The organism is Bacillus sp. KS1, assembly GCF_020075515.1.
In the GTDB taxonomy this organism is placed as follows: domain Bacteria; phylum Bacillota; class Bacilli; order Bacillales; family Bacillaceae; genus Bacillus; species Bacillus velezensis.
In genome coordinates this window covers 344,131-805,503 of sequence record NZ_JACAWW010000004.1, presented here as the reverse complement: position 1 = coordinate 805,503, position 461,373 = coordinate 344,131, and the positions used below count along the sequence as shown (strand labels likewise).

At 46.9% G+C, this 461,373-nt stretch carries 463 protein-coding genes, 1 tRNA gene, 9 pseudogenes and 3 riboswitches (2 of these 476 cut by a window edge); of the genes and pseudogenes, 330 read left to right on the top strand and 143 right to left on the bottom strand.

What is annotated here, in order from left to right; translation table 11 throughout:
- Window positions 1-803 carry the 5' portion of an MFS transporter gene (locus HWY38_RS04455; RefSeq protein WP_224181340.1) on the bottom strand. Its footprint begins 448 nt before the window's first position, so only the first 803 of its 1,251 coding nucleotides appear in the window; the start codon lies at window positions 801-803; its stop codon lies off the left edge, out of view.
- A 154-nt stretch (window positions 804-957) separates the two neighbouring features.
- On the opposite strand from HWY38_RS04455, the pseudogene HWY38_RS04450 reads away from it, so the two are divergent.
- Both HWY38_RS04450 and bglS read left to right on the top strand, forming a co-directional pair.
- A pseudogene (locus HWY38_RS04450) lies at window positions 958-1,050 on the top strand (CAT RNA binding domain-containing protein); the annotation flags it as partial.
- A gap of 217 nt (window positions 1,051-1,267) precedes the next feature.
- Window positions 1,268-1,999 carry a beta-glucanase gene (gene bglS, locus HWY38_RS04445; RefSeq protein WP_224181339.1) on the top strand — a complete coding sequence of 244 codons (732 nt, stop codon included), beginning with the start codon at window positions 1,268-1,270 and terminating at the stop codon, window positions 1,997-1,999.
- A 41-nt stretch (window positions 2,000-2,040) separates the two neighbouring features.
- Here the strand turns inward: bglS and citH are convergent, their stop codons facing one another.
- Entirely contained in the window at window positions 2,041-3,321 is a 1,281-nt protein-coding gene (gene citH / locus HWY38_RS04440; protein WP_224181338.1) for a citrate transporter CitH, read from the bottom strand.
- 201 nt (window positions 3,322-3,522) lie between these two features.
- On the opposite strand from citH, the gene HWY38_RS04435 reads away from it, so the two are divergent.
- The 3 genes from HWY38_RS04435 to HWY38_RS04425 all read left to right on the top strand — a co-directional run bounded on the left by HWY38_RS04435 (window position 3,523) and on the right by HWY38_RS04425 (window position 6,949).
- Window positions 3,523-5,574 (top strand): catalase, encoded by a 2,052-nt coding sequence (locus tag HWY38_RS04435; RefSeq protein WP_224181337.1) that lies wholly within the window; start codon window positions 3,523-3,525, stop codon window positions 5,572-5,574.
- Between the two features lie 251 nt (window positions 5,575-5,825).
- Window positions 5,826-6,134, top strand: a complete 309-nt coding sequence (locus HWY38_RS04430) for a hypothetical protein (protein WP_015418528.1) — start codon at window positions 5,826-5,828, stop codon at window positions 6,132-6,134.
- A gap of 140 nt (window positions 6,135-6,274) precedes the next feature.
- The gene (locus HWY38_RS04425) at window positions 6,275-6,949 is read left to right on the top strand and encodes a DUF3298 and DUF4163 domain-containing protein (RefSeq protein WP_224181336.1); all 675 of its coding nucleotides are present in this window, start codon (window positions 6,275-6,277) and stop codon (window positions 6,947-6,949) included.
- A 46-nt stretch (window positions 6,950-6,995) separates the two neighbouring features.
- On the opposite strand, the gene HWY38_RS04420 is transcribed toward HWY38_RS04425, so the two are convergent.
- Window positions 6,996-8,189: a NupC/NupG family nucleoside CNT transporter gene (locus HWY38_RS04420; protein WP_029972956.1), complete on the bottom strand. Its 1,194-nt coding sequence runs from the start codon at window positions 8,187-8,189 to the stop codon at window positions 6,996-6,998.
- Window positions 8,190-8,328: 139 nt separating this feature from the next.
- Window positions 8,329-8,429, bottom strand: a riboswitch (purine riboswitch).
- 362 nt (window positions 8,430-8,791) lie between these two features.
- Here HWY38_RS04420 and HWY38_RS04415 point away from each other — a divergent pair.
- Window positions 8,792-9,673, top strand: a complete 882-nt coding sequence (locus HWY38_RS04415) for a methyltransferase domain-containing protein (protein ID WP_224181335.1) — start codon at window positions 8,792-8,794, stop codon at window positions 9,671-9,673.
- A gap of 34 nt (window positions 9,674-9,707) precedes the next feature.
- On the opposite strand, the gene HWY38_RS04410 is transcribed toward HWY38_RS04415, so the two are convergent.
- From HWY38_RS04410 to pepT, 4 genes are all read right to left on the bottom strand, one after another.
- The gene (locus HWY38_RS04410) at window positions 9,708-10,844 is read right to left on the bottom strand and encodes a 5-methyltetrahydropteroyltriglutamate--homocysteine S-methyltransferase (RefSeq protein ID WP_015418525.1); all 1,137 of its coding nucleotides are present in this window, start codon (window positions 10,842-10,844) and stop codon (window positions 9,708-9,710) included.
- 78 nt (window positions 10,845-10,922) lie between these two features.
- Window positions 10,923-11,009: riboswitch (SAM riboswitch) on the bottom strand.
- Between the two features lie 84 nt (window positions 11,010-11,093).
- Window positions 11,094-11,570: an LURP-one-related/scramblase family protein gene (locus HWY38_RS04405; RefSeq protein WP_088461868.1), complete on the bottom strand. Its 477-nt coding sequence runs from the start codon at window positions 11,568-11,570 to the stop codon at window positions 11,094-11,096.
- Window positions 11,571-11,673: 103 nt separating this feature from the next.
- Window positions 11,674-11,841: a hypothetical protein gene (locus tag HWY38_RS04400; protein ID WP_003150808.1), complete on the bottom strand. Its 168-nt coding sequence runs from the start codon at window positions 11,839-11,841 to the stop codon at window positions 11,674-11,676.
- Between the two features lie 576 nt (window positions 11,842-12,417).
- Window positions 12,418-13,650, bottom strand: coding sequence for a peptidase T (gene pepT / locus HWY38_RS04395; protein ID WP_025285494.1), 1,233 nt, complete (start codon window positions 13,648-13,650; stop codon window positions 12,418-12,420).
- Window positions 13,651-13,860: 210 nt separating this feature from the next.
- On the opposite strand from pepT, the gene galE reads away from it, so the two are divergent.
- Entirely contained in the window at window positions 13,861-14,877 is a 1,017-nt protein-coding gene (gene galE, locus HWY38_RS04390) for a UDP-glucose 4-epimerase GalE (protein WP_113766447.1), read from the top strand.
- 46 nt (window positions 14,878-14,923) lie between these two features.
- Here galE and HWY38_RS04385 read toward each other — a convergent pair whose 3' ends face one another.
- The gene (locus HWY38_RS04385) at window positions 14,924-15,463 is read right to left on the bottom strand and encodes a DUF4352 domain-containing protein (RefSeq protein ID WP_139325673.1); all 540 of its coding nucleotides are present in this window, start codon (window positions 15,461-15,463) and stop codon (window positions 14,924-14,926) included.
- A gap of 347 nt (window positions 15,464-15,810) precedes the next feature.
- Window positions 15,811-15,912, top strand: a riboswitch (guanidine-I (ykkC/yxkD leader).
- Between the two features lie 65 nt (window positions 15,913-15,977).
- Here HWY38_RS04385 and HWY38_RS04380 point away from each other — a divergent pair.
- The 4 genes from HWY38_RS04380 (at window position 15,978) to HWY38_RS04365 (ending at window position 20,032) form a co-directional block, all read left to right on the top strand.
- Window positions 15,978-16,814: a YitT family protein gene (locus HWY38_RS04380; RefSeq protein WP_003150818.1), complete on the top strand. Its 837-nt coding sequence runs from the start codon at window positions 15,978-15,980 to the stop codon at window positions 16,812-16,814.
- Window positions 16,815-16,979: 165 nt separating this feature from the next.
- The gene (locus HWY38_RS04375) at window positions 16,980-17,873 is read left to right on the top strand and encodes a PucR family transcriptional regulator (RefSeq protein WP_224181334.1); all 894 of its coding nucleotides are present in this window, start codon (window positions 16,980-16,982) and stop codon (window positions 17,871-17,873) included.
- A gap of 116 nt (window positions 17,874-17,989) precedes the next feature.
- The gene (locus tag HWY38_RS04370; protein ID WP_029325758.1) at window positions 17,990-19,090 is read left to right on the top strand and encodes an ABC transporter ATP-binding protein; all 1,101 of its coding nucleotides are present in this window, start codon (window positions 17,990-17,992) and stop codon (window positions 19,088-19,090) included.
- A gap of 99 nt (window positions 19,091-19,189) precedes the next feature.
- Complete coding sequence (locus tag HWY38_RS04365) at window positions 19,190-20,032, top strand: polysaccharide deacetylase family protein (RefSeq protein ID WP_224181333.1); 843 nt, start codon at window positions 19,190-19,192, stop codon at window positions 20,030-20,032.
- A gap of 34 nt (window positions 20,033-20,066) precedes the next feature.
- Here HWY38_RS04365 and HWY38_RS04360 read toward each other — a convergent pair whose 3' ends face one another.
- Entirely contained in the window at window positions 20,067-21,410 is a 1,344-nt protein-coding gene (locus HWY38_RS04360; protein WP_029325757.1) for a 2-hydroxycarboxylate transporter family protein, read from the bottom strand.
- Window positions 21,411-21,912: 502 nt separating this feature from the next.
- Here HWY38_RS04360 and HWY38_RS04355 point away from each other — a divergent pair.
- The 5 genes from HWY38_RS04355 to HWY38_RS04335 all read left to right on the top strand — a co-directional run bounded on the left by HWY38_RS04355 (window position 21,913) and on the right by HWY38_RS04335 (window position 28,670).
- A complete protein-coding gene (locus tag HWY38_RS04355) occupies window positions 21,913-23,319 on the top strand; it encodes a cytochrome ubiquinol oxidase subunit I (protein WP_224181332.1) in 1,407 nt (468 codons plus the stop codon).
- Window positions 23,303-24,319, top strand: a complete 1,017-nt coding sequence (cydB, locus tag HWY38_RS04350; RefSeq protein ID WP_224181331.1) for a cytochrome d ubiquinol oxidase subunit II — start codon at window positions 23,303-23,305, stop codon at window positions 24,317-24,319. Before HWY38_RS04355 ends, cydB begins: the two co-directional genes overlap by 17 nt.
- The gene (cydD, locus tag HWY38_RS04345) at window positions 24,319-26,022 is read left to right on the top strand and encodes a thiol reductant ABC exporter subunit CydD (RefSeq protein WP_224181330.1); all 1,704 of its coding nucleotides are present in this window, start codon (window positions 24,319-24,321) and stop codon (window positions 26,020-26,022) included. The genes cydB and cydD overlap by 1 nt, the downstream gene beginning before the upstream one ends.
- On the top strand, window positions 26,019-27,749 hold the full coding sequence (cydC, locus tag HWY38_RS04340) for a thiol reductant ABC exporter subunit CydC (protein WP_224181329.1): 1,731 nt from the start codon (window positions 26,019-26,021) through the stop codon (window positions 27,747-27,749). The genes cydD and cydC overlap by 4 nt, the downstream gene beginning before the upstream one ends.
- 90 nt (window positions 27,750-27,839) lie before the next feature.
- Entirely contained in the window at window positions 27,840-28,670 is an 831-nt protein-coding gene (locus tag HWY38_RS04335) for an NAD(P)H-hydrate dehydratase (protein WP_224181328.1), read from the top strand.
- 13 nt (window positions 28,671-28,683) lie between these two features.
- Here HWY38_RS04335 and HWY38_RS04330 read toward each other — a convergent pair whose 3' ends face one another.
- On the bottom strand, window positions 28,684-30,042 hold the full coding sequence (locus tag HWY38_RS04330; RefSeq protein WP_015240847.1) for a purine-cytosine permease family protein: 1,359 nt from the start codon (window positions 30,040-30,042) through the stop codon (window positions 28,684-28,686).
- Window positions 30,043-30,358: 316 nt separating this feature from the next.
- Between HWY38_RS04330 and HWY38_RS04325 the strand changes: the two genes are divergently transcribed.
- Window positions 30,359-31,345, top strand: coding sequence for a choloylglycine hydrolase family protein (locus HWY38_RS04325; RefSeq protein ID WP_224181327.1), 987 nt, complete (start codon window positions 30,359-30,361; stop codon window positions 31,343-31,345).
- A gap of 40 nt (window positions 31,346-31,385) precedes the next feature.
- On the opposite strand, the gene katX is transcribed toward HWY38_RS04325, so the two are convergent.
- From katX to HWY38_RS04260, 13 genes are all read right to left on the bottom strand, one after another.
- Entirely contained in the window at window positions 31,386-32,999 is a 1,614-nt protein-coding gene (katX, locus tag HWY38_RS04320; RefSeq protein ID WP_224181326.1) for a catalase KatX, read from the bottom strand.
- A 77-nt stretch (window positions 33,000-33,076) separates the two neighbouring features.
- Window positions 33,077-34,159, bottom strand: a complete 1,083-nt coding sequence (locus tag HWY38_RS04315) for a glycosyl hydrolase (RefSeq protein ID WP_224181325.1) — start codon at window positions 34,157-34,159, stop codon at window positions 33,077-33,079.
- 19 nt (window positions 34,160-34,178) lie between these two features.
- The gene (manA, locus tag HWY38_RS04310; RefSeq protein WP_224181324.1) at window positions 34,179-35,123 is read right to left on the bottom strand and encodes a mannose-6-phosphate isomerase, class I; all 945 of its coding nucleotides are present in this window, start codon (window positions 35,121-35,123) and stop codon (window positions 34,179-34,181) included.
- Window positions 35,120-36,001 carry an ROK family protein gene (locus HWY38_RS04305; protein WP_224181323.1) on the bottom strand — a complete coding sequence of 294 codons (882 nt, stop codon included), beginning with the start codon at window positions 35,999-36,001 and terminating at the stop codon, window positions 35,120-35,122. Before HWY38_RS04305 ends, manA (HWY38_RS04310) begins: the two co-directional genes overlap by 4 nt.
- Window positions 36,002-36,020: 19 nt before the next feature.
- The gene (locus HWY38_RS04300; RefSeq protein WP_224181322.1) at window positions 36,021-37,421 is read right to left on the bottom strand and encodes a glycoside hydrolase family 1 protein; all 1,401 of its coding nucleotides are present in this window, start codon (window positions 37,419-37,421) and stop codon (window positions 36,021-36,023) included.
- Between the two features lie 29 nt (window positions 37,422-37,450).
- Window positions 37,451-38,770 (bottom strand): PTS cellobiose transporter subunit IIC, encoded by a 1,320-nt coding sequence (gene celB / locus HWY38_RS04295; RefSeq protein ID WP_224181321.1) that lies wholly within the window; start codon window positions 38,768-38,770, stop codon window positions 37,451-37,453.
- A gap of 18 nt (window positions 38,771-38,788) precedes the next feature.
- Window positions 38,789-39,106, bottom strand: a complete 318-nt coding sequence (locus HWY38_RS04290; protein WP_044802409.1) for a PTS lactose/cellobiose transporter subunit IIA — start codon at window positions 39,104-39,106, stop codon at window positions 38,789-38,791.
- A gap of 14 nt (window positions 39,107-39,120) precedes the next feature.
- Window positions 39,121-39,432, bottom strand: coding sequence for a PTS sugar transporter subunit IIB (locus HWY38_RS04285; RefSeq protein ID WP_007614670.1), 312 nt, complete (start codon window positions 39,430-39,432; stop codon window positions 39,121-39,123).
- 153 nt (window positions 39,433-39,585) lie between these two features.
- Complete coding sequence (locus tag HWY38_RS04280) at window positions 39,586-40,884, bottom strand: arsenic transporter (RefSeq protein WP_224181320.1); 1,299 nt, start codon at window positions 40,882-40,884, stop codon at window positions 39,586-39,588.
- Between the two features lie 13 nt (window positions 40,885-40,897).
- Entirely contained in the window at window positions 40,898-41,248 is a 351-nt protein-coding gene (locus HWY38_RS04275; RefSeq protein WP_038460339.1) for an ArsR/SmtB family transcription factor, read from the bottom strand.
- Between the two features lie 103 nt (window positions 41,249-41,351).
- A complete protein-coding gene (locus HWY38_RS04270; protein WP_007614657.1) occupies window positions 41,352-42,248 on the bottom strand; it encodes an ABC transporter substrate-binding protein in 897 nt (298 codons plus the stop codon).
- A gap of 16 nt (window positions 42,249-42,264) precedes the next feature.
- A complete protein-coding gene (locus tag HWY38_RS04265) occupies window positions 42,265-43,278 on the bottom strand; it encodes a FecCD family ABC transporter permease (protein ID WP_007407745.1) in 1,014 nt (337 codons plus the stop codon).
- Window positions 43,279-44,277: a FecCD family ABC transporter permease gene (locus HWY38_RS04260; RefSeq protein ID WP_042635747.1), complete on the bottom strand. Its 999-nt coding sequence runs from the start codon at window positions 44,275-44,277 to the stop codon at window positions 43,279-43,281. It abuts the gene before it with no gap.
- Window positions 44,278-44,519: 242 nt separating this feature from the next.
- Here HWY38_RS04260 and HWY38_RS04255 point away from each other — a divergent pair, with 242 nt between their 5' ends.
- The 7 genes from HWY38_RS04255 to licH all read left to right on the top strand — a co-directional run bounded on the left by HWY38_RS04255 (window position 44,520) and on the right by licH (window position 50,855).
- A complete protein-coding gene (locus HWY38_RS04255; RefSeq protein ID WP_032875710.1) occupies window positions 44,520-45,110 on the top strand; it encodes a DNA-3-methyladenine glycosylase in 591 nt (196 codons plus the stop codon).
- A gap of 51 nt (window positions 45,111-45,161) precedes the next feature.
- Window positions 45,162-45,296 (top strand): hypothetical protein, encoded by a 135-nt coding sequence (locus HWY38_RS19110; protein ID WP_369719122.1) that lies wholly within the window; start codon window positions 45,162-45,164, stop codon window positions 45,294-45,296.
- A 146-nt stretch (window positions 45,297-45,442) separates the two neighbouring features.
- On the top strand, window positions 45,443-47,398 hold the full coding sequence (gene licR / locus HWY38_RS04250; protein ID WP_224181319.1) for a transcriptional regulator LicR: 1,956 nt from the start codon (window positions 45,443-45,445) through the stop codon (window positions 47,396-47,398).
- 98 nt (window positions 47,399-47,496) lie between these two features.
- A complete protein-coding gene (gene licB, locus HWY38_RS04245; RefSeq protein ID WP_003150863.1) occupies window positions 47,497-47,805 on the top strand; it encodes a PTS lichenan transporter subunit IIB in 309 nt (102 codons plus the stop codon).
- Window positions 47,806-47,820: 15 nt separating this feature from the next.
- Window positions 47,821-49,179: a PTS cellobiose transporter subunit IIC gene (celB, locus tag HWY38_RS04240; protein ID WP_032875716.1), complete on the top strand. Its 1,359-nt coding sequence runs from the start codon at window positions 47,821-47,823 to the stop codon at window positions 49,177-49,179.
- 18 nt (window positions 49,180-49,197) lie between these two features.
- Window positions 49,198-49,530 carry a PTS lichenan transporter subunit IIA gene (gene licA / locus HWY38_RS04235; RefSeq protein ID WP_003150867.1) on the top strand — a complete coding sequence of 111 codons (333 nt, stop codon included), beginning with the start codon at window positions 49,198-49,200 and terminating at the stop codon, window positions 49,528-49,530.
- Window positions 49,527-50,855, top strand: coding sequence for a 6-phospho-beta-glucosidase LicH (gene licH / locus HWY38_RS04230; RefSeq protein ID WP_224181318.1), 1,329 nt, complete (start codon window positions 49,527-49,529; stop codon window positions 50,853-50,855). The genes licA and licH overlap by 4 nt, the downstream gene beginning before the upstream one ends.
- A gap of 39 nt (window positions 50,856-50,894) precedes the next feature.
- Here the strand turns inward: licH and HWY38_RS04225 are convergent, their stop codons facing one another.
- From HWY38_RS04225 to HWY38_RS04200, 6 genes are all read right to left on the bottom strand, one after another.
- The gene (locus HWY38_RS04225; RefSeq protein WP_224181419.1) at window positions 50,895-51,986 is read right to left on the bottom strand and encodes a branched-chain amino acid aminotransferase; all 1,092 of its coding nucleotides are present in this window, start codon (window positions 51,984-51,986) and stop codon (window positions 50,895-50,897) included.
- Between the two features lie 183 nt (window positions 51,987-52,169).
- A complete protein-coding gene (gene dltD / locus HWY38_RS04220) occupies window positions 52,170-53,348 on the bottom strand; it encodes a D-alanyl-lipoteichoic acid biosynthesis protein DltD (RefSeq protein ID WP_224181317.1) in 1,179 nt (392 codons plus the stop codon).
- A complete protein-coding gene (dltC, locus tag HWY38_RS04215) occupies window positions 53,349-53,585 on the bottom strand; it encodes a D-alanine--poly(phosphoribitol) ligase subunit 2 (protein WP_003150875.1) in 237 nt (78 codons plus the stop codon).
- Between the two features lie 16 nt (window positions 53,586-53,601).
- Window positions 53,602-54,783, bottom strand: coding sequence for a D-alanyl-lipoteichoic acid biosynthesis protein DltB (gene dltB, locus HWY38_RS04210; protein WP_012118762.1), 1,182 nt, complete (start codon window positions 54,781-54,783; stop codon window positions 53,602-53,604).
- A complete protein-coding gene (gene dltA, locus HWY38_RS04205) occupies window positions 54,780-56,291 on the bottom strand; it encodes a D-alanine--poly(phosphoribitol) ligase subunit DltA (RefSeq protein WP_007614638.1) in 1,512 nt (503 codons plus the stop codon). The genes dltB and dltA overlap by 4 nt, the downstream gene beginning before the upstream one ends.
- Window positions 56,292-56,306: 15 nt before the next feature.
- Window positions 56,307-56,456 (bottom strand): teichoic acid D-Ala incorporation-associated protein DltX, encoded by a 150-nt coding sequence (locus tag HWY38_RS04200; RefSeq protein WP_003150882.1) that lies wholly within the window; start codon window positions 56,454-56,456, stop codon window positions 56,307-56,309.
- Between the two features lie 443 nt (window positions 56,457-56,899).
- Between HWY38_RS04200 and HWY38_RS04195 the strand changes: the two genes are divergently transcribed.
- The 3 genes from HWY38_RS04195 to HWY38_RS04185 all read left to right on the top strand — a co-directional run bounded on the left by HWY38_RS04195 (window position 56,900) and on the right by HWY38_RS04185 (window position 59,737).
- On the top strand, window positions 56,900-57,835 hold the full coding sequence (locus tag HWY38_RS04195) for a 1,4-dihydroxy-2-naphthoate polyprenyltransferase (protein WP_007614633.1): 936 nt from the start codon (window positions 56,900-56,902) through the stop codon (window positions 57,833-57,835).
- 130 nt (window positions 57,836-57,965) lie between these two features.
- A complete protein-coding gene (locus HWY38_RS04190) occupies window positions 57,966-58,598 on the top strand; it encodes a GTP pyrophosphokinase family protein (RefSeq protein ID WP_007407732.1) in 633 nt (210 codons plus the stop codon).
- A 278-nt stretch (window positions 58,599-58,876) separates the two neighbouring features.
- Window positions 58,877-59,737, top strand: a complete 861-nt coding sequence (locus tag HWY38_RS04185) for a glycosyltransferase family 8 protein (protein WP_061581633.1) — start codon at window positions 58,877-58,879, stop codon at window positions 59,735-59,737.
- Window positions 59,738-59,794: 57 nt separating this feature from the next.
- On the opposite strand, the gene HWY38_RS04180 is transcribed toward HWY38_RS04185, so the two are convergent.
- Window positions 59,795-61,540: a S8 family peptidase gene (locus HWY38_RS04180; protein ID WP_317986208.1), complete on the bottom strand. Its 1,746-nt coding sequence runs from the start codon at window positions 61,538-61,540 to the stop codon at window positions 59,795-59,797.
- Window positions 61,541-61,701: 161 nt separating this feature from the next.
- Between HWY38_RS04180 and celB (HWY38_RS04175) the strand changes: the two genes are divergently transcribed.
- The gene (gene celB / locus HWY38_RS04175) at window positions 61,702-63,036 is read left to right on the top strand and encodes a PTS cellobiose transporter subunit IIC (protein ID WP_045209275.1); all 1,335 of its coding nucleotides are present in this window, start codon (window positions 61,702-61,704) and stop codon (window positions 63,034-63,036) included.
- A 27-nt stretch (window positions 63,037-63,063) separates the two neighbouring features.
- Here the strand turns inward: celB (HWY38_RS04175) and HWY38_RS04170 are convergent, their stop codons facing one another.
- Entirely contained in the window at window positions 63,064-63,447 is a 384-nt protein-coding gene (locus tag HWY38_RS04170; RefSeq protein ID WP_003150894.1) for a VOC family protein, read from the bottom strand.
- 94 nt (window positions 63,448-63,541) lie between these two features.
- On the opposite strand from HWY38_RS04170, the gene HWY38_RS04165 reads away from it, so the two are divergent.
- The gene (locus HWY38_RS04165) at window positions 63,542-64,729 is read left to right on the top strand and encodes a class I SAM-dependent rRNA methyltransferase (protein WP_130571338.1); all 1,188 of its coding nucleotides are present in this window, start codon (window positions 63,542-63,544) and stop codon (window positions 64,727-64,729) included.
- Window positions 64,730-64,817: 88 nt separating this feature from the next.
- Here HWY38_RS04165 and HWY38_RS04160 read toward each other — a convergent pair whose 3' ends face one another.
- The 5 genes from HWY38_RS04160 to HWY38_RS04140 all read right to left on the bottom strand — a co-directional run bounded on the left by HWY38_RS04160 (window position 64,818) and on the right by HWY38_RS04140 (window position 67,995).
- Window positions 64,818-65,720, bottom strand: coding sequence for a DUF2268 domain-containing protein (locus HWY38_RS04160; protein ID WP_224181316.1), 903 nt, complete (start codon window positions 65,718-65,720; stop codon window positions 64,818-64,820).
- Complete coding sequence (locus HWY38_RS04155; protein WP_224181417.1) at window positions 65,707-66,468, bottom strand: MerR family transcriptional regulator; 762 nt, start codon at window positions 66,466-66,468, stop codon at window positions 65,707-65,709. Before HWY38_RS04155 ends, HWY38_RS04160 begins: the two co-directional genes overlap by 14 nt.
- Before the next feature lie 154 nt (window positions 66,469-66,622).
- Window positions 66,623-66,817: a YwbE family protein gene (locus HWY38_RS04150; protein ID WP_003150901.1), complete on the bottom strand. Its 195-nt coding sequence runs from the start codon at window positions 66,815-66,817 to the stop codon at window positions 66,623-66,625.
- A gap of 129 nt (window positions 66,818-66,946) precedes the next feature.
- Window positions 66,947-67,627, bottom strand: a complete 681-nt coding sequence (locus HWY38_RS04145) for a CidB/LrgB family autolysis modulator (protein WP_224181315.1) — start codon at window positions 67,625-67,627, stop codon at window positions 66,947-66,949.
- Entirely contained in the window at window positions 67,609-67,995 is a 387-nt protein-coding gene (locus HWY38_RS04140) for a CidA/LrgA family holin-like protein (protein ID WP_007407725.1), read from the bottom strand. The genes HWY38_RS04145 and HWY38_RS04140 overlap by 19 nt, the downstream gene beginning before the upstream one ends.
- Window positions 67,996-68,101: 106 nt before the next feature.
- Between HWY38_RS04140 and cidR the strand changes: the two genes are divergently transcribed.
- The 6 genes and pseudogenes from cidR (at window position 68,102) to HWY38_RS04110 (ending at window position 72,859) form a co-directional block, all read left to right on the top strand.
- A complete protein-coding gene (gene cidR, locus HWY38_RS04135; RefSeq protein WP_003150908.1) occupies window positions 68,102-69,010 on the top strand; it encodes a cidABC operon transcriptional activator CidR in 909 nt (302 codons plus the stop codon).
- Window positions 69,011-69,012: 2 nt separating this feature from the next.
- Window positions 69,013-69,831 (top strand): hydroxyethylthiazole kinase, encoded by an 819-nt coding sequence (gene thiM, locus HWY38_RS04130; protein ID WP_224181314.1) that lies wholly within the window; start codon window positions 69,013-69,015, stop codon window positions 69,829-69,831.
- Window positions 69,828-70,502 carry a thiamine phosphate synthase gene (thiE, locus tag HWY38_RS04125; protein ID WP_224181313.1) on the top strand — a complete coding sequence of 225 codons (675 nt, stop codon included), beginning with the start codon at window positions 69,828-69,830 and terminating at the stop codon, window positions 70,500-70,502. The genes thiM and thiE overlap by 4 nt, the downstream gene beginning before the upstream one ends.
- Before the next feature lie 75 nt (window positions 70,503-70,577).
- Window positions 70,578-70,896, top strand: a pseudogene (locus HWY38_RS04120) (Efem/EfeO family lipoprotein); the annotation flags it as partial.
- An 18-nt stretch (window positions 70,897-70,914) separates the two neighbouring features.
- Entirely contained in the window at window positions 70,915-72,171 is a 1,257-nt protein-coding gene (efeB, locus tag HWY38_RS04115; RefSeq protein ID WP_224181312.1) for an iron uptake transporter deferrochelatase/peroxidase subunit, read from the top strand.
- A gap of 85 nt (window positions 72,172-72,256) precedes the next feature.
- Window positions 72,257-72,859 (top strand): DsbA family protein, encoded by a 603-nt coding sequence (locus HWY38_RS04110; RefSeq protein WP_012118748.1) that lies wholly within the window; start codon window positions 72,257-72,259, stop codon window positions 72,857-72,859.
- A gap of 20 nt (window positions 72,860-72,879) precedes the next feature.
- Here the strand turns inward: HWY38_RS04110 and HWY38_RS04105 are convergent, their stop codons facing one another.
- From HWY38_RS04105 to HWY38_RS04095, 3 genes are all read right to left on the bottom strand, one after another.
- The gene (locus tag HWY38_RS04105; RefSeq protein ID WP_038460308.1) at window positions 72,880-73,554 is read right to left on the bottom strand and encodes a glycosyltransferase family protein; all 675 of its coding nucleotides are present in this window, start codon (window positions 73,552-73,554) and stop codon (window positions 72,880-72,882) included.
- Window positions 73,554-74,234 (bottom strand): class I SAM-dependent methyltransferase, encoded by a 681-nt coding sequence (locus tag HWY38_RS04100; protein WP_082998217.1) that lies wholly within the window; start codon window positions 74,232-74,234, stop codon window positions 73,554-73,556. The genes HWY38_RS04105 and HWY38_RS04100 overlap by 1 nt, the downstream gene beginning before the upstream one ends.
- 216 nt (window positions 74,235-74,450) lie before the next feature.
- Complete coding sequence (locus HWY38_RS04095) at window positions 74,451-74,612, bottom strand: anti-repressor SinI family protein (protein WP_003150917.1); 162 nt, start codon at window positions 74,610-74,612, stop codon at window positions 74,451-74,453.
- A 335-nt stretch (window positions 74,613-74,947) separates the two neighbouring features.
- On the opposite strand from HWY38_RS04095, the gene HWY38_RS04090 reads away from it, so the two are divergent.
- The 4 genes from HWY38_RS04090 (at window position 74,948) to galT (ending at window position 78,804) form a co-directional block, all read left to right on the top strand.
- Window positions 74,948-75,571, top strand: a complete 624-nt coding sequence (locus HWY38_RS04090) for a TetR/AcrR family transcriptional regulator (protein WP_007614590.1) — start codon at window positions 74,948-74,950, stop codon at window positions 75,569-75,571.
- Window positions 75,572-75,650: 79 nt separating this feature from the next.
- Window positions 75,651-76,037 carry a GtrA family protein gene (locus HWY38_RS04085; protein WP_029325749.1) on the top strand — a complete coding sequence of 129 codons (387 nt, stop codon included), beginning with the start codon at window positions 75,651-75,653 and terminating at the stop codon, window positions 76,035-76,037.
- A gap of 51 nt (window positions 76,038-76,088) precedes the next feature.
- Window positions 76,089-77,273 carry a galactokinase gene (locus HWY38_RS04080; protein ID WP_044802422.1) on the top strand — a complete coding sequence of 395 codons (1,185 nt, stop codon included), beginning with the start codon at window positions 76,089-76,091 and terminating at the stop codon, window positions 77,271-77,273.
- Window positions 77,263-78,804, top strand: coding sequence for a UDP-glucose--hexose-1-phosphate uridylyltransferase (galT, locus tag HWY38_RS04075; RefSeq protein ID WP_224181311.1), 1,542 nt, complete (start codon window positions 77,263-77,265; stop codon window positions 78,802-78,804). The genes HWY38_RS04080 and galT overlap by 11 nt, the downstream gene beginning before the upstream one ends.
- A gap of 16 nt (window positions 78,805-78,820) precedes the next feature.
- On the opposite strand, the gene HWY38_RS04070 is transcribed toward galT, so the two are convergent.
- Window positions 78,821-79,066, bottom strand: coding sequence for a GlsB/YeaQ/YmgE family stress response membrane protein (locus HWY38_RS04070; protein WP_003150926.1), 246 nt, complete (start codon window positions 79,064-79,066; stop codon window positions 78,821-78,823).
- A 503-nt stretch (window positions 79,067-79,569) separates the two neighbouring features.
- On the opposite strand from HWY38_RS04070, the gene qoxA reads away from it, so the two are divergent.
- The 4 genes from qoxA to qoxD are packed head-to-tail and all read left to right on the top strand — an operon-like array spanning window position 79,570 to window position 83,511.
- Window positions 79,570-80,535 carry a cytochrome aa3 quinol oxidase subunit II gene (gene qoxA, locus HWY38_RS04065; protein WP_087920812.1) on the top strand — a complete coding sequence of 322 codons (966 nt, stop codon included), beginning with the start codon at window positions 79,570-79,572 and terminating at the stop codon, window positions 80,533-80,535.
- 27 nt (window positions 80,536-80,562) lie between these two features.
- Window positions 80,563-82,512: a cytochrome aa3 quinol oxidase subunit I gene (gene qoxB, locus HWY38_RS04060; RefSeq protein WP_007614578.1), complete on the top strand. Its 1,950-nt coding sequence runs from the start codon at window positions 80,563-80,565 to the stop codon at window positions 82,510-82,512.
- Between the two features lie 14 nt (window positions 82,513-82,526).
- Window positions 82,527-83,141: a cytochrome aa3 quinol oxidase subunit III gene (qoxC, locus tag HWY38_RS04055; RefSeq protein ID WP_003150930.1), complete on the top strand. Its 615-nt coding sequence runs from the start codon at window positions 82,527-82,529 to the stop codon at window positions 83,139-83,141.
- 1 nt (window position 83,142) lies between these two features.
- Window positions 83,143-83,511, top strand: a complete 369-nt coding sequence (gene qoxD / locus HWY38_RS04050; RefSeq protein ID WP_003150932.1) for a cytochrome aa3 quinol oxidase subunit IV — start codon at window positions 83,143-83,145, stop codon at window positions 83,509-83,511.
- Window positions 83,512-83,554: 43 nt separating this feature from the next.
- Here the strand turns inward: qoxD and ywcE are convergent, their stop codons facing one another.
- Window positions 83,555-83,815 (bottom strand): spore morphogenesis/germination protein YwcE, encoded by a 261-nt coding sequence (ywcE, locus tag HWY38_RS04045; RefSeq protein ID WP_003150937.1) that lies wholly within the window; start codon window positions 83,813-83,815, stop codon window positions 83,555-83,557.
- Window positions 83,816-84,107: 292 nt separating this feature from the next.
- On the opposite strand from ywcE, the gene HWY38_RS04040 reads away from it, so the two are divergent.
- The 4 genes from HWY38_RS04040 to HWY38_RS04025 all read left to right on the top strand — a co-directional run bounded on the left by HWY38_RS04040 (window position 84,108) and on the right by HWY38_RS04025 (window position 87,972).
- On the top strand, window positions 84,108-84,566 hold the full coding sequence (locus HWY38_RS04040; protein WP_224181310.1) for a GNAT family N-acetyltransferase: 459 nt from the start codon (window positions 84,108-84,110) through the stop codon (window positions 84,564-84,566).
- Between the two features lie 201 nt (window positions 84,567-84,767).
- A complete protein-coding gene (locus HWY38_RS04035) occupies window positions 84,768-85,955 on the top strand; it encodes an FtsW/RodA/SpoVE family cell cycle protein (protein WP_007614568.1) in 1,188 nt (395 codons plus the stop codon).
- Window positions 85,956-86,057: 102 nt separating this feature from the next.
- Complete coding sequence (gene nfsA / locus HWY38_RS04030; RefSeq protein WP_224181309.1) at window positions 86,058-86,807, top strand: oxygen-insensitive NADPH nitroreductase; 750 nt, start codon at window positions 86,058-86,060, stop codon at window positions 86,805-86,807.
- Window positions 86,808-86,970: 163 nt separating this feature from the next.
- Window positions 86,971-87,972, top strand: a complete 1,002-nt coding sequence (locus HWY38_RS04025) for an LLM class flavin-dependent oxidoreductase (RefSeq protein ID WP_224181308.1) — start codon at window positions 86,971-86,973, stop codon at window positions 87,970-87,972.
- Window positions 87,973-88,013: 41 nt separating this feature from the next.
- Here the strand turns inward: HWY38_RS04025 and HWY38_RS04020 are convergent, their stop codons facing one another.
- Window positions 88,014-90,425, bottom strand: coding sequence for a S8 family peptidase (locus HWY38_RS04020; RefSeq protein ID WP_224181307.1), 2,412 nt, complete (start codon window positions 90,423-90,425; stop codon window positions 88,014-88,016).
- 525 nt (window positions 90,426-90,950) lie between these two features.
- Here HWY38_RS04020 and HWY38_RS04015 point away from each other — a divergent pair.
- The 5 genes from HWY38_RS04015 (at window position 90,951) to HWY38_RS03995 (ending at window position 95,496) form a co-directional block, all read left to right on the top strand.
- Complete coding sequence (locus tag HWY38_RS04015) at window positions 90,951-91,265, top strand: hypothetical protein (protein ID WP_032875769.1); 315 nt, start codon at window positions 90,951-90,953, stop codon at window positions 91,263-91,265.
- A gap of 23 nt (window positions 91,266-91,288) precedes the next feature.
- Entirely contained in the window at window positions 91,289-92,119 is an 831-nt protein-coding gene (locus tag HWY38_RS04010; RefSeq protein WP_012118737.1) for a PRD domain-containing protein, read from the top strand.
- A gap of 219 nt (window positions 92,120-92,338) precedes the next feature.
- Window positions 92,339-93,721 carry a sucrose-specific PTS transporter subunit IIBC gene (locus HWY38_RS04005; protein WP_007614557.1) on the top strand — a complete coding sequence of 461 codons (1,383 nt, stop codon included), beginning with the start codon at window positions 92,339-92,341 and terminating at the stop codon, window positions 93,719-93,721.
- Window positions 93,718-95,157: a sucrose-6-phosphate hydrolase gene (locus HWY38_RS04000; protein ID WP_224181306.1), complete on the top strand. Its 1,440-nt coding sequence runs from the start codon at window positions 93,718-93,720 to the stop codon at window positions 95,155-95,157. Before HWY38_RS04005 ends, HWY38_RS04000 begins: the two co-directional genes overlap by 4 nt.
- A 63-nt stretch (window positions 95,158-95,220) precedes the next feature.
- Entirely contained in the window at window positions 95,221-95,496 is a 276-nt protein-coding gene (locus tag HWY38_RS03995) for a hypothetical protein (protein ID WP_042635591.1), read from the top strand.
- A gap of 30 nt (window positions 95,497-95,526) precedes the next feature.
- Here the strand turns inward: HWY38_RS03995 and HWY38_RS03990 are convergent, their stop codons facing one another.
- The gene (locus HWY38_RS03990) at window positions 95,527-96,339 is read right to left on the bottom strand and encodes a bifunctional hydroxymethylpyrimidine kinase/phosphomethylpyrimidine kinase (RefSeq protein ID WP_003150959.1); all 813 of its coding nucleotides are present in this window, start codon (window positions 96,337-96,339) and stop codon (window positions 95,527-95,529) included.
- A 149-nt stretch (window positions 96,340-96,488) separates the two neighbouring features.
- Here HWY38_RS03990 and HWY38_RS03985 point away from each other — a divergent pair, with 149 nt between their 5' ends.
- The 8 genes from HWY38_RS03985 to HWY38_RS03950 all read left to right on the top strand — a co-directional run bounded on the left by HWY38_RS03985 (window position 96,489) and on the right by HWY38_RS03950 (window position 101,871).
- Window positions 96,489-96,827, top strand: coding sequence for a PadR family transcriptional regulator (locus tag HWY38_RS03985; RefSeq protein ID WP_007614551.1), 339 nt, complete (start codon window positions 96,489-96,491; stop codon window positions 96,825-96,827).
- Window positions 96,820-97,455, top strand: coding sequence for a permease prefix domain 1-containing protein (locus HWY38_RS03980; protein ID WP_224181305.1), 636 nt, complete (start codon window positions 96,820-96,822; stop codon window positions 97,453-97,455). Before HWY38_RS03985 ends, HWY38_RS03980 begins: the two co-directional genes overlap by 8 nt.
- A 44-nt stretch (window positions 97,456-97,499) precedes the next feature.
- Window positions 97,500-98,027, top strand: coding sequence for a hypothetical protein (locus tag HWY38_RS03975; RefSeq protein ID WP_224181304.1), 528 nt, complete (start codon window positions 97,500-97,502; stop codon window positions 98,025-98,027).
- A gap of 84 nt (window positions 98,028-98,111) precedes the next feature.
- The gene (locus HWY38_RS03970) at window positions 98,112-98,918 is read left to right on the top strand and encodes a glycosyltransferase family 2 protein (RefSeq protein ID WP_224181303.1); all 807 of its coding nucleotides are present in this window, start codon (window positions 98,112-98,114) and stop codon (window positions 98,916-98,918) included.
- 14 nt (window positions 98,919-98,932) lie between these two features.
- Complete coding sequence (locus HWY38_RS03965) at window positions 98,933-99,616, top strand: uracil-DNA glycosylase (RefSeq protein WP_012118732.1); 684 nt, start codon at window positions 98,933-98,935, stop codon at window positions 99,614-99,616.
- A gap of 59 nt (window positions 99,617-99,675) precedes the next feature.
- Window positions 99,676-100,098: a YwdI family protein gene (locus HWY38_RS03960; protein ID WP_015387535.1), complete on the top strand. Its 423-nt coding sequence runs from the start codon at window positions 99,676-99,678 to the stop codon at window positions 100,096-100,098.
- Window positions 100,099-100,116: 18 nt separating this feature from the next.
- A complete protein-coding gene (locus HWY38_RS03955) occupies window positions 100,117-101,436 on the top strand; it encodes a purine/pyrimidine permease (RefSeq protein ID WP_224181302.1) in 1,320 nt (439 codons plus the stop codon).
- 63 nt (window positions 101,437-101,499) lie between these two features.
- Window positions 101,500-101,871 (top strand): DUF423 domain-containing protein, encoded by a 372-nt coding sequence (locus HWY38_RS03950; protein ID WP_003150969.1) that lies wholly within the window; start codon window positions 101,500-101,502, stop codon window positions 101,869-101,871.
- Window positions 101,872-101,917: 46 nt separating this feature from the next.
- Here HWY38_RS03950 and gerQ read toward each other — a convergent pair whose 3' ends face one another.
- Entirely contained in the window at window positions 101,918-102,463 is a 546-nt protein-coding gene (gene gerQ / locus HWY38_RS03945; RefSeq protein ID WP_007614539.1) for a spore coat protein GerQ, read from the bottom strand.
- A gap of 280 nt (window positions 102,464-102,743) precedes the next feature.
- On the opposite strand from gerQ, the gene HWY38_RS03940 reads away from it, so the two are divergent.
- The 20 genes and pseudogenes from HWY38_RS03940 (at window position 102,744) to HWY38_RS03845 (ending at window position 124,123) form a co-directional block, all read left to right on the top strand.
- Entirely contained in the window at window positions 102,744-103,514 is a 771-nt protein-coding gene (locus HWY38_RS03940) for a glycosyltransferase family 2 protein (protein ID WP_003150972.1), read from the top strand.
- 4 nt (window positions 103,515-103,518) lie between these two features.
- Window positions 103,519-104,943: a CDP-glycerol glycerophosphotransferase family protein gene (locus tag HWY38_RS03935; RefSeq protein ID WP_224181301.1), complete on the top strand. Its 1,425-nt coding sequence runs from the start codon at window positions 103,519-103,521 to the stop codon at window positions 104,941-104,943.
- A gap of 22 nt (window positions 104,944-104,965) precedes the next feature.
- Window positions 104,966-106,135 carry a DegT/DnrJ/EryC1/StrS family aminotransferase gene (locus HWY38_RS03930; RefSeq protein ID WP_224181300.1) on the top strand — a complete coding sequence of 390 codons (1,170 nt, stop codon included), beginning with the start codon at window positions 104,966-104,968 and terminating at the stop codon, window positions 106,133-106,135.
- Complete coding sequence (locus HWY38_RS03925; RefSeq protein ID WP_007614531.1) at window positions 106,136-106,999, top strand: GNAT family N-acetyltransferase; 864 nt, start codon at window positions 106,136-106,138, stop codon at window positions 106,997-106,999.
- Window positions 106,999-108,120 (top strand): N-acetylneuraminate synthase family protein, encoded by a 1,122-nt coding sequence (locus HWY38_RS03920; RefSeq protein ID WP_224181299.1) that lies wholly within the window; start codon window positions 106,999-107,001, stop codon window positions 108,118-108,120. Before HWY38_RS03925 ends, HWY38_RS03920 begins: the two co-directional genes overlap by 1 nt.
- On the top strand, window positions 108,113-108,853 hold the full coding sequence (locus HWY38_RS03915; protein ID WP_224181416.1) for a cytidylyltransferase domain-containing protein: 741 nt from the start codon (window positions 108,113-108,115) through the stop codon (window positions 108,851-108,853). Before HWY38_RS03920 ends, HWY38_RS03915 begins: the two co-directional genes overlap by 8 nt.
- A 1-nt stretch (window position 108,854) precedes the next feature.
- Window positions 108,855-109,859: a PseG/SpsG family protein gene (locus HWY38_RS03910; protein WP_224181298.1), complete on the top strand. Its 1,005-nt coding sequence runs from the start codon at window positions 108,855-108,857 to the stop codon at window positions 109,857-109,859.
- 27 nt (window positions 109,860-109,886) lie between these two features.
- Complete coding sequence (locus tag HWY38_RS03905) at window positions 109,887-110,624, top strand: sugar phosphate nucleotidyltransferase (RefSeq protein ID WP_003150981.1); 738 nt, start codon at window positions 109,887-109,889, stop codon at window positions 110,622-110,624.
- 2 nt (window positions 110,625-110,626) lie between these two features.
- Window positions 110,627-111,574: a dTDP-glucose 4,6-dehydratase gene (rfbB, locus tag HWY38_RS03900; RefSeq protein ID WP_224181297.1), complete on the top strand. Its 948-nt coding sequence runs from the start codon at window positions 110,627-110,629 to the stop codon at window positions 111,572-111,574.
- Between the two features lie 20 nt (window positions 111,575-111,594).
- A complete protein-coding gene (rfbD, locus tag HWY38_RS03895) occupies window positions 111,595-112,443 on the top strand; it encodes a dTDP-4-dehydrorhamnose reductase (RefSeq protein ID WP_224181296.1) in 849 nt (282 codons plus the stop codon).
- Complete coding sequence (locus HWY38_RS03890) at window positions 112,440-112,895, top strand: dTDP-4-dehydrorhamnose 3,5-epimerase family protein (protein WP_003150986.1); 456 nt, start codon at window positions 112,440-112,442, stop codon at window positions 112,893-112,895. The genes rfbD and HWY38_RS03890 overlap by 4 nt, the downstream gene beginning before the upstream one ends.
- Before the next feature lie 351 nt (window positions 112,896-113,246).
- Window positions 113,247-114,173, top strand: a complete 927-nt coding sequence (locus HWY38_RS03885; protein WP_088461961.1) for an ABC transporter ATP-binding protein — start codon at window positions 113,247-113,249, stop codon at window positions 114,171-114,173.
- 64 nt (window positions 114,174-114,237) lie between these two features.
- Window positions 114,238-114,942 carry an ABC transporter permease gene (locus HWY38_RS03880; protein WP_224181295.1) on the top strand — a complete coding sequence of 235 codons (705 nt, stop codon included), beginning with the start codon at window positions 114,238-114,240 and terminating at the stop codon, window positions 114,940-114,942.
- 20 nt (window positions 114,943-114,962) lie between these two features.
- Window positions 114,963-115,824 (top strand): annotated as a pseudogene (locus HWY38_RS03875) (DUF4097 family beta strand repeat-containing protein).
- A gap of 191 nt (window positions 115,825-116,015) precedes the next feature.
- Entirely contained in the window at window positions 116,016-116,714 is a 699-nt protein-coding gene (locus HWY38_RS03870; protein WP_224181294.1) for a response regulator transcription factor, read from the top strand.
- Between the two features lies 1 nt (window position 116,715).
- Window positions 116,716-117,651: a sensor histidine kinase gene (locus HWY38_RS03865; RefSeq protein WP_025649398.1), complete on the top strand. Its 936-nt coding sequence runs from the start codon at window positions 116,716-116,718 to the stop codon at window positions 117,649-117,651.
- Window positions 117,652-117,884: 233 nt separating this feature from the next.
- Window positions 117,885-119,171, top strand: coding sequence for a Glu/Leu/Phe/Val family dehydrogenase (locus HWY38_RS03860; protein WP_003150991.1), 1,287 nt, complete (start codon window positions 117,885-117,887; stop codon window positions 119,169-119,171).
- 207 nt (window positions 119,172-119,378) lie between these two features.
- Window positions 119,379-120,926, top strand: coding sequence for an L-glutamate gamma-semialdehyde dehydrogenase (gene pruA, locus HWY38_RS03855; protein WP_003150992.1), 1,548 nt, complete (start codon window positions 119,379-119,381; stop codon window positions 120,924-120,926).
- Between the two features lie 71 nt (window positions 120,927-120,997).
- Entirely contained in the window at window positions 120,998-122,680 is a 1,683-nt protein-coding gene (locus HWY38_RS03850) for a M20 family metallopeptidase (protein ID WP_224181293.1), read from the top strand.
- A 24-nt stretch (window positions 122,681-122,704) separates the two neighbouring features.
- Window positions 122,705-124,123, top strand: coding sequence for an amino acid permease (locus HWY38_RS03845; RefSeq protein WP_224181292.1), 1,419 nt, complete (start codon window positions 122,705-122,707; stop codon window positions 124,121-124,123).
- 32 nt (window positions 124,124-124,155) lie between these two features.
- On the opposite strand, the gene HWY38_RS03840 is transcribed toward HWY38_RS03845, so the two are convergent.
- Window positions 124,156-125,358, bottom strand: coding sequence for a multidrug effflux MFS transporter (locus tag HWY38_RS03840; protein ID WP_224181291.1), 1,203 nt, complete (start codon window positions 125,356-125,358; stop codon window positions 124,156-124,158).
- A 222-nt stretch (window positions 125,359-125,580) separates the two neighbouring features.
- Between HWY38_RS03840 and HWY38_RS03835 the strand changes: the two genes are divergently transcribed.
- The 7 genes from HWY38_RS03835 to HWY38_RS03805 all read left to right on the top strand — a co-directional run bounded on the left by HWY38_RS03835 (window position 125,581) and on the right by HWY38_RS03805 (window position 132,878).
- Window positions 125,581-126,819, top strand: coding sequence for an MFS transporter (locus tag HWY38_RS03835; RefSeq protein ID WP_224181290.1), 1,239 nt, complete (start codon window positions 125,581-125,583; stop codon window positions 126,817-126,819).
- 160 nt (window positions 126,820-126,979) lie between these two features.
- On the top strand, window positions 126,980-127,594 hold the full coding sequence (locus tag HWY38_RS03830) for a bacilysin biosynthesis protein BacA (RefSeq protein ID WP_003150997.1): 615 nt from the start codon (window positions 126,980-126,982) through the stop codon (window positions 127,592-127,594).
- Window positions 127,584-128,294, top strand: a complete 711-nt coding sequence (locus tag HWY38_RS03825; RefSeq protein WP_003151000.1) for a cupin domain-containing protein — start codon at window positions 127,584-127,586, stop codon at window positions 128,292-128,294. The genes HWY38_RS03830 and HWY38_RS03825 overlap by 11 nt, the downstream gene beginning before the upstream one ends.
- Window positions 128,291-129,052 (top strand): dihydroanticapsin 7-dehydrogenase, encoded by a 762-nt coding sequence (bacC, locus tag HWY38_RS03820; RefSeq protein WP_044802445.1) that lies wholly within the window; start codon window positions 128,291-128,293, stop codon window positions 129,050-129,052. The genes HWY38_RS03825 and bacC overlap by 4 nt, the downstream gene beginning before the upstream one ends.
- A gap of 17 nt (window positions 129,053-129,069) precedes the next feature.
- The gene (locus HWY38_RS03815) at window positions 129,070-130,488 is read left to right on the top strand and encodes an acetyl-CoA carboxylase biotin carboxylase subunit family protein (RefSeq protein WP_224181289.1); all 1,419 of its coding nucleotides are present in this window, start codon (window positions 129,070-129,072) and stop codon (window positions 130,486-130,488) included.
- Entirely contained in the window at window positions 130,485-131,666 is a 1,182-nt protein-coding gene (locus tag HWY38_RS03810; protein WP_007407671.1) for an MFS transporter, read from the top strand. The genes HWY38_RS03815 and HWY38_RS03810 overlap by 4 nt, the downstream gene beginning before the upstream one ends.
- Before the next feature lie 12 nt (window positions 131,667-131,678).
- Complete coding sequence (locus HWY38_RS03805) at window positions 131,679-132,878, top strand: pyridoxal phosphate-dependent aminotransferase (protein ID WP_224181288.1); 1,200 nt, start codon at window positions 131,679-131,681, stop codon at window positions 132,876-132,878.
- A gap of 16 nt (window positions 132,879-132,894) precedes the next feature.
- On the opposite strand, the gene HWY38_RS03800 is transcribed toward HWY38_RS03805, so the two are convergent.
- Together HWY38_RS03800 and hemQ are read right to left on the bottom strand one after the other, a co-directional pair.
- Complete coding sequence (locus tag HWY38_RS03800) at window positions 132,895-133,674, bottom strand: SDR family oxidoreductase (RefSeq protein ID WP_044802448.1); 780 nt, start codon at window positions 133,672-133,674, stop codon at window positions 132,895-132,897.
- A gap of 119 nt (window positions 133,675-133,793) precedes the next feature.
- Complete coding sequence (hemQ, locus tag HWY38_RS03795; RefSeq protein ID WP_224181287.1) at window positions 133,794-134,558, bottom strand: hydrogen peroxide-dependent heme synthase; 765 nt, start codon at window positions 134,556-134,558, stop codon at window positions 133,794-133,796.
- Window positions 134,559-134,815: 257 nt separating this feature from the next.
- Between hemQ and pta the strand changes: the two genes are divergently transcribed.
- On the top strand, window positions 134,816-135,787 hold the full coding sequence (pta, locus tag HWY38_RS03790; RefSeq protein WP_003151012.1) for a phosphate acetyltransferase: 972 nt from the start codon (window positions 134,816-134,818) through the stop codon (window positions 135,785-135,787).
- Between the two features lie 37 nt (window positions 135,788-135,824).
- Here pta and HWY38_RS03785 read toward each other — a convergent pair whose 3' ends face one another.
- Window positions 135,825-136,802, bottom strand: a complete 978-nt coding sequence (locus tag HWY38_RS03785; RefSeq protein ID WP_224181286.1) for a YeiH family protein — start codon at window positions 136,800-136,802, stop codon at window positions 135,825-135,827.
- A 115-nt stretch (window positions 136,803-136,917) separates the two neighbouring features.
- On the opposite strand from HWY38_RS03785, the gene HWY38_RS03780 reads away from it, so the two are divergent.
- The 6 genes from HWY38_RS03780 to HWY38_RS03755 all read left to right on the top strand — a co-directional run bounded on the left by HWY38_RS03780 (window position 136,918) and on the right by HWY38_RS03755 (window position 141,624).
- Entirely contained in the window at window positions 136,918-137,817 is a 900-nt protein-coding gene (locus HWY38_RS03780) for a LysR family transcriptional regulator (protein WP_007407666.1), read from the top strand.
- A gap of 46 nt (window positions 137,818-137,863) precedes the next feature.
- Complete coding sequence (locus HWY38_RS03775) at window positions 137,864-138,727, top strand: biotin/lipoate A/B protein ligase family protein (protein WP_025853620.1); 864 nt, start codon at window positions 137,864-137,866, stop codon at window positions 138,725-138,727.
- A gap of 152 nt (window positions 138,728-138,879) precedes the next feature.
- Window positions 138,880-139,059: a hypothetical protein gene (locus tag HWY38_RS03770; protein ID WP_003151018.1), complete on the top strand. Its 180-nt coding sequence runs from the start codon at window positions 138,880-138,882 to the stop codon at window positions 139,057-139,059.
- A gap of 48 nt (window positions 139,060-139,107) precedes the next feature.
- On the top strand, window positions 139,108-140,031 hold the full coding sequence (locus HWY38_RS03765; protein WP_224181285.1) for a DUF6895 family protein: 924 nt from the start codon (window positions 139,108-139,110) through the stop codon (window positions 140,029-140,031).
- On the top strand, window positions 140,000-140,797 hold the full coding sequence (locus HWY38_RS03760; protein ID WP_082998247.1) for a hypothetical protein: 798 nt from the start codon (window positions 140,000-140,002) through the stop codon (window positions 140,795-140,797). Before HWY38_RS03765 ends, HWY38_RS03760 begins: the two co-directional genes overlap by 32 nt.
- Window positions 140,788-141,624: a hypothetical protein gene (locus HWY38_RS03755; protein ID WP_224181284.1), complete on the top strand. Its 837-nt coding sequence runs from the start codon at window positions 140,788-140,790 to the stop codon at window positions 141,622-141,624. Before HWY38_RS03760 ends, HWY38_RS03755 begins: the two co-directional genes overlap by 10 nt.
- Here the strand turns inward: HWY38_RS03755 and HWY38_RS03750 are convergent.
- The 5 genes from HWY38_RS03750 to HWY38_RS03730 all read right to left on the bottom strand — a co-directional run bounded on the left by HWY38_RS03750 (window position 141,614) and on the right by HWY38_RS03730 (window position 145,485).
- Entirely contained in the window at window positions 141,614-142,567 is a 954-nt protein-coding gene (locus tag HWY38_RS03750) for an ABC transporter permease (protein ID WP_007407660.1), read from the bottom strand. The two genes, HWY38_RS03755 and HWY38_RS03750, sit on opposite strands and share 11 nt — an antisense overlap.
- The gene (locus tag HWY38_RS03745; RefSeq protein ID WP_101670742.1) at window positions 142,564-143,484 is read right to left on the bottom strand and encodes an ATP-binding cassette domain-containing protein; all 921 of its coding nucleotides are present in this window, start codon (window positions 143,482-143,484) and stop codon (window positions 142,564-142,566) included. Before HWY38_RS03745 ends, HWY38_RS03750 begins: the two co-directional genes overlap by 4 nt.
- Before the next feature lie 97 nt (window positions 143,485-143,581).
- Window positions 143,582-144,136 carry an HAAS signaling domain-containing protein gene (locus HWY38_RS03740; protein WP_088461817.1) on the bottom strand — a complete coding sequence of 185 codons (555 nt, stop codon included), beginning with the start codon at window positions 144,134-144,136 and terminating at the stop codon, window positions 143,582-143,584.
- Window positions 144,137-144,451 (bottom strand): PadR family transcriptional regulator, encoded by a 315-nt coding sequence (locus tag HWY38_RS03735; RefSeq protein WP_007614461.1) that lies wholly within the window; start codon window positions 144,449-144,451, stop codon window positions 144,137-144,139.
- Between the two features lie 260 nt (window positions 144,452-144,711).
- Window positions 144,712-145,485, bottom strand: a complete 774-nt coding sequence (locus HWY38_RS03730) for an RsfA family transcriptional regulator (RefSeq protein ID WP_088461816.1) — start codon at window positions 145,483-145,485, stop codon at window positions 144,712-144,714.
- Between the two features lie 202 nt (window positions 145,486-145,687).
- Here HWY38_RS03730 and HWY38_RS03725 point away from each other — a divergent pair, with 202 nt between their 5' ends.
- From HWY38_RS03725 to HWY38_RS03715, 3 genes are all read left to right on the top strand, one after another.
- Window positions 145,688-145,912: a DUF1450 domain-containing protein gene (locus HWY38_RS03725; RefSeq protein ID WP_003151034.1), complete on the top strand. Its 225-nt coding sequence runs from the start codon at window positions 145,688-145,690 to the stop codon at window positions 145,910-145,912.
- A gap of 160 nt (window positions 145,913-146,072) precedes the next feature.
- The gene (locus HWY38_RS03720) at window positions 146,073-147,374 is read left to right on the top strand and encodes an HD domain-containing protein (protein ID WP_032875878.1); all 1,302 of its coding nucleotides are present in this window, start codon (window positions 146,073-146,075) and stop codon (window positions 147,372-147,374) included.
- Window positions 147,375-147,413: 39 nt separating this feature from the next.
- On the top strand, window positions 147,414-147,914 hold the full coding sequence (locus HWY38_RS03715) for a YwgA family protein (protein WP_007407653.1): 501 nt from the start codon (window positions 147,414-147,416) through the stop codon (window positions 147,912-147,914).
- Between the two features lie 64 nt (window positions 147,915-147,978).
- On the opposite strand, the gene HWY38_RS03710 is transcribed toward HWY38_RS03715, so the two are convergent.
- Window positions 147,979-149,358, bottom strand: coding sequence for an amino acid permease (locus tag HWY38_RS03710; RefSeq protein ID WP_032864567.1), 1,380 nt, complete (start codon window positions 149,356-149,358; stop codon window positions 147,979-147,981).
- 385 nt (window positions 149,359-149,743) lie between these two features.
- Between HWY38_RS03710 and HWY38_RS03705 the strand changes: the two genes are divergently transcribed.
- Window positions 149,744-150,163 (top strand): MarR family winged helix-turn-helix transcriptional regulator, encoded by a 420-nt coding sequence (locus HWY38_RS03705; protein WP_007407650.1) that lies wholly within the window; start codon window positions 149,744-149,746, stop codon window positions 150,161-150,163.
- A 37-nt stretch (window positions 150,164-150,200) separates the two neighbouring features.
- Here the strand turns inward: HWY38_RS03705 and HWY38_RS03700 are convergent, their stop codons facing one another.
- Window positions 150,201-150,389, bottom strand: a complete 189-nt coding sequence (locus HWY38_RS03700) for a 2-hydroxymuconate tautomerase (protein WP_003151042.1) — start codon at window positions 150,387-150,389, stop codon at window positions 150,201-150,203.
- Between the two features lie 105 nt (window positions 150,390-150,494).
- Between HWY38_RS03700 and HWY38_RS03695 the strand changes: the two genes are divergently transcribed.
- The 3 genes from HWY38_RS03695 (at window position 150,495) to HWY38_RS03685 (ending at window position 152,260) form a co-directional block, all read left to right on the top strand.
- Window positions 150,495-151,154: a site-2 protease family protein gene (locus HWY38_RS03695; RefSeq protein ID WP_003151043.1), complete on the top strand. Its 660-nt coding sequence runs from the start codon at window positions 150,495-150,497 to the stop codon at window positions 151,152-151,154.
- Window positions 151,155-151,166: 12 nt separating this feature from the next.
- Window positions 151,167-151,685, top strand: coding sequence for a YwhD family protein (locus tag HWY38_RS03690; protein WP_007407649.1), 519 nt, complete (start codon window positions 151,167-151,169; stop codon window positions 151,683-151,685).
- A gap of 143 nt (window positions 151,686-151,828) precedes the next feature.
- Window positions 151,829-152,260: a hypothetical protein gene (locus HWY38_RS03685; RefSeq protein ID WP_224181283.1), complete on the top strand. Its 432-nt coding sequence runs from the start codon at window positions 151,829-151,831 to the stop codon at window positions 152,258-152,260.
- Window positions 152,261-152,284: 24 nt separating this feature from the next.
- On the opposite strand, the gene HWY38_RS03680 is transcribed toward HWY38_RS03685, so the two are convergent.
- A complete protein-coding gene (locus HWY38_RS03680; RefSeq protein ID WP_224181282.1) occupies window positions 152,285-154,357 on the bottom strand; it encodes a transglycosylase domain-containing protein in 2,073 nt (690 codons plus the stop codon).
- A 199-nt stretch (window positions 154,358-154,556) separates the two neighbouring features.
- Here HWY38_RS03680 and speE point away from each other — a divergent pair, with 199 nt between their 5' ends.
- The 3 genes from speE to HWY38_RS03665 all read left to right on the top strand — a co-directional run bounded on the left by speE (window position 154,557) and on the right by HWY38_RS03665 (window position 156,704).
- Window positions 154,557-155,387, top strand: a complete 831-nt coding sequence (gene speE, locus HWY38_RS03675) for a spermidine synthase (RefSeq protein WP_003151052.1) — start codon at window positions 154,557-154,559, stop codon at window positions 155,385-155,387.
- Window positions 155,388-155,445: 58 nt separating this feature from the next.
- Window positions 155,446-156,318, top strand: coding sequence for an agmatinase (gene speB, locus HWY38_RS03670; RefSeq protein WP_007614448.1), 873 nt, complete (start codon window positions 155,446-155,448; stop codon window positions 156,316-156,318).
- 167 nt (window positions 156,319-156,485) lie between these two features.
- The gene (locus HWY38_RS03665) at window positions 156,486-156,704 is read left to right on the top strand and encodes a helix-turn-helix transcriptional regulator (protein WP_003151056.1); all 219 of its coding nucleotides are present in this window, start codon (window positions 156,486-156,488) and stop codon (window positions 156,702-156,704) included.
- 590 nt (window positions 156,705-157,294) lie between these two features.
- Here HWY38_RS03665 and HWY38_RS03660 read toward each other — a convergent pair.
- The 7 genes from HWY38_RS03660 to HWY38_RS03630 all read right to left on the bottom strand — a co-directional run bounded on the left by HWY38_RS03660 (window position 157,295) and on the right by HWY38_RS03630 (window position 160,404).
- Complete coding sequence (locus HWY38_RS03660; protein ID WP_007614439.1) at window positions 157,295-157,807, bottom strand: stage II sporulation protein M; 513 nt, start codon at window positions 157,805-157,807, stop codon at window positions 157,295-157,297.
- A 43-nt stretch (window positions 157,808-157,850) separates the two neighbouring features.
- Window positions 157,851-158,132 (bottom strand): hypothetical protein, encoded by a 282-nt coding sequence (locus HWY38_RS03655; RefSeq protein WP_007407643.1) that lies wholly within the window; start codon window positions 158,130-158,132, stop codon window positions 157,851-157,853.
- A gap of 185 nt (window positions 158,133-158,317) precedes the next feature.
- On the bottom strand, window positions 158,318-158,503 hold the full coding sequence (locus tag HWY38_RS03650) for a DUF4177 domain-containing protein (RefSeq protein ID WP_029972879.1): 186 nt from the start codon (window positions 158,501-158,503) through the stop codon (window positions 158,318-158,320).
- A gap of 34 nt (window positions 158,504-158,537) precedes the next feature.
- On the bottom strand, window positions 158,538-158,741 hold the full coding sequence (locus HWY38_RS03645; protein WP_007407641.1) for a hypothetical protein: 204 nt from the start codon (window positions 158,739-158,741) through the stop codon (window positions 158,538-158,540).
- Between the two features lie 13 nt (window positions 158,742-158,754).
- On the bottom strand, window positions 158,755-158,958 hold the full coding sequence (locus tag HWY38_RS03640; protein WP_003151064.1) for a helix-turn-helix transcriptional regulator: 204 nt from the start codon (window positions 158,956-158,958) through the stop codon (window positions 158,755-158,757).
- Window positions 158,959-159,155: 197 nt separating this feature from the next.
- Window positions 159,156-159,275: a PhrC/PhrF family phosphatase-inhibitory pheromone gene (locus HWY38_RS03635; protein ID WP_021494790.1), complete on the bottom strand. Its 120-nt coding sequence runs from the start codon at window positions 159,273-159,275 to the stop codon at window positions 159,156-159,158.
- Window positions 159,259-160,404: a tetratricopeptide repeat protein gene (locus HWY38_RS03630; protein WP_224181281.1), complete on the bottom strand. Its 1,146-nt coding sequence runs from the start codon at window positions 160,402-160,404 to the stop codon at window positions 159,259-159,261. Before HWY38_RS03630 ends, HWY38_RS03635 begins: the two co-directional genes overlap by 17 nt.
- A 230-nt stretch (window positions 160,405-160,634) precedes the next feature.
- Here HWY38_RS03630 and HWY38_RS03625 point away from each other — a divergent pair, with 230 nt between their 5' ends.
- Both HWY38_RS03625 and HWY38_RS03620 read left to right on the top strand, forming a co-directional pair.
- Window positions 160,635-161,990, top strand: a complete 1,356-nt coding sequence (locus tag HWY38_RS03625) for a YncE family protein (protein WP_224181280.1) — start codon at window positions 160,635-160,637, stop codon at window positions 161,988-161,990.
- A gap of 39 nt (window positions 161,991-162,029) precedes the next feature.
- Complete coding sequence (locus tag HWY38_RS03620; RefSeq protein ID WP_224181279.1) at window positions 162,030-163,406, top strand: YncE family protein; 1,377 nt, start codon at window positions 162,030-162,032, stop codon at window positions 163,404-163,406.
- A gap of 6 nt (window positions 163,407-163,412) precedes the next feature.
- Here the strand turns inward: HWY38_RS03620 and HWY38_RS03615 are convergent.
- Window positions 163,413-163,925: pseudogene (locus HWY38_RS03615) on the bottom strand (bacteriocin biosynthesis protein AlbG); the annotation flags it as partial.
- A 153-nt stretch (window positions 163,926-164,078) separates the two neighbouring features.
- On the opposite strand from HWY38_RS03615, the gene HWY38_RS03610 reads away from it, so the two are divergent.
- The 4 genes from HWY38_RS03610 (at window position 164,079) to HWY38_RS03595 (ending at window position 168,311) form a co-directional block, all read left to right on the top strand.
- Complete coding sequence (locus tag HWY38_RS03610; protein ID WP_032869448.1) at window positions 164,079-164,507, top strand: DUF1934 domain-containing protein; 429 nt, start codon at window positions 164,079-164,081, stop codon at window positions 164,505-164,507.
- A complete protein-coding gene (gene argS, locus HWY38_RS03605) occupies window positions 164,504-166,174 on the top strand; it encodes an arginine--tRNA ligase (protein ID WP_224181278.1) in 1,671 nt (556 codons plus the stop codon). Before HWY38_RS03610 ends, argS begins: the two co-directional genes overlap by 4 nt.
- 132 nt (window positions 166,175-166,306) lie before the next feature.
- Complete coding sequence (narK, locus tag HWY38_RS03600; protein ID WP_224181277.1) at window positions 166,307-167,497, top strand: nitrate transporter NarK; 1,191 nt, start codon at window positions 166,307-166,309, stop codon at window positions 167,495-167,497.
- Window positions 167,498-167,594: 97 nt separating this feature from the next.
- Window positions 167,595-168,311: a Crp/Fnr family transcriptional regulator gene (locus HWY38_RS03595; RefSeq protein WP_224181276.1), complete on the top strand. Its 717-nt coding sequence runs from the start codon at window positions 167,595-167,597 to the stop codon at window positions 168,309-168,311.
- A 31-nt stretch (window positions 168,312-168,342) separates the two neighbouring features.
- On the opposite strand, the pseudogene HWY38_RS03590 reads toward HWY38_RS03595, so the two are convergent.
- Window positions 168,343-169,061: pseudogene (locus HWY38_RS03590) on the bottom strand (YwiC-like family protein).
- A 142-nt stretch (window positions 169,062-169,203) separates the two neighbouring features.
- On the opposite strand from HWY38_RS03590, the gene HWY38_RS03585 reads away from it, so the two are divergent.
- The 8 genes from HWY38_RS03585 (at window position 169,204) to HWY38_RS03550 (ending at window position 180,424) form a co-directional block, all read left to right on the top strand.
- Entirely contained in the window at window positions 169,204-169,680 is a 477-nt protein-coding gene (locus HWY38_RS03585) for a Crp/Fnr family transcriptional regulator (RefSeq protein WP_224181275.1), read from the top strand.
- A gap of 178 nt (window positions 169,681-169,858) precedes the next feature.
- Entirely contained in the window at window positions 169,859-173,545 is a 3,687-nt protein-coding gene (locus HWY38_RS03580; RefSeq protein WP_224181274.1) for a nitrate reductase subunit alpha, read from the top strand.
- Window positions 173,535-174,998, top strand: coding sequence for a nitrate reductase subunit beta (narH, locus tag HWY38_RS03575; RefSeq protein WP_224181273.1), 1,464 nt, complete (start codon window positions 173,535-173,537; stop codon window positions 174,996-174,998). The genes HWY38_RS03580 and narH overlap by 11 nt, the downstream gene beginning before the upstream one ends.
- 25 nt (window positions 174,999-175,023) lie before the next feature.
- Window positions 175,024-175,581, top strand: coding sequence for a nitrate reductase molybdenum cofactor assembly chaperone (narJ, locus tag HWY38_RS03570; protein WP_224181272.1), 558 nt, complete (start codon window positions 175,024-175,026; stop codon window positions 175,579-175,581).
- Window positions 175,578-176,249 (top strand): respiratory nitrate reductase subunit gamma, encoded by a 672-nt coding sequence (gene narI / locus HWY38_RS03565; RefSeq protein WP_007407624.1) that lies wholly within the window; start codon window positions 175,578-175,580, stop codon window positions 176,247-176,249. The genes narJ and narI overlap by 4 nt, the downstream gene beginning before the upstream one ends.
- 139 nt (window positions 176,250-176,388) lie before the next feature.
- Window positions 176,389-177,018, top strand: coding sequence for a YitT family protein (locus tag HWY38_RS03560; RefSeq protein ID WP_032875913.1), 630 nt, complete (start codon window positions 176,389-176,391; stop codon window positions 177,016-177,018).
- Between the two features lie 95 nt (window positions 177,019-177,113).
- The gene (gene cls / locus HWY38_RS03555; RefSeq protein ID WP_224181271.1) at window positions 177,114-178,616 is read left to right on the top strand and encodes a cardiolipin synthase; all 1,503 of its coding nucleotides are present in this window, start codon (window positions 177,114-177,116) and stop codon (window positions 178,614-178,616) included.
- Window positions 178,617-178,696: 80 nt separating this feature from the next.
- Complete coding sequence (locus tag HWY38_RS03550; RefSeq protein ID WP_007614400.1) at window positions 178,697-180,424, top strand: ABC transporter ATP-binding protein; 1,728 nt, start codon at window positions 178,697-178,699, stop codon at window positions 180,422-180,424.
- Window positions 180,425-180,489: 65 nt separating this feature from the next.
- Here the strand turns inward: HWY38_RS03550 and HWY38_RS03545 are convergent, their stop codons facing one another.
- The 3 genes from HWY38_RS03545 to cls (HWY38_RS03535) all read right to left on the bottom strand — a co-directional run bounded on the left by HWY38_RS03545 (window position 180,490) and on the right by cls (HWY38_RS03535) (window position 183,005).
- Window positions 180,490-180,762 (bottom strand): hypothetical protein, encoded by a 273-nt coding sequence (locus HWY38_RS03545; RefSeq protein WP_003151087.1) that lies wholly within the window; start codon window positions 180,760-180,762, stop codon window positions 180,490-180,492.
- Window positions 180,763-180,830: 68 nt separating this feature from the next.
- Complete coding sequence (uvsE, locus tag HWY38_RS03540) at window positions 180,831-181,793, bottom strand: UV DNA damage repair endonuclease UvsE (RefSeq protein WP_224181270.1); 963 nt, start codon at window positions 181,791-181,793, stop codon at window positions 180,831-180,833.
- A gap of 12 nt (window positions 181,794-181,805) precedes the next feature.
- Window positions 181,806-183,005, bottom strand: a complete 1,200-nt coding sequence (gene cls / locus HWY38_RS03535; RefSeq protein WP_224181269.1) for a cardiolipin synthase — start codon at window positions 183,003-183,005, stop codon at window positions 181,806-181,808.
- Between the two features lie 132 nt (window positions 183,006-183,137).
- Between cls (HWY38_RS03535) and HWY38_RS03530 the strand changes: the two genes are divergently transcribed.
- The 3 genes from HWY38_RS03530 (at window position 183,138) to pyrG (ending at window position 187,849) form a co-directional block, all read left to right on the top strand.
- Complete coding sequence (locus tag HWY38_RS03530; protein WP_224181268.1) at window positions 183,138-185,246, top strand: heterodisulfide reductase-related iron-sulfur binding cluster; 2,109 nt, start codon at window positions 183,138-183,140, stop codon at window positions 185,244-185,246.
- Between the two features lie 227 nt (window positions 185,247-185,473).
- Window positions 185,474-186,001 (top strand): DNA-directed RNA polymerase subunit delta, encoded by a 528-nt coding sequence (gene rpoE / locus HWY38_RS03525; RefSeq protein ID WP_007614395.1) that lies wholly within the window; start codon window positions 185,474-185,476, stop codon window positions 185,999-186,001.
- A 240-nt stretch (window positions 186,002-186,241) separates the two neighbouring features.
- Complete coding sequence (pyrG, locus tag HWY38_RS03520) at window positions 186,242-187,849, top strand: glutamine hydrolyzing CTP synthase (protein WP_003151098.1); 1,608 nt, start codon at window positions 186,242-186,244, stop codon at window positions 187,847-187,849.
- Between the two features lie 47 nt (window positions 187,850-187,896).
- On the opposite strand, the gene HWY38_RS03515 is transcribed toward pyrG, so the two are convergent.
- Entirely contained in the window at window positions 187,897-188,418 is a 522-nt protein-coding gene (locus tag HWY38_RS03515) for a DUF2529 domain-containing protein (protein ID WP_007614394.1), read from the bottom strand.
- A 164-nt stretch (window positions 188,419-188,582) separates the two neighbouring features.
- Between HWY38_RS03515 and spo0F the strand changes: the two genes are divergently transcribed.
- From spo0F to HWY38_RS03460, 11 genes and pseudogenes are all read left to right on the top strand, one after another.
- Window positions 188,583-188,957, top strand: a complete 375-nt coding sequence (gene spo0F, locus HWY38_RS03510; RefSeq protein WP_012118670.1) for a sporulation initiation phosphotransferase Spo0F — start codon at window positions 188,583-188,585, stop codon at window positions 188,955-188,957.
- A 175-nt stretch (window positions 188,958-189,132) separates the two neighbouring features.
- Window positions 189,133-189,990, top strand: a complete 858-nt coding sequence (locus HWY38_RS03505; RefSeq protein ID WP_003151102.1) for a class II fructose-bisphosphate aldolase — start codon at window positions 189,133-189,135, stop codon at window positions 189,988-189,990.
- 118 nt (window positions 189,991-190,108) lie between these two features.
- Window positions 190,109-190,747 (top strand): fructose-6-phosphate aldolase, encoded by a 639-nt coding sequence (fsa, locus tag HWY38_RS03500; protein WP_003151103.1) that lies wholly within the window; start codon window positions 190,109-190,111, stop codon window positions 190,745-190,747.
- A gap of 309 nt (window positions 190,748-191,056) precedes the next feature.
- Complete coding sequence (locus HWY38_RS03495; protein WP_007407612.1) at window positions 191,057-192,346, top strand: UDP-N-acetylglucosamine 1-carboxyvinyltransferase; 1,290 nt, start codon at window positions 191,057-191,059, stop codon at window positions 192,344-192,346.
- A gap of 33 nt (window positions 192,347-192,379) precedes the next feature.
- The gene (glpX, locus tag HWY38_RS03490) at window positions 192,380-193,345 is read left to right on the top strand and encodes a class II fructose-bisphosphatase (protein WP_003151105.1); all 966 of its coding nucleotides are present in this window, start codon (window positions 192,380-192,382) and stop codon (window positions 193,343-193,345) included.
- A 201-nt stretch (window positions 193,346-193,546) separates the two neighbouring features.
- A pseudogene (locus HWY38_RS19220) lies at window positions 193,547-193,756 on the top strand (hypothetical protein).
- Window positions 193,753-195,039, top strand: coding sequence for a transcription termination factor Rho (gene rho / locus HWY38_RS03480; RefSeq protein WP_003151107.1), 1,287 nt, complete (start codon window positions 193,753-193,755; stop codon window positions 195,037-195,039). Before HWY38_RS19220 ends, rho begins: the two are co-directional and overlap by 4 nt.
- 121 nt (window positions 195,040-195,160) lie before the next feature.
- Window positions 195,161-195,361 carry a 50S ribosomal protein L31 gene (gene rpmE / locus HWY38_RS03475; RefSeq protein ID WP_003151132.1) on the top strand — a complete coding sequence of 67 codons (201 nt, stop codon included), beginning with the start codon at window positions 195,161-195,163 and terminating at the stop codon, window positions 195,359-195,361.
- Between the two features lie 84 nt (window positions 195,362-195,445).
- Entirely contained in the window at window positions 195,446-196,030 is a 585-nt protein-coding gene (locus HWY38_RS03470) for a thymidine kinase (RefSeq protein ID WP_007614390.1), read from the top strand.
- A gap of 283 nt (window positions 196,031-196,313) precedes the next feature.
- Window positions 196,314-198,011, top strand: a complete 1,698-nt coding sequence (gene malS, locus HWY38_RS03465) for an oxaloacetate-decarboxylating malate dehydrogenase (protein ID WP_007407609.1) — start codon at window positions 196,314-196,316, stop codon at window positions 198,009-198,011.
- Between the two features lie 86 nt (window positions 198,012-198,097).
- Window positions 198,098-199,054 (top strand): AEC family transporter, encoded by a 957-nt coding sequence (locus HWY38_RS03460; protein ID WP_029325734.1) that lies wholly within the window; start codon window positions 198,098-198,100, stop codon window positions 199,052-199,054.
- Window positions 199,055-199,087: 33 nt separating this feature from the next.
- Here HWY38_RS03460 and racA read toward each other — a convergent pair whose 3' ends face one another.
- A complete protein-coding gene (gene racA / locus HWY38_RS03455) occupies window positions 199,088-199,651 on the bottom strand; it encodes a chromosome-anchoring protein RacA (RefSeq protein ID WP_029325733.1) in 564 nt (187 codons plus the stop codon).
- 110 nt (window positions 199,652-199,761) lie between these two features.
- Window positions 199,762-200,145, bottom strand: coding sequence for a VOC family protein (locus tag HWY38_RS03450; RefSeq protein WP_224181267.1), 384 nt, complete (start codon window positions 200,143-200,145; stop codon window positions 199,762-199,764).
- Window positions 200,146-200,256: 111 nt separating this feature from the next.
- On the opposite strand from HWY38_RS03450, the gene prfA reads away from it, so the two are divergent.
- The 3 genes from prfA (at window position 200,257) to HWY38_RS03435 (ending at window position 202,538) form a co-directional block, all read left to right on the top strand.
- Window positions 200,257-201,327: a peptide chain release factor 1 gene (gene prfA / locus HWY38_RS03445; RefSeq protein ID WP_003151139.1), complete on the top strand. Its 1,071-nt coding sequence runs from the start codon at window positions 200,257-200,259 to the stop codon at window positions 201,325-201,327.
- A gap of 1 nt (window position 201,328) precedes the next feature.
- The gene (gene prmC, locus HWY38_RS03440; protein WP_224181266.1) at window positions 201,329-202,189 is read left to right on the top strand and encodes a peptide chain release factor N(5)-glutamine methyltransferase; all 861 of its coding nucleotides are present in this window, start codon (window positions 201,329-201,331) and stop codon (window positions 202,187-202,189) included.
- Window positions 202,190-202,259: 70 nt separating this feature from the next.
- The gene (locus tag HWY38_RS03435; RefSeq protein WP_224181265.1) at window positions 202,260-202,538 is read left to right on the top strand and encodes a DUF5316 family protein; all 279 of its coding nucleotides are present in this window, start codon (window positions 202,260-202,262) and stop codon (window positions 202,536-202,538) included.
- Here the strand turns inward: HWY38_RS03435 and HWY38_RS03430 are convergent.
- The gene (locus HWY38_RS03430) at window positions 202,525-202,899 is read right to left on the bottom strand and encodes a UPF0715 family protein (protein ID WP_224181264.1); all 375 of its coding nucleotides are present in this window, start codon (window positions 202,897-202,899) and stop codon (window positions 202,525-202,527) included. The two genes, HWY38_RS03435 and HWY38_RS03430, sit on opposite strands and share 14 nt — an antisense overlap.
- Before the next feature lie 160 nt (window positions 202,900-203,059).
- Here HWY38_RS03430 and spoIIR point away from each other — a divergent pair, with 160 nt between their 5' ends.
- The 18 genes from spoIIR to HWY38_RS03340 all read left to right on the top strand — a co-directional run bounded on the left by spoIIR (window position 203,060) and on the right by HWY38_RS03340 (window position 217,239).
- Window positions 203,060-203,740, top strand: coding sequence for a stage II sporulation protein R (gene spoIIR / locus HWY38_RS03425; RefSeq protein ID WP_007407604.1), 681 nt, complete (start codon window positions 203,060-203,062; stop codon window positions 203,738-203,740).
- Window positions 203,741-203,810: 70 nt separating this feature from the next.
- The gene (locus HWY38_RS03420) at window positions 203,811-204,254 is read left to right on the top strand and encodes a hypothetical protein (RefSeq protein WP_224181263.1); all 444 of its coding nucleotides are present in this window, start codon (window positions 203,811-203,813) and stop codon (window positions 204,252-204,254) included.
- A gap of 156 nt (window positions 204,255-204,410) precedes the next feature.
- Window positions 204,411-205,451, top strand: a complete 1,041-nt coding sequence (locus HWY38_RS03415; RefSeq protein WP_224181262.1) for an L-threonylcarbamoyladenylate synthase — start codon at window positions 204,411-204,413, stop codon at window positions 205,449-205,451.
- Window positions 205,452-205,519: 68 nt separating this feature from the next.
- Window positions 205,520-206,077, top strand: coding sequence for a manganese efflux pump MntP family protein (locus HWY38_RS03410; protein ID WP_021494810.1), 558 nt, complete (start codon window positions 205,520-205,522; stop codon window positions 206,075-206,077).
- Between the two features lie 73 nt (window positions 206,078-206,150).
- On the top strand, window positions 206,151-206,606 hold the full coding sequence (locus HWY38_RS03405; protein WP_003151148.1) for a low molecular weight protein arginine phosphatase: 456 nt from the start codon (window positions 206,151-206,153) through the stop codon (window positions 206,604-206,606).
- Window positions 206,607-206,739: 133 nt separating this feature from the next.
- The gene (gene rpiB / locus HWY38_RS03400; RefSeq protein ID WP_003151149.1) at window positions 206,740-207,189 is read left to right on the top strand and encodes a ribose 5-phosphate isomerase B; all 450 of its coding nucleotides are present in this window, start codon (window positions 206,740-206,742) and stop codon (window positions 207,187-207,189) included.
- A 13-nt stretch (window positions 207,190-207,202) separates the two neighbouring features.
- Window positions 207,203-207,745: a TIGR01440 family protein gene (locus HWY38_RS03395; RefSeq protein ID WP_007407598.1), complete on the top strand. Its 543-nt coding sequence runs from the start codon at window positions 207,203-207,205 to the stop codon at window positions 207,743-207,745.
- A gap of 147 nt (window positions 207,746-207,892) precedes the next feature.
- Window positions 207,893-209,140 (top strand): serine hydroxymethyltransferase, encoded by a 1,248-nt coding sequence (gene glyA, locus HWY38_RS03390; protein WP_007614376.1) that lies wholly within the window; start codon window positions 207,893-207,895, stop codon window positions 209,138-209,140.
- 134 nt (window positions 209,141-209,274) lie between these two features.
- The gene (gene upp / locus HWY38_RS03385) at window positions 209,275-209,904 is read left to right on the top strand and encodes a uracil phosphoribosyltransferase (RefSeq protein ID WP_003151154.1); all 630 of its coding nucleotides are present in this window, start codon (window positions 209,275-209,277) and stop codon (window positions 209,902-209,904) included.
- Between the two features lie 421 nt (window positions 209,905-210,325).
- Window positions 210,326-210,709: an ATP synthase subunit I gene (gene atpI, locus HWY38_RS03380; RefSeq protein WP_003151155.1), complete on the top strand. Its 384-nt coding sequence runs from the start codon at window positions 210,326-210,328 to the stop codon at window positions 210,707-210,709.
- A 7-nt stretch (window positions 210,710-210,716) separates the two neighbouring features.
- On the top strand, window positions 210,717-211,451 hold the full coding sequence (gene atpB / locus HWY38_RS03375; RefSeq protein WP_029325729.1) for a F0F1 ATP synthase subunit A: 735 nt from the start codon (window positions 210,717-210,719) through the stop codon (window positions 211,449-211,451).
- A 45-nt stretch (window positions 211,452-211,496) separates the two neighbouring features.
- Window positions 211,497-211,709, top strand: a complete 213-nt coding sequence (gene atpE / locus HWY38_RS03370; protein WP_003151167.1) for a F0F1 ATP synthase subunit C — start codon at window positions 211,497-211,499, stop codon at window positions 211,707-211,709.
- Window positions 211,710-211,851: 142 nt separating this feature from the next.
- The gene (atpF, locus tag HWY38_RS03365; RefSeq protein WP_003151168.1) at window positions 211,852-212,364 is read left to right on the top strand and encodes a F0F1 ATP synthase subunit B; all 513 of its coding nucleotides are present in this window, start codon (window positions 211,852-211,854) and stop codon (window positions 212,362-212,364) included.
- Window positions 212,361-212,906 (top strand): F0F1 ATP synthase subunit delta, encoded by a 546-nt coding sequence (locus HWY38_RS03360; RefSeq protein WP_003151169.1) that lies wholly within the window; start codon window positions 212,361-212,363, stop codon window positions 212,904-212,906. The genes atpF and HWY38_RS03360 overlap by 4 nt, the downstream gene beginning before the upstream one ends.
- Before the next feature lie 16 nt (window positions 212,907-212,922).
- Complete coding sequence (gene atpA / locus HWY38_RS03355; RefSeq protein ID WP_003151170.1) at window positions 212,923-214,431, top strand: F0F1 ATP synthase subunit alpha; 1,509 nt, start codon at window positions 212,923-212,925, stop codon at window positions 214,429-214,431.
- A gap of 75 nt (window positions 214,432-214,506) precedes the next feature.
- Window positions 214,507-215,370 carry an ATP synthase F1 subunit gamma gene (atpG, locus tag HWY38_RS03350; RefSeq protein ID WP_003151172.1) on the top strand — a complete coding sequence of 288 codons (864 nt, stop codon included), beginning with the start codon at window positions 214,507-214,509 and terminating at the stop codon, window positions 215,368-215,370.
- A gap of 25 nt (window positions 215,371-215,395) precedes the next feature.
- A complete protein-coding gene (gene atpD, locus HWY38_RS03345; RefSeq protein ID WP_003151173.1) occupies window positions 215,396-216,817 on the top strand; it encodes a F0F1 ATP synthase subunit beta in 1,422 nt (473 codons plus the stop codon).
- A 23-nt stretch (window positions 216,818-216,840) separates the two neighbouring features.
- The gene (locus HWY38_RS03340) at window positions 216,841-217,239 is read left to right on the top strand and encodes a F0F1 ATP synthase subunit epsilon (RefSeq protein WP_003151176.1); all 399 of its coding nucleotides are present in this window, start codon (window positions 216,841-216,843) and stop codon (window positions 217,237-217,239) included.
- 44 nt (window positions 217,240-217,283) lie between these two features.
- On the opposite strand, the gene HWY38_RS03335 is transcribed toward HWY38_RS03340, so the two are convergent.
- Window positions 217,284-217,754, bottom strand: a complete 471-nt coding sequence (locus HWY38_RS03335; RefSeq protein ID WP_007407595.1) for a hypothetical protein — start codon at window positions 217,752-217,754, stop codon at window positions 217,284-217,286.
- Between the two features lie 172 nt (window positions 217,755-217,926).
- Here HWY38_RS03335 and HWY38_RS03330 point away from each other — a divergent pair, with 172 nt between their 5' ends.
- The 16 genes from HWY38_RS03330 (at window position 217,927) to HWY38_RS03255 (ending at window position 231,208) form a co-directional block, all read left to right on the top strand.
- On the top strand, window positions 217,927-218,157 hold the full coding sequence (locus HWY38_RS03330) for a DUF1146 family protein (protein WP_007614366.1): 231 nt from the start codon (window positions 217,927-217,929) through the stop codon (window positions 218,155-218,157).
- A gap of 141 nt (window positions 218,158-218,298) precedes the next feature.
- Window positions 218,299-219,039, top strand: coding sequence for a YwmB family TATA-box binding protein (locus HWY38_RS03325; protein WP_032875952.1), 741 nt, complete (start codon window positions 218,299-218,301; stop codon window positions 219,037-219,039).
- Window positions 219,040-219,072: 33 nt separating this feature from the next.
- Window positions 219,073-220,383 carry a UDP-N-acetylglucosamine 1-carboxyvinyltransferase gene (gene murA / locus HWY38_RS03320; RefSeq protein ID WP_007614362.1) on the top strand — a complete coding sequence of 437 codons (1,311 nt, stop codon included), beginning with the start codon at window positions 219,073-219,075 and terminating at the stop codon, window positions 220,381-220,383.
- Between the two features lie 199 nt (window positions 220,384-220,582).
- Window positions 220,583-221,614: a stage II sporulation protein D gene (gene spoIID / locus HWY38_RS03315; RefSeq protein ID WP_007614360.1), complete on the top strand. Its 1,032-nt coding sequence runs from the start codon at window positions 220,583-220,585 to the stop codon at window positions 221,612-221,614.
- Window positions 221,615-221,879: 265 nt separating this feature from the next.
- On the top strand, window positions 221,880-222,563 hold the full coding sequence (locus tag HWY38_RS03310) for a VWA domain-containing protein (RefSeq protein ID WP_224181261.1): 684 nt from the start codon (window positions 221,880-221,882) through the stop codon (window positions 222,561-222,563).
- Window positions 222,564-222,872: 309 nt separating this feature from the next.
- Window positions 222,873-223,553 carry a VWA domain-containing protein gene (locus HWY38_RS03305; RefSeq protein ID WP_012118657.1) on the top strand — a complete coding sequence of 227 codons (681 nt, stop codon included), beginning with the start codon at window positions 222,873-222,875 and terminating at the stop codon, window positions 223,551-223,553.
- An 85-nt stretch (window positions 223,554-223,638) separates the two neighbouring features.
- Window positions 223,639-223,803 (top strand): hypothetical protein, encoded by a 165-nt coding sequence (locus HWY38_RS03300; RefSeq protein ID WP_003151191.1) that lies wholly within the window; start codon window positions 223,639-223,641, stop codon window positions 223,801-223,803.
- A 94-nt stretch (window positions 223,804-223,897) separates the two neighbouring features.
- Complete coding sequence (fdhD, locus tag HWY38_RS03295) at window positions 223,898-224,686, top strand: formate dehydrogenase accessory sulfurtransferase FdhD (RefSeq protein ID WP_014306001.1); 789 nt, start codon at window positions 223,898-223,900, stop codon at window positions 224,684-224,686.
- A 17-nt stretch (window positions 224,687-224,703) separates the two neighbouring features.
- The gene (gene moaA / locus HWY38_RS03290) at window positions 224,704-225,729 is read left to right on the top strand and encodes a GTP 3',8-cyclase MoaA (RefSeq protein WP_057080290.1); all 1,026 of its coding nucleotides are present in this window, start codon (window positions 224,704-224,706) and stop codon (window positions 225,727-225,729) included.
- Window positions 225,730-225,919: 190 nt separating this feature from the next.
- Window positions 225,920-227,050 (top strand): tetratricopeptide repeat protein, encoded by a 1,131-nt coding sequence (locus HWY38_RS03285; RefSeq protein ID WP_003151195.1) that lies wholly within the window; start codon window positions 225,920-225,922, stop codon window positions 227,048-227,050.
- A 122-nt stretch (window positions 227,051-227,172) separates the two neighbouring features.
- Entirely contained in the window at window positions 227,173-227,652 is a 480-nt protein-coding gene (locus HWY38_RS03280) for a hypothetical protein (RefSeq protein WP_003151196.1), read from the top strand.
- 73 nt (window positions 227,653-227,725) lie between these two features.
- A complete protein-coding gene (locus HWY38_RS03275) occupies window positions 227,726-227,914 on the top strand; it encodes a CsbD family protein (protein WP_003151197.1) in 189 nt (62 codons plus the stop codon).
- Between the two features lie 353 nt (window positions 227,915-228,267).
- Window positions 228,268-228,585 carry an urease subunit gamma gene (gene ureA / locus HWY38_RS03270; RefSeq protein ID WP_003151198.1) on the top strand — a complete coding sequence of 106 codons (318 nt, stop codon included), beginning with the start codon at window positions 228,268-228,270 and terminating at the stop codon, window positions 228,583-228,585.
- The gene (gene ureB / locus HWY38_RS03265) at window positions 228,582-228,956 is read left to right on the top strand and encodes an urease subunit beta (RefSeq protein WP_003151199.1); all 375 of its coding nucleotides are present in this window, start codon (window positions 228,582-228,584) and stop codon (window positions 228,954-228,956) included. Before ureA ends, ureB begins: the two co-directional genes overlap by 4 nt.
- Window positions 228,953-230,662 carry an urease subunit alpha gene (gene ureC / locus HWY38_RS03260; RefSeq protein WP_224181260.1) on the top strand — a complete coding sequence of 570 codons (1,710 nt, stop codon included), beginning with the start codon at window positions 228,953-228,955 and terminating at the stop codon, window positions 230,660-230,662. Before ureB ends, ureC begins: the two co-directional genes overlap by 4 nt.
- A gap of 141 nt (window positions 230,663-230,803) precedes the next feature.
- Window positions 230,804-231,208: an Rrf2 family transcriptional regulator gene (locus tag HWY38_RS03255; protein ID WP_224181259.1), complete on the top strand. Its 405-nt coding sequence runs from the start codon at window positions 230,804-230,806 to the stop codon at window positions 231,206-231,208.
- 354 nt (window positions 231,209-231,562) lie between these two features.
- On the opposite strand, the gene xynA is transcribed toward HWY38_RS03255, so the two are convergent.
- Window positions 231,563-232,204 (bottom strand): endo-1,4-beta-xylanase XynA, encoded by a 642-nt coding sequence (gene xynA / locus HWY38_RS03250; RefSeq protein WP_038460158.1) that lies wholly within the window; start codon window positions 232,202-232,204, stop codon window positions 231,563-231,565.
- Between the two features lie 299 nt (window positions 232,205-232,503).
- Between xynA and HWY38_RS03245 the strand changes: the two genes are divergently transcribed.
- Window positions 232,504-232,641 carry a hypothetical protein gene (locus HWY38_RS03245; protein WP_224181258.1) on the top strand — a complete coding sequence of 46 codons (138 nt, stop codon included), beginning with the start codon at window positions 232,504-232,506 and terminating at the stop codon, window positions 232,639-232,641.
- A gap of 37 nt (window positions 232,642-232,678) precedes the next feature.
- On the opposite strand, the gene HWY38_RS03240 is transcribed toward HWY38_RS03245, so the two are convergent.
- Together HWY38_RS03240 and cls (HWY38_RS03235) are read right to left on the bottom strand one after the other, a co-directional pair.
- The gene (locus HWY38_RS03240; protein ID WP_032875973.1) at window positions 232,679-233,065 is read right to left on the bottom strand and encodes a DUF5362 family protein; all 387 of its coding nucleotides are present in this window, start codon (window positions 233,063-233,065) and stop codon (window positions 232,679-232,681) included.
- Window positions 233,066-233,200: 135 nt separating this feature from the next.
- Window positions 233,201-234,649 (bottom strand): cardiolipin synthase, encoded by a 1,449-nt coding sequence (gene cls / locus HWY38_RS03235; protein ID WP_007407575.1) that lies wholly within the window; start codon window positions 234,647-234,649, stop codon window positions 233,201-233,203.
- Between the two features lie 220 nt (window positions 234,650-234,869).
- On the opposite strand from cls (HWY38_RS03235), the gene HWY38_RS03230 reads away from it, so the two are divergent.
- Window positions 234,870-235,307 (top strand): DUF5392 family protein, encoded by a 438-nt coding sequence (locus HWY38_RS03230; RefSeq protein ID WP_014419085.1) that lies wholly within the window; start codon window positions 234,870-234,872, stop codon window positions 235,305-235,307.
- Window positions 235,308-235,338: 31 nt separating this feature from the next.
- Here the strand turns inward: HWY38_RS03230 and HWY38_RS03225 are convergent, their stop codons facing one another.
- Together HWY38_RS03225 and HWY38_RS03220 are read right to left on the bottom strand one after the other, a co-directional pair.
- The gene (locus HWY38_RS03225) at window positions 235,339-235,788 is read right to left on the bottom strand and encodes a DUF5362 family protein (RefSeq protein ID WP_032875976.1); all 450 of its coding nucleotides are present in this window, start codon (window positions 235,786-235,788) and stop codon (window positions 235,339-235,341) included.
- A complete protein-coding gene (locus HWY38_RS03220; protein WP_087920810.1) occupies window positions 235,785-236,276 on the bottom strand; it encodes a GNAT family N-acetyltransferase in 492 nt (163 codons plus the stop codon). The genes HWY38_RS03225 and HWY38_RS03220 overlap by 4 nt, the downstream gene beginning before the upstream one ends.
- 138 nt (window positions 236,277-236,414) lie before the next feature.
- On the opposite strand from HWY38_RS03220, the gene HWY38_RS03215 reads away from it, so the two are divergent.
- Both HWY38_RS03215 and HWY38_RS03210 read left to right on the top strand, forming a co-directional pair.
- A complete protein-coding gene (locus HWY38_RS03215) occupies window positions 236,415-237,284 on the top strand; it encodes a M23 family metallopeptidase (protein ID WP_007614325.1) in 870 nt (289 codons plus the stop codon).
- Window positions 237,285-237,375: 91 nt separating this feature from the next.
- Window positions 237,376-237,798 carry a VanZ family protein gene (locus HWY38_RS03210; protein ID WP_007407570.1) on the top strand — a complete coding sequence of 141 codons (423 nt, stop codon included), beginning with the start codon at window positions 237,376-237,378 and terminating at the stop codon, window positions 237,796-237,798.
- Window positions 237,799-237,814: 16 nt separating this feature from the next.
- Here HWY38_RS03210 and HWY38_RS03205 read toward each other — a convergent pair whose 3' ends face one another.
- A complete protein-coding gene (locus tag HWY38_RS03205) occupies window positions 237,815-238,390 on the bottom strand; it encodes an undecaprenyl-diphosphatase (RefSeq protein WP_003151220.1) in 576 nt (191 codons plus the stop codon).
- A gap of 164 nt (window positions 238,391-238,554) precedes the next feature.
- On the opposite strand from HWY38_RS03205, the gene ftsW reads away from it, so the two are divergent.
- Window positions 238,555-239,709, top strand: a complete 1,155-nt coding sequence (ftsW, locus tag HWY38_RS03200) for a putative lipid II flippase FtsW (protein WP_224181257.1) — start codon at window positions 238,555-238,557, stop codon at window positions 239,707-239,709.
- Window positions 239,710-239,763: 54 nt separating this feature from the next.
- Here ftsW and HWY38_RS03195 read toward each other — a convergent pair whose 3' ends face one another.
- Together HWY38_RS03195 and HWY38_RS03190 are read right to left on the bottom strand one after the other, a co-directional pair.
- Window positions 239,764-240,114, bottom strand: a complete 351-nt coding sequence (locus HWY38_RS03195) for a P-II family nitrogen regulator (RefSeq protein WP_014419080.1) — start codon at window positions 240,112-240,114, stop codon at window positions 239,764-239,766.
- A gap of 17 nt (window positions 240,115-240,131) precedes the next feature.
- A complete protein-coding gene (locus tag HWY38_RS03190; RefSeq protein WP_003151223.1) occupies window positions 240,132-241,343 on the bottom strand; it encodes an ammonium transporter in 1,212 nt (403 codons plus the stop codon).
- Window positions 241,344-241,595: 252 nt separating this feature from the next.
- Here HWY38_RS03190 and HWY38_RS03185 point away from each other — a divergent pair, with 252 nt between their 5' ends.
- From HWY38_RS03185 to HWY38_RS03175, 3 genes are all read left to right on the top strand, one after another.
- The gene (locus tag HWY38_RS03185; RefSeq protein WP_007614320.1) at window positions 241,596-242,162 is read left to right on the top strand and encodes an isochorismatase family protein; all 567 of its coding nucleotides are present in this window, start codon (window positions 241,596-241,598) and stop codon (window positions 242,160-242,162) included.
- Entirely contained in the window at window positions 242,162-243,523 is a 1,362-nt protein-coding gene (locus HWY38_RS03180; protein ID WP_224181415.1) for an MFS transporter, read from the top strand. Before HWY38_RS03185 ends, HWY38_RS03180 begins: the two co-directional genes overlap by 1 nt.
- A gap of 162 nt (window positions 243,524-243,685) precedes the next feature.
- Entirely contained in the window at window positions 243,686-245,140 is a 1,455-nt protein-coding gene (locus tag HWY38_RS03175; RefSeq protein ID WP_032875989.1) for an NCS1 family nucleobase:cation symporter-1, read from the top strand.
- A 34-nt stretch (window positions 245,141-245,174) separates the two neighbouring features.
- Here the strand turns inward: HWY38_RS03175 and HWY38_RS03170 are convergent, their stop codons facing one another.
- Both HWY38_RS03170 and HWY38_RS03165 read right to left on the bottom strand, forming a co-directional pair.
- Window positions 245,175-246,371, bottom strand: coding sequence for an MFS transporter (locus HWY38_RS03170; protein ID WP_014419077.1), 1,197 nt, complete (start codon window positions 246,369-246,371; stop codon window positions 245,175-245,177).
- A gap of 22 nt (window positions 246,372-246,393) precedes the next feature.
- Window positions 246,394-246,807 carry a MarR family winged helix-turn-helix transcriptional regulator gene (locus HWY38_RS03165; RefSeq protein WP_007407562.1) on the bottom strand — a complete coding sequence of 138 codons (414 nt, stop codon included), beginning with the start codon at window positions 246,805-246,807 and terminating at the stop codon, window positions 246,394-246,396.
- 331 nt (window positions 246,808-247,138) lie between these two features.
- On the opposite strand from HWY38_RS03165, the gene spoIIID reads away from it, so the two are divergent.
- The 4 genes from spoIIID to HWY38_RS03145 all read left to right on the top strand — a co-directional run bounded on the left by spoIIID (window position 247,139) and on the right by HWY38_RS03145 (window position 250,405).
- Entirely contained in the window at window positions 247,139-247,420 is a 282-nt protein-coding gene (spoIIID, locus tag HWY38_RS03160; protein ID WP_003151236.1) for a sporulation transcriptional regulator SpoIIID, read from the top strand.
- Between the two features lie 180 nt (window positions 247,421-247,600).
- Window positions 247,601-248,602 carry a cell shape-determining protein Mbl gene (gene mbl / locus HWY38_RS03155; protein ID WP_003151237.1) on the top strand — a complete coding sequence of 334 codons (1,002 nt, stop codon included), beginning with the start codon at window positions 247,601-247,603 and terminating at the stop codon, window positions 248,600-248,602.
- Window positions 248,603-248,761: 159 nt separating this feature from the next.
- Window positions 248,762-249,559: a flagellar hook-basal body protein gene (locus tag HWY38_RS03150; protein WP_224181256.1), complete on the top strand. Its 798-nt coding sequence runs from the start codon at window positions 248,762-248,764 to the stop codon at window positions 249,557-249,559.
- Between the two features lie 24 nt (window positions 249,560-249,583).
- Window positions 249,584-250,405 carry a flagellar hook-basal body protein gene (locus HWY38_RS03145; protein ID WP_032876942.1) on the top strand — a complete coding sequence of 274 codons (822 nt, stop codon included), beginning with the start codon at window positions 249,584-249,586 and terminating at the stop codon, window positions 250,403-250,405.
- 17 nt (window positions 250,406-250,422) lie between these two features.
- On the opposite strand, the gene HWY38_RS03140 is transcribed toward HWY38_RS03145, so the two are convergent.
- Complete coding sequence (locus HWY38_RS03140) at window positions 250,423-251,487, bottom strand: tetratricopeptide repeat protein (protein ID WP_032875994.1); 1,065 nt, start codon at window positions 251,485-251,487, stop codon at window positions 250,423-250,425.
- Window positions 251,488-251,682: 195 nt separating this feature from the next.
- Between HWY38_RS03140 and fabZ the strand changes: the two genes are divergently transcribed.
- A complete protein-coding gene (fabZ, locus tag HWY38_RS03135) occupies window positions 251,683-252,108 on the top strand; it encodes a 3-hydroxyacyl-ACP dehydratase FabZ (protein ID WP_003151242.1) in 426 nt (141 codons plus the stop codon).
- 56 nt (window positions 252,109-252,164) lie between these two features.
- Complete coding sequence (gene mscL / locus HWY38_RS03130; RefSeq protein WP_003151243.1) at window positions 252,165-252,560, top strand: large conductance mechanosensitive channel protein MscL; 396 nt, start codon at window positions 252,165-252,167, stop codon at window positions 252,558-252,560.
- Window positions 252,561-252,607: 47 nt separating this feature from the next.
- Here the strand turns inward: mscL and HWY38_RS03125 are convergent, their stop codons facing one another.
- Window positions 252,608-253,018, bottom strand: a complete 411-nt coding sequence (locus tag HWY38_RS03125; RefSeq protein ID WP_044802928.1) for a YwpF-like family protein — start codon at window positions 253,016-253,018, stop codon at window positions 252,608-252,610.
- 172 nt (window positions 253,019-253,190) lie between these two features.
- Between HWY38_RS03125 and HWY38_RS03120 the strand changes: the two genes are divergently transcribed.
- The 4 genes from HWY38_RS03120 to HWY38_RS03105 all read left to right on the top strand — a co-directional run bounded on the left by HWY38_RS03120 (window position 253,191) and on the right by HWY38_RS03105 (window position 255,828).
- Window positions 253,191-253,544, top strand: coding sequence for a hypothetical protein (locus HWY38_RS03120; protein ID WP_003151247.1), 354 nt, complete (start codon window positions 253,191-253,193; stop codon window positions 253,542-253,544).
- A 97-nt stretch (window positions 253,545-253,641) separates the two neighbouring features.
- Complete coding sequence (locus tag HWY38_RS03115; protein ID WP_224181255.1) at window positions 253,642-253,983, top strand: single-stranded DNA-binding protein; 342 nt, start codon at window positions 253,642-253,644, stop codon at window positions 253,981-253,983.
- A 208-nt stretch (window positions 253,984-254,191) separates the two neighbouring features.
- Window positions 254,192-254,974, top strand: a complete 783-nt coding sequence (locus tag HWY38_RS03110) for a DeoR/GlpR family DNA-binding transcription regulator (protein ID WP_224181254.1) — start codon at window positions 254,192-254,194, stop codon at window positions 254,972-254,974.
- Window positions 254,971-255,828 (top strand): Cof-type HAD-IIB family hydrolase, encoded by an 858-nt coding sequence (locus HWY38_RS03105; RefSeq protein WP_224181253.1) that lies wholly within the window; start codon window positions 254,971-254,973, stop codon window positions 255,826-255,828. The genes HWY38_RS03110 and HWY38_RS03105 overlap by 4 nt, the downstream gene beginning before the upstream one ends.
- A 112-nt stretch (window positions 255,829-255,940) precedes the next feature.
- On the opposite strand, the gene HWY38_RS03100 is transcribed toward HWY38_RS03105, so the two are convergent.
- Window positions 255,941-258,715: a DEAD/DEAH box helicase gene (locus tag HWY38_RS03100; protein WP_224181252.1), complete on the bottom strand. Its 2,775-nt coding sequence runs from the start codon at window positions 258,713-258,715 to the stop codon at window positions 255,941-255,943.
- Complete coding sequence (locus HWY38_RS03095; RefSeq protein ID WP_224181251.1) at window positions 258,702-260,312, bottom strand: SWIM zinc finger domain-containing protein; 1,611 nt, start codon at window positions 260,310-260,312, stop codon at window positions 258,702-258,704. Before HWY38_RS03095 ends, HWY38_RS03100 begins: the two co-directional genes overlap by 14 nt.
- 203 nt (window positions 260,313-260,515) lie before the next feature.
- Here HWY38_RS03095 and HWY38_RS03090 point away from each other — a divergent pair, with 203 nt between their 5' ends.
- From HWY38_RS03090 to HWY38_RS03030, 13 genes are all read left to right on the top strand, one after another.
- Complete coding sequence (locus tag HWY38_RS03090) at window positions 260,516-260,659, top strand: hypothetical protein (RefSeq protein WP_003151259.1); 144 nt, start codon at window positions 260,516-260,518, stop codon at window positions 260,657-260,659.
- A 215-nt stretch (window positions 260,660-260,874) separates the two neighbouring features.
- Entirely contained in the window at window positions 260,875-261,621 is a 747-nt protein-coding gene (locus HWY38_RS03085) for a YveK family protein (RefSeq protein ID WP_224181250.1), read from the top strand.
- The gene (locus HWY38_RS03080) at window positions 261,608-262,297 is read left to right on the top strand and encodes a CpsD/CapB family tyrosine-protein kinase (protein ID WP_038460137.1); all 690 of its coding nucleotides are present in this window, start codon (window positions 261,608-261,610) and stop codon (window positions 262,295-262,297) included. Before HWY38_RS03085 ends, HWY38_RS03080 begins: the two co-directional genes overlap by 14 nt.
- A gap of 45 nt (window positions 262,298-262,342) precedes the next feature.
- On the top strand, window positions 262,343-263,107 hold the full coding sequence (locus tag HWY38_RS03075) for a tyrosine-protein phosphatase (protein WP_224181249.1): 765 nt from the start codon (window positions 262,343-262,345) through the stop codon (window positions 263,105-263,107).
- A gap of 200 nt (window positions 263,108-263,307) precedes the next feature.
- The gene (locus HWY38_RS03070; protein WP_224181248.1) at window positions 263,308-264,633 is read left to right on the top strand and encodes a UDP-glucose dehydrogenase family protein; all 1,326 of its coding nucleotides are present in this window, start codon (window positions 263,308-263,310) and stop codon (window positions 264,631-264,633) included.
- Window positions 264,634-264,696: 63 nt separating this feature from the next.
- The gene (locus HWY38_RS03065) at window positions 264,697-265,485 is read left to right on the top strand and encodes a YwqG family protein (protein ID WP_224181247.1); all 789 of its coding nucleotides are present in this window, start codon (window positions 264,697-264,699) and stop codon (window positions 265,483-265,485) included.
- 278 nt (window positions 265,486-265,763) lie between these two features.
- Window positions 265,764-266,198 carry a DUF5082 family protein gene (locus tag HWY38_RS03060; RefSeq protein WP_224181246.1) on the top strand — a complete coding sequence of 145 codons (435 nt, stop codon included), beginning with the start codon at window positions 265,764-265,766 and terminating at the stop codon, window positions 266,196-266,198.
- Window positions 266,198-266,458 (top strand): YwqI/YxiC family protein, encoded by a 261-nt coding sequence (locus tag HWY38_RS03055; protein ID WP_007614257.1) that lies wholly within the window; start codon window positions 266,198-266,200, stop codon window positions 266,456-266,458. Before HWY38_RS03060 ends, HWY38_RS03055 begins: the two co-directional genes overlap by 1 nt.
- 19 nt (window positions 266,459-266,477) lie before the next feature.
- Window positions 266,478-268,625 carry a ribonuclease YeeF family protein gene (locus HWY38_RS19105; RefSeq protein ID WP_038460131.1) on the top strand — a complete coding sequence of 716 codons (2,148 nt, stop codon included), beginning with the start codon at window positions 266,478-266,480 and terminating at the stop codon, window positions 268,623-268,625.
- A gap of 9 nt (window positions 268,626-268,634) precedes the next feature.
- Window positions 268,635-269,072, top strand: coding sequence for an SMI1/KNR4 family protein (locus HWY38_RS03045; protein ID WP_038460129.1), 438 nt, complete (start codon window positions 268,635-268,637; stop codon window positions 269,070-269,072).
- A 170-nt stretch (window positions 269,073-269,242) separates the two neighbouring features.
- Window positions 269,243-269,683: an SMI1/KNR4 family protein gene (locus HWY38_RS03040; protein ID WP_224181245.1), complete on the top strand. Its 441-nt coding sequence runs from the start codon at window positions 269,243-269,245 to the stop codon at window positions 269,681-269,683.
- A gap of 192 nt (window positions 269,684-269,875) precedes the next feature.
- On the top strand, window positions 269,876-270,379 hold the full coding sequence (locus HWY38_RS03035; protein ID WP_101670480.1) for a hypothetical protein: 504 nt from the start codon (window positions 269,876-269,878) through the stop codon (window positions 270,377-270,379).
- A gap of 40 nt (window positions 270,380-270,419) precedes the next feature.
- On the top strand, window positions 270,420-271,136 hold the full coding sequence (locus HWY38_RS03030; protein WP_224181244.1) for an endonuclease V: 717 nt from the start codon (window positions 270,420-270,422) through the stop codon (window positions 271,134-271,136).
- A gap of 87 nt (window positions 271,137-271,223) precedes the next feature.
- Here HWY38_RS03030 and HWY38_RS03025 read toward each other — a convergent pair whose 3' ends face one another.
- The gene (locus tag HWY38_RS03025) at window positions 271,224-272,105 is read right to left on the bottom strand and encodes a LysR family transcriptional regulator (RefSeq protein WP_224181243.1); all 882 of its coding nucleotides are present in this window, start codon (window positions 272,103-272,105) and stop codon (window positions 271,224-271,226) included.
- Window positions 272,106-272,227: 122 nt separating this feature from the next.
- Between HWY38_RS03025 and HWY38_RS03020 the strand changes: the two genes are divergently transcribed.
- On the top strand, window positions 272,228-272,773 hold the full coding sequence (locus tag HWY38_RS03020) for a flavodoxin family protein (RefSeq protein WP_224181242.1): 546 nt from the start codon (window positions 272,228-272,230) through the stop codon (window positions 272,771-272,773).
- Complete coding sequence (locus HWY38_RS03015; protein ID WP_017418770.1) at window positions 272,770-272,988, top strand: hypothetical protein; 219 nt, start codon at window positions 272,770-272,772, stop codon at window positions 272,986-272,988. The genes HWY38_RS03020 and HWY38_RS03015 overlap by 4 nt, the downstream gene beginning before the upstream one ends.
- Window positions 272,989-273,014: 26 nt before the next feature.
- Here HWY38_RS03015 and chrA read toward each other — a convergent pair whose 3' ends face one another.
- Genes chrA through HWY38_RS03000 form a run of 3 tightly spaced genes read right to left on the bottom strand, consistent with a single transcriptional unit; the run spans window position 273,015 to window position 274,628 of the window.
- Window positions 273,015-273,551, bottom strand: a complete 537-nt coding sequence (gene chrA, locus HWY38_RS03010) for a chromate resistance efflux protein ChrA (RefSeq protein WP_224181241.1) — start codon at window positions 273,549-273,551, stop codon at window positions 273,015-273,017.
- Entirely contained in the window at window positions 273,548-274,138 is a 591-nt protein-coding gene (gene chrB / locus HWY38_RS03005) for a chromate efflux transporter subunit ChrB (protein ID WP_007407538.1), read from the bottom strand. Before chrB ends, chrA begins: the two co-directional genes overlap by 4 nt.
- A 13-nt stretch (window positions 274,139-274,151) precedes the next feature.
- Window positions 274,152-274,628: an Lrp/AsnC family transcriptional regulator gene (locus tag HWY38_RS03000; protein WP_007407537.1), complete on the bottom strand. Its 477-nt coding sequence runs from the start codon at window positions 274,626-274,628 to the stop codon at window positions 274,152-274,154.
- A gap of 207 nt (window positions 274,629-274,835) precedes the next feature.
- Here HWY38_RS03000 and ggt point away from each other — a divergent pair, with 207 nt between their 5' ends.
- Window positions 274,836-276,413, top strand: a complete 1,578-nt coding sequence (gene ggt, locus HWY38_RS02995) for a gamma-glutamyltransferase (RefSeq protein WP_224181240.1) — start codon at window positions 274,836-274,838, stop codon at window positions 276,411-276,413.
- A gap of 7 nt (window positions 276,414-276,420) precedes the next feature.
- Here ggt and HWY38_RS02990 read toward each other — a convergent pair whose 3' ends face one another.
- The 3 genes from HWY38_RS02990 to cotG form a co-directional block, all read right to left on the bottom strand.
- Window positions 276,421-276,711 (bottom strand): DUF4181 domain-containing protein, encoded by a 291-nt coding sequence (locus tag HWY38_RS02990; protein ID WP_317986211.1) that lies wholly within the window; start codon window positions 276,709-276,711, stop codon window positions 276,421-276,423.
- 204 nt (window positions 276,712-276,915) lie between these two features.
- Window positions 276,916-277,536, bottom strand: a complete 621-nt coding sequence (locus HWY38_RS02985; RefSeq protein WP_032876047.1) for a flavin reductase family protein — start codon at window positions 277,534-277,536, stop codon at window positions 276,916-276,918.
- A gap of 156 nt (window positions 277,537-277,692) precedes the next feature.
- Window positions 277,693-278,220 carry a spore coat protein CotG gene (cotG, locus tag HWY38_RS02980; protein WP_224181238.1) on the bottom strand — a complete coding sequence of 176 codons (528 nt, stop codon included), beginning with the start codon at window positions 278,218-278,220 and terminating at the stop codon, window positions 277,693-277,695.
- A 140-nt stretch (window positions 278,221-278,360) separates the two neighbouring features.
- Here cotG and HWY38_RS02975 point away from each other — a divergent pair, with 140 nt between their 5' ends.
- The 3 genes from HWY38_RS02975 to HWY38_RS02965 all read left to right on the top strand — a co-directional run bounded on the left by HWY38_RS02975 (window position 278,361) and on the right by HWY38_RS02965 (window position 281,187).
- Window positions 278,361-279,455 (top strand): CotH kinase family protein, encoded by a 1,095-nt coding sequence (locus HWY38_RS02975; RefSeq protein WP_224181237.1) that lies wholly within the window; start codon window positions 278,361-278,363, stop codon window positions 279,453-279,455.
- Window positions 279,456-279,577: 122 nt separating this feature from the next.
- Window positions 279,578-280,471, top strand: coding sequence for a spore coat protein (locus tag HWY38_RS02970; RefSeq protein WP_101670490.1), 894 nt, complete (start codon window positions 279,578-279,580; stop codon window positions 280,469-280,471).
- A gap of 41 nt (window positions 280,472-280,512) precedes the next feature.
- Entirely contained in the window at window positions 280,513-281,187 is a 675-nt protein-coding gene (locus HWY38_RS02965; RefSeq protein ID WP_224181236.1) for a DUF2642 domain-containing protein, read from the top strand.
- Between the two features lie 48 nt (window positions 281,188-281,235).
- Here the strand turns inward: HWY38_RS02965 and HWY38_RS02960 are convergent, their stop codons facing one another.
- Together HWY38_RS02960 and alsR are read right to left on the bottom strand one after the other, a co-directional pair.
- Window positions 281,236-282,567 carry an arsenic transporter gene (locus HWY38_RS02960; RefSeq protein ID WP_224181235.1) on the bottom strand — a complete coding sequence of 444 codons (1,332 nt, stop codon included), beginning with the start codon at window positions 282,565-282,567 and terminating at the stop codon, window positions 281,236-281,238.
- 196 nt (window positions 282,568-282,763) lie between these two features.
- On the bottom strand, window positions 282,764-283,672 hold the full coding sequence (gene alsR, locus HWY38_RS02955) for an acetoin biosynthesis transcriptional regulator AlsR (protein WP_038460104.1): 909 nt from the start codon (window positions 283,670-283,672) through the stop codon (window positions 282,764-282,766).
- 156 nt (window positions 283,673-283,828) lie between these two features.
- On the opposite strand from alsR, the gene alsS reads away from it, so the two are divergent.
- The 3 genes from alsS (at window position 283,829) to HWY38_RS02940 (ending at window position 286,996) form a co-directional block, all read left to right on the top strand.
- A complete protein-coding gene (alsS, locus tag HWY38_RS02950; RefSeq protein ID WP_007407527.1) occupies window positions 283,829-285,541 on the top strand; it encodes an acetolactate synthase AlsS in 1,713 nt (570 codons plus the stop codon).
- Window positions 285,542-285,601: 60 nt separating this feature from the next.
- Window positions 285,602-286,369: an acetolactate decarboxylase gene (gene budA, locus HWY38_RS02945; protein WP_003151318.1), complete on the top strand. Its 768-nt coding sequence runs from the start codon at window positions 285,602-285,604 to the stop codon at window positions 286,367-286,369.
- Between the two features lie 102 nt (window positions 286,370-286,471).
- Window positions 286,472-286,996 carry an NAD(P)H-dependent oxidoreductase gene (locus tag HWY38_RS02940; protein WP_224181234.1) on the top strand — a complete coding sequence of 175 codons (525 nt, stop codon included), beginning with the start codon at window positions 286,472-286,474 and terminating at the stop codon, window positions 286,994-286,996.
- A 124-nt stretch (window positions 286,997-287,120) separates the two neighbouring features.
- Here HWY38_RS02940 and HWY38_RS02935 read toward each other — a convergent pair whose 3' ends face one another.
- The 10 genes from HWY38_RS02935 to HWY38_RS02890 all read right to left on the bottom strand — a co-directional run bounded on the left by HWY38_RS02935 (window position 287,121) and on the right by HWY38_RS02890 (window position 297,139).
- Window positions 287,121-287,654, bottom strand: a complete 534-nt coding sequence (locus HWY38_RS02935; RefSeq protein WP_224181233.1) for an SH3 domain-containing protein — start codon at window positions 287,652-287,654, stop codon at window positions 287,121-287,123.
- Window positions 287,655-287,714: 60 nt separating this feature from the next.
- Window positions 287,715-288,632: a ribose ABC transporter substrate-binding protein RbsB gene (gene rbsB / locus HWY38_RS02930; protein ID WP_224181232.1), complete on the bottom strand. Its 918-nt coding sequence runs from the start codon at window positions 288,630-288,632 to the stop codon at window positions 287,715-287,717.
- Between the two features lie 13 nt (window positions 288,633-288,645).
- A complete protein-coding gene (rbsC, locus tag HWY38_RS02925) occupies window positions 288,646-289,617 on the bottom strand; it encodes a ribose ABC transporter permease RbsC (RefSeq protein ID WP_012118605.1) in 972 nt (323 codons plus the stop codon).
- Window positions 289,607-291,100: a sugar ABC transporter ATP-binding protein gene (locus HWY38_RS02920; protein ID WP_224181231.1), complete on the bottom strand. Its 1,494-nt coding sequence runs from the start codon at window positions 291,098-291,100 to the stop codon at window positions 289,607-289,609. Before HWY38_RS02920 ends, rbsC begins: the two co-directional genes overlap by 11 nt.
- A gap of 16 nt (window positions 291,101-291,116) precedes the next feature.
- Window positions 291,117-291,512: a D-ribose pyranase gene (gene rbsD, locus HWY38_RS02915; RefSeq protein ID WP_224181230.1), complete on the bottom strand. Its 396-nt coding sequence runs from the start codon at window positions 291,510-291,512 to the stop codon at window positions 291,117-291,119.
- The gene (gene rbsK, locus HWY38_RS02910) at window positions 291,509-292,390 is read right to left on the bottom strand and encodes a ribokinase (protein ID WP_224181229.1); all 882 of its coding nucleotides are present in this window, start codon (window positions 292,388-292,390) and stop codon (window positions 291,509-291,511) included. The genes rbsD and rbsK overlap by 4 nt, the downstream gene beginning before the upstream one ends.
- The gene (locus HWY38_RS02905) at window positions 292,383-293,372 is read right to left on the bottom strand and encodes a LacI family DNA-binding transcriptional regulator (protein WP_044801942.1); all 990 of its coding nucleotides are present in this window, start codon (window positions 293,370-293,372) and stop codon (window positions 292,383-292,385) included. Before HWY38_RS02905 ends, rbsK begins: the two co-directional genes overlap by 8 nt.
- Window positions 293,373-293,465: 93 nt before the next feature.
- On the bottom strand, window positions 293,466-294,599 hold the full coding sequence (locus tag HWY38_RS02900) for a Ger(x)C family spore germination protein (protein WP_224181228.1): 1,134 nt from the start codon (window positions 294,597-294,599) through the stop codon (window positions 293,466-293,468).
- Entirely contained in the window at window positions 294,589-295,680 is a 1,092-nt protein-coding gene (locus HWY38_RS02895) for an endospore germination permease (protein WP_224181227.1), read from the bottom strand. The genes HWY38_RS02900 and HWY38_RS02895 overlap by 11 nt, the downstream gene beginning before the upstream one ends.
- The gene (locus HWY38_RS02890) at window positions 295,670-297,139 is read right to left on the bottom strand and encodes a spore germination protein (RefSeq protein ID WP_032876084.1); all 1,470 of its coding nucleotides are present in this window, start codon (window positions 297,137-297,139) and stop codon (window positions 295,670-295,672) included. Before HWY38_RS02890 ends, HWY38_RS02895 begins: the two co-directional genes overlap by 11 nt.
- Before the next feature lie 731 nt (window positions 297,140-297,870).
- Between HWY38_RS02890 and pgsB the strand changes: the two genes are divergently transcribed.
- The 5 genes from pgsB (at window position 297,871) to HWY38_RS02865 (ending at window position 302,238) form a co-directional block, all read left to right on the top strand.
- The gene (gene pgsB / locus HWY38_RS02885) at window positions 297,871-299,052 is read left to right on the top strand and encodes a poly-gamma-glutamate synthase PgsB (RefSeq protein WP_003151337.1); all 1,182 of its coding nucleotides are present in this window, start codon (window positions 297,871-297,873) and stop codon (window positions 299,050-299,052) included.
- Between the two features lie 14 nt (window positions 299,053-299,066).
- A complete protein-coding gene (pgsC, locus tag HWY38_RS02880; protein ID WP_003151340.1) occupies window positions 299,067-299,516 on the top strand; it encodes a poly-gamma-glutamate biosynthesis protein PgsC in 450 nt (149 codons plus the stop codon).
- Between the two features lie 18 nt (window positions 299,517-299,534).
- Window positions 299,535-300,683 carry a CapA family protein gene (locus HWY38_RS02875; RefSeq protein WP_007614174.1) on the top strand — a complete coding sequence of 383 codons (1,149 nt, stop codon included), beginning with the start codon at window positions 299,535-299,537 and terminating at the stop codon, window positions 300,681-300,683.
- Window positions 300,684-300,690: 7 nt separating this feature from the next.
- Complete coding sequence (locus HWY38_RS02870) at window positions 300,691-300,852, top strand: hypothetical protein (RefSeq protein ID WP_224181226.1); 162 nt, start codon at window positions 300,691-300,693, stop codon at window positions 300,850-300,852.
- Between the two features lie 150 nt (window positions 300,853-301,002).
- A complete protein-coding gene (locus HWY38_RS02865; RefSeq protein ID WP_032876086.1) occupies window positions 301,003-302,238 on the top strand; it encodes a C40 family peptidase in 1,236 nt (411 codons plus the stop codon).
- Between the two features lie 37 nt (window positions 302,239-302,275).
- Here HWY38_RS02865 and HWY38_RS02860 read toward each other — a convergent pair.
- From HWY38_RS02860 to HWY38_RS02850, 3 genes and pseudogenes are all read right to left on the bottom strand, one after another.
- Window positions 302,276-302,999: pseudogene (locus HWY38_RS02860) on the bottom strand (hypothetical protein).
- A 107-nt stretch (window positions 303,000-303,106) separates the two neighbouring features.
- Complete coding sequence (locus HWY38_RS02855) at window positions 303,107-303,964, bottom strand: Cof-type HAD-IIB family hydrolase (protein WP_224181225.1); 858 nt, start codon at window positions 303,962-303,964, stop codon at window positions 303,107-303,109.
- A 154-nt stretch (window positions 303,965-304,118) separates the two neighbouring features.
- On the bottom strand, window positions 304,119-305,105 hold the full coding sequence (locus HWY38_RS02850) for an LCP family protein (protein ID WP_007407510.1): 987 nt from the start codon (window positions 305,103-305,105) through the stop codon (window positions 304,119-304,121).
- A 304-nt stretch (window positions 305,106-305,409) separates the two neighbouring features.
- On the opposite strand from HWY38_RS02850, the gene HWY38_RS02845 reads away from it, so the two are divergent.
- Both HWY38_RS02845 and HWY38_RS02840 read left to right on the top strand, forming a co-directional pair.
- Window positions 305,410-306,786: a sugar porter family MFS transporter gene (locus HWY38_RS02845; protein ID WP_224181224.1), complete on the top strand. Its 1,377-nt coding sequence runs from the start codon at window positions 305,410-305,412 to the stop codon at window positions 306,784-306,786.
- 93 nt (window positions 306,787-306,879) lie between these two features.
- A complete protein-coding gene (locus tag HWY38_RS02840) occupies window positions 306,880-308,292 on the top strand; it encodes a bifunctional glycosyltransferase family 2 protein/class I SAM-dependent methyltransferase (protein ID WP_079891834.1) in 1,413 nt (470 codons plus the stop codon).
- Window positions 308,293-308,295: 3 nt separating this feature from the next.
- On the opposite strand, the gene HWY38_RS02835 is transcribed toward HWY38_RS02840, so the two are convergent.
- Genes HWY38_RS02835 through HWY38_RS02825 form a run of 3 tightly spaced genes read right to left on the bottom strand, consistent with a single transcriptional unit; the run spans window position 308,296 to window position 311,986 of the window.
- Window positions 308,296-309,426: a Ger(x)C family spore germination protein gene (locus HWY38_RS02835; protein WP_224181223.1), complete on the bottom strand. Its 1,131-nt coding sequence runs from the start codon at window positions 309,424-309,426 to the stop codon at window positions 308,296-308,298.
- Window positions 309,423-310,529 carry a GerAB/ArcD/ProY family transporter gene (locus tag HWY38_RS02830; protein WP_007614158.1) on the bottom strand — a complete coding sequence of 369 codons (1,107 nt, stop codon included), beginning with the start codon at window positions 310,527-310,529 and terminating at the stop codon, window positions 309,423-309,425. The genes HWY38_RS02835 and HWY38_RS02830 overlap by 4 nt, the downstream gene beginning before the upstream one ends.
- Window positions 310,530-310,534: 5 nt before the next feature.
- Window positions 310,535-311,986: a spore germination protein gene (locus HWY38_RS02825; protein WP_224181222.1), complete on the bottom strand. Its 1,452-nt coding sequence runs from the start codon at window positions 311,984-311,986 to the stop codon at window positions 310,535-310,537.
- 218 nt (window positions 311,987-312,204) lie between these two features.
- Between HWY38_RS02825 and manA (HWY38_RS02820) the strand changes: the two genes are divergently transcribed.
- Window positions 312,205-313,155 carry a mannose-6-phosphate isomerase, class I gene (manA, locus tag HWY38_RS02820; protein WP_224181221.1) on the top strand — a complete coding sequence of 317 codons (951 nt, stop codon included), beginning with the start codon at window positions 312,205-312,207 and terminating at the stop codon, window positions 313,153-313,155.
- A 140-nt stretch (window positions 313,156-313,295) separates the two neighbouring features.
- Window positions 313,296-315,941 (top strand): N-acetylglucosaminidase, encoded by a 2,646-nt coding sequence (locus HWY38_RS02815; RefSeq protein WP_224181220.1) that lies wholly within the window; start codon window positions 313,296-313,298, stop codon window positions 315,939-315,941.
- A gap of 61 nt (window positions 315,942-316,002) precedes the next feature.
- Here the strand turns inward: HWY38_RS02815 and HWY38_RS02810 are convergent, their stop codons facing one another.
- Window positions 316,003-317,169, bottom strand: coding sequence for a CDP-glycerol glycerophosphotransferase family protein (locus HWY38_RS02810; protein ID WP_224181219.1), 1,167 nt, complete (start codon window positions 317,167-317,169; stop codon window positions 316,003-316,005).
- A gap of 32 nt (window positions 317,170-317,201) precedes the next feature.
- Window positions 317,202-317,972 (bottom strand): WecB/TagA/CpsF family glycosyltransferase, encoded by a 771-nt coding sequence (locus tag HWY38_RS02805; protein WP_007407501.1) that lies wholly within the window; start codon window positions 317,970-317,972, stop codon window positions 317,202-317,204.
- Window positions 317,973-318,327: 355 nt separating this feature from the next.
- Between HWY38_RS02805 and tagD the strand changes: the two genes are divergently transcribed.
- The 5 genes from tagD to tagH all read left to right on the top strand — a co-directional run bounded on the left by tagD (window position 318,328) and on the right by tagH (window position 325,195).
- Window positions 318,328-318,717: a glycerol-3-phosphate cytidylyltransferase gene (gene tagD / locus HWY38_RS02800; protein WP_003151361.1), complete on the top strand. Its 390-nt coding sequence runs from the start codon at window positions 318,328-318,330 to the stop codon at window positions 318,715-318,717.
- A 137-nt stretch (window positions 318,718-318,854) separates the two neighbouring features.
- Window positions 318,855-320,393 carry a glycosyltransferase family 2 protein gene (locus HWY38_RS02795; RefSeq protein ID WP_101670509.1) on the top strand — a complete coding sequence of 513 codons (1,539 nt, stop codon included), beginning with the start codon at window positions 318,855-318,857 and terminating at the stop codon, window positions 320,391-320,393.
- A 49-nt stretch (window positions 320,394-320,442) separates the two neighbouring features.
- Window positions 320,443-322,617, top strand: a complete 2,175-nt coding sequence (locus HWY38_RS02790) for a CDP-glycerol glycerophosphotransferase family protein (protein WP_043867476.1) — start codon at window positions 320,443-320,445, stop codon at window positions 322,615-322,617.
- 185 nt (window positions 322,618-322,802) lie between these two features.
- The gene (locus HWY38_RS02785) at window positions 322,803-323,630 is read left to right on the top strand and encodes an ABC transporter permease (RefSeq protein WP_003151365.1); all 828 of its coding nucleotides are present in this window, start codon (window positions 322,803-322,805) and stop codon (window positions 323,628-323,630) included.
- A 20-nt stretch (window positions 323,631-323,650) separates the two neighbouring features.
- Window positions 323,651-325,195, top strand: coding sequence for a teichoic acids export ABC transporter ATP-binding subunit TagH (tagH, locus tag HWY38_RS02780; protein ID WP_003151366.1), 1,545 nt, complete (start codon window positions 323,651-323,653; stop codon window positions 325,193-325,195).
- Between the two features lie 39 nt (window positions 325,196-325,234).
- Here tagH and galU read toward each other — a convergent pair whose 3' ends face one another.
- The gene (galU, locus tag HWY38_RS02775) at window positions 325,235-326,119 is read right to left on the bottom strand and encodes a UTP--glucose-1-phosphate uridylyltransferase GalU (RefSeq protein WP_003151367.1); all 885 of its coding nucleotides are present in this window, start codon (window positions 326,117-326,119) and stop codon (window positions 325,235-325,237) included.
- Between the two features lie 229 nt (window positions 326,120-326,348).
- Between galU and wecB the strand changes: the two genes are divergently transcribed.
- Window positions 326,349-327,488 (top strand): non-hydrolyzing UDP-N-acetylglucosamine 2-epimerase, encoded by a 1,140-nt coding sequence (gene wecB, locus HWY38_RS02770; RefSeq protein ID WP_130571414.1) that lies wholly within the window; start codon window positions 326,349-326,351, stop codon window positions 327,486-327,488.
- Between the two features lie 31 nt (window positions 327,489-327,519).
- On the opposite strand, the gene HWY38_RS02765 is transcribed toward wecB, so the two are convergent.
- The gene (locus HWY38_RS02765; protein WP_224181218.1) at window positions 327,520-328,437 is read right to left on the bottom strand and encodes a LytR family transcriptional regulator; all 918 of its coding nucleotides are present in this window, start codon (window positions 328,435-328,437) and stop codon (window positions 327,520-327,522) included.
- Between the two features lie 180 nt (window positions 328,438-328,617).
- Here HWY38_RS02765 and HWY38_RS02760 point away from each other — a divergent pair, with 180 nt between their 5' ends.
- From HWY38_RS02760 to HWY38_RS02705, 12 genes are all read left to right on the top strand, one after another.
- Window positions 328,618-328,935, top strand: coding sequence for a LytA (locus HWY38_RS02760; protein WP_224181217.1), 318 nt, complete (start codon window positions 328,618-328,620; stop codon window positions 328,933-328,935).
- Between the two features lie 32 nt (window positions 328,936-328,967).
- Entirely contained in the window at window positions 328,968-331,088 is a 2,121-nt protein-coding gene (locus HWY38_RS02755; protein WP_224181216.1) for a SpoIID/LytB domain-containing protein, read from the top strand.
- A gap of 21 nt (window positions 331,089-331,109) precedes the next feature.
- Entirely contained in the window at window positions 331,110-332,600 is a 1,491-nt protein-coding gene (locus HWY38_RS02750; RefSeq protein ID WP_015418344.1) for an N-acetylmuramoyl-L-alanine amidase, read from the top strand.
- Between the two features lie 217 nt (window positions 332,601-332,817).
- Window positions 332,818-333,477, top strand: a complete 660-nt coding sequence (locus HWY38_RS02745; RefSeq protein WP_224181215.1) for an exopolysaccharide biosynthesis polyprenyl glycosylphosphotransferase — start codon at window positions 332,818-332,820, stop codon at window positions 333,475-333,477.
- Window positions 333,478-333,512: 35 nt separating this feature from the next.
- A complete protein-coding gene (tuaB, locus tag HWY38_RS02740) occupies window positions 333,513-334,961 on the top strand; it encodes a teichuronic acid biosynthesis protein TuaB (protein WP_088461748.1) in 1,449 nt (482 codons plus the stop codon).
- Window positions 334,958-336,154 carry a teichuronic acid biosynthesis protein TuaC gene (gene tuaC, locus HWY38_RS02735; RefSeq protein ID WP_224181214.1) on the top strand — a complete coding sequence of 399 codons (1,197 nt, stop codon included), beginning with the start codon at window positions 334,958-334,960 and terminating at the stop codon, window positions 336,152-336,154. Before tuaB ends, tuaC begins: the two co-directional genes overlap by 4 nt.
- Before the next feature lie 4 nt (window positions 336,155-336,158).
- Window positions 336,159-337,499, top strand: coding sequence for a UDP-glucose 6-dehydrogenase TuaD (gene tuaD / locus HWY38_RS02730; protein WP_224181213.1), 1,341 nt, complete (start codon window positions 336,159-336,161; stop codon window positions 337,497-337,499).
- 67 nt (window positions 337,500-337,566) lie between these two features.
- On the top strand, window positions 337,567-339,054 hold the full coding sequence (gene tuaE / locus HWY38_RS02725) for a teichuronic acid biosynthesis protein TuaE (protein ID WP_224181212.1): 1,488 nt from the start codon (window positions 337,567-337,569) through the stop codon (window positions 339,052-339,054).
- The gene (gene tuaF, locus HWY38_RS02720) at window positions 339,051-339,731 is read left to right on the top strand and encodes a teichuronic acid biosynthesis protein TuaF (RefSeq protein WP_224181211.1); all 681 of its coding nucleotides are present in this window, start codon (window positions 339,051-339,053) and stop codon (window positions 339,729-339,731) included. Before tuaE ends, tuaF begins: the two co-directional genes overlap by 4 nt.
- Window positions 339,732-339,754: 23 nt before the next feature.
- Window positions 339,755-340,513, top strand: a complete 759-nt coding sequence (gene tuaG, locus HWY38_RS02715; RefSeq protein WP_045209026.1) for a teichuronic acid biosynthesis protein TuaG — start codon at window positions 339,755-339,757, stop codon at window positions 340,511-340,513.
- A gap of 19 nt (window positions 340,514-340,532) precedes the next feature.
- Entirely contained in the window at window positions 340,533-341,729 is a 1,197-nt protein-coding gene (tuaH, locus tag HWY38_RS02710) for a teichuronic acid biosynthesis protein TuaH (protein ID WP_224181210.1), read from the top strand.
- 132 nt (window positions 341,730-341,861) lie between these two features.
- Window positions 341,862-342,938 (top strand): glycosyltransferase family 4 protein, encoded by a 1,077-nt coding sequence (locus HWY38_RS02705; RefSeq protein ID WP_003151382.1) that lies wholly within the window; start codon window positions 341,862-341,864, stop codon window positions 342,936-342,938.
- 98 nt (window positions 342,939-343,036) lie between these two features.
- On the opposite strand, the gene HWY38_RS02700 is transcribed toward HWY38_RS02705, so the two are convergent.
- On the bottom strand, window positions 343,037-344,257 hold the full coding sequence (locus tag HWY38_RS02700) for an LCP family protein (protein WP_224181209.1): 1,221 nt from the start codon (window positions 344,255-344,257) through the stop codon (window positions 343,037-343,039).
- A 4-nt stretch (window positions 344,258-344,261) separates the two neighbouring features.
- Complete coding sequence (locus tag HWY38_RS02695; protein ID WP_007614107.1) at window positions 344,262-344,909, bottom strand: YigZ family protein; 648 nt, start codon at window positions 344,907-344,909, stop codon at window positions 344,262-344,264.
- 222 nt (window positions 344,910-345,131) lie between these two features.
- On the opposite strand from HWY38_RS02695, the gene degS reads away from it, so the two are divergent.
- The 26 genes from degS (at window position 345,132) to ftsX (ending at window position 367,532) form a co-directional block, all read left to right on the top strand.
- On the top strand, window positions 345,132-346,295 hold the full coding sequence (gene degS, locus HWY38_RS02690; protein WP_007407484.1) for a two-component sensor histidine kinase DegS: 1,164 nt from the start codon (window positions 345,132-345,134) through the stop codon (window positions 346,293-346,295).
- Window positions 346,296-346,371: 76 nt separating this feature from the next.
- The gene (gene degU / locus HWY38_RS02685; protein ID WP_003219701.1) at window positions 346,372-347,061 is read left to right on the top strand and encodes a two-component system response regulator DegU; all 690 of its coding nucleotides are present in this window, start codon (window positions 346,372-346,374) and stop codon (window positions 347,059-347,061) included.
- A 97-nt stretch (window positions 347,062-347,158) separates the two neighbouring features.
- Window positions 347,159-348,007: a DegV family protein gene (locus tag HWY38_RS02680; protein ID WP_224181208.1), complete on the top strand. Its 849-nt coding sequence runs from the start codon at window positions 347,159-347,161 to the stop codon at window positions 348,005-348,007.
- A 108-nt stretch (window positions 348,008-348,115) separates the two neighbouring features.
- Window positions 348,116-349,501, top strand: a complete 1,386-nt coding sequence (locus tag HWY38_RS02675) for a DEAD/DEAH box helicase (RefSeq protein ID WP_224181207.1) — start codon at window positions 348,116-348,118, stop codon at window positions 349,499-349,501.
- A 57-nt stretch (window positions 349,502-349,558) separates the two neighbouring features.
- Window positions 349,559-349,843 carry a late competence development ComFB family protein gene (locus HWY38_RS02670; protein ID WP_003151389.1) on the top strand — a complete coding sequence of 95 codons (285 nt, stop codon included), beginning with the start codon at window positions 349,559-349,561 and terminating at the stop codon, window positions 349,841-349,843.
- A 5-nt stretch (window positions 349,844-349,848) separates the two neighbouring features.
- Window positions 349,849-350,538 carry a phosphoribosyltransferase family protein gene (locus HWY38_RS02665; protein WP_224181414.1) on the top strand — a complete coding sequence of 230 codons (690 nt, stop codon included), beginning with the start codon at window positions 349,849-349,851 and terminating at the stop codon, window positions 350,536-350,538.
- A gap of 73 nt (window positions 350,539-350,611) precedes the next feature.
- A complete protein-coding gene (locus tag HWY38_RS02660) occupies window positions 350,612-351,031 on the top strand; it encodes a TIGR03826 family flagellar region protein (RefSeq protein WP_007614102.1) in 420 nt (139 codons plus the stop codon).
- 69 nt (window positions 351,032-351,100) lie between these two features.
- Entirely contained in the window at window positions 351,101-351,367 is a 267-nt protein-coding gene (gene flgM, locus HWY38_RS02655; protein WP_003151393.1) for a flagellar biosynthesis anti-sigma factor FlgM, read from the top strand.
- 14 nt (window positions 351,368-351,381) lie between these two features.
- A complete protein-coding gene (locus HWY38_RS02650) occupies window positions 351,382-351,864 on the top strand; it encodes a flagellar protein FlgN (RefSeq protein ID WP_003151394.1) in 483 nt (160 codons plus the stop codon).
- A 15-nt stretch (window positions 351,865-351,879) separates the two neighbouring features.
- Window positions 351,880-353,397 carry a flagellar hook-associated protein FlgK gene (flgK, locus tag HWY38_RS02645; protein ID WP_224181206.1) on the top strand — a complete coding sequence of 506 codons (1,518 nt, stop codon included), beginning with the start codon at window positions 351,880-351,882 and terminating at the stop codon, window positions 353,395-353,397.
- 11 nt (window positions 353,398-353,408) lie between these two features.
- Window positions 353,409-354,326 (top strand): flagellar hook-associated protein FlgL, encoded by a 918-nt coding sequence (gene flgL, locus HWY38_RS02640; protein ID WP_003151396.1) that lies wholly within the window; start codon window positions 353,409-353,411, stop codon window positions 354,324-354,326.
- Window positions 354,327-354,417: 91 nt separating this feature from the next.
- Complete coding sequence (locus HWY38_RS02635) at window positions 354,418-354,987, top strand: DUF6470 family protein (RefSeq protein ID WP_007407476.1); 570 nt, start codon at window positions 354,418-354,420, stop codon at window positions 354,985-354,987.
- Window positions 354,988-355,016: 29 nt separating this feature from the next.
- Window positions 355,017-355,448, top strand: coding sequence for a flagellar assembly protein FliW (gene fliW, locus HWY38_RS02630; RefSeq protein WP_007407475.1), 432 nt, complete (start codon window positions 355,017-355,019; stop codon window positions 355,446-355,448).
- Window positions 355,442-355,666, top strand: coding sequence for a carbon storage regulator CsrA (gene csrA, locus HWY38_RS02625; RefSeq protein WP_003151402.1), 225 nt, complete (start codon window positions 355,442-355,444; stop codon window positions 355,664-355,666). The genes fliW and csrA overlap by 7 nt, the downstream gene beginning before the upstream one ends.
- 143 nt (window positions 355,667-355,809) lie before the next feature.
- Window positions 355,810-356,796 (top strand): flagellin, encoded by a 987-nt coding sequence (locus tag HWY38_RS02620; protein WP_007407474.1) that lies wholly within the window; start codon window positions 355,810-355,812, stop codon window positions 356,794-356,796.
- Window positions 356,797-357,047: 251 nt separating this feature from the next.
- Window positions 357,048-358,568, top strand: a complete 1,521-nt coding sequence (locus HWY38_RS02615) for a flagellar hook-associated protein 2 (RefSeq protein ID WP_224181205.1) — start codon at window positions 357,048-357,050, stop codon at window positions 358,566-358,568.
- 19 nt (window positions 358,569-358,587) lie between these two features.
- On the top strand, window positions 358,588-358,989 hold the full coding sequence (gene fliS / locus HWY38_RS02610) for a flagellar export chaperone FliS (RefSeq protein WP_049627493.1): 402 nt from the start codon (window positions 358,588-358,590) through the stop codon (window positions 358,987-358,989).
- Window positions 358,989-359,333 carry a flagella biosynthesis regulatory protein FliT gene (gene fliT / locus HWY38_RS02605; protein ID WP_224181204.1) on the top strand — a complete coding sequence of 115 codons (345 nt, stop codon included), beginning with the start codon at window positions 358,989-358,991 and terminating at the stop codon, window positions 359,331-359,333. Before fliS ends, fliT begins: the two co-directional genes overlap by 1 nt.
- 9 nt (window positions 359,334-359,342) lie before the next feature.
- Window positions 359,343-359,720 carry a hypothetical protein gene (locus HWY38_RS02600; RefSeq protein ID WP_013353772.1) on the top strand — a complete coding sequence of 126 codons (378 nt, stop codon included), beginning with the start codon at window positions 359,343-359,345 and terminating at the stop codon, window positions 359,718-359,720.
- A gap of 194 nt (window positions 359,721-359,914) precedes the next feature.
- Window positions 359,915-360,481, top strand: a complete 567-nt coding sequence (hpf, locus tag HWY38_RS02595) for a ribosome hibernation-promoting factor, HPF/YfiA family (RefSeq protein WP_007407470.1) — start codon at window positions 359,915-359,917, stop codon at window positions 360,479-360,481.
- Window positions 360,482-360,647: 166 nt separating this feature from the next.
- Window positions 360,648-363,173: a preprotein translocase subunit SecA gene (gene secA, locus HWY38_RS02590; RefSeq protein WP_088461735.1), complete on the top strand. Its 2,526-nt coding sequence runs from the start codon at window positions 360,648-360,650 to the stop codon at window positions 363,171-363,173.
- 74 nt (window positions 363,174-363,247) lie between these two features.
- A protein-coding gene (prfB, locus tag HWY38_RS02585) for a peptide chain release factor 2 (protein WP_096034905.1) occupies window positions 363,248-364,349 on the top strand; the annotation gives its coding sequence in 2 pieces (ribosomal slippage) (window positions 363,248-363,319 and window positions 363,321-364,349; 1,101 coding nt in all).
- A gap of 169 nt (window positions 364,350-364,518) precedes the next feature.
- Entirely contained in the window at window positions 364,519-365,367 is an 849-nt protein-coding gene (locus tag HWY38_RS02580) for a YitT family protein (protein WP_224181203.1), read from the top strand.
- 35 nt (window positions 365,368-365,402) lie between these two features.
- The gene (gene cccB / locus HWY38_RS02575; RefSeq protein ID WP_007614074.1) at window positions 365,403-365,744 is read left to right on the top strand and encodes a cytochrome c551; all 342 of its coding nucleotides are present in this window, start codon (window positions 365,403-365,405) and stop codon (window positions 365,742-365,744) included.
- Between the two features lie 218 nt (window positions 365,745-365,962).
- Window positions 365,963-366,649: a cell division ATP-binding protein FtsE gene (gene ftsE, locus HWY38_RS02570; protein ID WP_007407465.1), complete on the top strand. Its 687-nt coding sequence runs from the start codon at window positions 365,963-365,965 to the stop codon at window positions 366,647-366,649.
- Window positions 366,642-367,532, top strand: a complete 891-nt coding sequence (gene ftsX, locus HWY38_RS02565; protein WP_038460902.1) for a permease-like cell division protein FtsX — start codon at window positions 366,642-366,644, stop codon at window positions 367,530-367,532. The genes ftsE and ftsX overlap by 8 nt, the downstream gene beginning before the upstream one ends.
- Window positions 367,533-367,578: 46 nt before the next feature.
- On the opposite strand, the gene HWY38_RS02560 is transcribed toward ftsX, so the two are convergent.
- Entirely contained in the window at window positions 367,579-368,985 is a 1,407-nt protein-coding gene (locus HWY38_RS02560; protein ID WP_224181202.1) for a nitrous oxide reductase family maturation protein NosD, read from the bottom strand.
- A gap of 209 nt (window positions 368,986-369,194) precedes the next feature.
- Between HWY38_RS02560 and HWY38_RS02555 the strand changes: the two genes are divergently transcribed.
- The 3 genes from HWY38_RS02555 (at window position 369,195) to HWY38_RS02545 (ending at window position 372,544) form a co-directional block, all read left to right on the top strand.
- On the top strand, window positions 369,195-370,553 hold the full coding sequence (locus HWY38_RS02555; protein ID WP_411908465.1) for a S41 family peptidase: 1,359 nt from the start codon (window positions 369,195-369,197) through the stop codon (window positions 370,551-370,553).
- Between the two features lie 372 nt (window positions 370,554-370,925).
- Entirely contained in the window at window positions 370,926-371,279 is a 354-nt protein-coding gene (swrA, locus tag HWY38_RS02550) for a swarming motility protein SwrAA (RefSeq protein WP_014305920.1), read from the top strand.
- 74 nt (window positions 371,280-371,353) lie between these two features.
- The gene (locus HWY38_RS02545) at window positions 371,354-372,544 is read left to right on the top strand and encodes a PDZ domain-containing protein (protein ID WP_224181200.1); all 1,191 of its coding nucleotides are present in this window, start codon (window positions 371,354-371,356) and stop codon (window positions 372,542-372,544) included.
- Between the two features lie 175 nt (window positions 372,545-372,719).
- Here the strand turns inward: HWY38_RS02545 and HWY38_RS02540 are convergent, their stop codons facing one another.
- The 3 genes from HWY38_RS02540 to HWY38_RS02530 all read right to left on the bottom strand — a co-directional run bounded on the left by HWY38_RS02540 (window position 372,720) and on the right by HWY38_RS02530 (window position 377,244).
- Window positions 372,720-374,075 carry an MFS transporter gene (locus HWY38_RS02540; RefSeq protein ID WP_224181199.1) on the bottom strand — a complete coding sequence of 452 codons (1,356 nt, stop codon included), beginning with the start codon at window positions 374,073-374,075 and terminating at the stop codon, window positions 372,720-372,722.
- Window positions 374,048-374,671, bottom strand: a complete 624-nt coding sequence (locus tag HWY38_RS02535) for a TetR/AcrR family transcriptional regulator (protein WP_044801909.1) — start codon at window positions 374,669-374,671, stop codon at window positions 374,048-374,050. The genes HWY38_RS02540 and HWY38_RS02535 overlap by 28 nt, the downstream gene beginning before the upstream one ends.
- A 71-nt stretch (window positions 374,672-374,742) precedes the next feature.
- The gene (locus HWY38_RS02530; RefSeq protein WP_224181198.1) at window positions 374,743-377,244 is read right to left on the bottom strand and encodes a PEP/pyruvate-binding domain-containing protein; all 2,502 of its coding nucleotides are present in this window, start codon (window positions 377,242-377,244) and stop codon (window positions 374,743-374,745) included.
- 300 nt (window positions 377,245-377,544) lie between these two features.
- Between HWY38_RS02530 and HWY38_RS02525 the strand changes: the two genes are divergently transcribed.
- The 3 genes from HWY38_RS02525 (at window position 377,545) to uvrA (ending at window position 382,823) form a co-directional block, all read left to right on the top strand.
- The gene (locus HWY38_RS02525; protein WP_003151438.1) at window positions 377,545-377,781 is read left to right on the top strand and encodes a CsbA family protein; all 237 of its coding nucleotides are present in this window, start codon (window positions 377,545-377,547) and stop codon (window positions 377,779-377,781) included.
- Between the two features lie 175 nt (window positions 377,782-377,956).
- Entirely contained in the window at window positions 377,957-379,942 is a 1,986-nt protein-coding gene (gene uvrB / locus HWY38_RS02520; protein ID WP_003151439.1) for an excinuclease ABC subunit UvrB, read from the top strand.
- Between the two features lie 7 nt (window positions 379,943-379,949).
- Window positions 379,950-382,823, top strand: a complete 2,874-nt coding sequence (gene uvrA / locus HWY38_RS02515; protein WP_224181197.1) for an excinuclease ABC subunit UvrA — start codon at window positions 379,950-379,952, stop codon at window positions 382,821-382,823.
- Window positions 382,824-382,871: 48 nt separating this feature from the next.
- On the opposite strand, the gene HWY38_RS02510 is transcribed toward uvrA, so the two are convergent.
- On the bottom strand, window positions 382,872-383,111 hold the full coding sequence (locus HWY38_RS02510; protein WP_003151443.1) for a hypothetical protein: 240 nt from the start codon (window positions 383,109-383,111) through the stop codon (window positions 382,872-382,874).
- A gap of 197 nt (window positions 383,112-383,308) precedes the next feature.
- Between HWY38_RS02510 and HWY38_RS02505 the strand changes: the two genes are divergently transcribed.
- The 6 genes from HWY38_RS02505 to HWY38_RS02480 all read left to right on the top strand — a co-directional run bounded on the left by HWY38_RS02505 (window position 383,309) and on the right by HWY38_RS02480 (window position 390,022).
- Window positions 383,309-383,635, top strand: a complete 327-nt coding sequence (locus HWY38_RS02505; RefSeq protein ID WP_003151444.1) for a hypothetical protein — start codon at window positions 383,309-383,311, stop codon at window positions 383,633-383,635.
- A 24-nt stretch (window positions 383,636-383,659) separates the two neighbouring features.
- Complete coding sequence (locus tag HWY38_RS02500) at window positions 383,660-384,757, top strand: DUF4097 family beta strand repeat-containing protein (RefSeq protein WP_007614045.1); 1,098 nt, start codon at window positions 383,660-383,662, stop codon at window positions 384,755-384,757.
- 4 nt (window positions 384,758-384,761) lie between these two features.
- Entirely contained in the window at window positions 384,762-384,956 is a 195-nt protein-coding gene (locus tag HWY38_RS02495; RefSeq protein ID WP_007407447.1) for a PspC domain-containing protein, read from the top strand.
- The gene (locus tag HWY38_RS02490; RefSeq protein WP_007407446.1) at window positions 384,957-385,316 is read left to right on the top strand and encodes a phage holin family protein; all 360 of its coding nucleotides are present in this window, start codon (window positions 384,957-384,959) and stop codon (window positions 385,314-385,316) included. It abuts the gene before it with no gap.
- A gap of 93 nt (window positions 385,317-385,409) precedes the next feature.
- Window positions 385,410-389,279 carry a metallophosphoesterase gene (locus tag HWY38_RS02485; RefSeq protein WP_224181196.1) on the top strand — a complete coding sequence of 1,290 codons (3,870 nt, stop codon included), beginning with the start codon at window positions 385,410-385,412 and terminating at the stop codon, window positions 389,277-389,279.
- 167 nt (window positions 389,280-389,446) lie between these two features.
- Complete coding sequence (locus tag HWY38_RS02480) at window positions 389,447-390,022, top strand: TetR/AcrR family transcriptional regulator (protein WP_224181195.1); 576 nt, start codon at window positions 389,447-389,449, stop codon at window positions 390,020-390,022.
- A gap of 145 nt (window positions 390,023-390,167) precedes the next feature.
- Here HWY38_RS02480 and HWY38_RS02475 read toward each other — a convergent pair whose 3' ends face one another.
- Genes HWY38_RS02475 through nagA form a run of 3 tightly spaced genes read right to left on the bottom strand, consistent with a single transcriptional unit; the run spans window position 390,168 to window position 392,825 of the window.
- Window positions 390,168-390,899: a GntR family transcriptional regulator gene (locus HWY38_RS02475; protein ID WP_012118554.1), complete on the bottom strand. Its 732-nt coding sequence runs from the start codon at window positions 390,897-390,899 to the stop codon at window positions 390,168-390,170.
- Between the two features lie 13 nt (window positions 390,900-390,912).
- Window positions 390,913-391,638, bottom strand: a complete 726-nt coding sequence (gene nagB / locus HWY38_RS02470) for a glucosamine-6-phosphate deaminase (protein WP_012118553.1) — start codon at window positions 391,636-391,638, stop codon at window positions 390,913-390,915.
- A complete protein-coding gene (gene nagA, locus HWY38_RS02465; RefSeq protein WP_224181194.1) occupies window positions 391,635-392,825 on the bottom strand; it encodes an N-acetylglucosamine-6-phosphate deacetylase in 1,191 nt (396 codons plus the stop codon). Before nagA ends, nagB begins: the two co-directional genes overlap by 4 nt.
- A gap of 169 nt (window positions 392,826-392,994) precedes the next feature.
- Here nagA and hprK point away from each other — a divergent pair, with 169 nt between their 5' ends.
- The 4 genes from hprK to HWY38_RS02445 are packed head-to-tail and all read left to right on the top strand — an operon-like array spanning window position 392,995 to window position 395,955.
- Window positions 392,995-393,927: an HPr(Ser) kinase/phosphatase gene (gene hprK / locus HWY38_RS02460; protein ID WP_003151456.1), complete on the top strand. Its 933-nt coding sequence runs from the start codon at window positions 392,995-392,997 to the stop codon at window positions 393,925-393,927.
- Between the two features lie 14 nt (window positions 393,928-393,941).
- Entirely contained in the window at window positions 393,942-394,757 is an 816-nt protein-coding gene (gene lgt / locus HWY38_RS02455) for a prolipoprotein diacylglyceryl transferase (RefSeq protein WP_094247459.1), read from the top strand.
- A gap of 25 nt (window positions 394,758-394,782) precedes the next feature.
- Window positions 394,783-395,433, top strand: a complete 651-nt coding sequence (gene ppaX, locus HWY38_RS02450) for a pyrophosphatase PpaX (protein WP_012118550.1) — start codon at window positions 394,783-394,785, stop codon at window positions 395,431-395,433.
- Between the two features lie 3 nt (window positions 395,434-395,436).
- On the top strand, window positions 395,437-395,955 hold the full coding sequence (locus tag HWY38_RS02445; RefSeq protein ID WP_224181193.1) for an acyltransferase: 519 nt from the start codon (window positions 395,437-395,439) through the stop codon (window positions 395,953-395,955).
- A 16-nt stretch (window positions 395,956-395,971) separates the two neighbouring features.
- Here HWY38_RS02445 and HWY38_RS02440 read toward each other — a convergent pair whose 3' ends face one another.
- Window positions 395,972-396,697, bottom strand: coding sequence for a C39 family peptidase (locus HWY38_RS02440; RefSeq protein WP_007614029.1), 726 nt, complete (start codon window positions 396,695-396,697; stop codon window positions 395,972-395,974).
- 236 nt (window positions 396,698-396,933) lie between these two features.
- On the opposite strand from HWY38_RS02440, the gene HWY38_RS02435 reads away from it, so the two are divergent.
- The 20 genes from HWY38_RS02435 to HWY38_RS02340 all read left to right on the top strand — a co-directional run bounded on the left by HWY38_RS02435 (window position 396,934) and on the right by HWY38_RS02340 (window position 416,353).
- Entirely contained in the window at window positions 396,934-398,106 is a 1,173-nt protein-coding gene (locus HWY38_RS02435) for an ATP phosphoribosyltransferase regulatory subunit (protein WP_224181192.1), read from the top strand.
- Window positions 398,099-398,740, top strand: a complete 642-nt coding sequence (hisG, locus tag HWY38_RS02430) for an ATP phosphoribosyltransferase (protein WP_029325809.1) — start codon at window positions 398,099-398,101, stop codon at window positions 398,738-398,740. The genes HWY38_RS02435 and hisG overlap by 8 nt, the downstream gene beginning before the upstream one ends.
- On the top strand, window positions 398,737-400,050 hold the full coding sequence (hisD, locus tag HWY38_RS02425) for a histidinol dehydrogenase (RefSeq protein WP_224181191.1): 1,314 nt from the start codon (window positions 398,737-398,739) through the stop codon (window positions 400,048-400,050). The genes hisG and hisD overlap by 4 nt, the downstream gene beginning before the upstream one ends.
- Window positions 400,016-400,600, top strand: coding sequence for an imidazoleglycerol-phosphate dehydratase HisB (gene hisB, locus HWY38_RS02420; protein WP_007614023.1), 585 nt, complete (start codon window positions 400,016-400,018; stop codon window positions 400,598-400,600). The genes hisD and hisB overlap by 35 nt, the downstream gene beginning before the upstream one ends.
- Window positions 400,601-401,239 carry an imidazole glycerol phosphate synthase subunit HisH gene (hisH, locus tag HWY38_RS02415; protein ID WP_224181190.1) on the top strand — a complete coding sequence of 213 codons (639 nt, stop codon included), beginning with the start codon at window positions 400,601-400,603 and terminating at the stop codon, window positions 401,237-401,239.
- Window positions 401,236-401,973, top strand: a complete 738-nt coding sequence (gene hisA, locus HWY38_RS02410; RefSeq protein WP_224181189.1) for a 1-(5-phosphoribosyl)-5-[(5-phosphoribosylamino)methylideneamino]imidazole-4-carboxamide isomerase — start codon at window positions 401,236-401,238, stop codon at window positions 401,971-401,973. Before hisH ends, hisA begins: the two co-directional genes overlap by 4 nt.
- On the top strand, window positions 401,970-402,728 hold the full coding sequence (hisF, locus tag HWY38_RS02405; protein ID WP_044801896.1) for an imidazole glycerol phosphate synthase subunit HisF: 759 nt from the start codon (window positions 401,970-401,972) through the stop codon (window positions 402,726-402,728). Before hisA ends, hisF begins: the two co-directional genes overlap by 4 nt.
- Window positions 402,725-403,345, top strand: coding sequence for a bifunctional phosphoribosyl-AMP cyclohydrolase/phosphoribosyl-ATP diphosphatase HisIE (gene hisIE, locus HWY38_RS02400; RefSeq protein ID WP_224181188.1), 621 nt, complete (start codon window positions 402,725-402,727; stop codon window positions 403,343-403,345). Before hisF ends, hisIE begins: the two co-directional genes overlap by 4 nt.
- A gap of 211 nt (window positions 403,346-403,556) precedes the next feature.
- Window positions 403,557-405,326 carry an ABC transporter ATP-binding protein gene (locus HWY38_RS02395; protein ID WP_174737094.1) on the top strand — a complete coding sequence of 590 codons (1,770 nt, stop codon included), beginning with the start codon at window positions 403,557-403,559 and terminating at the stop codon, window positions 405,324-405,326.
- Between the two features lie 122 nt (window positions 405,327-405,448).
- Complete coding sequence (locus HWY38_RS02390; RefSeq protein WP_224181187.1) at window positions 405,449-406,126, top strand: response regulator transcription factor; 678 nt, start codon at window positions 405,449-405,451, stop codon at window positions 406,124-406,126.
- Complete coding sequence (locus tag HWY38_RS02385; RefSeq protein WP_224181186.1) at window positions 406,123-407,184, top strand: sensor histidine kinase; 1,062 nt, start codon at window positions 406,123-406,125, stop codon at window positions 407,182-407,184. Before HWY38_RS02390 ends, HWY38_RS02385 begins: the two co-directional genes overlap by 4 nt.
- A 115-nt stretch (window positions 407,185-407,299) precedes the next feature.
- Window positions 407,300-408,754, top strand: a complete 1,455-nt coding sequence (locus tag HWY38_RS02380) for a tetratricopeptide repeat protein (RefSeq protein ID WP_224181185.1) — start codon at window positions 407,300-407,302, stop codon at window positions 408,752-408,754.
- 396 nt (window positions 408,755-409,150) lie between these two features.
- Window positions 409,151-410,563 carry an NlpC/P60 family protein gene (locus HWY38_RS02375; RefSeq protein WP_163113485.1) on the top strand — a complete coding sequence of 471 codons (1,413 nt, stop codon included), beginning with the start codon at window positions 409,151-409,153 and terminating at the stop codon, window positions 410,561-410,563.
- 206 nt (window positions 410,564-410,769) lie between these two features.
- Entirely contained in the window at window positions 410,770-411,720 is a 951-nt protein-coding gene (gene trxB, locus HWY38_RS02370; RefSeq protein ID WP_007407423.1) for a thioredoxin-disulfide reductase, read from the top strand.
- 273 nt (window positions 411,721-411,993) lie between these two features.
- A complete protein-coding gene (locus tag HWY38_RS02365) occupies window positions 411,994-412,461 on the top strand; it encodes an 8-oxo-dGTP diphosphatase (RefSeq protein WP_003151491.1) in 468 nt (155 codons plus the stop codon).
- A gap of 25 nt (window positions 412,462-412,486) precedes the next feature.
- Entirely contained in the window at window positions 412,487-413,374 is an 888-nt protein-coding gene (gene rapZ / locus HWY38_RS02360; RefSeq protein WP_007613998.1) for an RNase adapter RapZ, read from the top strand.
- Window positions 413,371-414,324 (top strand): uridine diphosphate-N-acetylglucosamine-binding protein YvcK, encoded by a 954-nt coding sequence (locus tag HWY38_RS02355; RefSeq protein ID WP_007407422.1) that lies wholly within the window; start codon window positions 413,371-413,373, stop codon window positions 414,322-414,324. The genes rapZ and HWY38_RS02355 overlap by 4 nt, the downstream gene beginning before the upstream one ends.
- 26 nt (window positions 414,325-414,350) lie before the next feature.
- Window positions 414,351-415,301, top strand: a complete 951-nt coding sequence (gene whiA / locus HWY38_RS02350; protein ID WP_007407421.1) for a DNA-binding protein WhiA — start codon at window positions 414,351-414,353, stop codon at window positions 415,299-415,301.
- Between the two features lie 23 nt (window positions 415,302-415,324).
- Complete coding sequence (locus HWY38_RS02345; RefSeq protein WP_003151495.1) at window positions 415,325-415,582, top strand: HPr family phosphocarrier protein; 258 nt, start codon at window positions 415,325-415,327, stop codon at window positions 415,580-415,582.
- 24 nt (window positions 415,583-415,606) lie between these two features.
- The gene (locus HWY38_RS02340) at window positions 415,607-416,353 is read left to right on the top strand and encodes an arylamine N-acetyltransferase family protein (RefSeq protein WP_073982114.1); all 747 of its coding nucleotides are present in this window, start codon (window positions 415,607-415,609) and stop codon (window positions 416,351-416,353) included.
- 61 nt (window positions 416,354-416,414) lie between these two features.
- On the opposite strand, the gene HWY38_RS02335 is transcribed toward HWY38_RS02340, so the two are convergent.
- Together HWY38_RS02335 and HWY38_RS02330 are read right to left on the bottom strand one after the other, a co-directional pair.
- A complete protein-coding gene (locus tag HWY38_RS02335; RefSeq protein WP_223204413.1) occupies window positions 416,415-416,804 on the bottom strand; it encodes a ribonuclease in 390 nt (129 codons plus the stop codon).
- Window positions 416,805-417,007: 203 nt separating this feature from the next.
- Entirely contained in the window at window positions 417,008-417,973 is a 966-nt protein-coding gene (locus tag HWY38_RS02330) for a 2-hydroxyacid dehydrogenase (RefSeq protein WP_088461719.1), read from the bottom strand.
- A 400-nt stretch (window positions 417,974-418,373) separates the two neighbouring features.
- Here HWY38_RS02330 and HWY38_RS02325 point away from each other — a divergent pair, with 400 nt between their 5' ends.
- Window positions 418,374-418,955, top strand: coding sequence for a beta-class carbonic anhydrase (locus tag HWY38_RS02325; RefSeq protein WP_003151503.1), 582 nt, complete (start codon window positions 418,374-418,376; stop codon window positions 418,953-418,955).
- Between the two features lie 2 nt (window positions 418,956-418,957).
- Complete coding sequence (locus tag HWY38_RS02320) at window positions 418,958-420,547, top strand: SulP family inorganic anion transporter (protein WP_029325817.1); 1,590 nt, start codon at window positions 418,958-418,960, stop codon at window positions 420,545-420,547.
- A 44-nt stretch (window positions 420,548-420,591) separates the two neighbouring features.
- Here HWY38_RS02320 and HWY38_RS02315 read toward each other — a convergent pair whose 3' ends face one another.
- Window positions 420,592-420,912, bottom strand: coding sequence for a MazG nucleotide pyrophosphohydrolase domain-containing protein (locus HWY38_RS02315; protein WP_014418960.1), 321 nt, complete (start codon window positions 420,910-420,912; stop codon window positions 420,592-420,594).
- A 115-nt stretch (window positions 420,913-421,027) separates the two neighbouring features.
- Here HWY38_RS02315 and HWY38_RS02310 point away from each other — a divergent pair, with 115 nt between their 5' ends.
- Complete coding sequence (locus tag HWY38_RS02310; protein WP_150941445.1) at window positions 421,028-421,603, top strand: TIGR00730 family Rossman fold protein; 576 nt, start codon at window positions 421,028-421,030, stop codon at window positions 421,601-421,603.
- A gap of 195 nt (window positions 421,604-421,798) precedes the next feature.
- On the opposite strand, the gene HWY38_RS02305 is transcribed toward HWY38_RS02310, so the two are convergent.
- Window positions 421,799-423,175, bottom strand: coding sequence for an MFS transporter (locus HWY38_RS02305; RefSeq protein WP_224181184.1), 1,377 nt, complete (start codon window positions 423,173-423,175; stop codon window positions 421,799-421,801).
- A 43-nt stretch (window positions 423,176-423,218) separates the two neighbouring features.
- Complete coding sequence (locus HWY38_RS02300) at window positions 423,219-424,349, bottom strand: 2-methylaconitate cis-trans isomerase PrpF family protein (RefSeq protein ID WP_038459974.1); 1,131 nt, start codon at window positions 424,347-424,349, stop codon at window positions 423,219-423,221.
- Window positions 424,350-424,522: 173 nt separating this feature from the next.
- Here HWY38_RS02300 and HWY38_RS02295 point away from each other — a divergent pair, with 173 nt between their 5' ends.
- On the top strand, window positions 424,523-425,383 hold the full coding sequence (locus HWY38_RS02295; RefSeq protein ID WP_003151510.1) for a LysR family transcriptional regulator: 861 nt from the start codon (window positions 424,523-424,525) through the stop codon (window positions 425,381-425,383).
- A 43-nt stretch (window positions 425,384-425,426) separates the two neighbouring features.
- Here the strand turns inward: HWY38_RS02295 and clpP are convergent, their stop codons facing one another.
- Together clpP and HWY38_RS02285 are read right to left on the bottom strand one after the other, a co-directional pair.
- On the bottom strand, window positions 425,427-426,023 hold the full coding sequence (gene clpP / locus HWY38_RS02290) for an ATP-dependent Clp endopeptidase proteolytic subunit ClpP (protein ID WP_003151513.1): 597 nt from the start codon (window positions 426,021-426,023) through the stop codon (window positions 425,427-425,429).
- Between the two features lie 245 nt (window positions 426,024-426,268).
- Window positions 426,269-427,243, bottom strand: a complete 975-nt coding sequence (locus tag HWY38_RS02285; RefSeq protein ID WP_029325818.1) for a LacI family DNA-binding transcriptional regulator — start codon at window positions 427,241-427,243, stop codon at window positions 426,269-426,271.
- A gap of 391 nt (window positions 427,244-427,634) precedes the next feature.
- Here HWY38_RS02285 and HWY38_RS02280 point away from each other — a divergent pair, with 391 nt between their 5' ends.
- The 4 genes from HWY38_RS02280 to HWY38_RS02265 all read left to right on the top strand — a co-directional run bounded on the left by HWY38_RS02280 (window position 427,635) and on the right by HWY38_RS02265 (window position 432,146).
- Window positions 427,635-428,867, top strand: a complete 1,233-nt coding sequence (locus HWY38_RS02280; RefSeq protein ID WP_007613980.1) for an MFS transporter — start codon at window positions 427,635-427,637, stop codon at window positions 428,865-428,867.
- A 14-nt stretch (window positions 428,868-428,881) separates the two neighbouring features.
- Window positions 428,882-430,351 (top strand): glycoside hydrolase family 32 protein, encoded by a 1,470-nt coding sequence (locus tag HWY38_RS02275; protein WP_224181183.1) that lies wholly within the window; start codon window positions 428,882-428,884, stop codon window positions 430,349-430,351.
- 206 nt (window positions 430,352-430,557) lie between these two features.
- Window positions 430,558-430,633 (top strand) — tRNA-Arg (locus HWY38_RS02270).
- Between the two features lie 454 nt (window positions 430,634-431,087).
- Complete coding sequence (locus HWY38_RS02265; RefSeq protein WP_224181182.1) at window positions 431,088-432,146, top strand: hypothetical protein; 1,059 nt, start codon at window positions 431,088-431,090, stop codon at window positions 432,144-432,146.
- 579 nt (window positions 432,147-432,725) lie between these two features.
- Here the strand turns inward: HWY38_RS02265 and HWY38_RS02260 are convergent.
- Together HWY38_RS02260 and HWY38_RS02255 are read right to left on the bottom strand one after the other, a co-directional pair.
- Entirely contained in the window at window positions 432,726-433,037 is a 312-nt protein-coding gene (locus HWY38_RS02260; RefSeq protein WP_007613966.1) for a hypothetical protein, read from the bottom strand.
- A 16-nt stretch (window positions 433,038-433,053) separates the two neighbouring features.
- The gene (locus tag HWY38_RS02255) at window positions 433,054-434,481 is read right to left on the bottom strand and encodes a lipase (RefSeq protein ID WP_224181181.1); all 1,428 of its coding nucleotides are present in this window, start codon (window positions 434,479-434,481) and stop codon (window positions 433,054-433,056) included.
- A 51-nt stretch (window positions 434,482-434,532) separates the two neighbouring features.
- Here HWY38_RS02255 and HWY38_RS02250 point away from each other — a divergent pair, with 51 nt between their 5' ends.
- Window positions 434,533-434,847 carry a DUF1433 domain-containing protein gene (locus HWY38_RS02250; protein ID WP_014418946.1) on the top strand — a complete coding sequence of 105 codons (315 nt, stop codon included), beginning with the start codon at window positions 434,533-434,535 and terminating at the stop codon, window positions 434,845-434,847.
- Window positions 434,848-435,029: 182 nt separating this feature from the next.
- Here the strand turns inward: HWY38_RS02250 and HWY38_RS02245 are convergent.
- A pseudogene (locus HWY38_RS02245) lies at window positions 435,030-435,140 on the bottom strand (sporulation transcription factor Spo0A); the annotation flags it as partial.
- Window positions 435,141-435,237: 97 nt separating this feature from the next.
- A pseudogene (locus tag HWY38_RS02240) lies at window positions 435,238-435,643 on the bottom strand (lipase); the annotation flags it as partial.
- 56 nt (window positions 435,644-435,699) lie between these two features.
- On the opposite strand from HWY38_RS02240, the gene HWY38_RS02235 reads away from it, so the two are divergent.
- The 4 genes from HWY38_RS02235 (at window position 435,700) to HWY38_RS02220 (ending at window position 437,344) form a co-directional block, all read left to right on the top strand.
- Complete coding sequence (locus tag HWY38_RS02235; RefSeq protein ID WP_080130152.1) at window positions 435,700-436,014, top strand: DUF1433 domain-containing protein; 315 nt, start codon at window positions 435,700-435,702, stop codon at window positions 436,012-436,014.
- A 79-nt stretch (window positions 436,015-436,093) separates the two neighbouring features.
- Window positions 436,094-436,432 carry a DUF1433 domain-containing protein gene (locus HWY38_RS02230; RefSeq protein WP_224181180.1) on the top strand — a complete coding sequence of 113 codons (339 nt, stop codon included), beginning with the start codon at window positions 436,094-436,096 and terminating at the stop codon, window positions 436,430-436,432.
- A 243-nt stretch (window positions 436,433-436,675) separates the two neighbouring features.
- Window positions 436,676-436,834 (top strand): DUF3237 family protein, encoded by a 159-nt coding sequence (locus tag HWY38_RS02225; RefSeq protein WP_224181179.1) that lies wholly within the window; start codon window positions 436,676-436,678, stop codon window positions 436,832-436,834.
- Window positions 436,835-436,855: 21 nt separating this feature from the next.
- Window positions 436,856-437,344 (top strand): phenolic acid decarboxylase, encoded by a 489-nt coding sequence (locus HWY38_RS02220; RefSeq protein WP_014305882.1) that lies wholly within the window; start codon window positions 436,856-436,858, stop codon window positions 437,342-437,344.
- A gap of 41 nt (window positions 437,345-437,385) precedes the next feature.
- Here HWY38_RS02220 and HWY38_RS02215 read toward each other — a convergent pair whose 3' ends face one another.
- Window positions 437,386-437,904 carry a GNAT family N-acetyltransferase gene (locus HWY38_RS02215; protein WP_029325823.1) on the bottom strand — a complete coding sequence of 173 codons (519 nt, stop codon included), beginning with the start codon at window positions 437,902-437,904 and terminating at the stop codon, window positions 437,386-437,388.
- A gap of 133 nt (window positions 437,905-438,037) precedes the next feature.
- On the opposite strand from HWY38_RS02215, the gene HWY38_RS02210 reads away from it, so the two are divergent.
- Complete coding sequence (locus tag HWY38_RS02210; protein WP_224181178.1) at window positions 438,038-438,667, top strand: YczE/YyaS/YitT family protein; 630 nt, start codon at window positions 438,038-438,040, stop codon at window positions 438,665-438,667.
- 80 nt (window positions 438,668-438,747) lie between these two features.
- The gene (locus HWY38_RS02205; protein ID WP_224181177.1) at window positions 438,748-439,278 is read left to right on the top strand and encodes a dihydrofolate reductase family protein; all 531 of its coding nucleotides are present in this window, start codon (window positions 438,748-438,750) and stop codon (window positions 439,276-439,278) included.
- 38 nt (window positions 439,279-439,316) lie between these two features.
- Here the strand turns inward: HWY38_RS02205 and HWY38_RS02200 are convergent, their stop codons facing one another.
- A complete protein-coding gene (locus HWY38_RS02200; protein WP_224181413.1) occupies window positions 439,317-440,765 on the bottom strand; it encodes a carboxylesterase/lipase family protein in 1,449 nt (482 codons plus the stop codon).
- An 80-nt stretch (window positions 440,766-440,845) separates the two neighbouring features.
- Window positions 440,846-441,301, bottom strand: a complete 456-nt coding sequence (gene slrR / locus HWY38_RS02195) for an HTH-type transcriptional regulator SlrR (protein ID WP_007407395.1) — start codon at window positions 441,299-441,301, stop codon at window positions 440,846-440,848.
- A gap of 243 nt (window positions 441,302-441,544) precedes the next feature.
- Here slrR and HWY38_RS02190 point away from each other — a divergent pair, with 243 nt between their 5' ends.
- From HWY38_RS02190 to HWY38_RS02120, 15 genes are all read left to right on the top strand, one after another.
- Window positions 441,545-442,252, top strand: coding sequence for a YveK family protein (locus HWY38_RS02190; protein WP_224181176.1), 708 nt, complete (start codon window positions 441,545-441,547; stop codon window positions 442,250-442,252).
- Window positions 442,253-442,257: 5 nt separating this feature from the next.
- Window positions 442,258-442,938, top strand: a complete 681-nt coding sequence (locus tag HWY38_RS02185) for a CpsD/CapB family tyrosine-protein kinase (protein ID WP_007407393.1) — start codon at window positions 442,258-442,260, stop codon at window positions 442,936-442,938.
- A gap of 222 nt (window positions 442,939-443,160) precedes the next feature.
- Window positions 443,161-444,978 (top strand): polysaccharide biosynthesis protein, encoded by a 1,818-nt coding sequence (locus tag HWY38_RS02180; RefSeq protein WP_186230134.1) that lies wholly within the window; start codon window positions 443,161-443,163, stop codon window positions 444,976-444,978.
- A 15-nt stretch (window positions 444,979-444,993) separates the two neighbouring features.
- Entirely contained in the window at window positions 444,994-446,133 is a 1,140-nt protein-coding gene (locus tag HWY38_RS02175; RefSeq protein WP_038459952.1) for a glycosyltransferase family 4 protein, read from the top strand.
- Entirely contained in the window at window positions 446,130-446,972 is an 843-nt protein-coding gene (locus tag HWY38_RS02170; protein WP_224181175.1) for a glycosyltransferase family 2 protein, read from the top strand. The genes HWY38_RS02175 and HWY38_RS02170 overlap by 4 nt, the downstream gene beginning before the upstream one ends.
- Entirely contained in the window at window positions 446,965-448,101 is a 1,137-nt protein-coding gene (locus HWY38_RS02165; protein WP_224181174.1) for a glycosyltransferase family 1 protein, read from the top strand. Before HWY38_RS02170 ends, HWY38_RS02165 begins: the two co-directional genes overlap by 8 nt.
- Window positions 448,102-448,104: 3 nt before the next feature.
- Complete coding sequence (locus HWY38_RS02160) at window positions 448,105-449,208, top strand: EpsG family protein (protein ID WP_038459948.1); 1,104 nt, start codon at window positions 448,105-448,107, stop codon at window positions 449,206-449,208.
- 18 nt (window positions 449,209-449,226) lie between these two features.
- On the top strand, window positions 449,227-450,264 hold the full coding sequence (locus tag HWY38_RS02155) for a glycosyltransferase family 2 protein (protein ID WP_224181173.1): 1,038 nt from the start codon (window positions 449,227-449,229) through the stop codon (window positions 450,262-450,264).
- Window positions 450,265-450,268: 4 nt separating this feature from the next.
- Window positions 450,269-451,345, top strand: coding sequence for a polysaccharide pyruvyl transferase family protein (locus tag HWY38_RS02150; RefSeq protein ID WP_224181172.1), 1,077 nt, complete (start codon window positions 450,269-450,271; stop codon window positions 451,343-451,345).
- Window positions 451,342-452,376, top strand: coding sequence for a glycosyltransferase (locus HWY38_RS02145; RefSeq protein ID WP_224181171.1), 1,035 nt, complete (start codon window positions 451,342-451,344; stop codon window positions 452,374-452,376). Before HWY38_RS02150 ends, HWY38_RS02145 begins: the two co-directional genes overlap by 4 nt.
- Window positions 452,373-453,890 carry an MATE family efflux transporter gene (locus HWY38_RS02140; protein ID WP_224181170.1) on the top strand — a complete coding sequence of 506 codons (1,518 nt, stop codon included), beginning with the start codon at window positions 452,373-452,375 and terminating at the stop codon, window positions 453,888-453,890. Before HWY38_RS02145 ends, HWY38_RS02140 begins: the two co-directional genes overlap by 4 nt.
- Window positions 453,887-454,495, top strand: coding sequence for a sugar transferase (locus HWY38_RS02135; protein WP_224181169.1), 609 nt, complete (start codon window positions 453,887-453,889; stop codon window positions 454,493-454,495). The genes HWY38_RS02140 and HWY38_RS02135 overlap by 4 nt, the downstream gene beginning before the upstream one ends.
- Window positions 454,492-455,139 (top strand): acetyltransferase, encoded by a 648-nt coding sequence (locus HWY38_RS02130; protein ID WP_224181168.1) that lies wholly within the window; start codon window positions 454,492-454,494, stop codon window positions 455,137-455,139. The genes HWY38_RS02135 and HWY38_RS02130 overlap by 4 nt, the downstream gene beginning before the upstream one ends.
- Window positions 455,140-455,143: 4 nt before the next feature.
- Complete coding sequence (locus tag HWY38_RS02125) at window positions 455,144-456,316, top strand: aminotransferase class I/II-fold pyridoxal phosphate-dependent enzyme (protein WP_224181167.1); 1,173 nt, start codon at window positions 455,144-455,146, stop codon at window positions 456,314-456,316.
- Window positions 456,295-457,260 carry a polysaccharide pyruvyl transferase family protein gene (locus HWY38_RS02120; protein ID WP_224181166.1) on the top strand — a complete coding sequence of 322 codons (966 nt, stop codon included), beginning with the start codon at window positions 456,295-456,297 and terminating at the stop codon, window positions 457,258-457,260. The genes HWY38_RS02125 and HWY38_RS02120 overlap by 22 nt, the downstream gene beginning before the upstream one ends.
- Before the next feature lie 13 nt (window positions 457,261-457,273).
- On the opposite strand, the gene yvfG is transcribed toward HWY38_RS02120, so the two are convergent.
- Window positions 457,274-457,492 (bottom strand): protein YvfG, encoded by a 219-nt coding sequence (gene yvfG / locus HWY38_RS02115; RefSeq protein WP_003151570.1) that lies wholly within the window; start codon window positions 457,490-457,492, stop codon window positions 457,274-457,276.
- A 77-nt stretch (window positions 457,493-457,569) separates the two neighbouring features.
- Here yvfG and rpoN point away from each other — a divergent pair, with 77 nt between their 5' ends.
- Window positions 457,570-458,880 carry an RNA polymerase factor sigma-54 gene (gene rpoN / locus HWY38_RS02110; protein WP_223198297.1) on the top strand — a complete coding sequence of 437 codons (1,311 nt, stop codon included), beginning with the start codon at window positions 457,570-457,572 and terminating at the stop codon, window positions 458,878-458,880.
- 37 nt (window positions 458,881-458,917) lie between these two features.
- Here rpoN and lutP read toward each other — a convergent pair whose 3' ends face one another.
- A complete protein-coding gene (gene lutP / locus HWY38_RS02105; RefSeq protein ID WP_044801865.1) occupies window positions 458,918-460,594 on the bottom strand; it encodes an L-lactate permease LutP in 1,677 nt (558 codons plus the stop codon).
- Window positions 460,595-460,799: 205 nt separating this feature from the next.
- Here lutP and HWY38_RS02100 point away from each other — a divergent pair, with 205 nt between their 5' ends.
- A protein-coding gene (locus HWY38_RS02100) for a FadR/GntR family transcriptional regulator (RefSeq protein WP_017418877.1) crosses the window boundary here: on the top strand, window positions 460,800-461,373 show its 5' portion. The gene runs 146 nt beyond the window's last position; 574 of the gene's 720 nt are visible here — the first part of the coding sequence; it begins with the start codon at window positions 460,800-460,802; the stop codon falls past the right edge of the window.

Sequence of the window (461,373 nt, the reverse complement as noted above, 5' to 3'; positions counted from 1 at the left end):
ATGCCGAGGTCAGCCCCGTATGACGTGGACATCGTAATGATAGTGCCGACCCCGTCGATGTAGAAGAAATAGGCGAGCAGAAACAAAAACAGTGCCCGGTGCTTCCTGATCTGCTTCAGCGTGCCGGCCAGCCGTATAAAACTGCTGAGTACAAGCCGCGGCTCCCTCTCGATATAATAGCGCTGGCGGACGCGGAGAAGGAGCGGGATCGAAAACAGCCCCCACCAAGCCGCCGTAATCAAAAAGGCAATGCGGCCGGCAGCCTGGGCGGACAGCGGAATCACCTCCGCTTGTGCTGAAAGAATGACGGCAATGCTGAGGAGAAAAGGGATCGTGCTGCCGATATAGCCCAGTCCAAATCCCCTGGCGGACACCATATTCATCCGCTCCTTTGCGGCCACATCAACGAGAAACGCATCATAAAACACATTAGACCCGGCAAAGCCGATCGTGGAAATCGTATAACAAATTAATAACAGCATCCAAGATTCGCCGGGAATCAAAGCCAGCGCGGCTGTGCCCGCCACACCGATCAGAAGAAAGAAGGCAAAAAACCGTTTCTTGCATCCTTTGTAGTCGGCAATCGTTCCTAAGATGGGGCCGAGCATCGCCAAAATAAAAGTCGCGGCGGCAATCGTATAGCCCAAATAAGCGGTAGAATCAGCCGCGCTGACACCGTTTTCCGCCGCCGCGGCTTTAAAAAACAAGGGGAAAACAGCCGTCATAATAATGACCGAATAAGCTGAATTGGCCCAATCATACAGCATCCAGCTGCTTTCTTCTTTCGAAAACCGTTTCATCACACACGCTCCTTCCCAAAAACCGGTTCTCTGCATTATATGCGCCTCATCGCATCGTTGGACAAAGATTTCTGAACGGCGTTTTCTGATTGACCTGGAGATATTGAACTAGTTCAAAGGTGTAGCAGGTAAATGGTCAGGCGGGAGGGAGACAGAATTGAAGATTGCGAAAGTCATTAATAATAATGTTGTCAGTGTGCTCAAAGAAGGCAATCAGGAATTGGTCATCATGGGCCGGGGCATTCCATTTTAGTTCCCTTGTATTTATTTTGTCTTACATTCACATATGACTTAGTTAAGGCAGGCAAAACCTAAATTACAATGAGTGCGGATTATCTCTGTTTGTGCTGATGGTAATTTAGGTCTTTTTAAGTTTCGTTTTTATCATTATTCTGACTGATGTTCCCTTTTACAGAATCATGTATGATCGATAAAGAAATCGCTTTCAAAGAAAGGGGAATGCCAACATGTTTTATCGTATGAAACGAGTGCTGCTGCTTCTTGTCACTGGATTGTTTTTGAGTTTGTGTGCGATCACTTCTACTGCATCAGCTCAAACAGGCGGGTCGTTTTTTGAACCTTTTAACAGCTATAACTCCGGATTATGGCAAAAAGCAAATGGTTACTCCAATGGAGATATGTTCAACTGCACGTGGCGTGCAAATAATGTATCAATGACGTCATCAGGTGAAATGCGATTGGCGCTGACAAGCCCGTCTTATAACAAGTTTGACTGCGGGGAGAACCGCTCCGCTCAAACCTATGGCTATGGACTTTATGAAGTCAGAATGAAACCGGCTAAAAACACAGGGATCGTTTCATCGTTCTTCACTTATACAGGTCCAACGGATGGTACCCCTTGGGATGAGATTGATATCGAATTTTTAGGAAAAGACACGACAAAGGTTCAATTTAATTATTATACAAATGGAAAGGGAAATCATGAGAAGGTTGCGGATCTCGGATTTGATGCGGCCAATGCCTATCATACGTATGCGTTCGATTGGCAGCCAAACTCTATTAAATGGTATGTCGATGGGCAATTAAAACATACTGCGACAAGCCAAATCCCGACAACACCGGGAAAGATCATGATGAACTTGTGGAATGGGATAGGTGTTGATGACTGGCTCGGTTCCTACAATGGTGTAAATCCGCTATACGCTCATTATGACTGGGTGCGCTATACAAAAAAATAATGTACAGAAAAGGATTTCCGCCAGCGGAAATCCTTTTTTAATTAAAACGAAATAATCCCAATCAAAAGCGCCGCAATCGTCATCACAATCGTTGTCCCCACGGCCCATTTAATAGTGAATTTTTGATGATCGCCAAAGCTGACGCCCGCCATTCCGACCAGTAGATAGGTGGATGGCACAAGCGGGCTGAGCAGATGCACCGGCTGGCCCAGCAAGGAGGCTCTTCCGATTTCAGCGGCGTCTATTCCGTAAGCGGAAGCGGCTTCGGCGATGATGGGAAGCACACCGAAGTAAAAGGCGTCATTTGACATGAAAAAGGTGAAAGGCATGCTGATGATCGCAGTGATCAACGGCAGATGCGGACCCATGGCGTCAGGGATGAGTGAAACGAGAGAATGCGCCATCGCATCCACCATTTTTGTGCCGGAGAGAATGCCTGTGAATATCCCTGCCGCGAACACCATTGAGACAACGTTTAACGCGTTACCGGCATGCGCCGAGATTCGTTTCTGCTGCTCTTTGACATTTGGATAGTTGATCATCAAGGCGATGGCGAACGCGGTCATAAAAAGAACAGGGATTGGCAGCAGGCTGGTGATCAGCGCGGCCATCAGAGCGACAGTCAGCAGCAGGTTAAACAACTGGAGAGCGGGACGCTTCAGCGGCGTCGCCTCCGGATCAGAAGACGGCGTGTGTTCAATTGAAATGATGCCGAGCCGCTTCCGTTCTTTTTTTCCGAGGAGATAAGCAACGGCGATCACCCAGAGAATGCCGGCGATCATAGCGGGAATCAGCGGCGTAAAAACTTCTGACGTGTCCAATTTCAAGGAAGCCAAAACCCTCGCCGTCGGCCCGCCCCACGGAATAATATTCATGACCCCCGAACCGAGCATCGCAATTCCCGCCAGCACCAAACGGTTCATGCCGAGCCGTTTGTAAAGGGGCAGCATTGCCGCAATCGTAATCATATACGTTGTTGTTCCATCCCCGTCCAGCGAAATGGTCATCGTCAGAACCGCTGTGCCGATGGCGATTTTTAACGGATCCCCTTTGACAAGCGATAGAATTTTGGCAATGAGGGGATCAAACAGACCTGAGTCAATCATAATGCCGAAATACAGGATGGCGAATAACAGCATGATCCCGGTTGGTGCGAGGTCTGTAACGCCTTGAATCATCATCTCGCCGAGATCTTTGCCAAATCCGCTGATCAGGGCAAACACAACAGGAACGACAATCAAAGCAATAAGAGCGGAAAGCCGGTTAGACATAATAAGATACATAAAGACAATCATCATCACAAAACCGAGTATGGCAAGCACGATATGACCTCCCCTGTTCAACAGCTGTATTGGTGAGCGCTTTCACAATTTATTTCTGTGAAAATGGCTTTATTTCAAAATGTGTATGACCGCATATGTAAATACAGACCTAAAATCCTAATGAGCGGATCACCAGTTTATATGAAGAACGCCGCGGGTAAATGTGCTGTAGAATGTTTCGTTTTAAAAGGGGGAACTGACATGAGTGATGATCAAAACAAACGAGTAAATGAACACTCAAAGGACAAACAGCTGGAGCAGTACCGGTCTGATAACAGCGGCAAAAAAATGACGACCAATCAGGGGCTTCGCGTGTCTGAGGATGAGCATTCTTTAAAAGCGGGCGTCCGCGGCCCCACGCTGATGGAGGATTTTCATTTTCGTGAAAAAATGACGCACTTTGACCACGAGCGGATTCCGGAACGGGTCGTTCATGCGCGCGGGTACGGCGTTCATGGGCATTTTCAGGTGTACGAACCGATGACGGAATATACACGGGCGAAATTTTTGCAGGACCCGTCCGTCAAAACGCCTGTTTTCGTCCGTTTCTCAACAGTGGCGGGCTCCAAGGGATCAGCCGACACTGTCCGTGACGCCAGGGGATTTGCGACGAAGTTTTATACTGAAGAAGGGAACTATGACCTCGTCGGAAACAATATTCCGGTATTCTTCATTCAGGACGCGATCAAATTCCCGGATCTCGTTCACGCCATAAAACCGGAACCGCACAATGAAATGCCGCAGGCTGCGACGGCTCATGATACGTTCTGGGATTTTGTCGCAAACAATCCTGAATCCGCGCACATGGTCATGTGGACGATGTCTGACCGCGGCATCCCGCGAAGCTATCGGATGATGGAGGGCTTCGGCGTGCATACGTTCCGTTTCGTCAACGAGAAAGGAAAAGCGCGCTTTGTAAAATTCCACTGGAAACCCGTGCTCGGCGTTCATTCCCTCGTATGGGATGAAGCGCAGAAAATTGCCGGGAAAGATCCCGATTTCAACCGCCGCGACCTGTGGGAAACGATTGAAAACGGCGGCAAAGTCGAGTATGAGCTCGGTGTTCAGATGATTGACGAAGAAGATGAGTTCAAATTTGATTTTGATATCCTTGATCCGACGAAGCTGTGGCCGGAGGAGTTGGTTCCCGTCAAGCTGATCGGAAAAATGACCCTTGACCGCAATCAGGACAATGTCTTTGCGGAAACAGAACAGGTCGCCTTTCACCCGGGAAATGTCGTGCCGGGCATCGATTTTACCAATGACCCGCTTCTTCAGGGCCGGCTTTTCTCTTATACGGATACACAGCTCATCCGTCTTGGCGGACCGAACTTTCACGAGATTCCGATCAACCGGCCGGTCTGCCCGTTCCATAACAACCAATACGACGGCTACCACCGGATGACGATTAATAAGGGCCCTGTCGCCTATCATAAAAATTCTCTGCAGAACAATGATCCGTCGCCGGCCTCAGAAGAAGAAGGCGGATACGTTCATTATCAGGAAAAAGTAGAAGGCAGAAAAATCCGCCAGCGCAGTGAGAGCTTCAATGACTATTTTTCTCAGGCCAAGATGTTCTGGAACAGCATGTCTCCCGCCGAGAAAGAACATATCATCTCCGCGTTCTGTTTTGAGGTCGGAAAAGTGAACAGCAAGGATGTGCAGCAGCAGGTGGTTGATGTCTTCAGTCATGTCGACGCCGGGCTTGCCGAGCGTGTTGCGAAAGGAATCGGCGTGAACCCGCCGCCGAAGGACCGTGAATCTGATGAAACGTTCACTTCCCCGGCCTTAAGCCAGGAAAACACGGTGAAAACGGCAGCGACAAGGCAGGTTGCGGTTTTAACCGACCACGGATTTTCTGATGAGAAAGTCAAACAAGTGCTTGACGCATGCAAACAGGCGGGAGTCAGAGTCGATATCATCAGCCCCGCGCTGGGAACCGTCAAGGGAGAAAACGGTACGGAGCTGGAAGCGTCAGCCACTTTCCTGACAGCGGATTCCGTCCTGTACGACGCTGTTTTCATTCCGGGCGGAAAAAAAAGCACAGACAGCCTCAAAGCCCAAAAATCGGCCAGAGACTTCGTCAGCGAAGCTTTCAGCCATTACAAAGCGATCGGCGCCTCCGGTGAAGGAAAAGAACTTCTCGCCCTCGCCGCCGGAACCGAAAGCGGCCCCGGTCTTGTTCCGGATGGAAACTGCGAACAATTTCTGAAAGCCGTGGCTGAGCATCGGCATTGGGACAGAAACATATAAGAATGAAAAAGCGCCTTTTATGAAGGAGGCGCTTTTTTCTTGTGAAAGTGAAATATCTGAGGAGAAAACGAAAATTGCTTCCGTGCAAATCCGTACCTTCCGCTGTCCGGGACATTCAGACAACAGTTTTAGAGAGTCAGGGCATGCGCCATTTAAAGCAGGCGGGTTGATGAAATAATATGTTTCACCCTCTTTGGTTTACTTCCGCTCTGTGTTTGTGTATCTTAGGGGTAGATTTTCTGGAGGAGCGAATGATAGTGAAGCCGTTTACCGAAAAACAACTCGAAGAATATTACCGGCGTGACGAAAACATGATGATTTTGGTGTTTGCCCAATGGTGCGTCAATCATGACCTTGACCCGATGGCCATTTACAGCAAGGCTTATCCCGGACAGCCTTTAAACGAAGAGCTGCGAAAAACGGCTGAAGAGCTTGTCGTGCCGAAGGAGGAATCAGAACCGATTCCTGATCAAACCGTTATCGGCGTTTTGGAGATGTTCGGCAACTCCGATTTGGCAGAAGCCGTTTATGAAGCCATTGCGCAAAGACCTTCACGGTAAAAGAGGCGTGGATTTTCCATGTCTCTTTTTTTCATGGAGAAAATGTGAAAGAAGGCCCAGAAACAATTTGCTGATCCGCGCTGTCTATAGAGTGTAACCCGTTTTCAAAAAGGGAACGGTAATGAAAAGGAGGAGTTGTGATGAAAAAGGCATTCAAAATGATGGCGGCCGTGCTCTTAACCGTGCTGACAGCCGCGCCGTTCGGAGGTTTCGCGCCTTCAGCCGAGGCCGCGCAAACCGCAAAGCCCGTTGTCAAAAGCCATACGTATAAGCATGTAAAACAGCTGACATACCCCGAGGTCACAAATACGGGAAACGCATCTTTTGAAAAGAAAATCAATCAGGACTTCAAGCGCTATATTGAACAATCGTACCAAGAATATGTGAAAAACAAAAAAGACGGTGAGAAACAAGGCTACAAAGCGGAATACCAGGCAGATTTCAAGGTGAAGTATAATCAAGACGGCAAGCTCAGCATTCAGACGGAAGACTACAGTTACACAGGCGGCGCACACGGGCTGACAGCCGTTCAGACCTTTAATTACGACTTGGCCGCAAAAAAACGGGTCACACTCGATAATGTGCTGAATACAAAAACGAAAGCTAACAAGACGAGAGACTATCTTTACGGCTACATCAAGAAACATGACGAACTGTTTGACCAGGACGTCAAAAAACAAGAGATCATCCTGAATAACGAAAGACCTTTCTTCTTTACGAAAAACGGCATTGCCGTTGTGTTCGGACAATATGATCTCGGACCGTACGCGGCAGGAATCCGGGACGTTTTCGTACCTGCATCCGTCTATCAATAAAAAAAAGCGATATCACTCCAAAACGGAGCGGTATCGCTTTTTTCTTTTACCAGACAAACAATCCGACAATCGCCGCGCTCAATAAGGAAACGGCAATTCCGCTGACAAGCAGCTTCCAGACGTTTTTTCCGATGATGGCTGACTTTTCACCATCAAGCAGAGATTGATAAGATCCGTAGATCATACCGATGGTGCTGAAGTTTGCGAATGATGTCAGGAATGTCGTAGCCACGGCAATCGTGTGCGGCGGGAGTGAATTCAGCTGCCCTTTCAGATCGGCCATTGCCACAAATTCATTCGTCGCGAGCTTGATGCCCATCAGCTGTGCGACATACATCGCGTCATGTCCGCCTAATCCGAGAAGGAAGGCAAACGGACTGAAGATGTATGAGAAAATCTTTTGAATGGTCAAACCGTGCACGAACAGTCCGAGTACGCCGTTTAACGCGGCCGTTAACGCCACATAGCCGATTACCATCGCTAAAATGACAATGACCATGTTCATGCCGACAAGCATACTGTTAGAAATCGTGGAGAAGAAGTCTTTTTTCTCCGCTTTTGAAGGAACGTAAATAATATCATCCTCTTTAGAAACGTCCACGGGATTCAGCATATTGGCGATTAAAAGGGCGTTTAAGCAATTCAGCGGGATGGCTGTAAACACATAAGTGGACGGAACCATCGTCAAGTACGATCCGATGATCGAGCCGCTGATGCTGCTCATGCTCATCAGCCCGAATGTCAGAAGCCGATTGTTGCTGACGGCGGCAAGCTGCTGGCGGATGACGGCTAAAGCTTCCGTATTTCCTAAAAACATCATCTGGATGGAGAAAAAGCTCTCCAGCTTCGGCAGACGGGATATTTTAGAAATCAGCCAGCCGATTTTATCAATGAGCCACGGCAGAATACCGAAATACGACAGCATATCAAAGAAGGTCACGACGAAGATAATCGGCAGCAATGCGCTGAAGAAAAAATCAACCGTCGGGTTCGCCATGACAGACGGAAAGGCGAAGGCAATCCCTTGACTGGCGCAGGAAATCAGCCATGTAAAGAACGCGCCGATCTTCCCGATGACAAAGCCGCCGACTTTTGTCCCTAACATAAACCAAGTAATCAGAAACTCAAAGACGAGGAGCATGACAATCGGACGCCATTTAATCTTCTTCTTGTTGGGTGAGCATAAGAAAACAACAGCCATGACAACAATGAGACCGACAATGTTCAATAAAAAGTACATGTGAGCAACTCCTATAAGGGTATTATGGAAATAAAAAAAGCTCTTATTCGTCACAAATTCCTGAAAGCCAGAAAGTGTGATAAATAAGAGCCAAAAGAAAAGAATAGACTGACAGCATCATATGCTTTTCACTCGTTCAAATTTATGCAAACTTTCTTGTAGTCTAGTCTTTTACGGCACTAGGTAGAAACAATCAGACCATATTACTGATCATATACAAGAATAACGATATTACATGAGATAGCAGTATTTTATCGTTTCAATTTTTGAAAATCAACCTTTTTAGATATTTTCAAAATAATAAATTTATATTATAAATAAAGAAAATAAAGGATGTTCACAAGTAATTGGATAATAAAGGTATAAAAGCCCCCGAAAAACAGTTCCGGTTCATTGTAAAGACGGGATGCAGCTGATAAAATGGATCTGAGGGCACCGCCTTCAAAAGACGGCAGAAAAGGGGTCATTTTCATGATCATTCAGTTCATTCGTTACAGATAATGAGAGGTATAGATAAATAGGTTAAACTTCCAATTTTGCGAGGTTTATTTGTCTATGCCTTTTTCATTTCATCGGAATAACGAATGAATGAGGTGTTTTTATTGACGTCTATAAAAAGAAAACGCGCGGAATTACTGCAATCATGCCAGTCCGTATTCAGGTGTCCGCTATGCAGTTCGGCCATGGCGGTCTCACAATACAAAAGCTTGATGTGCGGACACGGGCATACATTTGATATATCAAAGCAAGGATATGTGAATTTCCTCAATAAATCGGTCAAAACCCGCTATGACAGGCGGCTGTTCGAAGCGAGACGCGCTCTTTTTGACAGCCGGGAATTTTTTGTCCCGGTTCAAAAGGAGATCGCCGCCATCATCAGCCGCATTCAATCTCCGCAAACAACGGCGGCGATATTGGATGCGGGATGCGGAGAAGGCTCTCATTTAGCCGCCGTATGCAAATTGCTTCAGCCCGCTTTTTCCGTGACGGGAATCGGCATTGATCTCTCGAAAGAAGGTGTGCTGCATGCCGCAAAGGCCTTCGGGAATCATTTGGTTTTTGCCGTCGCTGATGTGGCGGATGCGCCGTTTGCCGACAGCTGTTTTGATGTCGTGATGTCTGTTTTATCACCTTGGAATTACAAGGAATGCAGCAGACTTTTACGAAAGGGCGGCACAGTCATTAAAGCGGTGCCGCGGCGTGATTATTTGAAGGAAGTAAGGGAATTCTTCTTCGGAGACAGTCCTCGGCGGAATGACACCGCCGATTCTGCGGCCGGACGATTCCAAGCGGGCTTTCAAACCTTTGAGCGCAAACGGCTGTGTTACACGAAGACCTTAACGCAGCCTGACCTCGAGCGGCTTGTGAAAATGACGCCCTTAACATGGAAATGTACTGATGACAGCATCCGGCGGTTTATCAGCCGGAAAGAGGCTGCTGTCACGATAGATATCGATATTTTAATCGGAACCGGTCCGCTGTAAAACGGAAAAGACACGCTGATCGCGTGTCTTTTTTTTATTTCCAGACTTCACCGGCAATGTTGACGACATGGCGCAGTTTCGCCCATTGCTGTTCTTCTGTGATCAGGTTTCCTTCCTCAGTGGAGGCGAATCCGCATTGCGGGCTGAGGCAAAGCTGGTCCAGACTGACATATTGTGAAGCTTCTTCAATCCGGCGTTTAATCGCGTCCTTGTCTTCAAGTTCGCCATGTTTCGACGTAATCAAGCCAAGCACAAGCTGAAGATCAGAGCGTTTGACATAACGGAGCGGTTCAAAGCCGCCGGAGCGGGAATCATCATATTCCAAGAACAATCCGTCAAGGTCAAGCCCGTCAAAAATCGTTTCAGCCGCTGCATCATAGCCGCCTTCAGCCGTCCATGTGGATTGGAAGTTGCCGCGGCAGATATGCATCGTAACCTTCAGATCGTCAGGGCGGTCCTTGATGGCGTCATTAATGGAAGCGGCAAACAGCTTGCGCAGTTCATCCGGCGTCGTGCCGAAAGCTTCAATCTGACGAAGCCCCGCTTCCGATAAGAAAACGGCCCATGCGGTGTCATCGAGCTGAAGGTAGCGGCACCCGGCGTCATAGAAAGCTTGAATCGCTTTTTTATACGCCTTTGACACATCGTGCTGAAATTGTTTGTAATCATTCTGGTAGGACGCTTTTTCCAATTTTCCGCGGAAAAACAGCATATTCGGACTGGGAATGGTCATTTTCGGAACAGCATCGCCGGCAATGCTGTGCAGGAATTTATAATCTTCGAGCATCGGATGCTGAGAAAAATCGATATCTCCCGTTACTTTAATGCCGCGCGCTTTCGTCTGTACGTTGTGAAACTGAATGCCGCTTTCAGGCGTAAACGCTTCAACGCCGTCTAAATTTTCGAGAAAATCAAAATGCCACCAGGCCCGGCGGAATTCGCCGTCAGTCACGACATTGAGGCCGGTTTCTTTCTGCTTTTTCACGCTGCGGATGATTTCTTTGTTTTCGATTTCGCGCAGCTGTTCTGCCGAAATCTCACCTGCCGCTCTTTGCAGGCGGGCTTGCTTCACAGCCGCTGGCCGCAGCAGGCTTCCGACTTGATCCGCGCGAAACGGCGGGTTTTTTCTTAGAAGCGTATGCAATGGTTGTTCTGTGTTTTGCTGTGACATGAACGATTCCTTCTTTCCTGATGAAATATAAAAAAACTCTTCCCTCGGATAGGGAAGAGCTTGCGTCCGCAAATCTCAACCTTATCTTCAGGATTTAGCACCATTCTGCTGAACAGCGGTTGCCGGGTATCACAGGGCCAGTCCCTCCACCTCTCTTGATAAGGAAATATGCTATTTTTCAGAATAAACTGTAATACTCTTAATCTTAGTATATTATCTTATATTGTCAATATATTTCGATAAATATTTTTATTTATCACCCTCAAATAGAATCATATCTATCACAATGGCGATCGCGAGACAAAGAACGATATCCTCTTCCTTTTCAATCTGCAAATGATAGGAATCGCCCCAGCTCATCCATGATTTGGTGACGGTCATCCGGTTTGATTTTCCGTCTGTCACTTGAAAATTCCGGCCCCACACATCGCCGGTAAGATCCCAGCCGAGTCCGGAAATTTCAAATTTCGGTTTGAAAAACGTGACTTTCTTGATGACTTGGCAGACGGGTTTGCCGCTGACGGAAATCTCGTAACGGGGAACGAGCGACATCAGTTTCTGATTGACGCTGGCGAGCGTGCGGCCGTCCAAATCAGTCAGCTTCAGTTCATCACCGAATGAAAACAGCTTTCCTTCAACATTGTAGATTTCTTTTCCGCTTTCAAGAAACACTTGAAAACGATTCTTAAACGTCAACATTCGCTCTTTGATGTAAAAATGGTACATAAAAAAACTCCTTTTTTATGTTGTACGAAAAAAGGAGGCGGTTGGTTTCATATCGGCCGGGTGCATAAAAAAAAGGCTGCCGATTTTGCGGCAGCTGTCGTTTTTATGATAGCGGCATCCGGCGTTTTTGACGGATCGCATTTAAATCAATGATGTTATTCGTGTCGGCAGCTGTCACCAGCGGGCTTGTCTTTGGCGTTTTCCGGCGGTTGTCCTTACTGAAAGAGAAAACAAGATACCCTGTCAAAGCAGCAAAAATAAGTAGCATCATTTTACATACCTCCCAAAAAAAGTTTTGGTATTATTATTGTACGAAAAAACAAACGAAAAGTATTCAAACAATTGTCACTTTTTTAAAAAATAACGTCATTTTCCGTAAAAATAACTATGGGTTGAAGAAATTTTGCTCTTGTTGTGGTTCTATAGATTGTATCGGCTGATGAATGATGATCGTTTATATAACTTTTTAACTATTTTTTGTAAGTGTCTAAATAACTATTTCAGTGTTTTCGTTTGCCTTGTGTTATTCAGTACCCTAAAAAACCTTATAATATGCAAAATAACTGCTTCTAACAGATGACTGCAGATTGACAGCGCTTTCTTTATTTTTTTAAAGAAAACGAGATGTTATCTTAAAAAAATCGTTTGAACATTTTCCGCAGTTTTTTAAAAGGGTTTGATTTTGTCTCCAGAACACGCGGGTCTTTTAAGGTTTTTTTCAATTCTTTCGCTACAGTCCCTCTTGCCATAGTCTTCACTCCTTCTTTCCAATTCATACCTTATATACGGAAAGAAAGAAGGAAAGGTTTCATGTGAAAGAAAAAAACCAAAGCATGGGGCTTTGGTTTTAAGCGCGCTCTTCAAAGAGCCTGGCGATTTCAACAATGACGTTTACCGCCTTTTCCATATGATCGACGGAAATGTATTCATATTTTCCGTGGAAGTTTTGGCCGCCCGTAAAAATGTTCGGTGTCGGCAGTCCCATGTAAGAGAGCTGTGATCCGTCGGTTCCGCCCCGGATCGGCTCGATAATCGGTTCGATGTCGAGGTTTTTCATGGCTTGATAGGCGACATCGACTATCTCTTTGACCGGTTCGATTTTTTCTCTCATGTTGTAATATTGATCACGCAGTTCAAGCTTGATGCTTTCGTTGCCGTATTTGGCCGCCAGCGCATCGGCGGTTTTCTGCATATATTCTTTTCGTTCTGCAAAGCGGTCTCTGTCAAAGTCTCTGATAATGTACGACAGGGCGGCTTCAGAAACGTCTCCGTTCATGGAAAGTAAATGATAGAAGCCTTCATACCCTTCCGTATATTCCGGCGCTTCTTCTTTCGGCAGCGCGTGATGAAATTCCATCGCGATTTTTGAAGCGTTGACCATTTTGTTTTTTGCCGTTCCCGGGTGGACGCTTTTTCCGTAACAAGTAAGCTTTGCGGCTGCTGCGTTAAAGCTTTCATATTGCAGTTCGCCGAGGGGGCCTCCGTCTATCGTGTAGGCGAATGCGGCGTTGAAGCGGCCGACATCGAATTTGTGAGGGCCTCTGCCGATTTCTTCATCAGGCGTGAACGCGACCCGGATCGTTCCGTGTTTGATGTCCGGATGTTTGATCAAGTACGCCATTGCCGTCATGATTTCAGCAATGCCCGCTTTGTTGTCGGCTCCGAGCAGCGTCGTGCCGTCTGTTGTGATCAGCGTCTGGCCTTTATAGCGGGAGAGCTCCGGGAATTGCTCAGGCGACAGGACGACATTGAGTTTGTCATTCAGAACAATATCATGTCCGTCGTAGCTCTCAATAATCTGAGGATTCACATTTTTTCCGGTAAAATCGGTCGCGGTGTCCACGTGAGCCAGAAAACCGACAGTCGGCACGTCTTTATCCGTATTCGCCGGCAGAGTCGCCATGACGTACCCATTGTCATCGACTGTGATGTCTGTCATGCCGATCGACTTTAATTCATCTGCCAGCATGTTGGCCAATGTCAGCTGGCCGGGGGTTGAAGGGCAGTTTTCATTGTTTTCGTCAGACTGTGTATCGACTTTTACATAAGAGGTAAAGCGTTCAATGATTTCATTTTTCATACCGTCATCTCCTTTGTCTTATCTTACCATGCGCGGGGGAGGGATTTCTATTTCGCAACCGTTTTGAATCGAGGGCTCTGTTTTTTACGCGAATGAAAATAAATTATGAAGAAACGATGACTAAACGATTAAACTTTTTGGAAATGGATGATTGAGGAAGAAAAAACCGATATAATATGGTCAATTCATTCAATAGGGGAGGCTTTCTTCATGGCGATTTTAGTGACAGGGGGAGCGGGTTATATCGGAAGCCACACATGTGTCGAGCTGTTAAACGGCGGCTATGACATCGTGGTTCTGGATAATCTGTCAAATAGTTCACCGGAAGCATTGGAGCGTGTGAAAGATATTACCGGAAAAGGGCTGGTGTTTTATGAAGCGGATCTCCTTGACCGTGACGCCGTTCACCGGGTGTTTGCTGAAAATGAGATTGAAGCCGTCATTCATTTTGCGGGATTAAAAGCGGTCGGTGAGTCTGTGGCTGTTCCGCTCCGTTATTATCATAATAATCTGACGGGTACGTTTATTTTATGTGAAGCCATGCAGGCACACGGTGTGAAAAAGATAGTCTTCAGTTCTTCAGCGACGGTTTACGGCGTTCCGGAAACAACGCCGATCACTGAGGATTTTCCATTAAGCGCGACCAATCCTTACGGGCAGACAAAGCTGATGCTGGAACAGATTTTACGCGATCTGCATAAAGCGGACTCTGAATGGAGCATTGCGCTGCTCCGCTACTTTAATCCGTTCGGCGCGCACCCGAGCGGGCGGATCGGAGAAGACCCGAACGGCATTCCGAATAATTTAATGCCGTACGTCGCACAAGTCGCTGTCGGCAAGCTTGAGCAATTGCAGGTGTTCGGCAATGATTATCCGACAAAGGACGGCACCGGCGTGCGGGATTACATCCATGTCGTTGACCTTGCCGAGGGCCACGTCAAAGCGCTTGAGAAGGTGCTGAACACAACAGGCGCGGATGCCTATAATCTCGGCACGGGAAGAGGCTACAGCGTTATTGAGATGGTCAAGGCGTTTGAAAAAGTATCAGGAAAAGAAGTGCCGTACCGTTTTGCCGCCCGGCGCCCGGGAGACATCGCCGCATGCTTCGCAGACCCGGCAAAAGCGAAGGCTGAATTAGGATGGGAAGCAAAGCGCGGGCTTGAAGAAATGTGCGCCGACTCTTGGAAGTGGCAGTCCTCCAATGTGAACGGGTACCAAAAGGTGTAAAAAGAAAGAGACCTTCAAATGATGAAGGTCTCTTTTATTACGGTCATTATTTAATTTTCACTTCAACATCGTTGCTGAACTTTAATTTCCAAGTGCCTTTAGAGTATGCGTTTTTATCAACTTCAAAAGCTTTTACGTCAGTAACTTTAATGTTCGGGTTCAAGTCACTTAAAATTTTACTGTTGTCTACTTTTGTTTCTGTTGCATAGCTTGAAGAAGCATCAATATCTGAATCATAGGATGTTCCTTTAGAATCTACTAATTTCGCTCTTGGAATGGAGAAAGAGCTTAACGGCTTGCTTGAAACATTTTTAACCGTGTATTGAACAGCTACGATAACGCCGCCGTCAGACGCTTTTTTCTCGACAAATTGAGAGCCTACTGAATCTCTTTTTTCCACTTTGGTAACAGTAACTTCAGTTTTCTCAGTCTTAACAGTGTCACCGATGTTATACAGTTTTTCCTTGGATTCTGCAGCTTTTGAAGACGCGGTTTTAGATGATGAAGATCCGCCTCCGCCGCCGATGTTTACGAGAATGATAATAACCACTACCGCCAGAAGCAATGTGATAATTTTATGTCTCATAAAAAAGTTTCTCTGATCTTTACCGCAGTTTGGGCATTTTTTAACGCCTTTAGCGATTTCTTTGCCGCATGCCTTACAAGACACCAGGTTGCCTGCCATAATATTTCCTCCTATGTAAACTATTTCTTAAAAACTACATACTATAATGCCTGTAAAATAACCTATAGTCAATAATATTTTGAGAAAAAAAGTATTTTAATGATTTTTTAGTCATGTATTTTAAGGGCCTTTTTTAGTATCGGCAGATCGTTCCAATTTTTTATATGTTTATTGAAAAAAAGAGTGGTTGAACATGTTCGTGATTTCCCGTATAATCTTGAAAGATATACAAAAACTGAACATAAAAAACAGTGGTTTTCTAGGGTTCCGCAATGCTGAATTGGTCTGGACCGAGAGAAAACACACAGCAGGTTCCTGCTGTGACACGTTGGGATAAAAGCCCGGGAGTTTCTGCTCTTTTAATGAAGAGTGCTCTCCCGGGTTTTTTTGATTTTATATAAAGGGAGTGTCTGGGATGAAAAAGAGATTGCTGGATGTGCTGATGCTGATTATTGGGGCTTTTATCTTTGCTTTGGCCGTTAATTTATTCGCCATTCCGAATGATCTTGGAGAGGGCGGGGTAACGGGAATCACCCTGATTTTATACTATGTGTTTGAATGGTCGCCCGGGGTGACGAATATCATTTTGAACGGGATCTTATTGATTATCGGATATAAATTTTTAGACGGAAAAACAACGCTTTATACGATCATTACCGTTGTCGCCAATTCACTGTTTCTGCATCTGACGCATGATTGGCACTCGCCTTCACATGAACTCATTATTAATACTATTTTTGCGGGTGTGTTTGCCGGTGTCGGAATCGGGATCATTATTCGAGTCGGAGGCACGACTGCGGGTTCTGCCATTTTGGCGAGGATTGCTAACAAATATCTCGATTGGAATATCAGCTATGCGCTTTTGTTCTTTGATCTGATTGTCGTCTTCAGTTCTTATTTCATCATCGGTGCGGAAAAAATGATGTTTACCATTGTCATGCTGTACATCGGAACGAAGGTGATGGACTTTATCATTGAAGGCCTGAATACGAAAAAAGCGGTGACGATTATATCTGAGCATAAGCACGAAATCGCTGAACAGGTTAACACGCTTATGGACAGAGGGGTTACGCTGCTATCGGGTAAAGGAAATTACACGGGGCAGTCGAAGGAAATTTTATATATCGTCATCCAGAAACAAGAGCTTTCCATGCTCAAAAAAATTATTAAAAGCTGTGATACAAAAGCGTTTGTCATTGTTCATGATGTGCGTGACGTCTTTGGTGAAGGCTTCGTCGATATCTCTAAATAAAAAGGATCCCTCTGCCGGCGCGGAGGGTTTTTTCTTATGCCGGCAGAAGCTGTTATGATCCGTTTCCCGGGAAATAGCCTGAAAGCTGTTTCTTAAAACGAAGTGGATACAATCGGCCGGACGTTTTATACTGAAAATATGATAGAGCGATAGAGAGGAGCGCATATGAACCCGTTATTGGCAATTTACCCGAGGGCTGTGTTGTCTGATACGTGCTGTACGGCGGAGGATGTCTTTTGCTTTTATGATGAGAAAAAACGGGTCTATGTCACCATTCCGAAGGAGGATATTACCCCGAAGGAGAAACTGCTTCTGGAATCATTTTTGACGCCCGCTGAAGAAAAAGGCGATTTTTTTCCGGAGACGGCGGCAGCAAAGAGGTGGCGGCGGTTTCTGCTGGAAGAAGGTCCGGTGCCTGATGTCAAGGAGCCTCGTGTCCGTTTTATCCATTATGACTTATTGGGAATACGGGACTGGAGGGCATTTACGGAAGCGCTGCGCCATTTCTGGCCGGTTTCATATACAGTTGTCCGGACGGGAAGGGATCAAGGCGTGATTGTGGAGGAAGAAAAGCTGGAAGCGCCAGATTCGGATGACATCGCATCTTTTGTGAAGATTCTCGAAGGCGATTTTTATTTCAGTGTCCGTTTTTTCATCGGAAGGTATTACTGCAAGGGAGAACGTCTGCGCCTTCATTATCGGAGAGAACAGCAATATTGTCAGATTGGCCGGCGTCATCTCCCGCAGCTGAGCACGCTGACCGCGGAAACGGTATTTCCGGCCATGCTCATGGAAGAAAGCAGAGAAAAGCTCTCAGCCTTGCTTCACGAAGAAGCGGCGCTGCTGTTTCAGAAAGAACCGGAGCTGAAGCATACGATTCAGACTTTTATTGAACATAACTCGAACATGTCGCTCACATCGAAAAGACTGCATTTGCACCGCAACAGTCTTCAATATCGGATTGATAAATTCGCGGAACGCTCAGGTATTGATATTAAGACATATCGGGGCGCCCTGCTGGCTTATTTCATTTGTCTGCAGTATGAAAAATCACATTAAATGGGAAATGTGCACGAAGGCAGCGGACTTTTTTTATGAACATTGCCTATATCCGCCGCCGCCTGACGCTGTTACAATCCTATTTAAGAAAGCGTTTACAAAAAAGGGGAGATGACATGGCGGAACTTCGGCTGGAGCATATTTATAAGTATTACGATCAAAAAGAAGCGGCTGTCGATGATTTTAACCTTCATATTAAAGATAAAGAGTTTATCGTGTTTGTCGGTCCGTCGGGCTGCGGCAAGTCGACAACTTTGCGGATGGTTGCCGGGCTGGAGGATATTACGAAGGGTGATTTCTATATCGGTGACACGAGAGTGAATGACATCGCTCCTAAAGACAGGGATATCGCCATGGTGTTTCAAAACTATGCGTTATATCCGCACATGACGGTCTATGATAATATCGCTTTCGGTCTGAAGCTGAGGAAGATGCCGAAACCGGAGATAAAAAAACGGGTCGAAGAAGCGGCGAAAATGCTTGGGCTCACAGAGTATCTGCACCGCAAACCGAAAGCGCTCTCCGGCGGGCAGCGGCAGCGGGTTGCATTAGGACGGGCGATTGTCAGGGACGCCAAAGTGTTCTTAATGGATGAGCCGCTGTCAAATCTGGACGCAAAGCTTCGGGTGCAGATGCGGGCAGAAATTATTAAGCTGCATCAAAGGCTGCAAACAACCACAATCTATGTGACGCACGACCAAACAGAAGCACTGACGATGGCGACACGCATCGTAGTCATGAAGGACGGAAAAATTCAGCAGATCGGCACCCCGAAAGACGTGTATGAACATCCGGAAAACGTATTTGTCGGCGGGTTCATCGGCTCCCCGGCGATGAACTTTTTCAAAGGAAAGCTGACGGACGGCGCCATTCAGATCGGTTCAGCCGCTCTCAGCGTGCCGGAAGGGAAAATGAAAATGCTACGGGAAAAAGGGTATGCCGGCAAAGATGTTATCTTCGGCATCCGCCCGGAAGACATACATGACGAGCTGATTGTGGTAGAATCCTATAAGAATTCATCCATCACAGCTAAAATCAATGTCGCGGAATTGCTCGGGTCAGAAATTATGGTCTATTCCCGGATCGGGGATCAGGATTTTATCGCCCGGATTGACGCCCGCCATGACATTCGTGCCGGTGAGGAATTGACCGTCGCTTTCGACATGAATAAGGCTCACTTTTTTGACAGTGAAACAGAAATCAGAATCCGCTCATAACGCAAAGCCGGACAGCTGGATGTCCGGCTTTTTTGATGTAACAATTTATGACGCATAACCGATATAAAAAGTAAATAGAAGACAGAAAGCAGGAAAACGATGAAACGCATGATCATGTGCATGTGCCTTTTGGCTGCCGTGTTTACGCTTGCCGCTTGCTCGGGCCATGAGGCAAGCGCCGAACAAAGCATTCCGAAGGCAGAAGCGCACCACGATAAAAAATCTGTAAAGCGCGAAATCAAAAAGCAGCCGGATACGTCCGCCTGGGTTCAAACGAAAGGAACGGCAAGACTGCCGATTCTGATGTACCACAGCATTTCTGAGGGAAACAGCCTGCGTGTGCCGAAGGAAGAATTCCGGCAGCATATGAAGTGGCTTCATGATCACGGCTATTACACGTTGACTCCTGAAGAGGCCTATCTGATGCTGACGGAGGATAAGGAGCCGCGTGAAAAATGTGTTCTGATCACATTTGATGACGGCTATACCGACAATGTGAAAGCGGCCTATCCCATTTTAAAGAAATACAAGATGAAAGCGACAATCTTTATGATCGGAAACTTTATCGGGCATAAGAATCATCTGACTGAGAAGCAGATGAAGGAGATGGCCGCCCACGGCATTTCCATTCAGAGCCATACGATGAACCATCTCGAATTGAACGGGCTCACACCGCAGCAGCAGCGACGTGAAATGAGGGACTCTAAGCGTTTATTTGATCAAATGTTCGGGCAGCGGACGTCTATGATCAGCTACCCTGTCGGACGATATAATAAGGAAACATTAAAAGCCGCCGCCGCGTCAGGCTACCGTATGGCGGTTACGACGGAGCCGGGAGCGGCGTCAAGAGGTCAGGGGCTTTACGGGCTTCACCGCGTCCGTGTGTCGCCGGGCATGTCCGGCGCGGCATTCGGCTCTTATATTCAAAATGTGATGAAATAACAGAGCCTCCGCATATGCGGAGGCTCTTTTCAGTTTAATAGAATTGATGAAGCAGCAGAAGGGTGACACTCACGGTAATCGCTCCGCCGATTCTGGTCGACACTTGGGCGAACGGCATAAGCTCAAGCCGTTCAGCGGCGCTCAAGATCGCGACGTCGCCGGTGCCGCCCTGGCCGGAATGGCAGGCATTAATAATTGCCGTCTCAATCGGATACAGATTCATCCATTTTCCGGTCAGAAAACCGACGGCCATCATCGTGACGACGATTGATAAAATGGTAATGATGTTGCTGATCGTAAACGCCGCAATCAGCTTGTCCCACGGTGTCATTGAAACGCCGATCGCAAATAAGAGCGGATAGGTCACGGCTGTCGAGAAAAAGCGCGAGACGCCGAAGGCTCCGTTTTCAATCGAAGCCGGCGCCAGCCTGAACAGCTTAATGAGAACGGCAAGGACGAGCATCACGACAGGAGCCGGAAGCTGAAAGAAATCATGCGCCAGCATGCCGACCAAATAGAGGGAAACCGCTAAAATACCGCCCGAAGCGAAAAAGGACAAATCAAACGTTTTATCATTGGCCGGCTGTTCCAATGCGGGAGCGGAATGATCAGACTTATCAACCTTCCCGTTGCCCGTCCATTCCGGTTTGCGTTTCCCGATGACATTCAGCAAACCCGATAACATAATGGCGCACAGGCTGCCGAGCATGATGGACGGCAGCACAAGCGCAAAGGCGTCTCCCTGGGACATCGGCATAATATCGGAGTAGCCGATGGATAAAGGAATCGCGCCTTCACCGACACCCCCCGCCATAATCGGAACGACAATATAAAGCAGCGTGTGCTGAAAGCCGAGCCCGAGCAGCGTCCCGACGCATAAGCCGACGATGGCGGCCGCGATCGAGCCGGCGATCAGCGGAATAAAAATCTTGACGAAAGCTTTGACGAGCGTCTCTCTTTTCATCCCGAGAATACTGCCGACGACGATACCGGCAATAAATAGATAGAGAAAGTTGGAGCTTTCCGTGAATTTTGTTGTTGAAGTAATAATGTCTTTCGGAAGCAGGTGGTAGTAGACGACAGCGGATGGAATAAAGGTTGCGAGAATCGCAGGGCCGCCGATGGACCGCACGATCGGAATGGATTTTCCGATCTGGCCGAAGGTAAATCCGAAAAAACTCATGACGGCAATTGATGTCAGAATGTCGCTTTTTACATCACGGCTCATGACAAACACCGTAATAAGCAAAAAAAGCAGGATATAAATAGGAAGAGGAATAATGCCGATTCTTATATTCATTGCTCTGGCAAACCAGTTATCAGTCCGTTCCTGTTTTTGGATTGAATCCGTTTGCAATTTTGGTTGAAGTTCTCCCATGCTTGTTCCCCCAGTCGTTATGTAGTGAAAAAATATCCCCATTTAAAGTATACTAAAAAATTTAAATTGTTCATATATTATGAATTTACTAGAGGACATGTTTTCTTCACATGTTCTTTCTCAAAATGGCGATTTGGCGGGCTTTTTCACCGAGAAAAGCATTTTGTTCGCCACACGAATAAAAAAGAGGTACGATATCAAAGGGACAAATATCCTAGGTGCTGACATAAAATCTCTACAAATCCGACAATAATCGGTCACAATTTCAGCCTTATTTTAGGTATATTGATCTTTTTTTTTAGGCTGAATCGTTGTAAAGTAATGATATTGAATCATTTCTATGACAGCTGCTGTCCCCCAGGGTGTACAGGCTGATATTTCAATAGTTTTGACGAATTTGTGAAACATTGAGCAAATATATCATTTTTTGTGAAATACCGAGCAATGATTTCGCTATGTTTGTGAAATGTTGAGCAATTTACCAGATTGGAGGAAAAACATCATGAGTGAGTTGGTATTAGCCCGCATTCAATTTGCATCTACAACATTGTTTCACTTCTTGTTTGTGCCTTTGTCTATCGGGCTTGTGTTTATGGTTGCTTTGATGGAGACGCTTTATGTTGTCAAAAAACAAGAGACCTATCTCAAAATGGCTAAATTTTGGGGGCATCTCTTTTTAATTAACTTCGCTGTCGGCGTTGTCACAGGGATTCTTCAGGAATTCCAGTTCGGATTGAACTGGTCTGATTATTCCCGTTTTGTCGGAGACGTATTTGGAGCTCCGCTTGCGGTTGAAGCGCTTTTGGCGTTTTTTATGGAGTCTATTTTTATCGGATTATGGATTTTCGGCTGGGACCGTTTATCTAAAAAAGTGCATTTGCTTTGCATTTGGCTTGTGTCCTTCGGAACGATTATGTCATCTTTCTGGATTTTGACGGCAAACTCATTCATGCAGGAGCCGGTCGGCTTTGCGATTAAAAACGGCCGCGCGGAAATGAATGATTTCGGGGCGCTTTTGACAAACCCTCAGCTTTGGGTTGAATTCCCTCACGTCATTTTCGGGGCGCTTGCGACGGGTGCTTTCTTTATCGCCGGTGTCAGCGCATTTAAATTATTGAAGAAAAAAGAAGTGCCTTTCTTCCATAAATCTTTCAAGCTTTCGATGATTGTCGGTCTGATCGCCGGTATCGGCGTTGCGTTCAGCGGACATATGCAGGCTGAGCATTTAATGGAATCTCAGCCGATGAAAATGGCTGCCAGTGAAGCGCTTTGGGATGACAGCGGTGATCCTGCCGCGTGGACGGCTTTTGCAAATATTGATACGAATAAAGAAAAAAACACATCAGAAATTTCAATTCCTTACGCACTCAGCTACTTGGCTTACCAGAAGTTCAGCGGCAGTGTGAAAGGGATGAAAACACTTCAAAAAGAATACGAAAAAACGTACGGAAAAGGCGACTATATCCCGCCTGTTAAAACGACGTTCTGGAGTTTCCGCATTATGGCGGGAGCGGGCGCGGTTATGATTTTTGCCGCGATTGCCGGCTTTATTCTGAACCGCCGCAAAAAGCTTCATACGAGCAAGTGGTATTTACGGGGCATGATCGCACTGATCGCATTTCCATTCATTGCGAACTCTGCCGGTTGGATTATGACTGAAATCGGCCGCCAGCCGTGGACGGTCATGGGACAATTGACGACCGCACAATCCGTTTCTCCTAACGTAACGACGGGATCTCTGCTGTTTTCAATTATCAGCTTCGGCGTCATGTACTTGATTTTAGGCGCGCTGCTTGTTTTCCTATTCGTTCGTGAAATTAAAAAAGGTGCGGACCATGATGATCATAAGGATGTTCCTGTATCAACGGATCCGTTCAGTCAGGAGGTCTACCATGGGGTCACTTCATGATCTTTGGTTTATACTCGTTTCAGTTTTGTTTGTCGGATTTTTCTTTTTAGAGGGTTTTGATTTCGGTGTCGGCATTTCGACCCGATTTCTTGGCCATAATGAATTAGAACGCAGAGTGCTGGTTAACACCATCGGCCCGTTCTGGGATGCGAATGAGGTGTGGCTTATCACAGGTACGGGAGCGATCTTCGCGGCATTCCCGAACTGGTATGCGACGATGCTGAGCGGATATTACATTCCGTTTATCATCATTCTTCTTGCCTTGATGGGGCGCGGCGTGGCATTTGAATTCCGCGGCCAAGTGAATAATCTGAAATGGGTCAAAACATGGGACTGGGTGATTTTCTTCGGCAGCCTTATCCCGCCATTTGTATTCGGACTTATTTTCACAAGCTTGTTCCGCGGTGTGCCGATTGACGGTCATATGAACATTCACGCAGGTTTTTCAGATATTGTGAACGTGTATTCCGTTCTTGGCGGAGCAGCCGTCACCCTTCTTTCATTCCTGCACGGTTTAATGTTTATCACCCTGCGCACGATCGGTGATTTACAAGAGCGTGCGAGAAAAATGGCAAAACGCGTAATCGGTGTTATCTTTCTTGTTTTACTTGCTTTCTTTGCGATGTCTGCATACGATACGGATATGTTTACACGCCGGGCAAACATCACGATTCCGGTATTCGTGCTGATTGTCATCTGCAACGTTCTTGCCGTTGTGTTCATGAGCAAGAAAAAAGACGGCTGGGCATTCGGTATGACCGGCGCGGGTCTTGCTTTGACAGTTGCGATGATTTTTATCTCTCTGTTCCCGCGCGTCATGGTCAGCTCGCTGACAAGCGCGTATGACTTAACAGTAGCTAACGCGTCTTCCGGTGATTATTCACTTAAGGTCATGACAATTGTCGCACTGACTCTGCTGCCGTTTGTCATCGGCAGTCAGATCTGGAGCTATTATGTCTTCCGGAAACGCGTCAGCCATAAGGAGCCTATGACTTATTAATGGGAAAAGACCTGTTTCTTTATAAAGGAATGAAGCGGATTCTTGCGATCATTACGGGATTAACGATTATACAAACGGCCGCCATCATCTTGCAGGCGGAATGGCTGAGCCAGGCGGTAACCGGATTATTTAACGGGAAGCGGATTGCTTCTCTTTATCCGGTTATCGGCTTTTTCCTGCTTGCGTTTTTGGTCCGGCATGCGGTGACAACGGTCCGGCAGAAAATCGTGTACCAATATGCCGCGCAAACCGGCGCAGACTTAAGAAAAAGATTTCTTGAGCAATTGTTCCGTCTTGGCCCCCGCTTTGCGAAAAAAGAGGGGACAGGCCGGATGGTGACGCTGGCGATGGAAGGCATCAGCCAGTTCCGCCGTTATTTAGAGCTGTTTCTGCCGAAAATGGTCAGCATGGCGATTGTGCCGGCGGCCGTTGTTATTTACGTGTTTTTTCAGGATAAAACATCGGCATTGATTTTGATTCTTGCGCTTCCGATTTTGATTGTATTTATGATTCTGCTCGGACTTGTGGCACAGAAAAAAGCCGATCGCCAATGGAAGTCCTATCAGACGCTTTCCAATCATTTCGTGGATTCGCTCCGCGGACTGGAGACATTGCGGTTTTTAGGATTAAGCAAATCACACAGTAAAAACATCTTTCATGTCAGTGAGAGATACCGCAAGGCGACGATGAGCACGCTCCGGGTCGCGTTTTTATCATCATTCGCTCTGGATTTCTTTACGATGCTGTCGGTGGCGACAGTGGCGGTGTTTCTCGGCTTGCGGCTGATAGACGGACAAATTCTGCTCGGGCCGGCATTGACCGCGCTCATTCTCGCGCCTGAATATTTTCTCCCGGTCCGCGAAGTGGGGAATGATTACCACGCGACGTTAAACGGGCAGGAGGCGGGGAAAACCATTCAAGCGATTTTGGCGCAGCCCGGTTTTAAAGAAGAAAAGCCGCTCGAACTTGATACGTGGACTGACGGGGATGAATTACAGCTTACGCGTTTGTCCGTCCGGGAATCGATGTCTGAATTTCATCTGTCCTTCAAAGGGAAGAAGAAAATCGGAATTATCGGGGAAAGCGGTGCGGGAAAATCGACACTCATTGATGTGCTGGGCGGCTTTTTAGAGCCTGCGTCCGGTGAGATCAAGGTAAACGGTGAATCCCGCTCGCATCTGCAGTCGGACGGCTGGCAGAAGCAGCTGCTTTATATTCCGCAGCACCCGTACATTTTTGATGACACGCTTTTGAATAATATCCGGTTTTATCATCCTGATGCTTCCCGTGAGGAAACGGCGCAGGCCGCTGCTTCGGCGGGTCTTGCTGAACTGATCCGTGATCTGCCCGGCGGTCTTGACGGCCGGATCGGCGAGGGCGGACGGGCGCTCAGCGGAGGACAGGCTCAGCGTGTCGCGCTGGCCAGAGCCTTTTTAGGAAACCGGCCGATTCTCCTTTTGGATGAGCCGACCGCTCACCTTGATATTGAAACAGAATATGAAATAAAAGAAACGATGAAAGACCTGTTTGAAAATAAGCTTGTTTTTCTGGCCACTCACCGTCTTCACTGGATGCTTGAGATGGACGAAATTATCGTGCTTGATGACGGCGCGGTGGCGGAAATCGGCACCCACGACGAATTGATGGCGAAACAAGGCGTATACGCCAAACTTGTAAAGGCACAACTGGGGGAAAGAACATGAGAAAAGAAGAATGGATTCTGCCGTATATGAAGCAAAATGCCCGTTTGTTTGTTCTTGTGATTTTTTTAGGCGCGGTGACGATTTTTTCGGCGGCCTTTCTCATGTTCACTTCCGGTTTTTTGATCTCTAAGTCGGCGACCAAGCCTGAGAATATCCTGCTGGTGTACGTTCCGATTGTGGCCGTGCGCACCTTCGGGATTGCCCGTTCAGTCTCACGGTACGCCGAGCGTCTGACGGGGCACCATATCATTTTGAAAATCGTGTCCGACATGCGGGTGCGGCTTTACAATATGCTGGAGCCGGCCTCGCTCATGCTTTCATCCCGTTTTCGGACGGGCGACATGCTCGGCATTTTGGCTGAGGATATTGAGCATTTGCAGGATGCGTTTTTAAAAACGATTTTCCCGGCGGTTTCCGCTTTGCTGCTGTATGCGGCCTCCGTTATCGGACTCGGCTTTTTTTCCTGGCCGTTTGCCGCTTTTGCGGCGATTTACCTGTTTATATTGGTTGTATTGTTCCCGGTTGTGTCGCTTCTTGTGACGAGAGCGAAAAACATGAGGCTGAAAAGCGGCCGGAATACGCTCTACAGCCGGCTGACAGATGCCGTGCTCGGCGTGAGCGACTGGATGTTCTCGGGACGCCAGGCGGCCTTTATTTCCTCTTATGAAGAGAAAGAGAAGGCGTGGTTTGACCTTGAAAGCAAACGTCAGCGGTTTACGAGATGGCGTGATCTCGCCGCGCAATGTCTTGTCGGCGGCTTCATATTGATCATGCTGTTCTGGACGGCGGGTCAGTATGCGGACGGCAGCATCGCCAACACGATGATCGCGGCCTTTGTGCTTGTCGTATTTCCATTGACGGATGCGTTTCTGCCCCTTTCGGATGCGCTGACGGAAGTGCCTTCTTATCAGGATTCCATCAAAAGAATGAGTAAGGCAGCTCCGGAGCTGCGAAGTGGTGAGGTGAAGCAGACAGATGAGAAACTGGATGTATCGGATGTGACACTTACATTTGATAACGTGACGTTTTCTTATGATCAGCACAGTCATGTGCTTGACCGTTTTTCCTTCACTCTCCGCCAAGGTGAAAAAATGGCGCTGCTCGGCAGGAGCGGCTCCGGTAAGTCGACCTCTCTCGCTTTAATTGAAGGCGCCTTAGTTCCCGATTCGGGGAAAGTGATGCTGAACGGGCTGGAAACTGCGGCCGTGCAGGAGCAGATTTCCTCAGCGGTGGCCGTTTTGAATCAGAAACCTCATCTCTTTAACACGAGCATTATGAACAATATCCGGCTCGGAAACGGCAAGGCGAGTGATGAAGATGTTAAGCGTGCGGCGCGGCAAGTGAAGCTGCATGATTATATTGAATCATTGCCTGACGGATATGAAACGTCTGTGCAGGAGACGGGGATTCGTTTCTCAGGCGGGGAACGGCAGCGGATCGCGCTTGCCCGTATTCTTCTCCAAGACACGCCGGTCATTATCCTTGATGAACCGACGGTCGGCCTTGATGCGGTCACTGAACGCGAATTGCTTGATACGATTTTTGATGTCTTTAAAGAGAAAACGATCCTCTGGATTACACACCATTTAGCGGGTGTGGAAACAGCTGATAAAATCGTCTTTTTAGAAAATGGAAAAGCAGAAATGGAAGGAACCCATCAAGAGCTGCTTGCAGAAAACGAACGGTATCGGAAGCTTTACCGTCTTGATGTTCCGATCAGAACATAAACAGCCGCAAACGAGCGGCTGTTTTTTTGTGCGGTTTAAAATCTCTTCTTGTTTGGAATATAAATAGGAGACAGAAGAGGAGGTACAGAGATGAATATAATGGATTGGACGGAACAGGATGTGAAAGATACGCTGCCGAAGCGGGAGGCAGACAGCCATAAGGGGACGTTCGGGACGGCGTTATTGCTGGCCGGGAGCGATGACATGCCGGGAGCCGCCCTTCTGGCCGGATTGGGCGCGATGAGAAGCGGTGTCGGCAAGCTCGTCATCGGTACATCGGCAGGCGTCATCCCGCTTATCGTCCCGGTGCTGCCGGAAGCGACGTACTGGCGTGACGGCTGGAAAAAAGCCGCGGCGGGCCAGCCCGGGGAAACCATCCGGGCCGCTGCCATCGGGCCGGGCCTTCCTCAAAATGACGAAGTGCAGCAGGCGGCTGATCAGCTGCTTTCTGCCGATTATCCCGTCATACTGGACGCGGGCGCCATTACGAAAAGAACCTATCCAAAGAGGAAAGCCCCTGTGATCTTGACGCCTCATCCCGGCGAATTTTCCAGAATGACAGGCCTTCCGATTCAAGAGATTCAGCAGAACAGAGCGGGATATGCCGCGGAATGGGCGGAGCGGCTTCACGCCACGATTGTCCTGAAAGGAAACGAAACCATTATCGCTTTTCCCGACGGGGAATGCCGCAGAAATACAACCGGAAACGGCGCGCTTGCAAAAGGGGGGACCGGCGACACGCTGACGGGAATGATTCTCGGCATGCTGTGCTGTCATCAAGACCCCAAACATGCCGTATTGAACGCCGTCCGCCTTCACGGCGAATGTGCGGAATTATGGACGAAAGAGCGCTCCGCCCATACCTTGTTGGCGCACGAACTTTCTGAACTGCTGCCGCGTGTATGGAAGGAATATGAATAAAGAAAAGGCGTCTTCATAGGGAAGGCGCCTCTTGTTGTTTCACCCTTGATTTCATCAGGACATAATACAGCAGCGACGGAACGGCCAGGCCGATGACCCAGGCAATGTCGCCTCCTCCGAATATTTCAGCGAGCGGCCCGATGTAAAAGGATGTATTGATGAACGGGATTTCTAATATAATCGACAAAACGAAGGCGGCCGCTGTAATCCAATTGACCCTGCCATATTGTCCGTTGACGTCAAACATCGATTTGACGTGGTATTTTCCGCGTCGGATAAAATAGTAATCCACGAGGTTGATCGCCGTCCATGGAATTAAGAAATAACTGATGAAAAAGATGAAATTTAAAAACAGTTCCATGAAATTGCTTTGGCCCAAGAGACTTAATACAGTACCCGCTGCCGTCACACAAAGGATCATTACCACTCTCGTTTTCGGCGTCACCTTCAGTTTTAAAAACGGCTCCAAAGTAGTCGTCGTTGACATAAAGGCTCCGTATAAATTAAAGACGTTGATCGCCATTTGTCCGAACAGGACAATGATCAGCATAATAAAGGAAAACGGACCGAACAATCGGACAATCTCATTTCCCGCATTAGCGGTAAATTCCGGGAGCGCCGTCGTCAAAATGGCGCCGAGAAGCATCATCCAGATGGAACTGACTGACGTACCTGCGTAGCTGTACCAAAAGGTATGCGATGCCGGTGTTTTGACCGGCAGATAACGGGAATAATCTGCGACATACGGTGCATATGCCAGCTGCCATGTGGCCACCGCGCTGACCGCCACTAGAAAAACAGGCAGGTCTAATGAGCCGGGCACCCAGCTTCCTGAAGGAATCGGCAGTTGAAAAATAAGAATCGTTGCAGCAAAAAAAACGGCAAAGGAGGTCCAAGAGAGGATTTTCTGCATTTTGTGAATCAGATCATGACCGTAGATCGTGAGTAAAAAACAGATGGCGCTTAAGCCGATAATACACCATGAAGCCGGAATCGGTACAAAGCTGCTCAGTGTACCGGCTGCGAGAATCGTACTGCTCGCAAAGAAGCCCAGGTAGATAAACATGACCAAAAAGAGGGGCAGAATCGCTCCGATCACGCCGAATTGCGCGCGGCTTTGAATCATTTGCGGAATTCCGAGCTGAGGTCCTTGTGCGGAATGAGACGCCATAAAGATTGCGCCGATAAAGGTCCCGATAATAATGGCGGCGATACTCCAAAAGAGATCGAGTCCCATTGTAACGGGCAGTGTGCCTGTGACTAACGTCGTAATATGCATATTAGCCCCGAACCAGACGGGGAATAAATCTTTAGCCTTTCCGTGTCTTTCGTCATGCGGAATATGTTCAATCGTTCGCCTTTCTACTTTCAATAGATAATCTCCTCCGTATGTTCTTCTTTAACATAAAGACATAGCTTAACAGATTGACCTGCCGTTTACAAATTCCAGCATGCAGGAAAAACATTGTAAAGCCTCGCTGACAGCCGTTCAAAAGTTTTTTTGAAAAACGGTACAAACACTGCCGCCAAAACGATTTGCCAGAGTTTAAAAGGCATGGATATGCTTACGGACTAATATGTATTAAGGAGAAATGTGTCAATCTTTTGACGAATAGAGCCATTATTCGTTAAGCTGAAAGAATAGTTTACTTTGTGTAAATTTCATAAATGAAAAGGGGATTGATGATATGTGTACAAGTCTTACATTGAAAACGACAGACGGTAATCACCTATTGGCGCGAACGATGGATTTTGCATTTCAGCTCGGTACGGACGTCGTGCTTTACCCTCGTCAGTACAGCTGGAAAAGCGAAGCTGACGGCAGGATGCATAAGACGAAATACGCATTTATCGGCATGGGGAGAAATCTCGGCAATGTTCTGTTTGCCGACGGCGTAAATGAAAAAGGGCTGTCGTGTGCGACGCTGTATTTTCCGGGCTTTGCGGGATACGAGAAAGCGGAACGGGAGGGCACCTGTCACATCGCTCCTCATGAGTTTGTCACCTGGGCCTTATCAAACTGTGAATCTCTTGAAGACATAAAGGAAAAGCTCTCAATGCTGACGATTGTAGAGAAGAAGTTAATGTTATTGGATACGGTGCTGCCTCTTCATTGGATTTTATCAGACCGCACGGGCGGCTGCATTGTCATCGAGCCGACACCGGAGGGAATGAAAGTATATGACAACAAACCCGGAGTGATGACCAACAGTCCGGAATTTCCTTGGCATGTGACCAATCTGCGCCATTATATCGGAATCAGGCCGCAGCAGTCAGAAAGCAAAACATTGGGCGGAATGACATTAACCGCTTTCGGCCAAGGATCTGGAACGATCGGGCTTCCCGGTGATTACACGCCGCCATCCCGATTCATCAGAGCCGCTTATCTGAAAGAGCATTTAGAGCCTGCCGCTCATGAAACGGATGGCGTTATGGCCGCTTTTCACGTGCTGTCCAATGTGAATATTCCAAAAGGCGCGGTGATCACAGAGGAGAATGAAATTGATTATACGCAGTATACGTCGGTCATGTGCTGTGACACCGGGAACTACTACTTTCATCTGTACGACAACCGGCAGATTCACAAAGTAAGTCTATTCCATGAAGATCTTGAACGTCCGGAGCCGAAAGTATTTGCGGCCGCGGCGGAGCAGAATATACAGGAGCTGAATTAGCTCAAAAAAAAACAGGACGCGATTGTCCTGTTTTTTTTATTTAATACGGATCAGACGGATGGCTTTCCTGTTCAGCCTGTTTTGCGGCTTGTGCCGTATCTGTAGTGCCGATCGGCCCGCCGCTGTTGCTTTCGGAGGCTTTTTTCAGCCCTTCCGCAACACGTTTTCCGTAGTCCGGATCTGCTTTTGTGAAATTCTCAATCATTTGATCCTGAATGTCTTTCCGGCAGGAAGAAAGCGTATTGACCAAGTTTGTGATCAATTCGTTCCGTTCAAATTCCGAAAATCTGCGGTACGTTTCACCGGCTTGGCCGAAATTATTCGACCGGTCGATCGCTTCCCGCTTCACATCGCCTTCGACATGAGGTGTATGGTCTTTCCCACCCTGCTTTGCTTCGTTGAGTCCTCCCATAATGGACGGCTCATAGTTGACGTGCGGGTTTTGTCCTTCTGCCCGATCGACCCGATACTGCATTTGCCCGCCTTCCTGGTTGGTGGCGACATGCTTTTTCGGCGAGTTGATCGGAAGCTGCAGGTAATTTGCGCCGACCCGGTACCGCTGGGTATCTGAATAGGCGAATGTCCGCCCCTGAAGTAATTTGTCATCTGAAAAATCAAGGCCGTCCACAAGCACGCCCGTTCCGAATGAGGCCTGTTCCACCTCGGCATGGTAGTTTTCCGGGTTTTTATTCAGAACCAATTTACCGATCGGCTTCCACGGGAAATCGTCTTTATACCACAGCTTGGTCGGATCAAGCGGATCAAAATCCAGCTCGGGGTGTTCGTCATCAGTCATGATTTGCGCATACACTTCCCATTCAGGGTAATCGCCTTTTTCAATCGCTTCATACAAATCCTGTGTCGCATGGTTAAAGTTTTTCCCCTGAATCTCTTCCGCTTCCTTCTGTGTCAGGTTGCGGATGCCCTGTTTCGGTTCAAAGTGATATTTGACGAGCACGGCTTTTCCTTCTTCATTGACCCATTTGTAGGCATGGACGCCTGAGCCCTGCATCTGCCGGTAGTTGGCCGGGATGCCCCACGGCGAAAACAAGAAAGTGATCATATGAGTCGCTTCCGGTGATTGGGAAATGAAGTCGAAAATACGCTCGCCGTCCTGAATGTTCGTAACCGGATCAGGCTGAAATGCGTGCACAAGATCCGGAAACTTCAGCGGATCACGGATAAAAAAGATTTTCAGGTTGTTGCCGACCAGATCCCAGTTGCCGTCTTCGGTATAAAGCTTAACGGCAAAACCCCGGGGATCACGCAATGTTTCGGGGGAATGCTTTCCGTGGTTGACGGTAGAAAACCGCACAAACGCCGGAGTTTTCGTTCCTTTCTTTTGAAACACTTTCGCTCTTGTGTATGTAGAAATCTCCTCGTCTCCAAAACTTCCGTACGCCTCAAAGTATCCGTGTGCCCCGGCGCCGCGCGCATGAACGACGCGCTCGGGAATCCGTTCGCGGTCAAAGTGGCTGATTTTCTCCAAAAAATCATAATTCTCCAATGTCGTCGGTCCTCTATTGCCGACTGTCCTGACATTCTGGTTGTCAGTGACCGGATGGCCCTGCCGGTTTGTCAGCGTGTCTTCTGACTCGCCTTTACCGGTCGTCTTACTGGAAAGCGTTTCTTCGCTGTTTTTGTTATTTTCCATTGTTGAACCCTCCTTTTTGAACGGTAACAATATGCCCAGCAGAGCCGTTTCTTAAAACCGATTTTTAAAAGAAGCAGTTATTCCGCGATCGGCGTCAAGGACCCGCCGTTCCATATTTCGCCCTTGTTCAGCGTCCAGCTGTTTTGATAAAGGCTTTGCGCGCCTTGATTGGCCGCCGGACTTAATTGTTCGTCCCATGTCAAAAAGTACGTTGTCTCGGGATACTTTTGCCTGATCGCATTGATAAAAGCAGCATAATCAAAGCTTCCGATATTGCCGGACGGACCGGTTTCGGCAAAGGCAAACGGTTTTTTCAGAGACAGCATTTCATCATAGCCTGATATCGCATACGGATCAGTGAAGTAAGCGTCCAGACCGGTAATATCCACATAAGATGAGCCTGGGTAGAAGTCTGTTTTAAAGTCTCTGTTGGCATCCGGCGAATACACCCACAAAAGGTTATCCAATTCTCTTGTCTCTGTCATATAGCGGTATATCTTCTTGTAAAGCTCTTTGTACAGCGAGATTCTTTCATTGTCTTTTTGGTTGTAGCCTGTCAGCCCCCACCAGAACCACTCGCCGTTCATTTCATGCAACGGTCTGAACAGAACGGTGACGCCTTGATTTTTCAGCTGAGTAAGGCCGTCGGCGATTTTGCTGAGCAGCGCCTCCAGCCGTTTTCCTTCAACAGTTGAAGGGTCCAGGATGTTTTTGTACTGGCTGTTTGAGATGGCCGTTTTATAGTTTCCGGATGGAAAAGCCGGATTTGCGAGATGCAGGCTGACCTGAGGGAGCCCGCCGCTTTTCCAGTATGAGATTAAGCTGCTGTTGCAGCTGTAATCGATAGAATCGGTGATATTCGCTGTTTCAAGCCACCCTCTCCCATAGTCACAGCCGTAGATGGCGGGAGACTGTCCCGTCGCGTTTTTTAAACGGTTTTCCTCTGTCATTGAAAAAGTGACATCGCTGTACCCGCCGAACGCCCCGGACATGACCCTGTTTTCTGAACGGTTGGGCAGGTGCGCCAGCCAGTTCATGATATCTTTTGTCGTCTGCTGGGCATTTGGGTTGACGGGATAAACGGTGTGAGCCGATATCGGACTGGCGGCTCCTAAGAGTAATAAAACGATAGACAGGCAGACAGCTAACTTTTTGAGCATAAAAAAGACCTCCTGATTTTTAGGGTGATGAAGGATGTGAAACGATAACCTCACAATCTCCTTCTATAACAAAATCTCCGGAATCCGCCGGCACGATAAAGTGATCGCCTTTGTGAATGGGGCATCCATCCAGTTCTCCGCGTCCTTTAATGACGCTTGCAAGTAAATACCGGCCGGGTGCGGGGAATGATGCTTTCCCGCTCACATCCCAATGATAAACTGAAAAGAAAGAAGTTTCGGCGAGTATCGTAATAAGAGCATCTCCGATCCGATGCTTTGTGCTTTTTACATTTTCATCGATATGCGGAATGTCTGTTACGTCAATTGCTTTCTGAAGATGAAGCTCGCGTTTATTCCCGTTCCCATCCGTCCGGTCATAGTCGTAAAGCCGGTAGGTGGCATCAGAGCTTTGCTGGATTTCAAGAACGAGCGTACCTCCGCATAAAGCGTGCAGTGTGCCGCTCGGGACATAGAAAAAGTCGCCGGGCTTAATGGGGATGCGGCGGAGCAGGTGATCCCACTCGTTTTGTTCAATGAGCCGAACGAAGTCTTCTTTCGTTTGGGCGCGGTGCCCTAAAATGAGCTCCGCGTCTTTTTTGCAGTCCAACACGTACCAGCATTCCGTTTTTCCGAGTTCTCCGTTTTCATGCCGATGTGCATATGCGTCATCCGGATGCACCTGTACGGATAAGTCCATATTTGCGTCAAGAATTTTTGTGAGCAGGGGAAAGGCGTCTTCTTTCGGATGTCCGAACAGGTCAGGGTGTTCATTCCAGAGACGGTGTAATGATGTTCCGGAAAAAGGCCCGTTCCGCACAATGGAAGTACCGTGCGGATGAGCTGAAATCGCCCAGCACTCTCCCGTCCGCTCAGAAGGAATCTCATACCCGAATGTATCGCGCAGCTTCGTCCCGCCCCATAATCTTTCTTTAAAAACCGGTTCCAAAAATAAGAGCTTCGTCATTTTCCCGCCTCCCGGTTTGCCGCTTCTAAGGCCTGCTCCGCCAATACGAGCGAACCGGCCGCGCCGGAGTGAATCCCTAATTGAGGGGGAACGATGTATTTTTCAATATCGGGCAGATCAATATATTGATTCAGCCGCTTTTTCACGTGCTGACGGATAGAAGAGAACAGCTGATGCTGTTTCATAACACCCCCGCCGAGGATGATTTTTTCCGGCGAAAGTATGAGAATATACTGCACAAGAGCTTCGGCAATATAATAGGCCTCAAGCTCCCACACTTCCTGCTGATCCGTGAGCAGAAATGCTTTTTTCCCCCAGCGTTTCTCTATGGCGGGGCCTGCCGCGAGGCCTTCCAGACAATCTGTATGGTAAGGACAATTGCCCTTGTATCCGTCGTCCGGATGTCTTCTGACATAAATGTGGCCCATTTCAGGATGAGACAGCCCTTGAACAAATCTGCCGTTCATGATGGCGCCCGCGCCGATGCCTGTGCCGACCGTCAAATAGAGGCAGCTGTCCGTGTTTTTGGCCGCGCCGAAAGAAGCTTCTCCAAGCGCCGCCGCATTAACGTCGGTGGTGAAGCCTGCGGGAATATCCAGAGCGCTTTTGATCGTTTGAAGAATAGGGCAGTTCCGCCAGGCTGTCTTCGGCGTCGCGGTGATGCACCCGTATGTTTGACTGTCGGGACGGATATCAATCGGCCCGAATGACCCGATGCCGATGGCGTCTATCGGGAATTCTTTAAAGTAACGGATCACCTGACTGAGTGTGTCATCCGGTTCTCCCGTCGGAAACTCTGCTCTGTCCAGAATGGTGCCGTCTCTTTGTCCGGCGGCACAGACAAATTTCGTGCCGCCGGCTTCAATACCTCCAAGCATGGCCGTCCCTCCTCATCTGTTAAAATCCGTTTTGATCGGAAACGGATTTGAACCAGCGGCCGCTTTTTTTGACAGTCCGTTCGCCCCCGTTTTCCAGATTGACAGATACAAAGCCGTAGCGGTTTTTATAAGCGTTTGTCCAAGACCAGTTGTCCATGAAAGTCCACAGGTGATAGCCTTTTACATTTGAACCTTCTCCGATGGCCCGATGCACCCATTTCAGATGTTCCTGGATAAATTCAATCCTGTAATCATCCTGAATGATGCCGTTTTCATCGCGGAAGCGTTCCTCGCCTTCTACTCCCATGCCGTTCTCAGAAATAAAACACTCGATATTTCCGTAATGTTCTCTGAGATTGGTGAGAATGTCGTAGATTCCTTTTTCGTAAATTTCCCAACCGCGGTGAGGGTTCATTTTCCGGCCGGGCATGACATACGGATCGAAGAAACGCTCAGGCAGGAAAGGGGCATGCGGATTCGGAACATGTTCTTTTGCCTTAACGCGCCTAGGCTGGTAGTAGTTCACGCCTAACAGGTCGACCGTATGCTCCTGAATGAGGCGGAGATCTTCTTTCTCATAATGCGGCAGAAAGCCTTCCGCCTTGAGAATCTCGACAAGTTCCTCAGGAAATTCGCCCTTTACGGCGGGATCTAAAAATGAGCGGTTGAAAAAGGCGTCGGCAATCCGGGACGCTTTCAGATCTTCAGGATGTGAGCTTCTCGGATAAGAAGGCGTCAGATTCAGAATGATTCCGATTTGTCCGTCCTGTTTCAATTCTCTGTAGGCTTTGACAGCCCTTGCATTCGACAGCAGGGTATGGAAGCCGGCCTGCACCGCTTCTTGAAAATTAACATGATTCGGGTAGTGAAAGTCGTATAAGTAGCCGCCTTCAATCGGCACAATCGGCTCGTTGTGAGTGAACCATTTTTTCACCTTGTCACCGAATAGCGAAAAGCAGGTTTTGGCGTAATGTTCAAACGCGTCAACGGTGTCCCGGCTGACCCAGCCTCCCTTACGCTGAAGGGCAAGCGGCATGTCAAAGTGAAACAAATTGACAAACGGCTCAATATGATGGGCAAGCATTTCATCGATGACGTCCTGATAAAACGCGACCGCTTTCTGATTGACCTCGCCAGTTCCGTCCGGAATCAATCTTGACCAGGAAATAGACAGCCGGAAGGAGTTGTGGCCGATTTCTTTCATCAGCCGGATATCCTCCTTGTATTGATCGTAAAAACGTGACGTGTCGCCGGGACCGACGCCGTTAAAAAAACGGCTCGGCTCTTTTTCATACCAGTAATCCCATATGTTTTGGCTTTTTCCGTCTCTGTCGGCGGCGCCTTCTGTTTGGGTGGCGGAGGCGGAAGACCCCCACCAGAATCCTTCCGGAAAACGATATTGAATATTTGATTCAGTCAATTGATTTCTCTCCCTTACTGCGATTTTGATTACATACTCATGCTGTCATCCCGGGCATGCTGCTCGGTCTCAGCTTCTTTTTCCTTTGCCATGTTTAATTTGTCCAGCGCTTTAAGAAACGGGAGCCAGATGACAAACACAATACAGAGGTTGACCAGCTGCATAATGCCGCCCATGACGGAATTGGTCGCCATAATCCCGTTAATGAATAGGGGGACGGTCCAAGGCACGGTCACGCCGGTAGGAGGGGGCACGATCCCCGCCGACATGGCCAGGTAGGTGACAAGTGTGACAACCATCGGCGCGATCACCCACGGAATGATAATGATCGGGTTCATCACGATCGGCAAACCGAAAATAACCGGCTCATTGACATTGAAAATGCCTGGCGCGAGACCGAGTTTGGATATCTGTTTCATCTGTTTGCTTTTCATAAAAAGCAAGATGGCGATCACTATGGCCAATGTCATTCCGGTTCCGCCCATTCCGACGGTGTAAATCTCCATAAACGGCTTAGAAATAATATGGGGAATCTCTTTTCCCGCTGTATACGCAGCCAAATTTTCGACCTGTAATGTATTCCAAATCGGGTCCATCACGGAATTGATAATGATTTGTCCGTGAAGTCCGAAAAACCATAAAATCTGGATAAAGAAAACAGCGATTAATGTAGGAATGATGCCGCTTCCAAGTCCGACAAGCGGGGCTTGAACCGTATGATAAATGACATCATGCAGATTGGTGTGAAAGATCTGGGTGACAGCCGCATTGATCAAGAGGAAGACGGTAAGTGTGATAAAAGCCGGAATCAATGCGGCGAACGATTTAGCAACAGCCGGAGGAACACCGGCAGGCATCTTAATTGTTAAGTTTCTCTGGACGATTCTTCTGTAGATTTCACCTGACAAAAACGCGGTAATCATGCCGAGAAACATCCCTTTTGCTCCAAGCCGGTCAACCGGAATGACGCCTGCGATCGCTTTGCCCGTTTCCGGCTCTAAGACGAACGGGGTGAGCAGCAGAAAAGAAACCAATGCGATCGCTCCGCCGAATACGGCCTCCACTTCGTAGCTTTTGGAAAGGTAATAGCCGATCCCGAAGACGACAAAAATGGACATAATCCCCATCGTCGCCGTCGAAGCGCCGCCAAATCCGGATTGAAAGACAGACAGTGCGGAGCTGCTCATGATTTTGTTTAAAAACGGCAGGTTCGTCAGCACGACGAACACCGAACCGAAAATGGTCAGCGGAAACGCCAGCATAAAAGCATCCCGTAAGACTTGCAAGTAGCGGTTATTGTTTAATTTGCCAGCGATCGGAATAAGGAATTGGCTGATTTTCTCAAACACGTCTTCACCCCCGGCTTTCTATAAATTTTTCGATTGAAATAAGTCGAGCATTTCTTTAACGAGCTCTTTCATTGAAAGCGCTGACATTAAGTGGTCTTCAGCATGCATAAAAAGCAGAGAGACATCCGTCTTGGCGCCGCCGGCTTCTTTTTGAATCATCTGAAAATGGATGTCATGCGCTTTCCCCAGTTCTTCTTCAGCCTTTGTCAGAAAGGTGCCTGACTCATCTGGCCGGCCGTCTTTATATGCGCGTATAGATTGAATAATATTGCTGCGGGCATTGCCGCTGTGAAGAATCAGCTGAAAACTGATCTGTTCATCCGTGTACGTTTCCATGCTTATCGCCTCCTTTATTTGTTCTCTATCAAGGCAACGGCCTGTTCGTATGCTTTTTTGCCGTCCCCCATGCCGTATGCCATCATATCAATCACATCAACGGTGATGTGAAGCGGGTCCGCCTCTTTCTGAAGCTCACCTTTTAAAAAACTCATCTGCGGGCCGATAAGTACGACGTCTGCATCTTTCATCGCTTCTTTTGCTTTATCCTGTCCGACTGCCCAAATCTCGGCTTCCTCACCGATGGAGCGGGCGTAATTCTGCATTTTCGTGACAAGAAGGCTGGTGGACATGCCTGAGCTGCAGGCTAATAAAATTCTTTTCATGAGGAATCCCTTCTTTCGTAAAGTTAAAACGTTTTCATGAATATTATAATCTTTTGAATTTAAATGTCTATACTTTTAAAATATAAAAGTTTTACATTTCGGATTTTTGACACAAAAAAACCTTTTAAGATTCAACTTAAAAGGTTTTTCATCTCAAGCGAGCCATAACAGCCATAAATAGAGTCCGATCAGGGTGATAAATAACGTCGGAATGGTTAATATCAGACCTGTCTTGAAATACATTCCCCAGGAAATTTTCACGTTTTTCCGGCTCAGCACGTGGAGCCATAACAATGTCGCCAGCGATCCGATCGGCGTAATTTTCGGCCCGAGGTCCGAACCGATAACATTCGCGTAAATCAATGCTTCTCTCATCAGCCCGTGAGTGCCCGTTCCGCTGATGGCTATGGCGTCAATCATCACCGTCGGCAGGTTATTCATAACGGAGGAGAGGATCGCAGCGATAAACCCCATTCCGAGTGTGCCCGCAAACAAACCGTGATCCGCCGCTTTCTGAATAAGCTGAGAAAGAAGATCCGTCAGTCCGGCATTCCGCAAGCTGTACACGACAACATACATGCCGACAGAAAAAAACACGATGGCCCACGGGGCGTCCTTGATGACTTGTTTCGCAGGGACGGCGGGGCTTCGCTGCGCCAGAATGAGAAAAATGACCGCGATGGAGCCGGCAACGAAGGAAACGGGTATCGACAGCAGTTCGCTGACGAAATATCCGATCAATAAAACGGCCAGCACAGCCCACGATATCCGGAAAAGGCGTTCATCCTTAATCGCGGATGCCGGATGTTTCACAAGACCGGTGTCATACCGTTTCGGAATGTTTTTTCTGAAATAGAGATACAGCACCAAAATGCTTGCCGCCAGAGAAAAAAGGTTGGGCACCAGCATGCGTGATGCATATTCAATGTACCCGATATGAAAGTAATCGGCGGATACAATATTGACCAAATTGCTTACAACGAGCGGAAGCGAGGTGGTGTCGGCGATGAATCCTCCGGCGATAATAAACGGAAAAACCAGCTTTTCAGGTAAATTCAAAGCCCGCACCATCGCCAGTACGATCGGCGTCAAAATGAGCGCCGCTCCGTCATTGGCAAACAGGGCGGAGACAACAGCCCCTAAGACCGACACATAGAGAAACATCCGCAGCCCGCTGCCTTTGGCCGCCATGGCCATATGCAGCGCGGCCCACTCAAAAAAACCGATGCTGTCAAGAATTAATGAAATGATAATAATGGCGATAAAGGCAAGTGTCGCATTCCAGACGATTCCCGTCACTTCCGCGATATCGTGCAGGCTGACTGCTCCGGCGATCAAAGCGAGGACCGCTCCGCCGCAGGCAGACCAGCCGATTGATACATGTTTCGGCTGCCATATGACAAACACAAGTGTCAGCACAAAAATCAGCGCTGATAAAACCGCAACTCCCAAGAATATATCCCCCTTACCGGCATGTAACAGTGACTTCTTTTTGCCGCAATGTCTGTAAAACTTCGTCCTTTTCATCTATCTGCTGCAGAATCGAGCAAACCAGCGCGTATTCCGGACCGGACGGATGAAAGGCATAGTACCGCCACTGGCCCTCGCGTCTTTCCCGCACAAGGCCGGCGTTCTTTAATTTCCGCAAGTGCTGGCTGATGCCGGGCTGACTTATATCAAAAATAGCCGTCAGCTCGCAGACACAATATTCCTTATCCTCCAGAAGCTTCAGCATCAAAAGCCTCGTCCGGTCGCTTAGAAGCTTGAGGCACTGGCTGATCCCTTCGGAACTTAAAGCATGATGCCGCCGTTCCATGCGCTCACTCCTTTTTCACACTATTATATAAGCAGATGTTTATATAAGTAAACGACAATATAAAAAAAGCCGGTCTTGCACTTTTGGCAAAACCGGCTCATGTTTATTTTTGGAACAGTTTTTTCGCTTCATCCATTGCTAATTTATTTCCCAGTGCTGAATAATCAAGCCAAGGCTGATCGGCAATTTTATAGACGTGGTTTGCTTTCACGGCCTTCAGCCCTTTCCATACAGCGCTTTTTTGCAATTCTTTATAGGCTTGCTGTGACTTGTCGTCTCTGTTAACGACGACGAAAATCGCATCCGCGTTGTAATCAGGCAGCACTTCTTGAGAAATGACTTCGTAAGGGCGGGAGGTGTTCATTTCTTTAATGCCGTCAGCCGGTTTCAGCTTCAGATCGTCAAACAGAATCGGTCCCATCGGACGGCGTGTGCTGAAGACGCGAAGCTCTTTTGCGTTCACGCGGATCGCCATGACTTTGGCGTTTTTCCCTAATTCCTTATTCATCATGGATCTGACTTGTTTTGTTTCATCTTCGTAATCTTGAATAAATGTTTTCGCTTCTTTTTCACGGTTGACGATTTTTCCGATGTCTTTTAAATGATCGCGCCAAGTGCCTTTATCAAGGTCGAAAACGTGTGTGTTTCCGATTTTCTTGTATTTTGACACATCTTTTCCCGCAAATTCTTTATCAAGATAAATGTTGTCTGGATTCAGCTCAAGTAAAGCTTCCATATCCGGGTCTGAGGCAGGGCCGAGTTTTTTCGTGTCTTTCAGCTGATTTTTCACATGAGGGAGAAAATCTTTTAATTCTCCGCCCACGACGGAACCGGCCGGTGTAACGCCGAGAGCCAGCAGATCATTTGTCAGGTGAATGGACATCGAAGCGATTTTATGATCGCCGGATTTCTTTTTTGACTCCGGCTGTGTTGAATCGGATTGGCAGGCAGCCAATAAGAAAATACACATGAAACTGATGAGCGCAATTATTTTTTTCATGGGAATACTCCTTGTTTTATGATTTGATTTTCATGACGAGATAGAGAAAATACGGCGCGCCGATGGCTGCCGCAACCACGCCGGCCGGAATGGCGTTCGGCTGAAACAAAGACCGGCCGATGGTGTCTGCCGCGACAAGAATGACAAGTCCGATTAATCCTGCAATCGGAATAATATGCTGATGCATGGTGCCGACGAGCCGTCTTGCCAAGTGAGGGGCGGCAAAGCCGATAAAGCCGATTCCCCCGGCCATCGCGACGCTCGCGCAGGACAAGCCGACCGCTATGGCGATCAGCATGATCCTTTTTCTCTGCACGTGTGCGCCGAGCCCCGCGGCTGCCTGGTCACCGAGCATTAAAATATTCAAAGACCGGGCGTTCAGCCATGCAAGCGGTGCGAGAATGCCGATCCAGGGCAATAGCGACCACACGTGAATCCAATCCCTGCCCCAGACGTTTCCCACCAGCCAGCGGGAAGCGAATGTATAGGTTTCTTCATTCAGGCGCAGCGACATAAACAATGTAACGGCGCTGAAGCCCGCGGAAACGGCGATCCCGACTAACAGCATGCGGATCGTTAAAAAACCGTTCAGCCTGTCGTACGTAAGCACTACGATCAGCAGGGCGGCGAGTGTTCCGCCCGCAAACGTAAACAGCGGGATGAACATCGACGCTTGCGCCTCCAAGGAATGAAAGAATGTGATATACATCATCAAACCGAAGGAAGCGCCGGCATGCAGTCCGAGAATGCCCGGATCGGCAAGCGGATTTCGGGATACACCCTGCAAAATAGCGCCCGACACTCCTAAACCGATGCCGGCCAGCATCGTCACCAGAATCCGGGGAAGCCGGTAATCGAATAAAACGGTTGTGCTTTGAAACGTGCCGTATCCGAACAGCGTTTTTCCCACGGTGAGAGGAGAAAGCCGGAATGAGCCCGTATGCAGCCCGATCAGAATAATGCAAACGGCGATGACCAGCAGAATGAGACCTGCCGCCGCCGCTTTTTTTGTTTCTTTCTGCACTTTCATTTATAAGTCTCTCCCTTCCTTGCGGGCAATATAAAGAAAGAAAGGGACACCGACAAGTGCGACCATAATGCCTATCGCCAATTCCCTCGGGGGACTGACCGTGCGCGAGGCCAGGTCAGCCAAAATCAATAGAATCGCGCCGAGTAACGCGGACATCGGAATAATCAGCCTGTACGTAACGCCGACGATCTTCCGCGCGATATGGGGAATGACCAGCCCGACGAAGCCGATCGCGCCGGCAGCGGAAACAGACACACCGGCAAGAACGACGGCGATCATTAATCCGGCGGCACGCGTCAGAGCCGTGTTCACCCCTAAATTCGCCGCCACGTCATTTCCCATTGAGAGAAGGGTGACGGACCGGCCCATGAATGTCGCGAGAATGATGAAGACCGCAATCACGGGAACAAGGACTTGTAAATGAGCCCACTTGATCCCTGACACCCCGCCGGCGTACCAGAAGGCCAAATCCTGGCTTAAATCGTAATAAATCGCCACACCGGTACTGAGTGAATGTAAAAGAGCGGCCACGACCGCCCCGGCAAGCGTCACCTTTAAAGGCGTCATGCTGCCTTTTCCCGCCGCACTGATAAAGAAAATCAAGCCGGTGCTTGCCAGTGCTCCCAAAAATGACATCACCATCAGCAGGGCGTATGACAAATGAGGGAAAAAAGCAAAACTGAGCGCAACAACAAACATGGCGCCCGCGTTTACGCCTAAGACACCCGAATCGGCAAGCGGATTTCTCGTGACACCCTGCATGAGGGCGCCTGCTGCGGCAAAAGCGGCTCCTGTAACGGCCGCCCCGAGCACCCTCGGAAGACGCAATTCATGAATGATCTGCTGGCCCGTTATGTTCGGATTGTAATCAGCAACAGCCGACCAAACCGTATGTAAAGTAATGTCTTTCGCGCCGAATGAGACGGCGAAAAAAATAGATACAAGCAGCCCGATCACCGCGATCAGGAAGAAAACCCCGTTTTTTAAGATGCTGATCAGACGGTTTGCGGACGTGACAGAATCGCTCAAAAATCAATTCACCTACTTTTATGATCATTGTCCGGTATTTATTGAATATGAGAATCATTTTCATTTGAACCATCATATTATACCGAGCCGATTTTCAAAACGCAATAGAGCGTTCAACAATGATGTCCTTTTTTTCTCTCATGTTTATATTGTAAAAAAGAAGTGAAAAACGTGAAAGAGGAAATAGCTATATTCAGAAAGGAGGGAGGCAAATGGCGGGAGAACGAAAGCCTTTGCCGATTGAATTTTACCAGAGGCCGTCAGTGGAGCTTGCCCCTTTATTGCTCGGCTGTCTCTTGGTGAAGGAGACGGACGAGGGAACGGCTTCAGGTTTTATCGTGGAAACGGAAGCTTATATGGGAGCGGATGACCGGGCGGCGCACAGCTTCGGCAACCGGCGCACGAAACGGACGGAAATTATGTTCCATGAGGCGGGCCGCATTTATACATACGTCATGCACACTCATACATTAATGAACGTCGTCGCCGCGGACATCGGCATTCCGCAGGCCGTGTTAATCAGGGCGGCGGAGCCTCATGAAGGACAGTTCCTGATGGAGAGCAGGAGACCGGGCAGACCCCCGAGAGAGTGGACAAACGGCCCGGGAAAACTGACGAAGGCGATGGGCATTTCAATGAACGACTACGGCGGCATGATCACGGAACCGCCGCTGTATATTACGGAGGGCTTTACGCCTGAACATATATCAACAGGCCCGAGAATCGGGATTGACAACAGCGGAGAAGCCCGGGATTATCCGTGGCGCTATTGGGTGACGGGGAACCGGTATGTCTCACGCTGACCATGTTTATAACCGCTGATAACAGGGGAAAGACAAGGTAAAAGAAAGGGGATTCAGACATTGAAAAAATTTTTCAAAACGATTATCAAATGGGCGCCCGTCATCTATCCGATCATCAGAAAAATCATAAAAGAACGGAAGGCATCTAAGCGGAACCGCATGTCCGCATCCCGAACAGCCGGCTGATCCGGCTGTTTTTTTACGGGCTTGGCATCGGATTGCCGCATTGACTTGAAATCCTTCCCATTATAGAATTTACATACATTTACCCCTTCCTCATTCTTTTTGCCCATTTTTCACGTCTTCATCTGATCTGATAGGAGGTTTTTCTCATGCTTCATGGGCGGCTTCGTGAACTTCTGCGCTTGCTTTTAGCTGCTGAAACACCGGTTACAAGCTCAGTCATCGCTGCAAATGTAAAGGTAACGACACGGACGGTCCGCAATGACATAAAGGAACTGCAAACCATTGTAGAAAAACACGGCGCATCCATTCAATCTGTCAGAGGGAGCGGCTATAAGCTGCTGATCCGGAATGAACAGCCGTTTAAAAACTGGCTTCAGGACAATTTCCAGCAGAACAGCACCGTGCCGATTTTTCCCGATGAACGGATAGATTACCTTATGAAAAGAATGCTTCTGACCGACGGCTACCTCAAGCTGGATGACTTGGCGGAAGAACTGTTCATCAGTAAATCCACACTTCAATCTGATTTAAAAGAAGTCAAAAAACGGCTCCGCCCCTATGACATCATTTTGGAAACAAGGCCGAACTACGGCTTTAAGCTGCGCGGCGAAGAGCTCCGCCTCCGTTATTGTATGGCGGAATACTTAGTGGACGACCGCGAGCCTGAGCCTGATCTCCTGAGTGAAAAGGCTGGTATTCTGCCGAAAGACGACATTCATGTGATCCGCACAGCCATTATGAAGCAGGTTCGAAACCATAAGATCCCGCTTTCTTTCTTCGGCCTGAACAATCTCATCATCCATATCGCCATTGCCTGCAAACGAATCCGGACAGAAAACTATGTATCTCTCATTCCGGAAGATCTTCATGATATTAAGCTTGAAACAGAATATCAATCAGCGGAAGCCATCGTAAAAGAGCTTGAATCAGCGCTTTCGGTCACCTTTCCCGAACAGGAAACCGCCTATATCGCCATTCACCTGCTCGGGACAAAGCGCATGACCCAGTCACAACTGGAAGGAAAAGAGCTTACAAGGCTGATAGACGGAGAAACCAGCCGTTTGACGGAGGCCATGATCGAAGCCATTGAGCGGGAGCTGAAGCTCGGAATCACGGACGACAATGAGCTGAAAGCGGGTCTTGCGCTCCACATCAAGCCGGCGATTAACCGGAACCGGTACGGAATGAACCTGAGAAATCCCATGCTCGCCGCCATAAAGGAAAATTATCCGCTCGCATTTGAAGCGGGAGTGATTGCGGGAATCGTGATCAAGGAGCAAACCGGCATTGATATCCATGAAAATGAGATCGGATATTTGGCGCTTCATTTCGGAGCCGCGATTGAAAGGAGAAAGACGGAACGGCCGCCTAAACGCTGTCTGATTGTCTGTGCGTCCGGCGCCGGCAGCGCGCAGCTTTTAAGAGAAAAGCTCCGTTCCCGGTTCGCAAAGCGTCTTGAAATCGTCGGAACGGCTGATTACTGCAGCCTTGACCAGCTTTCCTTTGAGTCGATTGATTTTGTGGTCAGCACAGTGCCGATCAAAAAAGACCTGCCCGTTCCCGTATTAAAGGTTCAGACGCTGTTGGGCGGCGGGGATTTTACAAAAATCGACGCCATGCTGGAAGAAAAGCGGGAACAATTGAACTTTCTGAAACCGGAACTGGTATTTTTGCAGCAGGATCTGGAGACGAAGGAGGACGTCATCCGTTTTCTCGGACAGCAGGTTGCAGAAGCCGGCCTCGCTTCTGATTCTCTGACCGATTCTATTTTTGAAAGGGAAGCGATTTCTCCTACGAGTTTCGGCAATCTTACGGCGATTCCGCACCCGCTCGTTCCGCAGACAGACACGACGTTTTGGGCGGTATGCACGCTGAAGAAGCCGATTGACTGGGCGGATAAGCGTGTCCAATTTGTCTGCCTGCTCTGCGTCGAGAAAGAAAGCAAAGCCGACCTCCAGCATATGTACAAATGGCTCGGCGGGATGTTAGATGATCCGGCCGCGGTAAGCCGTCTCTTAAAATGCACAACCTATCAGGAGGTTTTACGAGTATTCAGAGACAAACGATCAGAGAAAGACCGGGATACACCTTTTTTCCGTTAGCAGCGGAAAAAGCCTGAGTAGTTATGAAAGCGATTTCATAATATGATGGTACTAACATCGAGACATACAAAATATCAAACTTTCAGGAGGTCTTTTACATGAATATATTACTCGTTTGTGCAGCAGGGATGTCAACAAGCTTACTCGTCACCAAGATGGAAAAAAGCGCGCAGGAACAAGGAAAAGAATATAAAATCTGGGCGGTGTCAGGCGATTCAGTCAACCAGCATATTGATAAAGCGGACGTATTGCTGCTTGGGCCTCAAGTCCGTTATTTGCTTCCGCAGCTGAAAAAATTGGGTGAATCAAAAGGAGTGCCGGTTGAAGTCATCAATACCGTCCATTACGGCACGTGCAACGGAGCGGAGGTTCTGAAATCAGCGGAACAGCTCGGAAACGCATCGTAGAAAGGGGCGGGCCGTGTGAATAAGGTGAACCAGTTTTTAGAAGAGAAAGTCATGCCCATTGCCGGAAAAATTGCCTCCCAGCGGCATCTGCAAGCATTGCGTGACGGGATCATCCTCACCATGCCGCTTATCATCATCGGTTCGTTTTTTCTGATCATCGGCAACCTGCCGATTCCGGGATATGCGGATTTCATGGCAAAGACGTTCGGAAGCGCCTGGTCTCAAAAACTGCAATATCCGGTTGATGCGACCTTTGAAATCATGGGTCTTGTCGCCGCTTTCGGAATCGCCTACCGCCTGGCCGAAAAATACGGGGTGGACGCATTATCGGCCGGTGCGATATCTTTGGCGGCGTTTCTCTTGGCAACGCCGTACAAAGTTCCGTTTCTGCCTTCCGGCGCCAAAGAGGAAATCATGGTGGGCGGCGGCATCCCGCTGTCTCTCATGGGAAGCAAAGGGCTGTTTGTCGCGATGATCATCGCCATGCTGTCGACGGAAATTTACCGCCTGATCATCCAGCGGAATTTCGTCTTCAAAATGCCGGACGGCGTGCCTCCGGCGGTCAGCAAATCATTTGTCGCTTTAATTCCCGGCTTTGCCGTCATCTTTCTGATCTGGGGCGCGCGTTTAATTGTCGAAGCGACGCCGTTTGAAAGCCTTCATAACATTGTAAGCGTTGTACTGGGGACGCCGCTCTCGATTCTTGGGGGAAGTCTCGGCGGAAGCCTGATAGCCGAAGCGGTTCAAATGCTCTTGTGGGCGTGCGGATTACACGGGGCGAACATAGTCGGCGGCGTCATGGCGCCGATCTGGTTCGGAGCGATGGATGCCAATCGGATTGCGTTTCAGGCGGGCGATGCGCTTCCGAATATTTTCACCCAGCAGTTTTTTGAAATCTGGATCAACATCGGCGGAAGCGGCGCGACACTGGCGCTCGTGGTCACCATGTTTCTCCGTTCGCGAAGCAAGCAGATGAAGCAGCTTGGGAAACTCGCCATCGGGCCGGCCGTCTTTAATATTAATGAGCCGATTATTTTCGGAATGCCGATCGTCATGAACCCGATGCTTCTCATTCCGTTCATTATCACACCGCTTGTCACACTGGTCTTTACCTATATTGGCATGAGCACTGGCCTCGTCGCCAAACCTGCCGGCATTGCCGTCCCATGGACGATGCCGCCGATTTTCTCCGGCTATCTTGCCACGGGCGGAAAAATATCAGGGGCTGTCATGCAGGCGATTAATATCATCACAGCCTTTATCGTGTACTATCCGTTCTTCAGAATGTGGGATTCGCAAAAGCTGAAAGAAGAAAACGAACTTGAACAATCGCAGGCGCCAGCCGTACAGGGAGACGAAAAAGCCGTGCTGTAGAGAAAGGGAGTGAAACACATGAATGAAAAAATGGAACAGACCATTTTTCAGATCATCCTGCATGGCGGCAACGGCAGAAGTGCATCAATGGAAGCCATTGCCGCCGCAAAGCGGGGGGACAGAGCCATGGCGGAAGAAAAGCTTCAGGAAGCCGCAAGGGAACTGACCGAAGCCCATCATTATCAGACAGAACTGATCCAAAATGAAGCCGGCGGAGAAAAAACAGACATGACGCTTTTGATGGTGCATGCGCAAGATCATTTAATGAATGCCATGACCGTGAAAGACTTGGCCGCTGAGTTAGTCGAGATTTACGAAAAAGTGAGTCTGCAAGGGGGAGCAAAAATATGACAAAAGGAATTAAAATTGTAACGATCGGCGGAGGTTCAAGCTATACACCGGAGCTTGTGGAAGGCATCATTAAGCGCTATGAGGAACTGCCTGTCAGAGAATTATGGCTCGTCGACATTCCCGAAGGCGAGAAAAAACTCAATATCGTCGGCACGCTTGCAAAACGCATGGTCGAAAAAGCGGGTGTTCCGATAGAGATTCACCTGACGCTTGACCGGAGAGAAGCTTTGAAGGATGCGGATTTCGTAACGACTCAATTCCGCGTCGGCCTTCTTGAGGCCCGCGCCAAAGATGAACGGATTCCGTTAAAATACGGCGTAATCGGCCAGGAGACAAACGGTCCGGGCGGTTTATTCAAAGGGCTGCGCACCATCCCGGTTATTCTGGAAATCGCGAAAGACATCGAAGAGCTTTGTCCGAATGCATGGCTCGTGAATTTCACAAACCCTGCCGGCATGGTTACCGAGGCCTTGCTCCGCTACTCGAATCTCACAAAAGTCGTCGGCCTCTGCAATGTGCCGATCGGCATTAAAATGGGCGTCGCAAAAGCATTGGATGTGGATGTCAGCCGGATCGAAGTGCAATTTGCCGGGCTGAATCACATGGTCTTCGGATTAGATGTTTTCTTAGACGGCGTCAGCGTGAAAGATCAAGTCATTGAAGCCATGGGAGACCCGGAAAACGCCATGACGATGAAAAATATTTCAGGGGCGGAATGGGAGCCTGAATTCCTGAAGGCGCTCGATCTGATTCCTTGCGGCTACCACCGTTATTATTTCAAAACGAAAGAAATGCTCGAGCATGAAATAGAAGCGTCACAGACGGAGGGCACACGCGCCGAGGTTGTACAGAAGGTTGAGAAAGAACTGTTCGAACTGTACAAAGATCCGAATCTCGCCATCAAACCGCCGCAGCTTGAAAAACGGGGCGGAGCGTACTACAGTGACGCGGCCTGCAACCTGATCAGCTCCATCTATAACGACAAACATGATATCCAGCCCGTCAATACGATGAACAACGGCGCGATCGCCAGCATTCCGAATGACTCAGCGGTCGAAGTGAACTGTGTCATGACGAAAGACGGTCCGAAACCGATCGCCGTCGGTGATCTGCCGGTGTCTGTCCGCGGACTCGTCCAGCAAATCAAATCATTTGAGCGCGTCGCCGCTGAAGCAGCTGTCACGGGAGATTATCAAACGGCGCTACTTGCGATGACGATCAACCCTCTCGTCCCGTCAGACTCCGTGGCAAAGGCCATTCTGGATGAAATGCTTGAGGCCCACAAAGAACATCTGCCTCATTTCTTTAAGTCGATTGAAGCATAAGAGCAGAAAAAAACCCGGATTCGCTTCCGGGTTTTTTGCTTATTTTGATTCGCTTAGTGAGGCGACTTCTGTCGTCCAGCCGAACACGTCGGCTTCCGCGCCTTTTTGAATGCCTGTAATGGTATCGTACAATTTCTTCGAGATCTCTCCGGTTTCACCGCTGCCGATGACAAGACTTTCATCATTCCAGATCAGTTCGCCGACCGGAGAAATGACCGCCGCCGTACCGGTTCCGAATGTTTCTTCCAATCGGCCGTCACGATGCGCCTGAATGATTTCATCGATCGAAATCTTTCGCTCAGACACAGTCAGTCCCCAATGTTTGAGAAGGGTGATGACGGAATTTCTCGTAATTCCTTCAAGAATGCTTCCGTTCAGCTCCGGCGTCACGATCTCGCCGCTGATTTTGAAGAAGATGTTCATGCTGCCGACTTCTTCGATGTATTTTTTCTCAATGCCGTCAAGCCATAAAACCTGGGAAAATCCCTTCTCTTCCGCAACCTGCTGCGCTTTCAGGCTTGATGCGTAGTTGCCGGCGGTTTTCGCGTTTCCGGTGCCGCCTTTGACGGCGCGCACGAATTCGTTTTCCACGGCGATTTTTACCGGTTTAATGCCTTCTTTGTAATAAGAGCCGACCGGGGAAAGAATGATAAACAGCTTGTACGTATGGGATGCCGCTACACCGAGGAAAGGCTCAGTCGCAATGATAAACGGACGGATATAAAGGGAAGTGCCTTCCGCTTTCGGAATCCAGTCTTTGTCGATGGCTACGAGCTGTTTCAGGCCTTCAAGAACAAGCTCTTCATCAATGAGCGGGATGCAAAGGCGGTCATTTGACTGGTTCAGGCGCTTCATATTTTTCTCCGGTCTGAACAGAAGCACTTCCTGATCCTTCGTTACATACGCTTTAAGCCCTTCAAAAACGGTTTGGCCGTAATGATAAACCATGGCCGCAGGATCCATTGAGATGGACTGATAAGGGATAATTCTCGGATCATACCAGCCTTGATCGGCATCGTAATCCATAACAAACATATGGTCGGTGAAAATTCTGCCGAACGCAAGGTCATGGGGGTCCGGTTTCGGTTTTTTGGCTGAAGTCAATTCAACACGAATGTCTTGTTTCATAATGTTCTGTCTCCCTATTGGTGTTATTGTCAAACTTATTTGAAAATAATTTATATTCTATTGTATACTTTCAACAAATATTCGCAATAGTTTTCCTCAAATTTGTGAAAAAATCAAATCACATAAAAAGCAGGGGAGAGAATGCCCCCTGCGTGTTCGTTTTTACGTATTCTGTCATCACCGTGCTCAGTGAACCGTCACCTTGCCGGTTTTGTAAAACTGCTCCATTGCTTTATCGACGTACACCCAGCCCTTCCAGGCGATATGGATGGTGTCTTTCATAAAGTACGGATCATATTCGTGCCCGGATAAGTCGGCAACCTGAAAGCCCTTCGCTTTAATTTGCTTAGTGACTTTTTTGTAGTAATCAGTCCGGCCTTTTTTCGGGAAGCCGGTGTAGTCATACCATTTTCCGTTGACCGGAATAACCACGAACATCGGTTCAGCGCCGGCATCTTTCAGAATGTCCAGCATATCCGCAAAGTCGTGATATTCGACTGATTTGGCGTATGTTCTTCCTTTGTTGATTCCTTTCACTCTCTTTACTTTCTTCTTAATCTTTTTATAAGAAGCGTCATCGATATAGAAAGGATTGGACTTGGAGCTCCGTTCTCCTAATTGAGCGGCAGCTGTTTTTAACTCTGACCACGATTTCCCTTTCAGGTTTTCAGAGATCGTCCGTTCAGGGCCCTTGGTTTCTCCCATTGAATAATAAAGATCTTTTTTCTCAAGCAGTGAATAATAAGCTTTGGCAGCCGGCATGACCGCTTTCACTTTCCATGATGGTCCGTTGACCATTCCCTTGTATAATTCAGAAAGGACAGCATCATGCTGAACGACTTTAAAACGGAGCATGCGCTTCATCATGTTCTTTTTGACCGCGGGATCAATCTGGTTATTAAATGCTAAATCCAATGCCTGAAGTGATGAAAAATTCGGCGCAAAGTGCTGTTCATCAGAACCTTTTTTGATAAACCATTGCGGAGAAACAATGAATACCAGTTTTTTGCCCTTCAGCTGCTGATAATGCGCCGCAAAGTTCACGGCGTGTATCAAGGATTGGTCCCCGCCTTTTCCGACAAGATAAGGCGTAAAGCCTTGGTTGTTCACTTGGAAATAGTTGGACGGGTGAAACTCATCCAGTCTTGAAAGCTCGGAAGAACCGAAAATCGGCATATACTTCGAGTCTTCGAACATTTTATTTTGCAGATAGAGCCCCTGGAACATATTCGGATTTAAGGCTGCCGCCGACTCTTCGACACGTTTTTCAGGAATGAAGCGCGTAAGCCATGAAGCCGGAACTGCGATAGCTCCGACAAACAGGACGAACGCTAAAATAATTGGTCCAAAGAAACGCTTTTTCATTTACTTCAACTCAGTCAGTTTGTTTACAATGTTGTTTGGCGTATTCCACTCGTCACGGTCAAATTCAGTGATCGGCACTGTAATGCCGAAGCGGTTTTCGATGGCGACCAGCAGTTCCACAGTTCCGAAAGAGTCAAGCAGTCCTTCTTCAAAGATTTCAATATCAGGATTTTCTTTCACGGCGTCCTCCTGACAAACTTCAGCTAATACGTCTAATACTTCCTGTTTAAATTCCATGTGTTTTCAATCTCCTTTAGTGATGAAATGGTTTTCCTGAGAAAATATAAAATCCGAAACATACGAAATGGAATGTGATGACGATGGCTAAAAAGGCCGTAAAACGATTGGCGGGCAGCCATTTGTATTTCTTATTCCATTTCTCAAAAAAGTTATACCCGGTCATTAATACGGCGTGGTACAGGCCGTATACAATATATTGCAGGGCGAGTCCGTGCCAGACGCCCATCAGCATGAACAGCAGGAAATACCCGATGTTCGAGACGGCCATCCGGTTCTTTATCCATTTTTTCTTTGTCATCCAGAAAACAAAGCGCATAAATACGTAGTCTCTGAACCAGAAGGATAAGGACATGTGCCAGCGGTTCCAGAAGTCTTTAATGTTTTTGCTGATAAACGGCTTATTAAAGTTTTCCGGAGATTTGATACCCATGATATAGCTTACACCGACGGCAAACATCGTGTAACCCGCAAAATCAAAAAACAGGTACAAGCTGTATCCGTACATGTACAGCACATTACCCCACAGTTTGCTGTGGGTGATATGAGACAGATTCATAATGAAATACGTGTTAATCGCATATCCGATAATGAATTTGTACAAGAAACCGATAAAAATTTTATGAATGCCGGTATACAGTAAATCAGCGTATTCTCCCTTTGTCCATACTTTCTGTTCGTCCTTGGCAAATCTGCGGTATCTGTCGATCGGACCGGAAGAAATGGTCGGGAAAAACATAATAAAGTACAAAAGGCGGTGAAGCGGCATTTTTTCTTTAATCAGTCCGTCTCTCGTTTCCATGATCAGCTGGACGCCTTTAAATGTCAAATAAGAAATTCCTAAGAAACTGATCAGGTTATGAACCGGGTGATGGGGCGCCGGCGGAAAGAAAAACGGCCATAATTTAGATAAAAACAGGGGTAAAATGGACGCGATCACGGCCATACTGAAGACAAAGCCGCTGTTGGCTTTCAGTCTGTAAGCGAGATAACCCCTGATTAAAAGCACCTGCCACAGCGTAAAGATACATAGTGCGATCACGCCGTGCAGATCATGCGCGAAAATCAAAGCCAATACGATGATGGATATAAACATGTTGTATCCTTGGAATCTCTTGCCGTTCAGCCCTAAAATAATCGTCGGCAAAAGAAGGATTCCAAGTAAGATAAAGAAGAAAAACGAGCTGTAAGGCGTCATACAAGAACCTCTTCGCCAATGCGTTTACGGTCGATTTTTCCGTTCGCAGTCATTTGAATGTGATCCTGGTAAATGAATTTTCTCGGAATCATGTAGGCCGGAAGCGAAGCGGCCAGTTCTTTCTTAATGGCGCTTGTCAGCTGGAATTCTTTTTCAAAATCATGTTTTTCAGGCACGATGGCGGCAATTAAATATTCGACAGGTCCGTTAGGCTGATACGGGATGACAACCGCCGTGCGCACATATTGAGACTGCCTTACATGTACTTCGATTTCCTCCAGCTCCATGCGGTAGCCGTGAAGCTTAATCTGGAAATCAAGGCGTCCTTGGCAGAAAATCTGACCATCCTGAACATAACCGGCATCACCCGTGTGATATGCCCACTGGCCGTCGATCGGGAAAAACGCTTTTTCCGTCAGAGAAGGCTCTCCGAGATAGCCTTTGCTCACGCTCGGGCCCGCGATGATGATTTCCCCTTTTTCTCCGTCCGGAAGCTTATTCCCGTTTTCATCCATGATGAAGATATCCATATCGGGTTTTGCAAAACCGACAGGCAGAGATTCATGTTCATCGATGATCTGCTGCGTAATTTCAACGGAGGTGACGGCAACCGTTGTTTCAGTCGGGCCGTATGTATTAAATACACGCGCCTTCGGAAAACGGTTTAACAGCTCCTGTGCCACGGCAGCCGGAAGCGCTTCTCCGCAAAACATAAATACTTCTGCCTCAGGCAGGAGTTCCTGCGTAAAGCCGGGGTCCATCAGACACATTTGGACGAAAGACGGCGTCGATGTCCAGACGTTCAGTTTGGATTTCTCCAATTCTTCAAATAGTACTTTCGGTTTATTGATTTTGTCTTTCGTTACGCAGTGCAGCGTACCTCCCGTTTGAAGCGACGGGAAAATGTCCATGACAGATAAATCAAAAGAAAACGGAGCTTGGTTTAAGAATGTCTTACCCTCGCCCACAGGAAAATCCCTGCAGATCCAGTCAGTGAAGCTTTGCAGGTTATCGGCCGATATCTGCACGCCCTTCGGATTTCCCGTGCTGCCGGACGTGTAAATAATGTAAAAGGTATCCAGCTCTTTTACCCAGTTCTCACGGCTGAGGTCTGCATCTCCGTCAGCTGCAAGCTCTTCGGGCGTAACGGTTTTAATCAGATTGCTTCCCGTATCGACTGCATCGCCCGATACGCTGATAAGCAGCTCTGCGCCTGAGCTTTCAATGATTTTGACGATCCGCTCCGCCGGAATGGAAACATCGACAGGGATGTATGGGCGGCCCGCTTTGACGCTTCCTAAGAAAGAAACGATCATATTCGGCTCCATATGTCCGTAAACCAGGACAGGCGCTTTCGAACCGTCAGCTGTATGTTTTTGAATGCCGGACGCAACCCGCTCCGACAAATCCCATAATTCCCCGTAAGTGAGGGAATGATCTAAGGAACGAAACGCTTCGGCCTGCGGCTTGGCGTCTGCGTATGTTTTTATAGCATCAAGTAGTTTCATAGTTATCCTCCCCGATTAGAAATCGTTGTAAATATAAGTGCCGGTATTCGCTGTATGAAATCCATACATCCAAAAAAGCAATACTAATATCAGAAAATAAAAGCCCGTATGAAACGTCCATTTGATCAATGTATTTTCATAAGCACGTTTTAATTTTTGCATCATATTCAAAATTCCTTCCCCGCGTATTCAATAATTACACCAGTATATGACGATTAGATTAACAAAAAGTTTCAAAATATGTCTAATATCCTAAGCTTAAAATTTCCTTAAAAATGAATGAGGAACAAAAGGATGGAAAACACGCATGTATAAATTGGCAAATGATCATACTAAAAAGGCGCTGTTCAGGCGGGATTTTTAACTTATCGTAAATATAAACGAGGTAAAAAAATTTTGGCGGCTTTTTCTTAAGCAGGCTTGTGCCGAACCCCAATGGAGAAGGGCGAAAAGCCGTTTCCGGCAGGATAGCCGATAAAGCGCCGCATCTTGTGAAATGAGGAAGAAATTATTATGATAGATAAGGTAGCAGAAAACGTGAAAAACCCAATTCAACACTACTGTTATCGGCTGACTGTGAAAGCCTTTTAATAGAAAGGAAGAGGAAAATGAATCAAAACAATATGGGGGGCAGCCAAAAGACGCCCGAGAAAGAAAGCATGGGCCGCATTTTGTGGCAGCTAACCCGCCCTCATACATTGACGGCATCGTTTGTGCCCGTACTTCTCGGCACCGTATTGGCGATGTTTTACGTAAAGGTTGATTTCCTGCTGTTTTTGGCCATGCTGTTTTCCTGCCTTTGGATTCAGATCGCCACGAACTTATTCAATGAATATTACGATTTTAAACGCGGTTTAGATACGGAGGATTCCGTCGGTATCGGCGGAGCGATCGTCCGCCACGGCATGAAGCCGAAAACAATTCTGCAGCTGGCGCTCGGCTCTTATGCGATTGCCCTCGTGCTCGGTGTTTATATCTGCATGAGCAGCAGCTGGTGGCTTGCGGTTATCGGCCTTGCCGGCATGCTGATCGGCTATCTGTATACGGGCGGCCCGCTGCCGATTGCGTATACACCGTTCGGGGAACTGTTCTCCGGCATTTGCATGGGCTCTGTATTTGTCCTTATCTCTTTCTTCATTCAGACAGGCAGAATTAATGAACAGAGCATTTTGATTTCTATCCCGATCGCCATCTTGGTCGGAGCGATTAACCTGTCCAACAATATCCGTGATATTGAGGAAGATAAAAAGGGCGGACGTAAAACGCTGGCCATTTTAATGGGGCATAGAGGGGCCGTCATGATACTGGCCGCATCATTTGCCATCGCTTACATCTGGATCGTCGGTCTTGTCATCATGGGTTACACAAGCCCGTGGCTGTTTTTGGTCTTCCTGAGCGTGCCGAAACCCGTTCAGGCCGTGAAAGGCTTTGTGAAAAACGAAATGCCGATGAACATGATTATTGCGATGAAATCAACGGCGCAAACCAATACATTCTTCGGATTCCTGCTTTCAATCGGACTCCTGATCAGTTATTTCCGCTGATCAAATGAAAGGCAAATGCCATAACCGGCATTTGCTTTTTTTTATGACATAATCTTCACGATTTTGTAAAGAACCTGACCGCGGACTGACACGTCTCATATATGGACAGCAAAGCAAGGAGATGAAAAAAATGGACTTGTCAACAGCCCATATGGATGATTTGAAAACGGTCATGGAAGATTGGAAAAATGAATTATTAGTTTATAAATTCGCTTTAGATGAGCTGGATACGAAGTTTTCTATCATCAGCCAGGAATATAATTTGATTCACGGGCATAACCCGATCGAGCATACAAAATCACGCGTAAAAAGTTTCGAGAGTATCGTCAATAAACTGATGCGCAAAGGCTGCGATGTGACGACGCAGGAAATGAAAGAGCATATTCATGATATTGCGGGTGTCAGGATTATCTGTTCCTTTATTTCCGATATTTATAATGTCGCTGAGGTTTTGAAGCAGCATAAGGACCTGAAGATCGTAAAGGTGAAGGATTATATCAAACATCCGAAGCCGAACGGCTACCGCAGCCTGCATTTGATTATTGAAATTCCCGTTTATTTGACGAATCGTGTGGAATATGTGAAGGCGGAAATTCAAATCCGCACCATTGCCATGGATTTTTGGGCGAGTCTTGAACATAAAATTTATTACAAATTAAATAACGAAGTCCCAAAGCATCTGACCGACGAGCTGAAGGAAGCGGCGGACATCGCCCATTATTTAGACGAAAAGATGCTTGGAATTAAGAAAGAAGTCGATTAAACGATTGACGCATCACAAACAGCCGGACCGCTTTTATGTGCAGTCCGGCTGTTTGTTTATCCAATGACGCTCACCGTTTTTCGCTGTCGACCTTGATCGTCTTGCCTCCGTTCACATAGACCTCGCAGCTAAGATCATTTTCTTTCCTCACCCCAAACAAAGAAGAAAGATATCAAATCGCAAACAGCACATTCCCGCAGAAAAAATGTGTAAGATCAAGGTTTACTTTTTAAAAAAAGGGAAAGACATTTGTACAACAAAAAGGGAGATGAATATCAGTGGGAAAGAATGAAACAATGCATATCGTATCATGTGCCGATGATCATTATGCTCGTCATTTGGGTGGGATGTTCGCTTCTTTATTGATGAATATGGATAAAACAAGGAATGCCAAATTATATGTGATCGACGGCGGAATTACTGCCGAAAACAAGGACAAGCTTGCACAGACCGCGATGTCATTCGGGACGCCGCTTGAATTTTTAGAAGTAGACGCTGATCAATACAAGCATGCAGTCGAAAGCAGCCACATTACAAAAGCCGCTTATTACCGCATTTCCATCCCTGATTTAATTAAGGATGAGTCCGTAAAGCGGATGATTTACATTGATTGCGATGCAATTGTGATGGAAGATATTTCGGTTTTATGGGATATGGATATTTCCCCGGCAATAGTTGCGGCGGTAGAAGACGCCGGACAGCATGAAAGACTGAAAAAAATGAATATCAGCGACACTGCCAAGTATTTTAATTCCGGCATTATGATTATAGATTTCGAACCTTGGAGAAAACAAAATATTTCTGAAAAGGTGATTGATTTTATCAACGAAAACAGCTCGGAGGATTTTCTCGTGTTCCATGATCAGGACGCGCTTAACGCGATCTTATATGATCAATGGCATGAACTGCATCCGCGCTGGAACGCGCAGACGCATATTATCATGAATGAGAAAACGCCTCCTGAACTGATCGACCGTATACGTTACAGAGAAACACGTGCCGAACCGGCCATCGTCCATTTCTGCGGCAGCGACAAGCCTTGGAATACAGGCACCTCGCACCCGTATCGTGATCATTATTTCCGATATATGTCCTTTACGAAATGGAACACGATTGACCGCCCGGCCATGAACCAATAGGCAGGTGTGATGAAAACGCTTGTGAAGCCGTTATCCGGCTCATAAGCGTTTTTTTTATTATTTCACCCGAATCGCACGCACGCGTTTTTGCAGGCCGGTCTTTTCGGCAGACGGCTTCAATCGGCTGACTGCCGTTTGCGCCGCTGATTTTGCTTTTTTCGTCTTGTTTTTTTCCGCCGTTTTTACTTTGTCCCTTGCCTGCTGCCGGTTGAGTTTATCTTTTATCCGGACAAGCCGTTTTTCCAGAGCGGTTTTTTCTTTTCCCGGCTGGATTTCGCTGACTGCTTTTTGGGCTTTTGCGGTGCTGGCCTCAGAGGTCTTTTTTTCCGCCTGCTTGACGCTGGCCTCAGCTGTTTTCAAAAGGCTTGAATTGACAGCGTTAAGCCGCTTTTGCAGCCCTTTTTTCTCTGAACCGGCCGGTAATTTGCGAATGGCGCTTTGTGCGGCATTGACGGCGGTTTTTTTCTTTTGTTTTTCGGCAGCCCGGACTTTGTCTCTTGCGTCCGTCACATTTCTTGCCGTCTGAACTTTATTGATCCGGGACTCGAGAGCGGTTTTTCCCTTTGACTTGGACAGCTTGCTGACGGCCGTTTTTGCTTGATTGATATCTGCCTGTTTTTTCGTCTTTTCCGCTTTTATTACGGCCCGTTCGGCAAAGCTCTTTTGCTTTACGTGATATTGCACCAGGCCGTACCCAAATCGGCTGTCACGTCCGGGAGCGCCCAGATCTTTGACGTTTTGCTGCATCTGCTGCCGGAGCTGTGTATTTGTTTCCTCGGGATATTTCTGCCTGAGCAGCGCGAACATGCCGGTGACGTGGGGTGCGGCTTGAGATGTGCCGTCAGCCGTGGCGTACATTTGATTCAGGTACGTGCTCGTAATATTGGTGCCGGGTGCGGCAAATTCAATTTGTTTTCCGGTCGTGGAAAAAGCCGCGAGCCCGTTTTTTTCAGTTGACGCTGAGACTGCTGTTACGCTGCTGTAGGCGCCCGGATAATTGACGGGTTTTTTGTTGCCGTCGTTTCCTGCGGCGGCTACGATCACGATTCCTTTTTTGTATGCTTTATCTACGGCGTCGTGAAGAATTTTGCTGTCTGCGTTAGTTCCGAGACTCATATTGATGATGTCCATTTTGTTGGCGATCGACCAGTCGATCGCTTTAAGAAGGCTTTTAAGATCCCCTGCACCCTTTCTGTCTAATGCTTTAACCGCATATAACCGGACATCCGGCGCGATGCCGTCAATGCCGTATCCGTCATGTTTGGCCGCAATGATTCCGGCGACATGCGTCCCGTGTCCGTTGTCATCTTTGTATGAGGAAGTATAGCTGACTGCGGAATAGCCTCCGGCAATAGACAGATCATCATGAGGGTAAATGCCGCTGTCAATGACAGCCACTTTCACCTTTTTTCCCGTCAAGCCTTCTTTCCACGCCTGCTTGACCTGAGTCGGTTCTATATCCCATTGCGGCAGCGCGTAACTGCTGCTTTGGGCCGCTGATAACGGGCGGATATCAGAACCGCCTGCCGCCTGAAAGGATACATTGTTTTCTACATATAAGATATCAGGGTCCTGTTTCAGGTCTTTCACCGTTTGCGAATCGGCAGACACGGCGACTGCCGGGAGATGCTGATAGGTCTGTTCCACATCCGCTCCGCTGTCTATGGCGGATTCCTTGCCGTTTTGATTTTTGTACACCACGATAACGTCCCGGTCGTGCGTCTCGGCGTGCGCGGGCGCCGCGGCGGAGAACAGGCTGACGCACAAGGCCGCGGCCATTATTGGTTTCAGGATGTGATACATTGCAATTCCCCCTTTTTCTTTATATATCGGCAGTGCGGAATTCTTTTTTTCCTAAGGGATAAGGAAAATTTCTGTATGCAAATGTAAGCGTTTCCAAAATATGATGGAGAAAATGCTTTAAGACATCTGCGCAATAAACTCAAAAAGGGGGTTTTTGATAAATGAGTACGTTCAATCGGGTCATGGAAGAAAAAATCATGCCTGTCGCCGGAAAAGTCGCCGGCCAAAGGCACTTAAGAGCTTTGCGGGACGGCATTATTTTGACTATGCCGCTTATCATCATCGGATCGGTTTTTCTGATTCTGACGAGTCTTCCGATTCCCGGTTATGCCGATTTTATGGCTGGTCTTTTCGGTGAAAATTGGGTTGAAAAGCTCGGGTATCCCGTGAATGCGTCCTTTGACATTATGGCGCTTGTCGCCGCCTTTGGGATTGCTTACCGGCTTGCGGAAAGCTATGAGGTGGATGCCCTGTCGTCGGGAGCCATTGCCCTTGCCGCCTTTTTATTGGCGACGCCGTATCAGATTCCGTTTATTCCTGACGGCTCGGCAACAGAGATTATGGTGGGAGGCGGCATTCCGATTTCGCTGCTCGGAAGCAAAGGTCTGTTTGTCGCGATGATCATTGCAATGCTGTCTACGGAAGTGTACCGGTTTATCATACAAAGAAATATCGTCATTAAGATGCCTGACGGAGTGCCGCCTGCGGTCAGCAAATCGTTCGTTGCGCTCATCCCCGGTTTCATTGTTATTACGCTTGTATGGCTGGCCCGTCTGTTTATTGAAATGACTCCTTTTAAAAGCCTCCACAATGTCGTAGGCGATCTGCTGGGCACCCCGCTGTCTATTCTGGGCGGGAGTCTCGGCGGAAGTCTTATCGCCGAATTCGTGCAAATGCTGCTTTGGTCGTGCGGCATACACGGCGCGTCCATTATCGGCGGCGTCATGTCGCCGATCTGGTACGGGGCGATGGATGCCAACCGTTTGGCTTTTCAGGCGGGAGAGGCGCTGCCGAGCATTTTTACGACACAGTTCTTTCAAATATGGATTAATGTCGGCGGAAGCGGAGCGACGCTTGCCCTTGTGCTGACCATGCTTGTGCGCTCCAGAAGCAAACAGATGAAACAGCTCGGCCGTCTCGGCATCGGGCCCGCGATTTTTAACATTAACGAACCGATTATTTTCGGGATGCCGCTCGTCATGAATCCGCTGTTAATCGTTCCCTTTATCATTGCACCGCTCTTGACCATTACGGCGACGTACATCGGGATGAGCACGGGGATGGTGGCAAAACCGGCGGGAATCGCCGTGCCGTGGACGATGCCGCCGCTGATTTCCGGTTATTTGGCGACGGGCGGGAAAATCTCCGGTTCGGTCATGCAGCTGATCAATCTCCTGATTACATTTATCATCTATTATCCGTTTTTCCGAATTTGGGATCTTCAAAAATGGAGAGAGGAACGGGCGGCGGAACAGAACGCCACTGAAGAAACATAAAAAAAACGGGCGCTTTCGCCCGTTTTTTTAACGCTGGAAAAATTCGATCCATTCGCCGTCAGGTCCTTCAATGTAAAAGTAGCGATACCCGTTCGGAAGCGTCGTGATTTCTTCATCAATGAATACGGCGCCCTGACGCTTCGCATGCGTGAACTCCGCCGCGATATCTTCAGTTAATAAAGCGACGTGATGCACTTTTCCTTCTGCGGGAAGCTCGCTGCTGTAGCCCTGGATCAGCTCAATTTCTGTCTCCGGCCCTTCTTGAAAGCCGAGAAAGGCAAGTTCAATAATGCCGTTCGTATGAGTGATACGATCCTTTAACTGCATACCGAGAACGTCTTGGTAAAAGGCGATGGATGTTTCAATATCTTTGACCATAATGCCTGTATGGTCGATTCTTTTGGCTGTCATGGTTTTCCCCCTGTTTTGAATTTTTCGGGACAATGCGGTGTTGATCATGTTTTATGGTACGATAAGAGAAAGCAAAACGAAAGAGGAATGCACAATGAAGCTACTTACAGTGAAAGATACATTTGCCGGAAAGCTGAAAAAAGGATTCCCCCTGATTGAAAAAGACGCTCTGACCGGAAGCTCGGCTCATTTAACAGAGGGCGATCTTTTTGATGTGACATCCGAGAAGGGTGAGTTTATCGGAAAAGGCTATTACGGCTTGCAGAATAAAGGAGTCGGCTGGGTGCTGTCCCGCGCGAGAGATGAACGGATCGACGGACGTTTCTTTCTGGACAAGCTGAAAAAAGCGGCTGAAGCGAGAGCCCATCTGTTTAAGGCGCCCGATACGACGGCGTTCCGGCTTTTCAACGGTGAGGGCGACGGCATCGGCGGCGTCACGATTGACTTTTATGACGGTTATCTGCTGATTCAATGGTACAGTAAAGGCATTTACGCTTATAAGGACAGCATGATTGAGGCGATTGACGGACTGGAGCTTTCTTATAAAGCGATCTATGAAAAGAAACGATTCGATACGGCCGGGCAATACGTGGAAGACGACGATTTTGTCAAAGGCGAAAGAGGAGATTTTCCGGTCATTGTTCAAGAAAACGGCATACAGTACGCGGTGGATTTAAACGACGGGGCGATGACGGGCATTTTCTTAGACCAGCGTCATGTGCGCAAAGCGATTCGGGATAAGTATGCAAATGGCAGACGGGTGTTGAATACGTTCTCTTATACGGGGGCGTTTTCCGTCGCGGCGGCGCTTGGCGGAGCTGAGAAAACGACCAGCGTCGATGTCGCCAACCGCAGTCTCGCAAAAACGATTGAACAGTTCAGCGCCAACGGAATTGATTATGAGGCGCATGACATTAAGGTCATGGATGTTTTCAAATACTTCGGCTATGCGGAAAAAAAAGGGCTGGAGTTTGACCTCATCATCCTTGATCCGCCTTCTTTCGCCCGCACAAAAAAACGGACGTTCAGCGCGGCGAAAGATTATAAAAACCTGCTGAAGGAAACGATCGCCATCACCGCAAAAAACGGCATCATCGTCGCTTCGACAAACAGCAGCGCCTTCAATATGAAGAAATTTAAAGGTTTTATAGAGACCGCCTTTAAAGAAACAAATGAGCGTTACGACATTTTGGAAGAATACACGCTTCCGGAAGATTTCAAAACGATTCCCGCGTTTAAAGAAGGGAACTATTTGAAGGTTGTTTTCTTGCGGAAAAAATAGGATGATCATTTTAGCGTGGAAAGAGGGGAAAAGAAAACCCTCTTCCGTCGCTTTAATACGGGATAAAATAATCTTCATATCTTACTGTTTAAAGAAACAGCCCGCTATTACTTAGTATCTCATCTGTGCCAAGTAAAGTGGCCTCTCTGATGCCCACATTGTTGGCTTTCATGAAGGATTGCACCGCTTGGTAGCCAACCGCATAACCTGCAAACGGTGATAAGCCGACAGGCTGATAACCTTGTTCGGCTGCAAAGGTGTCACCAAACATGTAACTGCTGACCTCAGCAAACCCTTTCACATTTAATGAGTCTTTGATAATTTCTTTTGAGTATTCTAAGTCTTCTTTTTCAAAAGAAGTAACCCAGGGACCTAACAGAGCTTCTCCGTAAAGTTCTTTGGCAAACGATTCTGCCAGCCCCTCTATAATTAAGTAATCCCCAACTGTTACGTTCCCATAATCCCAATTGAAATACGAAAAACGAATATTATGATGAAATTCATGTGCGATTACAGCAGGCAGTCTCGGTATGTTATATGAATTGGGGAATATTGAAATTTGAATAAATCCCGGAATTCCTCCGAATCCACAATACCCTCTATGTAATTGAAGCTTTTTTTGATTGGCCAGATACATCCCAAACCTTATTTCATCAGCATTTATTTTTAAGCGGTTTTGTTTGATAAATTCTACACAATGAGTTAAAGTGTCATATGCAATTTGAAGAGCTTGAATTTCTTTTAGATTCTCTAATGCTTTTCTTCCGATTTCCGTATCAAATATGCTCAGATAGCCCAGCATATTTGCAGCCATGATTACATCATATCCGTTAGGTTGCTTTGCCTTTAAGGGAACATTAATCTTTTTCCACATATCTTCAAAAGGTTTCATCATTGAATACCGATAATAATCTTCTCTATTTTCAATCATTGAAAATAACGTTTCGTATTGCCCAATTGTATCCTCGATAATGATTTTAATGGGTACCACCCTTTTTTTGATGATCTATATAAATTGTAATGGCATCACTCATGAGCTTCGCCAGCCCTTCACCATACCGGTCGATGTTCTTAGTGAAGCGTTTATCTTCAATATAGAGTTGACCTAATCCGTAAAAGGCATCAAAAGAATATTCACCAAAATTTTCATTGAGAAAATCAAACCACTCTTTGATAGCTGTTTGTACGTCTGGGGACTTGGGAGATTGGTTAATAAGGAGTGCAAATTTATTGAACATTGCAGTCCACTTATCAGATAAATCTTTTTGCTCACCATCAGTCATGTTTTTCAATCTAATATTTACCTTATCGACAGGTTGATCACCCCACCGTTTGCGAGCTTCTTGTTCATAAAGATTATGATTGAAGTTCATTCCCTCAAACCGCTCTTTGTTCGTCATGCAAATCTCTCCCATCATATGTTTGATTGATTTATCGATGGTTTCAATCATCTTATCGACTCTATTCCGTTTCTCAATCAACATTTTCTTTTGTAAAAGTAATGCCTCCCTTCGATTAAATGAAGGACTATTAATGATTTCTTTAATCTCTTTTAAGGAGAAATCGAGCTCCTTGAAAAATAGTATCTGCTGCAGCTGTTCAAGATTCTCTTCAGAATAAAGCCGATAACCGGAATCGGTCGTTTCCTGAGGAGTCAATAATCCGATTCGATCGTAATGATGGAGAGTACGTATGCTTACTCCAATCAGTTCAGCTACTTCTTTTACTTTCATACCCATCACGTTTGCCGCCTCCTTAATGGCTACTCTAAAGTATTACGCAACGTAAGAGTCAATAGTTGGTTAAAGATTTTTTGTATATAAAGGGGAACATATGAGGATTTCATTGCTGAAATTAAAGAAAAAAAGCCGGGAGTGAAGCTTCGGCTTTTTTCTATTCAATAATGTGCTGCACCCGGCCGATTCGCCCGTCTTCAAGGCGGACCTTAATGCCGCGCGGGTGGAAGCTTGAGTTCGTCAAAATATCCTTCACGATTCCTCTTGTCAGCTTTCCTGAACGCTGATCGGCTTTCAGGACGATATCGACTTCAAGTCCTTTTCTGATGCTGCTTCGCTGCTGGCCGTTCATATGACACATCCGTTCTTCAGTCTTTTCACTTCATATCTTATCATATCGTGTTTTCGCCATTTTATGAAGGACAGACGAATCAATCCTTCATAGCAAATAAAAAAAGACCGCTCTGTAAGGAGCAGTCTTTTATGACATAAACGAAAGCAAAATCGGGGCCGCGCACAGCGTCATAATCGCGGCGAGAATCATGGACACGCTTGAGATCGTTCCTGATACGGAACTGAGCTCAAATGCTTTAGATGTTCCCGCTCCGTGCGCGCTGGTTCCGAGCAGCACGCCCCGGGCAATTTCGTTATCAATGCGGAAATAGCGGATGACCATCGGCCCGATGATCGTTCCCAATAAAGCCGTTAAAATGACGAAAACCGCTGTAACGGCCGGCATCCCGCCGATCATTTCTGAAACGTTCATGGCAATCGGCGTCGTCACGGATCGCGGCACGAGACTGTCGACTAAGCTGCTGCCGAGATGGAACCATTTCGCGATAAAGGCCGTTGACAGAATGGCGATACATGAACCGACCGCTACGTTCAAAATAATTTCCACGGCGTATTTCTTTAAAACCGGGAAATATTTATAAAGCGGGATAGCGAACGCCACTGTTGCCGGCTGAAGCATATCGGTCAGCAGTCCGCCGCCGATATTGTATGTCTGATACGGGACATTGACAAGAAGCAGCAGTACGACCAAAACAGCGGGCGTAATCAGAAGCGGCGACGTATACACCCGCGGAAAACGAATGTAGAGTTTTTTCGCGCCCAAATATACTAAGACAGTTAAGAATAAACTTATGATTCCGATGAACACGTTTGTTTTTTCTCCTTTCTTTTTGCTATCAGCTGTGTAAGCGTACCTGTTGAAACCATCACGACAAATGTGCTGATGACGACGACAAGTAAAATGCTTACGCCGAATTTAGACATAATATCTCCGTATTCAATCACTCCGACGGCAGACGGGATGAAAAACAGCAGCAGCTCACCGAGGAGCCATGCTGCGCCAAGCTCAATCCATTCAAGTTTGATAATCTTGAAATGCAATAATGTGAAAAGAATCACAATCCCGATTATACTGCCGGGAATATTTATATGAAGAGCCGCCGTGACCCAATTGATCAGACGCGCAAATATAAACAGCAGAGCGATTTGAATAACGGTAAGCAGCAATTTTTTCATAATGATGCCTCCCTTATATTTATATTGTACAGAAGGTTTTGCTATAGGTAAAATACATATAAAGAATAATGTGTATTCCTTTTGTCTATAGAAAGGATGAAATGTAATGGATATCCGGCACTTAACGTATTTCTTGGAAGTGGCCCGTTTGAAAAGCTTTACGAAGGCTTCACAGTCGCTGTATGTTTCACAGCCGACAATCTCAAAGATGATTAAAAACCTGGAGACGGAGCTCGGCATTAAGCTGTTTTACCGCAATGGCCGGCAAGTTGAACTGACTGACGCCGGGCAGAGCATGTATGTGCAGGCGCAGGAAATCACAAAGTCATTCCAAAACCTGACGTCAGAGCTGAACGATATTATGGAAGTGAAGAAAGGGCACGTCCGCATCGGTCTTCCGCCGATGATCGGGTCCGGCTTTTTCCCGAGAGTGCTCGGAGACTTCCGCGTCACATATCCCGATGTGACGTTTCAGCTTGTTGAGGACGGCTCTATTAAAGTGCAGCAAGGGGTGGAGGACGGCTCGCTTGATATCGGGGTCGTTGTGCTTCCCGCGAATGAAGAGATTTTTCATACGTTCACAATCGTCAAGGAAACCCTTATGCTCGTCGTCCATCCGTCACATCGGCTCGCTGACGAGAAAGAATGCAGTCTTCACGAATTGAAAGAAGAGCCATTCATATTTTTCAGGGAGGATTTTGTCCTTCATAATCGAATTATGACGGAATGCGTGAAAGCCGGATTCAGGCCGCACGTCATTTATGAAACGTCACAGTGGGACTTTATCAGCGAAATGGTATCCGCCAATCTCGGTATCGGCCTGCTGCCGGAAAGAATCTGCCGCGGTCTTGATCCTGACAAAGTCAGAACCATTCCGCTCGTTCATCCGGTCATTCCGTGGCATTTAGCCATCATTTGGCGGAAAGACCGCTATATGTCTTTTGCCGCCAGAGCCTGGCTGGAGCATACGAAATCGTATTTATGGAATCCGAAAAAGAGAAAAAAGGATGATTAAGCATGGACGCACAAACCGCAGCTCAACACTTGAGTAAAGTGCGGGATCAAAACCCGCTCGTTCACAGTATCACCAATAATGTCGTCACGAACTTCACCGCTAACGGACTGCTCGCGCTCGGCGCATCGCCCGTTATGGCTTATGCAATTGAGGAGGCTGCCGACATGGCGAAAATCGCAGGAGCGCTCGTCTTGAATATAGGCACCCTCAATTCGGCGTCTGTTGAAGCTATGATCGCAGCCGGAAAATCGGCCAATGAAAACGGTGTTCCGGTCATTTTTGATCCGGTAGGCGCAGGCGCCACGCCGTTTCGGACGGCATCAGCCCGCAAGATCATACAGGCGGTCCGCTTGTCCGCCATTCGCGGAAATGCCGCGGAAATCGCCAATATTGCCGGCGCCCCTGATTGGAAGATAAAAGGCGTGGATGCGGGGGAAGCCGGAGGAGATGTGTTTCAGCTCGCTAAGACGGCTGCAAGCGGGCTGAAGACGGTCATTGCGATTACCGGAAAAACCGACGTCATCTCCGACGGCACCGACACATACGCCGTACATAACGGTGATAAACTGCTGACGAAGGTGACGGGGGCAGGATGCCTGCTGACGTCTGTAATCGGAGCCTTCTGCGCAGCGGGGCAGGACGTTCTGCAAGCGGCCGTTTCAGCCGTTTCTGTATACGGAAGCGCCGCTCAGCTTGCCGCTTTGGACACCGTCCATAAGGGGCCGGGCAGCTTCCAGATTGAGCTTTTAAACAAGCTGGCAAGCATCTCAGAACAAGAAGCGGCCGAGCTTGCTGCAATTGAAAGGGTGACAGAAAAATGACGCGTATTTCTCGGGAAATGATGAAGGATATGTTATCGGTTTATTTTATTATGGGATCAAACAATACAAGCGCAGACCCCGTTTCCGTGGTGAAAAAAGCCATTGAGGGCGGCGCTACGCTTTTTCAATTTCGGGAAAAGGGGAGCGGTTCTTTAACAGGGGATGAACTTGTCCTGTTCGCGAAGCAGGTGCAGGATGTCTGCAGGCAGGCCGGGATTCCTTTCATCATTAATGATGATGTCGAATTGGCCTTGCGCCTTGAGGCGGACGGAGTGCATATCGGACAGGATGACGCAGACGCCGAAGAAACGAGAGCGGCAATCGGCGATATGATTCTCGGTGTGTCAGCACATAACGTCTCCGAGGTGAAGCGGGCGGAAGCCGCCGGAGCCGATTACGTCGGAATGGGCCCGGTCTATCCGACCGAAACAAAAAAAGATGCTGAAGCTGTGCAGGGCGTTACATTGATTGAAGAGGTGCGGCGTCAGGGCATCAGCATTCCGATTGTAGGAATCGGCGGCATTACGGCTGACAACGCGGCGCCCGTCATTGAAGCGGGTGCAGACGGCGTCAGCATGATCAGCGCCATCAGCCAAGCCGAAGATCCAAAAGCGGCAGCGCGCAAGTTTTCAGAGGAAATTCAGCACTCCAAAGCAGGGCTGTCCCGATAGGGCGGCCCTTTTTCTTTGTGCGCAAAAAGGCAGTGACGGACTTGGAGAATATAAGCCGTATGTCAAGAACAGGGCAATCAGCTTGCAATATCGACCGAAGTGTTTGACGGCTCTATCGCTTTGCTCAAAGTGATGCCTGAACCAATCACCGCCGGCGCCGAAGGCTTAAAAGCACTCTATTAACCAGTAAAAAGCGCGCAGTGAGAGATCATTTCGAGGTCACGGAAAAACTTGATGCGGAATTCAGCGAATTTGAAGTTTTGATGTCGAAATCAAAACGTGCGATCAATCGTATACGTCTTGTGATACATTAAGTACAGATCAAATCAGAGAGATAAGCACGAAGCTGACGGCCCTTTCTGAAACCATGTCGAAGATTGCCGATGTGCTTTAAAAGGAGTTAAGACACAGCATGAGTGATGAACAAAACAAGGAAAAACAGATCCACAGACGGGATGTCCTGAAGTGGGGCGCCGTCGCGGGCGCCGCCGTCGCTGTCGGAGCGAGCGGCCTCGGAGGACTCGCGCCGCTCTTCAAACCGGCGGCCACCGCTTCAAAGAAGAATGATGAAAAACGTGATCGTGATCAAATCGTTCCTTTTTACGGAAAGCACCAAGCAGGAATCACAACGGCGCATCAGACGTATGTGTATTTTGCAGCGCTTGATATCATGTCAAGCGACAAAGCCGATGTCATCTCCCTTTTCAAACAATGGACAAGCCTGACACAGCTGCTGACTTCAGGCGCCGTCCCGTCGGGCGAACAGAAAAATAAATATATACCTCCGCAGGATACCGGGGAGTCGCAGGATCTGGCCCCGGCGAATTTGACCGTTACCTTCGGCTTCGGCCCCGGGTTTTTCGAGAAAGACGGGAGGGACCGCTTCGGACTGAAAGATAAAAAACCGAAGCATCTCGCCGATATTCCGCCGATGCCTAACGACAAGCTCGATAAGAAACAAGGCGGCGGTGATATCGTCATACAGGTCTGCGCGGATAATGAACAAACGGCGTTCCACGCGGTGCGCAACCTGATGAAACAGGCAGCAGGCGTGTGCGAAGTCCGCTTTCTCAATAAAGGTTTCTTAAGCGGCGGGAAAAACGGGGAAACGCCGCGCAACCTCTTCGGATTCAAAGACGGCACCGGCAACCAAAGCACAAAGGATGAAAACCTGATGAATTCGATCGTTTGGGTTCAATCAGGAGAGCCGGACTGGATGACGGGCGGCACGTACATGGCGTTTAGGAAAATTAAGATGTTTTTAGATATATGGGACCGTTCATCCTTGAAGGAACAAGAGGACACGTTCGGGCGGGTGAAAAGCTCGGGCGCGCCTTTCGGACAAAAAAAGGAAACCGATCCCGTGAAGCTGAATCAAATTCCCGCCGACTCGCATGTCAGTGTGGCAAAATCAACCGGCAGACAGATTCTGCGCCGGGCATTTTCCTATACGGACGGAATTGATCCGAAGACGGGCTATGTTGACGCAGGCCTGCTGTTTATCTGTTTTCAAAAAGACCCGGACCGCCAATTTGTCCCGATGCTGAAGGCTTTGGCGGCAAAGGATGCGCTGAATGAATACACACAAACGATCGGCTCTTCCTTATTCGCCTGTCCCGGCGGCTGTAAAAAAGGAGAATATATCGCCCAAAGGCTGCTGGAATCGTGACACCTTCCATATGGAGGGTGTTTTTAAAAAAACACTTGTAACTATATATGTTACAACTTAAAATAAAAAGGAAAGGAGACTTACAATGACACTGCAGATTAAAGTATATTCTGATTATGTATGTCCGTTTTGCTTTGTCGGCAAAGCGGCGTTTGAAGAAGCAATCAAGGACAAGGACGTACAGGTGGAATGGATGCCGTTTGAATTGCGTCCGAGCCCCTCGCCGAAACTTGATCCGGTGAATGATCCCGCCAAGCGGCAGATGTGGAAAAACTCCATTGAGCCGATGGCGCAGTCTTTAGGCGTTGAAATCACGTTCCCCCGCGTGTCACCGCATCCTTACACGGATTTGGCATTTGAAGGCTTTCATTTCGCAAAGGAACATGGGAAAGGAAGCGAATACCATACACGCGTTTTTCAGGCGTTCTTTCAGGAAGAACAAAATATCGGTGACGTTGGCGTGCTGACAAAGCTTGCGGAAGAAGCCGGACTTGACGGCGCTGCCTTTAAAGAGGCGCTTGAGACAAGAGCGTACAGACACGTACAGCGGGAAGCGCTCCGCCATGCTTATGAGGAAGCCGGCATTACGGCAGTGCCGACGTTTATCATCGGCGATGAGAGAATCCCTGGCGCGGCGGGAAAGGAAACCTTTGAACAAATCATTGAGCGGGAACTGAATAAACGTTAACCCGAAAAAAGCCCTCTCGATCAGCGAGAGGGCTTTGCCATATAGTGTTTGACAAATGTTTGTCTGTCCGCTTCATATGCCGCGGCGTCAAATGAGTCGCCGCAAAAATGAAGGCACCAAGGGTCTTTCTGGCAGGCGACGCCGACTTGATAGCCGTGTTTTTGAAATTCAAGCGATTGTGATGTGTCGTAAAAATGAAAGCCGCGAAACAAATCCTCCCGCCACTCCACATCATATTGAGCTGCCATTAACAAGCCGTCAATGGCGTCAGCGGGCGTAAACAGTCCGTCTTCATCACCGTGCTCAAAGACCAGCGGGTGATAAGCATTCCCCCGGTATTCAATCACTTTTCCCATCCGCTCTCCGCTTTCCCACCAAATGCCGTTCGGCGGCAGGGTTTTGCAGCCGGCGACACCGAGAAGGCCGAGCTCCTGATGAGATTGAAAGATATGAAGCATGTCATGAAGGAAATGCTGATGAATGATAAAGGTATCCTGATGCAGATAAATTTTATATTTGGAGGGGTGTCTCAGCGCTTTGTTGTAGGACGAGGCTATGCTTGCTGAATCGTATATCGGCATGATATCAACGGAGTATGAAGGGGGGACGGTAAGCTGCATGATATGGCTTTTGCACCGGGAGTACAGCGACTCGTCATTCACACAGACGACAAACAGAAATGAATGTGAATCCATTACATGCTCCTCTCGGCCTCAATCACATATTGATACGCCGATGCTTCTGTCATAAAGTCATGCCTTATGCCAAGCTGTACGCATACTTCGTGCAATGATGCGATGGCTTTGTGGTAAGAAGGGTGATCAACGCGGATCGCCTCAATGCGTTTCACCTCATAGCCGGCGGCTTTAAATAATGAAAGCGTCTCTTCACGGGTAAAAAAACGCAGGTGGGTCTGATCCATTAATCCGGCGTCCCTGTAAGTCCATTTGCCGGCTAAAAGCTCCAGCACCACTGAGATGTGGCCGACATTCGGTATGCATGCAAGCACCGTGCCGTCTTTTTTTACATACGGGCGAAGCTTTTTCAGCACGGACCACGGGTCGATAAGATGCTCAAGAACGTCTCCGAACAGCATGCAGTCGAATTGTTCTGATTCGTACGGAAGAATGGCGGATTCAATGTCGCCGCAAAGCACGTGGCTCAATTTGCTTTCCGCCTTTTTTGCGGCTTCGGGATACGCTTCAATGCCGTAAACCGTTATTCCGCGGTCTTCGATCGCCGCTCCTAAATTGCCTGTGCCGCAGCCGACATCAAGCACTGTCCGCCAGTTTTCGTCTATTTTGTTCAATAAATAAGGATTCAGGCCTTCGTAGTAGTTCTGTTGTTTTTCATCATAATAGGGATTCGTATCCATCTGTGTATCACCTCATAAATGGGCATATACACAAGATATGCAGCGGGGGGATCTCATATCACCATGTTTGGCTGTTCAATTGCGGAATGCGGACGGGAATGGTTGTCCGGTATACGGTTTGTTCTCTGATTCCCCTCTTATTGCGGATGTTCCTTTGAAAACTCGGGTGCGGGCGGACTGTGGCAGGTCATATAGTAAAAGGATCCGCCTGTAATCTTACCGCTGGCGGATGGTGTTTTTCATTGGTGTTTTTTTCTTCACCGCTTTTTCAGTATTTAAGAAGCGCCTCACATCGTCAATGTGCAAACCCATGATTCTAGCCTCTTGAATTAACAATTGCCAATCTTGATCTATATCTTTCATTACATGAGTTTTCATAAGAACCTCCAATTGAAAAATTGATTTGCCCAGCTACAGCAGCCAATGTATAACAAATATCACACATAGTTGGCCGGTAATCCCAAATTGAAGATGAATTCACCTACCTATTCCCTAAGAAAATGACTGAAATAACCAAAATCCTTCAAGAATTCTTACGTATAATAATAAACAAATAAATACTGACTGGATAGTATGCAAATAAAAATAAATCATATGACCTATTAACATTTACCCTCAAAGCGTCGACTAGCATATTCTTTTTGCATAAAAAATACCGCAAAAGAATGATTCGGTGTAAGATAAAGTGAATGATCAAACAGCTGGGGTAAAAAATGAAAAAAAACAAATTTCAAATTAAGAGAGAAGAAACATTTGAAAGTTTTATTGACGCAGGCCTTCATCTCCTGATTGAAAGAGCTTACGATTCAGTCTCAATCGATGACATCAGTAAAGCGGCGGGTTTCAGCAAAGGCGCGTTTTACGTTCATTTTGAAAGCAAGGAAGATTTTCTGAAGCATTTGTTAGACAGGCGTCAGATTAAAAAAAGGATCATCACTGGCTATCTCGACGAATTAGAAAAGCAAACAGCGCGGCCGTTGACGCTTTGTGAAGCTGCGGCAAGCGCGGCCAGCCTGTTGATGCGGTTTGTAAACAGCAAGCCTGCCTGGAATGTTGTGTCTTTTGCCGTTCATATGCCTACTTACAAAGTCGTCAGTGAATATGAAGCTTATATCCGTCTTTATAAGTTATGGATAGAAGAAAGCACCATGTACATAAATTGGCTCAAATCGAGAAATTTAATAGAAGACCATATAGATACCGAGCATACCGCTAACATGATGTGCGCGCTCATCGACGGGATGATTAAGCAATCCAATGTGCTGGGAAGGCCGGTTACTTTCCGCAGCATGTTTGACGCGCTCTATGTTTTTGTCAGCGGCAGAAAATCGGGGTAACGTTCTTCTTGATTTGACAAAAGGTTTAGAAAAGTCTTTCAGAAAGCGAGGAACTGCCATGCGCTACAGAGAAATTATGATGTATATCATTATGGGGATATTCACGACCATCGTGAATATCGTCAGTTTTTACATTCTGACGTCGGCCTTTGAGATGGATTACAAGGCGGCGACCGTCGCTGCTTGGATTCTGTCCGTTCTATTTGCATATGTCACGAATAAACTGTATGTATTTCAGCAAAAGACCGCGGGGATGCGGAGTCTGATGAAAGAATTGACGGCCTTTTTCAGCGTGCGGGTATTGTCTCTCGCCATCGATCTCGCCATGATGATTCTTCTGGTCAGTCAATTTCATATGAACGAAACGTTGGCGAAAATCGCCGATAACGTCATTATCGTAGTCGTCAACTATGCGGCCAGCAAGTGGATTGTCTTCAGAAAAGCGAAAGAAGAGGGCGTGTCATAACGGTTTCTTTCCGCGCCCCGGGGGAAAGTGTAATGGTGAAAGGGGATGCGTATGAAGCACAAAATAAAGAAAGCGTTTGCTGATGTATTCGGGGAATCGGAGGACCTGCGCATTTTCTTTGCGCCCGGCAGAGTGAATCTCATCGGAGAGCATACGGATTATAACGGGGGCCACGTCTTTCCGTGCGCGCTGACGATCGGTACATATGCAGCCGTCCGGGAGAGAGGGGACAGGCTCGTCAGAATGTACTCTCATCAATTTAAGGAAGCGGGCATAAAGGAATGCAGTCTCGATGATATCCGTTATCAAAAAGAGGACGGGTGGGCCAACTATCCGAAAGGGGTCATGGCGGAATGTCTCGGCAGCGGTTTTTCCCTTCCGCACGGCTTCGATATTGTGTTCTGGGGAAACATCCCGAACGGAGCGGGGCTGTCCTCTTCGGCTTCCATTGAACTTGTTACGGCGGTCATTCTCAAGGAATGCCATGAGCTTGAGGCGGATATGCTCGACTTGGTGAAGCTCGCTCAGACGGCGGAAAATTCCTTTATCGGCGTCAGCTGCGGAATAATGGATCAATTCGCCATCGGAATGGGAAAGAAACATCATGCGATTCTGCTGAATTGCGGGACGCTCAGCTTTGAATATACAAAACTCGGGCTGTCGGGGCTGTCGATCGTTATTGCAAATACCAATAAAAAACGAACGCTTGCAGACTCAGGCTATAATACGAGGCTCAAGGAGTGCGGGGAAGCGCTTTGTGATCTTCAGAAGCATCTTTCCGTTCAATCACTGGGAGAGCTGACCCCTTCCGCCTTTGACGCTCATGCGGAGCTGATTCAGAATGAAGTGAACAGACGCCGGGCGAAACACGCCGTCTATGAAAATCACCGCACAATAGAGGCAGCCGACATGTTCAGTAACAATCAGCTTCATCATATCGGTGAATTAATGAGGGATTCGCATCTCTCTTTACGCGATGACTACGAGGTAACGAGTCATGAGCTGGATACACTGGCTGAAGCGGCCTGGCGCCACGGCGGGGTGATCGGATCAAGGATGACGGGAGCCGGTTTCGGCGGCTGTACAGTCAGTATCGTCAAGGACGATGCGGTTTCGGATTTTATTGAAACGGCAGGAGCCCGCTATGAGGAAAAGACAGGGAGAAAAGCTGACTTTTACACGGCGGATGTCGGAGCCGGAGCGAGAGAACTAAAGGGGGATGACGATGGCAATTGAGCGGCACGTGGAACGTTTAATCCGGTACGGATTGCAAAAAGAGCTGATTTCCTATCTTGATATTGAATATACAAGAAACCGTTTATATGAAGCTTTGCATATCACCCATCCGGAAGTTTCAGAACAGAAAGAAAATGAATCGGCGGCATCATTGCCGGACATATTGGCCCCGATTTATGAATGGGCGGCAGAAACGGGCCGGATTGCAGCCGATACAGACACCTATCGCGACCTGCTGAGCGCGAAGATCATGGGCTGCTTTGCCCCGCAGCCGTCCGAGATTGTCCGTCGTTTTGAAGAAACAAAGGCGGTGCACGGGCCGGAGCAGGCGACAAAGGCGTTTTACCGGTTTTCAGAGGATGTGTATTATATCCGTTCGGACAGAATAAAGCGGAATGTCGGGTGGACGGCTGAGACGGCTTACGGAAAGCTGGACATCACGATCAACCTTTCAAAACCGGAAAAAGATCCGAAAGCAATTGCGGCTGCCAAAGAGCAGCCTCAATCCGATTATCCGAGATGTGTTCTTTGTAAAGAAAATGTCGGGTACGAGGGGAGACCGGATCACCCGGCGCGTCAAAACCTTCGTGTCGTTCCGGTGATTCTCGGCGATGAGCAGTGGTTTCTGCAATTTTCTCCGTATGTGTATTACCGGGAGCATTGCATCGTTTTGAAAGACCGGCACGAACCGATGAAGATCAGTAAAAAAACGTTTGACCGGCTGCTGTCGTTCGTCAGCCAGTATCCTCATTATTTTCTCGGTTCCAATGCTGATCTGCCGATTGTCGGCGGCAGTATTTTAAGCCACGACCATTTTCAGGGGGGCAATTATGAATTCCCGATGGCGCGGGCGGAGACAGAAAGCCGGTACAGGCTGCCTGACTATCCGAAAACGGTATTGGGAATTGTGAAGTGGCCGATGTCGGTCATCCGCCTGCAAAGTGAGAGCGCGTCTGAGCTTTCCGGCGCGGCGGATGCCATCCTGCGGGCGTGGCGCGGTTATTCCGATGAGGCGGCTGATCTCCTCGCCTATTCAGGAGAAACACCGCACAATACAATTACGCCGATTGCCCGGCGGAGAAACGGTTTATTCGAATTAGATCTCGTCCTCAGAAATAACCGCACCTCTGATGAGCATCCGCTGGGAATTTTTCATCCCCATCAGGAAGTTCATCACCTGAAAAAAGAAAATATCGGACTGATTGAGGTAATGGGGCTTGCGATTCTGCCGGGCCGCCTTGAACAAGAAATGAAATACACGGCTGAAGCGCTGTGCTCACCGGACCCGGAAGCGGTCTTAACGGCAGACCCTTCTGCGGCAGCGCATAAAGATTGGGCGCTCAGTGTGCTGCATAAGCGGAAGATAACGAAAGAAAACGCGGAACAGATTCTGAAAGAGGAAATCGGCCATGCCTTTGCGCGGATACTGGAGCATGCCGGCGTCTTTAAACAAACAGAAGAAGGCAGAGCGGCTTTCCGGCGGTTTATCCGCCATTTGGGCGCTCTACCGGAAAAAAGCCCCATCCCATAAGGGACGAGGCTTTTTTTTATCCTCTGCTTCTGGCGATCAGGCTGAATAAGAATACCACGATCGCAGCTCCGATGATTGCCGGAATGATGGCAAAGCCGGCAAGGTGAGGACCCCATGTGCCGAGCAGTCCGTGCCCGATCCATGCGCCGATCAGACCGGCGATCATTGACCCGATGATTCCCCCGGGCATACTGCCTTTTACAAATAAACTTCCGATCCAGCCGATAATAATAGCGACAATCAGAGATACGATAAAACCCATAAATATCACTTCCTATTTTTTATTTATTTATGCCTATATGTTACCTTCGTTTTGTCCATATTAAACATATGAATGCGTTTTTTATAATGAACATATCAAGGCGCGTTCCGGTCTTTTTTTTCACAATGCGTTGCGTTAAAATGGAAACCGTGTGAAAAGGTGTGAGCAAAGGAAAAAATATTTCTTTTGTAGAATGTTTAACAAAATGAAACTTTTTGTTGACCAGCGTTTTTTATTATGGTAAACCTTTATTTGGTATTATTCGTTCTCACTATCTTTTTTCTCTATATATGCTAAATGATCTAAAACTTTTTATGTTTGATTTGCGCAAGTGGAAAAAGTTCATGCATTTTTTGACGATTTTGTGACATTAGGTCGAAAAAAAGATGAACTTTAGAAAAAAATAAAGCTAATAAGGGCAGATTTTGATAGCATAACAAGGTAGATAGAGAAAAGATTTTGAGAAAGTACATTTCAGATTCACTACATCAATAGGAAGGATGGTGATCTTCTTGTTCAGAGCATTTAAACCGTTACTTTTAATAGCGATGTTGGCTGTTGTTTTCGTACTGGGCGGATGCAGCGACATTTCCGTTTTAGATCCGAAAGGACCTGTAGCAGACCAGCAGAAAGATCTGATTCTCTTGTCAATCGGATTTATGCTGTTCATTGTCGGCGTCGTATTCGTACTATTTACAATCATTTTAGTGAAATACCGCGACCGTAAAGGCAAAGACAGCGGAAATTACAAGCCCGAGATGCACGGCAACACGTTCTTAGAAGTAGTCTGGACAGTGATCCCAATTTTAATTGTTATTGCACTTTCTGTGCCTACCGTACAGACGATATATTCGTTAGAAAAAGCGCCTGAAGCGACAAAGGATAAAGAGCCTCTTGTTGTTTATGCTACTTCGGTAGACTGGAAATGGGTATTCAGCTACCCAGAGCAGGATATTGAGACGGTTAACTACCTGAACATTCCTGTAGACCGTCCGGTTTTATTTAAAATTTCTTCAGCCGATTCAATGGCATCGCTATGGATTCCTCAGCTTGGGGGACAAAAATACGCGATGGCGGGAATGCTGATGGATCAATACTTACAGGCTGACAAAGTGGGAACATATGAAGGCCGCAACGCGAACTTCACCGGCGAACACTTTGCCGACCAGAAATTCAACGTAAAAGCTGTTACGCAAAAAGACTTTAACAGCTGGGTGAAAAAAGCCCAAAGCGATTCTCCAAAGCTGACGAAAGAGAAGTATGACGAACTGATGCTTCCGGAGAATGTCGGTAAATTAACGTTCTCTTCTACACACTTAAAATACGTTGACCACGGCCAAGATGCCGAATATGCGATGGAGGCGCGCAAACGCCTTGGCTACAAAGCCGTATCACCGCACTCTAAAACAGATCCGTGGGAAAATGTAAAGAAAAACGAATTTAAAGTATCCGACGATAAACAAGATTGAAATTGAACAAGAAAGGAGGAAGCCCGAATGAAATTGAGATGGGATGAATTTTTTGTAACAGGTGACCCATTAATTCTGGGCGCACAAGTTTCCATTGCGCTTTCCACTATTGCTATCATCGTTGTACTCACATACTTCAAAAAGTGGAAGTGGCTCTGGTCTGAATGGCTTACGTCTGTAGACCATAAGAAACTTGGAATCATGTACATTATCTCTGCTGTTATCATGCTGTTCCGCGGCGGGGTCGACGGCTTGATGATGCGCGCCCAGTTAGCGCTTCCTAATAACAGTTTTTTAGACTCAAACCACTATAATGAGATCTTTACGACTCACGGTACGATCATGATTATCTTCATGGCGATGCCGTTTTTAATCGGTCTGATCAACGTTGTCGTACCTTTGCAGATCGGTGCGCGCGACGTAGCATTCCCTTACTTGAACAACCTGAGTTTCTGGACGTTCTTCGTAGGTGCGATGCTTTTCAATATTTCTTTCGTTATCGGAGGTTCTCCGAACGCAGGCTGGACGAGTTACATGCCGCTGGCAAGCAACGACATGAGTCCCGGGCCTGGTGAGAACTTCTACCTGCTCGGTCTTCAGATTGCCGGTATCGGTACGCTGATGACGGGTATCAACTTTATGGTGACGATCCTGAAAATGCGTACGAAAGGCATGACGCTGATGCGTATGCCGATGTTCACATGGACGACGCTGATTACAATGGTTATTATCGTATTCGCCTTCCCTGTTTTGACAGTGGCATTGGCGCTGTTATCATTTGACCGTTTGTTCGGCGCTCACTTTTTCACGCTGGAAGCCGGCGGTATGCCGATGCTTTGGGCTAACTTGTTCTGGATTTGGGGACACCCTGAAGTATATATCGTTATCTTACCGGCATTCGGTATTTTCTCTGAAATTATTTCAGCGTTTGCAAGAAAGCAGTTATTCGGTTATAAAGCGATGGTCGGCTCAATTATCGCCATTTCCGTCCTGAGTTTCCTTGTATGGACTCACCACTTCTTCACAATGGGGAACAGTGCGTCCGTTAACTCTTTCTTCTCGATTACAACGATGGCGATTTCGGTTCCGACCGGGGTTAAAATCTTTAACTGGCTCTTTACGATGTATAAAGGCCGGATCAGTTTTACAACACCGATGCTGTGGGCGCTCGCGTTTATCCCGAACTTCGTTGTCGGCGGGGTAACAGGGGTTATGCTTGCGATGGCTGCAGCGGATTATCAATACCATAATACGTACTTCCTCGTATCTCACTTCCACTATGTGCTGATCGCGGGTACGGTATTTGCATGTTTCGCAGGATTTATTTTCTGGTATCCGAAAATGTTCGGCCACAAGCTGAACGAAAGAATCGGAAAATGGTTCTTCTGGATCTTTATGATCGGATTTAATGTATGTTTCTTCCCTCAATACTTCTTGGGGCTGCAAGGTATGCCTCGCCGTATTTACACTTACGGACCGAATGACGGATGGACTGCATTGAACTTTATTTCAACTGTCGGAGCCTTCATGATGGGTGTCGGATTCTTAATCCTTTGCTACAACATCTACTACAGCTTCCGCTATTCTACTCGCGAGATCAGCGGAGATTCATGGGGCGTGGGACGTACGCTTGAGTGGGCGACTTCATCTGCGATTCCGCCGCATTACAACTTTGCGGTGCTTCCTGAAGTGAAATCTCAAGATGCGTTACTGCAATTGAAAGAAGACAAAACGGATATTCATCCGGAAAGCAAGTTCAAGAAAATCCATATGCCGCACAACTCCGGAAGACCGCTTATTATGTCAGTGGCGTTCGGTATTGCAGGCTTCGGACTTGTATTTGAATGGTTCTGGATGGGCATTGTCGGCTTGATCGGCATTCTGCTTTGCATGGTGCTTCGTTCATTTGAATATGACAATGGCTACTATATACCTGTTGAAGAAATAAAAGAGACGGAAAGAAAGATTTCCGAATAAAGGAGGCGTGATTTATGGAACATGCAGAACACGGCAATTCTAACGCGCCTATGGAATATCAATCTGAAACCGGCAGACTCAATATTCTCGGGTTTTGGATCTTTTTAGGGGCAGAGATTGTGTTGTTCTCAACACTATTTGCAACCTTCTTCGTTCTTCAAAGAAGAACAGCAGGAGGAGTCTTACCGGCTGAATTATTTGAAGTGAAGCTTGTCATGATCATGACATTCCTGCTTCTGATCAGCAGTTTCACCTGCGGGATCGCTGTTCATGAAATGCGTCGCGGAAGTTTAAAAGGCGTCGTCATTTGGACGATCATTACGCTCCTTCTCGGCGCGGGCTTCGTCGGATGTGAGCTTAACGAGTTCATCCACTATGTACATGAAGGAGCATCTCTCGGTACAAGTGCTTTCTGGTCTGGATTCTTCGTCCTTCTGGGAACGCACGGAACGCACGTAACGATCGGTATCTTCTGGATTGCCGGCATCTTACTGCAATTGAAGAAACGCGGATTAACGCCGCAGACGTCTTCAAAAATCTTTATCTCAAGTTTATACTGGCACTTCTTAGACGTTGTTTGGATCTTCATCTTTACAGGCGTCTATCTCATCGGATTGGGGGGACTATAATATGGCAAACAAATCTGCTGAACACAGCCACTTTCCGTGGAAGCATATCGTAGGTTTTGCGTTGTCTATTATTCTGACCCTGCTGGCCCTTTGGGTTGCGGTATATACGGATTTAAGCTCATCAGCAAAACTCTGGATCATTTTCGGATTCGCATTTATCCAAGCCGGTCTTCAGCTTCTCATGTTCATGCACATGACAGAAAGCGAAAACGGCGGAATTCAAGTCGGAAACACGCTCTTCGGATTTTTCGGAGCGATTGTTATCATCCTTGGTTCCATCTGGATCTTTGCGGCGCACTACCATCACGGTGACCATATGGATGGAAACCCTCCTGGCGGTGCGAAGCAACATTCCGAACATCAGGAATAAAAAGAAACCCTCTTCGTTCAGGCGAAGAGGGTTTTTTGTGCCTTTATTGGCTTCTTCTCCGGCGCAGACGCGGAAGGCCGTAAATGATAAAGGCGGCGATATGGGCAACGATGACGTTGACGGCAAACAGGATGATCATGAGTGTGTGGCCGAGAGGGGATAGGCTGCTGGTTGCGTAAAAGTAGAAGAAAACCCACATGAGAATAATTGGCGGTATGGCCGAAAGAGCGACTTTTTTGTTATCCAGCCAGATAAAGAGGGGTGTTGCGCTTGCGACCAGTAAATAAGCAAAAAACATGTCCATCTTACATGTCTCCTTTCATTTTATGGGAGCGTTTCCAAAATGAAATACAGAGAATGAAATGTGTCTGTTTTGTGGTCGTTTTTTGAACATTTTGTTACAATTATTATACCATGTTTTCCAATTTTTGATACCGCTTTTTCGAGAAATGTATTGCAACTATTGCCTCATTTTTGGATAGGTACAAGAAACCGGAAAGGCCAAATACCCTGTCACATTTCCGGACAATGGAATGGTGCAGGCTGTGAACCTTTGCTATGGTCAAAGAAAATATGCACAGCAAGGGTGGCTTGAAGTGGACGTAAGGAAAGAAGATGTCACAGCGCCGGATGTCATTGCGCTTTTACAGGAGCATCTGAAGAGCATGACCATGCATTTTCCTCCGGAAAGTATACACGCGCTCAATGCGGACCGGCTGCGTCAGCCTGACGTTACGTTTTGGAGTGCGAGGGAAAACGGCATCATGCTCGGCTGCGGTGCCTTAAAGGAGCTAAACAGCCGGCACGGTGAGATCAAATCAATGAAAACCTCTCCGCATCATATCAGAAAAGGCGCAGCCAACCGGATCCTCCGCCATATGCTTGAAGAAGCAAGGCGGCGGGGCTATCAGCGGATCAGCTTGGAAACCGGTTCTATGGAGGCTTTTCTCCCCGCCAGACGCCTGTATGAAAAAGCCGGGTTTCAATATTGTAATCCGTTTGCACATTATAAAGAGGACCCGAACAGCTTGTTTATGACGTTATACATAGACTGAAACCCCTTTTCTGACGAGAAGGGGTTTTTTATCGGAAAAGTTTCGTCATGACCGAAACATTTCCTTTTCTGACACGTCATATGTCGTGTAGTCCCCAAACCGTAAAAAATAAAAAGGAAGCAACCTCATCATGTTTTCTTGAACAGTGTTCATGTATAATAAACAATAGTGACTTCCGATGAAAATGTAAGGCGGGATAGAATGAGTCGATATAAGAAACAGCAAAATCCCTATTATCAGGGGGATTTGATTTTTATATTTGGTGTGTTTTTAATAATTAGTGTTGCGGCGATTTATGCGGCCGGACAGTTTGGGCAGTACGGAAGTGATGCCTGGATGAGACAGATCGTCTTTTATGTCATCGGAGCCGGTCTCATGGTCAGTATCATGTATTTTGATTTAGAGCAGCTTGAAAAACTGAGTCTGTACGTGTTAATTGCCGGCGTGCTGTCACTGCTCCTTTTACGTGTGGCGCCGGAATCCATCGCGCCGATTAAAAACGGAGCGAAGAGCTGGTTTAAAATCGGCAGCTTCACTCTTCAACCTTCAGAGTTCACGAAAATAGGAATTATGATGATGGTCGCGTCCATTATATCGAAGGCGGGCCCGAAGGATCAAAGGTCACTTCGGGAAGATGTGAATCTGCTTTTGAAAATTGCGGCATGGACGGTTATTCCGATCGGGATGATCGTCTTGCAGGATGCCGGAACGGGTGCGATCTGTCTGTTTATCGTTATGGTGATGGTGTTTATGTCAGGTGTGAACTGGAAGCTGATCACCATCATCGGCGGTTCGGCCGCGCTTGTGCTTGGCCTTTTCTTAGTTCTCGTGATTGAATTTCCCCATGTGGCGAATTCAATCGGCATTGCGGATTATCAAATTAACCGGATTACATCGTGGATGTCTGACTCCAGTGCGGCAACGACTCAGGCAGAGAGCGATAAAAGCTGGCAGGTGGATCAGGCCGTTATGGCGATCGGATCGGGCGGCATTACCGGAAACGGTGTTCATAATCTGAAGGTGTACGTACCTGAGGGACAGACCGACTTTATCTTTGCGATTCTGGGTGAAAGTTTTGGATTTTTAGGCTGCGCCATTGCGGTTGTCATGTTTTTCTTTTTAATTTACAGACTTGTGGTGCTGATTGACCGCTTGCATGCGTTTAACCGATTTGGCGCGTTTTTTTGCGTAGGATTTACTGCACTTATCGTGATTCACACCTTCCAGAACATCGGGATGAATATCGGCATTATGCCGGTTACCGGTATTCCGCTGCTGTTTGTCAGCTATGGGGGGAGCTCGGTGCTTTCTACATTAATCAGCTTCGGGATCGTATATAACGCAAGTGTGCAGCTGACGAAATATAAAAGCTACTTGTTCAATTCTTAATGTGAGACGGCTCGTTTTTCGGGCTGTCTTTTTTTGTTTAGAGCATTTCGCTTTTGACATGATTCCCTTTCGGATATGATATAGAGAGAAGGAGGCTTTTATATGAACAATACCATCGAAACTATACTTAATCATCGGTCGATCCGATCATTTACTGACGAGCTTCTGACAGCAGAAGAGATAGATACATTAGTGAAAAGCGCCCAGGCGGCGTCAACGTCCAGTTACGTGCAGGCTTACTCCATCATCGGCGTAACCGATAAGGAGAAAAAGCGGAAGCTGGCGGCGCTGGCCGGAAACCAGCCTTACGTCGAAAATAACGGGCACTTGTTTGTGTTTTGCGCTGATTTGTACCGCCATAAAAAACTTGCTGAGGAAAAAGGCGAAAACATTACCGAGCTTCTTGAGAATACGGAAATGTTTATGGTCAGCGTCATTGATGCCGCACTTGCCGCACAAAATGTAAGTGTTGCCGCGGAATCAATGGGGCTTGGCATTTGTTATATCGGAGGCATTCGAAATGAACTTGATCAGGTGACGGAAGTGCTTGGAACGCCTGACCATGTGCTGCCGCTGTTCGGCTTGGTAGTCGGTCATCCCGCTCATCCGTCCGGTCAAAAGCCGCGCCTGCCGAAACAAGCCGTATATCATGAAAACACGTACGATACGAATGAAGAACACTTCCGCAGTTATATGAAGGAATATGATGAAACCATTTCCGCTTATTATGATAAACGGACAAACGGCAAGCGGGTTGAAACGTGGTCTGATCAAATCCTGCAGTTCATGAAACAAAAACCGAGAACCTATTTAAATAAATATGTAAAAGATAAAGGTTTTCAAAAGAATTAAGAAAAAACCTCTCCTGACCGGGAGAGGTTTTTTTATGTTTCACGTGTAACATATTTCGACAAAATGGAACAAGGTATATAAATGTTTATCATCAGGGATGCTTATAAGCATACAGAAAGAAAAAACGGCTTAGCAGTGGTACGATGTTGATGAGGTGACAGTGATGATTTCATTAAGCATATTAGATCAATCTCCTGTATCAGAAGGGAGTTCTGCGGAAAGCGCGCTGCGGAATACAGTAAGACTGGCGCAGGAGGCGGAAAAGCTCGGATATAAGAGGTTTTGGGTGTCAGAGCATCATTTTTCAGAGCGGTTGGCGGGTTCAAGCCCTGAAGTGCTGATCAGCTATATTGCGGCGAAAACGAATGAGATTCGTGTAGGCTCGGGCGGTGTCATGCTTCCGCATTACAGCGCATATAAGGTGGCGGAGAATTTCCGCGTGCTTGAAGGGTTGACGCCGGGCAGAATCGATCTCGGATTAGGGAGAGCGCCGGGCGGAATGCCAATCGCATCATGGGCGCTGAATGATGGCGGGAAGCGTAGTGCTGATCAATACCCGCTACAGATTCGTGAGCTGGCGATGTATTTGCATGATGCAGCCGATGACAATCACCGTTTTCCGAATCTGACCGCATCACCCCTTATTAAGACGGCGCCGGAAGTCTGGCTTCTCGGTTCTTCAGGGGAAAGCGCGCTTCTGAGCGCAGAAACGGGAGCAGGCTATATGTTTGCCCACTTTATTAATGGAGAAGGCGGAGAAAGCACGACGGCACAATATAAGCGCAGATTTAAACCTTCTCTATTAGGAAAAGAACCAAAAACAGCCGTGGCGGTGTTTGTGCTGTGCGCGGACACGGAAGAGAAAGCGGAGGAACTCGCGGCCGTCATGGATTATACGCTGCTTGCGGGTGAACAGGGGATTCCGCTTCACGGCGTACCGTCTTACGAAACCGTCCGCGGCAATACGTATACACCGTATGAACAAAGACGAATTGCCGATAATCGGAATCGAATGATCATTGGAACGAAGCAGCAAGTGAAAGAACAAATTCTGGCTCTCAGTAAAGCATACGGAACAGAAGAAGTGATGGCTGTAACCATTACTCATCATTTTGAAGATAAACTTCAATCATACCGCCTGCTTCGAGAAGCTTTTGCCGATTAATCAGAAAGAAACCCTGCTGATGCTCCAGCAGGGTTGTTCGGTTATCCAATGATAAAAGGTTTTTCAGTCAGCACCTGGCTTGATTTCCCTTTGTTCGCGGCATAGGCCAGCATATAATATTCTCCTGCCGGCAGTGCGGTGTCACCATTGACTTTGCCGTTCCAGTCGAAATATTGATAGCCTTTATCCTGCTTTTTGTAGATGCCGGCTTGGCCGACAAAGTCAAGATTGCTGTCATATACAAGGAAGGCAAGCTCTTCGGCTCCCGCCGGAAGATAGGTTTCAATTTGGTAGGTTCCCTGCGTTGTGCCGTCCTGCACGTCGATTGACGTCACGCGCGGATAGTCCGGCTCTTTTACAATCAGCAGCGTCGGCACTTTTGCGACTGTTTTTCCGCCTTCACGCACTGTGACGGTTCCCTCATAGGTGCCTGCCTTTACTTTTTTGGCATTGACCTTCACTTTCGCATTGACCTTTCCGGTTTGATGAGCGGGGATCACGACCCGGTCTGTGCCCGAAACGGTAATGCCCGTGCCGTTGAAAGAGTACTCGAGCTGATATGATTTTCTGATGGACGATTGGTTTTCAATCGTAAAGGTTTCTTTTTTCGTTTCATTGCCTTTGTCTTTCATAAACGTTCCGTAAGAATAACTTCCCGGGGCGACAAGGGAGTCTGCTTTGATCGCCTTCATGATTCTGATGCTTCCGGCGCCTTGCGCATTATGCGGGTATACGTCACCGTCCGCGTCCGTTAAGGTTTCCGCAGTGTTCATGAGAGCGGCTTTTATTTGTTCCGGGCTCCATTTCGGTTTGGCCTGCTTGATGACGGCAGCTGCGCCGGCTACATGCGGGGAAGCCATGCTCGTTCCCTGCTTCGATCCGTAGCCGTACGGGTCGGCCGGATCATGTGTCGGAATGGTGCTGACGATGTTTACGCCGGGAGCGGAGACGTCAGGTTTAATCATCCACGTGTCCATAACCGGACCGCGTGACGAAAAGTCTGCCATTTGTTCAGTGAGCGATTTAGCCACGGATAAATTGAAAGTCGCTTTTGTGCCGCCCGCTTTTAATTGGCTGACGAGTTTTTCGCCGTCTTCTGATGAAAGCTTAATCGTCGGCACGGACATGCCCGGTACGTTGGCTTCAATTTCTCCCGGGGCATTGTTATACACAACCATACCGATCGCGCCCGCTTTTTTGGCGTTGTCGGCTTTATCCACAAAGGCGATGCTTCCCCGTTTGACGACCGCGACTTTTCCTTTCAGATCTTTGCCTTCAAAATCCTTTTGCTCGCCGATACCCGCCTCTATGAGCTCTGTTTCTTTTTTATTCAGTGCTTTTATGTCATCTTCTTTGTTGTAGCCCATTACTTTCGCTGAGGAATAGGAACCGAAGGAGACGGCGTACTCGTTCAGCGGCAGCTGGGTCGCTCCGACGGAGATGGCTTCTCTGGACGTTCCCGGAGAGCCGACGGTCCAATTGTTCGGCCCGCTGTTTCCGTTTGATGTAACGGCCGTGACGCCTTCTGACATCGCCCAGTCAAGCGCCGTGCTTGTCGCCCAGTCTGGGTTATTCACAGAATTGCCGAGAGAAAGGTTCATGACATCGGCTCCGTCCTGTACGGCGCGTTCGATGCCGGCGATGACGTTCTCCGTTGTTCCGCTTCCGCCCGGACCGAGCACACGGTAGGCAAGGAGTGTAGCATCCGGCGCGACGCCTTTAATCGTTCCGTTTGCCGCTACCGTGCCCGCGACATGGGTTCCGTGGTCAGTCGACGCGCCTCTCGGATCACCGGACGGCGTTTCTTCAGGATCGTAGTCGTTATCCACAAAATCGTATCCTTTATATTGTCCGAAATTTTTCTTTAAGTCAGGGTGTTTATATTCGACACCGGTGTCAATAATGGCAACCTTGACGCCTTTACCCGTATAGCCGAGCTTCCACGCGTCATTTGCCCCTATATAAGGCGCGCTGTCATCCATCTGCGGAGACACGGCATCTTTAGATAGGGTGATGTCTTTATCTTTGAGCTGATCGGTATGATAGGTAACATTCGGATAAACCGCTTTGACATCCTGATCACTCAGCAGTTTGGGGATTTCATTTGCCGGGAGTTTCATGGAGAAGCCGGAAAACACTTGCTCATATTCTCTGTTGATTTTTCCGTGTTTAACGGTTTTGAGCGCTTTCTTTTTCACTTTTGAGCGTTCGCTTTTCAGCTTGCTTTTTGTCTGTGCTTTGCCGAGTTCCTTTGCTTCCGCCAGTGACTTTTCCTTGAGCTCCACGATGACTGTCGTTTGTTTGCCGGTGGTCATATCAATGTCACCGAACACCTCAGCCTTCTCAAGATCCGGAGTTTGCGGTTTTGAAGCCGGCGCAGCCTGTGAACTTGTGGATAAGGTAAAGGATAAGACAAAAGCCGGAAGCAGATAACGGATGATTCCTTTTTTCAATCGTGTTTCCCCCTTTTTCTTTATCTAAATTAGAAATCTAGTATATATTTCTTGAAAATTCAAAATAATCCTTGTGACATATGACTCATTTATGGAAATTGGTCTGTGAATAAGGAGGGAGTTATACACAGAATCCTGTGCATAACTGAATAAATTTGTGTATATATATTGTTGGGAACGAATGTTCCTATACAAAATATAGACCAAGTTTGTGGATATGTGGATATACCCTGTGTTTAAGCTGTGCTTAACCAAGGGATAAAGTGTGTATAACTTTTTTTATCGGCTTTTCCATTTTTCAGGTCATTTCCATCAGCTTTCAACAAAACTTCTGAAAACTAGTTTGTTTTTTCACTCATATTGTGACAAACAATTCGCCCGGCCGCGTCTATCATAGAGTCATAGGGTTGCTAGACCCGCTAGTTTTTAGCGGAGAAGGATCGGCCGCCTTTTCCGTTAAAGCGGAGAGAAAAACAGGCCTGCGAACAAGCTGTCTGTCAAAAAGAAGCGGAGGGATGATTTGCAATGAAACGTTTGCTAGTATCTTTACGGGTGTGGATGGTCTTTCTGATGAACTGGATGGCGCCGGGTAACGGAAGATATCCATTAGCCGCCGTGTACGGAAACCAAGCGGCTTATCATAAGAAAGCGAAGCGGACGGCTGGGGCTTTTTCGTTTGTGAGCCGTGTCCGATCGGCGGATTTGACCGATGAAACAAAATCGGCCCGCGGCAGGCTGGATAAAAACCGATGGATGCCTGTCCGCAAAGAATTGCCGAAACGGGAGCGCGCGGGTCCGACACCTTTACATCATATGAAAAAGAGGGTACAATCCCACTAAACATAAGAACGGGAGCGAACCTCTTGAGAATAGACAAAGTATTAAATAACAATGCGGCGTTAATAAAAGAAGACGGACGGGAAAAGATCGTAATGGGTCCCGGAATCGCTTTTCAAAAGAGAAAAAATGATGTGATTCAAAAACATAAAATTGAAAAAATATTTGTCGTGCACGACGAAAATGAAAAGTTCAAACAAGTGTTAGAAACGCTTCCCGAAGAGCATATAGAGGCGGCTGAAGATATCATCAGCCATGCGGAGGGAGAGCTTGCGGCACCTTTGAGCGATCACATCCACATTGCGCTGGCGGACCATTTATCCTTTGCGATCGAAAGGATTCAAAACGGCCTTCAGGTGCATAACCGATTGCTTCATGAAATTAAGGCGCTTTATAAAAAAGAATATGAGATCGGCCGCTGGGCGGTTGAACACGTGAAACAAACCCTCGGTATATCATTGCCTGATGATGAGGCGGGGTATATCGCGCTTCATATCCACACTGCCAAGGCGGATGCCAAAAGCATGTATTCGGCGATGAAGCATACAACCATGATTAAAGAAATGATCGAAAAGATCGAATCCTTTTTCGAACAGAAGGTGGATGAAGACAGTATTTCCTATCAGCGCCTCGTCACGCACTTACGGTATGCGGTCAGCCGGTTGGACTCAAATGAAGCACTCCATTCCATGGACGAGGAGATGCTTTATTTCATCCAAAAAAAGTATCCGTTTGCTTATCGGTGTGCGCTTGAACTGGCGGCGTTTTTAAAAAATGAATATGATTTGGAACTGCCGGAATCCGAGGCCGGCTATATTACGCTGCATGTCCAGCGTCTGCAAAAAAACCCGGAATAACGCGTCTGTTTCGAGAAACAGACTTTTTTTATGAAAACATATTGACGAAAGCGCTGTCATGAAATAGAATGAAAGCGCATTAAAAAAACTGAATCCGGCGGGATTGTGACTGGTAATGCAGGCAAGACCTAAAATTTGCGTACATGAAAAAGGGATCATACTGACCTTTTTCGTTGGCGAATTTTAGGTCTTTTTTGATTTTAGAAAGGGGGATACATAATGAATTATCAAGAAACGGCAAAACAGCTTATCAAACATATCGGAGGGGAATCAAATATCATCAGCGCGACACATTGCGCGACGCGGCTCAGGCTCGTCATTCAAGATGAACAGAAGATCAGCCAGGCCGGCATCGAAGAAATAGAAGGCGTAAAAGGGGCTTTCAGCAGCTCGGGGCAATATCAGATTATATTCGGCACCGGCCTCGTGAATAAAGTGTATGACGCTTTTTCAAAAGAAGCCGATTTGGGGCGGGAAGATCGTGAGACACATCAGGACGCAGCGAAAAAAAAGCTGAATCCGGCCGCAAGATTTGCGAAGACACTGTCTAACATATTCGTTCCCATCATTCCGGCTATCGTGGCAAGCGGACTTTTAATGGGGCTGCTCGGCATGATGAAGGCTTTTCACTGGGTGTCTGAACAATCATCACTGTTTAAGCTTTTAGACATGTTTTCAAGCGCGGCGTTTATCTTCCTGCCCGTATTCATCGGGTTCAGCGCGGCGAAGGAATTCGGCGGTAATGCCTATCTCGGTGCCGTGCTCGGGGGAATTATGATCCATCCGGCGCTTTTGAATCCGTGGGGGCTTGCGGATGCATCGCCTGATTTTATGCAGCTCTTCGGCTTCGACATTGCGCTGCTCGGCTACCAAGGGACGGTCATCCCCGTACTGTTAGCCGTTTACATTATGAGCAAAGTGGAAAAGGGCACCAGAAAAATCGTGCCTCACGCATTCGATTTATTGGTCACGCCGTTTGTCACGGTGATTGTCACAGGATTTATTACCTTTATCGCAATCGGTCCGCTTGGCAGGGCGATCGGATCAGGCATTACCGTCTCGCTGACATATGTGTATGATCATGCGGGAATTGTTGCCGGACTGCTTTTCGGCGGTCTTTATCCGCTTATTGTGCTTACCGGTGTGCATCACAGCTTTCATGCGATTGAGGCCGGCCTCATCGCTGATTTGGGCAGAAACTATATCCTTCCTATCTGGTCGATGGCGAATGTCGCTCAGGGCGCGGCGGGACTGGCTGTATTTTTCCTGACGAAAAAAGCGAAAATGAAAGAAATCGCTCTGCCTGCCGCATTTTCCGCTTTTCTCGGCGTAACCGAACCAGTCATTTTCGGTGTGAACCTAAGGTACCGTAAGCCGTTTATCGCGGGAATGATCGGCGGAGCGCTGGGAGGAGCCTATGTCGTGGTGACCGGTGTCGCCGCCAATGCCTACGGTCTGACCGGAATTCCGATGATTGCCATCACGGCTCCGCTCGGTTTAGGAAATCTTATAAACTATCTGATCGGAATGGGCATCGCCTCTGTCTCGGCGTTTATTGCCGCTTACATTATGGGAGCTAAAGAAAAGGAGGCCGTCAAATGAGGACACCGGATCAAGAGCTGCGCCTGCAGGCTGAGGAAGCGAAAAAGAAGCGGGGAGAAACAGCCGCGTCAGATCCATACCGCCAGAACTATCATATTATGCCGCCGGTCGGGCTTTTAAATGATCCGAACGGCGTGATCCAATGGAACGGCGTATATCACTTGTTTTTTCAATGGCAGCCATTTCATACGGGACATGGCGCGAAATTTTGGGCGCATGTGACGACGAAGGATTTCGTTGAGTGGAAAGAGGAAGAAATCGCGCTTGCGCCGGGTGAGTGGTATGACAAAAACGGCTGTTATTCCGGAAGCGCCATCGAAAAAGACGGCCGGCTCTGCCTGATGTACACAGGCAATGTCCGTGACGAAGAAGGCAATCGGGAAACGTATCAATGCCTCGCCGTATCCGAAGACGGGATCGTATTTGAAAAAAAAGGAGTCGTCGCGCGTCTCCCGGAAGGCTATACCGCTCATTTCCGTGATCCGAAGGTTTGGAAGAAAGACGGAGCGTATTACATGGTGCTCGGCGCGCAGACAGAAAAGCTCACCGGAAGCGCTGTATTGTTCACATCAGAGAACTTGACGGATTGGACGTTTCTCGGTGCGATTGCGGGGGCGGACTCCGGCGGTCTCGGGTCATTCGGCTATATGTGGGAATGTCCCGACCTGTTTTCCCTTGACGGAACAGACGTGCTGCTCGTATGTCCGCAGGGGCTTGAAGCCGACGGGATAAAATATCATAACAGCCACCAGGCGGGCTATTTCCTCGGCAGGCTGCATACAGAGCCGCCAGAGTTTAAGCACGGTGAATTTACGGAGCTTGACAGAGGATTTGATTTTTATGCGGCGCAGACGCTGGAAGATGATAAGGGACGGAGAATTCTGTTCGCGTGGATGGGCGTTCCGGATCAGCATGAGGACAAACATCCGACACATGCGTATCACTGGATTCACTGCTTAACGATGCCGAGACAGCTGTCACTGTCTAACGGCAGAATCATACAGCGCCCGCTCCCGGAAATGAAATCACGCCGCACGGATGAACAAAAGCGCCGGCTTCAATTGAATTGCTCGTCTGTAAGCCTCCCGGTGAAAGATGCGTCCCGGGCTGAAGTGCTGCTGGAAGACATCACTTGCGAATCCGGTTTTGAAATCTCAATTCGGGGCGCGGCCCGGTTTATATTTCATCAGGAAGAGGGGATGGCTGTGCTGGAGCGCACCGCTTTCAGCGGAGAAGAAAAAGAAACGAGAAGCTGCGCCATCAGCGAGGTGCATTCTGTGCAGCTGTTTCTGGATGCATCCTCCATCGAATTGTTTTTGAATGATGGAGAAGAGGTATTCAGCGCCAGATATTTTCCTTTCCCGGGAAATGATGACGTAACCGTCACTTCGGTAGGAAAAACGGAAATAAATGGCTCAATTTGGACACTTTTGTAGAAAATCGTTCTTTTTTCTTATGTGAAACCTATGCCATCTGTGCTATTCTTCAAACGAAAGCCTATGATTCCAGGAATAAAAGGAGTTGTTTTCTCAGTTTTGAAAAATCAGAAGATGACGCCGAAATGTTTACTTGTCAAAGCCGCAGAGCAAGTGGAAGATAAGCGGGAAGAATATAAAGAAGTATTGCTTCAGCTGAATCGCATGCTCAAGAGAGCTGAGCCGCACAATGAATGGAGTGATCGGCTAATGCATACATATGAACAGATGAAGGAATATGCGCTATTTGTGCAGTCTATTGAGATGTTTTTGCGGTCATCCGCGAAAAAAATGAAATAATCCCCCTCGATCATGAGGGGGATATTTATTTTATTTTCCGCTAAGGCGCATCGCCGAATGTTTAGTCGGTCCGATGTATTGGTTCAGCGGGAAGGATTCTTTGATTGCCGCGGTGATAAATTCTTTTGCCGCATAGATGGCTTCCTTCACTTCAGCGCCTTTGGCCAGTTCTGCCGTCACGGCGGCGGAGAATGTGCATCCGGCTCCGTGCGTGTAAGGTGTATCAATCATTTCGCTTTCTAATACTTCCGCGGTTTCTCCGTCATACAGCACGTCGATCGCTTTTTCATGTTTCAATTTGCCTCCGCCTGTAATCAATACATATTTCGCGCCGAGTTCGTGAATTTTCTTGGCCGCTTCTTTCATGTCTTCCACTGTTTTTAATTCATCCATACCGCTCAGCTGGCTTGCTTCAAACAGGTTTGGCGTGATGACGGTTGCCAGAGGCGCCAATTGGGTGCGAAGCGCTTCGGCATGCTCCGGATACAGCACTTCATTCGCTCCTTTGCAGACCATGACAGGATCGATAACGACATTCTTCAGCTGTTTTTCTTTAATCGTTTTCGCCGCAAGCTCTATGATCTCCACGGTAGGGAGCATTCCCGTTTTCATGGCGTCTACGCCGATTCCGTCAACAATCGTTGCCAGCTGTGCGCGAATCGTATCGGCATCGATCGGAAATACTTGATGATCCCAGCTGTTCTCCGGGTCCATCGCTACGATCACGGTCAAAGCCGTCATTCCGTATACGTTTTTTTCTTGAAATGTTTTTAAATCGGCCTGAATTCCCGCGCCGCCGCTGGAATCAGAACCGGCAATAGTAAGTGCTTTGTGCATTGACATATCAATGGCCTCCATCAGTGTTTTATATCTCATTATAGTTAGATTTTCTCCCGATCACAATACGGAAGGCTTGGAGGAATGATTTGACAGCCGCGGGGGATGTGCGTACAATACCTACATAAGATTACTAGGTAAGGGTGAGAAAATAAATGCTCAACAGGGAGCTTGTAAAGGGAAGCACGGTCATTCTGGTGCTGACGCTGCTGAATGAACGGCCCATGTACGGGTATGAACTTGTGAAAGAAATGGAGAAAAGAAGCGGGAATGAACTGCAAATGAAGGAAGGCACGCTGTACCCATCGCTTCATAAGCTTGAACGCCAAAGCTATATTTCTTCTTACTGGGAAAAGCAGACGAAAGGGCCGGACCGAAAATATTACCGGATCACCGATGAAGGAAAGACCATTCTAGCCGAACGGACGAAGGAATGGAATCTGTTCTCTGCTCTGATGGACCGGATGCTGAAGCGGGGCGGGCAGAATGGATAAGGACCTTTATGTGCAGGAAATCAGAAAAGGGCTGGAAGGCAAGGCCGGAAGCCGTGAATTATTAAAGGAAATCGAAAGCCATATTCATCATGCCATTTGTGATCATCTGGAAAAAGGCAAAACCGAAAGCGAAGCGATGGCGCTTATTCTGCGGGAAGTGGGGACTCCGTCTGAAATTATCTCTGCTTTTCAAAAAGCTTCGGCGGTGCCCGCGCGGACTTTTATGCTCTTTTATCTGTTCTGCAACTGCGGTCTTTTTGTGATGGGGGCGATGATTACGATGATGCACGCGTGGCGGATTCATCCCGCTGTTGACGCGCTGTGGAAAGGGATTTCCGTGTCAGTATGGCTGATTATGATCGGTTATGTGCTGTATTGGTTCCAAATCGGCTATCAAGCCGGCAAAGAGTTCGGGGCTGGCGGCAAAAAGCTTACTGAGCGGACGGTATGGGCTTCAATGGTGCCGAATCTATGTTTTATGTTTGTCTTTTTGTTCAATCTGGTTCCGGCTGGGCTGTTTCCTTCGGCGGTCACACCGAGTTTTGCGGCAGTATGCGCCGTTGTGACGGTATGTTTTCCGTTTTGCGGCAAAATAGGTTTTTACGCAGGCAGGCAGAGGCTAGCCTGATCTTTTTCACTATATACATAGGTAATCTATATAGGGGTGTTAAAATGAGATTAGGTTCGTGGATGTACGGCGCGTGCGCCCAAATAGCCGTTACAGTATTTACCGTCTGCGGCTTGGTTCTTGCATTGTCCGTTGTGAGTCTTTTTATTATGGTTCTGAATGGGATGCAAGACGCTATATTTGTTGTTTTCAGTATTTTGCTTCTTCTATTGTTTTATGCGCTGGGATGGATTTGGGCCGTTTCGTTTGCGCGTGAGTGGAAGGTGAAACTTTTCGAGCTGCAGATCAGTTCGCTCATTCCGCTGGCGGGTATATTATACTTGTACATTGACAGCGGGGTGAGTATACCGGAACTGATTCATGATTGGAATGAGGATGGATGTGCGCTTGTCCCGCCGGCTTTTGTCTGTTTGTGCACATGCTATGCGATGGTGTTGGTTCCTGTTTATCAATCAAAACTTTGGAACGCCATGGAGGCGGGCAGACTTAATGCCAAGGCGGTATGCACTGTTTGGGGGGACCTTCTGATCATTCTCGTTTTGCTGGCGGGTATGACCTGGATTTGTTTCTGAATGGGCCGAAATCAAAAATCCCCCCTGATCTCTCCGCCGCTTTATGTTTTAATAGAACATGAGAAAAAGCAGAAGGAGCGGGTCATGAATATATCAATTGTCATAGTCACGTATAACCGGATTCCGGCTTTGTGTGAGCTGCTGGAGTCGATTTCCATGCAGACCATAAAGCCTTATGAAGTGATCATTGTAAATGATGCCGGGGAATCGGTCGAACAAGCGAAGCAGCTGTACAGCGATCTGCCGATTCAGATTATTGATTTAGAACAGAATGCCGGACATGTGGAAGCGCGGAACGCAGGTGTGAAAAAAGCGTCGGGTGATTGTATCATGCTGTGCGATGATGATGATTTCATTACGCCGGGCCATTTGGAAAGAATGGCGGCGGCACTTGCTGATGCGGACTTTGTCCATTCTGACGCGGAAATTGTGTCATTTGAAGAACGGGGCGGCACGAGATATCCGGTGTCACGAAAGCCGTTCGCCTATACGGCGGATTATGCGGATATGCGGGTATTTTCCACGTACGTTCCGTCAGGCAGCATGTACAGACGTTCTCTGCATGACACGTTAGGGTATTTTGATCCGGATGTCCATAATTATTGGGACTGGGACTTTTATTTGCGCGCCGCAAAACAGCACCGTGTGGAGCGTGTTCCTTGCGCGAGCGTCATATATGCGTTTTTTGAGGGAGGCGGCAATCAGTCCGCGGATCTCGGCGGCAAACGGAAGCGGTACTTAGACCGGTTAAGCGAAAAGCACGGGCTTGGGGAGCTCCCGACGAAAAACTTCGCGGTTCTTCTTGAAGAGCCGGACATGAAGAGGCGGGAGGCGCCGACTGACATTGTGTGGGACGGAAAGCCCGTTCATTCAAGACTGCACAGTTCATAAGGGGGACGGACAGTTTGAAACAGCTTTTAAAAGACAGCTGGTGGAATCAGCTGAAAGATGAATTTGACAAACCGTATTATCAAGAGCTGAGAGAAATGCTGAAACAAGAATACAGCAGCCAAACGATTTATCCTGACAGCCATGATATTTTTAACGCCTTGCATTATACGCCCTATGAGGATGTAAAAGCGGTCATTCTCGGACAGGACCCGTATCACGGGCCAGGACAGGCGCACGGGCTTAGTTTTTCCGTTCAGCCCGGAGTCAGACAGCCGCCGTCTTTGAAAAATATTTTCATAGAGCTTCAGGACGATATCGGCTGCTCCGTACCGAACCACGGATCGCTCGTCAGCTGGGCGAAGCAGGGAGTGCTTTTGTTAAACACAGTGCTTACGGTTCGCCGCGGTCAGGCCAATTCCCACAAAGGCAAGGGATGGGAGCGGCTCACTGACCGCATCATTGATGTGGTGAATGAAAGAGAGAAGCCGATTGTCTTTATCCTGTGGGGGCGTCACGCGCAGATGAAAAAAGAGCGCATTGACACATCGAAACACATTATTATTGAATCGACTCATCCGAGCCCGTTTTCGGCAAGGAACGGTTTTTTCGGGAGCAGACCGTTTTCCCGTACAAACGCCGCCCTTGAAAAAATGGGGGAGCAGCCGATCGATTGGTGCATCCCCGACCTGCCGCAATAAACGGTTTTTTTGAGGCGCTTCCGCCCGGCGGAAGCGTCTTTTTTGGCGTTCAGGGCGATATGCCGTCAGAAAAAATAACAAACTCAATTCTGCGATTCGCTCAGAAATTTGATAAAATGCAGGAAGAAGACAAATTACTGCTGGAGGATTTACTCATGAACATACATATCTCTGCTTTGATTCAGAAGATGGAAGAAGAACTGAGGCAGGCGAAAACGGCGACCCGCACCGAGGAGGTCAAAATGCACGCGGCCGCCATCCGCTCTCTGTGTGATGTCGTGCTCGGCACTCAGACGCACACCGCTCCGGCGCCTGTGCAGAATCCGATTCCGAAAGCGGCGCCGAAACCTTCCGCGTCTCCTTCGACAGACCCGCTGCTGCTTGAAAAAATGATGGGCAGCGCCGGGCTGAACCAATATCAGAAAAAAGCGAAAGACGAACGTGAGGAAGACGGAAACGGGGATTCCATTTTCGATTTTTAACAGGAGAGGTTGATTGACTTGAAACTGATACTCGGGGGTTTGCAATGGACGGCATTTATGATTGCGGCTGCGATTGTAGTTCCTGTCGCCATCGCACAATCATTTCACTTGAACCATGCCGATTCTGCCGCATTGATTCAGAGCACATTTTTTGTGCTTGGCGTCGCCGCGGTCATCCAATGTCTCCAGGGACATCGTCTGCCGATTAATGAAAGCCCGGCAGGCTTATGGTGGGGCGTATACACGATTTACGGCGGACTGACTGGCACGGTGTTCGCGACATTCGGCGAGACGCTGCGGGCGCTGCAGGGGGCGCTGTTATTAAGCGCTGTCTTTTTCTTTTTGTTCAGCCTTTTTAAAGTGATTGAACGGCTGGCCGTGCTGTTTACGCCGGTTGTGACCGGTGTGTATCTGCTGCTGTTGGTCATGCAGCTGAGTCAGCCGATTGTGAAAGGCCTTTTGGGCATCGGCTATTTAAAAAACAGCGTCGACGGCCTTGTATTCGGGCTCGCCATGGTTGTGACGGCGGCGATGTTCATCATGTCCCGATCGAATGTTACGTTCTTAAGACAGTATGCGATTCTCCTTTCGCTTGCCGGCGGATGGATCTTATTCGCCATCTTCGGCGCTGCCAAACCGATTCAAATACCGGACCGCGTGATTCAGCTGCCGGCTCTTTTTCCGTTTGGAAAACCCGTGTTTGACAGCGGCCTGATCATTACGTCACTCTTCATTACCGTGCTTTTGATTGTCAACATGCTCGCGAGCATCCGGGTTGTAGAAGCGGCGGTGAAAAAATTCGGCGGCACCGTCGGGAAGCGGCGTGAGCGTCCGGCAGGGTTTGCGGCTTCGATCAGCCACCTTTTGAGCGGACTGTCAGGGGGCATTGCGCCTGTGCCGATTTCAGGAGCGGCCGGTTTTATTGAGACGACGAAGCTTCCTTCGAAAAAGCCGTTTCTTTTGGGAAGTGTATTTGTCATGATCATCAGTATGATCCCGCTATTTATGAATGCGTTTGCGAGTCTGCCCTCACCGGTCGGCTTTGCGGTAAACTTCGTCGTTTTCTCCACGATGGCGGGTCTTGCCTTTACGGAGTTTGACTCTTATGAGAAAGCGGAGCAAAAACGAATCCGCTCCATTATCGGTCTGGCGCTCCTGACGGGGGTCGGCATCATGTTTGTGCCGGAGAGCGCGTTATCGGGAATGCATCCGATACTGATTTCGCTCTTAAGCAACGGTCTTGTGCTCGGGACGCTGCTGGCGATAGCGATTGACCGAATCCAGCTTATCAAAAAGAAAAAATCCGACAATCTCGTGTCATCGGACGGCGGACGTTGAATTTTGCCGATGTTGGGTTATGATTGAATTGGAAACTTTAACGAAAAGGCGGGAGAAAAATAGATGAAAGTGTTTATTATTCTTGGTGCGATTAACGCTTTATTGGCCGTGGCGCTGGGCGCTTTCGGCGCGCATGGGCTTGAAGGGAAAATCCCCGATAAATATTTGCAGGTGTGGCACACAGGCGTGCAATATCATATGTATCACGCGCTCGGTCTTCTGGCTGTCGCGTTTTTGGCCGAAAAGCTTTCTGGCGCAGGCAGTGTTTCTGTTGCGGGCTGGCTGATGTTTGCGGGCATCGTTCTGTTTTCAGGAAGCCTGTACGTATTGAGCGTGACGCAGATTTCCATTCTCGGCGCGATTACACCGCTCGGCGGCGTGGCGTTTATCATCTCTTGGATTATGATTATCGTCGCGGCCGTCAAATATTTATAAAGAAAAAAAGCCAATCCTCTGTCAAGTGAGCGATTGGCTTTTTGATTTATCTCGGAGAATAAGAAGACATGGAGTACGGATAAGTATAAGCGATTTCCTCATCAAACGTGATGTAATCAAGGTAAATGGTCAGAAGCAGATAGCGGGTGCCCGTTTTCGGATCGCTGATGATGATATGGTCACGTCCCGCCGCCTGAATCACACCGCGGAAAATCTTTGAATTCCATTCTTTGCTGTTTTCAAATGTCATATAAATCGTCGCCGTTTTGCCCCGGTTCAACCGCAGAATATTTTCAATGTATGACTCTTCAATCGGCAGCATGCCGGGAACGTTTTGTGACGATGATGGACCTGACGGAATCTGAAAGCTGCCGCCGCCCTGCTGCTGCGGCTGGCCGGGGAACCCCCCGCCGAAGCTCTGCTGGCCTTGCTGCATCGGCATTGTCATTTGCTGCTGCATCGGCATCATTTGTGATCCTTGGCCCTGAGGCTGCGGATAAGGATTAGGCCCGAGCTGCGGCTGGTATCCTTGCATATCCATTCCCATCCCCATCCCTTGCATTTGCTGATATTGATTCTTTTTCGGTTTCATATTGTTCCTCCTTTGATGAAAACCTCTTGATGCTGAAACCTCCTGAAAAGTATCAGACAGCCGACAGAGAGGCTGCTGTTTTTATCTATTCCACCATATGAGCCCAAAGAAAGATTTATGCGGAAAAAGAAAATACGCTCCAATAAGTCCGGACATCAGAGCCGGCTTTTTTTGTGCGCGCGATGCTGACTTTTCACATAATAGTCTGTATTCCTAGCGCATCTTCCGCATAAGGAACATATGATAGCGGTAGTTTCAGGTGCGAAAAGGGGGTGACGAGTTGCCTAAAGTGTCAGTGATCATGACGAGCTATAACAAAAGTGACTATGTGGCCCGCTCTATTAAAAGTATTTTGTCTCAGACGTTTACGGACTTTGAGCTGTTCATTATGGATGACAACTCAAATGAAGCGACATTGGCGGAAATACGTCCTTTTCTCACGGATGACCGCGTCCGGTTTTATCAAAGCGATGTATCGGGCGTCAAAGAAAGAACGGAAAAAACACGCTACGCCGCCTTGATTAATCAGGCAATAGAAATGGCGGAGGGCGAGTACGTGACGTATGCGACCGACGACAACACGTATGTGCCGGAACGGCTTGAGAAAATGGTGAAAGAGCTTGATGAAGACCCGGAAAAAGCCGTCGTGTATTCAAGTTCCAAAACCTATCATCTGAATCAGCGGAAAGAGACGGTGAAGGAGACGGCCAGGCCCGCCGAACGGATCGTGTGGAACGCGCCGTGCGCCATTGACCATTGTTCGGTCATGCACCGGTTTTCCGTGCTGGAACAGGTCAAATCGGCATTCGGTTCCTATTGGGATGAAAGCCCCGCGTTTTACCGGATCGGTGACGCCCGTTTCTTCTGGAGAGTGAATCATTTTTATCCGTTTTACCCGATTTCTGAGGAGCTTGATATCAATTATATTACCGATCAATCCATCCATTATCAGCTTTTCGCGGCGGAGAAAAACGAGTTTGTGAACAGCCTTCCGCAGCAGACCACGTGCCGGGAGCTGAGGGAATCATTAAAAAAGCTTGGGAAGGGGTGAGGGCTTGTCGGCATACTTAGCGAACTATTGGGTGCTGTACCGGCAGTATATTGACCTTTTTCAGTCACTTCGCTACAAAGACATCCCGCTCGCATTGATCAGTAATTTTTATCAATATATCAGTCCGGCGCTTCGGGAGAGCATGGAGCAGAACCCAGAGCTTTTCGGTCCGGCTGATCAGCATATTCCTGAAGCCGGTATACAGCCATATTATGATCAAAAAAGGCAAAACATTAAGAAAACAGATGAGAAACCGGTAAACGGAAAAGTCATTCTGCATTTCGATCATCTTCGGTTCACCGAGGGAAATTACCGGCAGTTTGATCCGGCAAAAACAGCGGTACTGGCCAGATGGAGTCTGCCTGACCATTACGGGCTGCCCGTTATCTGCAAATTGGAGCTGACGGGAATGGGGCAAAAAGGGAACCCCGTCCCTTATATTGAAAAAGCCCATTCCATTTTGAAAGAGCTTCACAGCCATCCCGCTTTCGGAAACAGAGAATTTCAGGAACGTTTGTATAAAGACATTCCATTATTTATTGAAGCGATTGATGCCGTTGATATTTTGTTTACGGCCGAGAAGGTTTCCGCCGTTGTAGTCGGCACGACGGAGGATATTTACAGCCGTGTGCTGGCGCTGGTGTCCGCGAAAAAAAACGCCGTCAGCATCTGTCTGCAGCACGGAGCGCTCATGGGAGATGAAGCGTTTCTGCCCGTATTTACGGACTATCAGGCTGTATTCGGGGCTTATGAAGCGGAGTGGTATAAAGCAAAAGGCTGCAGGGATGAACAAATCATCATCACGGGCCATCCCCGTTTCGACGAGATTTTCTCAAGAGAACCGATAGATCAGGATACGTTTTACCGCAAACTTTCTTTTCTCCCGTCACAGCGGACGGTGCTGATCGCCACGCAGCCGTTTTCTGATGAATTTTATACGGGAGTGCTTGAAGAGCTTGCCGGCCAAAAGAACATGCAGCTCATTATTAAACCGCATCCGTGGGAAATCGGCAAAAACAAGCTGGATGCTTACAATCAGGTGCTGCGGAAATATAAAGCAGGCAAAATCATCAAAAAAGAGATGGAGCTGTATGACATTCTCCCGTATGTTGACGCTGCAGTGACACAGACATCAACGGTCGGTCTTGAAGCGATGCTGTTTCAAAAGCCCGTGCTGATCGGAAAATCAGCGGGAACCCGCAGATACCCTTATTATCACTCACTTGGAGAATTTGTCTTTGAGGACCCGCAGGCACTCGCTCAGGAATTAATCCGGATATGCGAAAGCCCCGCAGAATATCAAAAAGCGGAACAGGCGCGCCGTGCTTTTGTCGCCGCGAACTACCCGGTTCAGGATTCGCTTGCCGCTTTATGCCAAGTGCTTCAGGAAAAAACCGGAGTCAGCTTCAGACGGGTTGACCCTTCATAAAAAAGATAGGAGCGCAAAGAAAATGGTGCAAAAAAGATCAGCTTTTCTTCCCTATTCATTGCCCATGATCGGGAAGGACGAAATTCAGGAGGTTATTGATACGCTTGAATCGGGCTGGCTTTCAAAGGGACCGAAAGTAGAGGCGTTTGAAAAAGCCTTTGCCGCCTGGACGGGGGCAAAGCACGCGATCGCGCTGAACTCATGTACCGCCGCTTTGTTTTTGGCCCTGAAAGCGAAAGGGATCGGTCCCGGCGACGAGGTCATCACGTCTGCCGTGACGTTCAGTTCAACGGCCAATACAATCGTGCACACAGGGGCCGTTCCGGTGTTTGTTGACATCGATCCGCTTACGCTGAATGCGGACCCTGAAAAAATTGAGGCGGCCGTCACCCCGCGGACAAAAGCGATTGTACCCGTTCATTTCGCCGGCCAGTCGTGTGATATGGATCAGATTCTGGCCATTGCCGAAAAGCATCAGTTATTTGTCTTAGAGGATGCCGCACATGCCGTGTATACCACGTATAAACAGAAAATGATCGGATCAATCGGTGATGCGACGGCATTCAGCTTCTACGCGACAAAAAACCTGGCAACCGGTGAAGGCGGCATGCTGACGACGAACGATGACGGGCTTGCCGATCAGATCAGGGTGCTCAGCCTTCACGGCATGAGCAAAGGCGCGTGGAACCGCTATTCTTCAAACGGAAGCTGGTACTACGAGGTCGAAACGCCCGGCTATAAAATGAATATGTTTGATCTTCAGGCAGCGCTTGGGCTTCATCAGCTGAAACGGATTGACAGCATGCAGCAAAGAAGAGCCGACATTGCGAGCCGTTACCAGGACGCCTTCAGACACATGAAAGGGCTGACCATCCCGCATGTCAGTGATGACGGGCGGCATGCATGGCATCTGTATGTTCTTCAAATAGAGGAGCAGGAGGCCGGGGTCAGCCGGAACGATCTGATTTCCGCTTTAAAAGACCAATATAATATCGGCACAAGTGTTCATTTTATTCCGGTTCCGTTCCATCCGTATTATCAAAAAACGTACGGGTATAAGGAAACTGACTTTCCGGCCGCGGCAGCGTATTATCACCGCACCGTGTCACTCCCTCTTTATCCGTCAATGACAGATAACGACGTTGAATACGTCATTGCAGCCGTTACGGATATCGTCAAAGGGGCTGATTAGGTGTACAGACTGAGGGAAAATCTTGCGCAGGACATGATTCATGCCTTCCTGCATCAGAAGGGCATCCAGCCGGAAGCCTATGAATCGTCGCTCTGTTTATTGGAAGAAAACAGCCTTCAAGGCGTGATTTTATATGAAAACTCTTCGTGGGAAAGTCAATTGTTCCGAAAAAATATCATCAATGTGAAGCTTGCAGCCGCAAACAGCACCGGACAGCTCAAAAGGCTGTTTCAGGAATTTTACGCGGCAAGGCGGGCGGCCGGCACTGATTTTATATTTATTAAAATACCGGCTGAAGATATCGGCGCGATGCAGGTCGTTCAGCAGCTTCCGAACGCTTATTTTGTAGGGAGTCTGCTCAAACTCGTCAGCCCGGTGCGTGTATATAACAGCACGCCGCCATTTGAGATTACAGAAGCCGGACCCGGCGACACGGAAGCGATCAGACGGCTGGCCCGCGACGCCTTTACAAAAAGCAGGTATTACCAAGACCCCCATCTCAGCTATGAAAGTGCAAACCGCCTGTTTGAAGAGTGGGCGCGGAATAACGCGGAAGGCAGAGCTTCGTTACAATTCGCCGCCACATATAAGGGAGAGACCGTGGGCTTTGTTCAGGGGCTGTCTAAAGGCGATGAATTCGTCCTTGATCTGATGGCGGTAAAGCCGGGATTTGAAGGGAAAGGAGCGGGATTCCATTTAGCGGCGCACGTGATTGAACAATCATTGCGCTTTCAGCATAAGACTGTATCAGCGGGAACGCAGCTCCACAATGTAAGAGCCATCCGCCTGTATGAAAGAATGGGATTTAAAGCGGATGCGTCCTATTACTACTATCATGTGTGGCCCGGAAAGGAGGCGGACTGATGGCATCATGCAAAATCGGAACGAAGTCAATCGGCGAAGGTTCGCCCGTATTCATCATCGCCGAAGCCGGAATTAATCATGACGGAAAACTGAGCCAGGCGTTTGAATTGATAGATGCGGCCAGTGAGGCCGGCGCGGACGCGGTCAAGTTCCAAATGTTTCAGGCTGACAAAATGTATCAGAAAGACCCCGGCTTGTACAAAACCGCTGCGGGAAAAGATGTCTCGATATTTTCTTTGGTGCAATCAATGGAAATGCCCGCCGAATGGATCGAACCGCTGCTTGAATATTGTAAGAAAAAAGGCGTGCTGTTTTTAAGCACGGTATGTGACGAAGGCTCTGCCGACTTACTGTATGCGACTTCGCCTTCAGCCTTTAAAATCGCCTCCTACGAGCTGAACCATCTGCCGTTATTGAAATATGTCGCAGGACTGAAGACACCGATTATCTTTTCCACCGCGGGCGCTGATATTTCAGATATTCAGGAGGCTTATCAAACCATTACCGGCGAGGGGAACACAGAAATTGCGATCATGCATTGTGTGGCGAAATATCCCGCGCCGCCTGAATACAGCAATCTGAGCGTCATTCCCATGCTTGCCGCCGCATTCCCGGATGCAGTGATCGGTTTCTCCGATCACAGCGCCCATCCGTATGATGTGCCGTGCGCGGCGGTCAGGCTCGGAGCGAAACTGATTGAAAAGCATTTTACGATCGATAAAAACCTGCCCGGTGCTGATCACTCCTTCGCCCTCAATCCGGATGAATTAAAAGAAATGGTTGCGGCGATCCGCTCGGTTGAAGCGGAGCTGCGGCAGGGGCATCACGCTCCGGTGCCGAAAGTGCTGTCGGGAAGCTCCCATAAAACCACGACACCGATTGAAGGGGATATCAGAAGGTTCGCTTACAGAGGCATTTTTTCAACAGCGCCGATTCAAAAAGGTGAATGTTTTACGGCTGAAAACCTTGCCGTCCTTCGTCCCGGTCAAAAACCGCAGGGGCTCCACCCGAGATATTTTGAGCTTTTAACTGACGGCGCGCGTGCGGTCAGGGATATCCCCGCCGACACGGGCATCACTTGGGATGACCTTTTGACGAAAGGCAGCCCATATGATGACTGACATTTTGTTTATCATTCAGGCGCGGATGGGAAGCGGGCGTCTTCCCGGCAAAGTGCTGAAACCGATCGGCGGGTATACGATCCTCGATATGATTGTCAAAAGGGTTCGGCAAAGCGCGTATTATGATCAATCACGGGATAATCTGATTGTCGCCTCGTCTGACAGCAAGACCGACGACATTCTGTCTGCGCACTGCCTCAGCAAGAACTACCGTGTGCACCGCGGCAGCGAGCAGCGCGTGCTTGACCGGTTTGCACAAGTCATCGAACAAGTAAAACCGGATATCGCAGTCAGACTGACGGGGGATAACCCGTTTGTCGACCCTTCGCTGCTTGATTTTCTGATTCAATCGCATTTAGATCAGCACGCAGACTACACGTATATTTGCGGTACACCGCTCGGCATCGGCGGCGAGGCGGTAAACGCGCGCCTTTTAACGGAGATCAATGCCGACAAAACGCTGGCGGACAAATATCAGGAGCATGTCACGCTTTTAATAAGAGAATCTCCTGAGAAGTACCGGCTTCTCTTTCCTGAGCCCCCGCAGGAACTCCGGGCTCCTCACTTGCGGCTGACCGTCGATACCGAAGAGGACTACAGGCTGGCCCGCGAGCTGTACGTAAAAGCGGGCTCGCGTCCTGATATTCCGGCAAAAGAATTGATCCATCTGCTGAATCGTGATCCGGAGCTCAGGGCCATTAATCAAATGATCCGGCAAAAAGAGGCTGATTAGCATGCGGGTTTTGATTTTCGCGGACGGGGGCCGTGACATCGGCATGGGGCACGCGGTGCGGATGAAGCTGCTTGCCGGTGCCATTAAGAACAATTGCTCAATAACGTTCTACACAAATAAAGAGGCTTCTTCTTATCTGTCTTCTGATCAATGGGAAGTGAACATCAAGCCTGACAAGGGACAGAAGGAATTTATTGTCCGGGAAATAAACAGGCAGGCTCCTGACCTTCTCATATTCGATCTGCTCGATATGCCGTGTGACTGGTTAGAGGAAATCAAAAAGCATTCATCGGCGCGCATCGTCTTATTTGAAGAAAAACGGGAACATGTCATTCATTTATGCGATGCCGTTATAAACGGCATTTACGGAGGGCTGAAAAGCCGGACGGTTCAAATGGGCAGCGCCGCGGTATATGAAGGCCCGGATTATTTGATTCTTCATCCGGGTTTTGAAAAAGCCAAACAGCTTTATCAGCTGAGAAAAGAATGCCGGACCATATTGGTTTCATTAGGAGGAAGCGACCCGAAGAAGCTTGTCTTTAAAGTGATGGAAGCATGCCGCAGCATCCCCGGCATTCAGCGAAAACGAGTGATCATCGTCATGGGCGGCGCCGCGCCTCATGCTGATGACGTGTGCGCGCATCTTACACAAATGCCGTATGCCGAGATGGTAAGGCAGACAAATGACATGGCCGCGCTTCTTTCGAGGGCTGATATGGCCGTCGTGTCCGGCGGGATCACTTTATATGAAACCATTTGTACAGGTGTGCCCTGCATCGTACTTTCTCAAGTGGAGCATCAAACTGAGACGGCGGGAAAATTCGCCGCACGGGGGGCCGCCGTTCACCTCGGCCTTGGTGAAGGCATATCAGCGGACGTTCTCGCACGGCATATGTCTGACATGGCCGCTGATTATCCTCTGCGGACCGGACTTCATCAAAACGGAAAGCCGCTGGTTGACGGCAGGGGCATCAAACGGGCGGCGGCGATTCTTTATGATTTATGATAAAACCACACGTAAGGAAGTGTTCATGTGAAAGGTGTTATCTTAGCCGGAGGCACCGGCTCACGCCTTATGCCGCTGACAAAAGCGGTCAATAAGCATTTACTCCCTGTCGGTCCATATCCGATGATTTACTGGTCGATCATGAAGCTGGAAGAAGCGGGGATTACAGATATCTTGCTGATTACGCAAAAAGAATATATTCCGCAATTTCATAAACTTCTCGAAACCGGAGAAGAGCTCGGCGTCTCAATCACATATCAGGTTCAGCCAGCCGCATCCGGCATTTCCGACGGTTTATCATACGCAAAGCGGTTTACCGGGCGCGATCCGTTCGTTCTGCTTTTGGGAGATAATATTTTTGAAGATTCATTAAAACCTTATACGGAGCGTTTCGCAAAGCAGGGAAAAGGAGCAAAAGTGCTGCTGAAAGAAGTAGACGATCCGGAGCGCTTCGGCATCGCCGAGATTGATGAGGAAAACAAACGGATCAAGTCGATCATTGAAAAGCCGGAGCAGCCACCGACAAGACTATGCGTCACAGGGATCTACATGTACGACGCAGAAGTGTTTTCTTATATTGAACAAATTTCCCCTTCAAAACGCGGCGAACTGGAAATTACGGATGTCAATAATTTATACATTGAACACAGTGAGCTGACGTATGATGTGTTAACGGGCTGGTGGGTGGATGCGGGCACGCATGAATCGCTCTACCTCGCCGGAAGCCTGGCGCATCAGGCATTACAGAAAGGACAGGAGCATTAATCATGCCAAAATCATATTTAATTACAGGGGGCGCCGGATTTATCGGCCTTACCTTTACAAAGATGATGCTGAAAGAAACGGATGCGCAGATTACCGTCCTGGATAATCTCACGTATGCAAGCAGGCCGCTTGAAATAGAAGCCTTAAAAAAGAACGGCCGTTTTCGTTTTATCAAAGGTGACATTTCTAAAAAAGAGGACATTGACAAAGTCTTTTCCCAAATGTATGACGCTGTCATTCATTTTGCGGCTGAATCCCATGTGGACAGAAGCATAAATCAGGCAGAGCCGTTCATCACAACAAATGTAATGGGCACATACCGACTGGCGGACGCAGTGTTACAGGGAAAAGCCGGCAGGCTGATTCACATTTCCACAGATGAGGTGTACGGAGATTTGGCGCCGGATGATCCCGCTTTTACAGAGACGACGCCGCTTTCTCCGAACAATCCGTATTCGGCCAGCAAGGCAAGCTCAGACCTGCTCGTCATGTCTTATGTGAGAACCCATAAGCTTCCTGCCATCATTACAAGATGCAGCAACAATTACGGGCCGTACCAGCATCACGAGAAAATGATTCCGACCATTATCAGGCATGCCGTAAACGGCACGCCGGTTCCGCTGTACGGCGACGGGATGCAGATCAGAGACTGGCTGTTTGCCGAGGATCATTGCCGCGCCATTAAGCTCGTGCTGGAAAAAGGAACACACGGTGACATTTACAATATCGGCGGAGGAAATGAACGGACGAATAAAGAGCTTGCGTCATTTATCATGAAGGAGCTCGGTGTCGAGGAACGGTTTGCTCATGTCGAAGACAGAAAAGGGCATGACCGCCGTTACGCCATCAATGCTTCAAAGCTGAAAAATGAGCTGGGATGGCGGCAGGACGTCACATTTGAAGAAGGAATGAGAAGAACCATTCGCTGGTATACAGACAGCCAAGACTAATCGGAAAGAAGGGGATCCGATTGACGAAGGTATTAGTAACCGGAGCGGCCGGCCAGCTGGGGCGGGAGTTATGCCGCCAGCTGAAGCGGGAAGGGTATGAAGTGATCGCCTTGACAAAAGCGATGATGAACATATCCGACCAGCGTTCGGTGCGGCACTCGTTCAGCCATTACAAGCCGGATATCGTCGTCAATACGGCGGCATACACCTCCGTTGACAAATGTGAAACGGAACTCGACAAAGCGTATTTAATAAACGGAATCGGCGCTTATTATGCCGCGCTTGAGGCTGAAAACACCGGCGCGAAATTCATTCACATCAGCACCGATTACGTCTTCAGCGGCAAAGGAACACGGCCATACCAGACCGATGATCCCGCAGATCCGGGCACGATTTACGGAAAAAGCAAAAAACTCGGCGAAGAATTGATCCGGTTGACTGGAAAAAACCACACCATTATCAGAACATCGTGGGTGTACGGCAGCGGCGGGCACAACTTTGTCAATACGATGCTGAAGCTTGCGGATACACATGATCAGGTGCGTGTCGTTAACGATCAAGTCGGAGCGCCGACGTATACAAAAGATTTAGCCGAAACGGTGATCGGTCTGTTTGACAGGCCGCCGGGCTTATACCACGCCGCAAACAGCGGAGTGTGCAGCTGGTACGAATTTGCCAAGGCTGTTTTTGAAGAAAGCGGCAGAACCGCCTCCGTGCTGCCCGTCACGACGGAGGAATACGGAAATGAGACGCCGCGCCCCGCTTATTCGGTGTTGAGTCTTGAATCGATTGAACGGCAGGGGCTCGGCATGAGGCATTGGCGGGAAGCGCTGCAGGATTATTTACAAAGGGAGGGACAGTGCAAGTGATCGAAGGCGTAAAAATCAAAAAGTTGATCAAACACAGCGATGACCGGGGTTTTTTCTCAGAACTCGTCCGTGACGATGAACATCTCTTAGAGCGTTTCGGGCAGGCTTCCTGGTCCAAAAGCTATCCCGGCGTCATTAAAGCGTTTCACTATCATGAGAAACAGGATGACCTGTGGTTTTTCCCGACGGGCCACGCCCAGGTCGTGCTCCATGACCTTCGCGAAGAGTCGGCAACCAAGGGAGAAACGGATGTCTACTACATGGGAGAAGACAATCCGATGCTCCTTCTCATTCCCAAAGGCGTCGCACACGGGTACAGAGTACTGGGTGAAACCCCGCTGACCATTATTTATTTCACGACGATGTCCTACAATCCGGATCAGCCTGACGAAAAAAGAATTCCGTGGAATGATGACACCATCGGATTTGACTGGCAGACGGCTCACCGATAGCGCACAAGACGAAGACAGCGGATGTCTTCGTTTTTTGTGCTGATGTTGGCATTTGCTGTGAATGGAGCCAGTGAATAAGATACGACCGCCCACTATATCATGATTGCTGGCCTGAAGGACAATTTCATCAAAAATGTCTTGGAAGATGGCGGTCAGTTAGGGACCTGAAATTTAAGAGATCCTCCCTTTCTTCTCCTATGGACATCATTCATCCTAAAAAAACAAAAAATGATTTATAGAATGGGGATAGGATTTAATTAGAAAAATCTTAAGAAAAAAGTAATATTTGCTTAAGAGAAAAGAGAACTTTCCTTTATATAGTAGGAGTATATGATGGAAAGGGGAAAGCGAATGACATACATCTTAAAAACGAGTCAGCTTACAAAAACATTTAAAGGAAAAGAAGTTGTTTCCGGGGTTAATATGCACGTGAAAAAAGGGGAGATTTATGGATTCTTGGGTCCCAATGGTGCAGGTAAAACAACCATTATGAAAATGATTACAAATTTAATCAAGCCTACAAGTGGTGAAATAGAAATTTTCGGTGAGAAATTAACAGATACGTCATTTGAAGTTTTAAAAAGAATGGGCACCATTATTGAATATCCCATTTTCTATGACAACCTCACTGCTAAAGAAAATTTAGATTTCCATTGTGAATATATGGGCTATTACGATAAAAAATCCATTGACCACGCTATCGAGCTTGTAAAGTTACATAATATTGATAATAAAAAAGTGAAAGAGTTTTCTTTAGGAATGAAACAAAGGTTAGGAATAGCCAGAGCTATTTCTACAAGACCAGAACTTCTCATTTTAGACGAGCCGATTAATGGCCTGGATCCAATAGGTATAAAAGAGTTGAGGGATCTCTTTAAGTTACTTTGCAGAGAATATGGAATTACATTATTAGTCTCCAGTCACATTTTAGCCGAAATGGAACAAATGTCAGATACTGTTGGTATCATACAGAATGGGAAGTTAATAAAAGAAGTTTCTATGAAGAGTATAAACGGAAAACAAACAGAGTATATAGAGGTAAAAGTCCAAAATATAAAAAAAGCGTTATATATTTTAGAGCAAAATCTGGGGATAAGAAATTTTAAAATGATTGATCAACAATTAATTCGTATCTATGAAACAGCAGTTACACAACAAGAAATCTCTAAAGCACTTATTCTGAATGACATTGGTATAGAAAGTATAAATAAAAAACACAGTTCTTTAGAAGAATACTTCTTAAATTCTATGAATGGGGAGGGAATACACACTAAATAGATTGCCCGTCTGTGTTATGCACCTATTTGCATTGTCTTAAATTCTTCTGCTGGAGGCTATTAGCATGTTAAAACTTATGAAATTAGAGTACAAAAAACATCACTTATCACAGTATTTTAAATGGGTGGCACTTTGGATATTCATCATCTTTGCCTTAGCAGCTTTTATGGGATGGGAATCTAAAAATGAAAATGAACTTATGTTTCGTGATTATCCAGATTTTATATCTCTAACTAATATTTTAATTAGAATTGTGTTTATTAGTTTTTCTGCTGTGATTTTATCCCGTTTAGTTATTGATGAATATAAAAATAAAACAATACAATTGCTGTTTACTTATCCTTTACAAAGAAAAAAATTAATGCAAGCTAAACTATCTATTGTCTTCCTATTCTGCTTTGTAAGTATTGTTATTGCTACGTTTGTTATTAACTTGTTAATTCTCTTCGTGAGTCCGCACTTATATTTATTCGAGAAGCCTGTTGAAATGAGTGAAGTTATTTCTGCTATGCCATCGGCTCTTCTCACCGCTTTTATGATGGGAGGAGTGAGTCTGATTCCTTTATTTTTCGGCATGAGAAAAAAATCAACTTCTGCTACAATCACTTGGGCTGTCATAATCGGGGTCTTTATCAATGCAACAGTTTCCGACGGAGGAGAAACAGTCAGTTTAAGTCAATTTATTATCATTCCAATTATACTTTGTTTATTTGGTTTTTTAGTGGGTTATCTTTCTTACCGTAAGGTGGATCAGAAAGATTTATTGTAGATAAAAGGAGAAATTATACAATGAAGAAGGTTATAGCATCATGTGCAGTGTTAATCGTAATCAGCGGAATTGTTTTAAGCCTTTATAAGACAGATACTAAAAACTTTAAAAAGAACGTGTCCTGCAATGTTGAAAAAATTGATACTTTAAAAGTATATACTGACTCATGGGATGTGAAGCTTAAAAAGAGTAATTCAAATAAGGTAACAATATCTGCGGAGGGGAAGCAGAAAGATAAAGCTCCAGTTACATTTCAAGGAGATGGGGGGGATTTGGTCGTTAGTCAAAAAGAACAAAAGAATGGCGGCTTTTTGGATGGATTTACTTTTGGGAAGCAGGGCGGCACAATCTATATTAATGTTCCCGATTCAGGTATGAACAATATTGAAATAACCAATAAAGATGGGAATATACAATTAAGTGAAATTTCAGCTGAAAATATTGTCGTTGATAATCATTCCGGTGATGAAAAAATCAATAATGTTTCGGCTCATACTGGAAAGTTTTCATCCAAGGATGGGGCGTTAAGCGTTGAAAATAGTTCTTTTGAGAAATTAAATATAACATCTGCAAGCGGCGATAACGAGATGAAGGAAATACATAGTTCCAATATAAAGGTTACTTCTAAAGATGGAGCGGTTTCAATCAAGGACATAACAGAAGGAAAATCTTTAAAATACGAAATCAGGAGATATAGGTGTATCTTATAAAAAAGCGCCAACTTCACTTGCTGTTTTTGCTCAGAGTAATTCTGATGTAACGTTTGATCTAGATGGGCTTAATAAGAGCCATGATGGCGTAAAACTGAAAAAAGGTGAAATTGGCGCGGGAAGTAATAAAGTAAGTCTATCTAGTGAAGATGGTTCGATAAAGGTGAGATAAAAAGAGAAAAACACAAGACAACAATTCCCGCTATTGAAGAATGGTTGTCTTATTTGTTTGTATTTAAAATGTTTTGGAATATTTATCTCCTTTTGTATAAAAAATAATTATAATGAGATTAATTATCTGTATAATGATTGAAATAAACAGTGAATTAAGAATATCAGTTTTATATTTAAGGAGCGGAAAGCTTGGGTTACAAAATATTAATTGTAGAAGACGACCAATTCATAAGCGATATGGTAAGCGAAAGCTTAACGAAAGAAGGGTTTGAAGTAACAGCAGCTTTTGATGGTGAAGAAGCTTTAGACATATTGAACACCCAAAAGTTTGAGGTTATATTGTTGGATTTAATGCTTCCGAAGATAGATGGGATGGAATGTTTAAGAATGATTCGGTCCAAAAGTATGGTTCCCGTTCTTATCATGTCTGCAAAAGATGAAGATGTAGATAAGGCACTTGGTCTCGGCCTCGGGGCTGATGATTATATTTCTAAACCTTTTTCTATGCTGGAGGTAGTAGCCAGAATTAAAGCAACCATTAGAAGAGAAAGACACTATAAGAGCTCCCTGTCTTCAAAGGAAGAAAAAATCATTAAAATAGGTGATTTAAGTGTTGACCTGCATGGCTTTTCTGTTAAAAAATTCAATGAAAAGATTAATCTCACGGCAAAAGAATTTAATATTTTAAAACTCTTTATTTCTAATCCTTCACAAGTATATACTAAGTCTCAACTTTATAAATCCGTATGGGAAGATGAGTATCATGGAGATGAGAATGTAATTAATGTTCATATTAGACGGCTTAGAGAGAAAATTGAGGACGATCCATCTCATCCAATGTACATAAAAACTTTGTGGGGAATCGGTTATAAGTTGGGAGATTTTTAAATTGTTTTATATGTTGGTTATTTTATTCATATGCTCTGCGGCAGTAAATATATTTCTTTTCCGAAGCCGATTAAATCTAAGGACTGAGATTAAATATATAAGAAATAAACTTCGAAAAGTTGTTAATGAAGAGACAGGCGAAAGATTATTGCTTAACACGGAAGATAAATATATAAAATCCTTGTTAATTCAAATAAACCGTCTTTTAGACCATAATCAAAAGATCAAAGGGAACTGCAATAGTATTGAACTGTCCATGCGAAAAATGTTATCAAATATTTCACACGATTTAAAGACGCCTTTAACAGTTATACTAGGTTATATTGAAATGATAAATAACGATAAAAGTCTGACTTCGGAAAAGGTTATGAGTTTACTAAAAACAGTTAATTTAAAAACGGTCGAGGTATTAGCGTTAATAAACCGTTTTTTTGAACTTGTAAAATTAGAGTCAGGAGATAAAAAATTAAATTCTTCACGAATTGACATATGTGAAGTCAGCCGAAAAATAATTTTGGATTACTACGAAATTTTAATCAGCAAAGAATTTGAAGTAGTGATTGATATACCCGATGATTCTGTCTTTGTTAGCGGAGATGAAGATGCAATTGAGAGGGTTCTGAATAATTTAATTACGAATGCAATTCAATATGGTTCCGATGGTAAGATGGTGGGTTTAAAGATCAGAATAACTGATAATGATGTTTTTGTAGAAATATCAGATAAAGGAAAAGGAATAAATGAAATGCATAAAGACCGTGTCTTTGAACGAATGTACACATTGGAGGACTCGAGAAATACCAATTATCAGGGAAGCGGATTGGGGCTGACGATTACTAAGAGATTAGTAGAGCAAATGGAAGGAAGTATATCTCTAAATAGTGTCCCCTTCAAAGAAACAACGTTTTCTGTACGTTTAAGACGTATTAAATTTTAATAAAAGCAGTAAGGTTTCTTCTGTATACGTCTTCAAATCCCCTTTCTCTTTAATCTGAGAGGCTGACAACAGTCTCTTTTTTTTTATACGCGAAAGTCTGGCATGAATCTTGCATATAAAAAGGGGCGTAACGACAATGTGAAAGGGATTGATGGGTTTTGGTGTAAAAGCGCTTACATTTTGTTCTGCCGGTAATTGAAGCTTACACGTAAAATACGATGAGGTGATAAAACATGTCAGCCAACCCGCTTTCTAAAAGCAATCAGAAAGATGAAGAAAAAGAAGTTCTTAATTTGTTCTTGTCAACACAATCGATCATAAAAGAAGCCCTGCGCAAACTGGGCTATCCTGACAATATGTATGAACTGATGAAAGAGCCGATGAGGCTTTTAACCGTCCGCATCCCTGTCAAAATGGACAATGGCTCAGTACAGGTTTTCACGGGCTACCGCTCACAGCATAATGACGCAGTCGGCCCGACAAAAGGGGGCGTGCGGTTTCATCCGGAAGTCAGTGAAGAAGAGGTCAAGGCGCTTTCCATCTGGATGACTTTAAAATGCGGCATCACAAATCTTCCTTACGGGGGCGGAAAAGGCGGCATCATCTGTGATCCGCGGACGATGTCATTCGGAGAGCTGGAACGGCTGAGCCGCGGATATGTGCGTGCGATCAGCCAGATCGTCGGTCCGACAAAGGATATTCCGGCTCCCGACGTATATACCAACTCACAGATTATGGCATGGATGATGGACGAATACAGCCGCCTGAGAGAATTTGATTCACCGGGATTCATTACGGGCAAACCGATCGTTCTCGGCGGTTCACAGGGGCGGGAGACGGCGACCGCGCAAGGTGTCACGATTTGTATTGAGGAAGCCGTTAAGAAAAAAGGGATTCCATTGGAAAATGCACGGATCATCATTCAGGGGTTCGGAAATGCGGGGAGCTTTCTCGCTAAATTTATGCATGACGCCGGTGCCAAGGTGATCGGCATCTCAGACGCCCACGGCGCTTTGTATGACCCTGACGGCCTTGACATTGATTACCTGCTGGATAAGCGGGACAGCTTCGGCACGGTGACGAATCTCTTCTCGGATGTCATAACGAACCGGGAGCTGCTGGAAAAGGACTGTGATATTCTCGTGCCTGCCGCAATCTCCAATCAGATTACGGCTGAAAACGCCCATCACATTAAAGCTTCAATCATTGTGGAGGCGGCGAACGGCCCGACAACGATAGACGCCACGAAAATCCTGAATGAAAGAGGCGTGCTTCTCGTGCCGGATATTTTGGCAAGCGCCGGCGGCGTGACGGTGTCTTATTTTGAATGGGTGCAAAATAATCAAGGCTTTTACTGGTCTGAGGAGGAAGTCGCCGGAAAACTGCGCAGCGTCATGGTGAATTCGTTTGAATCCATTTATCAGACAGCGCATACCCACAAAGTCGATATGCGTTTAGCCGCCTATATGACGGGCATCAGAAAGTCGGCTGAAGCGGCCCGGTTCCGCGGCTGGGTATAAGTGTTATCCGCAAAGAGATTTTGCATCAGTTATATAACGGATCGCAAAATTTCTTTGCGTTTTCAGATTGCAGCTGACAGATTCGGACAAGCTTCGTCCGCTTTCGGCAAAGATTTTCTTATTTTTATCACAAATTGCTATGCTGGTATGCTTCTTGCATCTTCATAAAGCGTGAGCACACATTACAAAATACGGGGAGGAATTCTAATGACAGTTTCATACGCACACGAACCATTTACAAATTTTCAGGAAGAGACAAATAAACAATCGTTTCAGGAAGCGCTGGCTTATGTGAATTCACAGCTCGGCAAGCATTATCCGCTTATCATCAACGGTGAAGCGATTGAAACGGATAAAAAGATCATTTCCGTCAATCCGGCAGATAAAAAAGAAGTGATCGGTTCTGTATCGGCCGCCGGAAAAGAACTTGCGGAAAAGGCCATGCAGGCTGCGCTGCAGGCATTTCAGACATGGAAAAAAGTACGGCCGGAACACCGCGCGAATGTGCTGTTTAAAGCGGCGGCGATCATCCGCAGAAGAAAGCACGAATTCTCCGCGTATCTAGTGAAAGAAGCGGGAAAACCGTGGAAGGAAGCGGATGCTGATACGGCGGAAGCGATCGATTTTTTAGAGTATTACGCCCGTCAGATGCTGAAACTGAAAGACGGTTCCCCTGTAAAGAGCCGTGACGGAGAATATAATCAGTATCACTATGAGCCGCTTGGGGTGGGAATCGTCATTTCTCCATTCAACTTCCCGCTTGCGATCATGGCGGGAACGGCGGCGGCAGCCATCGTAACAGGCAACACGATACTGCTGAAACCGGCGGATGCGGCGCCTGTCGTGGCGGCCAAATTTGTTGAAGTGATGAAAGAAGCGGGCCTGCCGGACGGCGTGCTCCAATTCATACCGGGCGACGGAGGAGAAATCGGCGACTATCTGGTTGAGCATCCGAAGACGAGATTTGTGTCGTTTACAGGCTCCCGCGCGGTCGGATGCCGCATCTATGAACGCGCCGCAAAAGTACAGCCGGGCCAAAAGTGGCTGAAACGGGTCATCGCCGAAATGGGAGGGAAAGATACGGTGCTTGTAGACAGAGATGCTGATCTTGATCTTGCCGCTTCCTCAATCGTGTATTCCGCCTTCGGATTCTCAGGCCAAAAATGTTCAGCCGGTTCCCGTGCGGTCATTCATCAGGACGTCTATGATGAAGTTGTTGAAAAAGCCGTCGCTTTAACAAAATCACTCACCGTCGGAAGTCCGGAAGATTTTGATACATACATGGGGCCAGTCATCCACGAAGCATCTTATAATAAAGTCATGAGTTATATCGAAATCGGCAAAACAGAAGGAAAACTCCTGACGGGAGGCGAAGGTGATGATTCAAAAGGATACTTTATTCAGCCGACCATTTTTGCGGATGTTGATGAAAACGCCCGCCTGATGCAGGAGGAAATTTTCGGGCCGGTCGTCGCGATCTCAAAAGCCCGTGATTTCGACCATATGCTTGAGATTGCCAATAATACCGATTACGGACTGACGGGCGCTCTGTTATCGAAAACCCGCGCGCACATTGAACGCGCCCGCGAAGATTTTCACGTCGGGAATCTATACTTCAACCGCGGCTGTACGGGAGCGATTGTCGGATACCAGCCGTTCGGCGGCTTCAATATGTCAGGAACCGATTCAAAAGCCGGAGGACCTGACTATCTGATTCTTCATATGCAGGCAAAAACAACATCTGAAGCCTATTAATCTTTCGGAAATAGCGCGATGAAAAAGAGAGTCGCGCTATTTTCTCTATATGAAGGTAAGGAGGATGGAACATGTATCAGCAGCTCAGCAAAATGCTTCCGGAGGAGAAAATAGAAGCCATTACGAAATCACTGGTGGCGTTAAACAGCATCAACGGCACATTGGGAGAAGGAAAAAAAGCCGACTATATCAAAGATATGATCAAGAGCTTTCCCTACTTTCAGGAGAATCCGTCACATGTGTGGGAGCAGGCGATTCCTGAGGACCCTTACGGCCGCAAAAATATTTTCGCATTTATTGAGGGGAACGGAGAAAGCCTGAATACGGTCATTTATCACGCTCATCTTGATACGGTCGGCATCGAGGATTTCGGCCCTTTAAAAGATATCGCTTTTGATTCCGACCGTCTTGCGGAATATTTCTCAAACTATGAATTTGATCGGGATGTGCAGCGGGACGCCCGCTCAGGCGAGTGGATGTTCGGAAGGGGTTCGGTTGATATGCAGAGCGGTATTGCCGTTCATCTCGCCAATCTGCTTCACTTTTCTGAACGGCGCGATCAGCTGCCGGGCCATATTCTGTTCATGGCAAACCCGGATGAAGAAAGCCAGCATTCCGGCATTTTAACCAGCATTTCTGAATTAAAACGTCTGAAACAAGAAAAGCAGCTTCGTTATTTAGCAGCGATTAATAACGATTTTATCACGCCGCTGTATGAGGGTGACACGACAAGGTACATCTACACGGGCGCGGCAGGGAAGCTTTTGCCTTGCTTTGCGATTTACGGGCGGGAGGTGCATGTCGGTGATACGCTGTCCGGCATCGACCCGAATTTGATCGCATCAGAAATCACCAGAAGAATTCACAACAATATTCATATGGCGGAAAACATTGAAGGGGAGCTTGTGCTTCCGCCGACCTGCCTGTACCAGCGTGACAATAAGGAAGTGTATAACGTGCAGACCGCCGTCAGCAGCTATGTCTATTTTAATTATTTTATTTACGAGAAAACCGCCAAAGAAGTCATGGATCAGCTGACCGCCGTGGCTGACGAAGCCTGCAGAGAGACAGAGCAAAAATTATCTGATTATTATGACGAATACTGCGAGAGAACGAGCCTGCCGAAAAAAGAGATGTCATGGAACGTTCAAGTGTACAGTCTGGAAGATTACCTGAAAAGGCTGAGAAACCGCGGGATAGACCCTGCACAGTGTATCGAGCAGACATTTAAAACATATGAACATCTTGAACTGCGGATGAGATGCTTTAAAGCCGTCGAGGAACTGCAAAAACTCGATCCTGAGCAGGGAGCCAAGGTCATTATTTTCTATGCGCCGCCTTACCTTCCGCACAATTATCTGAAAGAAGAGAGCACACGTGACCGGCTTTTGCAGCATGTCATTCAAGAAGCGGTCGATAAAACAGCGGCATCAACCGGAGAAACATTCGTCTTTAAAAAGTTTTTCCCTTATTTAGCGGACGGAAGCTTTTTATCGCTGCATGAAACAGACGAGGAGGTCTCCGCCTTTACCGATAATTTTCCGGGCTGGGATGTCATCGGGACGATTCCTTTTAAAGAAATCAGGGAATTGAATATTCCGTCGGTCAATATAGGGGTATACGGAAAAGACGGCCATAAATGGACGGAACGCGTGTACAAGCCGTACACATTCCATGTGCTGCCGGAGCTCATTAAGCAGACGACAATGCACCTTTTGCACAGCTGCCGATTAGACATACGCACAAATGGCTGACATAACGGAATAAGGGGGATGTATATGCAGGGAGATACCAATCAAACTGAATTACAGCGCACGATGAAGGGCCGGCATTTGTTTATGATCGCCCTCGGCGGTGTGATCGGGACGGGGCTTTTTCTGGGCTCCGGTTTTACGATCAGTGAAGCAGGACCGATCGGCGCGATATTGGCTTATGTGATCGGCGGATTTTTAATGTATCTGGTGATGCTTTGTTTGGGGGAGCTCGCGGTCGCCATGCCGGTCGCAGGATCATTTCAGGCGTATGCCGCAAAGTTTCTCGGGCCGTCGACGGGGTTTACGATCGGGTGGATGTACGCATTCAGCTGGGCCAATACAGTGGGGCTTGAACTGACGTCGGCGGGGATTTTAATGCAGCGGTGGTTTCCGGCCGTTCCGATTTGGGTGTGGTGCCTTGTATTCGGCGTCGTCATTTTTTCCATTAACGCGCTGTCTGCGCGGAGTTTTGCGGAAATGGAATTTTGGTTTTCCAGCATTAAGGTCATGGCCATTGTATTGTTTATTATTCTCGGCTGCGCTGCGGTATTCGGCTTTGTCGGTTTTAACGGCGGGCAGACGGCTCCGTATCTGTCAAACTTTACGACGGACAAAGGGCTTTTTCCGAACGGTGCCCAAGCCGTGCTGTTTACCCTTGTCATGGTGAATTTTTCATTTCAGGGTACCGAGCTGGTCGGAATCGCCTCGGGAGAAAGCGAAAATCCGGAAAAGACGCTTCCCCGCTCAATCCGAAACGTCATATGGCGGACGCTGTTTTTCTTCGTGCTGGCGATGTTTGTTCTCGTATCCATTTTGCCGTACCAAACGGCAGGCGTCATCGAAAGCCCGTTTGTGGCTGTGCTGGATAAAATCGGCGTTCCCTATGCGGCTGATATCATGAACTTTGTCATTCTGACCGCCATGCTGTCGGTGGCGAATTCCGGGCTGTACGCTTCGTCCAGAATGATGTGGTCCCTATCAAAAACTAAGATGGGTCCCGCTTCCTTAACGAAACTGACGAAAAAAGGCGTGCCTCTGAAAGCTCTTTCCATCACCATCGCCATCTCCGGTTTATCCCTGCTGACAAGTGTATTCGCGGCTGAAACGGTGTATGTGTGGCTCATTTCCATCTCCGGTATGATTACCGTCGTCGCGTGGATGTCAATCTGCGCTTCACAATTCGTTTTCCGGAGGCGTTTTCTCGCTGAAGGAGGAAATCTGAAAGACCTGGCATTTAAAACGCCGCTTTATCCGATCGTGCCGATTCTCGGATTTTCGGTTTACGGGCTTATCTTGATCAGTCTCATCTTTATCCCCGACCAGCGTATCGGTCTGTACTGCGGCGTCCCGCTGATGATCATCTGTTACGCGTATTATCACTTCGGTATCAAAAAACGCCTGAAGCGTGAGCCGGTTTCTTCGGGAAAAGGCGCTGCCGGATAAGAAAAGAAGCCCTCCGCAAAAAGCGGCGGGCTTTACTTTGTTTTCCGTTTGGCCGACAGCACATAGGATAGAACGGCACAGAACTCAAAACCGAAAATGCTGACGGCCATCGGCCAGGCATTTTCTTCTCCGGCAATACCGACAAGGGGAGCGGCAGCCGCACCGCCGATAAAGGGCAGGAGTCCGAGAAGAGCCGCAGCGCTTCCCGCGCCTTTCTCCTGTTTCTGCATAGCCAGAGAAAATCCCGTCGTCGTGACGATCCCGACAGAAGAAACAATGATGAATAAAGAAATGCAGACCGCCGTCAGGCCTAAACCAAACGCAAGTGATAAAAGCAAAGCGATGCTTCCGATGACGGCGATCAACAGCCCGGAGACAAACAGCTTCCGTTCATCATGTGTTTTGGCCATCCGTCCGGTGATTTGGGTGGCGCATATGATTCCCGCACCGTTTACGGCGAACAGCAGGCTGAACATTTGCGCCGATACGCCGTAGATGTTTTGCAGTACAAACGGCGACCCGGCAATATATGCGAACATGCCGGTCATCACAAATGCCTGGCTGAGCGCAAATCCCATAAACATCCGGTCGCCAAGCAGGCCGCGAAACGTCATCAGCGTCTCCCGGAGTCCGCCGCTTGTCCGCTTTTCCGGCGGGAGTGATTCAGGCAACGCCGTAAGCACAGCGGCGGAAATGATACAGCCGATCACCGCCAGCACGACAAATACGATTTTCCAGCCGGCAAACTGAAGGATAAATCCCCCTGTAATCGGCGCTAAAATCGGCGCCGCCCCATTGACGAGCATCAGTAATGAGAAAAAAGCCGTTAATTCTTTTCCGGAATACATATCGCGCGCGGAAGCCCGTGCGATGACGATTCCGGCCGCCCCGGTGAATCCTTGAATAAACCTCATAACAATTAAAAACGAAACAGAAGGGCTGAAGGCGCATAATAAAGAAGACAGCGTATAAAGCAGCAATGACAGAATGAGCGGCTTCCGGCGCCCGATCATATCACTGAGCGGCCCGACAACGATCTGCCCGACCGCCAGCCCCAAAAGACAAAACGTCAGGCTCAGCTGCGCAAGTGACGCTGTCGTATGAAGATCGGCCGCCACTTCAGGCAAAGCGGGCAGATACATATCGAGCGAAAGCGGCCCGAATGAAGCGAGCGTCCCGAGAATCAGTACCATGCCGAGGCCTGCGCGGGCGGCCTTTGAATCAGCGTTATTCATTCCATGACCCCCACCTTAACAAATGATTCTATCACTATAGCATAACCGGACGGCGTATTTTATATCATTTATTGAATAAAAACTAAATATTTTATTTAAAATCTGAATGTAAATAAAAAATTAGAATTAGTTTTCATGTGAAATGTAAAATGAAATATAAGGATGCTAAACTATAAAACAACAAAAGGTAGAAAAGTTTTACGGAAGAGGTGTTCAAAGAGCATGAACAGCAAACAAACCGATCACATCGAAACGAAACGCCGATTTCCGATCTGTCTCGCGCTTGCTTTGACATTAGGCGTATTTGCCGCCGGTTCTGAAGAGCTGGTGATTTCTCCGCTGCTTCCGGATTTAGCGCAGAGTTTCAGCTCGGATGTCAGTGTGCTGGCGCTTTCCATCAGTATTTACGGATTGATGATTTTTATCGGGGCGCCGCTTCTCGTTCCGCTGGGAGATAAATATTCCCGGGAGCTCAGCCTGATGGCGGGGCTGCTTATATTTACGGCCGGCACGGTGATCTGCGCGCTGGCGCACAATCTCTTTTTCTTCTTTCTGGGCAGGGCGCTTTCCGGGCTTGCGGCGGGTGCGTTTGTGCCGACAGCTTATGCGGTGGTCGGCGACCGTGTGCCTTATGCGTACCGCGGCAAGGTGATGGGTCTGATCGTGTCAAGCTGGTCGCTCGCTTTGATTTTCGGCGTTCCGATCGGCTCTTTTATCGGCGGCGTTTTGAATTGGCGGTGGACGTTTTGGATTTTCGCCCTGATGTCTGTCCTCGTTGCTTCGCTCATTTTCATTGAGGCGCGCCGCAGCACGGCGGATGGGGATAAAACAGAAGAGGAAAACGGACGGCAGGCAGGCACTTTCCGGGATGCGCTGAAGGTGCCGCGTGTCCCTGTATACCTCACGATCACTTTTTGCAACATGATTGGTTTTTACGGCATGTATTCCTTTCTCGGCACCTATCTTCACCGCGTGCTGCCGGGGGGAAATACAGCTTCAGGGCTGCTGATCATGGTGTACGGAATCGGTTTTTCCATGAGCGTGTTCACCGGAAAAATCGCAGATAAGGCGGGGAAAATGCGCGCTTTGATCGCGGCATTGGCCGTGATCAGCATATGGCTTTCCTGTCTCGCCTATGCGCCGTCTTCAATGCCGTTTTTGGTCATCGGGTTATTCGTCTGGGGATTGATGCAAAGCCTGACGGTGACTTTGCTCAGCACCATTTTAAGTGATTGCTCACAGAGCCGCCGGGGCAAAATCATGGCATTTTACAGTCTGGCGTCCAATTTGGCCGTCACCTTGGGTTCTGCTGTCATGGGTCCGGTCTATGTCGGATACGGATATGCAGCTGTCGGATTTATTTGTGCGGCCGTCACCCTCATCGGCTTTGTCCTCAGCGTTTTCGCATACAGAAGGTATGGGAAATATGAGCATCAGGCCGACCAATCATTGTATCGGTAAAATAAAGTTTCTATAATTTTATAAATGTAATTTTTAACACCTTATATCTTAAGGTGTTTTCTAATATATAGGAATAATTATCAATATTTTCAAATAATATTGACAGCTCGAACTTCTATGGATAATATTTACTTAAAATTTAACAGATTGGTTGGTGCTCATGATTATATTGGATAATAGCATTCAAACAAAAAGCAAGGCTTATTCAATATCTAAACTGATTACGATCAACACGCTCGGTCCTGAAGGGACAAGCAGTGAGTACGCAGCAAAAAACTTCATCACCAATTTTACCCTTCTCCAAGGGGTGAACAGCAAATTATCACTGCATGATACATTTGAATCGTGCATTGAAAAAACGCTTCAAAGTCCGCTGGAATACACAATTGTGCCTCACGCGTATGACGGCATTAAGCACTTCTACATGAGACCGGATCTGCAGCTTCTGCAAATTTTCAGGTGCGACACCCCGATGTACGGCCTGGCTGTCCGGCCCGGTTTTGAATATACGGATGACATGCTTGATAAGACTGTCATCGTATCCCACCCGTCTCCTATCAATTTGATTAAGTATTTTACCCGTAAAGATGTCACGTTTGATCTGGTGAACTCGACGAGCGCAGCCGCGAAAAGAGTGAAGGACGGTTTGTCCGACATCGCGCTGACAAATGAGCTGGCCAGACAAAAGTACGGCCTTCACTTTGTCAAAACATTTAAAAGCATTCCCATGAGCTGGTCATTATTCGGAAAAGGAGAGATTCATGATGAAAACTGAACAAGATTTGCAGGAACTTTATTTCCCGACGCCTAAATTAATAGAATGGGATAACGGAGTAAGACAATATTCGTCTGTCAGAGGAGATACGGAAGTTCTGCTTTCTTACGTTCCGCCGCATACAAACGTGGAACCGCATCAGCATAAGGAAGTCCAAATCGGCCTTGTCGTTTCCGGCGAGCTGTCCATGACTGTCGGAGATGTCACAAGAAAGATGACAGCGCTGGAATCAGCCTATATCGCGCCTCCTAACGTGCCTCACGGCGCAAGAAATGAGACAGATCAAGAAGTGATCGCCATTGATATTAAACGCCTGAAAGCCGGTGAAACCTACACAAGCCCCGAGGACTATTTTTTGAATATTTTTAAAACTAGAGACTTATTGCCTGGGATGGAAGTCACGTTCTTCGTGGAAGACTGGGTGGAAATCATGCTTGCCAACATTCCGGGCAACGGGGGAGAAATGCCGTTCCATAAACACCGCAATGAACAGATCGGCATCTGCATCGGCGGCGGCTATGATATGACCATTGAAGGCTGCAAAGTGGATATGACATTCGGCACAGCTTATTTCTGCGATCCGAGAGAAGATCACGGCGCCATCAACAGATTTGAAAAAGATTCAAAATCAGTCAATATCTTTTTCCCTCCGCGCTATAACAGAGCAAAAGCGAAAAAATTAGAGGCGAAAGAGTCATGAACCTGACGGATAAAACCGTCCTCATCACAGGGGGCGCATCAGGCATCGGTTATGCCGCGGTTCAGGCGTTTCTGAATCAGCAGGCGAATGTGGTCGTCGCGGATATTGATGAGGCGCAGGGAGAAGCGATGATCCGGAAAGAAAACAATGACAGGCTGCACTTTGTCCGGACGGATATTACAGATGAACCGGCATGTCAAAACGCCATCCGGTCAGCGGCGGACAAGTTCGGCGGATTGGACGTGTTAATCAATAACGCCGGCATCGAAATTGTCGCGCCGATTCATGAGATGGAGCTGAGCGATTGGAACAAGGTGCTCAACGTCAATCTGACGGGCATGTTTCTTATGAGCAAGCACGCGCTCAAGTATATGCTCAAAAGCGGCAAGGGCAATATCATTAACACGTGCTCCGTCGGAGGAGTCGTTGCATGGCCCGACATTCCCGCATATAACGCCTCTAAAGGCGGCGTATTGCAGCTGACGCGTTCGATGGCCGTCGATTACGCCAAACACAACATCCGCGTCAATTGCGTGTGCCCGGGAATCATTGACACACCTTTGAATGAAAAGTCGTTCCTTGAAAACAACGAAGGCACGCTTGAAGAAATCAAAAAAGAAAAAGCGAAAGTCAATCCGCTGCTGAGACTCGGCAAGCCTGAAGAAATAGCGAACGTCATGCTGTTTCTCGCGTCGGATTTATCAAGCTATATGACCGGAAGCGCGATCACCGCAGACGGTGGATACACCGCACAATAGAGAAGGAGTGTTTACATATGGAGAGAAAAACAGTATTGGTCATTGCTGATCTTGGAGGCTGCCCGCCGCACATGTTTTATAAAAGCGCTGCTGAAAAATATAACCTGGTCAGCTTTATTCCAAGGCCTTTTGCAATTACAGCCTCTCATGCGGCATTAATTGAAAAATACTCGATTGCGGTCATTAAAGATAAAGACTATTTTAAGAGTCTGGCTGATTTTGAGCATCCCGATTCGATTTACTGGGCTCATGAAGATCATGATAAACCTGAGGAAGAAGTAGTCGAAGAAATCGTCAAGGTGGCCGGCATGTTCGCGGTTGACGCCATTACGACCAACAATGAACTGTTTATCGCTCCGATGGCAAAAGCGTGTGAACGTCTCGGCCTGCGGGGAGCGGGCGTACAGGCCGCTGAAAATGCCAGAGATAAAAACAAAATGAGAGCCGCCTTCAACCGGGCCGGCGTCAAGTCCATCAAAAACAAACGGGTGACGACGCTGGAAGATTTCCGCGCCGCGCTTCAGGAAATCGGAACGCCGCTCATTCTGAAGCCTACATATCTGGCGAGCTCCATCGGCGTGACGCTTATCAAAGAGATGGAAACGGCCGAAGCCGAGTTTAACAGAGTCAATGAATATCTGAAGTCGATTAACGTACCGAAAGCGGTCACGTTTGAAGCGCCGTTTATCGCGGAAGAATTTTTGCAGGGCGAGTATGACGACTGGTACGAAACAAGCGGTTATTCCGACTATATCAGCATAGAAGGCATCATGGCCGACGGAGAATACTTCCCTGTCGCGATTCATGATAAAACACCGCAAATCGGATTCACGGAGACATCGCATATTACGCCGTCCATCCTGGATGATGACGCGAAGCGGAAAATCGTCGAAGCAGCCAAAAAGGCGAATGAAGGACTCGGCCTCGAAAACTGCGCAACACATACAGAAATAAAATTAATGAAAAACCGGGAAGCCGGACTGATTGAATCAGCGGCACGATTTGCGGGCTGGAACATGATACCGAATATTAAAAAGGTCTTCGGCGTCGATATGGCGCAGCTGTTATTGGATGTTCTCTGTTTCGGAAAAGATGCCGATCTGCCGAAAGGATTATTGGAGCGGGAGCCATGCTATGTCGCCGACTGCCACTTGTATCCTCAGCATTTCAAAGAGAACGGCCAGCTGCCTGAGACGGCTGTCGATTTCGTCATTGAAAGCATTGACATTCCCGACGGCGTCTTAAAGGGAGACACCGAAATCGTTTCTTTCTCAGCGGCCGAAGCGGGTACATCCGTGGATCTGCGGCTGTTCGAAGCGTTCAACAGCATTGCGGCGTTTGAGCTGAAAGGAAGCAATTCGGGTGACGTGGCCGAATCAATCAAACAAATTCAGCAGCAGGCGAAGCTGACTGCAAAGTATGCGTTACCGGTATGAAACAGCTGAAACCGAACTCTAAGTATTTGCTTTTCGGGCAGGCGCTTTCGTTTATGGGAGACTATTGCGTTCTCCCGGCCCTGCTCATTTTGTCTACATACTATCACGACTACTGGGTGACGTCCGGCGTCATCGCGGTCCGCAGTATTCCGATGGTGTTTCAGCCGTTTTTAGGCGTGCTCGTGGACCGGCTCGACAGGGTGAAAATCATGCTGTGGACGGATGTGATCAGAGGTGTCATCTTTTTGGGGCTGACATTTCTCCCGAAAGGCGAATATCCGCTGCTTTTTCTGGCGCTGCTGTTTGTTTCTTATGGAAGCGGCGTGTTTTTTAACCCGGCACGTCTCGCGGTCATGTCGTCTTTAGAAGCTGATATTAAAAATATCAACACTTTGTTTGCAAAAGCCACGACGATTTCGATTATTGTCGGCGCTGCAGCCGGCGGACTTTTTCTGTTAGGCGGTTCTGTGGAGCTTGCCGTCGCGTTTAACGGGGTGACCTATCTTGTCTCCGCGTTTTTCATCAGCCGCATTAAGCTTCAATACGTGCCGATTCAGTCAGAAAACGTGAGAGAAGCTTTTCAGTCGTTTAAAGAAGGCCTGAAGGAAATCAAAACAAATGCTTTTGTGTTAAACGCCATGTTCACGATGATTACGATGGCGCTTTTGTGGGGTGTCGTCTACAGCTATTTCCCGATTGTCAGCCGCTTTTTAGGCGACGGGGAAATCGGCAATTTCATCCTGACGTTCTGTATCGGCTTCGGCGGCTTTATCGGCGCCGCTCTTGTCAGCAAATGGGGCTTTAACAACAATAAAGGGCTGATGTATTTTACAGTGTTATCGATCGTCTCGCTTGCGCTGTTTTTGTTTACCCCGATTTTCGCCGTGTCAGTCATTGCCGCCATTCTTTTCTTTATCGCAATGGAATACGGTGAAGTGCTGGCAAAGGTCAAAGTTCAGGAGAACGCGGCGAACCAGATTCAGGGCCGGATCTTTTCGGTGGCGGAGGCATCCATCGGATTGTGCATCGCCGTCGGTTCCATGCTGATCAACATTGTAGACGCGGCAGTCATCATGGCGTTTATCGTCCTTTTGGTCAGCGGGCTGTTTCTGCATACAAAACTGGTCAATAAATCCTTTTCAGAACGGAATAACGAATCAGAGCAAATTCATTTATAAGGAGCCTTTCAGATGGAAATCATACCGTCCGACGTCATCAAGACACTTCCGAAACAGGAATTTTCGCTCGTTTTTCAAAAGGTAAAAGAGTTGGAGAAAACGGGAGCCCAGATTATTAACCTCGGGCAGGGGAATCCCGATCTCCCCACACCGCCGCATATCGTTGAAACATTGCGGGAGGCTGCGCTGAATCCTTCGTATCACGGATACGGCCCGTTCAGAGGCTATCCGTTTCTGAAAGAAGCCATCGCGGAATTTTATGAGAGAGAGTACGGGGTATCGGTCAATCCGGAGACAGAAGTCGCGCTGTTCGGCGGAGGGAAAGCTGGTTTGTACGTTTTGACGCAATGCCTGCTGAACCCCGGCGATATCGCCTTAGTCCCGAACCCCGGCTACCCTGAGTATTTATCGGGCATTACAATGGCCAGAGCGGAGCTGCATGAGATGCCGCTTCATCCGGAAAACGGCTATTTGCCGGATTTTGAGCGGATTGATCCCGCCGTCCTGAAAAAAGCCAAGCTGATGTTTTTGAATTACCCGAATAACCCGACGGGGGCGACTGCGGATCAGGCGTTTTATGAAAAAGCGGCAGCGTTTGCAAAAAAACATGACATCCACCTTATTCACGATTTTGCATACGGCGCGTACGAATTTGATCAGAACCCGGCCAGCTTTCTTCAGGCGAAAGAAGCGAAAACGGTCGGCGCGGAGCTTTATTCATTTTCGAAAACCTTCAATATGGCAGGCTGGAGAATGGCATTTGCCGTGGGGAATGAAAAAATCATTCAGGCGGTCAATGAGTTTCAGGATCACGTCTTCGTCGGCATGTTCGGCGGTCTTCAGCAGGCGGCAGCGGCGGCGCTGTCAGGAAATCCTGAGCATACCGAGCGTCTGAAGCGCACATATAAAGAACGGATTGACTTTTTCACGGCGTTATGTGAAAAGGAATTAGGCTGGAGCATTGAAAAACCGAAAGGGACTTTTTATGTCTGGGCTGAAATTCCGAATGAATTCGAGTCTTCACACCAGTTTTCGGACTATCTGCTGGAGCATGCCCATGTTGTCGTGACGCCCGGCGAGATTTTCGGCAGCGGCGGAAAGCGTTATGTCAGAATATCAATGGTGGCCAAGCAGGGCGATTTGAGGGAATTTGTGGTGCGGATTCAAAAGCTCGGTTTGTCCTTTCCTTCATTACAAGAAACATCCCGCTGAGAGCGGGATGTTTTTATTATATGCTTTTCATGCTGCCGCCGTCGGCTGACACTTGCTGTCCGGTAATATAGGAGGCTTCTTCAGAGGCAAGAAAGGCAGCCAGCGCCGCGGTTTCTTCCGCAGTTCCGACACGCTTCATCGGGACGTCTGATGCAATCCGTTCTTCCGCTTCCGCTTTAGAAATGCCGTTTTGCTTCATGACATTCTTCACGAATTGGTGATAACGGTCTGTGGCGATAAACCCGGGATTCAGACAGTTGACAGTAATGTGAAAAGGCGCAAGCTGAATGGCGATGTTTTTGCTGGCATTAATTAAAGCGGCGTTCATCATGCTGTTGGTAAACATATTGGCACCGGGTTCTTTCCATAGGTTTCCGACGATATTAATGATTCTGCCGAATTCGTGCTGTTTCATGATTGCTGCGGCCGTTTTCATAGAGTCGATATAGGCAATCGTTTTATTCGTAAAGGTATTTGTCATATCCTCTATATCACAGTTTTCAAAGGTATCCGGCGAGCCGCCCGGAATGTTGTTGATCAATACATCAAGCCGTCCGCATTGTGATCTGATCTCTTCAAAAATGCCGGCTCTTGTCTTCTGGTCCGACATATCCCCGGCCAGAACGGTGACGCCCGCATCCGGATGTTTGGCGAGGATCTCTTCTTTTACCGATTCGATATTTTCGGGAACTCGTGAATTAATGACGGTATGAAAGCCATTGTCCGCCAGTTTCAGAGCGATCGCTTTGCCGATCCCCTGACTGGCTCCCATAATAAATGCGGTTCGTTTTGACAACTGTCTGCACCCCTTTACCAAAATGGAATCTCCTTTACATCGTAAAAAAAAATGATAAAAATAGCAAATTTTATTTAAATTCTGACAAAGAAAAAACCCGCCGAACAGGCGGGTTGTTGTTACACGTGCAAAAACTTCGGAAGCGTGTCGAGGGACAAGCGGTTTCCGACAAAAAATGAACCGAATTCGCCGTAGCGCGCGCTGACTTCATCAAAGCGCATTTCGTAAACAAGTTTTTTGAACTGAAGCACATCATCGCTGAAGAGCGTGACGCCCCATTCGTAATCGTCAAAACCGACAGATCCCGTGATAATCTGTTTGACTTTGCCGGCATAGCTCCGTCCGATCAAGCCGTGGCTTCTCATCAGGTTTCTGCGTTCATCCATAGAAAGCATGTACCAGTTGTCATTGCCGCTTCTTCTTTTATCCATCGGATAGAAGCAGACGTATTTCGCTTCGGGCAGCTCAGGATACAGGCGGGCGCGGACATGCGGATTTTCATACGGATCGCCTTCTCCGCTTGCGAGGTAGTTGCTCAGCTCAACCACGGACACGTAAGAGTAAGCCGGGATTGTAAATTCAGCAAGCTTTGATTTGTTAAATTCAAGCTCGATTTCGTTCAGCTCTTCCATTGTCGGGCGAAGAATCATCAGCATGAAATCAGCTTTCTGTCCGACGATGCTGTAGATGGTTTGCGAGCCTTTGCCTTCTTTTTGGGCGACGCTCCATTTTTCAAGCAGTCCCGTAAATTCGTGAATAATCGACAGGCGCTCATCGCTGGATAACATCTTCCATGACGTCCAGTCCATTGTGCGGAAATCGTGAAGCGCGTACCAGCCGTCAAGCGTTTGGGCGGCTTCGTTCGTTTTTTGCTGCTCACTCATGTATCTTCACTCCTATATCTTTTCATTGATGCCTTCACTATATCACAGTTTAACCGTTTCGGCTGTGGAGAAACCTTGAATAATCCGAAGCCTTGTGTCAGAAAATAAGCCGTGAAACAAACCGTCAATTAAATTAGTTAGAAAAATAAGATTTCTTTTTGAAAGCGCTATAATAGAAGTTGGTTATTTGAATTTAGCTGGAAGAAGAGTATGCTGTAAAAGTAAGCGTTTTTTGTCAACATAGAGGAGGGTATATCGTGGCAGATTTATTTACAAAAGTACAAGAAAAAGTCGCAGGAAAAGATGTGAAAATCGTATTTCCTGAAGGGTTGGACGAACGTATCCTGGTTGCGGTCAACAACTTGGCGGGCAATAAGGTATTAAAGCCGATCGTAGTCGGCAATAAAGAAGACATTCAAGCAAAAGCGAAAGAATTAAATCTTACGCTTGACGGCGTGGACATTTTTGACCCGCATACATATGAAGGCATGGAAGAACTCGTTCAGGCTTTCGTAGAACGCCGCAAAGGCAAAGCGACGGAAGAACAGGCCCGCAAAGCTTTGCTGGACGAAAACTATTTCGGCACGATGCTTGTGTACAAAGGTCTCGCAGACGGACTTGTCAGCGGAGCTGCACATTCTACTGCTGATACGGTGCGCCCTGCACTGCAAATCATCAAAACAAAAGAAGGCGTGAAAAAAACATCAGGCGTCTTCATCATGGCCCGCGGTGACGAGCAGTATGTGTTCGCTGATTGCGCGATCAACATTGCTCCTGACAGCCAGGACCTTGCCGAAATCGCCATTGAAAGCGCCAATACGGCTCAAATGTTTGACATTGACCCGCGCGTTGCCATGCTCAGCTTCTCTACAAAAGGATCGGCGAAATCAGACGAGACGGACAAAGTGGCTGAAGCGGTGAAAATTGCGAAGGAAAAAGCGCCTGAGCTTACGCTTGACGGCGAATTCCAATTCGACGCTGCATTTGTGCCGTCTGTCGCGGAGAAGAAAGCGCCGGACTCCGACATTAAAGGAGACGCGAATGTATTTGTATTCCCAAGCCTTGAAGCAGGAAACATCGGCTACAAAATCGCTCAGCGCTTAGGCGGCTTCGAAGCGGTCGGACCGATTCTGCAAGGATTGAATATGCCTGTAAACGATCTTTCCAGAGGATGTAATGCGGAAGACGTCTACAATCTTGCGTTAATTACGGCTGCTCAAGCGCTGTAATCCGCAAATGCCGGCCTTTACGAGGGCCGGCATTTTTTTATAGAAAGAACGTCACTGCGGCCCAGCCGAACAGGGACAAACAGAGAGAACCGATCAAGCCTGCTGCGAGCGCCCGCCAGCCGTTATGACGAAATGCCGATATATGGACTTTCAAACCGAGACCCGCCATCGCCATGCCGATTAAAACATAAGACACTTGAACAAGAAACGCGGAAAACGAGGCTGAAATAACGCCTGATGTATGGATGGCGCTCATTCCGAGAAATCCGAAGATAAACCAAGGGATGGGGAGCGAAGCGGCAGAAGCCGTCTCTGACTTTCCGCTGCGGCGCGCCCGCATTCCGAGCATGAATGCGGCCGGGACGAGCAGCGCGACCCGGGTCAGTTTGACGATCACCGCCATCTCGACAGCTGCTTTTCCTCCGGCGCTGCCGGCCGCCGCCGCATGCGCCACTTCGTGAAGCGTTGCCCCGCAAAAGGCTCCGTAAGCCGCAGGAGAAAAGCCCAATCCATGATAAGCAAGAGAATATACAACAGTAAAAATGGTTCCTAATAACGAAACGGCGGCCGCGCTGATGGCGGCTGCATTTTCATTTGATCTGATCTGCGGCGCGATCGCCGCAATGGCAGCCGCTCCGCAGATCGCTGTGCCGCAGGCTGTCAGCGTGCTGAGTGTCTGATCTATACGGAACAGCCGGGACAGTCCGTATACAACGGCACCCGCAAACATCATACAGCAGACGGCAATTGCAAATACGTGCCAGCCCGCATGATAGATATCCGCCAGATTCAGTCTCATACCAAGCAGGATGATGCCTGCTTTCAGCAAGTATTTGCTTGAGAACGCGATCCCCGGCTCTAATGCCGCCCGCTGTCCGAATACGGCGCGCCAAAGCATGCCGATCAGCATTGCGAGGACAAGCATTCCGAGCATTCGCAAAAACGGCAGGCGGCTGACATAGAAAGCCGCAAACGCAATTCCTGCGGTAACTGAAACACCTTTTACCATCTTCATCCCAGTCACTTCCCATTATCTTGATAACTCCACTTTACTGCGGTCTTAATCATTAGTAAAATATATTTATATGATCTAAACGATTAGGAAAAATAATGATTAGGGGCGATGCTTTTTGTATTATGGGGAACTGAAAACATTCATTGCCGTCGTGGAAGAAAAAAACTTTACAAAGGCGGCGCAGAAGCTGATGATTTCTCAGCCGAGCGTCAGCCTCCACATTAAAAACCTGGAGAAAGAATTTCAAACCGCTTTGCTGAACCGCTCTCCGAAGCACTTTACGACTACGCCGACGGGGGACATTCTCTATCAGCGCGCCAAGCAGATGGTCTTTTTGTACGAACAGGCGAAATCCGAAATTTACGCCCATCATCATTATGTCAAAGGGAAGCTCAAAATCGCCGCGAGCTTTACCATCGGCGAATATATTCTGCCGCCGCTTCTCGCAAAGCTTCATAACGAGTATCCCGAGCTGAACCTGGACGTCATGATCGGAAACACGGAGGAGGTCAGCGAAGCGGTTCGGATGCTTCAAGCCGATATCGGATTAATTGAAGGGCATACGGGGAAAAATGAGCTCGACATTCAGCCGTTTATGGAGGATGAATTGTGCATTGCCGCACCGAACGGACACCCGCTCGCCGGCAGAAAAAACATCCCGGCTGCCGAATTGCAAAATCAAGCGTGGGTGACGAGGGAGAAGGGGTCGGGAACGAGGGAATATTTAGACCATGTTCTTCAATCAAACGGACTGCGGCCGAAATCCATGATGACGATCAGCAGCAACCAGGGCGTCAAAGAAGCCGTGATCAGCGGAATGGGTCTTTCCGTTCTGTCAAAAAGCGTGCTGCAAAAGGATCTGCTTCACGGCAGCATTTCCGTGCTTGAGATAAAAGGATTCTCCTTAAAACGGAAACTGTCTATCATCCAATCTTCCATTATGGAGAACACAAAAAACAAAGAAATCTTCATCGCTCTTTTGAAAAGCCAATTTCAATCATCTCAAGCGGAGTGATATAATAAATGCATGGAAAGCCTATGACGAAAGGGATTTAATATAGATGGGAAAGCAACCGATTGATTTACTGATGCAGCCGAGCTGGAGAATCATAGACCAATCCAGCCTCGGCCCTTATTTTGATGCGAAGCAGTCATTCGCAATGGATGATACGCTGTGCGCCTCCGTAGGCAAAGGGGAATCGCCTGCGACGGCACGCTCTTGGGTGCACCACCGGACGATCGTGCTCGGCATTCAGGACACGCGCCTGCCGTTTTTAGAGGACGGCGTGAAATTGCTGGAGGACGAAGGCTACCGTGTTATTGTCCGCAATTCCGGAGGCCTCGCCGTCGTACTGGACGAAGGCGTATTGAATATCTCGCTTATTTTTGAAGACGAGAAAAAAGGTATCGACATCGACAGAGGCTACGAGGCGATGACAGAGCTGGTGCGGCGGATGCTGCGTCCGCACAATGCTGAAATTGAAGCATATGAAATTAAAGGATCGTACTGTCCGGGCAGCTATGATCTCAGCATCGGCGGCCGAAAATTCGCGGGAATCTCACAAAGACGCCTGCGGGGCGGAACCGCGGTTCAGATTTACCTCTGCGCAGATAAAAGCGGAAGCGAACGCGCCGATCTGATCAGACGTTTCTATCAAGCCGCTTTAAAAGACAAAAGCAACGATACAAAAGGCGTATATCCCGATATCCGGCCCGAAACGATGGCTTCATTAAGCGAATTGCTGCAAACGGACATTACCGTGCAGGACTTAATGCTGGCGCTTTTGACTGAACTGAAGGAACTCAGCGGACGCCTGTATGCAGCCGGATTATCGCCGGAAGAGGAAATGGTATTTGAAAAAAATCTGACCCGAATGCTGGAACGGAATGAGAAGGTGTTCGGCACGCAGGAAAGCTTGGACTGAGTCCGGGCTTTTTTTGTTTTTGGTAATTATATACTATTTAGTTATAGTGAAAAAGAATCGTTATATCAAAACTAGTTTACATTATATACCTTATTTGATTAATATATTTATGTAGGTTCCAAATAATTCTATAAACTGAAGGAGATGGAGATATGAACTTTAAAAAAATAAAAGAAGAAAAAAGAATCACGATCCCGACACATTTGTTAGCCGGAGATGCGGAACAATCAGGCAATTCTTTCGCTTGGAGCGGCTGGGTGCTTGTAGTGCCGAGCCAAGAAGACAATCAAAACCCGAATTTAAATTTCTCTGATTTAGCCGCTCAAAAGTAGGATAATCACTGTTTGGAGCCTACACATCTGAGACAAGGCGGTGAGAGTGTGACACAAGAGTATATAAGAGAAATTAAGCGGGGAGCACTGTCATGGATTGTTAAAAATATCCATTATTTTGATATGAATCATAAAGTAGCGAATGATTTCAGGTGGCGCCTTAAAACATTTATAGAACTCATTTTTCTTACCAATTACCTGATCAGAAATCAGGCAGATGATAAGGAAGTTGCTGTTTTAACGGAGTTTATTACAGAAAGGCTCCATAATGATCAGCTTGAAGAATTTATTCATTTTGATCCGGACGGTCTCGCCGGATTGGCTATTGCGGGTGAATTTCTTACCTTGACTGATCATCCGTCACGGGCTTCGGTGATATGGGAGCTGGAAAAATTCACGGCAGCACGTTTTGATTGCAGCCTTGCTAAAGTTCCCTTTCGGAAAATGGATCTGAAGTACAGTCTGCAAAGAGCAGGCGTAACCTCGGAAATAACGGATTTTTCTGACTTATATCACTACACAGCAGCTGGTCAGGATGTCCCAAATACATATATGACGGATCATGATGCGTACAGTATCACTCATACGATTTTTTATATAACAGACATGGGATGTTCTTCGCTTACGGATAAAGAGTATCATCTGCCGTCCTTAAAAGAAAAGGTTCTGAAATTTCTCGGGATCTATATCTGTCTTGAGAATTTAGATATTACCAGTGAATTATTGATGTGCAGCTCTTTTTTACATATCGACATGGATAAGGATAACCATAAACCGCTCTATGAAGCAGCCTGGAATAAAATCTATCAGGGCCGAATGAAAGAGGGGAATGTCCCGAGCATCACCTATCAACATAAACCCGGTTTGAAAGGTGAACAGCGAAGAGAAGATGTGTTTAAACATTGCTATCATACAACACTTGTCGCCGCGGGTGCCGCGCATGCCTGTCTTAGAGCAGAAAGGAACGATTAACTTGAATAGATTAGCTGAAGAGACAGATCAATTTTTATTATCTTTTGCTGAACAATCGCTTCCGGATCAAAAGAGCATTCAGCTGTTTGCCGGCTTCTGCAAGTACTACAGGAAGACGAGCCATTCTTCCGCTGTAAAAGAACATACTGAAAGGATTGCCTCCGCTTTCGTTGATAAGTCATGCTGGGAAGATCTGTTTCACTGTAACACGGCCATTGTCAATGAGTTGATTCATATCTATTTAACGGCAAAAGCTTATAAAAAGAAGCAGGGAATGGATTCGGATGATCAGGTCATACGTCACGGATTGCAAAACGGCTATCTTATAAAAAAAGAATGGCCTTATTATAAATACGCTGAATTCACCGGTTTGCTGAACGAGCTGGGAATGTCAACTGACCATGAAAAAGTGCGCTTTTACAAGAATTCGATGTTTCAGCCTTTGCTCCATGACGCATGGAAAAGAACAGCTGAAAACGAGCTGGAGTTTGTCGAGTACTGTCTTCTTCATTTAGATCAGGGAGAGCATCTGCTTCATCCCGGCTTGAAGGCTTCCATTCAAAAATGGCTTGTGTTTTGTCTCGGCAGCCGAAAAATGAAACAGCTGTGCAATATGTTATTTATCCAATCGTGTATCGATCCATTTTTTTATGGCTGTCAAGCGGCTCTTCATCATATAAATAACGAGAATCCATCCATTCATTGTGCTCCGGCTCTTCTGCCGGCGATTGAGATTCTGAATCTGGAGTGTGGAACATGCAGATAGTCAAGGAACATTTTAATATAAAAAAAACAGAAGAATGGCTGCTGGGTTTTTGGAAGAACATTCAGCTGCAGCCGGAAGAAATGGAAGCAGATGATCTCATGCACCTGTTTTGCGGTTTAGCGGCATGTCATCACTTTGAAAAAAGAAAGGATACAGAAGAAGTCATTCTATTCTTAGACCGTTATTTTGGAGAAAAAACGCACGAATGCCATCCGGTCCTGTTCGCGTATGCGTATCATGTGTACCGCAGGATAGATGCCGCAAAAAGCATCTTTTTTCATAACGGACTTGAACAAATGGTCCGCGGTTTACAAGAGGAACTGAAATCAGAGCCTTCCTCTATGATCCTTATGGTGTTAGGGGCTTATTTTGGGGCGGTGACTCCGGAAGAACTGATCGTGTTCTTAGAAAACGGGATGAAACGTGAGGCCGATTTGCTCATGGCACCGGGCGGCATCCAGGAAGAACAGGCCGATGCCCTTTATGCCGTCACTTATTTGCAAATGAAAGAATTGCAGCCTTTTCTCACGGAATGGTACAAAACATCAGACTTTGCTTTTTCAGGTTTAATGTTAGCCGAGTGCAGAAAGTATCACATTGACGCCGTTGCAAAATACACAGCCATTATGAAATTTCTCCGATTCGACGAGGCGCTTTTTATACGGGAAGGGCGGGAATTTCTACGCTTTCAGCAGCGAAGCAGCGGGAGCTTCGGTTATTTGAATCCATTAGCGATGGACCAAGGGGCGGTCAGCGGCAAATTGCTGGACCGTCAGTATTTCCTGCCGTCCGCTCATTATGCCGCCGCCTCTCTGTCTATGCTGTAATGTCTCTCTTTTGAAAGACGGAAAAAGAAATCAATAAACAAATAAGAAAGTAGATCGCTATAACCGTCATGGAATAGGGGATGTTTAACGTTGAAATCGCATCACCCGCGCTTTTATTTACATAAGCAACGAGATTTAAATGCGGAAAGAGCGTAAATTTGTACCATGTAAATTGGGCAAGCAAATCAGTTCCGCCCAATATACTGCCGGCAAACAGCAGTAAAATGGATAAGCAAAGGGAGAGCGCCTGGCTTTTGCACAATACTGACAAAGTGAACGCAATGGTGACAATACTTATAATTGATATGAAACGCAAAAGCAGAATGATTCCGGATGCTTTGATTGAACTGATGGTATACAGACTGTCATTTAAATGAGTATAGACGAGCGGATATGAAGCATTGGAAAAACCGAATAACACGCCGCCGATCAGCAAACAGCTCACACAGTAAAATAAGTAAACCATGCCGGTAAACAGAAGAGACGCCAGAAATTTCGATGTTAAAATCCGCCATCTTCGGTTCGGGCTTGTAGCGATAAACTTAATCGTCCCAAGGGCAAACTCTTTAGAAACAACCCCGCTGACGGTTAAAATCGCGGTCAAGCTGACGAAAATCTCAAGCCCGTTTGAAGTAACCGTGCCGAAAAACCTCCAGCCGTTCCATTCATAAGGGTTGATGTTATGCTCCAAATAATAGTCTTTATTCTTAACATCAGCAGAATAATAAACGCCTGTCGTTTCAGCCGGTTTATCAATTTCTTCCTGTTTTTTTTCGGCGAGAAGCCGTTCTTTCCAATTGTTATCCGAGGAAGCATCTAACTCATGATTCATAATAAGGCCGGCCAGCAAAACGATGAGAAACAGGAAAAAAAGAGATAAAAGTGTGCCTTTTTTTCGGGTTATTTTTATGAATTCGTTCTGCGCCAGATGAAATATGCTCATACCGCGTCCTCCTGATCTGTAATCATCATGTATTTCTCTTCCAATGACAAAGTCCTTGCAGAAACGCGGGAAATCAGAATCTCTTTCTCTGCCAAAGATTTAATGACATACGGGATGGTATCTTCTTCCGCTTCCAATTCAATGATGCGGCTGTCTTTTTGCTGTACTTGAAGAATACCTTCCTGTTCTAATATTTCTTTCGCCCTTGCCGGATGATCGACCGTGACGGTAAACAGCTTTTTCTGACCAAGGTCATGTCTGTTCTTCATGTCTTCAATTCCTAAAATCCGTCCCTTTTTAATATAGGCAACCCTATCGCAAATTTCCTCCATTTCCGACAATAAATGGCTTGATAATAAAATAGAAACCCCTTGCTTCGCTAAATCGGAAAGAATGGTGCGCAATTCTTTCATTCCTTTAGGATCGAGGCCGTTCATCGGTTCATCCAGAATTAATAATCCGGGATTGTGAAGAAGAGAATAAGCGAGCCCCAAGCGCTGTTTCATACCTAATGAGAAATGTTTCACTTTTTTGCGGGCAGCCTGCTCCAATCCGACTTTTGCAAGGGTATTCATAAGCTCATCCGTCCGCAGCGAGGTGCTGCGCAGTTTAGTAAAATATTTTAGGTTTTGCAAAGCGGTCATATTCGGATACATATCCGGGCCTTCAATGATAACCCCGATATGTCTCATAAAATATTCAAAGTCGCTGTCCGGTCTGCCTCTGAATGAAATGGCTCCTTCTGTTTTTTTAATAAGCTGTACGATCATTCTGAAAATAGTGGTTTTTCCTGAGCCGTTCGGCCCTAAAAGGCCGAATATCTCGCCTTTTCTCACATCGAAAGAAATTGACTGTACAATAGGGGTATGATTGATTGTTTTAGAGACATCTTTTAATATCAGGGCTGGTTCAGTCATGATATTTGCACACCTTCCTTATGATTTAGGGTAAAAGCCGTCAAAACCGAAGAACATGCTTCCGATCAGGCCGGCAGCGATTAAAATGAGAGCAATGCTATACCACATTTTTCGATTCAATGTTTTCCCTCCTTACAACGCTGACATTCCATTTGAAATAGCGCAAAAAGATGCGGAATATCAGTTTCGAAAGATCAAATCCGGCCATAAACACCGCCATACCTGCTCCAAGAACCATACATCCATTAAAAATGGCTGTTACAATCGGCACTTTTACAAGGAGAAAGAATGATCCGGTCATCAGCATCAGGCCGATCGCCATCAAACTTAACACCGCAACAGAGGCAAAAAGAAACGGTGTCAGCATAAACATGAAGTTGAACATGCCCATCCCCAGCATCAGGCCGAATGCTTTGAAAAACGAGCGCCATGTTTTCTGCTCCTCGGCATCACTGATGAAAATATCCGCTTTTAAGGCGCGCGCAAGTGTTTTGGGGTTTCCTAAATTGCCCGCGATTTGTTCATCGCTTTTTCCTTCAGCGCCGCCCATTTGGAATATTTCGCCGATATCGGCCAGTATCTCTTTTTGCTCACGTTCCGGCAGATCTTTTATTTCCCGCCGGAGATGTTTTAAATATTGGTCTTTACACATTCATTTTCCCTCCTTAATGATGCTGTTCACTTTTTCGGACAGGTCAAGCCATTCCGATTTTAATGTTTGATGATAAAAGGCGCCTTCTTCTGTTACTTTGTAATATTTGCGTGATGGGCCTTGATCGGAAGCTGCTGTATACGTTTTTAGGTAGTTATTTTTTGTGAGTCTTCGTAATATGGGGTAGATGGTGCCCTCCGATACAGGGAACGTTTCACTTATGATCTTGATTAATTCATAACCATATAAATCTTCATAAAGAAGCAGGGACAACACACAAAGTTCCAACGCTCCTTTTCGTAATTGGCTACTCATTTACTATCATTCCCATCATATCTAATAATTGTATTCTCCATACAGTGTATTGCACAGTAGCTAATCGATCAATAATTCTCAAGAACCATTTGGGATGAGGAATTGAATCTTTATGCTTATGTGCGGGCGGGGACCGAGATGCGTAGCCCTTGCGGGAAGAAGGCCTCCTGAACAATGTTTACATTAATATAGATCAGGATGCGCGTCATTGACAAATGGCAAAAACCCCTTTTTCCATGACGAGGAAAGGGGTTTTTTCATTATTCGGCCATTTTTTCTAAATTGCCGTTCCGGTCCATTTTAAAGGACGGAGAGGCATGTTCATCGTCTTCAAATAAAACTAGTTTTCTGGCTCTGTTCATAATTTTCACCAAGGTTTCGTAGTCTTCCTGAATGGTTTTTTGATCTTTTTCAAGCTTTTCGACGGCCGCTTCCAGCTGCTCGGTTTTAGACTGAAGTTCTTGGTTTTCCCGTTTTAAACGGTCATTTTCCATTTGTAGGGCGGAAGTTTGCTTTCCGCTGCCTTCATAGCTCTGCAGAAATTGAATGACATCTGCCATTGTGAGCTCCGCCTTTTGGCTCGGCTGCTGAGGCGCCAGCAAATGTGATAAACTAGCTAACTCTTCCTTGAAGCTTTCATCGACATAAGGCATATGTTCGCCGGACATGACGGCTTGCCGATCCTCTTTTGGCGCTTCCGTTTGAGCCGTCTCTTCGGCTGCGGTTTCCTGCATGATATCCGCATCCGGTGCAGGCGGCTGATATAATAGTTTCTTCTTGGCCGGCTGGCCGTTTCCGAGCGCGCGCATCCGCTGTTTCCGCTGTTTTTTGGCGAGCTGAAGCGCTTTTTCGTATTGATGGCGGACGACGGCATTCCATCTGAAACCGCACGCTGCCGATGTTCTGTTTAATTTATCGCCTACCTCTTCAAAGGCGTTCAGCTGCGTGCTTCCTTCCCGAACGTGACGGAGCACGGTTTCCGCAAGCAGCAGGTCGTTTTCCTCCGACCAGGCGTCCTGTCTTTGTTTTGTCAATGTTCTCAACCCCCAATATCTTTGATGGTATTAGAATGTCCAGATTGGAAAATATTTATACAAATTGGCTGAAAGAATGAGAGATACGCAGAGCCTTGCAGGATAAGATGAATCCTTGTACAATGAGATGTGATGTGATTTTTTTCGTTTTTAAAATTAAGATTTAACATAGAGGAACATTGAATGAAGGGAAGCGTACATCATGGCTAATGAATTCCGAGTGTGTGATGATTGCCAGGCCACCAATATTAAGACTTTGCTGCCGCGTTTGAAAGAAGCTGACCCGGATGCAAAAGTGGAGGTCGGATGTCAGTCATATTGCGGGCCCGGACGCAAAAAATCGTTTGCTTTCGTAAACAACCGCCCGCTGTCGGCGCCGACTGAGGACGAGCTGATTGAGAAAGTGAAAAAGAAGATCAAAAAGTAAATGTGTATTTTTACGACAGCCTCGCCCGATGGGTCAGGCTTTTTTGCTTCAAAAAATCAATGTCGGAAAACTGGAACAAAACGCCGGACAAATTCAAGGATGTTTTCAAATTACAGAGCCGATATAATAGAATCACGGCTAAAAAAAAGAGGGAATGACGATGGCGTATCCAAACGGAAAATTATCAGAAGAAAAAGTGTTTAAAGATCCCGTTCACCGCTATGTTCATGTGCGGGACAAGCTGATCTGGGATTTGATCGGCACCCGTGAATTTCAGCGGCTGCGCCGGATCAAACAGCTCGGTACGACTTATTTGACGTTTCACGGCGCGGAACACAGCCGTTTTAATCATTCTCTCGGCGTCTATGAGATTGTCAGACGAATGGTTGATGATGTTTTTAAAGGGCGTCCTGAATGGGATGACAATGAACGCGAACTCTGTCTCAGCGCTGCGCTTTTGCACGATTTGGGACATGGGCCGTTTTCACATTCCTTTGAAAAGGTTTTTCATCTGGATCATGAAGACTTTACGAGGGAAATCATCCTCGGCGATACTGAGGTGAATCAGGTTCTCAGAAAGGCGGGGCCGGGATTCCCGCAGGATGTTGCCGAAGTCATTGCCAAAACATACAAAAACAAGCAGGTGGTCAGCCTGATTTCGAGTCAGATTGACGCCGACCGGATGGATTACCTTCAGCGGGACGCGTACTATACGGGCGTCAGCTACGGACATTTTGATATGGAACGGATTTTAAGGGTGATGCGTCCGCGTGAGGACCAGATCGTCATTAAGCAAAGCGGCATGCACGCCGTCGAAGACTATATTATGAGCCGCTATCAAATGTACTGGCAGGTGTATTTTCATCCCGTGACGAGAAGCGCTGAAGTCATTTTGACGAAAATTCTCCACCGTGCGAAGCAGCTCCATGAAGAAGGGTATATATTCACTCATGCTCCCGTTCATTTTTATTCCATTTTTGAAGGGAAGCTGACGCTTGCGGATTATCTGAAGCTTGATGAAGCCATCATTTTATATTATTTCCAGGCTTGGGAGGAAGAAGAGGACCCGATTCTGTCCGACTTGTGCCGCCGCTTCATTAACCGCCAGCTGTTTCAATATGCCGAATTTAACCCCAATGAGGAAATGTCGGCTTATTTTGAACTGACCGCTCTGTTTAAAGAGGCGGGAATTGATCCCAATTACTATTTAGTGGTCGATTCTTCATCGGATCTGCCGTATGATTTTTATCGGCCGGGTGAAGAGGAGGAGCGTCTTCCGATTCACCTGTTAACGCAGAACGGCCAGATCAAAGAGCTGTCCAGGCAGTCCGCCATTGTCGAATCCATTTCGGGCAAACGCCGGACGGACCATAAGCTCTACTATCCGATGGACCTCATTTGTGACGATTCAGAAAACCCTGAAGCAAAATTAAAAATCCGGCAGCTGCTGGGACTGACATAGAAGGATTTTGGTAAAGAAGGAAAAGGAGATGTCGGGAATTTGTTGAAAGAACATGCAAAACTGATGAAGGTGTTCTCGGATTCTGGAGAAATCATCGGGCGGAAAAAGCTGCAGAAAATCATTTATATCGCAAAGAAAATGCAGTATCCTTTCTACGAAAAATATGATTTTCATTTTTACGGCCCGTATTCCGAAGAACTGACGCTTCGAATTGAAGAGCTGTGCAATCTTGGGTTTCTGGATGAGGTGAAGGAAAAAAAGGGCGGCTACTTTCAATACCGGTACTCGCTGACGGAGACGGGAGCCGAGTTTTTACATCATGCGGAGCTTACGATGCCGGATATGAAGAAGTACATCGACAGCGTCAACAGCCGCTCATCAAGGTTTCTGGAGCTGGTGTCTACGATTTTGTATTTTGACGGCCTTGAAGCTGAGGAAAAGAAAGAGAAAGTGTTTACGATAAAAAGCAAACAGAAATATACAGATGAAGAATATGATGAGGCGCTTCACTACATAGAAGAGCTGAAACACATTTGTTAAAGGCGATGGCTTTCGTCTTTTTTGATGAAAAAACCAGGCCGCGATAAAGCGGGCCTGGTTTTGTTTATTGTCTCAATTTGCTGTGCTTGTACGAATATAAAAAGTAAACGATGACGCCGATGATCAGCCAGACGGCAAAATAAAGCCACGTTTTCAGCGGCAGATTGACCATTAAAAACAAACAGCAGATAATGGCCAAAATCGGCAGTACTGGTACAAAAGGCACTTTAAATCCCCGCGGCAGATCCTTATGGGTGCGGCGCAGAATCAGCACGGACAGACTGACCATGGCAAATGTCAATAGCGCGCCGATGTTTGAGAGATCCGACAGCTCTTTCAGATCAACAAAACCCGCGATGCAGGCGCTGATCAGTCCGATCAGCCACGTATTAAAGATCGGAGCTCCCGATTTCTTTCCGACAATGGTAAAGACTTTCGGCAGCATTCCGTCTCTTGCCATCGCAAAAGATATACGGGTCGCCGCATAGGTATGGGCGAGAACGACGGCCATCAGTCCGATCACCGCACCGGCAGCGATAACGCCCGCCACCGCGTTTTGTCCTACAGTCTGTAACACATATGACATGGCTTCCGGCACATTAAGCTGTGAATACGGAACCATACCCGTCATGACGAGACAGACGATGACGTATACAAATGTACAGATCACCAGTGAACCGATAATACCGATCGGCAGGTTGCGCTGCGGTTTTTTGACTTCTTCAGCCGAAGCGGAAATCGCGTCAAATCCGAGAAACGCAAAAAAGACGGCGGAAGCCCCTGTAATGACGCCTTTGATTCCAAAAGGCATAAAAGGATGCCAATTGCCCGGCTTTACAAAAAAGCTTCCTGTGATGATAAACAGCAAAACAATTCCGATTTTTACGAGAACCATTATATTATTAAAGGTTTTGCTCTCTTTGGAGCCGCGTGACAGAACGACGGCAATTAATAGAGTAATGATGATGGCAGGAAGGTTGACGATGCCCCCCTGGCTCGGCACGTGCAGCAGACTGTCCGGCAAAGGCATGCCGATTTCGGCTAACAGATTATTAAAATAACTTGACCAGCCGCTTGCCACCGCCGACGCCGTCACCATATAAACGGATAAGAGCGTCCAGCCCATTAAATGGCCGACAATTTCTCCCATGGTGGTATAAGAGTAAATATAGGCGCTTCCGTAAACCGGGAGAACAGAAGCGATTTCGGCGTAACATAATGCTGCAAGGCTGCAGACAACGGCTGCAATGATAAAAGAAAAGATTACGGAAGGCCCGGCATTTTTCGCGGCCGTAATGCCTGTAAGAACCATGACGCCCGTACCGATGACGGCGCCGATGCCCAGTAAAGTTAAATCAAATCCACCCATCGTTTTGGCAGTCTGCCTGTTTCTGCTTTGTTCAAGCAGCTGGGTGATGTCTTTTTTTTGTAGGATATTCCGCAACACGCATCCCTCCATCCAAAAGCAAAAGCCAAGAGGGGCTCTTTGGCTTTTACCCGTGTCACATCTTCTGTGTAATCGACAATCCTGTGTTCTGTTTCCCCGTCTGTTCCGTTTCTTTTCCAGTCATATTGTCTGCCGCATCCGATCAGATTATCCTTTCCGTCAAACGCAGTCACCCTTAATGATTTTACCTGAATCATGTCTATAAAACCAGCATTGCATAAAAGGGATGGGTGAAAAAGTAGGAGATAATAGTCTGTATAGGGCAGGATAAAAGTTGCGGGCTTTCCGGCCGAAATTTTGACTTTCCCCGCGAGGTATCAGTAAAATGTAATAAAAAACAATCAAATGATGATGGATGCATCTTGAAATGGGGAGTTTCTGCATGGAGCATGATATATTGCAAGCAAATGTACTGGATTACGCGCTCACGAAATATTTAAAGAGCACTAAAAAGCTTGATGAGGCGACAATTCCGAAGAGTATAAACAATATCAGAGGATTTATTCTCAGGATTATTTATCGGCACGGCACGTGCACGATTAAAGATATATTGCAGGAAGTCACATTATCGCCTTCGGCCACGACAACCGCTCTGAATCATTTAGAAAAAGAGGGTTTCGTGGAAAGGTCGAGAAATAACGAAGACCGGCGCACGGTATGGATGACGCTTTCCGAATCGGGAAAAATGGCGGCCATGCAAATGATTGAAAACCGGCAGATGCTCATTGACGAACTGTTTGAAGCATTGACAGAGGAAGAAAAGAACACCTTTTTCAGCCTCGTTGAAAAAGTAATGAAATAAGCCGGCCTGACAAATCAGCGCCGGCCGTTATCAAGGATTACTCCGTATCGCTGATCCGTTTGCCGGCGACGGCGTAATGATCCTTTCTCATTTCTTCAATCATGACAATGATCTTTTCTTCGGCTGCGCCTGTCGTTTCTTTTACGGCTTCTGTCACTTTTTCAACCAGATTCCGTTTTTGTTCATCTGTGCGGCCTTCAAGCATTTTAACGGTTACGAGCGGCATGGTGCTGATCCTCCTTTATCGTTTCCTCTCTTTGGAAGAGAGGTCACTTATAGTATACTGAATGAAGGACAATCTTGCATTTTTTAAAAAAGGGGATTTTTACATTTGGACAGATTTTTATATTATCCGCTGGAGCTTATGCCCTATGTCGTGATTACGCTGATCGTGGCATTTACGATGCATGAACTGGCGCACGCGTATGTCGCGTATCGGTTCGGAGACGATACAGCGGCGAGACAGGGCAGATTAACGCTCAATCCGATTAAACATCTTGATGTTTTCGGAACGATTCTAATTTTGGTCGCGGGTTTCGGCTGGGCCCGTCCGGTGCCGGTGAACCGCCGCGCTTTTAAAAGACCGCGGCTGGCGGGAGTGCTGGTTTCCGTCGCCGGGCCTGTAAGCAACCTGCTTCTTGCCTTTATCGGTTTCTTTTTGCTAGTGTTGATGCATGCTTACGGAATGGAGCTGCTTTCTGCATTCAGCATGGGGCTTGACCGCTTTTTCTCTATTTGGATTCAGCTGAATCTCGCGCTGTGTTTATTCAACCTGCTGCCGCTTCCTCCGCTTGACGGCTACCGGATTATTGAGGATCTCGTGCCGCCGCGGGTGCGCGCCAAAATGACTCAGTTTGAGAGCTACGGGATTATCGTGTTTCTCGTGCTGTTTGTGACACCGGTCGGCTCCTATGTCGTGTGGCCGCTGTTAAGCGAGGGGAGAGACTGGATTCTCAAGGTATTTGCCATTATATTTCAACCGCTATTGTAGGAGGGTATTTTCATGGAAGAAAAAAAGAAGAAAACAATCGGATTTAATATTATTAAAAGTGATCCGACCGACGGACATGGCGGTTTTGGCGCCGGGGCGCTGAGCCTTGACAATATTTCTCCGGTATTTGTCGATGTGGAAGAGAAGGAAGCCTTCGTTGACATCGGCGCAATGCATGCCCGCAGTGTCGTTGAAAAAGGCATCAAATTCCTGCCGAACAAAGATGAAGTGCCGAACGGAAAACCGTACTGGCTCGTGTGGGTCACCATCGACAGAAAAGAAGAAGGCCCTTATTACGCGGGTGTGACGGCTTGTGAAATGACCGTGGACAGAAGTATCCGCAGAGGCTATAAGTCATTGCCGGAGCATGTGAATTTAATGGATAAATCAATGAAGCGCTGCATTATCGTGGACAAAATGGACGCCAGCTCAAAGCAGGTGCTTGCTGAATTTCTGCAGAAGCATGACCAAGGGCTATGGGAACGTTCATCCGATGAATTGAAAACAGGTCTGCTTCCGGAAGAAAAATAATTTGTGAACTTTTTGTGAACTTTATAAATATTTGCACTATTTTGCAATTGTACTGAGTAAACTGTTGATACAGAATCAGGACATGGAAAGTCCCGAGCCGAACCAAGACTCGGGGTTTTTCATGTTTACGCGGAGGTTTCATCATGTTCACCGTCTTTGAAATCGGACCTTGGGTCATTGAAGCAGATGCGGCGGAAACGAGAAAACAATACGAAAAATCATGGCCTGATCCCTGCAATTGCGGGAGCTGCCGGAACTTTTCCGAGGCGGTGAATCTCCTTCACGCCGAGAAAACAAGGCTGTTTACGCAGTTTGGGATTCGTCCGGCTGTTTGTCACGACTTGGGGGAGCATGGAAAGGAAAACGGCCTGCATCATTATGCGGGCAGCTATCCGATTGTCGGCAGGCTTAGGGAAGGCTGGCCGAAATTTCATATCGAGAGGGCGGGAGATATCCGCTTTTCGTTTTCATTGCCGAGTACAACATTTTTTATACCGAAGGGTTTTCCTGCCCCTATTATCCATCTCGACTTTTCACTCTTGCTCTCATGGGTGCTTGAGGAAGACGCGGATTAAAGCCCGGCGCGCAATGCACCGGGCTCAGTCTTTTTTGCCGAGCCACTTATCCCACCATTTTTTGCGCGGAGCTTCTTTACGGGCGGGGACGTGTTCCTTTTCTTTTTTAGACGGTTCCGCTCCGTAGCACACATCCGCGGGCTCAGTGCCTGCGATGAAATACGTATAATGCTTTGCGGCGCAGCCGGGTCCCGAAGTGTAGCCGGAAGCGGGATCGATATAGACGCCCGTGACGCCCTTCGGCGGTTTAAGCGCTATTTCCGGTTCTCCTTCGAGCGCCTTCTCCATAAAGTCCGCCCAAATCGTCTTCGCATAGCTTTTTTCTTCTACTGAATCAATCGTGCTGCTTTTGTCATAGCCTGTCCATACACCGGCGGCAAGAGCCGGGTTAAAGCCGATCATCCAGCTGTCTGCGCTGGTCGTGCCTGATTTACCGCCATAGGTTCGGGTCAGCCGGTCAGAAATGGTGCGTCCCGTGACGGAAGTATAGCCGTTTAAATCCTGATCAAACATGCCCGTCATCATGCTCGCGGTCACAAAAGCGGCTTTTTTATCAAGCGTCTGCTGATGTCCGCGCGGCTGTTCATACAAGACGTTGCCGGCGGTATCCGTCACTTTTGTGATAAAGGAAGGGGTGATTTGTTTTCCCCCGTTTGCGAGCATCGCGTAGGCATTAACCATCTCAATCGGGCGCACGGGCTCAGTTCCGAGCGCCAGAGACGGAAGGGGCTTTAAATGTTCGCTGATGCCGAATTCCTTTGCCGCCGACACGAGCTTATTCATGCCGAGAAAGAGATGGGTCTTCACGGCATAAATGTTGTCGGATAACGCAAGCGCCTGAAGCAGCGTAATCGGTTTATTGGCGTAGTAGCCGTTGTAATTGCTTGGAGAATACGTATCTCCGTTGTCGTCAATCTGGAACTCTGTGGCTTCGCTTTTCATCAGCGTGACCGGTGTAAAGCCGCTTTGAATCGCTTTGTAGTACAAAAGCGGCTTGATCGTGGAAGCCGGCTGCCGTTTCGCCTGTGTCGCCCGGTCAAACGGGCTTTTTTCGTAGTCACGTCCGCCGAGAAGCGCAAGCACGCGCCCTGTTGCCGGATCAATCGCGGAAAAGCCGACCTGAATGTCAGAGCCGGTACGGATCGTATGTGCCACAGTGTTTTCCGCAATCCGCTGCATGCGCTTATCAAGCGTCGTATAAACACGCAATCCGCTTGTTGCGAGCTGTTCGCGCGTCATGCCGAGCTTTTTCTCGAGTTCTTTCATCGCATCATCGTAAAAATAAGGCGCCGTTTTCGCTGCGGTTCTGTTTTTCAGCGGCTGATAGGCAAGCGGCATTTTCTTAAGCCTTTCCGCCTTCGTTTTTGAGATCATTTTTTGTCCGGCCATCAGTCGGAGAATGGTTTCCTGGCGCTGTTTGGCCTTCTTTTCGCTGACATATGGCGAATAGCCGGACGGGCCTTTCGGTATGCCCGCCAGAAGCACGGCTTCCGCATCGTTCAGATCTTTGGCGTGTTTGCCGAAATACAGGCGCGAGGCGGCTTCAATTCCATATGCGCCGTGGCCGTAATATATCGTATTTACATAACCTTCTAAAATCTCGTTTTTAGAATAGTTCTGTTCAAGGCGGATCGTGTAAAATGCTTCGTTCCATTTTCGTTTCCATGTCTTATCATGCTCAAGGTAGAGATTTCTCGCGTATTGCTGGGTGATGGTGCTTGCGCCCTGAACCTTGGCCATTGCCTTTATGTCAGCCAGCGCGGCGGCGGCCATCCGCCGGTAATCAAAACCGTGGTGATTGTAAAAGTTTTGATCCTCCACCGCAATGGCGGCCTGCACCGCTATCGGATTGATATCTTTTAACCGGACCCAGTAGCGCTTTTCCCCGAAATCGGTCTCACCTAGCTTTGAGCCGTCATTTGCATAAAGAATCGTAGACTGAGGGACCCGGACGGAGGGGGCCCCCTGCCATTTCGCTGCAAGAAGAACGGATGTGAAGCAGACGCCGGCCAGCATTCCGCCGATCAGTGTCAGAAAGATGCAGGCGCGGATGATTTTGAACGTGATTCTGAGCTGTTTTCCAGATACTTTATCCACTTTTGGGAACCCCCTTTTTCATGATTCTATTATTATGTGAAAAAAGGGGGTTTTTTAAACATATCAAACGGGACACTTCTTTACTTTTTTCCCTCCATCCTCTATACTTTTTCCTTAGGTGAAAATGAGATTTTAACCGGAATAAAAGCGATACAGACGCTTACAATAAATGAAATAAGCCTTGAAAGGGAGATGACAATTGAGCGAGCTTTGGTATACGGAGAAGCAGACGAAGAATTTCGGCATTACATTAAAGGTGAAACAAACATTACATACGGAACAGACGGAATTTCAGCATCTGGAAATGGTGGAGACAGAAGAATTCGGTAACATGCTGTTCTTAGACGGAATGGTCATGACTTCTGAAAAAGACGAATTCGTCTATCATGAAATGGTTGCGCACGTCCCGTTATTTACGCACCCGAATCCGGAAAACGTCCTCGTTGTCGGCGGCGGAGACGGCGGTGTCATCAGAGAGATTCTGAAGCACCCAAGCGTAAAAAAAGCGACGCTTGTCGACATTGATGGCAAGGTTATTGAATACTCTAAAAAATTCCTTCCGTCCATTGCGGGCAAGCTTGATGATCCGCGCGTCGACGTGAGAGTCGATGACGGTTTCATGCACATCGCGAAATCAGAGAATGAGTATGACGTCATCATGGTTGATTCAACAGAACCGGTCGGACCGGCCGTCAATCTGTTCTCAAAAGGCTTCTATGCCGGAATTTCCAAGGCGTTAAAAGAAGACGGCATCTTCGTCGCGCAGACGGACAACCCGTGGTTTACACCGGAACTGATTACAAACGTACAGCGTGACGTGAAAGAAATCTTCCCGATCACCCGTCTGTATACGGCTAATATCCCGACGTACCCGAGCGGCCTGTGGACATTTACGATCGGTTCTAAAAAGTACGATCCGCTTGAAGTGGAGGACAGCCGTTTCTTTGACATCGACACGAAATATTATACGAAAGAGCTTCACAAAGCGGCATTTGTTCTTCCGAAATTTGTGAGCGATTTAATCAAATAAAAACGTACGGCGCAGGAGCGAATCTTGCGCTTTTTTACAGGAAAGCGAGGGTTTTATCATGAGGTTTGATGAAGCATATTCAGGAAAAGTATTTATCGCAAGCCGCCCCGACTGGAAAGAGGCGGACGCCATCCTTTACGGTATGCCGATGGATTGGACGGTCAGCTACCGTCCGGGTTCGCGGTTTGGCCCGGGGAGAATCCGCGAGGTGTCTATCGGTCTTGAAGAATACAGCCCGTATCTCGACCGTGACTTGGCTGATTTGAATTTCTTTGACGCCGGCGACATTCCGCTCCCGTTCGGCAATCCGCAAAGAAGCCTTGATATGATTGAAGAATACGTGGACAGCATTTTAGAAAAAGGAAAGTTCCCGCTCGGAATGGGAGGGGAGCACCTTGTATCATGGCCTGTCATAAAAGCCATGTATAAGAAGTTTCCGGACCTTGCCATCATTCATTTTGACGCGCACACCGACCTGCGCACGGATTATGAAGGCGAACCGCTTTCCCATTCTACTCCGATCCGCAAAGCGGCCGAGCTCATCGGGCCTCAAAACGTATTTTCATTCGGCATCCGTTCCGGAATGAAGGAAGAATTTGAATGGGCGAAAGAAAACGGCATGCACATTTCTAAATTTGAAGTGCTTGAGCCGCTGAAAAAAGTGCTGCCGCAGCTTGCGGGACGCCCTGTTTATGTCACCATCGATATCGACGTGCTTGACCCCGCTCATGCGCCGGGCACGGGCACGGTTGACGCAGGAGGCATCACGTCTAAAGAATTGCTCGCGTCCATCCATGAAATCGCGCGCTCAGAAGTCAACGTAAAAGGCGCTGACCTTGTAGAAGTCGCGCCGGTCTATGACCACTCAGAACAAACCGCAAACACGGCAAGCAAGATGATTCGTGAAATGCTGCTTGGGTTTGTGAAATAAAAGAATTTCCCCCGCTTGAAACATGGCGGGGGATTTTTATATTGTATATAAACTACTTAGAAGTTAGTAAAAGCACATATTATTTTACCATTAATAATTGATGTTATTGATAAAAATTATATAATAGGGTATTATTTAGTAAATACATCTTTAGAAAGGAAGTTAGAATGAAAACAGCAGTAGAAAATGAATTGGAATTAAAAAAGATTGAAATTTCTGTAATTAAACTGATAATTGCTGAAAAACCTAATAAAGAGATCGCTAAGTCATTAAACTACTCGCAGCGTAATGTCGAATATATCATAGCCGGTCTCTGTAAAAAGTGGAATGTGAGTACTAGAGTGGGTATTGTTTCGGAAGCATATAAAAGGAATTGTATACAGTGAATGAAATGAAAGAAAAACCCCTATTGAGGGGGTTTATTTATATATGCTAAAAAAACATTCTATACAGGAATGCCGTAAAAATAAAAACTGAGATTGTCAGGTAGTTCAAATTTGTTCTCCATTTCAGAAGAATAAACAAAAGAAATAAGTATGCAATATTGAACAAATCAAAGATAGAAAAAATCAAATGATTACTTGTGAAAAATAAACTAGTGTTTGGATGTTCTGCGAAAATGTTTTTGAATGATATAAGAAAAAACTTAATTGCGACCGGGATGTTAGAAAACATAAATAGGGAATAAAAGGTTTTAATCTTAATTTGAGCGCCAAGAAAATTTATAATGAGAAATAATACAAATCCTTCAAAAATCACCCCGAACATTAAAAGTAACAGTGCGGCTATCGCAATGATATAATCTAAATGTTTTACTTGCTCAACAACTTGTATAGGGATGTTTTTGGGAATTAAACTTTTCATAAAAGGTAATAGGGAACTTAAATAAAAAGCTAACCCGATAATATAAAACAAAAATGAGGACAAAAAATTAATGTTTCGGTCCTTAAATGAAGATAATTCAATTTGCATAATCCTAAGAGACTCCTTTTATAAAGATAGGTGTAATAAATGTTTCTAACATAGCTGCTATAATTAAACCGAGAAATATAATACCAATATATTTAAAAGTGAATTTTAAATTTATTTTGAGGAGTAATAAATCCAAAGTTAATTTCATTCCTACAGAAGCTGCAAGAAGCAATACCGGGACTTCAATTATTCCATGGGGTATAACAAGCAGTAAAAGGTTTAAATTGTCTTTGATGTTTCCTATGGCATTTCCTAAAATTAATCCATTAATAATTAAAACTGCAATCGTGCCAAGTGACAGCGTCAACGGGCCTAAAAAAACAAGCAGACTCGCTACTTTAATATTATTAAAGAAAATCTGAAAAAAATCCGGACGGATATTTCGATTTAGATTATTTACATTTGAAGCGGGATCTGTATAAAAATATGCTGTAAATAAAGCAATTAAAAATAAGATCAGACAGAGTATGTACAATTTGACTAAAACGTTCTTTTTAAACAAAGTATTTTCATCCATTCGTTTAAGGGACTGCCAGGGATATTGAATTTAATGTTTTATGTTAAGCTGCTGCTGTACTTGCTGCAGCCAATTGTTCTAAAACGGCTAATGGCAAGCCTGCACCAAGAGATCCTAAAACAGTAATGATAGCCAGGACTGAACCCGTTGCGGTGATAGCACTGACAATCCAACTAGGAGCTATTATTCCAGCTCTGTTTAAAATATCGATGACATCCATGCTTAAATGATTATGTTTTATACTGAAAAGAGCGAGAACAATGATACCTGATGCTACTAATGTAAAAATCGCTTTACTATTTTGTGTTTTTAAAAGTAGACTCATTTTTTCCTCCAATTTTTTCAATATCCCCAGCAAGTTAAATAATAAAATATATTGGAAGCTATTTGAATTGCGGATTTCCGAAAAAAATATTTAGAGGTGAAATCCGTTAAGGTATCTGCTGACTTATTTCAGTACAAAGAAAGCCGGACCATATGTATGATCCGGCTTTCTTTGTACTGAAACATTTATACTTTTTTTTCAAAAATAATATCAAAATAATCGGCTGCCCCATAACCTGAAATAGGAGGAGCAAATATTTGGACCAGCTTCCACCCTTGCTGCGAATACTTTTCAATAATTTCTTTATAGTCTTCTTTAGGCTTTCCTTTCCATCGGTTTACTTCTACTTTTATGAACTTATATTCGTACATTGCTGTATAATCCTCCGGAAGTGTATTGGAATTGTTACCTTGTTTTTCGATTATGATAAACTTGAATCCATAAATAGAGCGCGCAGCCTATTAAAAGTATTGGAAATTGCCATCCTGTATTTCCGTTTTTAAAATAATCTATTAATGACCATATCAGTAAAGCGACAGTATAAAAACTAAATGCTATTCTGGCGGCTATACCCGATTGGTGTTTTTGCATCTCATCCATTTTCTTCATAAGAACCGCTCCCTTAATTTTTTTTGGCGTTATAGTTGAATACTTTATCTATTCCGGTATTTAATGCGTGAGCTATCGAAAAAGCCAGACTTAAAGTTGGGTCATATTTATTATTTTCAATTGCATTGATGGTTTGTCTGGTCACATTGCAGAGCTTAGCCAGATCATTTTGTGAAATATCAGCTGCTGTTCTAAGTTTTTTTATATTGTTATCCACTAAAACCCTCCTTAAATATTTTTGTTTTTATTTTAAATTTTCAAATTTATATATATTTATTTTAAATAATATATGTATATGTGTCAAATACTTTTTACACATTTGAATTTTAAGGTATTCTTTTTGTTTTTGCAAATTAGTTGTTTATATAAAAAACGGCTTGCAGTTTAACCTGCAAGCCTAAAAGTAATCATCATTTAAATCATTCCGCGCTGAGCAACTTCAAATTGATGTTCCGGTGCACTTGCAATGTCGGCTGAAACAAAAATAGTGCCTATCGCTAAGCAAGTAAGTGCTAATTTATACTTCAATTTCATACAACTTCACACCTCCTTGAATCTGCTGTCTTGTTTCTTCCACCTTTAAAAAATATGCGGAAGCCTTCTCGAAATTTTCTCTTTCATGATAATATTTTGCCACATCTAAGGCAAAATCTTCAAGATCAGCATACATCGATTTATCTCTGAGAAAGTCAAAACATTCCATGATTGCTTCTTCATCAGGCTCACCGACATATAAAGATTCTAAAAATTCATACTCGGCGATATATAGGGAATCTTCTGCCTCCTCTGCATAAGATACCCCTTTGTCATGATATTGTCTGGCTATGGCCATATTTCCGATTTTATAATGTATTTGTGTGATTAAGAAATAGGCTTGCGGGAGAGAAGTGATAATGTTCCCATCTTCAAAAACAGCTATTGCCCGTTTTATGTAATCAATGGCTGGTTTGTAATTTTCTTGGCTGTTAAAACAAAGTCCGATATTATATAGAGTCCGGCCCATTAATTGAGGCTGCTGTTCTGCCTCTGCCATGGCATAAGCCTTTTTAAAATGCTGAATTGCTTCATCATATTGCTTTAAGTCAAGAAAGTTGGTAGCGAACAATGAATGGCACTGAAGCACTCTTATATTATATGCTTCCTGCTTATGATAAATTTTATAAGCCTGCCGGGCATAATCCATAGAAAAATAAGTCTGTTTCATATAATAGTAGGACTCTGACATCTTAAAATAAAATTCAGCTTTCTCGATACAATCTTTGACAAAATCAAGCTTATATTCAGCTTTCTTAAAAAACTGAATCGCTGAAAGATATTCACGGCATTCCAGCTCATACATACCCCGGAAAAAATTAAAATAATAATCAAGACGTCCGGTCAGCCGGGCCTGCTTTTTATCAATTTCCGCGAGCAGATCCGATAGTCTCGGCTGTTCTTCTATCCGCTGCGATTCCAGCGGTTCGAGGTATTCGAGCATCAGATTGTGGCGGAATTCCATGAGAGAATAGTATAGATGAAGATCCTGATCATCTTCCAGACCTGCAAGTTCTTCTTTGATTTCTCTCCGCAAGTACTCGGCGTCCGGGATGCTGAACCTTCGAATGTACATATACCATTCGTTGATTTTTTCTCCAACCGCTGAAGATGATAAAACACTCGCCACTATTCCGAATCCCTCCCTTCCACGTTATGTATATGACATATTTTATCATTTTCATTCGGAAGGATAGCGCAAAAATACCGCAATGTTTTCTTTCGTTAAAACCGCATGTCTGCGGATATCATTTCAAAAATCCACTATTATCCCCACAATTTGTACAAGCAAACAAATACACCTTCCCATATTCTGTTGTATCTGCGTGAGCAGTGTATGTCTGAAAAGGAAGTGAAGATATGAGAAATAACAAGCTTTCCTTTAAAGAAAAAGCAGGAGCCGCACAAGAAGAATGTTTATGTTTTTGCGAGGAAGAAGCAAGCCGTGAAGCGATGTTTCAAGCGCCGATTGAATTGCCTGAGGGGTTTGTCGTTGATCCGGCTGAAGCTGTTGCAAACGTGACGTGGAATGCAGACAGCCTTTCTTGTGTCATTGAACGCTGTTTCATTGAGACGGGGCCAGAGCCTGATGAAATCGGTGTTCAATTCGCAGTGCGGTTGCAGGGAACTGTTACGCTTCTCGTCAGTGTCTCACCAGTGCGAAATCAATATGGACAAGGGAACGGGTCTGTTTCTGTCATCCGCAATGCAGAGATTGACCAAGTCGTCTATTATTCCGATGAACCCGATGATTGCCCGGATGTCAGTGACATTACGATCGAGAACCTTATTGTCGTTCCGCCATTCTATGGCAGTCCTTTATCGGTGACGGGCACGATTGTGCTTGTGCCCGAACCGGAACCCGTTTATGCGTTTACAGCGAATCCAAACGATCAATCGGTTTCTGTTATAGATACAAACACTCACACCGTTGTGACAACAATTGCTCTTCCGTACCGGCCGACAGGGATTGAAATAACTCCGGATAAAAGCGCTGTGTTTGTTTTGCACTTCAACAATAATGTGATTTCTGTCATCGATTATGACACTTTAACAGTGACAGCATCCATACTGCTGGATCAGCCGCCTGGATCGATAAAATGTATCCTAAATCATGAGTTTGCTTATGTTCTCGGCGATACTGCGATTTATGCGATTGGAATTGATACGTTAACTGTGGATAGGTCGATTCCTGTGGAAGGATTTGATTTTGCAATTGATCCCAATGGGTTATTCGCCTATGTTCTTGATTTTGGTTTATTGCAAAAAGTGGACCTATTCACCGGTGAAGTCACAGGAACGATTGAACGAGAGCTTATCGTATCATCTATAGAAACAAATTGGCCGGAGCGGTATGCGTATGTCTTAGAACAAGAATTCTTATTCAATTATTTGACGGTTATTGACTTAAATACGTTTACGATCAGCATTACCCAAGAGCTGGAGCCTGATGGCCAATATGTAATGTTTACGAGTGGATCAGAGGTGTATTTACATGACAGCTTCACTGGAAATTTATATGCTGTCAGTCCGAATGGTGCAGGCGTTATAGGAAATGTTCCGCAATCGGCAAGAGACTTTGCGTTTACTCCGAATGGCGAATTTCTGTATGCTGCTCATTTTTTAGAGCAGAACATCACTGTTTACAACACGGATGATTATTCTGTGGAAACTGTGATATCTCTTGGGGTTTCACCGGGAGATATTGTGATTTAACCGACTGCATGCTGTACATTTCTAAAAGGACGTGAATTCATGAAAAAGAATGATCTGCCTGCTTTACAGGAAAATTGTTTCTGTTTTTGTGATGAGGAAATTAGCAGAGAAGCGCCGTTTCAAGTGCCGATTGACATTCCCGAGGGGTTCACCATTGATTCTGCCGAAGCAGCTGCGACGGTTACATGGAGTACTGATCATTTATTATGTATCAGTGAGCCTTGCTTAATCCAGACTGGGCCGGAACCAGAAAATATCGGTGTTCGATATGCCGTGAGAGTAAAAGGGACCGTTACGCTTCTTGTCAGTGTGTCGCCTGTACGAAATCAATATGGACAAGGGGACGGGTCTGTTTCTGTGATTCATACTGAAGAGATTGATCAAGTTGTTTATTATGCAGCGCAGTCTGGCCGCTGTCCTGATTTCAGTCAGATAACAGTGGAAGATATTCTCATTGTACCGCCTTTCTACGGCAGTCCGCTTACGGTGACCGGTACACTTGTTTTACCGCCATCGCCAGACCCTCAATCGTATGTGTTTACAGCCAATTCAGGAGACAGCACGGTTTCGGTTATTGATTCAGATTTAAACACTGTTGTAAAAACAATCCCTTTTTCTGACGTGCCAACTAATCTAGGCGTTACTTTCGATAAAGCTTTCACGTATGTCCTCCATGGGAATACCAACCTTGTCTCAGTGCTAGATAATAAAACATTAACCATCATAAATACCATCACTGTTGGAGGAGGGCCGAGAAAGGTTGAATTTGATTCAACAGATGAGTTCGCGTACGTGATGGCCGCCGGATCTATATATATGATCAACATGGCCTCTCAATCGGTCATTGATGTCATTCCGATACCCGGCGCTTTAGACTTTGCTCTTGATCCCAATGGACAGTATGTCTATACCGCTAATGGAAGCAGTTGGTCGGTTGATAAATATGATGTAAATACTGGGCAGTTGGTAGAAAGTATCATAGATACATTTGAATTTCCCAGTTTAATTGCCACTCCTTACGCTGGAAATTTTGCGTATGTGTTGAATGGTGAGCTGCTGCCGAAAGGTGTAACGGAGATCAGTTTGTCACCATTAGGCAGGGGAGGCGACTTCAACCGTTTATTTGAAACTCTGAGGACGATTGTATTTTCTCGCGATAGCACTAGGGCTTATTTTCTAGAGCCATATAGTGAACCGTTTCTCATTAATAACTTATACGTAGTTAATACGGCTGGACAGAGGATCATTGCAAACGTGTCTCTGCCCGGCGCCTTTGACCTCGCCGTAACACCTGATAATCAGTACATTTATGCAGCACAGCCCGACGACAATACCGTAACCGTATACCGCACGAGTGATTATACAGCCATGACGGTGATTCCGGTTGGGGCTGGTCCGTCAGCGATTGCGATGTAGCTTATTTCACAGGTTGAGAGAAGCAGAGCTGCGATAAAAAAATCTTTTATAAATAAATGAGCCGATCTGCTGGATGGCAGCCAGGATGATTAAAAACAGCAGTTCACTTATGGTGAAACTGAGCATCCACCAAACCCCGGCTCCTGTCAGCGCTCCCGCAAGCCCTTTTTTGAACAGGCTGCCATGCTGGAAAAGCTGCAGCAAGTACGTCCGCATAAAATACAATAAATACAAAATCAGTAACACCGTGAGTCCCATTGATACGGCAAGGGGCGTGTGAAAGCGGAAAGGGACGGCTTTGACGATTTCGAACACGCAGCCGAATATGATGACTTGGCATAATACAGCAGCCATCACGTGTGTTTGGCGGACGTTTTTATAGCTGTCACGCAGCGCTTTGACATCGTTGGCATTTCTGCTGCACAATCTATGCTGCTGGAAGTCGCAGCAGCTTCGATGAGACTGTTTGGGTTTCTGAAAAGCTGCTGTCATGTTTTTCACGGATTGGGTGACATAGTGATATGATTTTCTCTTCTCATAAGGAACTGCTTTTTATGAGGTTTATCTTCAAATCTAATGAGCAATGATGGTAAGATAGAAGCAGTTGAAGTTTACAAACTGAAGGATTATACTATTCAAGTCAAAGCGGAATGATGAAAAGGACGTGTCAAAATGAAACAAGAGACACCGATAACACTCCATGTGAAGTCTGTGATCGAGGATGACGGAAATGAGGAAGTCATCGAATTCCGTACAACCGGATTTTACTATGTAAAACAACAAAAAGTGTATCTATCTTATTATGAAGAACACGACCTGGGCAAAGTAAAAACGATTGTGAAGGTGAGCGAAGGCGAAGTCCTGATCATGAGGTCAGGCGCTGTTAAAATGAATCAGCGTTTCATAACGGGAGCTTCCACAATTGCGAAATATAAAATGTCATTTGGTGAGCTTGAGCTGCAAACAAGCACAAAATCGATTCAATCTGATCTCGGTGAAGAAAAAGGCCGAATCAGCATCGCATATGACATGCATGTCGGAGACGAGCAGCAGCATTTACATAATATGACGATCACGTATGAGGGAGGAACTCACGCATGAATATTGCGGAACAAATGAAGGACGTGCTGAAGGAAGAGATCAAAGCGGCCGTTCTGAACGCGGGCCTGGCGGACGAAAGCCAGATTCCAAGCGTACTGTTAGAAACGCCGAAAGAAAAAACACACGGTGATTATTCCACAAACATGGCGATGCAGCTGGCGAGAATCGCAAAAAAAGCGCCGCGCCAAATCGCTGAGGAGATCGTGGCGTCATTCGATAAAGGCAAAGCTTCCATTGAAAAGATGGATATTGCGGGACCCGGCTTTATCAACTTTTACATGAACAACAGCTACTTAACAAAACTGATTCCGTCCGTGCTTGAAGCGGGTGAACATTACGGAGAGACAAACATCGGACAAGGCGAAAAGATTCAGGTCGAATTCGTATCGGCCAACCCGACGGGAGATCTTCACTTAGGCCATGCGCGCGGCGCGGCGGTAGGTGACGCGCTGTGCAGCGTGCTTTCTAAAGCGGGCTATGATGTGAGCCGCGAATACTATATTAATGATGCGGGCAACCAGATTAACAACCTGGCGCTTTCCGTTGAAGTCCGTTATTTTGAAGCGCTCGGTCTCGAGAAACCGATGCCGGAAGACGGCTACCGCGGCGAGGATATTATCGCCATCGGGAAAAAGCTTGCCGAAGATTTCGGCGACCGTTTCGTACACGAAGAGGAGAGCGAACGTCAGGCGTTTTTCCGTGAATACGGCTTAAAGTACGAGCTTGATAAACTTCGCTCCGACCTGGAAAATTTCCGCGTGCCGTTTGACGTATGGTATTCTGAAACGTCACTGTACGAAAACGGAAAAATTGATCAGGCGCTCGAGGCGCTTCGCGAAAAGGGCCATGTATACGAAGAGGACGGCGCGACATGGTTCCGTTCCACAACGTTCGGCGACGATAAAGACCGTGTGCTGATCAAAAAAGACGGCTCATACACTTATTTGCTGCCGGATATCGCATACCATAAAGACAAACTTGACCGCGGATTCGACAAGCTCATCAATGTATGGGGCGCGGATCACCACGGGTATATTCCGCGTATGAAAGCGGCAATTGAAGCGCTCGGTTACAAGAAAGGCACATTGGAAGTTGAGATCATTCAGCTCGTTCATTTATACAAAAACGGCGAAAAAATGAAGATGAGCAAACGTACGGGGAAAGCCGTAACGATGCGCGACCTGATTGAAGAGGTCGGCCTTGACGCGGTCCGTTATTTCTTCGCGATGCGCAGCGCTGATACGCACATGGATTTTGACTTGGATCTTGCCGTATCCACATCTAACGAAAACCCTGTGTATTATGCGCAATACGCACATGCACGTATTTGCAGCATGCTTCGCCAAGGGGAGGAGCAGGGACTTAAACCGGCGGCAGATCTTGATTTCAGCCATATTCAATCAGAAAAAGAATATGACCTGCTGAAAACGATCGGCAGCTTCCCTGAGGCAGTGGCAGAAGCGGCGGAAAAACGCATTCCTCACCGTGTCACAAACTATATTTATGATCTGGCTTCCGCTCTGCACAGCTTCTATAATGCGGAGAAAGTCATCGATCCGGAAAATAAAGAGAAGAGCCGCGCGCGTCTCGCTTTAATGAAAGCGACGCAAATTACGCTGAACAATGCGCTTCAGCTGATCGGCGTATCCGCTCCGGAAAAAATGTAATGATGATCAAAGGACAAAGTCTTCGGGCTTTGTTCTTTTTTGTATATCAAGCGTGTGATGTAATTCACAATCCCGCACACTGAGTTTTTGTATGATAAGACTGATATTGAATCAGTGAAAGGGGCAAGCCGAATGATCAATCGTCAACATATTCAATTATCGTTGCAGTCATTAAGCTTAGTGGCAGGGTTTATGGTGTGGGTGCTGATTTCATCGCTCATTTCTCAAATGACATCAGATATTCATTTAAGCAAAGGCGAGATTTCATTGGTGACGGCGATTCCCGTTATTCTCGGATCGCTTCTCCGTATTCCTTTAGGATATTTAACGAACAGGTATGGCGCGCGGCTGATGTTTATGATCAGCTTCATCCTGCTTTTGTTTCCTGTATTTTGGATCAGTATCGCGGATTCTTTATTTGATTTAATCGCGGGCGGCTTTTTCTTAGGGATCGGGGGAGCGGTATTCTCCATCGGAGTGACGTCCCTCCCGAAATATTATCCGAAAGAAAAGCACGGTGTCGTCAATGGGATTTACGGTGCCGGAAACATCGGCACCGCCGTTACTACCTTTGCGGCGCCGGTTATCGCTCAAGCCGCGGGATGGAAAGCAACCGTGCAGATGTATCTTGTTTTGCTGGCTGTTTTCGCATTACTGCACGTTTTGTTCGGCGACCGGCATGAGAGGAAAGTCAAAGTTTCCATAAAGACACAAATGAAAGCCGTTTACCGAAATCATGTGCTGTGGATGTTGAGCCTGTTTTATTTTATTACGTTCGGCGCCTTTGTCGCCTTTACCATCTATCTTCCGAATTTTTTGGTTGAGCATTTTGGGCTGAGCCCTGCGGACGCCGGTCTGCGGACGGCCGGCTTTATTGCGGTCTCTACGCTGCTCAGGCCTGTGGGAGGGTTTCTTGCAGATAAACTGAGCCCGCTCCGTATTCTGATGTTCGTTTTCGCAGGGCTTACGCTGTCAGGCGTCATGCTGTCATTCTCCCCGACGATCGGCCTTTACGCGTTCGGATCGCTGACGGTGGCAGTCTGCTCAGGGATTGGAAACGGGACTGTTTTTAAATTGGTGCCTTTCTACTTTTCGAAGCAAGCGGGGATTGCCAACGGTATTGTGTCAGCTATGGGCGGACTGGGCGGTTTTTTCCCTCCGCTGATTCTGGCAAGTGTATTTCAGGCAACAGGCCAATACGCGATCGGGTTTATGGCGCTTTCAGAGGTCGCGTTAGCCAGCTTTGTCCTTGTGATCTGGATGTACTGGCAGGAAAAAATGAAAACACATACGGAGAGAAACAGTCAGAGCCTCAATTCATAATGATCCATTCACAAGATTGTTAGTTTTTTCTGGGTGAGTGCAAATCAAGTCACGTTACAATATACATACGCAACGTGACTTTCTTCGAGGTGAGCTCATGAATATTCTCTCTGTCCGAAAATCTGATAAAGAACTTCTTTCCCGCGAACTGCATGAATTGCTGGAATCGATCAGTACGAAAAGGAAAATGAAAAAACACACGTATTTGTTTCAAGAAGGAATGGATGCAAAAGAGCTTTATCTGATTCAATCAGGACTCATTGAAATCGGCAAGCTGACGTCTGACGGAAAAGACCTGACGCTTAGAATCTGCCAAAAAAACGATATTGTCGGGGAATTGACGCTATTCACAGATGAGCCGAGATATATGCTCAGTGCGAAAGTGTTAGAGGATGGCGAGGTGCTCGTCATCAATAAAAACAAGCTGGAAAAGGAATTGATCCAAAACGGTGTTTTGACGTTTGAATTTATGAAATGGATGAGCACCCATCTTCGAAAAATCCAGTCCAAGATCAGGGACCTGCTTCTTCACGGCAAAAAGGGGGCGCTCTATTCCACCCTTATCCGCTTATCAAACAGCTACGGGGTGGAACGAAGCGACGGGATTCTGATTAACATTGTGCTGACAAATCAGGATTTGGCTAAGTTTTGCGCGGCGGCAAGGGAGAGCGTCAACCGCATGCTGGGAGACCTCCGCAAACAAGGGGTTATTTCGATAGACGAAACCGGAAAAATTATTTTGCACAAGCGGCACTATTTACGATGCGAGATCGAGTGTGAAAATTGTCCGCTTGAGATCTGCAATATTGACTGAAAAAAACAAGGACAGCGGTGTCCTTGTTTTTTTACCTTGTGATAAACAGGCACATGACGGCAAGAAAGAAGCCGGCATTTACGATTTCCAGAATGCCGATCGTTTTCACCGGCCAGTCTCTTCCGTGAAAAAACCAGGCCCGCAGACTGCTTGGGATAAAAGCGAGAAACGCCCAGCCTGCCCCGAAAAGAGCCGATAAAAAGGGGAGCAAGAGGTGATATCCCCACGACCAGTATGCAAAGGTTCTGTTTTTTCTCTCCCGTATGACCGATTTCACATAAAAAGAACTCCCGACAAAAAATAAAGCGGATTGCAAGAATAGAAACCAGGCCCAGCCGTCAAGGGTTCCCGTTCCCAGCCAGCAGCTCGCAAGCCCGCCTGAACAAAAGAACAGAACACCTGCAATATCATTCGTGAGCGCCCGTTCGTTTTTTCGGCGGGCATAATGCGTATGTATGAGAAACAGCGGCAATAAAAAAACGCCGATCCAGACGAGCTGCGGCTTATGAAAGACAGAAATGATCAAAAAGCAGCAGGCCGGAAAACCGTAATACCATATCCACTTTTGATAGGGCTGAAGCTGTTTTTTTTCAAAGCGAGCGAAACGGGATAAACCGTCAAGTAAAGGAACAGCCAGCCCAAAAAGAGCGGAATATGCCAGAAAACCGGGCCTCCCTTGACCATGCCGAGTAAAAATGGAATCAGCAGCATCGCCCATGCGCCGTGCTGCTTCGGAATCATCGCCTTCATCGAAACCCCCCTTTTTATTTCATTATAAGTGCAAACACTCTCCTGATTAGTGACTTTTATCATACAAGCTGTGAAATACATCACTGCCGCGCGGGCTCAATCGGGCTACACTAAAGCTATCCTTAGCACAGGAGGCTTTCCTATGAATCAGTGTGACTATTTATTATTTCTGAAACAACTTCCTATGTTTAATGAAGTGCCTCTGTCCATTGTCGAAACCTTGCTGAAAAACGGGACGTTTATCCGCGGCTCATCTGACCAATCTCCATCCTTTCTTCATTCACAATCCGTTTATATTGTATTAAAAGGCAATATCCGTTTTACGGACAGCAGGCTCCCTGTAGGGTCGCAAACCGTTGCGCTGTGGGAAAAAGGCGATGTGTTTCCGATTGATGAAAAAGGCGGGCTCTCTTTATCGCCTTTTATCTCAGTCAATGCCTCACCGGATATTCTGGTACTCCATATTCCATATTCCGTATTTAAGCAAATGATGTCTTACCATCCGCGGCTGCAAATGAACTTTTTGGCGATGCTTCAGCAAAATGTCTTCTGTTCCTATCAGTTGTTTTTGCGGTATCTGCATACATCACGGGATGAAAACGCCGAACCCGGTTCTTAAACAGAACCGGTTTTTTTTGATGACGCCGGGCGTCCCCATATCGTTTGAAAATCCTTCCTGCTGCTCTGTGTGAACGTTTTGTGAAAAAAGCAGAGTGTGTGACATAGTTCACAAGGTGATGCGCCGTCTCTGTTTATAGTGTACATAGCATCACCTGACTCGGAAGGAGTGAACGATCATGAAGAAAAAGAAAATGAGTCCGTTGCTCAGGAGATTAAACTATTTTTCTCCTATCGAACATCATTCAAATAACCATAGCCAAACGACAAGCGAAGATCGTGATTGGGAGAATGTATACAGAAACAGATGGCAGTACGACAAAGTCGTTCGCTCCACCCACGGCGTCAACTGTACGGGTTCTTGCAGCTGGAATATTTATGTGAAAAACGGAATTGTCACGTGGGAAGGACAAAACTTGAATTATCCATCAACAGGCCCGGATATGCCTGATTTCGAACCGAGAGGCTGTCCGCGGGGGGCCAGTTTTTCTTGGTACATCTACAGCCCGCTCCGTGTGAAATATCCATATGTCCGCGGTGTGCTGATCAATTTGTGGCGGGAAGCGTTGCAGGCGCATCAAAATCCGCTGGATGCCTGGAAATCGATCGTCGAAAACCCTGAAAAAGCGAAGTCCTATAAACAGGCAAGGGGGAAAGGCGGCTTTGTCCGCGCGGAATGGCCGGAGGTGCTGAAGCTGATTTCAGCCTCTCTGCTGTATACAGTGATGAAATACGGGCCTGACCGGAATGTCGGTTTTTCTCCGATCCCGGCGATGTCCATGATCAGCCACGCATCAGGTTCGCGATTCATGTCGTTAATCGGCGGCCCAATGCTCAGTTTTTATGACTGGTATGCGGATCTTCCGCCGGCGTCCCCGCAAATTTGGGGCGACCAGACGGACGTTCCGGAGAGCAGTGATTGGTACAATTCAGGCTATATCATCACATGGGGCTCCAACGTTCCGTTAACGAGAACGCCTGATGCGCATTTTCTGGCGGAAGCCCGCTATAAAGGCGCCAAGGTCATTTCAATCAGCCCGGATTTTGCGGAATCCTCAAAGTTTGCGGATGACTGGCTGAGTATCCGCCAGGGGACTGACGGGGCGCTTGCGATGGCGATGGGTCACGTCATTTTGCAGGAATTTTACGTGAACCAAGAAACTGAACGTTTTACTGAGTACGCGAAGCAATACACCGATTTTCCATTCTTCGTCACTCTGTCAAAAGAAAACGGCGTGTATACAGCCGGGCGGTTTCTGCATGCAAAAGACATCGGGCGGCAGACAAAAAATGATCAGTGGAAGCCGGCGGTCTGGAATGAACAGACAGGTGCGTTTGCCATACCGCAAGGAACAATGGGCTCCCGCTGGGACGGGCAGCAGAAATGGAATCTGCACATGATCGACGAAGACACCGGGGAACAGATTGAGCCCCGTCTCTCCGTGCTCGGAATAGAGGACGAAATCGGCATGGTGCGCATTCCGTATTTTTCAAATGACGGAAACAAAGTGCTGGAGCGGAATCTTCCTATTAAAAAATTGGATCTGAATGGTGAGGAGACGTACGTCACGACCGTGTTTGACTTGATATTGGCCAACTACGGCGTGAACCGGGGCATCGGCGGACAATCAGCCGCATCTTATGATGATCCCCGTCCGTTCACACCTGCCTGGCAGGAACAGATCACGGGAATTAAAAGAGAAGCCGTTATACAGATTGCCAGGGAGTTTGCCCAAAATGCGATCGATACAGACGGCAGATCCATGATTATCGTAGGGGCCGGCATTAACCACTGGTTCAACTCCGACACGATTTACCGTGCGGTGTTAAATCTTGTTTTACTCGTAGGCGCCCAAGGCGTAAACGGCGGAGGCTGGGCTCATTATGTCGGTCAGGAAAAGCTCCGTCCCGCTGAAGGGTGGCAGACGATTGCAACCGCAAAGGACTGGGAAGGCGTGCCTAAGCTGCAAAATGGCACTTCGTTTTTCTACTTTGCGACAGACCAGTGGCGTTATGAAGACCAGCCGATCAGTGACTTGGCTTCACCGATCGCTTCTTCATCCCGCTACAAGCATCACGCCGATTACAATGTGCTGGCGGCGCGATTAGGGTGGCTTCCGTCCTACCCGACATTCAATCAAAACGGCATTGATCTGTACAAAGAAGCTGAGAAGGCGGGGGCGGCGACACCTGAAGACGTAGGTGCGTACGTGGCCTCACGGCTTCAAGAGAAAAAACTGAAATTCGCGATTGAAGACCCAGACAATGAAGTGAATTTCCCAAGGAATCTCTTCGTATGGCGGGCAAATCTGATCTCCAGCTCAGGAAAAGGGCATGAATACTTTCTTAAGCATCTGCTGGGGACGACGAACGGTTTGATGAATGACGACAGCGACAGCATTCGCCCTGAAGAAATCAAATGGAGGGAGCAGGCACCGGAAGGAAAGCTCGACTTGTTAATCAACCTCGATTTTCGAATGGCGGGTACGGCGCTGTATTCCGATATCGTGCTGCCGGCGGCGACATGGTATGAAAAACACGATCTCAGCAGCACGGATATGCATCCGTTTATTCATCCATTTGCTCCGGCCATCTCGGCGCCGTGGGAATCGAAGTCAGACTGGGATATTTTCAAGGCGCTGTCAAAAGCCGTTTCCGATCTGGCGGAAGAAGTCGATATGGAGCCGGTGAAAGAGGTAGTCGCCACGCCGCTCCTCCACGACACGATGCAGGAATTGGCCCAGCCGTTCGGCAAAATCAATGACTGGAGCAAAGGTGAATGTGAAGCCATTCCGGGAAAAACGATGCCGAACATCCATGTCGTTGAACGGGATTACAAACACATTTTTCATAAAATGACCGCGCTCGGCCCTCATACGGCTTTAAAACCGAGCGGAACAAAAGGGATGAGCTGGTCGATTGCAGATGAATATGAATCACTCAAACAGAGACTGGGAGAAACCGATTCAAACAGCGTTGCCAAAGGATGCCCGAATATAAGTGAAGCGAAGCAGGCAGCGGAAGCGATTTTAACCCTGTCGTCCACCTCCAATGGAAAAGTCGCCGTGAAAGCATGGGAATCGCTTGAAAACATCACAAACCTGAAGCTGAAAGACCTGGCGGAAGAGCGCGAGGAAGAATGCTTTACGTTCGAGCAAATTACAGCCCAGCCGAAAACGGTCATCACCTCTCCGGCCTTTACCGGCTCAGAAAAAGGGGGGCGCAGGTATTCGCCGTTTACGACGAATGTGGAAAAATTAATTCCGTGGCGGACGCTGACAGGCAGACAATCCTATTATGTCGATCATGAACTGATGATGGAATTCGGTGAAACGATGGCGACATTTAAACCGATCCTCCAGCACCGTCCGTTCCTAAGCAAGCGGCCTGATCAAGAGGGCAAAGAAATCGTTCTTAATTATTTGACGCCGCATAATAAATGGTCCGTCCACAGCATGTATTTTGATTCTCTGCCGATGCTAACGCTGTTCCGCGGCGGGCCGACCGTGTGGATGAATAAAGATGATGCTGCGGATACGGATATCAAAGACAACGATTGGATTGAATGCTTCAACCGAAACGGCGTTGTCGTGGCGAGAGCGGTTTTGTCTCACCGGATTCCTAAAGGAATGGCGTTTATGCACCATGCACAGGACCGTCACATTAATGTGCCCGGCACAAAACTGACAAATAACCGCGGAGGTACCCATAACAGCCCGACAAGGATCCACGTCAAGCCGACCCAGATGATCGGGGGCTATGCCCAGCTCAGTTACGGCTTTAACTATTACGGTCCGACGGGGAATCAGCGCGATCTGAATGTCGTCATCCGCAAGCTGAAGGAGGTCGATTGGCTTGAAGATTAAAGCGCAAATCGGGATGGTCATGAACTTGGATAAATGCATCGGCTGCCACACGTGCAGCGTCACCTGCAAAAACACGTGGACAAACCGTTCCGGTGCGGAATATATGTACTTCAATAATGTAGAAACAAAGCCTGGCATCGGCTACCCGAAGCAATGGGAGGATCAGGACAAATATAAAGGCGGCTGGACGTTGAAAAAAGGAAAGCTTGAACTGAAATCAGGCCCGAAAACGAATCGGCTTGCAGGCCTTTTCTATAACCCGAACCAGCCGACGATTGATGACTACTATGAACCTTGGAACTATGATTATGAAACATTAACAAACAGCCCGCAGAAAAAACACCAGCCGGTGGCACGGCCGAAATCGTCCTTGACGGGGGATTTTATGAATATCGAATGGGGCCCGAACTGGGAAGATGATCTCGCGGGCGGCCATATTACAGGGCTTGAAGATCCAAACGTTCAAAAAATGGAGGAATCCATTAAAACGGAATTCGATGAGGTCTTTATGATGTATCTGCCGCGTATTTGCGAACACTGCATCAATCCGGCGTGCGTGTCATCCTGTCCTTCCGGCGCCATGTACAAACGCGATGAAGACGGCATTGTGCTTGTGGATCAAAACGCATGCCGTTCATGGAGGTATTGCGTGTCATCCTGTCCTTATAAAAAAGTCTATTTTAACTGGCAAACGAACAAAGCGGAAAAATGCACACTCTGCTTCCCGCGATTGGAGGCGGGGCTGCCGACCATCTGCTCCGAAACGTGTGTGGGCAGAATCCGCTATCTCGGCGTCATGCTGTATGACGCGGACAAAGTGGAGGAAGCGGCCTCTGTTGAAAATGAAAAGGATCTCTACCATTCCCAACTGGACGTTTTTCTTGATCCGAATGATCCTGAGATTGCCAAACTGGCAAAAGAACAAGGCATCCCTGCTGAATGGATAGAGGCTGCGCAGCAATCGCCGATTTATAAAATGATCATTGACTGGAAGATTGCGCTTCCGCTTCATCCTGAGTACCGTACGCTGCCGATGGTTTGGTACATTCCGCCGCTCAGCCCGATAATGAATCTCTTTGAAGGAAAAGGCAGCCGGCAAACGGCGGAAGCGATTTTTCCGGCTATCGACCAAATGAGAATTCCGATTGACTATTTGGCGCAGTTATTAACGGCCGGTGATACGGAACATATTCGGTCAACGTTAAAGAAAATGTCTGTCATGCGCCAGTATATGAGGGCGGTGCAGACGAATAAATCCATCGACCCGGCATTGGTCTCCAGTGTCGGCTTAACCGAACAGCAAATTGAAGACATGTATCGGCTGCTGGCAATCGCCAAATATGATGACCGCTTTGTGATCCCGAGCAGCCATCGTGAAGAAGTGTCTGATTTATACGCTGAACAAGGGAGCTGCGGCTTATCATTTTCAGGCGGCCCGGGCTCTTGTTTCTAATTTTTCATAAATGAGGTGTAATAACATGAACACCACAGACCGGCAAATGACGTTCTCCGCTCTTTCCGTTCTTCTCTCATATCCGGAGGAAGAGTGGAGAGCCGGGCTTCCCGATTGGAAGGCTCTTATCCATGACATCAACAATCAGCAAATCCGTGAGAAATTGCTGCACTTTTTAGAGGCGGCAGCCGGCTTTTCTCCGCAAGCGCTGATTGAACACTATGTGTATACGTTCGATTTCGGAAAAAAAACGAATATGTACGTCACCTACTTTAACTCAGGCGAGCAGAGGGAACGCGGCATCGAATTGCTGCATTTAAAAAACACCTACCAGCAATCCGGTTTCCTGCCGACAGATAAAGAACTGCCAGATTACCTGCCGCTGATGCTGGAATTCGCCGCGGTTGCGGAGATTGAAGCGGCGAGAAGCGTGTTTGAGAAATACCTGTCCAATGTGAGGGAGCTGGCTTCCCGCCTCGAAAAAAATGACAGCATCTATGCTGAGCTGCTGCGCGTGCTGCAGGCCGCGCTGGAAAACATCGGTGTACATGAAAGCACTGAAGAAGGGGCTGTTCAGGAATGAGCGGGCAGATCCTGTGGGGCGTTATGCCATACATTGTATTGACGATCTTTATCGGCGGGCATATTTACCGCTATCAGCATGACCAATTCGGCTGGACGGCGAAATCAAGCGAGCTGTTAGAAAAGAAAAAACTCGCCGCTGGCAGCACACTTTTTCACTGGGGCTTACTATGCGTTGTCGGCGGGCATGTCATGGGAATTTTGATCCCGGAAGGCGTGTATGCTTCTCTTGGCATTTCCGAGCATATGTATCACAAAATGGCGATCGGCGCAGGCCTGCCGGCGGGGATCGCGGCATGTGCCGGACTTGTGATCCTGACATACAGAAGGCTGTTTGACAAAAGAATCCGCAAAACCAGCTCACCATCGGATATCCTGACGCTCATCCTGCTGCTTTTTATGATGCTGTCGGGCGTTGCGGCCACGTTCCTCAACATTGACTCGAAAGGATTTGATTACAGGGCAACAGTCGGGCCGTGGTTCAGGGAAATCGTTTTGTTCCGCCCTGACGCTTCTTTGATGGAGAGTGTCCCGCTATGGTTTAAGTTTCATATCATCATAGGGTACGTCGTTTTTATCCTCTGGCCGTTTACAAGATTGGTTCACGTGTTCAGCCTGCCGCTCAAGTATTTGACCCGCAGCTATGTTGTCTATCGGAAACGCACGTAAAAATCCCCCCTGCAAGAGGGGGATTTTTTATGGTGGAAAAATAAAAACATAAGATATTTTCTGCCAAGGTAATGGCTGGGCGGCGGGGATTCCTGCTATGTTTTATTTGGAAATAACATCAACAAAAGGAGAGTGAAGAATGAAGCGGATTTTCCTCATTTTAGCCGCCTGTCTGATGACAAGCGCCGGCGTCCTGACACTCAGACATTCTCATGTATTAACCGGCGGCACAGCGGGACTGTCACTAAGCCTGTCATACGTGTTTCATTCCTCGTTTGCGATTATCTTCTTTCTGATCAATATCCCGTTTTATATATTTTCTCTCATCAGAATGGGAATCAAATTCACTCTATCCACCGTTTTTGCAGTCACAGTGCTGACTCTGTTTACCGGCGCGGATCACTGGCTGCCGCCGGTCTCTGTTTCACCGCTTGCCGGGGCGATTTGCGGCGGGGCGCTGATCGGGTTGGGCCTGTCGCTCATGTTTTATCATCAGGCATCGCTCGGCGGCGCCAATATCCTCGCTTTATTTCTGCAAAAGCGCTGCGGATGGAATCCGGGTGCCGTTAATTTCCTCTTCGATTTTGGCGTCGTGCTGGCCGGCATTTTCTCCGTCGGATTGCTGAAAGGGCTCTTCTCCTTAGTGTCGATAGCGGTCACCGGTCTGATCATCGGCATCTTCAAAAATAAAATCAAAGGCAGCTGCTCGCTCAATCCGGCATTGCTTCAGAACATCACACCCGGCCAATCACAGGAAGCTTCATCATAAGCCTTTCCGCTCGTGCGGAGAGGCTTTTTCATATGTTTACAAGCCGGAAAACAGAGGGTATACAGAGATATCGGATCAGATGGGAGAGAGTCGGGATGCTGAAAAGGAGACTGGAATTTTGCTTTTTATATATGATGCTTATCGGAGCATATGTCATATGGTTTTTTCCGGTTTCCAGGCTTGAGTTTTACGGAGGGGTGCTTTGCTATGCAAGCATTATTTTGTTCAGCATCTATTCGTTAATTCTTGAAAACCGCACCTCGCAGCACACGCTGTTATGGATTCATATTCTTGTGTTTTTTCCGATCGCCGGGTACTTATTTTACCTTTTTTCCGGCCAGCTTTATGAAAAAGGCAAGCTGTTCAGGTCGAAACGGACATACAACCGGGAAAAGCTGAGAACGATATTTGATATGGAGCAAACTCCCGACTTGTCCGGATTGAAAGGAAATCAAAAACGTTTCTTTCAGTATTCAATCAAAGCGGCCCATATGAATATCAATACAAAAAGCAGGCTGAAGGTGCTCAAAAACGGGGACGAAACATTTCCGGAGCTGTTTGAAGCGCTCCGGTCGGCAACATCATTTATACATATTGAGTATTACATGTTCAAATCAGACATGCTTGGGCACAAGATGATGGACATTATGATGGAAAAGGCGCGTCAAGGCGTGGAAGTGCGGTTTTTGTTCGACGCGGCCGGCAGCCTGAAGCTGGCCGGAAAAGATATTAAAAAACTGAAACGCGCGGGCGTGAACATCGTCCCGTTTCTGCCGCTGAAATACGGTTTTTTCAACCAAAAATTCAATTTCAGAAATCACCGCAAGATCGTCATCGTTGACGGGAAAGTCGGTTTTGTCGGCGGGCTGAATGTCGGCAAGGAGTATATCGGCAAAGACCAAGATGTCGGCTTTTGGCGGGACACCCATATGAAAGTCGAAGGAGAAATCGTTCAGACGCTCCACAGCATTTTTATGCTTGATTGGGAATACGTTTCGGATGAGGTGCTGATTGATCAGAAAGCATACACCCGCCCGGTTGCGGCAGAAAGCGGCGGCGTCTATCAAGTCGTTCCGACGGGCCCCGATATGAAGGAGCGGATGAGCGATCTGTATTATGCCATGATAGCGGCGGCCGAATCGTCTGTATGGATCGCGACGCCTTATTTCGTGCCGAATGAGCCGATCCGCACAGCGCTAAAGGAGGCTGCTGCCAGAGGCGTCCGGGTGCGTGTCATGGTGCCGGAAACCAATGACGGGTTTTTAACCCAGTACGCGACGAGATCATATTTCCCCGAGCTTCTTCGCGAAGGAATCGAAGTCTATTCCTATCAAAAAGGCTTTATGCATCAAAAGGTGCTCATCACTGACGGAAACCTCGCCTCTGTCGGGACGGCGAATATGGACATGAGAAGCTTTCAGCTGAACTTTGAAGTCAATGTCTTTTTTACAGATCAAGAGGCGATCAAAGATCTTGAAGCGCATTATCTGGAGGATATGAAGGAGTCTGAAAAAATCAGCCCCGTCCGTTTCTATAAGCGCACATTATGGGAAAGAACGAAGGAATCCTTCGCACGGTTATTTTCCGGCATTTTATAAAAAACGCTTTTAAAACTCCTTGTGTATAGTATAATTGAGAAATATTATCATTAAGAACGAGGCACAAGGAGGACGGAATCGTGCTGCGACAATTTTTTTCTTATTATAAACCGTACAAAAAGCTGTTTTTTCTCGACTTCTTTTCTGCCATTGCCGGCGGATTGATGGAGCTGAGTTTTCCTCTGATTGTCAATTACTTTATCGATACATTGCTCCCGGGGCGGGATTGGAGTCTGATTATTTTGACCTCGGCGGCTTTATTCGGGGTGTACGCCCTCAGCTCGGCGCTTCAGTATGTTGTGACGTATTGGGGCCATATGCTCGGCATTAACATTGAAACCGATATGCGGAAAAAGCTTTTCGACCATCTGCAAAAGCTTTCGTTCAAATTTTACGATAACAACAAAACGGGCAGTTTAATGTCCAAGCTCACCAATGATTTGATGTATATCGGAGAAACCGCCCACCACGGGCCTGAAGACCTGTTTATCGCGATTATGACGATTTTGGGCGCGTTCGGTGTGATGCTGTTTATTAACTGGCAGCTTGCGCTGTTGACTTTTATCATTATGCCGGTCGTCATTTGGCTTGCTTTGTATTTTAATAAAAAAATGACCTCTGCGTTTACAAAACTGAACAAAGACGTCGGAGACTTCAGCGCGAGGGTTGAAAACAATATCGGCGGCATCCGTCTTGTTCAGGCTTTCAGCAATGAAGCGTTTGAAACGCAGCGGTTTGACGTGAACAATCAGCGTTTCCGCAAAACAAAGCTGACGTCATATAAAATCATGGCGAAAAACGGCTCGATCAGTTACATGCTGACAAGATTCGTCACGCTGTTCGTCCTGTTGTGCGGGACATGGTTCGTGATCCGCGGATCGCTATCTTACGGGGAATTCGTCGCTTTTGTGCTGCTGACGAACGTTCTGTTCCGTCCGATTGATAAAATCAACGCGATTATTGAGATGTATCCGAGAGGCATTGCCGGTTTTAAAAGCTTTATAGAAATACTGGAAACGGAGCCTGATATCAAGGACGCCCCGAACGCGAGACATGTGTCCGGTTTAAAAGGGAATATCCGTTATGATCGTGTGTCATTCGGTTACGAAGAAAACAGTCCGGTTCTGTCGGGAATCAATTTGTCCATTCATGCCGGGGAGACAGTCGCATTCGTCGGGCCTTCGGGAGCGGGAAAATCAACGCTCACAAGTCTGCTGCCGCGCTTTTATGAGCCGTCTGAAGGCGTGATTTCCATCGACGGTATCGATATTAAGGACATGACGCTGTCATCTCTGCGCGGACAAATCGGCGTCGTCCAGCAGGATGTCTTTCTGTTTTCCGGCACATTGCGGGAAAACATTGCTTACGGGCGGCTGGATGCGTCTGAGGAAGAAATCTGGCAGGCCGTCCGCCAGGCGCATTTAGAGGATTTGGTAAACGGGTATCCCGACGGTTTAAACACGGTGATCGGCGAGCGCGGCGTGAAGCTGTCAGGCGGGCAGAAGCAGCGGCTTTCCATCGCCAGAATGTTTTTGAAAAACCCGTCGATCTTAATTTTAGACGAGGCTACATCAGCCCTCGATACAGAAACGGAAGCCGCCATTCAAAAATCGCTGCAAGAGCTGTCTGAAGGACGCACAACGCTTGTGATCGCCCATCGGCTGGCTACGATTAAGGATGCGGACCGGATCGTCGTCGTCACGAAAGAAGGCATTGCTGAACAAGGTCATCATAAGGAACTGCTGGCATCCGGCGGCATGTACCAGAGACTCCATCAGGCCCAATTCGGCGAGCTGATACATCAATAAAAGAAAAAGGATAGACAAAAGGGGCCGGGCAGCCTCCTGTCTATCCTTTTTTATGTAGTCCGTATTTAATGGGCTTCTTTTTGCGCAGGTTCGATGATATGTTTGAAACGGTCAACAAGCTGCACCGCTTTCTTTCCTTCCACTACAATTAAATATTCTTGTTCTTTATGGGCCATTCTGAACGTTTCCAGCTCAATGATATCTTTGATCTTGCACATTGTTTTTTTAGAGTAGATATAAAGCTCGTGGCCTCCCGTGTGGCAAAGCTGATAAAGCTGAAGCATGTTTCGTAAAGTGAACTTCTTAGCGGCTATTTTCAAAGATGTAATGTTTTTCATATGTTTTCTCCTCCGTCTGATGGTCTGTTATTTCGGAAATTCCCCATATAAACGGGTGATAAACCTGGTTATGCCTTCCACTTCAGCACTCCGCCCGCCAGGCGTTTGACTCCGCGGATGGCGCTTAATTCTTCGACGAGCCGGAGCAGCGCCCGGTCTTTCTCTTTCGCCTCAATCATAAAATCGATGTCCGTATCCCATTGTCTGAACCGCTCCAGCACCGGCAGAATAAAATTCGCATCCACATAGTCCGCATGACTGCGTACGGCTGATTCCGATTTTGGCGAGGAGAGATGGACCTTCGGCTTTAAGCCGATCCGCTGCCATGTTTTGATCATCCGCGGAAGAATGTCATCTAAATCAGCGTCATCGGTCGGATTGGCGTAAAAATGGTGATAATCAAACACAAACGGAATGCCTTCTTGCTCACATATACTGAGTGTTTCCTCGGACGTATATGTTTTATCATCGTTTTCTAAAGTCATCCGCTGTTTGATGACATCGGGAAGTTCTTTCAGATTCACGCGGAAACGGCCAAGGGCGCTTTGTTTGTCACCGTAAGCGCCTCCGACATGGATGTTGATGACGGAACGGTCCGCGATGCCCATTGCGTCCAGCATGTCATAATGATAGGCCATATCCTTGACCGCATTTGCGGTGATCTCCTGTTTCGGGCTTGTAAAAAGCGTGAATTGGTTCGGATGAAAGCTCGTTCTCAGGTCATATTTTCTGACCAGCCCGCCGATCTCACGAAACTCCTGGCGAAACGGCGTAACAAAATCCCACAGCACGTCCGGGTGGGTGGCGAGCGGCACAATCGAGCTTGAGAACCTGTACAGCGGGATGCCGTGTCCGACCACATAGTGGAGAGTGCGCAGCGTATTGGTAAGATTTGCTTTCGTCACAGAAAGCAGGGCGTCTTTCCGCTCACTGCGGGAAAGCTTGGTATAGCGCGCATATGTTAAGGTTTTGGCGGGGGACGCGTCCCAAAGGCACATGGCGTTTGCGACGAATCCGAATCTGAACAGCATATGGTTTCTCCTTTATAAAAAGTAAGATATGGCCTTTCCCAGCCATTCTGCAGGAAGCTGTCTGACGGAGCGCTGTTTCACTTTTTCTAATGTGAGAAGCTCGGATTTTTCGATGTCCTGCTTTATGGTTGAAAGCACTTCCTTTGTAAAGGCCTCATCATGAATGATGACATTTACCTCCTCATTCCAGAACAGGCTCCGTTTATCAAAATTCGGCGTGCCGATAATGCTGATGCGGTCATCTATAATGAAGGCTTTAACATGATAAAAGCCTTGATAATACCGATAGATGAGGCAGCCGGCCTTCAGGAGCTCGGGATAATAGGTAAAAGCTGTTTCCCGAACGAGCGGGTGATCTGATTTCATCGGAACGATCAAGATGACTTTGACGCCTTTTCGGCAGGCTGAAATAAGCGCTTCCTGAAGCTTTTTGCTCGGTACATAATAAGGCGTGCCGATGATGATTTTTTTCTCCGCCTTACGGATGCAGTTTTCATAATGCGATTCAAGCGAAAAACCGTCAGATGCATATGTCCTATGAGAGATATTCCCTTCGGATAATGCCGGATAAACCCCGGGTGATTCGGGTGTTTTTCCGGTGTTTCGTTTCAGGTCGCTTACAAAAAGAGTCTGAAGATCCGCCGTGCCTTCGCCGGTCATCCGCAGGTGATAATCCTCCCAGTTTCCGAACTTCGCTTTTTTGCCGAGGTACTCTTCAGCGATATTAAAGCCGCCGACATAGCCGATTTTGCCGTCAATGACGGTCACTTTTCGGTGATTCCGTTTTTGCAGCCTGAAAAAAAGAAACGGAAATGCCGGTTTATTTAGAAAATGAACGTGAACGCCGGCTTTTTTCATCGTTTGAATGGAAGGCTTTTTCACTTGGCGGCTGCCCGCCCAATCGAGCAGCAGATATACGGAGACGCCGGCCTGAGCCTTTTCTTTCAATAAATCAAACATCTCATGGCTGACGTGGTCGTTCTTCATAATAAAAAACATCATATGAATAGAAGAGACGGCTTGGCGGATATCGGCCGTCATCTGCCGCACAAGCTCGCTGCCGCAGTGAATGAGTGTGATATCACTCTTTTTCGGGTCAAAAACGGGCTCATACGCCTGTTTTTTGTACGCCGCCCGGCCAAGCAGCATATCAAGCAGCATAAGTGCGATCAATATGATAAAAATGACAAGCAACACAAAAATGACCTTCATACCGACGCTCCTTTCCGAAGTATTCGTAGTGTGCCCTGAGAATGTGAATTTAATTATTGACTGAACACTCATTCATTATTTATGATAAAGTAAAGATATGACAATGAAGAGGGGTACAAAGGGGGAGACAAGATGAACGCATTTCTCATGGTAAACGCGCTGCTGTTTTCAGCTGTAACCGCTTACGCCGCTTATTTATTCGTTTACCTGATCAGAACGAGGATCGCTTATATTAAGCTCGGCCAAAGGGAAGAATTTGATAAACGCCTGAAAGAACGTCTTCAAAAGATATGGGTGAATGTGTTCGGACAGAAAAAACTGCTGAAAGATAAAAAAAGCGGCATCATCCACGTTCTGTTTTTTTACGGTTTTATACTCGTTCAGTTCGGCGCAATTGATTTTATTCTGAAAGGGCTGCTTCCTGACCGCCATCTGCCGTTCGGTCCGCTTTATCCGGCGTTTACCTTTTTTCAGGAAATCGTCACGTTTCTGATTTTAATCGCCGTAGTCTGGGCGTTTTACCGGCGCTACATTGAAAAACTCGTCAGACTGAAACGCGGGTTTAAAGCGGGGCTTGTCCTGCTGTTTATCGGCGGACTGATGGTGACGGTGCTTCTCGGGAACGCCATGAACCTTTTATGGCACGATCATTCTCTGTCTTGGACGGAACCGATCGCTTCCTCCATTGCGTTTGTGCTCGGCGGTCTTTCAGCGCCGGCAGCCGCCGCCGTGTTTTATGTTTCATGGTGGCTTCATCTGTTGTTTTTGCTCAGCTTTTTAGTGTACGTGCCGCAATCAAAGCATGCGCACTTAATTGCGGGCCCGGCGAATGTGTTCCTCAGCAGGCTGGATTCAAAAGGAAAGCTGGAAAAAATCGATTTCACCGATGAGACGAAAGAAAGCTACGGCGTCGGAAAGATTGAAGACTTCCGCCGCTCTCAGCTTGTCGACCTTTACGCCTGCGTCGAATGCGGCCGCTGTACAAATATGTGTCCGGCCTCCGGTACGGGCAAGATGCTCTCGCCGATGGACCTCATTTTAAAGCTCAGAGACCATTTGACGGAGAAAGGCGCTGCCGTGACGTCAAAATCTCCGTGGGTGCCCGCGCCCGTTTTTCAGCACACGAAGGCGAATCAGCTCGCCGCGGCTTCCTCAGGGGGAGGATCGCGTGAAGCGGCGGCAGCCATTGATTACAACCCGAGCTTAATCGGCGAGGTCATCACGGAAGAGGAGATTTGGGCATGCACCACTTGCCGCAACTGTGAAGATCAATGTCCGGTCATGAATGAACACGTTGATAAAATTATCGATCTGCGCCGCTATCTTGTGCTTACGGAAGGGAAGATGGACAGCGACGCGCAGCGGGCCATGACAAGCATTGAAAGACAGGGAAACCCGTGGGGCTTAAACCGGAAAGAGCGGGAGAACTGGCGGGAGCAGGCCGATACAGAGATTCCGACAGTGAAAGAAATGAAAAAACAAGACAAAGAGTTCGACTATTTGTTTTGGGTCGGCTCAATGGGTTCCTACGACAACAGGAGCCAAAAGATTGCCGTCTCATTTGCAAAGCTGCTTAATGAAGCGGGCGTATCCTTTGCGATTCTCGGCAATAAGGAAAAAAACTCAGGCGATACGCCGCGCCGTTTGGGCAACGAGTTTCTGTTCCAAGAGCTCGCGGAACACAACATCGGCGAATTTGAAAAACACGGAATCAAAAAAATCGTCACGATTGATCCGCACGCCTATAATATGTTCAAAAATGAATATCCTGATTTCGGATTCCGGGCCGAAGTCTATCATCATACTGAATTATTAGCCGAGCTTGTGTCACAGGGAAAACTAAAACCGCTTCACCCGGTGAATGAAACGATTACCTTCCATGACTCGTGCTATTTAGGAAGATACAATGAAGTGTATGAGCCGCCGAGAGCGATCTTAAAAGCCATTCCGGGCGTTCAATTGAAGGAAATGGAGCGCAGCCGCGAAAACGGGATGTGCTGCGGCGCCGGAGGAGGGCTCATGTGGATGGAAGAAGAAACGGGAGCGAGAATCAACACGGCCCGGACTGAGCAGGCGCTTTCTGTCAGTCCGACGGTCATCAGCTCCGGATGTCCTTACTGTCTGACCATGCTCGGTGACGGTACGAAAGCGAAAGAAGCCGAAGACGCGATCGGCACTTATGATGTCAGTGAATTGCTCGCCATGTCTGTATTCGGCGCCGAAAAACAAGAGTCTTTATAGAAAGAAGCGGGCCGCCGGCGCATATGCCGGCGGCTTTATTTTCGCACATCAGCCGATTTATGACGGGACGGCTCTAAAATTTCTTAAATTACGCTGTTAAGGGTAGCATATTCTGTTTTAATTTGTTTATAATGAGAGGTATGGTTTATGAACAAAACAATACAAATTCGTTCTTATTATAGGATAGAAACAGATACATATAAGTAATAGAAAGGGAGTGTCCGACCTTGAGTATCAAACAATATTCTCAGGAACAGCTGAAGCAGATGGCTTTAGTTGAAATCGCTCACGAAATTTTCTCAGAACATAAAAAACCGGTTCCGTTCCAGGAGCTGCTGAATGAAATGATCTCCTTGCTCGGTGTTACGAAAGAGGAACTGGGCGACCGTATCGCCCAATTTTATACAGACCTGAACATTGACGGCCGCTTTATTGCTCTGTCAGACCAGACGTGGGGGCTTCGCAGCTGGTATCCGTACGATCAGCTGGACGAAGAAACACAGCCGACTGTAAAAGCGAAAAAGAAAAAAGCGAAAAAAGTCGTTGAGGAAGATCTCGACCTTGATGAATTCGAGGAAGTTGATGAAGATGACATCGATCTCGATGAAATAGAAGAAGATATTGACCTTGACGCAGACAGCTTTGACGACGAAGATATCGATGAAGAAGATGACGACGAGCTTGAGATCGAAGAAGAGATGATTGAAGAAGATGAGGAAGATTATGATGATGAGGAAGAGGAACGCAAAGACTGATTTTATATCAGCAAAACGATCTTGACTTTCATTGTCGAACTATGTAGTATGTATTTTGGGCTCTTCAAAAAGAAGAGAATTCATAAGAGTGCTACGCTCCCTTTCAAGAAATTGAAAGGGAGCTTTCTTATTTTCATCTCCCAAATTCTTTTACACATCATTTGTTTTTAGTGAAATGATTTTCTATAAAACGGCACATTTTAAGGAATGTAGCGCAGACCGAAGAGAGGAGCAAACGAAATGACGAAATATATTTTTGTAACCGGGGGAGTTGTATCATCACTCGGAAAAGGAATTGTGGCTGCGTCACTTGGCCGCCTTTTGAAAAACAGAGGCATGAGCGTCACTATCCAAAAATTTGACCCTTATATCAACGTTGACCCGGGAACGATGAGCCCGTACCAGCACGGTGAGGTATTCGTTACCGATGACGGCGCTGAGACTGACCTTGACTTAGGGCATTATGAGCGTTTCATTGACATTAATCTGAACAGATTCAGCAACGTGACGACCGGTAAAATCTATTCCGCCGTATTGAAAAAAGAGCGCCGCGGGGACTACCTCGGCGGAACGGTTCAGGTCATTCCGCATATCACAAATGAACTGAAAGACCGCGTGTACCGTGCAGGCAAAGAAACAAACGCAGATGTAGTCATTACTGAGATCGGCGGAACAGTGGGAGACATCGAATCCCTTCCGTTCCTTGAAGCCATCCGTCAAATGAAAAGCGACATCGGCCATGAAAACGTGATGTACATTCACTGTACGCTTGTTCCTTACATCAAAGCGGCGGGCGAGCTGAAAACAAAACCGACGCAGCACAGCGTAAAAGAGCTGAGAAGCCTCGGTATTCAGCCTAATATCATCGTCGTGCGCACGGAAATGCCGATTTCTCAAGATATGAAAGATAAAATCGCGCTCTTCTGCGATATTGACACGAAAGCGGTCATCGAGTGCGAAGATGCGGACAACCTTTACTCCATCCCGCTTAACCTTCAGGAGCAGGGACTCGATAAGCTTGTCTGCGATCATATGAAATTAGAATGCAAAGACCCGGATATGACGGAATGGAAAGACCTTGTCACGAAAGTGAAAAACTTGTCTAAAACCATTACAATCAGCCTCGTCGGTAAATACGTCGAGCTTCAGGACGCTTACATTTCAGTCGTTGAATCACTGCGCCACGCCGGCTATGCGTTTGACGCTGATGTGAAGATCAAATGGATTAACGCCGAAGAAGTGACAGAAAGCAATATTCAAGAGCTGACTGGCGGCACAGACGGAATCATCGTGCCCGGCGGTTTCGGAGACCGCGGCGTAGAAGGGAAAATCATCGCCGCCAAGTATGCGCGTGAGAATAAAATTCCGTTCTTCGGCATCTGCCTCGGTATGCAGATTGCATCCATTGAATATGCGCGAAACGTATTAGGTCTGGAAGGGGCTCACTCTGCGGAGATCGATCCGTCCACTCCTTATCCGATCATCGACCTTCTGCCAGAACAAAAAGATGTCGAGGATCTTGGAGGAACGCTTCGTCTCGGACTGTACCCTTGTAAGCTTCAGGAAGACACGAAAGCCTTCGAAGCGTATGCGGATGAAGTGGTATACGAACGCCACCGCCACCGTTATGAATTCAACAACGAATACAGACAGCAAATGGAAGAGAACGGTTTTGTGTTCTCAGGAACAAGCCCTGACGGCCGTCTTGTGGAAATCATCGAGCTGAAAGACCATCCTTGGTATGTCGCTTGCCAGTTCCACCCTGAGTTCAAATCAAGACCGACAAGACCTCAGCCTTTATTCAAAGACTTTATCGGCGCTTCCGTACAAGCTGCAGAACAGAAGTAATAAAAAAAGACTTGCCTCCTTTAAAAGCGGCAAGTCTTTTTTCTGCATCAGGCATATTCCTGCATCATTTCCTTTAACGTAAAGGACAGTGCGTGGTAGACATACAGGCCTGTCATTAATGAAGGAAAGCCGTATCTTGTCCCGTCTTCATCAGGCAGAAGCGGCATTTTTAATTTGCTGTCAATATGAACATCACAAAATGCCTCAATCCCGGTTTGATCTTTGATGACAGGAGATACGCCAACGAGGCCGATCCCTTTTTCATAAAGCTTTTGAGCCAGCGCCTGTTCTTCAGCCGTGCCCGGACCTGAACAAAACATCAGCACCCTGTCGCTTTCTGTAATCGAATCAGCTGTATCCGGAAACGCTTTGACGGAAGGCATCGGTTCTGAGCCGAGTTCCGCCTCGCACAAAATGCCCTGCATCTCATTTGCGCCGTATAAATAAATGGTATGACCGCTGACGGCTGCCTGCGCCAGCAGGCGCGCGCCGTCTTCTATTGCTTCGGATTCCTTATCCTGAATGCGGGAAAAAATGCCTGCAAGCTGCGTCGTAAATATCTTTAACATGAGTGAAACCTCCTTTACACATACAAGAACAGTATACAACAAAAGAGAAAATGCTCAGAAAATGTCGGAAAGTAGACTATTATAATTAAAGGAAATGTGAAAATCAAACAGAATACATAAACAACTGCTTCCTTTTGACGAAAATGATAATATTGGGGTGTAAAATGATGAATGAAAAGATTTTAATCGTAGATGACCAATACGGTATACGCATATTGCTCAATGAAGTGTTTCATAAAGAAGGGTACCAGACGTTTCAGGCCGCCAACGGCATACAGGCGCTGGACATCGTAACGAAAGAACGGCCCGATCTCGTGCTTTTAGATATGAAAATCCCCGGCATGGACGGAATCGAAATTCTCAAGCGCATGAAGATGATCGACGAATCCATCCGCGTCATTATCATGACCGCTTACGGAGAACTCGATATGATTAAGGAATCAAAAGAGCTCGGAGCGCTGACCCATTTTGCGAAACCTTTTGACATTGATGAGATCAGAGACGCGGTGAAAAAATATTTACCTCTAAAATCGAATTAATAAAATTAGAAACAATTATGTCATTGTGTTGCCGATTTGTCGAAAAGTTGGTATCCTAGAGATGGAGAAAAAGCGATCTGTTGTTTTACATATGACAGGTTTTTATGGTCATGCTATAGGTGGAAAGCTTTTTTCGAGAAGAAGCAAATCAGGCTACATAAGGAGGACTTTCGACATGCCTTTAGTTTCAATGACGGAAATGTTGAATACAGCTAAAGAAAAAGGATATGCTGTTGGACAATTTAACTTAAATAACCTTGAGTTCACTCAAGCTATTTTACAAGCAGCAGAAGAGGAAAAATCCCCGGTTATTCTTGGTGTTTCAGAAGGCGCGGGACGCTACATGGGCGGCTTCAAAACAGTGGTTGCCATGGTTAAAGCTCTTATGGAAGAATACAAAGTGACAGTTCCTGTCGCCATTCACTTAGACCACGGTTCAAGCTTTGAATCTTGTGCGAAAGCGATTCATGCAGGTTTCACTTCTGTAATGATCGACGCATCTCACCACCCGTTTGAGGAAAACGTAGCAACTACAGCTAAAGTGGTTGAGCTTGCTCATTTCCACGGCGTTTCAGTTGAAGCTGAGCTTGGAACTGTAGGCGGACAGGAAGATGACGTGATCGCTGAAGGCGTAATCTATGCTGACCCTAAAGAGTGTCAAGAACTTGTAGAGCGCACTGGCATCGACTGCCTTGCACCTGCACTGGGTTCTGTTCACGGCCCTTACAAAGGCGAACCGAACCTCGGTTTCAAAGAAATGGAAGATATCGGCAAATCAACCGGCCTTCCGTTAGTACTTCACGGCGGTACAGGAATTCCGACTGCCGACATTAAAAAATCAATCTCACTTGGTACGGCTAAAATCAACGTAAACACTGAAAACCAAATTTCTTCTGCAAAAGCTGTCCGCGAAACATTGGCAGCTAAGCCGAACGAATACGATCCTCGTAAATATCTTGGACCTGCTCGTGAAGCGATCAAAGAAACGGTTATCGGCAAAATGCGTGAGTTCGGTTCTTCAAACCAAGCTTAATCCAATGTAACATCCATAAACCGCCTGACAGCATTGACAGGCGGTTTTATGTCTTATCTTTAGAAAGCGCAATCATGTTTTACAGTTCTGAAAATTTATTACTGGGGAGGCTTTCCTTATGTTATTTTTCATTGATACAGCAAACATTGACGAGATTAAAGAAGCTTATGAACTTGGCGTTCTTGCCGGAGTTACGACAAACCCTAGTTTAGTGGCGAAAGAAGCTGACGTGTCTTTCCATGACAGACTTCGTGAGATTACGGAAGTCGTGAGCGGATCAGTAAGCGCGGAAGTCATTTCCCTGAATGCTGAAGAGATGATTGAAGAAGGTAAAGAACTTGCGAAAATCGCGCCGAATATCACGGTGAAAATCCCGATGACGTCTGAAGGGTTAAAAGCCGTAAAAGCGCTGAGCGACCTGAACATTAAAACAAACGTAACGCTCATCTTCAGTGCCAACCAGGCGCTTTTGGCGGCAAGAGCCGGAGCGACTTATGTATCTCCGTTCTTAGGCCGTCTGGATGATATCGGCCATAACGGTCTTGAACTGATTTCAGAAATCAGACAGATTTTTGACATTCATGATATTGATACACAAATCATCGCAGCTTCCATCCGTCATGCGCAGCACGTGACTGAAGCCGCTTTACGCGGTGCGCATATCGGTACGATGCCGCTTAAAGTCATTCACCAGCTGACGAAACATCCGTTAACGGATAAAGGCATCGAGCAATTCTTGGCAGACTGGAATAAATAAGGGTGAAAAGGGCGGCAAACCGGTTGCATCCGTTTGCCGCACCCTTATGTTTTCCTGTTTGGCAGCGGGCCTTCAGTATCAAAGTGAAGAGTGTGTTTCCCCGGAATGTGAACCCGGCGGGCCTCTGTGCATCCTGTGTTAAAAATGCCCCGCAAAGCTTCGCTATTTTCTTCCTGTTATTTTATAATGTCCTTGTATTCTTTCTCTTCGAATTGGCTACATTTTGGACAAGAGCTTTATTTGCAGAGACAGAATAAAATGCCATTTTATTTACGCTCCGCAGCTATCTTCTTATGGAAGGAGACTATCATGGAAAAGTTGAATATTGCCGGCGGCGATCCGTTAAACGGAACCGTACATATCAGCGGTGCGAAAAACAGCGCCGTCGCATTGATACCCGCAACCATTCTGGCAAATTCCGAAGTAACGATCGAAGGGCTTCCGGAGATCTCAGATATTGAAACGCTGCGTGACCTGCTGAAAGAAATCGGCGGAAACGTCCATTTTGAAAAAGGAGAAATGGTCGTCGACCCTTCCCCGATGATCAGCATGCCGCTTCCCAACGGCAAAGTGAAAAAACTCCGCGCTTCCTATTACTTAATGGGCGCGATGCTGGGCCGCTTCAAGCAGGCGGTCATCGGACTGCCGGGCGGATGTCATCTCGGGCCGCGGCCGATTGACCAGCACATCAAAGGGTTTGAAGCGCTTGGGGCGGAGGTCACCAATGAACAAGGCGCGATTTATCTGCGCGCCGAAAGGCTGAGAGGCGCACGGATTTATTTAGATGTCGTCAGCGTCGGAGCGACGATCAATATCATGCTTGCCGCTGTACTGGCTGAAGGTAAAACCGTGATAGAAAACGCCGCCAAGGAACCTGAGATTATTGATGTTGCCACATTGCTCACCAGCATGGGCGCAAAGATCAAAGGCGCGGGAACCAATGTAATCAGAATCGACGGCGTAAAAGAGCTGCACGGATGCAGGCATACGATCATTCCGGACAGAATTGAGGCGGGCACCTTTATGATCGCCGGCGCCGCGATGGGGAAAGAAGTCATTATTGATAATGTCATACCGACTCACCTGGAGTCATTAACGGCGAAGCTCAGGGAAATGGGTTTTCACATTGAGACGAGTGACGATCAGCTTCTTATGCTCGGCGGGCAGAAGCAGATAAAACCGGTCGACGTAAAAACGCTTGTTTACCCGGGATTCCCGACTGATCTTCAGCAGCCGATGACATCTCTGTTAACGAGAGCCAGCGGTACGAGCGTCGTAACCGACACCATCTACTCGGCCCGATTTAAACATATAGATGAGCTGAGACGGATGGGGGCCAACATGAAAGTGGAAGGCAGGTCGGCCATTATCACAGGTCCGGCCGAGCTTCAGGGCGCAAAAGTAAAGGCGAGCGATCTGCGTGCAGGCGCTTGTCTGGTCGTCGCCGGGCTCATGGCTGACGGCGTAACCGAAATTACCGGTCTCGAGCATTTAGACCGCGGCTACAGCAATCTTGAGAAAAAACTCGAAGGTCTGGGCGCCACAATCTGGCGGCAAAGACTGACGGACGAAGAGATAGAACAGCTCCAAAATTCATAGAAATGCGGACTTTTGAGAGGAGATCGTGTTGAAATGGAAAGAAGCTTATCGATGGAATTGGTTCGAGTCACTGAAGCGGCGGCTTTAGCATCTGCCAGATGGATGGGCCGCGGGAAAAAAGATGAAGCTGATGATGCGGCGACAAGCGCAATGCGTGACGTATTTGATACGGTGCCGATGAAAGGCACGGTCGTGATCGGGGAAGGCGAGATGGATGAAGCGCCGATGCTTTACATCGGCGAAAAGCTCGGAAACGGATACGGCCCGCGCGTCGATGTCGCCGTCGATCCTCTTGAAGGCACAAACATCGTAGCGAGCGGCGGCTGGAATGCGCTGACGGTGATCGCGGTCGCCGACCATGGAACATTGCTGAACGCCCCGGATATGTATATGGAAAAAATCGCGGTCGGTCCCGAAGCGGTAGGCTGCATCGATATTGAAGCGCCTGTCATTGATAACTTAAAAGCCGTTGCGAAAGCGAAAAACAAAGACATTGAAGATGTCGTGGCAACCATTTTAAATCGTGACAGACACGAAAAAATCATCTCTGAATTGCGTGAGGCGGGCGCCAGAATCAAACTGATCAACGACGGTGATGTCGCGGGCGCCATCAATACGGCCTTTGACCATACGGGAGTAGACATTCTCTTCGGTTCAGGCGGGGCTCCTGAAGGCGTGCTGTCTGCCGTTGCGTTAAAAGCGCTCGGCGGCGAAATCATCGGCAGGCTCCTGCCGCAAAGTGCGGAAGAGCAGGCCCGCTGTGAGCGAATGGGCCTTGATGTATCCAAAGTGCTCCGGATGGAGGACCTTGTGAGAGGGGATGACGCCATTTTTGCCGCAACGGGCGTCACGGACGGAGAGCTGCTGAAAGGCGTTCAGTTCAAAGGCTCCGTCGGTACGACTGAAAGTCTGGTCATCCGGGCGAAATCAGGAACGGTCCGATTCGTTGACGGAAGACACAGCCTGAAGAAAAAACCAAATCTTGTGATCCGGCCATAAATAGAGAAAAGCGGGACGGAAAGTCCCGCTTTTCTTTTGCAATAAAGAGTCAACCCTATCATTTATATGTCAAAGCATTATTTAAGTTGAATAATTTTTTGAAATGAGGTAAAAATAAAGAGTGCTGCGATTTTTCTGTGTCATTCCTTCTTTTGAGTACTGGGAAATTTTCAAATTCTACCGCATACAGACGATATAAATATTGATCTTCTCAAGTTTTTGTCCTCGCTTCCTTCAAAACTCATTAAGACATTCCTTTTTTAAAAAAAGCGCCGATCATGGGTGGAAGTGTTACCGATAGAAGTTCCTTAACGTTTTATAAAAGAATGTGCTTTGGCGGAATCATGCGAAGCAGCCGATTTGAATGAAAACAGCAATACATTGACTATGAAAAGCGTGGTGTTTTTATGAAAGACGTATCTATTTCCTCTTTGGAAAATATGAAATTAAAAGAACTATATGAACTGGCCAGACATTATAAAATCTCCTACTACAGCAAACTGACTAAAAAAGAATTAATCTTTGCCATTCTGAAAGCCAACGCCGAGCAGGAGGATCTTCTGTTTATGGAAGGCGTGCTCGAAATCATCCAATCGGAAGGATTCGGCTTCCTCAGACCGATTAATTACTCGCCAAGCTCAGAAGACATCTACATTTCTGCTTCCCAGATCCGCCGCTTTGATTTAAGAAACGGTGACAAAGTATCCGGCAAGGTGCGTCCGCCGAAAGAAAACGAACGCTATTACGGACTTTTGCACGTTGAAGCGGTAAATGGAGACGATCCGGAATCTGCGAAAGAGCGCGTCCATTTTCCTGCGCTGACTCCGCTTTATCCGGACCGCCAAATGGTGCTTGAGACGAAACCGAATTATCTCTCAACAAGAATTCTCGATATGATGGCTCCCGTCGGTTTCGGCCAGCGCGGTCTGATCGTGGCGCCGCCGAAAGCCGGTAAAACCATGCTGTTGAAAGAAATCGCTAACAGCATTACGACAAATCAGCCTGACGCTGAATTGATCGTTCTCTTAATTGATGAAAGACCGGAAGAAGTAACGGATATTGAACGTTCCGTAGCGGGCGATGTCGTCAGCTCGACGTTCGATGAAGTGCCGGAAAATCACATTAAGGTAGCGGAGCTTGTGCTTGAACGGGCGATGCGTCTCGTTGAACACAAAAAAGACGTTATCATTCTGATGGACAGCATTACCCGCCTGGCACGGGCCTACAATCTCGTTATCCCGCCAAGCGGACGTACGCTTTCCGGCGGGATTGACCCGGCTGCGTTCCATCGTCCGAAGCGCTTTTTCGGTGCCGCGCGAAACATTGAAGAGGGCGGCAGCCTGACCATTTTGGCGACGGCGCTCGTAGACACGGGCTCCCGGATGGATGACGTCATCTATGAAGAGTTTAAAGGAACGGGCAACATGGAGCTTCACCTTGACCGTTCTCTTGCGGAAAGACGGATTTTCCCGGCGATCGATATCCGCCGCTCCGGCACACGGAAGGAAGAGCTGCTCGTGCCGAAAGAGCATCTTGACCGTCTATGGGCGATCCGCAAATCGATGTCTGATTCTCCGGACTTCGCAGAGAAGTTTATGAGAAAAATGAAAAAAACAAAAACGAATCAGGAATTCTTCGATTTGATCAACCAAGAATGGAAGCAGGCAAACCTTTCATCATCAGCCCGCCGCTGATAAAAAATGTATTTGCAAATGCAGTAAATGACTGATATAATTCTCTCATATGCGTTCCGGATTACTCCGGAATAATAACTCTGTTTCCACACGGGATTCAGGGCGGAAGGAGATGGATACAATGAAAGCAGGAATTCATCCTAATTTCAAAAAAGCAACAGTTAAATGCGCTTGCGGAAATGAATTTGAAACAGGCTCAGTAAAAGAAGAGGTACGCGTTGAGATTTGCTCTGAATGCCACCCATTCTACACTGGACGTCAAAAATTCGCTTCTGCTGATGGTCGTGTTGATCGCTTTAACAAAAAATACGGTCTTAAGTAATAATAGATTTTACAGGCAGGCAAGAATTGCTTCTTGCCTGTTTTTTATGTCCATAAACAGGAAAAAAAGGGGAGCGGATAGCCTATGTACATAATGAAGCAAAGCGGATGGCTTGAGCTGATATGCGGCAGCATGTTCTCTGGGAAATCAGAAGAGCTGATCCGCAGAGTGAAAAGAGCGACATATGCGAAGCAGGAGGTTAAGGTATTCAAACCTGCCATTGATAATCGCTACAGTGAGGAGGCTGTCGTTTCTCACAACGGCACATCCATGACAAGCCACGTCATCTCGTCTTCGGCTGAAATATGGGATCATATCAGTGAAAGCACGGACGTCATCGCGGTAGATGAGGTGCAGTTTTTCGGCGAATCGATCATCGGCGACTTATCCTCGCTTGCGGATAAAGGCTATCGTGTCATCGCGGCCGGACTTGATATGGATTTTCGGGGAGAGCCGTTCGGCGTGGTGCCGAATCTGATGGCGGTTGCCGAATCGGTGACGAAGCTGCAGGCGGTCTGCTCCGTTTGCGGGTCGCCGGCAAGCCGTACGCAGCGTTTGATTGACGGGAAGCCCGCTTCCTATGATGATCCGGTCATTTTAGTCGGCGCGTCGGAGTCATACGAAGCGAGATGCAGGCATCATCACGAAGTGCCGAAAAAAACAGACTGATAAATAACCCTTTTCATGAAAACATCGGTAAAAAATCCGGTGTTTTTTTGACGTTTTTTCAAAAATTGTAGTTAAATAACTTAAAAAAGAGTATGAAAAAATTAAGTAATTTTCATCTCTTGAATTTTCATTTTTACAGGCATAAAATGACTAAGTAATGTAAATAGTTATGAGACATTGTTCGAATAATTGTCAAAAAAAGATATAGCAGATCGCGATCACACTAGCCAAAATGGGTAATTACTTAACTTTGTTAACTATTTGAAGAAAGAAGGAGATTTTCTTGAATAATATTAAAGTAACGAAGGAAGGCAACTTAGAAACTACTTTAAGAGGAAAAGAAGTTCTATCTATCCCTACTTTAAATAAAGGTGTTGCGTTTTCAGCAGAAGAAAGAAAAAGCCTTGGATTAGACGGGCTGCTTCCTCCGACAATTCTGTCTCTTGATGAGCAGGCAAAACGCGCATACGAGCAGTTTCAAGCTCAGCCGGACCGCCTTCGCCAAAACGTGTATTTGAATGATTTGCAAAACCGTAACGAAGTTCTTTTCTTTAAATTGCTTCAAAACCATCTTCGTGAAATGCTGCCGGTTGTTTACACACCGACTGTCGGTGAAGCGATTCAAGAATACAGCCATGAGTACAGAAGACCTCAAGGGATTTACCTTTCTATCGACAACGTGGAAGGAATCGAAGAGGCATTTGAAAACCTTCATGCCACTGCCGGAGATATTGATCTGATCGTTGCGACAGACTCAGAAAGCATCCTCGGAATCGGTGACTGGGGTGTAGGCGGTATCAACATCGCCATCGGTAAATTAGCGGTATACACAGCTGCTGCCGGTATTGACCCAAGCCGTGTTATTCCTGTCGTTCTTGACGTCGGTACGAACAATGAAAAACTTCTGAACGATCCTTTATACATCGGTAACCGCCATGAACGTATCCAAGGCGAACGTTACGAAGCTTTCGTTGACGCTTATGTAAAAGCTGCGCTTAAATATTTCCCTAAAGCTCTTCTTCACTGGGAAGACCTTGGAAACAAAAACGCGCGCAATATCATGAAGAAATACAACCATGAAATTCTTACATTCAACGATGACATTCAAGGAACAGGTGCGATTACGCTTGCAGGTGTGCTTGCGGCTATGAAGAAAACAGGCGCGTCTATTAAAGACCAGCGTGTGGTTGTCTTCGGTGCAGGATCTGCCGGAATCGGAATCGCTGACCAAATCCGCGACACTATGGTGCTTGCCGGTCTTTCTGAAGAAGAAGCCAACAAAGCGTTCTACACAATGGACTACAGAGGCTTGTTAATTGAAGGTATGGAAAACATTCTTGATTTCCAAGAGCCGTACCTGCGCACAGCTGAAGAAATTAAAGATTGGAAACGCGATGAAAACGGACAAATTCCTTTCATTGAAGTGATCCGTCAAGCGAAACCGACAATCTTAATCGGTACATCAGGCCAAAGCGGCGCGTTCAGTGAAGAAATCGTCAAAGAAATGGCAAAACACGTTGAGCGTCCGGTCATCATGCCGATGTCTAACCCGACACCGCTTGCTGAAGCCGTTCCTAGCGATCTTTTCAAATGGACTGACGGCAAAGTGCTTGTGGCGACAGGAAGCCCGTTTGACAATGTAGAGTACAATGGCGTTTCTCATGAAATCGGACAATCTAACAACGCATTCGCGTTCCCTGGACTTGGTCTCGGTTCAATCGTTGTAGAAGCGAAAGTGATTACTCCTGCAATGTTTGCGGCAACTGCTGACGCAATCGCAGAAAGCGTTGATTTTGAAACACCGGGTGCAGGCCTTCTGCCGAGCATGAGCGACTTACAAGAAGTTTCAATTAAAGTTGCGATCGCCGTAGCGGAAACTGCAATTAAAGAAGGCGTGGCAAACCGCATTCCTGAAAATGTAGAACAAGCCGTTCTTGATGCAATGTGGAAACCGCAATATAAACAAGTTGTCGCTAAATAATTTTTACGATTAATTTTACAGTCCGAGGGAAAGCTTTTATGTAAAGGCTAAAGTATACGGACATTAAGGATTTGGAGGAGAATATTTTGAGCTTCTTAGATATTTTAATCCTCCTGGCGCCGATCTTTTTCGTGATCGTGCTGGGATGGTTCGCAGGTCGCTTCGGAAGTTATGACGCGAAGTCAGCAAAAGGGGTAAGCACCTTAGTTACGAAGTACGCGCTTCCGGCGCATTTTATCGCAAGTATTTTAACCACTTCAAGAAGTGCGTTTTTATCACAGGTTCCTTTGATGGTCGCTTTGATCATTGGGATTGTCGGATTCTATATCGTCATTCTGTTGGTTTGCAAATTTATCTTCAAGTATGATTTAACGAATTCATCTGTATTTTCTTTAAACTCTGCACAGCCGACATTTGCTTTTATGGGTATTCCCGTACTCGGAAGCTTATTCGGAGCAAGCGAAGTAGCGATTCCTATCGCTGTTACGGGTATCGTGGTTAACGCCATCCTTGACCCGCTTGCGATCATTATCGCTACTGTCGGTGAGTCATCTAAGAAAAAAGACACTGAAAACGAGAACTTCTGGAAAATGACTGGTAAGTCTATTCTTCACGGTCTTTCCGAACCGCTTGCGGCTGCACCGCTTATCAGTATCATTCTGGTGCTCTGCGGTGTAACACTCCCTGCTTTGGGAGAAAAAATGCTTGATCAGCTCGGAAGCACAACATCGGGTGTCGCGCTCTTCGCTGTCGGTGTAACTGTCGGTATCCGCAGCATTAAGCTCAGTCTGCCGGCTTTCGGTATCGCTTTGTTAAAAGTTGCCGTTCAGCCTGCGCTGATGTACTTAATCGCTCTTGCAGTCGGACTTTCGGCTGACCAGATCACAAAAGCGGTATTGCTCGTTGCATTCCCTGGATCTGCGGTAGCGGCGATGATTGCCACACGTTTCGAAAAACAAGAGGAAGAAACTGCGTCCGCGTTTGTAATAAGTGCGATTTTATCTCTAATCTCACTGCCGATCATCATTGCGCTGACTGCATAATGAAAAGCTCCCTGTTTCAGGGAGCTTTTTTGATTAGAATTGAAATTTAAAAGGCGAAAATCTCGTTTTTTTTCTGGGTTTCTTATGTTCTGAAGAAGCGGCTGTTTCTGAGAGGGGAGCTGTCTGGGAAAGTTCCTGGATGCGGGAGGCCAATGTCTGCAATTCGGTATTGAGGTCGTCAATTTCCCGCCTGTGCTGAAGAAGCTGATAAGACACCCCTTCATCCGCCTTTTGTTTCAGCTGGCGTTCAAGCTCCTCTATCCTTGAAAGCAGATGGTTCTCACCTTGTTTCTCTTTCGTGAGAATGTCCAGTTTGCGCTCCAGCTCTGCCAATCTTTGTTCAGCGCCGCCATTGATTTTCGGACGCTGCAAAATGAAGCCCGTCCGTTTTTTCGGCTGCCGTGGCACTTGAACATCCAGAAGGGCAGTGCCTTCAGAAATTTGCCGTTTGACCGATTTCAGCACATCAAGATCCTCAGGTGTAAAGGAATAATGTCCGAGCTCATTCCGTTCAGCCGGAAGATTCAGCTGCTTGACCCACCTTTGCACCGTTTTTGCGGAGACGCCGAGCTCTTTCGCGGCCATGTTGGTATTCATGATCACATACCTCCTTTTTGCTAGGTATTCGACCATGAGGCGGCGTTCCCTTCATGTTAGACAAAACAAGAAGGAATTCGCCAAAGAAAGCGGCATTTCTTCAAAAAACGTTACGCTTCATACAATTCAAGCGGAAGCTTGTCGGGATCAAAGAAAAAGGTAAACCGTTTCCCCGTCAGCGGATCGGTTCTGATCGGTTCTGTGCCGACGCCCTTTTCCTTTAACTCCCTGACGGCTGCTTCAAGATCGTTTACGGTGAAAGCGAGATGCCGGAGACCCGCGGCTTCCGGTCTGGTCGGCCGTTCGGGCGGATCGGGAAAGGAAAACAATTCAATCGCATACGCGCCGTCCAGCGCCAGATCAAGTTTATAAGATCCGCGATTCTTTCGGTATGTTTCTTTTATAATGCCGAAACCGAGAATCTCGGTGTAAAAAGCTTTCGACTTTTCATAATCAGAGCATATGATTGCTATATGGTGGATGGATTTCAGCATATCCGCCCCTCCTTTTTTGCTTCAGTATAACAGAGGCGAATTGCTTTTGACTGGCGATAAGCCCTATACTATAATGAGAATGTTACGCACAGGAAAACAGAGGTGAAGACCGTGTTAGACCGTTTACAGTCAATTGAACAACGATACGAAAAATTAAATGAGCTTTTAAGTGATCCGGAAGTGGTCAACGATCCGAAAAAGCTTAGAGAATATTCGAAAGAGCAATCTGATATACAAGAAACCGTTGAAGTCTATAGACAATACAGAGACGCATCAGAACAGCTTGCCGATGCGAAAGCGATGCTTGAGGAAAAGCTTGATGCCGATATGAGAGAAATGGTGAAGGAAGAAATCTCCGAACTGCAGGGAGAGACGGAAACCTTATCAGAGCGTTTGAAAGTGCTCCTCATCCCGAAAGACCCGAACGATGACAAAAACGTAATCATGGAGATCCGCGGAGCAGCGGGAGGAGAAGAAGCCGCGCTGTTTGCGGGAAATCTCTACAGAATGTACTCCCGTTACGCCGAAATCCAAGGCTGGAAGACTGAAGTCATGGAAGCAAACGTGACCGGAACGGGCGGTTACAAAGAAATCATCTTTATGATTACGGGAAAAGGCGCATACTCCAAGCTGAAGTATGAAAATGGCGCGCACCGCGTACAGCGTGTTCCGGAAACGGAATCAGGCGGCCGTATTCATACATCCACGGCGACGGTGGCGTGTCTTCCTGAAGCGGAAGAAGTAGAAGTGGACATCCACGAAAAAGACATCCGCGTCGATACATTCGCATCAAGCGGACCGGGCGGACAAAGCGTAAACACGACGATGTCGGCCGTACGCCTGACGCATTTACCGACCGGTGTCGTCGTATCCTGTCAGGATGAAAAATCTCAGATTAAAAACAAAGAAAAAGCGATGAAGGTGCTCCGCGCCAGAATCTATGACAAATTCCAGCAGGAAGCTCAGGCTGAATATGATCAGACCCGTAAATCAGCCGTCGGTTCAGGCGACCGTTCCGAGCGTATCCGCACATACAATTTCCCGCAAAACCGTGTGACGGATCACCGCATCGGCCTGACGATTCAAAAGCTGGATCAAATCCTGGAAGGCAAGCTTGATGAAGTGGTTGAAGCGTTAATCGTAGAAGACCAGTCAAGCAAGCTCCAGCAGGCGGAAAATTAAGATGAAGACCGTTTTTGAAGCCCTAAGCTGGGCTTCTTCTTATTTAACCGAAGCGGGAAGAGAAAAAAACGCGGCCGAGCTGCTGCTGTTAAATGATACCGGAATGGATCGGAGCAAACTTCTCGCAAGTCTGCAGGAGCCCGTCGGCGAGGACGAGCTTTACCGATTCAGACGGCACGTGGAGATGCATAAAGAAGGTATTCCGATTCAATATATTATCGGGAAAGAACAGTTTTACGGCAGGGAATTTTTTGTGAATGACGATGTTCTCATTCCGCGTCCGGAAACGGAAGAAGTCGTGTTTCATCTGCTGGACAGACAGAAGCGGGTATTTTCCGAGGCAGAACGCCTGAACGTCATTGATATCGGTACGGGGAGCGGAGCCATTGCGGTGACGCTCGCCATTGAATGCGGACACTTTTCAGTATCGGCTTCGGATATTTCAAAAGAAGCGCTGCAGGTGGCGGAAAGAAATGCGCAAAACCTCGGAGCGGACGTCTGTTTTTTGCAGGGAGATCTGTTAACTCCTTTTATTTCATCAGGGAAAAAAGCGGATATTATTGTTTCCAATCCGCCGTATATTTCTGAAGAAGAAATGGCGGATTTGTCGGATATCGTCCGTTTCCATGAGCCGCTTCATGCACTTACGGACGGCGGTGACGGTTTGAAATTCTACAAGCGATTTATGGAGGAGCTGCCTCTTGTCATGAAAGATAAAGCGCTTGTCGTCTTTGAAATCGGATATAATCAGGGAAAAGCCGTGAAAGACCTGTTCCGTCATTCCTTTCCGAATGCGGAAGTGGAAGTCGTACAGGACATCAACGGAAAAGACAGAACCGTATCCGCGATCATCACATCATGAAAAAAGCCCGCCGGTGACGTACACGGCGGGCTTTTGTTACAATGGAAAGAAAATGAAAGGGGCATCCGCCTTGAAAAAAGCGTTCGCCTTCGGATGTATACTCGCCGCCGCAGCTTATGCGGCGGGGTTTGTTCTGCCGTTTGGCTTTGCCATAATTTTCGGCGCCGTTACGGCTGTTCTTATCGTCACAGCGATCATCGTTTCCGGGTTGGCCGTAAGCGGAGCGGAGCAGCGGGCCAATTATCATTCTGAAACAGAAGAAGGACGGCACGCCCGTTTAAAGATGGCCGCCGTTTTCTTTTGCGCCGCTCTCCCTTCAGCCGGCTGTCTGCTGATTACGCTTCTGTAGCCTGATTTTGTCTTTGCAGCAATACGGAATCCCATACCCAATAGATGACGGCTGTTAAAACCGCAAAGATATAAAAGGCTGAATTAGAAAACAGAGATTGGCCTGACGGCTGCAAAAGACCGAAGATGATCCCGTTTGCAATGAATGACACCCCTAAATAATAAAGAAGATACAGCGGATGAAATCTCTTCGGCTTTTTATTCAGAAAGTATTGAAGCGGCAGCGCAAAAATCAAATAAGGAAACAAAAAATAAAACGCCATCGAAATGAAAGCCGCGATAATGAATTGATGAACATACAAAATAGAATAAATGACAGACATACATGCCGCCGACAGCAGCACGGTGTAATTATATTTCATCTGAAAACCTCCTATCAAAATAATATCGTACCATATTTTGAATCTGTCAATGCAGATTATCAGCTTGCTAGATTTTTTTCTTCCCGCCGGTTTAAACCTTTTCCGTCATGTCCATAATGGGACTAGATAAAAAAAGCACGGAGAGGAACGGTGGGGACCGATGAAACAGACAATGATGATCTGCATATATATTTTTCTTTTATTATCAGGAGCGCTTGCGGGTTTGACAAAAGAAGAAACGGCGCGGGCATCAGCCGATGAGCCCGTCGTCATACCGGATGAAGCGATCCGGCTCAGGATTTTGGCCAACAGTGATAACGATGAGGATCAAAAGCTCAAGCGCCAGATCAGAGATGCTGTAAACAAGCAAATCACGGACTGGGTGAAAGATATCACTTCCATTGAAGAGGCGCGGCGGCTCATTCGTTCGAAGCTTCCTGAAATTAAAGAAATCGCCAAACAAACGATGAAAGAAAAGGGTGCGCATCAATCCGTTTCAGTTCAATTCAATAAAATCTCGTTTCCGACAAAGCTGTACGGCAATATGGTCTATCCGGCCGGAAAATATGAAGCGATTTTAATTACACTCGGCAATGGCGAGGGCGCCAACTGGTGGTGCGTCTTGTTTCCGCCGCTGTGCTTCCTTGATTTCTCAAATGGCGAAGCGGTGAAAGATCAGGAAGACGGCGGACAGAAGCAGGAAGAAACGCAGAAACAGACTAAAAAAGTGCTGGATGACGTAAAAGCAAAGGCTGATAAAGCGAAGAAAGAAAATAAAGATGACGATGATACAGAAGTGAAGTTTTTCCTCGTCGATTGGATTTCAGATCTATTTTCCTGAAGCAAAAGGCATAAATCCGGATTCGATTCATAGATTGGAAGAAAGAGTTGATCGAAACGGAGGGAAATATATGTTTTATCAGCTGAGAGTGGCAAGAGATCAAGATACGGAGGCGCTGGAGGCCTTTTTGAAAAAGGCTGATACAGCACATGCGGAAATCGATCAGCAGATCAGCCGTTTTATCGTGCTGGAAGACAGCGAAAAAAAGATTGCCGCCTGTCTCGGGATCGAAAAATTCAGCGGCGGAAAAGGGCTTCTCCGTTCACTCGTCATGTCGGACAGGCTGAATCAAAGCCATATCGTTACACTGTTTCAAAGTATGGATGTGCTGTGCAAAAAACATGAGATTCAAGATGTCTACTTAGTCGCCAATCAGCCCTCATCTGCTGAGTTTCTGAATGTGATGGGATTTGAAGCGTGCACCGATGCACCTGATGAACTGTATACGTCCGAACATTTCCGCAACTCGTTATGCACAGAAGGTTCGTTTTTAATGGTGAAAACCTCTGCCTGATCTAACTTATACACAAGGTTATCCACTTATTAAAAAGTGTTGTCCACAGTTTGTGGATAACACTTGTTTTATTAAAGGACATCTTTTATACTTTCAAAAGGAATACACGAGAGAAAATAAAGTTTTACCGCTTTAAAATAAGGAGTTTGGTTATACATGAAAACAAAAAGATGGTTTGTGGATTGTTCGCGCGAATTATCCACAACCGATCCCCAGATTACACAAGCAGCTGAATTGCTCCGGCAGAATGAGGTTGTGGCTTTTCCGACAGAAACCGTTTACGGACTGGGCGCTAACGCTGAAAATACGGAAGCCGTAACCAAAATATATGAGGCGAAAGGAAGGCCGAGCGATAACCCGCTGATTGTGCATATATCCCATATCAGCCAGCTTGATCGTTTTATCAGCCATATTCCTGATACGGCGAAAAAGCTTATGAAGCTATTCTGGCCGGGGGCGCTGACCCTTGTCCTGCCGTGTAAGCCCGGCGTGCTGTCACCCCGTGTCACCGCGGGACTTGAGACGGTAGCGGTCAGAATGCCTGATCATCCGGTGGCATTAGCCCTCATCAGCTCGGCCGGACTGCCGATCGCCGCGCCGAGCGCCAATTTATCAGGAAAACCGAGCCCGACGAAGGCCGAGCATGTAGCTCATGATTTAAACGGCCGCATTGCCGGTATTGTGGACGGCGGCGCGACGGGAATCGGAGTGGAATCAACCGTTCTGTCCTGTACGGGGAAACAGCCCGTGCTGCTTCGTCCGGGCGGCGTGACAAAAGAGCAGATTGAATCCGCCGCCGGTCCGGTTCTTGTGGATAAAGGGCTGACCGAAGAAGATGAGGTTCCTATTTCTCCGGGTATGAAATATACACATTACGCGCCTTCTGCGCCGATGGCTATTGCCGACGGCGGCGCCCGGAGAATTCAAGAACTGGCAGACGCATATAAAAGCCGGGGAAAACGAATCGGCATTTTGACAACAGAAGAGAACGCCGATAGTTACCAGGCTGATTATATCAAGGTCTGCGGCAGACGCGCCGACCTTGAAACAGTGGCATCCGCCTTATACGATGCGCTCCGCAGCTTTGATGAAGCGGAAGTGGACATGATTATTTCTGAGTCCTTTCCGGATACCGGAGTGGGGCTCGCCGTGATGAACAGGCTGATGAAAGCCGCAGGCGGCACCGTTATCCATTAACTTGTTCTACCCCTTATCGGACATGCATAAGCTAAACATGCGGGCACGTCCAAGGGGGTTTTTATTTCATGTCGAATCTATTCATCGGGGAACTTGTCTCCTTAAGCATCATGGCATTTGCTTTGGGGACGGATGCCTTTTCCGTCGGGCTCGGAATGGGAATGATTCAGCTGAAGAAAAAACAGATTTTTCATATAGGGGTTGTCATCGGGCTGTTTCATGTCATGATGCCGCTTGTGGGAATGGCGGCCGGGCATCTGCTGTCCGGTTTTCTGGGGATGCTCGCCGTTTACATCGGCGGATCTCTTCTTTTCATTTTAGGGGTGCAGATGATCATCGCCGCGTTTAAACAATCAGACGGGCCGCTCATATCTCCGGCAGGCTCGGGACTGTTGCTGTTTGCGGTCGGTGTCAGTCTGGACAGCTTTTCTGTCGGGCTCAGTCTCGGGATGAACGGCTCCAATCCGTTTCTGGCCGTTACGCTGTTCGGGGTCTTCAGCACCGTTTTAACATGGGCGGGCCTTTTGGCGGGAAGAAAGGTGCAGTCGTGGCTCGGCTCCTACAGCGAAGCGCTTGGCGGAGCCATTTTGATCGGATTCGGGCTGAAACTGCTTTTACCGATATAAGATACGTAAAAAAAGAAACGAAGATGCCGTTTCTTTTTTCTTCATTTATAATAGGCAGTAAGAGGTGACGGACATGAAAATAATCTTTGTATGTACAGGCAATACGTGCCGCAGTCCCATGGCTGAGGCTCTTTTTAAATCCATTGCAGAAACGAAAGGGCTGGATGTCAGTGTAAGCTCGGCCGGCGTATTCGCGTCTCCGCACGGAAAAGCGTCGGCCCATGCCGTAGAAGCGCTGTTTGAAAAACGGATCGCTCTCAATCACAGTTCATCTCCTTTATCGGAAGAACATATCGAGACGGCTGATCTGGTGCTGGCGATGACGGAACAGCACAAACAGCTGATTGAAGGCCGATATCAAAACAGTCAGGGCAAAGTCTTTACCATTAAAGAATACGTAACGGGGGAAAATGGCGATATCTCTGACCCGTTCGGCGGTCCGCTTGATGTTTATAAACAGACGCGGGACGAACTGGAGGAGCTGCTGACCCTTTTGGCTGATCAATTGCTTGACGGAAAAAGCAAGTAATCTGTCAGAAAATCTGCAAACAGGTCATTTGCAAAACGAATGTGAAAGAGTAGAATGAAATCAACGGATTTCGTAATAAATAGGACAAGCACACTGGGCTGTCTTCGCCCAGCCACACCTAGGAGGTAAATGAATGAAAGTAGCTATTGCGTCAGATCACGGCGGCGTCCATATCCGCGAAGAAATAAAAAGTCTTTTGGATGAATTGCAGATTGAATACATTGATATGGGCTGTGAATGCGGCGCCGGCTCTGTCGATTATTCAGATTACGCTTTTCCGGTAGCGGAAAAAGTGGTGAACGGCGAAGCTGACAGGGGAATTTTAATTTGCGGCACAGGCATCGGCATGAGCATCTCCGCAAATAAGGTAAAGGGCATACGCTGTGCGCTTGCCCATGACACCTTCAGCGCAAAAGCGACGCGTGAACACAATGACACGAATGTTCTTGCGATGGGCGAACGCGTCATCGGCCCGGGGCTGGCGCGCGAAATCGCAAAAGTCTGGCTGACGACTGAATTTACGGGCGGCCGCCACGAACGGCGGATCGGCAAAATCGCAGATTACGAAGAAAAAAATCTGTAAGAGGTGCTGGACAATGGAAGAGATGAAGCAAAAATGGACGGACATGCTGACTGAGTTTCAAGAGCAGGCAGGACTGACGGACGGCAGTCTGCTGGTGATCGGGTGCAGTACAAGTGAAGCCGCCGGAAGCCGGATCGGCACCGCCGGAAGCGGGGATTGGGCTGAATTGATATACGGCGGACTTAACCGGTTTAAGGAAAAAACGGGTGTGCATCTTGCTTTTCAATGCTGCGAGCATTTAAACAGGGCGCTTGTCATTGAAGCGGAAACGGCCGAGCGGTTCAGGCTCCCCATTGTTTCAGCCGTCCCCGTCCCGAAAGCGGGCGGAGCGATGGCCTCTTATGCATACCGGCAGATGCGTTCTCCCGTGCTCGCCGAATCGATTCAGGCTGACGCCGGGATTGACATCGGTGATACGTTCATCGGCATGCATCTGAAACCCGTTGCCGTCCCTGTCCGGATATCAAGCCGTGAGCTTGGAGAAGCACATGTGACGATGGCCCGGACAAGACCGAAGCTGATCGGCGGAATTCGCGCCGTTTATGAATGCGAATGATGAAAATACTTTTCCTGTATAATGTTCGTGTTTTCTAATTAAATTTTGTGATTTTTTTAAATAAGCTGTTACATTCACCTGAAAAACCATGTACAATAAGGGTGGTAAAAATAAAGAACAGGAAACGGATAGGAGAGGATCTCGCTGATGAAACATTTACCTGTACAAGACAAACAAGTGTTTAACGCCATCAAAGATGAGCGTAAGCGTCAACAGACTAAGATCGAATTAATTGCTTCTGAAAACTTCGTGACGGAAGCGGTAATGGAAGCACAAGGCTCTGTTTTAACAAACAAATATGCTGAAGGCTACCCCGGCAAACGCTACTACGGCGGCTGTGAGCATGTTGATGTCGTTGAGGACATCGCCCGCGACCGCGCGAAAGAGATTTTCGGAGCTGAGCATGTAAACGTTCAGCCGCACTCAGGCGCTCAAGCGAACATGGCTGTTTACTTCACGATTTTAGAGCACGGCGACACGGTGCTCGGGATGAACCTCTCCCACGGCGGCCACTTAACACACGGAAGCCCGGTTAATTTCAGCGGCGTTCAATACAACTTTGTAGAATACGGTGTCGATAAAGACACGCAATATATAGATTATGAAGATGTGCGTGAAAAAGCGCTGGCGCATAAGCCGAAACTCATCGTTGCCGGAGCGAGCGCGTACCCCCGCACGATCGACTTTAAAAAATTCCGCGAAATCGCTGATGAAGTCGGCGCTTACTTCATGGTCGACATGGCGCATATCGCGGGTCTTGTCGCAGCCGGTCTTCATCCGAATCCGGTTCCTTACGCTGACTTTGTAACGACAACGACTCACAAAACACTTCGCGGCCCCCGCGGAGGAATGATCCTTTGCCGTGAAGAGTTCGGCAAAAAGATTGATAAATCCATTTTCCCGGGAATCCAAGGCGGACCGCTTATGCATGTCATCGCGGCCAAAGCCGTTTCTTTCGGAGAAGTGCTTGAAGATGATTTCAAAACGTATGCGCAAAACGTCATCTCGAACGCGAAGCGCCTGGCTGAGTCTCTGAACAAAGAGGGCATTCAGCTCGTATCAGGCGGAACGGATAACCACCTTGTGCTTGTCGACCTCCGTTCTCTCGGTCTGACCGGAAAAGTCGCTGAACACGTTCTTGATGAAATCGGCATTACATCTAATAAAAACGCGATCCCTTACGATCCGGAAAAACCGTTCGTCACAAGCGGAATCCGTCTTGGTACGGCAGCTGTGACAAGCCGCGGCTTTGACGGTGACGCGCTTGAAGAAGTCGGCGCCATCATCGGCCTCGCACTGAAAAATCATGAAGACGAAGCAAAACTTGAAGAAGCGAGACAGCGCGTATCTGCCTTGACTGAAAAGTTTCCTTTATATAAAGAACTGGACTATTAATAAGGAAGAAACCCGCCGGAACCTTAATCCGGCGGGTTTTTTTATGATTTTCTTGAAACTGTTTGTCTTTTTCTGTAGAATCAATAGAAGTGTGAAAAAGTCACTCGGACAACAAAAAAGGAGCTGAACACAGTATGGGAAAGGTTTACGTATTTGATCATCCTTTAATCCAGCATAAGCTGACATATATTCGGAATGAAAATACAGGCACAAAGGATTTCAGAGACCTTGTGGACGAAGTCGCGTCACTGATGGCGTTTGAAATTACACGTGATCTTCCTCTTAAAGAAGTGGAAGTGAAAACACCTGTTCAAACAGCGACATCCAAAGTGATTTCAGGGAAGAAACTCGGTATCGTGCCGATCCTGAGAGCGGGCCTCGGAATGGTTGACGGCATGCTGAAATTAATCCCGGCTGCTAAAGTGGGACATGTCGGATTATACCGTGATCCGGAAACCTTAAAACCGGTGGAATACTATGTCAAGCTTCCTTCTGATGTAGAAGAACGCGAATTTATTGTCGTGGATCCGATGCTTGCTACGGGAGGTTCTGCGGTGGAAGCGATAAACAGCCTGAAAAAGCGCGGCGCGAGAAACATTCGTTTTATGTGTCTTGTAGCGGCTCCGGAAGGCGTGGAAGAGCTGCAGAAACATCACTCTGACGTTGATATTTATATCGCCGCCCTTGATGAAAAACTGAATGAAAAAGGCTATATCGTTCCGGGCCTCGGTGACGCGGGTGACAGACTGTACGGAACCAAATAAATCGGAAAACCTCATTCAGGGGGTTTTCTTTTTTTATCCAGATATTTGCTGAATGGGCAGACTTCATACATTTATAGGTGAATTTGTGAACATTCTGTGTATGCTTTCGGTATAAAAAGTTTTTTAACTTTAAACAGATTGACACATGTTAGGGGCTATTGTATGCTAAACGAGGGTATTATGAGAAGGTTTTCATTCCTTTCATTTCTAGTATCCATCCTCATTTTAAATCCTCCAAAAAACCCGTTATATGAGGATTTATCTAAGCGAATGAAACAGCATCCCGTGGCATCAGGAGGATGAGTGGTTTTTTCGAACAGGCCGTTTTGCGGGACAAAAAAAGGCCTTCTGCAAAGGGTTAACCGCATGTTTTGCCGTATCCAGGAATTATATTACATTTTCATCAGGAGACAGATAGTTGATGGACGATCCCAATCTTACATTCAGCAGACAACGGAGATATGTATTTGTGATCTTAGCAATCTATTTGCTGGGATATGGTCTTACGGCGTATAAAACTGTTTTTCTAGGCCTCTTTTTGGGAACTGTTTTCAGTTTGTTTAATTTGTGGCTCTTGACCAGAAGAATGAATGCTTTTGACAAGGCCGTGGCGAAAGGAAAGTCCATACGATCACTCGGGAGCGCAGCGCGTTGGTGCAATGCGATACTTGCGATGGCTGTCGCCTTTAAATATCCCGATAAAGTCAGTGTGGCAAGTGTGATTATTGGATTAATGACAATTTATCCCGTCATTATGATAGATTCCATTATTCAGCTCAAACGTTCATCAATGGAAGAGAGGTGAAAACCCATTGAATCACGATTACAGAACTATGGATTTGTTTGGTCTTACTTTTAATCTGACAAACATTCTGATGATTACTGTGGCAAGTGTGATTGTGCTGCTGATTGCGATTCTCACTACGAGAACGCTGTCCATCCGTCCAGGAAAAGCCCAGAACTTCATGGAATGGATTGTTGATTTTGTCCGCAATATTATAGGCAGTACAATGGATTTAAAAACAGGGGCTAACTTCTTGGCGCTTGGTGTAACCTTGCTGATGTACATATTTGTATCAAATATGCTGGGGCTGCCGTTTTCTGTAACGGTCGGACACGAGCTTTGGTGGAAATCACCGACGGCCGATCCGGCTATTACTCTGACTCTAGCCGTTATGGTTGTGTCGTTAACGCACTATTACGGCGTGAAGATGAAAGGTTTGAAGGAATACTCTAAGGATTACCTCAGACCGGTTCCGCTTATGTTCCCGATGAAGATCATTGAGGAGTTTGCGAATACGCTGACACTCGGACTTCGTCTTTACGGTAACATTTTCGCCGGGGAAATTCTTCTTGGCCTGCTTGCGAATCTGGCGACGAATTTCTACTCAAACAGCTTCTTTCTCGGTTTGGTCGGCACAGTCGGAGCCATTCTTCCGATGCTTGCATGGCAGGCGTTCAGCTTGTTCATCGGTACCATCCAGGCATTTATCTTTACGATGCTGACGATGGTGTACATGTCACACAAAATCAGTCATGATCATTAAAATCATATATCCATTCGGATAACATTTTAAAGGAGGAACTTTTTCATGAATTTAATAGCAGCTGCAATTGCAATCGGTTTAGGTGCACTTGGTGCAGGTATTGGTAACGGTTTGATCGTTTCACGTACGGTAGAGGGAATTGCCCGTCAGCCGGAAGCAGGAAAAGAACTTAGAACTCTTATGTTCATGGGTATCGCATTGGTTGAGGCCCTTCCGATTATCGCTGTCGTTATCGCGTTCTTAGCGTTCTTTGGCTAAGCAAAAAAGCCTTATATGAACTAAAAATGGCGAAGATCACTCTAAGAGAACCTTCGCCATTGCTTTATGTCTGATAAGCACGCCGTCCCGAAACGGCTTTTTATCAGAAGAGAAAACCTGCAGAAGGGAGTTGCCGTAGTAGATGTCTCAATTACCTCTTGAATTAGGACTGTCGTTTAACGGCGGAGATATCCTATTCCAATTGTTAGCTATGTTAGTTTTATTAGCGCTTCTCAAGAAATTCGCTCTTGGACCGCTATTAAATATAATGAAACAGCGTGAAGATCATATCGCCGGCGAAATTACGTCCGCTGAAGAAAGAAATAAAGAAGCGCAGAAGCTGATTGAAGAGCAGCGCGTTCTTTTAAAAGAAGCGAAACAGGAATCACAATCACTCATTGAAAATGCGAAAAAACTGGGTGAAAAGCAGAAGGAAGACATTATCCAGGCTGCACGCGCCGAGTCTGAAAGATTGAAAGAAGCGGCGAGAACCGAAATTGTCAAAGAAAAAGAACAAGCGGTTTCCGCACTTCGCGAGCAAGTCGCATCACTTTCTGTCTTAATCGCATCGAAAGTGATTGAAAAAGAGCTTGATGAACAAGCCCAGGAACAACTGATTCAGGACTATCTTAAAGAGGTAGGAGAAAGCCGATGAGTGGATCTGCTGTCTCTAAACGATACGCGTCAGCGCTTTTCGACATTGCCGTTGAGACTTCTCAAATCAATGAAATCGAAGAAGAGCTTACCGTACTAAAAGAAGTGTTCCGGAACGAAGCCGGATTACAGGAAGTGCTAAGCCATCCGAAGGTATCGGCCGCTAAGAAAAAAGAGCTGATTCAGCAATCGTTCGGCGCACTGTCTGAGTCTGTGCTGCATACGATTTTTCTTCTGATTGACCGCCGCCGGTCTTCGATTGTGCCTGATCTCACAGACGAGTTTATCAAACTTGCCAATCAGGCCCGTCAGACAGAGGACGCGGTTGTTTATTCAGTAAAGCCGCTTTCAGAAGCGGAAATGTTATCATTGTCTCAAGTGTTTGCAAAAAAAGCCGGAATCGCTTCGCTCAGAATCAGAAATGAAGTGCAGACGGATTTAATAGGCGGCATTAAAGTCCGCATTGGAAACCGGATATATGACGGAAGCGTGAGCGGAAAGCTTGAGCGCATGGAACGTCAACTTGCCGGAGGAAATCGATAGAAGGGGTGAAACCTAAGTGAGCATCAAAGCTGAAGAGATTAGCACGCTGATAAAGCAGCAAATTCAAAATTACCAATCTGAAATTGAAGTTCATGACGTAGGTACAGTCATCCAAGTCGGAGACGGTATTGCGCGTGTGCACGGCCTTGACAATTGTATGGCCGGTGAACTTGTTGAGTTTTCAAACGGCGTTTTGGGTATGGCTCAAAACCTTGAAGAATCCAACGTAGGTATCGTTATCTTAGGACCTTACAGAGATATCCGTGAAGGTGATGAGGTCAAAAGAACGGGCCGCATCATGGAAGTTCCTGTAGGTGAAGAATTAATCGGACGTATCGTCAACCCGCTCGGACAGCCGGTAGACGGACTGGGTCCGATTCTGACAAGCAAAACACGTCCGATCGAAAGCCAGGCTCCAGGCGTAATGGACCGTAAATCGGTACATGAGCCGCTGCAAACGGGTATCAAAGCGATCGACGCGTTAATTCCGATCGGCCGCGGACAGCGTGAGCTGATTATCGGTGACCGTCAGACAGGTAAAACATCTGTTGCGATTGATACAATCTTAAACCAAAAAGATCAAGACATGATCTGTGTGTACGTAGCGATCGGTCAAAAAGAATCTACAGTACGCGGCGTGGTGGAAACACTTCGTAAGCACGGCGCGCTTGATTACACGATTGTTGTGACGGCGTCCGCTTCACAGCCGGCTCCGCTTCTTTACCTTGCACCGTATGCAGGGGTGACAATGGGTGAAGAATTCATGTACAACGGCAAACACGTTCTCGTCGTATATGATGATTTATCCAAACAAGCGGCCGCTTACCGTGAGCTGTCATTGCTTCTTCGCCGTCCGCCGGGCCGTGAAGCATTCCCTGGGGATGTATTCTATCTTCACTCCCGTCTGCTTGAGCGCGCAGCCAAGCTGAGTGACGCAAAAGGCGCAGGATCAATTACGGCGCTGCCGTTCGTCGAAACACAAGCAGGAGATATCTCCGCTTATATCCCGACAAACGTCATTTCCATTACTGACGGACAGATTTTCCTTCAATCCGACCTATTCTTCTCAGGCGTGCGTCCTGCGATCAATGCCGGATTATCCGTATCCCGTGTCGGCGGATCAGCCCAAATCAAAGCGATGAAAAAGGTAGCTGGAACATTGCGTCTTGACCTGGCTTCATACCGTGAACTTGAAGCGTTCGCCCAATTCGGATCTGATCTTGACCAGGCGACTCAGGCGAAACTGAACCGCGGTGCGCGTACAGTTGAAGTGCTGAAACAAGACTTGAATAAACCGCTCCCGGTTGAAAAACAGGTAGCCATTCTTTATGCGCTGACAAAAGGATATCTTGATGATATTCCGGTTGCGGATATCAGACGTTTTGAAGAAGAGTACTACATGTACCTTGATCAAAACCATAAAGATCTGCTTGACGGCATTGCGAAAACAGGAAACCTTCCTGCTGATGAAGACTTCAAAGCTGCAATCGAAGGCTTCAAACGCACATTTGCACCAAGCAACTAACCCTTAGAAGATGAGAGAAAAAGGTTCTCTTTTTCTCTCTTTTTACGCAAATGAAGAATAAAGGTGGTGAAATCTTTGGCCTCATTACGCGATATTAAGTCAAGGATCACGTCAACGAAAAAAACAAGCCAGATTACAAAAGCCATGCAGATGGTATCCGCTGCGAAGCTGAACCGTGCGGAAACCAACGCGAAGTCATTTGCTCCGTATATGGATAAGATCCAGGAGGTTGTGTTTAACGTCGGAAAAGGCGCGAAAAACGCGAAACACCCGATGCTTGTCTCAAGAGAAGTGAAAAAGACGGCGTATCTCGTCATTACGTCTGACCGCGGGCTTGCGGGTGCGTTTAACAGTTCGGTTTTGCGAAACGCTTACCGCACCATTCAAGAACGCCATCAGTCTAAAGATGAATACACGGTGATTGCAATCGGCAGAGTCGGCCGCGATTTCTTCAAAAAACGGGAAATGCCGATTTTGTCTGAGTTAGTGGGGCTTGGCGACGAGGTCACTTTTGCTCAGATTAAAGATTTGACCCGTCAGACGGTTCAAATGTTTATCGACGGCGCTTTTGATGAACTGCATTTGGTGTATAACCATTTCGTCAGTGCGATTTCACAGGAAGTGACGGAGAAAAAAGTGCTGCCTTTAACGGATTTCGGAACGAGCGGCGGGAAGCGCACGGCTTCTTACGAGTTCGAACCGGATGAAGAAGAGGTGCTCGAAGTGCTGCTTCCTCAATATGCGGAAAGCTTAATTTACGGCGCGCTTCTTGACAGTAAAGCAAGTGAACACGCTGCGAGAATGACAGCAATGAAAAATGCGACTGATAATGCGAAAGAACTCATTGATTCACTTTCGCTTTCATATAACCGCGCGCGTCAAGCGGCGATTACACAAGAAATTACCGAAATTGTCGGCGGTGCAGCCGCTTTAGAATAGAAAGATTTTGTCAGGAGGGATAGCGATGAAGAAAGGACGCGTAAGTCAGGTGCTTGGACCGGTTGTCGACGTACGTTTCGAGGACGGCCACTTGCCTGCGATTTATAATGCGATTAAAGTTTCACAGCCAGCTACAGGCGAAAATGAAGTAGGCATCGACCTAACGCTAGAGGTTGCTCTTCATTTAGGCGATGATACAGTCCGTACAATTGCCATGGCATCTACGGACGGAATTCAGCGCGGAATGGAAGCTGTTGATACAGGTGCGCCGATTTCCGTTCCTGTCGGTGATGTGACTCTCGGACGCGTATTTAACGTACTGGGAGATAAAATTGATTTAAATGAACCGCTGCCTGCGGATGCTCAAAAGGACCCGATCCACAGATCAGCTCCTTCATTCGATGAGCTTTCAACTGAGGTTGAAATTCTTGAAACGGGAATTAAGGTTGTTGACCTGCTCGCTCCTTACATCAAGGGCGGTAAAATCGGATTGTTCGGCGGCGCCGGCGTAGGTAAAACCGTATTAATCCAGGAATTAATCAACAACATCGCGCAAGAGCACGGCGGTATTTCCGTATTCGCCGGTGTAGGAGAGCGTACTCGTGAAGGGAACGACCTTTTCTACGAAATGAGCGATTCAGGCGTTATTAAGAAAACAGCCATGGTCTTCGGACAAATGAACGAGCCGCCGGGCGCACGTATGCGTGTAGCACTGACGGGTCTTACAATGGCTGAGCATTTCCGTGATAAACAAGGACAGGACGTACTGTTCTTTATCGATAACATTTTCCGTTTCACACAAGCGGGTTCAGAGGTTTCCGCGCTTCTCGGCCGTATGCCTTCTGCGGTTGGTTATCAGCCGACGCTTGCGACAGAAATGGGTCAGCTTCAAGAGCGTATTACATCTACAAACGTTGGTTCAGTTACATCTATCCAGGCGATCTACGTGCCTGCCGATGACTACACTGACCCGGCTCCGGCGACAACGTTCGCTCACTTGGATGCAACGACTAACCTTGAGCGTAAATTAACTGAAATGGGTATCTACCCTGCGGTTGATCCGCTGGCTTCCACTTCCCGCGCGCTTGCTCCGGAAATTGTCGGAGAAGAGCATTATGCGGTGGCGCGTGAAGTCCAGTCAACGCTTCAGCGTTACAAAGAACTTCAGGATATTATCGCGATTCTCGGTATGGACGAATTAGGTGAAGAAGACAAGCTTGTCGTTCACCGCGCACGCCGTATCCAGTTCTTCCTTTCTCAAAACTTCCACGTAGCTGAGCAGTTTACGGGACAAAAGGGTTCTTACGTGCCTGTTAAAGAAACGGTACGAGGCTTTAAAGAAATCCTTTCCGGTAAATATGACCATCTTCCGGAAGATGCATTCCGTCTTGTGGGACGCATTGAAGAAGTCATTGAGAATGCAAAAGAGATGGGTGTAGAAGTTTAATCTGGTCCTAGGAGGGTAAAAGCATGAAGACCGTTAAAGTCAATATCGTTACTCCCGACGGCCCAGTATATGATGCTGATATTGAAATGGTAAGTGTAAGAGCCGAGAGCGGTGATCTCGGTATCTTGCCTGGCCATATTCCGACCGTGGCTCCGCTTAAAATCGGCGCTGTCCGCCTTAAAAAAGACGGGCAGACCGAATTGGCGGCTGTCAGCGGCGGATTTTTAGAAGTCCGTCCTGATCAGGTCACTATCCTTGCACAAGCCGCTGAAACAGCGGAAAGCATTGATAAAGAGCGCGCCCTTGCTGCGAAAAAGCGGGCGGAAGACCGTTTGAACAAACGATCAGATGATACTGACATTCGTCGGGCTGAGCTTGCGCTACAGCGGGCTGTAAACAGATTGGATGTTGCAGGAAACTAAAAAAGAATCCTTCTCGGCTGTCTGAGAAGGATTCTTTTTCTATATTAACGCATAAGAGATTCATAGACGCCGATAAGCGGATGATCCTCTTCTTTTTGCAGATATAAATGTTCGCAGCAGTTGTCGGTGTGCCACGTTTTGTTTCCTCTCCGCACACCCGTCGTATAAGCGCCGTCCGTATACGGATAAGGTTTGACGACCCATTCGGCATCGTCATGGTGTCTGATGGCGCAATCGATGACATACACACTGAGCATTTTCTCAAATTCGTCAATCGGCAGGTTCCAATCCGCCAAAAGCAGCTCTTGTATGCTGCGGAAGTAAAGAGCTTCCACTTCCAGCAGGCTGCCGCGTGAATAATCAAGAGAAATGTTGAAAAACTGACATAATTCTTTCAGTTCCTCTGTTTGAGACTGTCTATAATCATAGTAGAATGCTATCGCTTCCCACTCGTGGTCAAATACGGGAAGTGTTTCTCCATACTGCTTTTCCGGATGAAAAAAGGAATGATTCATATTCCCATCTCCTTTCCAAAAAAGTATATCATGCCGGAGAACGGACATTTAAGCGGGGATTGCCTCTAATTTTGGATAAAAATTCTGATGTAAAAATGATCATCTTTCTCTCTTCTTCTTATATAATAAGAGAGGATATGAGGGGCGGAAAAAATGAAAGGAGATGGGATTTGTGAATGTATTGGGGCAGCAGGCCGCAATCAGCATCCTGGTTCACCTGGTATGCATTGCGGTGACATGGTGGGCGCTTCAGGCCGTCAACTTTGATCCGCTGATCCGAAAAGGAAAAATAGTGCAGGCGAGGCTGCTGATCATTCTTCTTACCATTGCGATCGGTACGGCAGTCGCTGACTTCTTTTTAGATTATCTTACCTATTCGAAACAGCTTCCATACTTATTTTAAGATGTTTCGTCTGTTGAAATGAAGGGAATCGCTGGGTGAGAAACCAATTTTTCTTCACCCGCTTGGCGAGTTTTGACGAAGTTTTCCATGTATTGCTTTCCCCGGCTCCGGCAAAAATGGGAGTAAGGGGGAGAGATCGATATGAAGAAAAAAAGAGCAGGCCGCATCATCTTGTTTTTTGTTTTTTTAAGCGCCTTAATAGCGGTATTTCATTCCATTCATGCAAGTGAGCTGTCTCCGCTTGCCCAGATTGCCGAAGGAATGGAGCGGCAGCAGGTCACTGTAGATGAATGGACGCTTCATGCGAAAAAAAATCTGAACCTGTCACTGAGTGAATTTGATGACAAGGTAAAAGAACTGAAGACGCAGTATCCGCAATATCATTGGGAATCCGCGCGGGAAGATAAAATCGTAAAGGCCGTCGGCACGTATTCTGACAAAAAAAATCACACAACTTTTAAACTGCAGCTCGTCACTACCCTCAAAAACCAGAACCCAACTTCGTATTTATTATATGAGCAAATGAGCCCGGAGCAACCGAAAAACTGGAATGATACATATGAACAGTTTGAACGGCAGGCACACGACATATTTCAAAATAAAGTATTTATTTTTACTTGTCTAAAGGGTCATTTAAATGATAATATGAGTATTGTTTTGCAAAAAAAAGCAGAACAGCTCATGAAAGAATTTGAAGCAAGTCCAGTTGAACATGTAGTTGAGCCTCATTTCGTTTCTGTTTCTGCATTTACATATAAGTGGACAGATTACATCATGACATCGAAACATAAGATGAATGTGCAAGTTGCGCTTAGAAGTGCGGGAATGGGCGAAAAACATACCGTTACGGTTGGCACACCAATCGTGACGACTGAATATTAATATAGAGAATATAGGGACGCGGAGGGGAATACCTTGGAAAAAATCATCGTCCGCGGCGGTCAGAAGTTAAACGGCACAGTGAAAGTTGAAGGAGCAAAAAATGCCGTTTTACCAGTTATCGCTGCATCTTTATTAGCAAGTGAAGAAAAAAGCGTAATATGTGATGTACCTACGCTCTCCGATGTATATACAATTAATGAAGTGTTGCGTCATTTAGGAGCAGATGTGCATTTTGAGAATAATGAAGTTACCGTAAACGCTTCTTACGCTTTAGAAACAGAAGCACCTTTTGAATATGTGCGCAAAATGCGCGCGTCAGTGCTTGTTATGGGCCCTCTGTTAGCCCGTACGGGTCATTCAAGAGTAGCGCTTCCGGGCGGCTGCGCAATCGGCTCAAGACCGATTGATCAGCATTTAAAAGGCTTTGAAGCAATGGGTGCAAAAATCAAAGTAGGCAACGGCTTTATTGAAGCAGAAGTGGAAGGCCGTCTGCAGGGCGCAAAAATCTATTTAGATTTCCCAAGTGTGGGTGCGACAGAAAACTTGATTATGGCAGCTGCTTTAGCTGAAGGAACAACAACGCTTGAAAACGTGGCAAAAGAGCCTGAAATCGTTGACTTAGCGAACTATATCAATGCGATGGGCGGAAAAATCCGCGGAGCCGGCACAGGCACCATTAAAATTGAAGGTGTCGAGAAGCTTCACGGCGTAAGACACAACATCATTCCTGACCGTATTGAAGCGGGTACTTTCATGGTGGCTGCGGCGATCACGGAAGGAAATGTATTAGTCAAAGGTGCGGTTCCTGAGCATCTTACGTCTTTAATTGCGAAGATGGAAGAAATGGGAGTCAAAATTACGGATGAAGGAGAAGGCCTTCGTGTCATCGGTCCTGCCCAGCTGAAGCCGATCGACATTAAAACGATGCCTCACCCAGGATTCCCGACTGATATGCAGTCGCAAATGATGGCGCTGCTTCTCCGTGCGAGCGGAACAAGCATGATTACTGAAACTGTGTTTGAAAACCGTTTTATGCATGCTGAAGAATTCCGCCGGATGAATGGCGACATTAAAATTGAAGGACGTTCTGTGATCATTAACGGTCCTGTACAGCTGCAAGGCGCAGAAGTTGCCGCTACGGACCTGCGTGCGGGCGCGGCGCTGATTCTTGCGGGATTAGTGGCTGAAGGTCATACACGTGTCACGGAACTGAAGCACTTGGATCGCGGTTATGTGAATTTCCATCAAAAACTTGCGGCTCTCGGCGCTGACATCGAGCGTGTCGTTGATGAAACGGCCGCTGAACAAGAAAGTAAAGAAGTCGTAACTGACCTAAACGCATAATGGCTGTAAAAACAGTATGTCAATCTGGCATACTGTTTTTTTATGGTTTATCATCATTATTATGCTCTGATTTCCAAAAAAGAATACGTTTTTCGCGTGAAAAATGGAATAAAGATTCTGTCCAAAAGGAAGTCATATTAGCTTGTCCCTGCCCATAAGATGAAGTAGAGTCGAATCCCAAGCAGGAGGCAGCTGATATATGAAACCGATTGTATTTCTACTATCCGGGCTGTGTATACTTATTCTTCTTGTCCCCACCATTCTCGTCCTTCCGTTTCAGGCAGAAAAAGGAGCAGCCGTAAATAGAGAGCCCGGACACAAAACAGCACACACCACACGAGAAACAAAAGGAGCAGAAACATTGAAAGAATCACCTGTATCCATTCCGGTTTATCGGACATCCAATCATTCTGTAGAGAACATTCCGCTTGAAGAGTATGTGGTCGGTGTCGTGGCTTCCGAAATGCCCGCAAACTTTAAACCGGAGGCCTTAAAAGCCCAGGCGCTCGCCGCCCGGACATTCATCGTCAGACTGATGGTCGCTGACTCAGCCGTTCAGGCGCCGAAAGGATCACTGGTGGATGATACGCAAATGTTCCAAGTCTATCAAAGCAAAAGCCAGCTGAAAAAAGAATGGGGTTCTAAGTACGCACACAACCTCAAGAAAATCACAAACGCGGTCGCCGGCACGCAAGGAAAGATTTTAACGTACGACAACAAGCCGATTGAGGCATCTTTCTTCTCTACGAGCAACGGGTATACGGAAAATGCGGAAGCCTATTGGACAAGCGCCATTCCTTATTTAAAGAGCGTGAAAAGTCCGTGGGATAAGCAATCGCCGAAATATCTCGCCACCCAGACCTTCAGTGTGCCGGAGTTTCAGCAAAAGCTCGGCGTACAGCTCTCGGGACAAAACACGGTGGGACAGATTACAGCCAGAACGCCGGGCCATCAAGTGGCGACGGCCGTCATCAACGGCAAAAAGCTGAAGGGAAGAGACATCCGGGAAAAACTCGGACTCCGTTCTGCCGACTTTGAATGGAAACGGAACGGCGGCAGCATCACCATTACGACAAAAGGATTCGGCCACGGCGTCGGCATGAGCCAGTACGGGGCCAATTACATGGCGGAGCAGGGAAAATCAGTGGCGGACATCGTCAAGCATTATTATCAGGGTGTGGATATTTCCGAAGCAGATTCATTTTTAAACAAATATATGGCGAAAAAATAGACGCTTTCATGAGCGTCTGTTTTTTTTGAAAACTATTCCATAAACGGTAAAGCAACCAACAGACTCATATAACGAAAGCCTAAAGGCTGACAAATGTCGATTGAAGGCTGAGCGCCGGGTGTAAATCACTGATAAAAATGCCGCTTCTATGTGAATATACGCAAAAATAATGAGGAACGCCGTCCTATTTATTTCCCTATTCATCTCATTTACGATAAATATTGTTCGGCGTTGAACGTAAATCTATTGAAAAGGGGAAAAAGCAATGAAAAAAACATTTTCACTCATACTCATGCTCGGATTGATGACTGCTGCATCTCCTGCTTTTGCTGCCGAGAATGCAAACGAGAAGACTCTTTCATTTAAAAACAATACCGCTATTTTACTTGATGCGAGCGGCAGTATGGCAAAACGGATTGACGGTGTTTCTAAATACAACATGGCAAAAGAAGAAATTGTCCGTTTTGCGGATCAAATTAAATCTAAATCACAGGTCAGAATGACGGTTTTCGGTTCGGAAGGCAATAATAAAAACTCCGGAAAGGTTCAATCTTGTGAATCCATTCGCGGTGTGTACGGATTCCAAAGGTTTGACAGACAGAGCTTCCTTAACTCTCTTAACGGAATCGGGCCTACGGGCTGGACACCGATTGCAAAAGCATTAGAGGATGCGAAGGCTTCCTTTACCGGTTTGCACAAACTTGGCAGTAAATCCGTTTTCCTGTTGACGGACGGCGAGGAGACATGCGGAGGAGATCCTGTTAAGACAGCGAAAGAACTTCGCAAACAGCATATTAAAGTCAACGTGATCGGCTTTGACTTTAAGGAAGGCTTCAACGGCCAGCTTCACGAGATTGCCAAAGCGGGCGGAGGAAAATATTACGAAGCTCACAGCCAAAAGGATATGAACCGCATCTTTACAATGGCAGCGAGTTCATTAGCGGAATAAGAGAAGGTGCCGTTTATCGGCCCTTTTTTTTATTTTTATTTAACAAAAATTTCAAGAAAAGGTGAAGAGAAAACTGTAAAAAGAATCAGATTCCGGACTTATATTACAAAAAGGGCGAAAAAGGCATTAAATCTGTCATCATTTATCCAATCTTTTTAGGATGATGCGCATAATTCTGTTCATTTTTAACGGTGTACAGCCGCTTATACAAAAGGAATCCCGCCCTATATCTTTTTGCATACTCGTCATCTAGCATAGAGAAGAGCCGGGGGCCCATCGGCCAAAAACAAACGGAGAGGAATGAACGAAATGAAAAAAATGTTCACTGCGGGGATTGTCGGACTTTTGACGCTTTCACTCGGATCACCTGTTTTTGCAGCCGAGAAAAAGCACGAAGAAACAAACGTTGCCGTGCTGTTTGACGCAAGCGGAAGCATGATACAAAAAACAGGGGGAGAGCGTAAAATAGATGTCGCGAAAGAGTCTGTCACTTCTTTTGCGGAAGTTCTTCCTGAAGACACGAATCTGATGCTTCGGGTATTCGGGCATAAGGGCAATAATAAAAACTCAGGCAAAGCCGTATCATGTAATGCGACAGAAACGTTATACGGCCTTCAGCCGTACGCCGTGACTCCATTTGAGCAATCACTCAGCAAGATTAAACCGACCGGCTGGACACCGATTGCGAAAGCGCTCTCTGATACGCGTGAAGAATTTGAGCGGGCCGGCGCCACGGGGAAAAACGTCGTATATCTGATCACAGACGGTGAAGAAACATGCGGCGGTAATCCTCAGGCCGAAATTCAAAAGCTCCGTAAAGCGAACGTCAACACGATCGTCAATATCATCGGCTTCAACTTCGGCATGAAAGGAAGCGAAAGCCTTGAAAAAGCGGCGGAAGCGGGAGGCGGCACATATGTCTCAGCTGACAGCGCGGACGAGTTCAAACAGGCTTGGGAAGACGCTGCAAAGGATTTAGCAAAAGAATAGGTTAAAAAAGGACGCCCGCGCGGCGTCTTTTTTGTTTAGAAAACGGAACCGCGGGAATGATACGGATAAAAGGAGATGAACGCTGTTGTTAAAAGGAGCAGGCATTATATTGGTGCTGGCGGCAGTCGTTTTTGTTCTGATAGGGATTTTTCTGAAGCTTGCCGCCTTCATATTCGTCAGTATATTGGCCATTATCGCCGCAGTTATTTTATTCACCATTCTGAGCAGACATCATCGCAATGAAACATAGAGTCCGAAGAGGGCTCTTTTTTTAAACCGCAAATTCGACAAAATACAGGGATTGTGGAAGAATAAAAGAGAAGGATACTGCGGAGGGGAAAACAGTGGATGAAAAAACAACAGCGGTAAGAGACATATACCGCTATGAAAAAGGGGTATTAACAAAGACGGCAGATCGGATGGTTTCAGAGTATCCGCTTACCGTCATGGTGAACGGGCAGGAATTTGTTACGCTCGTCTGCACGCCTGACCATTTAGAGGAACTCGTCATCGGATTTCTCGCATCAGAAGGCGTCATTCGTTTTGAAAAAGAGATCAAAAGCTTTACTATAGATGAAAGTCTCGGGTTCGCATATGTTGAACTGACGAATCCCGGAGTGCTTGAGCAAAAAGACTATACGAAGAGGGTCATCGGTTCATGCTGCGGGAAAGGCCGCCATTTTTACTTTCAGCAGGATGTGAAAACGGCCAAAACCGCCGTCAGCCGGATTACCATAACTCCTGAGACGTGCCTTCGCCTGATGAAGGAGATGCAAAGCGGAAGCGGCACCTTCCGGGAAACGGGCGGCGTCCATAATGCAGCGCTGTGCGATACGGAAAAGCTGCTCTTGATGAGGACGGATATCGGGCGCCACAACGCGCTGGATAAGCTGTACGGCTGCTGTTTGAAAAACGGAATGCCCGTCCGTGACAAGCTGATCGTCTTCAGCGGCCGGATTTCCTCAGAGGTTTTATTAAAAGCCGCAAAAATCGGCGTGTCGATTGTCATTTCAAAATCGGCGCCGACGGAGCTCGCGCTGCAAATGGCGGAAGAGCTGAACATCACCGCGATCGGTTTTGTCAGAAACGGATCATTTAACGTATACACACATCCTGAACGGGTTGAACAATAGAAAGGGGTCTTGGGCTTATGAATACAGAAACGCGCCGGGTGACAGACAAAAAGGAAAGGCCGCTCAGGGATCTTCGTATCTCTGTAACCGACCGCTGCAACTTCAGATGCACGTACTGTATGCCAGCCGAATTATTCGGACCGGATTATCCATTTTTACAAAAGACGGAATTGCTCTCCTTCGAGGAGCTTGAGCGGCTTGCGAAGCTGTTTGTCGGCCGCTTCGGCGTTGAAAAAATCAGGCTGACGGGCGGAGAGCCGCTCATGAGAAAAGATATGCCTGAATTGATCAAAAAACTTGCGCGCATCCCCGGACTTAAAGATATCGCGATGACGACAAACGGCTCTCTGCTTCCCGTGTATGCGGAAAAACTGAAGCAGGCGGGGCTGCATCGAGTGACAGTCAGCCTCGATTCTTTAGAGAATGAGCGGTTTAAGGCCATTAACGGCCGCGGCGTTTCGGTGAACAAGGTGCTTGAGGGCATTGAGGCGGCAAAAGCGGCCGGACTCGGTGTGAAAATCAATATGGTTGTTCAAAAGGGCGTCAATGAAAAAGATATCCTGCCGATGGCCCGCTATTTTAAAGAAAAAGGTCATATTCTCCGGTTTATTGAATTTATGGATGTAGGCAATACGAATCAATGGAATAAAAAAGACGTGATCACGAAGGCCGAAATTATTGATCTGATCAACCAGCACATGCCGACGGAGCCGATAGAAGCGAATTATAAAGGAGAGGTCGCTTCCAGGTTCCGCTATCTTGACGGTTCCGGCGAAATCGGCGTGATTTCCTCCGTCTCGGATGCATTCTGCGCCTCCTGCAACAGAGCGCGCCTGTCGGCGAGAGGCGAGCTGTTTACGTGCCTGTTTGCGTCAAGCGGCTATGATGTTCGGAAACTCGTGCGCGGCGGTCTGACCGATGATGAATTGACGGAATCCATCGCTTCTGTCTGGAGAAATCGCGCGGATCAGTATTCAATTGACCGCGCGCTTTCTAAAACGGATGGGAAAAAGAAAGTGGAAATGTCTTATATAGGCGGATGAAGAAAAGCTTGCCCGGACAAGGGCAGGCTTTTTTATTCACATTATGAGAGCGGTCTGTTCAAAAAATACCGGTAACAGCCGAAATATATGATAGGAATTTTGATGCAGGACAATCAAGTTATGCAATTCCAAAGCCATACAATATGTTAAAATATAACCAATAGAAATTAGAAAAGGTTGTGAAAGGGGCATGACCGCATACGAGATTCCGTCATCTCAAGTTGGAGTCAAGATCAACAAATGGTACAAGCACATTTTAGCGTTTCAAGCGGCTGATGCCATAAAGCTGAAAGAGGAAATTGATGAGGATATACAACGTATGGAGGAAGACCAGCTGCTGCTGTTATATTATCAGCTGATCAGCTACCGCCATCATATTATGCTTGATTACGTCAAGCCGGAATGCACCGAACAATCACAGATTCAGTACAGCGAGCTGCAAAAGACGATCGAAAGCACGGACAGCATATCGGGACTGTCTGAGTATTATTTCCATTTGTTCAGAGGGATGTATGAATTCGATCACAATAACTATGTTGCGGCTATTTCTTTTTACCGGAAAGCGGAAAAACTCCTTTCATTTGTCGAGGATGATATAGAGAGGGCGGAATTCCATTTCAAGATGTCTGAAGTGTTTTACGTCATGAAGCAGACTCATTTTTCCATGAATCACGGGATTCAGGCGCTGGATACGTATATGAAACACGATTTTTACAGAGTGCGGAGAATTCAATGCCATTTCGTCATTTCAGGAAACTACATCGACTGCAAAAACTACGACAAAGCGCTTGAGCATTTAGACGAAGCCCTCCGCCTTTCTTTGCTTGAAGGACAGCCCCGCCTGATCGGGTCTTCGCTTTACAATCTGGGGAATTGTTATGCTGAAAAGCGGGATCTGGATGAAGCGGCCCGGTACTTTAGAAAAGCGGTTCCCGTTTTTGAAGAGCATCAGCTTGAACAGCTTCCGAAGGCGCTGTTCAGCTTAACGCACACCCTTTTCAGGCTGCATGATGATCAAGCGGCCCTCACCTATTATGAAAGAGGGATCATGATCGCGAAAGAACGCGGCGACCGATTCAGTTTAGAGAAGTATAAGTTTTTACAAGCGCTTTATTTGGAGTCACTCAATATGGATTTAATCCATGAAGTGTTTGACTATATGAATGAAAAATCGCTGTATGTGTATATTGAAGATTTCGCCTTGGAGGCCGCCGTTTACACAAGCGCACATGAGCAATATAAAGAAGCGGCGTATTTTTATGAAAAAGCGATTCGCATGAGAGAAAACATTCAAAAAGAACAGTGTTTATACGATATATAATTTTTCTTAACCATCTGATCAGCAGATGGTTATTTTTTTATGCACATCAGGACGTTTGATCATAGAAAAAATCGGAAAAATCGCAAAAGAGGGAAAAAAGTACGATGGGAAGGAGGGATTTGTTGTTCGGATTTAATGATATGATAAAGTTTTTCGTTTCATTTCTCATCATTCTCCCGATGGTGTCTGTCATCCATGTGTCGGGACACAGCTTTATGGCCATGCTGTTCGGAGGCAAGGCGTCGTTGGATATCGGAATGGGGAAACGTCTTTTAAAAGTAGGGCCGATTCAGGTTCGGCGTATCTACTTCATAGATTCTTTCTGCAAGTTCGGCGAATTGCGGATAGATAACCGTCTGACGAGCGCGCTCGTCTATTCCGGAGGCTGTCTGTTTAATCTCGCTTCTATCTTTTTAATAAATCTGCTGATCATAAAAGATTTCCTAGAGCCAAACTTATTTTTTTACCAATTTGTCTATTTTTCAACTTATTATGTTTTCTTTGCTCTTCTGCCCGTGCAATACGGGGATAATAAGCTGTCAGACGGATTGGCCGTTTACAAAGTGATCCGCTACGGGGAACGCTGTGAAATCAATAATTGAGAGTTGAAATGTTTGCTATCAGGCTGAAAGGGAAGAAAACAAGTACACAAAAACAAAAGGAGCTGAAGAGATCATGAGTGAAGATAACGGTTTAAAAGACAAAGTAAAAGGCGGCATGAACAAAATGAAAGGGGAAGCAAAGGACAAAGCAGGCGACATGGCAAACAAGTCCGACTTAAAAGCGGAAGGGAAAAAAGACAAAGCGAAAGGCAGCCTGCAAAAGGGTGTCGGTAAAACGAAAGATAAACTCAGTGATGATTAATTTGATCGTGAAACACAGCAAAAGCCCAAAATATTTTGGGCTTTTTGTTATGAGAAATGACAAAAATTCCAGTTCGTTTGGTTAATATTCACTAAATTTTTAAATATTCTATAAATTCCCCGGCGATTTCTTTATAATATTCACAAAGAATGTAACCTTTCTTCACATTTAATTAAACGTTTGTTGAAGAAAAAAATGAGAAATCGGTCATTTCTGCAAAAGGAATCGGGCCGTTCACTGTCGAATAACTTTTATCACTTAACATTTCATGAGGTGAAGGGGGTGACGGCCGCCTGCATCGTTTCGGTATGACCATGCGGATTGTGTTTGACTATCACTAAGGGGGAATACAGATGAAACTGACACCGGTTGAACAAGAAAAATTGCTTATTTTTACGGCGGGAGAGCTCGCTAAGCAGCGGAAGGCGCGCGGCGTTCTGCTGAATTATCCCGAAGCCGCCGCATATTTGACCTGTTATCTGATGGAAGGCGCGAGAGACGGAAAAAGCGTTGCTGAGCTGATGGAATCCGGCCGCAATGTATTGACGGAAAAAGACGTTATGGAAGGCGTTGCGGAAATGCTGGACAGCATTCAGGTGGAAGCGACGTTCCCGGACGGGGTTAAGCTTGTCACCGTTCATCAGCCGATCAAAGCGGAGGTGAAGTCATGAAGCCGGGAGCGATTCAAGTCGCAAAGGGGACCATCACCATTAACGAAGGCCGGAAGACGCTGGAGGTGTCAGTCACCAATAACGGAACGCGGTCAGTGCAGGTCGGATCGCATTTTCATTTTGCCGAAGCCAACGGCGCCCTTTCCTTCAATCGGGACAAAGCCATCGGCATGCGCCTTGATATCCCGTCAGGCACATCTGTCCGTTTTGAACCGGGAGAAGAGAAAACCGTCACGCTCGTGGAAATCGGAGGGCGAAAAACGGTCAGAGGTCTCAACGGCATGGCCGATACGTACATGGATGAGCGGGGAAAAGAGAAGACGCTGTCAAATCTTAAAAAAGCCGGATGGATGGAGGAGGCGATCCGATGAAAATGTCGCGTGAGCAATACGCAGAACTGTTCGGACCGACAACGGGAGACAAAGTCAGACTCGGAGATACGGATTTATGGATTGAAGTCGAAAAAGATTTCACGAATTACGGGGAAGAAATGATTTTCGGCGGAGGGAAAACAATCCGGGACGGCATGGGGCAGAACGGGCGTATCACCGGGAAAGACGGAGCGCTTGATCTGGTCATTACAAACGCCGTCATCCTGGATTATACCGGAATCGTCAAGGCGGATATCGGGGTGAAGGACGGCCGGATTGTCGGCGTCGGGAAAAGCGGCAACCCTGATATGATGGATGGGGTGGACCCGCACATGATTATCGGTGCCGGAACAGAAGTCATTTCCGGCGAAGGGAAAATCGTAACGGCCGGCGGGGTGGATACGCATATCCACTTTATCTGCCCGCAGCAGATGGAAGTCGCGCTTTCTTCAGGCGTGACTACGCTTCTCGGCGGCGGAACAGGTCCTGCGACGGGAAGTAAAGCGACGACTTGTACATCCGGTGCATGGTACATGTCGAGAATGCTGGAAGCGGCCGAGGAGTTTCCGATCAACGTCGGTTTCTTAGGAAAAGGGAATGCATCCGATAAAGCGCCGCTGATCGAGCAGGTGGAAGCAGGAGCGATCGGCCTGAAGCTGCATGAAGATTGGGGATCAACGCCAAGCGCCATTAAAGCTTGCATGGAAGTCGCGGATGAGGCGGACATTCAGGTGGCGATTCACACAGACACGATAAATGAAGCGGGCTTTTTAGAAAATACGCTTGATGCGATCGGCGACCGGGTTATCCATACATATCACATAGAGGGAGCCGGCGGAGGCCACGCACCGGATATTATGAAACTCGCATCTTACGCCAATATCCTGCCGTCCTCTACGACGCCGACGATTCCATATACCGTCAACACGATGGACGAGCATCTTGATATGATGATGGTCTGCCATCATTTAGATTCAAAAGTGCCTGAAGACGTGGCGTTCAGCCATTCACGCATCAGAGCGGCCACCATTGCGGCGGAGGATATTCTGCACGATATCGGCGCGATCAGCATGACGTCATCTGACTCACAGGCGATGGGCAGGGTGGGAGAAGTGATTATCCGGACATGGCAGGTGGCCGATAAAATGAAAAAACAGCGCGGCGCTCTATCAGGAGAAAATGGCAATGACAATGTGCGCGCCAAACGCTATATCGCCAAATACACGATCAACCCGGCCGTCACTCACGGCCTGAGCCATGAAGTCGGTTCCGTTGAAAAAGGAAAGCTCGCCGACCTCGTACTATGGGACCCGGTTTTCTTCGGCGTCAAACCTGAACTTGTGCTCAAAGGCGGCATGATCGCCCGCGCCCAAATGGGAGATCCGAATGCTTCCATTCCGACGCCTGAACCCGTGTTTATGCGGCAGATGTACGCATCATACGGTAAAGCAAACCGAAATACCTCTATTACATTTATGTCCCAGGCCGGTATCACTAACGGTGTGCCGGAAAAGCTTGGCCTTGAAAAAATGATTTCTCCCGTACGGAATATCCGTAAGCTGAGTAAGCTCGACATGAAGCTGAATGACGCGATGCCGAATATACAAGTCGATCCGAAAACCTATCAGGTGTTCGCCGACGGAGAAGAGCTGGCATGCCAGCCCGTCAGCTATGTTCCGCTCGGACAGCGTTATTTCTTATTTTAATCCCTCTCCGGCCGGTTTCCCGCCGGCCTGTTTACACCTCTATTGCCAACTTGATTTCATCCTGCCGCCCGTTTTAGTGTATATTAGTAGTTGACAAACAAATGAAATGTAACCATTGTGGTTACAACGGTGGTGAAAAACATGATTAACAGCCGTCTTGCTGTGGCCATTCACATTCTATCGCTGATCTCAACGGATGAACGGGCGTCATCGGACATGATTGCGGGCAGCGTAAACACCAATCCCGTCGTCGTGCGGAGAACGATCAGCCAGCTGAAAAAAGCGGGTATTCTGACATCCCGGGCGGGTGTTCCGGGAGCCAGCCTGAAAAAAGATCCGTCGGAGATCACCCTCTTAGAGGTTTACAGGGCGGTGCAGAATAGGGAAGAGCTTTTTGCGGTTCACGACAATCCGAACCCCGACTGTCCGGTCGGCAAAAATATTCAGCGCGCGCTCGATGAGACGTTCGGAAGCGTACAGCGGTCAATGGAGAATGAACTTGCGAGCAAGTCCCTTTATGATGTAATGAATCATCTCTTTTGTTAAAAAGAGATGGGTTCATGCCGCTATTGGTGTAACAAAAATGGTTGCAAGTGATAATGAGGAAACCACGGTTTTGGCTCCATATTGAGGCAAGCCTGGATGCGGGGTTGCGATCTGTTTAATGAACTAAAGGAGGTGGTAACCGGGATATTTTTATTTTGCTTAAGGCTTATGTGAAGGTGTCTGTTGTAAGCGGGTTACCGAAAAATGACGGCACTCTTATTTTAATACGCGAAAACTGATGGAGAATATCCTGCCTCCAGCAATGCCGAAACCGTTCGCCTCTTAACAATCATTATAAAATTTCTCAAGGAACGATCAGCAGCCCGTTAGCTGCCCCTAATTAAAGATGAGCTGTTACCACACTGTTACATTAGAACTTCCGCTGCTTTTATATCCTTCTGTCGCTAAGACTTGATAAGCCCAATTACTGCCCAGATTCATTCCATGGCTCTTCCAGGCGTTAACATGATTGCTGAAAGTGATTGTAGCGTTGCTTCCGGTTGGTCTCTTCGACTGGCGAACACTCCAGTACTGCGTAAAAGTAGTGTTATCGCCATCAATGGAAGGTGCGTTATAACGTGTCGTTGTATATATGTCATAAGTACCCCCATCACTCTTTACAGTACCTTTATACGTTCCGGTAGGTCTGTAAGTACCCCATGAATCCACTACATAATATTCGATGAGAGGTGCTCTCGTCCAGCCATATAAAGTCAAATATCCATTGCCATTCGGCGCCCAGACTCCGGCATTATAGTTTATTGTTCTAAATGGCGAGCCTGTAGTCCAGCCTTTACCAACAACGAAATTTCCGGTATTAGACCAATTAACACTGTAATTCCCGCCAGATCCATTGACTGCGTTGACTGTTCCGCCCCCATCAGTCCAATTTTGCCAGTAATCTGTGCCAGCTGCAGAGGCGGTTGCCGAAAACATGCTGATACTCATGAAAGCTGCCGTTAATCCAACTAAGAATTTCTTTTTAAACTTAAACATATGTTACCTCCTATACTATTTTTTCTGACTTTGATATGAGGCAGCACTCGTAAATATTTAACGAACGCCAACGCTTTTGATCGTTCCTTTCAATATAATAGCATGAATACATGAGTGAATATTAAGAACAATTGTAATTTAATTACAAAGGCCCAAAAAACTGTATGATAAGCGGTCTTGTTCCACCATGGCTTTTATCCTTATTTTGCAGAATCACAATTCTTGCTTCTAAACCTGATCAGGAACAGTCGAACAATTGAGTGATTTCAGTTGAAACTCTGAGGAAAAGCTTTTTTGATGTGACGGCGACAGTCTGGCTGAAGCCGGAATGTCTGAAAGAATATCTGCAGACAGCGTTTCAGCTGCGCCATTATGCCATCGCTGTATTGGCAAATCCAAAGCAGAAAAACTTTCCCGTTGTCGAAGAAGCGGAATAAGAAAAAATCCCGGGCGGATGCGCCGGGATTTTCCTTTTTAATATGTATTGGCATCAATATTATTAAACACGCCGTCCATGATGCCGAGCGTCATGAGGACAATGAAGAGAACAATACCAAGAACGGACAAACCGACCGTCACAATCAGGTAGATCCCCTGCATTTTCACGAACTTTGCATAATTCTCCAGCATATGTTCCTCTGTCAGTTCATTGAACTGCTCCGCCATCTGTCCCGCTTCATTTGCCGAGCGCATCAGAAAAATGCCGGCAATGATCTGCAAAACGCCGGGAATGGCTCCGATTAAAAAGAAAAACGCGCCCGACAGCGCCGCAAACGCACCCATGATAATAAATAAAATACCTGTCGCTTTTCCCCATTTCGAAATAGAAATAAGCGAACGATTCACTGATTCAGGTTTCAAACTATGGCACTCCTTTACAAAAAAATACTCACTTTTCATTTATACACTATTCGGTCATTCTTTTGAATATAAAATGTGTTTTTTCGTGCCGTGCCCGTTTTTATATTAGAAAATTCCCGAGAAATACCCCGGGAATTACAAAATCGGCGAAAGAAGTCTTGAAATTGATTCTTTAATGCGGATCCGCAGCGAACGCTCCTGATATTCTTCATACGTATATTTTCTGGAGACGAGCAGATCTTCTTTAAATGAGGAAATGAGTTTTTTCGCGATGGTGACGTCATAAATAAAGGCGTTGACTTCAAAATTAAGTCTGAAGCTTCTTACGTCGATATTCGCCGTACCGACTGAAGCCGTCTCATCATCGACGACAATCGTTTTTGCATGAATAAAGCCGTTGTCATAAATGTAGACTGAGGCTCCGGCTTTCAAAAGGTCGCCGATGTAAGATAAAGTCGCCCAGTAAACGAAAGCGTGATCCGGCTTGTTCGGAATCATGATTTTGACGTCGATGCCTGACAGACAGGCGATCCTGAGGGCATCTAAAAGACTTGAGTCAGGAATAAAGTAAGGCGTCTGAATCAGGATTGACCGTTTGGCCGTTGAGATCATCTTGATATAGCCGTTTTTAATTTGTTCCCATTCTGAATCCGGTCCGCTCGTGACAATCTGCATCCCGACATTGCCCTTCGGCTCGCATTCCGGAAAATGATTCGGAACGTATGTGAGCGTATGATGATGGGAGGCTTGGTTCCAATCGAGGATAAACCGTGTCTGAATGGCGTGTACCGCCGTGCCTTGAAGCCTGAGGTGCGTATCGCGCCAGTAGCCGAATTTCGGATTCAGGCCGAGATACTCATCTCCGACGTTAAAGCCGCCGACATAGCCGGTTTCGCCGTCAATGATGACGAGCTTGCGGTGATTCCGATAATTGAGCCGCAAATTAATCGGACGAAGCCTGGAAGGAAAAAAGACTTCCACATGGCCGCCGGCGTCCCGCAGCGGTTTGAAGAATTTTTTTCTGAGTGATCTTGAACCGAGTTCATCATATAACACTCTGACTTTTACGCCTTCGCGTGCTTTTTTCACTAAGGCATCGCGCAATTTTTTTCCCAGTTCATCACCTTTATAAATATAGTATTGAAGGTGAATGTGATCTTTTGCGTTGGAAATGTCCTTCATTAAGCGTTTGAACTTATCGCGCCCGTCCGTCAGAATCTCCACCGAATTATCCTCTGTAAAGACTGCGTGGTTGTTCATGACAAGCATATAGATGAGGTCTTTATTATCCACAGTCGCTCTGTTGTTAAATTGGAATTGCCTCGACTTCAGATCTTTCAGCTGAGACTTCAGCAGCTTTTCAATCCCGATTTTTTTACGGTCTTCCCATTGAAACAGATGCTTGCGTCTCAGGTTATGGCCGAATAACAGGTATAAAATAAACCCTAAAATGGGAATAAAAAAAAGAACCAAGAGCCAAGCCCATGAAGCGCTGGCATCGCGTCTTTCTTTGAAAATCATGATGACGGCCAAAAGTATATTTAAAACGAAAAAAAATCCGAATAAAATAAATGAAATGCTCACTTTGCAACCCCGCTATATCATATTTATCAAGACTGTGCCCATTAGTATTCCGACAAGTGCAGCAATCTGATTCCCATTTCAAATTATAACATTGACATTTTGAAAGAATAAAGAGCCGGAATCAAAGATGAATGCAGTTTTCTTTCAAAGAAAGTTCCGGGTGCGTTAAAATATGCATATATGAAAAAGAAGACAAAAATGACAGCAAAGGGGAGAGGGCATGAAGCTGGAGCATGCGGAACAATTGCCGGGATTCATAAAAAAAGAAATTCAGAAAATACAAATCGCCATTGCGCCGCTGATGAAAAAAAGCATCATTTACCGTTTTCTTGCTTTCCCGCTCGCCGCTTTTAGTCTGTTTCATCTGGCATCGCTTTTGATTCAGGCCCCTTCCGGGAGAGGAGCTCTCGTGTCGGCCGGCATTTTTGCACTCCTTGCGGCCTTGGGTCTTGCGTTGTTTAAGGAAGCCGGCTATCAGCGGAAACAGGTGCAAAAAACGATCCGTCTTTATATGCTGAACAGAATCAGAAAAAGCGATATTCTGTCCGAGGAACGGAAAAGCGCCTATACCCGGCTGATTGCCGAGGAGCCGTCTGCGATGAAGAGCTTTATTGAATTTTTAACGGAAGAAGACCGGAAAAAAGAAATGCTTTATTAAAAAAGAGCTGACGCGCGATCAGCTCTTTTTGTCATTCAAACACCGGGTCGTTCTCATAGTAATATGAATCAGGCGTGTCATACGTATCAGTGCTGTGATAAGCGATAATTCCGATGACAGCGAAGATGACGACTAAAATAAAAGCGAGAATGCCCAATACCACACTGGATGCCGCATAAAAAAACTGCATTTTGATAAATGACGCGTAATGTGCAAGCATATTTTCTTCCGCGTTTTCTTCTAGTCCTTCCTGAAGAGCGGCAGCCGCTTTTGCCGAGCGCATCAGCATGACGCCGGAAATGATGAGCAGAACCCCCGGAATGGCTCCAAGCAGCGTCACAATCGCTGACAGAGCGGAAAGAGAGCCCGTGATGATCAGAAACACGGCGGTGATCTTTCCCCATTTGGCGATGTCGGCAAGGGAACGGGTTTTTTTATTGAGCGGCTGGTTTTCGTCTTTGTCTTTATCGATGGTGATCATGACAGTTCTCTCCCTAAAATGTTCAAGTCATATCGTTTTCCGTCCATTTCGGCGATACCCGGGAATACGCCCCATTCGGTAAAACCGAATTTTTCAAACAGCTTAATGCTCGGCACATTATGTCCGAAGATAAAAGCCATCAGGCTGCGGATGCCGATTGCCGGAGCGAGTGCCAGGGCTTCTTTCAGCAGAAAGCTTCCTGCTCCTTTGCCGCGGCAATCCTGATGCAGATAGATGCTGATCTCCGCCGTTTTGTCATAGGCCGGACGGCCGTAAAACGTTTCAAAGCTGATCCAGGCCGCCACTTTGCCGGTTTCATCTTCCGCGACCATCAGCGGGCGCCGGTCCGTGTGCCGCAAAAACCAATCCATCCGGTCTGCGGGCGTCACTTCTTCCGTATCAGCCGTTACCATTCGTGAGGCAATCGTCGAGTTGTAAATGGCCACCACCGCATCTAAATCCTCCAATACGGCTTTGCGCAGGGTCAAATTCATATTCCGGGATCTCCCTTCACATTTCATTACATAAATAAGTGCAATCTGCACATACTATTTCCAAAAAAGTTTTTTATGGATGTGTATATATTTTCAGAAAAGTGTTCAGAATGTTGCTGAGGTGATGAACAAATGAGAGAGGAAGAAAAGAAAACTTCTCAAGTCAAAAAACTTCAGCGGTTTTTTCGCAAACGCTGGATATTCCCTGCAATCTACTTAGTCAGTGCGGCCGTCATTTTAACAGCTGTCCTTTGGTATCAATCCGTTTCGAATGATGTGAAGGACAATCTGACGAACAACGGCGGAAACTCCGCGTATGACAGCGGCAAAGACGATGCCGTCGAAGTAGGCAAGTCAATGGAAAACGTCGCAATGCCGGCTGCTCATTCTGAAAATGTTTCTGTTGTGAAAAAGTTTTATGAAACTGATGCCGCAAAAAAAGAGAAAGAAGCAGCACTTGTTAACTATAATAACACGTACAGCCTCAGTAAAGGAATTGACTTAGCTGAGAAAGACGGAAAATCATTTGATGTTTCTGCTTCTCTGAGCGGTACGGTTGTTAAAGCTGCTAAAGACCCGGTACTGGGGTATGTGGTTGAAATTGAACACTCAGACGGCCTGTCTACTGTCTATCAGTCTTTATCTGAAGTCAGCGTGGATCAGGGCGACAAAGTAAAGCAGAACCAGGTCATCGGTAAATCCGGAAAAAACCTTTACAGTGAAGAAAGCGGAAATCACGTGCACTTTGAAATCCGCAAGGACGGCGTAGCGATGAACCCGCTCAATTTTATGGACAAGCCGGTAACATCTATTGAAAAAGCGGCGGCTGAAGAGAAAAACGCTGTGACAGAAGAAACGGAAGGGGCAATTCAGCAATCTTCCGAGAAAAAAGATGTGACGCCTAAAAAAGAAACCGAAGAAAAACCAGGTGACAAAGAGGACGGCACAAAAGACAAGACAGATGGTAAAGATGACGGCTCAATGAAAGATTCGGGCAAGTAATCTTGATCCCAAAGCGCCTATCAGCTCTGATAGGCGCTTTTCATATTGCCGCATGTGCCTTTATACTAGTAGAAAACGAAGGAGATGCTGAATGAATAAATGTCTGGCGGCCGGGTGGCTCGTCTTTGTTTTCGTTTCTGCTTTGACTGAAAGCTTTCACGATATGATTGTGTCGCAGACGGTGTCCTTTCGTTTCACGCCCCATCCGGATGTGTCCGGTTTCTTTGTGTTCGATATGGCGGAGCTCGCCATACCGGAGGCGGCGATTCAAAAGCTTGGGCACGCGTTTTCATTTTTTGTGCTCGCCTATTTGTTTTTCAGGGAGCGCAGGCGCATGAAGAGGGCGGTGCTGTATGCATTGGCCGCCGCTTTCCTGACAGAAATCGTCCAGCTCTTTTTCGGCAGAAACGGATGCCTCCGCGATGTGCTGATTGACAGTCTCGGCATTGCCGCATTCTGTGCTTTACAAAGGAAAAAGCATACAGCCAAACATACAAAAACCGGCAGTCTGTGACAGACGCCGGCTTTTTTTATATATTATGGTTTGTCGATTTGCTTTTATGAACGATACTTTCATAGATTCGCACGATCAGATCGACAATCGGACGAAGCACATTTGAAAATCTGAACAGCAGGAATCCGACAATGAGGGAAACGATAATGCTTCCGAGCACATCGATCGGATAATGGTGGCCGACCCAAATTCTTGAGAAGCCGGTCAAAAGGCCGAAAATCACAAGCGGCCAGCCGAGTTTTTTGTTGCGGAACAGAATCGCAATTGAAATCGCCAAAGCGCCTGTCGTATGGTCACTCGGAAATGAAGCATCCGCGGCATGAGGGATCAGCGTATGAACCGTATGCTCGACAAAGGGGCGCGGCTCGACATAGACTTTCGTGATGAGGTAGTTGATGATAAGCGCCGCAACACCCGTGAAGCCCGCGTACAGGGCGTTTTGTCTGCCTTTTGTGCTTCCGAACAGCCACATGGCAAGCAGGAAAAGGGCGTAGGCGTAAATGGCGTATTCCGTTATAAATACCATGATAGAGTCGAGAATGGCGCTATGGTGCGACAAACCATTGATCGCTTTAAATAGTTCGTAATTCACAAATATCACCTTTTATCTTTATTTTATATGAACAGTGTAATGCTTTTTTCTATGAGACACAATTGGTATTAAAAATAATCATAAAAAAGTAAACAGAATGAAACGTGACTGTATTACTGTGCGTCAAGTATGCGGGAAAAGAATAGCCGAAGGAGTTTTGTCCGTTGCTGAAACGTTTGAAAAACGCCGATCTGCCGCTTGTGTTTGTCATTATGCTGCTTTGCGGATTCGGCTTGTTAATGGTGTACAGCGCCAGTGATGTGATGGGGTCTCAGCGGTACGGAGATCCATCCTATTTCTTCCATAAACAAAGTACCTCTTTACTGATCGGATTATGCTTATTTCTATTTGCCGCCTGTCTGCCGTATAAGCGGTATGCGCGGCTTGTACCGCTGTTTGTGGTCGGTTCGCTGGTATTGCTGCTGCTCGTATTGATACCGGGAATCGGGCTGGAGCGGAATTTTTCCCGCAGGTGGCTGGGAGCGGGCCCGCTTGTCGTACAGCCGTCTGAATTGGCGAAGATCGCCATGATTTTGTATTTCGCTTCGATTTATACGAAAAAGCAGCCGTACATTCATCAATTCGTGAAAGGGGTTCTGCCGCCTTTAGTGATTTTGGGGACCGCTTTTCTGCTGACATTGGCGGAGCCTGATTTAGGGACGGCTTCCTTAATCCTGGCGGCGTGCGGGTCGATTTTATTATGTGCCGGCTTGAAAAAGCGCCATCTGTTCGTGCTCGGCGCGACGGCGGTGTCCGGGGTTGTTTATCTCGCATTTTCCGCTTCCTATCGTGTGAAGCGCCTCGTTTCCTTTACCAATCCGTTTGGTGATGCGAACGGGGACGGCTATCAGCTGATTCAATCCTATTTTGCTATTTCCGGAGGCGGGTTTTTCGGAAGAGGACTTGGAAACAGTGTTGAAAAAATGAACTATCTGCCTGAGGCGCATACCGATTTCATTATGGCCGTGATCAGCGAAGAGCTGGGGATATTCGGTGTTCTGATCGTTTTGGGATTATATTTTGCGTTAATGCTTCTCGGCGTAAAAACGGCCGTGCGGGCTGATGACCCGTTCGGGAAGCTTCTTGCCATCGGAATTACGTTTCAATTAATGTTTCAGGTTGTATTGAATTTGGGTGCGATGAGCGGACTTCTCCCGGTTACGGGTGTGCCGCTTCCGTTTATCAGCTACGGCGGTTCTTCATTGATTATGACGCTGTTTTTGTGCGGCATACTGGTCAATATCAGTACATATGCAAAAAAACAACCCGTACAGCATAAGCGTCCTGCCCCGCATGAAAAAAAGGTTTCTTCTTTTTAATGGAGTCCGAAAAAAAAACGCCCGGGATATGCTGTCTCCGGGCGTTCTGTCTGTTTATAAAGCTTCTGGTCCTTCTTCTCCGGTGCGGATATTAATCGTGTTTCCGATTTCATAGACGAATATTTTTCCGTCTCCGGGCTCTCCCGTTTTCAGCACTTTTTTCGCCGTTTCCACCACTTGATCAACGGGGACCTTGCTGACAACGATTTCCACTTTCAGCCGTTCATACACATTGCTTTCAATTTTGACTCCGCGGTACAGTTCGGTGTGGGCTTTTTGAAGGCCGCAGCCGTGTACGTTGGAGAAGGTCAGCGATGTGACTCCGATTTTACCGAGTTCCTGTTTCAATGTTTCAAACTTAGCCGGACGCGTAACGATTTCTACCTTGAACATTTGACCGCTCATCTAAGCCACTCCTCACTTTATAAGTCCTGATATGCTTTTTCCCCGTGCATCGTTAAATCAAGCCCGAGTGACTCTTCTTCTTCACTGGCGCGAAGGGGAATGAACAGACCTACAATTTTAATGATAACGAAAGTGACAATAAATACAAATACATAGGTTGCCGCAATGGCCGCAATCTGCTTCCAGAGCAGTCCCGGATCGCCGTAAAACAGCCCGTTTGCCCCGCCGTCATTGACGGAAGTGGTGGCGAATAAACCGGTCGCGATGCCGCCCCATGTCCCGCCGATCCCATGCAGGCCGAAAGCGTCAAGCGCATCATCATAACCGAAAGTCTTTTTGAGCCAATACACGCCCCAGAAGCAGACAAGCCCGCCGATGAAACCAATTACGATGGAAGAGAACGGCGTAACGAACCCGGCAGCCGGCGTAATGGCGACAAGCCCGGCAATAGCGCCTGATACAGCACCCAGCATGGTCGGTTTCTTGTTCAGCATCCATTCGATTAAAATCCAGCCGATAATTCCGGCCGCAGCCGCGGTGTTTGTGTTAATGAAGGCAAACATCGCGATACTGTCAAGCGTGAGGGCGCTGCCGACATTGAAGCCGAACCATCCGAACCAAATGAGCGCTCCGCCCAAGAACGTGTAAATTAAGTTGTGAGGGGAAGCCGCCGTGCCGTCCTTGCGTTTCCCGAGCACAATCGCCAGCACAAGCCCGGCGACCCCGGAAGAAATGTGGACGACGTTTCCGCCTGCGAAGTCAAGAGCGCCCATTTGGCCGATCCAGCCGCCGCCCCATACCCAGTGCGCAACGGGGGTATATACGAGGGAAGCCCACAAAAAGGAAAATACAAGAAAAGCACTGAATCTCATGCGTTCAGCAAATGCTCCGGAAATAATGGCCGTTGTCAGTACGGCAAACGTCATTTGGAACATCATGAACAAGGAATGCGGGATCGTATCACTATAACTTCCGGGTTCAAAGCCGACCCCCTTCAGCCCCGCCCATTCAATCCCGCCAAGCCATGTATTCCCGGGGGCAAAAGCAAGTGAATATCCGTACAAAACCCAAACGACGGATACGATGGCGAGAGAAGAAAAACTATGCATCGCCGTGCTGAGCACGTTTTTGCTTTTTACCATTCCGCCGTAAAACAAAGCCAGCCCGGGGGTCATCAGCCACACGAGTAAAGCGCAAAAGAACATAAATACTGTATCGCCCATCTGCATGTTGTATTCCTCCGTCTCATTCAGAATGTAATTGTGATTAATTCATTATTATAGAGAAAAAAGAACGATAAAACATTTTCGTGTAAGGTTATCTGACATGGTTTTTTGCGTTCATAATACTGCTTTTTCAAATGGGTGCCGTGCGACTTTATATCCATAAAAAGAGCGCCGGAGCACGGCGGAAGAAATCCTGGCCGGGAAAGAGTAAAATAAACGGGGTGAGAAACACTAACTGCATCAGGAGGAATCATTATGACAACATCATTAAATCTGCAATTTGAAAAAACGGCTTTGGTCATTATTGATTTACAAAAAGGCATTGTGCCGATGGATAAAAGCGGTACCGTTGTGCCGAACGCGAAAAAATTAATTGATGTGTTCCGGGAAAAAGGCGGATTTATCAGCTTTGTGAACGTGGATTTTCATGACGGAGCGGATGCGCTGAAGCCGCTGACGGATGAAGAGGCGGCGGGCCATTCGGCTCCGCCGGCGGATTGGGCTGAATTTGTGCCTGAAATCGGAGTGAAAGAAAACGATTATACGGTAACAAAACGGCAGTGGGGCGCGTTTTTCGGCACGGACCTGGACCTTCAGCTCAGAAGACGGGGAATCGACACGATTGTGCTATGCGGGATTGCGACAAACATCGGTGTGGAAAGCACGGCACGGGAAGCTTTTCAGCTCGGGTATCAGCAAGTTTTCGTAACTGACGCGATGGCGACATTCAGCGATGAACAGCACGAAGCGACACTCAAGTTTATCTTCCCGAAAATCGGCAGAAGCCGGACGACGGAAGAATTTATCGCACAGACAAAATGATATTCTCCAAAAAAAGCCGCGTCCTGTTTTTGACAGCCGTGGCTTCGGGGACGATGCTGAACCCATTGAACTCATCGATGATTTCTCTTGCGCTTCACAGTATTCAGCATGAATTTCACCTGTCGTTTACAACGGTGTCCTGGCTGATATCGTCCTTTTATCTGGCCAGCGCGGTGGCGCAGCCTGTTACCGGGAAGCTCGGTGATATGCTCGGCAGGAAGAAGTTGTTTTTGATCGGGCTCCTGCTTGTTGCCGTCTCGGCGGTCGGCGCGCCGTTTGCGCCGACTTTTATGACTTTGCTGATCATGCGGCTTTTTCAATCGATCGGAAGCAGCGCGATATATCCGTCCGGCGTCGGATTGATCCGTTCAAATATACAGGAGAAGCAGGCTTCGGCGCTGGCCGTCCTGTCAATCTTTGCATCAGCCATGACGGCGCTCGGTCCCACTCTCGGCGGTTTTCTGATCGTTTGGGGAGGGTGGCCGGCAATCTTTTTCGTCAATCTGCCGTTTATCATTCTCAGCTTTTTTCTCGGAATGTATATGTTTCCGAAAGATGAAAAACGCGAGATCGGCGGCTTGAAAGGCGTGCTCCGCCAGCTTGATACGATCGGGATACTCCTGTTTGCCGGAGCGATTATCCTTCTCCTGTCGTTTTTATTGTCCTTCAGTACGAAGCCTCACTATACAGAAGGCGTATTAGGGCTTTTGTTTGTCGGGCTCTTTATCTGGCGCGAGCTGAAAACAGAGAAGCCGTTTATTGATGTCAGGCTGTTTAAAACGCATCGGAAACTATCGTCGGTGTATATTCAATTTATTTTGCTGAATATATTCTTTTACTGCATCTTTTTCGGGCTTCCGAGCTATTTTCAGGATGAAATGCATTTGTCCGTTCAGACAAGCGGATTGATTATGCTGTTTATGTCGGGCATGAGTATTCTGGTGTCGCCCCTGACCGGAAAATGGATAGATAAGAAAGGGCTTCTTCAGCCGATTGTTGCCGGAACCTGCCTGACCGCGATCGGGGCGGTGCTGTTAACGTTTTTCTTTCTTCAGGCGCCTATGATAGGAAAAGGGCTGATCCTGTCCGTGCTGGGTGTCGGCTACGGCTTCGGAAATGTCACGTTTCAGGCGGCCATGCTGAAAACGAGCCCTGCCGACATGGTCGGAACAACGTCCGGCCTGTTTCAGACCTGCCGGTATCTCGGTTCGATTTTGTCTTCTGTCATTTTGGGCATTCTTTTCGGAAAAGAAATTACCGCCGGCCATTTTCATATGCTCGGCACGATTCTTATCGTTGTCGGCGCCGTAAGCCTTTTGATGGCGTTCCGGTTTTCGGTTCTCCTCAAAAAAGCCTCTTAACAGGCGCAAAAAAAGAGACGGGCTCTCCCCGTCTCTTTTTTTGTGTAATGTGCTCAAAAATCAAAACGATTATTGTCGACAGCGACCAATGTTATTTGCGGAATTTTCAGTTATATTTTTTCACATGTGATGTAAGGAAAACGTACATGTGGGAGGGAGAAAATGAAAAAAACAACGAGTGATCGGCTGAGCAACAAAGATTTACTGCCTTTAGAAGACGGCGAACGGACATGGAAAGCGGTGAATTTTGCATCCATCTGGATGGGCTGTATTCATAATATCCCGACCTATGCGACTGTGGGCGGGCTCATTGCGATCGGTCTTTCTCCGTGGCAGGTGCTTGCCATTATCGTGACGGCGTCACTCATTTTGTTCGCCGCTTTGGCCTTGAACGGCCATGCCGGAACGAAATACGGCCTGCCTTTTCCGGTCATTATCAGGGCTTCTTACGGAATATACGGCGCTAACATTCCGGCGCTTCTCAGGGCGTTTACAGCCATCATGTGGCTCGGAATTCAAACATTTGCCGGAAGCACGGCTTTACACATTCTGCTTTTGAACATATGGCCGGGCTGGGGGAGTCTCGGAGGAGATTGGAATATATTCGGGCTTCATCTGCCGGGCTTTCTGTCGTTCATTTTCTTTTGGGGCATTCATCTGCTTGTGCTGCGGCACGGCATGGAATCAATCAAAAAATTTGAAGTGTGGGCGGGCCCGCTTGTTTATCTCGTCTTCGGCGGTATGGTCTGGTGGGCGATAGATATTGCCGGCGGGCTCGGACCGATTTACTCACAGCCTGGAAAGTTCCATACCTTTTCTGAAACGTTTTGGCCGTTTGCAGCAGGGGTGACGGGCATTATCGGGATATGGGCGACATTGATTCTGAATATTCCTGACTTCACCCGGTTCGCCGCGTCGCAAAAAGAACAGATTCGCGGCCAGTTTTACGGCCTGCCGGGAACGTTTGCGCTGTTTGCGTTTGCGAGCATTACAGTGACATCCGGATCACAGGTAGCATTCGGAGAACCGATTTGGGATGTGGTGGAGATTTTGGCCCGGTTTGATAATCCTTTTGTTATCGCTCTTTCGGTCATCACGCTTTGCATCGCCGCCGTCTCGGTTAACGTGGCGGCAAACATCGTGTCACCGGCCTATGACTTGGCGAATGTCCTGCCGAAGTATATTACATTCAGGAGGGGAGGGTATTTGACCGCTGTTCTGGCCCTGTTCACAATACCGTGGAAGCTGATGGAGAGCGCCACGAATGTTTATGCGTTTCTCGGGCTCATCGGCGGGATGCTCGGACCGGTGGCCGGGGTGATGATGGCTGATTATTTTATCATCAGAAAAAGGCAGCTCTCAGTTGAAGACCTTTATTCGGAAACCGGACAGTACACTTATTACAAAGGCTATAATTACCGGGCCTTTGCCGCGACTTTTCTCGGCGCGTTTATTTCTTTAATCGGGATGTACGTCCCGGCGTTCGCCGGCATCTATGATATCTCCTGGTTTGCGGGTGTCATTTTGTCATGTCTCGGTTATACGGCGCTTATGTATATTCATCCTCCTTATGTAAAAGCGGCGGGACGAATCGCGCGGGAAAGAGCGGCCGAATAAAAAAAGCCGGGGCTGCCCCCGGCTTTTTGTCATATCAGTCTGCGATTGAAACGTTTCCGTCCGCTTCAAGCGGCGTTCTTTTTTTCTGGCTCCAGCCATACAGGAGTAAAGCAATCAGGACGAACAGCCCCGCTGCCAGATAAATCGAATGGAATCCGGCCGAAGCGACGAAGAGGCCGAATACATAAGACCCGCCGGCAATCCCGCTGTCAAAGAAAGTGAAGAAGGTAGCCGTCGCAAAGCCTGAACGGTGTCCGGGCGAGTTCTGAATCGCCAGCGTCTGCATACACGGTACGATAGAGCCGTATCCGAGACCGATTACGGCACCGGACAAGAGAAGCATGAGGGCGCTGTTTGTCATCGCCAGCATGCAAAGCCCCGCGGAGAACACGATAATCGACGGATAGATGACGATTCCCGGTCCCACTCTGTCAAACAGCTTTCCTGTGAAAGGACGGGCGGCCATCATCGTTACGGCGAAACAGACGAAGAAATAGCCGCTGACATCCAACAGGTGGATCGTCTTTGCATAAACGGATAAATATGAAGTCACACTTGAATAACAGAAAGAAATGGACAACCCGACAATCGCGATTTTAAGCGCGCCTTTTTCAAACATGTCGGAGAAAGAAAAACGGAAGACAGTCGTTCCGCTGTTGTTTTGATCCGGCACACGAATCATAAAAGCAATCAGCAAGCCTAAAGAAACAAATACAGCAAAAATCGTAAAGAAAACCGGAAACGAAATGACTTTCACAAGGCTCAGCCCGAGAAAAGGACCGATCGCCATGGCAAGGTTCATAGACATCGCAAAATAACCGAGCCCCTCGCCGCGCCGCTTGGCGGGAATAATGTCAGCGGCAATTGCGCCCGTAACCGTCGTTAAAATGCTGAACCAGATGCCTTGGAAAAAACGCAGTCCGAGCAGCAGATAGAAATTGTGTATCGGCAAATACAGATAAGAAGACAGGGCGAACAGCGCCAAGGATACAATCGTCATTCTTTTCTTGCCGAACCGTTCAATAATCGCCCCTGAAAAAGGACGGGTGATAATAGCAGATAACAGGAACAGGCTGATCAAAAGCCCTCCTTGCGATTCACTGCCGCCAAGCTCCTGAATCATATAGATAGGCAGCACGGCCAAAAATGTATAAAAGAACACAAAGACAAATAAATTCACGAGTACGACCATAATAAAATCTTTGGTCCAGATCGAGTCAGATTTACTCAAAAGTACAGCACTTCCCTTTTTATTATTTCGTTAAAAACACATTCAGAAACTCAGAAAAAGCTTCCTTATCTCCATCTTGGAAATCCGCAAGCATGTCTTCCTCGAACTTCAGCATCTCTTGATTGATGCTGTCGTATTTCAATTCAGCTTCCTTCGTCAGGACGACGAGCTTTTCCCGCTTGTCTTCTCCCTGTTCCCGCTGAATCCAGCCGTTTTCTTCAAGGCGTTTGATCGTTCTGGTAACGGTCGGCGCCTCAACGTTCAGATAGGACCAGATTTCTTTTTGGGTCATCGGTCCGATCGTTTTTAAGCAATATAGGATTGACCATTGAGAGGAGTACAGGCCGAATGGTTCCAGCCGTTCATTGGCTTTCTTTGTAATCAGGCGGGCGCATTGATTGATTTGATGAATGAGGCGTCTGTTGACGTGGATCATTTCCGTTCTCCTTTTCAAAAAACTTACCTAAGTAACTAATTGTGCTGTTTCATTCTACAGCAGGATCGCGCGGATGTAAACCCCCCGTTCAAAAAGCAGAAAATTATGACCCGCCCCTTGTCCTTATTGAGTTTTTAGCATATTCCCAATTCATTGCTAATACACTGTTACAAACCTATCAAAGAGAGTGTTTGAGGTGAGGGATCGTGGGCATATTTCTAAAACCTTCTTATATAATCGGACAACGAAGAAGCTGCATCATCAGTGAATCTGTTACAGAATACGGATCTCATTTCACACTTCTCACATCCAACTGGGGAGGTCGAGTGGTGTGCACGATTACATCAAAGAGCGAACAATCAAGATTGGTAAGTATATCGTGGAGACGAAAAAAACCGTTCGTGTCATTGCGAAAGAGTTTGGTGTTTCCAAAAGTACCGTACACAAAGATCTGACAGAGCGCCTGCCTGAAATCAATCCTGACTTGGCGAATGAAGTAAAAGAAATACTCGATTATCATAAATCCATCAGACATTTAAGAGGGGGAGAGGCGACGAAATTAAAGTACAAGAAGGATGAAATTCTTGAAGGGGAGCCCGTTCAGCAGCCGTAGCGCCTGACGTCTGCCGGGCCCTTTTTTCTCCTCCCGGACGGTTTCGCGAATATCCGCAAAATTTTGTCAAGAACTTATATCGTTCAGCAGCTTTTTTTTGATAAATTATGATAATATATATAATTAGGGCACAATGTGGATATTTTACTGTGAAACAGATATCAAGGAGGATATAAATAGATGTTTGCAAGGGATATTGGAATTGACCTCGGTACTGCAAATGTACTGATCCATGTAAAAGGAAAAGGAATTGTTCTGAATGAGCCTTCCGTTGTGGCACTTGATAAAAACAGCGGCAAAGTGCTGGCTGTCGGTGAAGAAGCCAGACGAATGGTTGGACGTACACCTGGGAATATTGTTGCGATCCGTCCGCTGAAAGACGGCGTAATCGCAGACTTCGAAGTAACAGAAGCCATGCTGAAACATTTCATTAATAAGCTGAATGTAAAAGGACTTTTCTCAAAACCGCGCATGCTGATCTGCTGCCCGACGAATATTACATCCGTTGAGCAAAAAGCGATTAAAGAAGCAGCTGAAAAAAGCGGCGGAAAGCATGTGTACCTTGAAGAAGAACCAAAAGTTGCCGCTATCGGCGCGGGTATGGAAATCTTCCAGCCGAGCGGTAACATGGTTGTTGACATCGGAGGCGGTACGACAGATATCGCAGTTATTTCTATGGGCGATATTGTCACCTCCTCTTCTATTAAGATGGCTGGGGACAAGTTTGACATGGAAATCTTAAATTATATCAAACGCGAGTATAAGCTGCTGATCGGTGAACGTACCGCTGAAGATATTAAGGTGAAGGTCGCAACGGTTTTCCCAGACGCACGTCATGAAGAAATCACCATCCGCGGCCGTGACATGGTTTCCGGTCTGCCGAGAACGATTACAGTAAACAGCAAAGAAGTAGAAGAAGCCCTTCGTGAATCAGTTGCCGTCATTGTGCAGGCCGCCAAGCAGGTTCTTGAAAGAACACCGCCTGAATTGTCCGCTGACATCATCGACCGCGGCGTTATCATTACCGGCGGGGGAGCGCTGTTAAACGGGCTTGACCAGCTTCTTGCCGAAGAGCTGAGGGTGCCTGTTCTTGTCGCTGAGAACCCGATGGATTGTGTTGCGGTCGGAACCGGCGTCATGCTGGATAACATGGACAAGCTTCCAAAACGCAAACTGAGCTGATGATAAAACCTCATTCTGAAAAAGAATGGGGTTTTTTTCTGTCAAACCCTTCACGAACGGGAATGTAAATCCGATAATAAGAAAAAATGCTGATTTTCATTATAGAACAAATGTTCCGGTGAGGCAACTGGAAATAATGCTATTTCAGAGGTGGAAGACTTGTTAAAAGGATTATATACCGCAACGTCCGCAATGATTACACAGCAGAGAAGAACGGAAATGCTGTCAAATAACATCGCAAACGCGAATACATCAGGGTACAAAGAGGATCAAGGTTCAATCCGCGCCTTTCCCGAGATGCTTCTGAGCCGAATAGAAGGCGACAAAAAAACGAAAATCGGTTCCGTCAACACAGGCGTATACATGCAGGAGCTGAAACCGTTGTTTACGCAGGGAAGCCTGAAAACGACCGATCAGCCGACGGATATCGCACTGATGGAGAATCAGGTTCCCAAGAATGCCGAAACGAATGAAAACGCCGAGCTGTTTTATCCCGTGCAGACCGCAGGCGGCGTCCGCTATTCAAAAAGCAGTACTTTCTCATTAAATGAAAACAATCAGCTTACGATAAACGGAAACCTTGTGTTATCAACAAACGGACAGCCGATTACAGTCAACAATGAAAAATTCACCGTATCAGAAAACGGAACGGTCACGACAAACGGCCGGCCGGCGGGGCAGATTGACATCAGAATGGAAGAAGACGTGCGCAATCTGAAACGGGACGGCAATGACCTATACAGCACGGCCGACGGCTCTGAACTGCCGAGCGCGGCGGCGAATCCCCAAGTCTCGTATTCATTAAAGCAAGGCGTCTCGGAGCTTTCGAACGTGGATGTGACGAGCACGTATACAGAAATGACGGAAGCATACAGATCATTTGAAGCCAATCAAAAAGTCATTCAGGCTTACGATAAAAGCATGGATAAAGCCGCAAATGAAATCGGCAAAGTGTAACAAAATGGGGGACATTCAATTATGATGCTCAGATCAATGCTGACGGCTTCAACAGCCTTAAATCAGCTTCAGCAGCAGATGGATACAGTCAGCAGCAACCTTTCAAACAGTGATACGACAGGCTATAAAGCGAGGGACTCCCGCTTTTCCGAGCTGATCAGACAGCAGTATGACCATATAGATGACAAAAAGGAAAATTCGCCGAACATGCGGAAAACGCCGCCCGGCCTGCGTCTCGGCGCCGGAACGGTCATGACTCCGCAGCTGGACTCAGGGCAGGGAAGCATCAAAAAAACCGACCGTGACCTTGATATCGCGTTCACATCACCTTATCAATATCTTCAGGCAGAAGCGGACGGACGGCGGGTGTATACAAGGGACGGCTCACTTTCCCTCAAGCCGGCCGGCGGAAATGACCGGCTGCTTCAGCTGATGACAGCGGGAGGCAATCCCATTCTCGATGAGAACGGTCAGCCCATACAAATTGACAGTTCGCTGACTCAGCTGAAAATCAGCAAAACCGGAACGCTGACTGCTTCAGACCAGGCGGGAACCCGTTCGCAGACGTTTAATCTCGGCATCGTCAATGTCAATAATCCTCAGGCGCTTCATGCGGAAGGGGATAATCTGTTTTCCGTAAACGGCGCGGGGGCTTCAGCGATTGAAGAGCTTACCGGCGCAAACCGGCAGGCAATCGGCATGGAGCAGGGCGCGCTTGAAGGTTCAAATGTCGATATGTCAAAAGAAATGACCGACTTAATCGTGTCTCAGCGTTCCTATCAGCTGAACAGCCGCACGATTACATTGGGAGACCAAATGCTGGGCTTAATCAACTCAGTCAGATAAAAGAAGGGGCGTTTTGATCAGCCGCGCATGATAAAAAATGCGGCTTTCTCAAAATCGCCCTTTTTTTTGTAGTAATCAGTAATATCCTGAAGCAGCACTTCCAAATCCACCCACGCTTCAATTTTCTGCAGCTCCAGCACGAGCTTCTGCAATCGGTCGTACGGGTCCTCCTGAGCGGTGTACAATATGTTGAGCGCGGTCAGCTTCAATTTCATAATCTTGTTCTGCACTTTTTCAGATATGTATAAACCTTTCTGCAGCACGGTTTGTCCTTCGGCGTCAGATCCGGTTTTAAAAAGTGCTCTGACCGCTTCGTATACACAATGCAGGTAGGAAACGGGAGACTCTTTCTCGAAACGCTGATTGCCCAATACCTTTTTGTAAAAAGGGAGGGCCTCTTTATCTTTTTTCTGGGCGGTCTTTAAAAAACCAAAATTATAATAGGCGTGGCACAGCAGGTTATTGTCATTGATCCGGTCCGTTATCTTTATGGATTCATTAAAGAGCTGTTCTGCGTCGTCATAGCGTGCCTCGTCTATATAATTCACGGCGAGAAGCAGGCGGCAGCTGAGCGTTTTTTTGATGTAGCCGGCTTCATCTTGATAGATTTCCAGCGCTTTATTGACATATTGAATGGAGAGCGCAGGCGACTTCATCATGTAATATGCACCCGCTGTTTTATAATAAAATTCAGCGGCTTCGAAACGGTCCTGAATGGCCGGCAGGTACTGTTCAGCTTCTTTAAAGCGGCAGACAGCACGGTTTGGAGCGCCATTCACCATATGGAATAACCCTTTGAAAAAATAGAAATAATAAGTTAATTCATGATCCATCTCATCTTTGCGCCGCTTCAGCTCGCAGAACAGCTTATTCAGACCGTCTTTTTTCTCAAACAGCAGCTGAAACCGTGCGAAAAACAACTGATATCTGAGTTTGAGCTTTGCATTCTTTTGTAATTTGGGGAGATGCTGATTGATTTGTTCGTGAAGGGAACGGGCTAGATCGAATTGGCGTTTTCCCATGGCATCATACCACTCATTCAGCATCACCAGCGTACGTTTTTCAGTAAACTTAGCAATCATCTTCCAACCTCTTTGCATAGGGTAAAAGTCTTTATTTATCATAACACATTAATGGACGAGGCTCATTGCCAGCTGGTTACAGTTTACAGCGCGGTTGAAAAAGAAATTGATTCATAATATACTTCCAAATGTACAGATTGGTTAGCGCATATACCTTCTATACATACTATTGTCGATGAAGGAGATGTCAAGAGAATGCTTGATACTCAGCAAATTAAAGAAATTATTCCCCATCGCTATCCGTTTCTTCTGGTAGACAGAATTACGGAAGTCGAAGAAGGAAAACGGGCGGCGGGATATAAAAATGTGACGGCGAATGAAGATTTTTTCAACGGCCATTTTCCTGAATACCCTGTTATGCCGGGCGTATTAATCGTAGAGGCTTTGGCGCAGGTCGGAGCGGTTGCGATGCTGATTAAAGAAGAAAACCGGGGCAGGCTCGCATTTTTTGCGGGGATTGATAACTGCCGTTTCAAAAAGCAGGTAAAACCGGGTGACAAGCTGGAGCTTGAGGTTGATATTACCCGCGCGCGCGGTACGATCGGACGCGGCAAAGGCGTTGCCAAAGTTGACGGCGAGCTCGTGTGTGAAGCTGAATTAACTTTTGCGCTCGGAGAATAAAAGCAAACAAATGGGCTTATAAAAAAGCCCATTTTGTATAGAAAGGGGTGAATGTAATGTGGTCAGAATTTAAAAGCTTTGCGATGCGGGGCAATATCATGGATCTGGCTATCGGTGTCGTCATCGGCGGCGCTTTCGGCAAAATCGTGACGTCGCTCGTTGAAGACATCATCATGCCGCTTGTCGGCCTTCTTCTTGGCGGTCTTGACTTTTCAGGACTGGCCGTGACATTCGGCGATGCTCATATCAAGTACGGAAGCTTCATTCAAACGATTGTGAACTTCTTCATTATTTCATTTTCTATTTTTATCGTGATCCGCACAATAGGCAAGCTGAGACGTAAAAAAGAAGCAGAAGAAGAGGCTGAAGAAGCAGAAGAAACAGATCAGCAGACAGAACTGCTGACTGAAATCAGAGATCTGCTGAAACAGCGGGCTCCTCACAATGACTAGGGCACAAAAAAAGGCTGGATGATTAACGTCCGGCCTTTTTCATATGATTATAATTTTTGTTTAAACGCTTCAATCAGCCGGCTGCCCGAGTAGCCTTCTTTCACGAGCGACTCCAGAATGCTTTCTGATCCGGGGTGGTTTCTTGACACCATTTGACCGTAAATTAAAACTTGTATACTTCTTTCCAGCTGGACGATATTTTTGATGCTTCCCGTCAGCTGGGCGGGGCGGTTGCTTTTTTTCGTAATCGTTACAAACACCTTCGCTTCTTTCTGGCTTTTCATCAGCATATCAAAAAAAGACAAGTGTTCGGCCGGGACCAGTGCTTCAATTAACCAATGATTTTCTCCGTCCTCTTTGTTGATGATCAATCCGTCTAAAAGGGGAAACTGTTCAATCGGCTGATCGTCTTTATCTAAACGTTCCACATTCAGATCAACCAGTTTAAAGGTTTTCATCTCTTATTTTCACCCCTGTTGTCCATGTTTTTCGTTCATTTATTATAACACATATCATTTTTCCCGGGAAAATGCTGTAAGACATGCTTCATCATTTTTGTAGGCGGTCAACATTTAATCATTTCTATTTTTTCATTATAATGTAAAAGAATATGGTCATGGAGAGATGCTTATGAATCAATTGCGCCTGAAGGAAATCTATATAGAAGACGGTTCAAGGCGAAAAGACGATCATTCCTACTTGGTATGCAAAAAGGAAGATTGTGAGGTGCATCTTAACAGAAGGGGAAATGTCGTCTTTTTATATGAAACAAAAGACCGCATGGAACAGTATAAAATTCAGCTTTCACTGACTGATAAAAAGCTGAGTTTTTACTGGTTCGCATGGGACGGCGGAAAGTTTGTCCGCATGTTTGAGAAAGACTGGCTCAAAACGAAACTTTTCTCGCGGCTGCTCAAAAATACATATTACATAAGCGGTCAAAAACAAAAGTTTTTTTTATCAGAAAGAAAAACGAAAACATAAGAGCAGCCTGAACGAATAACGGCTTTATCCGCTTTTTGCTTTCACGAGCCCTTGTACTACAATGAAGCCAGCCTCGAAAAAGAGAGGAGGATACGGCTTGTTTAACCACGTTATGCTTGTCGGCCGGCTGACGAAAGACCCAGAGCTCCGTTTTACATCAGCGGGCATTCCCGTCGCGCATATTACGTTGGCGGTAAACCGCAATTTTAAAAGCGCGTCGGGTGAAACCGGAACCGACTTCATCAACTGCACCATCTGGAGAAAAAACGCTGAAAACACGGCATTGTACTGCCAAAAAGGGTCAATGGTCGGTGTAAGCGGCAGAATCCAGACGAGAAGCTATGAAAAGACAGACGGCGTAAAAGTTTATGTGACCGAGGTCATGGCTGATACCGTTCGGTTTATGGATCAAAAACAGAAAGAGCCGCTGGCTGAATAGCATTCTTTTTTCCTCGATTTCCCGCCTTTCAGCGGGCCCCGCAATACCTCCTTCCCACTCGCCAGTCGAAAGACTGGTTTTTTTGTGCGGGAGCTGAAAAATGGTTAAAAAGAAGTGATTTCGCTTATGAATACTTAAAAAAATTGAATATATTAGGATGAAAACTTATAATTACTTACAGATAAGTGACGAAAAAGGGAATGAGGACGTGTATCAAGAAGAAAGACTGATTGCGATAATGGAATATTTGAAACAGCACCGGCGGATCACCGCTGAACAGATATGTTTGCTGCTTCATATTTCAAGAGATACCGCAAGAAGGGACCTTGTAAAGCTGAAAGAGCGCGGGGCCATTATCAGAACACGGGGCGGCGCGATTCTGCCGTCGGTGAATCAGGAAGTTCCTGGCTATTCGGGCCGGCTGAAAACTGTTTCTGAAGAGAAAAACAAAATCGGCAAGCTGGCCGCATCCCTGATCCATAAAGGAGACAGGATCATTCTGGACACCTCGACAACCGTGCAGGCCTGCGCGGAGCATTTAAATGTCACCGGCTGCACTGTTATTACAAATTCGATCAATCAGGCCGATATCCTTTCCGCAAAAGAGGGAATTGATATTCACCTGCTCGGCGGAAAGCTCCAGAAGGAACACCGGTTTTTATACGGGGCTTCCGTCGTAGAAAAACTGGGGGATTATCACGCCGATAAGGTGCTGATCGGCGTTGTCGGCATCTCGGAAAACGGTCTGACGATACCTCACGAAGAAGACGGCATGGTAAAGCGTAAAATGATCCGACAGGCGGAACAGGTGATTGCGCTGAGCGATCACTCCAAGCTTGGCCGTACGAGTTTTTATCAGTATGCAGACCTGCACGAGGTTGACCTGCTGATTACCGATCGGCTGCCTGATCAGGATTTTTGCGATCTGCTCGACCGGCACGGCGTAGAATTGCTTGTAACTGAATCTGAAGAAGAGGATGAGGACATGTGAAACTGATTGCCATAGATCTGGACGGCACACTGCTGAACAGCAGTCATCAAGTAAGCGTTGAAAATGAGCGGGCTTTAAGGGAAGCCCGGCAAGCGGGAATTGAAATCGTGGTTTCCACGGGACGCGCGCATTTTGACGTGCACTCCATCTTCGAACCGCTCGGCATAAAAACATGGATTATCAGCGCAAACGGAGCCGCCATTCATGCTCCTGACGGCAGCCTGTATCATTGTGATGCGATTGCAGAAACAAGAGCCCGCGGCATTTTGTCATGGCTTGAAGAGAATCAATATTACTATGAGGTGTTTACAAACAAAGCCATCTATACGCCTGAAACCGGCAGGCAGCTGCTCGATATCGAAATGGACCGGGTGAAAAGCGCCAATCCGGAAACCGATCTTTCCGTTTTGGAACAGGCGGCTTCAGTGCAATACAGCCAATCCGGCTTTGCTTACATTCATTCATACCGTGAGCTCTTTGAGAAAGAAGAGCATCTGGATTTTTATAATATTCTCGGATTTTCGTTTGATGAGCGGAAGCTGAAAGCGGGCTGGGACCGATTCAGCGGTCAGAAAGATCTCACCCTTGTCAGCTCTGCCGACCACAACTTCGAACTGGCGTCTCGAAACGCCTCTAAAGGGCAGGCGCTCAAACGGCTGGCGCAAAAGCTCGGTATTCCGATGGCTGAAACCGCCGCGGTCGGTGACAGCTTAAATGACTATTCAATGCTTCAGGCGGCCGGAAAAGGCATAGCGATGGGGAATGCGAGAGAAGATATTAAAGAGATCGCTGATGCCGTTACATTGACAAATGATCAAAACGGCGTTGCGCATATGATCAGGAATTTACTGTGAAAGGTATGGCGATACTGTTCATGACTGGCGTGACGCATTCATGGCAAATGCGGCGTAACAGTAAGGACGACATAAAAGACCGGCTCTTTTGAGAGAGCCGGTCTTTTTGCGTTTAATGTGATTGCGCTGATGCGCTGAGAGTGAATAATTCTTCAAGCTCAGCGGATGACAGCTCGGTAATCCAATTTTCACTTTGGATAATCTGATCGTTCAATGTTTGTTTCGTTTCGAGCATGGCATCAATTTTTTCTTCAATCGTTCCCGTCGTAATGAGTTTGTGAACATGGACGAACCGTTCCTGGCCGATTCGGTAGGCGCGGTCGGTCGCCTGGTTTTCCACCGCCGGATTCCACCATCTGTCATAGTGAATGACATGATTGGCAGCCGTCAGGTTCAGGCCGGTTCCGCCCGCTTTCAGTGACAAAATCAGCGTCGGGTATTCTTTCTTCTGGAATCGTTCGACGAGAGAATCGCGTTCCTGCTTGGATAGGCTTCCGTTTAAAAACTGAACCGGTTCTCCGAATGCTTTTTCCAGGAGGCGCTTCATCATGTTGCCCATCTGAATGTATTGGGTGAAAATGAGGCAGCTTTCCCCTTGTCCGCGGATCGCCGCCATTAAATCAAGCAGCTTTTCCAGTTTGACTGATCTCCCGTTTAACAGCTCTGTCTGTTCTTCCTTCAAATAGAGCGCAGGATGATCGCATATTTGCTTCAAGCGGCCGAGCATGCTCAGAATCAGCGCTTTCCGCTGCATCCCGGTCAGAGAAGTCATATGTTCAAATGTATCTTTGACAAGCTGTTCATAAAGGGATGCCTGTTCGGCTGAGAGCGGGATAAACTCTTTTTGTTCCAGCTTGTCAGGAAGATTAAGCGCCACTTCTTCATCCCGTTTTGTCCGGCGCAGTAAAAACGGCCGGATTAACTGCTGAAGCTGGTTGATTCTTTTTTCGTCACGGTCTTTTTCAATCGGCAGCACATAGCGTTTATGAAAGCCGGTCAGACTGCCGAGATAGCCTTTGTTCATAAAATCAAAGATCGACCAAAGCTCTGTCAGGCGGTTTTCCATCGGTGTTCCGCTCAGCGCGATATGATGGACGCCTTTCAGCTTTCTGATCGCGCGGGACTGCTTCGTATGCGCGTTTTTAATATTTTGCGCTTCATCAAGGCAGATGGTGCTCCATGTCACGGAAGAAAGCTCTTCCTGATCGGCGTGCGACAGGCCGTAAGAAGTAAGAACGACGTCCGCGTCCTGATAGGCCGGGACAAATGCTTCCCCCTTCGGCCGGCGGGGGCCGTAATGAAGCATGGCCTTCAGCTGCGGCGCGAAGGTCTGGAGCTCACGCTGCCAGTTGCCGAGCACCGATGTCGGCGCAATGATTAAGGCAGGCGCTTTTTGCCGTCCGCTTTCCTTCACATGGAGAAAATAAGCGATCATCTGAATCGTCTTTCCAAGTCCCATGTCATCTGCGAGACAGGCGCCGAAGCCGTTTTCACGTAAAAACAGAAGCCAGTTCATGCCATACATCTGATAAGGGCGGAGCTGGCCCTGAAACGCGGCGCTGACTTCATGCTCCGGCAGATCCCGGGCTTCCGTCAGTTTGCGGATCAGGCTTCTGAGCTGCTTTGATAATTCGATCTTGATCCCGGCAAATGCCGATGAGTCAATGATGTCCGTGTCCTCGGCTCCGTTTTCCCCGTGATCCATCAGTTCGCGCGCCAGCACGTCGGACATGTGGAGGCCCTCAGATTCCGCTTTTTCCATCAGTTTTTTCATCTGTTTAATAAATTGCGGATCAATTTTCACCCATTGGCCGCGGATGTTGACGAGACGTCTGTTGTTTGCGACGAGCTCATTGAATTCATCCTCTGTCAGCTCAATTCCGTTTGTGGCGAATCTCCAGTTGAAATCAAGCAGAGCGTTCATGCCGACGAAGGACTCGCCCCGCGGGGAGGATGACACTTTCGCCTTGAGCATCATATTGCTGTCCCGGACAATCTGCCACCATGATGGGAGAAGAATCTCCACACCCATATCGACAAGCGTCTCACTCGCTTCCGATAAGAAGATCCAAGCCTCTTCTTCAGAAATCAGCGTCGTTCCTGAATCAAACGAAAGCCAGGGAACCGTTCTGCGGAAGCGGTCCTGTTCGCGCGCGATTTTTCCGCTGTATGCCTGCCACGCTTTTTTCAGTCCCTTCAGTCCGTCGAAAAAGGTGATGGAGCCGGTTTTTTTCTCACGTAAAAACATTTCGATTTTCCAGTCATCACCGTCGAAATCAGGCTCGTTTAATCGGAGCCCTACGGTAAACGGCGTCAGATCGTCATGCCAGCCGATTCCCTCGAGAAAATCATCTTCATCCAAAAAGGAGCCTTTAAACGTATGAACGGCCGGTGAGCGGGTTTCGATCTGCCGCCATTTTTCCAGCAGGTCATCATTGTACTGAATGTAGTCCTGGACCGCGGCTGAGAACCAGTCTGCCGTAAAGCCCTCCAGCAAAAGCTCGCGGTCTTTGAAGCGCAGGACACCATTTTGCCAAGCCTCATAATCCGGAAGAAAATCGCCGTCGGCAATAAATTCGTATATCGTCGAAGCCGCTTCGATTAACGGTTCCGTTTCCTTTGTCAGCTGCACGGTGCTGAATGAATTGAACGAGTTTTTTCCGAGCAGCTCGACGGTCATCCACGGGCTGAGCAGAACGGCCGGGGTGCCGATGAAGCTGACGTCTTCAAGAAACGTTCCGTAAAAGGTGGACTCATGCCATTGGAACAAATGAGTCTTCATCTGACTGAGAGTAAGCGGCTGCTCCTTCTCATCATGGCTTGACAGCGTAAATGTCCAATCTTCCATTTGTTCTACATGAATGAAAATTTCCTTAAGACTCGCCATCAATCAACTTTCCTTTCTGCAATTCTTCTTGAAGGGCGCGCAGCCTCTTGTAACTTGCGCTCAGCCGGCTGATATACCGCTCCCATACCTCTTGTTTTTTTGCCTTTTTATAAAGCGTCCGCAGTTTTTTCAGATGGCGCGCAGCCTCTTTATAGGCGCTGCGGTTTTTTTGGTCGATAAAAAAGGCCGCCGCCCGGTGATAGGAGGGGATGAGCGCTTCCGGATCACTGGCGGCAATTTCCTTCAGGATGTCCTTTTCGATTTCCCAGACGGAAAAACCGACGAGGCTGTGAATCTCCACCCACTCCGCGTACCGCCGTTTTTCATACAGGTACTGGCTGTATTCGGTAAAGGTATAGGGAAGGCAGCCGGAAGCAAACCGTTCAAACAGCTGATCATCCCGTGAGTGCCGCGCATAATCCGCCAATAGCGCAAACAGCTCTCCGATAATGTCGCGCATTTCTTTAAACGGCTTATCAAGCTTCGTATAGTTCACGGCAAGCGGCTCGATCCGGCCATACCATGCTTTCAGCCGTTTCCAGTCTTTTTTCGCGGTGAGTTCACCGAGCCATTGAAAGGTATACGGCAGCGCTTCAGGAGGGAAGCGGGACATATCTTGGAAGACCGCTTCATCATCTTTTTGTAAAAAGGCCAGATGAAGCCGTCCGAACCGCACTTCCGGTGAAAAACGGCGCCCGCTTTCCTGTGCGAGAATCTCCTGTTCACGCGCGACCCATTTCGGCCGGTTCAAAAGCGCGCTCCACATCTCACCGAATACCCGGAGGCGTTCGTATTGAAAAAGCTCTTCTTTCACAAGCAGTCTGCGGAGCACCGGGGGCGTCCGGTCTAAAAAAGGATCGAGTGAAAAAGACAAGGCGTACGTTTTCAGTCTGTCAATGGAGGAGTAAATTGTATCCATCAGCTGTTCCACGTATGGATTGATGCTGTAATAATCTTTTTCGGCATCCAATCTGCCTGACTCAATCAAAGTAAACATGTGAAGCCAGACGGCAAGCGCCGAATGAATCTGATATAAGCTTTTAAGCTCGGGTTTTTTCGGGGCGTGTTTTTTGAGCGCTGACAGATAGCCGTAATAAAGGCCCTGCATCGTCTGGCTTCCGGCCGGCGTCCGCGCCTCCCACAGCGAGAATTCCGAATCAAAAAAAGCGAGCCAGCTTGACAGCGACTCTTCATTCGGCAGCACTTTTTCCTGAAACTGCCGGCGGACAAGCTCCCTGCTTTCCTCAAGCTTTTCTCTTTCCAGCCAATGTTCGGTAAAGGTACCGACCCGCTCGAATTGGGCATATACGTAAAGAAAAACGGCCAGCACGTGGCGGCAGATCGCCTCAGACGGGCATGCGCAGCCGCTTTTCACCATGAAAAATAAGTTCAGCGTGACCCTTACAGGCACAACATCCTGCACATATGCGGAAATCTCTGTCGGGGTTCGAACCTGTATACGATAGACGGAATCCTGCCGATATAAAATGAGTGCTTTCTTCATCAGCTGAACATTGTCTTCATTGTAAGGAAGAAGTTCTTTAAGCTGTTCAGCCGCTGCGAGCACATCTTGTTTAGCAATCATATCCTGAAGCATGATTATCGCTCCTAACGAGTCACAAAATAAAAAGATTCCAATTCCTCTATTATATCGCAACACATGGCCCGGAAAAAGTTTTTCCTAAAAAAGGACATAAAAACCCGGATGTGTCGAATGATGTATTAGAGATTGCAAAACAGCACCCGACAGCATATAATAATCTTGTTTTCAATTTAATGGAAGCCGAAAGGAAACGAATGATGAAGAAAACGAAGTTAGATCAAGAGGAGTTTCTGAAGATTTTAATGCATGCGCACGACATTGGTGAGCAGTCCTCTGAGATGACCACAAAAGAAATGCTTGAGAATTTGATTTCTTATATTAAAAATGGATATGCAACATAAAATCCCGCAGGCTCTTGGCCGCGGGATTTTTTAATCTTCCTGTAACACCAGTATTTAAAGCGCTTACAAAAATAAAACAGGTTGAAGTGATTGTCTATTTTTGTCGAATTTTGTCATTTGAAAAGGTTAGAAATGACAGTTTAAAGCTGTATAATCGTAATTGGAAAAGATCATTGGAGGGAATGGGAATACGCGGATAGTGATATGGAGGTTATATGGGAGAATCTACAAGCATAAAGGAAATATTCGCAATACTGAGAAAGCGTCTGCTGTTTATACTTATTATTACCGCGGCGGCATCTGCCGCAGGCGGACTCATCAGTTTCTTCGCTCTTACGCCGGTCTATGAAAACTCAACTCAAATTTTGGTCAGTCAATCCAAAAACAATCAAAAAGAAGTCCAATTCAATGACGTTCAAACCAACCTCCAATTAATCAACACGTATAATGTCATCATCAAAAGCCCGGTCATCCTCGATGAGGTGATTAAACAGCTGCATCTGTCCATGACTTCGAAAGAGCTGGAATCGAAAATCACGGTGTCCAGCGAGCAGGATTCACAAGTCGTGACGATCGCCGTGAGGGATACGGATGCTAAGCGGGCGGCCGTTATGGCAAATGCGGTTGCAGCCGTTTTTCAGGACAAGATCACCGCCATCATGAACGTGGATAATGTCAGCATCCTTTCAAAGGCCGAAGCGGCGGACAGCCAGTCACCGGCAGAGCCTAACCGTAAGCTGAACATCGCGATTGCGTTTGCCGCCGGACTTTTGGGCGGAATCGGTCTCGCCTTTTTGCTGGAACATCTGGATAATACGATCAAGTCGGAAGAACAGCTGGAATCGCTGCTCGGCATCCCGGTCCTGGGAACGGTTACTTCAATCAGTACTAAAGACAGCGTTGCCAAAAACTTGAGGATGGCGGAAACCAAACAAGCGGGGGGCGGACATGTTGACGCGTAAAAAAGACAAACTCGGAAAACGAAGCGTGATTGCGATGTCTGAGCCGAAATCCATCAACTCAGAACAATATCGCACGATCCGCACAAACATTGAATTTTCTTCCGTTGATACGGAGGTGAAGTCCCTTTTGATCACATCCGCCGGCCCGGAAGAAGGAAAATCGACAACCGCGGCCAACCTTGCCGTCGTATTTGCACAGCAGGGGAAAAAAGTGCTTTTAATTGATGCGGATCTGCGCAAACCGACGGTTCATTTCACCTTCAAATTGGATAACGGAACCGGATTAACGTCACTGCTGTTAAAACAGATGCCGTTTCAGAAAGCCGTCCTGCCGGCTGATGAAGCAAACCTGGATATTTTAACGAGCGGGCCGATCCCGCCCAATCCGGCGGAGCTTTTATCGACGGGTGCCATGAAAGATCTTCTGTCAGAAGCCGCCGCAGTTTATGATAAGGTGATTTTGGATACGCCTCCCGTTTTGGCCGTAGCAGATACGAAAATATTAGGCAGCTACACTGACGGGGCCATTATGGTGATCTCAAGCGGGAAAACGGACAAGGAAAAAGCGGCCAAGGCGAAAGAAGCGCTCGATTACTGCCCGTGCAAGCTCCTTGGGGCCGTGATGAACGGGAAGAAACAAACGAAACACTCGGACTACGCCTATTACGGACAATAATGTCATAATGGGCGCGGTCCATTCTTTTTAAGGAGGGATTGAAATATGATAGATATCCATTGTCACATCCTTCCTTCCATAGACGACGGCGCGGCGGATGATACAGAAAGTCTGAAGATGGCGAGAGAAGCGGTCAGACAGGGGATTGATACGATCATCGCGACGCCGCATCATGTGAAATACCGCTATGACACGGACCGGCATACGGTCAACGAAGCGGTCAGCCTGTTAAACAAACGTTTGAACAAGGAAGGCATACCGCTGACTGTTCTGCCCGGCCAGGAAATCAGAATAGACGGAGATCTGCTGGCAGGTCTTCAAAGCGGCTCGCTTGTCCCGCTCCATGATACAAAGTATGTGCTGACGGAATTTCCGGCGGATCATGTCCCGGCCTACGCTGAAAGGCTGTTTTATGAACTGCAGCTGAACGGATATGTCCCCGTCATCGCCCATCCGGAGCGGAACAGAGAAATTCGCGAAAACCCTTCCGTCCTATACAGTCTTGTGAAGAAAGGCGCGGCCGCCCAAGTGACGGCCGGCTGCATTGCCGGAGCATTCGGGCGGAAAGCGAAATCCTTTTCGCTGCAGCTGATTGAAGCGAATTTGATCCACTTTCTCGCATCTGACGCCCATAACCTCGGACCGAGAAATTTTTATTATCAGGAGGCGCTCGGCGTTCTGAAAAAAGAAGCAGGGACAGAGCTGATTTACATGCTCACGGAAAATGCGGCGCTTCTCGCTGAAAACAAAGCCGTTTATAAGGAACCTCCGCTGCCTGTGGCCCGCCGTAAGCGCTGGGGTCTTTTTTAATCGTCGTCTCCATCCCGTTTAAATAAAGCGTAAGCGGCTGTTTTGCAAGATGATTCTTTTATGCTTATGCTTATTATCAGCGGCCGGCGCCGTTTTTTCCTATCATGACCTCAGGCTTCCGGCATTCAGCCGGCGCCGGGATCATATGATAATAACGGTAAGCTGCCCAGCAGCAATTTCTAAACGGTTGGGGGAACACGATGAAAATAACAGTGATCGGAACAGGCTACGTCGGTCTTGTGACAGGAGTGTCTCTTTCAGAAATCGGCCATGACGTAACATGCATAGATATTGACGAACGTAAGGTTGAGCAGATGAGAAAGGGATTGTCCCCTATCTTTGAACCGGGTCTTGAAGATATGATGAAACGAAATATCGGCCGGCATCGGCTGGCATTTGAAACAAGCTACGAAAAAGGGCTTGCGGAAGCGGACGTTATTTTTATAGCGGTCGGAACGCCGCAAAAAGAAGACGGGCACGCAAACCTTACTTATATTGAAAATGTCGCCGAACGGATTGCCGAACATATTTCTAAAGATGCGATCGTCGTGACAAAAAGCACGGTTCCCGTGGGAACGAATGACAGGATCAGCGAAGTTATTCAGTCACGGCTGAAAGCGGACGTGAACATTTCAATCGCCTCGAACCCGGAATTTCTCCGTGAAGGTTCGGCGATTCATGATACCTTTCACGGCGACCGCATTGTGATCGGGGCTGAAGACCGGCAGACGCGGGAAACGCTTGACCGGGTTTTCGGGCCGCTTGCGATTCCGGTATATCATACGGACATCAGAAGCGCTGAGATGATCAAATATGCGTCAAACGCATTTTTAGCGGCAAAAATCAGTTTTATTAATGAAATTTCTCATATATGTGAAAAAGTCGGTGCGGATGTGGAATCAGTCGCACACGGAATGGGATTGGATAAACGGATCGGCAATCAATTCTTAAGAGCTGGCATCGGTTACGGCGGTTCCTGCTTTCCGAAGGATACAAACGCCCTCGTGCAGATCGCAGGACATGTGGAGCATGATTTTGAATTGCTGAAGTCCGTCATTAAGGTCAACAATAACCAGCAGTCCATGCTGGTTGATAAAGTGCTGAACAGGCTCGGCGGTGTGACGGGGAAAACCATCGCGTTATTAGGGCTGTCTTTTAAGCCGAATACAGATGATATGCGGGACGCGCCGTCCATTGTCATTGCGGATCGTCTGGCGGCTCTTGATGCCCGGATGACAGCGTACGATCCGATTGCTTCATTCCGGGCTTCCGGGCTGCTTCCGGCTGCGGTTTCCTATCGGGAGTCTATAGAAGAAGCGGTCAGGGGAGCGGATGCCGTCCTGATTCTGACAGATTGGGAACAAATTAAACATTTTCCGCTTGAAGCGTACAAAGAGCTGATGGAAACCCCGGTTATTTTCGACGGGAGAAACTGCCACTCGCTTGAGGAAGCGGAACAGGCGGGCGTGGAATATATCTCAATCGGAAGAAGAGCCGTCGTGCCTCAGACTGATTCTGTCACTTGAAAGGCCGGCGGACCGCGCCGGCCTTTTATCATACAATCATTAGAGACGAAGGGGATATTAATCGTGGAAAACACATGGAAATTGCCGAAGCAAATGGAATCATCCCGCGGTCTGCTGGAAACGTCAGCACGGCGCTTTATCAAACTGCACGTCAAAAAAGCTGAAACGGGTCGGTATGACAGTAAAATTGCCGGAGACCCCTATTTTCCGAAACATGAACCATACCCTGAAGATGAAAGCGGCAGGCCGATGAAGCTTCTCGCTCAAATCAATTTTGCGGATATGCCCGGACTCCCTGATTTTCCGGACACCGGCATTCTTCAGTTTTACATATCGGTCAGTGATGACGTATACGGTTTGAATTTTGACGACGGGTGCGCGCAAACGGGTTTCTGCGTCAAATATTTTGAACATGTGACAGCAGAAGAAGCGGAGCTCATGGACGATTTTTCTTTCGTTCAGGTTGAAGAGGAGTACGATTTTCCGATTCAATCCGAAGCGCTGATCACCCCTGAGCTGTCTGCTGAATGGGTGCTCCCGTCTGATTTTCAATTCAGGCAGTATGCCGGGATGGATGCCTTTGACTATTTCGAGCAGTTTGACGATGAGGTGTATGACGAATATACCGCGAACGCATTCGGCCATAAAATCGGCGGCTATGCGTCCTTTACCCAGGAAGATCCGCGGTCTTACTCCCATCAAAACCATACGATTCTGCTTTTGCAAATTGATTCAGATGATGACATTGATTCGATGTGGGGAGATGTGGGAATCGCCAATTTCTTTATCAGACCGGAAGATTTGAAGAAAAAAGATTTCTCAAACGTTTTGTACAACTGGGACTGCAATTAACGACAGTATGATGATCTTGATACAAGGCTAAGGAGACGGTTAATCACTGTCTCCTTTTTTTAGGGAATTTATCATGGATACATAGAGGAGATCAATGAATGGATATGCCGTTTATGTGAGTCTTTTGGCGTTAATGATGAACATCTCGGCTGTTGAAAATAAGCCATTTAACCTATTTAAGCTGCTTTCTGTCTATTTTAAAATATAATATATGGAAATATAGTATGGAAAAGTCTGTGCTTTTTGTACGACTTTTTGCGTAAGACGAGGTGAAAAAGATGAGCCATTCAAGCACATTAAGCCATATTAACAGCACAATCAGCCATAAACTGGGCGAGGTTGAACACCAAATTGATAAATTAAAAGAAGCGAAAAAAGAGATAGAATCTCTGCAGGAAGAGGGCGTGTCTGAAATCAGGGACATCCTCAGGCCGCACCTGGACCATCATTGGACCGGCACTTTTGCTGAAGAATTTGATGACCGGCGCGATCAGGCCCATACAGAAGCATACAGAATCGTTACAGACAAATACGACGGTTATATTTACCGAATCGGCTTAAAGATGACACAGCTTGAAATTGAAAAAGGAGGGCTCCTTGCCGCCAGAAGCATCGCGAGAGAGGCAGAGCACCTGCTGACGCTGGGAGAAGAAGCCCTTGACACAGTCGGAGAAAAAATACAATCAATCAAAAGAAGCTGGAGTTGGTTTTAATGGCAGAAATAAAACTCAAATACGGAGCTGTCATGAAGCAGCTTGAATCCGTCAGCAGCGCTTTGGAGGCCGTTTCGATCGGGAACGCCGGTTCAAACGGAAAAAACAAGCTCGACTATACCTCCAAATACCAATCCCGCGAGGCAAAGCTTGTATCGATGATCAGCGAATACAAGCAGGCCGTTCATAAGAATATCGCGGACGTTAAAGACAACGTAGATTCTTTGAAAGAACAGGACGAGGCGATCGCCGTAAAATAACGAAAGAAAGGACTTGCCGATGAGCAAAGTGTTTGAATCACAATCGTTAACGGACGAAGCAGATAAGAGAAAGAAACAATACGAAGCCCTTGAAGAGCAGCTGCGTGCGCTCAAACAAGCCTTTCAAGGCGTGGCCGATCTGGGTGATGCTTTGAAAGGGAAAGGCGCAGACAATATAAAAGATTTTTTTCAGGGACAAGCGGAAATCGCCGACAGCTGGCTGACGCTTGTCTCTGCTCAAATTGCGTTTTTAAATGGCATTTCAGGTGACATTAAAGATCAAGAACTCAGCGATACATATGCGGAGACTTCATTTTTGGAGCATGAGCTGCCCAATGCGGATTTGAAAGCTTCAGAGATTGTCTCCGCTCATAAAGCAGAAATCGATTCAATTTTGTCAGGCATCAGCGATATTATTCATCTCGACACATATACGCTGGATGATTACGCTGATAAAATGGGCGATGCCCAGAAAACCAGACGCGACACGATCACGGCAGTCGATACGCTTGATGAATCCCTGACCGCTGAATATCAAAACTTAGAATCTCTGGACAACGCAGTGCTCAGCAAATATTCCGTTCTCATGCAAGCCACCAGCAACGGGAAAAGCGCATCCCCTATGTACTATGACAAAAAAGCCTTCCACAGCAATGAAATCTACAAAAGCGTCATGGCGACAGAAAAACAGGGAACGGACTATATTGACGCAAAAGCCCAGCAGGCCGAAGCAAGACGGCTTCAGGAAAAGGCTGAAGAAGAAGCCAATAAACCATGGTACGAAAAAACATGGGACGGCATCTGCAACTTTACCGGCGAAGTCACCGGCTATTATGATTATAAAAGAGCAGCCGAAGGCGTTGATCCGGTTACCGGCGAAAAACTCTCCACCGCAGAACGCGTCACAGCAGGAGCGATGGCCGCCGCCGGATTCATACCGGTCGTCGGCTGGGCGGGCCGCGCTTTCAAAGGCGGAAAAGCCATTTATAAAACCGGAAAAACCGTCATTGCCGCAGAACATGCTTTAGATGCCTATAAAACCGGAAAATCCTTAGACATTCTCAAAATGACAGAAATGGGCGCATACGGTCTTGTCGCCTCAAACGGATTCACAGAAGCCGTCACAGGCCGTGATATGTTCGGAAACAAAGTGTCTGAGGAGAAGCGGAAGCAAGGGGCGCTGGAAGCTGCGCTGAGTTTGGTTGGAGCGGGCAGTCTGGCCAAATCGGTTGATCATAGTGTATCAATGTATCGAAATGTGGATAAAGGTTCGACAGTTAAAGTGAAACTATCAGATATACGACATGTCGTGAATCCGACCCATGTGAAAAAAGTAGCTCATCAAACCTATCAATCAGTTACAAAACGATCTTTATCGGTGATAGAATCAGCTGGTGAAACCGTACTTTTTGCGAAACAGCTGATGGGAACATTCCGAAATCAGCCAGCATACGCATATGCTAAAAGCAGCCACTATACTGAGAGTTTGATTAATAAAGAAGCTGTCAAGAAAGTCGCACAGTATCCAGTTAATTACCTAAAACAAGTTGCTAAAGACCATATTCACTATATTACACAAACAGGGAAGGTATTCTATGATGCCTCGTCGAAAGTGTTTCGCACAAGCGATGGAAAATTTGCGAAAAAACCGAAAGCAGATCATGTAGAAGAGCCTAAGGTGCTGAAAGTTGAGAGGCAAAAAACAGACGTTCATAGTGAAGGCACTAAAGCTACTGGTGAACTAAATAAAGACTTAGCGAAAGCATATCTCAGAGATATAGAAGCCAAAACTGGACGAAAGGTTTGTAAAGAGCAGATCGACCATATAAAAGAAGCTTTAAGAAATAATAACTATGAGAAATTAACACCAAAAGAAACAGCTAAGCATAGGAGCAAATTCACATCAAGTTTGAAAGATAGATTGATTGCAGAATGGGAAGAAAAAACCAATCAAAAGTGGCCTAGATATACAGAAGAGGTTTTTGATAAGCATGGAGAAGTTGCCCGAAGTATTGGTCAACCGTACGATGCCCATCATATCATAGAGAACAACTTTGGTGGCCCTCACGAATGGTGGAATATTCATCCGGCAAAATATCCGGATGAACACCAAGCGGGTATACATGGAAAGGGAGCACCATCAGGAAAACTTTTTCCAAGGAGGTAAAAATAGTTCATGGCTGAATTTGAATTTATAAATCATTTAGAAAATAAAACATATAAGGTACCTGAAGAGGATATATTAAAAGCTGAACAAAGAATGAACGTAGATATTCCAAATGATTTAAAACAACTATATTTAGAAGTCGGTTATGGTTTTATTAAAGGTGAAAGTGATAATGCAATTAATAGGATATTGGGGCCAGGGGCAGTAGCCGACATTAGACTAAGAGAAGGAATTTTTGAGTTTGACCCAGATTTAGATGAAATTTATGATGATGAAAATAAACTTATTTTTTTTGAAGTAAACGAGGGTGTTTATATTTCTATAGATTTACAATTGGAAAATAATCCAATATTTTATTTTGACACTCAAATAGCTGAATCGTTAGAGGATTTTTTTAAAAAGTTCCTCAATGATAACGAATATTATATTGATTTAATTGAGGATTAGACTTAAAAATTGGATAGTTAGAAGAATTAATTGACCTTGATTGGCTAGTGAAGCCTTTCAAGGTTTTTTACAAATGAATTGTTATTTTCTGTTTAAGATGACTTAAATGTCTGTTGGGCTATGAACCCGTCACAGGAGAAAAACTCTCCACTCAAAGGAGGTAAATAATTGTGAAATATGATTTTATTAAAACTTACAAGGAAAATACATTTTATCCGGTAAGCGAGAATGAAATTTTAGAAGTAGAAAATAAGTTGGGATCAAGGTTACCTTATGATTTGAGACAGTTTCTTCTAGAGGTTGGTTACGGCTTTCTAAAAAAATCAGAATATAATATTAATCGCATTCTTGGACCTGCTTCAATTAGAGATGCAAGATTAAAAGTTAATGACTTTGAGTTTTATCCAGATATAGAAGTTTATGAGGAACTTGAAGAAGATAAATTGATTTTTTTTGAAGCAAATGAAAGTGCTTTATTGTTAATTGCATTAGGCAATGAACAAAACAATTCAATATATCACGATGATATAAAAATTGCAGATTCATTAGAAGAGTTTTTAATAGAGCTTATGAAAAATGATAAATATTATCTTGATTTAATTGAGGATTAGACTTATAAGAGGGAATGGTTAGAAGAATTAATTAAACTTGATGGCTGCTGAAGCCTTTCAAGGTTTTTTCATAGGTGAATTGTTGTTTTCTGTTTTGTAAATTCTGAATAACTTATTTGAATTTTAGGCTTTGTTCCGATTATCGGAGAGTTGGTAACCCTACGGTTGTACTTAGGAAAGGTGTATAAAGTAATGAAATACGGACATTATCATAATCAGGTAAAAGAAGTTATTGATTTTTCCAAAATCTTTAAAGCAGTTGCATCATCACATGATATCTCTTATTTTACTAAAATTATTAATGATGAAGAAAAAGCTAAGTACTATGCTTACGAAGATATAATTGGTGAAGATGAATATACGTGGAAAGATATAAAAGAAAACGAGATGAGTGAGGTATGGGGAAAATTTTATGAATTAAACGATGATCAAAAACCACAAAACCTAGACATGCTTCTGAAAATTTTTTCGGAAAATGTCAGAAGTGCTACGACTGAATTTAATACTTTTCTTGAAGAGATCGTAGCAGATCTAAATAATTGTGCAATAAATAGAGCAGTAAACGGGAAAACAGACAATTTTTTTGAAAAACTTTTCAAAATTTATAAAGCGGGCTATTTTCCATGTGGCTGGGATGGAGATTATCCTTACGGAAGTTTTATTGCGTTGTATATCGAAATGAAGAACTTGAATTGAAAAGACGATTTTAGAAATGAAAACGAGGAAAACAAGTGAAATGAAAATACATCAAATTCACGATTTTGATCTAAATGATGAATCGGATTTTATTCAAACACAACAATCCCTAATACATAAAATCAACCTATCCCCCGTCATCCATCCAGACTCCGTCAACACATGCGCAGGCGTCGACCTCGCTTATTGGGAGCGGGACGGGGAACCGTACGGCGTATGCAGTATCATCGTGATTGACGCTGATACAAAAGAAGTGATTGAAAAAGTGCACAGCATGGGGAAAATCAGCGTGCCGTATGTTTCCGGTTTTCTTGCGTTTCGCGAGCTGCCGCTGATCATTGAAGCGGCCGAAAAGCTGGAGGCGGAGCCGGATGTGTTTTTGTTTGATGGCAACGGGTATCTGCATTACAATCATATGGGCGTTGCCACCCATGCGGCTTTTTTTCTGGGTAAGCCAACGATAGGGATTGCGAAAACCTATCTCAAAATCAAAGGCTGCGATTTCAAGATGCCTGAAAATGAAGTCGGCGCCTACACCGATATTCTCATTGACGGCGAGGTATATGGCCGGGCGCTTCGGACACGGCGGGACGTGAAGCCTATCTTCTTGTCTTGCGGACATAACATTGATTTAGAAAGCAGCTATCAGATCACAATGAAAATGATCAATCGAGAAAGCAGGCTGCCGATCCCTGTCCGTCTGGCTGACCTTGAAACGCATGTTTTGCGAACGTTTTATCGGAAAAATCACGTGTAACACTTGGGGCTCTGAGCCACCAAGTGTTTTTTTTGTATGCCTGGTGTCTGCTTTATTAAAAACTTTGTTGTCCTTGCAGATAGGTTTTTATTTGAATGTTTTTCGCGTCAAATCGATAAAAGCCTTTAATGGCGCAGACATCCACTTGTCCTTATGCCATGCTAGTTGAGTAAAAACAGGACATTCATTCTGCCAGTTGAGTTCTTTCATCCGTCCTTCGGCAATATCGTCTTTTACTGTCATTTCAGGCAATAGTCCAATTCCAAGTCCGGCCATCACGCATTGTTTGATGGCTTCTATGCTGACGAATTCTAATTTGTTAGGGTAGACTCCGGCATCATGTAAAGTGTTCTCAAAGAGCGTGCGGTATGAACAGCCGTCCTCTGTCAGCAGAAGGGTTTCATTTTGAAGATCCTTCAATGTTGCTGGTGAGTCTGCTGCAAAAGGATGGTCATTGGCGGCTACCATTTTGATTTCATCCTGAATCAAAGATTCAACGTGCAGTGCGTCTTCCGTTCGGTTCACATCCAAGATGAAGGTGATATCAAGCTGGCCTTGTAAGAGCTGTTCTTTCGCTTGTTCGTTGGAAACATACGGTTTGAATATGAGCTTTACTTGAGGAAAAGCCTGTTTGAATTCTTTTATGATAGGCGGAAGGCGGTATGTGCACTGGCTTTCCGTCGCGCCGATTTTCAAGGTTCCGGTTGTTTCTCTTACTTGATTTGCGGCCATTTTTGCTTCTTCTGTTAACGCAATGATCTTCTCCGCATAGGATTTGAATGTTTTGCCGGCTTCTGTCAGGATGAGCCGCTTGCCGAGCCGTTCAAATAAAGGAGTCCCGATTTCTTCTTCAAGTGATTTGATCTGAGAGGTAACGCTTGATTGTGCATAGTTAAGCATCTTGGCGGTTAGGGTGAAGTTTACATGTTCTGCTGCGGTAATAAAGGTGATCAGCTGCTTCAATTCCATATGTTCTCGCCCTTTCTAAATCGGTTTTACCGATTGGAATAATCGAAATAATCATCTGTATTGATTGATAAATCCATTATATGATGAAGAAAATCATTCGTAAACAAAGGAGCAGATGCATCATGAAAATTGCGGTTATTAACGGCGGAACTCGGCCTGGCGGAAATACGGATATTCTTGCGGAGAAGGCTGTTCAAGGATTCGATGCAGAGCACATTCATTTGCGGAAATATCGAATCCGGCCAATTGAAGATCTGCGTCACGCCCAAGGCGGCTTTCATCCTGTTCAAGATGACTGCGATTCTATTATTGAGCGGATATTACCGTGCGATATTCTTGTATTCGCCACCCCGATTTATTGGTTTGGCATGTCAGGGACATTAAAGCTGTTTATTGATCGCTGGTCACAGACGCTGAGAGATCCGAGGTTTCCTGATTTTAAACAGCAAATGTCAGCGAAGCAGGCATATGTAACAGCAGTGGGAGGGGACAATCCTAAACTAAAAGGGCTGCCGCTGATTCAGCAATTTGAACATATTTTTCATTTTATGGGGATGTCCTTTAAAGGCTATGTGCTGGGAGAAGGCAATCGTCCCGGTGATATTCTTCATGATCATCAGGCGCTGAGCGCGGCGGGCAGCTTATTGAAAAGAAGTGATGCTCTATGAAGCTGCTGCTGGTTATCTCTGGTATGTTGATTCTCGCACTCTTTTTAGCTTGGAAAGCGCCGACTTCTGTTTGGATACAGGCTGAAACCAATTCGCCTCAGGTTCAGCAATTTGTGAGAATGGCAGGCGCAACGCTGCAAGTTAAGCAAATCATCAAGAGTGATGCAGGAGAAGAAACAGTTGTCATATCAAATGGTATTTCCGGGCCAAAATAAAAAAGCACCTGTCCAGGTGCTTTTCTTTATAAATGAGGAACCACAAGCCCTCCATACAAAAACGCCGCGATAATCAGAAAGGCCGGATGCATCTTGAATTTTGTCAAGGCAAGGAGGGAAATGCCCGCAATCACTAAGGATTGAATCCAGCCGATGGCTTTGATGCCGTCTGCGCCGATTTGCCAGGTAAGAATAAGCATCATGACGGCGATGACAGGCTGGACGGACAGCGTCATACCTTTGATGACGGGGGATTGGCGGAAGCGCTGAATGATGCGCAAGAGGACGATCAATGCGAGCGCCGACGGTACGACGGTAGCGATCAGCGCAATCAGGAACCCGGGCCACCCGCCTGCGCTGTAGCCGACATACGCCGCGATTTTGGTTGCGATCGGGCCCGGCAATGCGTTCGCAAGTGCGAGCATATTTGAGAATTGATCGTTTGAGAGCCAGCTGTATCTGTTGACGACTTCTTCAAACATCAGCGGGATCGACGCCGGTCCGCCTCCATATCCGAGTACGTTTGCGACAAAAAACGCCATAAATACATAAATCATGATCATGAGGCCGACATTCCTTTATCTTTTGAACGTTTATTTGTGATTTTGTCCTTTAATTTAAAATGAAACGCGCCGTACGCCAAGAAAATAATAATGACAAAGCCGGGATTGATCTGCAGCGTTTGCAGGCCGATAAAAGCGATGATAAAAAACAGGATGCCCGTGACCCAGCCGAAACCTTTAAGCGCTTTTTGGCCAAACTCGTACGCCATGATGCCGAGCATTACCGCAATCACCGGTGTTACAGCGCCAATCATGCCGGCAACAATTGCTGAGTGGCTTAAGACATTGACAGCCGCAAACAAGCCCGCCATAGCAAGACATGTAGGCAGAATGTGGGCGAGGGTTGCCAAGATTGCGCCTAACGTGCCTTTCAGCTTGAAGCCCAGATACGCAGCCATTTTTGTGGCAATCGGTCCGGGAAGCGCATTAGCGATCGCTAATATTTCTCCGAATTCATCATCATCTATCCATTTGTATTTATTGACGGCTTCATGGCGGATGAGCGGGATCACCGACGGGCCGCCCCCGAATCCGAGAATGCCCGTTCGGACCATCGCCGCCGTAATGTCCCAATAGGGATGTTTCATGGCTATGTCCTCCTTACAGCTTCATGCCCGTTCTGCTTTTATACCGTTTAATCAGCATTTGGCAGTCGACACTGACGACGCCTTTTTGCGTATAGAGCCGTTTTGTCAAAAACTCTTCCATCTCCTGATCATTTGCGAAAATGCCGTGCATATGCAGCTTGCTCGGTCCGGTCATATGATAAAGGCTTGTCACGGCCGGCTCCTTTTCAAGCTTTAATGCGGTTTCCTCCAAATACTGCGGCTCCACCTCCACATTAAAAAACACGGACACATGACGGCCGATTTTCGCCGGGTTGATGACAGCGGTGAATTTTTCAATGACACCGGCATCCAGTAAGTGCTGAATGCGGTGCTGAACCGCCACTCGCGACAGGTTAACCCGCTTTCCTACGTCTGTATAGGAAATCCTCCCTTCCTCGTGCAAAATCGAAAGAATCTGTTTATCCGTTTCATCAAGGACAAGATTCGGAATGCTGTATTCATGTTCCAACCCGCTTCACCTTCCTTCATTTGGTAGACATTATTGTATCATGAAACATTACGGTATGAAGGAGAAAATTTTTTATTGTTTTCGATATGTAATAACTTAGAATCATTTCTTATCGAAAAGTAAATAGTGTGTGAGATTTTCTTTCAGGAATGTGGATGGCCGCGAAGCCGCTTTTTATAATTGAGAAAATTTGTAAAGGGGCTTGCTATGAATACTTCAACCATCGGAACGAAACAAATGGTCGTCAGTCCGCATTATCTCGCTTCTCAGGCGGGGGCCGGCATTCTGGAAAAGGGCGGAAACGCGTTTGACGCGGCAGTGGCGGTCAGCGCCTGTCTGGCAGTCGTGTATCCGCATATGACGGGTCTTGGCGGGGATTCATTTTGGCTCACTTACCATAAAGAAACGGGACGAATCAAAGCTTATAACGGGAGCGGCCGTTCAGGGAAGCATGTGACGAGAGACTTGTATCGGGGCAGAGAAGCGATCCCTCTGCGCGGGACAGAAAGCGCCATTACCGTTCCGGGAATGGCGGACAGCTGGGATGCCGTGCTTTCGGCGTACGGGCGTCTTTCGCTCGCTGAGGTGCTGAAGCCAGCTCTTGATTATGCGGCAAACGGATTTCCGGTGTCCGCCGACCAGTGCGCCCACACAGAACGCAATCTCGCTCTTTTAGCCTCGACGCCTTACACCTCGGCCATTTTTACGAGAAACAAAAAAGCGCCCATGCCCGGTGAACGGTTTGTCCAGAAGGATCTGGCGGCCAGCTTGGAGCAGCTTGCCGAGAAAGGCAGAAGCGCTTTTTATGAAGGAGATCTCGCTCAACGCATCACATCCTTTCTGCAAAACAACGGCGGCCGTCTGACACTTGATGACTTTAAAACCCACCGCGGCGAGTGGACGAACCCGGTATCCTCCGATTACCGCGGGTGCAAAATCTATCAGGCTCCGCCGAATTCACAGGGCTTTACAGGCTTAATGACGCTCAATATATTGGAAAACTATGATTTTTCTCAGATCGAACACGGTTCCTTTGACTATTATCATCTGCTGATCGAGGCGCTGAAGAAGAGTTTTCAGCACCGGAATGAAGTGCTGACTGATCCGGCATTTTCTCATATTCCGCTGGATCGGCTGCTTGATAAACGGTATGCAAAGCAGCTGGCGGAAGAAATCGGTAACGTGGCTGCGCCGGCGGTAAGCCGGCCGGTCGGAAGCGACACTGCTTATGCCGCCGTCGCCGATGCGGAAGGAAATGCCGTTTCCTTTATTCAGAGCCTCTATTTCGAGTTCGGGTCTGCCGTTACAGCGGGGGAGACGGGCATTCTGCTGCAAAACCGCGGGTCATTTTTTTCGCTGGACGAATCCCATGTCAATACACTTGAACCCGGCAAGCGGACGTTCCACACCCTCATGCCGGCGATAGCCTGTAAAGAAGGAAAGCCGCACATCCTGTACGGAACCCAGGGAGGAGAAGGCCAGCCGCAAACTCAGACAGCGATGATTACGCGCATCATTGATTACAAAATGGACCCCCAGCAGGCGATCAATGAGCCGCGCTGGGTCTGGGGACGGACATGGGGAGAGGAGTATGAAGGGCTGAGGGTTGAAAGCAGAATCAGCCCTGAAACGAGAGAAGCCCTAAGGCAGAGCGGCCACCGCGTCGAGACCGTTGGTGATTTTGACGGGCTTATGGGCCATGCGGCAGCGATCGTCATTGATGAAGAAGGCTTTCTCCAAGGCGGTGCCGACCCGCGCGGCGACGGAGCGGCCGCAGGAGTATAGAGCTACGCTAACTGATAAAAAAAATAAGCACGCCAAGCGCGGCAGAAAGACCCGCGTAAAACGAATCGTACACATATTGCTTTTCCTCCCGCCGGTGCCGCCATTCCATTATGCCGGTGCAGCAAAATAGCATGAAAACAACTCCCGCAAATACGTACATTTCATTGGAAAAATTCACCGCTGCGATGCCCGTAATAAGCAGTGTGATTTCGATTAATCGATGTGTGCCGTTTATCGGCTTCTGCTTTTTAACAGGCTTTGGCAAATTGAGAACTTTGACGGCAAATACTTGAAACATAAGGCTGAGCAAAATAAATACGGCTGAAAAAATCAGTAACTGTCTGCCTCCTAAAAATGTGTCACTCGTTTCATACGGGTGAGGAGCTTGTAAGTTTCGGCATTCTATAAGACATTAGGCTGAGTTTAATGGTAAAAGACTCAAAAAGACCCCTTTCAAAAGGGGTATTTTTGACTAGTTTCTTCTATTATAATGGTTCCTGCTTCAGGTCGGGCGGACAAGCGTATATGTCTTCCCGAGTCTGGCGTATTCATTCCCCGCGAGCCTTGCCGCAGGCTTCAGCTCATCTGTCCGTATGTAGCCTTTATCGGCGTCATATACTTGGTCATTCAAATGAAAACAAACGACTCTGCCGATGATGAGGTCTGTCGTCGTTTCTCCGCTGTCATTTTGGAACGTAAGATGGCGTTCGAGTATACATTCAAATCTGACTTTTGCTTCTTTTATACCGGGAACGCTGATGCAAGCGCTGTCTGTCACAGAAAGGTCTGTCATGCCAAGCTCACTGACATCAGGATCAAGCCTTGCCGCCGTTTTGTTAATGTCTTCAATAATGGACTCATCACTGACGTGTACGACGAATTCCCGATGAGCGATTGCGTTTCTCGCGGTGTCTTTCTGCCGTCCGTCCGCGCGGCTGACTGAGATGGCCAGAAGCGGCGGTTCTGCGGAGACAACGTTATAGAAACTGAAGGGCGCCGCGTTTACGGCGCCGTTGATGGATGACCGCGTAGTGACAAATGCGATCGGCCGGGGAACGACTGTACCCGAAAGCAATTTGTAAGTGTCTTTTGCGTTCAGTTCGTCTGCTCGTAAGATATGCATGATTTCGGCCGCCTTTCTTTATCGTATGACCTGATTATACAGAAAGAAAATTCGGAAACACAACAAAAGAAAACCGGCTGCATATCTTATCACGTGGCATATATCTGATTGAGGAAAAAGGCTTCCGTTTAGCCGGCAGCCTATTTACGAATGGTGTTACTTGTAGTTTTTCTTTACAACCCAGATGTTCCCGTCTTTCCAGTACTCTGTTTTGCTGCAGTAATCGTCTTTTTTGCAAGGGTCTTTTTTATGAGGACGATAAGGTTTTTTCTGCGTGCGTTTTTTCTTGCGGCGGCATGATTTTTTGTGGCTGCGAGATTTTTTGTGAGACCGGCATGATTTTTTACGGCTGCGAGATTTTTTGTGAGAGCGGGATTTTTTATGGCTGCGAGATTTTTTGTGCGAACGGGATTTTTTATGGCTGCGAGATTTTTTGTGCGAACGGGATTTTTTATGGCTGCGAGATCTTTTGTGAGAGCGGGATTTTTTATGGCTGCGAGATTTTTTGTGAGAGCGGCACGATTTTTTATGGCTGCGAGATTTTTTGTGAGAACGGGATTTTTTATGCTTGCGAGATTTTCTCTTCTTACTGCTTTTTGGTTCTTGATACAAATAATCTTCCAATCCCTCGGTGCTTGCGGACTTTACTGCTTCTTCGATATCAGAATGGGAATAGTGGCCCATTTTGAAACCTCCTCATGATATATGTTTTAAGGATGCGATCCTTACTACCACATAGTACGCATGAATGAAAAAAGTGTATGTGTGATTCGCTGAGTTTTATATAAAAAGCACAGCCTAAATTAATACAGGGAGGGTTACTGATGAAAGACCAATCAACATTGCCTCTATACCAGCTGTTTATTCACCCGAAAGACTTAATGGAGCTGAAAAAAGACATTTGGGATGATGATCCGGTGCCCGCGGTGCTGAGAGTGAATCAAAAACGGCTTGACATTGATCTGGCGTACCGCGGCTCTCATATAAGAGATTTCAAGAAAAAATCGTATCACATCGCTTTTTATTCGCCGAAAACATTTCGCAGGGCGAAAGAGATACATTTAAACGCTGAATACAAAGATCCGTCGATGATGCGGAATAAACTGTCTCTCGATTTCTTCGCGGAGCTTGGGACGCTGTCACCAAAGGCAAATTTCGTAACCTTGCAAATCAATGGCAGACATGAGGGTGTGTATCTTGAGCTGGAGTCAGTGGATGAATATTTTCTGGCGAAACGGAATTTGGCGGAAGGGGCTGTTTTTTACGCGGTTGATGACGACGCCAATTTCTCCCTCGTCAGTGATCTGGAGCGGGATACGAAAACATCGCTCGAACTTGGTTATGAAAAGAAAACGGGAACGAAAGAAGACGATTTATACTTGCAGGATATGATCTATAAAATTAATACCGTGCCGAAGTCAGAGTTCAAGGGGGAGATCGTCAAACACTTGGACGCCGATAAGTATTTGCGGTGGCTTGCGGGCATCGTGTTTACCTCAAACTACGATGGATTTGTTCATAATTACGCTTTGTACCGGAATCATGAAACGGGACTTTTTGAAGTCATTCCGTGGGATTACGATGCGACTTGGGGAAGAGACATTCATGGTGATCGGATGGAGGCCGATTATGTCAGAATACAAGGGTTTAATACCTTGACTGCAAGGCTTCTGGATGAACCGTATTTCCGCAAAGCGTACAAACGGCTTTTGGAAGAGACGCTTCAGACCCGGTTTACCATTGAACATATGAAGCCGAAGGTCATGTCACTGTATGAGCAGATCAGGCCGCATGTCGCGAAGGATCCTTATAAGAAAGAGGAGATTGATAGCTTTGACCGGGAGCCTGAAGTGATTTGCGAATATATTAAGGAGCGGTCCGCCTTCATCAGCAGTGAGTTAGAGCGGTGGAATATCTGATTTGGAAATGAAGAAAGATTTTTTACAAATAGGCTGGTGAATCAGTTCCCGAAAATAATCGTGATACGTATATATGCATTATGCTTTTTACATTATGAGAAAAATGACTAGGAGGACAATAGATGAAACGCAATACGAAGCGGCAGCGGTCTGATGACAACTTTTTGCATGCGATGGAAGGAAAAGTAATTACTGTCTACCGGGGAGGTCCGGAGTCCAAGACAGGGAGATTAGCAGACATTCAATCGGATTATATCGCTCTTCAGGTTGATAATAAAATCGTTTATTATCAATGGAAACATGTGAAAAGTGTGACGGAAAATACGAGTGAAACCGTATCGCCGGCCGAAGCGGCAGAATGTGAAAAAGCTGATGATTTTCAAGACCTGATCAGCCGGATGACCAATCGCACGGTGCAATTGAATCAGGGAGGTCCGGAATCGAAAAGAGGAAAGCTTCACGAAACAGGGGATGATTTTCTCGTGCTGGAAACGGAAGATGACGGAATTGTATATTTTAACGCCGACCATGTCAAAAGCATCAGCGCGGAACAAGAAGAGGACGGCCAAGAGGAGGAGCGCCCGGAATTTGAAATGGCTGATGATTTTCACGGCATATTTAAACGCCTGATCCACAAATGGGTATCCATCAACCGCGGAGGTCCTGAAGCCGTTGAAGGTATACTTGTGGATAATTCCGACGGCCACTACACTCTTGTGAAAGATAAAGAAGTGCTGCGGATCTATCCTTTTCATATCAAGAGCATCAGCGAAGGGGCAAAAGGAGCAGCTAAAAAAGAGGAGAATAAAGACGGCGAGAATAAAGGTGAGAAAGAGAGCGCCGAAGAAGAAAAGCCGCATGAAGAAGAATCACGCGAAGAGCAGCGTACTTCCTCTAAAAAGTCGAAAAGATCATCAAGATCCGTTCGATCCTCAAAACGGGAGGAAGAGAACTCTTATAGCTACGCCACTGTATTAAGGACAATAGATTATCGGTGGAAACACGGCCGTAAATGATTGGAAAGATTGTCCGTAAACGCGGGAGAGGGGGGAATGAAATGGCTGGATTAAGCAGATTTCTGGATAAACAAGTCGATATTGAGATATCGGGGAATACGACATTTTCAGGAACTCTTTTGGATATCGGTCAGGATATCATTGTGATACATGACGGCCGGACGTTTCTTTATATTCCGCTGCTGCATCTTCAGAGGATGACATTGACGCTCGCGGACGAAGAGAATAAAGAACCGTACGCAAGAAAAAAAAGTCCGCATCCCGAAAAACAGGAACATTCCTTTTCTTACCGGAATACCCTCCAGCATATAAAAGGCAGATTCACAGAAATATTTGTTACGGGAGACCGTTCCATTCATGGGTATGTGACAAGTGTTTTAAATGATTATTTTGTTTTCTTCTCTCCGGTTTATAAGACTCTTTTCATCTCGATGCATCATTTGAAATGGCTGACACCCTATTCCGATGAGCAGACGCCGTATACGTTAAACAGTTCAGAGCTGCCGGTTGTTCCCGCTAATGTGCCCCTTGTCCGGAATTTTGAGGAGCAATTAAAAAGATATATCGGGAAGCTGATTATTCTGGATTTAGGAGATATACCGAATAAAGTGGGGCTGTTGCAGGATGTCTCAGATAATATTCTTGAACTGACCAATGCAGACGGCGATACTGTTTTTTGGAAATTGAATCATTTAAAAACCATGCACCTGCCATAAATGATAAAACTGCCTCTCTTATACAGCAGGCAGTTTTTTTCATGGGAGCTAAAGGTAAATCCAACTGATCCAAACATATAAAACGGTAATGGTAAACACGACGGTGAGAGGGACAATGATAATGGTCGTTTTGATATATTCTGACCAAGAAACTTTTTCGCCGTGCTGTCTGATGATATGCATCCAGATCAGCGTGGCTAAAGTCCCGATCGGCAGAAGCAATGATCCGATATCACTGCCGATAATATTAGCCAGATAAATGATTTTTACGGTTAATGGGTCGATGGACATTTCAGTTAATGTCAAAGTGCTGATCATTAAGGCGGGATGGTTATTGAACAAATTAGAGAGGACGGATGTAGCAATGCCCATAATAGTTGCAGCGTGGGCAATGCTTTGCGAGACATAAGGCTCAATAGACTGAACAAGCAGCGCCGTCAGTCCGATATTATGCAGTCCGTAGATGATAATGTACATCGTGAAGGCAAAAATAAAGATATGCCAAGGCGCTTTCCTTAATAAGTCTGCCGGTCCGATTTTTAAATAAAACCATCTCCAGCCAAGCAGGATGACTGAACTGATGACAGCCACGAGCGAAACGGATATGCCGTTGTAAGAAGCTGCAAACAGACTGATCCGGACGAACAATACAAATACCAAAACACAAAACATGATGTTCGTACGGCTGTTTTGGGTCGGGTCTGGCGGAGGCTGAAGCGGATGATATCGTTTGTGTTCCAGCGAGTCAAAGTGAACCGGAATATCGGGGAGCTGTTTCGGCAAACGGCGGTAAAAAACGGCAAAGAGCAGAAAGGCCATAAACACCAGTCCCAGCGTGCCGGGGATAAACATCATATTGGTGTACAAATAAAGGTCCATGCCTATCATTTTGAGAGAAATTAAATTGACGATATTACTGACGCCGATCGGGGTGCTTGCGGCCGTCGCAATTAATACGCCGCTTATTAAATACGGTGTTTTCTGATGTCTTTTAAGTCCGAGATATTGTAAGACCAATAGTAAAATAGGAGTGGTGATTAAGACGCTGCCGTCATTATTCAGAAAGAGCGTCATTGAAAAACAGAGCAGGTTGGTCAGCCAAAAAAGCCGGATGCCCGATCCCTTGGCGCGGTGAAGCAGTTTGGCTGCCGCCCAGTTAAAAAAACCGAAGCTTTCCAGCGCGATTGCCATAATCATTGTGGAGATAATGGTGATTGATGCTCCGGTGACTTTTGACCCTATATCGCCCAAATCATGAAAGGAAACGGTTCCGCATAACAAAACGAGAATGGCGCCCAGCGACGCCGGAACGGCTTCATTTAATCCCCCGGGTCTCCAAAATATAAAAATAATGGTCACAAAGAAAGAAATCAGGGTCAAAATGACGGTAATATGTGTAATGTGTTCTGCCTCCTTTTAGATGGGTCATTGCCGCCCCGTTATTTTTATCCCTCCTGATCAGTTGTACTGTATGTATACGGGTACAGGTCGTAAGGTGTACTGAGCGTTTCTACCAATTTAGTAAAAATCCATAAAAGCACAAAAAAAAAGAGGCTGCTTTCGGCGGCACTCTTTTTTATGCATTTTCCTTATCCGCCTGCAATAAAGCCTGGCGCTTATTCATAATATCCAGAAAATGTTTCAGAATCGGATTTTGATTATCCTTGCGGTAGGCAATGACCCATTCGGCCGTGAGCTGCACCTGATTAATGCCGCGGTAGGCGACTTCGAGATTAAACAGCTTTCTAGCAGAAGAAGGCACGAAGGTTACGCCGATGCCGGCACTAACCAATCCGATCACCATTTGATACTCCGTCGCTTCCTGAACGATTTTCGGTTTGAAGCCCGCCTGCTCGCAGTAGTTTACAAACTCTAGGTATAAAGTCGGCCATGTTTCTTTCGACAGTGTGATAATCGGTTCATTTTTTAAATCCTGAATGTCGATTGTCTGTTTAGCGGTAAGCGGGTGCTGCTTCGGCAAAGCCAGAATGCACGGGCTGCTCTGCACCTTTTCCATATGTAACGCGGAATGCTGTAAAGGCGGATGAAGGATGCCGATATCAATGTTCCCCTTCAGAAGTTCTTCCTGCTGTCTGAAAGAAGAAATTTCACGCAGATCAAGCTTGACGGAGGGGAATTTTTCGCGGAATTCCCGAATGATCGGCGGCAGAAATTCATATGTGGCCGAGCCGACAAAACCGACGACAAGGCGGCCGAGCTCTCCCCGCGCCGTTCTCTGCGCCATTTCAATCGCTTTGTCTATTTCTTCGATCGCGTTTCTGCTGTGTTTTAAAAAACTTTCTCCGGCAGCTGAAAGCTCTACAACCCGTTTCGTGCGCTTTAATAAGGTCACGCCGACTTCCTTCTCAAGCTGTTTGATCTGCTGGCTGAGAGGCGGCTGTGTCATATTTAACCGAAGCGCAGCTTTGCCGAAATGAAGTTCTTCGGCAACGGCAATAAAGTATTGAAGATGGCGAAGCTCCATCCTTATCCATTCCTTTCTCTTTGTTAATTATTCGTGAAACATATTAATCATACGGCGAATTGATATTGGAGGTCAATTTCCAAAGAGTGTATAGTGAATAATATCACAAATTACTTAAAATTTTATATTTAATATGCATAATAAGGAGTGAGGGTGTTGGCAAAAGCAACAAATGAACTAAAAACCTCTGGAAAAAATCGGGGGGCGGAGCTTGTTGTTGATTGCTTAGTGGAGCAAGGTGTCACACATGTTTTTGGCATTCCGGGTGCAAAAATTGATGCAGTATTTGATGCGTTAAAAGATAAAGGACCTGAACTGGTTTTATGCCGTCACGAACAGAACGCTGCATTTATGGCTGCGGCTGTCGGAAGACTGACTGGAAAACCAGGCGTTTGTCTCGTTACTTCAGGCCCGGGGGCATCCAACTTGGCGACCGGCTTGTTAACGGCTAATACAGAAGGTGATCCGGTAGTGGCGCTGGCGGGTAACGTAATTCGTGCAGACCGGTTAAAACGGACACACCAATCATTGGACAATGCGGCGCTATTTCAGCCGATTACAAAATACAGTGTAGAAGTACAGGAAACAGGGAATATACCAGAAGCGGTAACAAACGCCTTCAGGGCAGCGTCAGCAGGTCAGGCAGGCGCGGCTTTTGTGAGCTTTCCGCAGGATGTTGTGAATGAAATCACAAATGTGAAAAACGTACGCAGCGTGCCGGCGCCGAAACAAGGCCCTGCACCGGAAGAAGCGGTCAGCGCGGCTATCGCGAAAATCCAGACGGCGAAACTTCCCGTTCTGTTAGTCGGCATGAAAGGCGGTAGACCGGAAGCGGTAAAACAAATCCGCAAACTGCTTGCCAAAACAAAACTGCCTTTCGTAGAAACGTACCAAGGGGCCGGCACATTGTCCAGAGAGCTGGAAGACCAATATTTCGGCCGGATCGGACTGTTCCGCAACCAGCCGGGCGATCTTCTGCTTGAACAGGCGGATGTCGTATTAACGATCGGTTATGATCCGATTGAATACGATCCGAAGTTCTGGAACGTAAACGGCGACCGTGCTATTATCCATCTTGACGAAATCCAGGCCGATATCGATCATGCCTATCAGCCGGAATTAGAGTTATTAGGCGATATCGCCGCTACGGTTAAACAAATTGAACACGACGCTGTGACATTTGATATGGGCAGCCGTGAACAAGAAGTGCTGAGCGAATTAAAACAGATGCTCACAGACAGCGAGAAGGCGCCAAGCGACCATAAATCTGACAGAGTGCATCCTCTGCAAATCGTCCAAGAACTGCGCAATGCAATTGACGACGACGTAACCGTCACTTGCGATATCGGTTCTCACGCGATCTGGATGTCCCGCTACTTCCGCGCTTATGAGCCGCTGAAACTGTTGATCAGCAACGGCATGCAGACATTGGGTGTAGCGCTTCCTTGGGCGATTGCCGCCACATTGGTGAATCCGGGTGAAAAAGTCGTATCCGTTTCAGGAGACGGAGGATTCCTGTTCTCTGCAATGGAATTGGAAACGGCAGTCCGCTTAAAAGCGCCGATCGTTCACCTTGTATGGAATGACAGCACATATGATATGGTCGCATTCCAGCAAATGAAAAAATATAACCGTACATCATGCGTAGATTTCGGAAACATTGACATCGTAAAATATGCAGAAAGCTTCGGCGCCACCGGCTTGCGCGTTGAATCACCGGAACAGCTGGCAGACGTGCTGCAAAAAGGCTTGAACACAGAAGGCCCTGTCATCATTGACATTCCTGTCGATTACAGTGACAATGTCCATTTATCAAGCGACATGCTTCCGAAGCAATTCAAAGAAAAAATGAAAGCAAAAGCTCTCTAGCACTCTGCGCACCATGACCTGTTTTCTAAAACAGCCCAATTTAAAAGGAGTGAAGGGAATATGAAAAACGCAAGCGACATCCATATGATGAGCCGCGGAGAAAAAGGCTCACCTGAGGATCAGATCTATCAAGTATCCACAATGACATCTCTGCTGGACGGAGTATATGACGGAGATTTTGATATGGCTGACATTCCGAAATTCGGTGATTTCGGAATCGGCACGTTCAACAAACTGGACGGCGAATTAATCGGATTTGACGGAGAATTTTACCGTCTGCGCGGCGACGGAACGGCTACGCCTGTTAAAGGCGGAGACCTGTCACCATTCTGCTCATTCACATTTTTCACGCCGGATATGACGCATACGATCGACGGCGAAATGACCCGTGAAGAATTCGAGCAGGAAATCGCCAGCCTTCTGCCTAGTAAAAACTTATTTTATGCGATCCGTTTAGACGGCGTATTTAAAAAGGTGCAGACAAGAACGGTAGAACGCCAGGAGAAACCGTACGTTCCGATGATCGAAGCGGTGAAAACACAGCCTGTGTTCAACTTTGACGACATTCAGGGTACAATCGCCGGCTTCTGGACGCCGGGTTACGCAAACGGCATCGCTGTTTCCGGATATCACCTGCACTTCATTGATGAAGGACGCAATTCCGGCGGACACGTGTTTGACTATGTCATTAAAGATTGTAAAGTGACCATTTCTCAAAAAATGAATATGAACCTCAAGCTTCCGAATACGGCGGACTTTTTCAACGCAAATTTAGATAATCCGAATTTTGCGAAGGACATCGAAACAACCGAAGGAAGCCCGGAATAAATTAAAAAAGAAAGCCTCATTTTTCTCGGGGGCTTTCTTTTTATTTGGCTGAACCGGCAAAGATTAGGTAAAATACAGTCAAAAGGGAAAGGTGTGGTAGCTGTGAAAGTATTGGTATTAGCGGTTCATCCTGACATGGACAACTCAGCGGTCAATAAGGCGTGGACAGAAGAATTAAAAAATCATGATGAAATCACGGTCCGTGAGCTTTATAAAGAATATCCGGACGGGAAAATAGATGCGGAAAAGGAACGGCAGCTGTGTGAACAGTATGACCGGATCGTATTTCAATTCCCGCTGTACTGGTACAGTGCGCCTCCGCTTTTAAAAACATGGATGGATCATGTGCTGGCGTATGGCTGGGCTTACGGCTCCAAAGGAAAGGCGCTGCACGGCAAAGAATTGCTGCTGGCTGTTTCCGTAGGTGCCGGAGAGGATGCATATCAGGCAGGCGGGTCCAACCATTTTTCACTGAGCGAGCTCTTAAGGCCGTTTCAGGCAATGGCTAATTTTACGGGTATGACCTATTTGCCGGCTTTCGCGATGTACGGGGTAAGCACCGCCGATGCTGCGGCTATCCGTGACAATGCCAAACGACTGGCGGATTACATAAAGAAGCCATTTTAGAGTCGTATGCATTCATCTTCTTCCGACAATATTTCCTGAGAAATATTTCGAACCTTAGACGTTTCTGACTGCTCAAGAAAGAAAAAACGGATTTCGCGCTGAATTTGCGAAATCCGTTTTGCTATTATGTCAGTTTTTGCAGATCTTTTGTGCTGATATATCCCGTGGCGCCCCCGTAATCGACAAGCGCCCAGCCGAAGTCAATGCCGCCGCCGGCTGTCTTTTTCCATCCGAGGAAAGAAACGCTCGTGTTTTTAGCAAGGGAAGCTTTGACCGCTTGTTTGTCTGTATATACTTTTGTTTTTGCCGTCGTTTTTACGGTTGTTGCTTCTTTAACAATATAATGAGTAGATACAAATCCTGTTTTTCCGTTTTTATAATGTACTTTTGCCCAGTCAGCGTTCTGGAATGAAACGATCTTTAAGCTGTCGCCTAAATGAAGGGTATCAGCTCTCGGACTGGCTGCTGATGCTTTTGTTCTGACGTTCAATGCTTCCACGGAAACGAGATAAGAGTCAAGCGGGTAGCTGTACAGATCGTCAATTTTGACCGCTTCTTGCGCGTGTGTCTCCGGAAGAGGCGTTATTCCGGCAGCTGAAGCCGCTGATATTCCCGCTGCAAGGGTCAGAATGGATGCCGCTTTGGCTGTTTTCTTCATCTGTATCTCTCCTTTTACTTCATCCTTTCACGTTTTACCGGAAGTCTAAACATCGGCCGGTTATTTTTGTGTTTGAAGTTTCAATGGAGCGGAAATGGTTTTTTTGACTTTTTCTCCTTTGAGCACCTGCTCCGCCGCTTCGGCCGCCAGTTTTCCGATCAGCTCCGGCTGCTGGGCGACCGTGGCTGTCAGCTTTCCGTTTTTAATGGAAGAAATCGCATCTTTATTTCCGTCGAAACCGACGACCAAAATGTGTTTGCCCGAGCTGTTAATCGCTTCGAGCGCCCCGAGTGCCATTTCATCATTATGGGCGAACACGGCTTTGATATCCGGATGTCCCTGCAGAAGGTTTTCCGTGACGGTCAATCCTTTTGTACGGTCAAAATCCGCCGCTTGCTTTGTTACGACATCCAGCTTTTTGTCGGCAATATGATGAAAGCCCGTTCCGCGTTCCCGTGTCGCGGATGCGCCCGGCACCCCTTGCAATTCAGCCACTTTGGCGCCTTTTCCGAGCTGACCGGCGAGGTAGTCGGCCGCCATTTCTCCTCCTTTGACATTGTCAGAGGCGACAAGCGTTTCGACTTTGCCGTGTTCGGCTGAACGATCAAGCGCAATGACGGGAATGCCGAGGGAATTTGCTGATTCGACGGCTGTTGAAATCGCTGATGAATCGGTCGGATTGATCAGCAGCGCATCGACTCCCTGCTGGATCAAATCTTCTACGTCATTTGACTGTTTAGATGAATCATTTTGAGCATCGACAATAATGACCTTCATGCCCCGTTTTTTGGCTTCCTTTACAACGCCTTCTTTTAATGAAACGAAGAACGGATTGTTCAATGTGGAGACGGAGAGCCCGATAGTGAATTCTTTTTTATGTTTTGTGTTTGACGGTTTTGCCCATTGCGGCGGTTCAAGTGAACAGGCGGACAGCAAAAACAGTGATAATGCCGCGATCGTGATGATGGCTTTCTTCATAATGGTCCTCCTACTATGCCGATTTTTTGCGGTCCAGCAGCACCGCGATTAAAATGACGATTCCTTTGACGACGAGCTGATAAAAAGATGATACGCCGAGAAGGTTCAAGCCGTTGTTCAGCGTACCGATAATCAAAACCCCGATCAGCGTACCGATGATGCGCCCTCGACCGCCGGACAGGCTCGTTCCGCCGAGAACGACCGCTGCGATGGCGTCCAGCTCGTATGATTCCCCGGCCGTCGGCTGTGCGGAATTTAAGCGTGATGTCAGAATCGCTCCCGCCAGCGCCGATAGTAAACCTGTCAGAGAATAGATCATGATCTTGATGCGGGGCACTTTGATTCCCGATATCAGCGCCGCTTTCTCATTGCCGCCGATGGCGTATGTCCGGCGGCCGAACGGTGTTTTGTGCAGAAGAACCCACAGGGCCGCAAATGCAATCAGCATCGTAATGGCAGGTACGGGAATGCCGAGAAAATAACCGCGCCCGAATAATTGAAATGCGTAATTTGAACCGAGCCCCGTAATCGGATTTCCGTCCGTATAGACGAGGGTCAGTCCGCGAAAGACGGTCATTGTCGCCAAAGTGGCGATGAACGGCGCCATTTTTCCTTTTGTGATTAATAATCCGTTTATCATGCCGAGTACGGCGCCGATCACGCAGCCGATGATGACGGCTAAGATCGGGTCGATGCCTGAGACCATCATACCTGCGACCAATGCGCTCGATAAGGCGAGGATGGCTCCGACAGAGAGATCAATTCCTCCCGTTAAAATGACAAACGTCATTCCGAATGCAATCAGAGCGTTAATCGCAACCTGCCGAAGAAGGTTGAGAATATTGAGGGGTTCAAGAAAACTCGGGTTTAAAACGGAAACGATCAGCACAAGAATCAGTAAGCCGAGAAACGGACCGAGTTTTTGCGTAAAGGTATGAATGGAAAATCGCTTTTGTTCAGTTGATGTCATTGGTTCAGTTTTCATTCTGCTGCCCTCCCGTGGCAAGTGTCATGATGTGTTCTTGTGTTGCGCCGGCCGCATTGATTTCTCCGCTGATGCGCCCTTCGTGGACGACGATGATTCTGTCACTCATGCCGAGAATTTCCGGCAGCTCGGAAGAAACCATGATGATGGCGACTCCGCGATCGGTCAGTTCATTCATTAATGAATAGATTTCCCTTTTCGCGCCTACGTCGACGCCTCTTGTCGGTTCATCAAGGATGAGAACTTTCGGGCCGATTCCGATCCATTTGGCAATGACGACTTTTTGCTGGTTCCCTCCTGATAAATGCCGGGCGGCGGTTTCCGGAGATGCGGTCTTAATGGTCAGACGCTTGATGAGCAGCTCAACGAACTCCGCCTCGCGTTTTCGGTCAATGATGCCTTTCGGAGAGAAGCTGGTCAGGTTCGGCAATGAGATATTTTCACGAATGGACGTATCCAGCAGCAGCCCTTCATCTTTGCGGTTCTCCGTAATCAGGCCGAGTCCCTTGCGGATGGCATCGTACGGACCCCGAATGCCGGTTTTTCGGCCGGAAATCCAGATCTCTCCGGAATCGAGCCGGTCAATTCCGAACAGCGCCCTCATGATTTCTGTCCGTCCGGCACCCATTAAGCCGGAAACGCCGAGGATTTCTCCGGCGCTCACATGGAAACTGATCTGTGAAAAGCTTCCTTTTTTTGAGGCGTTTTTCACTTCGAGCACCTTATCGCCGAGTGACGGCGTGCGAGTCGGATACCGATCGGTCAGCTCCCGCCCGACCATTTTTTTGACCACTTCATCAAAATTAGTATCTTTAATATGCGCCATATCCACAGTGAGGCCGTCCCGCATAATGGTGATCCGGTCGCAAATCGAAAATATCTCTTCCATTCGGTGCGAAATATAGACGATGGATACGCCGTCCCGCTTTAACGCCGTCATCACGTCAAACAGTTTGCTGATTTCTCGTTCGGTCAGCGCCGCGGTCGGTTCGTCCATAATAATGACTTCGGCGTTTGTCATCAGCGCTTTGGCAATCTCAATCATCTGCTGCTGTCCGACGGAACATTGTCCGGCTTCCCGGTCAAGAGGAAGGGAGACTCCCAGTTTTTCAAGCTGTGATTTTGCTAGCGCTTTCATTTTCTTCGTTTCCAAAACGCCGAACGCCGTCGTCAGCTCTTTGCCGATAAAAAGGTTTTCAAGCACCGTCATGTCCGGCCATATATTCAGTTCCTGATGGATAAAGGCGATTCCGTGCTTTTCGGCTTCCTTTGGATTGGAGAAGCTCATACTTGTTCCGTTTATCGTAATGTTTCCCTTGTCGAGCCGGTGGAGCCCGGTGAGCAGATTCATTAACGTCGATTTGCCCGCTCCGTTTTCTCCCATTAAAGCGTGGATTTCTCCCGGCAGAAGCTCAAATGAGACGCCGGAGAGCACTTGGTTTTTGCCGAATGCTTTATGAATGTCTGTCATGCCGATGTGCATGCTGGATCCCTTCTTTCTAGAAAATCACACCCGCCTGCAGGATGCAGTTGGCGTATGGTGTCATTTCACCCGTTCGGATGACGGCTTTTGCTTTCTGTGTGAGCCGTTTGAATTCCCCGTGGGACATGTACTCGATCGTCTGCGCTGAGAAATGGCTTTCTATGAAACTTGCATTCTCAGGATTTGCGTCTTTGATCTCGGAAGCGGCTATCACCTTTTCGACTGCCATCTCCCCGGCTACCAGGCTGGTCACGTCCCGAAAGGCGGGAACGCCCGCCGTTAAGGACAAATCAATTTTAGGGACGCCGGCAGGGGCGGGGAGACCCGCATCGCCGATTGCGATGAGGTCTGTATGCCCGAGATCGGCCAATACTTTGGCAATGTGGCTGTTTAACATTCCGTGTTTTTTCATGACAGCAGCTCCTCAACTTCTTTTCTGGCCGGCATCCCGCCTTGGGCGCCGAAGTGCTGCACGGACAGGGAGGCGGCGCGGTTGGCAAACAGGAGCGCTTGCTCGATGTCCCGTCCTTCCGCGAGTGCGACGGCAAGTGCCGCATTAAAGGTATCGCCGGCGCCCGTCGTGTCGACCGCTTCTGCAGGGAAGGCGGGAACAAGCCGTTCCGCGGTGCCGTCTGAGTAGCGCACACCTTGTTTTCCTTCGGTAATGAACAGTTTGCCGGGATAGCCGGCGAGCGCTTCTTCTTTCGTCCGGTCAGGAAATAAAATGGATGCTTCATGTTCGTTGGGCGTAAGATATGCGGCATCCTCAATCGTCGATTGTTTCAGCTGCCGGGCAGGCGCGGGATTCAGGATAACCGGAATTTGCTGCGCGCGGCAGTAGCTGCACACTTCTTCAACGGTTTCTTCAGGAATCTCCTGCTGGATCAGCACGATATCAATTGCGGGAAGTTTTGCCAGCGCACTTTTAGCATAATCGGGGGAGATGTCATCGTTTGCGCCTTTGACGACGACGATGCTGTTGTCTCCTTCTGCGAGCACAATATGAGCCGTTCCGCTTTTTTTATGTGTAACCGTTTCCATATAGTCCGTATTGACACCGTTTGCCTTCAGGTTTTCAATAATCGCTTTTCCGTAGCTGTCATTGCCTGCTTTTCCTACCATATATACGTTTGCGCCCAGGCGGGAAGCGGCTACGGCCTGATTTGCGCCTTTTCCTCCGGGCACAGTTTGAAAGTCTGTGCCCAGTACGGTTTCTCCGGCTTTCGGACGCCGTTCAGATGTGACGACCAGATCCATAGAACAGCTTCCGATAACACAAATTTCACTCATGGTGATCATCCTTTCTCGTCGTTTGTCTTCTTATGTAAGTCACGGGCATTTGAATGGCCGTCTCTTTCGGCGGCTCTTTCTTTATCAATTGCAGCAGCAGGTTTGCCGCTTTTTTTCCCATCTCATATGCAGGCTGGCGGATGGTTGAAAGCGGCGGGAACAAAAGCCTGCTCTGCGGAATATCGTCGTATCCGATGATCTGAATCTCCTCCGGAACTTTTTTGCCGAGCCGCAGCGCCTCATGGAGGACGGCAGCCGCCGCAATGTCGTTGCTGGCAATGACTCCGTCGGTTTCAGGGTATGCTGCAAACAATTCTTCTGCTAAAATGGCGGCATCCTTGATGGAAAATGAAGCGGCGGAGATGACATTGAATGGCGCGCCTGCTTTTTGCAGCACGTTAAGTGCGCCGTTAAAACGTTCCTGAGCGGTCGGAAGGTGGACTGGACCTTTGACAAGCGTGATGCTTGTGCTTTTGCCGCGAAGCATTTCCTCAGCCGCCCGTTTTCCGCCTGCCCGCCCGTCACTGAATACGGATGGGGCGCCTTCTTTTGTCCGGTCCAGAAATACGACCGGGTAAAGGCTGCCGCTGTATTCGGGAAGGTCGGGGTAATGGGTGGCCGCCAAAATACCGGCAACTTGATTTTGTTTAAATGTTTGCAGGTAGTCGAGTTCTTTTTCCAATTCTTCATCGCTGTTGCCGATGATCAGCCGGTATCCTTCCCGCTGCAACTCGTCTTCAGCGCCGCGGGCAAGCTGAGGGAAAAAGGGATTCGTAATATCCGGAAGCAAAAGCCCGACCAGTCTGGATTCTCTTTTATAAAGAGAGCGGGCAACTTCATTCGGATAATAATTCAGCTTCTCCATGGCAAGCATGACCTTCGTTCGTGTATCTTCATGCACGTAGCCGTTGTCATTGAGGACACGCGAAACCGTGGCAACAGAGACGCCGGCAGCGCCTGCGACATCTTTAATCGTTGCCAACAAACACTCCTCCTTCATTTATGTAACCGTTTACATAAAAAGAGTAACACGAATCATTTCGGTTGGCAACAAAAAAAGAGACCGGGGTCTCTTTTAGTTCACGATGCCGATTTGTGAGATATTCACTTTGATATCAGGGGTTATCTCGATGGAAGGATAGACCTCACGCCAATTGAGCCGCTTGCCCCGCTCATAATAATGGGTTTGATATTTCCGGCCGATGCCGAGGATATCCGAGTTGTGCTCCTGAATATGGCTGATCACCGATCTGGCCTGGCTGTTCAAATTTGCTGATGCTTGTTTGTTCATTTGGTCGATTGCCGTATAAGAATTCAGCTTGTCCTTTGGATATTCCAAGACGCGTGCATTCAGTTTTAAACGGATTTTCACTTTTATATGCTGCGGATCTGTATCTATAAAAACAATCTTTCGCGTGGCATCCGTGATGCCGAGAGAAAGATAATTTTCAATATCCATTTTGTATTTGTCCCACAGCTTCAGATTAATATTAGCCGATTTATTAAATTGCCCGCTTAAAAGGGTCAGGAGGGTTGAATCCTGACCGAGCACCTCAGTCACTTTCCGCTGGCCGCTGAACAGGGCAGAACCCTCTATCTTTATCGTCTGTCCGTTAATCGATAAATAAGGAAGGGCGAAATCCTTATCAGCCGTCAGCATGCTTGAACGGATGGATTGCAAATTTTCCATGCTGATATTTGATTCCGCATTAGCGCTTGTTAATAAATTCGTTAAATACTTGCTGACGATCAATTTCTGTCGGACGATCAGCTTCAGCACTTCAATCGCCTCACCGTCTTTGACAACCGCCGGATGAGCGAGAAGCGGGCTTTTCGGATCTCTGTAAAAGACATCGAGATAAGGAAAAAGCGGTTTTTCCGCCATTTTCTCACCGATTAATAAGACTCTTTGCTTGGACGTGTCAATGCGCTGATCGACAAGCTTATCCAATTGAAACCGCGCTTCACGGATGGTGTGCCCGGAAGCGCTGAGCACCGTCGTAATGAATGAGCCGCCCGTTTCCTGTTCCGCCTGGGAGGACTGAACCTTCCGATAGGTGATGCCGATTTTATTTTTACCGTCATGATCAACATCAAGGCTTGCAGTCAGCACGAGAGAAATATCTTTCAGCAAATTTTGATCCCAGCAGCCCGCAAGTGTCAGGCTTGCGCACATGAGACTGATAAGAACCGCTTTTTTAATGCGCATGGCGGACACCCTTTTTGCGTACAAGGACAATCAATACCATAAACAACGGAAACAAATACACAAACACAATATCGGAAATGCGGAAAAACTGATCCAGCTGCTGTATCGTTTTATCTGTGCTTGTGGCCCAAATAGACAGAAGGAAGACGAGCAGGGCCAGCGGATAAACAAACCGGCTGTGATCTTTTTGATTGAACAGCTTGGAGATGCCGGTGCTTGCCAAGTAAAACACGTTGGCCAGCGTTGAAAAGACGGTCACGAACCAAAACGTCAAAAAGAGCAGATCCGTCCGTTCGATAATTCTGAATGAAACGGTTTTTAACAGGTACAGCACAGGCTCCGGGATCATTTTTATTTCTTCGGGGCTGATTGTGACAAAGCAAGTAAGGGTGATATACAGGTAATAAAGGATAATCAAGATGTTTGAAATCGTCAGTATTTTGTAGCGCTGGCTGACGGTGCAGTTGATAAGGGGCCCGATCACGAGCGCCGCCTGAAAGCCGGTAATGCTGACAAGTGTTTGCTGCACCCCGGTAAGCATGTCTTTTGCGGTTCCGTGAAAAATCGGCATAATGTATGTGATATCGGCTTTTCCCAGCGTGTATAAAATCGGCAGAGAGATCAGCAGCAAAAACGGCGTTAAGATAAAGCTGAACCTGGCGATCGCATTCAGCGGGGCTTGGGCGATATAGACAGAACCGAGGATCAGCATTAAGCTGACCACCCAATTCGGAGTCTGCGGGAGCACCCAGATATCCAATATCCGTGTAAATACAGAAAGAATGAGCGTGCAGAGAAACGCGAAATATAAAATATACAGCACCTGCACCCCTTTGCCGGCAAGTGTTCCGAATACCTTCTCCAGCATTTCGTACAAGTTCAGCTTCGGAAACCGGTGAAATAATATCATATACAGGCTGAATGTAAGCTGGACGAGCAATCCGGTAAGCAGAATGGAAATCCATCCGCTGCTTCCCGATTTCATCATCAGTAAATGGGGCAGCGCCAAAATGCCGATGCTGATCTGCGTCTGATTAATGAAAAACACGCCTTGAAGCCGGCTTATTTTTTTAGGCTTCATCTTTTCTCCACCCCCGAACATGTTTCATCTGCTTTGAGTCTTGCGGTCTCAAATAAAAAGGCCTTCTTTTAATAAACCAAGCCGGCAGCCGGATAAATGCATCCTTCAAGTCGCTGAAATGAAACGGCGTCAGAGATGATAAATAAGGAACGCCGAGTGATTCAAGCTTGCACAGGTTCATCAGAATAAGCCCGAAGCCGAGTGCGATGCCGATAAAACCGAACGAGGATGCCAGAAACATAAGCGGAAACCTGAGCGTTCGGATGGACGTGCTCATTTCATATGAAGGAAGCACAAAAGAAGAAACGGCCGTAACGGCTACGACGATAATCATCATATTAGAAATGAGTCCCGCCTGAACGACTGCGTCACCGATCACGAGACCGCCGACAATGCCGATCGTCTGACTGATCGGTTTCGGCAGCCTGATACCGGCTTCGCGGATCAGTTCAATTGTAATCTCCATAATCATGGCTTCTATCAGCGGAGGGAAGGGAATATCAACAATCGAATTTTTCATGGTGATAATCAGATCGTTGGGAATGACTTCAAAATGAAACGCAATCAGCGCGATATAAAAAGCGGGCAGTGTAATCGCGATCATAAAGGCGAAAAATCTCAGCACTCTTAAAAAACTGGCGGAAATCCATCTCGTGCTGTAGTCATCCGGAGATTGAAAAAAAGAAAAGAATGTGATCGGCGCAATCAAAGCCGACGGACTCCCGTCCATCATGATCAGTACACAGCCTTCCATCACGCATGCTTTTGCTTTATCCGGACGTTCCGTATGAATGATCTGCGGAAAAATGGAAAACGAATTATCTTCTATTGATTCCTCGATAATCCCGGGCGCAAGCACGCTGTCTATACGCAGGTATGACAGGCGCCGCTTCACTTCCTCCACAATCTCCGGATTGGCGATATTCTCAACAAAGATAACCGCAACTTTTGATTTGGCTCTTTCCCCGATATCCATATAATGAACGGAGAGATGGCGGTCCTGTATGTGAAACCGCAGCTGATGAATGTTCGTTTCCAAACTTTCCACAAACCCGTCATGGGCGCCGCGGATGATACTTTCAGATTCGGGTTCCATAATGGAACGCAGCGGATTCTGCCCGACGGAAAACAGCTTCGCTTTCCTTGATGCATCGCTGAGAAAAACAACCTGTCCTGCCAAAATCCCGTCAATGAGTTTTCTGGTTTCATCCGTTTCCGCACTGCTGACGGCATTCATCGTTTCCTCAAGCGGGCCGTTTTGCAGGGTGTCGCTTAACAGAAACTCATTCAGCTTCTGTTCTTCTATCATTTGTTCAATATAAAAGAAAGCGGTATGACGGTCCTGCAGTTTGATCCTTCGTATTTTAAAATCACCGCAAACACACATCAGCTCCTGCATTTCCCGTACAGCCGATTCAAAATCGCCGGGAATCCGTTTGTTTTGTTTATCCGCAGACATCAGACCGCCTCCTTTCCCGGTTATCTGTAGTTTTCAGCGGGTATTCCTTTTTTATGCATTTTATAAAATAGAGGAGTTCCATGATGTTTTATCAAGAACTTCACATTTATGGATGAATATTTCTTGAACGAATATAAAGATTTATTAAAATTATTTCAAAAGAGGGATAAATGTCCTGTAAATGGTTTAAAAGGAGAAAGGCTTTCCGCATATAAAATGTGTATTTCTTGTAAACACTCCGGACCCGTCTTATTCTGTCATGTACCAGTCATTCCGCTAGTTATTTTGGAATGGGACTGAAAGCAGGATACGGGGGAAAAATGAATGACTTTAAGACCTTATCCTTAACAAAACAGGCAGTCTGCACACAGCGGACAGAGAGTCCCGAAACGTATGCGCAGTGCGAAAAACGCTGATACAAACGGGCTGGAAAAGATGGATTATCATTACATCTTTTTCTTCCGGAACGCGAATAGTTCCATTGGTCCAAATGAATTTCTGCGTGAAAATGTAAACGCATTCATTTTTATTTTGAAAAATTGAAGTAAGGTTGAAGTCCTGCCTATTCCCAAAAAAAGCAATTCGATAATAGGAAGAATAGCGTCACTAATAGAGAAGTTTGGCTCAGTGAAAGCGGGAACATTATGTTACATAATGCCGATTGAGAATTCATAGTGAAGCTATATACTGATGAATGAATTTATCAATACAGAAGGAGATGTCAAAAATCAATGTGGTTACTCATTATAGCCTGTGCTGCCGTACTAATCATCGGAATCATTGAAAAAAGGCGGCATCAGAAGAATATCGATGCTCTGCCAGTACGCGTCAATATTAATGGTATCCGCGGAAAGTCAACCGTAACGAGGCTGACGACCGGAATACTGATGGAGGCGGGCTACAAAACAGTCGGAAAAACGACGGGAACAGATGCAAGGATGATTTATTGGGATACACCTGAGGAGAAACCGATCAAACGGAAACCGCAGGGCCCGAATATCGGCGAGCAAAAAGAAGTAATGAAGGAAACCGTAGAACGGGGCGCCAATGCCATTGTCAGTGAATGTATGGCGGTAAACCCGGATTATCAGATTATCTTTCAGGAAGAACTCCTTCAAGCCAACATCGGCGTCATCGTGAATGTGCTTGAAGACCATATGGACGTCATGGGGCCGACGCTTGATGAAATCGCTGAAGCATTTACCGCGACGATCCCGTATAACGGTCACCTTGTCATTACAGACAGTGAATACACAGACTTCTTTAAAGAAAAAGCCGCAGAGCGGAATACCGAAGTCATTATTGCGGATAACTCTAAAATTACAGATGAATACCTTCGTAAATTTGAATATATGGTCTTTCCTGATAACGCTTCCCTTGCGCTCGGCGTTGCCCAGGCTCTTGGGATAGATGAAGAAACGGCGTTTAAAGGAATGCTGAATGCGCCGCCTGATCCTGGCGCCATGAGAATCCTGCCGCTGCTCAGCACGAAGGAGCCCGGTCATTTCGTAAACGGCTTTGCCGCAAATGATGCATCTTCTACTTTAAATATATGGAAACGTGTAAAGGAAATCGGCTACCCGACAGATGAACCGATCGTTATCATGAACTGCCGCGCCGACCGTGTGGACAGAACGATTCAGTTCGCAAACGACGTGCTTCCGTACATTAAAACGAAGGAACTCATACTCATCGGCGAGACGACGGAACCGATCGTCAGAGCTTATGAAGAAGGCAAGATTCCTGCCGATACACTGCACGATCTGGAATATAAATCAACAGACGAAATCATGGACGTGCTGAAAACAAGAATGCAAAACCGTGTCATATATGGCGTCGGCAATATCCACGGTTCAGCGGAACCATTAATTGAAAAAATTCAAGAGTATAAGGTGAAACAGCTCGTTAGCTAGGAGGAAAAGGATAAATGTTCGGATCAGATTTATACATTTCACTTATTTTAGGCGTGTTAATCAGTTTAATTTTCGCGGAAAAAACAGGTATCGTACCTGCCGGTTTAGTTGTGCCGGGTTATTTAGGGCTCGTTTTTAACCAGCCGGTCTTTATTTTACTCGTACTGCTGGTGAGTCTTCTTACATACGTGATCGTCAAATACGGTTTATCCAGATTTATGATTTTGTACGGACGCAGAAAATTCGCAGCTATGCTGATAACGGGAATCTGCTTAAAAATCGCCCTTGATTTCCTTTACCCGATCGTACCGTTTGAGATATCAGAATTCCGCGGAATCGGTATCATCGTACCGGGTCTGATCGCCAATACCATTCAGAAACAGGGATTAACGATTACATTTGCCAGCACGCTGTTCTTAAGCGGCGCAACTTTTGCCATTATGTTTGCTTACTACTTAATCTAATGTAAGGTGTGTCAAACGATGAAAAAACAATTAAGCTTTCAAGAAAAACTGCTGAAGCTGACCAAACAGCAGAAAAAGAAGACCAATCTTCACGTTTTTATCGCGCTGCCGATCGTCTTTTGTCTGATGTTCGTCTGCATTCTGACAGGGAAGGCGGAAACGCCGAGTGTGAAAAGAAATGCCGATGACCTTGTATCAGCCTCATTCGTCGGAGATATTATGATGGGCCGGAATGTCGAGAAAGTGACAAAGCATAAAGGCACGGAGAGTGTCTTCCGTTACGCAAAGCCATTCTTCGAAGCATCCGACTATGTGTCGGGGAACTTTGAAAACCCGGTTACATATAAAAAGAACTACAAAGAAGCAGAAAAAAATATCCACCTTCAGTCAAACAAAGATGCCGTAAAAGTATTGAAGGACATGAATTTCACCGTTCTCACGGCAGCCAACAACCATGCGATGGATTACGGCCCTCAAGGAATGCGGGATACGGTTGAAGAGTTTTCAAAGCAAAATCTTGAACTTGTCGGCGCGGGCCTCACGCTGAAGGAAGCCGAGCAGAACATTTCTTATCAAGATGTAAACGGAATCAAAATCGCAACACTGGGTTTCACTGATGTTTCCGGAAAAGGCTTTGCAGCTAAACGAAATGCGCCGGGTGTGCTTCCGGCCGATCCAGAGCTGTTTATTCCGATGATTTCTAAAGCCAAAAAGAAAGCCGATCTTGTCATTGTTCAAACACACTGGGGACAGGAATACGATAATGATCCGAATGACAGACAGCGCCAATTGGCAAGAGCAATGTCAGATGCCGGAGCGGATATTATCGTCGGACACCATCCGCACGTGCTAGAACCGATCGAAATGTACCACGGCACTGTTATTTTCTACAGCCTGGGCAACTTCGTATTCGACCAGGGGTGGACAAGAACGAGAGACACGGCGCTTGTTCAATATCATCTGCAGAAAAACGGCACGGGACGCTTTGAAGTCACGCCGATGAATATTCATGAAGCAACGCCTGCACCGGTTAAAAAAGGCAGCATCAATCATAAAACGATCGTACGTGAACTGACGAAAGAATCGAATTTCGATTGGAGCGTCAAGGATGGAAAATTAACGTTTGATGTGGATCACAGCGATATCTTAAAAAAGAAAGCGGAGTGAAAAACAAATGAAAATCATTAAAGCGGGATGGCCGTTTGCCGCGATCATTATGGTATTTATGTTTATGTCAGCGTTTAAATACAATGATCAGCTCACAGATCAGGAAAAACAAAAAATTGACACGGAAATGCAAAAAATTCAGCAAGAGGACACAGCGAGCGCAAGATAAGCGCATGATTCCGCTTGCCGGCATATTGTTTGTTCCGAATCCAGTAAAGAATGCCCATAACGGGCATTCTTTTTTTGTGTGCTCTCCTAAACATTTGTTAAAAGTTACCGATGTAAAAACTACTAAAAATGAGGAGAGTGAATAGAAAACATGCTCACAAGCTGGAGGAAGTACATCCTTGCCGGCCTTATGATTTGTCTTGTGGCACCTGCAGTAACGAGAACGGAAATTGCTGAAGCGGATTCTCAAGTTTCTGTCCTGATGGTTTCAGACGCGCAAAAACTTGTCGGAAATAAATATGTTTACGGAGGCGAAGAGCCTGAGGACGGTTTTGATCCGTCCGGATTGATGCATTATCTTTTCAGCAGACAGAACATCCATCTGCCGAGAACGGTCAGTGATCAATGGAAAGTCGGAGCCGCCGTCAAAGAAAATGACCTTTTACCGGGAGATCTTGTGTTTTTCAAAAAGTCGGATTCAACACAAAACGCGCCCGTCCATGACGGTCTTTATATCGGAAACGGAGAGATGATACACAGTTCTCCGTCAGAAGGCGTAACCGTCACACGCTTTCAAAAAAGCAGTTATTGGATGAATTTATATCTTGGCGCAAAGCGGATTACAAAAGATCCGGAACTGGCTGATGATCCGATCGTTCAGGAGGCAGCCCGTTATCTCGACATTCCGTATGTATTCGGCGGAAGCACGCCCGAGGAGGGATTCGACTGTTCGGGGCTGGTCCAATATGTTTTTGAGAACAAGCTTCACATTTACCTGCCGAGATCTGCGGAACAGCAGTGGCTGGTCGGTGAGAAAATCAAACTGAGCGACATAAAGCCCGGGGACGTGATTTATTTCAGCGACACGTATAAAAAAGGAATTTCCCATGCGGGCATTTATGCGGGAGAGGGAAGGTTCATCCAAGCAAGCCGCTCCGCAAAAGTCACCATTTCTTACTTGTCGGAAGATTACTGGAAAAAACATTTTACGGGGGTGCGCCGATTCAGCAATTTAGCCATTTCTAAAGAAAATCCCGTTGTGTCCACAGCGGCCGATCATATCGGAATTTCTTATCTGAAAGGCGGCGTTTCACCGGAAACCGGCTTTGATACGGCGGGATTTGTTCAATACATCTATCAAAAAGCGAAAGGAATCAGCCTGCCGCGTTATGCGGACAAGCAGATGCAGGCGGGCGTTCCGGTCGATAAACAAGATCTGAAGCCCGGCGATCTGGTCTTCTTTAAAGCGGAAAGCCTGAATCCGGCCATTTATATCGGGAACGGACAAGTGATTCATGTCACCGTGTCCGCAGGCGTTACCATAACAAATATGAACACAAGCGCTTATTGGAAGGACAAATATGCGGGCAGCATCCGGCTTCCGTAAAAAAGACGTCAGAGAGTGTCTCTGACGTCTTTTTCTTTTACCGTTTCGGTGCTCTGTATCCGGCCGCTACCGCATCCTCTACGGAACAGAACATTTCCGGGATCTGTCGTCCGGTCGTAGTATGTACTTCCCGGCGTGTGATAAATGCCGTTCCGGCTGCCTTTAATGTCGCATCCCTGTGAGGTGCCGGCTGCTTTCGTTTCGGCATGTCCGCCGGAGGAAGGGGCGTTGTTTTGCGCCGTTTCCGCGTTTTCGGATGTTTTTGTTTCTGCTTTCTGCCGCTTTAAAGTTTTATTTTCTGACTGAAGCGTTTCAGCGGTCTTTTCGAGCTTCTTTTGTGAATTTTTTAATTTCTCATTGTCTTGTTTGAGTGATTTGTTTGTTTTTTTCAGCTCACTTATCTCTTGGCTGAGTTTGCTGAGTTTTTCTTCATTGCCGGCTTCGGCTTCGGATTTCTCCTTTTCTGCCGCGGCACTGATGCTTTCATATTTTTTCTCAAGCGCCTGGTGTTCCTTCGTCAATTTTTGATAAGCGGTATCAAGGGTGCTGTATTTCTCCTCTGCCTTCTCGGCCGAGGCGTCCGGTTCTGCGAGGGAGGCGCCGGTCAGGAGCAGGATAAATCCGCCGATGAGAAGGGGCCAAAACAGCTTTTTTGAAAAATGTTTTTCTTTTTTTGCCGCTTTGAATATGAGATGGAATATTCCGTATCCGACTGCGCAGAGAAAAGCTAAACATCCTATAATAGCGATTGCATTCGACATCATGAAACTCCTTTTTTCTTTATCTTACAATTTATTTTCATTTTTGGGAATTTCTTTTTTTTCGAAAACATGAAAAACCAGGCCGTGAAAGACCTGGCTTTTGCCTTTTATTGATCGTTGTCGAGAAGCCGGTTGATGAAATATGCGACGCCGTTTTCATCGTTGCTTTTTGTAATATACGTGCTTTTTTCCTTCAGTTCATCAATCGCATTGCCCATGGCGATGCGGTTTCCCGCCGCTTCAAACATGGAGAAATCATTCGGACTGTCGCCGATGGCGTAAATATCCTGTTTTTCAATTCCGTACAGTGAGGCAAGCTCCGTCAGAGCACGTCCCTTTCCGGAACCGGCAGGGAGGATTTCGATAATGTGTTTCCCGGAAGATGTCTGGGATAATTTCGGATGATGTGTAATTTCTTCTTTGGCGTTTCTCAGTTTTTCCATATCAAAAGAGAAACAAAGAAGCTTGTAAACATGTTCGTCTCCGTTAAAAATCGCCTGTATATCCTGTACGGATTTAATGCCGAATTGTTTGAACTGCGTCTTTGCGCCCTCCCATAATGTCCGAATATCTTCCTTGGGATTGGCGCTTTTCAGAATGTCCAGTTCTGCCTGCAGTTTGGACTCGCCGTCAAATGGGGACAGCAGATGATCATCTGTATAGACTTCAAAATAAATGTCTTTGTCCGTTAAATAAGCGGCGATATCCTTCCCGGCCTGCTGATCCATTAAGAGCCGGCTGACGAGGCGGTATCCTTTGTCATGGACTGTCCCGCCGTTTGCCGCAATGATCGGAATATCCAAATCCTTCAAGAGCGCTTTTACATCAAACGTGGCTCTGCCCGTGCAGATGGCCACGAGAATGCCCGCTTCATCCGCTCTTTGTAAAGCCGCTCTGTTTTCCGGAGAAATCACACTGTCCGAGTTCAGTAATGTGCCGTCTAAGTCAATGGCTATCAATTTCATATGTATGGATGCCCTCCTTAAAAATAAAGCTGCTTCATGTAGTATGTTCAGCTTTGTGCGAAATCAGCAGAAAGCCGTCAGTTAAAAGGCTATACCTTCATGTCCTTTTTTTCAACAGAAAAACGGCGGGATTTGCTAATCCCGCCGTGACATCTTACGCGTTTAAATCATTTTTTAATTTCGTTTTCACTTCTTGAAGGTTTTCCTCATTCAGCTTGAAGTAATAAATATTTTTGCCGTACTGAGGAGTGTAAATATAGCTGTCTGAACCTGTCAGCTGCAAAGAATCCACCGATTTCAGCGATGTGATAAACGGGAACAGACCGATGGCGTCATTAAGAGATAAGTTCATTTTTAAGTTTTTCCCTAAGCTGTCGACGATATCGTCATAAGATGGGATCGAGCTTAACGATTTAGATTTTTTAATAATGGCGCTCAGCACTTCCATCTGTCTTTGTCCGCGCATCAGATCGGTGTCCGCTTTTCGTGTTCTTACATAAGCCAGCGCCTGCTCACCGTCAAGCGTCTGGACGCCCGGCTTCAGCACGACTTTTCCTTTTGTATCGACTTTAATACGATCGGCAATTTTCTGGCTTTTCACATTTACCGTAACGCCGTTCAATTCATTGACGACATCGCGGAACGCGTCGAAGTTGCTCTCAACCACATAATCTACCGGAATATCAAGCATGTTTTCTACTGTTTTATAAGTTAAATTATAACCGCCGTAAGCATGTGCGTGCGCGAATTTGTCATAGCCGTGTCCCGGGATGTTGACATAGGAATCCCGCGGAATGCTGAGCATCGTCGCTGTTTTCTTTTTCCGGTTGAAGGTGACGAGCACGTTGGCGTCACTTCTTGCGTCATCTACTGATTCGCCCTTATTGTCACGGGCGTCTATTCCTAAAAGCAATACGGTGAAAGAATCCTTCTTCGGGTCAAATTCTTTGATCCGTTTTACGGACTGGTCGCCGCGGTCAAGGCTGACGTGCGCTTCTTTGGTCGCATTATTCAATTTCACAAATGCGTAGGTGCCGACGGAACCGGCGATCACCAATAAGAAAGCGGCGAATACCAGTACAAATTTCACCCATTTTCTGAGGCGTCTTTTCTTTTTTCTGCGTTGAGATCGTTCTTCCATATCATTACCTCTCGTTTCTATTCTTTGTGAAGCGTACCATAATTGTTGACTTGGAGCAACTCTGCAAATGAGAAAATTCCAAATCTTTCTCTCTATTTCGACAACATCTACTGTTATTTTTGCATCAGGTTCACATTATATTGGACGGCAGGAAGCGGGAAATGTTTCGTCGCTTTGTAAAAAATAATTAGTAAAATAATGGATATTAACGGTGCTGAAGGTTTGAAACGGACGGAAACAGGTAAAAGAAGCAGTAGAACAATTCCGCGCGGATACAGCGTTGGATGAAGGGAGTCTACATAACATGAAAAGCATACACTCGAATAAATGGCTCTATTTTTTCGGCGCACTCGGCGGCGCGTTATACGGATATGATACCGGAGTCATTTCCGGAGCTATTTTATTTATGAAAAAAGAACTGGGACTGAACGCCTTTACAGAAGGCCTCGTCGTCAGTTCGTTATTGGCGGGGGCGATTCTCGGATCGGGATTTGCCGGCAAACTGACCGACCGGTTCGGCAGGCGGAAGGCCATCATGGGAGCGGCGCTTCTGTTTTGTATAGGCGGTTTAGGAGTCGCTTTTGCCCCGAATACAGAGGTGATGGTTCTTTTCCGGATCGTTCTCGGACTGGCTGTCGGAACATCTACAACGATCGTTCCGCTCTATTTATCGGAGCTGGCTCCGAAGCATAAACGGGGGGCGCTTTCTTCGCTGAATCAGCTGATGATTACGGTCGGAATCCTCGTTTCTTATATCGTGAACTATATATTTGCCGATGCAGGCGCTTGGCGCTGGATGCTTGGACTTGCTGTTGTGCCGTCAGTCATTCTGCTGATCGGAATCTTATTTATGCCGGAAAGCCCGCGCTGGCTGTTTACGATCGGCAAAGAAGAGAAAGCAAGAGAAATCCTTTCATCATTGCGGGGAACGAAGAATATTGATGATGAGATTGATCAGATGAAAGAAGCGGAAAAGGAAAACGAAGGCGGCTTGAAAGAATTGTTTGAGCCGTGGGTGAGACCCGCGCTGATTGCCGGCCTTGGACTTGCCTTTTTGCAGCAATTCATCGGGACAAATACAATTATTTATTACGCCCCGAAAACATTTACCAGTGTCGGGTTCGGCAATTCCGCGTCTATATTGGGAACTGTCGGAATCGGCGCCGTCAATGTCATCATGACGCTTGCGGCTATTAAAGTCATTGATAAAATCGGCCGGAAGCCGCTGCTGCTGGCCGGAAATGCGGGCATGGTCATCAGTCTGCTCGTATTGGCTGCGGTCAATCTCTTCTTTGAACATTCAGCAGCCGCATCATGGACAACGGTGATTTGTTTAGGCCTGTTTATCATTGTGTTTGCGGTCAGCTGGGGGCCTGCCGTGTGGGTCATGCTTCCTGAATTATTCCCGCTGCATGTCCGGGGTATCGGGACGGGTGTCTCCACTTTGATGCTGCATGCCGGAACATTGATTGTCTCATTAACCTATCCGATGTTAATGGAAGCAGTCGGCATCAGCTATTTATTTCTCATTTATGCCGCGATCGGGATACTGGCATTCCTGTTCGTCTGGTTTAAAGTGACCGAGACGAAGGGGAAAAGCCTTGAAGAAATTGAGCAGGATCTGAAAAGCCGTAACGGAGGATCGGGATCAGAATCAAATCGGCGGACAGTTCATCCGTAGTATTCAGTTTTAGGGGGGCGGTTATTCACCGGCCCCTCAAAACGGATGCCGAGCGGGCGCCCGGTCACATAAATGACGGGGATATGTCATACGTTGTATAAAGTCACGATAAAGGCGGGGATGCCGGTGAAAACGAGTATTATTATCCTTACATATAATGAACTTGAGCTGACGAAAAAATGTCTGGCCAGCATTGAACGATACACCGACAAAGATAAGATTGAACTGATTATAGTTGACAACGGTTCCTCAGACGGAACGAGAGAATACATATCAAATCTGCCTGACGTCAAAGTCATCCTAAATGAAAAAAACCTCGGGTTCGCCAAAGGGTGCAACCAGGGAATCGAAGCGGCAGGGGGAGAAAATCTGCTGTTTCTGAACAACGATACGATGGTCACGAAAAATTGGCTCACCTCCATGCTGAGGGTGCTGTATCATTCTGAAAAAGCCGGTATGGTCGGGCCCGTCAGCAACTATGTCAGCGGCGCGCAAATGATCCATGACGCGTATCAATCGCTTGATGAGCTGGAGTCATTCGCGGAGGCGTATTGCGCACGGGAAAAGCATCATACAAAGCGGGTGCTGCGCCTTGTCGGTTTCTGTCTTCTGGTGAAAAGAAGCGTCATTGAAGACATCGGCCCGTTCGATGAACAATTCGGATACGGTTCTTTTGAAGATGATGACCTATGTTTGCGCGCCCTGCAAAAAGGCTACAGCCTGCACATCGCCCTCGATGCTTTTGTGCATCACCACGGGCACGCGACGTTTACGGCTAATCAGGATATCAATATCAATCAGTTATATTCGGAGAACCGCCAGCGGTTTACGGAAAAATGGGGCACTGATTTTACGTACTTTACTCATCCGAGACCGGAAATTGCGGAGCTCGTTCCCCGGGAGGCGAAACGGATACTTGATGTCGGCTGCGGGGCGGGGGCTACGGGGCTGGAACTTCAAAACAGACAGCCTTGCGAACTGTACGGAATAGAACTGCACCCGCTGGCGGCGCAAGCGGCAAAAGGACACTATGAAGCGGTGCTGCAGGAAGATGTCGAAGAAGTGAAGCTGCCTTATCCGGAAGGCTTTTTTGATTGCATCATTTTCGCGGACATCCTTGAGCACTTAAAAGACCCGTGGCGCGTCATTGAAACGTACTCATCCTATTTGTCGCCTGCCGGATCAATCGTTTGCAGCATTCCGAATATTTCCCACGCCGAAGCGCTGTTCCCGCTTCTGCTCGGTGACTGGACATACAGAGACGCCGGCATTCTCGACCGCACTCACTTGCGGTTTTTTACGCCGCAGACGGTGCGCACGCTCTTTCCGGAAGAGACATTTGCTGTGAAAAAGCAGTCCTATACGTATGTTCACGTGGATGAGCGGGTGCAGCTGTTTTTACAGGAAATCACACGAATGGCGCAATCGATGCAATTTCCGGTGACACAACTGCCCGAACAAAGCCGGATTTATCAAATTCTCCTCCGTGTCGAAAAAACACGATGAAGGCTACCGTCCCATCGTTCCGAAGTTGGTAATCTTAATGGAAACATCATAGTCAAAGGCCGCTTCGGAGAAGGTCTCATCCCAATGATGCTTTACTTTCTTCCAATAGTCGGGATATTGAATGCGGACTCTGTCAGAAAAGAATACAGGGTCCGTTTCATATTGATTCTGCAGCTTATCGATGACTTCTTTCACATCGCTTTTCAGTTTCTTTTCGAAAATCTTTTCCAGCCCGTTTAAATAATGCTGATCGAATGAATCTTCTCCGGCATATTGATCCTCTGACAAAAGTCCTTTTGTTTTTACCGCTACATGAAATGACAGCTTCCCGTTTTTCAGCCTGGGAGTAATGGCGGATGTTGATTTTTTGATCTCGAAGGTAATCGGGTGCCCCCCTTTATCCAAAGCGGGCAGCACGCCGCCCCGTATCGTTCCCATCAGCCAATTCAGGCTCTGTATTTCGTATGATGACAGAAAGCCCGCCAATCTGTTTTGTTTTGCGTTTTTGATAATGGCCGCTCCGTCATACACCGTTTTTCCTTTTTGATTGCTGACGGCCTGAATGAGAAAACTGAGTTTATTATGGCAGTAAATCGAAGCTCTCCCGATTCGGAGCGGTTTTAAAATCTTCCCGTTGTAGCCGCCGTTGTTCGTAAGGTCGATCAGCTTTTCCGCGGCCATGGGCTGCTGCTGATTCGGCGTCGGCTCCGTCAGAATATCGGACGCTTTTCCTCTTGCCGCGAAGAGATAGCTGCTCCGCCGTAATTCATCATCGCGGATAAAATGATTCATCATCTGCAGTATATTTTGGTCGGCCAGCAATTTGTCGCTGAATATCAGCACTTTTAAATGATCGCTGTAAACGGGTGGATCTTTTAAAGAGACTTCACTGACGGCTTCAAGTATGGTATCCCCCCGCGTCGTCACATTGACAAACACGGGCCGGCCGGAAGCCTGGCTGTTTTCGCTTTGGGGCAGCAGGTTTTGATAGGTTAATTTATATCGGCGGTCACTCGTCTCGTCTATCGCCAGCCCCCGGGCGAAAGACAGCTTTTCGACTTCCTTCGCGTCCCAGCATCCTGAAAGCGTCATCAATATGAAAAGCGCAGCCGCCCATTTTATGAAAAGTGTCATGACGTCTGTTTCCTCCCGGCTATTTTTTTCATCCAGCTGACAAACCAGATGAGAAAAGGAATCATAATGACGGCAAAAAACGCATATCCGAGAATATTCGCGAATGCAAACACACTGTTGATATCATCGGGGTACATTGAAAGGCCGAATGTCACTGCCAATAAGCCTCCCAGCAGCCAGGCATTGTTTTTATTTTTCAGTTTGAAAATGGTGTTTAATCCGAGATGCGCCCCTTTAAAAGAGCCGAGCATACAGGTAAACTGCTGGCATGTCCACGTGATTAAAAGAAAGATATCAAACCGCTCAATGAAAATGCCCCGGATTTCCAAGGCGTGAATCAGGGAAATGGTCGGATACGTCACCGTTTTGGCTTCAGCGACCGACATACAGCCGATGACGACAAGCAGCGTAAAGCTGTAAAAAATGCTCGCGCCTGCGATGCCGAAGACAGCCGCCTTTTTCGCCTGCTTCGGGTTTTTCATAAACGGCACCAGATACAGAATCACCTCAAGTCCCGAAAAATACAGAAGGGTCCGCGGAAACAGCTCAAAAAAGCTTTTGTAGCCTCCTTCCATGACCGGGCGGACGAAATCCAGCTTAAAAAGTCTCAAACTGAATATGAGCAGCGTAATCAGAATGACGATCGCAATCGGAAACAGATAGGCATAAAGCTTTGAAATGGGATAGACCCCGCCGGTCACATGGTAAATGCCGACCGCCAGAAAGATGAATATGACGACACCCATCGGCGTATTTTTCAGTAAAAAGTAATTGATGACTTCACCGAGAAAACGGGCTTGAAAACAGACGGTGACGACAAAATAACAGCTGATGAATAAATTCAGAAGAGAACCGATAGCGCGGCCCATGATGCTTTGATTCAGCTCATAAATGGTTTCCCCGCTGTTTTTCTGCAAAAACGGCATAAAGAGCAGGACGATGCCGATAAACACGACACTCTGCACAAGAATAATGATCCATCCGCTCGGACTGTCCGCTGTTGCGGCGGAGCGCGGCAGTGTTAACACGCCCGCTCCGATCATTGTTCCGCTTACCATGAGAAGTGTCTGCATAAACGACAGCTTGTCTTCCGGTTTTTTCATGGGGATCACCTTTGCTTGATTTTATCTTTCGTCTCTTTTCTGGTCGGCCGTTTTTTCAAAAGAGGCGTCGGCAGTCTGACGATCGTATCTTTTAAGTCTTGGCCAGGCTGCGCCATGATCGGAATAAGATAGTCCTGACCGAAGCTTTTCAGACGCATCAGATGGCCGATGACAAGCAGATAGCACATGATCAGTCCGTATAAACCTAATATCGCCGACAGAATCATTGAAAAAATACGGATGAGCCTCAGCGGAAAATTGAACGCATAGGAGGGCGCCGTAAAAGAAGCCAACGCCGTAACGGATACGACAATAACCATCATCGCGCTGACAATATTCGCCTGAACGGCGGCCTGCCCGATCACCACGCCCCCGATCAGGCCGATCGTCTGTCCGATCGGCTTCGGCAGCCTGAGTCCGGCTTCTCTGATCATCTCAATCGTAAAAATCATGATGAACGCTTCAACAAAAGGAGGGAACGGGACATTCAATCTGCTTCCGGCAATCGTAACCGCCATTCTCGTCGGTAAGAGCCCCGTGTGAAACGTAACGAGCGATATGTAAAGGCCGGGTAAATAAATCGTGATTAAAATGCATGTATACCGAAGCAGCCTGAGAAAGGTAACCGGAACCCACCGCTGATTATAATCGTCAGGGGAGTGGATAAATTCATCAACGGTAGCCGGCACCAAAAGGGTAAAAGGCGTTCCGTCTACAAGAATGGAGACCCTTCCTTCCAAAAGAGCGCCCATAACCCGGTCGGGCCGTTCGGTCGTCAAGACGGTCGGGAAAATGGAATACGTGTTATCTTCAATAAGCTGCTCGATCGCTCCTGATTCCGGAATGTCGTCAATGGTGATGGACTCCAGTCTTTTCATCACTTCTTTTACGACATCATCAGGGGCAATATCCCGAATGTAGGCAACGGCGATCCGCTTTTTTGTCCGTTCGCCGAGTGTGATCTCTTTGATCTGGAGGTTGGGATCACCGGACTGCTCGCGCAAAAGCGCCGTGTTTGTACGGAGCTTTTCGACAAAACCTATCCTAGGCCCCCGTTCAAGCACTTCTGAAGCCGGTTCTTCAATATCACGCATTTTAAATGTTTCCGTCTCAAATGAAAGGGCTTCCTCCCATCCCTCCGCCAGCAAAACCGATTTGCCGGAGAAAATGTCTGCCTCCGCGTCCTTAAGTGAAGAAAGCCGGGTGTGACGATAGCCGAAAGAGATGGATGACGGCGGTATTTCAGCCGGTTCCTCTTGATGCCGGGCGGCCGCCTGCACGGGCGAAATAATATATTCCGCAAGCAATTGATTGTCGGTCAATCCGTCTATATATATAAGACAGGCGTCACATTTGCCGTTTCCGTACGTAAACGAATAAAACATCATGTCATCGCTTTGGCCGAACCGTTTTTTCAGCGCTTCAAGGTTTTTGCCGAGCTCCGCATGTATCGTCACAATGTTCCCCCCTTTTTCCATCAGTTATTTTAATTTGCGACAAACAAGGCATTTTATTCTGGAATAGGAAATGACTGAGCATTCCGCCCCATCCGAATGGTATAATGAGCAGGTCAGCCATTTTATACATAATGTTTTAACCGCGGCTCCCTCCGTGTTTTAAAAAAGACACAGGGGGAATGGGATATGAGCCGCTTTTTAAGGGGAGGGGAACGAACATGACGCAAGAGCCGATTTTTTTACAGCCTGTATGTAAAGAAAAACTATGGGGCGGCACGTTATTACGCGAACGATTCGGATACGACATACCTTCAGAAACAACGGGCGAATGCTGGGCGATTTCAGCCCATCCGCACGGAATGAGCACGGTCAAAAGCGGTCCGTATCAAGGGAAAACCTTGATGGAACTGTGGGATCAGCATAGAGAATTATTCGGCGGAACGGAAGGGGACCGGTTTCCGCTGCTGACGAAAATACTGGACGTCAAACATCATCTGTCTGTTAAAGTCCATCCTGACGATTATGATGCCGAGGAGCATGGACTGGGCGAAACGGGGAAATCTGAGTGCTGGTACATTATTGACTGTAAAGAAAATGCGGAAATCATATACGGTCACACGGCCCGTTCGAAAGCGGAACTTGTCACCATGATTAACAGCGATGACTGGGAAGGTCTGCTGCGCCGTGTGAAGATCAAACCCGGCGATTTTTATTATGTGCCGAGCGGAACCATCCATGCCATTTGCGCGGGGGCGCTCGTGCTTGAAACACAGCAGAATTCAGAGGCCGCCTACCGGATATATGATTACGGGCGTACAGATCAAAACAGCCAGCCGCGTGAGCTGCATATCCGTGATGCCGTCAACGCCGCCACCGTTCCGCATGTGGACGGATTTTTGGATGAATCAACTGAAACGAGAAAAGGTGTCACCATCAAAACCTTTGTGCAGGGAGAATATTTTTCTGTATACAAATGGGATATCAGCGGGACGGCGGAAATGACCCAGGACGCTCCGTTTATGCTGTGCAGCGTCACAGAAGGAAGCGGCTCCATCATCTGTGAAGGCAAGTCTGCCAAGCTTGAAAAAGGCGCGCATTTCATACTGCCGGATCAGATGCCTGACTTTACGATAAACGGAGATTGCACGCTCATCGTTTCTCATATATAAAACCAAACTTAATCCCAGCTCTGGGATTAAGTTTTTTTTATTTGGAAAATTGGGTGGTTTCTCTCTGTAAAAATGAAGAAGGCCGGCCGATAAATAAACTAGTTTGATAGAAACCAATTGAATCAGAAAGAGGAGAAGGAATGAAAAAGAGATTCGTTGCACCTATGTTATTGTCCGCCGTTTTCCTTGTCTTTTGCACCCTTACACAGCCCGCTGAGGCCGCATACAGCGACTACTCCGTTTACGAGCTGGAAACGAAGCAGCAATTTGCTTCTGAGAACGAGGCGCTTCAAGCGGCAGCCAAATTGAAAAAGGATACGGGGTGGCAGGCTGACGTAAAGAAAGCCGGAAATACGCCGCTCACTTATCAAATCTCAGCTTCAGGCTTACACGATGAAACGGATGCGAAAACCGTGCTGAAAGATTTTACGAAGCAGACGGGCGTGGCCGGCACTTACAGCGCAAGCGGAAGCAAACAGCCGTACGTGACCGTCACATCAGGCGTTCTATCAGACGAGCGGCAGACGAAAAATCTTCTTGCCGAACTGACGAAAAAAACGAGCGTGACCGGCGCCGTCAAGCCGGGGGGGACAAAACAGCCGTACATGCAGGTCGTGACTGCTAAGATGGCGGCCGAAGCGGACGCAAAAGCGCTCTCGCAAGCATTGACAAAGCAGACGGGCGTGAAAGCGTCATACCGTCAGGTCAAACGGGAAACAGCCCGGTTTCAGATCCAATCAGGAACAATCTCCGGCGATCAAAAAGCCGCTCAAATCCAAACTGATTTTCAAAAGCAAACAGGATTGCAGTCGTCGCTGAAAGTCACGGCAAAGGCCAGTCCGAATATCACCGTGACAGCCTCTGACATTTCAAATGCAAATGCTGCGGCAGGTTTAGCGAAACAGCTCCAGCAGAAAACGGGCGTCAAAGGGAATGTTCAAAAGTATGCCCAAAGCAAAACAGCAACCGTGTACAACGTGCAGTCAGGATATTTTAACGGAGTAAGCGCCGTGCAAAATGCTATCACCCAAATCAAGAAGAATACGGGTGTCAGCGGAAGCTATCAAAAAGCCGGCAAGAAAAATAATTATACGGTCGCGATGAGCGGACTGACGGCTAAGCAGCTGCAAAGTGTTCAAGCTTTCTTTAAAAAGAAAAAATGGCATTGCGACGCATCGCCTGTCAAAAAGACAGCAACAGTGTCCGTTTATCGGATCACGGCAGGGCAGCTTACCGCTGCACAGGCAGATCAAGCGGAGGCGTTTTTCCGCCAGCAGCATGTAAAGACGGCAAGAACAGCGGCGGGAAAAACAGCAGAAAACGAATATCAGCTGCTTTCTCAGCAGACGGCAGACCAGTCGAAGATAAAAAAAGGATTGAATCTGCTGGCGGGATATAAACTGACTGCCATTTCAAAAACGATATCCAAGCAGACGGACACAACGTACCAAGTCACAACCGAATCACTGCTTGATACGGCAAAGATCAATCGTTCGCTGGACTTTTTCAAAGGGAAAAAAGTATCTGCCTCCGCACAGAAAACAGGTGAAGCGGCGTATACACAATTCAGAATTGAAACGGCACCGCTGCTTAAAAAGGAAGACATTGACCGCGTGACTGCTTTTTTCAAGCAAAACAAAGCGGCCGGCACTGTGAAGGAGACGGGGAAAACCGGCTCTGCACAGTACGTCATCAAAACCGAAACATTCAGCAGTAAAACCGTTTTAAATAAAAGCATGAGCTTTTTCAGCGCCAAACAATTACAGGCCGGCTATACGAGTGAAAGCCATCCGGTTTATGAACTCCGCATTCGCGATCAATTCACGGGAGCGCAGTCAGCGGACGCCGCCTCCCAAAAGCTGAAAAAGCTGTACGGATGGACGATGGCTATTTTGAAAATAAAAAACGGACCGCAAATCATGAATACCAATTACAACATCTCGCTGGCAGATATGGTCAAAAAACAAATGACAGTCAGCCCGCAGACTGATGCCGCGGCTTATGCATCGCTTACGTACATCAATACGGCCTCCGGAACGGTCACAGCCGACGTCCTGAACGTCCGGTCAACCCCGGAAGTCAGCTCCGGCAATATTATCGGGCAGTTGAAAAAAGGCGATAAAGTCAGCATCACAGGCCAGACAAACGGCTGGGCCAAACTCAGCATGGGCTGGAGAAACGCCAGCAGTGATGAAGTCGGGCAGTACGTCAATCCGGCTCACTTCGCGCAAGACAGCAAGTATTACTTTCAGTTTCTGAAGCTCTCTCAGACAGCCGGACTGAACGCATCGGAACTGAATCAAAAAGTGCTGGTCAATAAAGGAATACTGACAGGGAAAGGCCAGGCCTTTATTACAGCCGCCGGCAAATACAGCATCAATGAAGTGTATTTGATTTCGCATGCTTTGCTTGAAACGGGCAATGGCACGTCAGAGCTTGCGAACGGCATTATGTATAATGGTAAAAAGGTTTACAACATGTACGGCATCGGGGCTTATGACAGCAACCCGAATTACTACGGCGCACAATACGCGTATAATCAAGGCTGGTTTACTCCGGAAGCCGCGATTATCGGCGGAGCCCAATTTATCGGTGCCTCTTATATTCACAATCCTTCATATGAGCAGGATACGCTGTATAAAATGAGATGGTCTCCAGCCGCGGCCCATCAGTATGCGACAGACATCGGCTGGGCGTATAAGCAGGTAAACCGCATGTACAGCTTATACTCACTGCTGGATGACTATACGCTTTACTATGATGTTCCCGTGTATATGAAAGTATAAAAAAAGGGCTGAAGTGTATGCTTCAGCCCTTTCTTCATGCAAAAAACACCCGCCGTCGGATTCAGGCAGGCGCTTCAGCACAATTTTTCATTTTTGTTTCCGCAAATTTCAATAACGCTTCACTCGAATTCCCATCTGAATACATATTCCATTTGTCCGAGAACCGCTTCATTTCTTCTGCACGAAATGGCTTTTTCGTCATTTCCTCCAGAAGGGCTTCGCTGTCATGACAAGCCTTTCCGGGAATGACGGACGTATAATTGTCGATTAAACCGCGTTTTTGATCATATTCCTCCAGATCATACGTGAAAAAGAAAATCGGTTTATTTAAGAGCGCGAATTCAAAAGGCACGGAAGAGTAATCCGTAATTAAAATATCAGCCGCTTTCAAGAGATCATGAAGACGCATGTCAGACACGTTCTTGATCAATTCGCTTTCAAACGAAGCCGAAATCTGATGCAAAACGGCAGGATGAAGCTTTACAAGCAGCACATACTCTCCGTTTAACGCGTTTGTGAGCTGTTCTTCGGTGAATGGCAGCCGAAAGGATTGCATATCATAATCCCTGAATGTCGGTGCGTACAAGATGGTTTTTTTCGGCCATTTGTGCTTCAGTTCGGGCTTGTGTTCTTCATAATAGACGTCAGTCAGGGGGACACCCGTTTTTAACAGCTGGCCGTCCCGTATGCCGAACGACTTTTTAAAAACGTCAGCCATCGCGTCTGAACCGACGGTGACAAAGTCAAACGAGCGGTACACTTTTTTAAAACGGCTGATATCTGATGCCGGGCGGTTTTGATTCGTCACATCCTCAAGGCCGAACTTTTTCAAAGAGCCGTTCGCATGCCACACCTGAATGCATGTCGTTTGCGGCCGGCGGTTTAAGACGCTTGTCATGAGGAAATAGTTATCCGTTATCACCACTTTGCTCTTAAAAAGGATCAAAACAGCCTTCAAAAGATGCAGCGGATGTTTTTCGTTCAGATAAAAAGAGCCGATACCTTCCAGCTCTTTTTTCAGACTGACGGCGTGTCTCGTATACACAACCGTCACTTCATAAGAAAGCGATTCAGCGTGCGCTTTGTAAGAACGGATGAGAGCCTGCGCATTCTCTTCAAAAGATACCAGCAGGGTCAGATGGTTCTTGGGCTTTACAGGCTTGAACAAAACGCCGAGAACAGACAGATATATAGAATAAAAAGCGGCGAATAAAGATCGCAAGTTCATAGATTACCAATCTCTTTTGCTGTTTTATTTGTTTAAAGCTGTTTCGTTTGATCTTCTGCCTGCTTGGAATACAGGCTTTTATTTGATTTATTATTTCTCAAAACGGTAAAAGCATACTTCGGAATGTTCAGCATCCTTTTCCATCTCCACGGATTCGTCACCAGTCTGTACAGCCATTCCAGATTCGTTTTGATCATCCATTCAGGGGCGCGTTTCACCGTTCCGCTGAACACATCAAAGCTTCCGCCCAAACCGATCGATACAGCCTGAGGGAAAAGATGTTTGTATTCATAAATAAATTGTTCCTGATGGGGATATCCTAAGGCGACAAACACGAGATCGGGTTTCGCCCGGGAAATCTGTTTGGCGACGAAGCGTTTATCCGCTTCATAACCGTTGCTGGCTCCGACAACCTCAATATTCGGATACTCTTTGCTGATCCGGTTCAAAACGGCGTCAAGCACGTCTTGTTTAGCTCCGTATAAAAATATTTTTTTAGACTGCCGGTTTGCGAGACCGAGCAGTGCAAGAAACACATCGAATCCCGCAATTCTTGATTTCAGCGGGTGCTGCGTCAAACGTGACATTAACACGACGCCGATACCATCCGGCAGGACGAAATCCGCGGATGAAATGACTTGATGATAACCTTTGTCTTTCGCCGCAGCGTATCCGATCTCAGGATTGACCGTCGCAATGACGGCTCCTTGCTTTTGTGCGATATAATAAGTGTCTAAATATGAAATAAACTCCTGTAAATTTCCATTAACGTAAGAAAGGTTGTGCACCATTTCAGTCTGCATCTGCCGTCCTCCTTTTTGTACGGGATTTTCTTTCACTTTTTCGTGACTTAGGCTAAGCTTTATTTTAACATAATACCTTCAGATAAACTTAACAATAGTTTTACAAAAATATAAATAAGATAACAATTTCTTTAATCACACGCGCAAAAACCCTGCTAAACTCCTATTGTAATAACATTTGTTAATAAGTGGATTTTAACTTCGTTTTACATTGGCTTAACCTTTTCAGGGCTATGTGATATAATGAGGTTCCATGAGTACGAAATTGGCACTTTAGTGATTAAGGATACAGCTGCGCAGCATTTCAGGGCAGTTGCTTGTTATACGTATGATGATAGAAAGGAGCTTTTGTTTCATGAAGAAGGTCATTACTTACGGTACGTTTGATTTACTGCATTGGGGTCATATTAAACTGCTTGAGCGCGCAAAGCAGCTTGGGGATTACCTTGTTGTCGCCATCTCAACAGACGAGTTCAACCTGCAAAAACAAAAAAAGGCCTACCACAGCTATGAACACAGAAAGCTGATTCTGGAAACGATCCGTTATGTCGACGAAGTCATTCCGGAAAACAGCTGGGATCAAAAAGTACGTGACGTAGCGGATCACAACATCGACGTGTTCGTAATGGGAGACGATTGGGAAGGCAAATTCGATTTCCTTAAAGATCAATGCGAAGTCATCTACCTCCCTAGAACCGAAGGCATTTCCACCACACAGATTAAAAAAGAAATTGCCGGGGTGTAATTGAAACATTCGGATATACAGATGATAAAGAAGTACTCCCTCCGGATAGGGAGTACTTCTTGTAATATAAGGTTATTTTCGCTATATTTGTTATGCGCTTTTGAAAAAAAGCTAGACAATAAGAGGAGAATTTAAAGATGAATCTTAGTAACTTTTTTAAGTTGAATAAAAAAGAGTCCAAGCCGTCCGTAGAAGAACGCGAATATACCATTTTAAACAAAGAAGCATTGGCGGAAGAGAAGAAGGTAGCGGTAGTCGTTCCTGTTTATAATGCAGAAGAATATGTAAGGAAAACAGTTGATTCAGTGATCCTTCAAAACATCGGCTTTCAGCATATTTCTTTAATTCTGGTCGATGATTGCTCTACTGATGATTCCAGAAACATCCTGACTGAGTACGCCGAGTTGTATGAAAATATTACAGTCGTCTTTTTGAAAGACAACACGGGAACCCCGGCTTATCCGAGAAACTTGGGAATTGAGCTGGCAAATGCGAAGTACATTACATTTTTGGATGCAGATGATTGGTTTGCGCCGAACGGAGTTAAAATCTTATTCGACATGCTTGAAAGAGATCAGGTAAATTATGCGGTCGGAAAAACGATCGAAGTGCAGGTGAACGGTCAAAAAACGATCGGGAAACATGAGTCTTCGCTGAACAGAGCGAAGGTATCGCCTTTTTCAATCCGGCATATTTTCTATCATCTGGGCCCGCGGGCAAGAATGATGAACTTACAATTTCTAAAAGATAATGATATCAGATATCCGGAAATGAAATTTGCTGAAGATAAGCAATTTTTTATGGATGTTCTTTTGGCGTGCGGAGATATTTCAACGTCAACCGAACCGGTCTATTATCTGAACAGAATGGACAATAATGAGTCGCTGACAAAGCAGACTAATATAATGGAAAAAACCGACACGAACATAGCCGTAATGAAGTATATTCTGAACAAAAAATTGGATACTGAAAAAGAGAAGATGGCGATGAACCGCCTGATCGAATTCGATTCCATTACGCGCCTTTTCGATCGGATGCACTTCCTGAAAAGCGAAAACAAAGAAGCCTACTACAATAAATTCAATGAAATTCTGAATGTGTTAAAGAAGACGAAATACGATATTTCCGAGACATTTTTTCATCCGATTCATAAAACAGCCTTCCGTCTGCTGACTCAAAAACGGTATGATGAGGTCGAAAAGCTGTTCCGCTGGTCCAAAAAAGAGCCCGATAAAACCATCGTGACGCAAGACGGGCTGGCTTATTTAGAAAGCCCGCTGACGGATGAAGAAAATAAACTGGTCGAACTTCGCATGCACGGAGAAACGGAAAGCGCGGTGTTCGCCGATCATAAATTCACCGTTACGTTCCGCTTGTTCGGACAGGACAGAAATAATGCCCAATATATTCTGTTTCAGCACAGAGATAACATGAAAGTACACCACCAGTTTCCGGTTCAGTCACTGGGAGACGGGCGGTACGTCCTTGAAATCCCGTTAAGTGACATTGAAAAAGTCGGACTTGGCGGTTATATTATGTATGTCATTTATAACGATTATGAACGTGTCATGTTAAACAGAGAAGACGGTGAAAAGGTGACGGCAGAAGTGAACGGACTGCAATATCAATTCTACCGGACGGTGAAGGAGAACCTTTCGCTGAAAGTAACAAAATGATGATTGTGATTGGATATGTTTAATTGAAACAGAGGAGTAGACTTATTTTATGGGTATAGAAAATCCTGTCAGATACAAGTTAAAACATCTTAACATAAAGGAAGAGACATTCAGCATTACGATATCCTGTGAAAATGTCACTGCAGGGGAAGAGCCTTCTCTTCAGATTATAAATCGTAAGACAAAAGCGGAACTTTCCGTCCCTCTGAAACGGTTGGCCGGAGAAGGCGGGGAGTACCATGCTGTCATGAGCACGGATCTGCTTTCTGACCATACGGACGGCAAAGGATGTCTGGATTTCTATGTCTCCTTTATCAATGATGACAGTGATATCAGTAAAAAACGGTTAAAATCCAGCCTTGAACCTATTGAACTGTCTTCTTATAAAGATGAGGCTCATCATATGTACTTTTTCCCTTACACGACGAAGAAAGGGAATTTCTCCTTAAAGCTGCTGCAGAAAAAGTTCGTCACGCGGATTGATGAAATGGAGCTCGAATCTGACGGCAGCTTACATCTGAAAGGTTTTGCATTCCGGCTGAATGCGGCAGAAACCTTAAAGATAAAAGAAAAAAACCTGATTCTGAAAATGAAAAAAGGCAAAGAAGAGGAGCCTCTCATTCTGAAGTATCCGCTTCACGACGTGCCGAGACACGACCTTGATGAATATGTTCAGGACACAACGATGCTTGACACGATAGGCTTTGATACAAAAATTGATTTGAATGCCGTTTATAAAGAATTGAATCAGCAGCTCATCTTTCAATTCCATATTCAATTCATTTTTGAAGATGCCGGGACAGGTGAAGAGATTATCACCAACAGCAAACCGTTAAAGGTTCTGAAATCTGAACATGTAAACCCTAACCAATTCACGGTTCTTAAAACGGAAAAAGGGCCTGCCAGATTTCACGTTTTCACGAAAAAGAAAACGAAAAATCTCCACCTGAGAATGAACGATTACAGCTTCAGCACCCGCGTGGAGTATTTTGTGAAAGGAAAGCTGAAACGGGGCGCTTCCTTTGTACGCAAGAGAAAGAATAAGCTGAAAAAGTTCATTGAGAAAAGAATACAGAACACTTACAAAGCAGGATTCAGATTTGCAGGAAAACTGCCTGTCAAACAGAAACTTGTCATGTTTGAAAGCTTTGCCGGAAAACAGTACAGCTGCAACCCGCGGGCGATTTATGAATACATGAGCAAAGAGATGCCGGAATACCGTCTCTGCTGGAGTGTAAACCCCGCTTACTCACAGACATTTAAAGATAAAGGGATTCCTTATATCGAACGCTTCACGTTCAAATGGCTGTTTGCCATGGCAAGAGCCGAGTACTGGGTTGTCAACAGCCGTATGCCGCTGTGGATTCCGAAACCTGAGCATACGACATATGTCCAGACATGGCACGGCACGCCTTTAAAGCGCCTTGCCGTAGATATGGATGAAGTGCATATGCCCGGAACAAACACTGAAAAATACAAGCGCAACTTTACGACAGAGGCTTCAAAGTGGGATTACCTGATTTCACCGAACGCATATTCAACCGAAATATTCGCCCGGGCGTTTCAGTTTAATAAAACCATGATTGAATCGGGATATCCGCGGAATGACTTCCTTCAGACGGATAACAGCCCTTCTGTCATTAAAGCGCTGAAAGAAAAAATGAATCTTCCGCAAGATAAAAAAGTGATTATCTACGCACCGACATGGCGGGATGACCAATTTTATAAGAAGGGAAAATACAAGTTTGACCTTGATTTAGACCTTCACCAATTGAGAGAAGCGATCGGCGACCGTTATGTCATTATTTTACGGATGCATTATCTCGTGGCGGAAAACTTTGATCTCGGACCGTATGAAGGATTTGCGTATGATTTCTCCAGCTACGAAGATATCCGTGAGCTGTATATGGTCTCTGATTTACTCATAACGGACTATTCCTCTGTCTTTTTTGACTATGCGAATCTGAAAAGACCGATGCTGTTTTATGTGCCTGATATCGAAACGTACCGGGATAAACTCAGAGGGTTTTACTTTGACTTTGAAAAAGAAGCGCCCGGCCCGCTTGTCAAAGAAACAGGTGACGTTATCAAATGGGTCAATGAAACGGAATCAGATGATTATAAGCTTCCGGATTCGTTCGGGCCTTTTTACGAGAAGTTCTGTTATTTAGAAACCGGAGAATCGTCTGAAAAAGCCGTAAAAGTGATTTTCGGGGACAAGTAAATAAGTGCAAAAAAGCATAATTTAACCATGTTAATTATGCTTTTTTGCTTAAGTGACGGCATGTTGCGCTCATGGGACTCAGGCTTGTTATGAAGTGAAAAATACATCGTAATCTGTTACAATTATGAGCGGTGCTTTTGTAAGTCAAAGCTATTACCTAAAACTTACGACTAAGGAAGATTAGAATGAATGCATTGGTAAAAATTCTGAAAGAGCAATTCAACTCATTTCCGCTGATTATGCGGCTTGCAGTGTACGAAACGAAATCAAAGTATCAAGTGAACTATTTGGGTATATTGTGGCAGTTTCTCAACCCTATGATTCAAATGCTGGCTTACTGGTTCGTATTTGGTCTCGGGATTCGCGGCGGACATGATATGGTGCTTGGAAATGGAGACAGCGTACCGTTCATCGTTTGGATGCTGGCCGGCTTAATTCCTTGGTTCTTTATCAGTCCGACGATACTGGATGCATCTAACAGCGTTTTTAAACGGATAAATTTAGTGTCGAAAATGAACTTTCCGATCAGTTCACTGCCTTCTGTAGTGATAGCATCGAATTTATTCAGTTACTTTGTGATGATGGCGATTTATATTATTGTGCTGCTGAGCAACGGACTGTTTCCGACGCTTCACTGGCTGCAATATATTTATTACTTGTTTTGCATGATCAGTTTTATGTTTGCTTTCGGCCTGTTTAATTCAACCATCAGCGTATTAATCAGGGACTATCAGTTTTTGCTTCAAGCCGTCACAAGGCTTCTCTTTTTTCTTCTGCCGATTTTCTGGGACATTGCGGAGAAATTTGGAAACAGACCTGAAGTTTTGACCATCTTGAAGTTAAACCCTCTTTTCTATATTATCGAGGGCTTCAGAGACAGCTTTATGGAAGGGCAGTGGTTTTTCCACGATGTGAAATACACACTGTATTTCTGGTTCGTCACACTGCTGCTGTTAACAGTCGGTTCACTTCTTCATATGAAATTCAGAGATAAGTTTGTTGACTTTCTTTAATATAGTAAGGAGATTATACGATGAAACTAAAAGTTTCGTTCAGAAATGTTTCAAAACAGTATTTTCTATATAAAAAACAGTCTGACAAAATTAAAGGATTGTTTTTCCCAAACAGAAATCAAAAAGGTTTTTTCGCTGTCCGAAATGTTTCTTTTGACGTCTATGAAGGGGAAACGATCGGATTCGTAGGTATCAACGGCTCGGGAAAATCAACGATGTCCAATCTGCTTGCAAAGATCATTCCGCCGACAAGCGGTGAGATTGATATGAACGGGCAGCCGTCTTTAATCGCGATTTCTGCCGGATTAAACAATCAATTAAGCGGCAAGGACAACATCCGTTTAAAATGCTTGATGATGGGTCTCAACAATCGGCAGATAGACGAGCTTTATGAAAAAATCGTTGAATTCGCGGATATCGGCGACTTTATAGATCAGCCTGTTAAAAGCTATTCAAGCGGTATGAAATCCCGTCTCGGTTTTGCCATATCGGCGCATATGGACCCTGACATCCTTATTATTGATGAGGCGCTCTCAGTAGGGGACCAGACTTTCTATCAGAAATGTGTGGACCGCATTACGGAATTTAAAGAACGCGGCAAAACGATCTTTTTCGTCAGTCATTCCATCGGACAGATTGAGAAAATGTGTGACCGGGTGGCTTGGATGCATTACGGCGAAATGCGTATGTTCGACGAAACGAAAGCCGTTGTAAAAGAATATAAAGCTTTTGTGGATTGGTTCAACAAGCTTTCAAAGAAAGAAAAAAAGAAATATCAAAACGAGCAGATTGAAGGCAGAACGCGGGCAGCCGAGGAACAGAAAATCACTCAGGCGCAGCAAAAGAAAGCGAAGCCTAAATTCATTGCCAATACGATACAGATTACGCTGCTTGCATTGCTGGCTGTCGGCGCAGGCGCTTCGATGTTTTCAGACAAGCCTCTGCGTGCGATCACATCTTTCGGTGACGTCAAACAGAGCGATGCCGGCCTTTATGAGTCTGTGAATAAACCTGCTTTGGTAAAAGCTGAAAAGGCGGACCTTTACACTGAAAAAGATATAAAAGGAAAAGCCTCCGCAAGTGTAAGTTTCGGTACGAAGGTGCAGATAGAAGCCGAGAATAACCAGGCGGCTAAAGTGAAATTAAACGATAAAGAGTACTTTATGAAAAAGACTGATCTGTATAAGGTGAACGCTTTAAAAAAGACGGATGTTCAGCTGAATGATTTCAGCGGCAGTTTATCAAGCCAAACAGCAGAAGAGTTTCTCTCATATCTCAATAAAAGCCGGGACGATGTGCAGCGTAAATTGAAAAATCCAGCTGCGGGACAAACGGCTGACGGACGGAACGTATTAAAAGCATCCGATGCAAAAACGGATGTAGTGATTGACAATGATACAGTCTCCGAAGTGGTTTTTCATTTATCGCGTCCTGCAGACATCTCAGCTTTAAGTGAAAAAGGCGGCAGCAAAATCAATCAGAATTTGCTCATGCTTAAAAACCAGGAATATACTTTTTCTGTGAACAATGCTGATAAGACACTGACGGTAACGTCTAAAAAGTAAAGATCACATAAAAAAAGCTGCCGGATTCGGCAGCTTTTTCTATTCGTCAGCTTCTTCTTTTTCAAGAAGATCCTTCATGAACGGAATTAATTTATGGCGGATATCCTGATCCTGTAAGGCAAATTCAAGCGTCGTCTCGATAAATCCGAGTTTTTCACCGACATCGTAACGTTTTCCTTCGAAATCATAAGCGAAGACACGCTGAATGTCATTGAGCTTTTGGATGGCGTCCGTTAATTGAATTTCTCCTCCTGCACCGACTTCCTGCTGTTCAAGGTACATGAAAATTTCAGGAGTGAAAACGTATCTTCCTAAAATAGCCAAGTTGGAAGGAGCTGTGCCCGGTTCAGGCTTCTCTACAAAATTTTTGACCTGGTAACGGCGGCCTTCATTTGTTAACGGATCGATAATTCCGTAGCGGTGTGTGTCGCTTTCAGGAACTTGCTGAACACCGATGATGGAAGACAATGTTTTTTCGTATTCATCCATCAGCTGACGAAGTCCCGGTTTTTCAGCCTGGACAATATCATCGCCGAGAAGAACGGCGAAAGGTTCATCGCCGATGAAGTTGCGTGCGCACCAAACGGCATGACCGAGTCCTTTTGGCTCTTTTTGGCGAATATAGTGGATATCCGCAATATTTGACGATTTTTTCACTTTTTGAAGCAGTTCGATTTTCCCTTTTTCTTCTAAATTGCGTTCCAGTTCAGGGGCATTGTCGAAATGGTCTTCTATTGCTCTTTTTCCTTTTCCGGTTACGATAATAATATCTTCGATGCCGGATTCGACAGCTTCTTCGATAATATACTGAATTGTCGGCTTATCAACGATTGGAAGCATTTCTTTAGGCATTGCTTTTGTGGCCGGCAAAAAACGAGTGCCTAAACCTGCTGCCGGAATAATGGCTTTGCGTACTTTCTTCACTGAATAACACCATCCTTGTTTCTGCAAAATCTTTTTTTTCAGAACTATAACCTAGTCTTTTTCCACTTTACCACAATTGATTAAAATTCACACCTTTTAATCCGCTTTCAAAGAGTCTTGTAACGGTTTTTGCTTTGTTTGCCATTAAGCTTTACAATATCTAAGAAACGGCATAAATATGTTAACATGAAGGGATATCCGACATATAAAACGAGGTGCAGACAAACCGTTGAAAAAACTAAAAGTAATGACCGTATTCGGTACAAGACCTGAAGCAATTAAAATGGCTCCGCTCGTATTAGAGCTTGAAAAATATCAGGAAATTGATTCGCTGGTGACTGTAACCGCACAGCACAGACAGATGCTGGATCAAGTGCTTGAAGCATTCAGCATCACGCCTGATTTTGATTTGAATATTATGAAAGAGCGTCAAACGCTTTCAGAAATTACATCTCATGCTTTGCTGAAACTGGACAAGCTGTTCCAAGAAGTAAAACCAGATATCGTTTTGGTCCACGGAGATACGACGACAACGTTCGCCGGAAGCCTTGCCGCCTTTTATCATCAAATCGCCGTCGGCCATGTGGAAGCCGGTCTGCGTACGCAAAATAAATACTCTCCTTTCCCTGAGGAAATCAACCGGCAGATGACGGGCGTGATCGCTGATGTGAATTTTGCGCCGACAAGCCAGGCTGAACAGAATCTGCTTGCTGAAAATAAAAAGCCGGATTCTATATTTGTCACGGGAAATACAGCGATAGACGCACTTCAAACGACAGTGCGGGAAGATTATTTTCATCCGATTTTTGACAAGCTGGACGGAAGCAGGATGATTCTTTTGACAGCGCACAGACGTGAAAATTTAGGCAGGCCGATGGAACAGATGTTTAAGGCCGTCAGAAGAGTCGTTGAGGAGTTTGAGGACGTACAAGTCGTTTATCCCGTTCATTTGAATCCCGCAGTTCGTGAGGCCGCAGAAGCCCATTTCGCTGATTCGGACAGGGTGCATTTAATAGAACCTCTGGAGGTCGTGGATTTCCATAACTTCGCTGCGAAAGCAAATTTCATTTTGACCGACTCGGGCGGAGTGCAGGAGGAAGCGCCTTCTCTCGGAAAGCCGGTCTTGGTGCTTCGGGACACAACCGAGCGCCCCGAAGGAGTGAAAGCCGGGACATTAAAGCTGGCGGGTACAGATGAAGAAACGGTGTATCAGCTGACAAAACAGCTCTTAACCGATCAGGCTGAATATGAACGGATGTCAAAGGCGTCAAACCCTTATGGTGACGGATCGGCTTCAAAACGGATTGTGGAAGAACTGCTTTATCGGTACGGCTATAGAAAAACCCGTCCGCAGCCTTTTACAGAATAAAAAAACTCTGCATCATATGCAGAGTTTTTTATTATTTCAGGCTTTCTTTTAATTCTTTTTTGACTGAAGCGAGGCTTGCTTCATCTAATTTGTAATAATAGATATTGTTGATTCTCGTTCCCGTTCCCTTCAGTTCATGCTGAGTGACTTTGCTGCGGGCGTTTTTATAGTCAGTCATAACCGTCCACATATCATCGAATGACATGTTTGTTTTCATATTGTTTTCAATGACCTTAAACATATCTCCGAATTTCGTGACAGACGAGATGTTTGCCCCTTTAGAAATAATCCCTTCAATCACTTGGCGCTGGCGCTGCTGCCTGCCGAAATCTCCCCGGGGATCTTCTTTTCTCATGCGGGTGTAGGCAAGTGCTTCTTCGCCGTTCAGGCTGATGTTTCCCGTTCCGAAAGAATGCCCGTCGTAGCTGAAGGCAAACGTGCTGTTCACCGTAATCCCGCCGAGTGTATCCACGGTATCTTTGAAGCTCTCCATGTTTACTTTCACAAAATAATCTACCGGCACGTCAAGCAGGTCCTCGACGGTATCCGCGGCCATCTGCGTTCCGCCGAAAGCATAGGAGTGGTTGATTTTATCCATCGTACCTTTGCCGGAGATTTTCGTATACGTATCACGCGGAATGCTGACCATTTCCGTTGAATTCGTTTTAGGATTGACGGTCATATAAATCATCGTATCCGCGCGCCCTTTGTCATTTTTCCGCTCATCGACTCCCATGATTAAAACAGAAATCGGGTCCTTCTTTCCGAGATCTATATCCGTGTCACGTTTGTCCGATTTTTTCAAGTCTTCCTGAATGTTTGCCACCGTTGAAGCTGCTTTGTGCCACAAGTAGTAGACGTAGCCTCCTGATGATAAAACTAACAGCCCGATGATTGTTACGATTGTCAGAAGAACTTTTTTCTTCTTTCTTTTTCGTTCAGCTCTCATTTGTCATCACCTTTTCTATTAACTTACATATGAAATTTCCTAATCTTTATAAACCTAGTCATATTTTTACTTATAACCATGTAATAGACGAAACTCTTAAAAAAAAGGTTACAAAAAGACCTTAAAATTACCTTAAAAAAAAGTTAGTATAAGACGATACATAAAGATGAGGTGAAAAAAATGAAAAAAACTATTGCAGCTTCGTTCTTTATACTGCTTTTTTCTATTGTATTGGCAGCGTGCGGAACGGCGGATCAATCAAAGAAGGGAAGCGGTTCTTCGGAGGCCCAGGCTCAAAAAGAAACGGCATATTATGTCGGTATGGCGGATACGCACACAATTGAAGTAAAAGTGGATGATCAGCCCGTCAGCTTTGAGTTTTCTGATGACTTCTCTGATGTTCTGAATAAATTCAGCGAAAATGACAAAGTCAGCATCACTTATTTCACAAATGATAAAGGCCAAAAAGAGATCAAGGAAATCGAGAAAGCAAAATAATACACCATGATCAGCAAAAGGCGGGATAAAAATTGAAGAAAACAATATGGGCTGTCTGTTTTTCTGTGATATTCAGCCTGGCTTTATTACCGGAAAGCACTTTTGCGTCCAGTTCTGATATTTCAGTAAAACTGACGAATTATATTGGTAATAAATCGACTCTGAATATCGAACCTTCAGGAACTTATAAACTGACGGGAAGCGATGTCTCCTCCGTTGTCAGATTAGGAGGCGCATCCAAATATGATACGGCTAACACTGCGACATCTAAGTATTGGAAAAATCCGTCCAACGTGGTCGTCGTGAATACGGACGCTTATTTTGCGGACACGCTTTCCGTCATTCCTTTAGCGAATAAACTGAAAGCGCCTGTTCTGCTGACTGAAGCGAAAAAACTGAGCAGCAGCACAGAAGCGCAAATCAAGAAATTCAGTCCGGATAATATTCTAATCATCGGCGGGACGAACAGTATTTCGTCAGCCGCGGAAAAGACATTGAAGAAATACGGCCGCACGAAACGGATCAGCGGAAAAAACAGATATGATCTGTCTAAAAATATTGCGGCCGAAATGGGCAGCTATGACCAAGCGGTCGTAGTAACGGGGGATGTATATACGGATGCGCTGGCAATCGCGCCTTATGCCGCGCAGAACGGCTATCCGATTCTCCTGACGAAAAAAGATTCCCTCCCGAGCTACAATCTGCCTAAAAAAGTAATCATCATGGGAGGCACTTCAAGCGTCAGCAAAGATGTGGAGAATCAAATTAAAAAGAAGGCCTCGGTCACCAAAAGAATTACCGGCTCAAACAGATATCAAATATCAGCAAACGCAGTCACTTCGCTGGGCATGGATGCAAGCAAAACGGTGGCTGCCAACGGGACAAAATTAGCGGACATCGTTGTCGGATCAAATATTGCCGCCGCAAACCATATGCCGCTTGTATACATCAAAAAAAGTGAAACACCGGCCGACGAAGCCAGCCTTTTTAAAAAGAAAGGCACCTATTCTTATACATTAATAGGCAGCGCGAATTCAATTGCCGATTCAGTTAAGGCTGCTTACGCAAAAGAGTTTTATCTCGTAAACGGAAAGACGTACCGAATTGAAACGTCCGGCGGCAAATTAGGCGTTGCAGGCATTAACAGCGGAAAAACGTCTTTCAAGGCGGTTCCTGAAAAATATTCAACAGCAAACACAATCAGCATTGACGGAAAGCCATATCTGGGGAATATGAGTTTCACTGCGGAATCCGGCAAATATGTAAGACCTGTTAATGAAAACATTCCTTTTGAGGATTATCTGAAAGGTGTCCTGCCGAATGAAATGCCGGGAAGCTGGCCGACAGAAGCGCTGAAAGCCCAGGCTGTTGCCGCCCGCACCTACTCTATCGGCAAGATGGGACAAACAGTCGCGGATACAACGGCCTTTCAGGTTTACGGGGGATACAGCTGGTATCCAAACGCCACCGCAGCCGTTAACGGAACAAAAGGGAAAGTGCTCACTTATTCCGGCAGATTGATAGATGCCACTTACTCATCAAGCAATGGCGGTTACATGGAAGCCGGCGATGAAGTGTGGGGATCGAAAGTGCCGTATTTAGTAGCCAAAAAGGATACAAAAGATCCGGAAATCAGCTGGTCTTTAACATTGCAGAAGCAGCAGCTGCCAGCGGGTCTGGATATGAAAAATCCCGCATCCTGGTGGTCTAAAACAAACGAAGCAAATGCCGCGCAGCTCAACGGAATAAAAAATTGGCTGATGAAAAATAAAGAAACCAATGCAAGTTCCATAAAAATTGCAAGCATCTCTGATCTCTCGCTCACCGGAAAAACAAAAGGCCAGCGCGCGGAAGACGCCGCGGTGAAGGTCACGTACCATGTGAATGACAAGTCGAAAGGCTATGTCATGAACAAGACTGCATCTGTTGAGGTGAAAGCGTCTGAACTCAGGACGATGATCGGAGCTTCATCTTTTAAAAGCACATACGCCAGTGCGTCCGGTAATTCTTCGCAAATCACGATATCAGGAAAGGGATACGGCCACGGCGTAGGAATGAGTCAATACGGAGCAAAAGAAAGAGCGGAGGCCGGAGAGCCGTATACTTCTATTCTTGCGTTCTATTATCCTAATACAGCACTTACAAACTACTAAACTTCTGTGGAGGAGATCGGATTGAAATTCATCATAAAATGTCTCCCCGTCTTTATTCTCGGGGTCATTCTATTTGTCCCTTCCGCTTTGGCTGACAACACGGTTAAAAGGATCGGCGGAAGCACCCGGTATGATACGGCTGTACTGGCGGCAAAACAATCATGGGGTGAAGCGAAAACGGTCATTATCACCGGCGGAACTTCATATGCCGATGCAATTGCCGCTGCGCCGCTTGCATATCAAAAAAATGCGCCGCTGCTGTTTACAAATAAAGATCAGCTGTCTGCCGGCACAAAAAAGGGATTAATTGATTTAAAAACGAAGAATGTGATTATCGTAGGCGGCACACCTGCCGTTTCGAAAAATACCGCAAATCAAATTGCTAAATTAGGCATCAGTGTCAAACGGTTATCAGGGAGCACGAGATATGCCACAGCCGCAAAAGTGGCGGGTGAAATGACAAGATCTTCTACAGCCCTTGTGGTCAACGGGTTTGTTGATGCAGATGGAATGGCTGCGATTTCTTATGCGTCCGCTAAAAAATATCCGATTTTATTCACTAATGATTCAACGTTAAATGGTTCTACGTCCAATGCGATCAAAAGCTTGGGGATTAAAAACACGATTGTCATCGGCGGGACAAGCAGCATCAGCAGCTCACTTTACAATAAACTGCCGAACCCTTCAAGAATCAGCGGTAAAAACCGCTATAACCTGTCTGTGAATCTTGCAAAAAAGACAGGCTTAAGCACAGGCTATACGTTTGTTACCAATGGCTTTAAAGAGGCGGATACCATCGTCGGAGGCGTGCTGAGCGCCAAACAGGGAAGAGTTCACCTGCTGACGAATGGAGACAGTCTGTCAAAAGACGTCCGGACGTATATCGGAAGTAAAAACATCACCAGCTTCACCGTCATAGGAAGTGCTTCATCTTTAAGCAACAATGCCGCGTCGCAGCTTAAAAATCCGGTTGTCGGCAAAACGGTCTTTATTGATCCGGGGCATGGCTATCAGGATTCAGGTGCAACCGGAAACGGCTTGCTTGAGAAAAATGTGAACCTTGATATCGCTACGCGTCTTAACAATCAATTATACGGGGCGGGCGCGCTTACTGTAATGTCGAGGAAGGGCGACACCTTTGACTCGCTTGAGGAGAGAGTGAACAAAGGGGCGAAGGCGAACGCCGATATTTTCATCAGCGTCCATGCGAACGCAAATGATAACAGCAGTGCAAACGGTACGGAGACGTATTATGATAAAACGTACCAATCCGCAAACAGTCTGAGGCTTGCCCAAAATATTCAGCCGAGAATGGTTTCTGCTCTCGGCACGCGTGACCGCAGTGTGAAAACTGCCGGATTTTACGTCATTAAGTATTCTAAAATGCCGAGTGTCTTGTTAGAAACCGGTTTTGTCACAAGCCCGATTGATGCCAACATTTTAAAACAATCAACGAAAAAGGACAGACTCGCGGCGGGGATCACCCAAGGCGTTTCCTCCTATTTCAGATAATATTTTTCATGGAAACAGACCGGTTCATACCGGTCTGTTTTTTTATTTTTCATTATGCTTTGTCTCAAATATGGATATGAATAGATTTACAATAAAAAAACAATAATCGAAACATTCTAATAAACATTAACGCTTCCTTTACTTCCAATTAACATCCATCTGCTAAACTCACGGCATAGGTCATCAAACATCCCAACAAATCGTGAGGTGTGTGTCAGTGGGAGCAGAGAAAAGCATGAATGTAAATAATAACTATGCAGTGCGGCAGGGGACTTCCGCTGCCGTTACGGAAAGAACGGCCCGTTATTTGGCTTTTAAGCGATTCATGGACATTGTGTTTGCGCTTGCGGGGCTCTTGGCGGCGCTCCCGGTGATGGGCCTGTTCTCCATACTGATTCGTTTGGAGTCGCCCGGCCCGGCTTTTTATAAGCAGGAGCGGGTGGGCAAAGACGGGAAGCAGTTTTATTTGTATAAGCTCCGCTCTATGAAAATAGATGCTGAAAAATCGGGGGCGGTCTGGGCGCTGAAAAAGGATCCACGCGTGACAAAGGTCGGCGCTTTTATCAGAAGGACCCGTATTGATGAGCTGCCGCAGCTGTTAAATGTGCTTCGGGGAGAAATGAGCCTGATCGGCCCGCGTCCCGAGCGTCCCGTGTTTACGGAACAGTTTCAGGCCGAGATTCCGGGGTTTACGGAGCGGCTGGCCGTTAAGCCGGGATTAAGCGGCTGGGCGCAGGTCAACGGGGGATATGACATGACACCGAGGGAAAAACTGATGTTTGACTTATATTATATCCGCAACCTGACCTTTTCATTGGAACTGAAGATTATGCTCAAAACGTGCAAAGTGATCTGGACCGGTGACGGGGCGCGATAAAAATTCTGGTCAGCAGACAAAAAGTAGGGAAAACGATGCCTAGTATTACAAATCAAATCTTGAGCGGCGCCAAATGGACAAGTATTTCGACAGCGTGTATTACGGTCATTCAAATCGTCCAATTCGCCCTGCTCGGGCGGGTCATGTCACTGGCCGAATTCGGCCTTGTCGGCATGATCACAACGGTAGTGGTGTTTGCCCAAATTGCGCTTGATATGGGTTTTGGCGCCGCGCTCATTCAAAAAGATCATGTGACTGATAAACAGATGTCTTCCTTGTACTGGCTGAATATCATAACGGGGCTTGCGCTGTTTGCGCTGCTGTTTTTCAGCAGTCCGCTCATCGCCGATTTTTATCGGCGGGAGGAGCTTGTCTATTTAATCCGCGTGCTGGCCGTCATGTTTTTAATCGCGCCGATCGGTCAGCAATACCAGTATATGCTGCAAAAAGCGCTGGCATTTAACACGCTAAGCAAGATTGAAATCTTTTCAAATGTGCTGTCCTTCGTGTATTTGGCGGCTGCGGTTTTTTATACGGACCCGATTCTCGCCTATGTGATTTCCCAGGTGCTGCTGCAATCGTCAAAAGGCATTCTGTACTGGATGTCCTGCAGAAAAACATGGAGACCGGCGTTCGTTTTTGATCTGAAAGGAATGAAAGGCTTCTTTTCTTTCGGGGCCTTTCAGCTGTCTTCCCGGCTTGTGAACCGGCTCGGAGCGAATATTGATATGATTCTGATCGGCAGTTTTATCGGCGCCGAGGCGCTCGGCATTTACAATCTGGCCTACCAGATTGTCACGCTTCCGGTATTAAAAATTAATCCGATCATTACGAGAGTCGCATTTCCCGTCTTTGCGAAAAACAAGCATGAAAACAGCGTTATCAGAGAAGGATTTCTTAATATGACCAAAATACTCGCGCTGATATCCTTTCCGCTTTTGCTCGGTTTGGTTTCAGTGTCGGATGCATTCGTGGCTTCGGTATTCGGAGAAAAATGGCTGGCGGCTGTCCCGGTTTTAAACGTTCTCGCCATCGTCGGGATTTTAAGGGTCCTGATGAATCCGAACGGATCTGTGCTGCTCGCAAAAGGGCGGGCCGATCTGGCGTTTTATTGGGACGCCGGGGTGATGCTGCTGTATGGTGCATCTTTGTACGCCGCTGTGCTGTCCGGAAATCTCTTGACGGTAGCCTGGACGTACGCTTTCATCAGCATCCTGAATTTCCTGATCGGGCGCTGGCTGTTGGCATATGTCATTAAGCTGCGGCTGTCGGCTTACTTCAAAGCCGTAGCCAAACCGTTTCTGCTTACGGCGGCAATGGGTGTCATCGCCTTTACAGCCAGCTTCGGAACGGAGCGCATCAGCCTTGATGTCAAGCTGCGTCTGGCGATCTCCGTAGCCTGCGGCGCATTGTGTTATTTATTCCTGTTAGGAAAAGCTTATCCGCATATGAAAAGTAAATTAAGAAAAGGACGTTTGCTATGAAGGTATTGTGGATGACAAGTGTCTATCCGAGCAGTGAGAAGCCGGGGGAAGGCGTTTTTCATGAAACACAGGCGCAAGAACTGAGAAAGCTTGGCGCGGAGATGACCGTCATTTGTCCGCGACCGAAACTCGCCGCGCCATTCCGGGTGCTGAAAAAGACGTATCGGCAAAAGGATATCAGGCCGGCGCATGAATGGCGGAAAGGCGTGTCCGTCCACCGGCCGTTTTATCAGGCGGTTCCCGGGCAGCTGAAATGGGCGCAGCCGCATAAAAGAATGGCGTTATCGGTTCTTTCCGCGATTAAAAGTCATGGCCTGAAGCCCGATCTGATTCACGCGCATTTCGCCATGCCGTCAGGCGGAGCGGCCGCCATTGTGTCAAAGGCTTTAGGCATCCCGTATGTGCTGACCTTGCATGGCAGTGATGTCAATGTCTATCCGCATTACAGCAAAAGCGCTCATCGCGCATTTACATTTGCGGTGCGGGAAGCAGCCGATATTTACGCTGTGAGCGGCAGTCTGCGGGAACAAATGAAAAAGCTCATCGAAGCGGAGTGCAGCGTGCTTCCGATCGGCATCACGCTTGACGCCTTCCGAGAAAGGAACGAGACGAAAGAAGCCGTCAGAAAACGGCTCGGCCTTCCCCCGGATAAAAAACTGATCGTGTTCATCGGCAGGCTTGTCAAAGAGAAAGGCGTTTTCGACTTATCAAATGCCGTTCAGTCATTGGATGAAAATTATGAAGCCGTCTTTGTCGGTGACGGTCCCGCCGCATCTTCATTGCGGGAAGCCGCTCATATCGTCACGGGGCAAGTGCCGAACGACAAGGTACAGGACTATCTGCTGGCCTCGGATGTAATGGCGCTGCCGTCCTACAGCGAAGGCATGCCGACTGTGGTCATTGAGGCGCTCGCTCTGAAGGTGCCGGTGATCTGCACCGATGTCGGAGGATTGGCTTCTTTATTCGGGAAACACCGGGGGTTGCTGATCAAGCCGGGTTCACCTGAGACGCTGGCAGAATCGATTCTGCAATATGACGGAGGAGAGGCTTGGACGCCGCAAACAGCCGAGGAACTTTATCAAACCGTCCGCACGTATTTTGACGCAAGCCAAAACGCGAAAGCACTGAAAGAGAAATACCGATCCGTAATGAACCGGGCCGGGCAAGAGGAGAACCTTTCGAAAGAGGGATGAAGCTGTGAAAAAAATCGCTGTATTAGGAACAGGGTATGTAGGTCTTGTATCTGGAACTTGTTTTGCGGAAATCGGCCATCATGTGACTTGCTGTGACATCAATGAAGCGAAAATCAGAAGCTTGCAAAACGGAGTCATCCCGATATATGAACCGGGGCTTGAGGAATTAGCCGAAAAAAATGTCAGTGCCGGGCGGTTATCCTTTACGGCCGATATTGGGCCGGCTGTGAAAGCCGCTGATATCATCTATATCGCCGTCGGTACGCCGATGTCAAAGACGGGTGAAGCCGATCTGACCCACATTAAGGCAGCGGCGCAAACAATCGGAGAACAGCTGAACGGATACAAAATCATTGTCACCAAAAGCACTGTTCCGGTCGGGACGGGAAAGCTCGTTTACCAAATCGTCAGCGAAGCGTCAAAGGGAAAATATCCGTTTGATGTCGCGTCAAATCCTGAATTCCTCCGCGAAGGTTCGGCGGTGCGGGATACGATGCAGATGGAGCGGGCGGTTATCGGCGCCACAAGCGAACATGCCGCTTCGGTCATTGAAGAGCTTCATAAGCCGTTCCGTACGAAGATCGTAAAGACCAATCTTGAAAGCGCGGAAATGATTAAGTATGCCGCAAATGCTTTTTTAGCCGCCAAAATATCTTTTATTAATGATATCGCCAATATTTGCGAACGTGTCGGGGCGGACATTTCCCACGTGTCAGAAGGCGTCGGTCTTGACAGCCGGATCGGGAATAAATTTCTGCAGGCGGGCATCGGATTCGGCGGATCCTGCTTTCCGAAGGATACAACGGCTTTATTGCATATCGCAAACGCCGCCGGCTATCCGTTTCAAATGATGGAAGCCGTCATTGAAACCAATCAGAAGCAGCGGGTCCGTATTACGGAAAAATTGAACCGCGCCATCGGTCCCTTAAAAGGGAAAACCGTGGCCGTACTGGGGCTGGCCTTTAAACCGCACACAAATGACGTCCGCTCCGCCCCGGCTCTTGATATCATCACAAGTCTTAAAGAGCAGGGCGCTCACGTGAAAGCGTATGATCAGATCGCGATTCCCGAAGCGTCAGCGATATTAGGAGACGGCGGCATTGAATATCACACAGAGCTGTACAGTGCCATCAAAAACGCGGACGCATGCCTGATTACAACAGATTGGCCGGAAGTCAAGGAGATGGATCTTCAGAGAGTGAAGCAGCTGCTCAAACAGCCGGTCATCATTGACGGCAGAAATATGTTTCCGTTGGAGTATATGAGGGTTTCAGGATTCACTTATCATTCCGTCGGACGTCCGGCGGTTCATGCCGATCGGCAAATAAAAGAACTGGCAAGATAGAAAAAGATTTGTCTTCAGGCTCTCGGCAGCCCGGCTCGGCTGCCGGTTTTGGAAAGGGGTTTGCCATGTGAGTATCAAACGTTCAGCGGCACATGTTCTTGTGCTGCTTGCCGCTCTCATTACAGGAGGATTTATCATGCTGGAGGCGGTCAGGGCGGATGCCGGCTTCGGAAAAATCACCGTGCTGCTGCTTGCCGCCATGATCGGCATTGCCGGACTTGCTTTGCTATCCGCCTTTACAACAAACGGTCAGATGTTTATGGGGCTCATTTATATACTGATCGCGTGTACATTTTTAAACCAGGCCTTCTTTGCGGTTCATCTCGGATTTTTCAGCTTATTTATATACCGGCTGTTATTAATCGGAGCTGGCGCCCTTCACATCGCCGGCATCCTGACAAACCGTCATCATATTGACAGATGGAATCGGGTGAATGTAAAAGGGATTCTGATGTTTTTCGCCTTATGGTTTACATACGGTCTCCTATCGTTATTGTGGGCAAAATCCGTGACGTACGGGATTAAATATTTAGCTTTAATGGGAATGGGCATGTTTCTGATTTATCTCATTGTCATGTTCATTCAGCGCTTTGATCAGCTGATGATTTTTTACGGCATATGGCTTGTGATGACCATTTTTGTGATGGCGATCGGCTTTTACAACCATTTTACACACCACCATCTGCCGAGCTCCACGCTTTATAACGGCCCGCAATACAAACAGCATTATCCGACGTCCGTTTTCTTTAATCAAAATGATTTCGCCACCTTTTTGTGCATCAGTTTCTTTCTGTATGCAGCGGCGGTGAAAAATATGAAAAACGGCTATGTGAAGGCCGTCAGCCTGCTCTTTGCGATCAGCGCTTTGTATTTAATCATTTTGACCGGTTCGCGCGCGAGTCTGCTGGGCATATGCGCGGGGGCGGCTGTATACGTCTTCATCCTGCTGCCTTCCCTGTTGAAAAAACTCGCGCTGTACGCTGCGGGAGCGGGTGCGGCGCTGTTTGCGGTTTTATTTGCGGGCCGTATCACCAACGGCGTCTTGAATCTGTTTTCAGCTCCGCAGGCGATGCCGGGACAGCAACCGCTTCCTTCCAACCTCGCGAGGGCGAATCTTTTAAAAAACGCCTTTCACTATGTGATTGATTCCTGGGGGTTCGGAGTGGGTGCCGGAAACGTCTCGTATTATTTAAAAGCGGAGCCCGTTTATAATACGGGCGGCGTAGTTGAGGTGCACAACTGGCTCGTCGAGATTATGGCGAACTTCGGCGTGCTTACGATGCTCGGTTACCTGACAGTCTATTTGTTCCTTTTTTGGACACTTTATAAATGTCATGAAAGAAAATCGGAAAATCAGTCAAGACTGATCACAGAAGGACTTATCACGGCGATGGCCGGTTTTTTGGTAAGCAGCATCAGCCCAAGCTCCGTATCAAATTTATTTTTCCACTGGGTGTTTCTCTCGCTCGTGATCGCGGCGGTCAATATATTGAGGCGTTTACAAAAGGAGCCTGCCGTCACGGCGTACTATGAAAAACAGGGAGATGCGAGATGAAGGATATGTTGACAAGAATAACCCGCCGTATCAAAAAGAATATCATTTGGATCATTGCGCTGCCCGTTGTGTTAGGGGCGGCGGGATATGTATTGCCGTCAAAAATCAGCGGAAACAGCAGTTTTACATCAGAAGCCGCGATCGCCGCGGGAAACTATGATCATCCGCTTTATAACAATACAAAAGAAATCCCGCTCCTTTTGACGAGCGATGCCTTTTTAAAGCAGGCTCTGCCTGATAAAACAGATGAAGAAAGAGCGGCCGTGAAAAGTCAACTGACTGTCGAAACACAATCAGATTCATTGATCACGGTCAGCTACAGCGGCCAAAACAAACAGGATACTGAATCGGTGTTTCAAGCCGTCATAACAACTTTTCTGAAGAATGATCAGGACCTGTTTGAAAAACGGGCAAAAGTAGTGCGGCAGAGTATTGCTGCGCTTAAAGGAGAAACCGTCAGCGCGGACGCCAAAGTGGATAAGGAACGATTTTTATACGAATTGAAAAATACGCAGCTGAACCTGAAAGCGGCCGGCATCATCAATTCAGAGCCGATGAATGAAACGGCGGGACAAGGCATGCCGCCGAAAAAGAAAGCGGTTCTGGGCGTTTTAATCGGCATTGCAGTTGCATTTATGTTCATTGTCATTCCTGAGTTTTTTAGAGAGTCCTTGTAAAAATCTGCGATGGAGATGTGACCATGACAAACTGGAAACCTTTCGTATCTGTCATTACACCGTCTTATAACGCAAGTGAATATATCGAAGACACGATTCAGTCTGTTTTACATCAAAGCCACCCGCATTGGGAAATGATTATTGCGGATGACTGTTCAACGGACGGAACGAGAGATATTTTACGGCAATATGAACAAAAGGATGAGCGGATCCGCGTCGTTTATTTAGATAAAAATGGGGGAGCCGCGGCTGCCAGAAATACAGCCCTTAAACATGCCAAGGGCCGTTATGTCGCATTTCTGGACAGCGATGACAGATGGAAAAAGGAAAAGCTTCAAAAACAGCTTGCGTTTATGGCAGAGCGGTCCTGCGCTTTTTCATTTACGGGCTACAGCGTCATGGAGCAGGACGGAACGCCGACGGACAAAACGATTCAAGCTCCTGAAAGCCTGTCATATGATGAAGCTTTAAAAAACACGATTATCGGATGTTTAACGGTCATGATTGACAGAGAGCAGACGGGGCAGATTCAAATGCCTGATATCAGAACGCGGCAGGATTTAGCGACATGGCTTTCCTTGCTGAAAAGGGGATTTACGGCTTACGGCCTGAATGAGTGCCTTTCAGAATACAGGCTTGTGCAGAATTCGATTTCAAGCAACAAGTGGAAAGCCGCAAAAAAAACGTGGTTTGTTTATAGAGAAATTGAGCGCCTGCACTTTATCAAGGCTTCGTGGTGTTTTATGCAATATGCGAAAAACGCGGTCATGAAAAGACTGTAGGCGTCAGAGGAGCTGGGTGATGAAGGTGGAACCGATTATTCACGTAATCGTCGGAGCGGCGGAATGGGGGCATGACCGGCTGAGATACAGACGGCACCGGCTGGCTGAATTTCTCGCCCGGCAAAAAGAAACGAAAAGCGTCATTTGGGTATGCCCGTCTCCGCGAGCCAATGATGGTCAGATGGCCGGGATCGCCGAGGGAATCCGGCAGTTCACTGTAAAGGATATCATGCAGCAAAAAGCTTTCCGCTTCGGCAGGTATACAGACATGTGCTACAGGCATAAGCTTTCACCATTGGTGAACATGCTGAAGGAAGAAGGAGAAGGGGCCCGCTGCTGCTTATGGTACACCTTCCCCGGTTTTCCGCTTCTGGCAGATCTGTTTCCTTGGGATGAAGTGATTTATGATTGCAGTGATCTGTGGGCCGCTCCGATCAGCGGCCGGTCCGGGGTGTTGTCAAATGTTAGAAGAAACATCATTAAACAAGCGGAATTGAGAATCATTCAGCGTGCCGATTCCATTACGTGTACATCTGACTGTCTGCACCAGGAGGTCGGAAAAAGGCTGGAGAACCCGCACCAGAAAGTGTTCACCATTGAAAACGGAGTGGAATATGACCTGTTTTCACGGGAAAATAAACAGCCGGATGAAGACATTTTACGGGGACGGAACGGAACGGTTCTCGGTTTTATCGGCGGAATCAAACCGAAGCTCGATTTTGCGCTTATGGCGGAAGCGGCAGAGTTGAGGCCTGACTGGACGATTTTATTGGTAGGCCCGAACACGGCTCAGGACGATCCGGATTTCAAGTCGCTTCTGGAACGCCCGAATGTCATCTGGACGGGACCTGCCGCGCCGAATGAAGTGCCGTCCTATATGCAGCTTGTCGACATTGGCATCATGCCGTATAAAAATTCACCTTATAATGACGCGGTATTTCCGCTTAAGCTTTTTGAATTTTTAGCCGCCGGGAAACCGGTTGTCGGCTGCAACCTTTCTTCTACGTCAAAAATCAAAAGGCCTTTCGTCTATGAATACGTTGAAGGCAGTGACCCCGCAGATTTCATCGCGGCGTGCGACGCGCTTCTGGCAGCGGACCGCAGCGGATCATACGAGGCTTTGCGCCGTGAATTGGCCCGGAGACGGGATTGGAATGTTTTATTCGGCCGAATGCTCGAATGCACGGGTATATTGAAAAATGCGCAATCCCATTAAAAGGGAAAGCGCATTTTTTGATTTGCGTGTTTCTTTTTGATGATGCTTGTTATAATAACTAGTAAGAATTATAATGGAAGGAACGGTTCAATATCAGAAAAGACTTCATATAATTCCAAAGGAGACTTCTTTATGCTTGACGAACGCATGTTTCGCATAGTTGTTGCGTTTTTTGTCTCTCTGCTAACGGTTTTAATCCTAACTCCTATCGTAAAAAAAATTGCGATCAAAATAGGTGCAGTTGACCAGCCCAGCAACCGAAAAGTACATGATAAAATAATGCCCCGTATGGGCGGCTTGGCCATCTTTATCGGCGTAGCGGCGGGTGTGCTCGCTGCCGGCATATATAATGAAACGAAAATGACCGCCATTACAGTGGGTGCGTTTATTATTGTTATTTTAGGAATCCTTGATGATAAATACCAATTAAGCGCAAAGGTAAAGTTTTTCGTCCAGCTGGCCGTGGCCATTATGATTGTGAGCACGGGACTGAAAATGGACTTTTTCTCCGTACCGTTTTTAACGGAACGTTTAGAATTGGGATGGGTCGCTTACCCGCTGACTGTGTTATGGATCGTCGGTATTACGAACGCGATGAACCTGATTGACGGTTTGGACGGACTCGCTGCCGGCCTGTCGGTCATCGGACTCTCCACTATCGCCGTTATGGCGTTGTCCGGAGGGAAAATCCTTATTCTGTCACTTTCACTTGTCGTGATAGGAAGCACACTCGGATTTTTATTTTATAATTTTCACCCGGCAAAGATATTTATGGGAGATACCGGATCGCTCTTTCTCGGATACGTCATCTCAGTACTCTCATTATTGGGTCTTTATAAAAGTGTTACTTTATTCAGTATCATCATTCCGATCATCATTTTGGGCGTGCCGATTTTTGATACGACATTCGCCGTCATCAGGCGGATTTTAAACAAACAGCCGATCTCAGCGCCTGATAAGTCACATATACACCACCGGCTGATGGCCTTCGGGCTGTCACACCGCACGGCTGTCATTATCATTTATTTAATCGGCTTTATTTTCAGCGTCAGTGCCATCCTGCTGAAAAGCGCGACCATATGGCTTTCGCTGTTTATTATTTTTGTATTGATTGTATTTATGCAAATCATAGCAGAGGTCACAGGGTTAGTAAATGAACAATTTAAACCATTTACCAAGTTTTACAAGAGATTGGTAAAGAAAAATTAAAAAGAGCAGATCATGCGAATGGTCTGCTTTTTTGTGGATTCTGCTATTCTCTTATTATATAAAAAAACCCGATCCTGCTCAAAGGATCGGGTTTACTCTTAATAGCCTGTTGTGCCGCCGGACTGTGTGCTGTCCGTACCGTTTGCACCTGCAGTACCGTTGGTTGAATCGGTTGTGCCGCTTGTTCCTGTGCTGCCGGAAGTCGAATCAGTCGTGCCGTCTGTTCCTGTGCTGCCGGAAGTCGAATCAGTCGTACTGTCCGTTCCTGTGCTGTCAGAAGCAGGATCGGACGCCGTGCTGCTTCCGGACGGGTAATCCAGATGTTTCTGCAATTCCTGCCGTACTTTTTCGAGATTGGTCGGATCCGGCTGGAAATAATATGTTCCGCCTGTAGACGCGGTTCCGCCGCCGCCTAAATATAAATCTGATCCTGTTATAGTCAGTGTATCAATCTTTTTGCTGGTAAAGCCGCTGTAAATCTGCTGAAGGGCGAGTCCTTCAGTGATTCGGATATTCGTTTGGACGTTATTGCTTGCTGTTTCAGCAATTTTATCGATTTTAGCAATATTTCCAGCTTTAGACATTTGGTCGATCAGTGCATTTAGGATTTGCTTTTGGCGGTCATTCCGGCCGAAGTCTCCGCGCTTATCCTGCTTTCTCATCCGCGCGTAAGCCAGAGCCTGCTCACCGTTCAAATGCATGTTTCCTTTCTTGAAGTAGATCCGTTTCTTTTTACTGACGTCACTCATTTCGTCGAAGTCAAACGGCACTTTTACATTAACTCCGCCGACTTCATCAATAACATCTTTAAAGCCGTTAAAATCGACAGTGACATACTTATCAATCGGTATGCCTAATAAGTCTTCGACGGTTGAGACGGTTTCATCCGCCCCGCCTTTAGCAAAAGCCGCATTGATTTTTGATTTTTTACCGGTTGTATCGCCGGCAAGCGTCACCCGCGTATCGCGCGGAATACTCAGCATTTTCATTGTTTTATTTCTCGGATCAAGGGTAACGACAATAAGAGAGTCTGATCGTCCGCCTTTTCCGCTTGTGGCATAATTTTCGATTCCCATAAACAAAATGGAGAACGGTTTTTTCTTCATATCGATGACTTTATCCCGAAGTTTTGATTTGTCTCCGCGGGAAAGGGCATCATATGCATTATCTGCCGCATTGATCGTTTTGTATACTTTGTATCCGCCAAACCCGGCAGCGACTAACAAAACGAGGGTAAGCAGCAGCAAAATCCGTTTGAATATGATCTTTCGTTTGCTTTTCTTTTTCTTTCGAACACGCACTCTTACACGTTCAGCCATTACATTAGTCTCCTTTAGGGCTGACGTCTGTTTCTAAATACGTCAGTTCTCCCTCTGTATTCTTACTCTTGCCGTTCGTCAGTTCTGTCATCCATTTTATAAACTCGTCTTTGTCTTTTTCTTCAACGTACGTTTCAAATTCGACATGATCCGCATAATGGATATCTTTCAGTAAAAAAACTGATTCTCTCAGTTCGTTCTCTATCTTGCCGAGCCACGTATAATCCGCTGATGTATGCATAATCCGCATCAGCTTCCGCTCCGTAACTCCTATATGATTTAAGCCTTCAGACACTGACTTCCCATATGCACGAATCAATCCGCCTGCACCGAGCTTTATTCCGCCGAAATACCGGGTAACCACCGCGCAGGTATCTTTCAGACCGCGTTTTTTCAGCACTTCCAGCATGGGGACGCCGGCTGTGCCGCTTGGTTCTCCGTCATCATTCGCCTTTTGTATATGGTCGGTTTCGCCGATCAGATAAGCTGAGCAGTTATGAGTCGCATTCCAGTGCTGTTTTTTTATCTTTTGTATAAATTCCTGCGCTTCCTCTTCAGAAGCAGCACGGCTCAGGTGACAGATAAAACGCGATTTTTCAATCACAATCTCATGTTCACCCGTTTCTTTAACTGTTAAATAGCTGTGCAGCATGATTGCTGGACCCTCCTGACAAGCATTAAAAGACTTGTTTCTACAAATTCGAACAGACTTTAGAATTTTTGCGCATATTTTGGTATCATGAAAGAGTAAGATACTATATAAAAATGTTTTTTTCTAGAATATACGCATTCTTTCATTATAATTCGACATAAATTGCAGTTCAATTACATTTATAATAAAAATACATAACAACACCGTTACGGAGGGAGACAGATGAATAAATCGAAGATGGACTCCAAAGTTTTGGATTCTATACTTATGAAAATGCTGAAAACCGTGGACGGGAGCAAGGACGAGGTTTTTCAAATCGGAGAGCAGTCGCGCCAGCAATATGAGCAGCTGGTTGAAGAACTCAAACAGATCAAACAGCAGGTGTACGAAGTCATTGAGCTGGGCGACAAACTTGAAGTTCATACGCGGCACGCACGAAACCGCTTGTCTGAAGTAAGCAGAAATTTCCATAAGTTCAGCGAAGAAGAAATTCGCAACGCCTATGAAAAGGCGCACAAACTTCAAGTGGAACTGACGATGATCCAGCAGCGTGAAAAGCAGCTGCGGGAGCGCAGAGATGATTTAGAACGCCGGCTTTTGGGGCTTCAGGAAATCATTGAACGGTCAGAATCATTAGTCAGCCAAATAACCGTCGTTCTGAATTACCTGAATCAAGACCTTCGCCAAGTAGGGCTTCTTCTTGCCGATGCGCAGGCTAAACAAGATTTCGGTTTAAGAATCATTGAAGCCCAAGAGGAAGAAAGAAAAAGAGTTTCCAGAGAAATTCATGACGGTCCCGCGCAAATGCTGGCAAATGTCATGATGAGATCGGAATTAATTGAACGGATCTTCCGCGACCGCGGCACGGAGGACGGATTTCAGGAAATCAGAAATCTACGGCAGAATGTGCGGAATGCCCTTTACGAAGTCAGAAGGATTATATATGATTTAAGACCGATGGCATTGGACGATCTCGGGCTGATTCCGACACTGAGAAAATATCTTTATACAACTGAAGAATACAACGGAAAGGTGAAAATACATTTTCAGTGCATCGGAGACACGGAGAACCAAAGGCTTGCCCCGCAATTTGAAGTGGCGCTTTTCCGTCTCGCTCAGGAAGCCGTCACAAATGCACTCAAGCATTCAGAATCAGAGGAAATTACAGTAAAAGTGGAAGTAACCGCTGATTTTGTCGTTCTCATCATTAAGGACAATGGAAAAGGCTTTGATATTAAGGATGCTAAACAAAAGAAAAACAAGTCATTCGGCTTGCTGGGAATGAAAGAAAGAGTAGATCTGCTTGAAGGAACGATAACGATAGACTCTAAAATAGGTCTTGGGACATTTATCATGATTAAGGTTCCGTTATCTCTCGGCCTATAATTTGTTAAATAGAGCCAAAAGACATATTGACCGAACAGCGGCGTATATAGAACAATAGGATAAGGAGGCGTAGCGTGTGACTAAAGTAAATATTGTTATTATCGACGACCATCAACTATTCCGTGAGGGTGTAAAAAGAATATTGGATTTTGAACCTACCTTTGAAGTGGTAGCAGAAGGTGACGATGGAGATGAGGCGGCTCGAATCGTCGAGCATTATCATCCCGATGTTGTCATAATGGACATTAATATGCCGAATGTAAATGGTGTAGAGGCTACTAAACAGCTTGTTGAGCTGTACCCTGAATCTAAGGTGATTATCCTCTCCATCCATGATGATGAAAACTATGTGACTCATGCTTTAAAAACAGGTGCAAGAGGCTATCTCCTGAAAGAGATGGACGCAGATACTTTAATCGAAGCAGTGAAAGTGGTAGCCGAGGGCGGTTCTTACCTTCACCCGAAAGTAACCCACAATCTTGTCAACGAATTCCGCCGTCTTGCGACAAGCGGAGTTTCTGCTCATCCTCAGCATGAGGTTTACCCGGAAATCCGGAGACCATTACATATATTAACGAGACGGGAATGTGAAGTGCTGCAAATGCTTGCAGACGGAAAAAGCAACCGCGGAATCGGTGAATCATTGTTTATCAGTGAGAAAACAGTGAAAAATCACGTGAGTAATATTTTGCAGAAAATGAACGTTAATGACCGGACACAAGCCGTTGTCGTGGCCATTAAAAACGGCTGGGTAGAGATGCGTTAGTCATGTGTGAGAAGACTTGCCTGTTATGGCAAGTCTTTTTTTACAGCTGCATATCTATTAAAATACTTATTAAGTACTTAATAAGGCAGGTAAAGTGATGAAGATTGCAGTTGTAACAGACAGTACAGCATATATTCCGAAAGAGATGAGAGAAGAACATCATATTCATATGATCCCTCTCCAAGTGGTTTTCGGTGAAAAAACATTCCGCGAAGAAACAGAACTCGACTGGAGAAGTTTTTATAAAGAAGTAAAAAATTATGATGAGCTGCCGACTACGTCTCAGCCTTCTTTCGGTGAATTAATCGCATTGTACGAAGAACTGAGCAAAACATATGATGCAGTCATAAGCATACATTTGTCCAGCGGAATCAGCGGAACATATAACAGCGCCGCCTCGGCAAACACTATGGTTGATCATATTAAAGTTTATCCCTTTGATTCAGAGATCAGCTGTTTGGCACAAGGTTTTTATGCATTAAAGGCAGCACAGCTCATTAAAGACGGTGTTGACTCACCGGAAGAGATTATAAAAGAGCTGGAAGAAATGAAAAAAACAGTCCGTGCGTATTTTATGGTGGACGATTTATCACACCTCCAGCGGGGCGGGCGTCTAAGCAGTGCTCAGGCTTTTATCGGCGGTCTGTTAAAGGTAAAGCCTATTCTTCATTTTGACAATAAGGTAATTGTTCCTTTTGAGAAGATTCGGACACGCAAAAAAGCGATTTCGAGAATTTTTGAGCTGTTTGGGGAAGATGCAAGTAAAGGAATCCCGATGCGGGCCGCTGTCATCCATGCAAACAGGGAAGAAGATGCGGCGGATATTATACAGGAGTTAAGCGGTAAGTATCCTCATGTCGAATTCTATAACAGCTATTTCGGTGCCGTGATCGGAACCCATTTGGGCGAAGGCGCCATCGGAATCGGCTGGTGCTTTAAAAACTAAGTGAAAATCTCCGTTTTCAAGGGCGGAGATTTTTTTATTTTTTAATTTTGGCAATTCGACAAGTGGGTTCCCGACAAGGCATACTTTGAGCAGAAAGGAGGCAGGGAGATGTCCGAAGGTGATTCAGAATTTTCAGAGGTGCGGGGTTTCTTTTACGGCCGGCATTTATTGAGATCTGAGATACCGTTTTCAGATCAGCGCATCAACGGTTTTATAGAAAAAGAGTATATAACGGCCGAGCCGTCAATCATCCGCCGGAAAAACCGTTACGTCTGCCAACGATGCGGTCAGTCTGATCAAGCCTGCTTTGCGGCATTTTGGGCGTCCTCTGCCAAAAGGCAGATTACCTATTGCCGTGCCTGTTGCATGATGGGAAGGGCTGATGAACAGACATCATTATATTCTTGGAATCAAGCCCCTGAAAACAGCTGGGAGCCTGTAAAGCTTTCTTGGGAAGGAACACTGACAGACGGGCAGAAGCGGGCGGCCGCCGCGCTTACAGATGCGATAAAAGAGAGTCAAGAGCTTTTAGTATGGGCGGTTTGCGGATCGGGGAAAACAGAGATGCTGTTTCCGGGTATCGAGTTTGCGCTGAATCACGGTTTGCGTGTCTGTGTCGCGACTCCGCGTACAGATGTCGTACTTGAACTGCTGCCGAGACTGAAAAAAGCATTTGAGAAAGTCGAAGTTTCTGCTTTGTACGGCGGCAGCGAGGACAAAGGCCGCTTGACTCCGCTGATGATTTCAACAGCTCACCAGCTGATGCGCTACCGAGACATTTTTGATGTCGTGATAATAGATGAAGTAGATGCGTTTCCTTTTTCAGCCGATGAGACATTAAGATTCGCTGTTGATAAAGCGAGGAAGAAAAACAGCGCCCTTGTTTATGTAACGGCAACTCCTTCAGATACATTAAAAAAGAAGGCTGAAGCAGGTTTGCTGAAAAGCGTCCGCATACCGGCCAGATATCATCGGAAACCCCTCCCGGAGCCGCATTTTTTGTGGTGCGGCAATTGGAAGAAGAAGCTTCAGAAAGGAAAACTGCCGCGCTCTGTAACGGATTGGGTTTGCCAAAAACTTCAATCACAGCTGCCTGTTTTCTTATTCGTTCCGTCTGTACACGTATTGAAAAAGACAACGGATTATTTTCAGAAATTAAACATACGGGCAGAAGGCGTACATGCGGAAGACACATTCAGAAAGGATAAAGTGAAACGGTTCAGAGACGGCCGGCTTGACCTGCTGGTAACGACTACGATTTTAGAAAGAGGGGTTACCGTGCCCAAAGTTCAGACATGTGTCCTCGGCGCAGAAGCACCTATCTTTACTGAGAGCGCGCTCGTACAGATCGCAGGCAGAACGGGAAGGCATTATAAACATTTCAGCGGTGATGTCGTCATGTTTCATTTCGGAATTACAAACGGAATGAAAAAAGCAAAAAAACATATTGAACATATGAACAAATTGGCACAAAAAAGTAAATTGTTGGACTAGTTAATTTCAGAAAACGTGATACAGTATACTCATACTTTCCTATGAGGAGCTGTCAGCATGCTTGTCAATTCTAAAGAAATCATATTAAAGGAACTTCTCGACCGCCATATGCCTAAGCTTCATATGAAATGCACATGCCGGGTATGCAAAAATGATGTACTGGCACTTTCACTAAACCGGGCTGAACCGGCATATGTTACAGATAAAAAGAAAGTTGCTTATGCAAAAGCAGAGATAGTTGATAAACAGAAAAATACGGCGCTGCTTGTCATTCTGGCTGAATCAGCGGCGATTGTTTCGGTTAATCCAAGCGAGTTCTGTGAAACTCGGGAAGGAGCGTAATATCTCTGAATTGTTTATTGTGTGACTCACCAATTTCAAGTTCATTGACTTGGAGATCTCTGTTTTCTCTGGCGCCCGAGCAAGAGGTATGCAGCATATGCAGCAGCCAATTCGAAAAAATTGAAGGCCCCGTATGCAGTATATGCGGGAGGCCTCAGGAGTCAAATGAAAAATGCGCTGATTGTGCGGCCCGGGAATCAAAAACGGAAAAGCGCTTTTTGCTGCGGCAAAACCGTTCGGTATATTTGTATAATGATGCGATGAAGGACTCATTGGCCCGGTTTAAATTCAGGGGTGATGCGAAAATCATTCAAGCATTTGAACGTGACTTTGCTGCCGGCTTTAAAGCGGCATATCCATCAAATACACATACTCTCGTCCCTATTCCGCTGAGCGGCGAACGGCTGGCGGAACGCGGATTCAATCAATCCGAGCTGCTGGCCTCTCTGCTCGGAATGCCCGTCATTTCCCCCCTCATCCGACTGAACAACGAAAAACAATCCAAAAAGAGCAAAACAGAAAGGCTGTCCGCAGAAAAAAAGTTTTCAGCAGCCGAAAACTCCGCCGAAGGTATGAACGTCATCTTAATAGATGATATTTATACGACGGGCGCCACACTTCACCAAGCCGCCGAAGTCCTGCTGACAGCGGGTAAAGCGTCATCGGTCGCCTCTTTTACTTTAATCAGGAGCTAAATCATTCTTTTTTTCTGCCGATATAATTGATAGAAATATAAGGCAGATTAAAGAAGGAATAGGAGTTAATACGATGGGTGAATTGGCAAATTGTCCAAAATGCAATGCTTTATTTTTTAAAACGAACCTGCAGACCGTGTGCCAGGCATGTATTAAAGAAGAAGAAAAAGCATTTGAAACCGTCTATAAATTTTTGAGAAAGCAGATCAACAGACAGTCGACGATGCAGCAGATCACTGAGGAAACAGGTGTGGATGAAGAGCTGATCCTCAAGTTTATCAAACAAAAAAGGATTCAGATCAGCCAGCTTCCAAATTTGGCATATCCTTGCGAAAGGTGCGGAAATCCAATCAGGACGGGGAAATTTTGCAAGTCCTGTCAGACAGATATTGAGTCGCAATTAGACCATATGAACCAAAAAACAGCCGCTGAATTCGAAGAGAAAAACAGTGCAAAAGACACATACTATGCCTATAATACCAAAAACACCTGATTCCCTAAACTAACTGATAACGCAGTCGATAAAAGGATTAGACTGCGAACAGAAAGCGAGAGGAATCCTATGAAAATCAATCAGTACGGAACACAATCCGTTAATCCATATCAAAAAAATTACGAAAAGCAAGCCGTACAAAAAGAGGCTGCAAAGCCGAAGGACAAAGTGGAAATTTCTTCTCATGCAAAAGAGCTTCAAAATGCGTCAGATGCGGTCACTAAAACACGTCAGGAAAAAATCGCTCAGCTTAAAGCGGATATAGAGAGCGGAACATATAAAATAGATTCAAACAGCATCGCTGAAAACATAGTGAATTTCTATAAAAAGCAATAAAAAGGAGAAAGCCAATGTCAGCAAAGCCAATTATTGATCAACTGAAGCGACTTTGCGCACTGCATGAACATCTGCTCACGCTGTCTGAGGAGAAAACGGAAGCGCTGAAAGCAGGTAAAACAAAAGAGCTCTCCAACATATTGACCAAAGAGCAAAAGTATATTCAGGCAATCGGGCAGACTGAGGAAGAACGAATCAGGTTAACTTCTCAGTTTCTCAGCCGCGGTGAGGACAATACAATTGCTGCATGCATCTCCAGAACTTCAGGCAGTGAAAAACAGGAGCTTGAAGGGTTATTTCACTCTTTGTCTGCGCTTCTTGACCGTCTGAAAGAAGTGAATGAGATGAACAAACAGCTCACGATTCAGGCTTTACAATTCATCTCCGGGGCATTTGATATGATCATGCCGGGTGAAAAAGAGAATATGAATTATAAAGAGCCGCAAGCGGCGCGCAAGCCTGTCAGCCGTTTGACATTATTCGATTCAAAAGCTTAGAACGGAGGATTTTTAATGCCATCGACTTTTATGGGGCTCGAAACAGCAAGGCGTGCATTGAGTGCGCAGCAGACTGCATTGAGCACAGTTTCAAATAACGTTGCAAATGCAAATACAGAAGGATATACGAGGCAGCGCGTCACATTACAATCGACGAGCCCTTATCCCGCAGTATCAAAAAACAGTGATCTGACGGCCGGGCAAATCGGAACAGGAGTAAAAGCCGGTTCAGTTGAGCGCGTCAGAGACAGTTTTTTAGACTATCAGTACAGAACTGAAAATACAAAATTAGGGTACTATACAGCCCGTTCCAATTCATTGTCGCAAATGGAAGGCGTCATGAAAGAGCTTGACGATAACGGATTAAACGGATCGCTCAGTTCGTTTTGGAATGCCCTTCAGGATCTGGCGACGAATCCGGAAAATACGGGAGCGCGCTCAGTTTTGCAGGAGCAGGGGAAATCTCTTGCCGAAAGTTTTAACTATATATCTACCTCTTTGACTAACATTCAGGGTGATATTAAAAAGAACCTGGATAACACAGCGGATCAGGTCAATTCCATTCTCAATCAGCTGAATGACCTTAACAATCAAATAGCGGCAGTTGAGCCGAGCGGTATGCTCCCTAATGATTTGTATGACCAAAGAGACAGATTGATTGATCAATTATCTTCTATGGCAAATATTAAAGTTTCATATAATAAGTCGGGCGGACATGCCTTGGCGGCTGCTGAGGGCACGGTTAACGTCGAATTGCTGAACGGAAACAACAATTCTCTCGGTACGCTGCTCGACGGTAACACAAAAACAGTTTCAGAAATGAAAATCAATTACGACAAGGACAGCGGCCTCGTGTCGAGTGTGTCAGTCGGCAGCAGTACGGTCGATGCGGATGCATTTACCGGTAAAGGCTCACTTTTAGGTCTTATTGAATCATACGGCTATATGTCAAACGGAGAAGAAAAAGGTCTTTATCCTGAAATGCTGACGGCTCTTGACAATATGGCGCTGTCCTTTGCTGACGCGTTTAATGCAGTTCATGAAAAAGGAAAAACCTATACAGGCGAACAGGGCGCAGCATTTTTTGATTTCAGCGGTGGTGAAGCGGTGCCTGCAAAAGGTGCGGCAGCGAAAATAAAAGTCAGTGACAAAATTCTTGCGTCTACTGATAATATCGCAGCGTCGTTAAACGGAGAAAAAAGTGACGGCACAAACGCGACAAATCTTGCAGCTGTACAGAACAGCAAGCTGACTATTAACGGTGAAACCACTACAATTAATGACTTTTATGAATCCCTTATCGGAAAGCTGGGCGTTAATTCACAAAAAGCGGCCAATCTTATGAACAACTCTGAAAGCAACACCCTTTCAGCCGATGAACGGAGACAATCAATCAGTGCAGTGTCTTTAGATGAAGAAATGACAAATATGATTCAGTTTCAGCACGCTTATAATGCGGCTGCGCGGATTATAACGATGCAAGATGAAATATTCGATAAAATTATTAACGGTATGGGCACCGGAGGAAGATAGGAGATAAGTAAATGAGAGTAACTCAAGGGATGATCGCAAAAAATTCTCTTCGATTTATCGGCTCAAGTTATGACAAGCTCGATCGGCTTCAGCAGCAAGTGTCTACGGGGAAAAAAATCACGAAAGCTTCTGATGATCCGGTCGTTGCAATGAAGGGAATGCAGTACCGTACTCAGCTTGCGCAGGTAAACCAGTATCAGCGGAATGTTTCGCAAGGCTTTACATGGCTGGAAAACTCGGAATCAAGCGTAAACTCGGAAACGGATATTATGGGGAAAATCCGGGACTTGATGGTTCAGGCGAAAAGTGATTCGAACGGTGAAACAGAATTGAAAGCAATCGGTACAGAAATCGGCCAGCTGAAAAAGCAGCTCGTTTCTGTCGCGAATACTCAGGTAAACGGACGTTATCTGTTTAACGGAACAAATTCAGATGTCCCGCCGATCACTGAAAATGCCGACGGCACATATACGTACAACTATGAGAATTATACAGGTGCTTCGGATGTTAACATCAACATCTCGAACGGAGCAGTGCTGAAAGTGAATTCTGATCCAAACTCAGCTTTCGGAGGCGTCGCACAAAATGGAGATAATGTATTTGAATTTCTAAACTCCCTAGAAGCTTCTTTAAGCAAAGGCACGCTGTCCGAAGCAGATTCAAATCAAATTCTGTCAGATATCGACGGTTTTACTGACAAAATGAATGCTGAAAAATCCAATATCGGCGCACGCACAAACCGGTTGGAACTCATTCAGACAAGATTGGAATCACAAGCGGCAACCGCTGAAAAAGTATTGTCCGATAATGAAGATGTAGAAATGGAAGATGTGATTGTTGATTATTTATCTCAGCAGACGGTCCATAGAGCAGCGCTGTCAGTGAATGCGAATATCATTCAGCCGTCACTGATCGACTTCCTGAAATAATAGAACTGATCGTCTTCAATATATAAAAAAAGCGACTCACAACAGGGAGATCGCTTTTTTTACTAAAATATTATAAACAGGAGGGGTCTCTGTGCAGATGCCGAGATTGATTATTGACAGTGTGCCTGCTAAAATCGGTATAACCTTTCAAAAGGAAGAAATCGAGATGGAACAGCCGCCCGCTGACTTGGAAATCGAGCAGCCGCCGGCAGAGCTGAACATAGAAAGCACGCCGGCCAAACTGACGATTGACCAGACGAGGGCGTGGGAGAACTTGAATCTCAAATCATTTGAAAAGCTGAACGCTGAAGCCGCCCAGAAAGGTGCGGAAGCCTGCAGCGAGTTTATTGCAAAAACAGTCAGGGAAGGGAAGGAAATGGCGGCTATCGAAAAGAAAACGGGCAATGTGATGGCCCGGCAGGCAGCAGATGTCAGACCGCCCGATCCATTCGGCGAATTCAGCGACTTTCTGCCTGCGCAGTTTCTCGTCGACATTGACTGTATTCCTTCAAAGCTTACGATTGATATTGAAGCCCGCAAACCTTCAATTGAAGCAGCCGTCAATAAACCTGTATGGAATTATACGCCGGGGAAAGTTCAGATTGATATGATGCAAGACCCTAAGGTGACGATTTCGGTTGACGATGGCAACGCAGAATAAAAGATGAAAGTGGTAAAGGATTGTGAAGCATGATAATTAAAACAAAATATCACGGAGAAATCAGAATAGACGAAGGGCAGATTATCTCATTTGAAAACGGCCTGCCGGGATTTAATGACGAGACTCAATTTGTTGTTCTTCCTTTGTCGGAAGATTCACCGTTTTTGGCGCTGCAGTCTGTCAAACAGGAGCACATCGCCTTTATTGTCGCCAGTCCGTTTATTTTCTTTAAAGGGTACGAATTTGACATTGACCATGCGACGCTTGAACTTTTGCATATTGAAGATATAGAGGACGTCGAAGTGATGGCGATTTTAACGCTGGAAGAGCCTTTTGAAAACACGACCGCTAATTTAAAAGCGCCGATTATCGTCAATAAAAAGGAAATGAAGGCGAAACAAATCATTTTACATGATGCTTCCTATGAAACAAAACATCTGATAGGAGGAGGATCATGCTAGTTCTCTCAAGAAAAGTGAATGAGTCCATTCAGATCGGGCCGGATATTGAAATAAAGGTGATCGCCATCGAAGGAGAACAAGTGAAGCTGGGAATTGAAGCGCCTCAGCACGTAGATATTCACAGGAAAGAAATCTACTTGTCGATCCTGGAAGAGAACAACAGAGCTGTATCTTTTAATACTGATTTATTACTTAACTTATCCTCACAAAAAAAGTGAGGATTTTTTTATTTTCAATATAAACAATGGAAGCGGCCGTCCGATATATATATTGTAGCCAATGAGAGGAAAAATTTTCTTCAGAATGACGCTGCGCAAATGCACAAGGACGTGCGAAAAACAATTCAGGGAGGAAATACAAAATGAGAATCAACCACAATATCGCGGCTCTTAACACTAGCCGTCAGCTGAATGCAGGTTCAAACTCTGCTGCAAAAAACATGGAAAAATTATCTTCAGGTCTTCGCATCAACCGCGCTGGTGATGACGCTGCGGGTCTTGCGATCTCTGAAAAAATGCGTTCCCAAATCCGCGGTTTAGACATGGCGTCTAAAAACGCTCAAGACGGAATCTCTCTTATCCAAACATCTGAGGGTGCATTGAACGAAACTCACAGCATTCTTCAGCGTATGAGCGAGCTTGCTACACAAGCGGCGAACGATACAAACACTGATTCTGACCGTTCTGAGCTTCAAAAAGAGATGGACCAATTAGCGTCTGAAGTAACAAGAATCTCTACTGACACTGAGTTCAATACGAAGAAACTTCTTGACGGAACTGCGCAAAACCTTACGTTCCAAATCGGAGCTAACGAAGGCCAAACAATGAGCCTGTCTATCAATAAAATGGACTCTGAAAGCCTGAAAGTTGGTACGACTTATACTGTATCTGGTGATCAAAATACACTTACAGCAACTGACGGAAGCACTGCTACTTGGGCGGATGCAGACGATGCTACAAATAAACCAGCTGGTTATTACGATGCTGGCGGTAAAGTTATTGCATCTGAAAAATTAGCTGCAGATTCTAAAGTAACAAAAGGTATCGACATCTCATCTTCAGCTAAAGCTGCGTCTTCAGCTCTTACAACAATCAAAACAGCTATCGACACAGTATCTAGCGAGCGCGCTAAACTTGGTGCGGTTCAAAACCGTTTAGAGCACACAATCAACAACCTTGGTACTTCTTCTGAGAACCTGACTTCTGCTGAATCACGTATCCGTGACGTAGACATGGCTTCTGAGATGATGGAGTACACGAAAAACAACATCCTTACTCAGGCTTCTCAAGCTATGCTTGCGCAAGCTAACCAACAGCCTCAGCAAGTTCTTCAATTGCTGAAAGGTTAATGACGGAAAGATCCCTGGTTCTCCAGGGTCTTTTTTTTATTTCTTCAGTTATCTCCCCCTTCAGCAAGCCAAAGAACCCTATTGACAAAATGAAACATTATATTTTGCAGTTAAATTATTGAAAACCTTTTAATATGACCGATATAAGAATAAGATCATACATTTATGGAGCTGTGATATGATAAACAGTCGGAAACTCACTGTTGTCATAGAGCCGTCTACGACTAAACGCCGAAAAGGAGAGGGTACATATGGTCACAAGAATCACAGGCCTTAATTCCGGTCTTGATGTAGATTCTCTGGTGAAAAAAATGATGGATGCCGAAAAGCAGCCGCTTAATAAATTAAACCAGCAAAAGCAGACGCTTGAATGGAAGCGCGATGCTTATCGGGAAGTGAATACTCAGATTGCCGACATGTATTCTACGACATTTAATAATATGCTGATGTCCACAAACTGGAATAAAAAAACAGTAACAAGTTCGGATTCCAGTGTCAGCGCGGCGGCCGTCAGTGCTGAGCAGAATATTTCAACGAGTATGTCTGTACAGCAGCTGGCTACGCCGACGACTTATAAATCATCCGGCGCCATTAATTTCACTTCGGGTCAGAGCCAAACATTGAAATTCAATGTCACAAATCCGGGTGAAACGAAGCCGACTGAGGTAAACGTCACGATCGCCGCAACCGATACGATTGACGATGTCATTTCCAAACTGAACAGCTCGGGTCTCGGAGTGACGGCTTTAAAAGAGAAAATTTCCAACGGCACGGATTATGTTGATACGATTGCGTTCACTTCCAATAAAACGGGGGAAGGATTTACCCTTGCCGCAGGTGATGACGCAACCAAAAGCTTTCTGAAAGATCAGCTCGGTTTTGCTGTTGATGATGCAACAAATGAACTGACGGCCAATGCCGAAGGGAAAAACGCGAAGTTTACGTTCAACGGGCTTGAAATGACAAAAACGTCCAATAACTTTACGATCAACGGCATCAAATACACGCTGAACAGCGTGACGGACAGCAATAAAACGGTTACGATTAACAGCACGACTGATACGGACGGCATTTTTGACAACATTAAAGATTTCGTTGATAAATACAATACGTTAATTAAAAGTGCAAACGAGAAGGTAACAGAATCAAAATACCGTGATTATAAGCCGCTAACTGATGAACAAAGAGAAGCGATGACCGATAAGCAGATTGAGCAGTGGGAGGCAAAGGCCAAAAGCGGGTTATTACGGAGCGACAGCACGCTGCAGAACGGTTTGGCGGAGATGCGGCTTGATCTGTACTCAACGGTTACGATTGACGGGAAAAAATATCAGCTTGCCGATTTCGGAATTGAGACGTCTGATAGTTATACGGATCAAGGAAAGCTTGTCATTAAAGACGAAGCGAAACTGAAACAGAAAATTACCGAGAATCCTGCTCTCGTGGCTAAACTGTTTAATGCAGACAGTCCTGATACAGCGAAAACCAAAAACCCGGAGGAGCAGGGGATTGCCCGGAGATTAAAAGACACATTAAACAAAATGCAGACTCAAATTTCAAAACAGGCGGGTACGGAAAGCTCGGTATCATCCAGCTTTGCCATCGGAAAAAGCCTGAATGAAATAGAAACAAATATTTCCAATATGAAAACGAAGCTGGATGACATCGAATCGAGATATTATAAAAAGTTCAGCGCACTGGATACGGCATTGGAGAAATTGAACAGCCAATCTTCATATCTCACGTCAATGTTAGGATCTTCAACATCATAACCTTGGAGGTTTTATAAAAATGGCATTAAATAATCCTTTTGCTGCTTATCAGCAGACATCCGTCTTTACAGCCGCTCCGGAAGAGCTGACCCTTATGCTTTATAACGGCTGTCTGCGATTCATTAAGCTGGCAAGGCAGGCGATGAAGCAAAACAACCTTGAAGCCAAAAATGAAAATATCGTAAAGGCGCAAAACATCATTCAAGAGCTCAGCATCACGTTAAACCGGGAGATTGAGATTTCCGAGCAGATGTCATCCATTTATGATTACATCCGCCGCCGGCTGATCGACGCGAACGTGCAGAATAACGGAGAATTTTTAGATGAAGCGGAAAAGCTCGTGACTGAATTTCGCGACACGTGGAAGCAGGCCATGCAGAGTGAACGGAAAAACAGCCACGGCGCGGGCGGCCTTGCCTGATGAACAGCAATGTCTTTTCTTTGTATAACGAAACGAAGAACATGTACGCCGCACTGAAGGACGCCCCGGAAAGCGACGGTCTTATCAGCAGCGTTACGGTATTTACGGAGAAAAGGGAGGAGATGCTTGCGGGCATAAAGCCGCCTTTTTCCGAAGAAGAAAAAACGCTGCTTCAGCAGGTGGCCGCGATGGACCGCCTGATTACCGGCGAAGTGAAACGGATTCAGGATGGTATCCGAAATGAAATAAAAACGCTTAAGAAAAAACGAATCTACCATAATACGTATTTCAATCCGTATCATCAAACGACAAGTGACGGCCGTTATTACGACAAACGCAAATAGGTGAGTGTTTTGAGAAGTTTGAACGATTACCATTTGGTGTCAGCCTACTACCAGCTTCTTTTTACGATTGATGAGGGGCTTTGCTACCTGTTGGACACGCAGGATGATTTTTTTAAGACGGAGGGCGAGCGGATATACAACGATTTGATTCAGGCTTTTTTTCATCTCGATTCCTCTCATGCGCTTCTGCTGTCTATCGTTGAGTGCCGATGCGTGGAGACGGCGATCCGCTCATTTGACGAGATCTTTCAGGATTTCAGCATGTTAAATGATTATGATTTCCCGTCCGCCCCTTTTCAGGAGTTTTTAAAAACCATCTTTCTGCCGCATTATAAGCTATGGATGGAGCAGACGCACGACTGCATCAAACCGTATGTTCTTCACTAGACCTGCTGCAAGCGGCAGGTCTTTTGCCTGCGTCTTCCGCATATACTTATAATCCTGCAGGAAGCTGCTGGATAAAACCGACACCATTCGTCATCGTTCACCGAATTTACACATTATTTTAACGTTTCAGCAGGGATCAGAAGGGGTAAAAGAGAAATAGTTACATATCCTTAGATAAAGGGAGGCGTTCTTTGATGAACTACAATATCAGAGGAGAAAACATTGAGGTTACACCTGCGTTAAAGGATCATGTGGAGAGAAAAATCGGCAAGCTGGAACGATATTTCGAGCAGAGCGTCAATGCCGATGTGAACGTCAACTTAAAATTCTATAACGATAAGGAATCTAAAGTTGAAGTCACCATTCCGATGACTGATCTGGCGCTTCGTTCCGAAGTGCATAACGAGGATATGTACAATGCAATTGATCTCGCAACAAACAAGCTGGAACGTCAAATCCGAAAGCACAAAACAAAAGTCAACCGAAAATTCCGCGACCAGGGTCTTCCGAAACATTATTTCGAGAACGGCAGCGCTGCTGATACGGGCGTAGCGGTTCAGGACGAAATTGAAGATGACAGCCCGGAAATTGTCCGTCAAAAGCGTTTTAATTTAAAACCGATGGATAATGAAGAAGCGATTCTCCAAATGAATATGCTCGGACATAATTTCTTCGTATTCACCAACGCGGAGACGAATCTCACAAACGTCGTTTACCGCAGAAATGACGGCAAATACGGATTAATTGAACCGACTGAATAAACCCATCCAGCCTTCCGTGAACGCGCGGAAGGTTTTTCTCTATCTTTACCTGCAAATTCTTTGGAAATAGCAAAAGGTATGTTATGATAATGAGAGGTATACATGGACAGAAAATTATCATTTATTCCATGCAAAATCTGCATGTGAACATAGAGGAGCGTTATAGATGCTTGGGATTTTAAATAAAATGTTTGATCCGACCAAACGTGCGCTGAACAAATACGAAAAAATAGCAAATGACATTGATGCCGTAAGAGGAGATTATGAAAATCTCTCTGACGAGGCGCTTAAACATAAAACGGCAGAATTTAAAGAGCGGCTTGAAAAAGGAGAAACGACGGATGACCTTCTTGTCGAAGCGTTTGCCGTCGTTCGTGAAGCTTCCCGCCGCGTAACCGGCATGTTCCCGTTTAAAGTGCAGCTGATGGGGGGCATCGCCCTTCATGAGGGGAACATCTCCGAAATGAAAACAGGGGAAGGGAAAACGCTGACGTCCACGCTTCCCGTGTATTTAAATGCGTTGACAGGAAAAGGCGTTCACGTCGTAACGGTCAACGAATATCTGGCGAGCCGTGATGCCCAGCAAATGGGAGAAATTTTTGCGTTTCTCGGGCTTACAGTCGGCCTGAACCTGAATTCGATGTCAAAAGACGAAAAACGCGAAGCTTACGCAGCCGATATCACGTATTCAACGAACAATGAACTCGGCTTTGATTATTTGCGCGACAACATGGTGCTCTATAAAGAACAAATGGTGCAGCGCCCGCTTCATTTTGCCGTTATTGATGAAGTCGATTCAATTTTAGTCGATGAAGCGAGAACGCCATTGATTATTTCCGGACAAGCTCAGAAGTCCACAAAACTGTACGTGCAGGCAAATGCGTTTGTACGCACACTCAAGCAAGATCAGGATTATACGTATGACGTCAAAACGAAGGGCGTTCAGCTGACGGAAGAAGGAATGACGAAGGCTGAAAAAACGTTCGGCATCGACAACCTGTTTGATGTCAAAAACGTGGCCTTAAACCACCATATCAACCAGGCCTTAAAAGCCCATGCGGCGATGCAGAAAGACGTGGATTATGTTGTTGAGGACGGCCAGGTCGTCATCGTTGATTCCTTCACCGGCCGTCTGATGAAAGGACGCCGCTACAGCGAAGGTCTTCACCAGGCGATTGAGGCGAAAGAAGGCCTGGAGATTCAAAATGAAAGCATGACATTGGCGACGATTACGTTCCAAAACTATTTCCGTATGTACGAAAAGCTGGCCGGTATGACCGGTACCGCAAAAACGGAAGAGGAAGAATTCCGCAATATTTATAACATGCAGGTTGTATCCATCCCGACCAACCAGCCGGTCATCCGTGACGACCGTCCGGACTTGATCTACCGCTCAATGGAAGGGAAATTCAAGGCGGTGGCGGAGGATGTCGCCCAGCGCTACATGACCGGACAGCCGGTTCTTGTCGGTACGGTTGCCGTTGAAACGTCTGAATTGATTTCTAAACTTCTGAAAAACAAAGGGATTCCGCATCAGGTGCTGAATGCCAAAAACCATGAGCGTGAAGCTCAGATTATTGAAGAAGCGGGACAAAAAGGCGCTGTCACGATTGCGACCAACATGGCGGGACGCGGAACCGACATTAAACTCGGCGAAGGCGTAAAAGAGCTTGGCGGTCTCGCAGTCGTCGGTACGGAACGCCACGAATCCCGCCGGATTGACAATCAGCTCCGCGGACGTTCAGGACGTCAGGGAGACCCGGGCATCACACAATTTTATCTTTCAATGGAAGATGAATTGATGCGCCGTTTCGGAGCTGAACGGACGATGGCGATGCTTGACCGGTTCGGTATGGATGACTCCACGCCGATTCAGAGCAAAATGGTGTCACGCGCCGTGGAATCATCTCAAAAACGTGTCGAAGGAAACAACTTTGATTCACGTAAACAGCTTCTTCAATATGACGACGTGCTCCGTCAGCAGCGCGAAGTCATTTACAAGCAGCGTTTTGAAGTCATTGACTCTGACAACCTGCGTGACATTGTTGAAGGCATGATCAAGTCTTCTCTGGAACGTGCGATTGCCGCTTATACGCCGAAAGAGGAGCTTCCGGAAGAATGGAATCTTGACGGCCTCGTGGAGCTGGTGAATACAACGTATCTTGATGAAGGCGCTCTTGAAAAGAGCGATATCTTCGGAAAAGAACCGGATGAGATGCATGAGATGATCATGGACCGCATCATGACGAAATATAATGACAAAGAAGAGAATTTCGGCGAAGAGCAGATGCGTGAATTTGAAAAAGTCATCGTATTGCGTGCCGTTGATTCAAAATGGATGGATCATATTGATGCGATGGATCAGCTGCGTCAAGGGATTCACCTCCGCGCTTATGCGCAGACAAATCCGCTGCGTGAATATCAGATGGAAGGTTTCGCAATGTTTGAGCACATGATTGAGTCCATTGAGGACGAAGTTGCGAAATTCGTCATGAAGGCCGAGATTGAAAGCAATCTCGAACGCGAAGAAGTGGTGCAGGGCCAAACGACGGCTCATCAGCCGCAGGACGGCGATGAGGCCAAACAAGCGAAAAAAGCGCCGGTGCGCAAAGTCGTAGATATCGGACGCAACGCGCCTTGCCATTGCGGCAGCGGAAAAAAATATAAAAATTGCTGCGGCCGGACAGAATAGTCTCGACTGTATGAAGCGAACATGACCGGGTCTGCGTCTTATGGCGCCCCGGATCTTTTAATGAGGTGAATGGAATGGAATTATCAGAAATCAGGGCAGAGCTCGAAAATATGGCTTCTCGTTTAGCGGACTTCAGGGGGTCTCTTTGACCTCGAATCAAAGGAAGCCCGCATTGCAGAATTAGATGAAAAGATGGCGGAACCGGAATTCTGGAATGACCAGCAGAAGGCCCAAACCGTCATCAACGAAGCGAACGGTCTGAAAGAATACGTGAACTCCTACCATCAGCTGAGCGAGTCTCACGAAGAGCTGCAAATGACACATGATCTTTTAAAAGAAGAACCTGACCAGGACCTTCAGCAAGAGCTTGAAAAAGAGCTGAAGTCATTAACGAAGGAATTGAATGAATTTGAGCTTCAGCTGCTGCTCAGTGAACCATATGACAAAAACAACGCGATTTTAGAACTTCATCCGGGAGCCGGCGGTACGGAATCTCAGGACTGGGGTTCCATGTTGCTCAGAATGTATACCCGCTGGGCGGAAAGACGCGGCTTCAAAGTTGAAACGCTTGATTATCTCCCGGGAGATGAAGCAGGAATTAAGTCTGTCACACTGCTTATTAAAGGCCACAATGCATACGGCTATTTAAAAGCGGAAAAAGGCGTACACCGCCTCGTGCGGATTTCTCCATTTGATTCATCAGGCCGCCGCCACACGTCATTCGTGTCATGTGAAGTCATGCCTGAATTCAATGAAGAAATCGACATTGATATTCGTACCGAAGATATTAAAGTTGATACGTACCGGGCGAGCGGTGCCGGCGGACAGCACGTCAATACGACTGATTCAGCCGTTCGGATCACTCACCTGCCGACAAATGTAGTCGTCACGTGCCAGACGGAACGTTCACAAATCAAAAACCGCGACCGGGCGATGAAAATGCTCAAAGCGAAGCTGTATCAGCGCAGAATTGAAGAACAGCAGGCGGAGCTTGACGAAATCCGCGGCGAACAGAAAGAAATCGGCTGGGGCAGCCAAATCCGCTCGTACGTCTTCCATCCGTACTCCATGGTGAAAGATCACCGCACCAATACGGAAATGGGGAACGTGCAGGCGGTTATGGACGGAGATATCGATATCTTCATTGATGCCTATTTACGTTCTAAACTGTCGTAATCCGGGAACACACCTTGCCAAAGGCAGGTGTGTTTTTTTATCCGTTCTCTTTCTCCATTTTTCACAACAGCGCTTTAGCAAATTAATACGGTATTTGGCTGTTATTTACTTCTAAGCCGGGAAGACTTAAAATGCTATCGAGAGAAAATCGGAGAACGGAGGATTTTGCATGGATGTGAATCACAATAAGCCGCTCCGTCTGATCAAAGATTATATATACATCATGATCGGCGCGGCGATTACGGGGGTCGTGTTTAACGTATTTTTGCTGCCGAACCGTATAGCAGCAGGGGGAGTAAGCGGGATCAGCACCATTTTAGAAACGTTTGGTTTTGAACCGGCTTACGTGCAGTGGATTATTAACATCCCTTTGTTTATCGCCGGAGTGATCATTCTCGGCGGGAAGTTCGGAATGAAGACACTGGTCGGTTCCATCGTTCTGCCGCTCGCCGTCTATTTAACAAGAGATCTGCCTGCCGCGACGACCCATGAACTGCTGGCGGCGATTTTCGGAGGCGTCGGGATCGGAACGGGAATCGGCATCGTGTATCTCGGCAAAGGCTCCACGGGGGGAACGGCTCTGGCGGGGCAGATCATTCACAAATACACGGGGCTGTCGCTGGGAACGTGCCTTGCCATCATGGACGGATTAATTGTGCTGAGCGCGATGCTCGTTTTCGGAGTGGAGCAGGGACTGTATGCGATGCTCGGGGTATTTATTTCAAGCAAAACGATTGATGTCGTGCAGGTCGGGTTCAACCGCTCCAAAATGGCTTTAATCATTACGCAGCATGAAGAAGCGGTCAGGTCGGCTGTGTTTAAAGAAATCGACAGGGGTGTGACGAAGATTTCCGCAGTCGGCGGGTATACGGAACATGAGCGTCCGATCTTAATGTGTGTCGTCGGCCAGACCGAATTCACAAAACTGAAACAAATCGTCAAACAGATTGATGAGTCAGCCTTTGTCATTGTCGCAGACGCAAGCGAGGTGCTCGGCGAGGGTTTCAAACGCGCGTAAACGGGGTTATAATAGCGAAGGGGTGCATCTTACATATGAAATCAAAATGGGCGCTGCTTGCGCTGGTTCTGACCATGTCCGTCCTGCTGGCGGCATGCGGCGGTTCCAATGAATCGAAAAAAGAAAGCTCTGACAGCTCAGGCGGGTCAAAAGCATCTGCGTCAGCAGGAGAAGAGCTTTATCAGCAAAGCTGTATCGGCTGCCACGGAAAAGACTTAGAAGGCGGCGGAGGTCCTAATTTACAGGAAGTCGGCGGGAAGTATGATGAAGCTAAAATTGAAAGCATCATTAAAAACGGACGCGGCAATATGCCGAGCCATCTTGTAAATGATAAGGAAGCCGCTGAGATCGCAAAATGGCTGTCACAGAAAAAATAACAGAAAAACCTTGCCTGTTATAGGGGCAAGGTTTTTTCACGGTCTGGGAATGAAAAGAAACTGTAATAGTAATATGTCTAAATTTGACGTATAATGAAGTGTACTGAGGAAAAGGAACTTTCAGATTTTTCATCTGTTTCCTGGTAAATCGGCCATAAACCGCTGTACGTTTGCGAACTCTATGGCTGCAAGACATAATTAAAAGATTAGGTGATTTCATGATAGAGATGAAAGAAGTATATAAATCCTATCCGAACGGTGTAAAAGCGATTAACGGGCTGTCAGTCATGATTCATCCCGGAGAATTTGTATATGTCGTGGGACCGAGCGGAGCCGGTAAATCTACTTTTATTAAAATGATTTACAGAGAAGAAAAGCCGACAAAAGGACAAATATTGATTAATCATAAAGATCTCGCGTCTGTGAAAGAAAAAGAGATTCCTTTCGTGCGGCGTAAAATAGGTGTTGTTTTCCAAGATTTCAAACTTCTTCCTAAACTGACGGTATTTGAAAACGTCGCGTTTGCGCTTGAGGTTATCGGAGAGCAGCAGTCAGTCATTAAAAAACGCGTGCTCGAAGTGCTTGATCTTGTGCAGCTGAAGCATAAAGCGCGGCAGTTTCCCGACCAGCTTTCCGGAGGAGAACAGCAGCGTGTTTCCATCGCAAGATCCATCGTCAACAATCCTGACGTCGTGATAGCTGACGAACCGACGGGCAACCTTGATCCGGTAACATCATGGGAAGTCATGAAGACGCTGGAAGAGATTAATAACCGCGGAACGACCGTTGTGATGGCGACACACAATAAAGAAATAGTAAACACCATGAAGAAACGGGTCATCGCGATCGAAGACGGAATTATTGTGCGTGATGAGTCAAGAGGGGAGTATGGTTCTTATGATTAAAATTCTCGGGCGCCATTTGCGTGAGAGTTTTAAATCTCTCGGAAGAAACACATGGATGACATTTGCATCCATCAGTGCCGTTACCGTTACATTGATTTTGGTCGGCGTGTTTTTAGTCATTATGCTGAATTTAAACAACATGGCTAAAAATGCTGAAAAAGAAGTGGAAATTAAAGTATTAATCGATCTGACGTCTAATAAGAAAACGCAGGATACGCTGCAGAATGAGATTAAAGACATCTCGGGAATCCAAAGCGTAGAGTTTTCATCTAAAGATAAAGAGCTTGATCAATTGGTCAAAAGCTTCGGCGACAGCGGAAAGGCCATGAAAATGCAAGATCAGGAAAACCCGCTGAACAACGCGTTTATCGTCAAAACGACAGATCCGCATGATACGCCGAAAGTCGCGAAAAAAATTGAGAAGCTGGATCATGTGTATAAAGTGACATACGGGAAAGAAGAAGTCAGCCGTCTGTTTAAGGTCGTCGGGGTGTCACGCAACATCGGGATCGCGTTAATCATCGGCCTTCTGTTCACGGCGATGTTCTTAATTTCAAATACGATTAAAATCACGATTTTCGCCAGAAGAAAAGAGATTGAAATCATGAAGCTTGTCGGCGCGACAAACTGGTTTATCCGCTGGCCGTTCTTCCTGGAAGGGCTGCTGCTGGGGGTATTCGGTTCTATCATACCGATCGCTCTCGTGCTGAGTACGTACCAGTCGATGGTCGCTTGGGTGGCCCCGAAAGTTCAGGGGTCATTTGTTTCACTTCTGCCGTACAGTCCGTTTGTGTTTCAAGTATCACTTGTGCTCATTCTGATCGGCGCGGTTATCGGAGTATGGGGAAGTCTGACTTCCATCCGGAAATTCCTTCGTGTATAAATATAAAAGCCAGTCTGATATAGACTGGCTTTTTTTAATGGTTTCGTTACTGAATGACGGGCAGGGCCGGTGATTCGGGTTTTAATGTAAAGTCATAAGACGATTCGTCACGGTACATCGGGTCCGCATAAATGGAATCCGAATCGTTTGCCGTTCCTTTTTGGTACGCTGTGAATGAATCATATTCTCTGTTCTTCCAATTCCAAATGCCGTCTTTTCCCGCTTCTTTGTGATAGACGTTATGATTAACGGTATTGCCTTCGTTTTTCGTATAATTATTTGCGATAAAAATCCGTGAACCGCTTGCCGTCATGATGTTTTTTTCGATCGTGTTCCCTTTTGTGCCGTACTGCAGCAGCAGCTGGCCGCCGTCAAGGTCCTTCGTGTCATTTCGATACATAATGTTATGAGCGATCACCGAATTGATGGTGCCGCCGCGTTTCGTGTCATAGCCTCCGATTGAAATACCGGTGTAAGCATTGCCGTACACCTTGTTATCCGTAATCCGGATATCTCGTGCGTATTTCCCTTTATGTTCGGAAGTGGCTTCAATGCCGAGGTCATTGTTGTAAACGGTGTTATTCTTAATGTCCACATGTTCTGCGCCGTCAACGTAAATACCGCCCGCTGAGTATTCATCTCCGTAAGCGGGATTTCCGTAAGAAGAGTTATGGCTCACCGTATTGTTTTCAATGACGCCGTTTCGCGCATAGTCGTTTTGCTTGGACGTTCCTTCGTATCCGATCACGTCAATCCCGATATTGTTATTGTCCCGGATGGTATTGCCGGCAATCTTAAATCCGTCAACATTCCCGTTCAGCACGACCGCTTCGCTTGCGCCGAGCGTCAGTTTTTCAACCGTATTATTTGTGATGCTGACATCCTTCATGGCGCCTGTGCCGTAAAACGCGATGCCGTGTGCATTTCCCTCATCAGCCGTGGTTTTAATGTTTCGGATATGGTTGCCGTCAATGTTGATATGACTGCTTGATCCGGTGACGCAGATCCCCATGGCCGTCGCATCTTCTGATGATACGGAGAGATTCTCAAGCGTAACGCCGTGAATGGTAATGTACTGTTTATTGCGGATTTGAATTAACGGAGTTTCAGAATCGCTTTTTGGCGCAGATTTGCCGCTGATGGCGACATGCTCATTCTGATAGTTCCGAAATGTAATCGGCTTTTCGGCCGTGCCGCTGTGCTTTACTTCAAACGTTTCATCGTACGTCCCTTCCCGAATCAATACGGTTGTCCCGGCCTCTGCCTTTTCAGCCGCATGTTTTAATGTGCGGAACGGCTTTTCTTTCGTTCCTTCATTTTGGTCGCTGCCTGCCGGAGAAACATACAAGGCGTCCGTCTGCATTTTTTCATTGGCCTCTGTTTTTTGCCAGACAAAGGCGGTAATGCCTGCGGCCAGAATCGCCGCGGATAAAATCGATAATTTTATTTTCATATCGCATTCTCCTGTATATTTAATGAATTGCATACAAAATATTATACGTTACCCATATATATGTAACAATCTCGCGTTTTCATTTTTTTGTTGCCGTTACATGAATTCTTTGCAATTTACACATACTATCTCCAGGTTTTCGTAAAAGGACTAAGAGGAGGTAAACGATGAAGCAGAAAATGATCGCAGTGATAGCGGCCGTCAGCATCATGTGCGGCGGAGCTCATATTGCCGGGGCGGCACAGCCGAATTCAACAGACGCAGAAAGAAGCCGGGCAATGGAAAAAATCGAAAAAGCATATGAGCTGATCTCGAACGAATACGTGGAAAATGTAGATAAAGAAAAGCTTCTTGAAGGAGCGATTCAGGGGATGCTGTCTACATTAAACGACCCTTATTCCGTTTATATGGACAAGCAGACCGCCAAGCAGTTTTCCGATTCTCTTGATTCTTCTTTCGAAGGGATCGGCGCTGAAGTCGGTATGGAGGACAATAAAATCATTATCGTATCACCGTTTAAGCAATCTCCGGCGGAAAAAGCGGGACTCAAGCCGAATGATGAAATCATCAGCATAAACGGTGAGTCAATGAACGGGAAAGGTTTAAACGAAGCCGTGCTGAAAATCAGAGGAAAAAAAGGATCGAAGGTTTCTATTAAAATACAGCGTCCGGGTACTGATAAACAGCTGTCATTCCGGATTAAAAGAGCGGAAATCCCGCTTGAAACCGTATTTGCTTCCCGCAAAGAATCAGGCGGTCATCATGTCGGCTACATCGGAATATCGACATTTTCCGAGCATACCGCCCAGGACTTCGCCGCGGCGCTGAAAAAGCTTGAAAAACAAGGGATTGACGGTCTCGTCCTTGATGTAAGAGGGAATCCCGGCGGCTATCTTCAAAGCGTCGAACAAATTTTAAAGCATTTCATCACAAAAGACATGCCGTATATCCAAATTGCGGAGCGTAACGGCGATAAAAAACAATATTTCTCAACCTTAAAACATAAGAAGCCGTATCCCGTCAATGTCATCACGGATAAAGGAAGCGCCTCCGCTTCAGAGATTCTTGCGGGTGCGTTAAAAGAAGCGGGACATTATGACGTTGTCGGTGACACTTCTTTCGGTAAAGGAACGGTTCAGCAGGCCGTGCCTATGGGAGACGGGAGCAACATTAAATTGACGCTTTACAAATGGCTGACACCGAAAGGCAATTGGATTCACAAAAAAGGCATTGCTCCGACAATCGCTGTGAGCCAGCCGGATTATTTTGCGGCGGGACCGCTTCAGCTGAAACAGCCGCTTCAGCCTGATATGAACAGCGCGGATATCAAGCACGCTCAAATCCTGCTGAAAGGCCTAGGCTTCGACCCGGGCAGAGCAGACGGCTATTTCAGCAAAACAATGAAAAAAGCCGTTCTGGCGTTTCAAGACCGGTACAAGCTTGATAAAACAGCGGTCATTGATAAAAAGACAGCGGAAAAAATGAATCAGCTGATGAATGAAAAGAAATCTGACGAAAAAAATGATTTACAGCTGCAAATGGCGTTAAAATCATTATTTGTAAAATAAATGAAAAGGAGGCGTTTTTTACGTCTCCTGTTTCTTTTGTCACACTCTAAAAATGAACTAAAAGACATATAATTATGTCGGTTTTGACAAGATATTAAAAAAATTTTCACATTTAAACATTTATAAAGGACAAACATTACCCGATATTTATAGAGAAGAGAGACTTTATGCCGAGTTAATATGTATTCAAAATGAAACTTTTGAAAGTTGCCTCAGTCAGTTTTAGTTCTTACAATAAAAGAAGGTTCTAATAGAGAACAGTTTTAGTTTGGCAGCTGCATTTCAGTATCGAAAGCAGAAGTGTTTGCGGCGCTTCAGCACGGCAGCTGTAATCACCCGTGCTTATCTGGATAAAAAAATGGGGGTTCACAATTGAAGAGGGCAAGTATTGTGCGTGAAAAGAAATATTATGAATTAGTGGAACAACTAAAAGACAGAACAAAAGACGTCACATTTTCATCAACAAAAGCACTAAGTCTTCTTATGCTGTTCAGCAGATACCTGGTCAATTACACAAATGTTGAATGCGTTCACGAAATCAATGAAGAGTGTGCGAAGCATTATTTCACTTACTTAATGAAAAACCATAAACGTTTAGGAATCAATCTGACGGATATTAAGCGGTCCATGCTCCTGATCAGCGGCGTGATCGAGGTGGAGGTTGACCACTATCTGAAAGATTTCTCTCTCTCAAATGTAACGCTGTGGATGACGGAAGAGAGATAGACGTTTGAGATATTCAAGCCAATGATTATTTGGTAGAATAGAATTAAAATGTTTGGCTTGAGGCGGTGAAAGCAGTGTCTGTTCAATGGGGAATTGAACTTCTGAAAAGTATCGGTCTGTTTTTTTTGCACCCGATGTTCTGGTTTTTTATCATCATAAGTCTCGCATGCGGATATTTGCGGATCAAACGTGAACGCCATACGTTTCATACAAAAATCGCGGATATGTATGACGAGCTTATCTTTACATACATAAAAGGACTTATACCGGGTATTCTTCTCTCCATATTATTTTTTGGACTGGGAATTTCGATTCCATTCGGTCTTCTCGGCATAATCGCGGCTGTGACGGCTTTGGCTTCGCTGACGTTCCGTATGAATTGGCTGTCCTCAGCTTATATTGTCAGCGCCGGCATGTTCATTGCGTTTATCCTTCAGTATACCCACACAGTGCCGTTTGCGGATCGGTTTCCGCAGGCATTCGGCGTGAATTGGGCATCGGCGGCCGTGTTTATGGGCCTTTTGATTATCACGGAGGGAGCGGCTGCCTGCCGTTCAGCGCATCTGAAAACATCTCCGGCGCTTGTCGTCAGCAGCAGAGGCCTGCCCATCGGCCGACAATTGGCGAATCGCGCATGGCTGCTTCCGCTTTTCTTATTGGTGCCGGGCAGCGGGCTTGAGTCACACCTTTCTTGGTGGCCTGTCTTTACCGTGCCGGGCGGCTCTTTCCATTTGATCTGGATTCCTTATATCGCCGGCTTCGGACAGCGTGTGCAGGGGTCACTTCCGGAAGTCAGCATAAGAATAACGGCGAAACGTGTCATGATTCTCGGGGTTATCGTGACCGCATTCGGGGCAGCGGCCCTTTGGTGGACTCCGCTTGCCGGAGCTGCCGTTTGTATTGCGGTGCTCGGACGCCTGTTTTTATCATTAAGACAGCGGCTGAACGATAACGCGGCTCCGTTTTATTTCTCTAAGCGGGATCAGGGTTTAATGGTGCTCGGCATCATTCCGAATACACCCGCGGACGATCTTGAGCTGAAGATCGGTGAGATTATTACGAAAGTAAACGGCATCCCCGTGAAGCATGTATCGGATTTTTATGAAGCACTTCAAAAAAACCGCGCATTTGTAAAAATGGAGATCATCGGCCTGAATGGTGAGATCCGGTTTGATCAGCGCGCGTCCTATGAAGGCGAACATCATGAATTAGGTATTTTATTCGTTCAGGATGAACATGAGCAAGAAGAAATGACAGCATTATAAAAAAGCCCGGTGCCGCTAACAACACGGCGGCCGGGCTTTTTTTACGGCCGGATTACGATGTAAGCGCCGAACTTGATCGGAACTCTCAGCCATTTACATTGCAACGGCATTGCGGTGACACTTTGAGAGAGAAAAATAAGAAGGAAAACTGGAAAAGGTTCCGGAAAGCGGGTGCTCACGGAACCTTTTTTTGTTTACGCCGAATGGCTTTTTTCGTCTGAACGGTTTCCCCGGACTTGATACCAAGCGATACGAACAAGCCGATCACAGAAACTCCGATCAATATGATAAACAGAATATGAAACCCGGAGATTAAACCGATCAGTGCTGAAGAAATAATGCTTCCGAAATAACGGAAGGTGGAGAAAATCCCGGATGCGATGCCGGACATGCCCGGTTCTACCGTCGCAAGAGAAGATACCTGCATGCTCGTCAGCCCCGCACCTGACGCGATGCCTCCGACAATAAGCGATGCCATAAGAAACGGAACGGAATGGGAATAAACCAAAAGCAGAAATAAGAGATTGGCTACGGCCATCAGCCCGAAGGACAGAAAAATCATTCTTCGCGCGCCCCATTTCTGATGCAGCTGAGCTCCGCCCCAGTTGCTGGCGGACATGAAAACAGAAAAGACTGACAGCGCCATGCCGCTGTGCGACGTATTCATGCTGAAGTGGCCGGTCATAAAGAGCGGCATAATCAATAACACGGCGTACATCATTAAATTGCTTAATAGAACCGACAGATTGGCGCTCGTAAAGGTCGTGTTTTTAAACAGGTCAAAATCAATAATCGGATGTTTCGTGCGCAGCTCCCGCCTGAAAAATAGCGGAACAAATATGAGAATGAGCAGCGCGTACACCCAATAGCCCAAAGAGCTTTCATTTTTCGTCAGAAGAATAATAGATACAATGCTTCCGGCAAGCAAAACGGACCCGATGATATCAAGCGGAGCGTCAGACGTTTCTTCTTTATATTTAGGAAACATCACTAATGCCGTCACGAGTGCGATTGCAAGAAACGGAATGTTGACCCAAAAGATCGAATGCCAGCTGAAGCTCTCAATTAAAAGAGAGCCGATAAACGGACCGAGAGCCGCGCCCAGCCCGGCACCGAGGCCGAAAAAGCCGAATACTTTCGGAAGCCGTTTTTCAGACACGACATGGCGGATGATGGCGATGCTGTTTGGCGTAAGCAAAGCGCCGCCGGCAGCCTGAAGCGCCCGGAAGAAAATCAATAAGAAAAGACTTGGCGAGAGGGCGCACCCCAATGATGCGATGAGAAAAAGGCCGACGCCCCATAAATACATTTTTTTGTTTCCGTACATATCACCGAGTTTGCCGGCAATGGGCTGTGTCACGGCCATCACGATTAAATACACGGTCACTACCCATGTGATGCTGGCAATTGATTCGCTGAATGAGCGGGAAATGGATGAAAGGGCGACTGCGATCATCGTAGAATTGATAGGAACGAGTATGGCTCCCAGCAAAAGCGAAATAATCAGCGCCCATTCTTTCTTTGAACCCATCCTTCATCCTCCTTGGAGCCGGAAAATGACCGGCCGGTAATGCCTTTCATGAAAATCTCAGTGCTGTGTTTCAGCATCGTTTCCTCAGAGAGAGTAATGACTCTTTTCCCCAGCTGCAGCCGGTGTATAAAATAACCGAAAATCATCGTCATAAAGACGTCTGCATTAGCTTCTTCGCTCCCGGGGCTTATCATATTTTTCTTTGTCAGCTCCTTAAAGTAAACGATTAAATGCTTTTTCACGGATTGCGGATAGACGACAATATCCTGCAGGACGTCTTCGAATAGTTCCGGTTCGCGCAGGCAGATGCGGAACACTTCTTTTTTTTGTTCCAATTGCTGAAGAAGGGTCGCGGCGAAATGAAGAAGATCCTCATACAAATCGCCTTCTGTCTTAGTGATCATGCTTTCCGGAACCGGCGTCTGCTGTTCAATCATGGCTTTCATTAATCCTTGTTTGTTTTTAAAATTACGGAAAATCGTTGCTTCGCTTACTTCTGCTTTTTCTGCGATTTCTTTTGTTGTCGCTGCGCGGTATCCTTTTTGGATGATCAGATTCATCGCGGCGTCAATAATTCTCTTGTTCGTCGTCCTCAACATGTTTCACCTCGCGTAAATACTGGCAGGACAAGTATACACCCGCCCTGCCCGTCAATAAAGAGGGAAACCTAGCATGAAGCGCGTTTGACAATCGTAATCTTGCCGTTTGTCCCGTCCACCGTGACGATATCTCCGTCGTTGAGCCTGTCAGTCGCGGCACGTGTGCCGAGAACGGCCGGGAGCCCGTATTCTCTCGCGATGATCGCTGCATGTGACAGGATGCCGCCCGTGTCCGTAATGACGGCCTTTGCATCCTGGAACAGACTGGTCCACAGCGGTGTCGTCATTTTGCAGACAAGCACGTCTCCTGTTGAAAAACGGGAAAATTCACTTGCGTCACGAATGACTTTCACCGGGCCGCTTGCGATTCCGCTTGACGCCGCAAGTCCGTAAATTTGATGTTCAGTGTTTTTTTCATCTTCTGTGATGGAGCCGGTAATCTGTTCAGCCGTTTTCAGCTGTTCCGAAGTCGGAGTCCCGAGATAAGCGGGGGCTTCAAGCAATTGATATTGCTGGAAGAGCTGTTTTCGTTCAGCGGCTTTTTCCTGCATCGGAACCGGCGACGCCAGCGCTTTCTCGACTTCATCGCTGTATAAGTACCACATATCCTCCCGATCATCGATTACGCCTTGTTTTTGAAGCAGCTCGCCGATTTTCAGAAGGCAGAGGCGCGCTTTGGCGTCCAGCATCGCATCAATATAAAAATGGTGATCATCTTTGATGATGGATGAAGACAATGTCCACTGATAATAGCGGTCAAACGTCTCCCGGAAGCCGTCATCTTCAATTCTATCCATAAAGTCGGCGTAGAGCTGTTTTCGTTTTTCTATCGTTTTATGAAACTCACTGTCAAAATCGTATCCGTTCCGGACATAGTTCTGAATGTTGGCCAAAGCGAAATAAGGGTTTTCCGCCCAAGTTTCTTCAATGAGATCATGACTTTTCACGGATCTCCAGCCGTATTCCTGTAAAAATTCACCGACTTGTTCAAGAAAGCGTTTTCCCTCATTTGATTGCAGAAGCGTCTGATGCAGCTCATCGGCATGAGAAACCGTAAAGACGCGCCGCAGCTCAGGGCTGTCTTTTACTTGTCCGGAAAGCAGCCAGAGCTGTCTGTCGGTTTCCAATGACTTATTCATGACGCCAGCCAGCATTTCATACAGAAGGGAGGTGTTTTCTTTCTCAACCTGTCCGTACATGGATTCCAGTATCATGTTTAACGCAACCTGCGGAAAGACAATATTGAAATGTTCTGCGTATCCTTTTAAATAGAAATCTTGCAGGTTTCGGAATGCATCAAGGGCAGTCTCCGGCGTATGGTCTGTATGCGCCAGTTCGTCCAGCTTTTGATAAAAAGGCAGAAAGGTTTCCTGAATAATATCGTACATACGGTCAGCCAAAACGGGGAAAAGCGCTTCTAACTGTTCTGCGGGCAGCTTGTCGTCCGTCTTATGCTGTCTGGAAAAAACACGGCCCTGATGAAGTTTGACACGCTCGATTTCGATGCCCATTACAGGGAATGTCTTCGTGCTCTCTTTGAGGCCGTATTCCAAAGCCGGCACAATGAGTGAGGCGAATAACGGGCTGACGGGGCCTTCTATATTGGCCTCCATATTGAGCCAAAAATCTTTCTGATCCCGGGGCGTCATGATAAATTCCCGTTCTTCGTCTGCCGCTTTCTGATCCTGCACGATCGTTGTAATCGGCCTGGCCTGAAGCAGATACAGCTTATTTTCGGCAAATCCGAATTCGAGATCCACGGGATAACCGTACAGTTCTTCCGTCTTTATCGTCAGCATGGCAAGCTCTTTGACGCTCTCGTCATCAAGGCAGAAGCGGTTTCTCATGTCAGCGGACGTCTCTTTTTCCGTCACGCCTTCGTCTTTAGAAACGATATACATTTCTTTTAAGCCGATTTCTTTTTCAATCTGAAATGTGTCTTTATTGACGATAAATGTGTCGGGCGTCACGCTGCCGGAGACGATTGCTTCTCCGAGACCGTAGCTCGCGCTGATCATCAGTTCTCCATCATCGTGTGTGACGGGGTTGCGGCTGAAAATGACTCCTGAAACCTCGGAATTGATAAGCCCTTGTACGACAACGCCCATTAACGGTTCTGCGGTGTCATTGTTCATTTTCTCTTTATAACCGCTGACCCGCGCCGAGAAGAAGGAAGCCCAGCATTCTTTCACTTTTCCGAGAAACTCTTCTTCTGTTTTGATATTTAAATAGGTTTCGTACTGGCCCGCGAAAGAAGCCCCTTCAAGATCTTCGGACGCGGAGGAGGAACGTACGGCGACAGAGGCGTATGATTCTCTCAATTCATAAAACGACGCGGTCAGTTCCTCCCGAAGCTCTTTTGAAAACGTGCCGTTCATAATGGCGCGCTCCATCTGTTCCTGATCTGCTTGAAGTCCGTTGTCTTCCATAAAACGTGTCAGGGCATTCGTCTGAATGATGAAACCGCCGGGAACGGGCAGCCCGTTTTTCGTCAGTTTAATCAGGTTCATTCCTTTTGCTCCTGCAGAGCGGCTCGATTCTTCCGCTTTTTGAAATCGCACTGAATACATGCGGTATGACCCCCTTTTTTTCTTCATCCAAGAAAATGATAGTAAACACTATCATTACATTGTAAAGAGGGAGGAAGAAACTGTCAAAGATACAAAGACCTAAACCTTCTCATCCTTTCGGCTGAAGAAAGGTAATTCGATTCATCTGGTTAATGGTTCAATGGATTTATATTCACAATTTTTTTGACAGATGATTGAAGACTGCCGAAAAAGGGTATTGTGATAGCAGGGGAACGATTGTCCGATTCTTCATTTTTTACTATAATCAGATGAGATGAAGAATTCCCGAGGAGGGTTTTTGTGATTACAAAAGCCGTTTTTGCATTATGTTTCCCTTTTATGCTGGTCGTCCTTTTTACGCGCGTCACGTTTAACCACTATGTGGCGATCGCTCTCACAGCCGCACTGCTTTTCGCATCCTATTTAAAGGGTTATACCGAAACGTATTTTATCGTTGGATTGGATGTCGTATCGCTGGTGGCCGGAGGGCTGTACATGGCCAAAAAAGAAGCAGACAAAAAGAAAGACAATGCCTGACATGGTGAATATGAAATAGAATGCCTGCTTTTACGCCATAAAAGCAGGTTTTTTATACAAAAATTGACTTGGTAAAAATAAACCATCGAACTTTAGTTCGTATTTTTAGTGATTTTGCCCGTCATTGTGTTACTATATCAATAGGAAGATTTCGTAAAGAAACGGAGGCTTTTTTGTGAAAGATCGTTTTGAGTTAGTCTCGAAATATCAGCCCCAGGGAGATCAGCCGCAAGCGATTGAGAAGCTTGTCAAAGGCATACAGGAAGGCAGAAAACACCAGACTCTCCTGGGTGCGACAGGGACGGGCAAAACCTTTACCGTGTCCAATCTGATTAAAGAAGTGAATAAACCGACACTGGTCATTGCCCATAACAAAACCCTAGCCGGACAGCTGTACAGCGAGTTTAAGGAGTTTTTCCCGAACAACGCTGTCGAATATTTTGTCAGCTATTACGATTACTATCAGCCGGAGGCGTACGTGCCTCAAACGGATACTTTTATAGAGAAAGACGCAAGCATTAATGATGAAATTGATAAACTGAGACACTCCGCGACATCCTCTCTGTTTGAACGGAGAGATGTCATTATTATTGCGAGTGTGTCATGCATATACGGTCTCGGTTCACCTGAAGAATACCGGGAAATGGTTGTGTCGCTCAGACCGGAAATGGAAATTGAGCGGAACGAGCTGCTGAGAAAGCTTGTGGATATCCAGTATGCCCGCAATGATATCGACTTTCAGCGCGGGACGTTCCGCGTGCGCGGAGACGTTGTGGAAATCTTTCCGGCTTCCCGTGACGAACATTGTATCAGAGTGGAATTTTTCGGAGATGAAATTGAGCGGATCAGAGAGGTCGACGCTTTGACCGGAGAAATTCTCGGCGACCGTGACCATGTCGCAATTTTCCCGGCTTCCCACTTCGTCACCCGGGCGGAAAAGATGGAAAAAGCGATTCTGAATATTGAACAGGAGCTTGAGGAGCGCTTGAAAGTGATGCACGAAAACGGCAAGCTCCTTGAAGCGCAGCGGCTTGAGCAGCGGACGAGATATGATCTTGAAATGATGCGGGAAATGGGTTTTTGCTCAGGGATCGAGAACTATTCAAGACATTTGACACTCCGTCCGCCGGGCTCTACGCCGTATACGCTGCTTGATTATTTTCCGGACGATTTTATGATCGTCGTTGATGAATCACATGTGACGATTCCGCAGGTGCGCGGCATGTTCAACGGTGACCAGGCGAGAAAACAGGTGCTTGTCGATCACGGGTTCCGCCTGCCGTCAGCGCTTGACAACCGTCCGCTCCGATTCGAGGAATTTGAGAAACACATGCACAATATCGTGTACGTGTCGGCGACTCCGGGACCGTATGAAATTGAGCATACGCCGGAAATGATCGAGCAGATCATCAGACCGACGGGACTCCTCGATCCCCTCATTGACGTCCGGCCGATCGAAGGACAGATTGATGATCTGATCGGCGAGATTCAGGCGAGGATTGAGCGGAATGAACGCGTTCTCGTGACGACTTTAACGAAAAAAATGTCAGAGGATCTGACCGATTATCTCAAGGAAATCGGCATCAAGGTCAATTATCTGCATTCCGAGATTAAGACGCTTGAACGGATTGAAATCATCCGTGACCTCCGCCTCGGAAAACATGATGTGTTAATCGGCATCAACCTGCTGAGGGAAGGGCTTGATATTCCGGAAGTGTCACTTGTCGCCATTCTCGATGCGGATAAAGAAGGCTTCCTCCGTTCTGAACGTTCGCTGATTCAGACGATCGGACGGGCGGCACGAAACGCGGAAGGCCGCGTCATCATGTATGCCGATAAAATCACGAATTCGATGGAAATCGCGATTAATGAAACGAAGCGCCGCCGGGAACAGCAGGAGCGCTTTAACGAAATTCACGGCATTACGCCGCAAACGATCAATAAGGAAATCCGCGATGTGATCCGCGCGACGCAGGCCGCTGAGGATAAAGAAGAATATAAAACAAAAGCCGCGCCTAAACTGGCGAAGATGACGAAGAAAGAACGCCAGAAAGTCGTTGAGCAAATGGAGCACGAAATGAAAGAAGCGGCCAGAGCGCTTGATTTCGAGCGGGCGGCAGAGCTTCGTGATTTACTGTTAGAGCTTAAAGCGGAAGGATGATGAACACATGGCAATTGACCGGCTCGAGGTGAAAGGCGCAAGGGCGCACAATTTAAAAAACATTGATGTAACGATTCCGCGGGATCAGCTCGTCGTCGTGACGGGGCTGTCCGGATCGGGAAAATCATCCCTTGCCTTTGACACCATTTACGCGGAAGGACAGAGGCGGTATGTTGAATCGCTTTCTGCCTATGCGCGCCAATTTTTAGGGCAGATGGATAAGCCGGACGTTGATGCGATCGAAGGGCTTTCTCCGGCGATCAGCATTGATCAGAAAACGACGAGCCGCAATCCGCGGTCAACCGTCGGAACGGTAACGGAGATTTATGATTATCTCCGGCTGCTGTACGCGAGAGTCGGGAAGCCGCACTGCCCGGAGCACGGCATTGAAATTACGTCGCAAACGATTGAACAGATGGTTGACCGGATTCTTGAATATCCGGAGCGGACGAAGCTTCAAGTGCTTGCGCCGATCATCTCAGGCAGAAAAGGCGCCCATGTCAAAGTGCTTGACCAAATCAGAAAGCAAGGTTACGTAAGGGTGCGGATTGACGGAGAAATGGCCGAGCTTTCCGACGATATTGAACTTGAAAAAAACAAAAAGCATTCCATTGAAGTCGTCATTGACCGGATTGTCGTCAAGGAAGGGGTTGCGGCCCGGCTTTCCGACTCACTGGAAACCGCGCTCCGCTTAGGGGAAGGCCGTGTCATGATAGATGTCATCGGTCAGGAGGAGCTGATGTTCAGCGAGCATCACGCCTGTCCGCTGTGCGGTTTTTCTATCGGAGAGCTTGAACCCCGGCTGTTTTCGTTTAACAGCCCGTTCGGCGCCTGTCCGACTTGTGACGGTCTCGGCTTAAAGCTGGAAGTGGACCCTGAGCTCGTCATTCCCAATCCTGAGCTGTCATTAAAAGAACACGCCATCGCGCCGTGGACGCCGATCAGTTCACAATATTATCCGCAGCTGCTTCAGGCGGTCTGCCGCCATTACGGCATTGATATGGAGACTCCGGTCAAAGACCTGCCGAAGCATCAGCTTGATAAAGTGCTGTACGGCAGCGGCGATGAACGGATCTACTTTAAATACGAGAATGATTTCGGACAAGTGCGCGAAAATGAAATTGAATTTGAAGGCGTGCTGCGCAATATTGAGAGACGGTATAAAGAGACAAGCTCCGATTATATCCGTGAACAGATGGAGCAGTACATGTCACAGAAGCCGTGCCCGACGTGCAAAGGCTACCGGCTGAAGAAAGAAGCGCTGGCCGTTTTGGTCAATGGGCGCCACATCGGCACCATTACCGAGCTTTCCGTCGGCGATGCGCTGGAATTTTTTAAAAAACTGACACTGTCTGAGAAAGATATGCAGATTGCCGATTTAATTTTAAGAGAGATTGTGGAGCGGCTCAGCTTTTTAGATAAAGTCGGTCTTGATTACCTGACGCTGAGCCGGGCGGCGGGAACGCTGTCAGGCGGAGAAGCCCAGCGCATCAGGCTTGCAACGCAGATCGGCTCCCGTTTGTCAGGCGTCCTGTACATTCTTGATGAGCCGTCCATCGGCCTTCACCAGCGTGACAATGACCGTCTGATCAGCGCGCTGAAAAACATGAGGGATCTCGGCAACACACTGATTGTCGTGGAGCATGATGAGGATACGATGATGGCTGCCGATTATTTGATAGATATCGGTCCGGGCGCCGGCATTCACGGCGGCCGCGTCATATCGGCGGGGACGCCTGAAGAAGTGATGAATGATGCGGACTCTCTGACCGGACGTTATTTGTCAGGGGCTCAATTCATCCCGATGCCTCCGGAGAGAAGAAAGCCTGACGGCCGGTTCATTGAAATCAAAGGCGCTTCAGAAAACAACCTGAAAAAAGCGAACGCCAAATTCCCGCTCGGCACTTTTACGGCGGTGACAGGTGTGTCCGGTTCCGGAAAAAGCACGCTTGTGAATGAAATTCTGCATAAGGCGCTTGCGCAAAAGCTTCATAAAGCCAAAGCAAAACCGGGAAGCCATAAAGAGATCAAAGGCCTCGACCACCTTGATAAGGTGATCGACATCGACCAGGCGCCGATCGGCCGGACACCGAGATCAAATCCGGCAACTTACACGGGTGTGTTTGATGATATCCGCGATGTATTCGCGCAGACAAATGAAGCAAAGGTGCGCGGTTATAAAAAAGGCCGGTTCAGTTTTAATGTAAAAGGCGGGCGCTGTGAGGCCTGCCGCGGCGACGGCATCATTAAAATTGAGATGCATTTCCTTCCTGACGTGTACGTCCCGTGTGAAGTGTGCCACGGCAAACGTTACAACCGGGAGACGCTTGAGGTCACATACAAAGGAAAAAGCATTTCTGACGTTCTGGATATGACGGTGGAAGATGCTCTGTCTTTCTTTGAAAATATCCCGAAAATCAAACGCAAGCTTCAAACGCTTGCCGATGTCGGACTCGGGTATGTGACGCTCGGCCAGCCGGCGACGACGCTGTCAGGCGGAGAAGCGCAGCGCGTCAAGCTCGCTTCCGAATTGCATAAGCGTTCCACCGGCCGGACGCTGTATATTTTGGACGAACCGACGACAGGCCTCCACGTTGATGATATCGCAAGGCTTTTGGTTGTGCTTCAAAGACTCGTCGATAATGGTGATACCGTTTTGGTCATTGAACACAATCTCGATATCATTAAAACGGCGGACTACATCGTCGATCTGGGACCTGAAGGCGGAGCGGGCGGCGGCACGATCGTAGCCTCCGGGACGCCTGAAGAAGTTGTCGAAGTGAAAGAATCATATACGGGCCGCTATCTGAAACCGGTAATGGAACGTGATAAAAAACGGATGAAAGCATTGCTGGCCGAAAAAGAAACGGCAGCCACGTAATAGATCAATAAAAACAGCCCAAAACTCATCGGTTTTGGGCTGTTGTTGTTACAGGCTTTTTTTCTGTTGGGGAAGCTGTCTGCTTAAATGCATTAAGTCCTGCAGAATATGGGTGCTGCTGCTGTCCAGCAGCACTTTTATATATTGGATATCATGGGAAATGGGAAGAGGGGCTGCTTTGATCTGTTCCAATTCAGCCAGCATTTCGCTGTTCATTCTTTTCTGTTCGCGAATTAAATTTCGAAGACTCTCTTCCGTTACTTGGGCGTTTTCGGGATCTTTCTCCATTTGTATGTCCTCCTTGCATACGGTCAGGCTTTGTTACATATTGTAATCGGTTCGGGGAAAAGATTCTATAGTGAAATCTCTGAAATCAAAAATTACGTATAACGAAGCATGTCCTTAGCATGAAAATGAAACCCGCCCATTCGTCATACGTATGTATAAGGAAGGGTTTTTACATCACGGCACAGGGAGTGTTTTTATTGAACCGAAATCAAGCGATTATTGCATCAATCTGTTATTTCAGCGTGTTTCTCGCGCCGCTCATTCTTCCGATTGTGGCTTACTTTGTCGTCGATGAAAAAGAGACGAAGCGGCATGCCATGCGCGCTCTGATTTCCCATATCATTCCGTTTGCGGGATTGCTGATTGTGACCGCGGGTGTTGTCGGCGGATTGATTACGGCTCAGGGGGAGAGTATGGTGCCCGTTTTTGTTATGATAACAGGAGCAGCTGTTTATTTTCTGATCCTCATCGGAATGGTCATTTGGAATATCGTGCAGGGAATTAAGGTGTTACGCCAGGTGTAAGAAAAGTCGGGGGAGGAGTTTTGTATGAAACAGGAGAAAGAACGGATTTTAAAGCTTGTGGAAGACGGCATGCTGACGGCGCAGGAAGCACTGACGCTCATTGAAAAACTGGATCATGAATATAAAGAAAAAGAAGAGCAGATCACCGCATTATCTGCGGAGGTCCAGGAACCTGCGGAAGATTTCGAAAGCGGGGCAAAAGGAAGCCAAAAGCCGTCGCTCGGGGCGAAGCTGTTCGACTGGATTGATTCTGCCGTCAAAAAAGTGAAGGAAGCGGATCTTGATCTGAATTTCGGCCACGCACACGAAGTGCAGCATATTTTTCAATTTAAAGACAGTGAATTCTCGGCCATTGATATGCAGATTGCAAACGGCAGCGTCAATATCGTGCCGTGGGCGGATGAAGATATCAGAGCGGAGTGCCAGGCGAAAGTGTACCGGGCGGACAGTCAGGAGGCGGCGCGCACCGCATTTCTTCAGCACATTGAGTGTGAAGTGAAGGGCAATAAGTTTTTTGTCCGCACGGAAAAGAAAACGATGAAAACCAATGTCACGCTTTATGTTCCCCAGAAAGAGTACGATAAGATAAGAGTGAAGCTGTTTAACGGACCGATCAGAGGGGAACATTTACATGTAAAAGAATTCTCGGCGAAAACGACAAACGGCGTTCTGTCATTCTCTCATTTGACGGCTGATAAAGCGTCGGCGGAAACGGCTAACGGACAAATCAAGCTGGCCGGACATCAATGCGGAGCGATTGAAGCGGAAACGATCAACGGCTTGATTGATTTGCGCGGATCGAGTGAATCCATTGACGTTCAAAGCTTTAACGGCAATATCATGCTTACCGTGACAGCGCCGCACTGCCGCTCCATCTACACGAAAACGACGACCGGAAACGTGGATATCGCTCTGCCTGATGATTCGGCGGTGAAAGCGGAGCTGAAAAGCAATCTCGGCTCTCTCAGCCATGAGCTGATTGATGCGGAAATTTTAAAGGAAAAGAATGATACCATTCAAAAAGAACTGATGCTGGCATCAAATCAAGGCCATGATCAGCATCTCTCGATTTTCTCAGAATCGTTAACAGGAGCCATTAAGCTCAAGCATACTCAGAGGTGATTGGATGAAAAGACTTTACCGTTCAGAAAAAAACCGTAAAATCGCCGGCGTTGTCGGCGGTTTGGCGGAGTACGTCAATATGGATGCGTCGCTTTTACGCATTATCACCGTTGTATTAGCGCTTGTCACGAGCGGAATCGTGCCGATTGTATATATTATCTGGTGTTTTGTTGTACCTTTAGAAGGAGATTTGAAATAAATGATCAAATGGGCAGTCAGCATTTTAGTAAATGCTTTATTATTAATCGTTATCGCGGGATATTTTGATTCCGTCCATATCAGCAGTATCGGAGCGGCTGTCATCGCCAGTGTGATTCTTTCTGTGTTAAATGTGCTGATCAAGCCGATCATCGTCATATTGACATTGCCCGTCACGGTTGTGACCCTCGGCCTCTTTCTGTTTGTCATCAACGCCATTACGTTAATGATGACCGCAGCCTTGATGGGAGACAGCTTTCAGATTGATGGGTTCGGCACCGCCATTTGGGCATCCGTCGTGCTGTCCGTTTTCCACTTGCTGATCCAAAAAGGCATATTGGAGCCGCTTAGAAAAAGGTAAAAAACGAGCTGTCCCGAGAGGGCAGCTTTTTTATGTGTGATTTACATAAGCGGCAGCCTCCTGACGCAACATAATGCATAGGGAGGTAATGAGATGAAACTTGTGATGACGCTCTTTTTTCTGATTGGTTTGCTTTGTGTGAGTCCTTCTGCAGATGCGGCGCGCAAAGAATCGGCAATCCCCGTGAATCAGCAGGAATTCGGACAGCCGCCTCATTACATACCGCTTCTGGAGAATCCTCCCCAAATCGAAGTAAAGGCGGAAATGAAAAGAAACCTGTTCATACAGGCTCATGTACGGAATGCTGACTATCAAGCGTTTTCGGCGTTTCTTTTTTATAAACAAAGCAATGAGCTGGGGTTTAAAATGGTGCCGATGGAGCCCGCGCCAGGCGCAATCCGGCTGTTTACGGCCCAGGTTTCAAAGCGGGATATCTGGAATGGAGAATTGGAATATTACCTCGTTTTCACCAACGGCAGACAGCGGGCGGAATCGGAGAAAAAGCGGCTGAAGCTGGACGGCTATCAAGCCGATTTGAATCATATTCCCGAGCTGATGATTACGGAGCTTGCGGTTGATACGAAAAATGAAGACGGCGCTGATGCCTATGAATTTATCGAGGTGTATAACACGACGGACAGACCCATTCATTTTAAAGACTATCACATCCGCTACCGCTATCCGAAGGAAGGGCCGGAATCAGATATGATATGGAGGCCGAAAGAAGATACCGTCATTCCGTCAGGCGGGACTTACGTGTTTTGGCTGAGACGCGCCGCATCAGAACTGACGATAGATGATTTCAATCGCTATTACGGGACACGCCTGAAGGAGGGAGAACATCTCGCTGTCATCGAAGGGACGGACGGAATGTCCAACGGCCGCCCGCGTACGGTGGTGCTGTCGGCAAATACCGGAAAGGGTATCGCCTCAGCGCATTACCGGAAACACGCTTTCCGCCGGCTGACTTCTTTGCTGTACAAATATCCGCTGAACGGAACGGGAGAATTGCTGAGGATCTCCACGAGCGAGCATAAGCCGTCACCGGGCTCTGTTTTTCAGGCGCAGATCCCGCAGCAGAAAAGGGTGATAAAACCCGACAAGGAAAAACCGGTCATCGAAGACCTTACAGACAGAAAGCCCGTCCGGCCCGCTGAAAGCATTGAATTGAAGGCTGACATAAAAGACAAAAACCTTGTCAAAACAGCCGCGTTTTATTACCGGACCAATGAGAAAAAACCATTCAAACGAATTCTGGCTGAAAAAGACCGCAACGACAGCTTATACCATCACATTCTTTATTCCCCGGAGCTGCTCGGCCAGGATCAGCTTGAGTATTATATCGCAGCCAGTGATGGAGAAAATGAAGCAAAAACGCCCGTCAAGATGATTGATATTGAACAGACGAGCAAATCACACGGACTCAGAATGAATGTTGAACCCGAAGATACGATATCCGGCACCTATCTGCTCAAAGCGACTTCCGACGTCAGCGCCGATAAGATCAAGCTGTGGATTGACGGCAAGCGGCAGGAGACCCGGCCGGCGCTGGAAAAAGAGGTCTATTTCGCCTTCGATGCCCGGAAAACGAATCTTTATTTTCAAAACACCGTCATAATGGAAAACGAGGTGCTGCACATTTTTGACGATCCGTCTCACCGCTACAGAACGCACTCGGTTCTCCTTCCGGAACGTCTGCTGCAAAAAGGGGGCAAAACACAGAAAGTATCCATCCGTTCGGGCTCAAAGGTTTCTCCGTATGACACGGGAGAGAATCGGGATGATTTTGTCGTGAAACATGCCCGTCTGGTGCTTTCGGACGGAACGGTGATCAAAGACGGGAAGACAGATCCGGCTGAGCAGCTGTTTATCGGTGACGGCAGGCGGGCGAATCAGCAGAAGACTTTCTCATTCAGCCTGCCGGATCATTTGTTTACGTCACGGCTGCTGCCGTGGAACACGGCGAAGCTTTCGGAAGGCTATCACCACATTTTTGTTAGCGACGGTGAGGAGCAGCTGAGCCAGTCTGTGCGGGTGGACAATACGGGGCCGAAGATTGTCCCGAATATTAAAGAAGGCGCGGCGCTGAAAGGTAATGTTGAGCTGAATGCGGACATCCGTGACAAATGGAGCAAAGTGGAAGAGGTCAAAGCGTTTTTGGACGGAGAAAGCATTACGCTCCCGCATCACACGTCATCAGCCGATCTTAAGCCCGGAAAACATACCCTTACCATCATTGCGGCAGACCTTGCCGGAAATGAAACAACGTCCGTCCGCACCTTCCATATCAAACGGGAGGAGCCGAACCAGCCGGAGATTGCGGATCAAAAAATCGGCGCCCACAAAGCAAAGCTGTCCGTCCGGGTAAAAGACCCGACGAAGGATGACATGAATGTATCATTTTATCGCGGCTTCCGTTATACCGCGCGGAATCCGGGCAGCGTGAAAGTGTATAAACACGCCTCATTAACGGAACCGCCGAGGGGCATAAAAGAAAATGAAATGCCGTTTACCCTGCCGGAAATGAACCGCATCTCGGCAAATGACGGAAAAACCGTATCGACGGAAAGTATGGAGCGTTTTCCTTATCACCGATTCGAAGTCTTCGTTGACCCGTCTATCGACGAAACGGATCTGGCCGAGGCGGTCTGGAAAGGAAGCTCTCTGCCCGGCCGAAAGGTAACCATGTATATTTGGAATTACCGGACAAGCCGCTGGCAGGAGGCGGACAGCGTTCTTGCCAAAGATAAAAAGCCGTTTACATTAAAAGCCGCCGTTTCCGCAGCGGATGTGGTGAAGAACTCAAAAATGAATGTCATCGTGCAGGATCAAATACCGGCGAAAGGCAATTACACGTTTGTCTGGATGTCGGATACACAATATTACGCACAAGGGCACCCGCACATTTTTGACAAAATGACAGAGTGGATCAAAGAAAATAAGGAAAAGCACAATATTAAATATGTCTTTCATACCGGTGATATCGTCGATGATTCAATGGTGATGAAACAGTGGAAAAACGCCGATCACTCCATGCGGACGCTTGACAAGGCGGGGATTCCGTACGGAGTGCTTGCAGGCAATCACGACGTCGGCCATAAAGACGGCACATACCGAACCTTCGGGGATTTCTTCGGGAGCCGCCGGTTTGAACAGAACATGCATTACGGCGGATCATACAAAAATAACCGCGGGCATTATGACCTGCTGTCGGCAAGCGGGAACGATTATATTATGATTTATATGGGCTGGGGCATTGCGGAACAAGAGATTGATTGGATCAATCAAGTGCTGAAGAGGTATCCGGACCGAACCGCCATCTTATGCTTTCATGAGTATTTGCTTGTGAGCGGAAATCGAAGCCCGATCGGGGAAACGATCTATCGAAAAGTCGTCAAGCCGAATCGCAATGTGGCGATGGTATTAAGCGGCCATTACCATAACGCCATGAAAAAAACCGATGCGCTTGACGATGACGGGGACGGAAAACCGGACCGCCTCGTTCACCAAATTCTGACCGACTACCAGGACGGTCCGGAAGGGGGGCAGGGCTTTATGCGCATGATGCAATTCGATCAGGCCGCCAATCAGGTTCACATGTTCTCCTACTCGCCGTACACGGATGACATCAATTACTATGACACCGATCTGTTCGCTGATAAAGACGAATTCTCAGCAGAAATGGATTTACAGCCGAAGAGGAAAAGGGTGGCGACCGATTATTTTGAATGCAACGTCTATACGAACGAACTGCTCGGTCATAAAAAACACGTAAAAAGCGGAAAAACCGCAAATTGGGTCTGGGACGGCCTGCAGCCTGATTCCGTTTATTACTGGTACACCGTCGTTAAGGACCCGTACAACGGCAAAACAATATCACCGCTGTGGATGTTCAAAACGGGAAATACGCCGTATCGCCCGGCTCCGGATCAGTTTGATTTCAGGCATGCCTCAAACCCATAACGAAAAAAATACAGCCTGCTGATCGCTCAGAAGAAAATCTGACGGTCAGCAGGCTTTTTTCTGTGCGTAAATGGCGGCGTCCTGCTGTGATAAGTGCTTTTGACTTTTTTATGTCCCTTTTCTATACTAAAATCGATTGGTTTTCGTAATATGCAGGAGGAAACATAATGAACAGTAAAACCGGGACAAAAGAAAGAATTATTCAAACCTCTGCATATCTTTTTCAGATTCAGGGATATCATGCGACTGGTTTGAATCAAATTATAAAAGAGAGCGGAGCACCCAGAGGGTCTGTGTATCATCACTTTCCAAACGGAAAAGAAGAACTCGCCATTGCGGCGATCAAACATACGGGAAGATGCGTTGAAAAGCAAATACAGAATAGTATGGCTCAATTCGCGGACCCTATAGAAGCGATCCAGCACTTTATTCATGTAACGGCTGAACAGTTTAATGATCCGCAGAATATTGAGGGCGTGCCGGTTGGATTGCTGGCGGGTGAGACCGCTCTGATCAATGAAACGTTAAGATGCACATGTGTTGAGGTGTTCAAAAAGTGGACGGATGTGTTTGCGGCAAAATTTCTTGAGCATGGGTTTGAACAAGAGGAAGCGGAGAAGCTCGGGGTGACAATCAACTCGATGATTGAAGGCGCAATCATGTTTTCGCTGGCTCATAAAAACAAAGAACCGCTGCTGCTGATTTCAAAGCAGGTTCCGTATATTGTCCAAAACAGAGGGTAGCATTTTATTACTCTTTTCTTTATAAAAAATAGATACCAGAACCACAGCCTCTTCGTTTTGCCAGAGTCATAGAGACCATTCACCGGCTTGATTTGAAAATGGCAGATCAAAAAAACATCTCCAACCCGTAACGGTTGGAGATGTTTCATTTCACCCTGTCCATATAATGCACGAATGTGTAGCGGTCGCCTCTGTAGGCGGATTTGACGTGCTCAAAGGCAGTGCCGTCCTGCAGATAAGTGGTCCGCTTGATATAGAGGACGGGGGCGCCGGGCTGGATACCGAGCAGCTCAGCTTCTTCCTCGGAAGCGGCTCCCGGTTCAAGCTCTTGTTTAGCCCGTGAGATCGGCATCTGATTGTACGCTTCAATATGCTCATACATGGATGATTGAAAATGAGAGGCGTCCAGTTTTCCCGCTTTGTCAAACGGAATGTACGAGGCTTCAATCGCCATCGGGATATCATTCGCCAGCCGGACGCGGATGATTTTATGAAGCGTTGCCGGATAGCCGCATCCCAGGATAGAAGATAATTCTTCCGTCGCCTGAATCAGCTGGTATTCGGCAAGTCTGCTCCCCGGCTTCATGCCCCGGCTTCTCATATCTTCCGTAAAGCTTGTCAGCCCTTGAAGCGGCTGTTCCATCTTCAGTTTGCTGACGAACGTTCCCCGGCCTTTCTGCCTGTATAAAAATCCTTCATTCACCAGATTGGAAAGCGCCTGGCGCACCGTCATTCGGCTGATGCCGAATTGTTCGGCGTATTCCCGCTCCGACGGAAGCAGCGCATCCGCTTTCAGCTCGCCGTTTTTGATTTGTGTTTTTAATTGTTCCATAATCTGAAAGTAAATCGGAATCGGAGATTGTTTATCAATCTGCATAGGTCAAATCCTTTCAATCGCCGCCCGCAGCCTTTTCATCAATCAAGACCGTCACATCCGGATGCGCGTGCAGGGCGGAGGCGGGGAATGCTTCGCTGATGCGCCCGTCCAGAAGCTGCTTCACCGCTTGGGCCTTGCTTTTTCCGGATGCCATGATCAAAATCCGTTTGCCGGACAAAATCGTCCCGATCCCCATTGTCAGGGCTTTTACAGGGACCTGATCAATTGACGGAAAGTACCGCGCATTCGCCTGTCTTGTCTCTTCATTCAGCTCAACGACATGGGTTCGGGATTCAAATGGCGTCCCGGGTTCATTAAAGCCGATATGGCCGTTGTGTCCGATGCCTAAAAGCTGTATATCCGCTCCGCCGAGTGTTTGAATCAATCGGTCATAGCGTCCGCATTCGGCATCAAGATCGTCTGCCCGTCCGTCAGGGAGAAAATGACGGTCCTTTCGGCTGTCGATATGTGCAAAAAAATGTGTATTCATATAATAATGATAGCTGTTTTTGTCCTCGGGAGAAAGCCCGGCGTATTCATCAAGGTTGATCGTCGTGACATTTCGGAATGACAAGCCTTCTGAGCGGTGCATCCGCACAAGTTCTTTGTATACGCCTTCAGGAGTGCCTCCCGTCGCAAGGCCGAGAACGGCATCCGGCTTTTGTTTCACTGTTTCAGCGATAATCGATGCGGCTTTTTCACTTAACTCTTCATAATGTCTGCATGTGATAACGTTCATGTCCAATCTGCCTCCCTTGAGATATATGCGGTGTTTCCGCGGCAAATCGTGGCCAGCACGCCGCACTTTCCGTCCGTCAGAACAACGTCGGCGTCTTTTCCTTCCGCGATGCTTCCTTTACGGTCGAATATGCCGAGGCGGCGGGCCGCATTTGCCGATGTCATATTTGCTATATCCGGCCATGAGCAGTTTGTAAACCTGCGCATGAGCGCCGCGCCTTCATTCATTTTTAAAATGGAACCGGCCAGCGTCCCGTCAGAGAGAAGCGCCGTGTCCCCGCGGACGGTGACTTTTTGTCCGCCGAATTCGTATTCTCCGTCCTTAAGTCCTTTTGCCCGCATGGAGTCTGTGATCATGATCAGGTTTTGGCTTCCCTTCGCCAAATAGGCAAGCTTAACGGCCAAAGGATGGGAATGAATGCCGTCGGTGATCAGCTCCGCCGTGATGCGGCCGCAGGCGAGAGCCGTACCGATGCCCCCTGGCTCACGGTGATGAAAGGAGCTCATGGCATTGAAGAGGTGCGTCATATGCACTGCCCCGGCATCCGCCGCTTTTTGTAAAAGCTCGGCTCCTGCGTCTGTGTGTCCCATTGACGGAATGATGTTTTGGTCTTTTAAATAACGGATCAGGCTGAAATCAGGATCTTCTTCCGGCGCAAGCGTCACGATTTTGATCATCCCTCCCGAGAGCCGCTCCCATTTCTGAAAGAGCCCGGCATCAGCAGGAGTAATCCATTGTTTCGGCTGTGCTCCCGCCTTTTTCGGAGAGACAAACGGTCCTTCTAAATGAATGCCGATCAACTCAGCGCCTTTTTGGGCCTGCGGTGAGGAAGACGTCCATTCTTTGGCGTTGACGAGCGCTTTTTCAATGTTTTCGTGCTGTTGTGTGATCGTTGTCGCTAGAAAAGAGGTTGTTCCTTCTTCGGGCAGCCGGGCGGACATTGTATCAAGAGCTGCAACATCAGCATCCATCGTATCCGCGCCGTATCCGCCGTGAATATGAATATCAATCATTCCGGGAAGCGCATATGAACCCTCGGGCGCCTTCCATTCCTTCTCATACGTTTCTTGCGGTCTTGTTTTCCCCGCGTAAGTAATGATGCCGTTCTTTATACCGAGAAATCCGTTTCGGATGATTTCTTCTTCTGTTACGATGTCCGCACCGCTGATTAACAAGCTTTCAGCCACTTTAAAACACGCCTTTCTGGTTAGTTGTTAGTTTTATTTTACTCTTTTTCAGACTAGTTATCTAGACCAGTTATGCCGGAATTGTATAAATCTGTTTTGGTTCAGACGGTAAAGTGATAAAATATAACTGTTCAAAGCTCGGAACATCCCAGAACAGGAGGAACATATCTTGGCAAAGGTTCGGACCAAAGACGTAATGGAGCAGTTCCATTTAGAATTGATCAGCGGAGAAGAAGGGATTAACCGCCCGATTACGATGAGTGATTTATCACGGCCCGGTATTGAAATCGCCGGTTATTTTACATATTACCCGAGAGAACGGGTGCAGCTTTTAGGAAAAACGGAGCTGTCATTTTTCGATCAGCTTCCCGAGGAAGATAAGAAACAGCGGATGAAATCGCTGTGCACCGATGTGACGCCGGCTATCATACTTTCCAGAGATATGCCGATCCCGCCGGAGCTTGTAGAAGCTTCCGAGCAAAACGGTGTGCCTGTGCTCAGATCCCCTCTGAAAACAACCAGGCTGTCAAGCAGGCTGACGAATTTTCTTGAGAGCCGTCTCGCGCCGACAACGGCCATTCACGGCGTGCTTGTGGATATATACGGCGTCGGCGTGCTCATTACGGGAAAAAGCGGCGTCGGTAAAAGTGAAACGGCGCTGGAGCTTGTCAAACGAGGCCATCGTCTTGTCGCGGATGACTGCGTTGAAATCCGGCAGGAGGATCAGGATACCCTTGTCGGGAACGCGCCTGATCTGATTGAGCATCTGCTCGAAATCAGGGGGCTCGGCATTATAAATGTCATGACGCTGTTCGGAGCGGGCGCCGTCAGAAGCAATAAAAGAATTACAATCGTCATGGACCTTGAGCTTTGGGAGCAAGGGAAACAATACGACCGTCTCGGACTTGAAGAAGAAAAAATGAAAATCATTGATACGGAAATTACAAAACTGACCATTCCCGTTCGCCCGGGGCGGAATCTCGCCGTTATTATCGAAGTTGCGGCGATGAACTTCAGATTGAAGCGGATGGGCTTAAATGCTGCCGAGCAATTCACGAATAAGCTGGCGGATGTCATTGAAGACGGCGAACAAGACGAATAGGAGTTGGCAATAATATGAACGAAGCAGGAACACCAATCAATCCGATTGCCTTGCAGCTCGGGCCTTTATCCGTGCACTGGTACGGCATCATTATCGGCGCGGGCGCGTTATTAGGGCTTTGGATGGCCATGAGGGAGAGTGAAAAGCGGGGGCTGAAAAAGGACATTTTTATTGATCTTGTTCTTTTCGCCATCCCGATCGCAATCATTTGCGCAAGGGCATATTATGTGCTTTTCGAGTGGAGCTATTACTCGGAACACCCCGGGGAAATCATTAAAATTTGGAAAGGCGGCATTGCGATTCACGGCGGATTAATCGGCGCGATCGCGACGGGAATCGTCTTTTCAAAAGTAAGAGGGATCTCATTCTGGAAGCTGGCGGATATTGCCGCGCCGAGTATTCTGCTCGGCCAGGCCATCGGGCGCTGGGGGAACTTTATCAACCAGGAGGCTCACGGTGAAGCGGTCAGCCGGTCATTTTTGGAAAGTCTGCATCTTCCGGATTTCATCATTAATCAGATGTACATAGACGGACAATATTATCACCCGACGTTTTTGTATGAATCGCTGTGGAGTTTTGCGGGCGTCGTGATTCTGCTTCTGCTCCGCCGCGTGAACCTGCGCAGGGGCAATCTGTTTTTGACGTATGTGATCTGGTATTCGATCGGCAGATACTTTATTGAGGGAATGCGGACGGACAGCCTGATGCTTACGAGCCAGCTTCGGATCGCGCAGGTCATTTCCATTGTGCTGATTGTACTTGCGATTATTTTAATGATTTTCAGACGCATGAAGGGGTATGCCGATAAGCGGTATGCCGACACGGACTGACGGCTGAAATCGGAAAGGACATAAGATGACTGATAAACGTGTAACCGCCATTTTATTTGATCTCGACGGCACGCTGATTGACACGAATGAACTGATTATCGCTTCTTACCTTCATACGCTTGATCATTATTGCCCGGGGCAGTTTAAAAGGGAAGATGTGCTTCCGTTTATCGGCCCGCCTCTGTATGAAACGTTTTCAGGCATTAATGCTGAAAAGTGCGATGAGATGATCAGCATGTACAGAGCATTCAACCATGAAAAGCACGATGAGCTCGTCACGGAGTACGAAACGGTTTATGAAACGCTGGATGAATTGAAAAAAGCGGGATATCAGCTCGGTATTGTCACCACGAAGCTGAGGGATACAGTCAATATGGGGTTGAAGCTGACAGGCATCGGGGCGTTTTTCGATACTGTCGTCACGCTTGATGATGTAAAGCATCCGAAGCCTGACCCCGAGCCTGTGCGGCTTGCGCTCAGCCGGCTTGGGTGCGATCCGTCGGAAGCCATAATGGTCGGTGATAATTATCACGATGTCATGGCGGGCAAAAACGCCGGCACGAAAACAGCCGGCGTCGCGTGGACAATTAAAGGCGCACAGACGCTTTCCGCCTATGAACCCGATTATATGCTCGAGAAAATGAGTGATTTATTGCACATCACCGGAGTGAAGTAATCCGTGAGAAAAACAGACCGCCATCCGGTTGCAGGTGCAAATTCATTGTGGCATGTTTATCAGACGGTTCCCTTTCTGAAGGTGATGAAAAATTTCATCATCATTCAGATCGCAAGGTATACGCCGTTTTTAAGCATGAAAAACTGGCTGTACCGAACCTTTTTGAAAATGAATGTCGGAAAACAGACGTCATTCGCGCTGATGGTGATGCCGGATATCATGTTTCCCGAAAAAATCACTGTCGGAAAAAACAGCATCATCGGCTACAATACGACCATTTTGGCTCATGAATATTTAATACATGAGTACCGGACCGGTTTTGTCACAATCGGTGACGAGGTGATGATCGGGGCAAACACAACCATTCTGCCCGGCGTCACCATCGGGAGCGGAGCCGTTGTATCAGCCGGCACGCTGGTGCACAAAGATGTCCCGGCCGGGGCGTTTGTCGGAGGAAATCCGATGCAGGTGATCTATACGGACGAAGAAATGAAAAAACGAATGGGAAACCCCGCTGATTAACGTCAGCGGGGTTTTTTTATGACTTGATCACAATGGCCTGGCTGCCCATCTGCTTCCAGGCTTTTTCAAAGTCAGATCGGTCTGTTTTTCTGTTTTTATAGCCGTAAGGGTCATTAACGTATACATAATCGTGATCATAACCGGTGACGGCTACGCTATGCATGCTGAACGTAATGTCGATTTTTCCGTTCGGCGTATTCCAAGTCTGCATATTATCAACCGGCTTAAAGGATGTGGTGGTAATCACCCAGACCGGCCGCCCTTTTTCAAGCTGGCGGTACACTGAAGAAATATCTTTTCCCGTCAGATCGTATACTTTGTTTCCCGCATATTCTTTGGCAAGTTTATCAATCGGCTCATGATAAACGCCTAAACCCGGGCCGTTTTCCATATCTCCGGCAAATCCTTCATTCGGATCTCCCTTCAGCCCGCTGCTGTATGTGAGCGGAACTTTATTGATTTTATCCGCCAATGTATTTTTTGACACATGATATCCGGCATTGTTCAAAATCATGGCAAGGCTTGTCACCTCACAGCCATTGTACAGTCTGGGAGAATCCATCTGTCTGTACAGAACGACATTCAGCGGTGACGCGCTCCCTTTTAACGGTGTTTTCTCATCAGGCTCGTCGGACTGCTGATTAAAAAAATTCAAATGAATATCGTTTGTATAGATGTTATACCCGAGATAGACAAGGATGGCTGTCAGAATCAGCACACATAATGTTCCAAGCGTCTTCATTATTACTCTCCCTTGTTCTGATGAAGCTATTCTATGTATTATAGCACTTCTGCTCAATATGATTCGATCGTTCCGATATGTTTACAGGTTTGTTCATTCTTTAGCCATGTTTATGGAAAAGAATAGGCGGACATTGGGCGTTGCAATTCATTCTTTTATCTGCTAACATATTATCATATTAGCGAACTAAAGGATTCGGAATTTTCCTTCAGACAAAGCGGAGGTGTGAAAGGCAAATGTTTATGTTTGAGAAACCGCATGGTATGAGAGATACGCTGCCCGGTTTATACGAAGCAAAGAAAAAAGTCCGTTCCACACTGACGGATTTAATTGATAAATGGGGTTATCAGTTTATGGAGACGCCGACCCTGGAATTCTATGAAACAGTAGGCGTCCAGTCAGCCATTGAAGAACAGCAGCTGTTTAAGCTTCTCGACCAGGACGGAAAAACGCTTGTGCTTCGGCCTGACATGACCGGACCGATTGCCAGGGTGGCGGCGTCTAAGCTGCACAAACACAATCATCCGCTCAGAGCGGGGTATGCGGCAAACGTCTATCGCGCTCAGGAGCGGGAAGGCGGACGTCCGGCCGAATTCGAACAGGTCGGCGCGGAGCTGATCGGCGACGGATCAACAAGCGCGGACGCCGAGGTGATTGCGCTGGCGGCCGGCGCTTTGAAAAACGCGGGATTGCACCGATTTAAAATCGCGATCGGCCATGCCGGACTCGCTGATGAGCTGTTTGTCGAGGTTCTGGGCAATGCTGAGCGGGCGGATGTTCTGCGGCGCTTTCTCTTTGAAAAAAATTACGTGGGATACAGGGAACATGTCAAATCGCTTCCGCTTTCATCAATAGACAAAAGCCGGCTGCTCGCACTTCTGGAATTGCGAGGCGGGAAAGAGATCTGCGCCAAGGCGGAGGAGATCATCGGCATCTCCGGACAAAGCTTGATTCAGGAGCTGGAAGACCTGTGGGACATTCTTGAGGATTACGGTTGTGCCGAGCATATTCGCCTTGATCTGAATATGGTCAGCCATATGAGTTATTACACGGGAATTTTATTCGAAGTGTACGCGGCCAATGTCGGTTTTGTCATCGGAAGCGGCGGACGCTATAACAATCTTCTCGGCCATTTCGGCAGTCCCGCTCCCGCCACGGGTTTCGGGCTCCGTATCGACAGGCTGATTGAAGCGCTCGGCATCCAGGAAGAAACTAGTGAAGCGGACGCCGTGATTTTCAGCAAGGAGCAGCGGGCGCAGGCCATTTTATTCGCGGAGGAAGAAAGGGCGAGAGGCAGAAAAGTCGTCCTGCAGGATCTCGCGGGCATTGAAAATATCGATCATATGACAAAATCATTCGCAAACGTCACATACTTTATCGGTGCCAGAAAGGAAGAGCAGAATGGGTAAGGTACTCACAATGGCAATGCCAAAAGGACGGATATTCGAAGAAGCAGCCGGGTTGCTGCGGCAGGCCGGATACAGGCTGCCCGAGGAGTTTGAAGAATCGAGAAAACTGATCATTGACGTTCCTGAAGAAAATCTCCGCTTTATTCTGGCAAAGCCGATGGATGTGACGACTTATGTCGAGCATGGCGTCGCTGATGCCGGTATTGCCGGAAAGGATGTCATGCTTGAGGAAGAGCGTGACGTGTATGAGGTGCTCGATCTGAAAATCAGCAAATGCCATCTCGCCGTTGCGGGGCTTCCCGGAGCGGATTGGAACGGAGTCGCCCCGAGGATCGCGACGAAATATCCGAATGTTGCGTCAAGTTATTTCAGAGAGCAGGGCGAGCAGGTGGAAATCATTAAGCTGAACGGTTCGATTGAATTGGCGCCTTTAATCGGGCTTGCTGACAGAATCGTAGATATCGTATCAACCGGGCGGACATTAAAGGAAAACGGTCTCGTTGAATCAGAACATATTTGTGACATCACATCGCGTTTTATCGTCAATCCGGTCAGCTACCGCATGAAGGATGATGTAATCGACGAAATGGCGGCCAGGCTGGCCAAGGTTGTGGAAGGAGAAACGGCACAATGAAAATAACCGCAGTAAATAGAAGCGAGCGGTTCTCACTGAAGCGTTCCATCGACAGCGGAACCGAAGAGCAGCGGAAAACCGTCAGGGGGATTATTGAAGACGTCAGACAAAACGGTGACAAAGCCGTTTTGGCCTATACAAAAACATTTGACGGCATCAGCCTGAACCAAATGGCCGTGAGCGCAGAAGAAATCGCCGAGGCGTACCGTCTGCTTGATGATCAGCTGCTGGAAGTGATCAGGCAGGCGATTGCCAATATTAAAGAATATCACGAACGCCAGCTGCAATCTTCTTGGTTTTACCATCGCGAAGACGGCACGATGCTCGGGCAGAAAATAACGGCGCTCGATTCCGCGGGCGTATATGTGCCGGGCGGGACGGCCGCTTATCCGTCTTCCGTTTTAATGAATGTCATCCCCGCTCTCACTGCGGGAGTGGAACGGATCGTTCTCGTCAGTCCTCCGGGAAAAGACGGCCGCCTTTCACCGGGCGTTCTGGCGGCGGCGTCTGAGCTCGGCATAAAGGAAATTTACAAAGCGGGAGGCGCGCAGGCGATTGCCGCGCTCGCTTACGGAACTGAAACGATACAGCCTGTTGATAAGATTACGGGCCCCGGAAATATATTTGTGGCGCTCGCAAAGCGCGAAGTCTTCGGCGTTGTGGATATTGACATGATTGCCGGGCCCAGTGAAATCGTGGTTCTGGCAGACGATACGGCGGTGCCCAAAGAAGTCGCCGCTGACCTGCTTTCACAGGCCGAACACGATACGCTCAGCTCAAGCGTGCTTGTCACCGACTCACGGAAGCTTGCCGAAGCGGTGGCAGATGAGGTGAATAAACAGCTTCAGACGCTGCCGCGCAAAGAAATCGCCGAAGCGTCGATCAGGGATCACGGCCGCATTTATATCGCGGAATCGATGGAAGATGCGGTGGACACGGTAAACGCGCTGGCGCCCGAGCATTTAGAAATCATGACGCATTCGCCGGAGGCTTTGCTTGGAAGCATCCGACACGCGGGGGCGATTTTCTTAGGACGATACAGCGCTGAACCGGTCGGCGATTATTTTGCCGGACCGAATCACGTTTTGCCGACAAACGGAACGGCGCGGTTTTCAAGCCCGTTGAATGTAACACATTTTCAAAAGAAATCGAGCATCATCTCATACAGCCGGAAGGCTTTTGAAACACACGCGGACAGCATTTCCGCCTTCGCGAGACTGGAAGGGCTTGAAGCGCACGCAAGATCGATTGAAGCGAGAAACGGAGGAATGACCGATGAGAAAAGCGGAACGCGCCAGAACAACAAATGAGACGGATATTAAGCTGGCTTTCGAAATAGACGGAGAAGGAAAAGCCGACATCAGCACGGATGTGCCGTTTATGACTCATATGCTTGATTTGTTCACAAAGCACGGGCAATTCAATTTAACTGTTGACGCAAAAGGCGATACGGAGATAGATGATCACCATACGACTGAAGATATCGGCATCTGTTTAGGGCAGGCTTTTTTGGAGGCGCTCGGTGATAAAAAAGGGATCAAACGGTACGGATCAGCGCTTGTGCCGATGGACGAAGCGCTCGCCCAAGTCGCCGTAGATCTGAGCAACCGGCCGCACCTTGAGATGCGCGCTGCATTTCCGCAAGCGAAAGTCGGAACGTTTGATACCGAGCTGGTACATGAATTCCTATGGAAACTGGCGCTGGAAGCGAGAATGAATCTGCACGTCATCGTTCATTACGGCACGAATACTCATCATATGATAGAAGCCGTGTTTAAGGCGCTTGGCAGAGCGCTTGATGAAGCGTCATCCATTGATCCGCGCGTCAAGGGTGTGCCGTCTACGAAAGGAATGCTGTAAATGATCGGTGTAATTGATTACGGTATGGGCAATTTATTCAGCGTATCGAAGGCGCTGGAACGCGTCGGCGTCCCGTATGTCGTATCAGACCGGCCGGAAGAGCTTGAAAAAGCGGATGCTTTTATTCTTCCCGGTGTCGGATCATTCAGTGATGCCATGGACAATTTACGCAGCACAAAGCTTGATCAATTCATACACCGTGTGGTTGACGAGGGTAAGCTGCTCCTCGGCATCTGCCTCGGCATGCAGCTCATTTTCGAGGAAAGCACCGAAAACGGCTCTGCAAAAGGACTTGGTTTATTAGCCGGAAAAGCTGTGAGACTCAAAGACAGAGATGCCGAAGGAAACAAGCTGAAGGTGCCGCATATGGGCTGGAATCGGCTGACGCTTCACCAAACGTCTCCTTTACTTTCGGAAGCGGCGGAAGGCTTCGTTTACTTTGTCCATTCCTATTATATAGACGGGATGGAAGACGGCGATCTTCTGGCAAGCGCTGAGTACGGCGTTCGTGTTCCGGCGGTCGTCGGGAAACGCAATGTCTTCGGTGCACAGTTTCACCCGGAAAAAAGCGGTACGGCCGGAATGGCGATCTTAACGCAATTTACAAAAATGGCAGCGGAACAGAAGGTGAAGAAATGAACGCTTTTACATTATATCCGGCAATCGATATGAGAAACGGCAAATGCGTCCGCCTCATCCAAGGCGATTACGGCAAGGAAACGATATACGGTGACTCTCCTTTAGACATGGCGGCGCAATTTGCACAAGAAGGTGCCGAATGGATTCATCTCGTGGATCTTGACGGCGCGAAAGCAGGCAGGAAAGTAAACGACAGGCATGTTCTTGACATTGCGCGGCAGCTTGATATCAAAGTCGAGATCGGCGGCGGGATCCGTTCTGAAGCGGATGTGTACGGTTATTTATCACAAGGCGTTGATCGTGTCATTCTCGGCAGCTCGGCCGTATCCGATCCGGCATTCGTGAAGAGCATGCTGAAACAATACGGCGGCAAAATCGCGATCGGCCTTGATGCACGAAACGGATATGTCTCGACGGAAGGCTGGCTGGAAACATCCTCGGTAAGGGCGGACGATCTGGGCCGTGAATTGGCGGCCGAAGGAGCGGAAACCTTCATTTTCACGGATATTGCAACTGACGGCATGCTGTCAGGACCGAACATCGAAAGCACCGTTCAGCTCGCAAAAGCAACGGGAAAAACCGTCATCGCTTCAGGCGGAGTCAGCTCAGTCGCCGACCTCAAAGCACTGGCCCGCTTCAAAGACGCCGGCGTATCGGGAGCGATTATCGGAAAAGCGCTGTATACAAAACAATTTACATTGGCTGAAGCGCTCAGCGGGGTGAAGGACGCATGATTACGAAACGAATCATTCCGTGTCTCGATGTGAAAGAAGGCCGCGTCGTCAAAGGCATTCAATTTCTCGGGCTGAAAGATGCGGGCGATCCTGTCGAGCTGGCCGAAGCCTACGACAGGGAGGGCGCTGACGAACTTGTTTTTCTCGACATTTCCGCCTCTCACGAAGGCCGCAAGACGATGACAGACGTCGTAGAACAGGTTGCGGCAAAACTGGCGATTCCGTTTACGGTCGGCGGCGGAATCAATCAATTAAGCGATATGAAACGAATGCTTCGCGCCGGCGCTGATAAAGTATCCGTTAATACAGCGGCCGTTCTCCGCCCCGAGCTGATTACGGAAGGAGCGGATTTTTTCGGCTCGCAATGCATCGTCGCGGCGATTGACGCAAAGTATGACGAAGATTCGGATTGCTATAAAGTGTACACACACGGCGGCAGACAGAAAACCGAGTGGGAAGTCACGGCCTGGGCAAAAGAAGCCGTCAGCCGGGGAGCGGGTGAAATCCTGCTGACAAGCATGGACGCAGACGGTGAGAAAACAGGCTTTAATCATACGCTCACACAGCTTGTCACACGTGCCGTCCCGGTGCCCGTCATTGCGTCAGGGGGAGCCGGCAGCGCGCTCCATATGCTTGAAGCCTTCACGATCGGTGAAGCGGACGCCGCGCTTGCAGCTTCCATTTTCCATTACAAAGAGACATCTATAAAAGAAGTGAAAGATTATATGAAGAAACACGGGGTGAATGTGAGATGAAACGGGCAGATGAACTGCGGTTTGACGAGGCCGGACTGATTCCCGCCATCGTACAGGATGCGGCAAGCAAAGAAGTGCTGACACTGGCTTATATGAATCGTGAATCCTACGAAAAAACGATAGAAACGAAAGAAACCTGGTTTTACAGCCGTTCACGGCAGGAGCTGTGGCATAAAGGAGGAACATCAGGGAATACCCAAAAGGTGAAAGCCATCCGTTATGACTGCGATCAAGATGCCCTCATCGTGCTTGCGGAGCCCTCAGGACCCGCCTGCCATAAGGGAAGTTACAGCTGCTTTTCTCCGGAAAAAGCGGACGCGCAGGATCGTTTCGGCATCTTAAATGAACTGGAAAGCGTAATCGCCAAACGGCAGGCGGAGATGCCTGACGGAGCCTACACAACGTATCTGTTTCGGGAAGGCGTCGATAAAATCCTCAAAAAAGTCGGCGAAGAAGCCGCAGAGGTTATTATCGCCGCGAAAAACCGCGACCATGAAGAATTAAAATGGGAAGCGGCGGATTTGCTGTATCATTTGCTCGTTCTTCTGCGTGAGCAGTCGCTTCCTTTGGACGACGTGCTTGACGTCCTTGCGAAACGCCATTCAGCATCTGAGTAAAACAAACCTCACGGAGAGATCCGTGAGGTTTTTAATCTGTCAAACTTAAACATTCAATTAAATATTCCTTATTTCCGCAACCCGAGGCAGATGAATTTGATAATATTGACTAATAGAGTTTATTTTGGTTTTTATCAAAAATATACGTTTTGTTCATATTCCGTTCATGCACATCCGTTATAGTATAAACAGTGATATAGGAGGAAAACATATGCCGAATAAACAACCAAAACCTAAAGGGAAATTCAGCTCATTCTTTTCATTAGTCAAAAAAACAAAACCATCATACGGTATGCTGGCCTTCGCGCTGTCTCTCAGTATTGTGACAACGCTCGTCAGCCTGCTGATTCCGCTCTTGACAAAGCAGCTCGTTGACGGCTTTTCCATGTCGTCGCTGTCAGGCGTGCAAATCGGAATCATCGCAGCCGTGTTTATCGTACAGGCCGCATTAAGCGCCTACGCCACCTACGCCCTGAACTACAGCGGCCAGAAAATCATCTCTGGCCTGCGTGATTTGTTGTGGCAGAAATTAATTAAACTGCCCGTCTCTTATTTTGACAAAAACGCCACAGGAGAAACGATCAGCCGTGTCACCAATGACACAATGGTGGTAAAAGAGCTGATCACAAACAATATCAGCGGATTTATTACCGGAATCATTTCCGTTATCGGGTCACTGACGATCTTATTTTTCATGAACTGGAAGCTCACATTGCTCGTGCTGATCGTCGTGCCGCTGGCTGCGGTGATTTTAGTGCCGATCGGCCGGAAAATGTTTAAAATTTCTCGGGAAACACAGGATGAAACGGCGAGATTCACCGGATTATTAAACCACATCCTCCCGGAAATCAGGCTTGTAAAAGCGTCAAACGCTGAAGAAGCGGAATACGGACGCGGAAAAGCAGGCATCATGGCGCTCTTTAAACTCGGGCTGCGTGAAGCGAAGGTGCAGTCGCTCGTAGGCCCGCTTATTACACTTGTATTAATGGCGGCGCTGGTCGCTGTCATCGGGTACGGCGGGATGCAGGTGTCGTCCGGTGAATTGACAGCCGGCGCACTCGTTGCCTTTATCCTGTATTTGTTTCAGATCATTATGCCGATGGGCCAGATCACTTCATTCTTCACACAGCTTCAAAAATCCGTCGGCGCAACGGAACGGATGATTCATATTCTTGCAGAAAAAGAAGAAGATATCCAAACCGGAAAAGCCATTGAAAACGCAGATCAGCCGATTAAGCTCGAACAAGTCTCATTCGGCTACAAAACAGATCAAACCATCTTAAAAGACATTACGGCTACGATTGAGGCCGGCAAAGTCACCGCGATCGTCGGACCGAGCGGCGGCGGAAAAACAACGTTATTTAAGCTGCTTGAACGATTCTACAATCCGACTGCGGGCAGCATCCTGCTCGGAAACGAACCGATTGATACGTATTCCCTTGAGTCATGGCGGGAGCATATCGGCTATGTGTCGCAAGAAAGCCCGTTAATGTCAGGCACCATCCGCGATAATATCTGCTACGGATTAAAACGCGAGGTGACTGATGAGGAACTGAGGCAAGCGGCTGACATGGCCTACGCCCTGCAATTTATTGAAGACTTACCGAAGAAATTTGAAACCGAGGTCGGTGAGCGGGGAATTATGCTGTCAGGCGGACAGCGCCAGCGCATCGCCATTGCCAGAGCGCTCCTTCGCAACCCGAGCATTCTGATGCTTGATGAAGCGACATCAAGTCTGGACAGCCAATCTGAAAAATGGGTGCAGCAGGCGCTCGAAGTCTTAATGAAAGGGCGCACCACGATTGTGATTGCCCACCGTTTATCCACGGTTGTGGATGCAGATCAGCTTCTCTTTGTCGAACAGGGTGAAATCACCGGACGGGGCACACACCATGAATTAATGGCATCCCATTCGCTGTACCGCGATTTTGCGGAGCAGCAGCTGAAGCTGAATGCCGACTTAGAAAACAAAGCTGTGTAAAGCAAGACTTTATGAATAAAAAGCAGCCGGAGTCCTGTTCATACGGGTGTACGGTCGGTAACGATAAGAGCTAAGCCATAATGTCGATTCATGAAAAGAAAAAAGCAGAAGGAGGGATTTTCATGGCTGTCATATTGGTTGCGGATGACGACCGCAATATCCGTGAGCTTGTCCGCCTAATGATGGAGCAGATCGGTTTTGACGTCGCAGAAGCGGAAGACGGGGAAGCGGCGGTGCGGCTGATCGAATCAGCACCTATAGATCTCATCATACTGGATGTGATGATGCCGAAAATGGACGGGTTTGAAGTCAGTGAAGCCGTCCGCAGCTTTACGGACATTCCGATTTTGATGCTGACGGCAAAAGGCGAAACGCTGGACAAAGTGCAAGGTTTTACTTCCGGAGCGGATGATTATCTCGTCAAACCGTTTGAGCCGCTTGAGCTGGAAGCAAGGGTCAAAGCATTGCTGAAACGGTACCGGATCACCGCTGAAAAACTGCTGACCATCGGAACGGTCACATTAGATAAGCAATCCCGCACTGTAACGCGCGGCGGCGGAGCGGGATTGACACTGCCCCGGCGTGAATTTGAGCTTTTATTTAAGCTCGCCGGTTATCCGAATAAGACGTTTTCAAGAGAACAATTAATAGAAGATATTTGGGGCTTTGATTATGAAGGTGACGAGCGGACCGTTGATGTGCATATTAAAAGGCTGAGAGAACGGTTTCCGGAAAAAGACTATCCGTTTGCCATCCATACGGTGCGGGGGCTCGGGTATCGGTTTGTGGTGACAGGATGAAACGGATCTTCAGAACGGCTGGAAAAATCATCATTCTTCTCACCGTCACCGCATTCTTATGGCTGGCGGCTCACTTGATCGTTCAGGGTTTCGGTCTCATATGGCCGATTTTGCTTGTTCCGTACGCCGAGCAGATTCTGACGCTTTGGCTTGTTTTCGGCCTGCTGTTTGTAACGATGTTTATTTTTTCAAAGTCAGCACGTGAAAGACATCATGCGATCTGGGATTCGCTGACCGCCACGATCAAGCAAATGTCGAGCGGCAACTTCTCAGCGGCCGCTTCCCGGAAAATGGAGAAGATTGAGCGGAACCATCCTGTGACGAAATTGGCTGATGAACTGTCGACACTCGCCGCGGAACTGAGTGAAATGGAAAAACTGAAACAAGAATTTATTTCGAACGTTTCCCATGAAATCCAAACCCCGCTCACTTCATTAAAGGGCTACGCACATCTTCTGAAAAAACCGGATTTATCATATGAGGAGCGGGGGCGCTACTTACACATCATCGAGACAGAAACAGAACGATTATCAAAAATCAGTGAAAATCTGCTGAAGCTCACTGCGCTCGAACGCCAAACCGAACCGATACAAAAAAAACCGTTCCGCATTGACAAACAGCTGCGGCGCACCATATTGACCTGTGAGCCTGAGTGGTCCGCCAAACAGATTGAGTTTCTCATTGATTTACAGGAGTCGTATGTGTACGGAGATGAAGCACTGCTCAGCCAAGTATGGATGAATCTGATTCACAATGCCGTAAAATTTACCGGTGAAGGCGGCCGCATTTCCGTTAAAATTGCAGATCTGCCGGGAGCGGCGGCTGTCGAAATCGCCGACGACGGAATCGGAATGGAGCCTGAACAGGCGGAGCGTGTATTTGAACGGTTTTATAAAGCGGACAAGGCGAGAAACGCAGGGGGAAGCGGGCTCGGCCTGTCCATCGCCCAAAAAATCGCAGAGCTGCACGGCGGTTCGGTAGAGGTTGAGAGCAAGCGCGGCGAAGGAACCCTTTTCCGTGTCATTCTTCCAGCCGAGCCTCGTGAAAAAAACAGCTAAAATCTGGTCGAACCAGCCAGTAAAAAACGAAGCCGATCCTGTCTTTTGAACTATTGAGGTGAAACCGTTTTATGGTATACTACTGACGGTAATACGTATAAAACGGAGGATATTTGTGGGAAAACACACTTCTGAACAGAAAAAGCACGCGCAAATTGTCCAGCTGCTTCAGGATGGACAATATTTTTTTCATAAAGGCTTAAAAGCATATAAAGAGCGGAATTTAAAGCGGGCCAGCAAACTGATTCAGCGGGCCGTCCACCTCGAGCCGAATGATTCCGAAATGCTGTCCCGGCTGGCCGTCATTTATTCTGAAATGGGCCACTACCAGCAGTCAAATGAGCTGTTCGACTTTATTTTGGTGAACCTGAAAGAAGAAATGCCCGAGTGTCATTACTTTAAAGCGAATAATTTCGCGCATTTGGGACTCTTTCAGGAAGCATACAAAGAAGCGGCGGCTTATTCAGATGCCGATCCGGACGGTGAATTCAGCGAAGAGATTGAAAATCTGATGGAGCTTTTGGATTTCGGTGAAGCGGGTGAAGACGAATCGCTCTATGACCAGGATGAGCTGCTGATCAGGCAGGACCGGGCAAAAACGCTTCTTGAGAGCGGCCAGCTTCATGAAGCGGTTGTCATGCTTGAAGAGATTACGGCCGATTACCCCGAGCTTTGGTCTGCATACAACAACCTGGCGCTCGCTTACTTTTACTCAGGCAATGTTACAAAAGCGAAACAAACGGTATTCGAAGTGCTTGAGAAAAATGAAGGCAATCTCCATGCCCTGTGCAACCTCCTTGTATTCTGCTATTACGAGAGGGAAGATGAAAAAGTCGGAGAATTGAGCGGAAAACTCTCCAACGTGTATCCGATTTTATTCGAACAGCGCTATAAGCTGGGAGCGACGCTAGCGCTTGTCGGCAGACATGATCTCGGTTATAAATGGCTACGTTCTCTTTACAAAAGCGGGTTCGAAGGCGACGACACGTTTTATTACTGGCTTGCCGCCTCAGCCTACGGGACAGGCCGCACAGAATTTGCGGAAACCATTTGGAAAAAGGCCGAAGCCGAATTTCCCGAATCAGACCGGCCCGCGCCTTGGGCGGAGCGGCAGGAACCGCTGCCTGCTTCACTTGAACAGCGGCTTGCCGCCTATTATATCAGCAGCGCTGAAGGAGAGCGGGACCAGCTTGAAAAAGTTCTGACGGCAAAACGCGCCGTTTCACCGTTTGAACAAGATTTCGTCAGACTGCTGCTTTCCGGTGAAAAAGGCGCTTCAGGCGTCTCCGGTGATGCGGTGTTCACGTATCGGACGGTCAAGCTTCTGGAGAAAGCGGAAGCCGACAGTTTAAAAACTGACGTCATGAGCTGCTGGGTTTTTCACGTCATTCAGCACATCCGCGCCGCCGCTGCCGTACAGAATGAGCGGGCATGGGCAGCAGCCATCGCATATGTATGGAAAGAAGCAAACGGCGAAAAAACGACGAAAAAAGAAACGGCAGCCGTTTACGGTATAACGCCGGCAACACTTTCGAAATACATCAGACAAATAGACGATATATTAGAATAAAACCGATTCTTTCTATATAAAGAGTCGGTTCTTTTTTTATCAGAAAGGGGCAAAACAGAACTTTACCGCCGAAAAAAGAGGTATTCATACGTATTTTTTTGCTTTTCGAATCGAAATCAGGCCGTAATCACCGTTTTTTTTGCAAAATATGAGATTTGCAATCACATTGAAATATAACTGTAATAAAAATTGTCGAAACATGATGGTATAATGAGTCTCGTACATAAGAGATTAGTTTATTTTACATGTGCTGTATAATCTATACCAATTTAAAAGATTTAAAGATTCATACATAAAAATCATCAGCCTCACGGGTTTGTGAGGGAGCGTAACTTTGATGTTCATAATAGAATTCCAAATGAGAACAGGTTTAAAGTAAAAGGGAGGAAAGAAAAAGTGAAAAAGAGTTTATTAACACTTGGTTTGGCTTCCGTCATCGGGACAAGCAGTTTTTTGATCCCGTTTACAAAAACTGCATCGGCGGAAACATTAGACAGCAAAAAAGCAAAAATCGAAAGCAAGCAATCTGAGGTGGCTTCAAGCCTTGAAGCAAAAGAAAGAGAATTGTCTAAGCTTCAGGACAAGCAGGCTAAGATTGAAAAAGAACTGAAAGACATTAACGCTAAAGCGTTGGATACAAGCAATAAAATCGAAGATAAAAAAGCTGAAAACGAAAAAACGAAAAAGCAGATCGCTGATTTGAAAAAAGAAATCAAAGAAACAGAAGCGCGTATTGAAAAACGCAATGAAATCCTGAAAAAACGCGTTCGTTCTTTACAGGAAAACGGCGGTTCTCAAGGATACATAGATGTTCTTTTAGGGGCGACAAGCTTCGGAGACTTCATTTCCCGTGCGACTGCGGTATCTTCTATCGTTGATGCGGATAAAGACCTGATCAAACAGCAGGAGCAGGATAAAGCGAAACTCGAAGACGCAGAAGCTGAACTTAACGTGAAGCTGAAAAAAGTTCAAGATGATCTTGCGAAACTCGAGTCTATGCAAAAAGACCTGAACAAACAGCTTGATCAGAAAGACAAGCTTTTCGACGAAGCGAAAAACGGCCAGAAAAAAGCGGCTTCCGCTATCTCTGATCTGAAAAAAGAAGCATCAAAGCTTGCAAACGAAAAAGCTGACACTGAAAAAGAACAGAAGCGCATTAAAGCTGAGCAGGCTGCAGCGGCTGCCCTGATCAAAAAACAGGAAGAAGCGCAAAAAGCTTCTGAAGACCAAAACCAAAAAGATGACAGCCAGCCGGCACCGGCGGTTAAAACTGTGAAAAAAGCGGCTGTTTCAACATCATCTGATTCATCTGACAGCTCAAGCAAACCGAAGAGCACTTCAGGCGGATCATCTCATAACAGCGGCGGTTCAGATGATTCTGACGGCGGATCTGTTATTTCAAATTCAGGCGGTATTGAAGGCGCCATCAGCGTAGGATCAAGCCTTGTGGGTCAATCCCCGTACAAATTCGGCGGCGGACGCACTCAATCTGATATTAACAACCGTATTTTTGACTGCTCTTCATTCGTACGCTGGGCTTATGCTAACGCAGGCGTTAACCTCGGACCTGCAAGCGGCACAAACACAGATACATTAATCGGAAGAGGTAAAGCAGTAAGCGCGTCTGACATGAAACGCGGAGACTTAGTATTCTTCAACACGTATAAAACAAACGGCCACGTCGGCATCTACTTAGGTAACGGAACGTTCCTGAACGATAATACATCACACGGTGTATCCATTGATTCTATGAGCAACCCTTACTGGAAGAAAGCATTCAACGGCAATGTAAGACGTGTCGTGCAATAATGAATAAGACAAGGGCCTTCTATCCCGGAAGGCTCTTTCTTTATTTGTATACCCGCTCAGGAGCTGCCTAATCACGGTTTTTCAGAAAAATGAGCAAAAAAATAGCGAATTGCCTTCAGATTTAATAGGATATGGGTAAGGAATACGATTGATGGGGATTCTTAGTCATATAGGGTGCGCCCCATTTCGAAAAGGAGTGAATCATGGTGTCAGAAGAAAAAATTTATGATGTGATCATTATCGGCGCGGGTCCGGCGGGGATGACCGCTGCTGTTTACACATCACGAGCGAACTTATCCACATTAATGATCGAAAGAGGAATTCCGGGCGGCCAGATGGCCAACACGGAGGATGTTGAAAACTATCCGGGTTTTGAAAGCATTCTCGGCCCTGAACTTTCTAATAAAATGTTTGAACATGCGAAAAAATTCGGTGCGGAATATGCGTACGGCGATATTAAAGAAATCGTTGACGGCAAAGAATATAAAACGGTCAAAGCCGGTTCAAAAGAATATAAAGCGCGCGCCATCGTCATTTCTGCCGGAGCGGAATACAAAAAGATCGGCGTTCCCGGCGAAAAAGAACTGGGCGGCCGCGGCGTATCGTACTGCGCGGTTTGTGACGGCGCGTTCTTTAAAAATAAAGAGCTTGTCGTTGTCGGCGGCGGAGACTCCGCCGTTGAAGAAGGCGTCTATCTGACACGTTTCGCTTCAAAAGTCACCATCGTTCACAGACGTGACAAATTGCGTGCGCAAAGCATTCTTCAGGCGCGTGCCTTTGACAATGAGAAAATTGACTTCAAATGGAACAAAACCGTAAAAGAAATCCATGAGGAAAACGGAAAAGTCGGCAGGCTTACTCTTGTGGATACCGTGACGGGAGAAGAGGAAGAATTCAAAGCTGACGGCGTCTTTATTTATATCGGTATGCTTCCGCTTTCTAAACCGTTCGAGAACTTGGGCATCACAAATGAAGAAGGCTACATTGAAACAAACGCTCAAATGGAGACAAAAGTTCCAGGCATTTTCGCCGCGGGAGACATCCGTGAAAAAACGCTCCGCCAGATCGTAACGGCTACAGGCGACGGAAGTATTGCGGCTCAAAGCGTTCAGCATTATGTGGAAGAGCTTGAGGAAACGCTCAAAACCGTTAAATAATCACTGTAATGTTCAGTTTTTGAATCGTTACTGTGTTTTAATTACGCTGTAACACGGGTGAAATACTGATGTTTTAAGATGAATGTAGTAATTGACCCCCTTTTTAATGAATACACTTTGGCACGGATTCCAGTATCCGTGCCCTTTTTTTGCGATTTTCTGTTTTCTGTCAAATAAAAGAAAAGGATGTCGGTGTCTCAGCATTGTGAGAGACATGCCGAAACGGTATAATGAAGAGACGATGATTTGTTGAGAAGGTTAGGTGACGTACTTGTGCAAAGAGTGACAAATTGTGTGCTGCAGACAGATGATCAGGTTCTCCTTCTCCAAAAGCCGAGACGGGGCTGGTGGGTCGCGCCCGGCGGGAAGATGGAAAGCGGCGAGTCCGTCAGAGATTCCGTCATCAGAGAGTACAGAGAAGAGACGGGCATTTATATACTAAATCCGCAGTTAAAAGGCGTGTTTACCTTTATTATTAAGGAACAGGAACAAATCGTGTCAGAGTGGATGATGTTTACTTTCGTCGCCGACTCCTACACGGGGCGGAATGTCGCTGAATCAGAGGAAGGCGTTCTGAAGTGGCATGACGTAAAAGATATCCACAGCCTTCCGATGGCCCCCGGAGACGGGCATATCCTTGATTTTATGATCAAGGGCCAAGGGCTTTTGCACGGCACCTTTACGTATACGCCGGACTTCGAGCTGCTCAGCTATCGTTTAGATCCGCAGCTTATCAAATAAAAGAAAGACCGCAGGGGGGAGAAAGATGAGTATGAATGAAAACCATGATATTCAGCTCGTCATCATTACGGGAATGTCTGGAGCGGGGAAAACCGTCGCCATTCAAAGCTTTGAGGATCTCGGCTATTTTTGCGTCGACAATCTGCCGCCTTCCTTGCTGCCGAAATTTTTGGAGCTGATGAAAGAATCAAGTTCAAAAATGAGCAAGGTCGCGCTTGTCATGGATCTGCGGGGACGTGAATTTTTTGACAGGCTGATTGAGGCGCTGGATGAAATGGCGGAAAATCCGTGGATTACACCGCGCATTCTCTTTTTAGACGCTAAGGATTCCATCCTTGTGACGAGATACAAAGAAACGAGGCGTTCTCACCCGCTGGCCGCTACCGGGCTTCCTCTCGAAGGAATCGCGCTGGAACGCCAGCTGCTTGAAGAATTGAAAGGGCGCTCTCAGCTGATCTATGACACATCGGATATGAAACCGCGTGATCTGCGTGAAAAAATCGTGGCGCATTTCGCCACGAACCAAGGTGAAACATTTACAGTGAACGTAATGTCATTCGGGTTCAAATACGGGCTTCCGATAGATGCCGACCTCGTGTTTGATGTAAGGTTTCTGCCGAATCCGTTCTACATTGAAAGCATGAGGCCGCTTACGGGGAAAGATGAGGAAGTGTCATCTTATGTGATGAAGTGGAACGAAACACAAAAGTTTATTGAAAAGCTTGTTGATCTGCTCGGCTTTATGCTTCCGTCTTATAAGCGGGAAGGTAAAAGCCAGCTTGTCATCGCGATCGGCTGTACGGGCGGCCAGCACCGCTCCGTCACGCTCGCTGAGTATTTGGCTGACTATTTTAAAAAAGATTACTATACTCATGTCACTCACCGGGACATTGAAAAGAGAAGCCGGAAATGAATAAGAAGCCGAAAATCGCAATCTTCGGCGGCGGAACGGGTCTGTCCGTGCTGCTTCGGGGGTTAAAGCATAAGCCCGTTGATATTACGGCGATTGTGACAGTTGCTGATGACGGCGGAAGTTCAGGCCGTCTGCGGGATGAACTTCAAATTCCGCCGCCGGGTGACATCCGTAACGTACTGGCTGCTTTGTCAGATGTTGAGCCGCTCGTTGAAAATCTGTTTCAGCACCGTTTCAACAAAGGAAGCGACTTAACCGGACATTCGCTCGGCAATTTGATTTTGGCAGCGATGACAAATATAACCGGTGATTTCTTTCACGCTGTCACCGAAATGAGCAAGGTGCTGAATGTCCGCGGCAGAGTGCTGCCGGCTGCCAACACCAGTGTCGTTCTTCACGCTGAAATGGAGGACGGGCAGGTCGTCTCCGGAGAATCGACAATCCCTTCTTACGGCCAGCGGATTAAACGGGTGTTTCTTACACCTGAAAAAATTGATCCGCTCCCGGAAACGATTGACGTCATCCGTCAGGCCGATTTAATCATTATCGGTCCGGGGAGCCTGTACACAAGCATTCTTCCGAATCTGCTCGTACCGAAAATCGGAGAGGAAGTCGTCAAGGCTGCGGCCAAAAAAGTATATATATGCAACGTTATGACACAGCCCGGAGAGACGCTGCAATACAGTGCGGCCGACCATGTCAAGGCGCTGAACGATCATATGGAGCAGCCGTTTATCGACACGATCTTAATCAACAATGAGGAGATCCCTGACGAAATCAAAAGCAAATATGCGAAAGAGCTGGCCCGGCCCGTCGACTTCAATGTTGAAAAGCTGAAATCCATGGGGCTTGAGGTCATCAGGGATCAGATTATCACGTATAAAAATGGCGTAATCCGTCACGATACACATAAAGTGGCTTCTCTTCTTGTCGATTTATTAAGGGACTAGAGGCCTTTTGAAATGAGGTGGCTAATATGTCATTTGCATCGGAAACAAAAAAAGAACTGACGAATCTGGAAGTGAAGGACTGCTGCGCCAAGGCGGAGCTGTCCGCGCTGATTCGGATGAACGGTTCCCTGTCATTTTCAAACCGCCATCTCGTGCTTGACGTTCAAACCGAAAATGCGGCGATTGCCCGCCGCATTTATACATTGCTGAAGAAACAATATGATGTATCGGTCGAACTGTTAGTCAGAAAAAAAATGCGGCTGAAAAAAAACAATGTTTATATTGTGCGATTTTCTGAAAATGCAAAGCTGATTTTAGAGGAATTGAAAATCCTCGGAGAGAACTTTGTATTTGAACGGAATATTTCTGAGGAACTGGTGGCGAAACGCTGCTGCAAACGTTCTTATATGAGAGGGGCGTTTTTGGCGGGGGGATCTGTGAATAATCCTGAAACATCGTCGTACCACTTGGAAATCTTCTCGCTTTATAAGGAACATAACGATTCATTATGCGCGCTGCTGAATGAATTTCATCTGAACAGCAAAACGCTTGAACGGAAAAAAGGCTATATTACGTATTTAAAAGAGGCGGAAAAAATCACTGAATTTCTGAATGTCATCGGCGCTCACAATTCACTGCTGCGCTTTGAAGATGTGCGGATTGTCAGAGATATGAGAAACTCAGTGAACCGCCTCGTCAATTGTGAAACAGCAAACTTAAACAAAACCATCGGGGCTTCGCTCAGACAGGTGGAAAATATTAAATACATTGATGAACGGATCGGTCTTGAAGCGCTGCCGGAAAAGCTTCGCGAAATTGCGCAGCTGCGGATTGATTATCAGGAGGTCACGCTGAAAGAACTGGGGGAAATGGTTGCAAGCGGGAAAATCAGCAAATCCGGCATCAATCACAGGCTGAGAAAGCTCGATGAAATCGCAGAACAGCTGCGTACAGGACAAAGCATCACTTTGAAATAACCGTACAGAAAAGGGGAGATCTTATGGTTCAGGGGAAAGTGGAAGTGCGTTTAAAGACGGGATTGCAGGCGCGCCCCGCTGCATTGTTTGTACAGGAGGCAAATCGCTTTGCATCAGATGTGTTTCTTGAGAAAAACGGCAAGAAAGTGAATGCCAAAAGTATTATGGGATTAATGAGCCTGGCGGTCAGCACGGGGACGGAAGTCACTCTGATCGCTGAAGGCGATGATGAAAAGGAAGCGCTGGAAAAGTTGTCCGCTTATGTGCAGGAAGAAGTGTAAACACTTTGTAAGGGGGACGGAACGATGAATGAGTTTCTGAAAGATTGTTATCAAACGATAGGCTGGGAAAAGGATTCCCTCGATTTCAGCAACCTGCCGGAGTTTTTAAAGGCGCTCGCGTATCGGTTTCCGTTTGAAAATCGCGCGGTTCTGTCCAAAAAAGAATATGACGTCACGAAAGAAGGACTGTGGCGGCACATGGTGAAGGAACCTCACGGCGGCCTTTGTTATGACTTGAACGGACTGCTTTATTTCATCCTGAAAGATGCCGGATTTGATGTCAAATTGATCCGCGGAACGGTCTGGAAAAACGGCTGGGCTCTGCCCGGCACACATGCGGCCGTACTTCTTTCCGCCGGGGAGAATGAGTACATCGCTGATGCAGGCTTCGGCCTCAATCTCGCCATGCAGCCTGTGCCGATGTCGGGAGACGAGACGGTATCAGCGGCCGGAGCGTTCCGCGTGAGGATAGAAGAGACGGAATTCGGAACATACCTGCTTGAAATGAACAAAGGGGACGGCTGGCAGACAGGTTACGCATTTTCGCTTGAAGAAATCGATGAAAAGGACCTCAAGTCTATGAAACAAACAATCTTTGAACATGAACGCTCTCCTTTCAACAAACGCCTGCTTGCTTCTAAGCGGACACCGGAAGGGCACATGGTTCTGTCTGAACGCAATATAACAATAAAAAAACACGACGGCACGGCGGAAAACAGCAGAATAGACCGGTCAGAGTTTGAAGAAAAATTTACTGCTCATTTTATATGAAGCTCGCAGGTTCTCTGTGAAAAAAAACGGCCTCCGCAGGGAAGCCGTTTTTTGTATGTGTTTATCTCATTTTTGTAAAGGTTTTATAATGATCTGTCGTCTTATAAATCAGCCAGTCGCTTGAGTAAAGAATCCGGTCTGAATTTCTGAAGCCTGATGTATAGTTAATATCCGCTTCACGCCACGTCCGTCCGCTTTTGGCAGGGAGTTTGCCTTCCCTGTTTGAGAAGATGTCTCCGCCGATGCTTTTCCCCGGAGCGACGTCTGCAAGATTCCCCTTTGATGCAACCCAGCCGAGGGCCTGCGCTTCTGACTTTGTAATGTAATTATCAGGAAGCTTATGATAGGTCTGAAGATAATCCGCAACCCCGTCAAAAGTGTTGATAACCTGTGCTTCAGTGTGCGCCTTGTGAGAAGATGTATCCGTCTTGGCAGCCGTGGAAAACAGCATCCCCGCCGCGGAGAACAGCACCAGCAAACAAACGGAAATCCACGATAATCGTTTTTTCAAAGCAATACCTCCCATTTTTATCATGTGAAGCTGATTCCTTTTCATTGTATCAGCATCGAGAGAAAGGAATAGAAAGAATTTAAAAATAGAACTTTTGATCTAGCGAAAAATAAACCCCGGCTGAACGGCCGGGATTTTTCATCTCATTGAAATTCCTTCGTGAGGTTTTTCGGCGTTTTTCCGTATACGGCGTCAATCATGTTTTGTGCGGCTTGCTTGAACATATTCAAGCGGATTTTTGCCGTTGCTGACCCGATATGCGGAAGCAAGGTGACGTTTTCCAGCTGCAGGAGCGGATTGTCTTCGGTGATCGGCTCTTTTTCAAACACATCTAAACCGGCGCCTTTTATCCAGCCCTCCTGCAATGCGCGGATGAGCGCTTTCTCATCAACCGTCTTTCCCCGGGAAATATTGACGAAATATGCCGTATCTTTCATCAATTTAAATTCCCGCTCTCCCATCATATGATACGTTTCGTCAGTAAGCGGCGTAATTAAAAGCACAAAGTCTGATGTTTTCAGCAGTGTATCTAAGTCGGCATATGTAACCCCGAGTTCCTTCTCAGCATCCGGTTTTCTGCTGCGGTTATAATACAGCACGTCCATATCGAAGCCGAATTTTGCCCGTTTGGCAGCTTGTTCACCGATTCTGCCCATGCCGATAATTCCTAATGTCTGATGGTGGACATCCATACCGAAAAGAGATTCTTCCTCAACGGTTCCCCATTTGCCGGCGCGGACGAATCGATCCAATTCGGCAACCCGTCTGGCGGAAGACAGGATTAATGAAAAAGCCAGATCAGCGACAGTGTCATCTAAGGTGTACGGCGTATGCGTGCCGACAACCCCGCGTCTTTTCATTTCTTCAATATTAAAATTATCATAGCCGACTGAATTATTGCTGACGACCTTCAGCTTCGGCGCGTGATCCAGCAAATCACTGTCAATCGCCGTTCCGGATGTCAGCAGCCCTTCAGCATCTTTCATTTTTTCGTACAGTTCCTCTTTTGGAATGGTATCTTCTTTCCAGATGTCATAGCGGCAATGCTCGCCTATCATTTGTTCGACTTCCGGCGGTATCGGTTTCGCGATGAATACATAGGGTTTCAACGGGCTTCTCCTCCTTTGTCTTTCTTCTCTATTTTATTATATAAGAGAAGCGGTAACGTGAGAAATATTCAAACGCATTACGATAAATTTCTGGTTCTTTTGAACTTAAAATGAAAGGAAAAGAAATGTACATGCTTGATTTCTCCAAACAATAACAGAATCCGCCTATATTTCTGAAGGCAAAATGAGCGGAACCGCTGTTTTCAAAAGCTTTATAGGTTGGTGTAAAGATAAATTTTATTATTTTTGAAAGATATAAATGAACATAATCTGAATTTACAGTCAAATTATCGTGTCTTTTTTTGAAAGCGCTTTTGAGGCCTTTTTCTGTGCTATAATTCCTTACTGTAAGCTGGGTAAGAAGGCTTGCAATACAATCGGATGGGAGATGAATAGAAAAATGGTTTCTTTATCAAGCATTTTGGAGCACAACCAGCAGTTTGTCCAAGAAAGGAAATATGAACCTTACCAAACGACAAAATTCCCGAAAAAAAAGCTTGTCATCGTATCCTGTATGGATACAAGGCTGACGGAGCTTCTGCCGCAGGCGATGGGACTCAGAAACGGCGATGCCAAAATCATAAAAAACGCGGGAGCCATTGTTTCTCACCCATTTGGAAGTGTCATGCGGAGCATTTTGGTTGCCGTTTATGAACTGCAGGCAGAGGAAGTCTGCATCATAGGTCACCGCGAGTGCGGAATGTCGGGATTGAATGCGGCTTCCATATTAAATAAAGCGAAAGAGCGCGGCGTGGAGGACAAATGTCTCAGCCTCCTGCAGCATGCGGGAGTCGATTTGGAAACATGGCTGACCGGTTTTCACAGCGTCGAAGAAAGCGTGGCCCACAGCGTGAATATGGTCAGGCATCATCCGCTCTTGCCTGAAGAGGTGCCGGTGCACGGGCTGGTGATCGATCCGGGGACGGGGACGCTGGATGTTGTCGTTGACGGTTATGAAACAGTCAAAGGAGGATGCAGCTGACGATGCAATTTACCGGCAGATATCAGGGATATAATTTGCAGAAATTTCAGAAAGACCTAATCGCGGGAATTGTGGTCGGAATTGTAGCGATTCCACTGGGAATGGCCTTTGCCATCGCTTCGGGGGTCGGTCCGGAATACGGGCTTTACACCGTTATTGTGGCCGGAATTCTGATTTCGCTGTTGGGCGGCTCTAAATATCAGATCGGCGGGCCTACGGGGGCGTTTGTTCCCATTTTATTTGCCATTGTGATGCAGTATGGTTTTGAGAATTTACTTGTAGCCGGTTTTATGGCAGGCGTCATGCTCGTCCTGTTTGGCGTATTTAAGCTCGGAAAGATTATGAAATTCGTGCCGAAGCCGGTGATCGTCGGATTTACGGCCGGAATCGCGGTGCTGATTTTCTCGGAGCAGATTGCCCATTTTCTCGGTCTGCGCGATATTCAAAAGCATGAAAGCTTTATCCTCAACATTGCGGAAATCGGAAAGAAGCTCGGAACCTTTAATTTGTACAGCATCCTCATCGCGGGAATTGCTTTGGCCATTTTGCTGTTATCAGCCAGGCTGATGCCGAAGATTCCGGGCGCGCTTGTGGCGCTGCTTGTCTCTACAGCCGCGGCGGTCGTGTTTTTCCCTGACAAAATGGCGACAATCGGTTCTGCTTACGGGGAAATCCCGCGGCAGCTTCCGGCTTTCCAGCTTCCGGATTTCTCAATCGATAACATGATCATGATGTTTCCGTCGGCTCTGATCATTGCGCTTCTCGGCGGACTTGAGTCCATATTATCGGCGATGGTCGCGGACAATATGAAAGGATCACGGCATGACAGCAATAGGGAGCTTGTCGGGCAGGGCATCGCCAATATGGCAGCGCCGCTTTTCGGCGGCATACCGGCAACGGGAGCGATTGCGCGGACCGCAACAAATATTAAAAACGGCGCAGTTTCTCCGATTTCCGGTGTTGTCCACGGAGTCACCGTCCTCCTCGTCCTGCTCGTCTTCGCCCCGCTTGCCGTTCATGTACCGCTGGCAAGCATGGCGCCGGTATTGATGGTGGTGGCTTGGAACATGAGTGAGCGGAGGGAAGTCGCCAATATGATGCGGCTGAAAAACACTGATTCATTCGTACTGGCGGCAACCTTTTTACTGACGGTTCTGTTTGATTTAATCATCGGCGTTTCTGCCGGTCTCGTGCTCGCTTTTGTTTTCTTTATCAGAAAAATGAGCGAATCAACAAGCATCAAAACACCGCATGCCGCTGTCAAATCGGTTAAAAATGATTCGTCCGTCAGCACATATTCCATTGAAGGGCCGCTGTTTTTCGGTTCAATTGATTCACTGGAATCATCGCTGCTGGAGAGGCTTCAGGAAAAGCCGAAGACGCTTATTCTGCTGATGAATAATGTGCATTACATGGATACCTCCGCAGAAGCGGTGTTGGGGAATGTGATGAACCGGATCAAACGGCATAACGGGAGATTGATGATCGTCGGATTGCAATCACAGCCGAGAGAGCTGATCCGGAAGACGGGGCTGTTTCATAAAATCGGGAAACAGCATTTCTTTGAGCATCAGGACGAGATAACAGGATAAATTCAGATACGGCCTGTCCATGAAAAAGCGGACAGGCCGTGTTTTTATTCGGTTTCAAAGCGCTTGATCAGTTTTTCCTGATGGGCTTTCATCGCATCTTCTAACGTGATTCCGTACTTATCGGCAAGGATAGCCAGATTTCCGAGGACGTCACCCATTTCTTCAATCAGCTCCTGCCTGCGTTCAGCCTGGGTCGCGTCCTTTTCATCCGGCCGGTCTCTGCCGATTTCATATGCTCTTACCGCCCGGGCGAGCTCACCCGCCTCTTCCATTAAAAAGCCGATTCTGATAAATGGCCCGTACGCCGTCCATCCTCGTTTTTCATAAAAATCTTTCGTCCATCGTTCTGCTTCAGCCATCTGCATGTGAAACACTCCTTATGTCCTGTATGATTCTTATTGATATTATCATATAGAGATGGGACAATATATAGTGTATTTTGATTTATTGATGTACATATATAGATACGGAGATGAAAAAATGAAAACCATTTGTGTATTTGCGGGGTCAAACCCGGGGGTAAATGAAGAGTACAAACGCAAAGCGGCCGAACTGGGTGAATATATGGCAGAGCAGGGAATTGGCCTTGTTTACGGCGGTTCACGGGTCGGTCTGATGGGAACCGTCGCCGATGCGTTAATGGCAGGCGGCGGAAAAGCTGTCGGTGTCATGCCGAGCGGGCTGTTCAGCGGAGAGGTTGTTCATCAGAATTTGACGGAGCTGATTGAAGTCAGCGGCATGCATGAGCGGAAAGCGAAAATGAGTGAACTTGCCGACGGGTACATTGCCATGCCCGGCGGCTTCGGAACATATGAAGAGTTATTTGAAGTGCTGTGCTGGGCGCAAATCGGCATTCATCAAAAACCGATCGGACTGTACAATGTGAACGGGTATTTTGAGCCGATGATGAAGATGGTCAAGTACAGCATTCAGGAAGGATTTTCGAATGAGTCTCATTTGAAGCTGATACACAGCTCCTCCCGCCCGGATGAGCTGATTGAGCAGATGAATCGGTATACATATCCGGTTTTAGATAAAAAATGGCGGGAATTGTAAGGTGGAGGTCTGAAATATGTTTCGGCGGTTGCATCTAATCCATTCTGACGGAAAATTCTCCGCCTATAGAATACCTTTTCTTTCTGGAAATCGTTTTCTCTTTAAGATGATAAAGAGAATGCTGCTGGGATTGAAAGAAGAACATCCATTTCCTCAGAGGAGATGGATGTTTTGCGGTTTGCAGACTGTATGCGTTTACAACTTTTGTTGCACGAATGTTTCCTCCGATATGAAATCATCCTGCTGCATCTTTTGTTTTTTTGAACTGATTCCAAATATACCGACTGTCAGTGCACAAAGAAACCAGCAGCCTGTAAAGAACAAGAAAACACTTAAAAATCCGTAGCCTGAATACAGGAAACTGACGACAAAGGGACCGGCTACAATCGCAAGACGTCCTACGCCGTAAGTGAGGCCATTTCCAGACGCCCTGGCTTCAACCGGATATAATTCCGGCGTATAAGCATATGCGATCGAACTGAACGTGCGCTCAAACATATGCATGAGAAATCCGCATATGACAATGACCATCGGCAAAGGATTGATGCCGTAAAAGAATCCAAGCGCCATAATAATTAACGATAAAACAGAAATGGCCCACTTTCGATCCACACGGTCAGAGATTTGCGACGCAATGAGAGCGCCCAGCGGGGCACCGATCGTTCCCAGAGTGACGTATACGATAGACTCATCCATTGATACGCCTTCTTTTACCAAAAGGGTGGGAACCCACGTGCCAAAGCCTTGAATTGCAATCGTGGAAGCTGCCCACATCGTCATTAAAACAAAAGTTCTTCCTGCCAAAGGCTTTTGAAATAACGTCCGATATGGAACAGATTTTACAGCGGTTTGTCTGCTTCGCAGAGCCGGAGCTGGTTCAGGCAGTTCACCCTTTTCTTTTTCTGCTTTTGCCTCCAGTTCAAGCAGAATGCGGTGTGCTTGTTCGCTTTTTCCTTTCGTGTCCAGCCATTTCGGTGATTCTTCCAGTTTTCTGGCGATCAGCGGAAAAAAAATACCGACCGCGCCGAATAGAAAGATAAACCGCCAGCCGTAAGAGGCGGACGGCACGACCAATTTAGCCACCCAGCCGGCTGCAGGAATTCCGCATATGCCGATTGTAATACAGATTGCCTGGTATTTACCCTTAGTTGCGGATGGGAAAAATTCGCTGATATACGTGCTTGCCACAATCGTTGTGGCGCCGATACCTAAACTCGTAAGAAATCTAAAAACACCGAGTATTTCTGGGTTCCAAGCCAGAGAAGAGAGGAGAGAGAAGAAAGAGAAAAAAGTGACAACCAGAATTAAACCTTTTTTCCTTCCGAAACGGTCTGAAAACCATCCTCCGGCAGAGGCGCCGATAAACATTCCGAAATAGGAGACAGACGTAATAAAAGCGATGGTATGAGTAGAAATGTTCCATTCCTTTAAAAGTGAAGGCGCCGCATATGAAAACGTATTTAAATCGATAAAATCAAAAAAGTAAGCGAATGAAAGGATAACGAGCACTGTTTGATGGGCCCTTGAAAAAGGCAGTCTGTTTAATCGATTAGACGCATTTACATTGATCATCTCGTATTCCTCCGTTTATCTTTGACTTGTCTGAAGACTGGTATTAACCAATGTGATTCAGCGTATTCAGGTTGTAACTTTGCTTTGTAAACACATAGCCTTCAGAGATTTTTCTTGCTGTGCGTACTACTTTAATCGTTGTTCCATCCGGATCAACCTCTGCCTCGGTTTCTAAAATGCCGCTTGGATGTCCCAATCGAATCGTTCTCCCATAGAATGAAAATTCAGATAATATTGTATCCTGCAATAGCATGCCGGCAGTCGTACAAACCGCCCCTGTAATGGCTAAAGCTTGATGCGGTTTTTGCATGGACATCATACGAATGACAAGATCCATCTCTTCTGCGTGTCTCTTTATTCCTTTTGTATCGATATAATCCGCTGGAGATGAGATTAATGTCAGTTTTGGTACGGCCGGTGATTTTGCAGCAGCCTCATGTCTCGGAGCGAATCTGCATTTCTCGGCTGCAATCGATCGGATCATTTCGAGCTTTTCCAATATATCCGGGGTATATTCATCCGGAAGTTCTAAGCCGGTAAGCCCCGTGTCCTCTGCTTTTACAAAGACAAGCGGATTGGCGTAATCAATAATCGATACCGAGATATTTCCATACGGTGTATCGAGAACATCAATAGGCTGACCAGTGGGAAACAGCTTACCGGTCACCGCTCCTTCAGCCTGGTGAAATGAAAGATAAATAGGAGAAGCTGTACCTGGAACCCCGGGGATAGCGCAGTCCCCCTGGTAATGAAATGTTCCATTTCTGACTTCAACTTCTGCTACGATCACTTTTTGAGTGTTTGTATTTAACATTCTGACTTTTGTAACCGGCTCTTCAGCTTGAACGAGCCCTTTCTCAATAGCATAAGGGCCTACGGCAGAAGAGATATTTCCGCAATTGCCTTTGAAGTCGGTAAAACGGTCAGTCAAACTGACCTGAGCAAACGTATACTCAACATCTGCATCCTTTCTGGCGGATTTCTTAATAATGGCTGCCTTGCTTGTGAGAGAATGGCCGCCGCCGAGACCGTCAATTTGTCTCTCGTCAGGGCTCCCCATAATGTCTAAAAGAAAATCGCTCCATAGGTTTGTATCGTCTGGCATGTCTTTTTGATGAATAAAAACGCCTTTGCTGGTGCCGCCTCTCATGACGGTTACAGGAACTTTTTCCATGCTGTCTCATCCTTACATCATTTTGTGTGGATAAAAAGGTACCGGTCCCTTTGGAAAATATCGTATGATAAATAAGGATTATAAGTAAAACATATAATTTTTATAAAGTTGAATAAAAAACTTTTATAATAGGTGAAAATTTTATAGCAGAAAAATATTTTGGGGGATTTCATATGGATGAAAAGGATTGGATTGTGCTCATTACATTATTCGAAGAAAAAAATATGACGAAGGCGGCAGAGCGATTATATATGACACAGCCGGCGTTAAGTTATCGGCTCAAAAACTTGGAAGCACAATTCGGAGTGCGCCTTTTTTATAAAAGAAAAAAAGGGATGGAGTTCACTTCAGAAGGTGAACATCTGGTTGATTATTCGAAAGAAATGCTGCAGGAATTCAGAAGAGTGAAGGATGATATGCTCAATATGAGCCATGAAGTCAGCGGGGTTCTCAGATTAGGAGTCTCAAGCAATTTTGCTCAGTATAAGCTCCCGGCGATTCTAAAACGGTTTTCTGATCAGTATCCGTCTGTTCAATTCCACGTCAATACGGGATGGAGTGCGAAGGTGATGGATCTGCTTCATCATTCGGGGGTACACCTTGGGATTATGAGGGGAAATTATGATTGGCAAGGGGAAAAACAACTGTTAAATGAAGAGCGGCTGTACCTTATTTCAAAAACTGAAATCAACAGTGAGGACCTTCCCAAATTGCCGATGATTTATTATCAAACTGATGCTTCTTTGAAAAGTTTGATTCAAAAATGGTGGAATAACCAATTTACTGAACCGCCTTTCATTGCGATGGAGGTAGACAGGCAGGAAACCTGTAAAGAGATGGTGAAAAACGGTCTCGGTTATTCTGTTGTGCCGGAAATCTGTCTTCAGCCTTCTGATGAATTATACACATTGGCGCTATCTTATAAAAATAACGAGCCTGTGATACGCGATACTTGGCTTATGTATGATTCTTCAGCGTTAGAATTATCTGTCGTCAAAGCATTCATTACTTTTTTGAATGGGAATAAAGCATAAAAAAACCTGCAAGAGACATCAGCTCTTGCAGGTTTTTTGGGCATTACTTCTGGTCTTCTGTATTGCGTGTCAGCACTTTATCGATTAAGCCGTATTCTAAGGCTTCATCAGCTGATTTGAAGTTGTCGCGGTCTGTATCGCGCTCAATGACTTCAAGCGGCTGGCCGGTACGTTCAGCAAGCACTTTGTTTAATTTGTCGCGAAGCAAGAGAATGCGTTTTGCCGCGATTTCAATTTCTGTCGCCTGTCCTTGCGCTCCGCCAAGCGGCTGGTGAATCATAACTTCACTGTTAGGAAGCGCGTAACGTTTGCCTTTTTCTCCGGCTGCAAGTAAAAATGCTCCCATAGAAGCGGCCATACCGATGCAGATCGTGGATACTTTCGGTTTAATGAACTGCATTGTATCATAGATTGCCATACCGGCAGTGATTGATCCGCCAGGGCTGTTAATGTAAATGGAAATATCTTTTTCAGGGTCTTCCGCTTCAAGGAATAAAAGCTGTGACACGATGGAGTTCGCAACGTTGTCATCAATCGCAGATCCAAGCATGATAATACGGTCCTTCAAAAGACGGGAGTAAATGTCATAAGCTCTTTCTCCGCGGTTCGTTTGTTCAATGACTGTAGGTATTAAATTCATAATGCTCCTCCTTCACCTTTTAGGTAAGTATGTATTTACATGATACATTTTTGGTCAATAAAGGTCAAACAAAACGCTGACCAAAATGCCAACCTTTTCTTCTAACACCATTTTTCCCATAAAACAAAAAGTTCAAACAGCAAAGTGGAAATGAGGATGATCAGCGCCGGCGCTTGAGAAATGATATGGCGGGAGCGCTCAAAATAGACCGCAATCGCGTCGGTACATACGGCTGAAGAGTCTGACTACGTTGTCCGTCCTTCCAAAAGCCGTACCGGCAAATACGTTTCCAGCGGCAAATCATCAAATTCGCCTTCAATTTCTTTTGCTAAAATCTCGATGGCTGTTTTGGAAATCAATTCAATCGGCTGCTGGATGGTTGCCAAGTCCGGCAGAACCGATTGAACGGTTTCAGTGCCGTCATAACCGATCACTTTTAATTGATTCGGGATGTCTATTCCCCGTTTTTTGGCCTCGGTCATCACTGCAGCCGCCATGATATCATCGCTGGCAAAAATTCCGTCGGTGTCAGGCTGTTCATCGAATAATGTTGAAATAATGTCATGGTAATGCTGATAAAAGGGTACTTCATATGTAATAGGCTTCCGTCCGTGTTCGTGCATGACGTCTTCGTATGCTTTTCTTCTGAGGTTTGCCGGTGTCTCGAGTTCAAGCGGGCCGTTGATATGGACGATGTGCCGGCACCCTTTTTCAATCAGCAGTTCTGCCGCCTTTTTTCCGCCGTCATAGTTGTCTGAGCCGACGACGGGAATCGTGTCAGATAAGTAATGATCAATGGCGACAATCGGCAGATTTTGCTTGTGATAATTGAGAATTCCCCGGTTGTAAGTCACGGCGATCACGCCGTCCACTTGGTTTCTTATCAGCATCTCCAAATATTTTTCTTCCTTATCCTTTCGATGTAAACTGTTGCAAAGCAGCAGTTTGTAGCCCATGGACGTACAAATGCTTTCAATATGAAAGGCGAGTTCGCCGAAAAACGGATTGCTGGAGTTTGGGATGATAAGTCCTATTAAATTGGTTCGTTTTCGGAATAAAGAGCGGGCCAGATCGTTTGGAAAGTAATTGATTTCTTCCATCGCCTTGTACACTTTTTCTTTTGTTTTTTCGCTGATATAGCCGCGGTTATTTAATACCCGCGAAACGGTTGTAGATGAAACTCCCGCTATTTTCGCAACATCATGAATGTTAGGCTTCATTCCCGTGCCCCCCTGCTTACTGAAATGGCTTACAATTTCCGTCACGCACTTATTTTAGAGAATCAGGCTGACATGTGCAAGGACATTCCATGTTTCTGTTTTCATATAAAGAGGGTGCGTTTTTGTTTGCTTGAAATAATCAGAAAATTGTATGTCAACCGATTGACATATGAAACCGGTTGACATACAATTCTTTTTGAAAGCGCTTTATTTACGGAGTGAAGGGAAGTGACGGGTATGGAGAGAAGGCTGGCGGCAATAAAGTGAAAGAATCAAGCAGCGATAGAAAGTAAGCGCTTACTAGGGGCTCGCATGTATGTGATGAAAATGAAGAAGGAAGTATGCGGCTCTAAAACGGCTATTAAAAGGTCCTCTTAAAGGAGCGGTGCAAATGAAAAGCTCAAAAAGTCTGTATTGGAAACTGAGTGCTTATTTCTTCTTTTTCTTTTTTACTTGGTCTTCCAGCTATTCTTTATTTGCGATTTGGTTAGGGCAGGAAATCAATTTAAACGGATCAGCGACAGGCATTATCTTTTCTGTAAACGCCGTATTTGCCCTGTGCATGCAGCCTCTTTACGGTTTTATCTCTGACAAATTGGGGCTGAAGAAAAAGATATTGTTTATGATCAGCTGTCTTCTCATATTCACGGGTCCGTTTTATATCTTCGTCTATGGGCCGCTTTTACAATACAACGTCTTTCTTGGCGCCGTTGTCGGAGGCTTATATTTGGGAGCCGCTTTTTTGGCGGGGATAGGCGCGATTGAAACGTACATTGAAAAGGTCAGCCGTAAGTATGATTTCGAGTATGGAAAATCAAGAATGTGGGGCTCGCTAGGCTGGGCGGCTGCTGCATTTTTTGCAGGGCAGCTTTTCAATATCAATCCCAATATCAACTTCTGGATCGCGTCTGTTTCAGCCGTCATATTAACGGCCATTATCATGTCTGTGAAAATAGAAATGACCGATCATGAGAAAAACAGAGCGGATTCGGTCCGGTTAAAAGATGTGGGGCGGCTCTTTTTACTAAGAGATTTCTGGTTTTTTATGATGTACATTATCGGGGTGACTTGCATTTACGGTGTATATGATCAGCAGTTCCCGATCTATTATGCGTCTTTGTTTCCTTCAGTGTCGACGGGTAACCAAGTATTCGGCTATCTGAATTCATTCCAGGTGTTTTTGGAGGCCGGCATGATGTTTCTTGCGCCTTTTATCGTCAATAAGTTCGGGGCGAAAAACAGTTTGATTTTAGCGGGGTTTTTAATGGCTTTCCGCATCGTCGGGTCCGGAATTGCAGTTGAGCCTGTAGGCATTTCATCAATGAAACTCATCCACGCACTGGAATTGCCGATTATGCTGATCGCCGTTTTTAAATATTTGGCTGCCAATTTTGATACGCGTCTGTCGTCCGTCCTTTATCTCGTCGGTTTTCAATTCGCATCTCAGGCAGGCGCGTCGATTCTGTCGCCGCTTGCGGGAGGATTATATGACAGTGCGGGGTTCCGTCAAACCTATCTCATCATGGGAATCGTCGTCTTCGGTTTTACCGTCATCTCCATATTTACTTTATTGGGCCCGAAACAAAACAGCAGGCGTGTCCAGCGTCTGCAAAAAATCGGATAGAGAGGATGTTACAAATGGATAGAATTCAGCAGGCGGAAGAAGCTTTGAAGGAAGCCGAGGGTAAAGTGAAACAAAGATATCGATTGGGGTACCATATTATGCCCCGGGCGAATTGGATCAATGATCCGAACGGGCTTATTCAGTTTAAAGGAGAATACCACGTCTTTTTTCAGCATCATCCGTATGATGAGCATTGGGGGCCGATGCATTGGGGACATGTAAAAAGTAAAGATCTCATTCATTGGGAGCACCTGCCGGTTGCCTTAGCTCCGGGCGATGCATTCGACCAAAGCGGCTGTTTTTCGGGAAGCGCGGTCGATGATCATGGAAGATTAGCCCTCATCTATACAGGACATAATATAATTGATCAAGAGAAAGACCTATTCTATCAAACTCAAAATATCGCTGTCAGCCAAGATGGAACCGTGTTTGAAAAGCTTCAGGGAAACCCCGTTATTGCGGAACCGCCGGAAGACAGCGCCCGTCATTTCCGCGATCCGAAAGTATGGAAGCATCGCGATGTTTGGTATATGGTCATCGGCAACTCCTCAAAAGAAAACGTCGGACGGGTCGTTTTATACCGTTCACCTGATTTGCGTGATTGGGAATACGCGGGGGTTCTTGCCCAAAGTGACGGTAATCTCGGCTATATGTGGGAATGTCCTGATTTCTTTGAATTAGGCGGCAAGCATGTCCTGCTGATTTCGCCCCAGGGGATCGAGGCGGACGGTGATTCCTATCAAAATTTACATCAAACCGGGTATTTAATCGGTGACTATCATGATGAAACAAACAAATTTACACACGGCGCTTTTAAAGAACTGGATCACGGCCATGACTTTTACGCCGTGCAAACATTATTAGATGATAAAGGACGCAGAATTGCTATCGGCTGGATGGATATGTGGGAATCTGAGATGCCGACAAAAGCGGACGGATGGTGCGGTGCACTGACTTTGCCGCGAGAACTGACTTTGCGTGATGATCATAAACTTTTGATGAATCCCGTGGAAGAAACCAAGCAGCTGCGGAAAATAGAATATCGGGAATGTGCCGGACGATCGGTTTCAGGGAGTTACTTGGCAAAGACGTCCGAAGACCTGCTTGAAGTCCGAGTCGTGTTTGATGTAAACGATTCTGATGCCGAAACGGCAGGTTTTAAGATTCGCGGCCTTGACGAAGAAGAACTTGTGCTGACATACAATCTAACGGATAAAAAGCTGACACTTGATTGCACCAAGATGGGGAAAGCGAAAGACGGTGTGAGAAGGGTGCAGACGGATACAAACGGCAAGCTGGCGCTGCGTATCTTTATTGACAGATCCTCGATTGAAGTATTCGCCAATCATGGAGAAACAACGATGACAAGCCGTATCTATCCGAATGAAGGCAGATTGGGGATTGAGCTGTTTTCTGAGAAAGGCGCCGTAAAGGTTGAGGAATTCACCTATTGGACGTTAAGGGACATTTGGAAAAAAAGCTGAAACGTGCTTTTTCTGAAGTGACTGGAAATGTACCGAGACGGGGGCAGTCCGCCTGAAATGGTTTTTTTGTGAAAATCAATGCCGTTAAACGATGCAGGATTATGCTGCATGAAGACGCTGTATAATCCTGTTGTGCATTATCAAAAAAGAGTTGCTTTCTGCGCGTTTCTTTATTATAATATAAAGGTATCTGATTGAAAAAACGTGCGCTCGTAGCTCAGTTGGATAGAGCGGTGGTTTCCGGTACCACGTCTGTCGGGGGTTCGAATCCCTCCGAGCGCGTCATAAGCATTAGATAGCTTTAGATTAATAAAGCCTAAAGAATTTGTCTTCTCGTTTACTATTGCGATAGCACAGGGTTTCAGCGATGAAAAAACGTATAAACTATGTGACAATATGTAAACCACGAAACACTTTTTTCGTGCTCTTAACCATAAAACGTTAAGAATTCGAAAGGGGTGTTTTTGTTTTGTCCGAAAATAGTCGAAAAGGAAAATTGTTTTTAAACGACATACAAAAGTAAAGATTCACGAAGTAAAGTGTTTGGTTATTCGATTTTTACAATTCATATAACTGTGAAAGAATCATTCGCATTCTTATACACCCTTTTTGTATTTTATTGAGGTTACCAATGATATTGTTTAAAAGATAGACGATTATATGTTTTTACTAATCTCTATTGTACTATATATATTTCTGATAGAATTAATCTATATTAACTTATAGGGGTGTTGTGATGGAAAGACTTAGCGAAGCACGTAAAAAATATCCGAAATTTTTTGATTTCTTATTCAGAAGCCCTTTGTATCAAAGATATAGAATAAGTACGGAAATAGTAACAAAATGTGAACGAGAGATTTTAGGCTACACTATTCGAAACTTTGGCGATGGAGAAGAAATGGTTCCCGATATAGTTGATTTTACTGTTTACATAGAAAATCTCGATTTGTCTATTCTGAAAGGAATGGTATTAAAAACCTTTGATTCAGATTATTTTTGTCCGTTTTGTGATAAAGAAAGAGAAATTCGAAATATAGTCCAAATTGATAACTCTGAAAAATATATTGATAGAGAATTAGATAGAATCGACAATTTCTCATTACAAGAATATGAAGAATTTATAGACAACCTTAAAAATGAAGAGTCAAAAGAAAGATACCAAAAATTTGTTAATGATATTTTCTCTGAACAAGGTATATTTAGTTTAAAGCTTGAATGTGTATCTAAATATAAGCATCATTTTATTATTAACTTAAAAATTGAAGAAGATACAGTCATGAAAATTGGACAGTATCCCTCTATATATATGTTTAATAAGTCTTTAGATAAATATAGAAAAGTTATAAAAGATAAAAGAAATAAAATCGATTTCAAACGTGCCATTGAATTACAAAGCTTTGGTTACTTCGTAGGAGCGTTTACTCATTTAAGGCGAATTTTTGAAAGAATAGTTAGTAAGAAATTTGATGAATTATTGAATGAAAAACTTTATGAATATAAAGGTAAAGAATCAATTTCAAAACTTAGTACTGTTGATAAGGCGAAAGAAATTTCAAGCTTTCTTCCAAGTCATCTAAATGATGTCCGTTCCTCTCTTTATAGTATATTAAGTGAAGGTATTCATAAATTGGATGAAGAGAAATGTGAGAAGTACTATTATCACTTGTTTGAAGCAATAACTATTATATTTGATGAAGAGTTAGAAATGAGAAAGAAACAATGGAAGGCGAATCAGAACAAAAAAGAAATAAATAAAGTTAATTCTGAATTAAAAAGTGCGGGTGAAAACAAATAAATTTAATTCAACGTTGAAAACGGAGGAAGTATCGGATCTTTTATTGCAAGACCTTCGTTGTTTTCACTTGGAAAAGTAAAGACACTTAAGGTTCTTCATACGTATATATATTTCTTACTTCGTCAATGGTCGTAAATTATGTAGAGCAGTATACGAGAAAATTCACAGACTGGAAACCCTCATCTTTATTACTTCTCTAACATGGATGGGTTTACATAATTGAATATCAGAAATACTATATTGCAGTTAAGACGTTCCAATAAGAATGCCTTCCAATTCGTTCCGAGCGGCTGTCACTTATATGGGGGCATGTTATCGGAGACTTTAGTTGAAATTGGGAAGAATTGGCGTTTTTACGTGTTGGATAATGCGATTTTAAGCAAATTACCTTTTGTTTTGAAGATAGATTACCCAGTTCATTTCGTTATAAGTGTTCATTGACGTTTTGCATTTTGCCTATCGGGGTATAGTTTAGTTTCCGGTACCACGTCTGTCGGGGGTTCGAATCCCTCCGAGCGCGTCTCAGTTAAGACGATAGAAAAAATCTCGCAGATGATAAATCTGCGAGGTTTTTTTATTTTATCTTGTTTTGAAACTGTTAACGAATGTGTCTCTGTTATGTTCGGTTCCGGCAATCAGCCGCGCACTTTCACTGATCCGCTGTGCGAGAGCTTTTTGCGCCTTACCTTCAAAGCTGTTCAATAGTGCTGAATACACTTCATATAATTCATCTTTCAACGTATCCATTTCGAATGTCGGTTTCAGCGTTCGGCGCACTGTCTCCAGTTTTGTCCCCGCTGCCTGTGTCATGACGGTTTTCAGCATCTGCCGCTGCAGCCTTTTCTTCATCGGGTCGTCCTTGTGTTCTAAAAGTTCGTCTAATGTCGGCATTATGTATCCACCTCTATCATCTTAACCAGTTTGCGAGCATCTGGTCTTTTTCCTGAAATTCGTCTGCTATTTTATGTAAGAATCCGCCGATTTCTTCAAGGTCCGTAATCGCCGCCTGCAAGGAATCAATAAACGCCTGCTCAGCCTGAGTGTCATAAAAAATCGGGCCTTTATCGTAGGATTGCGCAATATCTTCAATGGTATTGGTCACGTCCTGTGCTTGAAGCTGATCAAACAAGCCGTGTCCGACTTGGCCGTAAAATTCTGTTTTCAGCTCGGCGACTTTTTCATCGTGCTCCTGATAGGCGTTTTGCGCTTCTTTTTTCATCGTCCGCAAATCCTCAGTCATAGCCTGCACCTTTTCAGCCAGCTTCTTTGCGTTTTTCGGCGTTACTTTTATTGTATCTGCGCTTCCGATCGCACCGGCCGGCAGAAGAGCGCCGAGGTTTTTATCGAAGACTAACTCATCTCCGTTCGGATTTGCAATAGTGCCGTTTCTGTCGAACACGAAATTTGCTTCGTTTAAGCCGTGTGTATCCGGATTTCTCAGAATGACGGTAGTGAAGAAATAAGCGAGATTCTTGCTGATCTGCTCGTTTAAGTTCCCATCAAGCCGCTGCTTTCGGCTGAACTGTGAGAGCGAGGGGTTTTTCGTATAAATCGTTGTCCCGTTGTGGCGGTCATATTCGTTCCAATAACCCGCCCCGACCATGTCGTCCGGATTGATAATTGACCGGATGTATGGATCATATATGCCGCTGTTGATGTCTTTCTGTGTTTCTTCATCGTGCAGTTTCACGACGGAAGGACTGTTAAACGCGACGGCGTACACATCATTATTTACCGCGCTGTATTCCGCCTCAGCGCCGCCGAGTGAATGGCCGGTTGTTGAAATAATCGTTGACGTTCCGGCATACTTTTTCTTTACGCCGCGTACCAGCTGATCGGCCTGATCGATTTGCGATGTTTTCGTCATCAGCTTATACTTTCCGGTTGTGAGCATGGCGTCTTGAGAGGGCGTTCCATTGTATTTTCCGAGTGTTTTCGAGGTATCCTTTGCGTCTTTTTTTACAATATAATGTACTTCTTTTTTCGGATCATTTCCGAAAACAATATTGCCGCCGTCCGCTTTTACGCCGTCATTGATCGGGTCTTTTCCGATATCGGTTCCCGCAAAGGCGACGACCACGTTCTCGGGGTTTTTTGATTTTATCCATTTTCCGTTTTTGGACTTGATGCCTTTTGAGAATACAAAGGCATCAAGACCCGTATCAGAATCCTGCTCCACTTTCTCAACGTACCAATATGACGTCTTACTTATTTTATAAGGAGTTTTATATTTCATATGCAGGGCTAACATTTTATAATTGTAAGCTGCTTGACTCAAACGGTAATATTCTTTATCTGTGACATTAGAGACGGTTATTTCTTTTCCTTTTGGCATATATACATCACCTTTCTTATATTGTAAAATAGTTCCGAAAGGATGATACGCATGAGAAAATACATTATTATCCTAATTGTTATAATTATAGCAGTGGGAGGGTTTTTCGTGAAGCGTCAATATGATAAACATAAAAACGAAGAAAAACTTGTGATTGAGGCGCAAGAGCACATGAAGAATTACTTAAAAAAAGACTATAAAAATGTAAAGGAAGTTCATTTTTCAAAAGACTACAATATCGATCCGACAGGCGGAGTTGAAGTTTCAGGCTACATAAATAATAATAAAGAAAAAGAATTTTCCGGTATATATGATCCAACGAACAAGGAGATAGGTATTTCGGTGGTCAATGCCGAAGAAAGGTAAAATACCCACCTCAGGGATGAGTGGGTATTTATTTTGTTTAATTATCTTACAAAATTCGTGACATGTTTCTCATACAGTTCAAACCTATTCCTGAGACCAATCGCCTCTACCGTCTCATTTGTCGAGGTATCCCCCGATATTAACGATACAAATATCATGACAACTCAACGATAGGAAAAACGTCAGATCAGCATTTCACTCGCTTTAAGTTCCAATCTTAACTTGTCAGTAACAATCGCGATGAATTCTGAATTGGTTAGCTTTGCTTTTGACATGCTGAAAGTATATTCATATCAAGTTTTCAGTAGTTGTGTTTACTTAATCCATGAGGGGAAGTCAAAGAAGCACTGCAATATTAAGCTATCAAACATTTATGATGAACCAAATCCTATTGTAGGTTCCGATCGTTCGATGTATCCTCCGCATCTTCTTTTACAAAATAATACACTTCTGTTTTCGGATCATTTCCGAAAACAATATTCCCGCAGTCAAATATCGGGTCTTTTCCGATATCGGTTCCGGCAAAGGCGACGACCACGTTTTCGGGGTTTTTTGATTTGATCAGTTCACCATTTTTCTTCACTGCTTGTACTAATAAAACCGCATCGAGCCCTGTATCATCGGCTGATTTTATTTGATCGACGTATCAGTAAGTAGGTTTTGAAATGGAAGAATTAATGCGTATATAATCGTTCTTCTCTAATTTCCTTTTAAGATAGTCATAGTTATAAGCACGTTGACTCATCCTGTAATATGTTTCATCTGTCAGGCTTGAAGTCCAATTTTTCTTGCTCAAGATATATAGCGCCTTTCTTGTCATGTAAAATAGGGTAGGGAAAGGGATGATTTTTTTTGAAGAAATACCTTATTATTGTTCTAGTGTTAATTATAACCGTTGGAGGGTTGATTATGAAGCATCAATATGATGTGAAAAAGGAAGAAAAGGCTCTTTTTGAAAAAGCCAAAAGTAAAATGACCGAATACTTGCATCACGAGTACAAGGGAATAGAGAAAATTTCTTATGATGATTATTTTATTGATCCAACTGGCGGAATTACAGTTGAGGGGTATCTAAACGGCGATAAAACTAAGGAATTTGACGGTTTATATGATCCTGCAGGTGACAAAATAGGGAGCTCCTCTGTGGATGCGGAAGAAAAATCTTAAGATGCCTAAATGCACCGGATGTCACCACCATTTTTCTAGTCCGCAAGCTTCATCATAACTCATGGAAAGGATGAGTTCTATGAAAAAATATATTATTATCTTCATTATCTTAATAGCAGCCGGAGGTTTTATAATGAAGAGTATGAATGATAAAAATGGTCAGGCTGAAGAGATAAAGATTGCTCAAGAACGAATGGAGAAATTTATCAAAGCGAATTATGAAGGCATACATAACGTTACATTTAAAGATAAATACGAAATAGATCCAATGGGCGGGATAGAGGTATTTGGCTATTACAACGGTGATACATCGAATAAATTCGATGGTATGTATGATAAGGCAAATGACAAGATCATGGGGTACTCAATAGACGCTGTAAGTAAGAAAGAATGCAGAGATAAAGATTGTGATTATTAATAAAGACGCTCGTCTGGTATGAACATATAGTAAACGAAAAAGACAAGGGGTCGGCATTTGCCGCCCTTGTCTTTTTTCATTGAACATTGGAAAACATAATCAGAAACAGCTCATTATTTGACAGTCCATTTTAACAGCGTTACAATTAAACGTGTAAATAGTTACATGTTTAAGTAAACATAATAACTCGGGAGGTGATACGTCCTTGAATGAACCTTCTTTAAAAAAGTCATTTATGAGTCAGTGAACCGCATCATTGATCCCGAGCATGTTTATTTCCGTACTGTGCCTGTGTTTGAAACAAGCAGCGAGGCATATCAGCATCTGCAGGACCGTCTGTTTATCGGGGCTGCGGTCAGATTGCCGGGTGACATTCGGTTAGATATTTATGAAGTTCAATAATAATATGGAGAGTGAGTCAACATGGAAAACTTTATCGGAAGCCATATGATTTACACGTATGAAAACGGCTGGGAGTATGAAATCTATATTAAAAATGATCATACGATCGACTATCGGATTCATAGCGGAATGGTAGGCGGCCGCTGGGTGCGCGACCAGGAAGTGAATATCGTCAAGCTGACAGAAGGCGTATACAAAGTGTCATGGACTGAACCGACAGGCACAGACGTTTCCTTAAACTTTATGCCGAATGAAAAACGGATGCACGGAATTATTTTCTTCCCGAAATGGGTGCATGAGCATCCGGAAATCACGGTGTGCTACCAAAATGATTACATTGACGTGATGAAAGAGTCACGTGAGAAATATGAAACATACCCGAAATATGTCGTTCCCGAGTTTGCGGATATTACGTATCTCAACAATGCGGGAATCAATAACGAAACACTGATTTCAGAAGCGCCGTACGAAGGAATGACCGATGATATCCGTGCGGGAAAATTAAAATAAGAGAAAAAACCCGGCAGCTTGGCCGGGTTTTTTGTATTCTTTTACGACAGGGTTTTGGTCATGATAATGTCGACTTGTTTATCATCCCCCATATAAAAAGAGTGTTCTCCGGTTTGGACAAACCCCATTTTTTGATAAAAGGCGATTGCATTTTCGTTTTTTTCCCATACGCCCAGCCAGATGTTCTTTTTATTGTGTGCTGTTGCGATTTTCACAGCTTCATTCAGCAGATATTTGCCAAGCCCGTGTTTCTGATGGTTTTTTCTTATATAAATTCTCTCAATCTCAAGAGAATCTTCACCCATTTTTTCTGACTGTGCTTCGTTCATGTTGACTTTTACATACCCGGCAAGGTCATCATGATAATAAACAAAATAGAATTGAGAAGACAGATTGGATAATTCCTTTTTCAGCTGTTCAGAGCGGAATGCATTTTCCAAATAAGCTTTCATATTTTCTGGTGAATTTTGATCTTTAAATGTATCATTGAATGTTTCAATGCTTATCTCCCGGAGCTCTGTTATATCGTTAAGGCTGCACTTTTTTAATTGAATACTCATGGTCATACAGCTCCTTTCTTCATTTATCATATCAGCTGATTTTTTGTTGTATTTGCAATGAAAATACCGTATAGTAAACATATCGTAGTTTTGTTGTATTTGCAACATAAAATAAGAAAATGAGGACGATAAGGTGAAATATGTTTTTTATGTTTTAGGAATCATGATCTTGACCTTTGGTATTTCTGTCACGATTCAATCAGATCTTGGAACGTCGCCTTTTGATGCGCTTATTGTGGGATTGTCCGTCCATGCCGGGCTTACCGTGGGAAGCTGGGAAATCATCATCGCTTTCTTGTTAATTTGCTGTAATTCAATGTTAAAAAGGCAAAGGCCGGAATTTTCAGGGATGATTACGGCGTTTATAACGGGAATCGGGATTGATATGTGGCTTTTTTTTCTGCATCGAGTCATAACGCCTGAACTGTGGTACGGAAAAGCGGGCTGTTTTGCAATCGGTTTAGTTGTGATAGGGATAGGAACCGCAACCTATCTGCACACAAATTTCGCCTCGATCCCGGTTGATCGGTTAACGCTAATTGTCCGCGATTTAACCGGGAGAAGCATCTTTTTTTCAAGAACGGTCATTTACTTCATATTTTTCATACTGGCCGTGATGCTAAAAGGTCCGGTAGGCATCGGAACGTTATTAATCGTTTGTTTAGGAGGGATCATCCTTCATTTCTTTATGCCGATTACCGGAAGATGGATAGACGGCATATTAACAGCATCTCCAAAGCAGGAAGAAACGAAAACCCGGTAACGGGGGTTTTTACCCGATTCTATCATTTTTTCATTTCATCCGTATGTTCAAGGTATAATAAAAAAGGGGGAGGGATTTTTATGAGCGGTCAAAGAAAACTCGTTTTTTACGGAGCTGTCAGCGCAGATGGTTATCTTGCGCGGGAAAATCATTCTTTAGATTGGTTAATCGGAACTGAAGGTGAAGACGCCACCGATTATGAAGCTTTCTATGAATCTGTCGATACGATCATCATGGGCAGAAAAACATACGAGGAAATATTGGTTTTATTGCCTGAGGAATTTCCGTACAAAGGTAAAGAATGCTATGTGTTTTCGCGGACATTGACCGGGCGTACTGAACATGTGCGGTTTATTCATGAAGAGCCTGCCGATTTTATAAAAGCATTGAAACGCCGAGACGGCAAGCGGATTTGGATTGTCGGCGGGAGTGATCTGCTGCACCCGGTTTTGGAGGAAAAACTTGTCGATGAGTTTATCATTCAGATCGCCCCCGTTCTGCTCGGCCGCGGAATTTCTTTGTTCAAACCCGGAGACCGGGAGACAGGGCTGAAGCTGACTGATGTCAGGCGCTATAAGCAATTTGCGGAGTTGCATTATGAAGTAAGATGAAAACGAAACGCCAAGGGAGCCGGCTCCCTTGGCGTTTTTTATGCTTGAAACAGGATGCGGCGTTTTGCTGAATCGGGATCACTTTCGACAGCGGTATCCGTGTTGAAAAGCAAAGTTTCGCGTGAATCGGTTTCATATTCAGGCCAATTGAAGTGAGAGGTGTTCGGGTTTCCGGTTTTTGCAAAAGCGAGCCATGCGGATTGGATTTGTTTGGAAAGCTGTTCTGCGTCATCACCGAGCGGTTCTTGCAGCGTCTTTCTCAAAGAATCAAAGTTTCCGAACACAAACGGCAATTCCAGAGCGTGAACGGCTTTATGAAACGGCGGTGTTTCGCCATGCCAATCAAAGCGGTACATCCAGACCGGTGCGTGCTGCGACTGTCCTTGTGCGAAAGCGACAGCCGGCCGCCAGAAAATCAGATCCGTCATCATATCGATTTGTCCCTTTAATGAATGCGGATATAAATCTGCCGCTTGCTCGGTGCAGTTCTCTCCGAGGTGATAATGCAAATAATCTTGCTGCTTTTTCTCGGAATGAATGTCTGTATCAGGGGTGAAAAACAAATATGCTTCATCACGATTGGTTCCGATGATCATAGGTATGCCTTCTGCGGCCCCGTCTGCTATGGCTTTCACCGGTTCCGCAGGCAATGTGGCCGGATCGATAGCGGGCTGAAACAAAAGCTGAAAAATGTTTTGATCTAGTGAGCGCCGCACTTTATCCGCAGTCTTAAGCAGGTCATTAACGGAAAGCTCCTGCAATTGATCAGTGCCGGCTTCATGAATAAATGCCGCCGCGATGTCTTTTGCCATGTCCGCCGGGATCGTATGAGAGGCGCCGCTTTCTAAAATGGCTTTATGAAACAGGCCTTTTGCGTCAGGCATTGCCATAAGGGAGGCGATGCTCATGCCGCCTGCCGATTCACCAAATATCGTGACGTTATCCGGGTCTCCTCCAAATTCGGAGATATTGTCCTTCACCCAGCGCAGGGCGGCGATCTGATCGAGCAGCCCGATATTGGCGGAATACGCGTCATGAATAGAAGATAAATGTAAAAAGCCTAACGGTCCGAGCCTGTAATTGAGTGTCACTACAATGACATCTCCGTCAGCGGCAAGGGCAGATCCGTCGTAAAGCGGTTCGCTTCCGGCACCTAAATAAAATGCCCCGCCGTGTATCCATACCATGACAGGCTTTTTTTCGCCCTCTGAATCGGGGGCGAAAACATTGAGGTAAAGGCAATCTTCAGATTGAGCCGGTATATCTCCGGAAAACGATATAGACAGCATATCATCCGGCTGCGGACAAATCGGCCCGAACGAGTCGGCATGTTTTACGCCATCCCAAGGTGCGGGCGGCTCCGGCGCTTTAAATCTGAGCTCTCCGACGGGCGGCTTCGCGTACGGTATGCCCTTCCATGTGCGGGTACCGCGGCCGGCAGTTCCTTTCAGTGCGCCGGAGCGGGTTTGAACGGTAAGTTTTGTCATCATTTCATCCCCTTTTTTCTTTTCATTATAAACAGAGATGAAGACATGAAGCGAATAAAAGCCTTTTCATCAGCATATCATCAGTAACGCTTCCGTTCTAAAAATGATCTGACTTCCTGAACGGACAAGCCGAGTTCTTTGGCTTCCTGCATCAGCGCTTTCCATTCCTCAATGTTGGATTCAGTCAGTTTTCTGTTGCGGTAGGGTGCGGGCTCCGGGCGTTTTTCAGTCAGTTTGTTCGTAAAGGTGAACAGTTCTTCTTTCGGCATGCCCGACTGCACGGCCTGCACAAGGTGGATGCGCCACTCATCTTCCGTGTCTCCCATGTGATGCAGCATCGTTTCGGCATCAAAAAGCTCCGTCAGATCGACCTGCAGGGTGGCGGATACTTTTTTCAGAAATTGAATGGACGGATTTGAGTGAACCCCCCGTTCTATCTTGCTTAAATAAGATTTAGAGACACCTGCTTCAACTGCTAGCTGATTAATAGAGTAGCCTTTTCTTCTGCGGTATAAACGAATTATTCTTCCAATCATTGTGCTGAATTCTCCCCTGTATACTGGCTTTTTTTGTTCATTATAAGAAATCTTTCGTTCTTTATAAAATTTAAAATTATAAGGTAAGTGCAGTAAATAAGAGGAAAATCATGATAATGTTCTCTAAAAAGAACCAAATGGCTTAATTTGAAATTTTCAAATTTCGACCTTTTCTTTTATAATCCAATCATTAACAGAAGGGGGCGTTTAAGCCTGATGCAATAAGGATGAGGCTGTAATTACATGAATGAGAATATGAGTTTCAAAGAATTATTTGACATTATTAAACACAGATTTTTACTGATTTTTATCATGACAGCAGTTGTAACGCTGGTGACGGGATACATCCAATTCCGGGTGATTTCGCCCGTTTATCAGTCATCGACCCAAGTGCTCATTCATGAAACAAGCGGTGAAAAAAATTCGAATCTCAGCGACGTTCAGCTGAATCTTCATTACAACAATACGTTTCAAACGATAATGAAAAGCCCGGTTGTGCTTGAGAAAGTGAAGCAGACGCTGCATCTTTCTGAGACGGCATCCGCTTTAAAAGCAAAGATCACGACAAGCAGCGAAACCGATTCAGAGATCATTACCGTAGCGGTGCAGTACGAGAATCCGAAACAGGCCGCCGCTATAGCGAACACGCTGATGAAGACATTTAAAAAAGAAGTCCGTGACAGGATGAATATAAAAGGCGTCATTGTTTTGTCTGAGGCAAAAGCATCGGAAAGCCCGATGGTCAAGCCTTCGCGCATCCGAAATATCATGATGGCGTTCGGTGCGGCTCTCATGGCGGGTGTGACGCTTGCGTTTTTTCTCCACTTTCTTGATGAAACCGTTAAAAGCGAGCGGCAGCTCAGCGAAAAAACAGACTTGCCTGTTTTAGGGGTTGTGTATGACATCAAAAATCAGCAGACACGGTCTGATGAAAAACATTTCGGGGAGTGAGGCGTTTGGGATTCAGAAAAAAGAAATCAAGAAGGGGACTGGCTCAAATATCCGTTTTACATCACAAATCATTGGTGGCTGAACAATACCGCACCATTCGGACAAATATTGAGTTCTCCTCTGTTCAGACCCATTTGCGCTCTATTCTCGTCACTTCTTCCGTTCCGGGAGAAGGAAAATCATTCAGCGCCGCCAACCTTGCCGCGGTATTTGCGCAGCAGGAAAAAAAGGTGCTGCTCGTCGATGCGGATTTACGAAAACCGACGATACACGAGACCTATCAGCTTGAAAATGTACAAGGCCTGACAAATGTGTTAGTCGGAAACGCTTCCCTCGGCGAAACGGTGCAAAAAACGCTGATTGACAACCTCTATGTCTTAACGAGCGGGCCGACGCCGCCGAATCCGGCTGAGCTTTTATCTTCAAAGGCGATGGGAGAGCTGATTCAGGAGATGTACAGCCGGTACAGTCTGGTTATTTTCGATTCACCTCCGCTTTTGGCTGTGGCGGACGGACAGATTTTAGCGAATCAGACAGATGGAAGCGTTCTCGTCGTCTTGAGCGGAAAAACGAAAATGGATACCGTCCAAAAGGCGAGAGACGCGCTCCAGCAGTCAAAGGCAAAGCTTTTGGGGGCGCTGCTGAATAAAAAGAAAATCAAAAAAACGGAGCACTACTCGTATTGAGCGGTGCAGGTGATGTCTCCTTACCTTTATCAACGGAGGCACTCGGCTCTGCTGTGGGCGGCGTTTTTTGCTGCCTTAGATGCTGGTCGTCGGTGGCGGGGTGTGAGGACGGGTTAAATGCCCAATTTATCTTAAGATGATGCATTGTTATCGGCTTAGCTGTTATGTCTGTTTTTTAACGAAAACCGTATCAGCTAAACCGATAAATGAGGAGGGGAAAGATTGACTTACCGGAGAAGACTTTCAATGATATTTGCATTGGATACGTATCTCGTTTTACTTTCCGTTGTTATAGGATATCAATTTTTTGAGGATTCTTATCACTTTTATGACTCCGGAGCGTTGCTGCTGACTGCCGTGAGCATGCTGATCAGCCATCATGTATGCGCTTTTATGTTTCACCAGTATAAGCAGGTATGGACGTACACGGGAATAGGCGAGCTGCTTGCCTTGATGAAGGGGATCACGCTGTCAGCAGCCGTAACGGCGGCCGTCCAATACGGGGTGTTCCACACGATTTTGTTCCGGCTGTTGGCCGTCAGCTGGATGGTTCAGCTATTATTCATCGGAGGAAGCCGGATGATTTCACGGGTGCTGAAAGAAACGATCGGCAGGAAGCAAAATGACTCTTCCCGGGCGCTGATCATCGGCGCAGGTTCGGGGGGGACGCTGCTCGTCCGTCAGCTTACCCAGAAAAACGATCTCGGAATCATGCCTGTGGCTTTTATTGATGATGATCAGACGAAGCATAAGCTCGAAATCATGGGCCTGCCCGTCATCGGCGGAAAAGAAAGCATTATGCCGGCGGTGCAGAGGCTGAGAATTCACCATATCATCATTGCCATTCCGTCTCTTTGCACCCATGAGCTTCAGACGTTATACAAAGAATGTGTGCAGACGGGCGCCCATATTAAAATCATGCCGCAATTTGACGAGATCCTGCTCGGAACGCAGGCTGCCGGACACATCAGAGATGTAAAAGCCGAAGATCTGCTCGGCAGAAAGCCGGTCACCCTTGATACGAGCAAAATTTCTGACAGCATCAAGGGAAAAACGATTCTGGTCACGGGCGCCGGCGGCTCAATCGGTTCTGAGATCTGCCGCCAGATCAGCGCGTTTCTTCCGCGGGAAATCGTCCTTCTCGGCCACGGAGAAAACAGCATTCATTCTGTACATACCGAGCTGTCCGCACGCTTCGGCAAAGAGGTGCTCTTTCACGCGGAGATCGCCGATATTCAGGACAGAGATAAAATCTTTACCTTGATGAAAAAATACGAGCCGCACGTCGTCTATCATGCGGCTGCCCACAAACATGTGCCGTTAATGGAACATAATCCGGAAGAAGCCGTTAAAAACAACATTATCGGCACGAAAAATGTCGCCGAAGCCGCCGACATGTGCGGAACGGAAACATTCGTGCTGATTTCTTCTGATAAAGCGGTCAATCCGGCCAATGTCATGGGCGCGACGAAACGGTTTGCGGAAATGGTCATCATGAACCTCGGAAAGATCAGCCGCACCAAATTCGCCGCCGTCCGTTTCGGAAATGTGCTCGGAAGCCGCGGCAGCGTCATTCCAATTTTCAAAAAGCAGATTGAAAAAGGCGGACCCGTCACCGTCACGCATCCGGCGATGACAAGATATTTTATGACGATCCCCGAAGCGTCAAGACTCGTCATTCAGGCGGGGGCGCTTGCAAAAGGGCGGCAGATTTTCGTTCTGGATATGGGAGAACCCGTCAAAATCGTCGATCTGGCCAAAAACCTGATTCATTTATCAGGCTATACGACAGAACAGATTCCCATCGAATTCTCCGGCATCCGTCCGGGAGAAAAGATGTATGAAGAATTGCTGAATCATAATGAAGTACATACGGAGCAGATTTTTCCGAAAATCCATATCGGGAAAGCGGTGGACGGGAATTGGGCCGTGCTCATCCGTTTTATGGAGGAATTCAGCCGTCTGCCTGAAGAAGAGCTGAGAAAAAGGCTGTTTGAGGCGATCGAATCAGTACATGAAGAAGCGGCCGCAGGCGTGTGATGGGAGGACAGAAAGATGACGAAAAAAGTATTATTCTGCGCCACTGTCGATTATCATTTTAAAGCCTTTCATCTTCCGTATTTTCAATGGTTTCAGGATATGGGCTGGGAAGTGCACGTCGCGGCAGGCGGCAATATGAATCTTCCGTTCGTTGATGAAAAGTTTTCCATTCCAATCCGGCGCTCGCCGTTTCATCCCGAAAATCTTTCTGTTTACAGGCGGCTGAAACGGCTCATTCAGGACAACGGCTACGACATGATTCACTGCCATACGCCGGTCGGCGGCGTGCTCGCACGCCTTGCTGCGAGACAAGCGCGCCAAAAAGGGACAAAGGTGCTGTACACCGCGCACGGCTTTCACTTCTGCGACGGAGCGCCTCTGAAAAACTGGCTTCTTTATTACCCGATCGAAAAATTTCTTTCTTCTTATACGGATTGTCTGATTACGATTAATGAAGAGGATTACGAACGGGCCAAGCAAATGAAAAAAACAGCTTGCGGCGCGAAAAAAATACACGGCATCGGGGTGAATACAGACAGGTTTCGCCCTGTGAGCCGGGAAGAGAGTGAACGTCTGAGAGAAAAACACGGCTTCGGCGCCGGGGAATTTATTCTCGTATACCCCGCTGAATTAAACGGCAATAAAAACCAGGGACTTCTCATTGAGGCTGCGGCATTGCTGAAGAACCGCATCCCGGAGCTGAAACTCGTATTTGCCGGAGAAGGCGCGATGGAAGCGCCGTACAGAAAAAAGGCTGAATCACTCGGTGTATCCGACATGGTGCGGTTTTACGGTTTTTGCCGCGATATTCATGAACTGATTCAGCTTGCCGATCTGTCTGTCGCCTCAAGCATCCGCGAAGGACTCGGCATGAATCTGCTTGAAGGAATGGCTGCCGAAAAGCCGGCCGTTGCCGCGGACAACAGGGGGCACCGTGAGATCATCGAAGACGGCGTGAACGGTTTTCTCGTGCCGGCTGGGGACAGCGCGGCGTTTGCCGATCGAATTGAAAAGCTGTACCGCTCCCCGGGTCTGCGAAAAGCAATGGGGCAAAAAGGGCGCAGCACGGCGGAATGTTTTTCGGAAACACGTACGGTAAAGGAAATGGCGCACATTTACGCCGGTTATATGGATAAAAAGGAGAAAAGCGTATGAATGCAGGAGCACAACCGAAAATTTCCGTCATCATGGGAATTTATAATTGCGAAGAGACTTTAGCGGAGAGTATTGAATCCATCCTAAGCCAATCTTATAAGAATTGGGAACTGATTATGTGTGATGACGCGTCAACTGACGGAACGTATCAGATTGCGCGCCGTTACGCGGATCATTACGGCGACCGGATCACGCTGATTCAAAATAAGACAAATCAACGGCTTGCCGCTTCGCTTAACCGCTGTCTGACATACGCAACGGGGGATTATATCGCCAGGCAGGACGGTGATGACATCTCCAACCCGAGGAGACTGGAAAAACAGGCCGCTTTCTTAAACAAGCACGCCCACTATCAAGTCGTAGGCACGGGCATGCTCGTATTTGACGAATTCGGTGTAAGGGGCGCCCGCCTTTTGCCGCCCGTGCCGAAACCGGGAATTATGGCGAAAGGCACACCGTTCTGCCACGGCACCATTATGATGCGGGCTGAAGCGTACAAAGCGCTTGGCGGCTACCGGTCAGTCAGGCGGACGCGGCGGATGGAGGATATCGATTTGTGGCTGCGCTTTTTTGAAGCGGGTTTCCGGGGGTATAATCTCCAAGAAACGCTGTATAAAGTCAGAGAGGACAGTGATGCGTTTAAAAGGAGATCGTTTACGTATTCCATTGATAATGCGGTCCTCGTTTTTCAGGCATGCAGACGGCTGAAGCTGCCGCTTTCCCATTACGCGTATATCGCAAAACCGCTCATCCGCGCCGTTACGCCGCCCGCGGTCATGAACCGTTATCATAAAAACAGGGACATCCGCCAAAAAGAAGGGCTTGCCGAACATGACTGACAAACCGATGCGGGTGCTGCACATCTTCAGCGGGATGAACAGGGGCGGCGCAGAAACGATGATGATGAATTTGTACCGGAAGATGGACAGAACGAAGGTGCAGTTTGATTTTTTAACCCATAGGAACGATCCGTGCGCTTATGATGAGGAAATTCTCGCTCTCGGCGGACGGCTTTTTTATGTGCCGAGCATCGGCAGCACAAACCCAGTTACATTTGTAAAACAGGTCAAACGGGTGATTCAGGAAAAAGGCCCGTTTGCCGCCGTGCACGCCCATACCGATTTTCAGTCTGGATTTATCGCATTGGCCGCTCGTTTAGCCGGCGTCCCGGTGCGGATCTGCCATTCACACAGTACGTCGTGGCGGGGGCGGGCGTCGCGGCTTGCCGGGATGCAGCTGTTTGTGTTCAGACGGCTGATCACGGCAAACGCCACGGCACTGTGCGCCTGCGGAGAAGACGCGGGCCGTTTCTTATTCGGGAAAGAAAAAGACGTGCATCTTTTGCCGAACGGCATTGATCTCGACTTATTTGCCGGCGGGTGCGCGGACACAGAAGCTGAAAAAAGGAAGCGGGGCATTGCAGACGGCCGTTTGGTGATCGGCCATATCGGCCGCTTTACAGAAGAAAAAAACCATGAATTTCTGCTCCGGCTGGCCGCTGATATGAAAGAGCGGGGCATCGGTTTACAGCTGATTCTCGCCGGAGACGGTCCGCTTCGCACCGACATGGAAAATCTGGCGGCGAAGCTGAGGCTTGATGATGATGTGCGTTTTATCGGCATAGAAGACCGCGTTCATGCCCTGCTGAAAACGCTGGATGTATTTGTCATGCCGTCTCTTTATGAAGGGCTGCCCGTCACGCTCGTTGAAGCGCAGGCCTCCGGGGTGCCGTGCGTGATATCAGACGGCATAACGGAAGAAGCCGATGCCGGGCTCGGGCTGGTCAAAAGGCTCAGCCTCAAAGAACCGCCCGGACAATGGGCATCCGCGGTTTTACGGGCAGCAGAGGCGGCAAAGCCTGACGGGGAGTGCATTAAAGAAACCCTCAGGCGGCAGGGATATGACGCGGAAGAAAATGCGGGGGCTGTTATGAAGCTTTACAATATGAATTGGAAAAAGGAACAGTAACGAATGATTGTATACGTAGTCAATATGGGAATTGTGTATATTTGGTCATGGTTCGCCAAAATGTGCGGCGGGCGTGATCAATCGCTTTCGACCGGATACCGGCCGAATCAGCTCGTCATGATCGTTCCGCTGCTATCGCTCGTATTGGTCTCCGGCTTGCGCTACAGAGTCGGGACGGATTTTCAGACGTACGCGCTGATGTACAAGCTGGCGGGAAATTACGGCAGCATTTGGGAGATCTTCGGGTTCGGAGCGAAAAAAGCAGCCGTTGATCCGGGGTTTACGGCTCTCATCTGGCTCATGAATTTTATCACGAAAGATCCGCAAATCATGTATTTCACCGTGGCGGTCGTGACGTGCAGCTTTATTTTAAAGGGGCTCGTTGAGTTTGGCCGTCCGTTTGAGCTGAGTGTGTTTTTGTTTTTGGGCACGTATCACTATTACGCTTCCTTTAACGGGATCAGGCAGTATATGGTGGCGGCCGTTTTGTTTTGGGCCGTCCGCTACGTGATCAGCGGAAGCTGGAAGCGTTATATGTCAATCGTGCTGCTGTGTTCGCTTTTTCATTCCTCAGCGCTGATTATGATTCCGGTTTATTTTCTCGTCAGAAAAAGGGCCTGGTCGCCCGCGATTTTCGGACTGTCGGCATTGTTTCTTCTTATGACGTTCCTGTATCAGAAGTTCATTTCGCTGTTTGTCGTTGTGCTGGAAAACAGCTCGTACGGCCATTATGAGAAATGGCTGATGACCAATACGAATGGGATGAACGTCGTAAAAATCGCGGTGCTGCTTCTGCCGCTGTTTTTGGCTTTCTGCTATCGGGAGCGGCTGCGGAAGCTCTGGCCTGACATTGATGTCATCGTGAATTTCTGTCTGCTCGGCCTGCTCTTCGGTCTTTTGGCGACAAAGGATGTTATTTTTGCCCGGTTTAATATATATTTCGGCCTGTACCAAATGATCCTGATCCCTTATTTTGTGAGGGTTTTTGATGAAAAATCAAATGCGCTGATTTATATCGCCATTATTGTCTGTTATTTTCTTTACAGTTACTTGCTTATGCCGGTCGATTCGTCTGTGCTTCCGTACAGAACGATTTTTTCCCGGTAATGGACACTGGAGGTTTATATGGAAACACCCGCGGTCAGTTTATTAATTGCTGTGTATAATACGGAAACTTATTTAGAAAGATGCTTAGATTCATTGCTCAATCAGTCGCTCGCCAATATCGAAATCGTGGCCGTTAATGACGGGTCAACGGATCAAAGCCCGGCCATTCTTGAAACCTATCAGAAGCGGGATGAGAGAATCAGGGTCATTCATCAGCAAAACCGGGGGCTCGGCGCGGTCCGCAACAAGGGCATTGAGGCGGCGCGCGGCGAATTTATCGCTTTTATTGATGCGGACGACTGGGTTGAACCTGATTATTGCCTGCGCATGTATAAAAAAGCGAAGGCTGATCAGGCTGATCTCGTGATTTGCGAATATGCGGCCGAATTCGCGGATACGGGGAAAACCGCCGTTTCAACGATCGCTTCAGCGTACGAGGGCCGCCCGAAACAACGGTACCTGAGAGATTTATTTGAAGGAAGAGTCAGCGGTTTTTCATGGAACAAGCTGTACAAAAGAACCATGATCGAGCATCATCAGCTGCGCTTTCCGCTTCGTGATGAGCTGGAGCACGTGGAGGATCAGTACTTCAGCCTCCGGGCGCATGTTTTCGCAGGAGCGGTCTCGTACGTGGATCAGCCGCTCTATCATTATCGGATTCACTTGACTTCCATTGTGCAAAGCTATCAGAAAAAGCTGTTTGACTCAGGTCTCGTTCTCTATCGGCTGAACGAGGCTTTTTTGCGTGAAAACGACTGCTTACAGGAATACCGGCAGGAGCTGGATTTTTTCATCGTTCAGCACGGAACAGTCTGCCTGCTGAATGAATGGAAGCGGAATAATAGCGGCCGGTTTTCTGAGAAGTGGAAGAATATCAGCCGGATATGCGCTGATCCCATATTTCGCCTGAGCCTTTCCAAAACGGGAACGGCGCCGTTTGACGCCAAACGCTCATGCCTTCTGCTTTTGGCGAAGCTGAAGCTGATTCCGTTCGTGTCGCTGGCATCAGCCGCGTATCAGCGGGCAATCGAGTACAAAATGAAAATCAGAGGGTGAAGACATGTCGATACAATCTTTAAAAATCAATCTCGCGGAATGGCTGTTGCTTAAGGTCAAATACCCGTCCCAATTTCATTTCGGAACGGCAGCGGATGGGGCGGGGCTTACAGCGGCAAGAAAAAAGATCATTCTGACGCTGCTCCCGTCCCACGATAATCTCGGCGATCACGCCATCGCCTACGCAAGCAAAACGTTTCTTGAACGGGAATATCCCGATTTTGACATTGTCGAAGTGGATATGAAGGATATATACAGATCGGCAAAAGCGCTGATCAAAAAGCGCCACCCCGATGATATGGTATTCATCATCGGCGGCGGGAACATGGGGGATTTGTACCGGTATGAGGAATGGACGCGCCGCTTTATTATCAAAACATTCCGGGAATATCGGATCGTTCAGCTTCCGGCGACGGCTCACTTTTCTGAATCAAAAAAGGGACGGAAGGAGCTGAAGCGCGCCCGAAAAGTGTACAATGCGCATCCCGACCTTTTGTTAATGGCGAGAGATGAGACGACGTATCAATGGATGAAGCGTTATTTTCCCGGAAAAACAGTGCTCAAACAGCCTGACATGGTCTTATATTTGGATAAAAGCGAGCGGCACATCCCGCGGGAAGGGATCTACCTCTGTTTACGGGAGGATAAGGAGAGTGCGCTGACGGCTGCGGACAGAACGATGGTAAAAGAAGCTTTGGCAAAAGAGTACGGCGAGCTGCATTCCTTTACCACGACGGTCGGCCGGAGGGTCAGCCGCCATACACGTGAAAAGGAGCTGGAGGCGCTTTGGAATACGCTGAAAGGCGCGGAAGCCGTCGTCACTGACAGGCTTCACGGGATGATTTTTTGTGCGCTGACGAAAACGCCTTGTGTCGTCATTCGTTCGTTTGATCATAAAGTGATGGAAGGCTATCAATGGCTGAAAAACATACCGAACATGACATTGCTTGAACGTCCAGACCCTGAAGCTGTAACGGCCGCCGTAAACCGGCTGCTCCGCGGCAAGCATGAGGAAGGCGGTTCTTTGCGAAGTGTTTATTTTGCCGGGCTGCGCTCGAAAATCAGCGGTGATGCCCAATGACCGTGCCGCTTGTGAGCGTGATCGTGCCGATGTATAAGACAGAGCCTTTTATTAAAGAATGCGCGGTTTCTTTAACAAAACAGACGCTGAGAGACATCGAAATCATTTTCGTCAATGACGGCTCACCGGATCAGTCAGGCCGGATTGCTGAACAATTCGCCGCAGAAGATGCGAGAATCCGGGTGATTCATAAAAAAAACGGCGGCCTCAGCTCGGCCCGCAATGCCGGAATAAAAGCCGCCCGCGGCCGTTATATCGGTTTTGCGGACGGCGATGACTATGTGACGGAAACGATGTTCGAGCGGCTTTATGAAGAAGCGGAGAAGAACCGGCTGGATATCGCCGGCTGCGGTTATTATAAGGAAACGCCGTCTAAGAAACGAACGTATATGCCGCCGTCCATTCCGCCGGGCCGCGTCTTCACAGCGGATGAAATGACTGCATTGCTGACCCGCGCGCACGAACATCGGTTTATTTGGTATGTGTGGCGCTATATATACCGGCGGGAATCATTGCAAGGACTGTTGTTCCATGAAGATATCCGGTTTGCCGAGGACTCTCCGTTTAACTTGGCAGCGTTCCGCCAAGCCGCGCGTGTCAAAGTGATAGATGAAGGGCTGTATATCTACCGGGAAAATCCGCAAAGTCTCACAGAAACACCGTTTAAGCCCCACTTAGATCAAGAACTGCAAAAGCAATATAAAGCGAAAATGGCTTTTTATGAGGTGAACGGGCTGACGGACGCCTGCCGGAGCGATATCGATACATATTTGTGCAAGCATCAGATTCCGATGCTGATCGCCAACGCATGCGCCGCGCCGCAGCCGTCACATCAGATTACGGCGCACATCGGCAGAATCTTAACGTATGACATGGTAAAAACGGCGGTGCGCAGGACGCCGTGCCGCCATAAACAGCTGCTGGCGGGGGAGCGCGTGGTGCTCGGCCTGTGCAAAATGCGCCTTCCTCTTCTTCTGCATGCGTTTTTCGAACGGAAATCGAAAGAGAAAGGCAGTGCGGAAGGAGCATGAAATTTGCCATTAATTTCGGCGCCAATGTGACGGCGTTTTTACTATCGGTGTTTTTATCAGTGTGGATGACGCCCTTTATTGTGAAAACATTAGGTGTGGAGGCTTTTGGGTTTGTCCATCTGACACAGAATATCATTAACTATTTCTCTATTATTACCGTTGCGCTGAGCTCTGTCGTTGTGAGGTTTTTCTCCGTCGCCGCCCACAGGGGGAACAGGGACGAGGCCAATGCGTATGTAAGCAATTATTTAGCCGCATCTGTCGTGATATCTCTATTACTCGCTGTGCCGCTCGCCGGGACGGCTTTTTTTATTGACAAGATTATGAATGTGCCGGCCGGGCTCTTAACGGATGTAAGGCTGTCCATCGTAATCGGCAGCGTGCTGTTTATGCTGACATTTTTTATGGCGGGATTCGCGACGGGGCCGTTTTTTGCCAACAAGCTTTATATCACAAGTTCCATTCAGGCCGTGCAAATGCTGGTCAGGGTGCTGTGTGTGCTCGCTCTGTTTACGTGCCTGCCGCCGAAAATATGGCAGATCCAGCTTTCGGCATTAGCGGGAGCTGTCTGTGCGGCCGTGCTGACTTTTTTCTTCTTTAAGAAATTGATTCCGTGGTTTTCTTTCAGCCGTAAAACCTTGTCATTACAAACGAGCAAAGTGCTGTTTTCGGCCGGTGCCTGGAGCTCTGTCAACCAGATCGGCGTGCTGCTGTTTCTGCAGATTGACCTCATGACGGCCAACCTTGTGCTGGGGCCGTCTGAAGCGGGTGTCTATGCGGCGATTATTCAATTCCCGCTCCTGCTCAGAAGTCTTGCCGGGACGCTTGCTTCACTGTTTGCGCCGGTTTTGACTTCCTACTATTCAAAAGGCGATATGGAAGGCCTCCTGTCTTACGCCAATAAGGCTGTGCGGATGAACGGACTTCTGCTCGCGCTTCCCGCCGCATTATTAGGAGGGCTTGCCGAACCGTTTCTGGCGATTTGGCTGGGCCCGTCGTTTGTGCAGACGGCGCCGCTTTTATATATTCACGCCGCGTATTTGGCGGTCAGTCTCTCTGTCATGCCGCTTTTTTACGTATGGACGGCTTTTAATAAACAAAAAACGCCCGCCGTCGTTACTTTATGTTTAGGCGGACTGAATGTCATATTGGCCGTGGTTCTCAGCGGACCGGCACATCTCGGGCTGTACGGCATCACCATTGCCGGGGCTGTCTCCCTCATTTTGAAAAATGCCGTCTTCACGCCGCTGTATGTTTCGCATATTACGGGCTTTCAGAAAACCGCGTTTTACAAAGGCATGTTCGGCCCGTTGGCGGCGGCCGTATTTGCCTGGGCTGTCTGCCGGGGTATCCGGCTGTTTTCACCGCTTGACAGCTGGGCCGGCCTGATCGCCGCGGGGCTTGCCGTATGCATAGGCTATGCCGTATTCGCTTTTTTCTTCATTTGTACGAAAGAAGAAAGGCGGCTTGCTTTACAGAAATGCCGAAAAGTGAAAGGAGCTGTTCAGATTTGAAGGCGAAACGTGTACTTGATATAGCGGCCGCGACGTTGTTATTGTGCGGCGCGAGCGTCATCCTTCTCTTCGCCATGGCCGCCGTCAGATGCGCCATCGGGTCTCCGGTATTGTTCAAACAGACGAGACCGGGGCATAAAGGGCGTCCGTTTACGTTGTATAAACTCAGAACGATGACGGATGCGCGTGATGAAAACGGTGTGCTGCTTCCGGATCATCTCCGTCTGACCAAAACGGGAAGGCTGATCAGAAAACTGAGCATCGATGAGCTTCCCCAGCTTTTTAATGTGCTCAAAGGCGATATCAGTCTTGTCGGCCCCCGCCCTCTGCTGATGGATTATCTTCCGCTTTACACGGCGGAGCAGGCGCGGCGCCACGAGGTGAAGCCGGGGATTACGGGCTGGGCGCAGATTAACGGGAGAAACGCGATTTCATGGGAGGAAAAATTCAAGCTCGACGTGTGGTACGTCGACAATCGCACATTTCTTCTCGACTTAAAGATTCTGCTTTTAACAGTGAAAAAAGTTCTCGTGTCAGAAGGCATACACCAAGCCGGCCATGTGACGGCAAAGCGCTTCACAGGCAGCGGAGATATGTCATCGTGAAAAAGGTCGTGCTGATCGGAAACGGCGGACACGGAAAAGTCGTGAAGGAAATCGTGCAGGCTCGTTTCGATATGGAGCTTGCGGGCATACTGGACGACGGATTCAGCGGTTTTGCCGTTCGGAACGGTTTATATACGGGCCGGACGAAAGACGTGCACATGCTTCGGAAACTCGTCCCAGAGGCCGTGTTCACGATATGCATCGGCCGCAACGGCGTCAGAAAGCAGTTCGCTGAAACGCTTGGGCTTGAAGATGATGATTATGCCGCACTCATTCACCCCGGGGCGATCGTCAGTGAAACGGCTTCCGTCGGACACGGAACGGTTGTGATGGCGGGCGCCGTCATTCAGGCGGGCGCTGACATCGGCGCCCATTGCATCATCAATACGGGCGCGGTTGCCGATCATGACAATGCAATCGGAGATTACGTCCATCTTTCACCGCGCGCGGCGCTTGCCGGCGGAGTGAAAGTCGGGGAAGGAACGCACATCGGAATCGGCGCGTCCGTCATACCGCAGATTGACATCGGCTCTTGGTCCGTTATCGGCGCGGGGGCTGCGGTTATCAGCCGAATTCCCGGCCATGTGACGGCGGTCGGCGTTCCGGCTAGCGTCATCTCCTCTATCCATAATGAAAAAGGATGATTTCATGCAAACAAACAAACGGATTTATTTGTCTCCGCCTCATATGAGCGGAAAAGAACAGGAATACATTGCAGAAGCTTTTCGTTCCAATTGGATTGCCCCGCTCGGTCCGCTCGTCAATTCGTTTGAAGCGCGGCTCGCGGAATATGCGGGAGTGAAAAGCGCGGCGGCCGTAAGCTCGGGAACGGCCGCCATCCATCTTGCCCTGCGGCTTGCGGGTGTGAAAAAAGGAGACGCTGTATTTTGTCCTTCCTTTACGTTTGTCGCCACGGCGAATCCGATTGTGTATGAGCAGGCTGAGCCCGTTTTTATTGATTCGGAATGGGAGACGTGGAATATGTCGCCCGATGCGCTTGAGCGGGCGCTGCAGGATGCAAAGCGGCGCGGCAGACTCCCGAAAGCGGTGATCGCCGTCAATCTTTACGGCCAAAGCGCGAAAATGGATGAATTAATGAGCCTTTGTGACGCATACGGCGTCTGTCTGATTGAAGACGCTGCCGAGTCCTTAGGATCAACATATAAAGGCAGGCAGAGCGGCACGTTCGGCCGTTTCGGCATTTATTCCTTTAACGGCAACAAAATCATTACAACATCGGGAGGCGGCATGCTCGTGTCTGACGATGAAGCCGCGATTGAAAAGGCGAAGTTTCTTGCGTCACAGGCGAGAGATGCCGCCGTTCATTACCAGCACAGCGAGCTCGGGTATAACTACAGGCTCAGCAACATTCTCGCGGGCGTGGGGATATCGCAGCTGGAAGTGCTTGAAGATCGCGTCCGGGCGAGGAGAGAAATTTTTCACAGGTATCGGGAAGCGCTGGAAACGTATCCGGGCATCCGCATGATGCCGGAGCTTGAAGGAACGGTTTCAAACCGCTGGCTGACGGCTCTGACGCTTGATAACGGCGTGACGCCGGAAGAAGCCGTCGCCTGTCTTGCGGAACAGAACATTGAGGCCCGGCCGCTGTGGAAACCGCTGCATACGCAGCCGCTTTTCTCATCTTCCGTCTTTTATCCTCACAGCGAACATGAACGGGTCTCTGAGAACCTTTTCAGCCGGGGCATCTGTCTGCCGTCCGGGTCTGACCTGTCTTCTGAGGAGCAGCAGCGTGTCATTGACGCACTTGCGCAACTGTTTGAAACGAAAGGGGAGAAAACATGGACAGCCGCCATGTTATGAGCCGATTAAAAGAAACGCTTACGGGTCTGCTCAGCGTTATACCGCCGCAATCTGACATCATATATGCCGACTATCCCCTCTACGGAAATGTAGGGGATTTATTGATTATGAAAGGGACGGAGGCGTTTTTTAAAGCGCACGGCATCCGCGTGAAACAGCGCTGGAATCCCGACAATTTTCAATTCGGGCGCCGGGCGGACAAAAAGACAATCATCGTCTGTCAGGGTGGCGGAAATTTCGGGGATCTCTATCCGTACTATCAGACGTTCAGGGAAAAAATCGTCAAATCCTTTCCGGAAAACAGGATCGTCATCCTGCCGCAATCCATTTATTATCAGGATGAGACACGGCTGCAAAAGACAGCGGCGCTTTTTGCGGGGCACAAGGATCTCCACCTGTTTACGAGGGATCATGTGTCATACGAGACCGCGAAACGCTTTTTTTCGGCGAATCATATTGGGCTTATGCCTGATATGGCCCATCAGCTGTATCCGATCGCGGCGTCAGCGGCTCCGTCACGCGGCAGGCTTCATTTTATCCGCACGGATGGGGAAATCAATCCGAAGCTGCAAAACAATCCTTCCGTTAAAAGCTGCGACTGGCAGGATGTGTTGTCAGCAAGCGACCGCAGGGGAATCGCTTTTTTCCAAACACTGAATGTTTTGAATAAAAAAGCGGGAAACCCGCTGCCGATTGCGCGGTTTTGGAAACGCTATTCCGATTTCTTGACGAAAAAAGCGGTTCTGTTTTTCAGCAGGTACGAATCGGTGGAAACGTCAAGGCTTCACGGGCACATCCTGTCCTCGCTTCTCGGGAAACCGAATACCGTCATTGATAATTCATACGGGAAAAACGCCAACTATTATCACACCTGGATGCACGAAGCGCCGGACGTCCGTCTGATCGGGGAAACCGCCGGCACGAAGGAAAACCTTCCGCTTTGAATGAGCGGAAGGTTTATTTTGTTTCACCGCGTTTTACTTTGTTGTACGCCTCATCCAAATGCTGAATTCTTTTGAGCACAACCGAGTTTTTCGTCAGCTGATCCTGAACAAGGGTTGAAACGACGGAACGGTAATAGCTGTTCATCGCATGAATTCGGTCTTCATTCGGATTCATTTCAATGTGCTGTGTAAAGTTTTCAATAAAATAAGGAACAGAAAAAAGTTCTGACATCTATAAAGCAACTCCTTTTAATAAGTATATACGGTATGAAACCAATCATGTACAATGAAAAAAGGGGAGTGAGCATGATGGATATCAAACTTCAGCAAACACAAATGTTAAAGCCTCAATTAACGCAAGAGCTTAAACAGGCTATCACATTACTCGGATACAATTCCGCGGAACTGGCCGGATATATTGATGAGCTCTCACTGGAAAACCCTCTGATTGAACGAAAGGAAACAGACACGCCGCCACTATCTTACCATAAAACAAATAAAAACAGGATGAAAGAACGGGACGGAAGCCAGCAGATCAGACTTACCCGCAAAACGCTGCAGGATTCGCTCAAACAGCAAGCCTTAGATATGAAGCTGTCCGATGATGAGAAAAAGATTTTCAATTATCTGATACATTCATTGGATTCAAACGGATATTTAAAAGAGGACATACCAGCCGCCGCCGACCATGTATCCGCTTCACAAGAGGAGACGGAAGCGGTTCTGAAAAAGCTTCAATCCCTTGAGCCCGCGGGAATCGGCGCCCGGTCTTTGCAGGAATGCATCCTTCTTCAGCTCCGCCGTCTTCCCGAGCGGAACGAACAGGCGGAATGGATTGCCGAAGCCTATTTTGAGCTATTTGCAAGAAAGAACTGGAAAGCGCTTACACTAAAAACGGGCATTCCGCTTAAAGACATTCAGGACATCGCTGACATAATCAGCGCGCTTGATCCGAGGCCGGGGCTCCGTTATGCGCATGAGGAGCCGGGTTTTTACGTGGAACCGGATATTTTCATCACAGTGAAAAACGGCATCATTCAAGCGCGGCTCAACAGCCGTTCGTTTCCTGACATCCAGCTTCATACCCATTATCAGCCGCTCCTGTCAGCTGCCGGGTGCCGTGACACAAAAAATTATCTGTCGGCAAAATATCAGGAATGGCGCTGGCTGAACCGGGCTTTGTCGCAAAGAAAACAAACGATCACGAGAATTATCGGCGTCCTGACTGAACGGCAGGAATCCTTTTTTCTCACAGGAAAAAGCGGAATGCAGCCGCTGACCTTAAGAGAGGTGGCGGAAACGCTGGAGCTCCACGAATCAACGATCAGCCGGGCCATCAAAGGGAAGTACGTTCAGACGCCGTACGGACTGTATGAAATGAAAACATTTTTCTCGGCGAAAGCTGAATCGTCGGGGGACGGCGGCGCTTCCAATTATGCCGTGAAAGCGCATCTGGAGGCATTGGTCGGTAAAGAAGATAAAAAGAAACCTTTTTCAGACCAAAAGCTTGCCGATCTGCTGCATGAACAATATGACATCCGAATCTCAAGGCGCACCGTCGCCAAGTACCGTGACCAATTAAATATTCCGCCGTCATCGGCGAGAAAACGGTACAGCTGAAACCTCCCCGAGCCAAACCCCGGGGAGGTTCTCCGTGTTACGGGATCATCCATGAAAACAGATGATGCTGTAAAAATGTAATGAGACAGACGAGCAGAAGCAAAAACAGACTGTGCTTAATCGTAAAGCGGAAAAGGTCGGCTTCCTTGCCCGCCAGACCGACAGCGGCACAGGCAACCGCAATGGACTGCGGAGAAATCATTTTTCCGGTGACACCGCCTGATGAATTGGCGGCGACGGAGAGAACCGGGTCCATTCCGACAGAGAGCGCCGTCACTTTTTGCAATCCGCCGAACAATAGGTTGGCCGACGTATCAGAGCCGGTAATAAATACGCCGAGCCAGCCGAGCACCGGCGAAAAAAAGGTAAACATCGCGCCCGTCATGGCAAGCGCAAGACCGAGTGTCGTGCTCATGCCGGAAGCATTCGTCACATAAGCAAAGCCGACAACAGAAACGATGGTCACGACCGGAAGCGTTAACTCTTTCACCGTTTCTATAAACGCTTCGCCCCATGTCTTCCACGACATGCCGAGGGCGAACTTGGAGATGACGGCGGCAATCAGAATCGCCGTCCCCGCTGAACCGAAAAGCTCAAGTTTGTATACGGCTTCAATCGGCGTGCCGTCCGCCTGAAGAATCTGCTGATTTACAAATGGGACGGGAGGCGTGAAGGTCAATGCACGCCCGGCTGCATTCAGCCAGGAAAGCCACATTGACGTTCCTTCGTAATGACCGGTTAATGCAGCCTTCACGCCCGGAATCCCCCAGACGGATATCATGGCCGTCAGAAGAAGGAAAGGAGACCACGCTTTAAACACCGCGGCGCCCCCGTACTTGATCGGCGCCCGGTCAGCGGCCGCTGCTGATTCCCGTTCTGCCGCGAAACGAAAGGCCGTTTTCGGTTTCCAAAATTTCAAAAACACAGCGAGCGCGGCCATGGAAACTAGCGCCGACAGCACATCCGGAAGCTCAGGCCCTAAAAAATTCGAGCTTGCGTACTGCACGGCCGCAAAGGAGACGCCGGAAACAAGAATGGCCGGCCATATCTCAAAAGCCTTTTTAAACCCGCTCATCAAAATGATTAAGTACAGCGGAATAAAGACGGATAAAAACGGAAGCTGCCGGCCGACCATTTGAGAAATTTCCATTGCCGGTATCCCGGTCGGACCTTCGACAGCGGTAATCGGAATGCCGATCGCGCCGAAGGCAACGGGCGCCGTATTGGCAATCAGGCAAATTCCCGCCGCATACAGCGGCTGAAAACCAAGTCCGACGAGCAAAGCGGCCGAGATCGCGACGGGAGCGCCGAAACCGGCGGCGCCTTCTAAAAACGCCCCGAATGAAAAGGCGATGAGCAGCGCCTGCAAACGCCGGTCATCTGTAATTGACAGCACCGAACTCCGGATAATCTCAAACTGTCCCGTTTTCACGGTGATTTTATACAGAAAGACCGATGTGACGATAATCCAGCCGATCGGAAGCAGGCCGTACACCGCTCCCTGAGAAGCGGACATCACCGCTTTTTCCGCCGGCATGCCGTAAACAAATACAGCGATTAAAAGTGAAACGGCTAACGTTAAAAGCCCCGCGATGTACCCCTTCATCCGTTTCACCGCAAGCGCCCAAAAAAAGAAGATAATCGGCACGAGCGCGCAAGCTGCCGATAAAAGCAAATTTCCCCCTAAAGGAGCGTACTCCTGTGTCCATTGCATCCCTAAAAAACCCCTCCTTATGTCATGTAAGCGATTACTTTTTGTGATAAGGTCATCTGATGACCGGGTTAATTAGCATTATATTTTGAAAGTTTTGAAAATACAATACTTTTCTTGAACAAATTGTCTGAACCTGTCGGCAACACAAAAAAAGAAGTATAATAGACGATAAACATCAAGATTCACAAGTGACGGGGTGATCGCGTTGAAATATAAACAAATTAAAACGAAAAAAATCTACGAGGAAGTCGCTGACGCATTGCTGGAGAAGATAAAAGCGGGCGAGCTTAAGCCGGGTGAAAAGCTTGATTCCGTTCAGGCGCTTTCTGAGAGTTTTCAGGTCAGCCGCTCGGCGGTCAGAGAAGCGCTGTCGGCTTTGAAAGCGATGGGGCTCGTCGACATGAAGCAGGGAGAAGGCACATACATAAGAGAATTTGAGCCGTCTCATGTTTCCCAGCCGCTTTCTTCCGCCCTCTTGATGAAAAAAGAGGATGTCAAACAGCTGCTCGAAGTCAGAAAGCTGCTTGAACTCGGCGTCGCCGCCATGGCCGCTGAAAAACGCACCGAAGACGATTTGCAAAAAATCCGCCAGGCTCTCCTGGAGATGAAAGACATTGACGGAGACGAAGAATTGGGCGAAAAAGCGGATTTCTCCTTTCACATGGCGCTGGCGGAAGCATCACAAAACGGCCTGCTCAAGCATCTCATGAATCATGTCTCCGCGCTTCTTTTGGAAACGATGAGAGAAACGAGAAAAATTTGGCTGTTTTCTAAACGAA

Bases quoted from the DNA above. Each gene is read 5' to 3' on its own strand.
- bglS (WP_224181339.1), top strand. From the start codon at position 1,268: ATGTTTTATCGTATGAAACGAGTGCTGCTGCTTCTTGTCACTGGATTG.
- HWY38_RS04435 (WP_224181337.1), top strand. From the start codon at position 3,523: ATGAGTGATGATCAAAACAAACGAGTAAATGAACACTCAAAGGACAAA.
- HWY38_RS04430 (WP_015418528.1), top strand. From the start codon at position 5,826: ATGATAGTGAAGCCGTTTACCGAAAAACAACTCGAAGAATATTACCGG.
- HWY38_RS04425 (WP_224181336.1), top strand. From the start codon at position 6,275: ATGAAAAAGGCATTCAAAATGATGGCGGCCGTGCTCTTAACCGTGCTG.
- HWY38_RS04420 (WP_029972956.1), bottom strand. From the start codon at position 8,189: ATGTACTTTTTATTGAACATTGTCGGTCTCATTGTTGTCATGGCTGTT.
- HWY38_RS04410 (WP_015418525.1), bottom strand. From the start codon at position 10,844: ATGTCACAGCAAAACACAGAACAACCATTGCATACGCTTCTAAGAAAA.
- HWY38_RS04405 (WP_088461868.1), bottom strand. From the start codon at position 11,570: ATGTACCATTTTTACATCAAAGAGCGAATGTTGACGTTTAAGAATCGT.
- HWY38_RS04400 (WP_003150808.1), bottom strand. From the start codon at position 11,841: ATGATGCTACTTATTTTTGCTGCTTTGACAGGGTATCTTGTTTTCTCT.
- pepT (WP_025285494.1), bottom strand. From the start codon at position 13,650: ATGAAAAATGAAATCATTGAACGCTTTACCTCTTATGTAAAAGTCGAT.
- galE (WP_113766447.1), top strand. From the start codon at position 13,861: ATGGCGATTTTAGTGACAGGGGGAGCGGGTTATATCGGAAGCCACACA.
- HWY38_RS04385 (WP_139325673.1), bottom strand. From the start codon at position 15,463: ATGAGACATAAAATTATCACATTGCTTCTGGCGGTAGTGGTTATTATC.
- HWY38_RS04380 (WP_003150818.1), top strand. From the start codon at position 15,978: ATGAAAAAGAGATTGCTGGATGTGCTGATGCTGATTATTGGGGCTTTT.
- HWY38_RS04375 (WP_224181334.1), top strand. From the start codon at position 16,980: ATGAACCCGTTATTGGCAATTTACCCGAGGGCTGTGTTGTCTGATACG.
- HWY38_RS04370 (WP_029325758.1), top strand. From the start codon at position 17,990: ATGGCGGAACTTCGGCTGGAGCATATTTATAAGTATTACGATCAAAAA.
- HWY38_RS04365 (WP_224181333.1), top strand. From the start codon at position 19,190: ATGAAACGCATGATCATGTGCATGTGCCTTTTGGCTGCCGTGTTTACG.
- HWY38_RS04360 (WP_029325757.1), bottom strand. From the start codon at position 21,410: ATGGGAGAACTTCAACCAAAATTGCAAACGGATTCAATCCAAAAACAG.
- HWY38_RS04355 (WP_224181332.1), top strand. From the start codon at position 21,913: ATGAGTGAGTTGGTATTAGCCCGCATTCAATTTGCATCTACAACATTG.
- cydB (WP_224181331.1), top strand. From the start codon at position 23,303: ATGGGGTCACTTCATGATCTTTGGTTTATACTCGTTTCAGTTTTGTTT.
- cydD (WP_224181330.1), top strand. From the start codon at position 24,319: ATGGGAAAAGACCTGTTTCTTTATAAAGGAATGAAGCGGATTCTTGCG.
- cydC (WP_224181329.1), top strand. From the start codon at position 26,019: ATGAGAAAAGAAGAATGGATTCTGCCGTATATGAAGCAAAATGCCCGT.
- HWY38_RS04335 (WP_224181328.1), top strand. From the start codon at position 27,840: ATGAATATAATGGATTGGACGGAACAGGATGTGAAAGATACGCTGCCG.
- HWY38_RS04325 (WP_224181327.1), top strand. From the start codon at position 30,359: ATGTGTACAAGTCTTACATTGAAAACGACAGACGGTAATCACCTATTG.
- katX (WP_224181326.1), bottom strand. From the start codon at position 32,999: ATGGAAAATAACAAAAACAGCGAAGAAACGCTTTCCAGTAAGACGACC.
- HWY38_RS04315 (WP_224181325.1), bottom strand. From the start codon at position 34,159: ATGCTCAAAAAGTTAGCTGTCTGCCTGTCTATCGTTTTATTACTCTTA.
- manA (WP_224181324.1), bottom strand. From the start codon at position 35,123: ATGACGAAGCTCTTATTTTTGGAACCGGTTTTTAAAGAAAGATTATGG.
- HWY38_RS04305 (WP_224181323.1), bottom strand. From the start codon at position 36,001: ATGCTTGGAGGTATTGAAGCCGGCGGCACGAAATTTGTCTGTGCCGCC.
- HWY38_RS04290 (WP_044802409.1), bottom strand. From the start codon at position 39,106: ATGGAAACGTACACGGATGAACAGATCAGTTTTCAGCTGATTCTTCAC.
- HWY38_RS04285 (WP_007614670.1), bottom strand. From the start codon at position 39,432: ATGAAAAGAATTTTATTAGCCTGCAGCTCAGGCATGTCCACCAGCCTT.
- HWY38_RS04275 (WP_038460339.1), bottom strand. From the start codon at position 41,248: ATGGAACGGCGGCATCATGCTTTAAGTTCCGAAGGGATCAGCCAGTGC.
- HWY38_RS04270 (WP_007614657.1), bottom strand. From the start codon at position 42,248: ATGAAAAAAATAATTGCGCTCATCAGTTTCATGTGTATTTTCTTATTG.
- HWY38_RS04265 (WP_007407745.1), bottom strand. From the start codon at position 43,278: ATGAAAGTGCAGAAAGAAACAAAAAAAGCGGCGGCGGCAGGTCTCATT.
- HWY38_RS04255 (WP_032875710.1), top strand. From the start codon at position 44,520: ATGGCGGGAGAACGAAAGCCTTTGCCGATTGAATTTTACCAGAGGCCG.
- licR (WP_224181319.1), top strand. From the start codon at position 45,443: ATGCTTCATGGGCGGCTTCGTGAACTTCTGCGCTTGCTTTTAGCTGCT.
- licB (WP_003150863.1), top strand. From the start codon at position 47,497: ATGAATATATTACTCGTTTGTGCAGCAGGGATGTCAACAAGCTTACTC.
- licA (WP_003150867.1), top strand. From the start codon at position 49,198: ATGAATGAAAAAATGGAACAGACCATTTTTCAGATCATCCTGCATGGC.
- licH (WP_224181318.1), top strand. From the start codon at position 49,527: ATGACAAAAGGAATTAAAATTGTAACGATCGGCGGAGGTTCAAGCTAT.
- dltD (WP_224181317.1), bottom strand. From the start codon at position 53,348: ATGAAAAAGCGTTTCTTTGGACCAATTATTTTAGCGTTCGTCCTGTTT.
- dltC (WP_003150875.1), bottom strand. From the start codon at position 53,585: ATGGAATTTAAACAGGAAGTATTAGACGTATTAGCTGAAGTTTGTCAG.
- dltB (WP_012118762.1), bottom strand. From the start codon at position 54,783: ATGACGCCTTACAGCTCGTTTTTCTTCTTTATCTTACTTGGAATCCTT.
- dltA (WP_007614638.1), bottom strand. From the start codon at position 56,291: ATGAAACTACTTGATGCTATAAAAACATACGCAGACGCCAAGCCGCAG.
- HWY38_RS04200 (WP_003150882.1), bottom strand. From the start codon at position 56,456: ATGATGCAAAAATTAAAACGTGCTTATGAAAATACATTGATCAAATGG.
- HWY38_RS04195 (WP_007614633.1), top strand. From the start codon at position 56,900: ATGAATCAAAACAATATGGGGGGCAGCCAAAAGACGCCCGAGAAAGAA.
- HWY38_RS04190 (WP_007407732.1), top strand. From the start codon at position 57,966: ATGGACTTGTCAACAGCCCATATGGATGATTTGAAAACGGTCATGGAA.
- HWY38_RS04180 (WP_317986208.1), bottom strand. From the start codon at position 61,540: ATGTATCACATCCTGAAACCAATAATGGCCGCGGCCTTGTGCGTCAGC.
- celB (WP_045209275.1), top strand. From the start codon at position 61,702: ATGAGTACGTTCAATCGGGTCATGGAAGAAAAAATCATGCCTGTCGCC.
- HWY38_RS04170 (WP_003150894.1), bottom strand. From the start codon at position 63,447: ATGACAGCCAAAAGAATCGACCATACAGGCATTATGGTCAAAGATATT.
- HWY38_RS04165 (WP_130571338.1), top strand. From the start codon at position 63,542: ATGAAGCTACTTACAGTGAAAGATACATTTGCCGGAAAGCTGAAAAAA.
- HWY38_RS04155 (WP_224181417.1), bottom strand. From the start codon at position 66,468: ATGGGTATGAAAGTAAAAGAAGTAGCTGAACTGATTGGAGTAAGCATA.
- HWY38_RS04150 (WP_003150901.1), bottom strand. From the start codon at position 66,817: ATGAACGGCCAGCAGCGAAGCAGCATCAGAAAAGGACTTGAAGTCGAT.
- HWY38_RS04140 (WP_007407725.1), bottom strand. From the start codon at position 67,995: ATGAAAAAATTGCTGCTTACCGTTATTCAAATCGCTCTGCTGTTTATA.
- cidR (WP_003150908.1), top strand. From the start codon at position 68,102: ATGGATATCCGGCACTTAACGTATTTCTTGGAAGTGGCCCGTTTGAAA.
- thiM (WP_224181314.1), top strand. From the start codon at position 69,013: ATGGACGCACAAACCGCAGCTCAACACTTGAGTAAAGTGCGGGATCAA.
- thiE (WP_224181313.1), top strand. From the start codon at position 69,828: ATGACGCGTATTTCTCGGGAAATGATGAAGGATATGTTATCGGTTTAT.
- efeB (WP_224181312.1), top strand. From the start codon at position 70,915: ATGAGTGATGAACAAAACAAGGAAAAACAGATCCACAGACGGGATGTC.
- HWY38_RS04110 (WP_012118748.1), top strand. From the start codon at position 72,257: ATGACACTGCAGATTAAAGTATATTCTGATTATGTATGTCCGTTTTGC.
- HWY38_RS04105 (WP_038460308.1), bottom strand. From the start codon at position 73,554: ATGGATTCACATTCATTTCTGTTTGTCGTCTGTGTGAATGACGAGTCG.
- HWY38_RS04100 (WP_082998217.1), bottom strand. From the start codon at position 74,234: ATGGATACGAATCCCTATTATGATGAAAAACAACAGAACTACTACGAA.
- HWY38_RS04095 (WP_003150917.1), bottom strand. From the start codon at position 74,612: ATGAAAACTCATGTAATGAAAGATATAGATCAAGATTGGCAATTGTTA.
- HWY38_RS04090 (WP_007614590.1), top strand. From the start codon at position 74,948: ATGAAAAAAAACAAATTTCAAATTAAGAGAGAAGAAACATTTGAAAGT.
- HWY38_RS04085 (WP_029325749.1), top strand. From the start codon at position 75,651: ATGTATATCATTATGGGGATATTCACGACCATCGTGAATATCGTCAGT.
- HWY38_RS04080 (WP_044802422.1), top strand. From the start codon at position 76,089: ATGAAGCACAAAATAAAGAAAGCGTTTGCTGATGTATTCGGGGAATCG.
- galT (WP_224181311.1), top strand. From the start codon at position 77,263: ATGGCAATTGAGCGGCACGTGGAACGTTTAATCCGGTACGGATTGCAA.
- HWY38_RS04070 (WP_003150926.1), bottom strand. From the start codon at position 79,066: ATGGGTTTTATCGTATCTCTGATTGTCGCTATTATTATCGGCTGGATC.
- qoxB (WP_007614578.1), top strand. From the start codon at position 80,563: ATGAAATTGAGATGGGATGAATTTTTTGTAACAGGTGACCCATTAATT.
- qoxC (WP_003150930.1), top strand. From the start codon at position 82,527: ATGGAACATGCAGAACACGGCAATTCTAACGCGCCTATGGAATATCAA.
- qoxD (WP_003150932.1), top strand. From the start codon at position 83,143: ATGGCAAACAAATCTGCTGAACACAGCCACTTTCCGTGGAAGCATATC.
- ywcE (WP_003150937.1), bottom strand. From the start codon at position 83,815: ATGGACATGTTTTTTGCTTATTTACTGGTCGCAAGCGCAACACCCCTC.
- HWY38_RS04035 (WP_007614568.1), top strand. From the start codon at position 84,768: ATGAGTCGATATAAGAAACAGCAAAATCCCTATTATCAGGGGGATTTG.
- nfsA (WP_224181309.1), top strand. From the start codon at position 86,058: ATGAACAATACCATCGAAACTATACTTAATCATCGGTCGATCCGATCA.
- HWY38_RS04025 (WP_224181308.1), top strand. From the start codon at position 86,971: ATGATTTCATTAAGCATATTAGATCAATCTCCTGTATCAGAAGGGAGT.
- HWY38_RS04015 (WP_032875769.1), top strand. From the start codon at position 90,951: ATGAAACGTTTGCTAGTATCTTTACGGGTGTGGATGGTCTTTCTGATG.
- HWY38_RS04005 (WP_007614557.1), top strand. From the start codon at position 92,339: ATGAATTATCAAGAAACGGCAAAACAGCTTATCAAACATATCGGAGGG.
- HWY38_RS04000 (WP_224181306.1), top strand. From the start codon at position 93,718: ATGAGGACACCGGATCAAGAGCTGCGCCTGCAGGCTGAGGAAGCGAAA.
- HWY38_RS03995 (WP_042635591.1), top strand. From the start codon at position 95,221: ATGATTCCAGGAATAAAAGGAGTTGTTTTCTCAGTTTTGAAAAATCAG.
- HWY38_RS03990 (WP_003150959.1), bottom strand. From the start codon at position 96,339: ATGTCAATGCACAAAGCACTTACTATTGCCGGTTCTGATTCCAGCGGC.
- HWY38_RS03985 (WP_007614551.1), top strand. From the start codon at position 96,489: ATGCTCAACAGGGAGCTTGTAAAGGGAAGCACGGTCATTCTGGTGCTG.
- HWY38_RS03980 (WP_224181305.1), top strand. From the start codon at position 96,820: ATGGATAAGGACCTTTATGTGCAGGAAATCAGAAAAGGGCTGGAAGGC.
- HWY38_RS03975 (WP_224181304.1), top strand. From the start codon at position 97,500: ATGAGATTAGGTTCGTGGATGTACGGCGCGTGCGCCCAAATAGCCGTT.
- HWY38_RS03970 (WP_224181303.1), top strand. From the start codon at position 98,112: ATGAATATATCAATTGTCATAGTCACGTATAACCGGATTCCGGCTTTG.
- HWY38_RS03960 (WP_015387535.1), top strand. From the start codon at position 99,676: ATGCCGTCAGAAAAAATAACAAACTCAATTCTGCGATTCGCTCAGAAA.
- HWY38_RS03950 (WP_003150969.1), top strand. From the start codon at position 101,500: ATGAAAGTGTTTATTATTCTTGGTGCGATTAACGCTTTATTGGCCGTG.
- gerQ (WP_007614539.1), bottom strand. From the start codon at position 102,463: ATGAAACCGAAAAAGAATCAATATCAGCAAATGCAAGGGATGGGGATG.
- HWY38_RS03930 (WP_224181300.1), top strand. From the start codon at position 104,966: ATGGTGCAAAAAAGATCAGCTTTTCTTCCCTATTCATTGCCCATGATC.
- HWY38_RS03920 (WP_224181299.1), top strand. From the start codon at position 106,999: ATGGCATCATGCAAAATCGGAACGAAGTCAATCGGCGAAGGTTCGCCC.
- HWY38_RS03915 (WP_224181416.1), top strand. From the start codon at position 108,113: ATGACTGACATTTTGTTTATCATTCAGGCGCGGATGGGAAGCGGGCGT.
- HWY38_RS03910 (WP_224181298.1), top strand. From the start codon at position 108,855: ATGCGGGTTTTGATTTTCGCGGACGGGGGCCGTGACATCGGCATGGGG.
- rfbB (WP_224181297.1), top strand. From the start codon at position 110,627: ATGCCAAAATCATATTTAATTACAGGGGGCGCCGGATTTATCGGCCTT.
- HWY38_RS03885 (WP_088461961.1), top strand. From the start codon at position 113,247: ATGACATACATCTTAAAAACGAGTCAGCTTACAAAAACATTTAAAGGA.
- HWY38_RS03880 (WP_224181295.1), top strand. From the start codon at position 114,238: ATGTTAAAACTTATGAAATTAGAGTACAAAAAACATCACTTATCACAG.
- HWY38_RS03860 (WP_003150991.1), top strand. From the start codon at position 117,885: ATGTCAGCCAACCCGCTTTCTAAAAGCAATCAGAAAGATGAAGAAAAA.
- pruA (WP_003150992.1), top strand. From the start codon at position 119,379: ATGACAGTTTCATACGCACACGAACCATTTACAAATTTTCAGGAAGAG.
- HWY38_RS03850 (WP_224181293.1), top strand. From the start codon at position 120,998: ATGTATCAGCAGCTCAGCAAAATGCTTCCGGAGGAGAAAATAGAAGCC.
- HWY38_RS03845 (WP_224181292.1), top strand. From the start codon at position 122,705: ATGCAGGGAGATACCAATCAAACTGAATTACAGCGCACGATGAAGGGC.
- HWY38_RS03840 (WP_224181291.1), bottom strand. From the start codon at position 125,358: ATGAATAACGCTGATTCAAAGGCCGCCCGCGCAGGCCTCGGCATGGTA.
- HWY38_RS03835 (WP_224181290.1), top strand. From the start codon at position 125,581: ATGAACAGCAAACAAACCGATCACATCGAAACGAAACGCCGATTTCCG.
- HWY38_RS03830 (WP_003150997.1), top strand. From the start codon at position 126,980: ATGATTATATTGGATAATAGCATTCAAACAAAAAGCAAGGCTTATTCA.
- HWY38_RS03825 (WP_003151000.1), top strand. From the start codon at position 127,584: ATGAAAACTGAACAAGATTTGCAGGAACTTTATTTCCCGACGCCTAAA.
- bacC (WP_044802445.1), top strand. From the start codon at position 128,291: ATGAACCTGACGGATAAAACCGTCCTCATCACAGGGGGCGCATCAGGC.
- HWY38_RS03815 (WP_224181289.1), top strand. From the start codon at position 129,070: ATGGAGAGAAAAACAGTATTGGTCATTGCTGATCTTGGAGGCTGCCCG.
- HWY38_RS03810 (WP_007407671.1), top strand. From the start codon at position 130,485: ATGAAACAGCTGAAACCGAACTCTAAGTATTTGCTTTTCGGGCAGGCG.
- HWY38_RS03805 (WP_224181288.1), top strand. From the start codon at position 131,679: ATGGAAATCATACCGTCCGACGTCATCAAGACACTTCCGAAACAGGAA.
- hemQ (WP_224181287.1), bottom strand. From the start codon at position 134,558: ATGAGTGAGCAGCAAAAAACGAACGAAGCCGCCCAAACGCTTGACGGC.
- HWY38_RS03785 (WP_224181286.1), bottom strand. From the start codon at position 136,802: ATGAAGATGGTAAAAGGTGTTTCAGTTACCGCAGGAATTGCGTTTGCG.
- HWY38_RS03775 (WP_025853620.1), top strand. From the start codon at position 137,864: ATGGGAAAGCAACCGATTGATTTACTGATGCAGCCGAGCTGGAGAATC.
- HWY38_RS03770 (WP_003151018.1), top strand. From the start codon at position 138,880: ATGAACTTTAAAAAAATAAAAGAAGAAAAAAGAATCACGATCCCGACA.
- HWY38_RS03760 (WP_082998247.1), top strand. From the start codon at position 140,000: ATGCCTGTCTTAGAGCAGAAAGGAACGATTAACTTGAATAGATTAGCT.
- HWY38_RS03755 (WP_224181284.1), top strand. From the start codon at position 140,788: ATGCAGATAGTCAAGGAACATTTTAATATAAAAAAAACAGAAGAATGG.
- HWY38_RS03750 (WP_007407660.1), bottom strand. From the start codon at position 142,567: ATGAGCATATTTCATCTGGCGCAGAACGAATTCATAAAAATAACCCGA.
- HWY38_RS03745 (WP_101670742.1), bottom strand. From the start codon at position 143,484: ATGACTGAACCAGCCCTGATATTAAAAGATGTCTCTAAAACAATCAAT.
- HWY38_RS03740 (WP_088461817.1), bottom strand. From the start codon at position 144,136: ATGTGTAAAGACCAATATTTAAAACATCTCCGGCGGGAAATAAAAGAT.
- HWY38_RS03735 (WP_007614461.1), bottom strand. From the start codon at position 144,451: ATGAGTAGCCAATTACGAAAAGGAGCGTTGGAACTTTGTGTGTTGTCC.
- HWY38_RS03725 (WP_003151034.1), top strand. From the start codon at position 145,688: ATGGCTAATGAATTCCGAGTGTGTGATGATTGCCAGGCCACCAATATT.
- HWY38_RS03720 (WP_032875878.1), top strand. From the start codon at position 146,073: ATGGCGTATCCAAACGGAAAATTATCAGAAGAAAAAGTGTTTAAAGAT.
- HWY38_RS03705 (WP_007407650.1), top strand. From the start codon at position 149,744: ATGGAGCATGATATATTGCAAGCAAATGTACTGGATTACGCGCTCACG.
- HWY38_RS03700 (WP_003151042.1), bottom strand. From the start codon at position 150,389: ATGCCGCTCGTAACCGTTAAAATGCTTGAAGGCCGCACAGATGAACAA.
- HWY38_RS03690 (WP_007407649.1), top strand. From the start codon at position 151,167: ATGGAAGAAAAAAAGAAGAAAACAATCGGATTTAATATTATTAAAAGT.
- HWY38_RS03685 (WP_224181283.1), top strand. From the start codon at position 151,829: ATGTTCACCGTCTTTGAAATCGGACCTTGGGTCATTGAAGCAGATGCG.
- speB (WP_007614448.1), top strand. From the start codon at position 155,446: ATGAGGTTTGATGAAGCATATTCAGGAAAAGTATTTATCGCAAGCCGC.
- HWY38_RS03665 (WP_003151056.1), top strand. From the start codon at position 156,486: ATGAAAACAGCAGTAGAAAATGAATTGGAATTAAAAAAGATTGAAATT.
- HWY38_RS03660 (WP_007614439.1), bottom strand. From the start codon at position 157,807: ATGGATGAAAATACTTTGTTTAAAAAGAACGTTTTAGTCAAATTGTAC.
- HWY38_RS03655 (WP_007407643.1), bottom strand. From the start codon at position 158,132: ATGAGTCTACTTTTAAAAACACAAAATAGTAAAGCGATTTTTACATTA.
- HWY38_RS03650 (WP_029972879.1), bottom strand. From the start codon at position 158,503: ATGTACGAATATAAGTTCATAAAAGTAGAAGTAAACCGATGGAAAGGA.
- HWY38_RS03645 (WP_007407641.1), bottom strand. From the start codon at position 158,741: ATGAAGAAAATGGATGAGATGCAAAAACACCAATCGGGTATAGCCGCC.
- HWY38_RS03635 (WP_021494790.1), bottom strand. From the start codon at position 159,275: ATGAAATTGAAGTATAAATTAGCACTTACTTGCTTAGCGATAGGCACT.
- HWY38_RS03625 (WP_224181280.1), top strand. From the start codon at position 160,635: ATGAGAAATAACAAGCTTTCCTTTAAAGAAAAAGCAGGAGCCGCACAA.
- HWY38_RS03620 (WP_224181279.1), top strand. From the start codon at position 162,030: ATGAAAAAGAATGATCTGCCTGCTTTACAGGAAAATTGTTTCTGTTTT.
- HWY38_RS03610 (WP_032869448.1), top strand. From the start codon at position 164,079: ATGAAACAAGAGACACCGATAACACTCCATGTGAAGTCTGTGATCGAG.
- argS (WP_224181278.1), top strand. From the start codon at position 164,504: ATGAATATTGCGGAACAAATGAAGGACGTGCTGAAGGAAGAGATCAAA.
- narK (WP_224181277.1), top strand. From the start codon at position 166,307: ATGATCAATCGTCAACATATTCAATTATCGTTGCAGTCATTAAGCTTA.
- HWY38_RS03595 (WP_224181276.1), top strand. From the start codon at position 167,595: ATGAATATTCTCTCTGTCCGAAAATCTGATAAAGAACTTCTTTCCCGC.
- HWY38_RS03585 (WP_224181275.1), top strand. From the start codon at position 169,204: ATGAATCAGTGTGACTATTTATTATTTCTGAAACAACTTCCTATGTTT.
- HWY38_RS03580 (WP_224181274.1), top strand. From the start codon at position 169,859: ATGAAGAAAAAGAAAATGAGTCCGTTGCTCAGGAGATTAAACTATTTT.
- narJ (WP_224181272.1), top strand. From the start codon at position 175,024: ATGAACACCACAGACCGGCAAATGACGTTCTCCGCTCTTTCCGTTCTT.
- narI (WP_007407624.1), top strand. From the start codon at position 175,578: ATGAGCGGGCAGATCCTGTGGGGCGTTATGCCATACATTGTATTGACG.
- HWY38_RS03560 (WP_032875913.1), top strand. From the start codon at position 176,389: ATGAAGCGGATTTTCCTCATTTTAGCCGCCTGTCTGATGACAAGCGCC.
- cls (WP_224181271.1), top strand. From the start codon at position 177,114: ATGCTGAAAAGGAGACTGGAATTTTGCTTTTTATATATGATGCTTATC.
- HWY38_RS03545 (WP_003151087.1), bottom strand. From the start codon at position 180,762: ATGAAAAACATTACATCTTTGAAAATAGCCGCTAAGAAGTTCACTTTA.
- uvsE (WP_224181270.1), bottom strand. From the start codon at position 181,793: ATGCTGTTCAGATTCGGATTCGTCGCAAACGCCATGTGCCTTTGGGAC.
- cls (WP_224181269.1), bottom strand. From the start codon at position 183,005: ATGAAGGTCATTTTTGTGTTGCTTGTCATTTTTATCATATTGATCGCA.
- HWY38_RS03530 (WP_224181268.1), top strand. From the start codon at position 183,138: ATGAACGCATTTCTCATGGTAAACGCGCTGCTGTTTTCAGCTGTAACC.
- pyrG (WP_003151098.1), top strand. From the start codon at position 186,242: ATGACGAAATATATTTTTGTAACCGGGGGAGTTGTATCATCACTCGGA.
- HWY38_RS03515 (WP_007614394.1), bottom strand. From the start codon at position 188,418: ATGTTAAAGATATTTACGACGCAGCTTGCAGGCATTTTTTCCCGCATT.
- spo0F (WP_012118670.1), top strand. From the start codon at position 188,583: ATGATGAATGAAAAGATTTTAATCGTAGATGACCAATACGGTATACGC.
- HWY38_RS03505 (WP_003151102.1), top strand. From the start codon at position 189,133: ATGCCTTTAGTTTCAATGACGGAAATGTTGAATACAGCTAAAGAAAAA.
- fsa (WP_003151103.1), top strand. From the start codon at position 190,109: ATGTTATTTTTCATTGATACAGCAAACATTGACGAGATTAAAGAAGCT.
- HWY38_RS03495 (WP_007407612.1), top strand. From the start codon at position 191,057: ATGGAAAAGTTGAATATTGCCGGCGGCGATCCGTTAAACGGAACCGTA.
- glpX (WP_003151105.1), top strand. From the start codon at position 192,380: ATGGAAAGAAGCTTATCGATGGAATTGGTTCGAGTCACTGAAGCGGCG.
- rho (WP_003151107.1), top strand. From the start codon at position 193,753: ATGAAAGACGTATCTATTTCCTCTTTGGAAAATATGAAATTAAAAGAA.
- rpmE (WP_003151132.1), top strand. From the start codon at position 195,161: ATGAAAGCAGGAATTCATCCTAATTTCAAAAAAGCAACAGTTAAATGC.
- HWY38_RS03470 (WP_007614390.1), top strand. From the start codon at position 195,446: ATGTACATAATGAAGCAAAGCGGATGGCTTGAGCTGATATGCGGCAGC.
- racA (WP_029325733.1), bottom strand. From the start codon at position 199,651: ATGAATACCAACATGGCCGCGAAAGAGCTCGGCGTCTCCGCAAAAACG.
- HWY38_RS03450 (WP_224181267.1), bottom strand. From the start codon at position 200,145: ATGCTGAAATCCATCCACCATATAGCAATCATATGCTCTGATTATGAA.
- prmC (WP_224181266.1), top strand. From the start codon at position 201,329: ATGAAGACCGTTTTTGAAGCCCTAAGCTGGGCTTCTTCTTATTTAACC.
- HWY38_RS03430 (WP_224181264.1), bottom strand. From the start codon at position 202,899: ATGAAATATAATTACACCGTGCTGCTGTCGGCGGCATGTATGTCTGTC.
- spoIIR (WP_007407604.1), top strand. From the start codon at position 203,060: ATGAAACAGACAATGATGATCTGCATATATATTTTTCTTTTATTATCA.
- HWY38_RS03420 (WP_224181263.1), top strand. From the start codon at position 203,811: ATGTTTTATCAGCTGAGAGTGGCAAGAGATCAAGATACGGAGGCGCTG.
- HWY38_RS03415 (WP_224181262.1), top strand. From the start codon at position 204,411: ATGAAAACAAAAAGATGGTTTGTGGATTGTTCGCGCGAATTATCCACA.
- HWY38_RS03410 (WP_021494810.1), top strand. From the start codon at position 205,520: ATGTCGAATCTATTCATCGGGGAACTTGTCTCCTTAAGCATCATGGCA.
- HWY38_RS03405 (WP_003151148.1), top strand. From the start codon at position 206,151: ATGAAAATAATCTTTGTATGTACAGGCAATACGTGCCGCAGTCCCATG.
- rpiB (WP_003151149.1), top strand. From the start codon at position 206,740: ATGAAAGTAGCTATTGCGTCAGATCACGGCGGCGTCCATATCCGCGAA.
- HWY38_RS03395 (WP_007407598.1), top strand. From the start codon at position 207,203: ATGGAAGAGATGAAGCAAAAATGGACGGACATGCTGACTGAGTTTCAA.
- glyA (WP_007614376.1), top strand. From the start codon at position 207,893: ATGAAACATTTACCTGTACAAGACAAACAAGTGTTTAACGCCATCAAA.
- upp (WP_003151154.1), top strand. From the start codon at position 209,275: ATGGGAAAGGTTTACGTATTTGATCATCCTTTAATCCAGCATAAGCTG.
- atpI (WP_003151155.1), top strand. From the start codon at position 210,326: ATGGACGATCCCAATCTTACATTCAGCAGACAACGGAGATATGTATTT.
- atpE (WP_003151167.1), top strand. From the start codon at position 211,497: ATGAATTTAATAGCAGCTGCAATTGCAATCGGTTTAGGTGCACTTGGT.
- atpF (WP_003151168.1), top strand. From the start codon at position 211,852: ATGTCTCAATTACCTCTTGAATTAGGACTGTCGTTTAACGGCGGAGAT.
- HWY38_RS03360 (WP_003151169.1), top strand. From the start codon at position 212,361: ATGAGTGGATCTGCTGTCTCTAAACGATACGCGTCAGCGCTTTTCGAC.
- atpD (WP_003151173.1), top strand. From the start codon at position 215,396: ATGAAGAAAGGACGCGTAAGTCAGGTGCTTGGACCGGTTGTCGACGTA.
- HWY38_RS03340 (WP_003151176.1), top strand. From the start codon at position 216,841: ATGAAGACCGTTAAAGTCAATATCGTTACTCCCGACGGCCCAGTATAT.
- HWY38_RS03335 (WP_007407595.1), bottom strand. From the start codon at position 217,754: ATGAATCATTCCTTTTTTCATCCGGAAAAGCAGTATGGAGAAACACTT.
- HWY38_RS03325 (WP_032875952.1), top strand. From the start codon at position 218,299: ATGAAGAAAAAAAGAGCAGGCCGCATCATCTTGTTTTTTGTTTTTTTA.
- spoIID (WP_007614360.1), top strand. From the start codon at position 220,583: ATGAAACCGATTGTATTTCTACTATCCGGGCTGTGTATACTTATTCTT.
- HWY38_RS03310 (WP_224181261.1), top strand. From the start codon at position 221,880: ATGAAAAAAACATTTTCACTCATACTCATGCTCGGATTGATGACTGCT.
- HWY38_RS03305 (WP_012118657.1), top strand. From the start codon at position 222,873: ATGAAAAAAATGTTCACTGCGGGGATTGTCGGACTTTTGACGCTTTCA.
- moaA (WP_057080290.1), top strand. From the start codon at position 224,704: ATGAATACAGAAACGCGCCGGGTGACAGACAAAAAGGAAAGGCCGCTC.
- HWY38_RS03285 (WP_003151195.1), top strand. From the start codon at position 225,920: ATGACCGCATACGAGATTCCGTCATCTCAAGTTGGAGTCAAGATCAAC.
- HWY38_RS03275 (WP_003151197.1), top strand. From the start codon at position 227,726: ATGAGTGAAGATAACGGTTTAAAAGACAAAGTAAAAGGCGGCATGAAC.
- ureA (WP_003151198.1), top strand. From the start codon at position 228,268: ATGAAACTGACACCGGTTGAACAAGAAAAATTGCTTATTTTTACGGCG.
- ureB (WP_003151199.1), top strand. From the start codon at position 228,582: ATGAAGCCGGGAGCGATTCAAGTCGCAAAGGGGACCATCACCATTAAC.
- ureC (WP_224181260.1), top strand. From the start codon at position 228,953: ATGAAAATGTCGCGTGAGCAATACGCAGAACTGTTCGGACCGACAACG.
- HWY38_RS03255 (WP_224181259.1), top strand. From the start codon at position 230,804: ATGATTAACAGCCGTCTTGCTGTGGCCATTCACATTCTATCGCTGATC.
- xynA (WP_038460158.1), bottom strand. From the start codon at position 232,204: ATGTTTAAGTTTAAAAAGAAATTCTTAGTTGGATTAACGGCAGCTTTC.
- HWY38_RS03230 (WP_014419085.1), top strand. From the start codon at position 234,870: ATGAAGCTGGAGCATGCGGAACAATTGCCGGGATTCATAAAAAAAGAA.
- HWY38_RS03225 (WP_032875976.1), bottom strand. From the start codon at position 235,788: ATGATCACCATCGATAAAGACAAAGACGAAAACCAGCCGCTCAATAAA.
- HWY38_RS03215 (WP_007614325.1), top strand. From the start codon at position 236,415: ATGAGAGAGGAAGAAAAGAAAACTTCTCAAGTCAAAAAACTTCAGCGG.
- HWY38_RS03210 (WP_007407570.1), top strand. From the start codon at position 237,376: ATGAATAAATGTCTGGCGGCCGGGTGGCTCGTCTTTGTTTTCGTTTCT.
- HWY38_RS03195 (WP_014419080.1), bottom strand. From the start codon at position 240,114: ATGAGCGGTCAAATGTTCAAGGTAGAAATCGTTACGCGTCCGGCTAAG.
- HWY38_RS03190 (WP_003151223.1), bottom strand. From the start codon at position 241,343: ATGCAGATGGGCGATACAGTATTTATGTTCTTTTGCGCTTTACTCGTG.
- HWY38_RS03185 (WP_007614320.1), top strand. From the start codon at position 241,596: ATGACAACATCATTAAATCTGCAATTTGAAAAAACGGCTTTGGTCATT.
- HWY38_RS03175 (WP_032875989.1), top strand. From the start codon at position 243,686: ATGAAAAAAACAACGAGTGATCGGCTGAGCAACAAAGATTTACTGCCT.
- HWY38_RS03165 (WP_007407562.1), bottom strand. From the start codon at position 246,807: ATGATCCACGTCAACAGACGCCTCATTCATCAAATCAATCAATGCGCC.
- mbl (WP_003151237.1), top strand. From the start codon at position 247,601: ATGTTTGCAAGGGATATTGGAATTGACCTCGGTACTGCAAATGTACTG.
- HWY38_RS03145 (WP_032876942.1), top strand. From the start codon at position 249,584: ATGCTCAGATCAATGCTGACGGCTTCAACAGCCTTAAATCAGCTTCAG.
- HWY38_RS03140 (WP_032875994.1), bottom strand. From the start codon at position 251,487: ATGATTGCTAAGTTTACTGAAAAACGTACGCTGGTGATGCTGAATGAG.
- fabZ (WP_003151242.1), top strand. From the start codon at position 251,683: ATGCTTGATACTCAGCAAATTAAAGAAATTATTCCCCATCGCTATCCG.
- mscL (WP_003151243.1), top strand. From the start codon at position 252,165: ATGTGGTCAGAATTTAAAAGCTTTGCGATGCGGGGCAATATCATGGAT.
- HWY38_RS03125 (WP_044802928.1), bottom strand. From the start codon at position 253,018: ATGAAAACCTTTAAACTGGTTGATCTGAATGTGGAACGTTTAGATAAA.
- HWY38_RS03120 (WP_003151247.1), top strand. From the start codon at position 253,191: ATGAATCAATTGCGCCTGAAGGAAATCTATATAGAAGACGGTTCAAGG.
- HWY38_RS03100 (WP_224181252.1), bottom strand. From the start codon at position 258,715: ATGGCGAGTCTTAAGGAAATTTTCATTCATGTAGAACAAATGGAAGAT.
- HWY38_RS03095 (WP_224181251.1), bottom strand. From the start codon at position 260,312: ATGCTTCAGGATATGATTGCTAAACAAGATGTGCTCGCAGCGGCTGAA.
- HWY38_RS03090 (WP_003151259.1), top strand. From the start codon at position 260,516: ATGAAGAAAACGAAGTTAGATCAAGAGGAGTTTCTGAAGATTTTAATG.
- HWY38_RS03085 (WP_224181250.1), top strand. From the start codon at position 260,875: ATGGGAGAATCTACAAGCATAAAGGAAATATTCGCAATACTGAGAAAG.
- HWY38_RS03080 (WP_038460137.1), top strand. From the start codon at position 261,608: ATGTTGACGCGTAAAAAAGACAAACTCGGAAAACGAAGCGTGATTGCG.
- HWY38_RS03075 (WP_224181249.1), top strand. From the start codon at position 262,343: ATGATAGATATCCATTGTCACATCCTTCCTTCCATAGACGACGGCGCG.
- HWY38_RS03070 (WP_224181248.1), top strand. From the start codon at position 263,308: ATGAAAATAACAGTGATCGGAACAGGCTACGTCGGTCTTGTGACAGGA.
- HWY38_RS03060 (WP_224181246.1), top strand. From the start codon at position 265,764: ATGAGCCATTCAAGCACATTAAGCCATATTAACAGCACAATCAGCCAT.
- HWY38_RS03055 (WP_007614257.1), top strand. From the start codon at position 266,198: ATGGCAGAAATAAAACTCAAATACGGAGCTGTCATGAAGCAGCTTGAA.
- HWY38_RS19105 (WP_038460131.1), top strand. From the start codon at position 266,478: ATGAGCAAAGTGTTTGAATCACAATCGTTAACGGACGAAGCAGATAAG.
- HWY38_RS03045 (WP_038460129.1), top strand. From the start codon at position 268,635: ATGGCTGAATTTGAATTTATAAATCATTTAGAAAATAAAACATATAAG.
- HWY38_RS03035 (WP_101670480.1), top strand. From the start codon at position 269,876: ATGAAATACGGACATTATCATAATCAGGTAAAAGAAGTTATTGATTTT.
- HWY38_RS03030 (WP_224181244.1), top strand. From the start codon at position 270,420: ATGAAAATACATCAAATTCACGATTTTGATCTAAATGATGAATCGGAT.
- HWY38_RS03025 (WP_224181243.1), bottom strand. From the start codon at position 272,105: ATGGAATTGAAGCAGCTGATCACCTTTATTACCGCAGCAGAACATGTA.
- HWY38_RS03020 (WP_224181242.1), top strand. From the start codon at position 272,228: ATGAAAATTGCGGTTATTAACGGCGGAACTCGGCCTGGCGGAAATACG.
- HWY38_RS03015 (WP_017418770.1), top strand. From the start codon at position 272,770: ATGAAGCTGCTGCTGGTTATCTCTGGTATGTTGATTCTCGCACTCTTT.
- chrA (WP_224181241.1), bottom strand. From the start codon at position 273,551: ATGATCATGATTTATGTATTTATGGCGTTTTTTGTCGCAAACGTACTC.
- chrB (WP_007407538.1), bottom strand. From the start codon at position 274,138: ATGAAACATCCCTATTGGGACATTACGGCGGCGATGGTCCGAACGGGC.
- ggt (WP_224181240.1), top strand. From the start codon at position 274,836: ATGAATACTTCAACCATCGGAACGAAACAAATGGTCGTCAGTCCGCAT.
- HWY38_RS02990 (WP_317986211.1), bottom strand. From the start codon at position 276,711: ATGTTTCAAGTATTTGCCGTCAAAGTTCTCAATTTGCCAAAGCCTGTT.
- HWY38_RS02985 (WP_032876047.1), bottom strand. From the start codon at position 277,536: ATGCATATCTTACGAGCAGACGAACTGAACGCAAAAGACACTTACAAA.
- cotG (WP_224181238.1), bottom strand. From the start codon at position 278,220: ATGGGCCACTATTCCCATTCTGATATCGAAGAAGCAGTAAAGTCCGCA.
- HWY38_RS02975 (WP_224181237.1), top strand. From the start codon at position 278,361: ATGAAAGACCAATCAACATTGCCTCTATACCAGCTGTTTATTCACCCG.
- HWY38_RS02970 (WP_101670490.1), top strand. From the start codon at position 279,578: ATGAAACGCAATACGAAGCGGCAGCGGTCTGATGACAACTTTTTGCAT.
- HWY38_RS02965 (WP_224181236.1), top strand. From the start codon at position 280,513: ATGGCTGGATTAAGCAGATTTCTGGATAAACAAGTCGATATTGAGATA.
- alsR (WP_038460104.1), bottom strand. From the start codon at position 283,672: ATGGAGCTTCGCCATCTTCAATACTTTATTGCCGTTGCCGAAGAACTT.
- budA (WP_003151318.1), top strand. From the start codon at position 285,602: ATGAAAAACGCAAGCGACATCCATATGATGAGCCGCGGAGAAAAAGGC.
- HWY38_RS02935 (WP_224181233.1), bottom strand. From the start codon at position 287,654: ATGAAGAAAACAGCCAAAGCGGCATCCATTCTGACCCTTGCAGCGGGA.
- rbsB (WP_224181232.1), bottom strand. From the start codon at position 288,632: ATGAAGAAAGCCATCATCACGATCGCGGCATTATCACTGTTTTTGCTG.
- rbsC (WP_012118605.1), bottom strand. From the start codon at position 289,617: ATGAAAACTGAACCAATGACATCAACTGAACAAAAGCGATTTTCCATT.
- HWY38_RS02920 (WP_224181231.1), bottom strand. From the start codon at position 291,100: ATGCACATCGGCATGACAGACATTCATAAAGCATTCGGCAAAAACCAA.
- rbsD (WP_224181230.1), bottom strand. From the start codon at position 291,512: ATGAAAAAACACGGAATGTTAAACAGCCACATTGCCAAAGTATTGGCC.
- rbsK (WP_224181229.1), bottom strand. From the start codon at position 292,390: ATGAGTGAAATTTGTGTTATCGGAAGCTGTTCTATGGATCTGGTCGTC.
- HWY38_RS02900 (WP_224181228.1), bottom strand. From the start codon at position 294,599: ATGCGCATTAAAAAAGCGGTTCTTATCAGTCTCATGTGCGCAAGCCTG.
- HWY38_RS02895 (WP_224181227.1), bottom strand. From the start codon at position 295,680: ATGAAGCCTAAAAAAATAAGCCGGCTTCAAGGCGTGTTTTTCATTAAT.
- HWY38_RS02890 (WP_032876084.1), bottom strand. From the start codon at position 297,139: ATGTCTGCGGATAAACAAAACAAACGGATTCCCGGCGATTTTGAATCG.
- pgsB (WP_003151337.1), top strand. From the start codon at position 297,871: ATGTGGTTACTCATTATAGCCTGTGCTGCCGTACTAATCATCGGAATC.
- pgsC (WP_003151340.1), top strand. From the start codon at position 299,067: ATGTTCGGATCAGATTTATACATTTCACTTATTTTAGGCGTGTTAATC.
- HWY38_RS02875 (WP_007614174.1), top strand. From the start codon at position 299,535: ATGAAAAAACAATTAAGCTTTCAAGAAAAACTGCTGAAGCTGACCAAA.
- HWY38_RS02870 (WP_224181226.1), top strand. From the start codon at position 300,691: ATGAAAATCATTAAAGCGGGATGGCCGTTTGCCGCGATCATTATGGTA.
- HWY38_RS02865 (WP_032876086.1), top strand. From the start codon at position 301,003: ATGCTCACAAGCTGGAGGAAGTACATCCTTGCCGGCCTTATGATTTGT.
- HWY38_RS02855 (WP_224181225.1), bottom strand. From the start codon at position 303,964: ATGAAATTGATAGCCATTGACTTAGACGGCACATTACTGAACTCGGAC.
- HWY38_RS02850 (WP_007407510.1), bottom strand. From the start codon at position 305,105: ATGGAAGAACGATCTCAACGCAGAAAAAAGAAAAGACGCCTCAGAAAA.
- HWY38_RS02845 (WP_224181224.1), top strand. From the start codon at position 305,410: ATGAAAAGCATACACTCGAATAAATGGCTCTATTTTTTCGGCGCACTC.
- HWY38_RS02835 (WP_224181223.1), bottom strand. From the start codon at position 309,426: ATGACACTTTTCATAAAATGGGCGGCTGCGCTTTTCATATTGATGACG.
- HWY38_RS02830 (WP_007614158.1), bottom strand. From the start codon at position 310,529: ATGAAAAAACCGGAAGACAAGCTGTCGTTTATGCAGACACTTCTCATG.
- manA (WP_224181221.1), top strand. From the start codon at position 312,205: ATGACGCAAGAGCCGATTTTTTTACAGCCTGTATGTAAAGAAAAACTA.
- HWY38_RS02815 (WP_224181220.1), top strand. From the start codon at position 313,296: ATGAAAAAGAGATTCGTTGCACCTATGTTATTGTCCGCCGTTTTCCTT.
- HWY38_RS02810 (WP_224181219.1), bottom strand. From the start codon at position 317,169: ATGAACTTGCGATCTTTATTCGCCGCTTTTTATTCTATATATCTGTCT.
- HWY38_RS02805 (WP_007407501.1), bottom strand. From the start codon at position 317,972: ATGCAGACTGAAATGGTGCACAACCTTTCTTACGTTAATGGAAATTTA.
- tagD (WP_003151361.1), top strand. From the start codon at position 318,328: ATGAAGAAGGTCATTACTTACGGTACGTTTGATTTACTGCATTGGGGT.
- HWY38_RS02795 (WP_101670509.1), top strand. From the start codon at position 318,855: ATGAATCTTAGTAACTTTTTTAAGTTGAATAAAAAAGAGTCCAAGCCG.
- HWY38_RS02790 (WP_043867476.1), top strand. From the start codon at position 320,443: ATGGGTATAGAAAATCCTGTCAGATACAAGTTAAAACATCTTAACATA.
- HWY38_RS02785 (WP_003151365.1), top strand. From the start codon at position 322,803: ATGAATGCATTGGTAAAAATTCTGAAAGAGCAATTCAACTCATTTCCG.
- tagH (WP_003151366.1), top strand. From the start codon at position 323,651: ATGAAACTAAAAGTTTCGTTCAGAAATGTTTCAAAACAGTATTTTCTA.
- HWY38_RS02765 (WP_224181218.1), bottom strand. From the start codon at position 328,437: ATGAGAGCTGAACGAAAAAGAAAGAAGAAAAAAGTTCTTCTGACAATC.
- HWY38_RS02760 (WP_224181217.1), top strand. From the start codon at position 328,618: ATGAAAAAAACTATTGCAGCTTCGTTCTTTATACTGCTTTTTTCTATT.
- tuaB (WP_088461748.1), top strand. From the start codon at position 333,513: ATGCCTAGTATTACAAATCAAATCTTGAGCGGCGCCAAATGGACAAGT.
- tuaC (WP_224181214.1), top strand. From the start codon at position 334,958: ATGAAGGTATTGTGGATGACAAGTGTCTATCCGAGCAGTGAGAAGCCG.
- tuaF (WP_224181211.1), top strand. From the start codon at position 339,051: ATGAAGGATATGTTGACAAGAATAACCCGCCGTATCAAAAAGAATATC.
- tuaG (WP_045209026.1), top strand. From the start codon at position 339,755: ATGACAAACTGGAAACCTTTCGTATCTGTCATTACACCGTCTTATAAC.
- tuaH (WP_224181210.1), top strand. From the start codon at position 340,533: ATGAAGGTGGAACCGATTATTCACGTAATCGTCGGAGCGGCGGAATGG.
- HWY38_RS02705 (WP_003151382.1), top strand. From the start codon at position 341,862: ATGCTTGACGAACGCATGTTTCGCATAGTTGTTGCGTTTTTTGTCTCT.
- HWY38_RS02700 (WP_224181209.1), bottom strand. From the start codon at position 344,257: ATGGCTGAACGTGTAAGAGTGCGTGTTCGAAAGAAAAAGAAAAGCAAA.
- HWY38_RS02695 (WP_007614107.1), bottom strand. From the start codon at position 344,909: ATGCTGCACAGCTATTTAACAGTTAAAGAAACGGGTGAACATGAGATT.
- degS (WP_007407484.1), top strand. From the start codon at position 345,132: ATGAATAAATCGAAGATGGACTCCAAAGTTTTGGATTCTATACTTATG.
- HWY38_RS02680 (WP_224181208.1), top strand. From the start codon at position 347,159: ATGAAGATTGCAGTTGTAACAGACAGTACAGCATATATTCCGAAAGAG.
- HWY38_RS02675 (WP_224181207.1), top strand. From the start codon at position 348,116: ATGTCCGAAGGTGATTCAGAATTTTCAGAGGTGCGGGGTTTCTTTTAC.
- HWY38_RS02670 (WP_003151389.1), top strand. From the start codon at position 349,559: ATGCTTGTCAATTCTAAAGAAATCATATTAAAGGAACTTCTCGACCGC.
- HWY38_RS02660 (WP_007614102.1), top strand. From the start codon at position 350,612: ATGGGTGAATTGGCAAATTGTCCAAAATGCAATGCTTTATTTTTTAAA.
- flgM (WP_003151393.1), top strand. From the start codon at position 351,101: ATGAAAATCAATCAGTACGGAACACAATCCGTTAATCCATATCAAAAA.
- HWY38_RS02650 (WP_003151394.1), top strand. From the start codon at position 351,382: ATGTCAGCAAAGCCAATTATTGATCAACTGAAGCGACTTTGCGCACTG.
- flgK (WP_224181206.1), top strand. From the start codon at position 351,880: ATGCCATCGACTTTTATGGGGCTCGAAACAGCAAGGCGTGCATTGAGT.
- flgL (WP_003151396.1), top strand. From the start codon at position 353,409: ATGAGAGTAACTCAAGGGATGATCGCAAAAAATTCTCTTCGATTTATC.
- fliW (WP_007407475.1), top strand. From the start codon at position 355,017: ATGATAATTAAAACAAAATATCACGGAGAAATCAGAATAGACGAAGGG.
- csrA (WP_003151402.1), top strand. From the start codon at position 355,442: ATGCTAGTTCTCTCAAGAAAAGTGAATGAGTCCATTCAGATCGGGCCG.
- HWY38_RS02620 (WP_007407474.1), top strand. From the start codon at position 355,810: ATGAGAATCAACCACAATATCGCGGCTCTTAACACTAGCCGTCAGCTG.
- HWY38_RS02615 (WP_224181205.1), top strand. From the start codon at position 357,048: ATGGTCACAAGAATCACAGGCCTTAATTCCGGTCTTGATGTAGATTCT.
- fliS (WP_049627493.1), top strand. From the start codon at position 358,588: ATGGCATTAAATAATCCTTTTGCTGCTTATCAGCAGACATCCGTCTTT.
- fliT (WP_224181204.1), top strand. From the start codon at position 358,989: ATGAACAGCAATGTCTTTTCTTTGTATAACGAAACGAAGAACATGTAC.
- hpf (WP_007407470.1), top strand. From the start codon at position 359,915: ATGAACTACAATATCAGAGGAGAAAACATTGAGGTTACACCTGCGTTA.
- secA (WP_088461735.1), top strand. From the start codon at position 360,648: ATGCTTGGGATTTTAAATAAAATGTTTGATCCGACCAAACGTGCGCTG.
- HWY38_RS02580 (WP_224181203.1), top strand. From the start codon at position 364,519: ATGGATGTGAATCACAATAAGCCGCTCCGTCTGATCAAAGATTATATA.
- cccB (WP_007614074.1), top strand. From the start codon at position 365,403: ATGAAATCAAAATGGGCGCTGCTTGCGCTGGTTCTGACCATGTCCGTC.
- ftsE (WP_007407465.1), top strand. From the start codon at position 365,963: ATGATAGAGATGAAAGAAGTATATAAATCCTATCCGAACGGTGTAAAA.
- ftsX (WP_038460902.1), top strand. From the start codon at position 366,642: ATGATTAAAATTCTCGGGCGCCATTTGCGTGAGAGTTTTAAATCTCTC.
- HWY38_RS02560 (WP_224181202.1), bottom strand. From the start codon at position 368,985: ATGAAAATAAAATTATCGATTTTATCCGCGGCGATTCTGGCCGCAGGC.
- HWY38_RS02555 (WP_411908465.1), top strand. From the start codon at position 369,195: ATGTGCGGCGGAGCTCATATTGCCGGGGCGGCACAGCCGAATTCAACA.
- HWY38_RS02540 (WP_224181199.1), bottom strand. From the start codon at position 374,075: ATGGGTTCAAAGAAAGAATGGGCGCTGATTATTTCGCTTTTGCTGGGA.
- HWY38_RS02530 (WP_224181198.1), bottom strand. From the start codon at position 377,244: ATGTATTCAGTGCGATTTCAAAAAGCGGAAGAATCGAGCCGCTCTGCA.
- uvrA (WP_224181197.1), top strand. From the start codon at position 379,950: ATGGCAATTGACCGGCTCGAGGTGAAAGGCGCAAGGGCGCACAATTTA.
- HWY38_RS02510 (WP_003151443.1), bottom strand. From the start codon at position 383,111: ATGGAGAAAGATCCCGAAAACGCCCAAGTAACGGAAGAGAGTCTTCGA.
- HWY38_RS02500 (WP_007614045.1), top strand. From the start codon at position 383,660: ATGAAACAGGAGAAAGAACGGATTTTAAAGCTTGTGGAAGACGGCATG.
- HWY38_RS02495 (WP_007407447.1), top strand. From the start codon at position 384,762: ATGAAAAGACTTTACCGTTCAGAAAAAAACCGTAAAATCGCCGGCGTT.
- HWY38_RS02490 (WP_007407446.1), top strand. From the start codon at position 384,957: ATGATCAAATGGGCAGTCAGCATTTTAGTAAATGCTTTATTATTAATC.
- HWY38_RS02485 (WP_224181196.1), top strand. From the start codon at position 385,410: ATGAAACTTGTGATGACGCTCTTTTTTCTGATTGGTTTGCTTTGTGTG.
- HWY38_RS02480 (WP_224181195.1), top strand. From the start codon at position 389,447: ATGAACAGTAAAACCGGGACAAAAGAAAGAATTATTCAAACCTCTGCA.
- HWY38_RS02475 (WP_012118554.1), bottom strand. From the start codon at position 390,899: ATGCAGATTGATAAACAATCTCCGATTCCGATTTACTTTCAGATTATG.
- nagB (WP_012118553.1), bottom strand. From the start codon at position 391,638: ATGAACGTTATCACATGCAGACATTATGAAGAGTTAAGTGAAAAAGCC.
- lgt (WP_094247459.1), top strand. From the start codon at position 393,942: ATGAACGAAGCAGGAACACCAATCAATCCGATTGCCTTGCAGCTCGGG.
- ppaX (WP_012118550.1), top strand. From the start codon at position 394,783: ATGACTGATAAACGTGTAACCGCCATTTTATTTGATCTCGACGGCACG.
- HWY38_RS02440 (WP_007614029.1), bottom strand. From the start codon at position 396,697: ATGAAGACGCTTGGAACATTATGTGTGCTGATTCTGACAGCCATCCTT.
- HWY38_RS02435 (WP_224181192.1), top strand. From the start codon at position 396,934: ATGTTTATGTTTGAGAAACCGCATGGTATGAGAGATACGCTGCCCGGT.
- hisG (WP_029325809.1), top strand. From the start codon at position 398,099: ATGGGTAAGGTACTCACAATGGCAATGCCAAAAGGACGGATATTCGAA.
- hisD (WP_224181191.1), top strand. From the start codon at position 398,737: ATGAAAATAACCGCAGTAAATAGAAGCGAGCGGTTCTCACTGAAGCGT.
- hisB (WP_007614023.1), top strand. From the start codon at position 400,016: ATGAGAAAAGCGGAACGCGCCAGAACAACAAATGAGACGGATATTAAG.
- hisH (WP_224181190.1), top strand. From the start codon at position 400,601: ATGATCGGTGTAATTGATTACGGTATGGGCAATTTATTCAGCGTATCG.
- hisA (WP_224181189.1), top strand. From the start codon at position 401,236: ATGAACGCTTTTACATTATATCCGGCAATCGATATGAGAAACGGCAAA.
- hisF (WP_044801896.1), top strand. From the start codon at position 401,970: ATGATTACGAAACGAATCATTCCGTGTCTCGATGTGAAAGAAGGCCGC.
- hisIE (WP_224181188.1), top strand. From the start codon at position 402,725: ATGAAACGGGCAGATGAACTGCGGTTTGACGAGGCCGGACTGATTCCC.
- HWY38_RS02395 (WP_174737094.1), top strand. From the start codon at position 403,557: ATGCCGAATAAACAACCAAAACCTAAAGGGAAATTCAGCTCATTCTTT.
- HWY38_RS02390 (WP_224181187.1), top strand. From the start codon at position 405,449: ATGGCTGTCATATTGGTTGCGGATGACGACCGCAATATCCGTGAGCTT.
- HWY38_RS02385 (WP_224181186.1), top strand. From the start codon at position 406,123: ATGAAACGGATCTTCAGAACGGCTGGAAAAATCATCATTCTTCTCACC.
- rapZ (WP_007613998.1), top strand. From the start codon at position 412,487: ATGAGTATGAATGAAAACCATGATATTCAGCTCGTCATCATTACGGGA.
- HWY38_RS02355 (WP_007407422.1), top strand. From the start codon at position 413,371: ATGAATAAGAAGCCGAAAATCGCAATCTTCGGCGGCGGAACGGGTCTG.
- whiA (WP_007407421.1), top strand. From the start codon at position 414,351: ATGTCATTTGCATCGGAAACAAAAAAAGAACTGACGAATCTGGAAGTG.
- HWY38_RS02345 (WP_003151495.1), top strand. From the start codon at position 415,325: ATGGTTCAGGGGAAAGTGGAAGTGCGTTTAAAGACGGGATTGCAGGCG.
- HWY38_RS02340 (WP_073982114.1), top strand. From the start codon at position 415,607: ATGAATGAGTTTCTGAAAGATTGTTATCAAACGATAGGCTGGGAAAAG.
- HWY38_RS02335 (WP_223204413.1), bottom strand. From the start codon at position 416,804: ATGCTGTTTTCCACGGCTGCCAAGACGGATACATCTTCTCACAAGGCG.
- HWY38_RS02325 (WP_003151503.1), top strand. From the start codon at position 418,374: ATGGTTTCTTTATCAAGCATTTTGGAGCACAACCAGCAGTTTGTCCAA.
- HWY38_RS02320 (WP_029325817.1), top strand. From the start codon at position 418,958: ATGCAATTTACCGGCAGATATCAGGGATATAATTTGCAGAAATTTCAG.
- HWY38_RS02315 (WP_014418960.1), bottom strand. From the start codon at position 420,912: ATGCAGATGGCTGAAGCAGAACGATGGACGAAAGATTTTTATGAAAAA.
- HWY38_RS02310 (WP_150941445.1), top strand. From the start codon at position 421,028: ATGAAAACCATTTGTGTATTTGCGGGGTCAAACCCGGGGGTAAATGAA.
- HWY38_RS02305 (WP_224181184.1), bottom strand. From the start codon at position 423,175: ATGATCAATGTAAATGCGTCTAATCGATTAAACAGACTGCCTTTTTCA.
- HWY38_RS02300 (WP_038459974.1), bottom strand. From the start codon at position 424,349: ATGGAAAAAGTTCCTGTAACCGTCATGAGAGGCGGCACCAGCAAAGGC.
- HWY38_RS02295 (WP_003151510.1), top strand. From the start codon at position 424,523: ATGGATGAAAAGGATTGGATTGTGCTCATTACATTATTCGAAGAAAAA.
- clpP (WP_003151513.1), bottom strand. From the start codon at position 426,023: ATGAATTTAATACCTACAGTCATTGAACAAACGAACCGCGGAGAAAGA.
- HWY38_RS02285 (WP_029325818.1), bottom strand. From the start codon at position 427,243: ATGAAGCCTAACATTCATGATGTTGCGAAAATAGCGGGAGTTTCATCT.
- HWY38_RS02280 (WP_007613980.1), top strand. From the start codon at position 427,635: ATGAAAAGCTCAAAAAGTCTGTATTGGAAACTGAGTGCTTATTTCTTC.
- HWY38_RS02275 (WP_224181183.1), top strand. From the start codon at position 428,882: ATGGATAGAATTCAGCAGGCGGAAGAAGCTTTGAAGGAAGCCGAGGGT.
- HWY38_RS02265 (WP_224181182.1), top strand. From the start codon at position 431,088: ATGGAAAGACTTAGCGAAGCACGTAAAAAATATCCGAAATTTTTTGAT.
- HWY38_RS02260 (WP_007613966.1), bottom strand. From the start codon at position 433,037: ATGCCGACATTAGACGAACTTTTAGAACACAAGGACGACCCGATGAAG.
- HWY38_RS02255 (WP_224181181.1), bottom strand. From the start codon at position 434,481: ATGCCAAAAGGAAAAGAAATAACCGTCTCTAATGTCACAGATAAAGAA.
- HWY38_RS02250 (WP_014418946.1), top strand. From the start codon at position 434,533: ATGAGAAAATACATTATTATCCTAATTGTTATAATTATAGCAGTGGGA.
- HWY38_RS02230 (WP_224181180.1), top strand. From the start codon at position 436,094: ATGAAAAAATATATTATTATCTTCATTATCTTAATAGCAGCCGGAGGT.
- HWY38_RS02220 (WP_014305882.1), top strand. From the start codon at position 436,856: ATGGAAAACTTTATCGGAAGCCATATGATTTACACGTATGAAAACGGC.
- HWY38_RS02215 (WP_029325823.1), bottom strand. From the start codon at position 437,904: ATGAGTATTCAATTAAAAAAGTGCAGCCTTAACGATATAACAGAGCTC.
- HWY38_RS02205 (WP_224181177.1), top strand. From the start codon at position 438,748: ATGAGCGGTCAAAGAAAACTCGTTTTTTACGGAGCTGTCAGCGCAGAT.
- HWY38_RS02200 (WP_224181413.1), bottom strand. From the start codon at position 440,765: ATGACAAAACTTACCGTTCAAACCCGCTCCGGCGCACTGAAAGGAACT.
- slrR (WP_007407395.1), bottom strand. From the start codon at position 441,301: ATGATTGGAAGAATAATTCGTTTATACCGCAGAAGAAAAGGCTACTCT.
- HWY38_RS02190 (WP_224181176.1), top strand. From the start codon at position 441,545: ATGAATGAGAATATGAGTTTCAAAGAATTATTTGACATTATTAAACAC.
- HWY38_RS02175 (WP_038459952.1), top strand. From the start codon at position 444,994: ATGACGAAAAAAGTATTATTCTGCGCCACTGTCGATTATCATTTTAAA.
- HWY38_RS02170 (WP_224181175.1), top strand. From the start codon at position 446,130: ATGAATGCAGGAGCACAACCGAAAATTTCCGTCATCATGGGAATTTAT.
- HWY38_RS02165 (WP_224181174.1), top strand. From the start codon at position 446,965: ATGACTGACAAACCGATGCGGGTGCTGCACATCTTCAGCGGGATGAAC.
- HWY38_RS02160 (WP_038459948.1), top strand. From the start codon at position 448,105: ATGATTGTATACGTAGTCAATATGGGAATTGTGTATATTTGGTCATGG.
- HWY38_RS02155 (WP_224181173.1), top strand. From the start codon at position 449,227: ATGGAAACACCCGCGGTCAGTTTATTAATTGCTGTGTATAATACGGAA.
- HWY38_RS02150 (WP_224181172.1), top strand. From the start codon at position 450,269: ATGTCGATACAATCTTTAAAAATCAATCTCGCGGAATGGCTGTTGCTT.
- HWY38_RS02145 (WP_224181171.1), top strand. From the start codon at position 451,342: ATGACCGTGCCGCTTGTGAGCGTGATCGTGCCGATGTATAAGACAGAG.
- HWY38_RS02140 (WP_224181170.1), top strand. From the start codon at position 452,373: ATGAAATTTGCCATTAATTTCGGCGCCAATGTGACGGCGTTTTTACTA.
- HWY38_RS02125 (WP_224181167.1), top strand. From the start codon at position 455,144: ATGCAAACAAACAAACGGATTTATTTGTCTCCGCCTCATATGAGCGGA.
- HWY38_RS02120 (WP_224181166.1), top strand. From the start codon at position 456,295: ATGGACAGCCGCCATGTTATGAGCCGATTAAAAGAAACGCTTACGGGT.
- yvfG (WP_003151570.1), bottom strand. From the start codon at position 457,492: ATGTCAGAACTTTTTTCTGTTCCTTATTTTATTGAAAACTTTACACAG.
- rpoN (WP_223198297.1), top strand. From the start codon at position 457,570: ATGGATATCAAACTTCAGCAAACACAAATGTTAAAGCCTCAATTAACG.
- lutP (WP_044801865.1), bottom strand. From the start codon at position 460,594: ATGCAATGGACACAGGAGTACGCTCCTTTAGGGGGAAATTTGCTTTTA.